The following is a 448445-nucleotide window of genomic DNA, read 5'->3' on the forward strand; positions in this document are numbered from 1 at the left end:
GATAACGTCGCCATGGACGTGCAGCTGATCGTGCCGATCGCCATGGAAGAGAAGCTCCGCTTCGCTATCCGTGAAGGCGGCCGCACCGTCGGTGCAGGCATCGTCTCCTCGATCATCGAGTAATGAAGGTTTGTGCAGGAACGCTCGCTCAAGAGCGGGCGTTTCCGCGTAACAAGGAACAGATGAAATGAACGGTCAAAACATCCGCATTCGCCTGAAGGCGTTTGATCATCGGATCCTTGACGCTTCGACGCGGGAAATCGTGTCGACTGCCAAGCGTACCGGTGCAAATGTGCGCGGACCGATCCCGCTTCCAACACGGATCGAGAAGTTCACGGTTAACCGGTCGCCGCACATCGACAAGAAGAGCCGCGAGCAGTTCGAGATGCGCACGCACAAGCGTCTTCTCGATATCGTTGACCCGACCCCGCAGACGGTGGACGCGCTGATGAAGCTCGATCTGTCCGCCGGTGTCGATGTCGAGATCAAGCTTTAATCGGCTTGAGGACGGAAGGAACGAACCCGATGCGTTCAGGTGTTATTGCACAGAAGCTGGGCATGACCCGCGTCTATAACGACGCCGGCGAGCATGTGCCGGTGACGGTTCTCCGCATGGAGAATTGCCACGTGGTAGCTCAGCGTACAGTTGAAAAGAACGGTTACACGGCTGTTCAGCTTGGCGTTGGTATCGCCAAAGTAAAGAACACGTCCAAGGCTATGCGCGGTCATTTCGCGAAGGCCGAGGTCGAGCCTAAGGCGAAGGTCGCGGAATTCCGCGTTTCGCCGGATAACCTCCTCGAAGTCGGCGCTGAAATCACCGCCGAACACTTCGTCGCCGGCCAGAAGGTCGATGTGACGGGTACTTCGATCGGTAAGGGCTTTGCCGGTGTTATGAAGCGTCATAACTTCGGTGGCCATCGTGCTTCGCACGGTAACTCCATTACCCACCGCGCTCACGGCTCGACCGGTCAGCGTCAGGACCCGGGTAAGGTGTTCAAGGGCAAGAAGATGGCTGGTCACATGGGCCAGACCCGCGTAACCACGCAGAATATTGAAGTTGTCTCGACGGACAGCGATCGCGGCCTGATCCTGGTTCGCGGTGCGGTTCCGGGCTCCAAGGGTGCCTGGATCATCGTACGCGACGCGGTAAAGGTTTCGCTGCCTGAGAACGCGCCGAAGCCGGCCGCTCTGCGTGCAGGTGCCGCGAAGGCTGAAGCTGTCGCGACTGAGGGAGCCGAATAATGGATCTCACGATTACCACTCTTGAAGGCAAGGATGCCGGCAAGGTCAAGCTGAACGAAGAAATCTTCGGCCTGGACCCGCGTGACGACATTCTTCAGCGCGTCGTGCGCTGGCAGCTGGCTCGCCGCCAGCAGGGCTCCCATAAGGCTCAGGGCCGTGGCGACGTAAGCCGCACCGGCGCCAAGATGTACAAGCAGAAGGGTACGGGCCGCGCTCGTCACCATTCGGCTCGCGCACCGCAGTTCCGCGGCGGTGGTCAGGCTCACGGACCGGTTGTCCGTTCGCACGATCACGATCTGCCGAAGAAGGTTCGCGCTCTTGGCCTGCGTCATGCCCTGTCTGCAAAGGCAAAGGCATCTGACCTGATCATTATCGATGATCTGGCTGCCACGGAAGCCAAGACGAAGCAGCTTGTTTCACAGTTCGCCAAGCTCGGTCTCGAAAACGCACTCCTCATCGGCGGTGCAGAGATCGATGCGAACTTCCAGCGCGCGGCTTCGAACATCCCGAACATCGACGTTCTGCCAGTGCAGGGCATCAATGTTTACGACATCCTTCGCCGTGGCAAGCTCGTTCTTTCCAAGGCGGCTGTCGAAGCCCTCGAGGAGCGTTTCAAATGACTGATCTTCGCCATTACGACGTGATCGTCAGCCCGGTTATCACTGAGAAGTCCACCATGGTTTCCGAACACAACCAGGTTGTCTTCAACGTAGCCCGCAAGGCAACGAAGCCGGAAATCAAGGCTGCAGTCGAAGCGCTGTTCGGCGTCAAGGTTACCGCAGTCAACACTGCAGTGCGCAAGGGTAAGGTCAAGCGTTTCCGCGGCCTTATCGGGCGCCAGAGCGACGTCAAGAAAGCGATCGTTACTTTGGCCGAAGGCCAGAGCATCGACGTTTCGACCGGTCTCTGAGAGGCCATGGAGTAAGAGACAATGGCACTCAAGCATTTTAATCCGATCACGCCAGGCCAGCGTCAGCTGGTCATCGTGGACCGTTCGGAACTCTACAAGGGCAAGCCGGTCAAGTCCCTGACCGAAGGTCTGTCCAAGAAGGGTGGCCGTAACAACACCGGTCGTATCACTGTCCGCTTTCAGGGCGGCGGTCACAAGCGTTCGTACCGTTTCATCGACTTCAAGCGCCGCAAGCTTGACGTTGTCGGCACCGTAGAACGCCTGGAATACGATCCGAACCGCACCGCGTTCATCGCGCTGATCCGTTATGAAGACGGTGAACTGGCATACATCCTGGCTCCGCAGCGTCTTGCTGTTGGCGACAAGGTTATTGCCGGCAACTCCGTCGACGTGAAGCCGGGCAACGCAATGCCGCTCGCTTCCATGCCGGTTGGCACGATCATCCACAACGTCGAGCTGAAGCCGGGCAAGGGCGGTCAGATCGCTCGTTCGGCTGGCACCTACGCACAGCTCGTCGGTCGCGATCAGGGCATGGCCATTCTGCGCCTCAATTCCGGTGAACAGCGTCTGGTTCCAGGTGCCTGCTTTGCTTCGGTCGGTGCAGTATCCAACCCGGACCACGGCAACATCAACGACGGTAAGGCCGGTCGTTCGGTATGGCGTGGCAAGCGTCCGCACGTTCGCGGCGTTGCAATGAACCCGGTCGATCACCCGCATGGTGGTGGTGAAGGTCGTACCTCGGGTGGTCGTCACCCTGTCACTCCGTGGGGCAAGCCTACGAAGGGCAAGAAGACGCGCTCGAACAAGGCGACCGACAAGTTCATCATGCGTTCGCGCCATCAGCGCAAGAAGTAAGAGAGGTAGTCTGAAGTGGCTCGTTCAGTTTGGAAAGGTCCGTTTGTCGACGGCTATCTTCTCAAGAAGGCTGAGAAGGTACGCGAAGGCGGTCGTAATGAAGTTATCAAGATGTGGAGCCGCCGCTCCACCATCCTGCCGCAGTTTGTCGGCCTGACTTTCGGCGTTTACAACGGCAACAAGCATGTGCCGGTGTCGGTTTCGGAAGAAATGGTCGGACACAAGTTCGGTGAATTCGCGCCTACGCGTACCTATTACGGTCACGGCGCGGACAAGAAGTCGAAGAGGAAGTAACGATGGGCAAGGCTAAAGCTCCCCGTCAGCTCAAGGACAACGAAGCGCAAGCTGTTGCCCGCACGCTGCGCGTCAGCCCGCAGAAGCTGAACCTTGTTGCGAGCATGATCCGCGGCAAGAAGGTGAATGCGGCACTTGCCGATCTGACGTTCTCGCGCAAGCGGATCGCCGATACGGTCAAGAAGACGCTTCAGTCCGCAATTGCGAACGCTGAAAACAACCATGACCTCGACGTCGATGCTCTGATCGTCGCCGAAGCTTATGTCGGCAAGTCGATCGTCATGAAGCGCTTCCATGTCCGCGGACGTGGCCGTGCAAGCCGGATCGAGAAGCCGTTTTCGCATCTCACCATTGTTGTCCGCGAAGTCGCGGAAAAAGGGGAGGCCGCATAATGGGTCAGAAGATTAATCCGATCGGTCTTCGTCTCGGCATTAACCGCACCTGGGATTCGCGTTGGTACGCGAATACCGGTGAGTACGGCAAGCTGCTGCATGAAGATGTCAAGATCCGCGAATTCCTCACCGAGGAACTCAAGCAGGCCGCGATCTCCAAGATCGTTATCGAGCGTCCGCACAAGAAGTGCCGCGTGACGATCCATTCGGCTCGTCCGGGCATCATCATCGGCAAGAAGGGTGCAGACATCGAGAAGCTCCGCAAGAAGCTTTCCGAGATGACCAATGCCGATACGTCGCTCAATATCGTTGAAGTTCGCAAGCCGGAAATCGACGCTACGCTGATCGCCCAGTCGATCGCTCAGCAGCTCGAACGCCGTGTGGCATTCCGTCGCGCCATGAAGCGTGCCGTTCAGTCGGCAATGCGTCTTGGAGCCGAAGGTATCCGTATCAACTGCTCGGGTCGTCTGGGTGGCGCGGAAATCGCTCGCATGGAATGGTACCGTGAAGGTCGCGTTCCGCTTCATACGCTGCGCGCCGATATTGACTACGGCACGGCAGAAGCGAAGACCGCTTATGGTATCTGCGGCGTGAAGGTCTGGGTCTTCAAGGGCGAAATCCTTGAACACGATCCGATGGCTTCCGAGCGTCGTGCGGTCGAGGGTGACAATCAGGGTTCCTCGTCGAACCGCCGCCGCGAAAACGCTTAAAAAGCGGGCCGCGGGCGAGAAATTTGGAGTAGAGAACAATGATGCAGCCTAAGCGCACCAAGTTCCGCAAGCAGTTCAAGGGCCGTATTCACGGCAACTCGAAAGGCGGCACGGATCTGAATTTCGGTGCATTCGGTTTGAAGGCCGTTGAGCCGGAACGCGTCACTGCACGTCAGATCGAAGCGGCCCGCCGCGCGATCACCCGTCACATGAAGCGTGCCGGTCGCGTGTGGATCCGCATCTTCCCGGACCTGCCGGTAACTTCGAAGCCTACTGAAGTCCGTATGGGTAAAGGTAAGGGTTCGGTTGACTACTGGGCATGCCGTGTGGCACCAGGTCGCGTGATGTTTGAGCTTGACGGCGTACCCGAAGATGTGGCACGCGAAGCCCTCAGACTCGGCGCCGCAAAGTTGCCGATCAAGACGCGCTTTATCCAGCGCATTGCTGAATAAGAGAGAGGCAACTATGAAAGCCGCAGACGTTCGGGCGAAGAGCCTCGATCAACTGAATGACGAGCTGGGCACCCTGAAGAAAGAGCAGTTCAACCTGCGCTTTCAGAAGGCCACCGGCCAGCTCGAAAAAACCGCGCGCGTGAAGCAGGTTCGCCGCGACATCGCGCGTATCAAGACTATTGCCCGCCAGAAGGCGGCCGCAAGCAAGGCATAAGGAAGAATATAATGCCTAAACGCGTTCTGCAGGGCGTTGTCGTCAGCGACAAGAATGACAAGACTGTTGTGGTCAAGGTTGAGCGCCGCTATTCGCATCCGCTCCTCCAGAAGACCGTGCGTCAGTCTAAGAAATACAAGGCGCATGACGAAAACAACCAGTTCAAGGTCGGCGATTTCGTTTCCATCCAGGAATCGGCTCCGATCTCGAAGGACAAACGCTGGGTCGTTCTGACGAACGAAGCAGCAGGCTAAATTATAAACACGCAGCTTAGGTAGGGCAGGAGCCCTTAACCAGCTGAGAGGAAAGAAGGCGGCCAGTCATGATTCAGATGCAAACAAACCTCGACGTGGCGGATAATTCCGGCGCACGTCGTGTCATGTGCATCAAGGTGCTGGGCGGCTCGAAGCGGCGTTACGCTTCCGTTGGCGACATCATTGTGGTGTCGATCAAGGAAGCTATTCCGCGCGGCCGCGTCAAAAAGGGTGACGTGATGAAGGCGGTTGTTGTACGCACCGCCAAGGACATCCGTCGTCCGGACGGCAGCGTTATTCGTTTCGATAACAATGCAGCCGTTCTCATCGATAACAAGAAAGAGCCAATCGGCACGCGTATCTTCGGACCGGTTCCGCGCGAACTCCGCGCAAAGAACCACATGAAGATCATCTCGCTGGCTCCGGAAGTTCTGTAAGGAAGCAAGACGATGCAGAAGATTCGCAAAGGCGACAGCGTTGTCGTGCTGTCCGGTAAGGACAAGGGCCGTAAGGGCGAAGTTCTCAAGGTTATGCCGAAGGATGAGCAGGCGCTCGTTCGCGGTATCAACATTGTAAAGCGCCATCAGCGTCAGACCCAGACCCAGGAAGCCGGCATTATCTCCAAGGAAGCGCCGATCCACCTGTCCAACCTGGCAATTGCTGACCCCAAGGACGGCAAGCCGACTCGCGTCGGTTTCCGCGTCGAGGACGGCAAGAAGGTTCGTGTCGCAAAACGTTCTGGAGCGCTGATCGATGGCTGAAGCTAAGGCACTTCCCCGCTTCAAGAAGCTTTACAATGAAAACATTCGTAAGGCTCTGCTTGAAGAATTCAAATACGACAACGAGATGCAGATTCCGCGCATCACCAAGGTTGTCCTCAACATGGGCGTTGGCGAAGCCACTGGCGATTCCAAGAAGCCTGCGGTTGCTGCTGAAGACCTCAGCCAGATCGCCGGCCAGAAGGCCGTCGTGACCCGCGCCCGTAACTCGATCGCAACGTTCAAGTTGCGTGAGGGCATGCCGATCGGCACGAAGGTTACCCTTCGCCAGGACCGCATGTACGAATTCCTTGATCGTCTTGTCACGATCGCTCTTCCTCGCGTCCGCGACTTCCGCGGCCTGAACCCGAAGAGCTTTGACGGCCGCGGCAACTATGCCATGGGCATCAAGGAGCACATCGTGTTTCCGGAAATCAACTACGATAAGGTTGATCAGATCTGGGGCATGGACATCATCGTTTGCACGACCGCCAAGACGGATGATGAAGCGCGCGCTCTTCTGCGTGCATTCAACTTCCCCTTCCGGCAGTAACGGCAAGCGTAGCGAGGTATATTAATATGGCCAAGACTAGCGCAGTCGAAAAAAACAAGCGCCGCGAAAAGTTGGTTAAGCGTCACGCTGGCAAGCGTGCACGTCTGAAGGCGATCGTAATGGATCAGGGCCTTCCGCTGGAAGAGCGCTTCCGCGCCACCATCCGGCTTGCCGAACTGCCGCGCAATTCATCGAAGGTTCGTATTCGCAATCGTTGCGAAGTTTCGGGCCGTCCGCGTGGTTACTACCGTAAACTGAAGATGTCGCGTATCGCGCTCCGTCAGTTGGGTTCGCTCGGTCAGGTACCGGGCATCGTCAAGTCGAGCTGGTAAGGAGTAGCATATGTCTGTGTCAGATCCTATCGGCGATATGCTGACCCGTATTCGCAACGCAGTAGGCCGCAAGAAGACCAAGGTTACGACCCCGGCTTCCAAGCTGCGCGCTCGCGTTCTGGATGTCCTTCAGTCTGAAGGCTACATCCGCGGATACACGCAGAGTGAATTCGTGAACGGCAAGGCCGAGATCGAAATTGAACTGAAGTACTACGAAGGTGTTCCGGTTATCCGTGAGATCAGCCGCGTATCGAAGCCTGGCCGTCGCGTTTACGTGTCGGTCAAGTCGATCCCGCAGGTCGCGAACGGCCTCGGCATCTCGATCCTCTCCACGCCGAAGGGCGTGATGGCGGATCATGAAGCCCGTGAACAAAACGTTGGTGGTGAGCTGCTCTGCCGCATCTTCTGATGCGGTTGACAGCGAACAGATAAAAGACAGGTATCAAAATGTCTCGTATCGGTAAAAAACCCGTGCCGGTCCCGGCAGGCGTGACCGCCAGTGTTGATGGGCAGATCGTCAAGGCAAAGGGCGCGAAGGGTGAACTCTCCTTCGTCGTGCACGATGAAGTTCTGGTCAAGATGGAAGACGGCGCTGTAAGTGTCGATCCACGCGACCAGTCGAAGGAAGCTCGTTCGAAGTGGGGCATGTCCCGCACTATGATCTCCAACATTTTTGTTGGCGTGAAGGACGGCTTTGAAAAGAAGCTCGAAATCAGCGGCGTCGGTTACCGCGCTGCCATGCAGGGCAAGAACCTGCAGCTTTCGCTCGGCTTCAGCCACGAAGTGGTCTACGACGTGCCTGCTGGCATTACTGTTGCTGTTCCGAAGCCGACGGAAATCGTCGTTTCGGGTATCGACAAGCAGCAGGTCGGTCAGGTCGCGGCTGAGATCCGCGAATATCGGGGCCCCGAGCCTTACAAGGGCAAGGGCGTCAAGTATGCTGGCGAGAAGATCGTCCGCAAAGAAGGCAAGAAGAAGTAAGGGAAGCGCGTCATGGCATCGCCAAAAGAAACTTTGCAGCGTCGCGCTGCTCGTGTACGCCGCCAGGTCAAGGCTGTCGCCAATGGCCGTCCGCGTCTCAGCGTGCACCGTTCTTCCAAGAACATCTACGCCCAGATCATCGACGACGTCCGCGGCGTTACGCTTGCGGCCGCTTCGACCCTCGATGGCGACCTCAAGGGCAAGCTCAAGACCGGTGCCGACTCCGCAGCAGCCGCTGCCGTTGGCAAGCTGGTTGCTGAGCGTGCCGTCAAGGCTGGCGTCAAGGACGTAGTGTTCGACCGTGGTGCATTCATTTACCACGGCCGTGTGAAGGCTCTCGCCGAAGCTGCTCGCGAAAGCGGCCTCAGCTTCTAATTAGCATTTGTGCTTCCGGAAAAGAAAAAGGAAATCAGGATATGGCACAGAGAGAACGTAACCGCGAAGATCGCGGCCGTGAGGAGCGCGACAGCGAATTCGTCGATAAGCTCGTTCACATCAACCGTGTTGCCAAGGTCGTCAAGGGCGGCCGTCGCTTCGGTTTTGCTGCGCTCGTCGTTGTTGGCGATCAGAAGGGCCGCGTAGGCTTCGGTCATGGCAAGGCACGTGAAGTGCCGGAAGCTATCCGCAAGGCTACCGAAGCCGCTAAGCGCGACATGATCTTCGTACCGCTGCGTTCGGGCCGTACGCTGCATCACGATGTTGAAGGCCGTCACGGCGCCGGTAAGGTTCTGCTTCGCGCAGCTCCTGCTGGTAAGGGTATCATCGCCGGTGGTCCGATGCGTGCAGTGTTCGAAACGCTCGGCGTTCAGGACGTTGTCGCCAAGTCGCTCGGTTCGTCGAACCCTTACAACATGGTTCGTGCGACGTTCGATGCTCTGAAGCATCAGATGCATCCGAAGGACATCGCTGCACAGCGCGGCATCAAGTACTCGACCCTTCAGGCTCGCCGCCATGATGTGGTCGGTTCGGAAGAATAGCCGATAGTTTGTGTTCGTCCGGGGCCGCTCAGGCCACCGGATACGCCATAGACAAGGGATTTGAGTGATGGCTGAGAAGAAGGGCAAGACGGTTACGGTCGAGCAGATCGGAAGCCCAATCCGTCGTCCAGCCGAGCAGCGCGCAACGCTGATCGGTCTGGGTCTTAATAAAATGCACCGCCGCAGCACGCTGGAAGATACTCCGGCAGTCCGTGGCATGATCGCCAAGCTTCCACACCTCGTTCGCGTTGTGGACGAGGCGTGATAGCGCAGGGAGATAGAGATATGAAACTCAACGATCTGCGTGACAAGCCAGGTTCGGTCAAGGCGCGCAAGCGCGTTGGTCGCGGTATCGGTTCGGGCACCGGCAAGACCGGTGGTCGCGGCGTCAAGGGTCAGAAGTCCCGTTCGGGCGTTTCGATCAATGGCTTCGAAGGCGGCCAGATGCCAATCTACCGCCGTCTGCCGAAGCGCGGCTTCACCAACATCTTTGCAAAGAGCTTCAACGTTGTGTCGCTCGGCCGTATTCAGGCCGCTATCGATGCAGGCAAGCTCGACGCCAAGGCTGTTGTGAACCTCGATTCGCTGAAGGCTGCCGGCGTGATTCGTCGCGCCAAGGACGGCGTTCGCATCCTTTCGGACGGCGAACTGAAGGCAAAGGTTGCCTTCGAGGTCGCCGGTGCTTCCAAGGCTGCGGTTGAAAAGATCGAAAAAGCCGGCGGTAGCATCAAGCTTCCTGAAGCCGCTGCCGAATAAGGCTTCGATACAAAAATAAAAAGCGGCGGCCTTAGTGCCGCCGCTTGCACATTTATGCCAATGCGCATATCTGGGTAGGGTCTTTTTAGTCTCGAGGCGCGACCGCTATAGATTGCGCTGACGGGGGCGGAGGACCGGAGACTTTTCACCGGAGAAATTTAATGGCATCGGCTGCTGAACAGCTAGTTTCCAATCTCAATTTTTCGGCTTTCTCGAAGGCAGAAGAACTCAAGAAGCGCATCTGGTTCACGCTGGGTGCTTTGCTCGTATACCGGTTCGGCACCTATATTCCGCTTCCCGGCATCAATCCTGACGCGCTTGCGCAGGCTTTCCAGCAGCATAGCCAAGGTGTGCTCGGGCTCTTCAACATGTTTGCCGGTGGCGCCGTGGGCCGTATGGCCATTTTCGCGCTCGGCATCATGCCTTATATCTCTGCCTCCATTATCGTGCAGCTCATGACGTCCGTTGTGCCGTCGCTTGAAGCGCTGAAGAAGGAAGGCGAGGCGGGTCGCAAGATCATCAATCAGTACACGCGTTACGGCACGGTGCTTCTGGCGCTTGTTCAGGCCTACGCGATTTCGGTCGGTTTGCAGTCCGGTAACGGCATCGTTACCAGCCCCGGACCTTTCTTCATGGTCTCGTCGGTGATTACCCTTGTGGGTGGCACGATGTTCCTGATGTGGCTCGGCGAGCAGATCACTGCGCGCGGTATCGGCAACGGTATTTCGCTGATCATCTTCTCTGGTATCGTCGCAAATCTGCCGCACGCAATTTCCGGTACACTGGAACTCGGCCGTACCGGCGCGCTGTCGACGGGCCTTATTCTGGGCGTCATCATTCTTGCTATCGTGCTGATTGCGGTCATCGTTTTCGTCGAACGTGCGCAGCGTCGTCTTCTGATCCAGTATCCGAAGCGTCAGGTCGGCAATCGCATGTTCCAGGGCGACACTTCGCATCTGCCGCTGAAGCTCAATACTGCAGGCGTTATTCCTCCGATTTTCGCTTCGTCGCTGCTGCTTCTGCCTGCGACTGTTGCCGGCTTCGCCAACACGACGGAAATGCCTGCCTGGGCGACGACCATTCTCAATGCGCTTGGTCACGGACAGCCGCTCTACATGCTGTTCTATGCTGCATTGATGGCATTCTTCTGCTTCTTCTATACGGCCATTGTGTTCAATCCCAAGGACACCGCTGACCAGCTCAAGAAGCATTCCGGCTTTATTCCGGGCATTCGTCCGGGTGAGCGCACCGCCGAATACATAGACTATGTGCTGACACGTATCACTGTTGTCGGCGCCATCTATATCGTGCTTGTCTGTCTCCTGCCGGAATTCCTGATTTCCGCAACCGGTGTGCCCTTCTATCTTGGTGGCACCTCGCTGCTGATCGTTGTGAGCGTGACGCTCGACACGGTTGCGCAAATTCAGGGGCATCTGATCGCCCATCAGTATGAAGGGTTGATCAAGAAGTCCAAACTCAGAGGTGGGAAACGCAATAAATGAGACTGATACTTCTTGGGCCGCCCGGAGCAGGTAAGGGGACGCAGGCTGGACTTCTTACCAAGAAGCATGGAATTCCTCAGCTCTCGACCGGCGACATGCTGCGTGCAGCAGTCGCCCAGCAGAGCGAGATCGGGAAGCGCGCCAAGGCCGTGATGGACGCCGGGCAACTGGTTTCCGACGAGATCGTGAACCAGATCGTATCGGAGCGCATCGATGCTCCGGATTGCGCGAACGGGTTCATCCTTGACGGTTACCCTCGCACGGTGCCGCAAGCCCAGGCTCTGGGAACCATGTTGGCAGGCAAGGGCCTCAAGCTCGATGCAGTGATCGAGCTGAAGGTTGACGAGAATGCCCTGGTCAAGCGGATGGAGAGCCGCGTGAACGAGACGATCGCCAAGGGTGGTCAGGTCCGTTCGGACGACAATCCCGAAGCTTTCCGCAAGCGTCTCGTGGAATACCGCGAAAAGACAGCGCCGCTTTCTAGCTATTATGCGGGAACCGGTGAACTGCGCGTCATCAATGGCATGGCGCCGGTTGAAGAAGTTACCGCCGAAATCGAGAGAATTCTCGTTCCGGCGTAAAAATTGATGAGGCTTGAAGAAGCCTTGTTCCAATACGGGCAGGGAATGCGTGAAGCGTTTTCTGCCCGTTTATTGCTTCCAGAAGTTGCTTGAATTGCCTGTCAGGCCGGTTTGATGGCTTTACGGACAGTTAAGAGTTGACTTTTTCGGGCGATTCCGTCAAAGACTGCGCCACTTCAACTGGTTTTGAATGGCGGGTATCGGCGGAAATCGAAAGAGGCCGGTACCGGTCATTTAATGCTGTCTGGTTGATCGCATCTGCCAGATGGAAATTTTTATAACTCAAGGAGAACAGACGTGGCACGTATCGCTGGCGTCAACATCCCGACGAACAAGCGCGTTGTTATTGCGCTTCAGTACATCCACGGGATCGGACCGAAATTTGCTCGGGAAATCGTAACGAAGGTCGGCATTGCTGACGATCGTCGCGTTAACCAGCTGTCGGATGCTGAAGTCCTTCAGATCCGCGAAGCAATCGATGCCGACTACCAGGTCGAAGGTGACCTGCGTCGTGAAGTTTCGATGAATATCAAGCGCCTGATGGATCTGGGCTGCTACCGCGGTCTGCGTCATCGTCGTTCGCTGCCGGTTCGCGGCCAGCGCACGCACACCAACGCACGCACCCGCAAGGGTCCGGCGAAGGCAATCGCAGGCAAGAAGAAGTAATTTCGACGGGACGCATGTTCCGTCGAGCCCTTCCGGTGCGCCGGTTGGGTTTGATGCTGGTCCTTTCTTGAGGACCGGTGTAGCCGCTGGAATTACGGCGGTGTAGAGATCGATTGAAAGGACTGTCATGGCCAAGGAAGCCACGCGCGTTCGCCGTCGCGAGCGTAAAAACATCTCGTCGGGCGTTGCCCACGTAAATTCGACGTTCAACAACACCATGATCACCATTACGGATGCTCAGGGCAATGCGATTGCCTGGTCGTCTGCCGGTGCTCAGGGTTTCAAGGGTTCGCGCAAGTCGACCCCGTTTGCCGCTCAGATCGCTGCCGAAGACTGCGCCAAGAAGGCACAGGAACATGGCATGCGCTCCCTCGAAGTCGAGGTTTGCGGACCGGGCTCTGGCCGTGAATCCGCGCTGCGCGCCCTTCAGGCTGCCGGCTTTGTGATCACGTCGATCCGCGATGTTACGCCGATCCCGCACAACGGTTGCCGTCCGCGCAAGAAGCGCCGGGTCTAATCCTCGTTCACATGCCGTATGAGCCTCGGGCTTTTGAAGTTCGGGGCTCCTCTGCGGTTTCTTCACTTGATCGCTACGATAGGATAGTAGCGACGATTGATAGAGGGATACTCACATGATCCAGAAGAACTGGCAGGAACTTATCAAGCCGAACAAGGTCGATTTCATCACCAACGGCTCCCGCACGCATGCAACCGTCGTTGCTGAACCGCTGGAACGCGGCTTCGGTCTGACGCTCGGCAATGCCCTGCGTCGCGTGCTTCTGTCGTCGCTTCGCGGCGCTGCCGTGACCGCCATTCAGATCGATGGCGTTCTGCATGAATTCTCTTCGATCCCGGGCGTCCGCGAAGACGTTACGGATATCGTTCTGAACGTCAAGGAAATCGCCATCCGCATGGAAGGCGAGGGCCCGAAGCGCATGGTCGTCCGCAAGGAAGGCCCAGGCGTTGTTACGGCTGGCGACATTCAGACTGTCGGCGATGTCGAGATCCTGAACCCGGATCACGTCATCTGCACGCTGGACGAAGGCGCTGAAATCCGCATGGAATTCACCGTCAACACCGGCAAGGGCTATGTGCCTGCCGACCGCAACCGCGCGGAAGACGCTCCGATCGGGCTTATCCCGGTCGACAGCCTGTATTCCCCGGTTCGCAAGGTGTCGTACAAGATCGAGAACACCCGTGAAGGTCAGGTTCTTGATTATGACAAGCTGACGCTGAACATCGAGACAAACGGCTCGGTCAGCGGTGAAGACGCAGTGGCATACGCTGCTCGTATTCTCCAGGACCAGCTGGCGATCTTCGTCAACTTCGAAGAGCCGCAGAAGGAAGCTCCGCAGGAACAGGTTGCGGAACTGGCTTTCAACCCGGCTCTGCTCAAGAAGGTGGACGAACTCGAACTGTCCGTCCGTTCGGCAAACTGCCTGAAGAACGACAACATCGTCTACATCGGTGATCTGATCCAGAAGACGGAAGCCGAGATGCTGCGGACTCCGAATTTCGGCCGCAAGTCGCTCAACGAGATCAAGGAAGTTCTGGCATCGATGGGTCTCCATCTCGGTATGGAAATCCCGTCCTGGCCGCCGGAAAATATCGAAGATCTCGCAAAGCGCTACGAAGACCAATATTAAGACCGGCTATCCGGCTAGAACTAATTAAGGAGAAGGCTCATGCGTCACGGTAACGGATACCGTAAGCTGAACCGCACTGCCTCGCACCGCAAGGCGATGTTCGCCAACATGGCTGCTTCGCTTATCGAACACGAGCAGATTGTGACGACGCTTCCAAAAGCTAAGGAAATTCGCCCGATCGTTGAAAAGCTTGTCACGCTCGGCAAGCGCGGCGATCTGCATGCCCGCCGTCAGGCTATCTCGGCTATTCGCGACGTCAAGCTCGTCGCAAAGCTGTTCGATACGCTGGCTGCTCGCTATGCGACCCGCAACGGTGGCTACATCCGCATCATGAAGGCTGGCTTCCGCGCTGGCGACAATGCGCCTCTGGCAGTTGTCGAATTCGTGGAACGCGACGTCGATGCAAAGGGCAAGGCTGACCGCGCCCGCGTCGAAGCCGAACAGGCTGCGGAAGCAGACGCAGCATAATCTGCGCTGATTTCTGATCAATCAAAGGGCCGCCTTGTGCGGCCCTTTTTGTTTGCGTTCTTGACCGTTCATGTTTTTTTGCGGGGCAGCATGCGCCAAAAACCGACGGTTTATGGCTCCAGGTCACAATGTGGCCCTTTATCCTTGCGTTCAGTTGACTACATTCAACACCCGAGTCTTGCTTCCTTCGTGGAAGCGGCAGACCTTGATAAGTGCGGAGTATGTGCATGAATTGGCGACGTTTAAGCATATTGGGTCTCGTGCTGGCATCGGTCGGTCTGGCTGTTCCTTCTGCCATGGCGCAGGATGCGCCCGCGGCGCCACAGAAACAGATACCGCTCAACCGGGCCGACATGCAGTTGTCCTTCGCTCCGCTTGTGAAGGAAACGACGCCGGCTGTTGTGAACGTCTATGCCGCTCGTCAGGTGCAGGCGCGTTCGCCCTTTGCGGGCGATCCTTTCTTCGAGCAGTTTTTTGGACGGCAGTTTGGCGAAAGCAAGCCGCGCATCCAGCAATCGCTCGGTTCCGGGGTGATCGTCGAGAGTTCGGGCATCGTGGTGACGAACAACCACGTCATCAAGGATGCGGATGAAATCAAGGTCGCCCTGTCGGATGGGCGCGAGTTTGAAAGCAAGCTGCTTCTGCGTGACGAAACCACTGATCTTGCCGTTCTGAAAATCGAAGCCAAGGACAAGTTTCCAGTTCTCGGCCTCGGTAACTCTGATGACGTGGAAGTCGGCGATCTGGTGCTTGCGATTGGCAATCCCTTCGGCGTGGGCCAGACGGTGACGAGCGGTATAGTTTCCGCGCAATCGCGCACTCAGGTTGGGATTTCCGATTTCGATTTCTTCATCCAGACCGATGCTGCCATCAATCCCGGCAATTCGGGCGGTGCGCTGATCGACATGCGCGGGCGCCTGATCGGGATCAACACCGCGATCTATTCGCGTTCCGGCGGCTCGGTTGGGATCGGCTTCGCGATTCCGTCGAACATGGTTCGCGCCGTTGTCGAGGCTGCGCAGAATGGCAGCACGAGTTTCGAGCGCCCCTATATCGGCGCGACTTTCCAGGGCGTGACCGCCGATCTGGCCGAAGGCCTCGGTATGGAGAAGCCATACGGGGCCTTGATCACGGCAGTCGCAAAAGGCGGACCGGCTGAGACCGCCGGGCTGAAAATCGGCGATGTGGTTTTGTCCGTCCAGGGCGTCCGCGTCGATAACCAGGACGTTCTTGGTTATCGTCTTTCGACGGCCGGTATTGGTAACACCGTGTCGATCGAAATCATGAGGAACGGAAAAAATCAGACCATCCCGGTGAAGCTCTCCAAAGCGCCAGCGGTCAAGGAAACCGCGCCGCAGGTTATCGAAGGCGACAATCCCTTTGCTGGTGCATCGGTGCTTGAACTCACGCCTTCGACCGCTGCAAAATTGCGCCTCAAGCGCGACAGTCAGGGTGTGGCGGTCGTTGAGGTCTATTCCGGGTCTCCGGCGGCAAGGCTCGGCTTGCGTCCCGGTGATATCGTTCGCAGCATCAACGGAAACTCCATCCGGACCGTGGGAGATCTGACCGCGATTCTGGAAGCGGGGCGCGGTCTCGCCTGGCGGCTTGAGGTGGAGCGTAACGGAATGCTGTTGCGCCAGTTTGTGCGTTAAACCGATACCGACAGATCGCTAAAAGTTGCATGCCGCTTCGGGCCGCATTATGCCTGAAGCGGTATGGTCTTTTGATAGAGCAATTGAATGAGCGATCTTTTCTCAGCAGCGGCAGACCCGAACGCGGACCGGAACCGTCCGCTTGCTGACCGTCTGCGTCCTAGACATCTGTCGGAAGTGACCGGGCAGGAACATCTGACAGGGCCTGAAGGTGTGCTGACGCGCATGATCGCATCCGGGTCGCTCGGCTCCATGATCTTCTGGGGGCCACCGGGAACCGGCAAGACGACGGTTGCTCGGTTGCTAGCCGGAGAGACCGATCTGGCGTTCGAACAGATTTCGGCAATCTTTTCCGGCGTTGCCGATCTCAAGAAGGTTTTTGAAGCTGCGCGCGCACGTCGTATGTCCGGGCGTCAAACGTTGCTTTTCGTGGACGAAATTCATCGCTTCAATCGCGCACAGCAGGATAGTTTTCTGCCGGTCATGGAAGACGGCACCGTAATCCTGATCGGCGCCACGACAGAGAACCCGTCTTTCGAACTCAATGCCGCTCTTTTATCCCGGGCGAGGGTGCTGACCTTCCATCCGCATGACGGCGAGAGCATCGCGACACTTCTAACCCGCGCCGAGGAGCAGGAAGAACGCCCGCTGCCACTGGACGAAGAAGCACGGGCCAGTCTCATCCGCATGGCTGATGGAGACGGACGCGCAGCGCTGACGCTTGCCGAGGAAGTCTGGCGCGCTGCCCGTCCGGATGAAGTGTTTACGGCAGAAAAATTACAGGATGTCGTGCAGCGCCGTGCTCCAGTTTACGACAAGGGGCAGGACGGGCATTACAATCTGATTTCGGCGCTGCATAAATCCGTTCGCGGATCGGACCCCGACGCGGCGCTCTATTATCTTTCGCGTATGTTCGATGCGGGCGAGGATCCGCTCTATCTCGGCCGACGGCTTGTGCGTATGGCGGTGGAAGATATCGGCCTTGCCGATCCGCAAGCCCTGGTCATCTGCAATGCCGCCAAGGATGCCTATGATTATCTGGGGTCACCGGAAGGCGAACTCGCGCTGGCGCAGGCCTGCGTTTACCTTGCGACCGCCCCGAAGTCGAATGCGGTTTATATGGCCTATAAAGCCTCTATGCGTGCAGCCAAGGAAAATGGTTCGCTTCTGCCCCCGAAGCATATCCTCAACGCGCCAACCAAGCTGATGAAGAATGAGGGCTATGGCGAGGGCTACGCCTATGACCATGATCAGCCCGATGCTTTTTCGGGGCAGGATTATTTTCCGGAAAGCATGGGAAGGCAGAAATTCTACGATCCGCCGGAGCGCGGCTTCGAACGGGATATTCGCAAGCGCCTGGAATATTGGGCACGGTTACGGCAGGAGCGTCAGGGGCGCAGGTGAAGACCGGTTTCAGCGGAACCGTCTTATTCATTTGAAAATGAACTATCCCCATAGTTATCCACACTTGTCCACAGCTCGAGCCGCGTCCGCATTGGATGCGGCTCTTGTTTGTTTCTCACAGGGGTTTGAAGCGGCGGGTAGGGGGCAACCTCTCGTTAGAAAGGTCTTCTTAATTTTTACGCTTTATCAATCTTTGCAAAGAGACGAGGTTTTCCATGATGCGCGTTTTGTTTCTCGTCGCGCTCGTGATCCTTGGAGGCTGCGCGACCGCCCCACGGCAGGTCAACAATGTATGCGCGGTCTTCGATCAACGCGACGGTTGGTTCAATAACTGGCAGACGGCCGCTACGCGGGTTTCACGCGAGTTCGGCGTTCCGGTTCCTGTTCTGATGGCGACGATCTATACGGAATCCGGCTTCCAGCCCTATGCGCGGCCGCCGCGCACCAAGATTCTCTGGATCATCCCGTGGAAGCGGGCTTCCAGCGCCTACGGCTATTCGCAGGCGCTGAATGGCACCTGGGACCGCTACAAGCGCGAAACCGGTCGCTGGACGGCATCGCGCACCAATTTTGCGGACGCGGTCCACTTCATCGGATGGTATCACTACCAGAGCTATCTGAAGAACGGGATCAATCGTGGGGATGCCTATAGCCTGTATCTCGCCTACTATTCCGGCCATGGCGGTTATGCACGCGGCGCCTGGCGGGGGAATGCAACGGCGCTCAATGGCGCAAAACGCGCCCAATCAATGGCCAATCGTTACGCCGCGCAGTTGCGCAATTGCGGAGGCTTCAGTTAAAAAGCGACTGGCTGGATTCAATCTCGTATCCAAAACACCATCCGGCCTTAATCGCTACTATCATGCGAGCGGATTCGCTAATCGAGGATGACCATTTCATGCTGAAAAAGACCGGTATTGCCCTTTTCGCCGCCACATTTCTCGCAGGCTGCACCACTGATCCTTATACCGGGGAACAGAAGATGTCGAACACTGCCGGTGGTGCTGCGATCGGCGCGGCTGTGGGTGCTCTCGGCGGCCTGATGGTCGGCGGTTCGAGCCGTGCGCAGCGCAATGCCGTGCTGATCGGCGCCGGTATCGGTGCGCTCGGTGGTGGTGCAATCGGCAATTACATGGATCGCCAAGAAAACGAGCTCCGCGCGCAGTTGCAGGGCACGGGCGTTTCCGTAACCCGTAATGGCGACCAGATCATCCTGAACATGCCTTCGAGCATCACCTTCGATACGGATCAAGATCAGGTGAAAAGCCAGTTCTATCCGACGCTTAATTCGGTCGCGATCGTGCTGCGCAAGTTCAATCAGACGCTCGTGGACGTCTACGGCCACACCGATTCGACGGGCAGCGTCAGCCATAATCAGGCTTTGTCGCAGCGCCGCGCCGCCTCGGTTGCAAGCTATCTCGGTTCGCAGGGCATCGACCCACGTCGTTTTGCCGTCATCGGCTATGGAGCCAGCCAGCCGGTTGCCACCAATGCGACACCGGAAGGACGCGCGCAGAACCGCCGCGTGGAAATCCAGATTTCGCCGCTCCGCGCTGCCAGCTGATTCCGTTTCGCAAAACCAGTCACTGCAATCACGCAGTCCTTCGCAAGAAGGGCTGCGTTTTTGTTTGTTCTCGCGAATCGTCGGGGCCGCGGTTTGGTTTGAAACAAGTTAATTGGTGGATGGCTTGATTATTTTCGTAATTACTGATGTTAGAGAACGATTAAAGAACAAAATTTCGGAATTGTTTATAATCAATGGGTTAACGGCATTGCAAAATGAGAACAAAACAGATACAAATAGATCGTGGCAACGAGCCTGCCGGGCTTCTAGCGAGACAAGAGGATGGTGTAAGATGTCTCAGAATTCATTGCGACTTGTTGAGGAAAATTCAGTGGACAAGACTAAGGCTCTCGATGCGGCGTTGTCGCAGATTGAAAGGGCGTTCGGCAAGGGCTCGATCATGCGCCTTGGCCAGAACGATCAGGTCGTAGAGATCGAAACAGTATCGACCGGATCGCTCTCGCTGGACATCGCGCTCGGCGTTGGTGGCTTGCCTAAAGGACGTATTGTCGAGATTTATGGCCCGGAAAGCTCCGGTAAGACGACACTGGCGCTGCACACGATCGCGGAGGCACAGAAGAAGGGCGGTATCTGTGCATTCGTCGATGCGGAACATGCGCTCGATCCGGTCTATGCCCGCAAGCTGGGCGTTGATCTTGAAAACCTGCTGATTTCGCAGCCGGATACCGGCGAGCAGGCGCTTGAGATCACCGATACGCTCGTGCGTTCGGGCGCTATCGACGTTCTCGTCGTCGACTCGGTGGCTGCCTTGACGCCTCGCGCCGAAATCGAAGGTGAAATGGGTGACTCCCTGCCTGGTCTTCAGGCACGTCTCATGAGCCAGGCGCTCCGCAAGCTTACCGCGTCTATCTCTCGTTCCAACTGCATGGTGATCTTCATCAACCAGATCCGCATGAAGATCGGTGTGATGTTCGGTTCGCCAGAAACGACGACTGGCGGTAACGCTCTCAAGTTTTATGCTTCGGTTCGTCTCGATATTCGCCGTATCGGCTCGATCAAGGAACGTGATGAAGTCGTAGGCAACCAGACCCGTGTCAAGGTCGTCAAGAACAAGCTTGCTCCGCCCTTCAAGCAGGTCGAATTCGACATCATGTATGGGGCTGGTGTTTCCAAGACCGGTGAGTTGGTCGATCTTGGCGTGAAGGCTGGTGTTGTCGAAAAGTCGGGTGCGTGGTTCTCCTATAATTCCCAGCGGCTCGGGCAGGGCCGTGAAAACGCCAAGCAATATCTCAAGGACAACCCGGAAGTGGCCCGCGAGATCGAAACTACACTCCGTCAGAATGCCGGACTGATTGCCGAGCAGTTTCTCGAAGATGGCGGACCCGAAGAAGACGCTGGCGACGCCGCAGAAATGTAGGATCGCCAGTCCGGGTTGAATTACCAAGGCCCCGTGTATGCGCACGGGGCCTTGTTTTTGGGCGATAGAATCTTGCGGCATGAAAGGCGCCTGCTTTAACGTCTTTCAGCAGAAATTGCTTTTATGGCGCAGCGTACTTATCTGGACAGAAAAGCAACGCACCGTTAAAAGCGGTCAACCGAAAACTCCACTTCACGTCCTAGCAGTGCGAGAGAGCCTCGGGCCTTCGATGACGGTTGGCGGCTGTGCGAGTTTGAACAGGATAATCGATGCAGCTTTCTGCAAAGCTGTATCCGTGCAGGGCAGTAAAGCCCAAAGGTGACTTATGGCTGGCGTCAACGAGATTAGGTCCACATTCCTCGATTATTTCCGCAAGAACGGACATGAGGTCGTTCCATCGAGCCCGCTCGTTCCGCGTAACGATCCGACGCTCATGTTCACTAATGCGGGGATGGTGCAGTTCAAGAATGTCTTTACCGGCCTCGAACATCGCTCCTATAATCGCGCCACGACGTCACAGAAATGCGTTCGCGCCGGCGGGAAGCACAACGATCTGGACAATGTCGGCTATACGGCGCGTCACCATACTTTCTTTGAAATGCTGGGCAATTTCTCGTTCGGCGACTATTTCAAAGACGAAGCCATCAGCTTCGCCTGGAACCTGATCACCAAGGAATTCGGTCTTCCGAAGGACAAACTCCTTGTCACCGTTTATCATACGGACGACGACGCAGCGAATTACTGGAAGAAGATCGCCGGTCTTTCCGACGACCGTATTATCCGCATCGCCACCAGCGATAATTTCTGGGCCATGGGCGACACCGGGCCCTGCGGTCCATGTTCGGAAATCTTCTTCGACCATGGCGACCATATCTGGGGTGGACCTCCCGGATCGGCTGACGAAGACGGCGATCGTTTCATTGAGATCTGGAACCTCGTTTTCATGCAGTTCGAGCAGATCACGCCTGAACAGCGTATTGATCTGCCGCGTCCGTCCATCGATACCGGCATGGGGCTTGAGCGTGTTGCAGCCGTTCTGCAGGGTGTGCATGACAATTACGATATCGATCTCTTCAAGGCATTGATCCGCGCTTCGGAAGAGGCTACCGGCGTGAAGGCTGACGGCGAATTCCGTGCCAGCCACCGCGTGATCGCCGACCATCTGCGCGCGTCGAGCTTCCTGATCGCCGATGGCGTTCTGCCATCCAATGAAGGCCGTGGTTATGTGCTGCGTCGCATCATGCGCCGCGCGATGCGCCATGCCCAGCTTCTGGGCGCGAAAGAGCCGCTCATGTGGCGTCTGCTGCCCGCCCTGATCCGCGAAATGGGACAGGCTTATCCGGAATTGATCCGCGCTGAGGCTCTTATTTCGGAAACGCTCAAGCTCGAAGAAACCCGCTTCCGCAAGACGCTGGATCGCGGGCTTGGCCTTTTGTCGGACGCAACTGAAAATCTAGTTGAAGGTGATCGCCTCGACGGTGAAACTGCTTTCAAGCTTTACGACACCTATGGTTTCCCGCTTGATCTGACGCAGGATGCGCTGCGCCAGCGTGGCATTGCCGTGGATACGGACGGTTTCAGCGCGGCCATGGAACGCCAGAAGGCCGAGGCACGGGCCAATTGGGCTGGTTCCGGTGAAGCTGCAACCGAAACGATCTGGTTCGGTATCAAGGATAAGGTCGGTGCGACTGAATTCCTCGGTTATGAAACTGAAAGCGCGGAAGGTGTCGTGGCTGCCCTGGTGCGCGACGGTGCTGAAGTGCAGTCGGCTTCTGAAGGCGAGGTTGTTTCGGTGGTGGTCAACCAGACACCGTTCTACGGAGAATCCGGTGGCCAGCAGGGCGATACCGGCACGATTTCCGGTGAGGGTTTTGTCATCACCATCAAGGATACGCAGAAGAAGGGCGAGGGCGTCTTCGTTCACATCGGCGAAGTTGCCACGGGCACGGTCAAGACCGGCGATGCGGTTGAATTGAAAGTGGATTCGGCGCGCCGCACGCGTATCCGTTCCAACCATTCGGCAACGCATCTTCTGCATGAGGCCCTGCGTGAAACGCTCGGCAGCCATGTCGCCCAAAAGGGTTCCCTCGTCGCGCCGGATCGCCTGCGCTTCGATTTCTCGCATCCCAAACCGATTTCTGCCGAAGAACTGGCGAAGGTTGAAAGCCTTGCCAACGAGATCATTTTGCAGAACGCTCCTGTCAGTACGCGTCTGATGGCCGTTGACGATGCCATTGCCGAAGGCGCCATGGCGCTGTTCGGTGAGAAATATGGCGACGAAGTGCGCGTTGTTTCCATGGGCACCGCCAAACACGGCTCGAAGGAAGGCAAAGCCTATTCGGTTGAGCTTTGTGGCGGCACGCATGTGCGCCAGACCGGCGATATAGGCCTCGTGCGTATCGTTTCCGAAGGCGCGGTCGCCGCTGGCGTTCGCCGCATGGAAGCGCTGACGGGTGAGGCTGCACGCCTCTATCTCGAAGAGCAGGACGAACGCGTAAAGGCCATCGCCGGTGCATTGAAGACGACACCGTCTGAAGTGCTGGAACGGGTCAACGCACTGCTCGATGAACGCAAGAAGCTGGAGCGTGAACTTGCTGATGCCCGCAAGAAGCTTGCACTTGGCGGCGGCTCGGCGGACGGGGGCAGTGCAGTTGAAGCCGTGAATGGCGTCAATTTCCTCGGCAAGATTGTTACCGGCGTTTCTCCGCGTGATCTGAAGCCGCTTGCTGATGAAGGCAAGAAGCAGGTCGGTTCCGGCGTCGTGCTGTTTATTGGTGTCGGCGAAGACGACAAAGCCAGCGCAGTAGCGGCGGTCACGGAAGATCTGCTTGGTCGGTTCAGCGCGGTCGATCTGGTTCGGGCCGCTTCCGCAGCCCTTGGCGGTGCAGGCGGCGGCGGTCGCCCGGATATGGCCCAGGCCGGTGGCCCGGATGGTGCAAAAGCGGCTGATGCAATCGCTGCGGTCAAGGCGCTGATCGGTTAGGGCCGAAAACAGAAATAGAGAAGCCGGGCAGTGCCCGGCTTTTCCTTATGCAGCATGCGCTGAACGGCTGTCTTCGGGGACCTCGATACGATCATCGAGGCCATAATCGCGCATGACGTTGGCCACACGTAAGCGATAGTTCTCGAAAACGACCTTGCGGCCCTGTCCCTGTGCCAGTCGGTGGGACGGCAAGTTGCGCCATTCGCGCACGGCTTCTTCGTCGCGCCAGAACGAAAGCGAGAGCAACTTGTCCGGATCGGCAAGGCTTTGAAAACGCTCTATCGACAGGAAGCCGTCGATTCTGGAAAGATCGTCGCGCAGGCTTGCTGCAATATCGAGATATTGGCCGCGCCTGGCCTCATCAGCCGGCCAGACTTCGAATATGACTGCAATCATGGCTTGATAAACTCCCCATGCGGTGCGGATTGAAGTTTCAGGAAGATGCGATCCTCTGACCGGATGAATTGCTCCCGGCGCGCAAATTCATAATTCTCGCGTCCCAGTGGATCGGAAGCAAGCCGAGCTCGGTAGGCTTCGTAAGCGGCAAGATTTTCGATTGAATAGACGCCATATGCTGTCGTTGACGACCCCTCATGTGGTCCGAAATACCCAATGAGATTGGCGCCGCATCGCGGAATCGCCTGTCCCCAGTTGCGTGCATATTCAGCAAAGGCATCCGCCTTGAACGGGTCGATCTGATAGCGGATGAAACAGGTAATCATGCGTGTCTCCTTCAAATGCCTGTCTTCGATGCTGACAATGTAGCAATTGAATTATCTCTATAGTTCGGGTAGCATCGAAGTATGAAGGATGGTCCGATCATAGCTTCCGTTGCCGCACTGCTTGGTGACCCTGCGCGTGCAAACATGCTCACGGCGCTGATGGACGGCCGCGCACTGACAGTCAGTGAGCTTGCGTCTGCGGCAGGTGTGACATTGCAAACGGCCAGCGGGCACCTTGCAAAACTTGATGCTGCTAATCTGCTGGTTGCGGAGAAGCAGGGACGGCATCGCTATTTCCGCCTTTCAGGAACGGATGTTGCGCAGGTTCTGGAAGGACTAATGGGACTCGCGCAACGCACCGGCGCCGTGCGGGTGCGGACCGGCCCGAAAGATCAGGCGTTACGCAAGGCGCGCATCTGCTACGATCATCTGGCGGGTGAACGTGGCGTCGAGATGCTCGATGCGTCGCATAGACTTGGTCTCATTGCCGACGATGGCGAGCCGATGCTGACCGAGAAGGGCAAATCGTTTTTCAACTGTCTTGGTGTGAATGTCACCACCCTGGAGCAGGGCAAGCGTCCGGTCTGCCGCCATTGCCTCGACTGGAGCGAACGCCGCAACCATCTTGGCGGAGCACTGGGCGCGGCGCTCCTGAACCATTTTATTTCGCAAGGGTGGGCACGTCGCGAAGCGGGGCGGGTCATTGCTTTCTCGCCCAAAGGATCGCAGGCATTTTCGCGGACATTTGAACTGGCTGGCCAGATCACGTGACCTGAACAGCCAGCGATTCAGTATTAATGTTGTGTGGCGGCAGCGGCAGCTTCGTCCAGTTCAGTGGCTCGTTTCATCGCTGGGCGATCCTTCAACCGGTCCCAATAGGCCACAAATGCTCCCCGGGCGGGCAGCGTGCCGAAGCGCAAGCCCCATCCTACGTGTGAACCGACGTAAACGTCAGCTGCGGTGAAACGGTCGCCGGTGATATATGGATGCTGTGAGACGGCTTTCTCCAAAGTGTTGACCACTGTGTCGTAATTGCCGTAGCCGACCATTCCCTGCTTGTCGACGGGGATTTCAACGCCGAGCGCATGGTTGGAAAGTGCAGCTTCGACGGGGCCGGACGTAAAGAACAGCCAGCGGAAGAAATTTGCACGCTCATTCGGATGCGGCGCCAGACCGGCTTCGGGAAATGTCGTTGCGAGATAAGCGCAGATCGCCGCCACTTCCGTTACCACCGCATCGCCGTGACGCAGGGCCGGCACTTTTCCCATGGGGTTGATCGTGCAGTAGTCAGGGCCTTTCATCGGCGGGCCGAAATCCAGTATTTCCACATCGTAGGGTTTGCCGATCTCTTCCAGCATCCAGCGCGCGATACGTCCGCGCGACATCGGGTTGGTATAGAGCTTCAACTCAGCCATTTCATCCTCCCTGTAAAAGGTGGCAGGATGCGCTTTTTCCCTTGAAAAGGAAATGAAAAAACCCGGCAGCGACGCTGCCAGGTTCTGCATATCGAGAATTGGTCGAATACCCGATCAGGCGGCCATTGCCTTCTTGAGGTTTTCATCGATCTTGTCGAGGAAACCCGTGGTGGAAAGCCAAGGCTGATCCGGACCGATGAGCAGCGCCAGATCCTTGGTCATGAAGCCGCTTTCAACGGTGTCCACGCAGACCTTTTCCAACGTGTCGGCAAAACGCTTCAGCTCGGCATTGTCGTCAAGCTTGGCACGGTGGGCAAGACCGCGGGTCCATGCGAAGATCGAAGCGATCGAGTTGGTCGAGGTTTCCTCGCCCTTCTGATGCTGGCGGTAGTGACGGGTGACGGTGCCGTGGGCAGCTTCAGCTTCAACGGTCTTGCCATCCGGCGTCATCAGAACGGAGGTCATCAGGCCGAGCGAGCCGAAGCCCTGTGCCACGATGTCCGACTGAACGTCGCCATCATAGTTCTTACATGCCCAGACGTAGCCGCCCGACCACTTGAGTGCCGAAGCGACCATGTCGTCGATGAGGCGGTGTTCGTACCAGATCTTCTTTTCTTCGAACTTCGACTTGAATTCTGCGTCGAAGACTTCCTGGAAGATATCCTTGAAGCGGCCGTCATAGGCTTTCAGGATGGTGTTCTTCGTGGAGAGATAGACCGGATAGCCGCGCTGCAGGCCATAGTTGAACGAAGCGCGGGCGAACTCGCGGATCGATTCGTCGAGGTTGTACATGGCAAGAGCCACGCCAGCCGAAGGAGCCTGATAGACTTCGTGTTCGATGGTTTCACCATCTTCACCAACGAACTTGATCGTCAGCGTGCCTTTGCCGGGGAACTTGAAATCCGTCGCGCGGTACTGGTCGCCGAATGCGTGGCGGCCAACGATGATCGGCTGGGTCCAACCCGGCACCAGACGCGGTACGTTCTTGCAGATGATCGGCTCGCGGAAGATCACGCCGCCCAGAATGTTGCGGATGGTGCCGTTTGGCGACTTCCACATTTTCTTGAGCTTGAATTCTTCAACGCGCGCTTCGTCAGGCGTGATGGTTGCGCACTTCACGCCGACGCCATGTTCCTTGATGGCATTGGCTGCATCGATGGTGACCTGATCGTTGGTCGCATCGCGGTTCTCAACCGACAGATCGTAATATTTCAGATCGATGTCGAGGTAAGGATGGATAAGCTTGTCCTTGATGAACTGCCAGATAATGCGGGTCATCTCGTCGCCGTCGAGTTCGACGACCGGGTTCGCAACCTTGATTTTTGCCATGGATGAAGCCTCTTTTTCAATGCGTCGCGCCCGTATAGCACTCACGGCGAATAAGGCAAAGCGTAAGAGGCTTATTCTTTGGCCTATAGACCATCTGAATGGTCAAAAATTCGGGAGAGATTTTGCGAAATGCGCGAAACGTCTTTCAGGCAAACCCGATCATGCAGCGCGGTGAGCCGACCTGTCGTTATCGCGAGACTTCTCCCAAGATGATTGCTGCTGGCGATAGTTTTTCTCTTCATTTGCCAGAATGGCGTCCGCATCCAGCGTGGAGATGGCAGTTGCCCTGTCTGTGGGTACGAGACCATTCAGCTGCAGCGAAAGATATCGACCGCTACAGACCCGCAGGAATGAGGCGAAATTATCGAGGTCGTGGCCTTCATTCCGGGATTCATCATAAAGTTTGCCAATGAGGCGACTGACAGTGAGATCATCGCGCGCCGCAATATCTTCCAAGGCCCACCAAAAGAAATTTTCAAGGCGAACGCTTGTTACAACGCCGTCTATGCGCAGCGATCGCGTCACGCTCAGCCAGAGTTCAGGATTGGCGCCGATGAACAGCCTGCACATGGTTTCCTCCGGATCATTTTCCCAGACTTACTGTCGCGCAGTTTTACCCCGCCTGCAACCGTGTCGGGTACGGGCGGGGCAGCGCGATCAGCTGTGGGTGATCCTGGTGCCGAGGACTGTGAGGAACTGTGCCAGCCAGGCCGGATGGGCAGGCCACGCAGGCGAGGTGACGAGATTGCCATCCGTAACGGCCTGATCGACCGGAATATCGGCATAGGTGCCGCCGGCGAGTTCGACTTCCGGCCGGCAAGCCGGATAGGCCGAACAGGTGCGGCCTTCCAGAACGCGCGCTGCGGCGAGCAGTTGTGCGCCGTGGCAGACCGCTGCAACGGGCTTGTTCGCCTCGAAGAAATGTCTCACCACGGCGATAACCTTGTCGTCGAGACGCAGATATTCCGGCGCCCGGCCACCGGGAATGACAAGCGCGTCATAGCTATCCGGTTTCACTTCGGAGAAGGTTGCATTGAGGGTGAAGTTATGGCCCGGCTTTTCCGTATAGGTCTGGTGGCCCTCAAAATCATGAATGGCTGTCGCGATATGGTCCCCGGCTTTCTTGCCAGGGCAGACCGCATGAACCGTATGGCCAACAGTCAGCAACGTCTGGAACGGGACCATAGTTTCATAGTCCTCACCGAAGTCGCCGCAAAGCATCAGTATTTTCTTACCCGACATAGTTTCCTCCCTTGATCCTGTATCTGGTGGCGACAGTCTGGCACAAATGGGCGGAAGATAGGTGTTATCGGGCTACTACACAGGCTTTTCACCCGGACATGTAAGGGGAATCTTTGCGATTCAGCGTCAATTATGTCAGGGAAGCGCCACGATTTTATAGCACAGCGGAAAACATCATGGCAGGAACAGATAAACAGCGCCCCATACTCGCGGAAGGACCAGCAATCGTTCTGGTAGAACCGCAATTGCCGGAGAATATCGGCATGGTGGCGCGCGCCATGGCCAATTTCGGATTGGCAGAACTGCGTCTGGTCAATCCCCGCGAGGAATTCCCGAGCGAGAAGGCGAGGGCCGCAGCGAGCAAGGCCGATCATGTGATCGACAATGCTGTGGTTTATGACGACCTGCCTTCCGCTATCGCTGATCTCAATTTCGTCTATGCAACGACGGCTCGCGAACGCGACGGTTTCAAGCAGGTTCGCAGCGCCGTGGAAGCCGGTGGTGAGTTGCGCCGTCGTTTTAGAACTGGCGAAAAAACAGGTATCCTGTTCGGCCGTGAGCGCTTCGGCCTCAGCAACGAGGAAGTGGGACTTGCGGACGAACTGGTGACATTCCCGGTCAATCCAGCCTTTGCATCGCTGAATATCGCGCAAGCTGTCCTGCTCATGTCCTATGAGTGGATGAAATCGGGTCTTGAGAACGAAACGGAGACGGTATTCCGTGGGCCGGAACTTGAGCTGGCGCCGAAGCAGGAATTGCAGGGACTCTTCAACCATCTCGAAGAAGCCCTTGATGTGCGTGGCTATTTCCGTCCGGAAGCCCGCAAGGAAATCATGGTCAATAATCTGCGGGCAGTGCTGACCCGCGCCGGTTTCGCATCAGCAGAGCTGAAACTTCTGCGCGGCGTCATCACGTCGCTCGATGTGTTCTCGCCGAAAAAGCCGCGTGGTTCGGGTGCTCCGGATGGGCGTGCGCGCAAGCCCGCGACCGAGGCTCCGGCAACAAAGGTCAAGGACGAATGAAAAACGCACCCGCTGTGAGCTTCTCTGCCGCGCCTTCCGCCGACGCCGAAAGACCGATTCTGGTTTTCGACAGCGGCATTGGAGGGCTGACGGTCTTGCGGGAAGCGCGGGTGCTGATGCCGGATCGCCGTTTCGTCTATGTCGCGGACGATGCCGGATTTCCCTATGGCGGATGGGAAGAGGATGCGTTGAGGGCGAGAATAGTCCAACTGTTTGGCAAGCTCATTGCCGACTATGATCCTGAAATTGCGGTCATCGCCTGCAATACCGCCTCCACGCTGGTGTTGGACGACTTACGGAACGCCTATCCTGCGGTGCCATTCGTGGGAACCGTACCGGCGATCAAGCCAGCCGCCGAAAGAACCTCGTCAGGCCTTGTTTCCGTGCTGGCCACCCCCGGCACCGTCAGGCGGGCCTATACGCGCGATCTCATTCAATCCTTTGCTTCCCAGTGCCATGTTCGTCTCGTCGGTGCTGACCAGCTTGCGGCAGTAGCGGAAGCGCATATTCGTGGTGAGACGATCGACGAAGCGCTGGTCGTGGAACAGATTGCCCCCTGTTTCATTGAACAGGATGGCAACCGGACCGACATTGTTGTTCTGGCTTGTACGCATTATCCGTTTCTTGCCAATGTGTTTCGGCGCCTGGCGCCATGGCCGGTTGATTGGCTCGATCCGGCCGAAGCGATTGCCCGGCGTACCGTTTCTTTGCTGAAACCGCGTCGAGTCGACGAGGAACTGCATCATCACAACGATCTGGCGGTGGTGACCTCGGAGAATCCGGATTACGCCATTCGCAGGCTCATGCAGGGCTTCGGTCTGCATTTCGCCTGATCTCTCCCAAGGTCTTGAATTTTGCGGCCAGGTGACGATCATGGCCATGATCGTCTCACAGGGGAAATGCCATGACCGGAACCATACCACGGATTACTCTTCCATCGGGACAGGCGGTTCCGGCGCTCGGGCAGGGCACCTGGTATATGGGCGAGGACAGCGCACAACGCCGCCATGAAATCGAAGCGCTGAGGAGTGGTATCGATCTGGGAATGACGCTGATCGATACGGCGGAAATGTATGCAGACGGCGAGGCGGAGGACGTGGTCGGGGAAGCGGTCTCAGGTCGGCGGGACGATGTATTCCTCGTCAGCAAGGTGCTGCCGTTCAACGCGTCACGGAAGGGTACCATCAAGGCCTGTGAAAGAAGCCTGAAGCGGCTCCGTACCGGGCGTATCGATCTCTACCTTCTGCACTGGCGTGGGCGCTATCCACTGGAAGAGACTGTCGCGGCTTTCGAACACCTGAAACATGCAGGCAAGATCGCGAGCTGGGGCGTGAGCAATTTCGACATGGACGACATGAAAGAACTCGCCAGTATCGCGAGCGGCATGGAGGTCGCCACGAACCAGATACTCTATAATTTGACGCGGCGCGGACCCGAATTCGACCTGATGCCGTGGTGTGTAGAGCGAAAAATTCCGCTGATGGCTTATTCGCCAATTGAACAGGGACGATTGCTGGATGATCCAGTCTTGGCCGAAATTGCAGGCGAGACAGGCGGAACCCCGGCTTCGGTCGCGCTTGCCTGGACGATGCGCAGCGGCAATGTCATTGCAATTCCAAAGTCGTCCAACCCGCATCATGTCCGGGATAACAGAAAAGCCGCTGAGTTGCGGCTTTCCGACGATCATTTGAAACGTCTGGACCAGACTTTCTCGCCGCCGTCCCGAAAGACGGCGCTGGAAATGCTGTAACGAGAAACGTGCTTAATCCGCTTCCTTCTGGCGGGCATCCTTCTTGGCCTGCGCTACGCTTGCAGCCTTCCGTAACCGCCCACGTTCCGCCGGACGGACGAGGCTGTCGTATTTTTCGTTCGGAATGTTACGCATGCCTTGCAGTGCGTGGCGCGTGTTGAAGTCCTTGCCCTTCTTTTCGTTTGCTTCCTTGGCCGCGAGCGCTTTACGGGCATTGGCAATCAATTGGGCACTGGCCGCCATGCGGCGCCGACGTTCAACTTCCGTGTTGATACGACGCACTGCCATGGCCAAAACGGAAACTTTGAGATGCGAGCCTTCGTCGGCCTTGGAAGGAGTGGCTCCGCGAGCCGCTGCCTTTCCGCGCATTTCGCGCCTGCGCTGATGGGCCTGATCGCGGGCCTTCTTGCGGCGTTCGCGGACTAGTTTCGCCAGATGGCCAAGTTCTTCATCGGGAACGTTTTGCAAAAAAGGATGGTGCGATTTTTCGACCAGTTCTTTTTCGTCGGCATTGAGGGCACGCGCTTCCTGCTTTCTGGTGACGGCCATGGGACATCCTTTCTGCTAACGATGGGATTTTCTCGGTGGAATATAGGCGCGGCCGCCAGAATGGAAAGATAGGCTCCTCATTTCTGCTCCTCGGCGTGGACGGCTTCGCTTTGCTCTTCAAACCGTTGTAAAAGCAGCTTCAACTCATTGAGGGGCAGATGTTCCGCACCGATTGTCTCGATCTTGGTCGTAGAGACGATAGTCAGGATTTCATCAAGTTTGGCCTGGGTCGCACTCGCTTCGCGATTCTGCGCATTCTGGATAAGAAAGACCATCAGAAATGTGATTATGGTGGTCGACGTATTCACCACAAGTTGCCACGTGTCCGAGAAGTTAAACAGGGGGCCGGTGACGCCCCATATGATAATGAACAAACTCGCCAAGACGAACGCCAGGTAATGACCTGCAAGTTCGGCAGCTTTTTCGCTGAGCTTTGTGAAGAACTGTGACATCTAAACCTCCAAAATGGCTGACATGAAACGCTCAATGGAGGGGCGCGGTTCCGCAATCGCATGAGGCAGGGAACCTTCACGCGCCGCTCAACGTTTCCCCTGCATAGAAAACGCGGAGGTTAGCCGATGGAAATTGTTGAAACCCGCATCAGCTCGGTGGGGGGCTTCAAGCTCTATATGGTGGAATTCGTCACCGAGGGCGAAGAGAAGATCACTGTCAAGGTGGAGAATGAGACAGACGCAGAATTGGCACGCGATGAAGTACTGCGGCGCGCTGCCATGAAGCTGGGTGAGGCTCTTGGGGTTGCATGTACGGAATGCGGTATCGAGCCGGGCAGTTTTGTGACGCGTCCAAGCGCCCGCCGTGCCGGCGATCGGGCTGAGCTCGAACGCCAGCTAGATGAAGGTTTGGAGGACACGTTTCCCGCTAGCGATCCGGTCTCCGTAACTGGTTCAACGATTGCAGGTTTTACCGGGCCGAAAGATTGAAAGATGGCTGCAAGCAAGAAGCCGGGCTGTTCGCCCGGCTTCTGAAGTAGTTCAGAAAATGAGTCCTGCAATCAATATATCTAACTGATAATACTCAAAGATTGCGGCGCTTACCTTCCATCAGGTCGAGCACTGCACGGGCGCAGTCGAGCACATTGGAGCCCGGTCCAAACACCGCTGCCACTCCATGATCGAACAGATACTGATAATCCTGACGCGGAACGACACCGCCGCAGACCACGATGATATTCTCCGCCCCTTTTTTGCGCAGTGCGTCCACAAGCTGGGGCAGAAGTGTCTTGTGACCGGCTGCGAGCGATGAAACTCCCAGAACGTGCACCTTCGCCTTGATTGCCATGGCAGCGGCTTCGTCGGGCGTTTGGAACAGCGGACCAGCCAGCACCTCGAAGCCTATATCACCGAATGCCGAGGCAATAATTTTGGCGCCACGATCATGGCCATCCTGGCCGAGCTTGGCTACCATCACCTTTGGCTTTTCACCGATCTGTTTTGAAAAATCGCCCAGCCGGTCAACCAGCGTTTGATATTCCGGTTCGTTCTCATAGGCTGAGCCGTAAACTCTGTTGACGACCTTCGGAACGGCGGCGTGATCGCCGAATGCGCGGCGCATGGCGTCGGAAATTTCTCCGACGCTGGCGCGCGCACGAGAGGCTTCGACTGCGGCAGCGAGGAGGTTGCCTTCGCCGGTCTCGGCGACCCTTTGCAGTTCTGCAAGTGCGGCTTCGACCTTTGCCTTGTTGCGCGTTTCCTTGATACGGTTGAGACGCGCAATCTGCGACTGGCGAACGGCCGAATTGTCGATCTCCAGAATGTCGATTTCGTCTTCCTGCTCCAGCCGAAATTTGTTGACGCCGACAATGACTTCCTCGCCCTTATCGACTGCCGCTTGCCGTTTGGTGGCCGCTTCCTCGATGAGACGTTTAGGCAGTCCGCTTTCGACGGCCTTGGTCATGCCACCGAGTTTCTCGACCTCCTCAATCAAGGCCCAAGCCTTTTCGGCAAGCTCATTGGTGAGGTTTTCGATGTAATAAGACCCCGCCAACGGATCGACCACTTTGGTCACGCCGGTTTCATTCTGGAGGATGAGCTGCGTGTTGCGAGCAATGCGGGCGGAGAATTCCGTTGGCAAAGCAATGGCTTCATCGAAGGAATTGGTGTGCAGAGACTGCGTTCCGCCCAATGCGGCCGACATGGCTTCGAAGGCCGTGCGGACGATGTTGTTGTAGGGGTCCTGTTCCTGAAGCGAAACGCCGGAAGTCTGGCAATGTGTGCGCAGCATCAGCGAGCCGGGCTTCTTCGGATCGAATTCCTTCATGATGCGTGACCAGAGCAGGCGCGCGGCGCGCAGCTTGGCAATTTCCATGAAGAAATTCATGCCAATGGCGAAAAAGAAGGATAAACGCCCCGCAAATTCATCGACATTCAAGCCCTTATTGAGCGCAGCGCGTACATATTCGCGCCCATCGGCAAGCGTGAAGGCCAGTTCCTGAACCAGCGTCGCGCCTGCCTCTTGCATGTGGTACCCGGAAATGGAAATCGAGTTGAATTTCGGCATTTCGGTTGCCGTATAGGCGATAATATCCGCAATAATCCGCATGGATGGTTCCGGCGGATAGATATAGGTATTGCGAACCATGAACTCCTTGAGAATGTCGTTCTGGATCGTACCGGAGAGTTGCGCACGCGGCACGCCCTGTTCCTCACCCGCGACGATGAAATTGGCGAGGATCGGGATCACCGCGCCATTCATCGTCATCGAAACAGAGATTTTTTCAAGCGGAATGCCGTCGAAAAGGATCTTCATGTCCTCGACGGAATCGATCGCCACGCCAGCCTTGCCGACATCGCCTTCCACGCGTGGGTGATCACTGTCGTAGCCGCGATGGGTGGCGAGATCGAAGGCGACCGAAACGCCCTGCTGACCGGCGGCGAGAGCCTTGCGATAGAATGCATTGGATTCTTCCGCCGTCGAGAATCCCGCATATTGCCGGATTGTCCAGGGACGACCCGCATACATGGTGGCACGCGGGCCGCGAACAAAAGGCTCGAAACCAGGCAAGGTGCCCAGATGACCGATCCCTTTCAGGTCGTCTTCGGTATAGAGCGGTTTGACGTCAATCCCTTCGGGCGTGTGCCAGATCAAGCTGTCTGCTGGCCGCTTCAATTCCTTTTCAGCCAAGGTTTCCCAGTCTGCGCGGGTGGTGGGGCGCTCGCTCATATCGAACCTCACTCGAATTCCATGATCAGCTCATCGACAGCGAGGCTTGCACCTGCTTCCGCTGTGATGCGCTTTACGGTAGCACGGCGTTCGGCACGCAGCACGTTTTCCATCTTCATGGCCTCTACCGTGGCGAGCGGCTGCCCGGCTTCGACCGTATCGCCTTGCCCGACGAGGATGGACGTGATGACGCCCGGCATCGGACAGAGCAGCATCTTTGAGGTGTCCGGGGGGAGTTTCACGGGCATGAGCTTTGCAAGTTCGGCTATGCGCGGCTTGCGAACGTGGGCAACAACGTCCATGCCGCGCCAGCGAAGCCGCCAGCCAGTTCCGGAGCGTGAAACCTTGATGGCAATCGGCTTGCTGCCAACGGTGAATGAGCCCAGATGACTGCCGGGATGCCAGTCACTGGCAACAGGCAGGCTGCCGCCATCCACGAAATTGATTGTTGTCCCGCCTTCGCCTTCTGCGATACGCACCGGCAAGGCAAAGCCGCCGAGCGTCGCTACCCAGTCGGTGGCCACCGATTGCTGGTCGCTGGAAAGCCGCCCGGAGATTTGCGCGTTGCGTTGTTCTATCGCCAGATTGATCTGTGCGGCTACCGCAGCAAGTATGCGTGCGTCGTCTTCCGAAACGGGCACACCAGTAAAGCCGTCCGGGTATTCCTCGGCAATGAATGCGGTGGTGAGCGCGCCTTCGCGGAAGCGTGGATGATCCATCACAGCCGACAGGAAGGGCAGATTATGGCCGATGCCTTCAACCTCGAATGCGTCTAGCGCATCTCCCATCGCGTCGACAGCGCTGGCGCGGTCCGGCCCCCACGTGCAGAGCTTTGCGATCATCGGGTCATAATACATCGAGATTTCCCCGCCCTCGAATACGCCGGTATCGTTACGAACGATTGTGCCATCCGAGTTGCGGCCTTCGACCGGCGGTCGATAACGGGTCAGCCTGCCGATTGAAGGCAGGAAGTTGCGATAGGGATCTTCGGCATAGAGGCGGCTTTCCATCGCCCAGCCGTTCAGCTTCACGTCGCTCTGGCTGAAGCGGAGCTTTTCACCGGATGCTACGCGGATCATTTCTTCCACGAGATCAATGCCGGTGATGAGTTCCGTCACCGGGTGCTCGACCTGCAAACGCGTATTCATTTCAAGGAAATAGAAGTTCCGGTTACCATCGATAATGAATTCCACCGTGCCTGCCGAAAAATATCCAACGGCTTTTGCCAAAGCCACAGCCTGCTCACCCATGGCTTTGCGGGTGGCTTCATCCAGGAACGGCGAGGGGGCTTCTTCGATGACCTTCTGGTTGCGGCGCTGAATCGAACATTCACGTTCGCCCAGATAGACGACGTTGCCGTGCTGGTCGCCCAGAACCTGAATTTCGATATGGCGTGGCTGGGTGACGAATTTTTCAATGAATATGCGGTCGTCGCCGAAGGAGGATTTCGCCTCATTGCGTGAAAGCTGGAAGCCTTCGCGAGCCTCATCGTCGTTCCATGCGATGCGCATGCCCTTGCCGCCACCGCCAGCAGAAGCCTTGATCATCACCGGATAGCCGATGCTGCCAGCGATTTTGACGGCTTCGTCTGCGTCCTCGATCAAGCCCATATGCCCGGGCACGGTGGAAACACCGGCTTCGGCCGCAAGCTTCTTGGAGGTGATCTTGTCGCCCATGGCATCAATTGCTTTTACCGGCGGGCCGATAAAAGTGACGTTGGCGGCTTTCAGGGCTTCGGCAAAACGCGGGTTTTCCGAAAGGAAGCCGTAGCCCGGATGCACGGCATCGGCCCCGGTTTCCTTGATGGCGGCCAGAATTTTATCAATGACGATATAGGACTGATTGGACGGCGCTGGTCCGATATGGACTGCTTCATCGGCCATTTTGACATGGAGCGCATTGCGGTCGGCGTCGGAATAAACGGCAACCGTCGCGATGCCCATCTTCTTTGCCGTCTTGATGACCCGGCAAGCGATTTCGCCGCGATTGGCAATGAGAATTTTCTTGATCATGGGCATCTACTCAAAGAGGAATGGTGTCGTGCTTTTTCCACGGCGTGCTTTGGCTCTTGTTGCGCAGGCTTGCAAAAGCCCGTGCAATGCGGCGACGCGATGAATGCGGCATGATGACTTCGTCGATGAAGCCGCGTTCGGCAGCTTTGAACGGATTGGCGAAACGCTCTTCATATTCCTTCGTGCGCGCGGCGATTTTCTCAATGTCGCCCAGTTCTGAACGATAGAGGATTTCCGTCGCGCCTTTGGCGCCCATTACAGCGATTTCTGCCGTGGGCCAGGCATAATTGATGTCGGCGCCGATATGTTTCGAGGCCATCACATCATAAGCCCCACCATAGGCCTTGCGGGTAATAAGCGTAACCATGGGAACGGTCGCCTGGGCGTAGGCAAAAAGCAGCTTTGCGCCGTGCTTGATGACCCCGCCATATTCCTGGGCTGTGCCCGGCAAGAAGCCTGGTACATCGACAAGGGTCAGGATCGGGATATTGAAGGCATCGCAAAAGCGAACGAAGCGAGCAGCCTTTCGCGATGAATCAATGTCGAGGCAGCCGGCAAGAACCATGGGCTGGTTCGCAACCACACCGATGGTCTGCCCATCCATGCGGATGAAGCCGGTGATGATGTTCTTCGCAAAAGCTTCCTGAATTTCAAAGAAGTCGCTTTCGTCGGCCAGCGCGTGGATAAGCTCTTTCATGTCGTAAGGCTTGGTCGCGCTATCCGGGATCAGCGTGTCGAGCCGCATTTCGAGCCGCGCAGGGTCATCGAAGACCGGACGCACGGGCGGCTTTTCTCGATTGTTGAGCGGCAGGAAATCGAAAAGAATGCGAACCTGTTCCAGCGCTTCGATATCGTTTTCATAAGCGCCGTCCGCCACCGATGATTTTCGGGTATGGGTGGAGGCGCCGCCTAGTTCTTCCGCGGTGACAATTTCATTTGTGACGGTCTTGACCACGTCGGGGCCAGTCACGAACATATAGGAGCTATCCCGCACCATGAAGATGAAGTCGGTCATGGCGGGCGAGTAGACCGCGCCGCCCGCGCATGGCCCCATGATGACCGAAATTTGCGGAACTACGCCGGAAGCATCCACGTTGCGCTTGAACACGTCGGCATAGCCTGCGAGCGATGCGACACCTTCTTGAATGCGCGCGCCACCGGAATCGTTGAGCCCAATGACCGGCGCACCATTCTTCATGGCCATATCCATGATCTTGCAAATCTTCTGCGCGTGCGTTTCAGACAAGGAACCGCCCAGAACTGTGAAATCCTGGCTGAACACATAGACCTGACGGCCATTGATCGTGCCCCAGCCGGTCACCACGCCGTCGCCAGCGACTTTCTGCTTTTCCATGCCGAAATCGACGCAGCGATGGGTGACATACATGTCGAACTCCTCGAACGATCCATCGTCGAGAAGCACTTCGATCCTTTCGCGAGCAGTGAGCTTGCCTTTGGCGTGTTGCGCGTCGATGCGGCGCTGACCGCCGCCGAGGCGGGCTTCCGCCCGTCGGGATTCAAGCTGTTCGAGAAGTTCCTGCATAAAGTCCCCACTTTTGGGCGGCCTTCGGAAGGCGTGTTATGAAACTGAAAAGATAGTCTTTTTCTCCTTCCTGCTTAAAATCCGAAGGCGCTCTGGAAAAGCTTGAAAAGGTGCGATTGTGTAAGTTATAAATTTGCAAATAGCGAAATGCGAATTTGCAAAATGGCGCCAAGAAAACTTTATATCGGCAGAAAGATACGTGAAATCCGGGAGCAGCATCGAGCAACCCAGTCGGGCTTCGCCGAACGGCTTGGGATTTCAACGAGTTATCTCAATCAGATCGAGAATAATCAGCGGCCTGTTTCGGCGGCGGTCTTGCTGGCACTGGCTGAAAACTACCAGATCGACATCGGTGCCATTTCCCTGGGGGACGACGATCGTTTGCTATCCGCTGTTTCCGAAGCGCTGGCCGATCCGGTCTTCGACAATTACAAGCCGAACCTGCAGGAGCTGAAGCTTATCACGCAAAATGCGCCGGGGCTGGCCCATGCGCTGATCGCCTGCCACCAAGCCTATCGCCGCAACAGTGAACAGCTTGCAAGTCTGGATAACCAGTTGGGTCGCGCTCCGTCGGCTGCCGAACCTGCGCCTTATGAGGAGGTGCGCGACTTTTTTCATTTTATCGACAATTACGTACATGAGATCGATATTGCCGCAGAAAAGCTGGCGAGCGAGTTGAGCATTCCGGGACGCGACATCGGCGTGGCCCTGCCGCAGTATATGGGGGAGCGTCACCGTGTGCATATTGCCCGGGCTGCGCCGGAAGAAGCGGTTCTGCGCCGGTTCGACGCGCAGGCGCGGGTGCTTTATCTCAATCCCTATTCGCCCGCTTCAACCCGTAATTTCCAGATCGCGTTTCAGATTGCCGAACTGGAGATGGAAGAGCTTGTGAGTGCGATTGCCAGGCGGGCGGATTTTCGCTCTGCCGAGGCAATCGAGATTTGCAAGATCGGCTTGCGCAACTATTTTGCCGGGGCCCTCATGCTGCCCTATCAAACCTTTCTTTCAGCAGCAAAAGAACTGCGCCACGATCTGGAACTTCTGGCGTCACGCTTCGGGGCCAGCCTTGAGCAGGTCGCGCATCGTCTGAGTACCTTGCAGCGCTCCGGTCAGCGGGGTGTGCCGGTGTTTTTTGCCCGCATAGACAGGGCAGGAAACATCACAAAGCGGCATAGCGCAGCCAAGCTACAATTTGCCCGTTACGGTGCTGCGTGTCCCTTGTGGAACGTGCATCAGGCATTCGAGATGCCGGGCCGGATCATTCGCCAACTGGCTGAAACGCCGGATGGCGCGCGTTACCTTTGCATTGCGACAGAACTGACAAAGAGCGAAGGGGGCTTCAACGCTCCCCAGCGCCGCTATGCCATCGCCCTGGGCTGCGAGGTGGCCTATGCGCAGGATTTTGTCTATGCCGATGGGCTCGACATAGCAGTGCGTTCTGCCTTCGATCCGATCGGTGTTTCATGCCGCATCTGTGAGCGTGCTGAATGTGTGCAGCGGGCGGTTCCCCCGCTGAAAAGCCGATTGGCGGTCGATCACGACCGCCGCGGGATTTTACCGTATCGGCTGCTCTGAAGGTCAGAAGCCAGCATGTTCCTTGAGGAATTCAGCTTCCTCATGGGTCGTATCGCGCCCCAGCACCTTGTTGCGATGCGGGAAGCGGCCAAAGCGCTCAATGATGTCGTGATGCTGACGGGCGAAGCCGAGCGAGAACTCGTCGCCAAGCTTTTCATAGAGATCGACGCAGCGCTTCTGGTCGTTCAGATGTTCGCTATGCATGAAGGGCAAATAGAAGAACTGGCGCTGGTCAGGCGATAGCTGCCGATCGAAATCATGGTCGAGCGCCTGCGCCGCCACATCGCGGGCCAGCCCGTCGCTTTCGAATGAGCGTGGAGAGCCGCGAAACATATTGCGCGGAAACTGATCAAAAAGAATGGTGAGCGCCAGAGCGCTTTCCGGTTGCTGTTTCCACTGCTCCAGTTTGTCGGCACGCGCATCTTCGTAAGCAGCCAGAAATTTCTCGCGAATTTCAGCGTCGATCTCGTCACTTTTGCTGAACCAGTTTTCCCGCATCCGGGGCGAAAACCAGAAGTCCAGAACATCCTTGGGTTCGATAGCCATGACAGGCCTCCTCTCTGGTTTTATTGGGCTGGCTGGCTTGTGCCTTCCTGCGGCGGACAGGGTGGCTCTCCCTTGAAATTTCGCGACATGCAGGCGAATCGATCGAAGCTCTTACCCGTGTCCATCGCGGCCTTGCCGGCTCCCCCACATCCGGCAAGAACCACCAGAGAAATCAGAATAGCTAAGTTTTTCATGGAGGTCCTTTCAAGAGACTTTCACGCGGCCATGTCGCTAGCCTTTATAATAGGGATCGCAACATTCGGCGACAACCGATATAGGCCGATCACCCTCTGCCGCGATAGTTCGGGACGCCCTGTTCCGGTATCCAGACATTCTGGGGCGCCGCTCCGGTCTGGAAGAAGACGTCGATTGGAATGCCGCCGCGCGGATACCAGTAACCGCCGATCCTGAGCCATTCAGGTTCCAGCAGGTCGACGAGCCGCTTGCCGATGGTCACGGTGCAATCTTCGTGGAATGCGCCGTGATTACGAAATGAGAACAGGAAGAGTTTCAGGGATTTGCTCTCCACGAGCCAATGCCCGGGGACGTAGTCGATCACGAGATGCGCGAAATCAGGCTGACCCGTCATCGGGCAAAGCGAGGTGAATTCGGGCGCGGTGAAACGGACGCAATAAGGTGTTCCCGCTTGCGGATTTGCAACCCGTTCAAGGACGGCATCTTCCGGATTCTGCGGCACAGAAGCTTGGGAGCCGAGCTGCTTGAGGTCGGAATATATGGTCTTTTCAGACATTTACGTGCCTTTGTTTCAAGCCACGTCGCAGTCCTACAGCGCATGATTGCGCTTGTCCTTGTTTTGACCGGGTAGGCTGCGACCGGTGGCGAATTGCCAGTAGGGTGGAGCTAGCAGACCGTGTCCATCCCGTAAAGAGCGCGTGTAAAAGCCCGCGCCTTGGATAAAAGCGCGGGCACAGTATTGTGAATTTTGCGGTTAACGTCGGTCGGAAATGGCGCAACCAATCGCGACGCCGATGAGGATGCCGATAATACCGGCGGTTCCGAAGAGCGTTGTAGCCGTACCGGGATTCTCGCGCACTGTTTCGGCTACCACCTGGCCACGTTCACGCACCGCTTGCGCCGCGTTACGGAAACGACCGGATGCATCGTCCAGCGCATCTTCCGCACGTTCCCTCAGGTCACCGGATTGGGACGCCAGCGATTTGGAAAGACGTTTCAGTTCACTGCGCATGTCAGCGATCTGCTTTTCGAGCGCCTGCTGGATGTCGTTGGTGATCTTTTCATCAGCCATTTGGAGTCTCCGTTACGTTTTATAACGGTACAACGAGGAAGGGTGCGTTCGGTTCCATGCTGCGACAATGCGGTTAACAAACATGGTAAACCGCTCGTAAACCATTTTAATTTAAGCTTTTCGAATACAAGAACGATCTGGAGCGGGGCCAGAATGTATATCGAAAAAGATGCGCTTGTTGGTCGTTGCGAGCCGGTATCTGCGCGTGTTGTCCGGGCCGCACATCTGGCCAGACAATGTATCGACCAGCACCAGCCAGATCAGGTGCGCGCGCAGGCAGAAGCGGCGTTGACGCTTTTACTTGATGATCCTTCTCCGAAAGTTCGTATGGCGATGGCAGATGTGCTCTCCACCAGTGTGCATTCTCCGCTGCATATTGTAACGGCGCTTGCCGCTGACCAGCCGGGGGTTGCGGGCTATATCCTCGCGCGCTCAACGCTTCTCAGCGACGCCGATCTGATCGATCGTGTGGCCTATGGGGCGCCAACAATGCAGGTTTTGATCGCCGCGCGACCTCATGTTTCATCCGCAGTTTCAGCAGCAATTGCAGAAGTCGGAAGTAACGACGCGGTTGCCGAAATTCTCTTTAACAGTTGCGCCCGGATCGCTTCCGTTTCGTTCCGGCGCATGAGCGAACGCTGTGGACATGATGCTGTGGTGCGCGAGGCTCTGCTATCTCATCCGCATCTTCCGGCGGAATGCCGTCATCTGCTGGCTGTGAAAGTGGGGGAGGTCCTGCAGGCCCTCCCGCTGGTGAAGATGCTATTGGGCGAACGTCGCGCCGATAAAATCGTCGGAGATGCTACAGTTCGCGCATCGATGCATCTGGCGGAAACCTGTTCGCAGGAAGAACTCCCGGCGCTGGTCGAGCATCTGCGTCTGCGCGGGGAGATTACAACCAGCTTTGTCATTCGCGCCGTTGCAGGCGGACGTATAGATTTTTTTGCCAGCCTGCTGGCTGCGCTTTCCGACCTCGATGACGCGCGGATTTGTGCGATTATTTCCGGAGGTCGTCCTGCGGCTCTTGCTGCGCTGTTGCGCTCTGCCGGATTGAGCGATGCTACGCATGCACCCTTGATTGTTGCCATTGAGGCATGGCGAGCCGTGGCCGCCGGGCGGAAGCGGTGGGGAGCGGCAGAAATATCAGCCCTTATGTGCGAGGCCACACGTGCCAGCCGATACGCTGCGGCCAATGACGATCTGGCTGCACTTCTGCGCTCTATTCATCTGGAATTCATGCGTGAATCCGCGCTGGACAGGCTACAGGCTATTCCCGCCTGATCAGGTGTTTTGCCGAAAAGGGCGGATGAGGCTGAGGCCATAGCCGACGGCGATGCCGAACACTGCTCCGGCAGCCTTGAAAACGAAATCTATGAACTCCCCATGCCGTCCGGGAGCAAGACGCTGCATCAGTTCAAAAAGCGCCGCACAGCCGACCGTCAGCAAAAGAACGCCCATCCAACGGCGTGGGTAGGCTAGCGCAAACAAAGCGCCGACCAGAAAGAAAGCCCCAAACCTTTCGAGATCGGCTGGTTCGCCGGTAACGGGGCGGAAATTGATCGGGCTGATCGTAACCGCCAGAATGGCGAGAAGTATCACCCAGGCGCCGATGCGCACAATTCGCTTCATGAAGAGCGTCTCTATTCATCCGAGTAATCTCCAGGTGGCTCGTCCTGTTTCGGGTCGCCACACCGTTGGTACATTCGGTCCGTTATTGAAGTTTTCAGTGCGTTACCGAATGGCAACTCATAATGTGAAATGACATCGACGCCCATACACCATTTGACGTCATGAGGCGACAGCCCATAATTGGTTTCGAGAAAACCTAGCGCGTAGTTCATGCCTTCGTCGCATTGGTCAGTTTTGCAGAAATTGCCATCCCTTGCGAGCTGGCGAATCGAGCCTTCTCCAATCTTGACCACGATTGCTTCCACGGCAAAGGGGCTCGCTCCTATCACGGCGATGACGACAAGTCCGATCAAAGTAAATTTTATAGAGCGCCGCATGAATCGCCGTTCGTAGCTGGTTTCCGCAAGTTCATAACGCATGAGCGGCAATATGATGGCAAGCCGGAAAGCGGTGAAACCAACGCAATTGCGGGATTTTTTAGAACAATGCTGTTATCAACCGCACTTGTCGCCGAGATTGACAAATCGCGTTGACCATCCCGCCTTCGTCCAAATTCTAGCTAACCGAATTGTAGTTCACATCGCTTGCATATTGACTTTTACGTAAATGCGGGAGCACAACTTAAGCTCTGAATCCAATTTGGTTTGGAGCATGGTCCGCTTGATATAAGGCAGAAATGTTTTGGTGCGCGAATATTATACGATCACGGAGCTGACGCGCGAGTTCGGTATTTCAACCCGTACTTTGCGCTTTTATGAAGATGAGGGCTTGATCGCTCCTGTGAGACGTGGCCGTACGCGATTGTTCCGCCCGGCCGATCGCCATCTGGTGAAGCAGATTCTGCGCGGCAAGCGGCTTGGGTTTTCCATCGCGGAAATTCACGAGATCATCCAGATGTATCGCGAGCCGCCTGGGGAAACGGGGCAGCTGAAACTGCTCATGAAGCGCGTCGAGGAAAAACGCGCTGATCTTCGGCAGAAGCGGCGTGACATTGAAGAGACACTGGGCGAACTCGATCAGATCGAAGAGTCCTGCATCGAGCGCCTCGCCGAACTGGGCGTCAATACCTGAGTTGACCTACTGAGCGTCGGGCACTGGAGAGCACATTTGTGCGATGGCTTGAACCGTGCTGTTGTTGTCCTGATCGATTTTGCCGCTGAAGACATCGTCGAACAGTTTCGCCTTGTCGAGTTCCGTCACCACACAGCCGCAGAACTGCTGACATAGCCGTTCGCTGCCGTTTTGCAGGCATGCAGCGACGCAGGACTGCGTGAAGGCTTCTCGCGGCGTCGGCTGTGCCGGGGGCAGGAGCTGCGAGAACAAGTAAACCATTGCGATCAGCACAGGCTGATGAATGAGATAGAAGGCCAGGCTGTGCCTGCCTATGAAGGTCAGCGGCTTTTCAAGAAAGTGTGGTTTGATCCCGTCAGCCAAAAGCTGCAGCCAGCCGAAGCGCTGGAAAACCCGTGCGGCAGCTATTCCGACAAGGACTGCGCCGAACCATGGAAACAGCGGTACGTAATCGTTGGAGCGCAGCGTTACGGTCGAAAGCCCCACCCAACTCAACGCTGGATGATTGAAAATATCAGCCCGCGCAAAAAGCGGAGCGCTGATGACGAATACCGCAACGATCAAGGTTGCAATGGCGGGCAGGCGCAGAAACAGAAGGCCGAGGACACTTGCCAGAGCGATCTGGTGCAAGATGCCAAAGAAAATGAAACTGTCCGGAGATATATACCATGTGAGGGCTGAAATCGCCGCCGCCGCTACAACGATCTGAGCCAGCCGTTTCGCCATAGGCTTCCAGCGGATTATGTTGCCATGCGCCAGGACAAGGCTAAAGCCCACCAGAAACAGGAAGCTCGACGCGATGCAGCGCGCGAAAAGTTTCCATCCGCCGTGAGCAGTCGTTGCTGGCGCCATATAGCCGAAGAACTCGAGATCCCAGCCAAAGTGGTAGATCGCCATCGCGATCAGCGCAATTCCGCGTGCAATGTCGATGCGCCCAAGGCGAACCCGGGACGAGGGTGCGGTATCCTGGTGGGTGATGTTAGACATGGTTCCTTCCGGCTGGATAGCGATGTCCGGCGTTTTTCGATTCCCGGCAAATCTCTAACACAGCCATTTGCAACTCTATAGTATGCGGAAGCACACGGATTCGTGCTGGCGCTGGCGCAGGTAGATGGCAGATATTGGAGAGCTTGGTTGTTTTATAGTCTGTCGAAAATTTTTTGGCTGTTTTTTCAACCCGTTACGATAATATCTGTTCTCGTGTTGATTGCTTTTCTCGCCATCTGGCGAGGTATGCGCGGTTTCAGCATGGCGCTGCTGGCGCTGTCACTGGCCACGCTGTTTCTTGCCGCCTTTACGACGTTGGGTGCCGTTCTGCTGGCTCCTTTGGAAGACCGTTTCGCAAAGCTTGATGCGATGCCGCAACGTGTGGACGGGATCGTCGTGCTGGGCGGCTATATGAATGGCGAAATCAATGCGGGTCGCAAAGGCTTTGAATTGAATAGCGCGGCTGATCGCATTTTTGAAGCAATGCGGCTGGCACGACTACACCCCGACGCCAAGGTCATTATATCTGGCGGCGAGGGCGCATTCTTTGAAAAATCCGCCAAAGAAGCGGATAGTACCCGGCAGATGCTTGCCGATCTTGGCTTTTCCGGCGAGCGCTATATTTTTGAAAACAAATCTCGAAATACCGTCGAGAACGCGGTTTTCTCCAAGGAATTGGCTCAACCGAAGCCGGGTGAAACGTGGCTTCTGGTCACTTCGGCATATCATATGCCGCGGTCCATCGGATGTTTTCGCAAGGCAGGGTTCGACGTTGTGGCCTGGCCGGTGGACTTCAAGACGCGCGCCAGCGAGCACTTTGCCCTTTATCTCGAATCCCCGAATGAAGCGCTTTCGCGGTTCAGCGTGGCCATGCGGGAGTGGGTAGGACTGGCCGCTTATGGGCTGGCTGGCAAGACAGATATGCTTTTGCCTCAACCCTGATGCCGCATTTTCGCCGTCACTTTAAAGCTTTCATTAACGTTATCGTCCGGTAACCGTTTGATAATAAATGTATAGTCGGATTGTGTGCCCGGCGCGTGGAATTCGACGCCGCATTTCAGCCGTTTTTCATCGTTGCGTTCCGGTGATCACGAAGCTATATGATCGGTAACAGCGTTGTGAAGGGCGCTGTGTAGAAGAGTTGCACAACAAGGTTGCCAAAATTTCCATGGACGAAACCGTTCAAAAATCCTGCTGGGGCGTTACGCTCTGGGCAGTCATTGGTCTCGCTGCTGTCATTCTCATGGCCTATCTGTTCTCCGTCTAGAAGTCAGGCGGCATTGCGTATTCCGGAAATTTGATGCCGCATTTCGGCATTCCGTTTGCGTTGATCCTTTCCTACAACTATCTGATAGGAATGCGCGGATTCCGCGTTAGCGACTTTTTGCCCATTTTTGTCTAATATGGATGATCGGGCAAATCGCGAGCGGCGCTGCGACCAGGAATCAATCAGCCTTATGACGGCTGCAGAAGGTGTGGAATGTTTCTGTCGGTTTTCGATCTTTACAAGATTGGCATTGGGCCTTCCAGTTCTCATACGATGGGCCCGATGACGGCTGCTCGCATGTTTCTCAACGAGGTGATCGGCGGGAACTGGCCAAGGCCGGCACATTCTAAAATTCACCGTCTGAAAGCGAGCCTGCATGGCTCTCTTGCTTATACAGGTGTAGGGCATGCAACGGACCGCGCCGTTATCCTGGGGCTATGTGGCCATCTGCCGGATACGATTGACCCCGACATCATGGATGTTGAAGTCGAAAAGGTCTTTGCTGAGAAGAAGGTGAACCCGCAAGGGCATCCAGTCTACCACTTCGATCCGAAAGTCGATCTTGTGCTGGATCGGAAGACACCTTTGCCGGGACATGCCAATGGCATGGCCTTTTCCGCATTTGACGCCGACGACAATCTCTTGCTGCGTCGCGCATATTTTTCCATCGGCGGCGGCTTTGTCGTGACGGAAGAAGAACTGAGCCGCGTTCAGCGCAGTGGAGCGAAGCAGGACGATAAGGCCGACGTGCCGTTCCCATTCCGAAATGCTGCCGAAATGCTTGAGATGGCCCATGATAGTGGGCTGTCGATTGCTGAAATGAAGCGAGCCAATGAAGAAAAGCATATGGCCCGCGGCGATCTGGATGACGGGCTTGATCGCATCTGGGGTGCCATGCGCGGCTGCATCGAGCGGGGATTGAGCCGCGACGGTGTGATGCCCGGTGGCTTGAATGTTCGCCGTCGTGCGCGTCAGCTTCACGACAAGCTACAGGACGACTGGCGCAATAACCGCAGCAACCCGCTGCTGGCCAATGACTGGCTTTCCGTTTATGCGATGGCCGTCAACGAGGAAAATGCGTCGGGCGGCAGGGTAGTCACTGCTCCCACCAACGGTGCCGCTGGTGTCGTGCCGGCAGTTCTGCGCTATTACCTGCATTTTCATGATGATGCCGATCAGAAGGGCATAAGGGATTTTCTCCTGACTTCTGCCGCGATAGGCGGGGTCATCAAGCACAACGCGTCGATTTCAGGCGCGGAAGTCGGTTGTCAGGGCGAGGTGGGTTCCGCATCGGCCATGGCCGCAGCCGGTCTCGCAGCCGTGTTCGGTGGGTCGCCCGAACAGATTGAAAACGCCGCCGAAATAGCGCTTGAACACCACTTGGGCATGACCTGCGATCCGGTTGCCGGGCTTGTTCAGGTGCCGTGCATCGAGCGTAACGCGCTCGGCGCGGTAAAGGCCGTCACTGCCGCTTCGCTCGCCGTAAAGGGCGACGGCAAGCATTTTGTTCCGCTGGATGCCTGTATTGAGACGATGCGTCAGACCGGCCACGATATGAGCGAGCGTTACAAGGAGACCAGTCAAGGCGGTCTCGCGGTGAACGTGGTCGCCTGTTGATCAGCAATTCTTGGCAGAATGCGGTGCCCCGGCTTGAAGCTCGCATTCGTCTTGGCTAAATCACCTGTATGGCTCTCAATCTCGTTAAACTTTGCGTCGGCTGCGACAGTATCGAAGATCTTGCGGCTTGGATCGATTTTCGCCTGGCGGAACAGCGCGCTGCCGGCCTCGTGCCGGAACAGTTCCATACAACGAGGATGGTACCCAAGCGGATCGACGAACTGCTGGAGGGCGGCTCGCTCTACTGGGTTATCAAGGGCAATGTCCAATGCCGTCAGCGTTTGCTGGATGTGCGCCCGTTCACGGATGAGCAGGGTATCAATCGTTGTCATCTGGTTTTGGAGCCCAAGGTCATTCCGACCGAGTGGCAGCCGCGCCGTGCGTTCCAGGGTTGGCGCTATCTGAATGACAATGAAGTCCCGCGTGACGAGTCCGCCGGTAAGGCAGCCAGGGCTGCCTTACCGGCAGAATTGCGGCAGGAACTGGCGGCGCTCGGATTGCTGTAGAGATGACCTATCCATGAAAAAGGCCCTGCTTTTAAACGGCAGGGCCTTTTCGTTCTATCTGTGAAGTTTCAGTTTTCTATCGTCAGACGGACTGAAACCCTATCGAAATTCACTGGCAAGGTCATGCGCATGGACGCACGCGGTTGAACCAGGCGCTTGTTGCGCGCCGCATGGCAGACGAGCAGTCCGACCAGATCGCGGGTCTGAAAGCCGGTACCGCGCCTTACATCCGCGATTCGCAATGCGGCCTGCTTGAGGCCTTGCACCGAGAACAGCGCGCCGAGCGCTGATGCCTTACCTTCATCCGGTGTCCAGTCGACAGTTTTGAACGGAGACTGACCGAAAGTTTCTCTCATATTTGACATCTCGAAACCCTCTACGCACTACAAATTCGGGTTTGAAGCTGGCAACGAGGAGGCGAGCCTCCTCGTTATCGATTAGTTCGCGACCGCATAGCAGCCGAAATTTTTCTTCTTGAGCGAGGCGCATGCGTCCCATGCAGCCTGCTTGGAAGAGAAGCCGACAAAGCGGGCGCGGTAGAAAGTTGCGCTGCCCTTGCTGAACGTCTCGGTATAGGGAGACGCTGCGCGCAGGGTGCCGCCTGCCGTGGCAGACGCCTTGGCCAGCATGTCACGTGCCTGGCCTTCGCTTGGCAGGGAGCCGATCTGGATGGCCCAGCCGCCAGCGGCGGGCGCAGATGCGGTTGTAACCGGATCGACGTCCTGAGCCTGCGCTGATGGAACAGCTGCCTTTGGCGTTGGACGGATCGCAGCCTGTGCGGCGAGCGCCGCAGGGCGTGCCGTTGGAGCTGCGAGCGCCAGAACCTGCGGCTGTTCGCTGTCGCCTTCGCCGCTTTCATTGTTGATGAAATCTTCCACAGCCGCGGCCTCGCGTGTCACCGGAACAGGCGCGTTCTTCGCTTTTGGAAGATCGACCGAGGCGACTACCTGCGGAGCATCGTTGCGCATAGCTACGAGCGGAGCAGCGTTACGGCTACGTGTCGCCATAGGAAGATATTTGCGAATGAGCTGCGCCATATGGGCGTCACGGCTTGCGCCGGTATTGCCGCCCATCACGACTGCCACGAGCCGACGGCCGTCGAGACTGACCGATGAGGCCAGATTATAGCCGGAGGCATTGGTATAGCCGGTCTTGATGCCGTCCACGCCTTCAACGCGACCGAGCAAACGGTTGTGACCATTGATGGTCTGGCCGCGGAAAACGAAGCTGCGGCGCGAGAAATAGGAGAATTCATTCGGGAAATGCTGGCGAAGCGCAATGCTGAGGATTGCCATGTCACGTGCAGTTGTATGCTGCGCCATGTTCGGCAAGCCCGACGCGTTACGGAAAGTCGTGTTGCGCATGCCGAGACGGCGCGCCTTTGCGGTCATCATCTGGGCAAAGCGTTCTTCCGAGCCCCCAAGATATTCTCCAACCGCTGTCGCTACGTCGTTGGCAGATTTCGTGATCATGGCCAGTGCGGCATCTTCAGCGCGGATACTTTGTCCGGGGCGGAAACCGATTTTGGTGGGCGGACGCGCAGCCGCATAAGCGGAAACGGGGATACGCGTGTCCTTGCTCATGCGACCTGCCTGCATAGCCTCGAACAGCATGTAGAGGGTCATCATCTTGGTGAGAGAGGCAGGATAGCGCTGTGCATCCGCATTCGAGGCGAACAGCGTCTTGCCGGTGTTCGCATCAATTACGATGGCTGCGTATCGGTCACCCGCCGCTATCGCCGGTATTGTTGTCGAAGCTGTCGAACACCCCGTTACAACTGCAAGAAGAAGGGTGGCTTGTGCCGCTCTTTTCAAGGCATATGCGACTTTACTAAATGCGGTACGCACGATGATGACCTACCTGTATCCCGGATTTTTTAAACTGCGGCACAAAAGGCACACAGCGTCTAATTCGGTGATCCTAATGCCATCAGCGTTACCAATCCGTTTATGGTAACCGCATTGTTCATAAATTTCGGAAAAATTAGGGAGAGGGCAACGGGACCGGTAGCGGGTATCGATAGGGCCCCTTTCGGCGTTCACGCAGATGTGTCATTGAACGGGAATCCCCCTTTCGTGGCGGAGGGAGCGATAACAACAAAAAAACCCGCTTTCGCGAGTCTAATTTTTACTGCTGCCTTATCGTATAGGAGGGGAGGGGCAGCGACTTGAAATAAGTGTGTGTTAAAAAGTTGCTTTCTAATATTATATAAAATGCACCTATTATCGTTCTGATTATATGTGCAAAATAGTATTTTTTTCCATAGGTCGAAATGGCAATTTGTATTCCGCTTTCTATAGGGTGGAGTTTTTTGGGGGACAGTTAGCCCGGTCTGTATTTGAGAACTCAGGCATTTAGACCGCTATTTTATAAAGAACGCCCTTCAATTCGAGATACCATATAACTGTGTCAAGCCGCGTTATTGCAATAAGTCCCGGTTGCAAGTGCCAGTGAAGGGCTTAAAATCACCACATGACGACCTACATAATAGGGCAAGTTGGGCCAGGCAGATGGGCATCCGGGTAATAGGTTTCATGAGGCATCTCGATATAGTCATGCAAAGCAAGACCGACGGCGGGAATGGTCCGGAAAACGGCACCGTTGTGGTCACGCGCACGCAGCCGAAGACCAAGAAACCCAGCCTCTATCGTGTCCTGCTCCTCAACGACGACTACACACCCATGGAGTTCGTCGTTCATGTCCTGCAGCGGTTTTTCCAGAAGAACCGGGATGATGCCACGCGCATCATGCTGCATGTTCACAATCACGGGGTCGGCGAGTGCGGCGTATTTACATACGAAGTCGCCGAAACCAAAGTCAGCCAGGTCATGGATTTCGCCCGCCAAAACCAGCATCCGCTGCAATGCGTGATGGAGAAAAAGTGAGGTCATATGCCATCGTTCTCCCCAAGCCTTGAAAGGGCTCTGCATCAAGCCCTCACAATAGCAAACGAGCGGCATCACGAATATGCGACGCTCGAACACCTTTTGCTTGCCTTGATCGACGATCAGGATGCGGGCGCAGTGATGCGTGCCTGCAGCGTCGACCTTGAGCATCTCAAGCGTATCGTTACCGATTATATTGATCGCGAACTTGATAACCTGGTCACGGGTTATGACGAAGATTCCAAACCCACTGCTGCGTTTCAGCGGGTCATCCAGCGTGCGGTCATCCATGTGCAGTCCTCGAACCGTGAGGAAGTGACTGGCGCGAACGTGCTGGTTGCCATCTTTGCGGAACGGGAAAGCCATGCTGCCTATTTCCTCCAGGAACAGCAGATGACCCGTTACGACGCCGTGAATTATATTTCGCACGGCATTTCCAAACGTCCGCAGAGCAGCGAAACCCGTCCGCCGCGCGGCGCGGAGAGCCCGAGCGAAGAACGGACAAGCACTGAGCAGGAGGAGAGCGCGAAGAAAAAGCAGGACGCGCTGTCAGCTTACTGCGTCAATCTCAATGAGAAAGCCAAGGCTGGTCGCATCGATCCACTGATCGGACGTGACAGCGAAATCAGCCGTACCATTCAGGTGCTTTGCCGCCGTTCGAAGAACAATCCGCTTTATGTGGGCGATCCGGGTGTTGGCAAAACCGCCATCGCCGAGGGTCTCGCCAAGCGGATCGTTGAAGGGCAGGTGCCCGAGGCGTTGGCCGACGCGACGATCTTTTCGCTCGACATGGGTACGCTTCTGGCTGGCACCCGTTATCGTGGTGACTTTGAAGAACGCCTGAAGCAGGTCGTCAAGGAACTCGAGGAGTATCCGGGTGCGGTCCTGTTCATCGACGAAATTCACACGGTCATCGGCGCTGGCGCTACCTCAGGAGGCGCAATGGACGCGTCGAACCTGTTGAAGCCTGCGCTTTCGTCGGGCGCTATCCGCTGCATCGGATCCACCACCTATAAGGAATATCGTCAGTTCTTCGAGAAAGATCGCGCCTTGGTGCGTCGTTTCCAAAAGATCGACGTCAACGAGCCTTCGATCCCGGATGCGATTGAAATCATGAAGGGGCTGAAGCCTTACTTCGAGGATTTCCACAAGGTCAAGTACACCGTCGATGCCATTAAGACGGCGGTGGAATTGTCTGCGCGTTATATTTCGGATCGCAAGCTGCCTGACAAGGCAATCGACGTGATTGACGAAACGGGCGCCAGCCAGATGCTCTTGCCCGAGAACAAGCGCAAGAAGACCATCGGCGTAAAGGAAATCGAAGCGACAATCGCAACGATGGCCCGTATCCCACCGAAATCGGTGTCGAAGGATGACGAACAGGTTCTGTCACATCTGGATGCAGAGCTGAAGCGCGTCGTCTATGGTCAGGATCTGGCAATCGAAGCTCTGTCGGCCTCAATCAAGCTCGCCCGTGCAGGACTGCGTGAACCGGACAAGCCAATCGGCTCTTATCTGTTCTCCGGCCCTACTGGCGTCGGCAAGACGGAAGTCGCCAAGCAACTGGCAAGTTCGCTCGGTGTCGAACTGTTGCGTTTCGATATGTCGGAATATATGGAGCGCCATACCGTCTCGCGGCTTATTGGTGCCCCTCCCGGCTATGTCGGATTCGATCAGGGCGGTCTTCTGACAGATGGGGTCGATCAGCATCCGCATTGCGTGCTGCTGCTCGATGAAATCGAGAAGGCGCATCCGGACCTGTTCAACATCCTGTTGCAGGTAATGGATCATGGCTCGCTGACCGATCATAACGGCAAGAAGATCGACTTCCGCAACGTGATCCTGATCATGACCACCAACGCCGGTGCGTCGGATATGGCCAGGGCAGCAATCGGTTTTGGTTCCACACGTCGCGAAGGCGATGACATGGAAGCGATCAACCGTCTGTTTACGCCGGAATTCCGTAACCGACTGGATGCGATCATTCCGTTCGGCCCGCTGCCGGTTCCGGTTATCCATCAGGTAGTGCAGAAGTTTGTGCTTCAGCTTGAAGCACAGCTTGCTGAACGCGGTGTGACTTTCGAACTGACCGAAGGTGCAATCTCCTGGCTGGCTGACAAGGGATACGACGAGCGCATGGGTGCACGTCCGCTGGGCCGGGTTATCCAGGAGCACATCAAGAAGCCATTGGCCGATGAAGTGCTGTTCGGAAAACTCAAGCACGGCGGCACGGTTCGCGTGGACGTGGTAACCAAGCCTGACGGAAAAACCGATCTGTCGTTGGAAAGTGTCGCCGACAAGCCGGTCAGTCCGAAAAAGGACATTCCGGCTGAAAAGAAGCAGTTGCAACGCAAGAAGGCTGCTCCGAAGAAGGCTGAAAAGGAAAAAGTGCTGGCGGGCAAGGACGAACCGGCGCCAAAAACGTCCTCGAAGTCTTCGGTGACCAAGTCCTCGGTGCCGAAGGTGCCGCGCAAGAAATAGTTGGGATAGAAACGGCCCCTCCGGGGGCCGTTTTTCTTGAATCCGTGACGAGCATGGACGAAAACTGAGGTTTTCCTATTCTGGCGGAAGAAACCGGGTGCAACTTGCTTGGACCTTGCTCTAACGTGGCTCCATGCCACCGATTCATCTCAGTCCTCCTGAACGTAATTTAGAAGATCAACGCCACATGCGATGGTTTCTGCGCGGTTGTATGCGCATTTGCAGCATTCCGGCTCTATTGCTGATGAGTTCATTCATCGGTTTTGCCGGGCTGGCCATCGAAAGCGGAATTACAGTTGTCCAGGCGGTTTTCATGACCCTTACCATCTGGGCTCTTCCGGCCAAGGTCGTTCTGATTGGCGCGATCAGCGCCGGCGTGGCTTTGCCTGCCGCAGCTCTCGCCGTTGGGCTGTCGTCGGTGCGTTTGATGCCGATGGTGGTTGCATTGCTTCCCGAACTGCAGGGTCCGAAGACCCGGAAACTGACGCTCGCGGCCTTGTGTCATTTCGTGGCTGTCACCGCGTGGGTCATGGCCATGGAAGAGTTGCGCAAGATACCGCGTGATATGAGAACCAGTTATTTTGCGGGAATCGGAATGGTGCTAGTGGGAACCAATGCGATCATCGTCGCAATCGTTTATTCGTTATCGACGTCTTTTCCGCCAATCGTTTTTGCGGCACTTTTCATGCTGACGCCGATGTATTTTCTGACATCGCTCTGGCGTTCAGCCAGGGAGCGGGCAGGGCAGGTTGCGATGATTTCCGGGATCGCTCTGTTTCCCATATTCCATCATCTGGCTCCGGGATACGATCTGCTGTTCACGGGTATTCTCGGCGGGCTGATAGCGTTCGGCTTTCATAGAATGCGTCAAATACCAGCAGGAGCGGGTGAATGAACTGGGACAGTTTTTCAACTTGGTGGTGGCCGTTCGTGTTTATCCTGCTGGCGGGAGCGTTGCCGACCTATCTGTTTCGCGTGATGGGAGTGCTGGTTGGCGGGCGGGTACGAGAGGATTCCGAGGCGCTTGTTCTCGTACGATGCATCGCAACCGCGCTGGTAGCAGGCGTTATTGCGCAGCTTGTTCTCTATCCCAATGGCGAATTGGCCAACTCGCCGCTGTGGCTGCGCGCTGGTTCCGCCGTGGCAGGATTTGCCGCTTTCATCATGACCGGCAAGCGATTGCTGGTCGGTGTTCTGATCGCGGAAATCCTGCTGGTGATCGGTCTGCTTACACTTTGAAAGTTTGAGTCATATCAAATTGCTGCGCGGATTTTTTCAGCGTTTGCTGAAAGAACTGCGGCGTCTTCCATCTGTCCCGTATGGGGCTTGAGCGCGACGCCTTCAAAACGCGGGATCACATGGAAGTGCAGGTGATAGACGGTCTGGCCGGATGCAGGTTCGTTGAACTGCATAACCGTTACGCCATCGGCGTTGAAAGCCGTTTTTACGGCCTGGGCGATTTTTTGCACAACCTGAATAACGTTCGCGAGGGTTTCCGGCTTGGCATCGAGCAGGTTGCGGGAAGGTGCCTTTGGCACAACCAGCGTATGGCCCGTGCCTTGCGGCATCACATCCATGAACGCAACGACATCGTCGGTTTCATAAACACGGGTGGACGGAATTTCACTGCGCAGAATCTTGGCGAAGATATTATTGTCGTCATAGGTAGCGGGCATGCGATTCTCTCCAATGCGGAATGTTTGAACGGATCAGACCGCATCTATTCCTGGTAGGCAAGGTGGATCGGTTCATGCGTCCCTGAATGGGGAGTGTTCATGCAAAGCGCTCTGGATTTGCTCGACTTCGCGGCGCTCATGCTCAAGATAATCACGCACTGCATTCCGAAAACCTTCATGGACAATGTAATGCGCCGAATGGGTCGTGACCGGCACATAACCGCGCGCGATTTTATGCTCGCCTTGTGCGCCAGCCTCCACGACACTCAGTTTTCGATCGATGGCAAAATCGATTGCCTGATGATAGCAAACCTCAAAATGCAGGTAGGGATGATCTTCAATGCAGCCCCAGTGCCGGCCGAAGAGCGTGTCACCCCCGATGAAATTGATTGCACCGGCGATATAATGCCCGTTGCGTTTTGCCATGATGAGCAGGATGTCCTCGGCCATGCTTTCGCCGATCAGCGAAAAGAACTGCCTGTTCAGATAGGGCCGTCCCCATTTGCGGCTGCCCGTATCGATATAAAACGCAAAGAAATCATCCCAGACGGCTTCCGTGAGGTCGTTGCCGGTCAGCCAGTCGATTTCTATGCCGTCCGACAAAGCCTGGCGGCGTTCTTTTTTTAACGCTTTGCGTTTCCGGGATACAAGTTCACTCAGAAAGTCATCATAGCTTTTAAAGTTCTTGTTTTTAAAGTGAAACTGCTGATCAGTGCGATGGAGAAAGCCTGCGCGCTCCAGTGCGGTAACCTCATCGGGCAGTGCAAATGTAACATGCGCAGATGAAACACCGGTCTGGTCCGCCAGTTCCCGCAATCCGCCAGCCAGCGCCAGTCGAACCGTTTCGCTTTCATAAGCGACGTGATTGATAAGGCGCGGGCCGGTAGCTGGAGTGAAGGGCACTGCTGCCTGAAATTTGGGATAATATCGGCCTCCGGCGCGCTCAAAAGCATCCGCCCAGCCATGGTCGAAGACATATTCTCCCTGACTGTGGCCTTTGAGATAATTTGGCACCACTCCGATGAGACTGCCCCGATCGTCTTCAAGGCGCAAATGCTTCGGAAGCCAGCCCGCCTTTCGGGAAACTGAGCCCGACTCTTCCAGAGCCAACAGGAAGTTGCGGGTTATGAAGGGATTGTAGTTCGCGTCCTGTCGGGAAGCCCCGACAAGACTGCTCCATTCGTCCTTCGTGAATTCGCTGATATTCTCAACGACACGGAGAACGAAGCTTTGCTCATTCCGCGGGTCTTCGTCGTTCACCGCTATTCCTTTGCCGTTATCGCGCATGTTGCGGCGCTCGGCGTGTTGTCGTCAAGCTAACAGGGCGCGTGGATCAAAACCTTCGAACGTGATCTGGTCGACATTGAGATCGCTATGCTTCTGCATTTCGCGATCTCGAACGGTCCAACTGATCACCGGCATGTGCAACTTCTCCTGAACGAAAGTGACGAACGGGTTGGGCAGATGATGCAGGTTATAGGATACGAAGGAAATGCCATGCGCCAGCATGGAGAAATGTCTTTCAAAATCTTTCGTACTGGTACCTTCGGCGGTAAGCCCTCCCGGGATTCCCGGCGCATCTGCTTCAAAGCGGCGGATCAGGTGGTGATCGAAAGACATGATCGCCGCTTCGCCCTTATAAGACGCCAGTTCTTTGGCAACGGCGGCCACTAGACCGTCGTCCTTACCTTCTATGCCCTTCAATTCGATGACAAGAGGAACACGGCCATCGACCAGATCAAGCATCTGACGAAGCGTCGGCACGTGATCGGCGGTGCCGCCGACCTTGAGCGCGGTCGCTTCGGCAAGCGTCAAATCGCTGATGTAGCCTTCGCGACCGGCGAGACGCTTCAGCTCGTCATCATGAAAGACGACCACGCCGCCATCACGGGTGAGATGAACATCGCATTCAATGGCGAATCCCGCTTTGGCTGCCGCCTCAAACGCTGAAAGGGTGTTTTCCCAGCGTTCCTTGTTAAGATCGTGCAATCCACGATGAGCGACAGGGCGCTTCTTGATCCAGTCAATGGACGTCATGTCACGCAACCTCGATGATTGCTTCTATTTCGACAGGTGCATTGAGCGGCAGGCTGGCAACGCCGACTGCGGAGCGGGCATGTTTGCCAGCGTCGCCGAGGACTGCGACGAGGAGATCGGATGCGCCATTGGCAACCAAATGCTGCTCCACAAAGTCGGGCGTTGAAGCTACGAAGGCCGTAATTTTTACAATTCGCTTGATGCGGCCGAGGTCACCAAGTGCCGCCTTTGCCTGGGCAAGAATGTTGACAGCACAGGCGCGTGCCGCCGCTTGTCCGTGCGCAACTGTCAGCTCGTCTCCGATCTGGCCAGTGTGCACCAGCTTGCCGCCTTCGAGTGGAAGCTGGCCAGAAGTGAGCAGCAAAGAGCCGCTTTGGGCAAAAGGAACATAGTTTGCGGCGGGTGCGGCGGCTTCCGGGATGGATATACCCAGATTTTTAAGGCGGCTGTCGATCGTGTCGGTCATTATATTAATCCTTGCTTGCAAAGGTACTTCGCGATCTACCTATAAGCAGAATCGGTGAAGCTTTGGGGAAGGGTGCTTTTTTTGCCTCGCTTCCGCCACGAGTTTTTTTATCATGCTCGTCAACTCATCGGGAGATTCATGTATGCGTTTTTTCAAGAGTGCGGTTGCGGCGAGTGGAACGGCTGCTTGTATTTGGGCCGGATTTGCGGTCGCCGCTCATGCGGCCTCGACGGTAACGTTGGTTCCACATCGCGCAGTCTATGATCTGACTCTGGATCGAGCCGATGAAAAATCAGGGATCAGTGGTTTGACCGGCCGCATGGTGTATGAGTTTAACGGATCGGCATGTGAAGGCTACACCACCAATTTCCGTTTCGTGACCCGGATCGATATGGAAGAGCAGCCGCAGCGCGTGACCGACCAGCAGACGACGACGTTCGAAGGAGCGGACGGAAAGAACTTCCGCTTCGTCAACAAGACCTTCGTGGACAAGGAACTGGTCAAGGAAGTGCGTGGCGACGCGAAGCTCGAGGGCGGCAAGACCGTCGTCGAGTTGAGCAAGCCGAAGGAAAACAAGCTCGACCTCAAGGGAACGCAATTTCCCACCGGTCATATGGAAGAACTGATCGGCAAGGCGGAAGCCGGGCAGAAGTTCTACCAGACATCGCTGTTTGATGCTTCCGAAGATGCCGACCGGGTGGTTGCAACCACCGTTGTCGTCGGCAAGGAACAGTCCTTGACGGACGACGAGACCAAGATCATGGGCAAGTTTTCCAAGGATCAGGTCTGGCCGGTAACGATTGCCTATTTCGATGACAAGGAAAAGCAGGACGGCCTGCCCATCTATCGCATCAATTTCAAGCTTTATCGCAATGGAATTACCCGCGACCTTACCATGGATTATGGAGATTTCTCCATGAGGGGAAAACTCGTGAAGCTTGATGTCTATGATACGGCAAAACAGGCTGGAACCTGCAAGTAGACGCCCTGGTGGGCATGTTTGTTAGCCCGTTCAGTGCTATATTGTGCAGACGACTTGCATTTTGCGGCGTGATCAGTTAACAGCGCGCCTATTCCACACACGGGATTGGGCTTTTGTCGGGAGAAATCCGGCAAAAACCTCCGGTGGCGAGAAATCGCCTCAGCCCGTGGAGGTTAAACCGGAAAAGGAAAATAAAGATGGCATTACCTGATTTCAGCATGCGCCAGCTTCTGGAAGCTGGTGTTCACTTCGGCCACCAGACCCATCGCTGGAACCCGAAAATGGCACCATACATCTATGGTGACCGCAACAATATCCACATTCTCGATCTGTCCCAGACCGTTCCTCTGCTGCACAACGCGCTGAAGATCGTTTCGGACACGGTTGCCCGCGGCGGTCGCGTTCTGTTCGTCGGCACGAAGCGTCAGGCTTCGGACATCATTGCCGATGCTGCCAATCGTTCGGCACAGTATTACGTCAATGCACGCTGGCTCGGCGGCATGATGACGAACTGGAAGACGATCTCCAATTCGATCCAGCGTCTGCGCAAGCTCGACGAACTGCTGGCTGGCGAAGCTCAGGGCTTCACCAAGAAGGAACGCCTCAACCTTGAGCGCGAGCGTGAAAAGCTTGACCGCGCCCTCGGCGGTATCAAGGACATGGGCTCGGTCCCGGACCTGATGTTCATCATCGACACCAACAAGGAAGCGATTGCCATTCAGGAAGCCAAGCGTCTTGGTATTCCGGTCGTTGCCGTGATCGATTCGAACTGCGATCCGGACCAGATCGATTACCCGATCCCGGGCAACGATGACGCCGCGCGCGCTATCGCCCTGTATTGCGATCTGATTGCCCGCGCTGCTCTCGACGGCATTGCGCGTCAGCAGGGCGCGATGGGCATCGACATCGGTGCACAGGCTGAAGCTCCGGTAGAGCCAGCCCTCGAAGCTCCGGCTGAAGGCGCTTAATCAGCGTATGATTTCATCCATCCGTCATATCTGTGATAGGGCGGGTGGATAATCTCGTTTCATCCCGGTGCGAGATCGTGATTCCTGTAGTGCAACGCTCAGGTCAGGTCGCGATCCAGAAACCAAGCGCCGGTTAAAAGTTGGCACACCTTTTCGGTGTGCCTTCGCTTTCATGAAAGGCGACATCATGAGCATTTCCGCATCTCTCGTCAAAGAACTCCGCGACCTCACCGGCGCCGGCATGATGGACTGCAAGGCAGCACTTGCCGAAACCAATGGCGACATCGACGCTGCCGTTGACTGGCTGCGCGCCAAGGGTATTGCAAAGGCTGACAAGAAGGCTGGCCGTACGGCTGCTGAAGGTCTGGTTGGCGTTGCAGCTTCCGGCAACAAGGCTGTTGTCGTTGAAGTAAACTCCGAAACCGACTTCGTTGCCCGCAACGATGCTTTCCAGGATCTGGTCCGCAAGATCGCCCAGGCTGCTCTGTCGACCGATGGCTCGACCGAAGCTGTGGCCGACGCCAAGATCGATGGTAAGACCGTTACCGAAACGGCAAAGGACGCTGTTGCCACCATCGGTGAAAACATTGGCTTCCGCCGTTCGGCTGCGCTGACCGTTCCGCAGGGCGTTGTCGCGACCTACATTCACAACGGTGTTGCTGATGGCCTTGGCAAGCTGGGCGTTCTCGTTGCAATCGAAACCGCTGGCGATGCAGAAGCTGCAAAGGCATTCGGTCGCCAGGTTGCCATGCACGTTGCTGCAATCAACCCGCTGGCTCTGACCGCCGAAGATGTCGATCCGGCTGCTGCCGAGCGCGAAAAGGCGATCTTCATTGAGCAGGCTCGCGAATCCGGCAAGCCGGACAATATCATCGAAAAGATGATCGAAGGCCGCATGCGCAAGTTCTACGAAGAAGTCGTTCTTCTTTCGCAGGCTTTCGTTATCAATCCTGACCTGACGGTTGCAGCTGCCCTCAAGGAAGCTGAAAAGACCATCGGTGCGCCGGCCAAGATCACGGGCTTTGCCCGTATCGCTCTCGGTGAAGGCATCGAAAAGGAAGAAACCGACTTTGCTGCTGAAGTAGCTGCTGCTGCCAAGGGCTAAGCAGGTCTGTTTTTCAGCGCATCTCGCCCGAAATTAGGTTTTCCCTTTTCGGAATGCGTTGATTGCCTGAAAAGGCTTTTGATTACGAAGGGCATCGCGTGACAACGCGGTGCCCTTCGTGTATCGGAACCCGAACACATCCACTTGATCACCATCTGCGGAGAGCATCCAATGCCAGGTCAACCCGCCTACAAACGCGTCCTTTTGAAAGCCTCAGGTGAGGCATTGATGGGCAGCCAGGGCTTTGGCATCGATGTTTCCGTAGCAGACCGTATTGCAAGCGATATCAAGCAGGCACGGTCGCTTGGGGTCGAAGTCGGCGTCGTCATTGGCGGCGGTAATATTTTCCGTGGCGTGGCAGTGGCCTCGAAAGGTGGCGACCGCGTGACGGGCGACCACATGGGAATGCTGGCCACGGTCATCAATTCTCTTGCGCTGCGTACCTCACTGCACAAGATCGGTGTCGACTCCGTCGTGCTCTCGGCCATCGCCATGCCTGAAATCTGTGAGAGCTTCTCGCAGAGACAGGCTACGGCCTACATGGATGAGGGCAAGGTCGTGATCTTTGCTGGCGGTACCGGAAATCCATTCTTCACGACGGATTCGGCGGCGGCTCTTCGCGCTGCCGAAATCGAGGCGGATGCGCTTTTGAAGGGCACGCAGGTTGACGGAATTTATTCCGCCGACCCAAAGAAAGATCCGAACGCCACGCGTTTCGATCGTCTGACGCACAAGGAAGTTCTCGATCGCGGGCTTGCGGTCATGGATACAGCCGCTGTTGCCCTTGCGCGTGAGAACAACATTCCGATAATAGTCTATTCCATCCATGAAAACGGCGGCTTGGCCGAAATTCTGCAAGGCAAGGGGCGCTGCACGATCGTTTCCGATAATTGATCGGCCCTTGCTGCGTATCGAAGGAGAAAATGCATGAGTGATGCTTTCGACATCAACGACCTGAAACGCCGCATGGAAGGCGCTATCAACTCTTTGAAGCACGATCTTGGTGGCCTGCGCACGGGCCGTGCTTCCGCAAGCCTGCTGGAGCCGATCGTGATTGAAGCCTATGGCTCGACGATGCCGATCAACCAGGTTGCAAATATTACCGTTCCCGAATCGCGCATGCTTTCGGTCTCCGTCTGGGACAAGAGCATGGTGGGCGCCGTGGAACGCGCAATTCGCGATTCAGGCCTCGGCCTCAATCCAATCACCGACGGTACGACGCTGCGCATTCCGCTGCCGGAGTTGAATGAACAGCGCCGCAAGGAACTGGTCAAGATTGCACATCAATACGCCGAGCAGGGCCGCATCGCTGCCCGCCATGTGCGTCGCGACGGCATGGATACGCTGAAAAAGCTGGAGAAAGACAGCCTCATCAGTCAGGATGATAGCCGTGTTCTGTCGGAAAAGGTGCAGAAGCTGACCGACGAAACCATTGCAGAGATGGATAAGATCGTTGCCGTGAAAGAAGGGGAGATCATGCAGGTCTAGGACTTGCATGATTTTCATTGAAGGAGAGCTTCGCCATGTCCGAACCGCGCCACATCGCCATTATCATGGATGGCAATGGCCGTTGGGCGAAGGCACGCAACTTGCCCCGCAGTGCCGGACATCGGGCAGGTGTGGAAGCTCTTCGCGAGACGGTGCGGGCAGCCGGGGATCGTGGCCTCGGCTACCTGACTTTGTTCGCATTCTCTTCTGAAAACTGGTCGCGCCCGAGTGGAGAGGTGAATGACCTCCTCGGCTTGCTGAAGATTTTCATCCGTCGCGATCTCGCGGAGCTGCACCGCAACAATGTGCGCGTCAGCATCATCGGCGAACGCGAGGAGCTTGCCCCCGATATCAGGACGCTATTGGTAGAAGCAGAAACGCTTACGCATCGCAATACCGGCCTCAACCTGATCATAGCTTTCAACTACGGTTCCCGCGACGAGATCGTTCGTGCCGTGCGAAGCCTGGCGCGCGACGTTGCCGCCGGTCTGCTTGATCCGGCGTCCATTTCCGCTGAACTGATTTCCGCAAATCTTGATACGGCGGGGATACCCGATCCGGATCTAATCATCCGCACGAGCGGAGAAATGCGGCTGTCGAATTTCCTGCTCTGGCAAGCGGCATATTCGGAATTCCTATTCCTGCCCATTCACTGGCCCGATTTTCGTTCATCGGACCTCGACGCTGCCTATGATGCTTTTCGCCAGCGGGAGCGTCGATTCGGTGGTGTTGAGGTGCGCACAGGAATTGAAGAACTCGAAGAAGAAATCGCATGCCCTTCGACCAAGGGGGCGGCAGTCTAAAGTGGTTCCTGAGAATCGGAACCACTGCAATGCTCTAGAAAGGCGCAAGCCGGTCCGTCGAAAGGTCTCAATGTCCAATCTGCAAACCCGTATCATTACTGCTATTGTTCTCGGTGCAGCTGCCTTGTGGCTGACATGGATTGGCGGTTTGGGTTTCACGCTGTTTTCGATTGCGATCGGATTGGCCATGTTCCATGAGTGGACCAGCTTGACCGCACCCAAGCAGACACTTTTCTCGCGAGCATTCGGTTGGGGATGGCTGGGTCTTACGAGTATTCTGCTCGTTTTGGACCGCTCTGCGTTGCTGACCATCGGCGTTCTGTTAGCGGGCACGCTCATACTTTTGCTCACCCAATGGCAGGCAGGGCGCGGCTGGCCGGCGGCAGGACTATTCTATGCGGGTTTCTCCGCCGTTTCGCTTTCGCTCCTGCGCGGCGACGAACCTTTCGGCTTTACAGCCATTGTTTTTCTTTTCGCTGTGGTCTGGTCCACAGATATCGCAGCCTACTTCAACGGCCGGGCATTGGGTGGGCCGAAGTTGGCGCCGCGCTTCTCGCCGAACAAGACGTGGTCTGGCGCCATCGGTGGCGCCGCTGCCGCGGTGGCCGGCGGCATCCTGGTTGCCTCTCTGGTGGCGGCTCCAGGCAGCTGGCTTGTACCGCTGCTCGCGCTCCTGCTGTCTATCGTATCGCAGATCGGCGACCTCGCGGAATCCTGGGTGAAGCGTCAGTTCGGCGCAAAGGATTCAGGGCGCTTGCTACCAGGACATGGCGGTGTATTGGACCGTGTTGACGGACTTGTAGCTGCTGCCGCACTTTTGTACCTGTTTGGTGCAATTTTCGCCGAGCCAGACGTGCCGTCCGCGATTTTCTTCAGTTTCTAAGGGCGCAAGGAATTGTTTAAATTCATTCGGTTTTTTGGCGATCCGGTAGTGTTTTGTAAGGAGCAGTGATTTGCAGGACGCGTTGGCCTTTTTTCTGGGTGGCGAAAGCCTGCTTGTCGGGACCATCATTCCTTTTCTGTTTGTGTTGACCGTTGTGGTCTTTGTCCATGAAATGGGCCACTATTTGGTTGCGCGCTGGTGCGGCATCGGCTCCCAGGCTTTTTCCATCGGTTTTGGGCCCGAGTTGATCGGTTTCACGGATAAACACGGAACGCGATGGAAGATTTCCGCCATTCCGCTTGGCGGCTACGTCAAGTTCATTGGCGATGAGAGCGCCACGAGTTCTCCGGTGGACGTCAATAATGCGTGTCTGAGTGTGGATGAGCAGCGAAGGGCGTTTCACACCCAACCTGTTTGGAAGCGTGCGGCGACGGTCTTTGCCGGACCTGCTTTCAATATTATTCTGACTGTCGTCATTTTCAGTGTGTTCTTCGCGCTTTACGGCCGTCAGATTTCTGATCCGCTTATCGCGGGTGTCCAGCCGGGCAGTCCAGCGGCTGAGGCCGGGTTTGAGGCTGGAGATCGCTTCATCAGCGTCGACGGCGAAAAGATTACCACTTTTTCCGATGTGCAGCGCATCGTATCCGGGCGAGCCGGGGACACGCTGAATTTCACTGTCGAGCGTGACGGCAAGATGGTTGATCTTCAAGCTGTTCCGGCAATTGTCGAGCGCACCGATCCGCTTGGAAACAGGATCAAGCTTGGCGCTATCGGTGTGGAAACCACTGAAGCTGTAGGCAATTTCCGCCGGATTGAATATGGCCCGCTCGAATCAGTGGCACAAGCTGTCATGGAAACGGGCTATATTATTGGTCGCACCGGAGAGTTTTTTCAGCGCTTTGCGGTCGGTCGTGAGGATAAATGCCAGCTTGGTGGGCCGGTCAAGATTGCCAATATGGCTGGCAAGGCAGCAAGCCAGGGATTTGATTGGCTCATCCAGTTGATGGCGATGTTATCTGTCGGCATCGGGCTTTTGAACCTGTTTCCGCTGCCTCCGCTGGATGGCGGTCATCTGGTTTTCTATGCGGTGGAGGCCATCAAGGGCAGTCCGGTGTCTGCCGCAGCGCAGGATATTTTCTATCGTGCCGGGTTCTTACTTGTTATGGGATTCATGGGGTTCGTACTTTTCAACGACCTGTTTGCCTGCTAGATGACTCTCCGGCTGGCTCAGTTGGTGATCTTGGGGATCGGTGCAGGCTGGAAGTTCCAGCGAGCAAACCGCTATGATGCGTTTCTTCTCCGGCGAGGACCGGGGAAGGTGTTAAACAGAAATGAAAGTTGGGAGTGACGGCTGGAAAAGCTAAGCGATTTGTTTACCATAACACCTAAATCGCGTGGCGCGGATGCCACGCTGGTTGCTTAAGTAAACAGAATTTAACCGTGACGCTTGCTTGTATGGAAAAACCGGGTATGACGGTTGTATCTGTACGTGCTTTTCTGGGTTAATCGCCCCGGGGACAGAAAGAAACGAAGGTTCGGAAAGCCTATGACGGCAAGTTCTAAATTCTTTGGCGCCGCTTCTGCGCTCGCCATGTCAGTGGCTCTTGTGGCTTCGGGTACTGCTGCACTCTCGCTGGCTTCGGTCAACGTTGCCGAGGCTGCTGTCGTTAGCCGTATCGAGGTACGCGGTAATACACGCGTCGACGCGCAGTCCATCCGTGACAATATCGATATTCGTCCGGGCAAGGCCTTCACCAGCGCCGATATTGATGCTGCGGTGAAGCGTCTGTTTGCGATGGGGCTGTTCTCGGATGTCCGCATCAACCAGTCCGGCAGCACGCTCGTCGTCAACGTTACGGAGCGCTCGGTTGTCAACAACGTCCTCTTCCAGGGCAATAAGAAGATCAAGGATCCCGATCTTGCCCGCGCTGTTCAGCTCAAGGCTCGCTCGCCTTACGATGCTGCAACGATGGAAGCGGACGTCGAGGCAATCAAGGGAGCATATGCACATATCGGGCGCAGCGATGCGACTGTGAATGCGCGTACCGTTGATCTCGGTCAGGGCCGTGTAAACGTTGTTTATGAAATCAACGAAGGCTCGCGTACCAAGATTGCGAACGTCGATTTTGTCGGCAATCAGGCTTTCAGTTCCCGTCGTCTGCGTGATGTGATTTCGACCAAGCGTTCGAATCCGCTTTCGTGGCTGACGCGTAACGACGTCTACGACGAAGGTCGTCTTCAGGCTGACGAAGAAACGCTCCGCCGTTTCTATTACAATCGCGGCTATGCGGATTTCCGCGTCATTTCGTCCAATGCTGTTCTCGATCCTTCGACGAACGAATACACGATCACCATCACGGTCGATGAAGGTCAGCGCTATACGTTCGGCAACGTCAGCGTCGAGAGCAATGTGGCTGGTGTCGACGGGCAGGCTCTGGATCATCTGGTCAAGACGCGCTCGGGTAAGCCTTACAGCGCGAAGGAAATCGAGGATTCTGTTCTCGCGGTTACCGAAAATGTCGCTGGAAGCGGTTACGCTTTTGCGAAAGTCGAGCCGCGTGGTGATCGTGATTTCGAAAACCGCACGATCTCGGTCGTTTACAGCGTCGATGAAGGTCCGCGCGCTTACATTCAGCGCATTGAAATCCGCGGCAACGATAAAACCCGCGATTTCGTGATTCGCCGCGAATTCGACGTGAATGAAGGTGATGCCTTCAATCAGGTCATGGTGCAGCGTGCAAAGCGTCGTCTGGAAGCGCTTGATTTCTTCCAGACCGTCAACATTTCGACCGCGCCTGGCTCTGAGCCGGATCAGGTCATTCTGGTTGTCGATGTGGTTGAAAAGTCGACCGGTGAATTCTCGATTGGTGGTGGCTATACCACCGGTGGTGAATCGCCAGGTGCGCAGGTTGAAGCTGCTATCACCGAGCGTAACTTCCTCGGACGTGGCCAGTATATCCGTATCAGCGCGGGTGCCGGCCAGGACGATATGCGCAATTACGGCCTTTCCTTTACAGAGCCATATTTCCTCGGTTACCGCCTCTCGGCCGGCTTTGACGTCTTCCGTCGTACATACCGCGTAAACGACGACTACGACGTCGAGCAGACCGGTGGTACCATCCGTTTCGGCCTGCCGATCACGGATGACTTCTCGGCAGGTATCGCGTATAACCTGGTTCAGGAAAAGTACGATCTGTTCCGTCCGGACCGGGAAAATTTCTATGCACCTGCTTTGCTTGAGGCTGCCGAACATAGCCCGTGGTTGCGTTCTTCGATTAGCTATTCGCTGACCTACAACTCCATCGATGACATGAAGAACCCGCATGACGGTCTTTATGGAAAGTTCACGCAGGAGTTTGCTGGTCTAGGTGGTGACGCCAAGTACATCAAGACCACGTTCAAGGGTAACTACTACAAGACGCTTTCTCAGGAAGCCGATATCGTCGGCATGCTGGGCATCGGCGGTGGTTATATCCATGAATTTGGTGATGATGGCGTCCGTATCTTCGACTTGTTCAAGAACAATTCGGACATCATTCGTGGCTTCAAGTTCAATGGTATCGGTCCGTATCAGGATGCTGCGAACGGCAAGCGTTACTGGATGGGTGGCACGACCTACATCAATGGTACGGCTGAAGTTCAGTTCCCCATGCCATTGGTTCCTGAGAGTCTGGGTATCCGTGGCGCCGTGTTCGCAGACGCTGCAACGCTTTACGGCAACGACTCCTCGCAGGGCGGTTCTCCGATCTACGGCGACGACAAGAAGCTTCGTGCTTCGGCAGGTGTCAGCTTGATGTGGGCTTCTCCGTTCGGTCCGCTGCGCTTTGACTATGCGTTCCCGATCGCGAAGGCTGATACCGACAAGGTTCAGAACTTCAACTTCGGTGTTTCGACCAAGTTCTAATAGATTTGCCTTTTCCCGGGGTATAACAACCCCGGGAAAGAAAGTGTTTTGATGGCAGATCCTGTTTTTTTCGCGCCTTCGCGTGAACTCACGATTGGCGATATAGCAGATTTTACCGGTGCAAGACTTCGCGATGCGAAGCTTGCGCCGCGTTCTGTTGCGCGTCTCTCTTCTCTTAAAGATGCAACTGAAGGTTCTCTTGTCTTCGTCGAGGGCAAAAAGAACGCCGATGGACTTTCGTCGATCAGTGCGGCCGGTGTTTTGTGTACGGAAGCCGTAGCCGACATAGTACCGTCGCATATAGCTGCATTGGTGACCCGTAATCCTCAGCGAGACTTTGCCTCCGTAGGGCGAATGCTGTTTCCTGCGTCGGTCAGACCAGTAAGCTGGTTTGGTGAAACAGGTATTTCGTCGTCGGCGATCATTCACCCGACCGCGCATATCGAGGATGGCGCGACCATCGAAGCCGGAGCAGTGATTGGTAAGGGCGTTACCGTTGGTAGCGGTACCCTGGTCGCATCGACTGCGGTCATTGGGGAAGGTAGCCAGATCGGTCGCAACACCTATATTGCGCCGGGCGTTACCGTCCAATGTGCTTTTATCGGCAACCAAGTTGCGCTTCATCCGGGCGTTCGGATTGGTCAAGATGGTTTCGGCTACGTCCCAGGCCCGGCTGGTCTGGAAAAAGTTCCCCAGCTCGGCAGGGTCATTATTCAGGACAATGTCGAGATCGGCGCCAATACGACGGTGGATCGTGGTTCGTTGAATGACACCGTTATCGGTGAAGGCACCAAGGTCGATAATCTTGTCCAGATCGCGCACAATGTGCGGATCGGCCGCTTTTGTATCATTGCCGCACATTGCGGCATCTCCGGCAGCTGCGTTATCGGTGACCAGACGATGCTGGGTGGACGTGTGGGCCTTGCTGACCATTTGATCATCGGTTCGCGCGTGCAGGTTGCCGCGGCGAGTGGCGTTATGAATGACGTACCCGATGGTGAGCGCTGGGGCGGTATCCCCGCGCGGCCTATCAAGCAGTGGTTCCGCGATATTGCGAATATCCGCAGCATCGGGCAATCGAGAAAGGAGCAATCCTCTGATGAGTGATGCAAATCAGACCAAGCTGGAAGCAGCAGATATCCAGGACCTTCTGGCAGTGCTGCCGCATCGCTATCCGTTTTTGCTGATTGATCGTATCGTCGACATTGACGGTGACGTCTCTGCGACCGGCATCAAGAATGTGACAATCAACGAGCCGCATTTTACAGGCCATTTTCCTGAAAAGCCGATCATGCCGGGCGTATTGATTGTCGAAGCCATGGCACAAACGGCAGGCGCTATTTCCCTGCTTCAGCGCAAGACCGGGCGTCCGGGTGTGGTCTATTTCATGACTATCGACAATGCGAAATTCCGTCGTCCCGTCATACCGGGTGACAGGCTTTTGCTTCATGTCAAGAAGATCAAGCAACGCGCAAATATCTCCAAATATGAATGCATTGCGGAAGTTGATGGTGTGAAGGTTGCGGAAGCTGAAGTCGCTGCCATGATCAGCACAGCTGAAGAAAACCAGTGAGCATATCAATGAAAGAAACATTCATTCACCCCACCGCTCTCGTAGAGCAGGGCGTGGAACTGGGGCAGGGTGTGTCTGTCGGCCCTTTCTGTCATATTCAGTCTGGCGCCGTCATTGGCGACAATTCGGAATTGATGAGCCATGTGGTTGTAACGGGCGCGACGACGCTTGGCGAGGGAGCGAGGGTCTATCCGCACGCAGTTCTGGGGTGCGATCCGCAGAACAACAAGCATAAGGGAGGCCCCACCAAGCTGAACATCGGCACGAACTGCCTGATCCGTGAAGGCGTGACCATGCACAAAGGGTCGGACAGCGCACGGGGATATACTTCGGTTGGCGACAACTGTTCGTTTTTGGCTTACGCTCATGTAGCGCATGATTGCGATATTGGCGATTACGTCACATTTTCCAATAATGTGATGATTGGCGGCCACACGACGATCGGACACCACGCCATTCTGGGCGGTGGCGCGGCTATCCATCAATTCGTGCGTATCGGACACCACGCTTTCGTAGGTGGCATGGCTGCTGTTGTGAGCGATCTTATCCCATACGGCATGGCAATAGGCGTGCATGCTCATCTTGGCGGATTGAATATCGTCGGCATGAAGCGCTCTGGTATGGAGCGCAAGGAAATTCATAATCTTCGTCATGCTGTCAGGATGCTGTTCGACCGTACAAAGCCGATTCGGGACCGCGCCAAAGACGTTCTAATTGCAATACCGGGCTCTCCGGCTGTCATCGATATGATCGACTTCATCAACGTCGATACGAAGCGTGCCTACTGTACACCTCCGCTTGATGCGGTGCATGGCGGGGCCGGACATGACAGCGGCGAAGATTGAGAAAATCCAGCGTCTCGCAGACCATGCGGGGCGCGTTGCCATTATCGCCGGGAACGGCCTGTTGCCGATCAATGTGGCAGAGGCTCTGGCGACAGCGGGAAACTCTCCCTTCCTTGTGCCGCTGCGCGGAGAAGCCGACCCGATACTTTACAAGTATGAACATCAGGAAATCTCGATCGTAGAGTTTGCAAAGCTGCTGCGCTCTATGAAAGCTGCGGGAGTGGATCGGGTTGTCCTCGCCGGTGGCGTGACGAGCCGCCCTCATGTCAGCGATTTGAAGCTTGACTGGCCTACGCTGCGGGCGGTGCCTTATGTTCTGCGGGCTTTGGGACAAGGGGACGATGCGCTCTTGCGGGCGTTCATAGGGCTGCTGGAATCTTTTGGTTTCAAAGTTGTCGGGGCTCATGAAGTTGTCCCGGATCTGCTTTCCCCATCACCGGCTCAAATTCTGACTCGAGCCGTGCCAGACGCCCGAGAACGCCATAATCTTGAACTTGCGATGGAATCTGCGCTTCGCCTCGGTGATCTCGATGTCGGGCAGGGCGCAATTGCGGTCGGCGGACGTGTGGTGGCCCTCGAAGGAGCGGAAGGCACAGATCAAATGATCGAACGTGTGCGGGAGTTGCGTGCGGCTCGCCGCATACCTCGCCGAGGCGGTGTTCTCGTGAAGATGGCAAAGCCGCAGCAGGATGAAAGAGCCGACCTTCCAACCATCGGGATTTCAACAGTCGAGAATGCCGCCAAAGCGGGATTATCGGGAATAGCGGTTGAGGCAGGCAGGACATTCATTCTAGGCTTCGGTGAAACCATCGCTGCAGCAAACGACAAGGGTCTCTTCATAGAGACAGTCAGTCGCGAGAGAAAGGATGCCAGGACGTGAGCACTAACAGCCGGCCTCTGAAAATAGCAATCGTGGCCGGTGAAGAATCCGGTGATCTTCTCGGTGCTGATCTGATTGATGCACTACGAAACCAGACAGACCGGCTTGTTGATATCGTCGGCGTCGGTGGCGATCATCTTGCGGCCCGGGGCATGAAGTCTTTCTTTGATCCGCACGAAATTGCCCTTATGGGGCTGGGCGCAATTCTCAAGAATTTACCGGGGCTGATGCGGCGCATTAGGCAGACCGCGCAACGCATCATTGCGGAGAAGCCAGATTGCGTTCTTCTGATCGATAGTCCCGAGTTTACGCATCGTGTTGCCCAAAAGATCAGGGCAGCGAATGCGTCCATTCCCATTGTAAAATATATAGCGCCGAGTGTGTGGGCTTGGCGACCGCAGCGTGCCCGGGCGATGAAAGCCTATTTCGACCACGTGCTGACCATTCTTCCATTTGAGGTGGAGGTCATGCAAAAATTGAGTGGACCGAGTGCCACCTATGTCGGGCACCGCCTTTCCAGCTATGAACCGATATTGCAGGCAAGGGCAGAACAAAAAGTACTGGAAGTGCAACGGTCTAATGAATCCCGCAAAACGCTGCTTGTTCTACCGGGGTCTCGCCGTACTGAAATCCAGATGCTGATGGAACCGTTCGGGCAGGCTGTTGGTGAACTTGCTGCCAGAACCGAAAGACTTGATGTGGTTTTGCCGACACTGCCGCGCATCGAGGAAATGGTGCGGGATCTTTCGAAGAATTGGGCGGTCAAACCCCTTATTGTCTTGGGCGATGAGGAAAAGTGGAAAGCTTTTTCCAGGGCTGATGCGGCGCTTGCCGCTTCCGGGACGGTCTCGCTGGAACTGGCTCTCTCACGTATCCCAAGTGTGCTTTCCTATAAGGCGGACTGGTTTGCACGCAAGTTTCTGATGCCCAAGATAACCATCTGGAGCGCGGCTCTGCCGAACATCATAGCCGATGAGCCGGTAGTGCCTGAGTATTTCAATGAATTCGTTCGCCCCGGAATGCTTGCTCGCAATCTCGAGCGGCTGATGAAGCCCGGATCGGCACGGCAGGCACAACTCGACGGATTCGATAAGGTTGCTTCGATCATGGCGACCGAGCAGCCGTCTGGCGAGATCGGTGCGCGGGTCGTTCTGGAGCTGGCAGGGAAGAGCATTTCCAGTTTAAACTGAATCGTCGGAAGTACTCTATCGCAACACAACAATCGCGCTTTTGCTGGAAATGATTGTGTCCAGGACGTGACTACCTGCTGCGAGCAGGCGTGAAAAAACCCGGTTGTTTTGCAACCGGGTTTTCTTGTGCGGATCTGATATTTATTTGCGCTTTGCGAGCGGCACGTAATCGCGTTCGGCGGCGCCGGTGTAGAGCTGGCGCGGGCGACCGATCTTCTGCTGCGGATCTTCGATCATTTCCTTCCACTGTGCGACCCAGCCAACGGTACGAGCAAGTGCAAAGAGAACCGTGAACATTTCGGTCGGGAAGCCGAGGGCCTTCAACGTGATGCCGGAATAGAAGTCGATGTTCGGATAAAGCTTCTTTTCGATGAAGTATTCATCCGTCAGGGCAATCTTTTCCAGTTCCATCGCAACGTCGAGCAACGGATCGTCCTTGATGCCGAGTTCGCCCAGAACTTCATGGCAGGTCTTCTGCATGATCTTGGCGCGCGGATCGTAATTCTTGTAGACGCGGTGACCGAAGCCCATCAGACGGAACGGATCGTTCTTGTCCTTTGCACGGCCGATGAATTCAGGAATGCGGTCGACGGAACCGATTTCAGCCAGCATGTTGAGCGCGGCTTCGTTAGCGCCGCCGTGGGCAGGGCCCCAGAGGCAGGCAACGCCGGCTGCGATACATGCAAATGGATTGGCGCCCGACGAGCCGGCAAGGCGCACGGTCGAGGTCGAGGCGTTCTGCTCGTGATCCGCGTGGAGAATGAAGATGCGGTCCATCGCGCGCGCCAGAACCGGATTGACCTTGTAATCCTCGCACGGAACGCCAAAGCACATGTGCAGGAAGTTCGACGCGAAATCGAGATCGTTCTTCGGGTACATGAACGGCTGGCCGATATGGTACTTATAGGCCATGGCAGCGAGCGTCGGGACCTTGGCGATCAGACGGATCGAGGCGACCATACGCTGATGCGGGTCGGTGATGTCGGTCGAGTCATGATAGAAAGCCGACATCGCGCCGACACAGCCGACCATTACGGCCATAGGATGGGCATCACGGCGGAAGCCCGTAAAGAACTTCGTCATCTGTTCGTGAATCATCGTGTGGCGCGTCACACGATAGTCGAAGTCAGCCTTCTGGGTTGCCGTTGGCAGTTCGCCGTACAGAAGCAGGTAGCAGGTTTCCAGAAAATCGCCGTGTTCGGCAAGCTGATCGATCGGGTAACCGCGATAGAGCAGGGTGCCTTCGTCACCGTCGATGTAGGTGATTTTGGATTCGCACGATGCCGTGGAGGTGAAGCCCGGATCGTAGGTGAACATCTGGGAATTCTTGTAGAGTGGACCAATATCAACGACGTCTGGTCCGACAGTGCCTTGTCGTACAGGCAGGTCGAATGTTTTGCCTTCTAGTGTAAAGCTGGCTGTCCTATCTGACATCGTGTTTCCTTTCATGTCCACTTTGCCGCCCGCACGACGGCAGAATTGTAATCGTCGTTATAATTTGTCTTTTATCTCGTGGAATGGTCCCGCCCCTGTGGGACCATTAGCGTTCACGCATTATCCTAACGATTTTGCCCGTCAAACTATCCCAAACGGTTCGCGATGCAATGCGTAATTTGAACTATTTACGCCGGTTTTGTCACGTCAGCGTGAATGTTCCCACCTTAACCGATTTGATCGCGAATACGCTCGAGTGACTCCTCACGGCCAAGGACGAACAGCACGTCGAACACGCCCGGAGAAGTGGCGCGACCGGTCAATGCTGCGCGTAGGGGCTGTGCGATCTTGCCGAGTTTCAGCCCGGTTTTTTCCGCGTGAGTCCTCACGACGGCGTCGAGAGATTCGACAGTCCATTCGGTTGCAGCTTCCAGATCCGGCAGAACAGACTTGAGTACAGCGCGGCCTTCTTCATTCAGGAGGGAGGCTGCCTTCTCATCAAGGTCAAGGGGACGAGCAGCGAAGATGAATTTCGATCCGTCAGCCAGTTCCACAAGAGTTTTGGCACGATCCTTCAGGCCGGGCATGGCGGCGAGCAATTGTGCGCGGCGCTTATCGTCCAGCGCATCGGAAATTTCCTTGCCGCCTTCAATCTCCGGAAGAACGGCTATAAGCGCATCATAGAGCGCCCGGTCGTCGCTGGCGCGCATATAGACGCCGTTGATCGCCTCCAGCTTCTGAAAATCGAAGCGGGCCGCACCCTTGTTGATGTCCTTGACGTCGAACCATTCGATCATCTGTTCGGTCGACATAATCTCGTCATCGCCGTGACTCCAGCCAAGGCGCACGAGATAGTTGCGCAGGGCCGCGGGCAAATAGCCCATCGCACGGTAGGCATCGACACCCAGAGCGCCGTGACGCTTGGAGAGTTTTGCGCCGTCAGCGCCATGGATCAGCGGGATGTGCGACATCTGCGGCACGTCCCAGTTCATTGCGTTGTAGATGACTGTCTGCCGCGCGGCATTGGTCAGATGATCGTCGCCGCGAATGATATGGGTCACCCCCATGTCGTGGTCATCGACAACGACTGCATGCATGTAGGTGGGCGTGCCATCGGAACGGAGGATGATGAAATCATCGAGATCCTTGTTCGGAAAGCGCACATCGCCCTGCACGGCATCCTGCACGAGAGTTTCCCCTTCCTGTGGCGCCTTGATGCGAATGACCGGCTTAACGCCTGCGGGTGCCTCAGATGGATCGCGATCACGCCAGCGACCGTCATAGCGCGGTGGACGACCTTCGGCGCGGGCTTTCTCGCGCATTTCTTCCAGTTCTTCCGGCGTTGCATAGCAGTAGTATGCCTTGCCAAGAGTAACCAGCTCCTCCGCTACTTCGCGATGGCGAGGCGCACGCTCGAATTGCGAGATGGCTTCGCCGTCCCAATCCAGCCCCAGCCAGGTCAGTCCATCGAGAATGGCAGCCGTCGCGGCATCGGTGGAACGTTCCCGGTCGGTGTCTTCGATACGTAGCAGCATCTTGCCGCCGTTATGCTTGGCGTAAAGCCAGTTGAACAGGGCAGTGCGTGCACCGCCAATGTGCAGATACCCCGTGGGCGAAGGGGCAAAACGGGTGACGACCGGTTTCGGCATGATAGCTCCACTATGTCGTGCGCCATTCCAGAGCAGCGGCGAATGCCGGAGACACAGGCGCGAACTTGAATTCCAATGCCTGCACGAGCAACTCGGCAGGTAATCGCGGTTCTTTGTACGAACTCACTCGATTTCGGCTGCGGTTCATGTAGCATAGGCAGCAACGTGCGCAAGGGCTTCGCAACCCTTTCGCACCGATGAGCCGTTGTTCTTTCGGGGTACTTTGGCGGCTTAGGCCAACTTTTGCGGTCAGGCGGGGGCATGACGGGCATCAGGGAAGCGAGCGATGTAAACGAACGGGCGCTTGTCAGAAGCATGCCTGATGGTTCGCTGCGCGCCTTATTTCCGGAGACTTCGCCTCCAGGTGAATTCGAAGTAGACTTACCACCCGTCAAGCCTTCGGTATTGAGCCTGCGTGAACGGCTTTTGTCTATAACTTCGGTCGCAGGCAGCCAGATCAAGGCTGCGGTGGAAACGGAAGCCGGACGCGGCGCATTCTTCCTCCTGCTTCCGGTTTTTGCCGGTATTGGCGCGATAATCTATTTCACGCTTTCATTCGAACCTGCGTGGACTCCGCTTCTGTCCATGCTCGCGATTGCCTTCAGCTTGCGAATTGCGACGCGCAAGCAGTTCGCGGTTGCCCAGGGCACGACCTTGGCCATCGCTCTGATCGGGGGGCTTATGGTCGGCAAATGGGAGACGGAACGTCGTGCCACGGCGATGTTGGGCTCAGACGTAGCGACGCGTGTGACGGGCCGAGTCGTTGCGCTTGAATATCAGGATAATGGCAGCTGGCGGATAACACTTGAGGTGCTTCAAACCGAGCGCCCCAAACTTCGCTTTCCGCCGAAGCGCGTTCGCATCAATGCCAGAGATATACCGGCGACAACAGCGATTGGCAGCGGATTGTCCGGTTTTGCGCGATTGCGCATCCCGTCTGGCCCCGTCCGCCCCGGAAACTACGATTTCTCTTTTCACGCATATTTCAATGGCATTGGCGCCAACGGGTTCTTTCTCGGGACGCCCAAATTAGCGATTGTTCCCCCGCCGGATGAACTGACAGCGGAAATGTCCCAGTGGATCGCCATGCTACGGGTCCGGGTTTCTGAACGGATTGAGGAAGTGGTTGGAGGGGAGGATGGTAGCGTCGCTTCGGCGCTGGTGGCAGGCACCCGCGCCGGGATCAGCGAGCAAACCAACGACGATCTGCGCAAGGCAGGGCTCGTACATATTCTTTCAATCTCGGGTTTGCATATGGCGCTCGCCGCTGGCGTCGTCATGTTGACGCTACGGTCCGCCTTCGCGCTGTTTCCCGCTTTCAGCGTCCGGCACCCGGTGAAGAAATACGCGGCTTTTCTCTCCCTGCTAAGCTGTACCTTCTACCTTGCCATGTCCGGTGCGGACGTTGCTGCGCAACGAAGCTATGTAATGATTGCGATTATGCTTGGAGCATTACTGGTCGATCGCGCTGCCATCAGCATGCGCAATCTGGCCATAGCGGCGCTCGCGATGATTGCTCTTTCGCCGCATGAGATTTTGGGGCCGAGTTTTCAGATGTCGTTCTCTGCAACCGCTGCGTTGATCGCCGGTTATGCCTGGTGGAGCGAAAGCAATGCGAACAGGCGTGTCGGCGCAGAGAAGCTTAGGAGGTCCAGAGACGGCTTTGTTGGGCGGATATTAAAGCTAGTCGCGGCAGCGGCAGGCACCTCGCTCATTGCCGGGTTGGCGAGCGGCATTTTCGCCGCCTATCATTTCAACAACACAGCGCCATTGGGATTGGTGGGAAATGTGCTTGCTGAACCCGCAATAGCCTTGCTTGTGATGCCGTTTGCTGTTTTCGGCCTGGTGCTGATGCCTTTGCAGCTTGACTGGGTGCCTTTGCAAATAATGGGCTGGGGCATTTTCGCGGTAAGGCACATTGCTGCCTTCGTCGCGGCCTGGTCGCCGGATGGTAATCCAGGAACCATGCCCGCGCTTACTCTTGTTTTCTGGACCATTGCGCTGGTTCTGGCGGTTGTGCTTTCCACCAGACTGAAGGTACTGGCGCTCCCATTTGTCGTCCTCGGCCTGATGGTTTTTATAAGGGAGCCTTTTCCCGATATCGTCGTATCCGAAGATGCCAAGCTGGTAGGCGTCCGATTGGAGGACGGAAGGTTTGCGGTTAATCGAAATCGACCTTCCCAGTTTACGATCGACAATTGGAAAACTGCCTATCTGGTCAAGGAAATGATTCCCCCGCTTTCGGTTAAAAAAGGAAAGCTGGCCGCGTCCGATGGTTTCGAGTGTGTTGAGGGAGTGTGCACGATTACCCTGCCTGATGGTCGCACGCTTGCCTATACTGCAGAACCGGCAATGCAGGAAATTGCCTGCAATATCGGGGATGTGGTCATCCTGGCTGTTCCGGGCAAGGATGCAACATGTCGTCGCTCAACGACTACCAGCATCAGTAAACGCGATCTGGCGCTGAAAGGAGCCGTAGAAATCAGACTTGGACAACAACGCGATGAAAGCCGCTCTCCCAAAGCGGCAACGGGAAAATCGCATGAAACTGCGAGGCTCGACAAGAAGCAGCCGACACCTGATTTGCGTCCGGACGACCGAATTACATACGCTGTGGATGCTCCAAGCCGTCCCTGGCATTTGCATCGCATTCATTGGCGCGCGGCACGCGGCTTGCCCGAACGAGAATACAAGCCCAAATCCGGTTCCACTCGAAACGTAGCAAACTGTTCATCAGAAGCGGCCGACGCTACAACGCGCTGCAATTGATCTCGAGCGGTCTCTCGCTCTATTCAATCCAAACCGCTCGTTCTAGTTTTGTCACGCGCATCACCCGAAACCGGTTCCCGCTTTCGGAAGACGTGCTCTAGTAACGGCGGATGAGACCGACGAGCTTCCCCTGTACGCGAACACGGTCAGGGCCGAATATCCTCGTTTCATAAGCGGGATTTGCCGCTTCCAGAGCGATGGAGGCACCCTTACGGCGAAAGCGCTTCAAGGTTGCTTCTTCATCATCGACCAGAGCTACCACGATCTCACCGGGATTTGCGGAATCTCCGCGTTTGATGATTACCGTGTCTCCGTCGAAAATTCCGGCATCGATCATTGAGTCCCCTTTGACCTCAAGCGCGTAATGCTCGCCCGCGCCGATCATTTCTGGCGGGAGACTGAGGGAGTGGGTCTGATTTTGAATGGCGGAGATCGGCACACCCGCAGCTATTCGTCCCATGACCGGTACGGATACCGTAGCCGACGTGTCGTCATTGGTAGCTACCGGGGCAGGGCGAGCCGGTGGAGGGGGGGGCGGCGCTTTGCCAAGACTACCTTCGATCACGCTGGGAGCGAACTTCTTTTGGGCATTGAGCCCAGGAGCGATTGAATCCGGCAACCGCAACACCTCAAGCGCACGCGCCCTGTTGGGCAGGCGGCGGATAAAGCCACGCTCCTCCAGAGCAGTGATCAGACGATGGATACCCGATTTTGAAGCCAGATCGAGCGCTTCCTTCATCTCGTCGAAAGAGGGAGGAATGCCCGTTTCCTTCAGACGTTCGTGAATGAACAGCAGAAGCTCGTGCTGCTTACGGGTCAACATGCGCGACACCCTCCCGGCCAGGAATCGAGAAAAACAAAACCAGAACGAACACTATATGTTCCAGTCTTGTTCTGCAATGGTTTTAAAATCGTTAATGCTCAAAACAAGGAAAGATGGGATGTTCCGGCGCTGCATTTCTGCCACCGGAGTGGGTGGGACGACATTCTGAATAATATATATCCCACCGGGGCTTAGGGCGAATTCCTCATGTTCGGATGAGGCGTTGCCGCTATAGCATCAGAACTCGGCAATCATCGCCACTAGCGGCAGCGGGAGCGTTCTCACCCCTGATGATAAGCGCTTTTGAGCGGACGAGGGCCGACAGCATGGACGAATCCTGCACCGGGAAAGGCGACGCGACCAGCGTTCCATCCGGTCCTGATTCGAGGGTCGCCCGGATATAGTCGCGGCGATGATCGTTAGCTGGCAGGGCAACACCCAGCTTTGCCGGACGGATGTCGGCGTCAAGGCTGGTGCCGGCAAGCTTCGCGACAAGCGGCCGGAGAAAAACAAGGCTGCACACCAGGCTGGAAACAGGATTGCCCGGCAAGCCGATAATATGGACGATCTTGCCATTCACCTCGATCCGTCCATGCATCAGCGGTTTGCCGGGCCGCATGGCGATCTTCCAGAAATCGAGGTCGACGCCCAGTTTCTGCAGCGCGCCATGGACAAAGTCCCTGTCACCGACCGAAGCTCCGCCGATTGTGACCAGAACGTCGACGCCGCTTTGCAGGCTATCTTCTATTGCCTGCTCTATTTTAGCGGGATCATCGGGAATGATCCCCTTATCTTGAGAAGTCCCGCCGGCTCGTCTTACGATCTCGGCAATTCCAACACTGTTCGATGCAACGATCTGGTCTTTTCCGGGTATCTCGCCCGGAGCAACAAGCTCGTCGCCGGTGGCGATAATGGCTACCGTGGGCTTTTTGAATACGTCGATTTTCGCATTGCCGCTGGCAGCTGCCAGCGACAGTGCAGCAGCATCCAGTTCACGGCCTGATGAAATGACTATGTTGCCCGGCGAAAAGTCCAGGCCTGCGCGGCGTATATGCCGTCCCGGTTCCATGCCTTTATGGACGATCAGCCGGTTGCCTGAGCGCTCGGTGTGCTCCTGAATGACGATTGTGTCCGTACCGTTGGGAAGCGGCGCGCCGGTGAAAATGCGGACTGCCTGTCCGCTTCTCAATTCGCCTTCGAAGCGATTGCCCGCTGCCGACTGGCCGATGATATCGAACTCGGCAGGATAGGAGATGTTGTCCGGCGCGATCAGGGCATAGCCGTCCATCGCCGAACCGTCAAAAGGCGGCTGCAGAAAATGTGCCAGCACGGGTGTTGCAACGACACGCCCACCAGCATCTGACAAAGCGATCTGCTCAGTGCCGCGCGGTTCCGCCGACTTCAGAATGCGGGCCAGTGCTTCATCGACCGGGAGAAGGGACATGGCGTTTCCTCTCGAACTGAATTTCTGCCCCGTCTAAACCATAAAAAACGATTGGCAGAATTGATCCAAAGCAAAGTCAGCAGCATATCTGGAAAAAGCGGTTTATGCCGTCCAGTCGCCTGATTTGCCGCCGCTCTTTTCGATAACGCGAATGCCGCCGATCTCCATATGCTTGTCGACCGCTTTGGCCATATCATAGATCGTGAGGCAAGTAACTGAAACGGCGGTGAGCGCTTCCATTTCCACGCCGGTGCGTCCCTTCAGCCTGGCGAGCGCACGAACGCGCAGGCCGGGCAAAGTGCGATCCGGTTCGATTTCGACCGCGACTTTGGTCAGCATCAATGGATGGCAGAGGGGAATAAGGTCCGAGGTCTTTTTCGCTGCCATGATGCCTGCCAGACGCGCAGTGCCGATGACATCCCCCTTGGCCGCATTGCCTTCCAGAATGAGCGCCAGCGTTTCCGGCTTCATTATGACCGATCCTTCGGCCACAGCTTGACGGTCTGTCTCGTCCTTGCTCCCAACATCTACCATGTTGGCAGCGCCACTCTGGTCGATATGGGTGAGTTTGGAGACCATCGGTCAGGCCTTGCCGGTCAGAAGTTCGCGGGTCGCCGCTGCAACATCTGCCTTGCGCATCAGGCTTTCCCCGATGAGGAACGTCCCGATCCCCGACTTTTCCAGCCGCAGACAATCTTCGTGTGTGAAGATGCCGCTTTCCCCAACCAGCAAACGGTCGGAGGGAGCCATTTTCGACAGGCGTTCGGAAACGGCGAGATCGACCTCGAATGTACGCAAATTGCGGTTGTTGACCCCGAGCAGACGCGACGACAGTTTGAGTGCGCGTTCCATCTCGGCCTCGTCGTGCACTTCGATGAGAGCATCCATTCCGAGCTCGAAAGCGGTTTCTTCGAGCGCTTTCGCCAGATCGTCATCGACGCTGGCCAGGATAATCAGAATGCAGTCAGCGCCCCAGCTGCGGGCTTCATGCACCTGATAGGTATCGAACAAAAAGTCTTTGCGAAGTGCCGGCAGGCTACATGCGTTGCGGGACGCCGTCAGAAATTCTGGCGCTCCTTGAAAGGATGGCGCGTCGGTCAGCACGGAAAGACACGCCGCGCCACCAGCCTCGTAGGCCTGTGCAAGGATGGGCGGGTCGAAATCAGGACGAATAAGGCCTTTCGAAGGGCTCGCCTTCTTGATTTCGGCTATCAGGGCGAATTCCCCAGCCGCGCGTTTCGCTTCCAATGCCTTGAGAAAACCGCGCGGTGTTTCCTGATCCTGAGCGCGTGCTTTCAGATCTGCCACGCTACGCTCGGCCTTGGCGGCGGCGATTTCGTCGCGTTTGTAAGCCTCAATCTTGCGCAGAATATCGGTAGACATAGCTTGATCCTTTCCGTCAGGCGGTGTTGTCGTTTGAAACGGCAATCACCTTCTGCAAAACACCAAGTGCGGCACCGCTATCGATGGATTGCGCCGCCAGTTCGATGCCTTCTTTCAAATCTTTCGCCTTGCCAGCAATGACGAGCGCCGCGCCCGAATTGAGCAACACGATGTCTCGATAGGCGTTTTTATCGCCTTCAAGTACACCTAGCAGAGCCTTCGCGTTCACGGCAGCCTCGCCGCCTTTCAGTTCCGCAGGATCGCAACGGCGAAGCCCGACTTCTTCCGGCGTGATTTCAAAAGTACGGATTTGACCCTTCTCAAGAGCCGCAATCTGCGTCGTGCCTGCGGTGGTCATTTCGTCGAGACCATCGCCGTAGACAACCCATGCCGCTTCGGAACCCAGTTCCTTGAGCACTTCGGCCAAAGGTACGAGCCATTGAGGCGCGAACACTCCGACGAGCTGACGCTTGACGCTGGCCGGATTGGAAAGAGGTCCAAGCAGATTGAAGATGGTACGCGTGCCGAGTTCGACCCGTGAAGGGCCGACATGGCGCATGGCGGAATGGTGCATCGGCGCAAACATGAAGCCAAGGCCAGCTTCGGTGATGCTGCGGCCGATCGTGTTTGCATCGGCTTCGATATTGATGCCGAGCGCGGCGAGCGCATCGGCGGCACCTGAGCGAGAGGAGAGGGCCCGGTTGCCATGCTTGGCCACAGGGACGCCGGCGCCAGCCACGACAAACGCCGAGCAGCTTGAAACATTGTAGGAGCCGGACTGGTCACCGCCGGTTCCGACGATATCGATTGCATTGTCGGGAGCGGAGACTCCAAGCATGCGGGAGCGCATGGAGGCGACGGCCCCAGCGATCTCCGGTACTGTTTCACCGCGTACACGCAACGCCATCAGCAATCCACCTATCTGCGATGGCGTTGCTTGGCCAGACATCATGATGTCGAAGGCGGCCCTGGAATCTTCCAGCGAAAGCGGCTCTCCAGCAGCAGCTTTCGCAATATAGGGTTTTAGATCAGCCATTTTGGATGCCCACCGTCCCTAAAACGCCAAAGCGTTGTTGATGACGGTCTGATTTATCTTCACGGGGTACTGCTTCTGCAATTCACCGACGAGCTGTTCAAGGATGTCATCCGAGAGTGAGGTCGCCAGATATTTCTGCTGCTGTTCCGGAATGGCTTCCGGGCCAGCTGCGGCAGGTTCGGTTACTTCCGTAACCTTGAACAGGATCTGGGCATCATCCGAAGGTGCGGCAGCGCTGCCGGTGAAGCCATTTGCTCCGCGGAAAATCTGCGCTGCGGCAGCGGTTCCGATATCGGCATCATTGGTGGTGCGGACAACACCGCGCTTGGTTTGCTTTTCGACACCCAGTTCGGAAGCGATCGTGTCGAGTGTCGCGCCGCCATCGAGACGCTTCTTCAATTCTTCCACACGCTGGTTGAGGCGCTTAACGGCCTCTTCTCCCTTCCAGGCAGCCACAACCTTATCCTTGACTTCATCAAGCATACGGTCACGGGCCGGGGTGATCCCATCGACCTGATACCAGAGATAGCCGACATTGCCCATGGTCAGGGCGTCGTTGTCAAAACCCTGATCGGCCTGAAAGGCTGCTGCAAGGAGTGCTTCCGAGTTCGGCAGCTGGACAGGATTGCCGGAAGGATCGTTGCCTTCGGCGTCAACGGCTTCGACGGTGACAGTTTTCAGGCTCAGTTTCTTAGCCACATCTGCCATGGATGCGCCATCGGAGCGTTCCTGCTCGTAGGAGTCATGAATTCCGCTGATGCTGCTCGCTGCGATATTGTTCGCAAGGGTGGTGCGAATTTCGCCTTCGACTTCGGTCAGCGGCTTTACATGAGCCGGTTCGATCTGCGTTACGCGCAGGATGACGGGACCGAAGCTTCCCTTTACGACTGGGCTAACACCATTCTCCGCCAGCGCAAATGCTGCATCGGCCACGGCCTGGTCGGGAATAGCGGATTTTTCGAAGGTGCCGAGCTTCAGGTCGTCTTCGGTTTTGCCCTGTTCCTTACCGATGTCAACGAAGCTCGTTCCAGTGGCAATTTTCTGTTGGGCAGCTTCAGCCGCTGCGTCATCGGCAAAGTTCAACTGCTCGATGGCGCGCTTTTCGATTGTACCGAAGCGATCCTTGTTCTTCTCATAATACTCGCTGATTTCTTCCTGCGTGACGGCGGACGGATCGGCAATGTCAGCCGGCTCCAGCTTCACATAGGTTATCTTACGGTATTCCGGCGCCTTGTACTCGTCTTTGCGCGCTTCGAAATAGGTCTTGAGCGCATCGTCGGATGGCGCGGGGACGGCATCGGCTTTTTCCGCCTGAATGGTAACATAGTCGACGCTGCGAGTTTCACCCTGATACAGAGCCAACGCCTTCAACGCTGCATTCGGTAGCTTGATGCCATCCGTGGCAGCTTCCACGATCTGCTGGCGGCGGGCGACTTTGGCGCGGTTGTCGAGATAGTCCTGCGCACGAATGCCCGATTGACGAAGAACTGCGTCGAACTGAGCGCGATTGAAGTTGCCGCTTGCATCATGGAAAGCCGGATCCTCACCCGTCAGTCGCGCAATTCCGTCCTTGGAAAGGCCAAGCTGCATGTTGCGCGCGCCTTCATCCAGAACTACACCGGCTGCGAGTTGGGCAAGCACCTGGTTTTCGACGCCGAGCGTTTTTGCCTGTTCGCGCGTCAGGCGCTGGCGGAACTGCTGGGACAGACGCATCATCTGCTGCTCATAGGCAAAGCGATAATCAGTGGCGCTGACTTCAGAGCCCCCGGCCGTCAAAGCGGCATTGCCTGACAGGCCGCCGCGAAAGACATCGGAGATGCCCCAGATCGCAAAGCTCAGTACAAGCAGGCCAAGCAGAAGTTTGGCGACCCAGGATTGAGCGGCGGAACGCAGGCTGTCGAGCATTGGAAACCCTTCAAGAACAAAACGAAGCTCGGCTATTATGGATAGAGCCAGTCAGGGGATAACCTTAAGCCAGCCCTATATGCAAGGTCTCATTGCAAGTAGGAACCTAAGAACATTTGCATTGCGGCACGAATACGCTTAGTCAGTGGCAAATTTTGGCGCTGATCCGCTTTCAAGGCGCGTGATCACGCCTGCTGTTTCGAACAGGCGAGGAGAATGAAATGACTCCGGGAATCCGTCCGCTGGTTGCTGGCAACTGGAAGATGAATGGAACGGGAGAATCCCTGACCGAACTGCGTGCGATTGCTGCCGGCCTGAGCTCTGATCTCGGCCGCAAGCTTGATGCAGTGATCTGCGTGCCTGCGACGCTTCTTTCCCGCGCGGCGGAAACGCTCGAAGGTGAGACCGTTGGTCTCGGTGGTCAGGATTCCCACCATAAAGTGTCTGGCGCGCATACGGGCGATGTCTCGGCCGAGATGCTTAGGGAAGCAGGCGCCACACATGTCATTATCGGACATTCCGAGCGCCGAACTGACCATTACGAAAGCAATGAGGTCGTTCGCGCCAAGACCGAAGCCGCCTGGGCCGCGGGACTGATCGCCATCGTGTGCGTGGGCGAGACTGCCGATGAACGCAAAGCAGAGCGCACGCTGGATGTAATCGGCGAGCAGCTTGCCGGTTCCTTGCCCGACGGTGTCAATGCGGAGAATACCATCATCGCCTATGAGCCAGTCTGGGCAATTGGCACAGGCCTGACACCGACGGTGCAGGACGTGCGCGCTGCGCATGCTTTCATGCGTGAGCAACTGATTGAACGTTTCGGCGCGAAAGGTGCCCATCTTCGGTTGCTGTATGGCGGTTCGGTCAAGCCTTCAAATGCATTGGAATTGCTTGGCGTCGCGGATGTGGACGGCGCGCTTGTCGGCGGTGCGAGCTTGAAGGCTAACGATTTTCTCGCCATATGCGAAACCTATCGTAATTTGTAACCGGCGTCTCACGTCTGTCTATCTTGGTCTCGGGGCTTGGATTATCGGACAATAGCGTGTAAAGAGCCGCTCTAGTTTTAGGGATGTAAAGACCGTAACCCATGCAGACCGTACTCATTGTCATTCACTTGTTGATCGTGCTGGCGCTTGTCGGCGTTGTGCTCATCCAGCGCTCGGAAGGCGGCGGCCTTGGCATTGGCGGTGGTTCGGGGTTCATGACGGCTCGCGGTGCTGCGAACGCGCTGACCCGCACGACGGCCATTCTTGCGATTGGTTTCTTCGCCACGTCGCTTATCCTCGGCATCATGGCTCGCTACGGGGAAAAGCCTACCGACATCCTCAACCGTATTCCGGCAGCAACCGGTAGCCAGACGGCCCCGGCTGGTGGAAACGGCGGCGGTATTCTTAACCAGCTGGGCGGTGAGTCTTCACGCCCGGACGCAAATCAGGCAGCACCTGCGGCTCCAGGCGCCGGTGCGCCGGCAACGCAGCCTGATGCCGCGCAGCCACAGGCTCCGGCTGTTCCGGAAACCCCGGCCAATCCGGTTCCAAGCTCGCAATAAAACGCGCAGCGTGAATTGAATGCGGAAACCGGCCCTTGTGGCCGGTTTTCTTTTTGTTAACCACCAAGCCGCAAAGTGTTGCAGCTAGGCAATAGGCTGCGCCGAATCGCATTGCAGAACGGTGGCAGCGAATTGAGAACCGGATCGCTTTGCAGTAAGCAGGGCGAAAGTCTGGTCGCAATTAATGCGGCAGGCGTTTCTCCCTTGTGCTTGATTTTTCGGGAACCGAACATGTTTTCACGCCGTATTCTGATGGCAGGTATTGCAAGTCTCTGCATTGGGGCGACTGCTCCGGCATTTGCAGCTTCGCCGGTAAGCGCTGAAGCGCAGCTCAACGAAGCTGCCGCATCCGTTCAGCAGGTAGCGCTTTCAAGCGACACCAAGGCCAATCCCGAAAAGCCGAAGAAGAAAAAGGCTTCCAAGAACGGCAATGCGGTTAAAGCCAACAAGTACAACATTGATCCCAAGTTCCGGGCGCAGGAAGTAGCATTCACCGGCTATAAGCCCGGCACGATCGTGATCGACCCGAAACAGCGTTTCCTTTATCTCGTTGAAACGTCGTCGACGGCTCGCCGCTATGGCATTGCTGTCGGCAAGCAGGGGCTGGAGTTCAAGGGCACCGGAACAATCAACGCGAAGCGTGAGTGGCCGCGCTGGATTCCGACCAAGGAAATGATCGAGCGCGATCCCGCCCACTATGGTCGCTTCAAGAACGGGATGGATGGTGGTCCGGGCAACCCGCTTGGTTCCCGCGCCCTCTACCTGTTCCAGGGAAACAAGGATACCTATATCCGCATTCACGGCACTGTGCAGCCCTGGACCATTGGAAGCTCGGCTTCGAACGGCTGCTTCCGCATGATCAACGAGGATGTGATGGATCTATATGAGCGCGTCGGACTTGGCACCGAAGTGGTTGTTCTCTGATCTGCAATTGACTATGTGAAAGTGGCCGGGCTTCGGGCTCGGCCTTTTCTTTTGCGCATTCATCATTTCGGAAGCTGTGGATTTCGAGCTTCGACATGGCTTTATGTGAAGATGGGCGCTAGAGAGTACAAGCGTATTCGCTCCGGGGTTTCTGGCTCCGGTTTTTCTTTGTGCAACGACGATTACCGCCTGGCTCCGGTGAAAAAACACCACCGGGGTGCATTTTTTTGTGGCGGAATCAATCAAGAAAGTCTAACGAGATAAGCCCATGGCGCGATATGTATTCATCACTGGCGGCGTGGTTTCTTCCCTTGGAAAAGGCATAGCTGCCGCAGCTCTGGCTGCACTCCTTCAGGCACGTGGTTACCGCGTGCGTATCCGTAAACTCGACCCTTATCTGAATGTCGATCCCGGCACTATGTCGCCTTACCAGCATGGTGAGGTGTTCGTTACTGACGATGGTGCCGAAACCGACCTTGATCTGGGCCATTACGAGCGGTTCACCGGTCGTCCTGCCAACCAGCAGGACAATATCACGACCGGCCGTATCTACCGCAACATCATCGAAAAGGAACGCCGCGGCGATTATCTTGGCGCGACGGTTCAGGTCATTCCGCATGTGACCGACGAGATCAAGAACTTCGTCCTTGAAGGCAACGAAGATTACGATTTCGTGCTTTGCGAAATCGGCGGCACGGTTGGCGACATCGAAGCCATGCCGTTCCTCGAAGCAATCCGACAGCTCGGCAATGAACTGCCACGCGGAACAGCGGTTTATATCCACCTGACCCTGATGCCTTATATTCCAGCTGCGGGCGAACTGAAGACCAAGCCGACCCAGCATTCGGTCAAGGAGCTGCGCTCTATCGGCATTGCTCCGGATATCCTTCTGGTTCGTGCTGATCGCGAGATTCCGGAATCGGAACGGCGCAAGCTTTCATTGTTCTGTAATGTCCGCGAAAGCGCGGTCATTCAGGCGCTCGACGTGGCCACGATCTATGACGTTCCGATTGCCTATCATAAGGAAGGTCTTGATTCGGAAGTCCTGTCTGCATTCGGTATCGATCCGGCTCCAAAGCCACGCATGGATCGCTGGGAAGAAGTTTCCAACCGCCTTCACAATCCGGAAGGCGAAGTGACCATTGCCATTGTCGGCAAATATACGGGTCTCAAGGATGCGTATAAGTCGCTGATCGAAGCGCTTTATCACGGTGGTCTCGCCAATAAGGTGAAGGTCAACCTCGACTGGATTGAGGCGGAAGTCTTCGAAAGTGAAGACCCGGCTCCATATCTGGAAAAGGTTCATGGCATTCTGGTGCCTGGCGGTTTCGGCGAGCGTGGTGCGGAAGGCAAGATACTGGCGGCGAAGTTTGCTCGCGAACGCAAGGTTCCTTACTTCGGCATCTGCTTTGGTATGCAGATGGCCTGCATTGAGGCTGCGCGTAATCTCGTTGGCATCGAAAACGCCTCTTCGACCGAGTTTGGTCCGACCAAGGAGCCGGTTGTTGGCCTGATGACCGAGTGGCTGAGGGGCAATATGCTTGAAAAGCGTGCAGCGGCGGGCGACCTTGGCGGTACGATGCGCCTTGGCGCATATGAAGCAGCATTGAAGCCGGGCTCAAAGATCGCGGAAATCTATGGCTCGACCGATATTTCCGAGCGCCATCGTCATCGCTATGAAGTCAATATTGACTACAAGGAACGTCTGGAAACTGCCGGGTTGAACTTTGCAGGCATGTCGCCGGATGGTGTTCTGCCTGAAACAGTTGAATATCCTGACCATCCTTGGTTTATCGGTGTTCAGTACCATCCCGAACTGAAATCCCGGCCGTTCGAACCACATCCGCTCTTCGCTTCCTTTATCGAAGCGGCAATCGAGCAGAGCCGTCTGGTCTAAAACTCTAACGCGCCTTTCGGGGCGCGTTTTCGTTTCGGCATTCAGGATGCGGTCTTGTTTTCAACCTGCCTTTACGCCAGATAAGATGCCGGAAAGCATCCAATATTGAGGTTCACGTTATGGCCACTGCCAATTCATCCGTAAAAATCGGAAACGTTACTTTTTCAAACAGTGCGCCATTTGCCCTGATCGCAGGTCCATGCCAGATGGAAACGCGTGAACACGCTTTCGAGATGGCAGGACGTCTCAAGGAAATGACCGACAAACTCGGCATCGGTCTCGTCTACAAGTCGAGCTTCGACAAGGCTAATCGCACCTCCTTGAAGGCAGAGCGCGGTATTGGTCTCGAAAAGGCGCTCGAAGTCTTTGCCGACCTCAAGAAAGAATTCGGTTTTCCAGTACTGACCGATATCCATACGGAAGGGCAATGTGCTGAAGTTGCTCCCGTGGTTGATGTCCTGCAAATCCCAGCATTCCTCTGCCGCCAGACCGATCTGCTGATCGCTGCGGCAAAGACTGGACGCGTCGTGAACGTAAAGAAGGGCCAGTTTCTGGCGCCGTGGGACATGAAGAATGTTCTTTCCAAGATCACGGAAAGCGGCAATCCGAATGTACTGGCGACAGAACGCGGCGTTTCTTTCGGCTATAATACGCTTGTTTCCGATATGCGTTCCTTGCCGATCATGGCTGCCCTTGGTTCGCCGGTTGTGTTCGATGCGACTCACTCGGTCCAGCAGCCAGGCGGGCAGGGCGGTTCGTCGGGCGGACAGCGCGAGTTTGTTGAAACACTTTCGCGCGCGGCCGTTGCTGTTGGCGTCGCGGGGCTGTTCATCGAAACGCATCAGGACCCCGATAACGCGCCCTCCGATGGTCCCAACATGGTGCCGGTGGATAAGATGCCCGCACTGCTCGAAAAGCTCATGGCTTTCGATCGTATCGCGAAGGGGCTTTAAACAGTTCTCGGAGAATTTAGAAAGGCGGGGGATTTTCCTCCGCCTTTTGTTTCGCTAAGGCTTAGAAACCGGCCCGGTGGATAATCTTTTCTGAAATGTCTGCAAAGTTTCGGGATTATGCGCTAAGAAATGGCCGCATCGGATTTGTTAAGCGCCTCGCGCATATGGCGGGGCAATCTATAGGGAAGGACTGGTTCCTATGACTGCAATCATCGACATCGTCGGTCGCGAAATTCTCGACAGCCGCGGCAACCCGACCGTCGAAGTGGACGTTGTGCTTGAAGATGGCTCTTTCGGACGCGCGGCGGTTCCGTCCGGCGCATCGACTGGCGCACATGAAGCCGTAGAATTGCGCGACGGTGGCGGCCGCTATCTTGGGAAGGGCGTGGAAAAGGCCGTTGAAGCGGTCAACGGCAAGATTTTCGACGCGATTGCCGGCATGGACGCAGAAAGCCAGCTGCTTATCGACCAGACGATGATCGAGCTCGACGGCTCGGCCAACAAGGGCAATCTCGGCGCCAATGCAATTCTGGGTGTTTCGCTTGCCGTTGCCAAGGCTGCAGCCCAGGCAGCCGGTTTGCCGCTTTACCGCTACGTCGGCGGCGCAAACGCCCATGTCCTGCCGGTTCCCATGATGAACATCATCAATGGCGGCGCACATGCCGACAATCCGATCGATTTCCAGGAATTCATGATTCTTCCGGTCGGCGCTTCGTCCGTTCGTGAAGCTGTTCGTTATGGTTCGGAAGTTTTCCACACGCTCAAGAAGCGCCTCAAGGATGCCGGTCACAACACCAATGTCGGCGATGAAGGCGGATTTGCTCCGAATCTGAAGAATGCCCAGGCTGCCCTCGATTTCATCATGGAGTCGATTGAGAAGGCTGGCTTCAAGCCGGGTGAAGATATCGCTCTTGGCCTCGATTGCGCGGCAACCGAGTTCTTCAAGGATGGCAACTACGTCTATGAAGGCGAACGGAAGACGCGCGATCCAAAGGCTCAAGCCAAGTATCTCGCCAAGCTCGCCAGTGACTATCCTATCGTCACCATCGAAGACGGTATGGCTGAAGACGACTGGGAAGGCTGGAAATATCTGACCGATCTGATCGGCAACAAGTGCCAGCTCGTTGGCGATGATCTCTTCGTCACCAATTCGGCCCGGCTTCGCGACGGTATCCGCATGGGCGTCGCCAACTCGATTCTCGTGAAGGTCAACCAGATCGGCTCGCTGTCCGAAACGCTTGATGCTGTCGAAACCGCTCACAAGGCCGGCTACACTGCTGTCATGTCGCACCGTTCAGGTGAAACCGAGGACTCAACCATTGCCGATCTCGCGGTTGCCACCAACTGCGGACAGATCAAGACCGGCTCTCTGGCTCGCTCGGACCGTACTGCAAAGTACAACCAGCTTATCCGCATCGAGGAAGAGCTTGGCAAGCGGGCGCGTTATGCTGGTCGCAACGCCCTGAAATTCCTCTAATTTTTCGCAACGAATCATACAATGGGCGGGCTTCGGTCCGCCTTTTTTCGTTTTGGCTCTATTTGATCCGGATATCGGGTATTTGACCCAATGCAGTTATATTGATATCAATATTATTGCATTGGTGCTCAAGCTGATGAGGGAACGGCTTGCAATTCTGGTAACCGAGCCGTGGGCGGAGCTAGCAACGGGAGAGAGAAGATGGCTTATATTGAAGGATTTGTTGTCGCGGTCCCCAAGGCGAACAAGGAACTCTATCGCAAACATGCCGCCGAAGCGGCTGTATTGTTCAAGGAATTCGGCGTAACGCGCATGGTCGAAGCATGGGGAGACGATGTGCCGGATGGCAAGGTCACCGATTTTCGACGTGCTGTTAAGGCTGAAGCCGACGAGGAGGTTGTGTTCTCCTGGTTCGAATATCCCGACAAGGCAACGCGCGATGCTGCAAACAGCAAGATGATGAGTGACCCGCGCATGAAAGCAATGGGCGACCAGATGCCATTTGATGGCAAGCGCATGATATATGGCGGCTTTTCCACCATCGTTGATGTCTGATCAGATTAAAGACTTTCTATGAAAACGAGGAAGCGGTTTGTTCTGACGGCGAGCCGCTTTCCTATTCTGGCCGCTCCGCGTCTTTCCGCTTCTTGAGCATACAACAAAAACGCTGCCCCACTGGCCGTAGCGAGGGTCCTTGGTAAATCTCTGTTAAGCAAAATAATGCTTGATGGTGGAATTCGGAATGCTGCCTTTCGCAGGATTCGCCGTGGCTCCGAATATCCGGGAAGGAAGCCGAAATGTGGACCAAGCAGAAGCGTAAATCGATCCGTGGGCGTTTTGTATTGCCTATCCTGACGGCTGCGTTTCTGAGCTACTTTGGCTTTCACGCTTATCATGGCGAGTTCGGTCTTTATTCCCGTATTCAGCTGGAAGAGCAGAAAAGCCTTCTGGCCAAGCAGCTCGAACAGGTAACTGCCGATCGCAACGCTCTTGAAAAGCGAGTCACACTTTTACGTGACGGTTCCATCGAAAAGGATATGCTTGACGAGCAGGCCCGCAGGGCGCTTAATCTCTCCCATCCCGATGAAGTGACAATTATCACTTCCCGGGAAGATCGATCGAATTAACTGAAATCCGGTTAATTGTCTTTTTGTGATATGTTTTTAAGGGTTTGGCGACATAGCAGCTATGCTCTGGGCGCATATTGTATCTTGTGGTGCGCCCGTATAACGTCACAATAGAACGACAATTTAGGGAGCGAGAAATGGCACCGAGGGCTAAAAAGGCGCCTGCTAACAAAGCGCAGGCGTCTTCTGTAACTGCACCCAAGGCACCTGCACCTGCGAACTTCGACAAGAAGCAGGAGTTGGACGCTTATCGCGAAATGCTGTTGATCCGGCGTTTCGAAGAAAAGGCCGGCCAGCTTTACGGCATGGGCTTCATTGGCGGTTTCTGCCATCTCTACATCGGCCAGGAGGCCGTGGTGGTTGGAATGCAGATGGCGCTGAAGGAAGGTGATCAGGTTATCACCGCCTATCGCGATCATGGTCATATGCTTGCAGCGGGCATGAGCGCGCGCGGCGTCATGGCCGAACTGACCGGACGCCGCAGCGGCCTTTCCAAGGGCAAGGGTGGCTCCATGCACATGTTCTCCAAAGAGAAGCATTTCTACGGTGGTCACGGTATCGTCGGTGCACAGGTTTCGCTCGGCACGGGTCTGGCTTTCGCGAATCGTTACCGCGACAACGACAATGTCACGCTGACCTATTTCGGCGACGGCGCTTCCAATCAGGGGCAGGTCTACGAAAGCTTCAACATGGCATCGCTGTGGAAGCTGCCGGTGGTCTACATCATCGAGAACAACCGCTACGCCATGGGTACATCGGTTTCGCGCTCGTCCGCAGAAACCGATTTCTCGAAGCGCGGTCTCTCTTTCAATATTCCGGGCATCCAGGTCGACGGTATGGATGTTCGTGCGGTCAAGGCTGCTGCCGACCTGGCTGTAGAATGGACGCGTTCCGGCAAGGGGCCGATCATTCTCGACATGCAGACCTATCGCTATCGCGGTCACTCGATGTCGGACCCCGCCAAGTATCGCTCGAAGGAAGAAGTGCAGAAGATGCGCTCCGAACACGATCCGATCGAGCAGGTCAAGCAGCGTGTGATCGAGAAGGGTTGGGCAACCGAGGAAGAGCTGAAGGAAATCGACAAGGAAGTTCGCGACATTGTCGCCGATTCTGCCGATTTCGCTCAAAACGATCCGGAGCCGGATGCATCCGAGCTCTACACGGATATTCTGCTCTAATTCCAGGAAGGTGTTGTCATGCCTGTAGAAATTCTCATGCCCGCACTTTCCCCAACCATGGAAGAGGGCAAGCTCTCCAAGTGGCTGAAGAAAGAAGGCGACAAGGTTACGTCCGGCGATGTGATCGCTGAAATTGAAACCGACAAGGCGACGATGGAAGTCGAAGCTGTCGATGAAGGCACGATCGGCAAGATCCTTGTCGATGAAGGCACGGAAGGCGTGAAGGTTAATACGCCGATTGCCGTGCTTCTCGGTGACGGGGAAAGCGCTTCCGATATCGGTGCTGCTCCTGCCGCCAAGGCTGAAGCGCCGAAGGCCGAAGCCAAGGAAGAACCCAAGGCCGAAGAAAAGAAGGCCGACACTGTTCCGGCTGCGCCCAAGGCTCCCGCGCTCGAAGTGGCGTCCGATCCAGACATTCCGGCTGGAACCGAAATGGTCTCCACCACGGTTCGTGAAGCGCTTCGCGATGCGATGGCTGAAGAAATGCGCCGTGACCCGAACGTTTTCGTAATGGGTGAAGAAGTTGCCGAATATCAGGGCGCTTACAAGGTAACGCAGGGCCTTCTCGATGAGTTCGGTCCCAAGCGCGTTGTCGATACCCCGATTACCGAGCACGGTTTTGCCGGCGTTGGTGTTGGTGCGGCTTTCGCAGGACTGCGCCCGATCGTTGAATTCATGACTTTCAATTTTGCCATGCAGGCAATTGACCAGATCGTGAACTCCGCTGCCAAGACGCTTTATATGTCCGGTGGGCAGATGGGCGCTCCGATGGTCTTCCGCGGTCCATCCGGTGCGGCTGCGCGCGTTGCTGCCCAGCACTCGCAGTGCTACGCTGCCTGGTACAGCCATATTCCCGGTCTGAAGGTCGTCATGCCGTACACGGCTGCTGACGCCAAGGGCTTGCTGAAGGCTGCTATCCGCGATCCGAATCCGGTGATCTTCCTCGAAAATGAAATCCTTTACGGTCACCATTTCGATGTGCCGAAGCTTGATGATTTCGTTCTGCCGATCGGCAAGGCCCGCATTCACAAGCAGGGCAAGGACGCGACCATCGTTTCGTTCGGTATCGGCATGACCTATGCCGTCAAGGCGGCAGAAGAGCTGGCCGAGCAGGGCATCGATGTCGAAATCATCGATCTGCGCACGATCCGTCCGATGGACATTCCGACCGTCATCGAATCGGTCAAGAAGACTGGCCGACTGGTGACAGTGGAAGAAGGTTTCCCGCAGTCGTCGGTGGGTACGGAAATTGCTACCCGCGTCATGCAGCAGGCTTTCGATTATCTCGATGCGCCGATCCTGACCATTGCCGGTAAGGATGTTCCGATGCCTTACGCGGCAAATCTGGAAAAGCTGGCGCTGCCGACTGTCGCAGAAGTGGTCGAAGCGGTGAAAGCCGTTACCTATACCGCTTAAACAGAAAGGGTCTGGACATGCCGATCAATATCACCATGCCAGCGCTTTCTCCGACGATGGAAGAAGGCAATTTGTCGAAATGGCTGGTCAAGGAAGGCGACAAGATCGCTCCTGGCGATGTCATCGCTGAAATCGAGACCGACAAGGCCACGATGGAAGTGGAAGCCGTGGATGAAGGCACGATTGCCAAGATCGTCGTTCCCGCAGGTTCCGAAGGCGTCAAGGTCAATGCGTTGATCGCCATCCTCGCCGAGGAAGGCGAGGACGTGGCTGCTGCGGCCAAGGGTGCAGCTTCTGCCCCTAAGGCTGAAGCAAAGGCCGAAACTCCGAAGGAAGAGCCAAAGCCAGCTGCCCCTCCTGTGACAGCCCCTGCACCAGCCAAGGCAGAGCAGCCTGCTGCTGCGAACAAGGGTGACCGGGTGTTTGCGTCGCCGCTCGCGCGCCGCATTGCCAAGGAATCCGGTGTCGATATTACTGCTGTGAAGGGCACCGGTCCGCATGGACGTGTCGTTCAGCGGGATGTGGAAGCTGCTCTGACGTCGGGTGGCGTAAAGGCCGCTGCGCCGAAGGCCGAAGCCGTCTCCGCTACCGCTCCAAAGCCGATGTCTGACGATGCCGTTCTCAAGCTCTTTGAGGAAGGCACCTACGAAATCGTTCCTCACGACGGCATGCGCAAGACGATTGCCCGCCGTCTGGTGGAATCGAAGCAGACTGTTCCGCATTTCTATCTGACGATCGATTGTGAACTGGATGCGCTTCTGGCTCTGCGTTCGCAGATCAATGCCGCTGCACCGATGATCAAGACCGAGAAGGGCGAGGTTCCGGCCTACAAGCTTTCCGTCAACGATCTGGTGATCAAGGCTGTTGCTCTTGCGCTGCGTGACATTCCTGAAGCCAATGTCTCCTGGACTGAAGGCGGCATGGTGAAGCATAAGCGTGCGGATGTCGGTGTTGCCGTGTCGATCCCGGGTGGTCTGATTACGCCAATCGTGCGTCAGTCGGAATCGAAGACTCTTTCCGCCATCTCGAATGAGATGAAGGATCTTGCCAAGCGCGCGCGTGATCGCAAGCTCAAGCCTGAGGAATATCAGGGCGGTTCGACCTCCGTTTCCAACCTCGGCATGTTCGGTGTGAAGGATTTTGCCGCTATTATCAATCCGCCGCATGCGACCATTTTCGCAATCGGTGCTGGTGAACAGCGTGCAGTGGTCAAGAACGGTGAAATCAAGGTTGCGACGGTTATGTCCGTAACCCTTTCAACCGACCACCGTGCTGTCGACGGGGCGCTGGCTGCGGAACTTGCACAGGCCTTCAAGCGCCACATCGAAAACCCGATGGGTATGCTGGTCTGATCGATCAACTTCAAGGGCGTCGCGTTCCAATGAACTCGACGCCTGAGGTTTTTAATGGCTGGACAACTGAACCTACGCCCGGCTCAATGCCGTGAAGCCGCTGAGATCGCCATTCTTGTCGATATCTCGTCGCACGGTTTTGCGTCATGGCTCTGGTACGGAGCCGTTCTCGATGGACGGACTGAAACGGCCATGGAACGGGGGCGGCAATATATGCGCGCTGACGGGACCGAAGGCTGGCAGAGCACCACGATTGCCGAATGGGCAGGCGACATTGCCGGACTTTCGATCGGCTTCACACTCGATGACAGTTTGAACGACATCCCGCCGCAGCATCCGGTTCTCGATCAGTTGATCGACCTGCAGCGCAAGGTGATAGGCAACCGTTTCCTAGACAGCGTTGGCGTTTATCGGGAGTTTCGCGGCAAAGGAATTGGCCGCGCCCTTGTCGCCAATGAAATCGACCTGGCCCGCCGGAACGGTAACCCGGGAATCAGCCTGATAACCGAAAGCCACAACGATGTGGCGCTCTCCCTTTACGGCGCCCATGGTTTCAAGGAAATTGAGCGGCTCGAAGCGATAGAACGCATTGGGCAGGACAAAAGACACGACTGGGTGCTGCTCACCCGAGAAGTGAACTGAGCAAAGGCAGGACAATATGGCCGACATTTACGACGTTATTGTTATCGGCTCGGGCCCGGGTGGCTATGTAACCGCAATCCGCGCTGCGCAGCTTGGCCTCAAGACCGCTATCGTCGAGCGCGAACATCTGGGCGGCATTTGCCTCAACTGGGGCTGTATTCCTACCAAGGCACTGTTGCGCTCGGCGGAAATCCTGCATTTTGGCGAACATGCCAAGGATTACGGCCTCAAGTTGGAAGGTACGATTACGCCTGATGTGAAGGCTGTCGTACAGCGCTCGCGCGGTGTTTCGGCCCGGCTTAACGGCGGCGTCGGGTTCTTGATGAAGAAGAACAAGATTGATGTGATCTGGGGTGAGGCAAAGCTGGTAAAGGCTGCTTCGGGCAGCAATCCGGTCGAGATTTCGGTCGGGAAGTCGTCAAAGCAGCCGATGCAGCCGCAGAACCCCGTTCCCAAGGGTGTTCTGGGCGAGGGCAGCTACAAGGCGAAGCATGTCATCGTCGCGACCGGCGCGCGTCCGCGTTCTCTGCCGGGCATCGAGCCGGACGGCAAGCTGATCTGGACTTATTTCGAGGCAATGGTTCCGCACGAACTGCCGAAATCCATGCTTGTGATGGGCTCGGGTGCAATCGGTATCGAGTTTGCCTCTTTCTACAACGACATGGGCGTCGACGTGACGGTCGTGGAGTTGATGCCGCAGATCATGCCTGTTGAGGATGCGGAAATTTCCGCACTCGCTCGCAAGCAGCTTGAAAAGCGCGGCCTGAAGATCATTACCGATGCCAAGGTTACAAAGGTGGAGAAGGGCACAAATAATGTGACCGCTCACATCGAGACCAAGGACGGCAAGACCCAGTCGCTAACCGTTGACCGCATGATTTCGGCTGTTGGTGTTCAGGGCAATATTGAAAACCTCGGCCTCGAAGCTCTCGGCGTGAAAACCGACCGAGGATGCGTTGTCATCGACGGTTATGGCAAGACCAATGTGGCGGGCATCTATGCTATCGGCGACGTTGCCGGCCCGCCTATGCTTGCACACAAGGCTGAGCATGAAGGAGTTATCTGTATCGAGAAGATTGCCGGTCTTCCGAACGTGCATCCGCTCGAAAAGAATATGATTCCGGGCTGCACCTATTGTAATCCGCAGGTTGCGTCGGTTGGTCTGACCGAAGCAAAGGCCAAGGAAAAGGGTTACGATATTCGCGTCGGCCGCTATTCCTTTGCCGCAAACGGCAAGGCGATTGCGCTTGGTGAAGACCAGGGACTGGTCAAGACCGTCTTTGACAAGAAGACGGGACAGCTGCTCGGCGCCCATATGGTCGGAGCGGAAGTGACCGAACTCATCCAGGGGTTCGTGATCGCCATGAACCTTGAAACAACTGAGGAAGAACTGATGCATTCGGTCTTCCCGCATCCGACGCTTTCGGAAATGATGAAGGAAAGCGTTCTGGACGCATATGGTCGCGTGCTGAATGCATAAGATGGAGGGACGCTCATTCCGCTGATCGAAAACGGAGGGCCTTGGCGGCGTGCCGCCTGGCCCACCATCAAATGGTGCACCGTCGGAGGACTGGTGCTGGGGTTCGCAGCCGGCACCTTGAGTGTTCTTGGCGGGAACACCATATCGATCAACGGAATGGCCTTGCCCGGCTGGTATGGCGTGTGGATGCTCACCTTAGCGCTGGGGACTGCTGGTTTGGTATTTGGCCTCATATGGGCGTTGGTCTTCCGCGCTCTCGGACTGGCGACGCGGCGATGAGTAGCAAATCGCTCAAGTTGACAGGGTAGAGGGCAGGGATTAGGACCGAACCCAATTTTGAAAGCATTTCAGGTCCATTCTTGAAAATGGCCCGGATAGGCAGGGATAAGCATGGTTACAGTTCTCGATCTGGTGAACCAAGGCAAGCGCGAACGGCATCCAGAAAAGGCGCATCGTCCGGACAATGTTGTCCTGAAGAAGCCGGACTGGATCCGCGTCAAAGCTCCTGTCTCGCGTGGCTATAGCGAAACGCGCGATATCGTTCGCTCGAACAAGCTTGTTACGGTTTGTGAGGAGGCTGGTTGCCCGAATATCGGCGAGTGCTGGGAAAAGAAGCACGCCACCTTCATGATCATGGGCGAGATTTGCACACGCGCCTGCGCATTCTGCAATGTCTCCACCGGCATTCCAACCGCACTTGATCCGAATGAACCGGAAAATGTCGCGAAGGCCGTCAAGCAGATGGGCCTGACTCACGTGGTCATTACTTCGGTGGATCGCGACGATCTTGCCGACGGTGGTGCGCAGCATTTTGCGGAAGTTATTCAGGCTATCCGCGAAGCCACGCCTGCGACCACGATCGAAATCCTGACGCCGGATTTCCTGCGCAAGGAAGGCGCTCTTGAAATCGTCGTTAAGGCACGTCCTGACGTTTTCAACCACAATCTGGAAACCGTTCCTTCGAAGTATCTCAAGGTTCGTCCCGGCGCCCGGTACTTCCATTCGATCCGCCTCCTGCAGCGCGTCAAGGAACTCGATCCAACCATTTTCACCAAGTCCGGCATTATGGTTGGCCTTGGCGAAGAGCGGAATGAAATCCTTCAGCTGATGGATGATCTTCGTTCGGCTGACGTGGACTTCATGACCATCGGTCAGTATCTTCAGCCGACCCGCAAGCATCATCCTGTCATTCGCTTCGTGACCCCTGATGAATTCAAGTCGTTCGAAACGATTGGCCGGACGAAGGGCTTCCTGCTGGTCGCATCCAGCCCGTTGACCCGCTCGTCGCATCATGCTGGCGATGACTTTGCCAAGCTGAGGGCAGCCCGCGAGGCGCAGATCGCAGCCAGGGCCTGAGATCAGACATGCCGCAGTTTACAACCGTCAGGCGGGTGCATCACCGGGCAGAGCAGATGTTCGGGCTCGTAGCGGATGTGGAGAAATATCCGGAATTTCTGCCAATGTGCGAGGCTTTGTCGGTTCGCTCCCGCAAGGAGCGTGACGGGAAGGCCCTTCTCATTGCCGACATGACGGTTGGTTACAAGCTCATACGCGAGACATTCACCAGTCAGGTACTGCTGAAGCCTGAGGATAATGTCATTGATGTGAAATATCTCGACGGGCCGTTTCGCTATCTCGACAATCGCTGGACCTTTAAACCCGTGGATGATGGCAGCGAATGTGATGTCGAGTTCTTCATCGATTACGAGTTCAAGAGCCGGACGCTGGGTCTTCTCATGGGAACCATGTTCGATCTAGCTTTCAAGAAGTTTTCCGAAGCTTTCGAGAAACGGGCCGATCAGATATACGGAACGGCCTGAATGTAGCCCCGATTTTCGGGGGCTCTGTTTATTGCGCCGTATAGCCGCCATCGACCAATATGGACGCACCGGTGACGAAGGAAGCTTCGTCGCTCGCCAGGAAGAGCACGACGCTGGCAACTTCCTCGGCGCGTCCGAGCCGGCCAATTGGATGCAAGGCTACCAGGGCCTCTTTCTTGTCTTCGGGTATATCCTTGAGCAGCGGTGTGTCGATATAGCCGGGGCAGACTGCATTTACCCGAATGTTCTGCGCTCCATAATCAATCGCAAGCGTCTGCGTCAGGAGTTTCACGCCTCCCTTTGCTGCCGCATAAGCCGTGACACCAGATTTTCCAACATGACTATGGATGGACCCGCAATTCACGATCACACCGCCGCCTTGCGAACGCATCTGGTCGATGGCGTATTTATCGCAAAGATAGACGCCGGTAAGATTGATATCGATGGTTTTCTGCCATGCAGTTTCGTCCAGTTCATCAATCGGGCCATCTGCGGCGATGCCTGCATTGGCGAACATGATGTCGAGGCGCCCATAGGTTTCGACGGTTTTAGCAATCAGCGCCTGCACGGCTTTTGTGTCGGCCACATCGGTCTTGACGAATAATGCCCGCTCGCTGCCGCCTGCAAGCTCATTGGCCAACTGCTGGCCGTGCTCAGAATAATCGGCGATGACGACATTCGCTCCCTCGCGAATGAAAGCTCGAGCAGTTGCTTCACCGATGCCGCTTGCCCCACCGGTAACGATTGCCACCTTTCCGTCGAAACGCATCGCCATGTTCTCCTTATCTTGACCAAAGACAAAGGTAGGGCGCGGCAGATAAAAGTGTACGCCTCAAGGCTGTCGAAGATTTTCCAGAACGAGGTCCAATGCAGCAAGAACCGTTGCGTGGCGGATGTCAGCTCTGGTTTTTTGACCGAAACGGCATTCGCGATGGAGCGTCGTGTAGCCTTTTCGCGCCGAGGCGATGTGAACAAGCCCGACAGGCTTTTCATCGGAGCCCCCACCAGGTCCGGCAACCCCGGTAACAGCCACAGTTACACCGGCGCGGGACCGCGCAAGTGCGCCTTCAGCCATGGAAAGTGCTACTTCCTTCGAAACCGCGCCAAGGCGATTGATCAATTCCAGCGGAACGTTGATCATTTCGGCTTTTGCTTCATTGGAATAGGTCACAAAACCGCGATCCACGACATCGGATGATCCGGCGATATCGGTCAAGGCTCCGGCTATCAGTCCCCCTGTGCAGGACTCAGCCGTGGCGATCATTACACCGGCGTTGCGGCATGCCTCCAGCACGACAATGGCTTTTTCTTCTGCGATGAGTGCGCTCATTCGGGAACCTCACCGGGATAGATGACGGTTGCCGTTGCGATTGCTGCGATACCCTCACGACGTCCCACGAAGCCCAGCTTTTCATTGGTCGTGGCTTTGACGGAAACGCGGTCCGCTGCAATGCCCAGCATGTCGCAAAGCGCTTCTGTCATTGCTGTGCGATGCGGGCCAATCTTCGGTGCTTCGCTGATAAAGGTAACATCGACATTGGCGATACGACCGCCTGCTTCCCGCACGATATTTGCGGCATGCTCAACAAATATACGGGAAGCCGCACCTTTCCATTGCGGATCGGAAGGAGGGAAATGCGTGCCGATATCGCCGGCTCCCCGTGTTGCAAGCAGGGCGTCGGTCAGCGCATGAAGTCCGACATCGGCATCTGAATGGCCGTTGAGTTTTGCTTCATGGGGGATTTTCACACCGCACAGCGTCACGTGATCGCCGGGTTCAAAAGAATGAACGTCGTAGCCATTGCCGGTGCGAATGTCGGGAAACGAAACGTGGTCTTGCCGCAGGCGCTTGTCAGCCATTTCAATATCCTTTGCCCAGGTAAGCTTTGTATTGTCTGCCGATCCTTCGATGATGCGAACAGCAATGCCCTGCCATTCGGCAATGGCGGCATCATCCGTGAAATCAGAACGATTGATTGCGAAGGCCTTTTCATGCGCGTTTAGGATCGGCGCGTAGGGAAACGCTTGTGGTGTCTGCGCCGCAAAAAGACCGGCGCGGGGCACAGTCGTTTTTACGGTTCCGTCCGTGGACGATTGCTTGAGCGTGTCGGAGACAGCTAATGCGGGCAGAACGCCTTCATCCGGCGCAAGGTTTTCAACGATACGCTTCAGCAAGTCCTGACCGACGAACGGCCTCACGCCATCATGGATCATGACATGTTGGGGCGCAGAGTCTTGCAACGCACGGAGACCAAGACGCGTGGATTCCTGCCGGGTGGGGCCGCCGTTCACAACCAGAATATTGCTTCCGTTTTCCGGAAGGGCGCGTTCATAAAGCGCATGATCGTCAGGATGAATCACGACAACGATGCTATCAATCAGGGGGCAGTCGATAAAGACGCGCAAAGTACGGGCAAGCACGGCTTCGCCGCCGATGCGCCGGTACTGTTTCGGCCCTTCGACACTCTGCCCGGCTCGCTCTCCGCGGCCAGCTGCCACAATGACTGCTGCAATCTTTGAAATGGTTGTTGCCTCTGCCAAGGGTTGTGTTCCCAAGCCGAATAATGCCTTGCGCGGATAAATGCCAGACGACAATTGATTTATCGTAATCTTGCGCGCGCTTTTCCTTGCGTTGAAAAGTGAGACTGATTAATGTATGTGCTAATCGCACTATGCACATCAAATAGGCATTATTGGTGAGTTTTCTCGATCAACCTTTGAACATCGGCGGTGTGGCGCTTGCCAACCGCGTCTTTCTCGCGCCTATGTCGGGAGTTTCGGACCTTCCTTTCCGCAGGCGTGCCGCAGAGGCTGGCGCGGGCATGGTGGTGTCTGAAATGGTCGCCAGCGCCGAACTGTGCAACCACCACAAGGAAAGTCTTCTGCGCCTTTCCGGAGAAGGGCTTGGAACACACGTTGTACAACTCGCGGGACGTGAAGCCCAATGGATGGGCGAAGCGGCCAGGATCGCCGAGGGAGAAGGCGCTGATATCATCGATATCAACATGGGCTGTCCAGCCAAGAAGGTGACGGGCGGCTATTCCGGGTCCGCACTAATGCGCGATCTTGATCACGCAATGACGCTTGTTGAGGCCACCGTTAATGCGGTCAACGTTCCGGTTACGCTCAAGATGCGGCTGGGATGGGATGAGAAAAGCATCAATGCGCCTGAACTCGCAAGGCGGGCGGAAAGTGCGGGTATCGCCATGGTGACTGTGCATGGGCGGACCCGTTGCCAGTTTTATGAAGGCAAGGCGGACTGGGATGCAATTCGCGCCGTTCGCGATGCGGTCAAGATTCCGTTAGTCGCCAACGGAGATGTGGCGTGTCGGGAGGATGCCGAGGAAATTCTGCGCCGTTCCGGGGCGGACGCCGTGATGGTGGGACGTGCTTCTTATGGCCAGCCTTGGTTGGCTGGCGCAATCGCAGGAAGTGATTTTGCCCCAAAGTCGCGAAGTGAAGTTCTCGAATATATTATAAAGCATTACGAAGATATGCTCGACCATTATGGAAGCACGACGGGTGTCCGTCATTCCCGTAAACATCTTGGCTGGTATCTTGATCGTCATGCGGGTGCGGCATGTATGCCTGCCGAGAAAGCGGAAGTTATGACTCAAACCGACCGGCAAGCCGTTATCGATGCTTTGCGCCGTATTTTCACGCGCGAAGTTCCGGAAGTCGCGCTCAAAGAGGTTGCCTGATGCGCGAAAGAACAGAAGCGAATGGCATTCCTTCCGTCGTGCTCGATGCCATCAGCCAGCCGGTCATCATGGTCAGCGCCGAGAATTATATCGCCTATGCCAATCTGGATGCGGAACAATTCTTTCGTTCCGGCTCGTCTATTCTGGCGCGCAACCGACTGGAATCCTTTCTGCCTTTCGGCAGTCCGCTTCTGGCGCTGGTCGATCAGGTTCGCACCAGCCAGATGCCGGTGAATGAATATCGCGTGGATGTCTCGTCGCCCCGTCTTGGAGCCGAACGTATCGTTGATATTTACGTGGCGCCCGTCGCAGAACTGCCGGGAGCGGTGGTCATCCTCTTCAAGGAAAAGACGATGGCCGAAAAAATCGATCGGCAGATGACACATCGCGGCGCTGCACGGTCGGTGACCGGGCTTGCATCGATGTTGGCCCATGAGATCAAGAACCCGCTTTCTGGTATCCGTGGCGCGGCGCAATTGCTGGAGCAGGTTGTCAGTGACGAGGACCGCGCCCTTGCCCGGCTTATTACTGACGAAACGGATCGGATCGTCTCCCTTGTCGACCGCATGGAAGTTTTCTCGGATGAACGTCCTATCGAGCGCTCTGCGGTCAATATTCATGCGGTTCTGGATCATGTGAAGGCAATTGCGAAGAACGGATTCGCGCGTAAGATTCGTTTCGTGGAAGATTATGATCCGTCGCTCCCGCCGGTCTTCGCCAATCGTGACCAACTCGTGCAGGTTTTTCTCAATCTGCTGAAGAATGCCTCGGAAGCCATCGGTGAGCGTGAGGGCGGCGAGATTGTTCTGTCCACGGCCTATCGTCCGGGCATCCGCCTCCAGGTGCCGGGTGCGCGGGACAGGGTGGCGCTGCCTCTCGAGTTCTGCGTGCATGATAATGGGCCGGGAGTGCCGCAGGACATGCTCCCGCATCTGTTCGATCCCTTCGTGACGACGAAGACCAACGGTTCCGGGCTCGGCCTGGCGCTGGTCGCGAAGATCATTGGTGATCATGGCGGCATCATCGAATGCGACAGCCATCCTTCGCGCACGACTTTTCGGGTTTTGATGCCCGCATGGAAAAATACGGCTGGAAATACTGGAGATAACGCATGATCGCAGGACGTCCGTCTGGAACCATATTGGTGGCGGATGATGATGCCGCCATTCGGACAGTGCTGAACCAGGCCTTGTCGCGTGCAGGCTACGATGTGCGCGTGACTTCCAATGCTGCCTCGCTCTGGCGGTGGGTGGCTGCAGGTGACGGCGATCTGGTCATTACCGACGTCAATATGCCCGACGAAAACGCCTTCGACCTTCTCCCGCGCGTCAAGAAGATGCGCCCGGACCTTCCGGTCGTCGTCATGAGTGCGCAGAACACATTCATGACAGCAATCCGGGCCTCCGAGGCGGGAGCGTACGAATATCTGCCGAAGCCATTCGATCTCACGGAGCTCATCAATATAGCCGGTCGAGCGCTGTCGGAGCCCAAGAACAAGCCCGCCGCAGCCCTTTCCGACGAGCAGGCAGACAACATGCCACTGGTTGGCCGCTCGCCTGCGATGCAGGAAATCTATCGTTTGCTGGCGCGCATGATGCAGACGGATTTGACCGTCATGGTGACAGGTGAATCCGGTACGGGCAAGGAACTGGTTGCGCGCGCCCTTCACGAATACGGGCGTCGCCGAAAAGGACCCTTTGTTGCGATCAATATGGCGGCAATCCCGCGCGATCTGATCGAGTCTGAACTGTTCGGTCATGAGAAGGGCGCTTTCACCGGAGCACAAAACCGCTCAAGCGGCCGCTTCGAGCAGGCAAATGGCGGCACGCTGTTTCTCGATGAGATTGGCGATATGCCAATGGAAGCGCAAACCCGTCTTCTGCGTGTGCTCCAACAGGGCGAGTATATGACAGTCGGCGGACGCACGCCGATCAAGACAGATGTGCGTATCGTTGCTGCAACCAACAAGGATTTGCGGCAACTGATCGCGCAAGGACTGTTTCGCGAGGATCTCTATTACCGTCTGAATGTCGTACCTCTGCGCCTGCCGCCACTTCGCGAGCGAAGCGAGGACGTAGCCGATCTCGTGCGCCATTTTTTCAAGCGGGCTGCTGAAGAAGGACTGCCGGAGAAACGCATCAGCACTGCTGGTTTGGAAATGATGCGCCGGTATCCATGGCCGGGCAATGTCCGCGAGCTTGAAAATCTCGTGCGAAGGCTCGCGGCGCTTTATCCGCAAGAAGAAATTTCCCCCGAAATTATCGAAACGGAGTTGCGGGCCGAGCTTACCAAACCGGATGTGGTTCCAGCAGGCGCCGGAGATATGGAAAATATCTCCATTTCTCAGGCTGTCGAGCAGAACATGCAACGCTATTTTGCGTCTTTCGGTTCGGATTTGCCACCCCCGGGCCTCTATCACAGGGTTCTGGCAGAACTGGAATATCCTCTGATCCTGGCGTGCCTTACGGCGACACGGGGAAATCAGATCAAGGCGGCCGATCTTCTGGGGCTGAACCGCAATACGCTGCGCAAGAAAATTCGCGAACTCGGTGTGAATATATATCGCGGAAACAAGGGAAATTAGCGACAATCACGTGCTGATAACCTATTAACTACGTTATTTAACGGCCGGTTAAGTCTGTTCAGCTACTGTTGGTTGTATGAGAAATCAGCAATCAACACGACACAACAGAACCCGGCGTATTCTTGAACCGGCTGTAAGGAGCGGCATTCTTGCCGCACCGTTGATATTGATGCTTGCCATCGTTGTGATTTTATCCGGAGCAGAGCCGAAACTCTCTGCCATGATCGATCAAACTTTCACGGGTTCGATCAGTCCTATCATCAAGTAATTATCTGTGGGGCTTGAAGACGGCGCCTGAACCCCTATCCTTTACGGTAGATAAAGGAGAAGATCATGCGTCTTGCCGCTACGACCTTGTTTATTGGTTTATCCGCCGCTGCCGCTTATGCTGCACCGCCACCGGAAGGCTCCAAGCTTTCGGAGATAATCGCAAAAATCGAACAGAAGGCGGATACGGCTTTTATCGATGAAGTCGACTGGAACGACCGCGGATATTATGAGATCGAGTATGTGACCAAGGCCGGCGCCAAGGTGGAGGTCAAAGTCGATCCCAAGACCGGAGAAAATGTCCGGTAGACCTTCGCTTTTCAGTGGGGTCGGCTGGAGCGGGTAGCGGGAATCGAACCCGCGCGTTCAGCTTGGGAAGCTGACAGGCTACCATTACATCATACCCGCAAACTGTAATACATTTCAATAATTTAGCGACAAATCCGAGGAGGTCGCTTTAGAACGATTTACAGTTGGTTTTGACAACCTATGTTCTCTTTCTGGGCTCGTCAAACTGTTTTGTCGACAGCCTCCGCTTGTCATTCCAATCGATCTCACCGCCTCACGAAACACTACAGCGCCGTGACAAATCTTTCATGACCTGTCCCATTGATATCCGAGTTCCAGGGGCCATCTGCAGATGACGCTCCCAACCATGCAGCCAGATTCCAGGCTGTTGCAGATGACAGGAAATCCATGGGCAAGACCACAATGCGGCGGGCACTGCTTATAGTAAATCCACATGCCCGAAACGGTAGGGGATACGGTGCGGACATTCGTTCCGCGTTGGAGCACGGCGGGCTCCAACTCGTCGAGCGAAGCCCGCAAGATGACGAGACGATTTCCGATGTGATCCTTAGGGAAAGAGATTGCGATCTCGTCATCGTTGGTGGTGGCGACGGATCGTTGAATGCTGCGGCCAGAGGATTGATGGAAACGGGACTGCCGCTCGCAATTCTGCCACTTGGAACCGCAAACGATTTTGCTCGGACCGTCGGCATTCCTGCCGATCCGGTTGAGGCGGCGCGGCGCATTGCTTCTTATGAGGCGCGCCCCATCGATCTTGGCGAGGTGAACGGTCATCTTTACTTCAATGTCGCGAGCATAGGTTTCAGCGCCGAACTGGCACAGCAGCTGAGTTCCGCGGCGAAGAAGAAATGGGGCAAACTCGGCTACGCGATTGTCGCGGCACGGATTCTCATGCGTTCGGAGCTTTTTACGGTCTATCTGGAACATGACGGCATGACGGAAAAAATCCGTACGTTGCAGGTCTCAGTGGGGAATGGAAAATTCTACGGCGGGGGCATGGCTGTAGAGAAGGATGCCACTGTGGATGACGGTAAACTCGATTTCTACAGCCTGGAAGTCGATCACTGGTGGAAGCTGTTGCGTCTTCTGCCAAGCCTCCGTCGTGGTACGCATTCGAAATGGGATGATGTGCGGGCCTTTCCGACAACGGAGGTGATTGTTCGCACCAAGAAACCTCGCGCCGTCAATACTGACGGGGAGTTGTCGACGTGGACGCCCGCCCATTTCCGTCTGCTGCGCAGGGCAATAAAAGTCTATATGCCCGATCCCACGGCGAGGCCGTAACGCGATTGCGCGAAAAAAGGGCCCGCCTTTTAGACGGGCCTAATCCATGACGTTAGGTGACTGGCTCGGAGGTCATTTGAGCCGTATGAATAACGGTTCAATGGGCCGAACGTTCCACCGTCAAAAGAAAAAATACCAGATAACCAGCACGAGAATGAGCGGGACGCCCATCAGCCAAAGGATCATTGCTCTGAACATTTGTTTTCTCCTTCCTGTTGAAAATCCAACGTTTCTGATGAACGATTGTTCCATCGGGCAGGAGGAATGCGGTGCGGTGTAGTTGAGTAGAGGGGCAACACGACTCAAATGAGCAGAATTCCGAAAACTTTAATGATCCGTCAATGAATCGGTGACATCACTAAAATCTAAAAAGGCGCAACCAGCGTTTCCGGTTGCGTTTGTTGAGTAACGGGCGTGTGGCGTATGGATTCGAAACGAGGGCTGAAACATTCGGTCAACGGAAAGACGGCTAAGCTGCGAGATAAGCGTGGTTCAGTCGCCTTATTGTTATTCATGGCTATTGCTGTCGCCTTGGCGGGCTGCGCATCGGCGCCGCAGCCGAAATCGAAGAGCAAGCGATCCAAGGAATATTTCGCCGAGTCCAAATACGGTGTGAAAGCCAGTCCCCGCGTGGCTTTTGCAAAAGGAAAGCCCTTGCCGCGTGGCGGCGGACGAGATCAGACGGGGCAGCCGTACAAAGTTAAGGGACGCTGGTACTATCCCAAGGAAGACAAGAACTATGTCAAAGTTGGTCATGCCTCCTGGTATGGCGAAGCTTTTCATGGCCGCCTGACGGCGAACGGTGAAGTTTACGACATGGCGCACTTGACCGCTGCGCATCCAACCATGCCGTTGCCCAGTTATGCTCGCGTCACCAATCTTGCCAATGGCAGCTCGGTCATCGTGCGCGTGAATGATCGTGGTCCGTATGAATTCGACCGCGTCATCGATCTTTCCCAGAAAGCTGCCGAAATGCTGGATTACCAGCACCACGGTACCGCGAATGTGAAGGTTGAGTATGTTGGTAGAGCGCCTCTCGACGGGAACGACGACGCATTTCTTATGGCCTCTTACCGTCCCGGAGGTGGTGATGCGATCGGCCAGCCGGCAACCGGCGTCATGATGGCGATGAACGGACCGACGCCTACCTCGCCGAAGTCTCGTGTTCCGATGCCTGTGATGGAAGCGGTTCCGGCCTCTGCGCCTGTACCTGAAAATTCACCTTTTGCGGTCGATCCTGCCTATGGCGATCCGTCTGGTGGGGCAGCTCCGTTGCTGCCGGCAAACGTTCCTGTGCCATCGCATCGTCCGGCAACCAGCTTCGGCGTGGCGAATGCTGCCGGTGTGAGCGGTCTTGCCGGTTATGCCACCGATCGGCTTGCTGTGGCTGCTTATGCTGAGGAGCGTGCGTATGGCAGCATCTTGTCCAAGGATGCGATCTCAAGCGCGTGGAAGCGTCGCCTGGCTGAAGAACATGGAGAATATGTCGAGCTTGGTACTTTCGAAACGCTGGAAGAGGCAAAACAGATTCAGTCATCGCTGCCTCGCTCGACCAGATTCACACTGACCAAGCTTCCGACCGAAACCGGCGCAACCTATGAGTTGACGGCGGTGGCGACGAAGGGTGGAAACGATGCCCTGTTGCGCGAGGCCTGGAAGGCTGGTGCAGTGAATGCGTTTGTCGTTCGCCTCGATTGAGCTCACGATGCGGTGATAAGAGCTGCCATATTGATTTTGGTCAGATTCGTTGCGTAAGCTCTAAGACATTGCTCACGTAACGGGGTTCGCATGGGGCTGTTATCAAAAACACTGGTATTCGTCCGTGCCGCTGCCGCTGGCATTTCGGTGGCGGTTGTGGTGCCAGCTATTTGTGGGGCAGCCCCTGTTGACGCAGCATTCGTTACGAAAGCGCCGCAGGTGTTGCTCGTAGATGACCGGAGCGGAACGGTGCTTCTCTCCAAGAACGCCAATGTCCCGATTCCTCCCGCTTCTCTGGCCAAGCTGATGACGGCTGAAGTAGTATTTGAAGCTCTCGAAAAGGGACTTACCACACTCGATACTGCTTATCCCGTCAGCGAGAATGCCTGGAGAACGGGCGGCGCTCCTTCAGGAACGTCTACGATGTTTGCGCGCATCAAATCGTCGCCGACGGTTGCTGATCTGTTGCAGGGAATGATCGTTCAGGCGGCGAATGATGGGGCCATCGTGCTGGCGGAAGGGCTGGCAGGCAGCGAACGCGCTTTTGCAGAGCGGATGAACGACCGGGCGCGGGAGCTCGGCTTGACCGCCTCCAGATTCGTCAACTCCACAGGGTTACCCGCCGAAGGGCAGACGGTTTCTCTCCAGGATCTGGTCAGATTGGCCCAGCATATCCGGACCGCCCATCCTGAATACTATAAATATTATGCTCAACCAGCTTTCACCTGGAACAACATCATGCAACGCAACCGCAATCCATTGCTGCGGCTTGATGTGGGAGCTGACGGTATGGGTACAGGATTTACGGAGGCATCCGGCTTTGCACTCGTCGGGTCCGCTGAGCAGAATGGCCGCAGGCTCTATCTGGCGATGAGCGGTCTTTCCAGCATCAAGGAGCGTGAGGAGGAGGCAAAGCGGCTTCTGCAATGGGGGATGACGGCATTTGACGATGTGCTGCTGTATCCCGCAAACGAAATTGTAGGTGAAGCGCAGGTTTTCGGAGGTGCGCTCGCGCATGTGCCGCTGAAGGTCAAGGACAGTGTCGAGTTGTTGCTGCCGAAGAATGGTCGCGATAGGCTTAAAGCGCGTATCGTCTATAAGGGCCCACTTGATGCCCCCGTTGCCGACGATCAGCAAGTCGGCGTTCTTCAGCTTGAGCTGAATGGAAGCATTCTCCGCGATGTGCCTGTTTTTACGGCTCAATCTGTCGATGAGGGAAGCCTTTCAAAGCGCGCCTTGGGGGCGGCGATGGAGCTTTCCACAGGTTGGCTACGGAAATACCTTTAGCCTGCGTCATGCGTAATCCAGGCTCGACCTGATAACCAAAGGCCGATAATAACTTTCACAGAAGTCCATTCGGACATCGATTCAAACATTTGGAAGTTGGCTTGTCGGGATTGTTCATCACATTCGAGGGCGGCGAAGGAGCGGGCAAATCAACGCAAATTGCGTTGCTGGCGAAGCACCTGCGTGCAAGCGGCTTCGATCCGGTCATCACACGAGAACCTGGCGGTTCTCCTGGTGCGGAAGCAATTCGTCACGTCATATTGAGCGGCAATGCGGAGACCTACGGTCCGGCGATGGAGGCGCTGCTGTTCGCCGCTGCAAGAGCAGACCATGTGGACCAGCTTATCCGCCCGGCATTGGACGAGGGACGTGTGGTGCTGTGCGATCGCTTCATCGATTCCAGCCGCGCTTATCAGGGCGTTACCGGCAATCTCGACAGCACCTATATGTCGGCAGTGGAACGTATTGCTATCGACGGTATCATGCCAGATATGACGATCATTCTCGATATTTCTGCGGAGAAGGGATTGTCACGTGCCGGAAAACGGCGCGGCAGCGAAACTGCGGACCGGTTCGAGAAGGAAGATATCGCAGTACACGAGGCACGGCGGCAGGCCTTTCTCGCAATCGCGGAAGCAGAGCCTCGGCGCTGTAAGGTAATCGACGCCGATCGCCAGCAAGACGCGATTGCGGGCGAGATAGCAAGAGAGATCGATAGTGTTCTAAAGGAAAGGGGGCTGTTGTGATCGAGGAACTCGACGTCCCTAAAGCTCACGATTCGATTGAGGGTGTGCCTGAGCCATCCGCGAGCGATTATGTTTCCGGACACCGCGAGATCAGTGGTTTTCTGGCTCAAGCCTATCGTGAGGGGCGCATGCATCACGCGCTGCTCTTTGAAGGTGCGCAGGGCATCGGCAAGGCAACGCTCGCGTTTCACCTCGCAGGCCATATGCTGGCGCATGGCAACAATGGACAGGCGCCGGAACATATTACCGCTCCGGATTTTGCAAGACCGCTCTGGCGTCAGATTGCGGGCGGCATGCATCCGGCTGTCCTGCATATCAACCGTCCGTTCGATCAGAAGACCGGAAAGTTCAAAACCGGCATCCCGGTGGAGGAAATTCGCCGTGTCACGCATTTTCTGACCAGAACGGCATCGGACCACGCCTGGCGCATCGTCATTGTCGATCCAGCCGACGATATGAACCGCAATGCCGCCAACGCTTTGTTGAAAACGCTGGAAGAGCCTCCCGCACGGGCGCTCTTTATCCTCATTTCCCACTCGTCTGGACGCTTGCTCCCGACAATCCGGTCGCGCTGCCAGAGCATCGGCTTCAAGCCGCTTGACGATAAGGCGCTTACGGACGCCTTGTCTCATGTCGGTCCTGGTGTCGGAATGGAGGCTGGTAGGGTAACGCAAACGCTGCTCCAGCGATCGGAAGGCAGTGTGCGCAAGGCACTTTTGTTGGTGGCAAATGGCGGTATCGAAATCTCCGACACGGTCGACACCCTTCTTGAAGGACAGAATTTCGACCTGCCGAAAGCACAGGCGCTTGGCGGCATATTGAATGGCCGGGAGTCGGAAGTTCAGTATGAACTGTTTCGCGACCACCTGCTGGGGCGGGTTGCAATGGAAGCTCGGCGTCGCGCCGAGACTGGGCAACTGCATGATGCAGATCGCTGGTCGCGATTCTGGAGCGATCTGTCACGCGAAACCGTGGATGCTGAAACCTACAATCTCGACCGTCGGCAAGCGGTGGTAATCCTTCTGGAAAAAACCCATCGCGCTTTTCGTTCCGGTCTGCCTCCACTTGCGTGACATGGCCGCTGACATGCGTTATGTCACCGCTGACGAATTTTCTTCCGCGTGTGCCTTGTTTTGTTCAGAGCGCGCGCTTCCAAACATCGAAAGACCGGGTCCATAATGAGCCGCGAAAAATATTACATCACCACCGCGATTGCTTATCCCAACGGAAAGCCACACATCGGTCACGCGTATGAACTGATCGCGACCGATGCGATGGCACGTTTTCAGCGACTGAACGGTAAGGATGTTTTCTTTCTGACCGGTACGGACGAACACGGCATCAAGATGCTGCAGAGCGCGCGCAAGGAAGGCATCACGCCGCGCGAGCTTGCCGACCGCAATACGACTGCGTTCCGGCAGATGGCAGACGTGCTGAACAGCTCCAATGACGATTATATTCGCACTTCTGAAGAGCGCCACTACAAGGCCAGCCAGGCTATCTGGAAAGCGATGGCTGATAATGGCGATATCTACAAGGGTGGATATGCCGGTTGGTATTCCGTGCGTGACGAGGCCTATTACGGTGAAGAGGAAACAGAAGTTCGCGAGGACGGCGTTCGTTATGGCCCGCAGGGGACCCCTGTCGAGTGGGTTGAGGAGGAAAGCTATTTCTTCCGTCTCTCATCCTATCAGGACAGGCTGCTCGATCTTTACGAGCAAAACCCCGGCTTCATCATGCCTGCGGAACGTCGCAATGAGATCGTGAGCTTCGTCAAGTCCGGGCTGAAGGACCTGTCGATTTCCCGCACGACCTTCGATTGGGGCATTCCGGTGCCGGGTGACGAAAAGCATGTCATGTATGTCTGGGTCGACGCCCTGACAAACTACATCACGGCCCTTGGCTATCCGGACACTACGGACGGCAAATGGGGCTATTGGCCTGCCGATGCGCACATCATCGGCAAGGACATCTCTCGCTTCCATGCTGTCTATTGGCCCGCATTCCTGATGTCGGCTGGCATTCCGTTGCCGAAGCGGGTTTTCGCGCATGGCTTCCTGTTCAATCGCGGCGAGAAGATGTCGAAGTCGCTCGGTAACGTGATCGATCCGTTCGGTCTCGTTGAGCGCTATGGGCTCGATCAGTTGCGCTATTTCCTGATGCGCGAAGTACCGTTTGGTCAGGACGGCAGCTACAGCCATGACGCTATTGTCAACCGCACAAATGCCGACCTGGCGAATGATCTCGGCAATCTCGCCCAGCGCTCGCTGTCGATGATCGCCAAGAATTGCGAAGGCAAGGTCCCGGTTCCAGGTGAATTCTCGGAAGCTGATAAAGCTATTCTGGATCAGGCCGAGGCGGCGCTGGATACCGCGCGCAAGGCAATGGACGATCAGGCGCTGCATCTGGCGCTCGGTGCGATCTTCGCTGTCGTTGCCGAAGCAAACCGCTATTTTGCGGGGCAGGAGCCCTGGGCGTTGCGGAAGACCGATCCGGCGCGTATGGGAACCGTCCTTTATGTGACCGCGGAAGTGATCCGGCGTGTCGGCATCATGGTACAGCCCTTCATCCCGCAGTCGGCGGAAAAGCTTCTCGACATATTGGCAATTCCTGCCGACAAGCGTCAGTTCTCTGACGTTACGGCAAGCCAACTTGTCGGCGGTACCGATCTGCCAGCTCCGCAGCCGGTATTCCCGCGTTATGTGGAAACAGAAGAGTAGAACTGAGTTCGATGATGCTTGTCGATAGCCATTGTCATCTCGACTTTGCCGATTTCGAGCCGGAGCGCGATGCCGTTGTGCAGCGCGCGCTCGACGCCGGGATCAAGCGCATGGTGACGATTTCCACGCGGGTCAGGAAATTCGATACGATCCGTGCCATAGCGGAAGCCTATGAGTCCGTCTATTGTTCCGTCGGTACCCATCCCAACAATGCGCATGAAGAACTGGACATTACGGCTGACGATCTCGTGCGCCTTGCGGAACATCCGAAGGTTGTCGCCATAGGCGAAGCAGGTCTCGATTATCACTACGACTACGCTCCGCCGGCAGCGCAGCGTCAAGGTTTTCTCGTTCACATCGAAGCCGCACGTCGGACCCAGTTGCCACTTGTTATACATGCACGCAGTGCGGACGACGATATGGCTGAAATTCTTGAGCAGGAGACGGAAAAGGGTGTTTTTCCGTTCATTCTCCATTGCTTTTCTTCCGGACGAGCGCTGGCTGAAAAAGGCATTGAACTGGGCGGCTATATTTCCTTTTCCGGCATTTTGACATTCAAGAACTCACCAGAAATCCGCGAAATAGCATCCATCGTTCCGCGTAACCGCCTGCTGGTGGAAACAGATGCTCCGTTCCTTGCCCCGTTGCCACATCGCGGCAAGCGCAATGAGCCGTCTTTCGTTCAACATACGGCCGCCATGTTGGCCGAAACGATTGGCGTGAGCAATGACGAGGTTGCGCGTATTACGAGTGATAACGTGTTCAGGCTGTTTTCCAAGATGCCTCGGCCTTCAGAGGAAAATTGAGCGTGAATTTCCCCCGAAACTGCCTGCGCTTTACGCTTCTGGGTTGCGGCTCTTCTCCCGGCGTCCCGCGCATCAATGGCGATTGGGGCAGTTGCGATCCCGAGAACCCAAAGAACAGGCGTCGTCGTGCATCGCTTCTGGTTGAGCGGTTTGACATGGACGGCAAGAGCACAACGGTTGTGATCGATACGGGCCCGGATTTCCGCGCCCAGATGATCGATGCGGGCGCACATAGCCTCGATGCGGCTGTCTACACCCACCCGCACGCGGATCATATTCATGGAATCGACGATCTTCGCACCTACGTCGTTGAAAATCGTCGTCTGATGGATGTCTACGCCAATCGGCTGACGCGTAATCGGCTCTTCGAGGCCTTCGGTTATTGTTTTGAGACACCTGCCGGGTCGAGTTATCCGCCTATCCTCAGCATGCACGATATTGCCCCCGAAACCCCGTTTTCAATATCGGGGGCCGGCGGTGCAATTCGTTTTGAGCCATTCAGCCAGGTGCACGGCGATATCGAGTCGCTCGGATTTCGCATTGGTTCTGTGGTCTATTGCACCGATGTGAGCGCGTTTCCCGAGCAAAGCCTCAACTATTTGGGCGGAGCCGATGTCCTTATAATCGATGCATTGCAATACCGCCCGCACCCAAGCCATTTCTCCCTCGGCGAAGCGCTCGAATGGATTGAGAAGCTGGCGCCCAAGCGCGCCGTTCTCACGCATATGCATGTTCCGCTCGATTATGAAACCGTCTTGCGTGAGACACCGGACAATGTGGAGCCCGGATATGATGGACTCCGCTTCGAGGTGCCGCTTTAAATTCAGGCGTGTTGGTAAAAAGCAAAAGCCCGCGATGAGATCACCGCGGGCTTTTCGCTTGCAACATGTCTGATTTTAGCCAACTGCGCCTTTGGTCGGGAAAGGCATGACGTTGCTACCTTCGATGACTTTGGTAGCCTTGTCTTCAAGCTTGAGACCACCAGCGCGCAGAAGGTCGGTAAAGCGACCGCCGCGTGCGGCAAGCTCATCGAAGCTGCCGCTTTCAACCAGATGTCCCTTGTCCATGAACAGGACCAGATCGGCCGAACGAACCGTCGAAAGACGGTGCGCGATGATAAAGGTTGTACGGTCATGGCTCAGATCGTCCACCGCCTGTTTCACCTTCTCTTCGGTTTCGACGTCAAGCGCACTGGTGGCTTCGTCAAGAACGAGGATGGGCGAATCCTTCAGGATAGCACGCGCAATCGCGAGACGCTGGCGTTCGCCGCCTGAAAGCTGCGAGCCACGTTCGCCGACAACGGTATCGTAGCCATCGCTCTTGGCCAGAATGAAGTCGTGGGCGGCAGCAGCGCGAGCGGCAGCGTGCACTTCTTCAGATGTGGCGTCTTCACGACCAACACGAATATTCTCTTCAACAGAGCGATTGAACAGTCCGGCGTCCTGAAAGACGGTCGCAATAGCATGACGCAGGGAGCGACGGCTGACGGTACGCGTATCGGTTCCATCGATGGTGATGCGACCGGCTGCCGGATCGAAGACCCGTTGCAGCAGATTGATGAGTGTGGTCTTGCCCGCGCCGGTGGGGCCGACAATAGCCACCGTCTGCCCTGGCTTGATCTCGAAAGACACGTCATAGACGCCCTGACCGGAGTTCGGAAACTCGAAGGTAACGTTGTCGAAAACGATGTCGCCCTTGACGTTGGCGAGGTCCGAAACGTCCTGCGGTTCCTGACGGTCAGCGGTTGCATCTTCCATCTGGAAAAATTCTTCAAGCTTGGCGCGTGCGGTTACGGTCTGATTGATGAAAGCGCTGATCTGATCGAGACGGCCGATCATCAGTTGGGCAAAACCGATAAAGGCGATCACGTCGCCGACGCGCATCTGGCCCTTGGTGACGAAGTAGGCGCCCAGAACGAGGACAACCACCATCGAGAAGGTCGAGGCCATCCGGTTCAGGCCGCTGGCAAGTGCCCACCAGTTGAGAACGGGGAACTGGGCCTTCTCAAGATTTTTGGCATAATTGCGCAGGGATTGCGTTTCCGACGCGATACGGTTGTAGCTCTGCACGACCGAGACGTTGCTGATCGTATCGCTGACATGCTCGAAAAGCTTGTGGTGGTGCTTTTCGACAGCTGTCTGACCGTCCTTGGTCTTGCGCATGACCAACTGCCCGATCATCACATAGATGACGCCGAGCACAATAAGCACCAGCGACATGCGCATATCCATGTTCATGGCAACCGGGATAAGCGTCGCCAGAGCAACGATTGTCGTCAGATGCTGGCGCATGAATTCGAGCCAGAGGGTGAAAAGCGAGTCCGTTGCGCGGATCAGCGTATGGAGCGCGTTGGACGTGCCGCGCTTCTGGTGCCACGAAAGCGGCATCGTGATGAGACGCTCATAGGAATCGATCATCACGCCCAGACGGCGGCGGTGTGCGAGACGGTCTGCGCCGCGGGCCACAAAGACGGCGGCAACAATGTTGAAGCCGCCGAGTGCAGCCCACATCGCCAGGGGCGAGAAAATGTCACCCTTGTCGGAGATAGCCTGAATGACCCGACCGAACAGAATTGGTTCGGCAAGTGTGACCAGGGCAACCAGGACGCTGGCCACGCACATGGTTATCGTTGCAGCCTTCTCGACCGCAAGATATTCCATGGCTCGCCAGTAGATTTTGAGCAATGACACTTTCGCACTCCCGCTCGTGTATTCACGGGCTAAATGGTATAGCCCGCTTGTTCTATCAATATCAGATGGCGACAAGAAGTGGCGATTGGGTGTCAAGACCGACCATAAATTAAAAACGTATGTAACCGAGCGTGAAGTTTATGCGTGGAAATCAAACTCTTTGAAGAAAGAGAACCGGTTTCCTTCAAAGCAGCCAAATTTCGGTTTTCGGGAATTCCGCCTAGCAATCCGCGAAACTCGCGTCTATTGAGATGACTAAATGACCGGCGGGCTAGTACACGCCGTATTAGGAAGAGTTGATCGGGTTTCTCCATGGCAGTCGTTGAACAGAAGATTGTGGATACAGGCGAGGCGGGCATGCGGCTCGACCGCTGGTTCAAGGTCCATTATCCAGGCCTGGGTTTCGGTCACCTGCAAAAACTTCTGCGGTCGGGCCAGATCCGTATCGACGGCTCCCGGGCCAAGGCCGATACACGTGTTCAAGCCGGGCAGACTGTTCGCATTCCGCCGCTCGGCGTCGATGAAAAAGCCACCGGACCGGTTACGGCGCGAACAATCCGCAGCCAGCAGGACGGTGATGTGCTTTCGCAGATGCTTCTGTACGAAGACCCGAAAGTGTATGTTTTCAACAAACCGGCAGGCCTCGCTGTGCAGGGCGGGTCCGGCGTAACGCGACATATCGACGGTATGCTGGAGGCATGGCGCAACAAAAAGGGCGAAAAGCCGCGTCTTGTGCACCGCATCGACCGTGACACGTCGGGCGTGCTCGTCGTGGCGCGCACCCGCGGCGCGGCACAGGCGTTAACCGCCGCTTTTCGCGAGCGCGATACCAAGAAGACCTACTGGGCCTTGGTAAAAGGTGTTCCACGCAAGCGCGAGGACAAGATTTCCACGTGGCTGGTCAAGGATCAGACGCCCGACGGTGACAAGATGCGTGTCTGCCAGCATGGCGAACCGGACTCTGATCATGCGGTCTCTTATTATCGCATCATCGAGAAGGCAGGGAACAACCTGACCTGGCTCGAGATGGAACCCTATACCGGCAGAACCCATCAGCTGCGCGTTCATGCGGCTTATATCGGTCATCCAATTATCGGTGATCCAAAATATTTTGAAGCTGACCAGAATTGGGAGTTTCCGGGCGGGATTCAGAAACGGCTGCATCTTCATGCACGCCGCATTCGCATTCCGAACCCGTCGGGCGGCATCATCGATGTGACGGCTCCTTTGCCGCCACACATGGTGCAGTCGTGGAATCTGCTCGGCTTTGACGAGGAAAGCGCGGTAGATTAAAAATGTCAGGCGAAGCGGGGGGATCGTCCCAAGGACGAGTTTCGTTCGATGGGCTGGCCATCATGCTGGTCGTGTTCATCATGTTCAGTTGGGGGCTTAATCAGGTTGCCATCAAGATCGGCAATCAAGGTTTCAACCCTATGCTCATGGCGGCGGGACGTTCTGCGCTCGGCGGCATGTGTGTCTTTCTCTGGTGTTGTTGGCGTCGTATCCCGCTTTTCAAGCGTGATGGCACGCTTGCGGCGGGAATAGCCGCCGGATTGCTATTCGGCACCGAGTTCGTCCTGATTTTTCTGGCGATGGAGCTGACAAGCGTGGGACGTGTAACGCTCATGATGAATGTCATGCCGTTCTGGGTCGCTATCGGCAGTCATTTCCTTTTAGGCGAACGCATGTCTGTTCGTGCGTTCATCGGCATGTGTATCGCCTTTCTGGGCGTGTTTCTGGTCTTTTCCGATCATGTCAGCCGTCCGGGACCGCATGCGATATATGGCGATATGCTAGCGCTGGTGTCCGGTGTGTTGTGGGGTTTAACCACGCTGGTCATCAAGCGGACCCGGCTTGCCTACACAGCGCCGGAGAAGACACTTCTTTACCAGTTGGTGATTGCAACGCTGGTGCCGTTGCCGTTCATTTCGTTGAGTGGCCCGCTGCTTCGCAGTCCCGATGTGTTGTCAATATTAGCCTTCCTGTTTCAGGCGGTATTCGTGGTGGCGTTTACCTATCCGCTCTGGTTCTGGATGGTACGCCGATACCCCGTGTCAAAACTTTCAAACTTTGCCTTTCTCACGCCGGCTTTCGGCGTGTTATTGAGCGGCCTCATCCTGAACGAGCCACTGAGCTGGAAAATATTTGCGGCTCTCGCGTTGATCGGTTGCGGACTGATGATTATCAGCAAGCCGGCAAAGGTATCCAACGCCCGATGAAACTTGTACTCTTCGATTGCGACGGAACGCTCGTCGACAGCGGCGACTTCATTCACAGATGCATGGCAACCAGTTTTGCCGATGCTGGTCTGGAACCTCCTGCAATCGAGGAAACGCATTCGATCATCGGCCTGTCGTTGCATCTTGCCATTGCGAAGCTGTTGAATCGGGAACCGGACGAGCAGGTCCACTGGCTGACACAACGTTACAAGCAAAACTTCGTGATGTTGCGACAGGCGCCGGACTTCGCAGAGCCGCTTTATGATGGAATTCTGCCGCTCCTGAGCGAGCTTGGGGCGAGGGACGATCTTCTGCTCGGTATCGTAACCGGCAAGTCGCAGCGCGGTGTCCGCTCTGTTTTTGAACGTCACGGTATAGGGCACCATTTCGTGGTCACACGTACCGCCGATGACTGCCCGTCGAAGCCGCATCCGGCTATGGTGCTTGAATCCTGTGCTGAAATGGGAATAGAACCCAATCGAACGATTGTTATCGGCGATGCTGTTTATGATATGCAGATGGCCCGCTCGGCGGGCGCTATGGCCGCAGGCGTCTCCTGGGGTTATCATCACCGGCAGGGACTGATCGAAGCTGGCGCCCATCATATTCTGGAAGTGCCATCTGAACTCCATGCATTGCTGCAGACTATGGACGAACAGGTCCTCTAGTTGTTGGGGCGTTCTGCCAAGTCAGCGATACAGAACTGGATAAATATATGCGTGATATTCTGAGTGATCTTGAAGCGGGAAAGCAGCTTTCCGACGAGAACCCCATCGTGCGTGCGCAGAAGCAGATGCTGGCGCAACTGCCCAAACGTTTCTACGAGAAAGCAGAAGTAGCCGAAGTTGAAGGCGGTTTTGCAGTCCATCTGGACGGTCGTCCGGTCAAGACGCCAGCGCGCAGCCTGCTGAGGTTGCCGACGAAGGCCGCTGCCGAGATCGTGGCGGACGAATTTGCTGCTCAGGAAAAGGTCATCGATCCCGGCAAAATGCCCGCAACGCGTTTGGTCAATACGGCAATCGACGGAATTGCGCAGGACCCGCAGGCGGTTTTCGAGGATATTCTACGTTTTGCGGGTACGGATATGCTTTGCTATCGCGCCGACAGTCCGCAGGAACTCGTTTCTCGGCAGACGCAGCAATGGGACCCGCTGATCGATTGGATGCAAGGGCTTGGCGCACGGTTTTCGCTCGCCGAAGGTGTAATGCATATTGAGCAGCCGCGTGAAGCCATAGCAGCCTTTGGTGTGCATCTGTCTGCCTTCAAGGATCCAATTGCACTGGCGGCTCTGCATACGATGACGACACTGACGGGGTCAGCGATTATTGCACTGGCTATAGCAAAAGGCGAAGTGACCGCGGAACAAGGCTGGCAGCTGGCCCATATCGATGAGGATTGGACCATCGAACATTGGGGAGCCGATGCGGAAGCAGTGGAGCGCCGCAGGAGCCGTGAAATCGAAATGATGATGGCTGCCCGCGTGCTCGCAGCCCTTTAAATAACATGTCTATTGCATTGGTCTAACAAAGAAACCCCGGCGTTGCCGGGGTTTCTTTTTTTGGGGGCCTCGGTAGAAGGCAAAAAACGCGCGGACTACCTGAACCGGTGTCCGCGCACTTTTTTAAACCGAGTAATACATGTCGTACTCGACCGGGTGCGGCGTCGTTTCATAACGCATCACTTCGGCCATCTTGAGTTCGATGAAGCTGTCGATCTGATCGTCGTCGAACACACCGCCGGCCTTGAGGAATTCACGATCCTTGTCGAGCGACTGCAGGGCTTCGCGCAGGGAACCGCAGACGGTTGGAATTTTCTTCAGTTCCTTGGCGGGCAGATCATAAAGATCCTTGTCCATGGCCTGTCCCGGATGAATCTTGTTCTTGATGCCGTCAAGACCAGCCATCAGCAGGGCAGCAAAGCACAGATAAGGGTTGGCCGCCGGGTCAGGGAAGCGAACTTCCAGACGCTTGGACTTCGGCGAGTTGCCAAACGGAATACGGCAGGAAGCCGAACGGTTGCGAGCCGAATAGGCGAGCAGAACCGGAGCTTCATAACCTGGAACCAGACGCTTGTAGGAGTTGGTTGACGGATTGGTGAATGCATTCACGGCCTTTGCGTGCTTGATGACGCCGCCGATGAAATAGAGGCAGTTTTCCGACAGGCCAGCATATTCGTTGCCAGCGAAGGTCGGCTTGCCTTCTTTCCAGATCGAGAAGTGGACATGCATGCCCGAGCCGTTGTCACCGAAGATTGGTTTCGGCATGAAGGTCGCCGTCTTGCCATAAGCATTGGCAACCTGATGCACGACATACTTGTAGATCTGCATCTTGTCTGCATTGCGCACGAGCGTGTCGAATTTGACGCCGAGTTCGTGCTGGGCGGAAGCCACTTCATGGTGATGCTTTTCGACAGTCACACCCATTTCGGTGAGAACGGTCAGCATTTCCGAGCGCATGTCCTGCGCGCTGTCGATTGGCGGAACCGGGAAATAGCCGCCCTTAACACGCGGACGGTGGCCGAGGTTGCCTGTTTCATAATCGGTGTCGTCATTCGACGGAAGTTCGGTCGAATCGAGCTTGAAACCGGTATTGTACGGGTCGGCCTTGTATTTCACGTCGTCGAAGACAAAGAATTCAGCTTCCGGGCCGACATAGACCGTATCGCCGATACCGAGCGACTTCATGTAGGCTTCGGCCTTCTTCGCGGTCGTGCGGGGATCGCGGCCATAGGCCTCGCCCGAAACGGGGTCGAGAATGTCGCAAAGGATGACGAGTGTAGACTGAGCGAAGAACGGATCGATATGAGCGGTCGTCGGATCCGGCATCAAAACCATGTCGGATTCGTTGATTGCCTTCCAGCCAGCGATGGAAGAGCCGTCGAACATCACGCCGTCGACAAACATGTCTTCGTCGACGAGGCCGATATCCATCGTAACGTGCTGCAGCTTACCCTTCGGATCGGTGAAGCGAAGGTCGACAAACTTGATGTCGTTGTCTTTGATTTGTTTCAGAATATCGTTGGCAGTCGTCATATTAATTCCCTGTTTGCACGACGATGGATTGTACGCAGGTATTGTCAGATGGCATCCACGCCGGATTCACCGGTACGGATACGGATAACTTCTTCGATGTTGGAGACGAAAATCTTGCCATCGCCGATGCGTCCCGTCTGGGCAGCCTTGCGGATGGCTTCAATAGCGCTGTCCACGGTTTCGTCTGCGACGATGACTTCAACTTTCACCTTGGGAAGAAAGTCGACGACATATTCGGCGCCGCGGTAAAGCTCGGTATGACCCTTCTGTCGTCCAAAGCCCTTGGCTTCGATGACAGTGATCCCCTGCAAGCCGACTTCCTGAAGGGCTTCCTTCACTTCATCCAGCTTGAAGGGCTTTATGATGGCTTCGATCTTTTTCATCAGAGAATGGTCTCCGCTCTTCTTCGGAAATGAGCATTGTGCCCGCTTCACCCATAGAGAAGCATGAACTGTGCCAGTTTGAATGGGGTGTGAAAATTTTCTCCCACTTCCTTCATCTGGAGGCAGATTGGCACTAATCATGATGCTAGTGCAAGCGCCACTCTGGCGGCGCGCAAGAAAAGCGGTTCTATCAACTGGGCCTTCTGGCTAAAAAATAGCCATTTCGCCTTAAAAGAAGGCAAGCTTGCATAAAGCCCGCTGCCGCGTATTTAATCACTCCAATCACCCATGTTCAAAAGGTACGCGATGTACGAGTTGCTGACCCCGCAGGAAATGGCAGAAGCGGATCGCCAGACGATAAAGGCTGGTATCAAGGATGGCTTTTCGCTGATGTTGGTGGCAGGACGCGCCGTCGCGGAGGTTGCGCAGGGGATGTTCGCCCGCAATTCGCCGGTCGCGGTTCTGTGCGGACCCGGCAATAACGGTGGTGACGGCTATGTCGCGGCCCAACTTCTGCTGGAAGCCGGTCTGGAGGTCATGTGTTTTGCATCGGCTCCTCCGCAAAAAGGTTCGGATGCCATGCGCGCATCGCTTTTTTACAAGGGGCCTGTCTCGAATCTGGGTGAGTTTTCAGCCGTCAGTTTTGGGGGCGTGATCGATGCTTTATTCGGTGCCGGGCTCGCCCGCGATATTCATGGGTCCGAAGCCGTTGCGATTGATGCGCTGAACAGTTCGGACGTACCGGTGGTGGCTGTTGATTTGCCGAGTGGCATATCGGGTGAGACCGGAGAGGTTCTGGGAACAGCGATCCGGGCGCGCGCCACAGTTACTTTTTTTCGAAAGAAGCCCGGCCATCTGCTGCAGCCGGGAAGGGCGCATTGCGGGGTGCTTCACGTCGCGGATATCGGCATTCCCGATCATATACTTGCAGCCATCGAGCCCCATACTTTTGAAAATGCGCCCGAGCTTTGGGAAGGTGCCCTTCCTGTGCTGGGCGTTGAAACTTATAAATATAGTCGCGGCCACGCAGCCGTGTTTTCGGGTGGCCCTCATTCGACTGGCGCTGCGCGTCTCTCGGCTCTCGCCGCAGCACGCATTGGGGCAGGGGCGGTTACGCTTTTATCTCCGCCCGATGCGATGGCGATTAATGCTGCCAATCTGACCAGCATCATGGTTCGCGAAACCCGCAGCTTGAAGGATGTTCGGCAGTTTTTCGCCGAGCGCAAGGTTGGAGCGGCGGTCCTCGGTCCGGGCTACGGGAATCCAGCATTTGCGCGTGAGCACGCACTATTTCTCGCCGCTGGCGGACTAGAGGGGTGCCACGGACTGGTCCTCGATGCTGACGGAATTACGGCCTTTGAGCAGGACCCAAATGAGCTTTTCGATCGCCGGCAGGATGCCCGGTCTGCACTTGTGCTGACACCACATGAAGGTGAATTTCGACGGCTTTTTCCCGATATTGCAAAGGCTGCGGTCTCGAAGATTGAAAAGGCGCGTGAGGCGGCAAGGCGCGCCAACGCTATCATTGTATATAAAGGGCCTGATAGCGTGATTGCGGAACCGGGCGGGGTGGCCGTGGTCAACGCCAATGGAACTCTTTTGCTCGCAACGGCAGGATCAGGCGATGTTTTGACCGGAATTGTATGCGGCCTGCTTGCGCAGGGCATGCCCGCATTCGCGGCAGCCTGTGCTGCTGTGTGGATACATGCCGACGCAGCCCGCCGTTTCGGTCATGGGCTTATCGCCGAAGATTTGCCCGCTCAACTGCCAGCCGTCCTGTCGGCGCTGGCCCGAGCTTCCCGAAATTAGCGACGGGACGAGCGACTGTTTCCGGTGCCGACATCGACGCTAATGCTGCCCGAAATCGACACGTCGGTGTTACCAACACGAAAATTTCTCCAGTTGCCGCTTTGTGCCTGATCCGGTTCGGGAGCGGGTGGTGGAGCGGACACTATTGGTTTTTGCGGGTGCACGCCGGGCAAACCCGGCGATCCATCATTCGCAGACGCCGTTGATAATGCGGCTAAGAAAATCGCGCCCGATACTAGAATCCGCAGCGTAGACATTTTCTGCTTCCCGTTACACTGGATCAGTTACGGCAGCGATGAGTTCGCCAGCCATTTCGAGAGTGAACTCGTCAAAATGCGAGATGACGCGGCTAGGACCATAATGCTGCACGGGCAGATCAGTATATCCGAAATCGACGGCAACAACGGGGATGCCAGCCGCTTTCGCAGTGTCGATGTCGGTGCGGCTGTCGCCAACCATTATGGCCCGTTCGCGATTGCCGCCTGCACGTGCGATGGTGTCAGTAAGGTGACGCGGGTCAGGCTTGCGATAAGCGAATGTATCTGCCCCGCAGATCGCTGCAAATCGCGTGGCTTCGCCCATCGAAGTCAGGAGTTTTACCGACAGGGCCTCGAATTTGTTCGTGCAGACCGCCAGTTCGTAACCGCTCGCGGAGAAGCGGTCCATTGCCTCCAGTACGCCTGGAAAGAAAGTGGAATGCCCCGGCATATTATTCGCATAATGCTCCCGGAACTCTTCTACGAGGTTATCGAGTTGCGCTTCGTCTGCCTGTTTCTGCTGCGCGGCGAATGCGCGTTCGATCATGACGCGTCCGCCTTGTCCCACGAATCTGCGCAACGATTCACGGTCGGCTGTTTTCAGTCCGGATATCGCCAGGCAGTGATTGAGGCTATCGAGAAGGTCTGGTGCTGTATCGACGATGGTTCCGTCGAGATCGAAAACGATGATGGGCTTGGGATTAGCAGCAGACATTAGCTTCTCGTATGTGAAAATAGGGAATAGAGAACTCCTATCTGATTGTCGTCCTCGGCTCAACCTCGCGATCAGATTTGCTTAAAATCCGAAATTCTGCGTCATAGTTCGAATAGAAGCTTTGTTGCGCCGCGCCCGCATGCTAGAGGCGAACCGGATGACAATGAGAATCCGCTGGGATTTCGGGGAACTTGGTATGGATGAAGCTCGCAAGTTAAAAATTGCAGCCGCCGCAGAAGCACTCACACACGTCAAGGACGGAATGCGTCTGGGAATTGGTACCGGTTCAACTGCCGAGGAGTTTGTGCGACTGCTTGCTGAAAAGGTAAGTGGTGGCTTCAAGATCATTGGCGTGCCCACTTCCGAACGTACCGCCAAGCTTTGTGAGGAACTCGGAGTTCCGCTTACAACGCTTGACGAAACGCCCCATCTCGATCTCACGGTTGACGGTGCGGACGAAGTCGATACCAATCTCTCGCTCATCAAGGGTGGCGGTGGGGCGCTTCTTCGTGAAAAGATCGTTGCTGCCGCCTCTGATGCAATGATCGTCATTGCCGACAGCTCCAAGGTGGTCGAGACGCTCGGACGTTTTCCTCTGCCAGTGGAAGTCAACCGCTTCGGTCTTGGCGCGACCTTCCGCGCTATCGAGGAAGCAGCTGCAAAGTGTGGCCTTGCAGGCCCGCTGGCACTGCGTTTAAAAGATGGCTCACCCTTCGTAACAGATGGTGGGCATTATATCGTGGATGCATCTTTTGGCCGCATTCCCGATCCAAAGACACTATCTGACGCTCTCTTCGCAATTCCAGGCGTTGTCGAGCACGGACTTTTCATCGGACTCGCGCGTGCGGCAGTGATTGCCGGCAACGACGGCATCCGCACCATGAACCGGTCTTGAACTGATTGAACGGAGTACTGACTTATGATCCCGGCAACTGGCTTTCGCCGTCTGATTGCACCGTTTTCCGCGCTCGTACTGATGTCGGGCATTCACGCAGCATCGGCACAGGAAATCTCTGAAGCCCATCTGGAAGCTGCCCGCGCTGCTATTTCTGCAATTAATGCCACCGAGCAGTTCGACGAAATTCTTCCGAATGCGGCGCGCTCCCTGAAGGGCGAGCTGATTCAGAAGGACCCGAATCTGGAAGCCCTCATCACCAAGACAGTCGATGACAAGGCTTTGGCTCTTGCTTCCCGCCGCGCAGATCTCGAAACCGAATCCGCTCGCGCTTACGCAAAGGCTTTTTCGGAAGACGAACTGAAGGCTATCGCAGCATTCTATACGTCGTCTGCAGGCAAGAAGCTTTTGTCGGAAGGCCCGATTGTAACACGTGAAGTCGTCAAGGCCGCCAATATCTGGCAGAACGGCATCGCCCGGGATCTGGCAACCAGCGTGGCAGAAGTTCTGGCCGCACAGGCCGGCGCCGCTGCCGCTCCGGCGCAGCCTGCACAGCAGTAATTTTAGCGATAACAGGGAATTTGAAAGCCCGGTCACTTGGCCGGGCTTTTTCTTTTGCCTACATATCGGCCAACCTAATGTTTTTTGGAGAATCCCATGTCCGGCTTCGATTATGATCTTTTTGTTATCGGCGGCGGGTCCGGCGGGGTCCGGGCTGCCCGCCTTGCCGGAGCGATGGGTAAGAAAGTCGCCCTTGCTGAAGAGTATCGCATGGGCGGAACTTGCGTTATCCGTGGGTGTGTCCCGAAGAAGCTTTTTGTCTATGCCTCGCAGTTCCCCGAACATTTCGAAGATGCTGCTGGCTATGGCTGGAATGTGGGCGCATCGGCATTCGACTGGAAAAAGCTGATCGATGCCAAGGACAAGGAGATTGCACGGCTAGAGGGGCTCTACACCAAGGGGCTCCAGAATTCTGAAGTCGAGATTTTCGCCAGCCGTGCTGAATTGATCGATGAGCATACCGTCGAACTGAAGGCGGAGGGTCGCCGCATAACGACCGACCAGATATTGATTGCGACGGGCGGCCACCCCACGATGCCGGAAACCATGCCGGGCCATGAATATTGCATCAGTTCCAATGAAGCGTTCCATCTCGCCGAGCTGCCGAAAGCGATCGCCATCGCAGGTGGCGGTTATATCGCTGTTGAGTTCGCGAACATATTCCATGGTCTTGGCGTCGAGACCACGCTCGTCTATCGCGGCAAGGAGATTCTCTCCCGTTTCGATCCCGACTTGCGCCATCTCTTGCACGAAACCATGGAAGCAAAGGGCATCCGTATCATTTGCGAAGCGGTTTTCGAGAAAATCGAGAAGCAGTCCGACGGCAACCTGAAGATTTCGCTGAATAACGGCGACAGGTTGGAAGTCGGTCAGGCAATGATGGCTATCGGGCGCAAAGCCAACACGACTGGTCTCGGCCTGGAGAGGGCTGGTGTAAAGACGGATGAGCTGGGTGCCATTCTTGTGGACGATTATTCACGCACCAATATCGCGAATATATGGGCAGTGGGCGACGTCACGAACCGTGTCCAGCTGACGCCCGTGGCAATCCATGAAGCAATGTGCTTTCTCGAGACAGCCTTCAAGGACAATCCGACGAAGCCGGATCATGAACTGATCGCGACGGCCGTCTTCTCGCAGCCGGAAATCGGTACTGTCGGCCTGCCCGAAGATGAGGCTGCGAAGAAGTATCCGGAGCTTGAAGTCTACAGAGCACTGTTCCGTCCGATGAAGAACACGCTTTCCGGTCGAAACGAGAAAATGCTGATGAAGCTCATCGTGGATGCAGTAAGCCGCCGTGTGATCGGAGCCCATATCATGGGGCCGGATGCTGGTGAGATGGCCCAGCTTCTGGGCATTTCGCTCAAGGCTGGCGCGACCAAGGATGACTTCGATCGCACGATGGCGGTTCATCCGACTGCGGCCGAAGAACTGGTCACCATGTACAAGCCGACCTATCGGGTTGTACATGGTGAGAAAGTCGCCGGATAAATCTTTCGCAGCCGGTTTCTTCGGTTAACGAATATTGCTGGCATAAAGTTTCAGCCTGCATTATATCAGCGCGATCACGCACGCCGGTTTTCCGGGATATGCTGTCATCTTTGTCAGATGGGGCTGTCCGTTAAGGAATTCCGGCTTTCGTGCAAGGAGGATATAATCCGAGAGAAATCGAGCGGATAGAAGCAAACAGGTGCTCAAATGACGAAGAACTGGACCCCGCATTCCTGGAGAAGCAAGCCGATCAAGCAAGTGCCGTTTTATCCGGACGCACAGGCTCTGAACGACGTTGAGGCCCGTCTTCGCACCTATCCGCCGCTGGTTTTTGCAGGTGAAGCGCGCAAGCTCAAGCAGCAGTTGGCCGAGGTTGCGGAAGGCAAGGCATTTCTGCTTCAGGGCGGTGATTGCGCCGAAAGTTTTGCGGAACACGGCGCAGACAATATCCGCGACTTTTTCCGTGTATTCCTTCAGATGGCCGTCGTGCTTACATTTGGCGCATCGAAGCCTGTTGTGAAGGTTGGCCGTATCGCCGGTCAGTTCGCCAAGCCGCGTTCGTCCGACATGGAAACGCTGAATGGCGTAGAACTGCCATCTTACCGTGGTGACATCATCAACGGTATCGAATTTGATTCAGCTTCGCGCACACCCGATCCTCAGCGGCAGGACATGGCATACCGTCAGTCGGCGGCGACGCTCAATCTGCTGCGCGCTTTCGCTCAGGGCGGCTACGCAAATCTGGAGAACGTTCACCAGTGGATGCTCGGCTTTGTCGGCAAAAGCCCACAGGCAGAACGCTATGCAGCTTTGGCCCAGCGTATTTCCGAAACCATGAACTTCATGCGTGCAATCGGGATTACGGCTGACAGCAATCATTCGTTGCGCGAAACCGATTTCTACACCAGCCATGAAGCGCTGCTTCTTGGGTATGAGGAAGCGCTGACCCGTGTCGACTCGACCTCTGGCGATTGGTATGGCACGTCCGGTCACATGATCTGGATCGGCGACCGCACCCGCCAGGCCGATCACGCGCATATTGAATACTGTCGCGGCATCAAGAATCCGCTCGGTCTCAAATGCGGCCCGTCTTTGCAGCCGGATGATCTTATCCGCCTGATCGATCTTCTGAATCCCGAAAATGAAGCAGGTCGCCTGACGCTGATTGCGCGCTTTGGCTACGATAAGGTCGGCGATCACCTGCCGCAGCTTATTCGTGCTGTCGAGAAGGAAGGCCGTAAGGTCGTATGGTCATGCGACCCCATGCACGGCAACACGATCACCGCTGGCGGCTACAAGACCCGTCCGTTCGACCGTATCCTCAAGGAAGTGGAATCTTTCTTCGCGATCCATCGTGCCGAAGGCACGCATCCGGGCGGCATCCATGTCGAAATGACCGGTAAGAACGTAACGGAATGCACAGGCGGCGCACGTGCGATCTCGGCCGAGGATCTGCATGATCGCTACCATACGCATTGCGACCCACGTTTGAACGCCGATCAGGCGCTGGAACTGGCGTTTCTGCTGGCTGAACTCCTCAAGAAGGAGCGCGATGCTGGAACTGCCCAACTGGCGGAAATCGCCTGATCCTGCAAAGATAGTGCGTTTTGATTTTGAGCATCAAAACGCACATCCATTATTATCTTCTAAATACTATTAAAATTACTTGCTCATGCATTCATTGTATTTTTGATCTATACATTGTGCATGAATGGGACTTTTCTCGAAAGGTTTGCACTGTATGGTGGCGTATTTCATGCAGGATTGTGATTTGCTGTCGCCGAATTGCTGCCCTTCATTGGAGTAGCTTTTTTCGACGGAAAGAATCGTCAATGTGGAAACGAATGTAAGAAATAATGCTCTTTTAAACATAAATCTTTCCTTGAAGTTGACATTCAATACATACGAAACTTTGTAGTTTTGATATAATCCAAAAATATTCCGGCAATTATTTTGATGATCGGTCGCTATTAGTTGATTATATTATCCCTGTTTAGATGTAATGACTTATGTAATCAGAACAACATCGAAGATGCACGCCTGTGGGCAGCTAACGTAGCGATTTCGATCTCCGCCCTGTTGCTTTTCAGGAAAACTCGCCTATTGATTGCCGTGACCGATCATATTGGGGGTATTCATGCAGCGCATTTTTCTGGCTTTTCTGAACTCCATGCGGGCACTGAAATATCTCGCGGGACATGAAAAGGCCGTCCAACAGGAATTGGTGCTGTTTCTCCTATCGTTGCCGGTGGCGTATTTTCTTGCGCCGACCTGGCTCACTTTCCTCTTCATGGTCGGCTCGATCCTGTTTCTTCTCCTCGTGGAAGTATTGAACACCGGTATCGAGGCAACTTGCGATGCCGTTTCCCGGGATTTTCACAAGGAGATCCAGATTGCAAAGGACTGCGGGTCGCTCGCTGTCCTGATTTCCATTGTGTTCGTCGTTGCCGTCTGGGGCTACATTCTCGCCAATACCTATCTGGCCTGACAAACAAAGCGTTGATTGATTGCATCCGTTGCATTTGCTTGCCCAAGCGCGCTAAAGCTTGGACATGTTAGCCTCTCACGAGAATCTCGCCATGCTCCGTATTGCCGTTGCGCAACTCAATCCCGTCATGGGTGATATCGCCGGAAATCTGGCAAAGGCACGTGCCGCGCGCGCTGAAGCCGCCAGAATGCAAGCCGATCTCATTCTTTTTACGGAATTGTTCATCTCAGGATATCCGCCGGAAGATCTGGTTCTGAAACCATCTTTTCTTGCTGCGTGCGAAAAGGCTGTTCGTGATCTGGCGAACGACACCTCGGACGGAGGGCCGGGCGTCATTATTGGTACGCCGCTCAGTCGTGAAAGTGGTCTGCATAACTCCATTGTCGTTCTGGATAGCGGCGAGGTTATTGCGGAACGGTTCAAGGTGGATCTGCCGAATTATGGCGAGTTTGATGAGAAGCGGGTATTTCAGTCCGGCCCAATGCCGGGCCCGGTCAACTTCCGTGGTGTTCGCATCGGAATACCGATCTGTGAAGACATTTGGGGTGAACTCGGTGTAGCTGAAACCCTGGCGGAGAGCGGCGCCGAGATCTTGCTTGTGCCGAATGGTTCGCCCTATCACCGCGCGAAGATGGATCGGCGTCATCAGGTGGTTCTCAAGCAGGTGATCGAAACCGAGTTGCCGATGGTCTATGCCAATCAGGTCGGCGGGCAGGATGAGTTGGTCTTCGATGGTGGATCGTTCGCCTTCAACGCCGACCGGTCGCTCTGTTTGCAAATGCCGCAGTTTGCGGAGCAAATCGTACTCACCGTATGGCATAGGCATAATGACGGCTGGCGCTGCGAAGAGGGCGAGAAAGCTAATCTTCCAGAAGGACTCGAAGCTGATTATTCCGCCTGCATGCTGGGTTTGCGGGATTATGTGAACAAGAATGGTTTCAAGGATGTGGTGCTTGGGCTTTCGGGCGGCATCGACTCGGCGATCTGTGCGGCACTGGGTGTAGACGCCCTGGGCAAGGATCGCGTGCGCTGCATCATGCTGCCTTACCGCTATACATCCGACGAATCGCTGAAAGACGCAGCTGACTGTGCAAAAGCGCTCGGTGTTCGATACGATGTTGTGCCGATCGCTGCACCGGTCGAAGGCTTTCTTGAAGCGTTGCATCCGCTGTTCTCGGGAACCGAAAGCGGTGTCACCGAAGAAAATCTGCAGAGCCGCGCACGTGGAACCATTCTGATGGCGGTTTCGAACAAGTTCGGTTCGATGGTTGTTACCACGGGCAACAAGTCCGAAATGTCGGTGGGCTATGCCACGCTTTATGGCGACATGAACGGCGGGTTCAACCCGATCAAGGACGTCTACAAGATGCAGGTCTATGCAATGTCGGAATGGCGCAACAACCATGTACCGACTGGTGCGCTTGGACCATCAGGAGAAGTGATCCCGCAAAATATCATTTCCAAGGCGCCATCGGCCGAACTGCGCGAAAACCAGACCGATCAGGATAGTCTGCCGCCTTACCCGGTTCTAGACGACATCCTTGAATGCCTTGTCGAAAACGAAATGAGCAACACCGAGATCGCTGCGCGGGGGCATCCGCTCGAAACAGTCCAACGGATTGAACACCTGCTCTATCTGGCTGAATACAAGCGCCGCCAGTCGGCGCCCGGTGTAAAAATTACCAAGAAGAATTTCGGACGCGATCGCCGCTACCCTATAACGAACCGCTTCCGCGACCGCTGAAAGACAATAAAATGACTGTGACCGTTCGTTTTGCTCCGTCACCAACGGGCTATATTCATATAGGCAATACGCGTACAGCGCTGTCAAACTGGCTCTTCGCGCAAAAGAATGGCGGCAAGTTCATTCTGCGCTATGACGACACTGATGTTGAACGCTCCAGGGACGAGTATGCGCAGGCAATTGCAGTCGATCTTGATTGGCTGGGCGTTAAACCGGATCGCGTGGAATATCAGTCGAAACGTTTCGATGTTTATGGCAGGGCGGTCGAAAAGCTGAAGCAGGCCGGGTTGCTTTATGCCTGCTACGAAACGGCGGATGAGCTGGAGCGTCGTCGTAAGCTTCGCCTCGCGCGTCGCTTGCCACCCGTTTATGGCCGCGAGGGCCTGAAGCTCACGGACGAAGAGAAAGCAGCCTTCCAAGCGGAGGGGCGCAAGCCCCATTGGCGTTTCCTGCTGCCAAATTTCGATGCCGATCCTTTTAACACCAAGCGTACTGAGGTGCATTGGGACGATCTGGTCCGCGGCCCGCAGACGGTGGATCTTGCCTCGATGTCCGATCCGGTACTGGTGCGCGAGGATGGCACCTACCTCTATACGCTGCCCTCTGTGGTCGATGACATTGATCTCGGCATCACCCACATTATTCGTGGTGATGACCACGTGACCAATACGGGTGTGCAGATCGCGATTTTCGAAGCTCTTGGTGCCAAAGCGCCCGTTTTTGGTCACCACAATCTGCTGACGACGATTTCAGGCGAGGGGCTTTCAAAGAGAACCGGGGCTCTATCGGTAGGATCGTTGCGCGAAGCTGGATTCGAGCCTATGGCCGTAGCTTCGCTTGCTGTTCTGATCGGCACATCGGAAAGTGTTTCGGCTTCCCCAAACATGGAAAGCCTAGCTGAGAGGTTCGATCTGGCTTCGATATCGAAGTCGTCGGCGAAGTTTGACCCCGCGGAACTCGATACACTCAATCGCGCCCTGCTGCACGAGATGCCGTTTTCAGAAGCCAAGTTGCGCTTGGCGGCATCGGGTATTTCCGGCGACAAGGCCGAACCCTTCTGGCTCGCGGTACGGGGAAATCTCGACCGCTTCAAGGATGTGGCTCATTGGTGGGCTATCGTTGACGGCGAGTTACCAGAAACGCCGGATTTCTCGGAAGAAGATCGCGCTTTCCTGGGAGAGGCTTTCACTCTTCTGCCACCAGCGCCCTGGGATCATCAAACCTGGAAAATCTGGGCTGATTCCGTGAAGGCAGCAACAGGTCGCAAGGGCAAGAATCTTTTCATGCCGCTACGCCTGGCACTCACGGGGCAGGCGCATGGTCCGGAATTGGCTGACTTGCTAGTGCTGCTTGGTCCGGAAAGAACTCTGAGCCGACGACCCTGACTTTTGTGTTTGCGGTATAGGCGCGCTCAGCAGGCGGGGTGGATGTGACCGGCGCAACATAGGTCGGTGCGTTTGACGTTTGCGTTATCGGGGAGGAGTTGTAGTTCACTTCCTCGGCTTTGACGGGAGCGACCGTTTCATAGACCGGTAATGTAACCGTGGCGACGGATTTGGTGATCGGCCTGGCGGGGGTCTTGATCTTCCGCTGCGGAATGTGAGCGGCTTTCGGCTGAACTTTTTTGGGTACGACGACCCAGGAGGCTTTGCATAATTTGACATGCTTGGACGGCGATGGGCGTCCGGCAATTGCCATATTCAACTCGTGAACGCGCTCGTGCAAAGTTCTTGTTTCCGTTGTCAGCCGATCCATCTTTGTCAGCAATTTGGTGCACTGGGCTGATTTTGCCGCTGGAGCAAACAAAGTTCCCAGGCAACGATCCTGAGTTGCTGTCTTTCGCAAAACCGAGAGATTGGTTTCGTTTCGATCCAGAAGTGACTGGGTAATGAGAAGTTGCTTTCTAAGCTGTTTCTGTTCCTTGGGCGAGCATAATTCTGCGGGAGGTACCGTTGTGCAGCCGGCCAACGCTCCCGAAACTATCAAAAGTACTGAGTAAAACAAATTTCTATTAGAACACTGTGAAATAATAGACATGATTTCCTCGTGTGTGATAGCGATTAAAACATGTTTGAAGAATATAGTAAATTAAATATTAATGGCGAGTATACCTAAATATACTCGCCACCAACTGTACTTATATTAAGTAATTCTAACTTAGTTTTGGATGATTAACCTCTTTTGCGAAGAGTTTCTCCGGATTTCTGCAAAGCCTCAACCACTGCCAGAGCGGTCATATTGACAACGCCACGTGAGGTGACGGAAGGGGTCAGAATATGAGCTGGTCGAGCTGCTCCGAGCAGAATTGGCCCCACATGCAGCGCGTCTGTAACCATCTTGACCACATTCAGCGTAATGTTTGCAGCGTCGAGGTTCGGGAACACGAGAAGGTTGGCTTCACCTTTCAGACGCGAGTTCGGGAAAACGCGGTCGCGAAGGGCCTGCGAGAGTGCCGAATCGCCATGCATTTCACCATCAGACTCAAGTTCAGGCGCCTTTTCGGCGAGAATTGCCGCTGCTTCGCGCATTTTTTCCGCGCTTGCTGATTCTTTCGATCCGAAATTCGAATGCGACACCAGCGCCGCTTTCGGTTCGATACCGAAGCGGCTGATTTCTTTAGCGGCAAGAATTGCCATTTCGGCGACTTCGTTCGCGCTCGGTTCGACGTTGACATAAGTGTCTGTGAGGAACAGCGCGCCGCGTTGCGAGATGAGCAGGCTCAAAGCCGAATAGTCGCGGATGCCGGGAACCTTGCCGATAATCTGGCGCACGACACGAAGATGGCGTTCGAAGCGGCCTTCAAGACCGCAGATCATGGCGTCAGCTTCGTCACGCATGACGGCCAGGGCGGCAATAGCGGTCGAATTCGTACGTACGATGGTGCGCGCGGCTTCCGGTGTGACGCCTTGTCTGCCAGTATAGGACAGATAGAGATCGACGTAGTCGCGATAGCGCGGATCGTCTTCGGGATTGATGAGTTCGAAATCCGTTCCCGGTCGGATTTTCAGGCCGTAGCGGCGCAGGCGCGTTTCGATAACCTGCGGGCGGCCGACGAGGATCGGAGCGGCGACGCGCTCTTCGATCACAACTTGGGCTGCACGCAATACGCGTTCATCTTCGCCATCGGCATAAATTACGCGCTTTGGCTTTTCCTGTGCGCGAGCCGCGGCAAAGACCGGCTTCATGATGAGGCCGGACCGGAAAACGAAGCGATTGAGGCGATCGAGATAAGCTTCCATGTCTTCGATCGGACGCGTCGCCACGCCTGTTTCCATGGCGGCCTTGGCCACTGCCGGGGCGATGCGGAGAATCAGGCGCTGATCGAATGGCGAGGGGATGATATAGTCAGGTCCGAAAGTGGGCGTATCGCCGGAATAAGCGCGTGCGGCGACATCGGAAGGCTCTTCGCGGGCGAGCGCGGCAATCGCGCGAACCGCCGCGAGCTTCATTTCTTCGTTGATCGCAGTGGCACCGACATCGAGCGCGCCACGGAAGATATAAGGGAAGCAGAGGACGTTGTTGACCTGGTTCGGATAATCCGAACGTCCGGTGCAGATCATGGCGTCGGCGCGGGCAGCACGGGCCTCTTCCGGCATAATTTCCGGCTTCGGGTTGGCGAGTGCCATGATGAGAGGCTTTTCGGCCATCTGCTTGAGAAGTTCGGGCTTCAGCACGCCTGCGGCCGAAAGGCCGAGGAAAACATCGGCTCCGCCGATAACGTCTGCCAGCACGCGCGCGTCGGTCTTTTGGGCGTAAACTTCCTTCCAGCGATCCATCAGCGTGTTACGGCCTTCGTAGACGACGCCTTCGAGATCGCAGACCCAGATGTTTTCGCGCTTTGCACCGAGATTGACGAGCAGATTAAGGCAGGCAAGGGCCGCTGCACCTGCTCCTGAGGTGACAATCTTGGCGTCGCTGATTTTCTTGCCAGCGAGTTCCAGGCCGTTCAGCACTGCGGAAGCCACGATAATCGCCGTGCCGTGCTGGTCGTCATGGAAGACAGGGATGTTCATTTTTGCGCGAAGCTGCTCTTCAACTTCGAAGCACTCAGGTGCCTTGATATCTTCAAGATTGATACCGCCGAAAGTTGGCTCCAAGGCAGCGACTACATCGACGATGCGATCGATTTCGTGCGCGTCGATTTCGATATCGAACACGTCGATATCAGCAAATTTTTTGAAAAGGACGGCCTTGCCTTCCATGACCGGCTTGGAAGCAAGTGCACCGATATTGCCAAGGCCAAGAACCGCAGTGCCGTTCGATACGACGGCGACGAGATTCCCCCGGGCGGTGTATTCGGCAGCCGTTGCAGGGTCTTCGTGGATCGCGAGGCAGGGAGCGGCTACACCGGGCGAATAGGCGAGCGCCAGATCTCGCTGGTTGCCAAGGGGCTTTGTCGCCTGAATTTCCAGCTTTCCGGGCTTCGGATAACGGTGAAAGAACAAGGCTGCTTCATCGAAATCCGAACGGGAAGTGGAAGGTGTTTTCTTGGTCATGGTCGCATCGCTTTCCAAAATTTCTTGTGCAGGGCAAAAGCTTGTTTGCACGTGGAGGAAACGGTGACATCCCGTTTCTGCACGCAGCTTTCGCTCACAACTTCCGCACGCTGGGCCATTATTGTTCTTAGTCTATCGGCTCAAGTCTCAGTAGGCCCGTTTTCGAGAATGAGTTTTTCCAAATTTGCAGATCTATCGTTTGGTGCTGTTAAAACGCACTCTGATAAGCGCCGCCATCGATAACGAGATTCTGCCCGGTAATGAACCCGGAATGTTCCGAGCAAAGGAAGGCGCATGCCTGCCCGAATTCCTTCGGCTGGCCAATTCGCCCGGCAGGAATTGCCGACGCTCGCTTCGCAGCTTCCGCATCGGGCGTTGTGCCATTCTTCTGGGCGGAAAATGCAAAGCCGCTGCGAAGCCGGTCTGTGTCGAAAGCGCCGGGGAGAATGTTGTTGATCGTCACGTTGGAGGCTGCGACCGTCCGGGCGACACCGGCGAGAAACGCGGTAAGACCGGCGCGAGCCCCGGATGAAAGATCGAGGCCAGGAATAGGCGCGTATACAGACGTCGATGTGATGTTGACGATACGACCGAACCGGCGCTCGACCATTCCGTCGATCACGGCTTTGATCAACTCCAGAGGAGTAACCATATTCTGCGTTACACCTCGAAGGATCGCATCGCGATCGAGAAGGCGGAAATCCTTGAAGGCCGGTCCGCCGTTATTGTTGACGAGAATGTCAGGCGCAGGACAGGCGGAAAGCAGTTCAGCCTGTCCTTCAGCGGTGGATACATCCGCGGCAACAGCGTCAACCCTTACATTAAATGCCTGCCGAATTGCTTTCGCGGTTTCTGCGAGGGTTTGCTCATTTCGCCCATTGAGAACCAGGTCGCACCCGGCCTCGGCGAGTGCCTCTGCACAGGCTCGTCCGAGCCCCTTGCTGGAAGCGCACACAATTGCTTTTCGACCTTTCAGGCCCAAATCCACGGCTTCATCCTCGCAATTCATTCAGTTTTCAAGACATGCCACCAAGCAAGCAGTCTGATCAACCGGATTCTGGTTCATCGGCTCATATGTCCACCTTTTAGGGCAGAAACCGTGTTACTCGAGAACAAAATTTGGTGAGTTCCGCTATTCAAGCGGAGGCGTAAACTCTGCTCTTGGCCGTATCAGCGATCCACTATCCGCCTGTTCCAGCGCATGAGCAAGCCACCCTGCGATCCGCGCGAGCGCAAACAACAACAGTGGCGCATCTGACGGAAGTCCATAGATTTCAGTCACTGCGGCGAGGGCGAAATCGACATTCGGTTTCTCACCAAGAATATCTGCAGCGGATTGTTCAAGATCGCGATAAGGCGCGGGTAGTTCCAGATGTTTCAGCAGGGCGGAAGCACGGATATCCCCGGTTTCGCCGTAAAGCGGATGACCGAACAAATGAAGTTGGGCACCTTGCCTGAGCAGGTCCTTGATGGTGGCTTCGGCGCCTATCTGGCGGGCTTGTGCGATGATTGTCGTTGCGGCAGTTGCGGCACGTCCATGTCGCGGGCCGATCAATGTAGATAACCCGGCAAGAACTGCTGCGGAAAGTGGCGCTCCTGTCGAGGCCGCAACGCGGGTGCCAAATGCTGATGCGTTGAGTTCATGATCAGCCAGAAGCACCAATACACGCCGGATCACATCGCTCGCCCGCGGCTTTTGCCAGGCTGACGCAATGCGTTCATGCATAGGGGCGCTGGATGAGGGAACGTCAAGGATCGTATTGTGGAATAACTGCAGCAGAGCGAAAGCCTCTTGCTGCAGGATTGCCGTGGAACGTCCGGAACTGGGCAGATCATTCGCTGCCCGAATGGCAAAGACGGTAAACAACCTTTCCAACGGTGAAGATTGTGGCTGATGTCTGCGGAGCTTCGTCTCGTCGAGATTGCTGGCACTGGTATCGAAATTCATCTGCCATAGCAGGGCGGCCACTTCTTCCAAGGTTGCTGTTTCGGACAGTTCGACCGCGTCACGACCGCGATAAAGCAGGCGACCGTCGACAATGGTCGAAATGCCCGAACGCATGATGGGAAGCCCCCAACGAATAGTATCGGCTGCAACAACACTGTCTCTTTTACGACCGGGACGCCTCTCGGCCAATCGATGAACGTCCTCCGATCTGTAGAGGCTGCGTCTGGGGTCGTCGGGCAGGGGCTTGGAACGAATGCGGCCGCGGCTGACGTTGGCATAAAGGGTTTGCGGCTTTGTCTGAAGAATGGAAAGCGCTTCCTCCGCTGTGAGCCAGTTCATTGTTGCTCCCAACATTGATCGATTTCATCAAGATTGACGTCAATTATACTTGGAACCAATGTCGAAAGGCAAACAAGGAGAAATACCATGAATAGCGGACTTGAAGATGTGGTTGCTGCCGAAACCGTGCTGTCTGATGTTGATGGGCTTGCAGGCAGGCTGGTCATCCGCGGTCGATCGCTGGATGATCTGGTCCCCCACAGCAGCGTCGAAGATGGAATTGAACTTTTGTGGGACGGATTCTTCGAACAACTCCCGACAGGAGAAGAGCTTCAGAAGGCGCTCGGCGAAGCCCGCTTGCAGGTATTTCATCACACGGATGCTCTTGATGACGCACTGATGGAGTTGTCGCCGCTGGAAGCACTGCGTGCCTTGATGGCTCGCATCCCAGACGAGAACGATTTGACAGCCGCCTTGCATCTGATGGCCGCACCGGCAGTTTTCACAACCGCCATTTTGCGTGAACGCAAGGGGCGGCGCCCCATCCGCCCTGATCCCACACTGCCGCATAGTGCGGACATACTCCGCATGATGAATGCCGGAATGCCTGACGAAGTGGAAGTTGCCGGGCTGGATACTTATCTCATGGCGGTTTGCGATCATGGATTGAACGCCTCGACATTCGCCGCCCGCGTCGTGGCATCGACACGTGCTGGCCTGACTTCTTCCCTGCTCGCCGCCATCAGTGCGCTGAAAGGACCGTTACACGGTGGAGCTCCGGGTCCCGTACTCGATATGCTTGATGCCATTGGCAGGCCTGATAACGCAGAGTGGTGGCTTGAATCGGCAATTGCCGACGGAGAACGGTTGATGGGCTTCGGTCATCGGGTCTATCGCGTGCGCGACCCGCGTGCCGACGCCCTGAAAGGCGCCTTGAAGCGTATAGAATCCCTTGGGCATGAGCGTGGAAAACACCGGGTTGAGTTGGCGGAGGCGGTGGAAAAGGCAGCCATAGCAATTCTCAGGCGCCACAAGCCGGATCGGGCTCTCGAAACCAATGTCGAGTTCTATACCGCCCTTTTGCTTGAGCAACTGGGTTTCCCTCGCGAGGCATTCACCTGCGTCTTTGCAATGGGCAGAACCATGGGGTGGATAGCTCACTGCCGAGAGCAGATCGCGACCAACAAGCTCATTCGTCCGCAATCGCGTTATGTTGGTCCAAAGGTGGAGCTCGTAGCTTGAAACATAGTCAGCGCATTCGAAGCTGTGTGAAGTTGCTCATCGCACCATAAAAACAGCTGTCATATCGCTGTGACAGGAATCGGGTTTTCTGCGCTCAGATCAGGTTGCCATTGAAGGGGACAACCAATGAGCGCAGATGCTCCGCAGCCCAGAAAACTCCGAACGCTATTCATTTCGGATGTGCATCTCGGTTCAAAAGCAGCACAGGCTGAACTGCTTTTGGATTTTCTCCGTTATCATGAAGCGGAGACAATCTATCTCGTAGGGGATATTGTCGATGGATGGCGCCTGCGGCGCAATTGGCATTGGCCGCAGGAACACAATGATGTGGTCCAGAAACTGCTTCGCAAAAGCCGCAAGGGCGCGAATATCATCTACATCGCCGGCAACCACGACGAATTCCTGCGAAATTTCCAGGGAACGCATTTCGGCGGCATCGAAGTGATGAACCGGGCGATCCATGAGACGGCAGACGGTCGGAAGTTTCTGGTCATCCATGGCGACCAGTTCGATGTAGTTGTCCGCAATGCTCGCTTCATCGCTTATCTCGGCGATTGGGCATATGACAGTGCGATCTGGATAAACACCGTCATGAGCCGTGTCCGCTCGCTTTTCGGATTGCGCTACTGGTCATTTTCAGCCTGGGCGAAATTCCGGGTCAAGAAGGCGGTAAATTTTATCGGCCAGTTCGAGAATGTGGTTTCTGAAGAGGCGCAGCGTATTGGTGTTGATGGAGTGATCTGCGGTCATATCCATCATGCGACAATCGAAAGCATGAATGGCGTCGAATACATCAACACGGGTGACTGGGTGGAAAGCTGCACCGCTGTGATCGAACATTTTGACGGTCGGATGGAACTCGTCGAATGGACCGAACGCCGTGACCACCGCCCGAAGGCAGGACGCGTCAATTTCGACAGCGAAGAGCATGACGAGGGCAGGATAATCCAACTGCCGCGCCCCGTTCGCGAATTGGCGAACCTTCGCCAATGAAGAAAATTGTCATCGTCACCGACGCCTGGCATCCACAAGTCAACGGCGTCGTGCGCACGTTGACCAAGTGTCATGATCTGATGATCGAACGGGGATATGACGTCACTGTCGTGTCCCCATTAGACTATAGATCAGTTCCGTGTCCGACATACCCGGAAATCCGGCTGGCCTTGACGACACCGGGCGCGCTCAAGCGGCGCTTAAAAACCATGCAGCCGGATTTCGTGCATATTGCAACTGAAGGCCCGCTTGGATTTATGGCTCGACGTGCCTGTCTGAAAATGGGGTGGTCCTTCACGACGAGTTTCCACACACGGTTTCCAGAATATCTGCAGGAACGCTTTCCGGTCCCTCCGAGTTGGACCTACGCATTCCTTCGGCGTTTCCACAATGCGGCCCGGCACACGCTCGTGCCTACCCAATCCATACTGGATGACCTCAAGGCCCGTGGCTTTACGCAACTGGATCTCTGGACGCGCGGTGTCGACCGTACATTGTTCTACCCCCGACCCGAGGTGCCGAAGGAATTGCCCCGACCGGTGTTTATCTGCGTGGGACGAGTCGCGGCAGAAAAGAACCTGCCTGCATTTCTGGAACTCGATCTTCCCGGCACAAAGCTGATTGTCGGAGACGGGCCCTCCCTTAATGATCTGCAGGCGCGGTTTCCGGAAGTGGTGTTCGTCGGGAAACGCGAAGGCGAAGCGCTGGCCCAGACTTATGCCGCAGCAGACGTGTTTGTCTTTCCTAGCCGAACGGATACGTTCGGTCTCGTTTTGCTTGAAGCGATTGCATCCGGCCTGCCGGTCGCAGCCTATCCGGTCCCCGGATCACGAGATGTTGTCGGTGTTACCGGTGCAGGCGTTCTTTCCGAAGACCTAGGCGAGGCATGCTTGGCCGCCCTGGAGATGGAGCCGTTTGAGCCTGCAACAGTGCTCAAACAATTCACCTGGGATGCCTGCGCCGATATCTTTGAAAGTGCGCTCGCTCCGGTCAACGGGACAGGGAGCGAGAGCTATCAACGCGCAGATCAGCCCCAGACGGCAGCTTCCGGCGGATAGACCAAAGCGCCTTCATAACGCAGGCCGGGATTGCGGTCATGGGCCAGAAGCAGCGGTCCATCTAGGTCGACCACATTGGCTTTCTGGGCAAGCAGGACTGCCGGCGCCATACCGAGCGACGTGCCGACCATGCAGCCGACCATGATCTGAAGCCCCAGGTCGATCGCCTTGTCCCGCATGATGAGGCCTTCCGTCAGCCCTCCTGCTTTATCGAGCTTGATGTTGACAGCGTCATAGCGTTTGGCAAGTTCTTCAAGGCCCACCGACGTATGAACGCTCTCATCGGCGCATATAGTGACCGGTCGTTCGATTTCACTGAGAATCTGATCGTTGTCGGCTGGCAAGGGCTGCTCGATAAGGACGACACCTGCTGCGGCGGCGGCGCGCATGTTCTCGGCAATATTGTCGGCTGTCCATCCCTCGTTCGCATCGATGATGATCCGGCTGTTCGGAGCAGCATCTGCGACGGCGCGGATTTTCTCGATATCGTTTTCACCGCCCATTTTCACCTTGATAAGAGGATAATGAGCGACTTTTGCCGCTGATTCCGCCATTTCGGAAGGCGTGCCAAGCGAAACGGTGATTGCCGTTTCGAGGGGGTGTGGCGGCATACCGAGCATATCGGCAACGCTTTTGCCCGATTGCTTTGCTTCGAGGTCCCATAGAGCGCAATCGACTGCGTTGCGTGCAGCTCCAGCAGACATCAAACTCTGAATATCCTTTCGCGTCGCGCCGTTCTCGATAGCGGAGCGGACGGCCTCTATCTGGGCGCTTACGCTTTCGATACTCTCGCCATAGCGTGCGTAAGGAACGCATTCGCCACGTCCTTGACGAGAACCGTTGCTGATCGCACACACAACAACAGCGGCCTCTGTCTTGGAGCCTCTGGAGATTGTGAATTTTCCGGCGATGGGATAGCGTTCTACAGTGATATTCAAGGTATTGTGCATAGAGATGCCCTCTGGGACGCAGTATTTCGGTCGTTCAACGACTCGTATATGAGGTAGGCCATGTTGACCGACACTGCCGACAAAGCAAGAGCCACCGACAACTCTGCGCCGAAGATTGATCTGGCGGAGCACGACGGCGTGCGCCATATACGGATGAACGGTCGCTGGGTATCGCAGAGCGTCAACCTTGTTGATGACAAGGTGCGCCGCCTGGAGAAGGCGGACAAGAGAGAAGCCACGATCATTGATATTTCTGGCGTTTCCGGTCTCGATACGGCCGGCGCCTGGCTCATTGAACGCTTGCGGCAGCGTCTTGTCGCGCAGCAAGTGGAAGTGCAGCTGGAAGGTGTGCGTCAATCCTGGCTTCCTCTGATGGAGGAAGTAGGGCAGGCCGTCGAGCGTACCCTGGACATCCCACGCCAGAAGAAACCGTTCTTCCTTATTTCGTTTCTGGCCGCGCTGGGCGGTGGCGTTGTTTCCTTGGGTAGTGACTTCAAGATGGCGATGCACATTCTTGGTGCCACGATCCGTGGAGCCCAGTTGAAATACGGACGCGGTAGCGGCATCCCCTTCGCTGCGATTGTCACGCAGATGGACCGCATGGGGGTGGGGGCAATTCCCATCATCATTCTGATGTCGACGATTGTCGGTGCTATCATTGCCCAGCAGGGTGCGTTTCAGTTGCGATATTTCGGCGCTGAAATTTTTGTCGTCGATCTGGTCGGCATTCTGGTGTTGCGTGAGCTCGGCGTACTTCTGACGGCTATCATGATCGCGGGGCGCTCAGGAAGCGCCATTACTGCCGAGATCGGCTCCATGAAAATGCGTGAGGAGACCGACGCTCTTACGGTCATAGGTCTCAATCCGGTCGGCGTTCTGGTCTTTCCACGTCTTGTGGCGCTGGTCATAGTGCTGCCATTGCTCACCATCGTTTCCGATCTCGCTGCGCTGATTGGGGCGGGTGGTGTTGCCTGGTTCTATTCCAATATTTCGCCAGATGCTTTCATCAGTCGCCTGCATGACGCCGTGGCGCTGAATACTTATTTTGCAGGGCTTATCAAAGCCCCGTTCATGGCGATGATCATCGGAATTCTTGCTTCGGTAGAAGGTATGAAGGTTGGAGGGAGCGCGGAATCTCTGGGCCGCCGCGTGACTGCTTCCGTTGTGAAGGCAATCTTCGTGGTTATTGTCGTGGATGGTCTGTTCGCAATGTTCTATGCGGCTATCAATTTTTAAATGCAGCTTATGTTCTTTATTTTTAATGGGTTCTTTGAGACACAGTTGCACAGAAAATTGAACCCTCAATCCTGTTCACTGGTTCAGTCCGAAGCCAAGCTCAGCTAAAGAATGGTTATGGAGAACGGCATCGACCATCGGTCGCAACCGCAGGATGAAGACATTCGCCAGACGGCCGTGCCGATGATCTCGGTGCGCGACGTAACGGTTTCGTTCGGACGCCAGACGGTGCTCGATAAGTTGTCTCTCGAGATTTATCGGGGGGAGGTGCTCGGTTTTATCGGCCCTTCCGGTTCGGGCAAATCCGTCTTGATGCGAACCATTCTTGGTCTCAATAAAAAGCAGTCCGGGGAAATCGAGATTCTCGGCCGCAATATTGATCAGTTGAACGAGCTGGAAAAGATGTCCATCGATATGCGCATGGGCGTTCTGTTTCAGCATGGGGCGTTGTTTTCAGCATTGAACGTTCTTGAAAACATTCAGGTTCCGATGCGCGAGTATCTTGACCTGTCACCGAAACTGATGGACGAGCTGGCGCGGCTGAAAATCGATCTGGTCGGCTTGAAGCCGGACACAGCGGAAAAATTTCCATCCGAGCTCTCCGGCGGCATGATCAAGCGCGCTGCGCTGGCACGCGCGCTGGCCTTGGACCCGGATATCTTGTTTCTTGATGAGCCCACATCGGGACTGGACCCCATTGGCGCAGCCGAATTCGATGACCTGATCGCCAATCTGCGGGATACGATGGGGCTGACCGTTTATATGGTCACTCATGATCTTGATAGTCTTTTTGCAATCTGCGATCGGATTGCTGTGCTTGGGGGCAAGAAGGTGCTCGTCAGCGGCACTATTGAAGACATGCTGACGGTGGACGATCCGTGGGTTAAATCCTATTTTCGGGGCAAGCGTGCGCGTCAGATCGATCCGTCGGCGCCAACGAGACGGCGGCCCGGCAGCCGCTTGCAGACTGGATAAGATATGGAAACTAAAGCCAATTACGTACTGGTGGGTGTCTTTACGCTGATCGTCAGCCTATTGGCTTTCGCTTTCGTGTTCTGGATCGCCCGTTTTGGGGAAGCACGCGATTCTCTGGAACTCGACGTTCGTATTCCAGGTTCGGTCACAGGCCTTTCGGTCGGAAGTCAGGTTCTGTTCAACGGTATCAAGGTTGGCGACGTTCGAGGACTGCAGCTTGATCCCAGCAACCCGGAAATGGTGATCGTCAAGACCCGCGTCAACGCGACAACGCCCATCACCCGTTCGACTACGGCAACCCTTGGTTTTCAAGGGCTGACGGGGATTGCTTATATCGAACTGAAGGGCGGCCGCCTCGATGAACCCAATCTCCTGACAGAGGCCGAGAAAGACGCAACGGTTGCCCGCATTGATGCCGACCCATCCTCAATCAACAATCTTCTCGCAACCGCGCAGGATATCGCTGCCCGCGCAAATTCGGTGCTCGGTCAGTTGGAAGGCTTTGTGAAGGATGCGCGCGGCCCACTGACAGATACCATCAATAATACGAAGACGTTCACCGACGCTCTGGCGAAGAATGCCAACATTATCGAGGAACTTGGCGAGAATACCGGGAATATCAACCAGATCGTCACCGACGCCAAGGACATGATGGCACGTTTGAACGCCGCGTCTGTGCGCGTCGATGCCATCCTGGCCAAGACCGACAAGCTTTTGTCCAGCGATGACAAGGATGGTGTTGTTGCCCAAGCGAAGGCGACATTGGAGTCCATTCGGCAGACGTCAGACAATCTCGACAAGCGACTGGGACCTATCGCGGACAATCTGCAGCGTTTTTCCGGACAGGGACTGCGGGATGTCCAGTCCGTCGTGGTTGACAGCCGCCGTTCCATTCAGCGCATAGAACAAGCTATCACCGATCTTGAGCGCAATCCCCAGCGTCTTATCTTTGGCGGTCAGGGGAATGTACCTCGTTATGACGGGAGGACGCGTCATTGAATTTCAAAACCGGCTTTAATGATATGAAATCACGTCGCGTTGTTCTCCGCACAGCTTCGGTTCCTTTTATTTTTGGCCTGCTTCTTGCCGGCTGCGGGACGACAACACCGCTCGACACGTTCAATCTGTCTGCGCCTCAGCCTGGTGTGACTTCACCGAGCCGCAAGAATGTGCAGTTGCTGGTTCCGACGCCAACAGCTCTCAAGGCGCTTGATAGCGAGAATATAGTCGTCAGTTCCGCACCGGGTTCCATCGAATACCTGAAGGGCGCTCAATGGGGCGACAGGCTGACAAACATCGTGCAGTCTCGTCTGGTGCAAGCCTATGAGAATACCGGTGTATTTGGCGGGATTGGCCGCCCGGGAGACGGACTGGCGATCAACTATCAGATCCTGACTGATCTTCGAATGTTCGGTATTCAGGCTTATGCCTCGCCAAAGCTCGCAGTTGTCGAACTGGCCGTGAGGCTGATGAACGATAAGAACGGGGAGGTTCGTGCGACCCGTGTTTTCCGTACGGCCATTCCCGTCGGTGGCGCGACGAATGCAGCCTATGTGAAGGCGCTCGACGCCGCCTTTGAACGGACTGCCAGCGAAATCGTGAGCTGGACGGTAACGACGCTCTGAGCCCGCGAAAGTTGATTGATGAGGAGGGCCGGCGATTAGTTGCCGGCCCTTTTTCTTTGGATTGACGCAGCCTGTTGCTGGCCGATAGTCCAGCCAACAAAAAACGCGGCCCGAAGGCCGCGTTTTTCTTCATTTCTGTTTCTTAGCGGAGGCGACCGCTTGCGTGAGCAAGCATTGTGTAGACTTTGCCGGTATCTGAAGTGAGGTAAGTCCGCGTTACCATGTTATCACGGTCGTTGCGGGCGACATCCTCGAGAAGACGCTGGAAGTCATCCATGTAGCGGTCCACGGCGCGGCGGAATTCGCCATCCGTCTGATACTTGCGCTTGATATCGTCAAAGGTCTGCTGACCTTTCAGCGTATAGAGGCGACGGGTAAAGACGTTCCGCTCACCACGACGATAGCGGTCCCACAGTTCCACAGAAGCTTCATGGTCGATAGCGCGCGCAATATCCACCGATAGCGAGTTCAGCGATTCAACGACATGGCTTGGCGAGCGAGGCGTTGCTGTCGGCTGTGCCTTGGGCTGCGCGGCCTCTTCTTCCTCACGGGATGCGCGGGCAAGGAGATCAGATACCCAACCACGCGGCTTTTCCGGTTGCGCAGCTTCGGATGATGCAGGCTGTGCCTTCGGCGCTTCGTAGACGCGCTGACGGAGAGCGACATCTGCCTGCGCCACTGGCGCCTGAACGGGAGCCGGACGAGCTGCAGCCGGTGTAGGACGCGAGACCGGGCGATCTGCACGGCTTTCGCCGACATCTACCAGGCGACCGGACTTGTTGACGATTTCGGCCAGTTCCTTGAGCGCATTGATCTGCTCGCTCACGGCCTTGCGCATCGCCGTCGTTGTTTCCTTTGCCTCAGCAGGCATGTCGAGAACGCCGCGCTTCAGTTCACCACGGGTCGTGTTGAGCTCGTTGCGGATTTCGCTGGCCGTGCGACGGATGTCGTCGGTTGCCGCAGAGAACTTCTGTGCAGCCTGTTCGACGATTTCCGAAACGCTTTCGCGCATCTTTTCGGCAGAAGAGCGGGTCTGGCCTTCGGCGCGCTGGAATGCAGATGCCACCAGCTCTTCGAAGGATTGCATCAGCTTTTCGACGCCTTCCGACTTCTCGACCAGGCCGGATGCCAGCTTATCGAGCGCCTGATGGCGATCTTCAAGCGTGCTGACGAGACCGTTCTGAGCCGAATTGATCATTTCGGAAGCAGAGGAAAGAACCTTTCCATGCTCTTCGAAGCGGTCGGCGATGTCTGCAATCTGAGACAGCGTGCTGTCCGAGATCGCCCGCAAAGTACCGATATTGCCGTCGATCAGGCCTGTGGAGGCCTGGAACATCTGCGCAGCGCGGTTGGTGTTCTCGACAAAGCTCGATGTCGTGTCGACAAGACGACCATCAATGTCGGTAAGATTGCGCGTAGCTGCGTCGATCAGCTTGCCCAACTCGCCGTTCGATGCGGCGAGACGGTCGATCAGTTCGCTGACATTATCGGAAAGTCCGGTTTTGGCCTGCTGGACAGCAGCAATTGTTTCTGCAGTCCGGCTCGCGAGTGCATTGACTAATGCGGCATTTTCCGAACGGAGTCTGTCGGTTGCGGCGTGCGTTGCTTCTTCAAGCTGTTGTGCCAGCCCACGACCGCTATCAGCGAGCCGCTGCACGAGCGGCTCTGCCGTATCGTTGAGAATCTTGGTGATTTCCTGCGAACGGGCAGCAAGAACGGCGTTGAGTTCGCGGGTGCGTTCCTCCAGTGTAACTGCAGTCGTGTCGGTTACCTGTGCGATGCGTGCTTCGACGGAGCCGAGTTCCATCGTTATACGCGAACCGATGTCGCCCAGACGGGTAGCGATTGCATCGGCACGTTCTGCAAGACGGGTTTCGGTGCCAGCGAGATTGTCGGCAACGCTGGCCGAGAAGGATTCGCTGTGACCTGCGAGCGTCTCGCTCGTCTTGGACGCCGTATCTGCGATACGAGCTTCAATCGTACTGAGTTCGCTGGTGAGGCGGCTCTCGATTGCTTCAAGCCCGCTGGCGATGGCATTGGCGCGTTCGCTGAGACGGCTCTCTGTTCCAGCCAGATTGTCGGCGACGCTGGCCGCAAAGGCCTCGCTGTGACCGGCAAGCGTTTCACTGGTTCTGCTGGCCGTATTGGCGATGCGGGCTTCGATCGAGCCCAACTCGCCAGTGAGGCGGCTTTCGATCTCGCCGAGGCGACCGGCAATCGCATCGGCGCGGTCGCCGAGGCGGGCTTCCGTGCCAGACAGGTTATCGATCAGGCGTGCGCTGAATGCCTCACCGAAACCGTCCAGAGCTTCACCGGCCTTGGCTGCTTCAGTTGAAAGCGTGCTTGCTGCTTCGCCGATCTTTTCACGTAGCGTGCCTGCAACGATGCCGGCGCTTTGTTCCAGTGCCCGGCGGACATTGTCGACGCCGATGGTGAGCGCCTTTTCCATCGTCTGGGTGCGTTCTTCGATAATGCCGGTCTGGCCTTCGAAAGCGCGGCTGATAGCGGAGCTGCTGTCGGCAATTGCATTGTGCAGGTTGGCCGTGCGCTGTTCCAGAATGTCGCTGTGATCCTGAAGCGTCTGGCTCAGCGAGGCGGTGCTTTCGCTCAGCGTCGAACGGATTTCGGCGGCACGGGTTTCAATCGTGCGCTCGTGACCGTCAAGAATACCGGAAAGGGCATTGTTGTGGTCATTCAGAACCGTGTGCAGGCCGCTCGTCCGTTCTTCAACCTGACGGATATGTTCACCCAATGTCGCGACGAACGTGTCGCGGCTGGCGCCGATGGACGCGTTCATGCTGCTGGCGCGCTCATCGAGAATACGCGCGAGCGTATCCTGATTGTCGGCGATAAGTGCCTGAAGGGAATTTACGCGTTCGTCAAAGGTGCGGGCGAGAACTTCGCGATTTTCGTTGAAGTTATCCCGCATTGCGGCAGCGCGCTCATCCATCAATTGAGCAAGCATAGCCTGGTTGCCTGCAATGATGCCATGAAGAGTGGAGGCGCGTTCTTCGAGCGAACGGCTGTGATCTGCGAAGCTCGCATCGAGCAGAGCAGAGTGGCTTTCCATTGTCTGGCGCAGCGCATGGGTCCGCTCTTCCAGAATTGCCGCATGGTTGTCGGCAACAGAATTGAGCGCCGATGCACTCGCGTTAACGGCATTTTCGATGTCACTTGTGCGTGCCGCAAGCGTGTCGGCGTGTCCGCGGATAACCGCGGAAACCCGTTCGGTTTCGCCTTCCAGCGATGCAGCGAGAACATCGCGGCTTTCAGCAAGCTTGCCGGCAAAGGCATCCGCCTTTTCGCCGAGGATGTTGCCGACGCTTTCGCCGATAGACGTCAGATCTTCACCGATCTTGGTCTTGGTTTCATCGATCATCGTGCTGAGCGAAGCGCGACCGCTGGAGAAGGTCTCTGCGATTTCGCGGGTACGAGCGATGAGATTTTCATTAATCTGACGCGAACGGGTCTCGAGAGCCGCGTTGAGTTTTTCAGTGCTGCTGTCGAGTGCATGTGCGCGAGCTTCGAATTCGGACAGAAGCGACCGGCCGCGCTCGGAAAGCGTGCTTTCGAGGTTGGCGAGGCGAGTGTCGAATTCGCTGACCATGGACTGCGTTGCGCCGCCGAGCAGATTGGCAATACCGCTCGTACGTTCGTCCAAAGCCTCAGCCAGACGGCCCGATACAGTGCGGGATTGCTCATCAAGTGTCGCGATACGCGTGTCCAGCAGGTTGGCAAAGGCTTCACCGGAAGTCGTGATGCGCGAGCCTATGTCTCCGGTGCGGGTTTCGATGGCTTCGGCAATAGCGCCACCGCTTTCATTGATGCTGCCGATCAGTCGTTCGCCAGATTCGGTGAGCAGGGTGCTCAACTGTTGCGAGGCAGAAAGAACATTGTCGCGGATGATGTTGGAAGCGCTCGAAAGTTCTTCCTTGAGCTGTTCGTGCGCACCCGAGATCGACGAACGCACGCGCTCGGCATGGCTGACGACAGCTTCACGCTCGTTGCCGAGGTCGCTAACCAGCGAACGAATACGAACTTCATTATCGCTATAGGCGCGTTCCAACTGATTGACTTCGGACTGAACCAGCGTTTCCAGCTCGACGGCCCGCGCCAATGTGCGTTCAATGCCTTCGTTCATGGCGGCGACTTCGCGACGCACAGCCTGTCCGAGAGTAGAAACGCGATCACCGGAAACAGCTTCCGGCTGGAGCAGCCGCATGGCAGCTTCCGACATGCTGCGTGCAGCCAGATGCATTTCCTGCGCACGCTTTACAAGCTGCGCAAATCCCCAGAACATGGCGACGGGCAAGGCTACACCAGCCACGACGCCGAGACCGGCGGGCGAAGTGAAGAAGTCCTTGGTGGCCTGCATGCTCGAGAAGACATCAGGATTGATGGCCTTGCTCAGCGCAACACCGCCAGCAGCCCAAAGCACGCTGATTGCGGTCGTGGTCCAGAACAGCTTCGACGAGTTTTCGGTCACGCGGCGTGGAGCTGCGATTATTGTTTTTTCACTGCGGGAATCGTCGTTTGCTGGCGTGAAGGTAGAGGAAGCGACATTGGCAGTCGTCGCAACAGACGGAGCGGAAACAGGCTTGCTGACCGGCTCTGGCGTGGGTGCTGCTGACTTCGAGGTATTGGCCGGCTTGTGCTGCACATTGGCCACGGCTTGCGCCACGGGACCCGCAGCTTTCACGACCGGGGGAACCGGTGGCGCCGCAGGCGTCGCAATCACCGAGGCTGTGGTGATGGTAGCGGCTTTTGCAGCGGTTTCCACTGGAGAAACGGCAGCGGGCTCAGCCGTTTTGGTCTTCTGTTCGGCAACCAGTTCTTCAGCCGCGCGCGAAATCTGCTCTTCCAGATCATCGACCGAGAAGCCTTCATCGAACGCACTCAAGTCCATATCCATATCAAGATCGTCACCGAAATCGATATCGAGTGCCTGTTCCAGTGCCTTTTCAACCTCAAGGTCGAGCTTCTGTGCCTTGGATTTGGAAGCCATTGTTCGCCTACCTCGTACTCATTACTGCGACGGCCGGACCATGAAAGAGCCGTTACAAAACTTTCTCCGCCATTTTGCATCGTATCGGGTCGTGCCTGTTAAGGAAATAGGCGTCTTTTGCCGATACCTAAAACTTTAAATACAAGGTTAACGGAAACCGGCTCAATTCGTGAAAATTCGACATTTCCGGCCTTCTGGCATTTACCAGCAAGTTGTGGAAATTGATCTGGACCATTGGGACTGCCTGAAAGAGCACTGCAAAGTTATTAACAAAAATACTCTCTTTGCGTGCAAATCCTTTCGCGGTCCGCTCCATGATTGCATCGTGTCGGCTCGGGATTCTATCCGCTTTTTCTCACAACCTTTGCTTCTTATCATATGATGCACTTTTGGCTGACGGCAAGGAAGAGTTTTACGGTCGTGAACGCAACTGTCGGATTTGCCAGGCGAGGAAACCTTCAATCGACGCACGGCATATTGGCGCAGTTGCGGACAAGTGCGCGGTCAAGGTTGAAACTGTTTCCAGAACGCCGTATCTGCGATTTCGAGTTTATTTGCGTTTTCAAGCCGGGATGGTGCGAACGCTGAAGACAAAGATCGCGCGAAATTTGCGCGTTTCAAGGAAATAAAATGACGAAGATCGTATTCGTATCTGCTGACGGCGCTACCCGAACCGAGGTCGAAGCCGACAACGGTTCCAGCGTGATGGAAGCTGCCATTCGCAATGGCATTCCTGGCATCGATGCGGAATGTGGCGGCGCTTGCGCCTGTGCAACCTGCCATGTCTATGTTGACGAGGATTGGACGGACACTGTCGGTGGGCCGGACGCTATGGAAGAGGACATGCTGGATTTCGCTTATGAGGTCCGCCCGACCTCGCGCCTCTCATGTCAGATCCGGGTGTCGGACGATCTTGAGGGGCTGGTCGTACAGGTGCCAGAACGCCAGAACTAGGCTTTTAAAGAAGTAGGAATGCGATGGGTTATGAGCCGCAGAACGATATTGTCATTATCGGCTGCGGACCCGTCGCACTCTTTTCCGTCTTTCAGCTTGGGCTTTTTGGTTTCAAGTGCCATCTCATAGAAGCCTGTGATCGGCCCGGCGGTCAATGCACGGCACTCTATGCTGACAAGCCGATCTATGACGTACCCGGATTTCCCGAAATCATGGGCGAGGAACTCGTTGAACGGCTTCTCAGGCAGATCGAGCCGTATAATCCGGTTTTTCATTTCAAGAAGATTGCAGACAGCATCTCTGTCGATGAATACGGGGTGACCATCAGCACTTGCGATGGTGAAAAGTTCCACGCCCGCGCTGCGGTGATTGCCTCCGGTCTCGGCGCGTTTACCAGTAATGAGCAGGTTATCCGTCCTGACCCGCTTGCAAAGCTTTCGCTGTTGAAAACGGGTAACATGCTGGCTGTAAGTTCAGAGACCTTCAGAACTTCGAGTCCAAAGGTCTATGCCATCGGGGATGCCTGTCATTATCCGGGCAAACTGAAACTGATCCTGTCGGGGTTTCACGAAGCCGCTTTGATGACGCAGGCCGTACGACGGGAATTGGCCTAGCTTCGGTTCGCTATTTGGAAGCCTGCTGGGCGCGCTCCATGCGATAGGTCAGCAAGCGCGCGAAACGATCTTCGAAATTGATTGTCTCAACCCGGTCGAACCGCTGCTGCTCCTTGTCATGTGCTTCCATGAGGCGGGCTGTTACCTTGTCTATGTCCGCGCGCAGCACCACGCAATCCGGGCGGCTGCGCAGACCACGTATTTCCCGTTCCATCCGGCTCGCAAAGCTTCGGGCGATCACGATGTGGCTTTCTTCATGCCGACGAATATCCTGCACCAGCGTATCCCAGATCAACGCGAGTTCCGGCGTAGCCTTGCGACGCTGCTTCCAACGGGGCAGGGAGACCTTTGCGTGAACATTCACGTAAACATCCTGCACCTTGCAGTCTTTTCCGGGTGCACGACCATAGCGCACTTTCGCGTCGAAACGGATTTCAGCGGCACCGGGGTGATGCCGGCCTGTCTTCTTGAGGAAGGGGCCGCTGCGGGAAAGTGCCTTGTCGAGGTCCGCCGCCGTTTTACCGCTTACGGTGTAATAGCTGAATTCGCGAAAGATCGACGCGGCTTCGGCCTGGGGAGCTACCATGGCAAGAACTGCACCGAGGGCCAGAACCTTCTTTCTCAAATTCATGTCCTGGCACCTCTTTCTAAAACCAGCAGGAAATTCGCTTTTTGCTGCCACAAGCATGGCATGCAATCGTCAAGAGAACTATAACGCCCTTCAAAATGACTTCAGGCGAGGTTGGTTGCAACCTCGCCGCAATGAAAAGTGGCACGGAGAATGGCAGAGGAACATTTCGCTATGACGAAAGAATGGCACCTCGCGCATGGACGAAGCATCCATGTGGGGACCAAGGCCATTATAATGGGCATACTAAATGTCACGCCTGACTCTTTTTCCGATGGCGGCCAACATGAAGAGTTGGAAAAGGCCATTGAAGCGGCTGGCCAGATGCTCGCTGATGGAGCGACAATCATCGATGTGGGCGGGGAATCGACCCGTCCCGGAGCCGCCGCCGTCGATGCCGAAACTGAAATCGCACGCGTTGTTCCCGTCATCGAGGCATTGGCAAGGAGATATGATTGCATCATCTCCATCGATACTTACCGCGCTGCAACGGCGCAGGCCGCGGTCAATGCCGGAGCACATATCGTCAATGACGTCTGGGGGCTCCAGCGCGAACCGGAAATTGCTCATGTAGCTAGATACAGCGGCGCGGGACTGGTCATCATGCACACCAGCAGGGATCGCCCCGTTCTTGCCGATGTCATTGAAGATCAGTTCTCGTTCCTCAATGTCTCGCTGAATATAGCGAAAGACGCAGGTATTGAAGAATCCCGCATCGTGCTCGATCCCGGGTTCGGCTTCGGCAAGAACAAGAATGAAGACGTTGCGCTTTTGGGCAGGGCGGATGAATTGCAAAAACTCGGGTTTCCGTTACTGGTCGGTACATCGCGCAAACGTTTTATTGGCGGTATGACGGGAAGGGATAATCCACTTGACCGTGATATAGGAACTGCGGCAACGTCGGTCGCACTGCGTTTGGCAGGTGCCGACATCTTCCGTGTTCACAATGTCGCTTTTAATAGAGACGCACTTGCCGTTGCAGATGATATCCTGCAATCAAGACGCAGCGAAAACAGAAAGTGAAGCCGTGTATACGATCCGAATGATGAATTGCGCGTTCTTTGCGCACCACGGCGTTTTCGATGAAGAGCATAAGCTCGGCCAGCGTTTTTATGTCGATGCCATTCTCGATGTCGATCCGGGCAACGCGCTGGAAAACGACGATATTGACGGCACTGTGCATTACGGTATCGCATTCGCCGTCATTCAGGACATTATCACGGGGCGCCAGCGCTATCTGATCGAAACGCTGGCTCTCGACGTTGCAAAAGCGCTCGCCGCCCGGTTTCCGCAGGTAAAGCGCGCGGAAATCACCGTACGCAAGCCGAACGCGCCAGTACCGGGTGTCCTGGACCATGTTGAAGTGACCGTGGTCTACCCGCAGTGAACACGAGCAAATCTTACCGCGCCTGGCTGGGGCTCGGCGGAAATATCGACGATCCCGTCGCCTCGATGGGCAAGGCCTTGCGCATGCTGGACGCACGTGCCGACACGAATATCGTCGGCGTTTCGGCAGTTTATCGCACGCCGCCATGGGGAAAGACGGACCAGGCGTGGTTTCACAATGCCTGCGCCGAAGTCGAAACTTCGTTGCAGCCATTGGAGTTGATTGCGACCTGTCTCGATGTTGAACGCTCTTTAAAGCGTGTCAGGCTGGAGAGATGGGGACCGCGCATTATCGATATAGATATACTGGCGATGCAGGATGAAGCGGGCAGGGCTGTCATTATGACTGACGCCGCTCTGGTATTGCCGCATCCACGTATGCACGAGCGCGCTTTCGTGCTCGTGCCGCTGAACGATATCGCGCCTTCTCTCGAAATCGGAGGCAAGACGATTGCCGACTGGAATGCCGGGATCGAACAGTCTGGAATAGAAAAAGCCCGCACAGATGCGGGCTGGTGGCGGGAATAGGGTCGGCTCAGTTCTTGGCGATGCTGCCGACAGCGATATTATCGACGCGCTTCAAATTCATGCCGATGACCGGAACCAGCTCCTTGTCGACGCGAACGGAAACCGTCACGTTCATCGTGTTCGGATCAGAGATGCGCGCGAGCATCGCACCGTTGAGCTGCTTGCGGTTAAGGCCGAAGACGACCTTGTTGCCGCTGACCGAACCCGATGTAACGTCAAGCCCCTTGCCTTCGGCGCCGTCGTTGAACTTCCCGGAATAAGCCGAGCCAACGCGTGTAACGGTGGCCTTCATCGGCTGCGAGAAAACGCCGACGCGGCAAGTGCCATCCAGCGTCATTCCAACGCTTTCATCCGGCGTCGATCCAGCGAGATTACAAACGAACTTCGTGCCTTTGTATTTTCCGGCAACGATTTCGCCCGGGCCCGACCATTGGCCTTCGATCGTTTGAAAGAACTGTTTGTCCTTGTCGGCGGCCAGAACCGGCGCGGCAGAAAATGACACGGGCAGCAGCGTCAGGCAGGCGGCGATGCAATTCTTCATATTCAGCTCTGTCCCGGATTCACGACCTTGATTGGACGTCATTCCTAATCGTTGTTTTTCAGCATGTCACGACCAAAACTGGCCGCACCTCGCAAACCGTCGGATATTCCGAGGCTGCCAAAAGCCGATTGAAGGGGAAGGGCACGGATTGAAGGGGAGTGTGCCGATACACCGGATCGCTCGATTCTGGCGCAGATTTCTATCTGCCATAATCGGCGGGAATGGTTAATGCTTCGGAAATAAACTGCTATTTTCCAGAAGGCTTCTTATCGGTGCGTTCACCGCTGATCCTTGCAAGATCGCCAATAAAGTCGCCGATACCGGGCCGTTTTTCGGCATTGAACGGGAATGGACGCACCACATCCATAGCTGCAATTCCGATGCGTGCCGTCATCAGCCCGTTGACCACGCCTTCGCCCAGTTTGGCCGACAGGCGGGAGGCAAGACCATGGCCGACAAGCTGTTGGATCACACTGTCTCCCATGGCGAGCGTGCCCGTCACGGCCAGATGAGCGATGACCCGGCGGGCAAGTTTAAGGAAACCCAATGTCCCGGGCCGACCGCCGTAGAGTTGTGAAAGCCTGCGGATCAGCCGGGCGGATTCAAAAATTACATATCCGATATCGACCAGCGCCCGCGGGCTGATCGCAGTGACAATCGAAACGCGTTTGGATGCATTCAGAATGAGTGCGCGCGCCTCTCGGTCGAGGGGGCGGAGAATTTCCGTTTCGGCAAGCTGGATCAGATTTCGCCCGTCAATGATATCGTCCGTGAGGCCGTCCAGAAGCTGTCGTCCGCGCGCAGTTTCAGGCAAGCCTGCCGCAATCGAGCGCAGCGCGTCCACGGCTTTTCTGGCCGCCGCCATATCGTCACGCTCAGCTGCATCTGCCGCGTCCTTGCGAAGATGCTGCACTGAAGCGAGGCGGCGGAGTGCTGCCAGTTCGCGAACGACGATGGCAATAAAGGCGGCAAGCGCAATTATAGCGACGCCCAAGGCGGTCCAGCCCAACCAGTCAGCGCGCGAAAACAGTGCTCGAATAAGGTCTTCAATCCAGATGCCGACGGCGAAGGAAACAAGTAAGCCGAGCGCGCCGAACAGTATTTTGCTGAGGGACCAGCCCTTGCGTTCGGGCGCTTCATAGGATGGGTCGAGGATCTCCAACTCGGCTGCCTCGTCGTCGCTCAAGGCGAAAACATCCGGTTGCGCGATAACCGCATCCAGGTCACGGACCGCGCGGGGACGGCGGGGCGCTTCATCCACCGTCTCGGGATGGATTGTGGGCTGATTTACCGTGAATGAAGCCGGTCTACGTGGTGTCTTCTCAGTCATGCGAGACGATCCCCAATCAGAAACTGCAAGGCGCGATCCAGCCTTATATGAGGCAGTGAAAGTGTCAGTCCTTCGGCGGTATGCTCAAGCCGCGGAGGGCGAAAACGGACGAAACGGATGGCCGGATCATCCTGCGCAAAAGACTTTTCAAAGATCGCATTGGGATTCTTCGGTAAGTCTCCGGGAAATATGGCTGTTTCGGTTTCACCATCGAACACTTCCCCGTCGATCTTCTCGCCCTTCAACGGGGTGCCCACGATGACCGGGAGAGTTTCCTTGCCCTGTGTCACGGTTGCCTCGCTGGTCGCGCGGACCGCAGCCATTGCGAGGACATCAATATCCGCGCCCGAAAAGTCAGCGCGTTCGATAGCTCGCTCGACCAGACGCCGCACGATGGCTTGCAGGCGGTCATGACTTTCATGGTGCAGATGATCGGCCTTCGTTGCCGCAACAAGGATACGCCCGATCCGGCGCTGGATCAGACCCGTCAGCAGATTGGCGCGCCCCGGCCGGAAACACGACAAAATATCGGTGAGCGCGCGTTCCAGATCGGCGACGACGGCGCCGCCTGCGTTCATCGCCTGCATGGCATCGATAAGCACGATCTGCCGATCGAGCCGCGCAATATGCTCGCGGAAGAATGGCTTGATGACGTAGGTTTTATAGGCTTCGTAACGCCGTTCCATCATTGCGCCCAGCGAGCCGGCCCTCAGATCGTCCGGTTTCAGGTTTGGAAGTGGCGCGAATGTCAGCGCGGGCGAGCCCTCAAGGTCTCCCGGCATCAGGAACCGTCCCGGCGGCAGGGTGGATAATGCGCGTTCATCGGCTTTGCCAGCACGCAAATAAGCCGTGAAACTTCTGGCGAGGCGCTGTGCCGTCAGTTCGTCTGCTTTTTCAGTAGGGTCAACGAGAGCGGCTTCACTAATCCACTCCTGGGCCAGATCCTTGTGTGTTGGCTCGTGGGCCAGAGCAAAGGAGTCCGCACTGAATTCCGCATAAGATTTGCCAAGCAGAGGCAAATCGAGCAGCCATTCGCCCGGGTAATCGACAATATCAACCGACAGCTTGCCCGGTGACAGCCAACGTCCCCAGGCGGAAGCGGATTCATATTCGATCGTGAGGCGCAGTTGGGAGATGGCGCGGGTGGAGTCCGGCCAGATACGCTCATCGATCAATGCCGACAGATGTTCTTCATATTGAAAGCGGGGGACAGCATCGTCCGGTTGCGGTTCGAGCAGGGCTCGTGAAATGCGGCCTGATTTATAGGCTTCGAACATCGGAAGCCTGCCACCGTGCAGCATGTTGTGAACGAGAGCCGTGATGAAGACCGTCTTTCCGGCGCGCGACAGACCCGTCACGCCGAGCCGCAATGATGGAGACAAAATCCCGGTCGCACGATCTGCCAACGTATCCAGTGCGATCTTCGCTTCGTCGCCAATACTTGTCAGCTTAGCCAATTAATCCTCGCCCAATTCACTGATCTGTCAGCGGTATAGATAGGGTGGCCCCAGCGGCCTTGGCAAGGAATGCCGGTTGCTTCGGGGAAAATCTACTGGGGCAGTATGAAGCTTTCCAGATAACCGGCGCCACGCTCAAGATCGGTGAGGGAGGCGGGAAACGTGATATTGGCCAGTGCGGCAGTAGGAAAGCCAGCGCGCAGTTTCAGAAGGCTATCTTTGTTGCCATCGCTACACAAGGCGAGTGCCAGGTCTTCGATACTGGGGTTATGTCCTACAAGCATCAGCGTCGCCGCATCCCCAAGTGTGCGTATGGCTTCCATGTAGTCAGCCGCGCCACCGCTGTAGATCGTATCGTCTACGATTGTTTCGACCTCGATACCCAGACGTTCAACAATGCCGAACGCAGTTTCTCGGGTTCTGCACGAACCGGAAAGAACCACCCGATCGGGATAAAGCCCGGTTGACTTCATAGCCCTTGCGAGCCGGTCGAGTGCGGCTTTGCCTTCCTGATCAAGAGGGCGATCGAAGTCCTTCATTCCCGGTCTGGCCCACACGGCTTTCGCGTGTCTTAGAAGAAGCAAGCGACTCATCTGTAACGTTCCAAGCTGTGTTTCTCCTGCATTTTTCGCCATAATCCGAGAGCGAATGAACGCTCCGGTTGCCTATTCTCCCGATTTTTTGATGGCTGTCAGCATTATTTACAGGTGGCATTTGGCTAATTATTGAGCTTCATGAACTTCTCCCGAGGGAGAGTGGTTTCGACTGAAAATATACCGATGTTTTCCGCAATTGATTGAAGTTATTCTGAAAGTGGCAAGAGCAAATTTTTGCGTTCAGCTCTATGTTGCATCATTTTTACGCATAATCATACAAAATTGATGCACTAAAAAGTAGTGAAGTACGCTTGTTTGATGTTGTGTCCTTGTTGCTATGGAACTATATAACCGCTCGCGTCTCCTAGATGTGGGGTAATTCAGAATGAGTGAATTGATTGACCTTGACTATAGGCCCACTGAAGACGAGCCGTTCATGAACGAGCGGCAGAAGTCTTATTTCCGTGCGAAACTGATCGCATGGAAGAATGATATTCTGCGTGAAGCGCGCGAAACGCTTGAGGCGCTGCAGCAGGAAAATGCCAACCATCCCGACCTGGCGGACAGGGCATCCTCCGAAACGGATCGGGCAATCGAGCTGCGAGCTCGCGACAGACAGCGCAAACTGATCTCAAAAATCGACGCGGCCCTGAGCCGCATTGATGAAGGAACATACGGTTTCTGCGAAGAGACGGGAGAGCCTATCAGCTTGAAGCGGCTTGATGCGCGTCCGATCGCTACGCTTTCAATCGAAGCACAGGAGCGTCATGAGCGTCGAGAAAAAGTCTATCGCGACGACTAACTGCGCCTTCCGGAACGTGTGAAACAGAGCGTCGACCTAATTCAATCTGATCGCAATATGCTCTAGGTCCGAGACGGTTTGAAAATTATAGGCTGCGGTTTCCGCAGCCTATTTTCTTTTATCGATATGACTTCGGCGGGAAATCAATCCCGGCGGATTCCATCCTTGGTCAATTCACCGAGGAGCTTTTCCATTTCGTCCTCGATATCGTCCTTTGTCTTGTCTTCGAGCCCATCGTCGGTTGCCGAAATATCAAGCGAACTCAGAAGCTCATTCTCGAAGAACTCGGTATCGAATGGGGCCGCTTCCTTGCTCTCCTCGCTGGTAGAGCTCTGCGAATTGATGTCTGCGGTGATGGCGTCCTGCAATGCATTGCCGAGGTCCGCCAGGTCATCACCGGGCGGTTCAGGTGAAACTGGCCCGGATACCGCCGGCTTTGACGCTGCAATCGGGATCTCAGGTTCGATGCGCTTCGGTTCGGAAGGCGTGGAGAATGCCGGCGCTGCCGTTGTGGATACCGTGGGACCCGTTACGTCGAGCGATGGAGATTTGTCCGCGACCGCTGTTTCACGCTCAGGAACGATACTGCCGAGATTTGCCGAGGCGACCGACGTAACGGCAGCAACGCCGGTAGCGGTGACACCACCTGAGGAGGTTGAACTCACCACTCCGCGCGAAACCTGGCTTAATGGATAGGCAGGGTGGGCGCGTGTTGACTGTGGCTGTGCCTGCGCGGGGCGGGGCGGCAATACTGTGCGCGGTTGTGGGGGATAATTCGGTGCGGGCCGTGGTTGTGGTCGAGCCTGCACCGGCTGAGCGGGTTTCGGTTCGACGGGCGATTGCGACGAGTGGGACGCCACAGCCGGAGCCTGGGGCGGAACACGAACCGGCGTAGCAGCCTGTGGGGCCGGTTCATCTCGTGCTGGCTCGGGTTTGCGGTAAGCCGGTGTTTCGATTGCGGAACTGATCTGGATCGCTTCGTCCTTCTCGTTCGCCGGAGGGGTCTGCAGCGACAGAGCAGGGGTCTTTTCATTGGTCAGCACTTCGTGCTGCTTGAAGCGTTCGATGTGCTCCGGTTCTATCCGAGAAGGCTGCACCCGCGCATGGGCCCGCGATTCCATGACGATATTCTGCTCCACCACAACGTCTGTGGGGCCGCCGATGAGCAACAGATGCTCCACATCGTCACGGCGAATAAGGACCAGCTTGCGCCTGCTGTCGACTGCCGCCGCATCCATCACGGAGAGCCGCGGTTGCCGCGTACGTCCGTTGGATACGTAAGTACCGCCGCTGAAACGGCGGATAATACTGAGAACAACGAAAATTCCGCAAAGAATGATCGCAAATATTAGGATGAAGCCGACAATATTAGCCGCGCTCTCTCCAACGATGCCGCTGAGCCATTCCTTCATGCGGATACCCTCTTATACAATAAACGAAAACCTACGATGAATGGAGACTGCGCTTCCCCCGACACTCCACATCATCGTGTTGTTCATACAGTAGATGAATTTCTAGGCCTTGGGAATGTTTCTTGGGAATGCGAGAAATATATGATCCCCAGGCAAAACAGTGCAAAAAAGTCCAATTTGCACCGTTTCAGTGCAGCAATGCTTGTACTGCTCGCCGAATAAAGCATTCTGCGAATCGGGTATACCCTGACATATCGGCTGCGCGGTCCCACGTGATAGCTGAACCGCGCGGAAAAGTGCATTCGAGAAAATCGGATATGCAGATGATTGAAATGACGTCTTGGCTGATCAAGAAGATGCACGGCACTTTGATGCCCGTTGATGTTCAGCCACGCAACATGAAAGGGCAGCTGGCTTGATGTCGCGACAGACGGACAATGCCTACCCGAAACCGCTCGTCATGCCCAAGCGCAATCGCAGTGGTGCCCTTCGCCTCCTGATCGTAGGCATATTGCTGACGGTTGCAGCCATCGCCTATTTTGTGTTTCGCGACCAGTTGGGAGATGGATTTGCCCTCGTTCTCATGGGCATTCTGTCAATGGTCGGCGTATTCTATCTTTTCGGCGCAGCGACAGGCCTCATTCAATTCAGCCAGAAGAACGGCGAGCAGGACCTCGCGCATTCCTTCATGGATTCGCAGCCGGAAGGGACAGTCATTTCTGACGCGCGCGGCCAGATCGTTTATGCCAACCAGGCTTATGCCATGATGACTGGCGTGGCGAATGCCGAAGGCGTCCGCTCCCTCGACAATGTGCTGACGGCGGAACCGGCTGCATCGGACGCAATTTACCGTCTGACGAATGCCGTGCGTGATGGCCTGTCGGCGCAGGAGGAAGTGCGTCTTTCGGGCGGTCTTTCCCGCGAGGGACGTGGTTCACTGGCACCGGTCTGGTATCGCATCAAGGCGCGTCCAATCGAGGCAGGGCAGGAATTCAAAAGTCCGCTCGTCGCGTGGCAGATTGCCGATATTTCCGACGAGCGTGCCGAGCAGGAGCGCTTCTTTCAGGAACTGCAGGAGGCGATCAATCATCTCGATCATGCGCCGGCTGGCTTCTTTTCGGCTGATCCTTCGGGCCGGATTATCTATCTCAATGCGACCCTCGCCGAATGGCTCGGCGTCGACCTGACCCAATTCACGCCGGGATCGTTGACGCTCAACGATATTGTGGCCGGCAGCGGAATGGCGCTCATCAAGGCAGTGAAGGCAGAGCCGGGCACAAGCCGCAATACCGTCATTGATCTGGATCTCATCAAGCGCAACGGGCAGAGCCTTGCCGTCCGGTTCTATCATCGTGTTCAGGCCGCGCGTGACGGAACGCGCGGCACGAGCCGCACCATTGTTCTTGATCGTGCGGAGGGCGAAGATTCGTCAATGGCGCTGCGCTCCGCCGAAGTGCGTTTCACGCGCTTCTTCAATTCGGCTCCGATGGCTATCGCTGCCGTTGATTCCGCCGGACATATATTGCGCACCAATGCGCGTTTCCTCGATATTTTCGCGCCTGTCGTTGATCGCGATGCGATTGACGGAAATGCGAAGCTCGAGATCGTCGTGCATGAGCGCGACCGCGAGACTTTCAACAGGGCGCTTACCGCTGCTTTTGCAGGACAGGCGAGCATTTCGCCCGTCGATACGGTGTTGCCGGGCAATGAAGAGCGGCATATCCGCTTCTACATGAGCCCCGTAACCGACCTGGGTGGCGAGCGCGCCGAAGAAGCTGCGATTATCTCTGCGGTTGAGACGACGGAGCAGAAGGCCCTCGAAAACCAGATGGCGCAGAGCCAGAAGATGCAGGCCGTTGGCCAGCTTGCAGGCGGCATCGCGCATGACTTCAATAATGTGCTTACTGCCATCATCATGTCGTCGGATTTGCTGCTGACCAATCACCGCGCATCCGATCCGTCTTTCCCAGACATCATGAACATCAAGCAGAACGCCAATCGGGCCGCCTCGCTTGTGCGCCAGTTGCTCGCATTCTCCCGCCGTCAGACGCTGCGTCCGGAAGTGCTCGACCTGACGGACGTTCTGGCGGACTTGCGCATGCTTCTGGCACGTCTGGTTGGCAAGGACATCGAGCTGAAAATCGATCATGGTCGCGATCTATGGTCGGTCAAGGCCGATCTCGGGCAGTTCGAACAGGTTGCGGTCAATCTGGCGGTGAATGCGCGCGATGCCATGCCGGAAGGCGGTGAAATTACGCTGCGCACCCGCAATGTGCCGATGCAGGAAGCCGCGAAGCTTCATTATCGCGATCTGCCGGAGGCGGATTATGTAGTCTTCGAAGTTGAAGACACAGGAACAGGCATACCCGCAGACGTGCTTGAAAAGATTTTTGAGCCGTTCTTTACCACGAAGGAAGTGGGCAAGGGCACCGGCCTTGGCTTGTCGATGGTCTATGGCATCATCAAGCAGACCGGTGGCTTCATCTATTGTGATTCCGAAGTCGGAAAAGGCACGACGTTCAAGATATTCCTGCCGCGTCACATTGAGGAAAAACGCGCAGATGACGCGCCTGTCGTCGTGAAGGAAAAGAAGGTGGAGAAAGCCACCGATCTTTCAGGTTCCGCGACGGTTCTTCTGGTGGAAGACGAGGATGCAGTCCGCATGGGCGGGGTGCGTGCACTCCAGTCGCGCGGCTACACGGTGCATGAAGCGGCGTCCGGCGTCGAAGCGCTTGAAGTGATGGAAGAGCTGGGCGGCGAGGTGGATATTGTCGTATCGGACGTGGTCATGCCCGAAATGGACGGCCCGACATTGCTGCGTGAACTGCGCAAGACGCATCCGGATATAAAGTTCATCTTTGTATCGGGTTACGCTGAGGACGCCTTTGCACGTAATCTTCCCGCGGACGCCAAGTTCGGATTCTTGCCAAAGCCGTTCTCGCTCAAGCAATTGGCAACGACAGTTAAGGAAATGCTGGAGAAGCAGGACTAATGCTTCGTTGGCTTTGAACATGAAGGGCAATATCGCCATTATCGGGGGCGGGCCATCGGGTTTGATGGCCGCCGAAAGACTATCCGCTCTGGGCCACCGGGTGACGGTTTACGAGCAGATGCCGACGGTTGGCCGCAAGTTTCTGCTTGCCGGAAAATCCGGCCTGAACATCACGCATTCAGAAGATTTTACAGCTTTCGCCAAACGGTTCGGCTCAAGCAGCGAGCTTTTCTTGCCAGCCTTGACGGCCTTTGGTCCCATCCAGTTGCGCAAGTGGGCCGATGAATTGGGGGCCGACACGTTCGTCGGCTCTTCTGGCCGTGTTTTTCCCAAAGCGATGAAGGCATCGCCGCTTTTACGCGCCTGGGTAAAACGTCTCGAAAATCAGGGCGTTCGTATTCTTACCCGGCATCGTTGGCTTGGTTTCGAGGGCAAGGGCCTGCGAATTGAAAAGCCGGATGGCGTTGAAGTCATCACATGCAACGCTGCGCTCTTTGCCTTTGGCGGCGGAAGCTGGCCGAAACTCGGTTCGAACGGGGCTTGGATCGACGAATTTCGACGCAAGGCAATCGACATGGCGCCGTTTCGCTCCGCCAATTGCGGTTTTGATGTCGTGTGGAGCGATTTCTTTGCCCAACGTTTCGCCGGTGAACCGGTAAAGTCTGTCACAGTCACGTCTGATGCAGGCACGACACAAGGCGAGTTCGTCATTACCCGGGGCGGTGTCGAGGGGAGCCTCATCTACGCGCATTCCGCAGCCCTGCGCGACAGCTTGGAGGAAAACGCGCAGACGTTCCTGACCCTCGATCTTGCGCCGGGACGAACTGTCGAGCGCTTGGAAAGCGATATTGCCCGGCAGGATGCAAAGCTGAGTTTTGGAAACCTGTTGCGCAAGGCAGCGGGGCTTACAGGCGTAAAAGCCGCGCTCGTGACCGAGTTTACGCGTGACAGAAGCCCGAAAGCGCTGGCCTCCACCATCAAGGCGCTCTCCATTCCGCTTATTCGTCCGCGCCCGCTTGAGGAAGCGATTTCGTCGGCTGGCGGCATTCGGTGGCATGAAATCGATGGGCACTACATGCTGCCGAAGCTTCCCGGCGTTTTCGTTGCCGGAGAAATGATCGATTGGGAGGCGCCCACTGGCGGTTATCTTCTGACTGCCTGTTTCGCGATGGGCCGTGCGGCGGCCGATGGAATCGACGCATGGATCAAGGCTGGCAACGCGCTTGACGCGAGATGACGCGAGACTGGCTTCTTCAAGTGGAAATCAGCATAGGCGGATATGCGATGTGCTCACTACAGGTTAAGCTGGTGGAGTTGGATTGAATGTTTGCCGTCTGAGGGGAAGGTACATTCGCATGAATACAGCTTCTGCCACCGCCGCACATCCGCTTCTGAGAGAAAGAGACGGGCACCATGCCCGGGTAACATTCGAGGAACTGTTCTTCGATCTGGTCTATGTTTTCGCGGTTACGCAACTCAGCCATGAGCTTTTGCACAATCTGACATTAACCGGCGTGGCGGAAACGCTTATCCTTTGGTTCGCCGTGTGGCTCGGCTGGCAATATACGTGCTGGGTGACAAACTGGTTCAACCCGGAGACGCCGCAGATACGCAGCCTTCTGTTTTGTATCATGCTGCTCGGTCTGGTGATGGCTTCTTCTATCCCAGGCGCATTTGCAAAGAAAGGCTGGATATTCGCGCTGGCTTATGTGGCCATGCAGCTCGGCCGGACCGGCTATATCGTTTTTGTCCTTGGGCAGAAGCATCCGCTTGCCGCCAATTACCGGCGAATGCTCGGCTGGCTCACCATTGCAGCCGTCTTCTGGATCGCCGGTTGTTTTGTTGAACATGAAATCCGCATGGCTTTCTGGCTGATCGCCGTGCTTTGCGAATATCTATCGCCGATGTTCGGCTTTGCATTGCCGGGCCTCGGGCGTTCCCATACGAGGGACTGGACCATCGAGGGAGGGCATCTGGCGGAACGTTGCCAATTGTTCGTGATCGTCGCGCTTGGCGAAACACTGCTCGCTACCGGTGCATCGCTGTCCAATGCCGATGTCTGGAATGTCGCCTTGATATCCGCTGTGCTTGCAACCTTCGGCGGCACACTCGCGATGTGGTGGCTATATTTCGGAACTTCGAGCAAGGACGCGACAGAAACGATCACTCACTCCCCAGACTCAGGGCGGATTGGCGCATATTTCCATTATGTCCATGCAATACTGGTCGCCGGCATTATTGCGACGGCAGTGGGAAACGATCTGGTGATGGAACATCCACATGATCCGCTGAAAACTGCCTATGTTCTTATTCTTGTCGCTGGACCGGCAATCTATCTGATGGGCAGCGCGATCTACAAAAAAGTTGTCTATGGCCTGATCCCGGCGTCGCACATTTTTGGCGTGCTGGCCCTGCTGATAGCCATTCCCATAGGTTACGCGGCCAATCTCTTACAGATGGGAATCCTGACGACGGTAATCATGCTGGTCGTGAGTGTCTGGGAAGGGCTCAACAAGCGGCTGCGCGCCCCTGCAATGATGAGTTAACTGGACTTCCAGCTCGTCTGTCCAATCCCTATCTACGAAGTCAGACCCGTGTTTTGGAACTTGTAGCGCACCATGTCAGATATGCAGCCCGCCGATGAACCAGCAGCCGAAAATACTCATGTCAAAGTTGCCCGAAAGGTCGACATCGTAGTCATTGGCGCCGGGCAGGCAGGGCTTTCTTCAGCCTATCACCTGAACAGGCTCGGTCTTGCCGGAGAACGGCAATTCGTGGTTCTCGACAAGGCTCCAGGGGCGGGCGGGGCCTGGCAATTTCGATGGCCTTCGCTGACGCTCAAGACTGCAAACGCCATTCACGATCTGCCTGGCATGAAGTTTGAAGATATCGTCGAAACGGAGAATGGCGAAGTGCGCGCGTCGGTGGCCGTCCCGCAATATTATCGGGCTTATGAAGAAAAGTTCGATCTTCCCGTGCATCGTCCCGTAACCGTAAGAGTTGTCTGTGATCGTGGCGAGCGGATTCGGGTGGAGACCGATCAGGGCAATTACTCGGCTCGCGGGGTAATCAACGCGACCGGCACATGGGAGAGGCCCTATGTTCCGCCTTATCCGGGTGCGGAACTGTTCAGAGGCCAGCAGCTACACACTCATGATTATCAGACAGCGGGGGAGTTCAGAGGTAAACGTGTTCTGGTGGTCGGCGCTGGCATCTCGGCCGTGCAGCTTCTGGACGAAATATCGCGCGTGACGGAAACCGTATGGGTGACGCGGAAGGAGCCTGCATTCAGGGAAGGACCATTTACGCCTGAACTGGGGCGCGCTGCGGTGGCCCTGGTCGAGGAGCGTGTGCGCCGAGGCTTGCCGCCGGGATCGGTCGTTTCTGTGACCGGCTTGCCGCTGACTCCGGCCATTGAAGCAGCGCGGGCTCGCGGTGTGCTCAACCGGCTGCCAATGTTCAAGGAGATTACGGAAACCGGGGTTCGTTGGGACGACGGAAGTGAACAATCTTTCGACGTGATCTTGTGGTGCACCGGATTTCGCAGTTCGCTCGATCATCTTGCCCCGCTGCAGTTGCGCAACTCCGAAGGCGGCATTCTCATGACCGGGCGTCTGGCGACACAGGTGGCTGCCGATGCCCGCATTCATCTCGTTGGATACGGTCCGTCAGCTTCGACCATCGGTGCAAACAGGGCAGGTGGCGCGGCAGCGCGGGAGTTGGCAAGCCACCTTGGACTGATATGATCTGATGCAACCAATTTTGCGAGGGGCAGCATGCGGCGAATTCTGAAGTTTGCAGGGGGGCTTCTGCTTGCCACCCTGCTTGGAGCAATCGTGTGGCTGGCTGACAAACCGCCTGAACTTTTGCGTGTCGGCACGGGCTACGCCGCCAAGATCGTCTGTTCAAATGTCTTCATAGCAGGACGTGATGCTGCCAGTGTTCTTGCAGACGATGTTCAGGCACCGGGGAATCCGTTGCTCCGGTTTCTCAATGCATCCGTCGACAAGGATCGCGGCAGCGTAACAGTGCGCATTTTCGGCTTTTTCGCGCCAAGTACCGCAACCTACCGCCCGGCGCTTGGATGCGCGAATATCCACCAAAGTGATTTGCGGCTTGAATTACCGACGGGGCCGCAAGTGCCGGCAGAGCCCATCCAAATCGAGAGCGACCCGGCGATACAGGCCGTAATCGAAAACGATGCCCTGGCTGGCCCCGGCATGCGGGCGATTGCCGTTATCCGCGACGGCAAACTGATCGCGGAGAATTATGGTCCGGGCTTTAATGCTGATACGCCCTTGCTGGGATGGTCGATGACCAAATCCGTCATGGCAACGCTGATCGGCATGCGCATCGCAGAGGGACGCATGGCGACGGAACGTACGGACCTTTTGCCTGAATGGAAGAATGACGGCCGGTCGAAGATTTCCCTGGCAAACCTTTTGGCGATGAACAGCGGCCTGAGCTTCGATGAGGATTACGGCACCGTGGCGGATGTCACGCGTATGCTTTTTCTCGAACCGGACATGACCCGATTTGCCGCTTCGTTGCCGCTGGAGGAAGCACCCGGCACGAAGTTCAACTATTCCAGTGGAACGGCGAATATTCTATCAGAGCTGTTCATGGATAGTTTCAACAGCCGCGAAGAGGCGCTGGCCTATCCTCGACTTGCGCTTTTCGGCCCGCTTGGCATGCGCAGCACCATTCTGGAGGCTGACGCTTCGGGCGTCTTTGTCGGCTCCTCTTATATGTACGCGACGGCGCGCGAATGGGCACGTCTGGGTGCATTTCTCGCAGATGGCGGAAAGCTTTACGGAAGACCGGTACTGCCTGCGGACTATGTTTCGTTCATGCGCAAGCCCTCGCCGGAGTCGCAGGGGCGTTACGGTTCTGCGCAGGTCTGGCTTCAACTGGGCGGCGTGAAAGCAGGTGAAGACGGTATTCCCGAAGATGCTTTCTGGATGTCGGGACATGACGGGCAAAGTGTCATGGTCGTTCCGTCAATGCATCTTGCCGTGGTTCGCCTTGGCCTGACACCGTCCCGCACTGGCTATAACGTTCAATTGCTGAACGCCAAAATCATTGAGGCTCTCCGCAGGGAGCGTTGAACGTCAGTTTGCGAAAATCGTTGCCGCTCGGATTTTGGAAAGCGCTCAGGCCGAATTCTGGCAGTACCGCATAGAGGTGATCGAAAATGTCGGACTGGATCTGTTCGAATGATGCCCAGACCGTTGTGTTGGCGAAACAATAGATCTCCAGCGGCAAACCTTCGGGCGTAGGGTCCATCTGGCGCACCAGCAGCGTCATACCCTTGTGCACGCCGGGATGGTTGCGAAGATAATTTTCTACATAGGCCCGAAACGTGCCTATATTGGTGAACTGACGCCGGTTGACCGGATTGTTGGCGCGGTCGCCCAGCTTCTGGTTCCATTCGGCGATTTCCTTGGCTTTCTTAGGCAGATATTCCGCCAGCCAATCGACTGTGCCCAGTCTGGCGCGCTCTTCTTCCGATAGAAATCGAATGGTGTTCTGATCGATGTAAAGAGCACGCTTGATCCGCCGCCCACCAGATTCCTGCATGCCGCGATAGTTCTTCATCGGCTCCGTGATGAGCTTGCGGATGGGGATTGTGGTGATCGTCTTGTCGAAATTCTGCACCTTGACCGTATAGAGCGCGATCTCCGTGACATCGCCATTGGCGTCGAGGTTCTTCATCTCGATCCAGTCGCCGACACGCACCATGTTGGAGGAAGCGATCTGCATACTGGCGACGAGGGAAAGCAGCGTATCCTGAAAGACGAGGATCAGCACTGCCGCCATGGCACCGACACCGGAAAGCAGGATAACCGGCGATTTGTCCAGCAAGGTGGCAATGATGAGAACCGTCGCGATGATATAGACCGCCAGCTTGGCGACCTGGATATAGCCCTTCATAGGGCGGAATCTCGCCTCTGGACGACGGTGATAGAGCGTATCGACAAGCCCAAAGGCCGAATTAACTGCCAATGCCAGCGTCAGAATGATGAAGGCTATGGCCACATTCCGAATGACGGTGATCACGCCCTCAGGCAGACCCGGCACGGCCATGATCCCGGATGAAATAATCAAGGCAGGAACGATATTGGCAAGGCGGCTGATGACCCCGTGCCTCTTAAGCTCTTCGTCCTGTCCGAAAGATGTCTTCTCGACAATCCGATCGAGCAGCTTCAGCAAGATGGCCTTGATGAGAAAATTCGCGATGAATGCCGAAAGGAATAATCCGCCGAGCGCAGCAAGCGTCTCGGCCCAAGGATGAGCGAGCAAGAATTCCGACAATATTCTTTTCCGGGACCTGTTTTCGATACGGAGTTTTATTGTGCGTAGCGTGGTTGAGCGCTGAATTCAACCGTGGGGCGTGTTTTGCCTATGAAAACCCCGGCTGGGTCGCCGGGGTAATTTTCTGTTCCATTTTCCGTGACGGAATTTGCCAGCTCTACTGAGCGGGTGCCGGGGAGGCTGGCGCAGGCGCGGTCCCGCTTGCGGGAGTGTCAGTCGCTGGCGCGTTGGTCTCCGTTGCCGCAGATGGATCCGCGACACCATCAGCAAAGAATTTTGAACGGTCGAAGGCCGGTGCGTCATTCAGCTGCTGCTTGTTGGCCTTGATGACCAGCCACGTTTTTCCGTCACTGCGCGTAGCAAGCTGAAGTTGGTCAGGGCTGACCGCGACGTCCTTTTCACCAACACCGAGGAAACCGCCGACACCGATAATGGCCGCTTCGATCTGACCATCGGGGCTGGCGATCAGGTCATTCAGTTTGCCCACTGACTGTGCGTCAGGCGCATCGCTTTCATAAACGCTTCGCCCGATGAAGGACGAAACAAGCAACTGCCCTTCTTTCGGTTCCACAAAGCCGACCTTGCCCGCTTCGCCCGTTATGGGCTTGCCGAACATGTCCTTGGATGAAACCGGCATGTCTTGCGTGGTTGCGGGCGCTTCTGCCGGAGCAGGCGAGGGAGTTGCTGTTTGGGCGAAAGCCGATCCGCCGATCAGCAAAGCACAGGTCGTCGTCAGAAGTGTAGTTCTGAACATAACTATCTCCTTTATACGTTCCGGTTATTCAATCCAAACGCTGAAATTGCTCCTTCGTTCCAAAATTCATTGCAATCTGCCAAGAGTTACAGCTCTGCCTACGGCGGAATATCTATCCCCGCTACCATTCGACAAACAAAAGCCCGCGCGAGGCGGGCTTTCAGTATTACTGTTTTTACCGACGACCTTTAGCTGCAGCCGCTCGTTGCGCCGCAAGTGTCGCACTTCAGGCAGGTGCCGTTGCGAACCATGGTGAAGTTCTGGCACTCGGTGCAGCTGTCGCCCGTATAGCCCTGCATCATCGATTTGATGCGGCGATCAGCTTCCAGCTTCTTGGCGGCATTTGCGCTTTCCGCACGGGCCGAGGCAGCATCTGCGGCGGCCTTGTCAGAGAACAGCTCCGTTGCCGATGTGCTGTCCTGCTGTTGCGCCGGTGCAGGCTGTTCCTCGAATTCGCGTTTGAAAGCCGTTGCGCCATCCGTGACCAAGCCGATTGTTGCCGGGCGATTACCCGCCGGAGTGGTCGACTTCAAGGTGGTGACGTTGGAGGCCTGCGGCGCAGAACTCGTCGATCCCTTGGCTTCGTTGTTCGAATTCGTCACGAGCGTGGGCTTATATCCACGCGTCCAACCGGTGGAAACCAGATTGGTCTTGCCTTCCTTGATGCCTTTGCCCAACGCCGTATTGCCGAAATCGCTCGTATCGACATGGGCGAGGTCATTGCGACCGAGATAGGACACAGCCAGTTCACGGAAGACATAATCGATGATCGACGTCGCGGTCTTGATGGCATCGTTGCCGATAACCATGCCGGCTGGTTCGAATTTCGTGAAAGTGAAAGCCTCCACATATTCTTCAAGCGGCACGCCATACTGCAGGCCGAGGGAAACGGCGATGGCGAAGTTGTTCATCATTGCGCGGAAGGCGGCGCCTTCCTTGTGCATGTCGATGAAGATCTCGCCGAGACGTCCGTCGCCGAATTCGCCAGTGCGCAGATAGACCTTGTGTCCGCCGACGACTGCCTTCTGGGTATAACCCTGACGACGGTTCGGCAGCTTTTCGCGTTCGTGGACGATCTTCTCGACAACCTTCTCGACGATGCGTTCGGTAACCTGAACGGCACGAGCGGCTGCCGGTGCTTCAATCAATGCCTCGATTGCGTCGTCTTCATCCTCATCGTCCGCGATCAGCGAGGCGTTGAGCGGCTGGGAGAGCTTGGAGCCATCACGATAAAGCGCGTTGGCCTTGAGCGCCAGCTTCCATGAAAGCATGTATGCGTCTTTGCAGTCTTCGACGGTTGCATCGTTCGGCATATTGATCGTCTTGGAGATCGCGCCCGAAATGAACGGCTGCGCGGCAGCCATCATACGGATGTGGCTATCCACCGAGAGATAACGCTTGCCGATCTTGCCGCATGGATTGGCGCAATCGAACACGGCGTAGTGTTCTTCCTTCAGGAAGGGAGCGCCTTCGAGGGTCATCGCGCCGCAAACATGAATGTTGGCAGCTTCGATTTCCTTGCGGGTAAAGCCAAGCGCAGGCAGCATTTCGAACGAGAAATCATTGAGCTGCTCGTCCGTGAGCTTCAGCACATCCTTGCAGAAATCTTCGCCCAGCGTCCACTTGTTGAAAGCGAACTTGATGTCGAACGCACTCTTGAGAGCCGCATTCAGGGCTTCGATCTTCTCATCGGTGAAGCCCTTGGACTTCAGGGAAGAGGGATTGATGCCAGGCGCCTGATTGATGTTGCCGTGGCCGACAGCATAGGCTTCGATTTCGGCAATCTGGCTTTCCGAGTAGCCGAGCGTGCGGAGTGCTTCCGGCACGGCGCGGTTGATGATCTTGAAGTAGCCGCCACCGGCAAGCTTCTTGAACTTCACCAGAGCGAAGTCCGGTTCGATGCCGGTTGTGTCGCAATCCATGACGAGGCCGATTGTGCCGGTCGGCGCAATAACGGTTGCCTGTGCATTGCGATAGCCATGCTTTTCGCCCAGTTCCAGCGCCTTGTCCCAGGCCGCACGAGCATGGACGATCATATCCTGATCCGGGCAATCTTCGGCAATCAGCGCGACCGGGTTGACGGCGAGGCCTTCATAACCTTGGGTTTCACCATGTGCGGCGCGGCGATGGTTGCGAATGACGCGCAGCATGTGCTGTGCGTTCGGCTCGTAGCTCGGGAAGGTGCCCAGTTCCTTCGCCATTTCGGCGGAGGTCGCATAGGCCACGCCGGTCATGATCGCCGTCAGCGCACCGCAAATAGCGCGGCCTTCGTCGGAGTCATAAGGAATGCCGGAAGTCATCAGCAGGCCGCCAATATTGGCATAGCCGAGGCCGAGCGTGCGGTATTCATAGGAGAGGCGGGCGATTTCCTTGGACGGGAACTGCGCCATCATTACCGAGATTTCGAGAACGATGGTCCACAGGCGCGCCGTGTGCTCGTAAGCTGCAATGTCGAACGAACCGTCCTTGTTGCGATAGGTGAGCAAGTTGATCGACGCCAGATTGCAGGCCGTATCATCGAGGAACATATATTCCGAGCACGGATTGGAGGCGCGGATAGGACCAGCCGTCGGGCAGGTGTGCCAGTCGTTCATGGTCGTGTTGTAGTGCAGGCCCGGATCGGCGGACGCCCAGGCGGCGTAACCGATCTTTTCCCAAAGGTCGCGCGCCTTGAGCGTCTTCATGACGCGACCGTCGCGGCGTGCGGTGAGGTTCCAGTCACCGTCATTTTCGACAGCGCGCAGGAATTCGTCCTTCAGCGAGACGGAGTTGTTGGAGTTCTGGCCCGAAACGGTGAGGTAGGCTTCCGAATCCCAATCAGTATCGTAGGTCTTGAACTGAATGTCGGTGTAGCCCTGACGTGCGAACTGGATCACGCGCTTGACGTAGTTTTCCGGGACCTGGTTCTTCTTCGCGGCCCGGATTTCACGCTTCAGGGCAGGGTTCTTCGCCGGGTCGAAGCAATCGTCCCGAGTCGCTTCAGACCCGGCTTCGCAATTGACGCAAGCCTTCATGATGGCCGTCAGATGCTGCTTGACGATCTTGGAGCCGGTGACGAGCGAAGCAACCTTCTGCTCCTCCTTCACCTTCCAGTCGATATATTCCTCGATATCCGGGTGATCGATATCGACAACGACCATCTTGGCGGCACGGCGGGTCGTGCCGCCGGACTTGATGGCGCCCGCAGCGCGGTCGCCGATCTTCAGGAAGCTCATGAGGCCGGAGGACTTGCCGCCGCCAGAAAGCTTTTCACCTTCGCCGCGCAGATAAGAGAAGTTGGAACCGGTGCCCGAACCATATTTGAACAGGCGCGCCTCGCGGACCCAAAGGTCCATGATGCCGCCTTCATTGACCAGATCGTCGCCGACGGACTGGATGAAGCAGGCATGTGGCTGCGGATGTTCGTAGGCCGACTTGGACTTGGTCAGCTTGCCAGTCTGCCAGTCGACGTAAAAATGGCCCTGGCCGGGACCATCGATGCCATAGGCCCAGTGGAGGCCGGTGTTGAACCATTGCGGGCTGTTTGGCGCCACGCGCTGCGTTGCGAGCATATAGGCAAGCTCGTCCCGGAAGGCGAGGGCATCTTCTTCGGAGGCGAAATAGCCGCCTTTCCAGCCCCAGTAGGTCCAGGTGCCTGCGAGACGGTCGAAAACCTGGCAGGCATCCATCTCGGAGCCATAGCGTTCGTTTTCCGGCAGCTTGGCGAGTGCTTCCTCATCGGCGACCGAGCGCCAGAGCCATGAAGGGACGTCGTTTTCCTCAACCTTTTTCAGCTGTGCGGGGACGCCGGCCTTGCGAAAATACTTCTGGGCGAGAATGTCAGCGGCCACCTGGCTGAACTGCGCGGGCACATTGATGTTCTCGAGGCGGAATACGATGGACCCATCGGGATTCTTGATCTCGCTGGTCGCAGTCCGGAACGCGATGTCCGCATAGGCCGACTGATTCTCTTTCGTGAAACGGCGTTCGATCTTCATCTGTCCCATCCAAACGTTCTATATATAGTAGCTTTAGTGACGGTTTTCAGCCACGGCCTGTCTGTATCGCGTCTCTGTCAAAACAGCTCTTCTGCGGGGAGGAGCGTCTTGTTGGGGAGAAAGCTCCCGGAAATCCGCTTCCGCCTCTTTCAATCCCACGAAAAAAAACGCCTCAGGGGAGCTTGATTGCAACCTTGCTAACGCTATTCGCGATTAAAAATCAGCAGAACGAAAAATACATTATCTTGTAAGGAGTGTGAGCGCAAATACTAAATCTAGTGTTAACGCTGTTTCTTTCCGACGCTGCATCTGCTTCTCCAAAGACCGGAATGCCCAGAATACGGGCGCAAGAAAGCACCGAGCGAAAAACACACTTCCAAAGCGCGACGCTCGTTCGATACTCAACTTGACCGAAAAAAGATCGACGGATTTACAACGCCCGACCACGCTACTTACGCAACGATAGTCTCATAAAAAACGACTCGGCTTCGAGCGTCAAGCAATGGTTTGCTGCAACGCTCCAGCATCTAGATATTGTGCGTAACCAGTTGGGGCAAATGTGGATAACGGGGAGAAGCGACAGTTTTAAGAAACAAGCCGGCTAGAGAACGAAGGGGCCTGGAACCTCGCCTTCTCGTGGCGCTTCCTGGAGCAATTTCGGTAGGATTTTCTATAGAAAGGGGAAATCCCGGCAAATAGGTCGCAAGCCGGGACAAATTGCGGTGGCGGGGCGGCTAGCTGCCTACTCGGCGGCCGCCGCTATTCCCGAATCACCAAACTGGTTCAGAATCTGCTTCAATTCACTTTCTTCGACACGACGTGCAGCTTCCTGCGGCGATACCCACTCGCTGATGCGTTGGTCCCGCTCAGGCCAGTCTTTTTCCTGACCTGTGAATTGCACGGCAAATACCGCAGCCACGAACTGGTTTATGCGCTCGGGCGGCAGGTCCGTCTTGCAGTAGCAAAAACTGCCAATCGGTATTGGAGAGACTTCGCCGCGAATGCCAGCTTCTTCATAGGCTTCGCGAAGAGCGGTTTCTGCAAGGGTACGACCCACTTGCGGCCAGCCCTTGGGAATGATCCATCGCCCTGTGCCGCGGCTCGTGATGACGAGAACCTTGAGTGCGCCCATGTCGCGACGATGCACAAGTGCTGCAACCTGCTGCAAACGACCCGAAGGCGTAAGAATACGCTTTTCGGTTGCAATAAGTTGTTTGGCTTGCGACTTCACCGCGAAAATCCCCTCTTTCTTTATAGCATGATCCGATTCGCCAAAATAACAACTGATTACTTAGACTGCGAACCTTCGAAAATGTTCCAAAAAATCTTTTAATTTAAAGGCATTACTGAAATTACGAGATGGGATAGCAGCTTAGGAAAGGCATTTCGCCCTTGGTCGGCGTTATTTCGGTGGGGTTTCTATAAAGTGCGATTGCGGCGGAAATATCACCGCAATCGCATTCGTTTATTTTCGTTTGGTAGCGTTATGACCCGGCAAAGCGGAAAGCCACCAGTTCCAGCAGAAGTGGAATCCCTATGGATTTAGGGCAAGTTCTCTCCGGATTTAGCCGCGCTTTCCGCCTGCAATCGGTTCCTGATAGGTGAAGCCCATATCCCACGGGAAGTAGATCCACGTGTCCTGCGATACTTCCGTCACGAAGGTATCGATCAGCGGGCGGCCTTTCGGCTTGGCATAAACGGTTGCAAAATGGGCCTTCGGCATCATTTCGCGAACGATGGCGGCAGTCTTGCCCGTATCGGTCAGATCGTCGACGACGATGACGCCTTCACCGCCATTTTCAAGAAGCGTTTCGCTTACGCCCTTGAGAATCTGCATGTCTCCTTGCGATGTGTAGTCATGATAGGAGGCGATGCAGACGGTTTCGATGAGGCGAATGCCGAGTTCGCGGCAAACGATGGCCGCTGGAACCAGTCCGCCACGCGTAATGGCAACAATTGCGTGCCAATCGCGGTTCATGCCGGCGATCCGCCAGGCGAGGGCGCGGGCATCGCGGTGGAACTGGTCCCAGGAAACGGGAAAGGCTTTATCTGGCAAGGACATCGAAACGCTCCGTGGAACGATCCGGAGTTTGTTCTCCGGACCTTTTAAAACCAAAAATGCGCTGTGACGGTTGCCAAGCGCTGTAACTGTCAGGATCTGCGGCTTTTCCACCCGCGCCAATTTAGGCAGGCGGCGAGTAAGGAAAAGGCTCTCCACCCGGCACAGTCAGCGCCGGGTGATGCTGATAACCGCAAAAATGGCGTTCTTGCAAGCGTGTCGTGCGATCACATGGGGGCTGAACGACCAAACTGGTCCTCAGCCATGACTTTTAACGCGAGAAAAGTGTGAGGATTGGCAATTCGTTCAACATGGAGCGCGTCACGCCGCCAAAGACCAGTTCTCGCAACCTTGAATGACTATAGGCGCCCATCACGAGAAGATCGGAACGTTGCGCAATAATGTGCTCCCGCAAAGCATCCTGGGCGTAGCGTCCGTTAGAGGCGATTGCCGTCGGCGTTACTTCGATGCCGTGGCGCGAAATTGATTCTGCGATATCGTGACTTGCCAGCGCCTGATCCTCGCCTTCGATTTCCGGTGGATCAACCCAAACGATTTCCGTCCTGTCCGCATGTTTCATCAGGGGCAGGGCGTCGAAGGCAGCGCGGGCGGCTTCACGCTTGCCGTTGAAGGCGACGACAATACGATCCAGTGAAACCATAGGCAGCACCGGTGCATAGGGTACGAGCAGAACAGGGCAGCTTGAATTGAAAACGATGGTATCGGCGGTCTCGTCGTTGGTGGCCGGATCGTCCGGGTCCGGTTGTCCGGCGATCAGCAATTCCGCGCCAAGACAAGCCGTCAGCACACCGTCTGCGGCTGTGCCCGTTTCCGAGCGCGTGATGCGATACTCATAATTGGTGCCCTGACGGCGCATTTCCTCTTCAAAGACATGTTTCAATCTTTCGGAGAGTTCCTTGTGCTGCTTGTCATGCAGTTCGAACATTCCGGGATCGATGAAGCCGTTCGGGTCGGCATAGACGATGGGCGAAGGAGTGGCATACAGCCCGATGACATGAATATCGGGCAGCTTCTGCTTCAAAAGTCCAACGGCGGACAAAACCCGCTTCAACTCGGATTCACTGCGAGAATAGGCAACCACCGTCTTGTAGGACATGACAGAACTCCTTCCGGCTGTGTATCTATTTTAGCATATAATGCAACGAGTTGCGCAGGCAAAAGGTTGCAGGCGATCAAGCAGCGCCCATCTTTTCGAGTGAAGAGATCATTTTCTCGATTGCGTCGATCGCCGTATCAATTTTCACAGGATCGCTGCCCCGGACGACAAGTTCGGTGCTGAAGCGCCCGTTCTCGAATTTCGGGTAGGAACCGATGATCGTATCCGGGTTTTCTTTCTGGATTTCGGTCAGGGGCGCACCGATCACGCCTTCGCCAAAGGGACAGCGCACGGATTTCGACAGAAGCTTCCGTCCGGTCTTCAGCGTGGGCAGTACGTTGTCGAGCATCGCCTGAAACACGGAGGGTACGCCAGCCATCACATAGACATTGCCGATATGAAAGCCGGGAGCAGCTGAGATGGGATTCGCTATATGCTCCGAGCCTTGCGGCATGCGCGCCATGCGCTTGCGCGAGTCGGTAAATTCCAGCCCGCGCTTCGCGTAATTATCACCGAGCAGCCTCATGGCTTTCTCGTCATAGATGCAAGGTACGCCGAACGCCGTCGAAACAGCATCGGCAGTGATATCGTCATGGGTGGGACCTATCCCCCCTGACGTGAAGACGTAATCATAATGCGGTCGCAGCGCATTGAGAGCGTCTACGATGGCCGCTTCCTCGTCCGGAACAATCCGTACTTCCTTCAGATCGATGCCGGCCGCTGTGAGCACATCGGCAAGATGCCCGATATTCTTATCCTTGGTGCGGCCAGAGAGAAGCTCGTCGCCAATTGCCAGCATCGCGGCCCTGACGGCTTGCTGCGGATTGTTGGTCATATCCAGACTCCATTTTCTAGCGTCAGTTAAGCGCCAGCAGGACGAGGCTGCAACTGCTTTATTTCAGCATTTCATTCGTTTGGCTGCGGTTGCGCCTTTCCAAAGGAGGCCGCTCCCCTAATTGAAGCTTTCGAGGTCGGGGCCTCGCAAACCGGGATAGGGAGAGTCACATGGTTAAGGTGTTGGTGTTGTATTATTCGGCCTATGGTCATACCGAGAAAATGGCCAAGGCCGCTGTGGAAGGCGCGCGCGAAGGCGGCGCGGAGGTCACTCTCAAGCGGGTGCCTGAACTGGTTCCGCCCGATGTCGCAAAAGCCTCGCACTACAAGGTGGATCAGGATGCGCCGATTGCTACGCCGGCGGAACTTGTAGATTACGACGCCATCATCATCGCTACTGCTACCCGCTACGGCATGATGGCAGCCCAGATGAAAAACTTTCTCGACCAGACCGGCGGGCTTTGGGCAAAGGGCGCTCTCGTCAATAAGGTCGGCTCGGTGATGGTTTCCACAGCCACACAACATGGCGGTGCGGAACTCGCGCTGATTTCCACGCAATGGCAGATGCAGCATCACGGCATGATCATCGTCCCGCTTTCCTATGCCTATCAGGGCCAGATGGGTAACGATGTGGTGCGTGGCGGTGCGCCCTACGGAATGACGACGACCGCCGATGGCGACGGTTCGCGCCAGCCTTCGGAGCAGGAGCTGGAGGGAGCCCATTTTCAGGGCAAGCGCGTTGCGGAAATTACCGCCAGACTGCACGGCTAATCAGGTTTCAAGCATGGAGGAGCCGCAGACCTGATCTGCGGCTTTTCATGTTTTATGTTATGTATCTCAATTAGTGAATTGTATTTTATTGTCTTTTTCTATTGATGGAGTCTAACCGTCCGGTAAAGGTACCAGCGATGGATAACGACAACAGTGAGCAGAGGTGGTGCGGTCGGCGGGACTTGAACCCGCAAGTCTAAAAGACGACGGATTTTAAGTCCGTTGCGTATACCAATTTCGCCACGACCGCAGCAATTGCCATTGTCTATGTCATGATTTGTATCACGATTTCAAGCCACAAAGCCTGTTAACATCAACAGTTAGAGCTACCGAATATATGCCTGCTCCAGATCGCTGATTTGGCATCCGGCAAGGCTTCAACCTTGTCTGTGAGGTCAAAGCCATGTAGCGATGGGCAAAATTCCGTTGGAAATGCAGAAAGTCCAATAATGACCGCCTTCGTCAAATCCGTATCCGAGGCCGAAAAGGCAATGCGCGCGCTGTTTCCAGAAACGCCGTTGCAGCTTAACGATTACCTGTCGCGGAAATACGGTGCGGAGATTTGGCTCAAGCGTGAGGATCTGACGCCTGTCCGTTCCTACAAGATTCGTGGCGCCTTCAATTTCATTTCCAAGGCTGTCGAAACGACCGACAAGAATGTGGTGTTCGTATGCGCTTCCGCAGGCAATCACGCACAGGGCTTTGCATTTGTCTGCCGCCATTTTGGCCGCAAGGGCGTCGTGTTCATGCCGGTCACAACGCCGCAGCAGAAAATTGACAAGACCCGCGCTTTTGGCGGGGAATTCATCGAAATCAAGCTGGTAGGCGATATTTTCGACGTTTGCTATGCCGCGTCGCAGGAATTTGCAGCAAGCAACAAGGGCGTGATGGTGCCACCTTTCGACCATCCCGGCATTGTCGAAGGACAGGCCACGGTGGCGCTGGAGATCGAACGGCAATTGCCCGACGAAAAGAAGCCTGACTTTATCCTGTTGCCCGTGGGTGGCGGGGGACTGTCCGGCGGCGTTACGCAATATGTTTCGGATCGCGGCTGGAAGACGAGTTTCCGCTTTATCGAGCCACAGGGCGCGGCGAGCCTGAAAGGCAGCCTTGAGGCAGGCAAGCGCATCAAGCTTGCCCATGTCGACAATTTCGTCGATGGCGCGGCTGTTGCTGAGATCGGCAAGGAAAACTTCAAGCTTCTCAAAGGGTTTGATCCGAAAACTGTCATAACGGTTCCGGAAAACCGGCTTTGCGCGACCATCATCGAGATGCTCAATATCGAAGGTGTCGTCCTTGAACCGGCCGGCGCACTCGGCATCGATGCGCTCAAGGATTTCAAGAAGAGCGATCTCAAGGGCAAGCGGATCGTCATTGTCGTTTCGGGCGGTAATTTCGATTTTGAGCGCCTGCCGGATGTTCGCGAACGTGCTCTTCGATTTGAAGGTTTGAAGAAGTATTTCATTTTCCGTTTTCCGCAGAGGCCGGGCGCGCTTCGCTCGTTCCTTGATCTGCTGGGGCCCGAGGATGACATTGCCCGTTTCGAATATCTGAAGAAGTCGGCGCGCAATTTCGGTTCGGTCCTGATCGGCATCGAAACGAAGAATGCGTCTAACTTCAAGCTTCTGGAAAAGAAGTTCGCAGAGGCGGGCTGGGCTTATCAGGACATTACGGACAATCAGGTTCTTGCCGACTTCATCATCTGATTTTGGTGGTTTAAGCAAAATCGGTTGCTTTTCTGGCGAAAACACCCCATATGCCGGGGCAGGCGCATGGGCCGACGTGTTCGTCGGCTTTCCCGGCATTGGACTTGTTGCGTCTCGCCTCTGTCTTCCGGAATGGTCCGGAGGCGGGGAGACCCGAGAAATGTTCGGGCACGGCAGCGCAAGTCGCCAGGAGTTTAAAGTTCCGGCGTCCCGTCGTTATCATTGAACAGATAGAGTTCGGCAAGTTGCGCTTGACCGGCATTGGATGTGGACCATGACAGCATGGTGCCACTGAGAGAGATTGAATTGACAAAAGAAATTACGGGCGGCTTTGCCGCTCTTGGCGTTACCGGCATTTTGCTCAAGGGCGTTGAAGCCGCTGGTATGACCGAGCCAAAGCCGATCCAGTTGCAGGCGATCCCGCATCAGCTTGAAGGTCGCGATATTCTGGGCATTGCGCAGACGGGCTCCGGCAAGACCGCTGCTTTCAGCCTGCCTATCCTGCAGAAGATCATCGGGCTCGGCGACAAGCGCCGTCCCAAGACCGCACGTGCGCTGATCCTCGCGCCGACGCGTGAACTGGCCGTGCAGATCGAACAGACGATCCGCAATGTTTCCAAACATGCGCATATCTCGACCGCGCTTGTTCTTGGCGGCGTTTCCAAACTGTCGCAAATCAAGCGCATCGCGCCGGGCATCGACGTTCTGATCGCTACGCCGGGCCGTCTCACTGATCTGATGCGTGACGGTCTGGTAGACCTTTCGCAGACGCGTTGGCTTGTTCTCGACGAAGCGGACCGTATGCTCGATATGGGTTTCATCAACGATGTGAAGCGCATCGCGAAGGCGACCAATTCCGAACGCCAGACCGCGCTGTTTTCGGCGACCATGCCGAAGGAAATCGCATCGTTGGCGGGAAGCCTGCTGCGTGACCCGGTTCGCGTCGAAGTTGCTCCGCAGGGAACGACTGCTGCTGAAATCACGCAGGTCGTGCATCCTGTGCACACCAAGGAAAAGCGCCGTCTTCTTTCCGCACTGCTCGGTGACAAGGCCATGCGTTCGGTCATCGTCTTCACCCGTACCAAGCACGGTGCAGATGCAGTGGTGCGCCATCTGGAGCGGGATGGCTACGAAGTCGCTGCGATCCACGGCAACAAGTCGCAAAATGCGCGCCAGCGTGCGCTGAACGGATTCCGTGATGGATCGCTGCGAATTCTGATCGCAACCGACATTGCTGCACGCGGCATTGACGTTCCGGGTATCAGCCATGTCGTGAACTACGATCTGCCTGACGAGCCAGAAACCTATGTGCACCGCATTGGCCGTACTGGCCGCAATGGCGCCAGCGGCGCATCGATCACGCTCTACGATCCGGCGGCGGAGGAATCCAAGCTGCGAGCGGTCGAGCGCGTGACGCGCAGCAAGCTTCCGATCAAGGATGCCCCTGTGGAGCTTGCACCGGCTCCGGCACCCCGCGCGGCAACTCCCGGCGAACGCCCGCAGAAGACCCATCGCAAAGGCGGAACGCCACAGAAACCGCGCCGCGCAGCCCCGAAAGCTGGCGATCATCGCGGAGCCGCCCACGCAACGGCGGAAGCCGCTCCCAAAGCGAAGCGCCCGTTCCGCCGTAAGCGCCGCAATGCCAACGGCAATGGCGGCCAGCGCGCGGCATAATTCCGCTTCTCAAACATTTTTCCAAAAAGCCGCCCATTTCGGGCGGCTTTTCTATTTATGACCGGGAAGCGGGTTTCGCTTTGCGTAATGGCGGGGAAAAATATTCCCTGCTTGCTTGAAGGGCAGAGCTGTTCCTCATAGTTTCCTCTGCGAAACAGGAAGGACGGATGCCATGTTCCAATCGGTGCTCGACGCAATCGGCAATACGCCACTGATCCATTTGAAGAAGGCTTCCGAACTGACCGGCTGCGCAATTTACGGCAAGGCCGAGTTCCTCAATCCCGGTCAGTCGGTGAAGGACCGGGCAGCGCTCTATATTATTCGCGATGCGGAAAAGCGCGGGCTGTTGAAACCCGGCGGGGTTATTGTCGAAGGCACGGCTGGCAATACCGGCATTGGCCTCACGATGGTTGCAAAAGCGCTTGGCTATCGCACTGTCATCGTTATTCCCGAAACGCAGAGCCAGGAAAAGAAGGACGCCTTGCGCCTGCTTGGCGCCGAACTGATCGAAGTTCCAGCCGCGCCCTATCGCAATCCGAACAATTATGTGCGTCTCTCCGGACGCCTGGCCGAACAACTCGCCAGAAGCGAGCCGAATGGTGCTGTCTGGGCCAATCAGTTCGATAATCCAATCAACCGGCAAGCTCATGTCGAAACCACTGCACAGGAAATCTGGCGCGATACCAATGGCAGGGTCGATGGGTTTGTCGCGGCAGTCGGATCGGGCGGAACGCTTGTCGGTACGGCATTCGGTCTGAAGGACCACAATGCCGATATCAAGATCGCACTTGCCGATCCGTATGGAGCTGCACTTCATTCCTTTTACACGACAGGCGAGCTGAAAGCCGAAGGCGACTCGATTACCGAAGGCATCGGGCAGGGGCGTATCACCGCCAATCTCGAAGGCTTCACCCCCGATTTCTCCTATCGTCTTTCCGATGCGGAAGCGCTCGATATCGTATTCGATCTCGTGGAAAATGAGGGGCTTTGCCTCGGCGGTTCATCGGGCATCAATATTGCAGGCGCAATCCGGCTTGCAAAAGATCTCGGTCCGGGCCACACAATTGTGACGGTGCTTTGCGACTATGGTAATCGCTATCAGTCCAAGCTGTTCAATCCTGCTTTCCTGCGCGGCAAGAACCTGCCCGTACCGGGCTGGCTGGAGACGAAAACCGAGATAGACATACCGTTCGAGGGATAATCATGGCATACGAGACCGAAGCGCTTTTCCGCGAAGATTCCTATCTTTCAACGGCGGAGGGCACGGTGCTCGCCATTACCGAAACGGGCGGGATTATTCTCGACCAGACCAATTTTTACGCGACCTCCGGCGGTCAGCCGGGGGATATCGGCTTCTTCGAACGCGCTGACGGCTCTCGTATAGAGATCGCGGCGACCGTTACCGGTGAAAACAAGAACGAACTCATTCATGTGCCGGCAGAGGGGCAGGCTGCACCCGCAATCGGCGAAAAACTGGTGCTGCATGTAGACTGGCCCCGGCGCTACAAGCTGATGCGCATGCATACGGCCTGTCACCTGCTGTCTGTTGTCTGCCCTTTCCCGATTACCGGCGCCGCTGTCGGCGAGGACGAAAGCCGCGTTGATTTCGATCTTCCCGATCCGACTTACACCAAGGAATTCGTGACCGAAAAGCTCATGGAGCGGGTGAACGCCAACGATGCTGTCGCCATTCGCTGGATCAGCGATGAAGAGTTTCTTGCCAATCCGGATATAGTGAAGTCGAAGAATGTTCGCCCCCCGGTGGGGCTCGGTCGCATACGCCTCGTTCTTATTGGTGAAAACGGAGTGGTGGATTCGCAACCTTGCGGCGGCACACACGTTTCCGAGACGCAGGAAGTGGGTGAAATCCACATCGGCAAGATCGAAAAGAAGGGCAAGGAAAACCGCCGTTTCCGCATTCGTTTCGGCGCCTTGCCGGAATCCTGAGCCGTAGGGGAGTGATTGTCATGGCTGATAAAAGCGCTTTCGTCGTTTCGCGTGACTGGTTGAAAGAACGGCTCGGCAAGCCGGGCATCGCGATTGTCGATGCATCCTGGTATCTTCCGGCTGCTGGGCGCAATGGACAGGAAGAATACAACGCGGCGCATATTCCGGGCGCGGTTTTCTTCGATCAGGACAAGATCGCCGACAAGGCATCCGGTCTGCCGCACACTCTGCCATCGGCAGAGCTTTTTGCCCAGCATGTCGGCGCCATGGGGATTACAGCCGACGAGACAGTCGTTGTCTATGACGGGCCGGGCATGTTTTCCGCGCCCCGGGTCTGGTGGATGTTCCGTGTCATGGGCGTGAAGAATGTCTTTGTGCTCGATGGCGGCTTTGACGGCTGGAAAAAGGCCGGATATCCGGTTACCGGTGAAGCCACAAAGATTGCATCGACGCTTTTCACGCCATCCTTCAATAAGGACGCTTTGGTCGATTTCGCCGAAATGCGCGATATCGTGGACGAACGGCGTTCGCAGATCGCCGATGCACGTGCTGCCGGACGGTTCACAGGCCGCGATGCGGAACCGCGCGCCGGAATGCGATCCGGCCATATGCCCGGCGCACGCAACGTTCCCGTCGGGACTCTGTCCGAACACGGCGAACTGAAGGATCTGGACAGCCTGCGCAGGATTTTCGATGAGGCCGGGATCGATCTTTCCAGGCCGGTTGTTACAAGCTGTGGATCGGGCGTAACGGCTGCGGTCATCACGCTGGCCCTCACATCGCTCGGTCATACCGAAAACCGCCTTTACGATGGCTCCTGGAGTGAATGGGGCAGCAGGCAGGATACGCCTGTGGTGACTGGTGAAGCCGAGTAAGCATGTCGGAAAAGCTGGTTGCCCGCATCACCCATCTGGAAATGTCTGCCCGTCAGGCAGTCGCGGTGCCGGTACCTTCCGGTATCCGGCTGGCAATCATGCGTGCGGGCGACATGCCCGTCCATTATTACCGCTATCTCTATGAACGGGTGGGGCGCAAGCATCACTGGATGATGCGGCGCGTTCAGACGGACGCACAGGTTGCGGCTGCGATCCACGCCGACACCACCGAAATCCACGTTCTCTATGCGGAAGGATGTCCGGCGGGCTTTGTCGAATTGGACCTGTCGGCATTACCCGCCACCGCAGAAATCCTTTATTTCGGCCTCATTGATGATTTTCAGGGGCGGGGGCTGGGCAAGTTCTTTCTAAGCGAAGCTATTTCAGCGGCCTGGGCGCATGGACCGCAAAAGGTGACGATCCATACCAATACCCTCGACAGCCCGCGCGCATTGCAGCTTTACCAGAAAATGGGTTTCGTCCCGGTTGGTTGGTCCGAAGAGGTCATCGAACCTTGGGAGTAGGGGCTGGCGCTAGAGCGGTTGCTGATCTAACAGAATCGCCGGAACCGTTCTAACTATTTGTTTTATCGCATTATCCAACGCATCGAAGCGGATAAGAAATCAGTTCAGTGAACTGATTTCCCCGCGTAGACGTTTCACGCTTTTGCTGGAAATGCTCTAACCGCGTGCCACTTCCCGAACACTCGCGATGGAAACGATGGACGCGCTGGCCAGACGTCCGCTTTCCTCATCGAAGACCACACAATTGCGCCCGCGCTGCTTTGCCATATAGAGACAACGGTCCGCACGGCTTAGCACCTGCGAGTTCGTCTCGTTCTTCGGCGCAGACGCAACACCGATACTGATCGTCAACGGATAGACCTGATACTCGGTCGTATGAAACGGTGTGTTCTCCACTTCAGCGCGTATACGCTGTGCAACGCGCATGCCGGTTTCTCCGCTTGCGCCCGGCAAGAACACGCAAAATTCTTCCCCGCCGATCCGGCCGACCAGATCACCCTTCCGCGTCACATTCTGAAGCGCGAAAGCGATCAGCTTCAAGGCGCGGTCGCCGACGCCGTGGCCAAACGTATCGTTGATCGCCTTGAAGTGGTCGGCATCGATAACGAGCAGGGTGCCGGTTTCGATACGGGAACGGCTGATCTTCATGGCTTCAAAAAGCGCCTCACGGTTGAGAAGACCGGTCATGTGGTCGATCCGCGACCGTGCCTGTAGTTCAACATGGGCCCTCTCCAGCTGAAGATAAGCGTCTTTCAGCTTCCCATGCTGGTGGAAAATATAGGCAAGGGAAGGGAAGGCCGTTGCTGCGGGAATGCCCGCGCTGAGGCTAAGCGCAATGATGCCAGGAGTGGCGCCAGCGGAAAAGGCCACTATCGACGTTGCCCCAAGCGAGAACGCAACGACAGACAGCGTTATCAGTGCTGCTTTTACAAGAGCAGTCTTCTTCATTCCCTCGCACTCCCAACCCTGAGTGAGGATGATCAACGACCCCGCCTTAACCCAGAATGAACGGGCTATATTTTGCGGGCCTTATAAAAGGAACGCCGGAGAGGGGAAAGGTATCACCATGCGCGTCCTACAATTTTTTGTTTATGAGTGCCATTAATGACACAATCATAGGTAGCATGATGGTTATATATTACGAAGAAATGTAAATAAGCACAACTATGTTTAAAAGAACGATCCTGACAGGACATAAATCGTCAATAGCTAATATAAGTATGGAGCGCCTCTCGCAAAGCGTTTTGGAAGATCCCGGAGTTGCGCAAAGCCACAAACTCCGGGATCGTAGCTGCTGAAGGCTTTAAATCAGAAGACCGCCAGATATTTCAGAAGCGAAATGATGCCGATGATGATCACGATAACTTGAGCGATCTGTTTGACCTTGGCATCCAACGGCAGCATGTTGATCAGATAAAGTATGAGGAAGATAACGAGAATTGTTATCAGCAGGCTGATGAGGATGGACATGGGCGGTCTAATCCTTCCCGGAACTTGGGGTTGCATTGCCCACCCGACGACCGTTCCTCCGCGTCGCCCGGTTGAGCCGTTCTAACCGGAAGAAAGAGCAGGGCCCTTGCTGCCGGCACATCGTTTCCAATCCAAAAACAATGTGCCGGTTAACGTTCCAAGAAAAAGAAGGTTCCGCTTTATAAGCAAGAACTTAAAACGCAACACGCTGTTCGGTTCTGGAGTTTCCAACTCGTCATTTGCGCATGCTGCCCGTTTCGCGGCGACGCTGATGCCAGCTGAAAGCTTCTTCGATCAGGTGAGGGGTATGTCCGCCACGCGCACAGGCCCGGTCGAAATAATCGTTAAGCTGGTCGCGATAGTCCGGATGCGCGCAGTTGTCTATGATCGCGCGCGCCCTTTCGCGCGGAGCGAGGCCGCGGAGGTCTGCAAGGCCCTGCTCGGTCACGAGAATATCCACGTCGTGTTCGGTGTGATCGACGTGCGTAACCATCGGTACGACGGACGATATGGCGCCATTCTTGGCTTCGGATTTGGTCACGAAGATCGAAATGAAGGCGTTGCGGGCGAAGTCGCCTGAACCGCCGATGCCATTCATCATATGGGTGCCGTCCACGTGCGTGGAGTTCACATTGCCGTAAATGTCGAATTCCAGCGCGGTATTGATGCCGATAATGCCGAGACGACGGATGACTTCCGGATGATTGCTGATCTCCTGCGGACGCAGAATGAGCTTGTCGCGGTAGCGGTCGATATTGTTGAAAACGCGCTCTCCGCAAGCGGGGCTGAGCGTGATGGACGATCCCGATGCAAAGTCCAGCTTTCCGGCATCGAAGAGATCGAAGGTGCTATCCTGCAGCACTTCGCTATACATGCGCAGATTGTGAAACGGGCTGTCGGCAAAACCGTTCAAGACTGCATTGGCAATGGTGCCTATACCCGCCTGAAGCGGATTGAGCGTCAGGTCCAGACGCCCGGCCGCTACTTCCTGCATCAGAAACGCGATGAGATGGCCAGCGATGGCAATGGTTTCACTGTCGGCCGGTTCGACGGTCGATGCGCTGTCATTCTCCTTCGTGATGACGATGCCCGCGATCTTTTCCGGCGGGATTGGAATGTAGGGCAGGCCGACGCGGCTGTCGCAGGCCGTGACCGGTATCGGGTCGCGGGAAGGGCGCTTCGTTGGAATATAGATGTCGTGCAGACCTTCAAGCGCCATGGACTGGTTGAGGTTCACTTCCACGATGACCTTTTCGGCCAGAATGGCAAAGCTCGCGGAATTGCCGATCGATGTCGTGGGAATGATCCCGCCGCTCTCGGTTATGGCAAGCGCTTCAACGACGGCATAATCAATGGGGCCGATCTGGTTCGAGCGCAATTGCTCGACGGTTTCGGAAAGATGCTGGTCGATGAACATCACTTCGCCGCGATTGATGGCGGCCCGCAGGGTTCTGTCGACCTGAAATGGCATGCGCCGCGAAAGCACATGGGCTTCGGTGAGCAGCTTGTCGACATCGTGACCAAGCGATGCGCCGGTAATCAGCGTGATCTTGAAAGGGTCCGTCGCAGCGCGCGCAGCCATGGCCACCGGCACGGCCTTGGCATCGCCAGCGCGGGTGAAACCGCTCATGCCGACAACCATGCCGTCTTGAATCAGGCTCGCGGCCTGTTCCGCGGTGATGATCTTGTCCCGAAGCGAAGTGTTGCGAATACGTGCTTCCAACATCTTTAAAACTACCTTCCTCGCCATTCCGGGCTTGAGCCGGAAATGGCGCTCCCTGCGTCCAACGCCGGATACTGCCACCGTTCGATTTGCGGATCACGGCGCCGCCTGCGTATTAGCGCATATGGACGAGCAGTACACGCATGCTTTGGTCTTAGAAGCCAAAACGGACGGCTGTGAACCCCGCCGTGTCTCCCATGGTCCGCGATTCTAAGGAATGATTGAAATCAACGACGCAGAGCGGGCAGGTGCACGGTCGATCGGTACAAAACGCACGACGCAAAAGGCAGCTCATCTGCAACTCGCATTTCAAGCTGGAACTCACCGGCTGGGGAATCTAACCCAAGTGCATCATTGCCGTTTATAGGGTAGGGGATCAGTCTCCCTCATGCAAATGCGCCATGAATACCTCGGTCGGCGTCTTGTAGCCGAGGCATTTTCGTGGCTGATCGTTGAGATGGCGAGCCAGATAGGTCAGGTGCTGTTGCGAGACCGCCGTCAGGTCCGTATCGCTTGGCACGAAGCGACGGATGCGCTTGTTGGTGTTTTCCACGGCGCCTTTTTGCCATGGGGCGCTGGGATCGCAGAACCAACTGCGTGCTCCGATGCCATCTTCCAAAGCCCTGAAGCCGGCAAACTCCGTGCCGCGGTCGAAAGTAAAGCTCTGACGGGCAAAGGACGGTAAGGGCGAGAATGTTTCGATGATCTTGTTCATGATCGGACCTGAGTGGCGGCTCTGGTTTTTGATCATCACGGTGTAGCGGCTTTTGCGCTCGACCAACGAGGTGACATTGGCGGGACCCCTGTCGCGTTGGAAGATCAGAAGGTCGCCCTCCCAATGGCCGAACTGAGAGCGATCACCAATAAAATCAGGTCGTTGCGATATCCGGCACGTTGCGGGGAAGGCACCGTCGCGTGGTTTTCGGGACCCACGCGACCGGCGTTTGCGGCGTGCTTCGGGCAAATACCGGTAAAGGCCAAGGTCCTTATCCTCCTTGCCGTAGACGAAGCGGTAGATCGTCTCGGCACATATCCGAACGAGACTGAGGCCGTCCGCCAACAGCCGGCCGGCTATTTGCTCCGGGGACCAATTTGCCTTCAATCGTTCGATCACCAGGTCCCGTAACTGCGGATGGCGTTGAAGTTTCCGCAAGCGCCTGCGACGTTCCTTGGCGATGTCGTCAGCAACCGTGCTGTAATAACCATCGTAATCCGGTAGCTCGCGATCCCGAAACGTATTGCGCCTGATTTCGCGGTAAATGGTCGAGCGGTGCCGACCGAGTTGACGCGCCATCTCATTGATCGGCACCTTGCGTTCAACCAGATGATGAAGCTGACGCCGGTCGGCGAGGGTGAGTTGCGAATATAACCGAGACATCCGAAAATCTCCAAAGCGAAACCATTGAAATCATTGGCATGTCGCACTTGGAAATAGAATGTACCGGCTAACATACGTCGATTGCATAAGATAGATTATGGAACTATCCGATGTAAAGCCTGCGTGAGAACTGACTAGAAAGCCGATGCCATTATGAAAGCTGCCCTTGCTTTCGAGGACATGCCACCAGCGTGAATATCAGCGGTGCCGTGCGATATAGAGATGTCCTGGAACCGGCGCTCCCTGTTCACTGCGAACGACAATATCTTCGCAGCGGACGCAGTCCATATCATGGTTGTCGAGCATCGCACGCACATAGGATTGTGCGTGTGCAAAGCGCTGATAATCACCGACCATGAATGCGCGTCCGGCAAGTCGCGCATCGTCCAATGTCTCGCTTGAAAAGCCGAAATGTCCGCCTGACGACAGATGTGCGGCGACACCCGCGAAGAATTTGTCGAGTTCGCCCATATATGGCAGGACGTCGGTGGCGACGATCAGGTCCCATTGCGGTTCGTTGGTGGTCTCGAGAAAGCGTACGGCTTCGCCGACAAACAGCGCCTGATAATCGCCTTTCTCGTAAGCGACTTCGATCATGTTTTCAGAAATATCGACGCCCGTCTTATGTCCGGCCATGTCGTCGAGCGCGTCGGCGGACAAACCGGTGCCGCAGCCGAGATCAAGCATGCGGTCTGCGAAAAACTCCTCGTCCAGTTCATGGAGCATTTCGCGCAGCTGCAGCGGAACGTCATAGCCTAGCTGGTCTACAAGGATCGTATCGAACATTTCGGCGTGCTGATCGAAGAGCGTGGACACATAGGCATCCGGCGCCTTTAACGGCACAGCGCCGCGTCCCATGCTCGCAAGCCGCACGGCAGCCCCGCCATGGTCATCAGGATCGATGCGCAGCACATCCTCATATGCCTTGGCAGCGGCATCGAAATCACCAGCCTTTTCCAGAGCGAGAGCCCGGTTATAGGCTTCTGCTAGTGCTTCCTGATCAAAAGCCTGGGCATCGTTCTTAGCCATTGATTTCTGCCTTCTCCGCCTTGCACCGCGCACGTGCAAAGACAGCGCAACAATTGCGCACATTTCGTTAGAATATTTGAAGGCCGGAATCCCGTAATCGCGGAGCCGGCCCCTGCCCGTTCTCCTACGCCGATCCAATTGCACTCGCAAGCGCATTATGGAAAGGTTTGTTTCCGTTTTAAATAAAACAGATAAATCTAATATTGTTTATAATTTCCATTGGGAAAAATAATCGATGGAAATATAAAATCGTAATGGTAGCGTCATGATACTTTACGGGCATTTACATCATTATATCATTTAACTGTAATGAGGCTCCGGTGCGCAGTTCAATTTTGAAATTATTGGCCTTTTTGGCTGCTGCTGTCGCTAGTATCAATCCCGCTCGCCCTGATGCAGAACAGGAACTGGCCAAAAAGCTCGCCAACCCCATTTCAAGCCTCGTCAGTGTTCCTTTCCAGCAGAATTACGACTGCTGCTTCGGCCCCAAGGATGCTTACCGGTATTCACTCAACATTCAGCCTGTCATTCCGTTTTCGCTGAATGAGGACTGGAACCTTATCGTCCGCACAATTGTACCTGTCGTCTATCAGGAGGCTCCAGCGGCGGGTTTCGACAGTCGTTTTGGTTTGAGCGACACAGAACAGAGTTTCTTCCTTTCGCCGGCGCAATCTCTGGACGGTATAACCTGGGGCGTTGGCCCCGTGTTTCTGTGGCCGACCGCTACCAGCAGCGAGCTTGGCACCGGAAAATGGGGGGCAGGCCCGACAGGTGTCATCCTCAAGCAGCATGGCGGCTGGACCTATGGCGCACTGGCCAACCATATATGGTCCTATGCCGGGCACAGCGACCGTGAGGCTGTCAGCCAGAGCTTTGTCCAGCCGTTTCTCACCTATACTTTTCCCGATACGACAGCGCTGAGCCTTTCGTCGGAATCTTCTTATGACTGGACGTCGGAGCAGTGGACCGTGCCAATCAACGCGGGCATATCGAAGGTGTTCAAGTTCGGAGAACAACGCATCAGCCTCGGTGTTTCTGCGCGGTATTATGCCGAAGCACCATCGGACGGGCCTAAATGGGGCGCCCGCTTCGTAACGACGTTTCTATTTCCGGAAAAATAGGAGAGCGCCCTACTCCGCAGCAGCTGTAACACGTTCGTCGTGATCTTTATGATCGGCCAGTTTTCTGGCGATCACTGCGCAGGCCATGAGCTGTATCTGATGAAAGAGCATCAGCGGCAAAACGATGCTGCCGACATTCGCTCCGGCGAAAATGGCGCTCGCCATTGGTGCGCCGCTGGCGAGGCTCTTCTTCGAGCCGCAGAACATGATCGTAATGCGGTCGGGCCGGTTGAAGCCCAGCCATTTGCTTCCGTACCAGGTCGCAAGCAGTACGACGACCAGCAGGACGATATTGACGCCCACCATCATGCCAAGATCGTCCCAGGAAACGGTACGCCAAAGGCCTTCAACCACGGCCTCGCTGAAAGCCAGATAGACCACCATCAGGATGGAGCCGCGATCGACGAAACCGAGCGCCTTGCCGTGGCGCCGCATGAAACTCCCGATCCAGGGTTGCAGGATTTGCCCGAGCACGAATGGCGCCAGCAGTTGCAGCAGGATGGATTCAAGCGCGTCGACCGATATTCCACCGCCGCCTTTGACCGCAAACAACAGGCCGACCAGCAACGGTGTGAGAAACATGCCGAAAATGTTTGACGCTGACGCCGACACGATTGCCGCCGAAACGTTGCCGCCCGCAATTGAGGTGAAGGCGATGGACGATTGGACCGTCGAAGGCAGAACGCAAAGAAAGAGGATGCCAGTAAAAAAGGCCGACTGCGACAGTCCAGGAACGGACCATCCCGCCGCCAGACCGAGGATAGGAAACAGGATGAACGTCGATGAGAGCACCGCCAGATGCAGTCTCCAGTGCGTTATGCCTGCAACGACAGCCTCTCGCGACAGCCGGGCACCATGCAGGAAGAACAGGAGCCCGACAGCAAATTTCGTCGCCAGTGCAAACCACTCCGCAAATTCACCATGTACGGGTAGCACGGACGCAAACAGGATGGTCACGATCAGCATGCGGGTGAATTTGTCAGGCAGGAAACGCATCATATCGTCCAATCTCGCGGCATTTCAAAAGTCTCGGGAGGAGTTGCAATCCCCCCGATGTCCGGAAACAGCTCGCAATTTCAAGAGCGGGCCCGAACTTTGAACTAATTCGGCCCTGTCCGGTTCATTCGTAGCCGTTGGGGTTCTTCGATTGCCAATGCCACATGTCCTGGCACATCTCGCGCAGGTTCTTCTCCGCTGACCAGCCGAGGAAGTCGCGGGCAAAGGTTGGATCGGCGTAGCATTCCGCCACGTCGCCAGGACGGCGCGGTGCGATCTCATATTTGATCTCGCGGTTGGAAACATGCTCGAAGGCCTTGACCACATCGAGAACGCTATAGCCCTGCCCCGTGCCCAGATTGACCGAGAAGCACTGCGGCTCATCAAGCTTCTTGAGCGCTTTCAGATGCCCAGCCGCCAGATCGACCACATGGATATAGTCGCGAACGCCGGTGCCGTCAGGCGTCGGATAGTCATTGCCCCAGACATTCAGTTTCTCGCGGCGGCCGGTCGCGACCTGCGCGATGATCGGCATCAGATTATTCGGAATGCCTTTCGGGTCTTCACCGATCAGGCCACTCTCATGCGCGCCAACCGGGTTGAAATAGCGCAGGATGGCGATCTTCCAGCTATTGTCGCCATTATAAATATCGCGAAGCATGTCTTCGATGACGAGCTTGGTGCGACCGTAGGGATTCGTCGCCGTCAGCGGCTGGTCTTCCGTGATCGGTAGTTTCTGCGGATCGCCATAGACCGTGGCCGACGAACTGAAGACCAGCGTTTTGACGCCCGTGGCCTCCATGGCTTGCAACAGTCGGAGTGTTCCGACCACGTTGCAATCATAATAGAGCATCGGCTTTTCGCTCGATTCCCCCACAGCCTTCAGACCGGCGAAGTGAATGACCGCGGTGCATTTGTGATGCCGGATCACCTGTTCCAGAAAGGCGCGGTCACGAATATCACCTGCTTCACGGCGCGGCGTGCGCCCGGTAATCTGTTCGATGCGATGCAGGGCTTCCGGGTGGCTGTTATCAAAATTATCGACCACAACGACGTCGTGGCCTGCCTCGATGAGCTGAACGCAGGTGTGCGAACCAATATAGCCGGCACCGCCAGTCACAAGAATTGTCATCGTTTATGTATCCGCTTGTTGAACATACCGCCCCGATGTGCGATCCCCGGCTGACTATGCAAAATCAGTAACAGACTTCAAGCCATCCGGCACGATTCTCTCGAATTGACAGACACGGATTAGCCAAGTTTGATGGAGCGAAGATGAAACCATCCCGCAATATTGATCGCTTGCTGGAAATCATGGCAGCGCTTCGCGACCCGGAAACCGGCTGTCCGTGGGATGTGGAACAGAGTTTCGAATCCATCATGCCCTATACGCTCGAGGAAACTTATGAGGTCCTCGATGCCATCGAGCGCAACGATATGGACGATCTGCGTGAAGAGCTTGGCGACCTGCTGTTGCAGGTGGTGTTTCATTCGCGCATGGCCGAGGAACAGGGCAGCTTTGCATTCGGCGATGTTGTCGAAGCCATCACGCATAAGATGATCAGGCGGCATCCGCACGTTTTTGGTGACGCCGAAGCCAGAAGTGCGGGCATGGCCAAGGGGTCGTGGAACCGCATCAAGGCGGAAGAAAAAGCCGAACGGGCCGAGCGGCGCTCCAAACTTGGACTTGAAACGACAGAAAAGAACGGCTTCCTGGATGATATTCCACAAGCCTTCCCCGCCCTGCTCCGCGCCCTGAAACTTCAGCAGAAAGCTGCGAAAGTCGGATTCGACTGGTCAGAAGCGGCACCGATTCTCGACAAGATCGCCGAAGAAACCGCAGAGCTCAAGGAAGCAATGGCGGCACAGGAACGCCGAAATATCGAAGAGGAATATGGCGACCTGCTGTTTGCCATGGTCAATCTTGGCCGCCATCTCGAAATCGACGCAGAAACCGCACTTGTCGCCGCCAATGAAAAGTTCAAGCGGCGGTTCCATTTCATCGAAAAGACACTCGGTGAAGCCGGTAGCGATCTCGACGCTGCTACCCTCGACGAAATGGAAGCAATCTGGGGTGAAGCGAAGAAAAAGGGCCTTTAGAGCGGGGTTCTGTCAGGTTGGATCGTCCCCTCAAAGCTTTTGCTGGAAGGCGGGCTCCCACTCTCCGGAATCATGCTCTGATGACGCCTATTTCTCGTCTTCCCATTTTGGCCGGAACATCTGATAGACACTTTCCGTCGTGGCGAAGTCCATGTAGCCCAGCCTGCTGACAGGTCTGGTCTTGGCAATATCGATGAGACCATCGGTCAAGACCTGTTCATCGATATGGACGCCGACGACTTCGCCAATCACCATGTAATTGTCAGTCAGCCTGCCCTCTTTATCCTGCAATCGCTTGATCTCCACCGCAACGCATTCAAGCGCGGCGTAGGCTTCCTTGACGCGCGGTGCTGCGATAAGCCTGCTTGCTGCCCTGGTGAGACCCGCGTAGTCGAACTCGCTGACGCCGCGCGGCGCGTTGACGGATGACGAATTCATCTGCGTTCTCAAATGATCGCTCACCAGATTTGCAGTGAACTCGCCGGTCTGCTCGATGAACGAAACGCTGTCCTTCGCACCGTTCGAGGAAAACATGACCATTGGCGGCGTGTCACAGATCGCGTTGAAGAAGGAATAGGGCGCGAGATTGACCGCGCCCTCCTTCGATTGCGTCCCTATCCAGCCAATGGGGCGCGGGGCCACGATCGCCTTGAACGGATTATGGGGCAGCGGGTGCCCTTCCCTCGGTTCGTAAAACATAAGCCTGTCCGTTGATTAGCAATGGTTGTTAAAGCCGATTCTAGGCTTGCTCCCACGGGCCGGAATATTCCGATACGATCTTGTCCATATCTGCTCTCGGGCGTTCCGGCATCTTGTTTGCCGCCGATCCGACATGAACGAAGCCGGCAACGCGTTCATGGGGTGCCAGCCCCAGAAATGCGCGGGCGGGCGCGTCGTCGGCATACCAGTTTGTAATCCAGTTGGTAGCGTATCCGAGCGCGTTGGCAGCGGTGCAAAGGTTCATCGCTACAGCCCCGGCGGACAGAAACTGTTCCCATTCCGGAATGCGCTCGTGGGCGACGGGCGATGACACGATGCCAACGACGAGCGGCGCGCGGGAAAAGCGCGTCAGCTCTTTTTCCTTCCGACCTTCCGGAAGCGGACCTTCAATTTCTTCGGCACGACGGGCCAGATATTCGCCAACCCTGACACGTGCATCGCCCCGATAGAGGATGAAACGCCATGGCGTCAGACGTCCGTGGTCCGGCACGCGCGCGGCGACTTTCAGCAGTGCTGCCAGTTCCTCGCCCTCGGGTGCCGGTTCGGTAATCGCCGAAATCGGGGTGGAACTGCGCTGCGCCAGAAAATCGAATACCGGGTGGACCACGGATAACCTCATCACTAAAATGCTGCTTATATTGCTCCACTTATTGGGGCTGCCTCTTCTCGCCCGTTGCATCCGAACTGTAAAGTCAAAATTCAAGGATGGAACAATTGCATGAATTTGCAAAAATGCGGGCTCCGAAAGCGATTTGGCCTTGAATTCGCCACCCGCATGGGCTCAAAAATACAGCATGTCGGATTGCTTGAACCTGCTTTATTCAAAGAGAAAAACAGCCCTCGGGAGAGGATCGCTCCTATCAGCGATCATGCTTGCCGTCAGTGCAGTGCCATCGTTGGCTCAGGGCCTCGATCCGCAGACACATATTCCGCAATTGCAGACCACGACGACCGGCCTGCCCGACTTGCCGCAACCGGCGCTCAATCTTCCGACGCTGAACAATTACGCCTCCCCCTCGAGCCCCGAGAACAATCCGCTTGCCCAGACGCGGGAACTCGATCTCAAGGCGCGACTGAGTGAGGACGGCGGAGACATCCCGGCAGGGCTTGTGTGGCGCGTATTCTCGCCCGATGTCGGAGCTGATGGTCAATTGCCGCTTATCGCGAGCGCACAGGGCGGCGGCGCAGTTTTCAACCTGCCCGAAGGCAGCTATCTCGTGCATGTCGCCTATGGGCGCGCGGGTGCCACAAAGCGGATCACGGTTGGAAATGCGACGCGCCACGAAGTGATGATGCTGGATGCCGGTGGGATGAAGCTTAGCGCTATCCTGCCTGATGGCGGCAAGATCAACAACGATCTCCTGCGTTTCTCGATTTATGCCGACGAGGATAATAGTGACCGTTCGCTGATCGTCCCCGACGTCAAGCCGAACACGATCATCCGCCTCAACAGCGGCACCTATCACGTTGTTTCCAACTATGGCTCGGCGAACGCCATCATCCGTGCGGATATTCGGGTGGAAGCCGGAAAACTGACCGAAGCGACCGTTCAGCATCGTGCTGCGGAAGTGACGTTGAAGCTTGTGCGCGAGCGCGGCGGCGAAGCACTCGCAGACACATCCTGGTCTATCCTCAACGCTTCCGGCGATGTGGTGCGTGAAAGCGCCGGCGCCTATTCCTCAATGGTTCTCATTGAGGGCGATTATGTTGCGGTCGCCAAGAACAAGGACCGCATTTATCAGCGTGATTTCAAGGTTTCGTCCGGCAAGAACGAGGAAGTTGAAGTCGTCGCCAATGGCGAATCCGAACCTGCTCAGGACAGTATGGATTAGACTCTTTCCGCCTTAAAAAATCAAAGGCCGCGCAGTGCGCGGCCTTTTTATCATCAATTGCCATTCTTCAGACGGAGCAGATCGGGCGGTGTCGCCTCTTCCACAAGGCGCGCGATGGCTTCGTCGAGCGTCATCGATTCCTGATCCCGGGAACCGAGACGGCGCATATTGACGGTGTTTTCCTCCGCCTCGCGCTTGCCGCAAACCAGGATCACCGGAACCTTCTGCAACGAGTGCTCACGGACCTTGTAGTTGATCTTCTCGTTGCGCAGATCGGTTGCGACCTGCAATCCGGCGGCCTTCAGCTTGGCGGCAGCCCGTGCGGCATATTCATCGGCGTCCGAGGTGATCGTGGCAACGACAACCTGCACCGGCGCGAACCACAAAGGCATGTGACCGGCGAAGTTCTCGATCAGAATGCCCAAAAAGCGTTCCATCGAACCGCAGATCGCGCGATGGATCATCACCGGCTGGCGCTTTTCCGAATCCTTGTCGATATAGAAAGCACCGAAGCGTTCCGGCAGGTTGAAATCGACCTGCGTGGTGCCGCATTGCCATTCGCGGCCGATGGCGTCCTTCAGCGTATATTCGAACTTCGGCCCGTAGAACGCGCCCTCGCCCGGCAGGACGCCGGTCTTGATGTTGTTGGACTGCTGCTGGATCTGATCCAGCACCGACATCATCACGCTTTCTGCACGATCCCATAGTTCGTCCGACCCCACGCGCTTTTCAGGACGGGTGGACAGCTTGATAGTGATCTCCTCGAAGCCGAAATCCTTGTAGACCGACAGGATGAGATCGTTGATGCGCAGGCACTCCGCCGCCATCTGCTCTTCGGTGCAGAAGATATGCGCATCGTCCTGCGTAAAGCCGCGCACACGCATCAGCCCATGCAATGCGCCGGACGGTTCGTAGCGATGCACATTGCCGAACTCAGCAAGCTTGATCGGCAGATCGCGATAGGATTTCAGGCCGTGCTTGAATATCTGCACATGGCCGGGGCAGTTCATCGGTTTCAACGCGAACACGCGATCATCGTCGGTTTCATCTCCGGCGACGGTCACCTTGAACATGTTGTCGCGATACCAGCCCCAGTGACCGGAGGTTTCCCACAGCGACTTGTCCAGCACCTGCGGCGCGTTCACTTCCTGATAGCCGTGGCTGTCGAGGCGGCGGCGCATATAGCTCACCAGGTTCTGAAACATCTTCCAGCCCTTAGCGTGCCAGAACACGACGCCCGGCCCTTCTTCCTGGAAATGGAACAGGTCCATTTCACGGCCAAGGCGGCGGTGATCGCGCTTTTCGGCTTCTTCAAGCATATGGAGATAGGCCTGAAGATCGTTATCGTTCGCAAAGGCAGTGCCATAGATGCGGGTCAGCATCGGATTGTTAGCATCGCCGCGCCAATAGGCGCCGGCAACCTTCATCAGCTTGAAGGAATTGCCGATCTGGCCTGTGGAGGCCATGTGCGGACCGCGGCAGAGGTCGAACCAGTCGCCCTGATAATAAATCTTGAGATCCTGCCCGGCCGGAATGGCATCAACCAGTTCCACTTTGTAGTTTTCGCCCTTGTCGGCAAAAACCTGCTTGGCCTTTTCGCGCGACCAGATTTCCTTGGTGAACGGCTTGTTGCGCTGGATGATCTCGCGCATCTTCTTTTCGATCACCGGAAGATCGTCGGGCGTGAAAGGTTCATTGCGCGCGAAGTCGTAATAGAAGCCGTTTTCGATGACAGGACCGATGGTAACCTGCGTGCCCGGAAAGAGCTCCTGCACGGCTTCTGCCAGAACGTGCGCCGTGTCGTGGCGGATCAGTTCGAGCGCGCGCGGGTCTTCGCGGGTCAGAATTTCGACCTTGCCGGAAGCGCCGAGGGGATCGGAAAGATCGCGCACGGTGCCATCGACGGCGTAGGCAACAGCTTTTTTGGCAAGTGATTTGGAAATCGATTCCGCGAGGCCCGCGCCGGTCATCGACGCATCGTATTCACGCACAGAGCCATCGGGAAATTGCATGGAAACGGTATTCGACATTCTAGTCATCCTTATCCAGTCCCGCCAACGATTGCGGGTGGGGTTCATGCGTATGAAATGAAGGTTGGGTTCTAGTCTTTTTCGCCCGGTCAGTAAAGCGCGACACGCTGACAGCGCAGGCCGCGCTTATCGACGTTGAAAAGAACAAATCAGTTCCGGATCGGCAGGCAGTCAATCTTCTGCTGCTTGAGCTGAGCGCATGCCTTTTCGGCGGAGGCCGAATCCTTGAAGCCGGAGAAACGCGCGCGATAGACCTTGCGACGCTTTTCGGCCGGAGAAATTTCAGCCTTCAGACCCGGCGCGACCTTGTCGACCGCAGGTTTATACCTGGCCAGCAGTTGCTTTGCGCCGTCAAGCGTCGGCGGAGCGCCAAGCTGGATCGTCCAGGCCGATGCGCCAGCGGCAGAGGCGATCAGGAACCCGCCATCGCCCTGCTCGATGCGCGAATCATCGATCAGCCCGGCGACAGCATCGGCTTTGGGCTGGGCTGCGGCTGTTTGCTTCGCGACAGGCTGCGGCTTGGCCATTGCAACAAGCTGCCCCTTGGTGTCGGCGCCTTCGGTGCTGAACCGTGTCAGAAGCTTCGCCATCTGGTCGTCGCGCTGCCGCGCCGACCCGGCGCCAAGAACAACGCCGACAAGATGCTTGTCGTTGATGATAGCCGAGGAAACGAGATTATAGCCGGACACATCCGTATAGCCGGTTTTGATGCCGTCCACGCCCTGATAGCGGTACATCAAGGTGTTGTGACCGTTCAGGACACGATTGCGGAACGTGAAGGAGCGCGTGGAAAAAAGCGCATATTGTTCCGGAAAGTCGCGACGCAGGCTCATGCCGAGAATTGCCATGTCGCGGGCGGTGGTAAGCTGTGTGGTCTTGGCAGTCAGGCCCGAAGGATTGACGAAGAAGGTGCTCTTCATGCCGATCTGGCGCGCCCGTTGCGTCATCAGGCGACCGAAAGCGGCTTCCGATCCCGCCATATACTCGCCCATTACGGTTGCCGCATCATTGGCCGATATGACGATCATGCCATAGATGGCGTCGTGCACGGTGATCGTTTCGCCCGGCTTCAGCCAAAGCTTCATGCGGACCTTGGACGCGGCGTTCTTCGAAATGGGCATTGCATCGTCCCAATGCAGCCGGCCGGTCTTGAGCGCCTCAAAAGCGAGATAAAGCGTCATCATTTTCGCCAGCGAAGCAGGCGCATGCTGAATATTGGCGTCGTCCTGACCGAGAATCCGTCCGCTATCGGCATCGAAAACCACCCAGGAGGTGCTCGCCATGGACGCGGATGTACAAAGCACACCTGCACCAAGCGCAAAGGATGCAATGAGACGCGAAAGGCGGGACGATGATTTCAGCATAACAGCTCGCAGGAATATGAACGCCGAGGGGGACATGCAGGCAAATTGCGGCCCGAAAAAGACCACAGCACTGCCTTAAATTTCAATTCTCAATGAAACGTTGATATCCTTAATGAATTATAATCAGCTAACAAAAAACTGTCAGAAATCCCCACGCGGTGATGAGCACCGCCAGTAGCGCCAGGGCAGATACCATTTCAGTTCAGTGGGGAGCGTTCGGGGTACGGGATCGAATCCGTGTGTGCCGAATGGCCCGCAGCGCATGACGCGAAACAGCCCCATCCATCCGCCGCTCCACAGTCCGTGACGTGCGATGGCTTCGTAGGCATATTCGGAACAGGTCGGCAGATGCCGGCAGGAATTGCCGATGAGGGACGATAATGTCACCTGATAGAATCGTACGAATGCCGTGCCGATCAGCCTTCCCGGCGTCTTGCGCCAGGGATCGGTAAAGTTCCGGCTATAGCGTTTTGGCGGCCCCTCGCCCGCATGATCCTTGCCGCAGGAACACATCAGGCAGCTTTTGCCTTCTCCTCTATCTGCCGGATGCAATCGACAACCGCATCGAAGGTCAGCAGCGTGGAGGCATGGCGCGCCTTGTATTCGCGCACCGGCTCGAAATATTTCAGATCGGCAAAGCGCCCTTCCGGTGCCGGGCCGTCTTCCTTGAGCATCTTGTACATTTCATCGCGAACGGCTTTCAGTTCCTCCGCGGAAGCGCCGATGATATTGCGCGCCATGACGGAGGAAGAAGCCTGTCCAAGCGCGCAGGCCTTTACCTCATGCGCGAAATCCGTCACGACGCCATCGGCCATTTTCAGATAGACGGTAACGGTCGAGCCGCACAGCTTGGAATGCACCTTGGCAACCGCGTCCGGTTCGGGAAGACGCCCAAGGCGCTCCATGTTTCCCGCGAATTCCAGGATGCGTTTGTTGTAAATATCATCGATCATCGAGGCGACCTTCCGCCGTGCCGGAGAAAAACATAAATTTGTCGCCCGGCTGCGGTTTGAAGTTGCAATTTATTGTCTATATAATAGGCAAGTAGCGTCTGCGCCATGGGTAACAATAGCACAGACCCCGGGGGCAGTCGCACGAAAACCTGTCCGGTGACCGTAAGCGCCGGATCAATACATCGCCCGCTCGCAAAGCGTATCGTTGTATTGTCCGTTTAACTCGTCTCCTCCTTGAAGGAGACTACTGGAGAATACTGATGGACGCTCGCATCCTCAAAGAAGATGACGAATCCGGCCTGCCGAACAAGCAGGCCGATGTAACTCTTTTGCATGGCAAGCCGACGCAGGCCGATGCGGAAGCGGCGGTACGCACGCTTTTGCTTTGGGCTGGAGACGACCCGGAGCGCGAAGGCCTTCTGGAAACGCCGAAGCGTGTGGCAAAGGCTTATAAGGAACTGTTCGCAGGCTATACGGAAAGCCCGGAAGAAGTCCTCGGTACGGTTTTCGAGGAAGTCGGCGGCTATAACGATCTCGTCCTCGTAAAGGACATCTCGTTCCATTCGCATTGCGAGCACCATATGGTGCCGATCATCGGCAAGGCGCATGTCGCCTATCTGCCCGATCACAAGGTGGTTGGCCTTTCCAAGATTGCCCGCGTCGTGGATATTTTCGCGCGCCGCCTGCAGACGCAGGAAAGCATCACTGCGCAGATCGCCGACAGCATCCAGCGCATTCTGAAGCCTCGCGGCGTTGCCGTGATGATCGAGGCGGAGCATATGTGCATGGCCATGCGCGGCATCCGCAAGCAGGGTTCGACGACCATCACCACCACTTTTACCGGCGAAATGCAGGTAAATGCGGAGGAGCAGGTTCGCTTCATGACCCTGACCCGCAGATAAGCGGCTGAAATGAGCTTCTTTCCCACACAGCCTTCCGACAAGAAGGCCATAGAAGAAGGCGCGGCATTCATGCCGCGCTTCGATGCATCGGGCCTCATCACCGCTGTCGTTACCGATGCGCGTGACGGCGAATTGCTGATGGTCGCGCATATGAATGAGGAAGCGCTGCGGCTCACCCTTGAAACGGGAATTGCGCATTATTGGTCACGCTCGCGGTCCACGCTCTGGAAGAAGGGCGAGACGTCGGGCAACCTGCAAAGCGTGGTCGAGTTGCGCACCGATTGCGATCAGGACGCGCTCTGGCTGAAAGTACGCGTTGCAGGCGATGGACCAACCTGCCACACAGGGCGCCGCTCCTGCTTCTATCGGCAGGTTATTGCCGAGAACGGCGATATTTCCCTGGCCCTTGAAGGGGCCTGCGATCACGGGCACTAACCCCGGTCAAAAGGATGTGATGGCGCGAATATGAGTCGCGCCATCAATTCGCAGCATTTATTCTTTGGATACTATGTTTCACTAACGTGAAGCTGTTCCCGCCAAACGGAACTGTCGGAATCGTTTTAGCTATTTGCCTGTGCATTTCCTGACGCAAACCGTTTGCCCTTTTACCGGGCTCTTTTGCCGGAAGTGCTTCGGGGTGGAAACGAAGAGGGATCCATCGTGATGCTTGCATGGGGGCAGAAGCGGAAGGCTGCGAATAACGACCTTGCTCTGCCAGCAGAAGAATCCGCTGAAAAGCCCGAAATCAAGCGAGACCCGCGCCGGATAGCCCTGGCGCTGGGCGGTGGCGCTGCACGCGGCTGGGCCCATATCGGCGTGCTGCGCGCGCTGGACGAAGCCAATATCGATATCGAGATGATTGCCGGCACGTCGATCGGCGCGCTTGTTGGCGGCTGTTATCTGGCCGGAAAGCTGGACGAGCTGGAAGAGTTCGCCCGCAGCCTTACCCGGCGGCGCATGTTCAATCTTCTCGACATTACATTTCGCGGCAGCGGGCTGTTCGGCGGCATGAAACTGGACGGTCGCCTGCGTGAGCATCTGGATGGGCTGCGCATCGAGGAGCTGGATCGTCCCTTTGTTGCGATCTGCACCGAGTTGCGCACCGGGCACGAAATCTGGCTGTCCTCCGGCCCTCTGGTGGAAGCGATGCGCGCCTCCTACGCCCTGCCCGGCGTTTTCGTGCCTGTGCGCTGGCAGGAACGTGTGCTGGTCGACGGCGCACTGGTCAATCCCGTGCCGGTATCCGTATGCAGGGCTTACGAGCAGCGCCTCGTTCTGGCGGTCAACCTCCACTACGACCAGTATGGTCGCGCGGCGGTCATCAAACACGCGCAAACCCGGCAGGACAGTCTTACCGACGCAATCCATGGCGAGAAGGAAGCACGGCTCGGCATTACCGGCGTGATGATGGAAGCCTTCAACATCATTCAGGATCGCATATCGCGCGCCCGCATGGCTGGCGACCCGCCGGACGTCACGCTCATGCCGATCGTGGGACAGATCGGGCTTGCCGATTTCCATCGCGCATCCGAAGCCATCGACGCCGGATATACAGAAACGCTGAAGCGCCTTGAGGATATCAAGCGCCTGCAGGGCATCGCCGGCTGATTTTCGACAGCCGAAACGAATCCGGGGGAATCGGATTCACCGGATTCGCTTCCCATTGCTCCCTTGAGCTTGGTCGCTGACCGCCGCGCATCCGCTTGATGACGTTTTTCAGAAATTTTTCTGATTTGTGGAAGTCTTTGAAAAAGCCCGGAAATTCGGGGTTTCTTTCCCTTCTGTCGTGATTGAGCACAAGCTTTTTCACATTCTTTTTCAAAAAGATTGCCGGAAGATGCAGATGGGGCTTGTGCACCCCAAAGTGATTTGCTAAATGCCCACTCGCCGACGGAGTTCGGCTCCTACCACGGGCGGTCGTGGCGGAATTGGTAGACGCGCAGCGTTGAGGTCGCTGTGGGGCAACCCGTGGAAGTTCGAGTCTTCTCGACCGCACCATCTTCTCTCAAGAACAATTTAAAATACTTTCCCCGCAAGGGGTTAAAGTCGTTTCTTGATTAGAGACTTTCACTTCTCTTCAATGGATTGCAAACGAAAACGCGCCCTTCAAGGAAGAGCGCGCCGATACAGTTTCGGGTTTTCGCTCAGCCTTTTCCAATCTCCGAGAGGATCGCTTCGCTATGTTCACCAAGCTTCGGGGAACGGTTGTCGAGCTTCAGTTCGGCATCAGAGAAGCGAATGGGTATCCGCAGGCCGGGAACGCCTTGCGGGTCTATTCTCATCCCCCTCGCCTCGAATTGCGGATCTGCGAACACATCGGCCACCGTGTTGATCGGGCCGGCAGGCACGCCGATTCTGGCAAGCTCGGCCAGAAGATCGTCGCGCTTCCACGCTCGGGTCTTTTCTTCCAAAAACGCCGTCAGGGCAGCCCGGTTGGCCACGCGCGCCGAATTGCTGACGAAGCGCTCGTCGGTAGCGATATCACCGATACCGAGCAGTGAAGTCAGTTTTCCGAACTGTCCGTCGTTGCCGCAGGCGATGATGAAATAGCCATCGGAAACGGGCAGCGTCTGATAGGGCGCGATGTTGGGATGCGCATTGCCCATGCGCTTCGGCGATATGCCGGATGCCAGATAGTTCATTGCCTGATTGGCAAGCACTGCCGACATGCAGTCGAACAGCGCCATATCGATATGCTGGCCGGTGCCGGTGCGCTCCCGCATGATGAGCGCCGACTGAATTGCAATCACGCTGTAGAGGCCGGTGAAAATGTCGGCGAAAGCCACACCGATTTTCTGCGGCTCCCGGTCCGGTTCACCGGTCAGATCCATGATGCCGCCCATGCCCTGGATCATGAAATCATAGCCTGCGCGTTCCGCATAAGGGCCTGTATGGCCGAAACCGGTGATCGAGCAATAGATCAGGCGCGGATTGATGGCCTTCAGGCTCTCATAGTCGAGGCCGTATTTGTCGAGGCCGCCCAGCTTGAAGTTTTCGATGACGACATCGGCGTCAGCCACGAGCTGGCGGACCAGTTCCCTACCCTCTTCGGTGCGGAAGTCGGCCGTGATCGAGCGCTTGCCGCGGTTGCAGGCGTGGAAATAGGCAGCAGAGCGTTCGCCTTCCACATCGATGAAAGGCGGGCCCCATTTGCGCGTATCGTCGCCCTCGGGGCTTTCAACCTTGATGACATCGGCTCCCAGATCGGAGAGCGTCTGCCCCACCCATGGCCCGGCAAGAATGCGCGCCAGTTCTACCACCTTGAGACCGTCAAGCGGTGTGTTCTGCATTTTCAGCAATCCCATACAAAAATAAAGAGGCCCGCCCGCGAACTGCGAACGGGCCCAAATGGAAGGCTTGGCTAGAGCATGTCTCCCGAAAGTGAACCGGTTTCGGGTTAAAGACATGCGTAAAAACAAATGGATAGAGCATTTCCAACGACTGATGAAAAACAGGAAATGCTCTAACTGCTATCAGAAGAAAGCCTGAATGCCGGTCTGGGCGCGGCCCAGGATCAACGCATGAACGTCATGCGTGCCTTCATAGGTATTTACCGTTTCCAGATTCTGCGCGTGACGCATGACGTGGTACTCGATCTGGATACCGTTGCCGCCGTGCATGTCGCGTGCCTGACGGGCGATATCCAGCGCCTTGCCGCAATTGTTGCGCTTGACGATGGAGATCATTTCCGGCGCCATCTTGCCTTCGTCGAACAAACGACCGACGCGCAAGGATGCCTGAAGGCCAAGCGCAATCTCGGTCTGCATGTCGGCGAGCTTCTTCTGATAAAGCTGCGTGCCTGCAAGCGGCTTGTCGAACTGCTTGCGGTCAAGGCCGTATTGACGCGCACGGAACCAGCAATCTTCCGCCGCACCGAGTACGCCCCAGGAAATGCCATAACGAGCGCGATTGAGGCAGCCGAACGGACCCTTGAGGCCGGAGACATTCGGCAGAAGCGCATCTTCCGAAACCTCGACGCCATCCATGACGATTTCACCGGTGATCGATGCACGCAGCGAAAGCTTGCCGCCGATCTTCGGCGCGGAAAGGCCCTTCATGCCCTTTTCGAGCACGAAGCCGCGAATGGCGTTGTCGTGCGCGGCAGACTTGGCCCATACGACGAAAACGTCGGCAATCGGCGAGTTCGAAATCCACATCTTGGAGCCGCTGAGACGATAGCCGCCGTCGATCTTTTCCGCCCGGGTCTTCATGCCTGCCGGGTCGGAGCCCGCATCAGGTTCGGTCAAACCGAAGCAGCCGATCAGTTCGCCGGAGACGAGGCCCGGAAGATATTTCTTGCGCTGTTCGTCGGAACCATAGGCGTAAATCGGATACATCACGAGTGACGATTGCACGCTCATCATGGAGCGATAACCGGAATCGACCCGCTCGACTTCACGCGCTACCAGACCATAGGACACATAGCCTGCATTGGCAGCGCCGTATTCTTCAGGAAGCGTCACGCCCAGAAGTCCAGCCTGCCCCATGAGACGGAAGAGTTCAGGATCGGTCGTCTCGTCCAGATAGGCCTTTTCGACACGAGGCAGCAGAACATCCGTTGCGAAAGCCTTGGCCGAGTCGCGGATCATGCGCTCGTCTTCGTTCAGCTGGTCATCCAGCAGAAACGGGTCTTCCCAGCTAAAAGCCGCACGTGACATCAGTGTATTCTCCTCAATGAAAATTTGCAGGAAATATGGACCGTGCCGCAGTTCGGTGCAATCGACGTTTACTCATCGATCTATTCCATTTAGTAATGGATCATGACTTCGATCTCCCGACGCCTGCTTCCTTCCACCAGTGCGCTTGCCGCCTTCGATGCCGTTGCGCGGCATGAGAGCTTTTCGGCTGCGGCCGAGGAGTTGTCGTTGACGCAAGGCGCGGTGAGCCGACAGATTGCAACGCTTGAAGAACAGCTCGGAACAGCACTTTTCGACCGGACCAGCCGTCATGTGGTGTTGTCGGATGCCGGACGCGCCTATCTCAAGGCCGTGGGGCCGGCGCTGGCGTCCATTCGGGCCGCCTCACTGCAAGTCATGTCGCAGATGCGCGGCACTACGCTCAATCTGGCCTTCCTGCCGACATTCGGGACACGCTGGCTGATACCGCGCATACCGCGTTTCGTGGCGAAATATCCGGATATCATCCTGAATTTTGCGACCCGTATCGGCCAGTTCGACTTTGATCGCGAAGGGCTGGATGCGGCGATCCATATCGGCCAGCCGGACTGGCCCAATGCCGACAGTGTCTTCCTGATGGATGAAACGGTGGCGCCTGTGTGCAGCCCCGCTTTTCTCCAGCAACATCCCGTGCAGGCGCCGACCGATCTTCTGCCGCTCCCCTTGTTCAACATGGCGTCACGCCCCGGCGCATGGGATCATTGGTTCAAGAGCCTCGACATCGCCGCTCCGGTTTCTCCGGGGATGCGTTTCGAGCAGTTTTCCAATGTCTCGCAGGCCTGCATAGCCGGTCTGGGCGTGGCACTGATGCCGCTCTTCCTCATACGGGCTGAAATCGAGAACGGACAGCTTGTGGTCGCCTGCCAGCATACGGTCAGAAGCCCGAGCAGCTATTACTTTGTGACGCCGAAGGCTCGTTCGAGCACTCCGGCTGTATCTGCTTTCCGGGATTGGCTGCTGGCGGAAATCAAAAGCGAGAATGCGGCTCACCCGGCCACGAAACCTGCATAGCCGTCGTTCAGGGTCTTGCGCAGGATCGCCGCATAGTCGGCGAAGGACTGATCGTCCGCGCGTATACGCCCGAATGAGGGGCTAGTGAATTGCCGCATGGGCACGAGCGCAAGCGGCGTCGAAACGGGTGTCAGATGTGCGCCCTGCCCGGCCCGCAACGTCGTCAGGATACCAAACATTTCACCCGTGATGCTGGGGCGGGAGAGGACGGCCATGCGATATTGGCCGGACGTATTCGTGACCAGATAGATGTGCCCCGAAAGGTGCGGAACGGAGACCGCTCCCTGTTGCGAGAACGAAACGTCGGAACGTTCCCGCTCACGAAAATTGAGATGTCCGGCGTCGAAATCCCAACCGATCTCCGTGATGTAGGCGAAGAGCGCCTTGTCCTCGCCGAAGGACGGACGCAAGGTGAGGTAATCGCCTTCGAGCCATGAAACCGAGGCGCGCGAATAGGCCCCCAGTTCTTCCGCTGCGTGGCTGTTGCCATTTCTGGTCAGTTGAGGAGCTTCACCCGCCTGCTCGCGCAGGGCGACGCCCATTGCCTGTTCGAGCCGGATGATCGTTGCGAGCGTGAAGGGCCTGTGGCCCGACAGCGCCTTTTCCAATGTCGAAAGACTGATCCGCGCTTCATCGGCCAAAAGCTGGCGCGAAATTCGCCGTCTTGCGATTTCCTCACGAACCCGAACGGCAACGCGGGTATTGATCTGGTCGGGAAGGTGAGAGTCCTGATCGGACATGGCTTATCCTGAACTGCGTACTTTTCTTCACAATTCCACACATATGCGTAACGGGCAAGGCGGTTTGCGGAAAGGGACGGCTGAAACTTGGCAAAGCTTACGCTGGAGTGGAAACAGCCGCTCCGGCGACAATGGCTCCAGTTCTTCGAGGTGAACAAGGAGCATGTCATGTCACCCGCGACAAGTCTTTCAAATCATAGCATTAGAGGTGGGGTACTCTCCCGCTTCTGTTCGTTCGTCTGGTTATGCAACATGGCGTTGCTGCCCGCGCTGGCCGTCATTTTCTGCCTGTTGCAGATAGTCCAGACGCGCGCCGAGACAGCCGCCCTGGTCACCCCGAACGAGGTTCAATCCGGCAGCCTTCTGCTGGAAACAAGCGAAGCCGGGCGTTATGTCGAAGCACCCCGGCTTGCGACGGACGTCAACCTCGATGTGAGCGGGCCGACAGCCCGAGCCCGGCTGACGCAGGCATTCGAGAACCCGACCGACAGTTTCGTCGAAGCCCTGTATGTTTTTCCGTTGCCCGAAGAAAGTGCAGTCTATTCGTTGAAGATGGTTATCGGCGATCGCGTGATTGTCGCTGACATCAAGGAGAAGCTGGCAGCCCGTGAAATATATGAAAAGGCGAAAAGCGAAGGCAAGAAAGCCACGCTGATCGAACAGCAGCGGCCGAACGTGTTCACCAATGCGGTTGCCAACATCGGCCCGCACGAAAAAGTTGTCATCCAGATCGAATATCAGCAGGCGGTGCGGCTTGCCGATGAGCGTTTTTCGCTGCGTGTGCCGTTGGTCGTTGCACCGCGCTACAATCCGGACATTGCCTCACCCGTTGTCCAGCAAGTCGAAATGCAGAATGGCTGGGGCAAGTCGAGCGACGCTGGCAAGCCCGATCCTTATAATGCGCCGATTGTAACGCCACTAGCTCCCCCGGCTGAACTGCCGACCAATCCTGTGAGCATCTCGGTCGAACTGAAGCCCGGCTTCCCGCTTGGCAAGGTTGAAAGCCTTTACCACAAGGTCAGGATCGATGCGGCGAATGACGCCATGCGAGAGATTACGCTGGACGGCACCGCTGCTGCAGACCGCGATTTCGTTCTGGAATGGAGTGCTGTTACAAATGATGCACCGCAGGTCGGGCTGTTCCGCGAACATATCGGCAAGGACGACTATGTGCTTGCCTATGTCACGTCACCGGCTGTTGCCAGCGCAAAAAAGGCACAGCGTGAAGTCGTCTTCGTGATCGACAATTCCGGATCGATGGGCGGTACTTCCATCGAACAGGCAAAGGCCAGCCTGGATTATGCACTGTCGCATCTTCAGCCCGGAGACCGGTTCAACGTGATCCGCTTCGACGACACGCTGACCAGGTTCTTCGAGGATTCGGTCGAGGCCAATCAGCAGAATATCGCCTCCGCCCGCCGTTTCGTGACCAGCCTTGAAGCGCAAGGCGGTACGGCAATGCTGCCAGCCCTTCATGCAGCGCTTGATGACAGCCATCGGGGTAACGGATTGCGCCAGATCGTGTTTCTGACCGACGGCGAAATCAGCAATGAGCAGCAATTGCTGGATGCCATTGCAGCACGTCGGGGGCGCTCTCGTATCTTCATGGTCGGTATCGGCTCTGCCCCCAACTCCTATCTGATGAACCATGCGGCGGAGCTTGGACGCGGAACCTTCACCCATATCGGGTCGGCGGCGGAAGTGGACGAACGCATGCGGGCTCTGTTCGACAAGCTTGAAAACCCTGCTGTTACCGATCTGAAGGCCAATTTCTCGGAAAAGAATGTAAGCATGACCCCATCCATTCTGCCCGACCTCTATCGTGGCGAACCACTGGTTATCGCTGCACGGATGGGCAAGGCAGCCGGAAACCTTGTCATCGAAGGCCAGATTGATGGCCGTCCATGGACAGTCAATCTGCCGCTCGATCAGGCAATGGATGCGGATGGCATTTCAAAATTGTGGGCTCGCCGCAAGATTGATGACGCCGAAGTGGAACTTACCCTTGGCAAGATTTCTCAGGACGCCGCCGATGCGCGCATTCTTCGCCTCGCACTGGAACATCATCTGGTTAGCCGGCTGACGAGCCTCGTGGCGGTCGACAAGACGCCGTCGCGACCGGCCAACACACCGCTCACCCGCGCCGATATTCCGCTGCAACTGCCTGCTGGCTGGGATTATGACAAGCTGTTCGGCATCCGTGCGGAACGCAATGTCGAGGAGCATGCAAGTATGGATGTGAAGGGCGTGAGCGCCCCTGTTCGCAGCCATGAGCGCCTTGCTTCACCTTCATCGCCATCGCAGCCCCTTCCGCTGCCGCAGACGGCAACGCCGGCGACGCTCATGCTCATGCAAGGCCTCGGTTCGATGCTGGTTGGGCTCTTCGTCCTCTGGTTCTTCCGTCGCAGGGAGAATGTGTGATGGCTGTCAGTCAGTTTGTTACGGGGAGCGCGCTGAGGCGCTCCCTTCTCCCCGCGCTTGGCATGATGCTTGTCGCGATGGGGTTGGTACTTTCCGGTCAGGGTATCTGGATACATGCCAAAGCGTTTGTCGCACAAATCCTGCTTGAACGGGCTTTTGCGGAGAGCATTGAAACAGGCGCTCCCGTCAAACCGTGGAACTGGGCGGATACCTGGCCGGTAGCCCGTATCGAAGTCCCGCGGCTTGAAGAATCAGCCATTGCCCTGAAAGGCGCCAGCGGGCAGGCATTGGCTTTTGGCCCCGGCCATCTGGACAACACGCCGATGGCGGGCGAACGGGGAACGGCCGTCTATGCCGCGCATCGCGACACGCATTTCGCATTTCTGAAGAATGTCGAGGAGAACGACCAGATACTCGTCACTCGCAGCGACGGAAAGACGGTTTCCTATCGCGTCAGCCACATGGCCGTGGTGCGGTGGGATGAGGCGAGGATCGCGCCGGACCGCGAAGGCCGCCACCTCGTGCTGGCGACCTGTTACCCGTTCGATGCGATTACTCCTGGCCCGCTTCGCTATCTGGTCTATGCAGACATGGAGACTGGCAAGTCAGGCGATTGATCGACTTGCGATCTCGTATGAACGCAGGCGTTTCTTGTGATCGTGGATCATGCCGGTCAACATCAGCTCGTCGGCGCCGGTGCTCTCCGCAAAGGCCTTGATGCCTTGCGCCACTGTCTCCGGTCCACCGACCACGCGGCATGACAGCATCTGGCGCACAAGCGCCTGTGCTGCCGGATCAAGCCGTTCCATATAGCCTTCGACGGGTGCCGGAAGCTTGCCGGGGCGGCCGCTGCGCAGGTTCACGAAAGCCTGTAGCTGCGAGGTGAAAAGATATTTCGCCTCTTCGTCCGTATCGGCAGCGATGACGTTGAGGCCCAGCATCACATAAGGCTTCTGCATATATTCCGATGGTTCGAACCGCTCGCGATAAAGCGCAATGGCGCGTTCCATCTCGGCAGGCGCAAAGTGCGAGGCGAATGCGTATGGCAATCCCAGCATGGCGGCAAGCTGCGCGCCGAACAGGCTGGAACCGAGAATCCAGACAGGCACATTCAGCCCCTCACCCGGCACGGCGCGCACGCGCTGGCCCGGTTCGGCAGGTTTGAAATAGTTGAGCAACTCGACCACATCCTGCGGAAAGGCGTTTGCATCGCTGTCGAGATTGCGTCGAAGGGCATGGGCGGTGATCTGGTCGGTGCCGGGAGCGCGTCCAAGACCGAGATCGATGCGGCCCGGAAACAGCGACGCCAGCGTGCCGAACTGTTCGGCAATCACTAGGGGTGCGTGATTGGGCAGCATGACGCCGCCTGCACCGACGCGGATGGTCGAGGTGCCGTTCGCGACGTAACCAATAACCACGGATGTCGCCGCGCTGGCGATGCCCGGCATATTGTGGTGCTCGGCGAGCCAGTAACGGTGAAAGCCGAGCCGTTCGGCATGTTGCGCAAGTTCCAGTGTGTTGTGCAGCGACTGCGCTGCATCACTGCCTTCGGGAACGGGCGAAAGATCAAGAACGGACAAAGGTATCATACTGGCTCATATGGGTTGGAACGCCGCATTCGCAACGTCAGCAGAACAAAAAAGGGCGGCCTATTTCTAGGCCGCCCCTTGTCGTTGGTTCAACGCAAGTTTCAGTGATGTTGCACTGGAGCCGGTTCGCCGCCCTCTTCGGAGGACGCGACATACTCGCCTTCCACATCCTTCTTCGCGATGAAGGTGTAGAACATAGGCACCACGAACAGCGTGAAGATCGTACCGATCACGATGCCGGTGAAGATCACGAGGCCCATCGAATAACGAGCAGCCGCACCGGCACCGGTCGCGATGATGAGCGGCACGACGCCGAGCGCCATGGCCGCGGTGGTCATCAGGATCGGACGCAGGCGGGTTTCAGCCGCGACGATGATTGCATCCCGGCGTGACAGGCCATGCAGGCGGCGCTGCTGATTGGCGAATTCGACCATCAGAATGCCGTGCTTGGTAATCAGCCCGACAAGGGTGATGAGACCGACTTGCGTATAGATGTTGAGGGTACCGAGGCCGATATTCAGCGGCACGATGGCACCGAAGATCGACAGCGGAACCGACATCATGATGATGAACGGATCGCGGAAGCTTTCGAACTGCGCCGCAAGCACGAGATAGATCACGATCACGGCGAGGCCGAAGGCGATCAGGATCGTGTTGCCCTGCTCCACTTCCAGACGCGACTGGCCGGAATAATCCAGGAAGAAGCCTTCCGGCATCTTGGACTTGGCCAGATCGACCAGGGTTTGCAGGCCCTGCCCGGTGGTGACGCCCGGCAGTGGCAGCGCCGAAATCGTTGCCGAATTCAGCTGGTTGAACTGTTCGATTGCGGCAGGCGATGCGTTCTGGCTGACCTTGATGACCGAAGACAGCGGGATCATCGAGCCGGAGACGCTGCGCACATAGAAGTCGCCCAGCTTTTCCGGGTTCGAACGGTAGACATCAGGCACCTGCGTGATGATGTCATAGCTGTTCGAATCGCGGTCGAATTTCGCCACCGATGCGCCACCGGTCAGGAGACCCAGTGTCGAGCCGATATCGCTGATCTGCACGCCCAGCGTCGCCGCACGGTCACGGTCGATGGTGATCGTGATCTGCGGTGCGTTGAAGGAGAGCGAGTTCTGCACGATGATGTACTGGCCCGAAGCCTGCGCTTCGTTCTTGATTTCCTCGGCGAGTTCGAAGACCTGATCGGCCGGGCCGGTCGATTGCAGCGCAATCGAGATCGGCAGACCGCCACCCGTTCCCGGCAGGGACGGAGGCGCGAAGATGAAGGCTTCGACACCTGCGACCTTGGAGATACGTGCGGTCAGGTCTTCCTGGATCTGCTTCTGCGAACGCGTGCGCTCGTTCCAGTCCTTCAGAACCCATAGCGCGATACCGGACGTCGTGCCGCCGTCCATGCCGACGATCTGGAAGCGGGTCTTCAGTTCAGGAAGATCCTTGGTCAGTTCGTCGATCTGTTCGGCGTAGAGATTGGTATAGGCCGAGGTTGCATATTGCGGAGCCTGGAACATCGAGAACAGCGCGCCGGAATCTTCTTCCGGTGCCAGTTCGCTCGACGTGTTCATGAACAGGAACCCCGTCAGGCCCATCAGCGCAATAACGATCATCAGCGTGATGCCGCGATAGTTGAGCGAGTTGGAGACGCGGCGGTGATACCACTTCTCGAAACGCGAGAAGGTCCGGTCGATGAACTTCTGGAACCGGCTCTGGTCGCCGTGCTTGAGCATGCGGGCGCACATCATCGGCGAAACCGTCAAGGCGGCAATACCGGAGATGATGACGGCACCGGCCAGCGTGAAGGCAAATTCCCGGAACAGAGCGCCCGTCAGGCCGCCCGTGAAACCGAGCGGTGCGAACACTGCCGCCAGCGTGATCGTCATGGCGATGATCGAGCCGGTGATTTCCTTCATGCCCTTGAACGCGGCGTCAATGGGCCTCAGGCCCTCCTCGATATGCCGGTGGATGTTCTCCAGAACCACGATGGCGTCGTCGACCACAAGACCGATGGCGAGAACCATGGCAAGCAGCGACAGGAGATTGATCGAGAAGCCGAGCACATAAAGGAAGAAGCACACGCCGATCAGAGAAATCGGGATCGTGACAATCGGAATCAGCACCGAACGGAACGATCCGAGGAAGACGATGATGACCAGAATGACGATGGCCACGGCTTCGCCGATGGTCGTGAAGACTTCCTTGATCGACGAGCTGATCTGTTCGGTTGCGTCGTAGACCAGAACGAGCGACATGCCTTCCGGCAGCGATGCCTGGATGGACGGAAGCTCCTTGCGGACAGCCGCCGCCATGTCGATGGGGTTTGCCGCCGGTGTCGGGAAGACGCCGAGGAATGTACCCGCTGAGCCGTTGAACGAAACGATGGTGTCGGTGCTTTTCGCCGCGAGTTCGACCCGCGCCACATCACGCAGGCGAACGACGTCATCCCCCGATGCCTTGATCGGCATGGCGCCGAAGGCTTCCGGGGTCTGCAAGGTCGACTTCAGCGTGATCGAAGACGCAACATATTCGTTCTTCGTCGTGCCAGGAGCCGACAGGAAGTTGGAGGCCTTGATGGCCGCCAGAACTTCCGGCGCCGTGATCTGGCGGGCCGCAAGCTGGATCGGGTCCAGCCAGACGCGCATCGAATAGACCTGGCCGCCGAGGATTTCAGCCTTTGCAACGCCCTGAATGGTGGACATGCGCGGCTGGATAACGCGCTCCAGATATTCGGTGATCTGTTCGCTCGTCATGTTCGGGTTCTGCGCCGCCAGATACATGGTGGCGAAGTTCTGGCCCGTGCCCTTGACGATGACCGGATCATCGGATTCGTCCGGCAGGTCGCCGCGAACCTGATTGACCTTGGCGATGACTTCCGTCAGCGCCGCGTCAGGGTTTGCGCCGAGCTTCATCTGCACCGTCACGGTGCTTGACGAGGGACGGCTCGAAGAGGTCACGTAATCGATGTTTTCGGTGGTCGCGACCGCTTCTGCAATCGGAGCGGTGATGAAGCCCTGAATGAGATCGGCGCTCGCACCGGCATATGTGGTCGTTACCGTAATGACGGTTTCGTCGACCTTCGGATATTCACGCACCGTAAGCTGCGCGATCCCCTGAAGGCCCAACAGAATGATCATGAGGGCGACCACCGTGGCAAGCACGGGGCGCCGGATGAAGATATCGGAGAAGCTCATCGGGTTCGCCTATTGCTTGTCGGCCGGCTGGCTGGCCGGAATCGGATTGACGGTGTTGTCGATTTTCACCGGAACACCGGGCGAAAGCCGGTTCTGGCCTGCCGTGATGATGATATCGCCGGCCTTGAGACCGCTCGTTACCTCGACCAGACCGGAATAACGGCGTCCAAGCTTGATGAAGACCTGCTGCGCCACCTGCTTTTCACCCTCTTCCGGCTTGGCATCAGCTGCCGGAGCCTTGGCGGTGCTGTCGCCTTCGGCGGCCTTCGCGCCCTCCGGCTTCTGTTCCGGACGGACAGCATAGACATAATCGCCGTAAAGGCTGGAGATGATCGTGGTCTGCGGAAGAGCGATGACATTGTCTTCTTCCGGCAGTTCGACACGAACCTGCACGAACTGGCCCGGCGTCAGCTTGTGATCCGGATTCTGCACTTCGGCACGCACGGAAACGAGACGGGTGGTCGGGTCGATCTTCGGATCGATGCCGACAATCTTGCCCGTAAAGTCGAGCGCGTCCGCCGTCGAACCGACCTTGACGGTCTGCCCGAGCTTGATGGACGTCAGCGATTGTTCAGGAACCGTGAAGTCGATACGCATCACGTCGGTGTTCTGCAGCGTGGCGATGACCGTGCCGGGGGTCAGATACTGGCCGAGATCGACTTTGGAGATGCCGATAACGCCGGAAAACGGAGCCTTGACCGACTTCTGCGCGAGCGTTGCGCGCATTTTCTCAACGCGTGCGCTTGCAGCATCGGAGGCCGAAGCTGTCGTATCGACATTCGATACCGCACCCACGCCACGGGTGCGCAACGTATCAGCTCGCTTCAGGTTCTGCTGGGCAAGAACGGCTTCGGCTTCAGCGGCTGCGAGGTCCGCCTTCTGAATGCTGTCTTCCATCTGAAGCAGCAGGGCGCCTTCCTTGACTTCCTGATTGGCCTTGAAGTTGATCTTCTGCACGACGCCGTCGAGCTGCACGGTCAGGTCAACACCATTGAGCGCGTTGGCCGTGCCGATGGCCTCGACACCCGGCTTCCAGACGCCTGGCTCCACCGTGACGGTCGAAACCGTCTGGGCGGGCTGCTGCATGTTGGCGAAGAAGTCCTTGATGGCCTGTGATCGGAACAGGTTAAAGCCGACGAGGCCTCCGACGACGATCACGAGGAATATTATTGCCAGTATAAGGCGCTTGATCATTGCGGATGCACTCCAGATGGCTCCCTGATCGATCAGGGTTGGGGGATTGGCCGCGGCGCCTTCTTTCGCATTCACGCAAAGGTCGCGCGTATTTTACTTGAATGAAAGTGGCGAATAACTGTACCGTCCAGACGGTATTGTCAACACTCGAACTGTCAGGAGACACCAGTAAGTTGCCAACTAAAAAGAAAGTCTCGTCGCGCGAACGTATTTTGCGCGCTGCTATCGAGCTTGCCCGTGAGATCGGCCCTGCTCACCTCTCTCTCGATGCCGTAGCAGCCCGTGCGGGGCTTTCAAAAGGCGGATTGCTTTATACTTTTCCGACCAAGGCCAAACTGCTCGAAGCGGTGGTCGAAGAATACATGAAAGAGCATGAACACGCCATGGAGGTTCATGAGACACTTCAGAAAGGCGATAAAAACCGTGTGGCGCGGGCATTTCTGGATGTTTACCGGGTGCAGGCCGATGAGGAACCTCCTGCCTGTGGCGTTCTTGCCGCGCTTGCCGAAGACCCCGGTTTCATGGTGCCTGTCCGACAATATCACAGGGCTTTCCTCGACCGCATGATCAAGGACACGACCGATTCCGATACGGCGCTGATCGTCTATCTGGCCGTCGCCGGGCTGGAATGCTCCAAATTGATGGAATGTGAAATTCTGGACGATGAAGAACAGCGCGCCGTTCTCTGTCGTCTGGAGAACATGTTGACGGTCGGATAGGCCGCTTGCCTGAGACGCATCGGCGAGATGCGTCCCGGTGGTTTTTCTTCCTCTGATTCGTATCATCTTGCGGCCGGAGAAAATACGCGCAGGCGATGTCCGTCTGGATCAATTGCCACAAACGAGCGTCCAAACTCCAATGTTTGCGGCTTGGACAAGTTGGAAATCCCGCGCGCGGTCCAGTCTGCATATATCTTGTCGATCTCTTCATAACTCGCGTACCGGAAAGCGATCTCACCACCAAACGCGCCGGAATCAGCAGCCGGTTCTACCGTGTGCCTGGACCACAGTCCCAGCAGCAGACCGTTGTTCAACAGAAAGAGCACAAAAGTCGGTGAGGCTTCGATAGGCTCAATCCCAAGCAGTTCTGTGTAAAAGCGACCGCTCGATAGAGGGTTCTCTACGTATAGAATTGTGAAATTCGGATGGTTCATTGTTGTCGCTCCTTGGTTGGATACGAGCAACACTACGAAGACACACTGTCAGTTTCCGGCAGTATCAATCGAAATTCCGGACGATCCCCTGACGGGTCTTCCACTCTTTAAGGAGCGCAGAACGTCGTTTGGGGTAGCGATCGCTCTCAACGCTCAATCTGGCGATGCGATCAGTACGGAAATGTCGGAAATCCTGTCGCATTTCGCACCAAGCGAGCACTACCCGCACCTGATCGAAAAAAGTCAGAGCGAACGGCCAGATCAGGCGCTCGGTCGAAGTACTGGCCGCATCGTTATAGAATATGGTGATTTTTCTTTCCGAGCGAATGGCGCTACGAAGAGCGGCGGCATCCACCTGATCGACCGCATCTTTCTTGCTGGGGCCGACAAGAAGGCTTACCGCTTCGAGCGTAACGCGTAAATCCTCCGGCATTACTGCTGCCACTTTGGCAAGAACATTGCGTGCAGCTGCGCCCAGTTCGGCGTCTCCCCTGTCCGCAACCCATCTCGCGCCCAGAACCAACGCTTCAATTTCTTCCTGGCTGAACATGATAGGCGGCAACATGAAGCCGGGACGCAGGATATAACCCAATCCCGGCTCCCCTTCGATAACTGCGCCCTGCGCCTGAAGGCTCGCGATATCCCGATACAGCGTGCGAATACTGATACCGAGCTCCTGCGCCAGCGTCGCCCCGCTTACCGGGCGACGATAGGTGCGGAGTAATTGCAAAAGCCCAAGGAGGCGTTCAGAGCGGGACACCGGGATGCTCCTCCTTGTGTAGCATGGAGATATTACAGAAGGGCCGGAATATCGCCCCTCGCCCATCCTTCCGAGGTTTCGGTGGAGAAATCGGCAAAGCGTCCCCCGGCAATCGATGCGCGGATGCCTTTCATCAGATACTGATAATAGGCCAGGTTGTTCCATGTCAGGAGCATGGCGCCGAGCGCTTCCCCCGATTTCACCAGATGATGCAGATAAGCGCGGCTGTAGTCGCGCGATGCCGGGCAATCCGATTCCGGATCGAGCGGGCGATGATCGTCGGCATGGCGTGCATTGCGCAAATTCACCTTGCCGAACCGCGTAAACGCAAGGCCGTGGCGGCCTGCCCGCGTCGGCATGACACAATCGAACATATCGATCCCGCGTGCCACGGATTTCAGAATGTCATCCGGCGTACCGACGCCCATCAGGTAGCGCGGTTTTTCCGATGGCAGGATCGGACATACGACTTCCAGCATGTCGAGCATGACCTGCTGCGGTTCGCCGACCGCAAGCCCGCCGACCGAATAGCCCTTGAGGTCCATGGCCTTCAGCGCTTCCGCCGATTTTTCGCGCAGACGCGCAACATCGCCGCCCTGCACGATGCCGAACATCGCCTTGCCCGGCTGATTGCCGAAAGCGACCTTGCAGCGCTCGGCCCAGCGCAGCGACAATTCCATTGCGCGCTCGGTGTTCTTTTCCGGCGAAGGCAGCGCCACGCATTCATCGAGCTGCATCTGGATATCGCTATCGAGCAGTCCCTGTATCTCGATGGACCGTTCCGGCGTCATCTCATAAGGCTTGCCGTCGATATGCGAGCGGAATGTCACGCCATTTTCGTCAAGCTTGCGCAATTGCGCGAGCGACATGACCTGAAAACCGCCCGAATCGGTGAGGATCGGGCCTTTCCAGCCGCCGAACTCGTGCAGGCCGCCCAGACGGGCCACACGTTCAGCGCCGGGCCGCAGCATCAGATGATAGGTGTTGCCAAGGATGATATCCGCGCCAAGCTCTTTCACCTGGTCCATATACATGGCCTTGACCGTGCCCGCCGTACCGACCGGCATGAAGGCAGGTGTGCGAACCACGCCGCGCGGCATGGAAATCTCGCCCTGACGAGCGGCGCCGTCGGTTGCCAGCACCTTGAATTCGAAGTTTTCGCTTGTCTTTAGGTTTTCCAGAGTCATGCGGTGTCTTTAGCTTTGTCGGCTCGCTCTAGCAAGCTGCCGTCGCCATAGGAGTAGAAGCGATAACCGTTACTGATGGCATGGTCATAGGCGGCGCGCATCGTGTCGAGACCGCTGAAGGCAGATACGAGCATGAACAGCGTCGAGCGCGGCAAATGGAAGTTGGTCATCAGCAGATCAACTGCCCGGAACTTATAGCCGGGGGTTATGAAAATATCGGTCGCACCCGACCATGGACGGATGATACCATCCTCACCCGCCGCGCTTTCGATCAGCCGCAGGGATGTGGTGCCGACGCAGACGATCCTGCCGCCCCGCTCGTGAACGGCATTGAGCGCATCGGCAGTGCGCTGCGACACATGGCCGATTTCCGAATGCATCTTGTGGTCGGCCGTGTCATCGGCCTTGACCGGCAGGAAAGTCCCCGCCCCCACATGCAGCGTCACGAAATGTTCTTCAACGCCCTTGGCCTTGATCTTTTCCAGAAGCTCCGGCGTGAAATGCAACCCGGCCGTGGGGGCTGCGACCGCGCCTTCTTCCCGCGCATAGACCGTTTGATAATCCTTGCGGTCGCGCTCGTCTTCGGCGCGCTTCGATGCGATGTAAGGCGGCAGCGGAATGTGCCCGACCGAAGCAATCGCCTCGTCCAGCATGGCGCCGGAAAGATCGAACACCAGAAGCGCCTCGCCCGCATCGCCCTTTTCCGCCACGGTGGCATCAAGCGTGCCGAGGAAGCAGCTCGATCCGGAATGGCCGAAACGGATGCGGTCGCCTTCCTTCACGCGCTTGGCCGGACGGAGGAAAGCCTTCCAGCGATCGGCGCCGGTACGCATATGCAGCGTGGCGCTGACCTGGCTTATATTGCCGTCGCGCTCGCGCATGCCTTCAAGCTGTGCCGGTATCACTTTGGTATCATTGAAGACAAGCGCATCGCCGGCTTGCAGCAGATCAGGCAGTTCGAATACCTGTCGATCCTCGAATGGCTGGCCGGGACGGACACGCAACAGTCGGGCGTGGTCACGCGGCTCGACCGGGCGCAGAGCGATGCTCTCTTCCGGCAAATCGAAATCAAAAAGATCAACACGCATGATAGACCTCATTATTACGGCCCCGGCATGAACCGGAGCCGTAATTTTTCTTTGAAACAGGCAGGATCAGATGTCGGCAGCGATACGCGCCGTCACGATCTGGTCCGGATCGGAGACCGGTTCGCCGCGCTTGATCTTGTCGACATTGTCCATGCCTTCGATGACCTGACCCCAGACACTGTACTGGCGGTCGAGCCACGGAGCATCGGCAAAGCAGATGAAGAACTGAGAGTTGGCCGAGTTCGGATTGGCGGAACGCGCCATCGAGGCGGTGCCGCGCTTGTGCGGCGTGTTGGAGAATTCCGCCTTCAGGTCCGGCTTGTCCGAACCGCCCATGCCAGCGCGCGAGCCGTTGAAATGAGCGCCGCCCGTCTTGCCGAACTTCACGTCGCCGGTCTGGGCCATGAAGCCATCGATCACGCGGTGGAACACAACGCCGTCATAAGCGCCTTCGCGCGCCAGTTCCTTGATACGCGCAACGTGGTCCGGCGCGAGATCCGGATAAAGCTCCAGAACGACATTGCCCTTGGTGGTTTCAAGAACGAGCGTGTTTTCAGGGTCTTTGTAAGCCATTGGGCCTCTCCTTGTATTTACTTCTTGGTGGCCTGAAGCGTGGCCTTGATGATCTTGTCGGGGTTTTTCACGGCGCCATTATCGGCTTCGCTGCCCTTCTTTATCTTGTCGACGACATCCATGCCGCTGACAACCTTGCCGACCACCGTATACTGGCCGTTGAGGAATGAGCCGTCCGCAAACATGATGAAGAACTGCGAATTGGCCGAGTTCGGATTCTGGCTGCGGGCCATGCCCACCGTGCCGCGAACGAAAGGTTCCTTGGAGAATTCTGCCGGAATATCCGGATAGTCAGAGCCGCCGGTGCCGACGCGTGATGCATCGAAGTTCTTGTCCATGTTGCCGAACTTTACATCGCCGGTCTGGGCCATGAAGCCCGGAAGGACACGGTGGAAGGCGACGCCGTTGTAAGCGCCCTCGCCGACCAGCTTTTCGATCTGCGCAACATGCTTTGGCGCAAGGTCGGGACGAAGCTCGATGGCCACGTCGCCATCCTTCAGCTTGAGAACCACGGTGTTTTCGGCGGCAGAAGCGGTATGGACTGCGCCTTGCGAGAGCGCGAAGAAGGCGGCAGCGGCTAGCGCTGAACGAACGAAAGACATGATCGAAAAACTCCCTGTGGTCAGGATTTGAATTTGGCGTTCAGGGCGGCAGCGACAGCCGCCGGAACAAAAGGCTTTATATCACCGCCCATGGAGGCAATCTGTCGAACCAATGTGGCGGTAATCGTGCGCACTGCCGGGTCTGCCGGAAGAAACACGGTCTGCAATTCCGGCGCCATGGTGCCGTTCATGCCTGCCATCTGCATTTCATAGTCGAGATCGGTGCCGTCGCGCAAACCGCGCACCATCAATTGAGCACTGTGCATGCGGGCCGCGTCGATAACAAGACCGTCGAAGGAAATAACGGAAAGCCGGCCTGCGTCCTTCCCCAGCACGGCCTTGCAGCTTTCATCAATGAGCGCCACGCGCTCCTCAAAAGTGAAGAGAGGCTTTTTTCCGGGGTGAACGCCAATCGCGACAATAACCTCATCGGCAAGGCGCAGGGCACCTTTCAGGACATCCATATGGCCGTTGGTCACCGGGTCGAAGGAACCCGCATAAATCGCGATTGTCATTTCTTCCAGCTAGCCTTTTCTGACGGGATTTTCAACAAGAACCACAGCGCTAAGGAAACAGAAACCAAGAAAACAGATGAACGCGATATGAACCGCAATTTCACGGCAAATTCACAACCGATTTACCAAAATAGGCGCAAGTTTGGTGCAACCTTTTCGCTTTTGAAGCGTATGTATGTCGAAAGGATAACACGATGATGATCTTTCTTCTGGCATTATCCATGATGGTCGCAATGGCTGCCTCGGCAATCATACTGCTTCTCGAAGAGAATGAAGCCAAGCGTCAGCGCGTGCGTCATGTCGCATTCGACATCAATACTCTGCGCAACATGCGTTCGCGCTAGGAGTTAGCTGAGCTCACGCGATAGTGTTGGAGCTTGCTGGATAAGAGTTTGTGTGATCGCCAATTCCTCCAGTCTTGGCATCTGAAAAAGGCCGATGGTTCCCGCCATCGGCCTTTTTCATTGATCTATACCAAAAGCCCGGTTCCGTTGTTTTGTTGCATTATCCGCCGCAAAACCGCCAGACCCGGGCTTTCAGCTTATTCTTCGCTGCCCGCGACCGGTGCTTCACCTTCCGGCAACGCATCGCCCTCACCGCCGTTTTCTTCGTCGCTGTCCGTTTCGGAAATGCGTTCGACCGAAACGACCTTTTCGCCGTCCGCCGTGTTGAAGATCGTGACGCCCTTGGTGGAACGTCCGGCAATGCGGATGCCGTCAACCGGCACACGGATAAGCTGTCCGCCGTCCGAAACGAGCAGAATCTGGTCGCTTGCCTCGACCGGGAACAGGGCGACGAGCTTGCCGATTTCGTCGGTCTTCGACGTATCGGTGGCGCGGATGCCCTTGCCGCCACGACCGGAAACGCGGAACTCGTAGGACGAGGAGCGCTTGCCGTAACCATATTCGCTAACCGTCAGCACGGTCTGTTCGCGCGCTTTCAGCTCCTGATAGCGTTCTTCGTTGAGCTCGGTTTCGTTTCCGACCTCCTCGCCAACCACCACGATATCATCCGCGTCATCCGCGCCCTGGGCACGGCGTTCGGCAATCGAACGCTTCAGATAGGCCGAGCGTTCAGCCGCGTCCGCATCGACGTGATGCAGGATCGCCATGGAGATGACCTTGTCGCCATCGGCCAGATTGATGCCGCGCACGCCGATGGAGTTGCGGCCCGCAAAGACGCGCACATCGGTGACGGGGAAGCGAATGCACTGGCCACCGGCGCAGGTCAGAAGCACGTCGTCGAATTCCGTACACGTATCGACCGAGAGGATTTCATCGCCCTCGTCTTCGAGCTTCATCGCGATCTTGCCGTTGCGGTTGACCTGAACGAAGTCCGACAGCTTGTTACGGCGAACCGTACCGCGCGTGGTCGAGAACATGACGTCGAGATTTGCCCAGGAATCCTCATCCTCAGGCAGCGGCATGATGGTGGTAATGCGCTCGCCCTGCTGCAATGGCAGCATGTTGATGAGCGCTTTACCACGCGACTGCGGCGTGCCGACCGGCAGACGCCAGACCTTCTCCTTGTAGACGATGCCACGCGAGGAGAAGAACAGAACCGGCGTATGCGTATTGGCCACGAACAGGCGGGTAACGAAATCCTCGTCCTTCGTGGCCATGCCGGAGCGGCCCTTGCCGCCGCGGCGCTGCGCACGATAGGTCGTCAGCGGCACGCGCTTGATGTAGCCTGCATGGCTGACGGTGACGACCATATCCTCGCGGGCGATCAGGTCTTCGTCATCCATTTCGGCGCCGCCGAAACCGATTTCGGTGCGGCGTGGGGTTGCGAACTCGTCGCGAACCGCAATCATCTCTTCCTTGACGATGGTCATCACGCGCAGGCGCGAACCAAGAATGTCGAGATAATCGCGGATTTCCTCGCCGATCTTGTTCAGTTCGTCCGCCACTTCGTCGCGACCAAGCGCGGTCAGGCGCTGCAGACGCAGATCGAGAATGGCGCGAGCCTGTTCTTCGGAGAGGTTGTAGGTGTTGTCTTCATTGATGGTGTGGCGCGGATCGTCGATCAAACGGATCAACGGTGCGACATCTGCCGCCGGCCAGCGGCGTTCCATCAACTGCTCACGCGCCGTCGTCGGATCGGGAGCGCGGCGGATGAGCGCGATGACCTCGTCGATATTGGCGACGGCGATTGCAAGACCAACCAACACATGCGCGCGGTCACGCGCCTTGTTGAGCAGGAACTTGGTGCGGCGCGTCACGACTTCCTCGCGGAAGACGACGAAGGCGCGCAGCATGTCGAGCAGGTTGAGCTGTTCCGGCTTGCCGCCGTTCAGCGCCACCATGTTGCAGCCGAACGAGGTTTGCAGCGGCGTGTAGCGATAAAGCTGGTTCAGCACGACATCGGCAACGGCGTCACGCTTGAGCTCCACCACGACGCGATAGCCTTCGCGGTCGGACTCATCGCGCAGATCGGAAATGCCCTCGATGCGCTTGTCGCGCACCAGCTCGGCCATCTTCTCGATCATCGAAGCCTTGTTCACCTGATAAGGTATCTCGGTGATGATGATGGCTTCGCGGTCGCCGCGCATCGGCTCGATCGTGGCGCGCCCGCGCATGACGACCGAACCGCGTCCGGTCGTGTAGGCGGAATTGATGCCGGAACGTCCAAGGATGATGCCGCCGGTCGGGAAGTCCGGTCCCGGAATGATTTCCATCAGTTCCGCCAGTTCAATGGCCGGATTGTCGATCAGCGCAACGCAGCCGTCGATCACTTCGCCCAGATTGTGCGGGGGAATGTTGGTCGCCATGCCGACAGCGATACCGCCCGAACCATTGACAAGCAGGTTCGGGAAGCGCGCAGGCATGACCACAGGTTCCTGCTCGCGACCGTCATAGTTGTCCTGGAAGTCGACCGTGTCCTTGTCGATATCCGACAGGATGGATTCGGAAAGCTTTTCCAGACGGCATTCGGTGTAACGCATCGCCGCCGGCGGATCGCCGTCGATGGAGCCGAAATTGCCCTGCCCGTCGACCAGCGGATCGCGCATGGAAAAATCCTGCGCCATACGCACGAGGGCGTCATAAATAGAGGCGTCGCCATGCGGGTGATACTTACCCATCACCTCACCGACCACACCCGCCGACTTGCGGTACGGGCGGTTATAGGCGAGGTTCATTTCATTCATGGCGTGGAGAATGCGGCGATGCACGGGCTTCAGGCCGTCGCGCACATCGGGCAGCGCACGGCTCACGATAACGCTCATCGCGTAATCGAGATAGGAGCGCTGCATCTCCTCGATGATGGAAATCGGTTCGATACCGCTAGGGCCGCCGTTTGGGCCACCATTCATATCGTCGGAACCGGGTGGAGGCGTTTGATCTGACACTATTCAGATTTCTTTCTCAACAGAATCGATAAAGTCACTTTATAACGGAAACCAGCAAAAAACGCCAATTTCACGACCTTTTCGGCGGGCTATTTCCGCACGTCAATTCAATGACTTAAAAGATATTCACATAAAGATTGAGCAACGGTGTTGCCCGACCTCGCGCTTTGCATCGACCATGTGCTCGTGATCGTCTACAATCCATGTATCCGATCGAGCATAACATGCCAACAGGAAGGGCGCGTGCAGTATGGGGTTCTACGATACGGTTTTCAGCGCCTTCGTCACCCTGCTTGTTACAATCGATCCGCCCGGACTGGCGCCGTTGTTCCTGGCGCTGACGCCGGGCATGGAGCGGCACCATCGCGGACAGGTTGCGCTTCGCGCCTCCATCATCGGTTTTATCGTGATGGCGCTCTTTGCCATTGCGGGCGCGCAGATACTCGGCATGTTCGGCATCACCATCGGCGCGTTCCGCGTCGCGGGTGGCCTGCTCCTCTTCTGGATCGCCTTTGAAATGATTTTCGAGAAGCGGACGGAGCGCAAGGAAAAGAGCGCCGAGGTTGCGATCACCAAGGATCACATCCGCAATATTGCCGCCTTCCCGCTCGCCATTCCGCTGATTGCGGGTCCGGGTGCGATCTCGGCTATCGTGCTGACGTCAAATTCCTTTGAAGGCGTAGGGCCGAAAGCGGCCCTTCTCGGGGTCATCTTCATCTGCCTGTTCATCACCTATCTTGTGCTGCTGCTGGCAGAGCGCGTCGACCGGTTTCTTGGCGAAACCGGCCGTTCCATCCTCACTCGCCTTCTCGGCGTCATTCTGGCAGCGCTTGCCGTTCAGTTCGTGGCTGACGGCATCAAGACACTTATCAGTGGTTAAGCCGATTTCTGCGCCTTCTTGCCGATCATGGCGTGACGGAGCTTCGACGAGAACCAGTCGATGAGGGCAACAGCGATCAGGATCATGATGATCAGGAAGGAGACGTCCTGAAGGTTGAGAACCTTGATCTGTTCGGCCAGATGCGCGCCGATGCCGCCTGCCCCGACAATGCCGATGATTGTCGCCGAACGCGTGTTTGACTCGAAAAAGTAAAGCACCTGACTGCCGATCAGTGGCAGAACCTGCGGCAACACGCCGAAGCGATAGCCGTGCAGCCTGCCGCCGCCCGATGAGACGACGCCTTCGACCGGCTTCTTGTCGGCGCCTTCAATGGCTTCGGAGAACAGCTTGCCGAAAGCACCGAAGTCCGAGCAGGCAATCGCAAGAATACCGGCGAACGGTCCAAGCCCCACGACCGACACCCAGATCAGCGCCCAGATAAGCGTGTCGACGCCGCGAATGGTGTCGAGGAAGCGGCGAATGCCGAAATGCAGGAACACATTGGGAATGATGTTCTTCGCCGCCAGAAAGCCGAACGGAAAGGCGAGGATCGCGGCCAGCAATGTGCCGAGATAGGCAATCGCCAGCGTTTCCATCATCGACCACAGATAAAGGCTGAAACGCCCGCCGGAGGATGGCGGCATCATCATCAGCGCGAAATCGCCGAGGCGACCAAGGCCGTTCAGAATGCGCAGCAGCGAAAAATCGAGCCAGTAAAAGGCGAACCAGACCGAGGCGATAAGAGCTACGGTCAAGATCGCCAGATTGCGCCATGTGCGCCCATTGCCGAACAGATCGGCATATTCGGCCCTCAGTTCCTTTTCGTGCGCGTGTGCCTCACGGGAGAGACTTTGTGCAATATCGGTCATAGTTCTCTCCTCAACCAATACGGCCAAGCAGTGCGTGACGCACGCGCTGGGTGACAAGATCGATCACGAAGATCGTCACGATGATCAGAAGCAGGATGGCGCTGACATCGCTGTAATAGAACTGGCGGATGGAGGTGAGCAGTTCCTGCCCGATACCGCCTGCCCCCACAAAACCCATGACGGAAGCGCCGCGCACGTTGATTTCAAAGCGCAGCAGGCCATAGGAAGCAAAATTCGCGGCCACTTGCGGCAATACGGCAAAGCGGATGACCTGCAGGCCGGAACCGCCGGATGCGCGAATGCCTTCCACCGGGCGCATGTCGATATTCTCGACGACTTCGGAGAACAGCTTGCCCAGCGCGCCTGTGGTGTGCAGCATCAGCGCGAGAACACCGGCCATCGGCCCAAGGCCGAAGGCGATGACGAAAAGCAGCGCGAAGACGATTTCCGGAACAGTGCGCAACAATTCCAGCCCGCGACGGACGATGAAGCGAACCGTGGAATTGGGGGCCATATTGGATGAGGCTGCGAAGGATGCAGCGAAAGCGACGACCGCCCCGATCAATGTCGCCAGATAGGCGATCAGCAGCGTCTCGAACAGCATCTTGAGCCAGCCGCCGAGGTTCCAGTACCAGGCAGCGAGGTCGCCCCAGAAATTGGCGATGGTCAGATCCGGCAGAATGCGGCCGAGATAGCTTGTGAAGCGAAAAAGATTTTCGACCAGGGTGCCGGGCCGAACATCGGCAACGACGGAGGCGGCAATGGCGACAAGGACAAGCGCAAGGAGAAGCGCGATACCATAGAGCCGCCGTTTGCCGACTTCCCTGCGGTAATCGGCGAGCAGGCTTTTTGCTCCACTGCCGTCGAGTGAGGATACCGTCATGCGAAATTCCTTTGATCAAGCCTGATCCCGAGAACCTTTCGGAATCATGCCCTAAAAAAATGCCCGGAACGGGTTGCGTTCCGGGCACTTCAATTTCTCACGGATCAGGACTTGCGAGCCTTGTCGTTGAACTTGAGCATTTCGATGATCGGCTCATAGTCCTTGGCTTCGGTGGCTACGAATTCCTGATCCTTGCCGTCGGAAAGAGCGTCAAAGCCAGCCTTGTCCTTCTTCGGCATGTCGAGGAAAGCCTGCTTGATATCGGCCTTCAGCTGATCCGGCAGGGTGCTGAGAACGGCGAACGGGCCTTCAGGAAGGAAGTCCGACTTGAAGATGATGCGGAAGTCGTCCTTCGTCAGTTCCTTGCCGTTGGCATCCTTCAGAACGCCGCGGCTGACCATGCGGGTCAGGTTGGAATCGTTTTCCGAGTTCCAGGAGTTGGCAGCGGCATCGGCGGTGCCCTGCGCCAGAGCGAGAACTGCGTTTTCGTGGCTGCCGGCGAAGAAGTTCTTACCGAAGAACGTGTCTACGCTATAGCCTTCGCGGTTGAGGAAGAAGCGCGGTGCGTTGTTGCCCGAGGTCGAGTTCGGATCGACGAGAGCAATGGTCTTGCCCTTCAGGTCGTCCATCTTCTGGTACGGGCTGTCGGCGCGAACATAAACGACCGAATAATAGCCGTTGACGCCGGTGTCGTGACGCTGGTTGACGAGCGGCGTGGTTTCAACGCCGGTCATGACGGCGCGGGCGTAGGAAGCCGGGCCATAGAATGCGATCTGGATGTTACCGGCGCGCTGGCCTTCGATGACGGCTGCATAGTCGTTGGCGACGCGCAGCGTTACCTTGGTGCCGAGTTCCTTGCCGAGATAGGCAGCCAGAGGCGCATAACGGTCGGAAGTGGTCGAGGCGTTTTCAGCCGGGATCACGCCCAGAACGATTTCCGGATAATCCTTGCTCCAGTCGGCAGCCTGGGCATTGAAGGTCATCGTAGCGGTGAGCGCAACAGCCGCCAGAAAGGTTCTACGGTTAAGCATGGGTATCTCCTGTTAATCCTGAGTTTGGAGCGTGTTTCTTTTCCGGAGCTTTGTGCGCTCAGGCGGAAAGCTGGCGCAGAACGGCTTCGGCCGACTGCGGAACTGGCATCGGCATCGGTGCGTCCAACTGCTCATCGGCATCGATGACGTCAGCGGCTTCCATGCCGTAAAGGTCGCGTGATGCCATATCTGTCAGCATCGACGGTGTGCCGCGGAATACGATCTTGCCGGCGGACATGCCGACGAGACGGTCGCAATAGCTGCGCGCAATATCGAGCGAGTGCAGATTGCAGAGAACCGTGATGCCGTATTCGCGATTGATGCGGCGCAAAGCGTCCATGACGCTGCGCGTGTTGCGCGGATCGAGCGATGCAATCGGCTCGTCGGCGAGGATGATGCGCGGCTGCTGCACGAGCGCGCGGGCAATCGCCACGCGCTGCTGCTGGCCACCCGAAAGCTCGTCCGCGCGATGCGCTGCAAGATGCGCAATGTCGAACTGCTGCAAGGCCGAAAGCGCGATCAGGCGCTCCTCATCGCTCCAGATACGCAGGAGCGATTTCGGCGTCGAAACATAGTTCAGACGGCCCATCAGGACGTTAGTCAGGACATCCAGACGGTCGACCAGATTGAAATGCTGGAAAATCATCGCGCATTGCGCGCGCCAGTCCCGCAGGCCCGAGCCTTTTAGCCCGGTAACATCGCGGCCATCCCAGTGAATGGTTCCCTCTGAAGGCTCGACAAGGCGATTGATCATGCGCAGAAGCGTCGACTTGCCTGCGCCCGAGCGCCCGATAATTCCCACAAACGTGCCGGGTTCGATTTCGAGATCCACACCCGAAACCGCCACCTTGTCATTATAGCGGCGCGTTATGTTTTTCAGTTGAAGCATGAATTCGTCTCCATTCATGCTTACTCTGAATGGCTTCCATGACACTGCAATGAAAGCCCCATGACGTTTGTGTAAATTTAGATATTGCTACAAGAACCTTACCTAAGCGACTGTTTTGACGCTGACTTCCTCCAGGTGACGCAGGAAGGCTTTTGTGGACAGGCCGACTTCGCCGGAATTGTCTATTGTGACAACATCGCCCGCCCCGTCATCGAAGCTGACTTCACGTGCAAGCCGCGCGACGATTTCCTCCCGGCTTTCGCGGCCGCGCGATGCGAGCCGCTCCGCCAGAACTTCCGGCCGGGCCGTAATCACGACCACCGAGCGCGACGGGTAGAGCCTGCGAACATCACCCAGAACCCGGCGCGAAACATTGGCGATCACCACCGTTCCGTCCGCGATTTCATCCTCCAGCGATTTCGGCAATCCGTAGCTCAGGCCATGCGCCTGCCAGTGCAGGGCGAAGGCGCCCTCGCCCGCCGATTTTGCAAATGCTGCTTCATCCAGACTGTCGTGATCTTCCGTTCCCGGCATTTGCGGGCGGGTGATGATGCGACGCACAAAGTGAAAGCGCGTGTCGCCCGCCAGAGCCACACGCGCCGCATCCATGATCGTATCCTTGCCGGCCCCGCTGGGGCCGACAACGGCGACGAAACAGCCTTTCGGCCTGTTGGATTGCATCTGCATCAGAGCACCCGTTCGCCTTCGCGCCAGACGGTGCGGACAACCGGGATTGCGCCCTTCGGACGGACACGGACCAGATCGGCCCGCTTGCCGATGGCAATCTCACCGCGATCATCCATAGCCATGGCATCGGCGGGATTCTTGGTCACAAGCCGGATCGCATCCGGCAACGCAATCGGGCGTTCGCCGGAAGCCAGACCGAATGCCGACTGAATGAGACTGAACGGAATATAATCCGACGACAGGATATCCAGGCTGCCATTGTCCACCAGATCGCGTGCGGCGATGTTCCCGGAATGCGAGCCGCCGCGAACGATATTCGGCGCGCCCATCAGGATCGAAAGGCCAGCGCCCTTTGAAGCATTGGCGGCTTCCATCGTGGTCGGGAATTCGGCGATCCGCACCCCATGGTCGAGCGATTCATCGACATGCGCACTGGTTGCATCGTCATGGCTGGCCAGAACGATGCCACGCGTTGCCGCCAGTTCGGCAATGGAGCGGCGGTGCCTGGCCGAATAGGCGTCCGAATCCGCCATGCGCTTTTCACAATGCACCCGGAACTCCTCATCCGTGAGCTTCATCTTGCGCATGTAATAGGTGCGATAGGTCTCAAGATCAACGAATTGCCGCTGTCCCGGTGCGTGATCCATCAAGGAAGCGAGTTTTACGCGGTCATCGTCTGCGAAAAGCTCGAATGTTTCGAGGCAATCGGCAGAGGAGACTTCGCAGCGCAGATGCAGGAAGTGGTCTGCACGCAGGCGATTTTCGCGCACGCCGCTTTCAATCGCATCGGCAAGCATGCGCATATCCTTGCCGACGAAATCGCGGTCATAGTCGGAGCCGACGCGCATCGCATCGAATACCGTGGTGATGCCCGAGGCCGCGACCTGCGCATCGTGTGCCTGCACGGCGGCATCGACATTCCAGCGCACCTTCGGACGCGGCGCATAGTGGCTTTCCAGCTGGTCGGTGTGCAGCTCGATGAGGCCCGGAATGACGTAGTCGCCATCCATGTCGTCGCCGCCATTGCTGTCGCCGTGGTCGATTGCTGCGATCTTGCCGTCCCGGATCAGGATGGAGCCGGAAACAATCTCATCGGCGAGCACGATCCGCGCGTTTTTCAGAACGATTTCATTAGCCATTGGACAGCTCTTTCATGACCGCATTTGTGTTCGCGGCTGTTTCATATTTCGAGAGGAAGGCTTCGATATCGAGCGCGCGGAAATCATCGAGCGCCTGGCGCAGACGATCATGGCTCCAGTCCCACCAGGCCAGCCGGTCAAGGCGATTGCCGGTTGCAGCGTCGAAGCGTTCGCGAATGAGACGTGCGGGCACGCCGCCCAGGATCGTATAGGGCGCGACGTCCCTGCTCACCACGGCTCCGGCACCGACAACCGCACCATTGCCGACCGTCACGCCCGGCAGGATTGTCGAGCCATGGCCGAGCCATGTGTCGTGGCCGATCTTCACCGCGTTGCCGCGACGCCACTCGAAAAACTCCGTCTCATCCTTTTCTTCCGGCCAGTAATCACCGGCGCGATAGGTGAAATGGTGCAGTGTGGGACGCCATGTCGGATGGTTGGTGGCGTTGATACGCACGTGGCTGGCAATATTGGAAAACCTGCCAATCTCCGCACACCAGATTTCGCAATCGACGCCGAGATAGGAATAATCGCCCAGCACGGTTTCCGAAACGCGGCTGCGCTCGCCAATCTCGGTATAGCGCCCCAGCGTGCAGCCGTTGACGATGGCCGTTTCGTGAACCAGCGGTTCCACCGAGAGCTTGGTCATGCCAGCCCCCGCGGAGAGAAAGCCGTCACGTCGACGATCCGGTCGGCAACGACCGAACGCACGTCTTCATCGTGGAAGATGCCGAGCATGGCGACGCCCTGCTCCTTCTTGGCCTTGATGAGGTCGACCACGACCGCGCGGTTCTTCGCATCGAGCGAGGCTGTCGGCTCATCGAGCAGCAATACCGGATGATCGGTGATGAAGCCGCGCGCGATATTCACGCGCTGCTGTTCGCCGCCGGAGAAGGTCGCAGGCGGCAAGGCCCACAGCCTTTCCGGAAGGTTGAGCTGCGCCAGAAGTTCGCGGGCGCGGTTGAGCGCTGTCTCACGGTCGACGCCACGCGCGACCAGCGGTTCGGCAACCACGTCGATTGCCGCAACCCGCGGCAGCGTGCGCAGAAACTGGCTGACATAGCCGATCGTATCGCGGCGCACCGCCAGCACTTCACGCGGATCGGCAGTGGCAAGATCGACAAACCTGTCGGCATGGCGGATCATGATCGAGCCGCCATTGACCGCGTAATTGCCATAGACCATCTTCAGGATCGAGCTTTTGCCCGCGCCCGAAGGCCCGCCCAGCACGGCGCATTCACCGGCATTCAGTTCGAAATTCACGCCGCGAACGACCGGAAGTTCGATGCCGCCCTGCAAATGCATGACGAAGGTCTTGGTAACGCCGGTGACGGCAAGCGGGGCTGATGTTTGCAACATAGGCATTTTTCACCTCACGCATGAAGTTCGGCTAATTTAGGAACAACATGCAATAAACATCTGTTTTAATTTACTAAACTTGCAGGATAGACGACACAAGCAGCTGCGTATAAGGCGCCTGCGGGTCATCCAGCACACGGTCGGTCAGGCCCTGCTCGACAATATGGCCGTCTTTCATGACCATGATGCGATGGGACAGAAGCCGGGCCACGGCGAGATCATGCGTCACGATAATCACCGAAAGGCCGAGATCGCTGACAAGACCGCGCAGAAGGTCGAGAAGGCGCGCCTGCACCGACACATCAAGACCGCCGGTCGGCTCATCCATGAAGACCAGACGCGGCGCCGTCACCAGATTGCGGGCAATCTGCAGGCGCTGGCGCATGCCGCCGGAAAAGGCGCGTGGCTGATCGTCGATACGGTCAGCGGCGATTTCGACGCGTCCCAGCCATTCGGTTGCTGTGTTGCGGATATTACCGTAATGGCGTTCGCCGACCGCCATAAGGCGTTCGCCGACATTGGCACCAGCCGAAACCGTCATGCGCAATCCGTCCGCCGGGTTCTGGTGCACGAAACCCCAGTCCGTCCGCATCAGGAAGCGGCGTTCCGCCTCGCCGATCTTGTAGAGATCGCGGAATTCACCGTCGCGCATCCGGTATTCAACGGTGCCGGAGGTTGGTTCCAGACGGGTTGCCAGACTGTTCAGCAGCGTCGTCTTGCCGGAACCGGATTCACCGACGATGGCCAGCACTTCACCCGGCCACAGATTGAAGGAAATATCCGCGCAGCCACGACGATTGCCGTAGAATTTCGACAGGCTGTTCACTCTCAGTAGAGGTTGCTCGCTCATTGTGCGGCCTCCTTGTTCGCTGCCAGATGGCCGAAATGGCCGTTTGCCTGACGGTCTTCGCAAAAATCGGTGTCGGAGCAGACGAACATCGAGCCGCCGCGATCATCCAGCACGACTTCATCGAGATAGACGCCCTTTGCGCCGCAAAGCGCGCACGGTTCTTTGAACTTCTGCACCTCAAATGGGTGGTCTTCGAAATCGAGACTCACAACATCCGTATAGGGCGGGACGGCATAGATGCGCTTTTCGCGCCCGGCGCCGAACAGTTGCAATGCCGGAGACATATGCATTTTCGGATTGTCGAATTTCGGCGTCGGCGAAGGCGCCATCACATAGCGCCCTTCGATCATCACCGGATAATCGTAGGTCTTGGCGATATGGCCGTGCCGCGCAATGTCTTCGTAGAGCTTCACATGCATGAGGCCATATTCGGCAAGCGCGTGCATCTTGCGGGTTTCGGTTTCACGCGGCTCCAGAAAACGCAGCGGTTCCGGGATCGGCACCTGATAGACCAGCACCTGTCCTTCCGTCAGCGGATATTCCGGAATGCGGTGACGGGTCTGGATGATCGTCGCTTCGCCCGTATGGGTGGTGACGGCGACATCGGCCGTCTTCTGGAAGAAGGCGCGGATGGAAACCGCATTGGTCGTGTCGTCGGCACCCTGGTCGATGACTTTCAGCACATCATCCGGCCCGATGATCGAGGCCGTCACCTGCACGCCGCCCGTGCCCCAGCCATAAGGCATCGGCATTTCACGGCTGGCAAACGGCACCTGATAGCCGGGAATGGCAATGGCCTTCAGAATGGCGCGGCGGATCATCCGCTTGGTCTGCTCGTCCAGATAGGCGAAGTTGTAATTGGCCAGATCGCTCATTCCGCGGCCTCCTTTGCCAAACTTTCGGTACCGTTGTTCGCTTGCTCATATTCCGCGCGCATACGGCGGATGAGTTCGAGTTCTGCCTGAAAATCCACGTAATGCGGCAGTTTCAGATGCTCGACGAAGCCGGTCGCCTGCACATTGTCGGAATGGGAAATGACGAATTCCTCATCCTGTGCGGGTGCGGTCACATCCGTATCGAATTCGCGCACGCGCAGCGCACGGTCGCAGAGCGACATGGACATGGCCTTGCGCTCACTCTGGCCGAACACCAGCCCATAACCGCGTGTAAACTGCGGCGGCTGCTTGGCCGAACCCTTGAACTGGTTGACCATCTGGCATTCGGTCAGCTGTACGCGACCGAGCGAGACGGCAAAGCCAAGCTCCGGCACATCGAACTCGACCTCGACTTCACCAATGCGGATTTCGCCAACGAATGGGTGGTTGTTGCCGTAGCCGCGCTGGGTGGAATAGCCGAGCGCCAGCAGAAAGCCCTCGTCGCCGCGCGCCAATGCCTGCAAGCGCAGGTCGCGCTCCATGGGAAATGTCCATGGCTCGCGGGTCAGGTCGCCCGGTTCGTGACCATCTGGCAGCGAACCGTCTTCCTCGATCATGCCGTTGACACCGAGAATATCGGTCACACGCGGCGTTTCTTCGGGTTCTGCGGGGCGCAGTTCCGGTTCCGGCACAGCCACATCGCCAGCCAAATCGGGATCGAGCAGCCGATGGGTATAATCGAAGGTCGGCCCCAGAAGCTGACCACCCGGCAGATCCTTATAGGTCGCCGAAATGCGGCGCTCGATCAGCATTTGCGCCGTTTCCATCGGACGGGAATAGCCGAAACGCGGCAAGGTGGTGCGATAGGCGCGCACCAGAAAGATTGCTTCGATCAGATCGCCACGCGACTGGCGCACGGCAAGGGCTGACAGTTCACGGTCATAGAGCGAGCCTTCCGCCATGACGCGATCGACCGCCAGCGCCAGCTGTTCGGCAATCTGGTCTAGGCGAAGCGCTGGAACCGAACGGTCGCCGCGACGGCGGTCATCGAGAAGACGGTGGGCATTGCGGATGGCCGTTTCGCCACCCTTTACGGCAACATACATTTTCAGCCCTCCAGAGCAGAAATTCTGGTTGTGCGGGGAAGTGCTGCAACAGCGCCGTCGCAGACCAGAACAAGATCAACGCCAAGCGGATATTGCGCACCGTTTTCACGCCATTGCTGGATGAAATCCTGGGGCAGACCATCGACGTGGAGCGAGCGCTCGCCGTCAATGCCGGGGCCTTTCAGCACAAAGCCCTGCCCGCTTTTCAGCGACGCGACAGCCAGCACGATGGTTGTGGAACGATCAGGAAACTCGGCATTGCCTTGCGAAAAATCGGCCAGGGACGGCAGCCGCGACACATCGCTAACGAGAGCAAATTGCGCGGCGTCGGCATTTTCGACACGCGGCGCACCGGTGTGGAAAGTAAGCCAGGCGGTTGCATCTTCATTGGCGGCTATCGCCGCATCGCACCACACCGTCGCATCATGGTCGAGCAGGGTTGCCGAGATAACACCCAGTTCCGGCGTCAATGGCTGCGGTGGCGTGGCCGCTGCGGCCAGCGGATAGATGCGGCCGGGATTGGCCATGGCGTGCATGACGGCATGAAAGACCGACTGTGCATCCGTCACCGGATCAGCCAGACCGCCTTCAAATGCTGGAGAAGAAGGAAGCATCAATTGTCTCCCCGAACCATTGTAAAGAAATCGACCTTGGTAGCAGCCGCTTCGCCGCGCAGCGTGGCGTCGGCATCGTCGTGCCGTTTGCGCAGGACGCCCAGCACCTGCGTTTCCACCGCGTCGCGGCGGGTTTCGTCCAGCCAAAGTGCATCGAAGAGAGCGGCAAGGCGTGCCTTTTCCTGATCGCGGCCAAGCGCATAAGAGTGACCGACCGAACCATCGGAAAGCCGCACAGTGGCGCGTGTCACGGTCGCCTCGCCCACATTGAAGGGAGCGCCGCCGCCGCCGATGCGTCCGCGCAGCATCACAAGGCCGGTTTCCGGCCCGCGCAAAACCTCAAATTCCGGCTTGTCGGACCATGCCTGCCAGAAGGCCTGCAATTCTTCGCCGCTGGCGCGCGCAAGAACCGCCATGCTTGCCTGCCGTGCGAGCTGCACTGCATCCGGTGCCTTTTTGCTTTCAGTGGCGGAACCGGCTCCGCCTCCCTTCGCACCATGCTCCGTACCGTACATGAGCTTCCCTGCCTTCAAATCCTGTTGACGCGATCTTTTAAATTGTCTAGTTATATAGACAACTATACAATACCAGAATGAATACACCCTGCCAATGACAGGACGATGACAGTTGATGGCAAAGACCAGACACATTGAGAGAAACAGCGGCGTTGCGATCTGGCGGCAGATTGCCGATGAGATACGCGGCGACATCATGGCGGGTAAGCTTCAATCCGGCGCGCGCATGCCTGCCGAGATGGAACTGGCCGACAGGTTCGGGGTCAATCGCCACACGGTGCGCAGCGCCATTGCAGCGCTGACGCAGGAGGGCGTACTGCGAGCCGAGCAAGGACGCGGCACCTTCGTCGCCAACGCAAGGCGCCTCACCTACCAGATCGGACGCCGCACCCGCATTTCCCAGTCGCTCGCTTCGCAAGTGCGGGAAATGCAAGGGATTTTGCTGGCCTCAGGCAGGGAAATCGCAACCCGGGAAGTCGCGGACGCGCTTGAACTGCATGCGGGCGACGAGGTGATCCGGCTTGAAACGATGCACAACGCCGATGGTTATCCAATTTCGATTGCGACTCACTGGATCGATGCCGCGCGCTTTCCTTCCTTTGCAGAGGATTATGCTGAAAGCGGCTCGATAACGGCTGCGTTCAAGGCTGCGGGGATCGCCGATTACCTGCGAAAATCAACTGTCATATCGGCCCGTCATGCCGGTCCGGAAGACCTGAGAATCTTGAAACTCTCTCCGGGTGCCATCGTCGTGACAGCGCGTGCGGTAAACGTCGATACGGACGGAAAACCGATTCAATATTCCCTGTCGCGATTTTCGGCGGATCGCATGGAGTTCTCCATCGAGAATGACGAAAACAGCTGAGGTGTCCGCCATGCAATTTTGGTTAAGCCTCTGGGCCGATTAGGCATTATCCGGGCTGCGTTTGCATCACCGCGCTGACATACGACTTAACTGCTGGATAGCCGCTCCAGATCGCAGCTTGACGTGCATGTTATATCCATTATTCTGGATATATGGAAAACGACTCTGCAATCCTGGCTTTGGCCGCTCTCGCACAATCGACAAGGCTTGATACCTTTCGATTGCTGGTCCGACACGAACCTGCCGGAATCAGGGCGGGCGAGTTGGCCCGTATGCTGGACATTCCGCAAAATACGATGTCCGCCCATCTGGCCACCCTGTCACGGGCTGGTCTCGTGAGGAGTGAGCGGCAAAGCCGCTCGATCATCTATCGCGCGGATCTGGATCAGTTTCGCGAACTGACGCTTTTCATGATCAAGGATTGTTGCGGCGGCAGCGCCGAACTCTGCGCGCCTCTGCTCCAAAGCCTGACACCTTGCTGCGAGCCCAAGACGGCTGACGCCGCTCAATAACCATGTTCTGGCGACGCCAGTTCACCCCAACGGACGTTAAAATGACAAATCGGTATCAACTGGCGCCCGGCGCGCGCACGGGCAGGCAGTCGCCCATGAGAAACACCCTCACGCCGACATGGAAAGGCATGTGGAGCAACGCTGATGTCTGTCTTTGAAAGGTATCTGACTGTCTGGGTTGCCCTTTGCATTGTCGCGGGCGTCGCTCTGGGGCATCTTTTCCCGGCACTGTTCCACGCTATCGGCTCCACCGAGATTGCCAAGGTCAATATTCCCGTCGCCGTTCTCATCTGGCTGATGATTATTCCCATGCTTTTGAAAATCGACTTCGCCGCGCTTCGGCAAGTCGGTCGGCACTGGCGGGGCATCGGCGTCACGCTGTTCATCAACTGGGCCGTCAAGCCGTTCTCGATGGCGCTTCTTGCATGGCTGTTCATCGGCTGGTTTTTCCGCCCGAACCTGCCTGCCGACCAGATCGATTCTTACATTGCAGGCCTTATCATCCTTGCCGCGGCACCCTGCACGGCCATGGTCTTCATATGGTCCAGCCTGACCAAAGGAGAGCCACACTTCACCCTGTCCCAGGTCGCATTGAATGACGCTATCATGGTCATAGCCTTTGCTCCGATCGTCGGGCTTCTGCTTGGGCTTTCGGCGATTACGGTTCCATGGGATACGCTCGTTCTTTCCGTTGTCCTCTATATCGTCATTCCGGTGATCCTTGCGCAGATCATCCGGCGAAACCTGCTGGCGGGTGGCGGACAAAGCGCGCTCGACAGGCTGCTGAAGACACTGCAACCGCTCTCCCTTGTGGCACTGCTCGCCACTCTCGTCCTGCTCTTCGGTTTTCAGGGCGAACAGATCATCGCGCAGCCGCTCATCATCGCCATGCTGGCGGTGCCGATCCTCATTCAGGTCTATTTCAATTCGGGGCTGGCCTATCTTCTCAACCGCCTGTCCGGCGAAAAGCACAGCGTTGCCGGACCGTCGGCCCTGATCGGCGCTTCGAATTTCTTTGAACTTGCCGTCGCCGCTGCAATCAGCCTTTTCGGCTTTTCATCCGGCGCGGCGCTCGCAACCGTGGTGGGCGTTCTGGTCGAGGTGCCGGTCATGCTGTCGGTCGTCTGGATCGTGAACCGCTCCAAAGACTGGTATGAACGCGGCGCCGATCAGAAGCCTGCAACACAAACAGGAAACTCCCGATGACTGTCACTATTTTTCACAACCCGAAATGCGGCACCTCGCGCAATACGCTGGCTATGATCCGGGCGAGCGGCGAAGAGCCTGTGATCGTCGAATATGTGCAGAACCCGCCCACGCGGGAACGTCTGGTCGGCCTGCTTGCGGCGATGAATCTGACGCCGCGCGAACTGCTGCGCGAGAAAGGTACGCCCTATGCCGAGCTCGGCCTGTCCGATCCGAAATGGACTGATGAGGAACTGATCGACTTCATGATGGCCCATCCGATTCTGATCAACCGGCCGATTGTTGAAACTCCGCGCGGCACCCGGCTTTGCCGCCCTTCCGAGCTGGTTCTGGATATTCTGGAAAACCCGGTTGCATCCTTCACCAAGGAAGATGGCGAGCAGGTCACCTATGGAGAAAGGAAATGACTGCCGCAGACTTGCCCAACCTCGACCGGAAATCCTTTCTCCTGCCGGATGAGAATGCTCTTCGCGCACCTTTCCCGGAACATAAGCCTCGTATCCTGCTGCTCTACGGATCGTTGCGCGAACGTTCCTATAGCCGTTTCCTGACGCTGGAAGCGCAGCAACTGCTTGATGCAATGGGCGCGGAAACCCGCGTTTTCCATGCCGATGGCCTGCCTTTGCCGGACCATGGGACGCCGGATCACCCCAAGGTGCAGGAACTGCGCGAGGCGATGCTCTGGTCGGAGGGGCAGGTCTGGACAAGTCCTGAACGCCATGGCGCGATGAGTGCCGTCATGAAAGCGCAGATCGACTGGATTCCCCTGCCCGGTGGCGCGATCCGCCCCACGCAAGGGCGAACACTGGCCCTGATGCAGGTCTCCGGCGGTTCGCAGAGCTTCAACGCCGTCAACCAGATGCGCATTCTGGGTCGCTGGATGCGGATGATTACCATTCCCAACCAGTCATCGGTCGCCAAGGCCTGGCAGGAATTCGATGATGCCGGCCGCATGAAACCTTCGTCATTCTATGATCGCGTAGTCGACGTCATGGAAGAACTGATGAAGTTCACCTTGCTGACGCGCGGTATTTCAGACCATCTGACGAACCGTTACAGCGAACGGAAAGAAGCCGCTGCCCTGCTTGAAAAGCGGGTCTCGCTGCAATCGATCTGACATTCCGGCAGTCTGGCGCTCGGGCAGCGGGATGCTTCAAGTTGAATCGCCATTCCGCCGCAAGCTATTGTTTGGGCGTGATTTTCATCCGACCGAAGCAGGATCAGAATTCAGTTCGATAGACTGATTTCGCTGCATAGGCGGTTCACCTTTTCGGAATCATGCTCCAATTTCGGGCGCAGGTATTTCTGCCGTTTTGGACGCCAGAACATCAGTTTAAAAAAACAGAAAAGGCGCTGTAAAACAGCGCCTTATCGCATTTCACTAATAAATTGGGTTATACGCGCACTCAGAACGGAATTTCGTCGTCCAGGTCGCGGGAGAAACCGCCGCCGCTGCCGCCACCCGAAGACGGGCCGGACGAACCGAAGTCGCCGCCGCCACCGGAATAATCCGACATCTGGTTGCGATTGCCGCCACCGCCGAACGAACGGCCCTCACCGCCACCTTCGCCACGGCTGTCGAGCATCTGCAACTCGCCGCGGAACTTCTGAAGTACGACTTCCGTCGAGTAACGGTCATTGCCGTTCTGGTCCTGCCATTTGCGGGTCTGGAGCGCGCCCTCGATATAGACCTTGGCGCCCTTCTTCAGATATTGCTCCGCGACCTTGGCAAGGTTCTCGTTGAAAATGACGACGCTGTGCCACTCGGTGCGGTCCTTGCGTTCGCCGGTCTGGCGGTCACGCCAGCTTTCAGACGTTGCAATGCGCAGATTGGCAACCACGTCGCCCGAGTTCAGACGACGAATTTCCGGATCGGCACCAAGGTTGCCGACCAGAATGACTTTGTTGACGCTACCAGCCATCGAAAAATTACTCCGGGTCTCGCATGCACACTCTTTCCGCACAGCTTCGCACGGACAAGAGGCGCTTTCCAATTGAAAGCTCAGGCGCAGCGATGCGCCATCACCAGAAACTCATATGCTCACCTTACAGGACTGGCTCAATGAGCGCTCAGTCCGGCGCGGTGAATTTGTCAATGTCCACAGAGTTTATGTTCTTGTTTTGTTCAAAATGCAACCTTCGACACGAAAAAGACATGCGTTCGCCACAAATTTTCATGGGTTTTTGCACCGTTTCCCGTGCAGAAAATGCAGTTTTGCACATTTCAGGCCCAAAAACTGCATCTGCCTTAATTTGAAATCGGCCTTCCCTCCACCCTTCCTGAAGCGACGGCCACAGGCGCTGTGTGAATAGGATCGGGCTCCAGGAAAAAGCCCTGCCGCTCACTGTATCTTTGGCGCGCAGGGCTTGGGTTTTGAGCAATGCTCTTGTGCCGACAATAATTCGCCAGCAGATATTTTCGGACGGCGATGACGCGCGGTCATTTGCCTTCCGCGCAAATTCAGATTTTCGGCAATCGCAGTTTCAGTCAACGAGGCATCATTCCTTGCGAAAAGATGCTGCCGCGACCGAAATGGATTGTGCTTTCATCGTTGTGAAAGCTAGGCAACGTAGTCAGGTGGACTCATGCTCCTTACCTCCCTACTGGGTTTCCCGCCTCCTGCGGACCTCTTGCCGATGCCGCGTCATCCCACCACGACACCTCTCCGCCATCAGCGAGCAAGGCCAGTCTGCTCCTGTCAGGAGTGACAGTCAACGCTCTTGCGTTCACATTTCGTATCGCCTATCAGAAGGCTGGTTGTTCGATATTTGTTCCAGTGATAAGAGTGCACCGATGAATGACCCGAGACCCCTTCTTATCGGAGGGTTCCACCCCATATTAGAAACCGGCGCGACGGGTTTCACCATTCGGCGCCCGTTTATCCATGGCATCATGAGCAGGCAGGACGCGGAATGAGCGATCAGAAATTCATTTCCATACGTGGCGCGCGCGAACACAACTTGAAAAATGTCGATCTCGATCTGCCTCGCGACAAGCTGATCGTGATGACAGGCTTGTCCGGTTCGGGCAAATCCTCGCTTGCCTTCGATACGATCTATGCGGAAGGCCAGCGCCGCTATGTCGAAAGCCTTTCGGCCTATGCGCGCCAGTTCCTGGAAATGATGCAGAAGCCGGACGTCGACCAGATCGACGGCCTGTCGCCAGCCATTTCCATCGAGCAGAAGACGACGAGCCGCAATCCGCGTTCGACGGTCGGCACCGTCACCGAAATCTACGACTATATGCGCCTGCTCTTTGCGCGCGTGGGTGTACCCTATTCGCCGGCGACCGGCCTTCCCATCGAAAGCCAGACGGTCAGCCAGATGGTCGATCGCGTCATGGCGGTTGAGGAAGGCACGCGCCTCTATATCCTCGCGCCCATCGTTCGCGGCCGCAAGGGCGAGTACAAGAAGGAACTGGCGGAGCTTCAGAAGAAGGGCTTTCAGCGCGTCAAGGTCGACGGCACCTTCTATGAAATCGCCGATGTTCCGGCGCTCGACAAGAAATACAAGCACGATATCGATGTGGTGGTCGACCGAGTGGTGGTTCGGCCTGACCTTTCGACCCGCCTCGCCGACAGCCTTGAAACCTGTCTCAAGCTTGCCGAAGGCCTGGCCGTTGCCGAATTTGCCGACAAGCCGCTGCCGCCTGAAGAAACGGCTGAGGGCGGCGCTGCCAACAAGTCGGCCAACGAAACGCATGAACGCATTCTGTTTTCGGAAAAGTTCGCCTGCCCGGTCTCCGGCTTCACTATCCCGGAAATCGAGCCGCGCCTGTTCTCGTTCAACAATCCCTTCGGCGCCTGCCCGACCTGCGACGGCCTCGGCACGCAGCAGGCCATCGATCCCAACCTGATCGTTCCCGACGAAACGGCAGTGCTGAAGGACGGCGCGATTGCCCCGTGGGCGCGATCCTCGTCGCCCTACTACAATCAGACGCTGGAAGCGCTTGGCAAAGCCTATGGCTTCAAGATCGGCGCAAAATGGGCTGATATTCCGGAAGAGGCCCAGCAGGCCATTCTTTACGGCACCAAGGGCAAGGAAATCACCTTTCAGTATGATGACGGCTTGCGTTCCTACCAGACGACGAAAGCTTTTGAAGGTGTGATCCCCAATCTGGAACGCCGCTGGAAGGAGACCGATTCCGCCTGGTCGCGTGAAGATATCGAGCGCTTCATGGCCTCGACGCCCTGCCCGGCCTGTAACGGTTTCCGCCTGAAGCCGGAGGCGCTAGCGGTCAAGGTCGGCATGAAGCACATCGGTGAAATCACCGAAATGTCGATCCGCAAGGCCGATGCCTGGTTCCGCGATATCGACAGCAGCTTCAACGACAAGCAGCGCGAAATTGCCGCCCGCATCCTCAAGGAAATCCGCGAGCGCCTGCAATTCCTCAACGATGTGGGGCTCGATTACCTGACGCTGGCGCGCAATTCCGGCACGCTTTCGGGCGGTGAAAGCCAGCGCATCCGTCTTGCCTCGCAGATCGGCTCCGGACTGACCGGCGTGCTCTACGTGCTGGATGAGCCGTCCATTGGCCTGCATCAGCGCGACAATGCCCGCCTTCTCGACACGCTGCGCCATCTGCGCGATCTCGGCAATACGGTCATCGTGGTCGAACACGATGAAGATGCTATCCTGACCGCCGATTATGTTGTCGATATCGGCCCGGCGGCTGGTGTCCATGGCGGCAAGATCATCGCGCAAGGATCGCCGCAGGACGTGATGTCCAATGCGAACTCGCTGACCGGCAAATATCTGTCGGGTGCGATGGAAGTTGCCGTCCCGGCGGAACGCCGCAAGATTTCCAAGTCCAAGCGCATTCGCGTGGTGGGCGCGCGCGGCAACAACCTGAAAAATGTCTCGGCGGATATTCCGCTCGGCACCTTCACTGCCGTTACCGGCGTTTCTGGCGGCGGCAAGTCCACCTTCCTGATCGAAACGCTGTTCAAGGCCGCTTCGCGCCGCATCATGGGTTCGCGCGAGCATCCCGCAGAGCATGACCGTATCGAAGGGCTGGAATTCCTCGACAAGGTGATCGATATCGACCAGTCGCCGATTGGGCGCACGCCGCGCTCCAACCCGGCAACCTATACCGGTGCCTTCACCCCGATCCGCGACTGGTTCGCGGGCTTGCCGGAAGCCAAGGCACGCGGCTATCAGCCGGGCCGCTTCTCGTTCAACGTGAAGGGCGGGCGCTGCGAGGCCTGCCAGGGCGATGGCGTCATCAAGATCGAGATGCACTTCCTGCCGGATGTGTATGTGACTTGTGATGTCTGCCACGGCAAGCGCTATAACCGCGAAACGCTGGAAGTCCTGTTCAAGGGCAAGTCCATCGCCGATGTACTGGATATGACTGTCGAGGAAGGTGCGGAGTTCTTCTCCGCCGTGCCTGCGGTGCGCGACAAGCTGCAAACGCTCGTCAAGGTCGGTCTCGGCTATATCAAGGTCGGCCAGCAGGCGACGACGCTTTCCGGCGGCGAAGCGCAGCGCGTGAAGCTGGCCAAGGAACTGTCGCGCCGCGCGACGGGCCGCACGCTCTATATTCTGGACGAACCGACAACCGGCCTGCATTTCCACGATGTGGCGAAGCTCTTGGAAGTGCTGCACGAGCTGGTGGAACAGGGCAACACGGTCGTGGTGATCGAGCACAATCTGGAAGTCATCAAGACGGCTGACTGGGTGATCGACCTTGGACCGGAAGGCGGCGATGGCGGCGGTGAGATTGTCGCAGTGGGCCGTCCGGAAGACATTGTGAAGGAGAAGCGCTCCTATACCGGCCACTTCCTCAAGGAACTGCTGGACCGCCGCCCCAAGCGCAGTTCAGAGGCGGCTGAGTAGGCAGTAGATTGATTATGGGAAGTATTGGAAGTAAGCCGGACCTAGTGTCCGGCTTTTTATTTCCAAGGCAATGCATACTAATAGATTCAATCGAACCATCATCGTTTCGATTCTTAAAAATAGTACAGGCGAGAGCGAAAATGAACGAAGAAGTTGCCCCTAATAGTTTAAGCGAAGAAAATGACGGAGAAACGTTCTATTTTCCACCAGTCAAAACGTTAGTAACTAGAAATATGAGCTTATTCCTCTTTGATTATCACTCTATCGTGGATTTATTCTTTTTTACAGTTCACTTAGCCCACACTGCAGACAATGTATCATTGCGCGCTAGCACAGCTCTATTTGAAATAGCGAGCAGTGAAAGGGAGAAAGAAAAATATGAACGATTAATGACTAACCCAGGTAAGGTGGTGAAGAAACTGAATGAATTTGCTTCTGTTAATTCACGAAACTTAACAGTGACAACGGTTGATACTTTTTTTTGGTTTATTTCAGCATCTATTCAAAGTGCGATGCGTAAACGACCAGAATTGGTAAAGTCTAGCGAAAATCTTCGCATAGAAGATATTTTTAAGTTTAGGAGCAGGAAAGAAATAATAAACTATCTTATCGACAAAAAGGTCAATTCTTTATCATACGGTGGGATGAGCAGAATTGAAAAATTCATCGAAGAATCCTTGGGCGTTTCACTTTTTGCGAAGGACGAGGATCGCCAGCTTATGCAGCTATTTGCAGAAGTTAGGAATATCCACGTACACAATCGAGGTTACGTCAATCGCGTGTTCTTAAGCCGAGTCCAGAACTCTGTTCCTTTTAGTTTTGAAGAAGGAAGTCGTGCTCATCTCCGTTTCGACGATTTGGTGAAATTAACAAAGGTGTGTGTCAAAACAGCATTAGAGCTAGACGAAGAAATTTCTAAGAAGTTCGCATTAAAACGTAAGCGTTTCAGCACGTGGAAAGAAGAGATTATCCCTGCGACTTCGTGAAATAGATGAAGGTAATCGAGCACGATTCGTGGTGATCCGATTTCCTGTGCTTATTACCAGGTATTGTAAAGCGAAAAAAGCCCGGATAAACCGGGCCTTCTCGACAGCCAATCGCAATCATGCCGCGATGGGCTGGAAATTTAATGTCACGATCCGTTCGAAGAGCTTTCACTCTCCAGATCATGATTAGCCGTTTACGGCGTCCTTCAGGCCCTTGCCAGCCGAGAACTTCGGCACGTTGCGAGCCGGGATAGCAACTTCCTTGCCGGTCGACGGGTTGCGGCCGGTCGAGGCAGCGCGATGCGAAACGGAGAAAACGCCGAAGCCAGGCAGACGGACTTCTTCACCAGCCTTCAGGGCGCCGGTAACAGCAGCGAGTACGGCGTCAACAGCAGTACCGGCGTCAGCCTTCGTCAAACCGCCCTTTTCCGCAACTGCGGCAACCAATTCGTTCTTGTTCATTGGCATTTCCTTTCTTTATCTACCGGAACGGATAACGTGACCGGATTGGTCGGAGTTTATTCAAATCGTTTCACAAACCAAGCCTGTCAACGTGAAAAAACCCCGGAAAACCGGGGTTAAACACAGAAATGCCGGGCAAATTGCCCGGCATTTCGATTGTTGGTCCTGATAGACAGCTTCCGGCAGGACTATCCGACTGAATCAGAATCGCCTGCCGGAAGTTCATTTCAGCGCATTGCCAATAAGCAAACTCTTTCGAACGTTTGCCGGAAATGCCTTAATGGGCCATCGAGGCGCCAGCTTCTTCCTCGACCGAAGGGACCGGTGTCGCGTTTGCGGGCTCCGTCCATTCAATCGGCTCGGGTTCGCGAACCAGAGCGTGCTTGAGCACCTCACCTACACGGGACACCGGAACGATCTCAAGACTGTTCTTCACATTGTCCGGAATATCCGCCAGATCCTTGGCGTTTTCTTCCGGGATCAGAACCTTCTTGATGCCGCCGCGCAGTGCCGCGAGGAGCTTTTCCTTGAGGCCGCCGATGGGCAGGACCCGACCGCGCAGCGTGACTTCGCCCGTCATTGCGATGTCCTTGCGAACCGGGATGCCGGTCAGCACGGAGACAATCGCCGTGACCATGGCGATGCCTGCGGACGGACCGTCCTTCGGCGTCGCACCTTCCGGCACGTGCACGTGGATGTCGCGCTTGTCGAACAGCGGAGGCTCGATGCCGAAATCGATTGCCCTGCTGCGGACATAAGATGCCGCCGCCGAGATCGATTCCTTCATCACGTCGCGGAGGTTACCCGTGACGGTCATGCGGCCCTTGCCGGGCATCATGACGCCTTCGATGGTCAGCAATTCACCGCCGACTTCCGTCCAGGCAAGGCCTGTCACGACGCCAACCTGATCCTCGCCATCGATCTGGCCGAAGCGGTACCGCTCGACACCCAGATAGTCGGAGAGGTTCTTTTCGGTGACTTTCACCGACTTCTTCTTCGACTTCAGAATGTCGGTCACGGCCTTGCGCGCCAGCGTCATCAGTTCGCGTTCGAGGCTACGCACACCTGCTTCCCGCGTGTAGAGGCGGATAACATTGCGCAACGCATCGTCCGTGACCGAAAACTCCTTCGGCTGCAGGGCGTGATCCTTGATCGCCTTCGGCAGCAGGTGCCGCTTGGCGATCTCGAGCTTTTCATCCTCGGTGTAGCCGGCAATACGGATGACTTCCATACGGTCCAGAAGCGGGCCGGGAATGTTGAGCGTATTGGCCGTCGTCACGAACATGACGTTCGACAGATCGTATTCGACTTCAAGGTAGTGATCCATGAAGGTCGAGTTCTGTTCAGGGTCCAGCACCTCGAGCATTGCCGATGACGGATCGCCGCGGAAATCCTGGCCCATCTTGTCGATTTCATCGAGCAGGAAGAGCGGGTTGGACTTCTTCGCCTTCTTCATCGACTGGATGACCTTGCCGGGCATCGAGCCGATATAGGTGCGGCGGTGACCGCGGATTTCGGCCTCGTCACGCACGCCGCCGAGCGACATACGGACATATTCACGGCCGGTAGCCTTGGCGATCGAGCGGGCGAGCGAGGTCTTGCCGACGCCGGGAGGTCCGACGAGGCAGAGGATCGGGCCCTTGATCTTGGTCGAGCGAGCCTGCACCGCGAGATATTCGACGATGCGTTCCTTGACCTTGTCGAGGCCGAAATGCTCGTCATCGAGCACTTCCTCGGCGAAGTTCAGGTCCTGCTTGATCTTCGACTTCTTGCCCCATGGAATGGACAGCAGCCAGTCGAGATAGTTGCGGACGACCGTTGCCTCGGCCGACATCGGGCTCATGCTGCGCAGCTTCTTCAGCTCGGCCTGTGCCTTTTCGCGGGCTTCCTTGGAAAGCTTGGTCTTGTTGATGCGTTCTTCGAGTTCTGCCGCTTCATCGCGACCGTCCTCGCCATCGCCAAGCTCCTTCTGGATCGCCTTCATCTGCTCGTTGAGATAGTATTCGCGCTGCGTCTTCTCCATCTGGCGCTTGACGCGGCTGCGGATACGCTTCTCAACCTGGAGAACCGAAATTTCGGCTTCCATGAAGGAAAGCGCCTTCTCGAGGCGCTCGCGCACCGAGAGGATCGACAGCATTTCCTGCTTCTCGGGAATCTTGATCGCGAGATGCGAGGCAACCGTGTCGGCAAGCTTCGAATAGTCGTCGATCTGGCTGGCGGCGCCAACCACTTCCGGCGAAATCTTCTTGTTCAGCTTGACGTAGTTTTCGAAGTCGGAAACCACCGAGCGGGCGAGCGCCTCGATCTCGACGGCATCTTCGTCAGGCTCCGGCAGAGCCGCAGCATAGGCCTCGTGATAGTCTTCGCGGTCCGTAAACTTGGAAACCCTGGCGCGCGCCGTGCCCTCGACCAGCACCTTGACGGTGCCGTCCGGCAGCTTGAGAAGCTGCAGCACATTGGCAATCGTGCCGATTTCATAAATCGCATCCGGTGCCGGATCGTCATCGGCGGCGTTCTTCTGGGTGGCAAGCAGGATCTGCTTGTCCACGCCCATCACTTCCTCCAGCGCGCGAATGGACTTTTCGCGGCCGACAAAAAGCGGAACGATCATATGGGGGAAAACGACGATGTCACGCAACGGCAAAACGGCATAGAGCCCGTCTGCACCGCCCGCTTCAGAGCCACCCAGCGGTGTCTTCTGTTCAGTACTCGTCATAGTTCAAGTCCTTTCTCAGGTCTTTCAACCTGACTGCCACATCCGCGCCCCCTTTCGTCATGAGGCAGGTCACGAATGTGCTTCGGTCCATACTTGGAGAGCCGACCCCGGCAATTCAATAGGCTTTATCGGGCCGGCTTTCATAGAATCGTCATCTATCCTGCGCTGTGCCGCGCATTAGTACAATATCCAGCTTGGCCTGTACCCCGATTGCTGCCCTGCAATAGTGACAGGTTAAGCCCCACGCAAGCCTGAAGCATGTCATCTCCCCGGCCTGCACTTTTCCGTGACATGGCTGGCATATGGCCCGGCACATGAAAAAGGCCGCTTGCGCGGCCTTTCTTGAATAATTGCTGCCGCGAATATTGCGCATTATCCGACGCAAAACCGCTACGCACTTTTGCCGGAAATGCTTCAGGCGGAAACATTACCCTTTTCGTCCTGCCGCTCGGCATAGATATAGAGCGGACGGGCGCTGCCATCCACCACATCGCCGGAAATAACCACTTCCTGCACGCCTTCCAGCGTCGGAAGTTCGAACATCGTGTCGAGCAGGATCTTTTCCATGATCGAACGCAGGCCGCGTGCACCCGTCTTGCGCTCGACCGCCTTGTTGGCAATCGCCCGCAGGGCGTCGTCGTGGAAGCTCAGCTCGACATTTTCCATGTCGAACAGGCGCTGATACTGCTTTACGAGCGCGTTCTTCGGCTCGGTCAGGATCTGCACCAGGGCATCGACATCGAGGTCTTCGAGTGTCGCGATCACGGGCAGACGACCGACGAATTCCGGAATGAGGCCGAATTTCAGAAGGTCTTCCGGCTCCAGTTCCCTGAAGACGTCACCGATGCGGCGTTCATCCACCGACTTGACGGTGGCGCCGAAGCCGATGGAGGTCTTTTCGCCGCGTGCGGAGATGATCTTGTCCAGACCGGCAAATGCGCCGCCGCAGATGAAGAGGATGTTCGTCGTGTCCACCTGCAGGAATTCCTGCTGCGGATGCTTGCGGCCACCTTGCGGCGGCACGGAAGCGACGGTGCCTTCCATGATCTTCAGAAGCGCCTGCTGAACGCCCTCGCCCGACACGTCGCGCGTGATGGACGGGTTATCCGACTTGCGGCTGATCTTGTCGACTTCGTCGATATAGACGATGCCGCGCTGTGCACGTTCCACGTTGTAATCGGCAGCCTGAAGCAGTTTCAGGATGATGTTCTCGACATCTTCACCGACATAGCCGGCTTCCGTCAGCGTCGTCGCATCGGCCATGGTGAACGGCACATCGATGATGCGGGCGAGCGTCTGGGCAAGATAGGTCTTGCCGCAGCCCGTGGGGCCCACGAGCAGAATGTTCGACTTCGCAAGCTCGATGTCGCTGTTCTTCGACTGATGGGCGAGACGCTTGTAGTGATTGTGTACCGCAACCGACAGAACGCGCTTGGCATCCTTCTGGCCGATGACGTAATCGTCAAGGACGGCCATGATTTCCTGCGGCGTGGGCACGCCCTCGCGCGACTTCACCATGGAGGATTTGTTTTCCTCGCGGATGATGTCCATGCAGAGTTCGACGCACTCGTCGCAGATGAAAACGGTCGGGCCTGCAATCAGCTTGCGCACTTCATGCTGGCTTTTGCCGCAGAACGAGCAATAGAGCGTATTCTTGGAATCGCCGCCGCCGTTGCTGACTTTGCTCATTGCAGTTTCCTTTCAGTTGATCGAAATGAGCCTTGGGCGCTTCAGATCGATCGTTTCTTCCGGTTCGGACCCAGTGCTGGAGGAGAAACGCGCCTCCCGCCGGTCACAACAGCAGCAGATACGCGCTGCCTATAGTCCTGGACCTGTAATCAAGGGCCAGTAGTCTCAGGATTCGTCACCGTATGGCTCCCCGACCGAAGGAACCATCTGGCGACTTTTGCAGAAGCTGCACCGCCGAACAAATGAAAAATATGTTCCCGGCAAAGATTCGGCATAATCTGACCAAGTTTAGCGCCCCGAACCCCAACAGATGCTTAACGCGGCGCGTTAACCATCACGTAGGTGCAAGAATTGGGCCCCTTTTGTGGCAAAGGGCGCTAAAAACAGGTGCGAGCCGGAGAATCCGGCTCTTACTTCGATTCGTCCGCGCTCACGTCGCGCGCTTCGACCACCTTGTCGATGAGGCCGAATTCGAGCGCTTCCTGCGCGGTCATGAAATGGTCGCGGTCGAGCGTGCGTTCGATCGTCTCGTAATCGCGGCCCGTGTGCTTGACGTAGATTTCGTTCAGGCGGCGCTTCATCTTGATGATGTCCTGCGCATGGCGCTCGATGTCCGAGGCCTGCCCCTGGAAACCGCCCGATGGCTGGTGGACCATGATGCGCGCGTTCGGCAGCGCATAACGCTGGCCGGTGGCGCCTGCCGTCAGAAGCAGCGAGCCCATCGAGGCGGCCTGGCCCATGCAAAGCGTGGAAACCGGCGGACGGATGAACTGCATCGTATCATAGATCGCCATGCCGGACGTCACCACGCCGCCGGGCGAATTGATGTACATGTTGATCTCTTTCTTCGGATTTTCCGCTTCGAGAAAGAGAAGCTGCGCGCATACCAGCATCGACATTCCGTCTTCAACCGGTCCGTTCACGAAGATGATGCGCTCCTTCAGAAGGCGCGAGAAAATATCATAGGCCCGTTCGCCACGGTTGGTCTGCTCAACCACCATCGGGACGAGGTTCATGACGGTTTCGATCGGATCTCTCATTATGGGCCTCTGGATATATTTATGGCGAAGTGAATAGTTTTGAATCGTCGGTGTTTCATACATAGGGCGTTGCGCCCCTGTTTCGCAAGTGGCGCAGCACTTCCCGCCTCAGTCCCAATCGGACTCCGGCTTTTCAGGACGGATGCCGCGCTTCTCGTCCAGCGATTTGCGGGCCACTTCGGTCAGCCGGGCCTTGATGCGAACGGAGCCGTCTTCCAGGTTCTCACGCTCCACATTGCTGCCATGCTGGTAAATCCAGTCGAGCAGATGAAGCTCGAAAGGAGACAGCACGACATCGACCGCGCCGAGCGAACCCGCTATCCGCGTTTCGATAAGCGAAAGCAACCTGTCAACGCCTTCACCGGTAATGGCCGAAAGCGGAATGGGACGTCCCTCCTCGCTGCCGGCAGCAGCAAGGCGCAGGGCGGCCTCGCGTCCGCTTTCGTCAAGATTGTCGATCTTGTTCCAGATTTCGACGACGCGCTTGCGGTCCTGCGGCTCAATGCCCAGCCCGGCAAGAATGCTTTCCACGTCTTCGGCCTGCGCGGCATTGTCCGGATCGGAAATGTCGCGGACATGCAGGATCAGGTCGGCCTCGACCACTTCTTCAAGCGTGGCGCGGAAGGCAGCGACCAGATGGTGCGGCAGGTTGGAGATGAAACCCACCGTATCCGACAGGATGACCGTCTCGCCGTGCGGAAGCCGGATGCGGCGCAATGTCGGGTCGAGCGTGGCGAAGAGCATGTCTTCGGCCAGTACTTCCGCGCCCGTCATGCGATTGAAAAGCGTGGACTTTCCGGCATTGGTATAGCCGACGAGCGCTACAATCGGATGCGGCACCTTGCGCCGTTTCTGGCGATGCAGCGTGCGGGTACGCACCACCGTTTCAAGTTCGCGCTTGATCTTCAGGATCTTGTCCTGCAGCAGACGGCGGTCGGCTTCGATCTGGGTTTCACCCGGACCGCCGAGGAAGCCGCCACCACCGCGCTGTCGCTCCAGGTGAGTCCAGCTTCTGACCAGACGGCCCTTCTGATAGTTCAAATGCGCCAGCTCGACCTGCAATGCACCTTCCTTGGTGCGCGCGCGCTCGCCGAAAATTTCGAGGATAAGTCCCGTGCGGTCGATGACCTTGACGTTCCATTCCTTTTCGAGGTTGCGCTGCTGCACCGGGGTCAGGGCGTGATCGACGATGACCAGCCCGATGGCCTTTTCCTGGACGGTTTCGGCAATGGATTCCACCTTGCCCGCGCCCAGCAGGGTCGCCGGACGCGGATTGGCGACAATCGCGATTTCGGCATGTTCGATATCGAGCGCAATCGCCCGGGCAAGCCCCATTGCTTCCTCAAGCCGCGCTTCGTTCGAACGCTGGAACTGCGGACGCGCGCCTTCCTCGGCGGTCGTGCCTGCACTATACCGCTCCGGCAGGACGGGAACGATGACGGCTGCCCGTGTGGGCTCTGGCTCTGAAAGTCCGAAACCCTTGTCTGCATCGGCAGATGACGGCTTCTTATCCTTGAATTTGGACAATGTTCACTCCGGGGACACGGAAACGTGTTATCTACGGCTGCAGATAAGTCACCGCTAAAGCTGTTTCAAATGAAAGACGCCCCGGATCGTTCAAACATGACGAACCGGACAGGCAATGCGTGTCCGGTTATCATCAGCAGAAACAAAATTTGGAGCGACAACCAAAGCCAGTGCGCTCCAATGGTATTGGGAAAGCGTCAGGCTTCTTCGCCTTCGAACATCTGCACAGGCTGGCTCGGCATGATCGTCGAAATCGCATGCTTGTAGACAAGCTGCGAATGACCATCACGACGCAGAAGCACGCAGAAATTATCGAAGGACGTCACAATGCCGGTCAGTTTCACGCCATTGATAAGGAAAATCGTCAGCGAAATTTTCTGCTTGCGTACAGAATTCAGAAAAAGGTCTTGTAGATTTTGCGATCGTTCAGCCATTGTTTTTATTCCTTTAATCGATCAGCAGCCAGCTCGCGATGTGTTAAACGAACACGCGCATGCACATAAATCAAGCACCGGAGCGTGCAAAACCGGTACCTGACTGCAATTGCTGTGGAAAGACAACTGCTTCGCTATTCAGCTTCGGTTAACAGGATGGGAATCTTTGTGCAACCGTCAATTTCATTAGCCTCGCGGCAAATTTCAGGCGTGCCCCTTCATCAGGCATGCTCCCCAATGCGTCAGTGAACGACTGGACGGAAAAGCGTACCCAAATCTGAAGGGTACACGTTCGATTGTATACTACTGAAATGAAACAGGCATCCCAACAAAACCTGTCACTTTTTCTTGAGCATTTGACTTTAGTAAAAAATATCGTAATCTGTAATACGTAAGTATATTTATAGAATGTTATAAAGGAAAAATTATGTCTGGCATTTCAGAACCCGAAAAACTTGCAGAAGATGCTATATATACGAATATTGATAGAATCGATATAATGGCAATTTTTAACGCAACTCCGCGAGAAAATGTAATTTACTTTAACTTTACATCAGATAATTCCGTTTTTACATGCAAAATCAGAAACAATGAAAATCAAGACAAAATTATAAGCGCGCTAATGTCGGCGCAAATCGCATTGACGCAAAAGTATCGCGTCGATATTGCGACAAAAGACGGCACCTTATACACAGTTACCGTTTGGAACTCCTAATTTCAATAATTACTATATATATAGGAAATAACACGAATAGAAATTGATCGATGATTCATCTACTTGAGTGGATTGTTTCTTAAATTCTATCGATCAGTTGGATAGGCTTGACGGACAACCAAGGGGGATGGACAACCCGACGTTCTCCCTTGGTCTTATGCCAATAGAATTAAAGTGAGTTTCTGCAATTACCAGTCAGTTTTCTTCTTAGAATTGATTTTCTGCATCCACCGATTTCACAATATTTTTTCAATAACAATTGATAATCTTAAATAGGAATATTTATTATGGAGAATACTGTTGTTGTTAATGAATCCGTAGAGGATGGAGTATATGATCACGTAACTAACCTTGCGTTGATTTCTTTTTTAGATGATAATCCTAGACACACAAATAAAGCTTATCTAATTTTTACCGACAGTTCCGGCACAAAAACCATTCCAATAAAGCAAGATGAATACCAAGAAAAGCTGTCATTGACTGCAATATCTGCGCAGATTGCTCTGCAGAAGAGTGGAAACACAGTTTCTGTTCAAGTATCTGCTTCATATTTAATTGGAATACAAGTATTTTTAGTTAAAGATTAAACAGTTTTTATAGCATAACTAATAAGGCTTCATTGGAAGTCAAAAGCCCATCCGCTTTGGTGCGACGGGAAAGACGGAAATTGTTCCATTTCCCCCTTTCAACAAAGACACTCGCCGGATGGGCGCTCTCCCTCACGGATGGCGATGAACTCAATCATCTCACGTGCGGTATTGTAAACCGAAGACTGGCAGATTTGTCATTCTGGTGGAGGAAACACCCGTCACATTTTTCAAACACCGCTTAATCTTATTGCGAGTGTATCCTATTGGTGCCTTTACTATTCAGAAGAATTCAAGACTGACGCGGAACATCTGTTCCACATGCTTTACGGCGTCAGATGTCGCGAAGATGACGACGCGGTCCTTCGGCTTGATGCGGACATCGCCGTTCGGACGGATCACTTGTCCGTCACGGTAGATCGCACCGATTCGCAGACCTTCCGGCAAGTCGAGATCGCGCAACGGCGCGCCAACCAGCGAGGATGTTTCCAGAGCTTCGGCTTCGATCAGTTCGGCCATGTCGCGATAAACGCTATAGACCGCCCGGATGCGGCCTCGCCGGACATGCTGGAGGATTTTCGAAATCGTCACGGCCTTCGGGTTAATATAGGCGTCGATCCCCACCATGTGGGTGAAGTCCTGATAGGCAACCGTATTGAGCAGTGCCATGTTGGACTTGCAGCCCAGCCGCTTTGCCATGATGCTCGACAGGATATTGACCTGATCCTGATTGGTGAGCGCGACCATCAGGTCCGCGTCCTGAATATCAGCTTCCTGAAGCAAGTTCTGGTCGAGCGCGCTGCCGTGCAGCACCATGGTGCGTTTGAGCTGGTCGGCGATGGCGAAGGCACGCTCGTGCTCGCTTTCGATCATCTTGACGCGCGTATGCCATTTGCGGTCCTCGATGGCCTTGGCCACGTACAAGCCGATATTGCCGCCGCCCGCGATAACGATGCGGCTGGCTTCCGGTTTCTCGTGGCCGAACAAGGAGAGCGTGCGGCGCACCTGCTCGCGGGTCGTCACGACATAAGCGAGGTCGCCGGCATTCAGCTCGTCCGAAGATCGCGGGATGAAAAGGCTGTCATTGCGCACCACGCCGACGACGGTGGCCGCAAGATCGGGAAACAGATCGGTCAACTGCTTCAGCGGCGTATTGATGACCGGGCATTCCTCCAGGCATTCGATGGCGAGGCCGATGATCTTGTCGTCGGCAAAACGCAGCACGTCCGTTGCGCCCTGCAAGGCGATGCGCCGCAGAACCACCTCACCCACTTCAAGCTCCGGCGAGATAATCACGTCGATCGGCAGGTTTTCGCGCAGGAAAAGATCCTGATATTCTGCCTTGAGATAGGACTGCGCGCGAATGCGGGCGATCTTGGTCGGCACGTTGAAGACCGAATGCGCCACCTGACAGGCCACCATGTTGACCTCGTCGGACAAGGTGACGGCAATGATCATATCCGCTTCATCGGCGCCAGCGGCGGCAAGCACGTCCGGTTGCGAACCGTGCCCGACAAAACCACGGACATCGAGCGTGTCGCGCACGATCTCGATATGGCGGGCCGAGGTGTCGATGACGGAAACATCGTTCTCCTCGGCGGCAAGCCGCTCAGCGATGCCGTATCCGACCTGCCCTGCTCCGCAAACGATTACCCGCATGACACATCCGCCCGAGACACTTGACTATTTATACGCCGAGAGATTTCAGCTTGCGATGCAGCGCCGAGCGCTCCATGCCGACGAACTCCGCCGTGCGCGAAATATTGCCGCCGAACCGGTTGATCTGGGCGATCAGATATTCCTTCTCGAAACGCTCGCGCGCCTCGCGCAACGGAAGCGCCATGATGTGCTGGTCGGATTCCGTCGGTGCACGCGGCAGCGTGTCGCCGATTTCAGCGGGCAGGAGGTCGGCCGTCACTGGCGCCTCCGGATCATCGCCCCGCGCCAGAATCATCAGGCGCTCGACATTGTTGCGAAGCTGGCGAAGATTGCCCGGCCAGCTATGCGCCTGCAAAACCGCCATTGCATCGGATCCAATCTTGCGCGGCTTGATGCCCGCCTGTTCGGCGATCTGCTTCATGAAGTACTCGACCAGTGACGGAATGTCCTCGCGTCGGGCGGCAAGCGGCGGCACCTGCACCGGAACCACCGAAAGGCGGTGAAACAGGTCTTCGCGGAACGTGCCTTCCGCAATCATGCCTTCGAGGTTCTGCGCCGTGGAGGAGATGATGCGCACATCCACCTTCACGCGCTTGGTGCCGCCCACGCGTTCAAACTGCTGGTCGACAAGCACACGCAAAATCTTGTTCTGCGTCTCGCGCGGCATGTCGGCGACTTCATCGAGATAGAGAATGCCGCCATGGGCTTCTTCCAGAGCCCCGACCTTGCGCTCGCCGCCGTCCATTTCGGTGCCGAAAAGCTCGATCTCCATGCGCTCCGGCGTGATGGTCGCGGCGTTGACGGTCACGAACGGCCCATTGGCGCGGCCCGACTGCGCGTGGATGGCGCGGGCGGCAAGTTCCTTGCCAGCGCCCGACGGTCCGGTAATCATGATGCGGCTGTTGGTCGGCGCGACGCGCTCGATGGTCTGGCGCAACTGGTTCATGGCCAGCGATGCACCGATCAATTCCAGATGGTCGCCGCTGCGCTTGCGCAGGTTCGAGACTTCGCGCTTCAGCTTCGAGGTTTCAAGCGCCCGTTCCGCGATGAGGATGAGGCGGTCCGCCTTGAACGGCTTTTCGATGAAGTCGTAGGCGCCGCGACGGATCGCAGACACCGCCGTTTCGATATTGCCGTGACCGGAGATCATCACCACCGGCAGTTCGGGGTGCTGCTTCTTGATTTCATCGAGCAGCGCGAGGCCGTCCAGACGGCTGCCCTGCAGCCATATATCCAGAAAGACCAGCCGGGGAACGCGATCGTTGATGGCGGCGAGCGCGCTGTCCGCATCGAAGGCCGTGCGGGTTTCGTGGCCTTCATCGCTCAGAATGCCTGCAACAAGTTCCCGGATATCCGCTTCGTCATCAACCACAAGAATATCGGCAGCCATATCAAATCACCTGTCCAGCTATGTTCTTTTCGTCATTTCCCGCATCTGCTTCGATCTCACCGGTAGAACCGGCATTCACGCCAGCTTCGTTGGTGGGCGCTTGCGGAAAGACCATACGTATCATTGCGCCCCGTCCTCCGTGGAAATCCGAAGGCGCATCATGCAATTCCAGATGCCCGCCATGATCCTCGACGATCTTGCGGACAATCGCGAGACCAAGGCCGGTGCCCTTCTCGCGCGTCGTCATGTAAGGTTCGAGCAGCTTCTGGCGGTCGTCGCCCGGCAGGCCCTTGCCGTTATCGATGACATCGACAAACAATTGTCCATCCGCCTGATAGGAACGGATGAGGATATGCCCGCCCTCGCCTTCCCTGGCGCGATCTTCCTTCGGAAGTCCGTCAATGGCTTCGCTGGCATTCTTGATGACATTGCCGAAGGCCTGTCCGATCAGGCGGCTGTCAAAGGAACCGACCAGCTTTTCCGAGCCGAAATCGTTCTGGAAACGAATATCGCTGCGGCTGACTTCGACCAGGAAGGAGGCTTCGCGCAATGCCTCGCGCATATCCATAACCCGCATTTCCGGCTTCGGCATGCGGGCGAAGGCGGAGAATTCATCGACCATGCGGCCAATGTCGCCGACCTGACGGATGATCGTATCCGTGCACTGATCGAAAACCTCGCGGTCCTCGGTGATGACCTTGCCGTAACGGCGGCGGATGCGTTCGGCGGAAAGCTGGATCGGCGTGAGCGGGTTCTTGATTTCATGCGCGATGCGGCGCGCGACATCCGCCCAGGCGGACGAACGCTGTGCCTGCACCAGATCGGTGATGTCGTCCACCGTCACCACATAGGAATGATCTTCGGATTCCGTGTCCTCGACAGTAACCTGCACGTTGAAGGTGCGCGCCACGCCGCCACGGGTCATGCTGACCTGCTCGCGATGCACCGCGCGCCCCGTCGAGCGGGCGACCTCAAAAGCCTGCCCGATCTCCGGCGCGATGCTTGTGAGGTTCTTGCCGACAGCATCTTCCGAGGTGACGCCGAACATATGTTCCGCCGAACGATTCAGGATAGAGATACAGCCATCGGTCTCGATGCCGATGACGCCTGCCGTCACGCCGGAAAGCACGGCTTCGGAGAAGCGACGGCGCTCATCGATCTGGTCCTTGGCGGAAAGCAGCTCGTTGCGCTGGCTTTTCAGCTCCGCCACCATGTTGTTGAAAGTGCCGGACAACGCGCCCACGTCGCCATCCGATGTGCGCACCGGAACCGACACGTCGAGATTGCCAGCCGCCACATCGTCGGATGCGCCGATCAAAAGCCGGATCGGACGCACCAGCCGGTCGGCGACGGCAATACCGGTCCAGATGGCCGAAAGCAGCACGATCAGCGTCAGGCCGAAATAGAGCAGCGCAAAGGCGATCTGCGTTGGAATCCGGTTGGCATCCATTTCCTGATAGCGCTGGGTATTGGCTTCCATCAGACGCATGGCATCGATAATCTGAGGATCGACTGCGCGAACCGTGTAGAGATAGACATCAGGTATCTCGCGCATCTTGATGATCGCCCCGACGAATTTACTGTTGCCGGGCGGAATGACCACAGCCTTTCCGTCGCTGGCGGTGTCGAGCGCACCGGATGGCGGTGGCGGCAGTCCGGTTTCCGTACCAACATTGCTTGCAACCACAACGTCGCCGTTTTCACGCACCAGGAACCCACCGAGCAGGCCGCGGCCACGTACCTGCAATGACATAAGCTGGATGAAGCCTCCCCGGTCCAGACTGTATATCGTTCGCTGCGCGTCCAGATCCTGCAGCATGGAATAGGAAGTGCTTTGCAGATTACGCCCGGTTTCGAGAATGTAGGATTGTGACAGGCTGAGCGAGGAATTGACGATATCGCGGGTGTTGGTATCGAACCAGCGGTCGAGACCGAGGTTGAGCGTGACCGACGCAACGATGGCAACCACGATGGCGGGCACTGCCGCGATCAGCGAAAACAGCGCGACAATACGGACATGCAGGCGCGAAGCCGCCTTCCCGAGCCGCCGGGCCATCACGATGCGGTAAACTTCGCGGCAGATCAGCAGGATGAGGAACAGAATCAGCGCGACATTGATGATGACCAATGCCAGCGTGACGGTCCGGTCAGGCGTGATCGGTGTAATGCCGATCAGAATGGCAAAGGAAATCGAGGCGGTGACAAGCGCCGAAATGACCGTGATAATGCCCGGCAGGGCCAGAAGCCTGCGCCCCTCGCCGCTTTGCGATGATTGTTCCTCGCCGTTCATGTTCGCCGTCAGATTCGCCGTGTTCATATTAACCATGTTACCCAATAGCGTTGCATCTATGCAACGCATTGTGGCGAAAATGCAACGTTATTCTGTGTGCTCTGCTGGATCGGACTTTGGCGTGCCCGAAGCGAACCCGGAAAGTCGGTTCTCCGACACTTTCAGGACTTCAATATGGTGCGATTTCGCTGCATAAGAGCGCGCGCCGATTCCGGGATTTCCGGGCTCTTCGAAACCGGGATGAGGGATTCTCCGACATGCAGGGCAACACGCTGGGTTTCTACAATTCCAATGCGATCGACTATGCAGCCGACGGCGACACGCCCAACCCGAAACTGTTCGGCTTTCTGAAGCGCTGCAAGCCAGGGGGACGAATCCTGGAATTGGGAACGGGTTCGGGTACCGATGCCAGTGCCATTCTGAACGCCGGATTTCAGCTCGATGCGACGGATGGCTCCTCCGAACTGGCGGCAATCGCTGCAAAACGGCTGGGGCAGCCCGTCCGCACGATGATGTTCGATGAACTTTCCGCAGTCGAGGAATATGACGGGATTTACGCCTGCGCCTCGCTCACCCATGTGCCCAGAACCGCACTTGGTCCTATCATAAGACGCGTTCACAGCGCCTTGGTGAAAGGCGGGATCGTGTGGGCCAGCTTCAAGACCGGCACGGCTGAAGGCCACGACGCGCTTGGCCGCTATTACAACTATCTGTCGCCGGAAGAATTGCAGGAATACTGGAGCGATAACGGTCAATGGTCCGGCATCGAAATTGAATGCTGGACCGGCAGCGCCTACGACAAACGTTCCACTGACTGGGCCGCAGTTATAGCGGTGCGATAATCGCGAAAGAACGGCGTCAGAAGTTGAGCCTGGCCATTGCGAGCGAATCGACAAACTCACCGGCCCGGAAAGCATCTTTCCGGCGTATGCCTTCCGAAACAAAACCGAACTTTTCATAGAGGCGGATTGCAGGGGCATTGTCGACGTAAACGGTGAGTTCAAGCCGTTTCAGGTCGAGCCAGTTGTCGGCAATGTCGATCAGTTCGGCCATGAATGCCGTGCCGATGCCCTTCCCGATATGGTCGTCATGTATGCCCATGATGATTGCCGCGCTATGACCACGCCGTCCTGCGTGCCGGAGCAAGCCGTTTCCGACAATCTCTTCATTGATCGTCGCAACCAGAATCGTGGCTTCCGGCCCGAGCGCTTCCAGCCACTTGCGTGTCGTCTCGAGGCGTTGAAACGGAGTGCGCAAAGTACCGAACCGAAATCCCGGCATGTTCTGCAAATGGGTGAGTCCTTCCGCATCCGCAGCTTCCACTGCGCGAATGACGAGATTTTCAGGTCGCATTATTTCTCCGGGATGTTCTCAATTCCTCATTAAATTCAGTTGGTCCACTGGCAAACATCCAGACACGCAGAGACCGGCTGGCGGTTCTTGTCACAGATACAGCCCTTTGTTGCAGCATATGATACGGCCGGCATATCCTGCCGATAGTATGAAGACATATGCGCAAGCGCGAAACCGGAAACCATCAGGCACAGTATTCGATACATCTGGAACTCCCGTGCACGGCAAGATCAGGCATTGTCCTTGCCGGCACGAGAATTCTCAACTCCAACAACTGCCTCATGATTATATGGAGGCACAGTCTTGCCGCCATCATGGCTGCCAATAGCAATGCCGCCGGTGACGGCATTGCCATTATCGGTGGACCAACGTCCTTTTGTACTTATTTTTCAGGGCCGTAGGCGTCGAAATCAAAGTATTTGTCGTTGACTTCCTTGTACTTGCCGTTGGCACGGATGGCCTTGATCGCCTTGTTGAACTTTTCGACCAGTTCCGGGCGTCCCTTCTTCAAGGCAACGCCGACGCCAACACCATGGATGTTGTCATCGGGCGGATAGGTGCCGACCATCTTGCAGCAGGCGCCATCCGGCGTCTTCAGCCACTCGCTCAGCGTTACGCTGTCATCGTTGACGGCATCCAGGCGGCCATTGGCCATGTCCAGGCGATATTCTTCCGCTGTCGGATAGGCCTTGATGGTGCTCTCGGTGAAGGCGTGTTCGGCATAATTCGCATGCGTCGTGGACACCTGAACGCCGATCGTCTTGCCTGCCAAGTCTTCCTTGGTCACGCCCTTGATGTCGGTGTCCTTCGGCGCGGCAATGCCGGGTGGCGTGTTGTAGTATTTATCGGAAAAATCGACCTGTTTCTTGCGCTCTTCCGTGATCGACATGGAGGAAACATAAGCGTCAAACTTCCCGGCCTGAAGCGCCGGAATAGTGCCATCCCACTCCTGTGTGATGAATGTGCACTCGGCCTTCATCTCCTCGCAAAGCGCCCGTGCGATATCGACATCGAAGCCGGAAAGAGAGCCATCCGGATTGATGAAATTGAACGGCGGATACGCGCCTTCCGTTCCGATAATCAGTTTCAGCGGTTCTTCGGCGCTTGCTGCGCCAATTGCAAAACCACCTGTCGTGGCCACGATCCCCACCATCGAAGCTGCCACAGCGATACGCTTTAAAACGCGCATTCCAGTTCCTCCCATTTCGTACCGGCTCGCTCCGGAATTGTTCTTCCGGTCCGGCCGCTTGCAAAGGGGGAAGATTCACGCGGGCAATGCGAATTGCCGACTCGTCATAATTTCTCCCCCGTCGCTATCATTAGATGGTTCGGCGCGGCTTGCACACTGTCTTTTCGCTTGCGCGCACCGGGCCCTCCAAGCCATTTCAGTTCTCAACCGACGGCGTTCATATTCCATCGATCTTTGAGGTTCCCGTAATGTCCGTGCAGTCTGATGATCTGTCCCGCGAGGGCTTCGTCCTCGCTCTGTTTTTTCAAGAACTCGGAGGGTGAAAGGGAGAACTGGTGCTGGAAGCTTCTGGCAAACCGGCCCGTATTCGAGAAACCGTATTTGTTAGCAACTGCCTTGATGCGCAGCCCTTCATCCTCCTTGCGCCTGATCAATTCATTGCGTGCCAGTTGCAGCCGTTTCTTCCTGATCAATCCGGCAGCACCACCGTCTGCTTCCAGCAATCGGTAAAGATGCGAACGGGATATGCTGAACCGTTCCAATATGAGGTCGACGTCCAGTTTCGGATCGTTGATGTTCCTGTTTATGAACTGGAGCACCTGATTTCGAAGCTGTTCCGATGGAGCGCTTCGGATATTGTCGTGATCGTATTTCACGGCAGAGGCAAGCAAGTGTAACAGGACATCACCACAGGCAGCGCCCTCCTTGAACGAAAGATCACCTGCCTCGCGATATGAACCCCGAAACAGCATTCCAAGAAGCTCGCCCAGCGCAGTGTTGCCCCGGATAACCTTCCCATTCAGATTCGAAACCCCGCAGATATACTCCAGTTCGTCCTTGTCGAGCATTAAGGATAAAGTTGCGGTCGAGTTGCTGCAGGCCGCATCAAAAACGGCAGTCACCGAACCGATATGAATATCTCCCGGGGAAAGACTGATCTCACGTCCCTCAAATGATCCAAAGCACAGACCGCTGACGCAAAGCTGGACATAGTAATAATCATAGGTGCTTCGCTTGATCCATTCCCGGGTTCTTACGCAGCGATGCCCCCCAAACGCCGCGAACATAATCACCCGCTCTCCCAACAGGAGCGAATGAATCGCACCTTCTATGGAAGTTGCTCCTTCAACGGGAGCTTCCAGCGCTTCATAGAGAGGTGAGACGGCCTCGCGCCAATTCTCGGTGCGATCCTTTTCTGGAAGGTTCCTGTTCGAGACGTAAAAGCCTTTTGGGGGCTCATTCGAAGAGAAACCCATGCCTTGCCCTTCCACCATAAATCGGTCCGATTTCGGACGATTACGACTTGCGCGCACTTTGCCGAACAAGCAGGGCGAACGCAAGGGGATGCCTTTGCTGGCTATTTGACTAACCCTTCCCCTTGGCCTCGGCTTTGGCCGGACGGCGAAGTGATCCTGACCTGTTCCGGGCTTTTTGAAGCTTGGAGGCTACTGCCCGTCAGACGAGCCTTGTTCGCCGCTGTTTTGCGGACTTACGCCATAGTAATAAGGCGTTGCGAAAATGAAGCCCAGGATAACGGCAACGGCCAGAATAAAAAACAATAAGGACTTTCGCATTCAATTCTCCTGTTCACGACAGACGAAACGAACCTCCGGCGATCGAGTTCCGTCTCTCGACAAACAACTGCGACGCTCTATCTGCCGAAATCGAAACAGTGAGGGGATCGCCATGTCCAATCCGGAAGAGACAGAACCGACTGCGGATGGACTAAAAGAAGTTCTCCCGTCGAAATCGGCGGCAATACACGAGCTGATCCGGCGCGACGGAGAAAAGGAGATCAATCGCGAAGCTATGGCGCTGCTCTGGTCTGCCATTGCGGGCGGTATATCCATGAGCACTTCGATGATCGCTCGCGGCATTCTGGAGACCTATCTCCCCGATGGGGACCTGTTCTTCCTGATAAGTTCCGCAGGTTATACCGTCGGTTTCATAATCGTCATCATCGCCAATCAGCAACTATTCACCGAAAATACGATCACTCCGGTTCTGCCGTTCATGGTTGAACCTACTTTGTCCCACTTTCTGAAGATGATCAGGCTCTGGGGAATAGTCCTTTTCGGCAACCTGATCGGAGGCGCCATTGCGGCCTACGTTATGGCCTCGATGCCTATTTTTTCAGACGAGGTGACAAAGACCTTCATCGGCATGGGAAGGCACCTCATGGCCAACACCAGCAATGAGTTGTTCAGCAAGGGCATTATGTCGGGGTGGCTTATCGCGACGCTGGTCTGGATGCTCCACAGCACCAAACAAGGTCACATAGCGTTGATATTTCTCGTCACCTACCTCATTGCGATCGGCGATCTGACACACATCATCGTTGGCTCGATCGAGGTGTTGTTTCTGCTGATAATTGGGGAAGTTTCACCATTTGACAGCATCTTTAAGTTCGGCCTCCCCACATTGTTGGGGAACGTCGTCGGCGGAACATTCATATTCGGGTTAATTTCACACGCGCAGGTACGCGCGGACGAATGATGAGATTCCGAATATCTGGCGCGCTCTTCTCGGCAATCACGGTCAAGGCGTGCGCCCGATTCTCACCGGATTATCTGCTCAAAGCAGCATCGGCATCGAACTTCCAGACTCAATTGAACCCGTAGTCGCTGCCAGTTTGCTCTATCGGGCATATTCCAGTTGCAGTGCGACCAGGTCTGCGGTTGCGTCGCCATAGCGTGCTGCAATCTCCTTAAGAGTGTGGTCTAGAGCCTTCGCCGAGGCAATTGTCTGATCGAGAGATAGCTGGCTTTTGCCTGTATCCGCATTCTGATCCGGTATCAGGGCAAGACCGTAACGCGATTCGACAAGTGCCTTTCCGGACGTGGCGACCGCTTGCGAACGATAAGTTCTCGACCATGCGTCGGCGCTGAGCGCAAGCGCAATTTCGTCAAAGCCGTCGGTGACCGGGATCGATAGGGTCTCACGGTTCCAGAACGAGAGAAAGTTGCGAGCAACGAGCCACATGCGACGCGCCGTAAGATGAAACGATGCGGAATCATGGGCCGAAGTCCAATTTCCGGCACCGAGTTCGGCCGCCATCGCTTTCGCTTTTGCACGTCCCGCCAAGGCTTCAACCAGGGCAAGGCTTGTGGGAATCGAAGCGGTGACGCCGGTGGTGGTCATGACATTGTCATCAAAAACATAGCGCTGGTCCCGAACCCATCGTGCCCTGGGAAAATTTCTTGCGATCTTGTCGAACGCGTACCAATGGGTGGTTGCCGCCCTTCCGTCGAGGATGCCGGCGCGAGCGGCTATCCATGCACCCTCGCAGATGGACACGACGACTGCTCCCTTGCCGGACTGATCTCGTACCCACCCGATCACGGCTTCGTTCCTGCTGTCATGCATCGCCGGCACGATAATGATGTCAGCGCCCTCCGGATGGGCCACGTCAAATGCATGTATGGTCGTATCCGGCTGGATTTTAAGCGCGGGCATCAAGCTGACTGGACCGGCGTGAGGCGAGACAATGGCGACATCCGCAACATCCGCCCCCTTCAATACGCCATAAGGCACAATGAGATCGGTTGTCTCCGTGCCTCCATTATCAGCCACAATCGCAACGAGCGGCCGTCCTCGTCCGGGCTTCACAGGCGGCAGATGAATGGAGTTGGCATCGGCAGCCACAGCACTTCCCGCCCCCGAAATGCAGGAGGCGACCAGAAAGACCGCAAGGAGAATTTTCATAAGACGGCACATGAGGTTTATCCGTGTTTGATAGAAACGCCTCAAATAGCCGCTGAAAGTTATGGCGGAAATGTCAATTCTATCGCATTTTACGCCAATGATGCAAAAGACCAGGCTGATTGTCGTAATCGGGTATGACGGGGTGCAGGCCATGGACGTGGTCGGGCCTATGGAAGTTTTCGCGGCGGCGAACCTCTACCTCTCACAACCCACACCGCAGTATGTTGTTACATTGGCTTCTTCGGCCGGTGGCTGCGTGAAATGCAATTCAGCCGGCGGATTGCAATTGGGAAATGCCGTGGCGTTGCACAAGCTGCCGAATGAGATCGATACGATCATCGTGGCCGGCGGCAGCGAAGAAGCATTGCGCAGCGTTATCTTCGGCACGACATTGGTCGAATGGCTGAAGTCACGCAGTAGCACAACGCGTCGACTTGTCAGTGTTTGCACCGGCGCGTTCGTGCTCGCTGCTGGTGGGTTCCTGGACGGGAAGCGTGCGACCACGCACTGGAATTCCGTCGGCCTCCTGAAGGAGCTTCGACCGCAGGTCAATGTCGAACCTGATGCTATATTCGTCGCTGAGCCGCCGACATATACCTCGGCAGGCGTCACGACAGGTATCGATTTATGCCTGGCATTAGTTGAAGCCGATTGCGGGGCGCAAACAGCATTGTCCGTCGCTCGACAGTTGGTGCTGTTCATGCGCAGGCCGGGAGGGCAATCGCAATTCAGTCCGGTTCTGGCGACCCAGGTCGACGCCACGCCGCGCCTGCGCAGGCTATTGGACGAAATCATCGAGAATCCGACCGGAGATCTTTCCGGTCCCGCTCTAGCGGACCGCGCGGGAATGAGCGAGCGGACCTTCTCGCGCTCCTTCCACAGGGAAACCGGCACGACACCGGCACAATTCGTGGAAGCTGCACGGATTGAGCGTGCGAAGGCGCTTCTTGAGACATCGGACTGGTCTCTGCCACGCATCGCCGAGCGCTCAGGTTTCGGCAGCCTCCATTCCTTGCACCGCGCATTCCAAAAACGCTTGGGAGTTACGCCCCGCTCTTATCGTGATCGCTTTGGGGTGGGGTAGGAGATATCCGGGAGGAATCGCGTATCTCTATTCCCTGCCCGTCGTCATCTCCAGGCATCGGGGTGAAGAAGGGTGGACAGCGGCATGCGCACGACCTTCCCACCGAGGTCGTTGAGAAGCTAAAGACGTTTGGGCCTGAGAATTCTAGAAATATTTGGCGCACCCGACAGGATTCGAACCTGTGACCTCTGCCTTCGGAGGGCAGCACTCTATCCAGCTGAGCTACGGGTGCATAGCCGGAAGGCTCGAAGCCTTTGCATGCGCGTTTCTAACCGAACCGCGCATGTGCATCAATGGCTTATTTGATTAAACGACGCAAATCTTGTCGTAAATCATGCGTCACGAACGCAAGCCCGGGGCCTCCTGCCCCGTCCGCTCGACATATTCCGTATAACCGCCGCCATATTGATGAATGCCGTCCGGCGTCAGTTCCAGAACGCGGTTCGACAAGGCACCGAGAAAATGCCGGTCGTGCGATACGAACAGCATCGTACCCTCATAGGCGGCAAGCGCCTTGATGAGCATTTCCTTGGTATCGAGATCAAGGTGGTTGGTCGGCTCGTCCAGGACCAGGAAATTCGGCGGATCGAACAGCATTGCCGCCATGACCAGGCGGGCCTTTTCCCCACCTGAAAGCACGCGGCACTTCTTTTCGATATCGTCGCCGGAAAATCCAAAGCAGCCGGCGAGTGCACGAAGCGGAGCCTGCCCAGCCTTGGGAAAGCGCTCTTCCAGCCATTCCAGTATGGTCGCGTCCCCGTCGAGCACGTCCATCGCATGCTGCGCGAAATAACCAAGCTTGACGCTGGCACCGATATTGACATTGCCTTTGTCCGGCTCGGCAGCGCCCGCGACCAGTTTCAGCAGCGTCGATTTTCCCGCACCGTTGACGCCCATGATGCACCAGCGTTCGCGGCGGCGGACCATGAAGTCGAAGCCGTCATAGATCGTGCGGCTTCCATAGGTCTTGTGCACGCCCTTGAGGCTCACCACGTCCTCACCCGAACGCGGCGCCGGAGCGAAATCGAAGGCGACGGTCTGGCGACGGCGTGGCGGCTCCACGCGATCGATCTTCTCCAGTTTCTTCACGCGGCTCTGGACCTGCGATGCATGGGAAGCACGCGCCTTGAAGCGCTCGATGAACTTGATTTCCTTGGCAAGCATCGCCTGCTGACGCTCGAACTGGGCTTGCTGCTGCTTTTCGTTCAGCGCCCTCTGCCCCTCATAGAAAGCATAGTCGCCGGAATAGGTGGTCAGCGAGCCGCCGTCGATTTCAATGATCTTGGTGACAATGCGGTTCATGAATTCCCGGTCGTGCGAGGTCATCAGCAGCGCGCCGTCATAATTCTTCAGGAACGCTTCCAGCCAGATGAGGCTTTCGAGATCGAGATGGTTGCTCGGTTCGTCGAGCAGCATCACGTCCGGACGCATCAGCAGGATGCGCGCCAGCGCAACGCGCATTTTCCAGCCGCCGGAAAGCTTGCCGACATCGCCATCCATCATTTCCTGCGTGAAGCTCAGGCCCGCCAGAACCTCGCGCGCGCGGCCGTCCAGACCATAGCCGTCCAGTTCCTCATAACGCGCCTGCACTTCACCGTAGCGCTCGATGATCGCATCCATCTCGTCCATGCGGTCCGGATCGACCATAGCAGCTTCAAGCTCGCGGAGTTCCGCTGCCACCACGCTGACCGGGCCAGCACCTTCCATGACTTCCGCCACGGCAGACCGTCCGCCCATTTCACCGACATTCTGGTCGAAATAACCAACCGTCACGCCTTTTTCGACGGAAACCTGTCCTTCGTCGGGCTGTTCGTCACCCGTAATCATCCGGAACAATGTCGTCTTTCCCGCCCCGTTGGGACCGACAAGGCCGATCTTTTCGCCGCGGTTCAAAGCGGCGGACGCCTCGATATAGAGAATTCGATGGCTGTTGGACTTGCTGATATTGTCGATGCGGATCATGAAACGGAAGAACTTTGTAAGAGGATGGAACGTAAGGCGGTCGCGTTGCGGCCTCCCTATGCCATGACGGCACGGTCAAGTCACCCTGCTTCGCGATTGTGAGCGTGACAGAATGTTCAGGGAATGTTGTGCAGCCAATGCTCGGTCGAGAATTTCTCGACCACGAGCTTTTCCGCAGCCGCGTATTCCTCCGGCGTAATCGTGCTGCTGACGCCGCCATTGAGCGACACGAAGGTTTCCTTCATGCGCTTGATGACTTCCTCTCGCGGCAGGCCCGTCTGACTGCGCACCGGATCGACGCGCTTGACGGCACTTGCCGTGCCCTTGTCGCTCAGCTTCTCACGCCCGATGCGCAGCACCTTCACCATCTTCTCGGCGTCCATGTCGTAGGCCATGGTTACATGGTGAAGGACCGTTCCCTTGGAAAAGCGCTTCTGCGCCGCGCCGCCGATCTTGCCTTTGGAACTCGAAATATCGTTGAGCGGCTTGTAGAAAGCGTCGATGCCAAGCGAATTGAGCGCTTTCAGCACCCAGTCGTCCAGAAATGCATAGGAATCAGCAAAGCTCATATCACGCACGAGTTCGCCCGGCGCATAAAGCGAATAGGTGATGGTGCTGCCAGGTTCCACGAACATGGCGCCGCCGCCGGTCACGCGGCGGACGGTCTCGACGCCGAATTCGCGTGTCGCTTCCATATCGACTTCGTTGCGCAGCGACTGGAACGCGCCGATGATGATGGCCGGGCGCTCCCATTCCCAGAAGCGGAGTGTAGGCGCGCGGCGCCCCGCGGCGACTTCCTGTGCCAGGACTTCATCCAATGCGAGATGCATGGCGGGCGAAACCGCAGGCATTTCAACGATCTGCCACTCGAAATCCCGCCATGTGCGCGCAACGCCCAGTGCTCGCCTGACGGCTATCGCCACCGCTTCGGGGCTGAAACCCAGCATCATGGCATCCGGGCGGAGGCCCGCCCTCACCGCGTCTGCGATTTGCTCCGACGATGCATCGACTGAAAGGCCCTCAATGGCATTGCAGATGTCCTGCAGGGCCTCGTCCGGCTCAAGGAAGAAATCTCCCGCAACCTGCACATCGCTCAGGCGTCCGTCGCGGACATCCAGATCGACAACGACAAGTTTTCCACCGTGGACTTTATATTCGCCATGCATGCGGGCAGCCTCCGAAGAGTGAAGGTGAGTGTTTCACTCTCATTTCATGAAACCTGCGGGAAAGGAAGCTCGTTCCGAGCAAAAGAGCGGGACTATATTCCAGCTTCAGATGGCGCGGAACGTTGAACAAGCGATGTCTGGCGCGCCTCTTTCGTTTTGTGGCCGACATAAAACCCGACGGCAATCATGCCCGCCAGCACGACGATGATCGACGTGAAACGAAAAGGCAGTCGGTGCATTTCAGAACCTCATTCTTGCCGCAGCAAACCAGAGCGGAAAATGTTTGTCGACCCCACCTCATGGAATTCTTAACCACCCGGCAAAATTCCCATTGGTCACAGCACATTCATCCTCTGTTCAAGATACCGGAACTAAAGCATATTTCACCGATATCAGAGGGACACATCATGATACCTGCACTCAAGACGACCATTGCTTCAATATGCCTTGGCGGCCTGGTAACCGTCCTCGCCCCGCTTGTTGCACCGGCATCGGCAGCACAGCTGCAGCGTTGCGCAAGCGAGAACGGAATTTGCCAGCTGCCCTACCCGGCCGAAGTGGTTTACGGCACTGGCGGACGGAATACCTCGCGCTTCATCGACCGCCCGCAGGTCAACTGCTCCAACCGGGTTTTCGGCGATCCCGCGCCGGGCCAGAAGAAGAGCTGCTCCTTCGTCGTTCAGGATCGCTGGGACAGGCCAGATCGTCCGGGCCGTCCTGATCGCCGCGATCGTCCGGGCCGGTATGACCCGTATGACCGCTACGAAGATCGCGACCGTGACCGTGACTGGAGCCGTTGCGCGAAGGAAGGCGGTTTCTGTGATTTTTACGGGCGCAAGCGCGTCCGCTACGGCGCTGAGGGCCGGTTCACGGAAGGCGTCTTCCGGAATGGCGTTCGCTGCGACAACCGCGCCTTCGGCGATCCGGCACGCGGCAAGGCCAAGGCCTGCTACGTTCTCGACTAAAAACCAGCCATGAGCATCCAAAAGCCCGGAACGAACAGTCCGGGCTTTTTTAGTTAAAGCAGAATCTCGAATATACTTCTAACTTGTTGTTTTCTTGTATTCTTCTGCAAATTCATGGACTGAAACACAAAAGGGCGGCGACCGCTCAGGTCGCCGCCCCTGTCGCTAGAAACATGGACTGGAGGTCATCATAGTTCTACGACAATGCTTGTGCCGTTGGCGGCACTATCAGCCAGTCTGTCAGAACGAGCGCTGGAAACGGATCTTGCCCTGCCAGGCGTCCTTGCCGTCCATGCTGGTGTTCTTGTCCTGCCACTTGGTGTAGGAAACTTCAGGTGTAATGGTGAAGCCCGGAACCAGCTGGTAGGCGACGTTGGCGGTTGCGGCGAAGGTTTCGCTGTCGTCGTAAGCGGCCTGCACGTTGAAGGTCGCCTTGCTGGTCGCCTTGAACGCTGCACCGCCCCAGACTGCCCAGTCACCGCCCCACGTGCCGTAGAACGAGTCGACGATACGCACGCGATAACCACCCGACGTGCCGTAATGATCGTCGTTGGACTTATAGGCGCCCTGCAGCCAGACCGAGAACTGATCGGTGATGTTGACATCGCCGCGGACCTTTCCGGCCCATTCCTCATTGCGGGCGTCATAGGCTACGACGCCTGCGATCTTGCCCCAGCTCTGCTCGTATTTGAGACCGCCAACCACATGGGGCATGTAGTCCTTGATGGTGACGTCCACGTTGGAGTCGGAATTGCCGCCTTCTTCGAGCGAGACGATGGCCGAGAAGCCGTTTCCGCCCTTGAAGGTATAGCTGATGAGGTTGGTGCGATAACCGCCGGCGAGGATCACGTCGTCGCTGATGACGTTGCCGAGATAGCCGGTGAAGGTAACGAATGCCGATTCATCCAGACCGACACGCAGGCCGCCAAGCTGGATATAGGCATAACGCAGCGAGGTGCTGGTGGAGCCGCCATTGTAGTTGTCGGCCTTGCCGTTTCCGTCGCCGTTCCAGTCATAGCGCAGTTCGCTATAGGTCTTGAGCGTGCCGAGTTCCGTTTCCGAAGCGGTGGAGAAACGCAGGCTGACGCGGGCCAGCTTGTTCCAGGTGTCGCGCTCCAGCTGTGCCGGGGTGCGAGCATAGTTGTTGTCGCCGCCGCTTGCATCATAGCGAACATAGCCATGAATGCGCAGGCAGGTTTCCGTTCCCGGAATGTAGAAATAGCCAGCGCCATATGCATCGCATACGCGAACATATTCGACTGCTTCGGGTTCAGGCGCCACGATTGCATCGGCTGCCTGCGCGCCGGAAATCGCTACGAGCGATGCAGCCGAACCAAGAAGAATTTTTCTGATAGTCATAAAATGCGTCTCCAGTGGAAGAGTTAGACGCCACCGCTATATTTATTCACCAGAATTTGATCAATGTTTATTCGATGTAAGTTTTGTGAATTATTCATATGCGATATAAAAACTACTTCATATAGCATTATATGTACTTCACCTATTCAGAAATAGACAAAATAATTCTCTTCATCGCCGCAACATGCAACGAATCCACCATTCCAGCGATTTTGTTAGTCTGCCCCTTAATGCCCGTCCGATCCGCTCAACAAGCGGTCGCCCTCGCCTAACCGGCGACGGTGAAGGTTTTATAACAGCATGAAGAAATATACGTCGTAACGCCGATAATGGGCCGTTGTTGCGGCCTTCCGCGAAAACCGCGACTCGTCAATTCAACTGTCAAAAATGTTGATTCGTCATTGCGGACCTGACGAAGTGAATTTCCTCGGTCATTCTCCCCTCCGATAAAGAAAACAAACGGAACAGGGATAATGCAATGGTCTTATTCTCTATTGTCATAGGCGTTCTGACGTCTGCGGTGGTGATTGCAGCGTGCATTATGCTTTGGAGATATGAACGTTCCTGAGACCGATGAAGTTTGACGCGCTGCCGCCGCCTTTCGACAGAAAACTCACGTAAGCCCGACAGAAAATTCACACGATCTTCACAAACGCAGGGCCATGCTCCGGAAAACTGAGCAAGAATTGGTGCTGTCGTGTTTTCTGATACCGTGAACAATTATTGGCGTGACACCTTTCGTGGGGAAGGCGTCGTGTTTGAAGACAAAGACTTTTCGATCGCCACCACGCCGGCGCTCGAGATTGAAGCCGATGGCGCCATTCTTGAGATGGCGGATAGAACGCTGGTCGTTCTGCGCGAGGCGCTGGCCAGGCAGTTGCTTTCGGACACCCCGTCAAGCGCACCGGAATTTCACCGCCGCCTTGATAGGGCTGGCATAAAATGCCACGGGGCAGACCACCTGTTCTATTTTCCCGCGGCGGAGCTGAAAAACATCGCCGAAATGGACGTTTCTCCCGATATACGTCTGCTTACGGAAGAAGACGCCGCGCTCTTCAATGCATTCTGCGATAAGGCCACCGAGGATGATCTCGACGCCGCGTCTGTGGAACTTGATCACTGGCTTGTCGCTGGCGCATTCGATAACGGCGAGCTTGTCAGCGCTGCAAGCATGTATCCATGGGATGACATGAAACTCGCGGATACGGGCGTGCTGACCTTGCCTCATGCAAGAGGCAAGGGATATGCATCCAGATTGTTCCGTGGGATTAGCCATTTTGCGATCAAACGGGGCTTTGAACCGCAGTATCGATGCCAACTCGACAATTTGCCGTCCGTTGCGCTCGCCAAAACCTGCGGCCTCGTAGAGTTCGGCAAATGGGATGTCATCCTGTCGCGATAGACCATCCGCGCCGGTTTGCGATAAACTCGCAATCGACAAGCCGGAATTTTCCGGCTTCTTTCGTGCGCGCTCGCGGCAAGTGCGGCGAGCCGGATCATTCGGCGTGGAAGTAAGGAAATGGTGGGCGTGACAGGGATTGAACCTGTGACCCCTCCCGTGTGAAGGGAGTGCTCTCCCGCTGAGCTACACGCCCGATGAGCAGTGCTCAATCAAGGTGGTGCGGATATACTGGCCTGCGCCTGCATAAGTCAAGCGTCTGGTGTGCCACTTCCCAAAGAGATTTTATCTTCTGCCTGTCTGTCCCGAGCGACAAACAAAAACGGCAACCATTCTGCAATGGTTGCCGTTCTGTTTTGAATGGCAAAGGATTTCAGAGCGCTGCCAGACGCGAACCCGCCGTCTTGTCGAATGCCTTCTGCAAGCCGGAATCACGGTCATAGACATCGCCATAATAGCGAATCTGGCCGCTCGCATCCGGCCATGCCGTGAAGTAGGAGATATAGACAGGAACCGGTTCCTTCACCTTGATGCCGCGTTCGTTCTTGCCGAAATACTTGTCCAGATCCTGCACGGTTGTTCCCATGACGGCAGCGGCCATGTCGCGCGGGCGTTCCAGACGGATGCAGCCGTGGCTGAGCGCCCGCATGTCGCGACTGAAATAGGACTTGGCCGGAGTGTCGTGCATGTAGATGTCATGCGAATTGGGAAACAGAATCTTGAGTTCGCCCAGCGCATTGTCGAGGCTCGGCTTCTGACGAATGCCGACATGGGCCTTGCCTGCGGCAACCGCGCTCCAGTTGACGGCGCTGGCCGAAACCTTCTTGCCGTCCGCATAAACCTCATAGCCGTTGCGGTCGAGATAGCTCGTGTCCCGCATGACCTTCGGCAGCATCTCGTTCAGGATGATGGAGCGCGGCACGCCCCATGACGGGTTGAAAACGACCGTCTGCACCTTGTTGTAGAAGAAATAGGTCTGGTGGCTCGGAGAGCCGATGACCACATTCATGGCCAGCTTTTCTTTTCCATCCTCGAAATATTCCGCACGGTAAGCCGGCTGATTGACCATCACGTAGCGCGTGCCGAAATCATGCGGGAGCCAGCGCAGGCGTTCCATGGAATAAAGGATACGGTCGCGCTTGACGGAGGACTGCTCGCCCTGAAGGGCAGAAAGCGTATTGCGGCCAATGACGCCGTCCGGCGTGCTGCCGGAAAGCTTCTGGTAGTCCTTGATGGCCGCAACCAGTTCCGGATCGTAAACGTCGCCGTTTGCATGGGCGTCCAGCACCTGCCTGTGCTCTGCCAGATAGCTGGCGGGCGCATGTCTCGAAATGAGGGCGACCACCTTGCCAAGCTGCGGGTTGGCATCGCCGGGCTTGATGACGCCATTCAGCGAGATACGGATCGGTTCAGCAGAGGGCGGCTCGGTATTCGCCAGTTCGCGCTTCAAGGCCGCATATTGCTCGTTGTCCGGCTGGAAGCCATGGAGATAGGCAGCCGGATCGCTTTCCGACGCCAGTTTTTCGAGAACGGTTTTCGGATCGACGCGATCGCGCGGCAGGTCGTGGAAACCGCTGAGGCGGTCGGCGATCACCCGCCCCTCGCCTGCATCGATGGCATAGCGCAGAGCGCGTGCCGACATGCGGATTTCAAATTCTGCAAGTTTCTGCTGGCGCTCGGCTTGGGCCGCAGCGTCGAAAGTATCAGCCGGAATCGTGACCGCATATTCGTCGGGATTGAGCCCGTCTTCATCGGCACGGGCAAAGAAAGCAGCGACGTCCTTGGCGCGGTCCAGCACCTTGTCATCGGCCGACCACATGAAGCTGCGCTTGTTCGAATAATAATCGACGATAGCCTGCGCTATCTTTTTTTCGGCTTTGACGTTGACGGATTTCAGATAGTCCACCGCTGCATCGAATGCACGCTGCCCAGGGGTTTCCTCGTGCATCTTCGGGCGGATCGGCGACATGCCCGATGTCAACGGATCGACCGTAGCAGGTTCAGTGGCCGCCGTGACGCCCATGTCGAGCGCGCTGAAATCGACATTGACCAGAGCATCGGGCTTGTAATCGTAAATCTGCGGGCCCTTCACCGTCACGCGCTGGGCTGGCGGAACGCTGCGCGCGGCCGTGTTCGGCGTAGACGGGCGCGGGGCCGCTACTGCTTTTGGCGTCGCAGCTTTTGGAAGCTCCGGCTGGGGCGCAATCTGTGGCGCCTGCTGCTGGCGGCGCTGCTGAAAAAGCTCCAATAACGAATTCGCGGCTTCAGCCTGCGCCGTGGGTAGAAACACCGAAGCTGCCAGAGCCAGCGCCGCTGCGCGACGGATAGTTAGTCCGCGCCCAGCGCTGCTCTTCTCATCTGTCTGCGAGTGTCTGGGAAACTGCATTTCAAACCGCCCAAATTGATGCGTTCGCTGAACAAGCGAATCCGTCCGAATCTCGCACGTAGAATTTACCAATCTCGTATAGAAACTTTTAACGCTAATGCTTCGGGAAGCAATTTCGCGTTCCACACCTATCACAATTGTTTGAGGCACCTTCTTGGGAGACCGACCCGGATTGCCCTGATGAACAAAGTGACGCAGTGGCATCCATCCCGCATCGCGCTAAAAGCCCCTCAGACTTTGGTTCCGGAGCTGTCTTCGGGGCTTCGATCAACCTATCGCGCGAGCCGGAACGGTGACCATTTCCGGCTGGCGCAGCTGGCAAGCAAGCGAGGTACCGCGATGGCAGAAGCAAGCGCCGCCGATCTTTTCCCTCTTGGCGAAGACGACACCCCTTACCGCAAGCTGACTTCGGATCATGTTTCTGTCGATACGTTCAAGGGACAGGAAATCCTGACGGTTGACCCGGAAGGGCTTCGCCTGCTTTCGGAAGCGGCTTTTGCCGATATCAACCATCTGTTGCGCCCCGGCCATCTTCAGCAGCTTGCCAGGATTCTCGAAGACCCGGAAGCGACCGACAACGACCGGTTCGTTGCCTACGACCTCCTGAAAAACGCCAACATCGCCGCTGGCGGCGTGCTGCCCATGTGTCAGGACACCGGCACGGCCATCATCATGGGCAAGAAGGGCCGCCGCGTGTGGACCGAAGGCGGCGATGCCGATGCGCTGGGCGCAGGCGTTCTCGACGCCTACAACAAGAAGAACCTGCGTTATTCGCAGCTGGCACCCCTGTCGATGTTCGAGGAAAAGAACACCAAGAACAACCTGCCCGCGCAGATCGATATCTATGAAGAAGGCGAAGACGCCTACAAGTTCCTTTTCGTCGCCAAGGGCGGCGGTTCGGCGAACAAGACGTTTCTCTATCAGGGAACGCCATCGCTCCTCACCCACGACCGCATGATCGATTTCCTCAAGGACAAGATCCTGAGCCTCGGCACAGCCGCCTGCCCGCCTTATCATCTGGCGATCGTCATCGGCGGCACTTCCGCCGAGATGAACCTGAAGACGGTCAAGCTCGCCTCGACGCGCTATCTGGACAGCCTGCCGACCAAGGGTTCGGAAACCGGGCACGCCTTCCGTGATCTCGAAATGGAAGCTGAAATCCACAAACTCACGCAGTCGCTCGGTGTCGGCGCGCAGTTCGGCGGCAAATATTTCTGCCATGACGTGCGCGTCATTCGCCTGCCTCGCCACGGCGCTTCACTGCCGATCGGCATTGGCGTTTCCTGCTCTGCGGATCGTCAGGCCAAGGGCAAGATCACCAAAGACGGCATCTTTCTGGAAAAGCTGGAAACCAATCCCGCCAAGTACATGCCGGACATTGACGAGGAAAAACTGTCGTCGCATGTGGTCAAGATCGACCTCAATCAACCGATGCAGGACATTCTCAAGGAATTGTCGAAGCACCCGGTCAAGACGCGCCTGTCACTCTCCGGACCGATCATCGTGGCGCGCGATCTGGCGCATGCCAAGATTCGCGAGCGGCTTGAAAACGGCGAAGCCATGCCGGATTATTTCAAGAACCACCCGATCTATTATGCAGGCCCGGCCAAGACGCCTGCCGGGTACGCGTCCGGCTCGTTCGGCCCGACCACGGCTGGCCGCATGGATTCCTATGTAGACCAGTTCCAGTCCTTCGGCGGTTCGATGGTGATGCTCGCCAAGGGCAACCGTTCGCGCCAGGTGCGCGAAGCCTGCGGCCAGCACGGCGGCTTCTATCTGGGTTCCATCGGTGGCCCGGCTGCCCGTCTGGCGCAGGATTGCATCAAGAAGGTCGAGGTCGTCGAATATCCGGAACTCGGCATGGAAGCGATCTGGCGCATCGAAGTGGAAGATTTCCCGGCCTTCATCGTCATCGATGACAAGGGCAACGATTTCTTCAAGGAGCTCAATCTGGGCTAGGCAGTTCAAGCAAGAGACAGAAAACAAGGGCGGCGCGAGCCGCCCTTTTCGTTTCAGGCGTTGGCTCCACCGTCGACGGTGAGCGAGGCTCCCGACACGAAGCGTCCTTCGGGGCTGGCAAGCCAGGCGACCAGACTTGCAATATCGTCGGGCGAACCGAAGCTGCCGGTAGCGATGCGTTCGCGCTGCTGTTCCGCATGGTCGCCTGCTGCCGGATTCATGTCGGTATCGGTCGAGCCGGGGTGAACGACATTGACCGTGACGCCTTTGGGGCCGAGATCGCGCGCCAGCCCTTTCGTCAGACCGATCAGCGCCGCCTTGCTTGCCGCATAAAGGCTGATGCCCGGCCAAGGCACGCTTTCGGCGAGATTGGAGCCGATGGTGATCACGCGTCCGCCAGTACCGAGATGCGGAACGGCTGCGGAAACGGCCGCAAAGACAGCGCGGAAGTTTACCGCCATTACGTCATCGAAATCGGCAAGCTTGACCTGTTCCAGCGGGGCAGCATGCCAGATGCCGGCGCTGTTGACCAATATATCCAGACGGCCGAATTCCTTGACGGTATTTTCGATGGCCGCTGCAATCTCGCTGGCATCGCGATTGTCGGCCTTCAGCGCCAGCGCCTTGCCGCCATCGGCCAATATCCCGGAGACCACTGTATCGGCCTTTTCCTTACCATTCACATAGGTGATTACGACTGCCGCCCCATCTTTCGCGAGCCGCCGCGCAATTGCGGCTCCGATGCCACGGCTTCCGCCAGTGACGAAAGCAACCTTCCCGTTCAGAGCTTCTGCTGGCATGTCATTTCCTTTCTGTATCAATTGATACATAATTGCTGACAGGCTTGCGCTGAGCGGTCAAGCGATTTATTTATTGATCGATACAGAAAGGAGGGAGCATGGCAGACAAAGGACGCCCCCGCAGCTTCGACCGCGAGACAGCGCTGCGTACTGCAATGCTCAAATTCTGGGAAAAAGGTTTTGATGGCGCGTCGCTGGCCGACCTGACAGCCGCCATGGGCATCAATGCTCCCAGCCTCTATGCAGCTTTCGGCAGCAAGGAAGGGCTCTATCTTGAAGCCCTCACCCTTTATTCCGGTGAAGTCGGGGTAGAAATATGGTCGACGCTGGATAAGACGCCGGAGGTCCGCCGGGCATTCGAGCAGTTTCTCTACGCCACTATCGACGCTTATTGCCAGGAATCGGTGCCTCGCGGATGCATGATCGCGCTGGATGCGCTGCACCGTACACAGTCAAGCGACAAGGTCTGCACCGTGCTGCGCAACTGTCGCCAGGCCAATATCGAAATTTTGAAAAAGCGGCTCGAGCGCGGCATTCGCGACGGCGACATAGCCATGTCGGTCAACTGCGAAGCGGTGGCAACCTTTTACGCAACGGTACAGAACGGCATGTCCATTCTTGCGCGCGACGGTGGAACACGAGCAGACCTTACTGCAGCGGCGCAGGGCGCCATGGCGGCATGGGACAAACTTGTTCCCGGCGAAGCACGATCAGGCGACGAGCCTTAACCCCGGAGCATCATCAAGATAATCCGCCACGATGGACGCTACTTCCGCACTTGCGATGATCCGGCGATGGCCAAGGCCGTCGGCCCAGCGCACCGTGACATGGGAACCAGCTTTGCCAACCATTTCCGCGCAAATGGCGGGAACTTCCTTGTCGTCATGCGCATGAACGACCAGCGTCGGTATCGTCATGCGGCGCAGGAGCACATCGGTATCGAAATCCGTGATCGGACGCGCCGCGATGTAGCGGACCTGCTCCTTCATGGCGTTGCGCGCATCGCGGCCAAGCCCGAGCACTTTGCCGAAACCGTCGAAAACGCCCGCCATTGAGTGCGGAGAGGCAATCGTCACCAGCTTTGCCGGGCGGTGTGACCGGTAGCAACCGACGGACCCCGCCGCCGCATTGATGATGACCGCGCCGCCAAATGAGTGACCGATCATCGCGTCGAACGGGCCGTACTGGCGCCATGCCACATCAACGGCGGCGATTGCCTGTATCATGTTGAGCGTGTGGCCCGCTGATGCACCATGTCCCGGCAGGTCGAGGGAAACGACCCGTTCGCCGCGTGCGACAAGCTCACGAATGATCGTCATCATGTCGGCAGTGCGCGATCCCCATCCGTGGACGACGAGCGAGGTGCGCCCCACCGGAACCTTCGGCTCGAACAGATAAGTCGCGATCAACCCGCGATCGATAATCAGATCGAGCCGCTTTGCCTGGCCAAGTTCCGTGTTCGCTTTTTGAAGGCGCGCCGCATAGGCCTTCGTCTTCGGCTTGCGGCTTGGCGTCCGACAGAAAATCCTGAATGCCGCGCGGCCCGCCTTCTCGGCATCAATGCGTCCGAGCACACCCAGGCCGAATCGCGTAACCTGCAAAGAGAACGATGTCATGACAGGGCCTCAATTATGTTCAATCCTGAACAAATAATTGTACAAGAATGAACAAAATGCAAGACGAGACTCAAAAACTGCCGTGGGATAATCCCCGCTTCAAGAACTGGATTGCCGTCGCGCGCGCCGGCAAGGCGGTAGAACGCGCCCTCGCCCAAGGGCTATCGACCTTCGATCTGAAGATCGCGGACCTCGATGTACTGATGAATATCTATCGCCATCCCGGCGAATCCCAGCACGATCTTGCGCGCCGCATTCTTGTCGGGCGCTCAAACATCACCATGCTGCTGCCAAAGCTGGAAAAGCGTCGCTTGCTGGTGCGCGAAGGCGACCCGACGGACAAGCGTGTGATGCGCCTGACCCTGACTGCCAAGGGCGAAAAGCTGCTGGGACACGCGCTGACGGTCTATACGGAACTGATCGACCGCGTCATGGCGCAGTCGACAGCCGCGCAATGCAACGCGATGGGCGACGTGATGCGCCGCATCTGCGAAATGCTGGAGAAGGAATAGGTCAGCGGTCCCGCTTGAGCCCCTTCCCGGCAAGCTCATCGAGATAGGTTTGCCACAGCGTCTCCTTCTCGGTGCCGAGCTTGTGGAGATAGGTCCACGAAAACAGGCCGGTGTCGTGCATGTCGTCGAAAGTTATTCGAACGGCGTAATTGCCGACCGGCTCGACCTTCATGATTTCGACATTGCGCTTGCCGCCAACCGTCACGCGCTGTTCCGGCGAATGGCCCTGCACTTCCGCCGAAGGCGAGAGCACACGCAGCAATTCGGCGGCCAGCTCGAATTTCTGGCCATCGTCGAATGCCACCGTCAGCAGCCTGCGGTCGTGCGAAACGCGCAATTCGGTCGGCCAGACTTCGCTCATAACCATTCTCCAGCTTGGATATTCGCCAGCTTTGATAGGCCCCGCGTTAAAATATCGCAATAGGCGCGATCATTATTGAAAGAGCTTCGTGCGCGCGAAACTGGACAATGAAGTCCGTAGGTCCTATCTCTAGAGAAACGATGCGGACATTCTTGCGCAACAAGCGGAAACAACGGCTTATGATGCACACAAACCAAGCCCAGCCACTTGTTTCCCCGACTGGACCCATGATCGATCCTTTCGGGCGCGCCGTCACCTATCTTCGCGTTTCGGTTACAGATCGCTGCGATTTCCGGTGCACCTATTGCATGGCGGAACATATGACGTTCCTGCCCAAGAAGGATTTGCTGACGCTCGAGGAACTGGACCGGCTTTGCACCGCCTTCATCGACAAGGGAGTGCGGAAACTGCGCCTGACCGGCGGCGAGCCATTGGTGCGCAAGAACATCATGCACCTGATCCGGCAGCTTTCGCGCCATTTGAAATCAGGTGCGCTGGATGAACTGACCCTCACCACGAACGGATCGCAGCTTTCACGCTTTGCCGACGAACTGGCGGAGTGCGGGATACGCCGTATCAATGTCTCGCTGGATACGCTCGACCCTGAAAAATTCCATCAGATCACCCGTTGGGGCGATCTGCCCCGCGTTCTTGAGGGGATTGAGGCTGCACAGCGTGCGGGTATCCGCGTCAAGATCAATGCGGTCGCACTGAAGGATTTCAACGAACATGAAATTCCTGAACTGATCCGCTGGGCGCATGGCCGCGGCATGGACATGACCCTTATCGAAACAATGCCGATGGGCGAGATCGAGTTCGACCGCACCGACCAATATCTGCCGCTGTCGCAGGTAAGGGAAGACCTGTCGCGTCAGTTCACGCTATCGGACATCCCGTACCGCACGGGCGGCCCTGCCCGCTACGTGACGATTGCCGAGACAGGCGGGCGGCTGGGTTTCATCACGCCGATGACCCATAATTTCTGCGAAAGCTGCAATCGCGTCCGGCTGACCTGCACGGGGATGCTCTATATGTGCCTCGGCCAGAACGACGATGCCGATCTGCGCAAGGCGCTGCGGGAAAGCGAAAGCGACCTGCTGCTCGGCCAGGCGATTGACGAAGCCATTTCGCGCAAGCCGAAAGGGCACGATTTCATCATCGACCGCGATCATAATCGCCCGGCGGTTGCGCGCCACATGAGCCTTACCGGCGGTTGAGCCGCCTATACTTGAAAAGCACAAATCACCTGAAATAGTTGTCGCGAGATCGACTTTAAAACGGTATGCAATCCAAGGCTCAGGCCCAAAACGGATTCTGTATCGTGCCGCAATCAGCGAATTTTCGTGCAAGTATTTTCATGCTTCTCGCCATGGGGACCTTCACCATCGGCGATACGATCACAAAATATCTCCTGACCGAGATGAACAGCGGGCAGTATATGCTGGTCCGCGGCATATTCGCGACGGCGCTGATCGGTTTGCTGGCATGGCGCCACGGCGCGTTGCGCAATCTTTCGCTGGAGAGGATGACGATCCTGCGTGTTGTGGGCGAAGTCGTCGCCACGATCACCTATATTTACTCCCTCGGTCATCTTTCGCAGGCCTTCTGTTCCGCCGTCTTTCAGGCAACGCCGCTTGTCGTGACGCTCGGGGCGGCGCTCTTCCTGAAGGAAAAAGTGGGCTGGCGTCGCTGGTGCTGTATCCTTGTCGGGTTGGTAGGCGTTCTCATCATCATCCGGCCTGGAACGGATGGCGCGGCGAGCCTGGCCGCTGTCGCCGTGCTTCTCGCCAGCGTGTGCTTTGCCGCAACACGAGATATCGCGACACGCCGCGTGCCGGCGCATGTACCGACCCTCTTTCTGTCGACATTGACCGCAGGCGCGATAACATTGACGGGCGGCGCGCTGACAGTTCCCATGGGCGGATGGCAGCCACTCGGGATGACCGCCGTCGGCGCCATGGCCATTGCCGCCGTTTTGCTTCTCGTGGGTTATCACTTCATCATTCTGGCGATGCGCGAAGGCGAAGTCTCGTTCGTTTCACCGTTCCGCTATTCGAGCCTGCTCTGGGCGATCGGCCTCAGCACTTTGATCTTCGGTGAAGCGCCTGACATATATACGATCATCGGATCTATTCTGGTGGTCGGAAGCGGCGTCTACATGGTCTATCGCGAAAACGTATTGAAGAAGCGCGAACGCAACAAGAGCACGCTCGCGACGATCCCGACGGGCGTGGAACCGTCATGATAGCAGGGGCCATCATCGCCGGGGGGCTTTCCAGCCGCATGCAGGAAGGTGGCGTTGCGGGCGACAAGTTCCTTCAGCCACTCAACGGCGAGCGCTCGATCATCGCCCACGTCATCACGCGCATCAGCCCGCAGGTCGAAACTCTCGTTGTCAATGCGAACAGCGATGATCCCCATCTGGCCAATCTCGGCGTACCGATCATAAAAGACCTGCCTTCAAAACATGGCGGCCCACTTGTCGGCATCCTGTCGGCTTTGATCCATGCGCGGGGGGCTTCCCTTTTACTGACAACGGCAGCCGATACGCCGTTCCTGCCTCACGATCTCGCCGGCCGCCTTCTTTCGCGTCGAAATGAAAGCGGAGCGCGTATCGTTCTCGCCAGTTCCCTTGACCGGGTGCATCCGATTTTCGGCCTGTGGGAAACGGGGCTGGCGCATGAACTGTCCGCCTGGCTCTCCGAAACGAACAGGGCGAGCGTGCTTGCGTTCGCTGAGTATATAGGTTTTGAGACCGTCGATTTTCCGCTTGCCTTCGCTGGCGATAGTCCGGAAACATATGATCCGTTCTTCAACATCAATCGGCCCGACGATCTTGTCGCGGCCCGAAAACTGGCTGAGTCGATGGAATGAACCAGAAGCTTTTCGGCATTACCGGCTGGAAAAACTCCGGCAAGACAACAATGACCGAACGCCTGGTGACATGCCTTACCGCCCGCGGATACCGTATCGCCACGATCAAGCATGCCCATCACAATTTCGATATCGACCATGAAGGAACTGATTCCTGGCGGCATCGAAATGCGGGAGCGGTGGAAGTCGCCATAGTCTCGTCGCAGCGCTACGCGATCATGCATGAGAGCACAGGCGAAGAAGAGCCTTCCCTGCGTGAGATTGCCGCCAAACTGGCGCCCTGCGATCTTGTCCTGGTCGAAGGCTACAAGCGCGAAACACACAAGAAAATCGAGTTGCGTCGGCAGGGGAGCCATGAGGGGCCCGCGCTTTCCCGCGACGATCCGACCATCGTCGCCATCGCCAGCGACCAGCCCCAACCCGACGAAGCAGTGCCCGTGTTCGACATCAATGATATCGAGAAAATAGCCGATTTTGTCCAACGCGAGATGGCGTTCTGAGCAACTCCCTAAATTTTATGGTCAAAATAGCGATTTCCATTATAACGAGACAAAAACATGCAGAAAATGCAGACGAATTCACTCTCAAGAGACACAATTTAATTACACGGACCATCTTGCCAATCGTCTAAAAATGGTGGGAATATCGCCGACAGACCTGATGGTGGAGATGGAAGCGCGAAAAAATATTGCGCATGATCGGCTCAACCATCTATTGGTAGGGACAAGGGGAATCCGCTGCCAAACGTGCAATTTAAAGTTACACGGTCGTGAGTGCCCCTTAAGCGGCTGAACCAGAAGAAATAATCAGGGAACCAGCCAAAACAAACGAGAGGACTGAAAATGCGCGTATTGAAGCGTATCGCCACTGCAGCATCGGTCGCAGCACTGGCAATCACAATCGGCAGCATGGCTGCTGGCGTTGCCAATGCAGAAGAACCACTCAAGCTCAAGATCGGCACCGAAGGCGCCTATCCTCCCTTCAACTTCATCAATCCGGACGGCACCCTCTCGGGCTTCGACGTCGATATCGCCAAGGCGCTCTGCGAGGAGATGAAAGCCGAGTGCGAATTCGTTACCCAGGAATGGGACGGCGCTATTCCTGCGCTTCAGGCAGGCAAATTCGACGCCTTCATCGCATCCATGTCCATCACGGACGAGCGCAAGAAGCAGGTCGACTTCTCCAATAAATATTACAACACGCCTCCCGGCATTGCGGCTCCTAAAGACACCGACATCAAGGGTGTGACCAAGGAAGACCTCGCAGGCAAGACCATCGGCGTGCAGGTTTCCACCACGCATTCCAACTACTCTGAAAAGACCTTCACCGACAGCACGATCAAGGCCTATCCGACGGCGGAAGAATATCGCCTCGATCTCGCCAATGGCCGTCTCGATGCCGTCAACGACGACAGCGTCACGCTGGCCCAGTGGCTGAAGTCCCCGGATGGGGCTTGCTGCAAGATGGTCGGTACGTTCCCGCCAGTTATCGAAATCCATGGTCCGGGCGCTGGCGTGGCCTTCAAGAAGGGCCGCCCCGAACTGGTTGAAAAGTTCAACGCAGCCATCAAGGCCATCCGCGCGAACGGCAAATACAAGGAAGTCAACGACAAGTACTTCGACTTCGATGCTTATGGCGCCGAAAACTAATCCAAATTGATAGACATGCGCCGGTTTGCGTTTTGGCAAACCGGCGCAAAACATTTGTACGGGCATGCCGCACAAGCCTCGCCGGGTTGATGCCCGCAGGCGATAAAAAGCACAGGCAGTTGCCTTCAGGAAAAAGAATAGGCGCATGGAACATTACGCCACTTTGTTGAGTTTCGGCCCGGACGGTTGGGGGGCAAGCATTGCCTGGGGCCTTCTGGTTACCGTCTCGCTGGCCCTCGCAACACTTCCCGTCGGTCTCGCACTTGGATTTCTGGTTGCCGTCGGCAAACAATCCAGCGAACCCTCGATACGGCTGGCAGCAAACATCTACACGACGATCTTTCGTGGTTTGCCTGAACTTCTGACCCTCTTTCTCGTCTATTTCGGCGCATCGCTGGGACTGCAGCGGCTCTTGAGCCTGTTCGGCGTGGAAGCCAATGTCGAAATCAATGCGTTCGGCGCGGGTATGGTCGCGCTGGGCTTCGTCTTCTCATCCTATTCGAGCGAAGTCTTCCTCTCGGCATTCCGCGCCATCCCGCGCGGGCAATATGAAGGCGGTTATGCCGTCGGCCTGTCGCACTGGCAGACCATGCGCAAGGTCATCCTGCCGCAGCTGATCCGCATCGCCCTGCCCGGTCTGGCCAATCTGTGGCTGGTGCTTCTCAAGGATACATCGCTGGTTTCCGTCATCACCCTGTCGGATATCCTGCGGCAGACCTCCATCGCGGCGCGCGTGACCAAGGAACCGTTTCTGTTCTTCGGCATAGCCTGCCTGCTCTATCTGGTTCTCGCAATCATCTCGTCCTACTTCATCGACCGCATTGCCCGCTGGGCCGATGCAGGCGCCAACCGTTCGCGAGGTGCATGATATGAGCCAGACGGCTTCCAACACGACAGTCCCGGTGATGGCCCCGCCGCCAGTGGTAAAGCAATGGACGCGGATGCGCGTCGCAGGCCACGTCATCGTCGCCTTATGGTTCCTTCTCTTCGCCGGCCTTGCGATCTATCTCTACAACGCATGGCGCGTCGATCTGTTTGAAACCTACGGGCCGCGCTACTGGTCCGGTCTTCTTATCACGCTGAAGCTGGTCGCTGTTTCTATCATCATAGGCGCCCTGCTCTCGCTGCCGATCACGGCTGCGCGCATGTCCAACAATCGATGGCTTCGCGGACTTGCCTTCGGCTACGTCTATTTCTTCCGGGGCACACCACTGCTCGCGCAGACATTCCTTATCTATTACGGTTTTGGCACCTTCCGTCCGTTTCTCGAAAGCATCGGGCTTTGGGTGTTTTTCCGCGATGCATGGAATTGCGCGATTCTGGCGTTTTCGCTCAATACGGCGGCTTATCAGGCTGAAATCCTGCGCGGCGCCATCCAGAGCGTGGCGCTCGGCCAATGGGAAGGCGCCGCGGCTCTTGGCATTTCAAAGCGTGTGACCTTCTGGAAGGTCATTCTTCCGCAGGCGCTTATCGTAGCGCTGCGCCCTTACGGCAACGAAATCATCCTCATGATTAAGGGTTCGGCCATTGTCGCCATCATCACCGTGCTCGACCTTATGGGCGAAACGCGCCGCGCCTATTCGCGGACCTTCGATTTCCAGACCTATCTCTGGGCAGCGGTCATCTATCTGGTGATCGTCGAGTGTCTGCGGCACGTTTGGGATTTTCTCGAACGACGACTGACACGTCATCTTGTTCGCTAGAGATCACTAAATAGGCATAAGGCAAAATATCGTCCCCGGAAGTCTTGCGACTTTCGGGGACGATCTGTTTAGAATGCATTTTTCGACAGTAATGCAACAGGCTGAGTCATGCTGAAAATCTGGGGTCGTATCAATTCCACAAATGTGAAGAAGGCGCTCTGGATAGCGCGGGAACTTAATCTCGACTATGAGCAGATCGATGTGGGCGGCCAGTTTGGTGGCCTGAAAGACCCCACATATCTTGCGCGCAATCCGAACGGGCTGATTCCGCTACTGGAAGACGGCGACACTGTGTTGTGGGAATCCAATACCATCACCCGTTACCTTGCGGCAGTCTATGGCAAGGGAACGTTCTGGATCGAGGACCCGGCCATGCGCGCGCAGGCTGAAAAGTGGATGGATTGGGCCTCCACCTCCCTCGCCTCCAATTTCAGCGATGTCATCAAGCATCTGATCCGGTTGCCGGAAGCGGAACGCGATCCGGCCATTCTGGAACGCGGTCTTCAGGGGCTGGCTCATTCGATGCAGATTGCCAATGACGGCCTCAAGGATGCCGCCTGGTTTTCGGGCGACAATTTCGGCATTGGCGACATTCCCATCGGTTGCTATGCCTATGCGTGGTTCGAGTTCCCAATTGAGCGCCCCTCTCTCCCACGGCTCGAAGACTGGTATGACCGTTTGAAACAGCGTCCGGCCTATCAGGCAGCCGTTATGACGCCTCTCACCTGATTGCTTACATCTATCCAGAGGAATGAACGAATGACGACACCCGCTAAAGTCGCCTTTCTGGGTTTGGGCGTCATGGGCTATCCCATGGCCGGACATCTCAAGAACAAGGGCGGTCACGACGTCACGGTTTATAACCGCACGACGGCCAAGGCCGAAAAATGGGCAAAAGAATTCGGCGGCAGCTTTGCTGCCACGCCGGCCGAAGCCGTTCGCGATGCGGATTTTGTTTTCGCCTGTGTCGGCAATGACGATGATCTTCGTTCCATCACCATCGGCCCGGATGGCGCATTCTCGACCATGAGGAAGGATGCGATCTTCATCGACAATACCACGGCCTCCGCGGAGGTTGCCCGCGAACTGGACGCCGAAGCGCAGAAGCGCGGCTTTCACTTCATCGATGCGCCTGTCTCCGGCGGGCAGGCAGGTGCCGAAAACGGTGTGCTGACGGTCATGGTTGGAGCGCCGGAAGCTGTTTTTGAGCGCGTCAGGCCAATAATCGATGCTTATGCGCGCATGGTCGGCCTCATGGGCCCGGTCGGCTCGGGCCAGCTTGCAAAGATGGTCAACCAGATCTGTATTGCCGGCCTTGTTCAAGGACTGGCGGAAGGCATCCATTTCGGCAAGAAGGCTGGTCTCGATATCGAAAAGCTGATCTCGGTAATCTCCAAGGGGGCAGCGGGTTCCTGGCAGATGGAGAACCGTTCCGGCACCATGAACCAGGGCAAATACGATTTCGGCTTTGCGGTCGACTGGATGCGCAAGGACCTTGGCATCTGTCTTGAGGAAGCGGACCGCAATGGCGCGCTTCTGCCGGTTACGGCTCTCGTGGACCAGTTTTACAAGGAAGTGCAGAAGATCGGAGGCAACCGCTGGGATACGTCTTCGCTGCTTGCGCGGCTTGAACGGTCCTGAGCCCAAGCGGTTTCCAACAAAAAGCCCGGCAACGCCGGGCTTTTTTCGTGTCTTAAATGTCGAGCTTAGAACTTGACCTTCGCAGTGAGTGACAGACCGCCGACAAAGTCGTTACCGAACTCGCCTTTGGAACCGGTCAGGCTCGGCTTGCCGCCGACAACGGTATCGTCGAGTTCACCGGAAGAAAGCCAGCCAGCAGCACCGGCCAGGCGAACTTCGAACTGATCGTTCGGCTTGTAGTTGGTACCCAGGCCAAACAGCCATACGTCAGTCTGCGACGTCATGCCTGTGCTGGTGCCACGATCCCAGGTTACGGTACCGGCCACCGACCATTGTTCGTTGAGCTTATGGCCAACGCCACCGCTTACCGTCCAGCCATCCTGGTAATACAGGTTCAAGCTCGTGATCGTCCTGCCCTTGGGAGCAACTCTGCTGTCAGACGCGTTGAAATCCACGTGGGAGATGGATGACCAATCGGTCCACTTGACCGAGCCGAAAGCAAGCCAGTCTGGTGCGATACCGGTCTGGAACTTGAATTCAACCGACTGAGGTGTCGCCACATCGCTTTCAACATTGATCGGCACTGCGCGTCCGCCGACAATTGCCAGGTTATCAATCGTGCCTTCAAGGTTGTACTTGACCTTGGACTGATAAACGAGCGTTGCGCGCATTGCATATTCAGGGATTTCGTAGGCCGCACCGAGACGCCAGCCCACAGCTTCATCCTCTACATCCAGAGATGCAATACGAAATGGGCCGGGGAATGGGAAATTCGTCGGGTTATTTCTTGGATCAATCCCCGGAATCATGCGGGTTTGTTCGCCCTTGAGTTCTTGGTAGCTCACACCGCCTAAAATACGGAAGTAGCTTTTTTCGCCCGCTGCAAAACGGTACGAACAGTTCACGCCGTAATCGTGCGAAGAAATCTTCTGCTCGATCGCCGTATACATGCGAACCGTATCAACGCCGACGTCGGTGTGAATACCCCAAGGCTGACGATACTGTGCCGCACAAGCAAAATCGTCGGTCAGATCAAACTTCGCAGATGCCTTTGGTACCCAATAGCCCTTGGCTTCATCGACCTCGGTTTCGTAAGCCCGCTTGGTGATTGGATTGATCCCGCCCGTCATTGCACCAATAGGCGAACCATGAATATTCTTCAGTTTACGCTGAGGAGCGACATAAGTGCCGGTCGTATCAACGACATTGCCTTTTTCGAAAAGAATATCGAAATCCTGCGAGCTGCGCTCGAAGCCGCCCGCATGGGCAGCGACCGCGCTTCCGAGGAAAGCTGCGACCATCCCTGCCATTTTCACGCGCTGTACACTCATAAATGTCCTCCCACACAGCAACGGTATTAACGTTGACGAAAACGTAAATCAGGAAGGATTCAGCCCGCAAGATGCATTAATTTGGATTAGCGTTATGGAACTTTCGACACATATGCGGAAAATGGCTAAAACACCGATCATATCGTCGTTTCATTAGTAAAATTAGACCAAGCACATGGCAAAACATGCCTGAATCGGCCAATTTTCGGCCGCTTTTTCGCCTTGTTGCGAAAGCGCAACATTGCTCAAAAACAATCGAAACGCCAGTTCGATCACTCCCTCTGCCGCTTGAAACGCGCCGAAATGCGACTACCGCGCAACAAAACACCCGACAGCGGAGGCTGCCGGGCGTTTGATTCGACCGAAATCTGTTTTCTTACGTCAGGTCAATTCAGCCTGCATCACGGATGCGTGACTCGGCCGTTGCCACACGCTGCGCGGCTTCCTTCAGTTCCGCAAGCCGCTCGCGCTCCGCTTCAACGACTTCTTCACGCGCATTCGCAACGAATTTCTCGTTGGAGAGCTTTTTCTCGATGCGGTCCATTTCGGCGGCAATCTTGCCAGCTTCTTTGGCGAGGCGTGCGGCTTCCGCCTTCAGGTCGATCAGATTGCCAAGCGGGATGCAGATTGTCGCCTCACCCAGCAGCATCTGTGCCGAACCTTTTGGAGCCTGTGCCTCGAACGAAACATTCTCGACACGCGCAAGACGCTTGATCGCAGCATCGTGACGGGCAAAGCGGTCAATACTTGCCGCATTCGCATCCAGAACGACAACAGGAGCGATCGCCCCAGCTGGCACATTCATTTCCGCGCGAACCGAACGAATCCCGGTGACGAGATCAACCAGCCAGTTGATGTCAGCCGCTGCTTCCTCGTCCTCGAACGACAGTTCCGGCCAGGCTGCAAGCGCCAGCACCGTATCGCGCTTCTGCCCCTCGCCTGCGGTCAGGGTCCAGAGTTCCTCCGTCATGAAAGGCATGAACGGGTGCAGAAGCTTGTAGATCTGATCGAGGCAATAGGCTGCAGTAGCCTGGGCTTCAGCCTTCGCAGCTTCATCGTCGCCCATGAAGATTGGCTTCAGCAGTTCCAGATACCAATCGCAGAACTGGTTCCAGACAAAACGATAGGCGGCGCCCGCCGCTTCATTGAAGCGATAGTTGTCGATGCCCTCGGTCACGGCGCGCGTGGCCTTGGTCAGCTCCGTCAGTATCCAGCGATTGACGGCAAGGCTGGCGTTTTCCGGCTTGAAGCCGGCGTCGAGCTTCACGCCATTCATCTGCGCAAAGCGCGTCGCATTCCAGAGCTTGGTGCCGAAATTGCGATAGCCTGCAATACGAGCCGGATCGAGCTTAACGTCACGCCCCTGAGCGGCCATGATCGCAAGGGTGAACCGCAGCGCGTCGGCGCCGTATTCGTCCATCAACTCCAGCGGATCGATGACATTGCCCTTCGACTTCGACATCTTCGCGCCATGCTTGTCGCGAACCAGAGCGTGCAGATAAACCGTATGGAACGGGATTTCCTCCATGAAATGGAGACCCATCATCATCATGCGGGCAACCCAGAAGAACAGGATATCGAACCCGGTCACCAGAACGCTGGTTGGATAATAGGTTGCGAGTTCCGGCGTCTTGTCCGGCCAGCCGAGTGTGGAGAACGGCCACAGCGCAGACGAAAACCATGTGTCGAGAACGTCGGTATCACGCTCGAGCGCAACATCTTCGCCATAGTGGGCGCGCGCAGAGGCCTTTGCCTCTTCTTCGCTCTTTTCGACAAAGCATTTGCCGTCCGGGCCATACCAGGCCGGAATCTGGTGTCCCCACCAAAGCTGGCGCGAGACGCACCACGGCTGGATGTTTTCCATCCAGTCGAAATAGGTCTTTTCCCAGTTCTTAGGAACGATCTGCGTGGTGCCGTCGCGAACAGCCGCCATTGCAGGCTTGGCAAGTTCGGCAGCGTTCACATACCACTGGTCGGTCAGGTAGGGTTCGATCGGCACGCCACCGCGGTCACCGTGCGGAACGGCGTGCGTGTGGTCCTCGATCTTTTCCAGATAGCCGCGCTCGTCCATCAATTCGACGATGCGCTTGCGAACCGCAAAGCGATCCTGCCCATCCAGCTCGTTGATGAGCGCCTTCAGTTCGGGCGTCAGCTCAAGGCCTTCCAGGAAGTCATTGTTGCCCTTGAGCGTAACTGCGGCCTCGGGCGTCAGGATATTGATGGCGCGCAGATCGTTGCGCTTGCCGACCTCAAAATCGTTGAAGTCATGCGCAGGCGTAATCTTGACCGCGCCAGAACCGGCTTCCGGATCGGCATAATCGTCGGCAACGATCGGAATGTGGCGACCGACGAGCGGGAGCACCACGTCGTTTCCTACCAGAGCATGGTAACGCCCGTCCTTCGGGTTGACCGCGACACCGGTGTCGCCCAGCATGGTTTCCGGCCGCGTTGTCGCCACGACGATGTAAGTGTGCGGGTTTTCCGGGTCGAACGGAACGTTCTCAAGCGGATAACGGAAATGCCACAGATGGCCTTTCGTTTCGCGAGACTCGACCTCAATGTCGGAAATCGCCGTCAGCAGCTTCGGATCCCAGTTGACCAGGCGCTTGTCACGATAGATGAGGCCCTGCTTGTAAAGCGAGACGAAAACTTCCAGAACCGCGCGCGAAAGCCCTTCGTCCATGGTGAAGCGCTCGCGCGACCAGTCACACGAGGCACCAAGACGGCGCAGCTGGTTGGAAATCATGCCGCCAGATTCAGCCTTCCACTGCCAGATCCGTTCGATGAACTTCTCGCGGCCCATGGCATGACGGTTTGGTTCCTGCCGTTCAGCCAGCTGGCGCTCGACCACCATCTGGGTGGCAATGCCTGCGTGGTCCATGCCGGGCTGCCACAGCACATTCTTGCCGCGCATGCGTTCGAAGCGGACCATGATGTCCTGGATCGTGTTGTTGAGCGCGTGGCCCATATGCAGCGATCCGGTGACGTTCGGCGGCGGAATAACCACGGCAAACGGATCGGCTCCCGGCTTCGCGCCTGCACCCGCCTTGAATGCACCCGCTTCTTCCCAGCGTTCAGCAATTTTCGGCTCTATCGCCGCGGCGTCATAGGTCTTCTCAAGCATGGAATTATCCGGTCTTTATGCGCGATGAATGAATTGAAGGCTCAATAGCAACTAACAGCTGACAAATCACTTTAAAAGTGACAGCGCCGCCGTCGGTCATTCTAAAAGTGAAAACCCGCCTGCTGCACAGACGGGTCAGATTTCAACGGATCGGGCCGGTACGCTTATCGCTCGCCGCGTACCACGCGTTCGATCTCTTCCCGCACAAGCCGCTCAACGAGCGTCGGCAAATTGTTGTCGAGCCAGTCCTGCAGCATCGGGCGCAGCAGTTCCGAAGCAATATCATCGAACGAGCGGCGCGGTTCAGCCCTAACCGCATGATTCAAATCCTGAAACGCAGCAGCTACCTGACGTTCCGCGATCTGCGACAACATATGGGCAGAAGGCTGCGGCTTTGCAACGGCTTCTGTAACCGGGGCGGCAGCCTTGGGCTGGACAGGAACTTCCTGCTCGATTTCCGCATCGGATTCCGGTTCCAGCAAGGTATCGACCGCCTTTGCAATCTCCGCCTCAACCGAAAGGTCCATTTCTTCCAGCGAAATATCCGTTGCCGCGGGCTGTAGCGGATGTGCCAGAGGCTCCGGGTTGGAATGATCGTCATTCTCGGCGTTGAGAACAACTTCATCCTCATCCTCGGCCTCGATTGCCGGTTCGGGCGCTGGCGGCACCGGCTCGCTGATCGGGCCGCGCAATGTCGGTTCGTCCTGGAACACATTGCGCATCATTGCGGGCCTCTCCGGCTGCGCAACGGGTTGCTCGGTGACCGGACGACGAAACTCGGCAACCTCTCCACGAACCTGAGATGCCATCGGTGCGGGCTGGCGGGTGACATCGCTGTCTTCAATGATCCTGCGGATGGACGCGAGAATCTCTTCCATCGACGGTTCACGTGTTGCGCTGGATGTCTGTGCCATGGCTAATCCGCTTTCCTGTATTGCGACATTGTCTGCAAAAGACAGAGAATCAATGGATTAAGGGTAGCGGACGATCCCCCGTTTGAGAATCCCCACGCAGGAAACGTGCTCTCAAACTCACAGCTTTATGGATTTGTTAAGGATTTGCGATACCGCGAGAATCCCGAATCGACGGCAAAATAAAAGGCACCCGAAGGTGCCTTTCAATTCTCATTCCACACAAATGATCAGCGGCCGTCCGGTGTGCGCAGGCCGAACCACTTGTCCTTGACGGCGTTGTAGTGCTCTTCCGGCTTGTACTCGGCAACCTGCAGCCCCATCTGGCTGGCGGTCATGCGACCGGTCGCGTTCAGGAGCGCATAGCTGGCAACAATGACGTTACGCTCGGATTCGACCAGAGCGATCTGCGCCGTGATGAGATCGTTTTGCGCATTCAACACGTCGAGCGTGGTGCGCTGCCCCACCTTGCGTTCCTCGATGACGCCATCGAGAGCAAGCTGTGCGGCAGAAATACCGTCCCGATTTGCCTTGACCGACGCACGGGCAGCTTCAAGCTGCGACCAAGCTGAGCCTATCGCTTGCCGAACCTGATCGCGAACCACGTCGACTTCGATACGCGCCTGACCAAGCTGCTCCTTGGACTGGCGGACCTGTGCCGAAGTGCGGCCACCGGTATAGATCGGAATGCTCACACCAACACCGATGGAAGCCGAATTACCGTCGGTCTGCGAACCGCCCTCACCGGCATAAGTATCGAGGCGGCTGGCGCTTGCCGTAAGCCCGACGGAAGGAAGCAGAGCGCCTTCCTTAGCCTTTACATTATATCCGGCAGCGTTGACGGCGTACTGCGTCGCGAGGATGCCCGGATGGCCAGCAATCGCAATGGAGAATGCCTGATCCGGCGAGGCTGGCAGATTTTTGGCTGCCGCAGCCGTTGCAAGCTTGTCCGGCTGAACGCCGATCACCTGCACGTAGGTTGCTTCTGCCGACTTGACATCCGCACGCGCAGAATTGAGCGCAGCAACCGCATTCGAGCGGCTGGCGTCTGCCTGGGCAACGTCGGTGCGCGTACCCTCGCCCACGTCGAGGCGAGCGCGGGCTGCACGAACCTGTTCGTTCAGGGCTGCAAGGTTGCGTTCACGCAGGGCCGCGATCTGGCGAGCGCGATAGACATCCATATAGGCGGTCACCGCCTCATAGAGTCTGTTCTGCTCTTCATTGCGGAGGTTCTCGCGCTGGGCAAAGACCTGTGTCTCGGCGGCGGCGACATTGTTCTTGGTTTGAAATCCATCGAACAGCATCTGATTCAGCTCAATGCCGAATGTGCCTGTCGTACGATATCCTCGGCTTGAAGGGGTCTTGCCGCGCCCTACGTTATAAGAACCCGTAATCTGTGGGCGATAACCGGACTTGGCAATCGCCACGCCTTCATCCGTAACGCGGACGCCTGCGCGGGAGTAGTTCAGGTTAGCATTGTTCTTGTAGGCCTTGACGAGAGCGCCGGTCAACGTCTCCGAGAACGCCGCCTGCCCCGTTAAAATGGTGCCAGACAACAATGCTGCGGCCGCTACCAGTCCTTTGCACGTTTTGAACACCGGGTACCTCATTATAAGAACAAACGAATCCAACTATCGAACCGATTGGTTCGGGCAAATCCTAATAACCTCTAAATTCGGTTATTTCCATTGCCCCCGCCAGAGCTTGCACAAACAAATTCCACAGCGTTGCAGAATTGTATCATCCGCTAAAATTAAAACTCGAACTGCGGAATCCGTTCAAAGCCCGGTAGCGGACGAACCGCAGTGTTGAACACACCGCGTCCTGATGCAACACCATTTTCTTTAACGTAAATCCGCGCAACTCCGGCATTCCCGCGCCCTTCAACGGCAACGAGACGTCCGCCGTCCCTCAACTGGGCGAGAAGTGCGTCCGGGATGAAGTCGACGGCGCCCTCAATGACGATCACGTCATAAGGTGCTTCCGAAGGATAGCCTGCCTGCAGTTCGCCTGAAACGATCACAACATTGTCATAGCCCAATTCTGCGAGACGGGCAGTGGCGGCAGCCGACAATACGGAATCACTTTCGAGGCCGATGACCGAACCGGCCAGCTTGGAAAGGATGGCGGCGGAATATCCGGTGCCGCAGCCGACATCGAGAACGACGTCCGTGTTCTTGATGCTTGCGAGCTGCACCAGCTTGGCGAAAGGCGAAGGCTCCATCAGATAGCGAGGCTGCTTGCCTTCGCTTTCAAGAAGCTGGTCTTCGTCAATATAGGCAAGGACCTGACGTGCCGCCGGAACGAACGCCTCACGCGGGACGGTCAGGAAAGCATCGATCACTGCCAGATCGGTTACGTCCGTCGTGCGGATCTGGTTGTCGACCATCTTTGTGCGAAGATCCTGGAAATCGGCTGCCATAGCCCTAAACCCTTCCTTATCGCGAAGTGCGATGTTTCATGCCATTGGAGCGCCCTGCATCCTGCCGGAGCACCATAAACGAGATTTGCCGTTGATGTGGCAAAAATCGCGGGTCCAGTCAATGAAACACAGCATTTGCGGCATTTATGCTCACTGTTCCCCGATCACCGCGCCGGAGTTCACCGGGCGCGCCCGAGGTCACTCCATTTGAGTGCTACGGCGCGTCGGGACATGAAAATGCCGGAAAGCCCTTCGCTTCCCGGCATCTGTTCTCGACGTACAGCCTAGCCGGAACTGCATCATGCTTCCGGGGACGGCTCTATCTTCTGCAGCGCATTGAAACAAGCGCAGCCGAAATCACATTATTGAGCGTTTGCCGCTGGAAACCCGGCTGCAGCCAGGGCGGAGAGCACTCTGTCCTGGGGAACGTTGCCGCCGAACTCGACTTCCTTCTTTTCGAGGTCGATTTCGATGGGAGCCGTCGCATCAAGTCCGCGCAAGGCGGCTGTAACGCTATCGGCGCAACCGCCACATTTCATCTTGGGAATGGAAAACTTCATCAAATCAATCACTCCTTCTAGGGATGGCCATAAGATGGAGCTTCCCATCGTGGTAAGGTCAAGGGCCTTTTTGCCATTTCGAGTCAAGGCGCTTCGCAGGTCTCGGGCACGCTTTTTTCCAGTTCAAGCGGGGATTTGGTGAGCGAGCCCGTCATGATCTGCATCGGCTTGAAGGGCGGGTCCTCCTGCATGGCAGGATTTGTAAGGTGAATCGTATAGCAGCCTGTGAAGACTTCCTTCTTGCCATCCGCCGTTTCCGCTTCGATGGCCACCGGCTGGCTCCAGTAAATCTGCCCCGCCCCCGGGTCGGGATCGGTCTTTCGCAACGCCACCTTCACGCTCTTGGTGTTTTCATAACCTTTCAGGAAGGTCTTGAAGTCCGGTTCCCGCCCCTCTTCGGAATAATAGCCATAAGCCCGCGCATATTCCTTGCGGTTGATCGCATTGTAATAGGATTCGATGAGCGCCTGTGGAGTGGAACGATCGTCGCGATAATCCGGAACCGTCACGCCTCCCGCGGCGTCCTGCGTCTGTTCGGAAGGCTTGGTTTCCTGAACTGGCTCGGGAGCATTATCGTGCTTTTCCTGGACGTTTCTCGGCGTTTCTTCAGGCGCGCCCTTCGGCGGATTCTGCGCCAGGGCGCCTCCGGCTGCAAAGCCTGCTGCCCCTGCACCCAGAAGGCCGATCACGGCAGCGAGCATGAGAGGTTTCATCCGGTCATTCGACATACGCTTCTCCTCTTCCGAGCAATATTTTGCAGAGCGCTTCGGGACGCTCCCGATTTGGTGTATTGCAGTAATGATGTTACAACACTAACTATAGTGAAAACGTGGCAATCGCAGAGGAAACTCAGCCTGTTGCGACAAGACTGGACGATTCTCCGTCCATAAGCCAGCACGATACCGGAAGAGAGAAAATGGGCCGTTTCGCAGTCATGACGCTAACCGACAAAGCAGCTGATCGCGTACGCGAGATCATCGCATCGCGGGACGGCGCCCTGGGTATCCGGGTAGGCGTGAAAAAGGGCGGCTGCGCCGGGATGGAATATACCATCGATCTCGTTACCGAAGCCAAGGCTGGCGACGATGTCATCGAAAAGGATGGTGCGAGGGTTTACATCGCACCGGAGGCCGTTCTTTTCCTGCTCGGCACCCAGATGGACTTCGAGGTGACGACCCTGCGCACGGGTTTTGTCTTCAACAATCCGAACCAGACCTCGGCTTGCGGATGCGGTGAGTCTGTTGAAATCAAAGCCGCCTCTCCGGAAAGCCTGCGCCAGATGCAGGGCGCAGCCTGACGCCAGACAAAGGTCCGCCTGCCGATGGATGACGAAGTTCTCCGCGATCTGTTGCAGGACTTTGGTCCCGTCACCATCCGCCGCATGTTCGGCGGCAAGGGCATCTATCATCAGGGCATGATTTTTGCGCTCGTTGTTCGCGACGAGCTGCTCTTCAAGGCTGACGAAGCAACCATTCCTCAATTTATTGACGCTGGCGCGGCCCAATGGACCTATGAAGGACGCAAAGGCGGCGAACCTGTCGCCATGCCCTACTGGAGCGTGCCAAGTGAAGCTTTCGATGATCCGGAAGTGATGACGCGCTGGGCCCGCCTCGCCTATGACGCGGCCTTGCGAAGCGAAAAAACCAAGCCCAAAAAGAAATCGGCTGCAAAGCGCTCGCTTGCAGCCGATTGAACATTCTCAGTTTTCTCCCATCAGATTCCGGTCGGAATCAGCATGAAGGCCGGGATATCGTTGCCGAAGCCAACAGGCGACGGGCCGTCATCGTCACGATCACGACGGCGCTTCTGTTCGTGCTGCGGCTTGCCGCGGCGCTCGTCATTGGAAGCGCGGATCGCATCGCGGCGGTCACTGGTTTCAATGACCGGCTGGGGCTGCTCGGCAGGATCAACGATTTCCGCAGGCTTGGCCTTCGCCTTGTCCTTCGGCTTTTCCTTGCCCTTGGCGTCCTTGCCTTTGCCGCGCGCATTCTTGCCCTTGCGCTGATCGTCCGCCTCGTCGGAGGCCGGCAGGGTGGACAGATCACCGTCCAGCCATTCGATCTTTTCACCGATCATGTCTTCGATAGCAGCCAGATATTTCGTATCCGAAGGCGTCACGATGGTGAAGGCCTTGCCGGAACGGCCCGCGCGACCAGTACGGCCGATGCGGTGAACATAGTCTTCCGAATGGATCGGAATATCAAAATTGAAAACGTGGCTCACATCAGGAATATCGAGACCACGGGCAGCCACGTCGGACGCGACCAGCAACTGCAGTTTGCCGTCCTTGAAATTGGACAGCATGGTCATGCGTGCGCGCTGATCCATGTCCCCATGCAGGGCTCCGGCGTTGAATTCATGCCGCGTCAGCGAGCGGAACAACTCCGATACGTCCTTCTTGCGGTTGCAGAAGATAATTGCGTTCTTGAGCGTATCGCCTTCGGCGCGGATGAGATCGCGCAGCACCGCGCGCTTGTCCCAATCCTTCTTGGTGGATTTCACCAGGCGCTGGGTGACGGTCTTGGCCGTCGATGAGGCCTTTGCGACCTCGACGCGCGTGGGAGAATGCAGGAACTGTTCGGTCAGCTTGGTGATTTCCGGCGGCATGGTGGCCGAGAAGAAAAGCGTCTGACGCGTGAACGGGATGAGCTTGCAGATGCGCTCGATGTCTGGAATGAAGCCCATGTCGAGCATGCGGTCGGCTTCATCGATGACGAGAATTTCGACACCGGTCAGGAGCAGCTTGCCGCGCTCGAAATGGTCGAGCAAGCGGCCAGGCGTCGCGATGAGGACGTCCGCACCGCGCTCCAGCTTGCGTTCCTGGTCATCGAATGAAACGCCACCAATCAGAAGAGCCACATTCAGCCGCTGATTGATGCCGTATTTGGCGAAGTTTTCCTCGACCTGCGCGGCGAGTTCACGGGTCGGCTCCAGAATGAGCGTGCGAGGCATGCGCGCCCGCGCCCGGCCCTTTTCCAGAAGCGTCAGCATGGGAAGCACGAAAGAGGCCGTCTTTCCGGTTCCCGTCTGCGCGATGCCCAGAACATCCTTGCGTTCAAGGGCTGGAGGAATGGCTCCGGCCTGGATGGGCGTGGGCGCAGTATATCCTGCCGCTTCAACAGCGGCGAGCACTTTCGGGGAAAGACCGAGTTCGGCAAATGTCGTCAATGGAGGCGCAGCTCTCTGGTTTGGAAATGGTTTCCACCCATCCTGTCATTGCAGCCGCGTCATCGGGCGCAGGAACCAAGGCAGAATAAGGCGTCTGCAACGCAATATGCGTTTTCTTGCAGCATCGCCTACGTCTACAGCGTGCAAAAGTCAACTAAAATACCATCGAAAGATATCAAATTGCTTCAATCATGCTGCAACAATCGAAATCAACGTCGAACATGAACAAATTTATTCAAATTATCAAAAGCTAAAAAGCAATCGGCACTGCTCAGGTCGCGCGCCCTTTTCCTGCCAGAGCTAATGCCTGAACTGTTCCGTCAGGATGCGTTCATCCCATGAATGATTGCGATCGAAAAGAATGGCGACCTGGCTGTTCGGCGCTTCCCGCACCGTGACGGAACGAACCGATTTGACTTCATTATTGTCCGCGACTGCGTTGACGGGACGCTTTTCGGTTTCCAGCAGATCCATACGAACGGTCACATGCTTGGGCAACAGCGCCCCACCCCACCGACGCGGGCGAAACGGGCTTACCGGGGTCAACGCCAGAAGCGGCGCCTCAAGCGGCAGGATCGGCCCTTGCGCCGAGAGATTGTAGGCGGTGGAGCCTGCTGGCGTCGCGACCATCACACCATCACAAACAAGTTCATCGAGCCGCACCTTGCCATCGATCGTTATCCTGATCTTGGCGGCCTGATAGGACTGGCGGAACAGGGAAACTTCGTTGATCGCCAATGCTTCGAACGATTGTCCGGATTCCGTTTCTGCGACCATGACGAGCGGGCGAATGGTTTCCATCTGAGCGGCCAAAATACGGGCTGGCAGGTCGTCCACGCTAAACTCGTTCATGAGAAAGCCAACCGACCCGCGATTCATGCCATAGATCGGCGTGCCGCTGCTCATGAAGTCGCGCAAGGCTTGCAACATGGTTCCATCACCGCCAAGCGCGACAATGATGTCGGCATCTTCCGCCGCTACATGGCCGTAGCGAGCCACCAGATCCTTTTGTGCGAGCAGTGATTCTTCGGTTCCTGATGACAGAAAATGCAGCGCGAGCGATTTATCTTCCATGTTTACAGTCCCGAATCCGGCCCAACTCTGACAAGTTTGCCACTGTTTTCCCAACCCGCTATTGGCTATCACATGAAAAACCCGGTTGCCATGACCTGCTTGCGACGAATTTTCGTTTTACAGTCGCTGCATTTGTGCTAATCGGGCGCAAGTGCCCTTATAGCTCAGTTGGTAGAGCACCTGATTTGTAATCAGGGGGTCGGGAGTTCGAGTCTCTCTGGGGGCACCAACATATCCTCATAATCGGAGGATTGTGCTTTTGTTACAATGACATAAGCTGGCAATAACACCTCCCACCTAGATCCTCATCGTTATTATTACAGCGCTGCGCAAGGCGGATTGTTCATTGTGGAACATTCTCCACAACTGGCCACATTTTTGATTTCTGGATTCGAGTGCGCCTCCGCTTCGAGCTTGATTACTGCCGGTTACACAGGGTCTCGGTGCAGGATTCCCCCGCAATTTCGCTTACTTAATTCTGCCTAACTTTAACCATAGTAATACTGAATATTTCTTTATTATATTTCCATACCTCAAATTATTTAGATATATCTATAATAGAGATTTATAAATGGAAAAAGTTAGTATTATTATTGCGACTATTACGCGCAATAGACCAAGAATGCTTGCAAATCTTTATTTGTCTTTATGCGATTTGGACTTTCCGGATTCTTTAAGAATCGAATTTCTGGTTGTCGAGAATCATACGGCCAACACCTTGGATGGCTGGCTTGCCGAAATGAGGCCGAAAATTTACCCATACCCGGTGCTTTATTTGCTCGAAACACGCATCGGCATTTCGTCTGCACGTAATCGCGCCCTTGATTTTGCTGAACAGGCGGGAGCGGACTTTCTTGTTTTTGTAGACGATGACGAGACTGTCGCAACCGATTGGCTGAAGCAACTGCTGGCCGAGCAGCAGCGCATGAATCTCGATATCCTTGGCTCGCCGGTACGGCCAAGGCCGTTCAATCCGCAACTGAATATCTGGCAAAACCTGATCTGGTCCGGCGTTGAGAAGAACAGCGTCAAAGCTGAACTGCGTGCGCGTCAGAAGTGGCAGGAAAACAAGGCCGACGCCATCAAGGTTGCAACCGGCAGCTGGATGGGAAGGCTCGACTTCTTTCGAAGAACGGGGTTACGGTTTGATTCGCAATTGGGTCTGACGGGTGGAGAAGACTGGAACCTGTGGCTTAAAGCCAAAAAACTCGGCGCCAGGACCGGCTGGGCGCCCGACGCGATTGTCTATGAAACCGTCCCTTGTTGCAGAATAAGCTTTTCTTACCATTTCCGTAGGAACCGGGATCATAATGCGAGTGAATTCGCGCTCCAATACAGAGTGAACCGCTGGCGGGCAATAAAGCAGTTCCCAGTCAGGTTTCTTAGCCGATTATGGAAACTGCTGAGCGCAACCTTTACCCTGCCCTTCAAGGGGGGACAGGGACTGGTTTCATTCGCTACGGCATTGGGAGGCGTTGCCGGGCTGCTTCAGGCATGCTGGGGCAAGCAATCCCTGCATTACTCGAAGACAACCGGATTTTGAAAGCGTTCCTCCCGGGGCCGGCTCTCGACTTCGGGAGGAGCAGAGACTGATTTCAGTACCAGCCGACGGCTACCTGTGCCTCTTCGGACATACGGTCCGCGGTCCATGGCGGATCGAACGTCATGGTGACTTCCACCATTGACACACCTTCGACCGCGCCGACGGCATTCTCGACCCAGCCGGGCATCTCGCCCGCCACCGGGCAGCCGGGAGCCGTCAGCGTCATCTCGATTTTCACGGTGCGATCATCTTCGATGTCGATCTTGTAGACGAGGCCCAGCTCGTAGATATCGGCTGGAATCTCCGGATCATAGACCGTTTTCAAGGCCGCAATGATGTCATCCGTCATGCGCAGGAGTTCTTCCTGCGGGATGGCGGAGGCAGAAAAGACGGTTCGATCCTCAGTTTTCTGTTCCATGTCGGTCATCCGAAAAACTTCCTTGCCTTTTCCAAGGCTTCCGCCAATGCATCCACTTCAGCGCGGGTATTGTACAGGGCGAAGGATGCACGGCATGTAGATGTAACGCCGAAGCGTTTCAAGAGCGGCTGCGCGCAATGCGTTCCTGCACGCACCGCAACCCCTGCCCGATCAATCACCATCGACACGTCATGCGCGTGAATTCCTTCAAGCGCAAATGAGATGATGGCTCCCTTGCCCGGCGCATTGCCAAAAATGCGCAAGCTGTTGATGCGTCCAAGCTGTTCGTGGGCGTAATCACGCAAGTCCTCTTCGTGAGCGAGGATCGCGTGACGGCCGATCTTTTCCATATATTCAAGTGCTGCGCCAAGACCGATAGCCTGAACAATCGGAGGCGTGCCTGCCTCGAAACGGTGCGGCGGATGATTATAGGTGACGTATTCTTCCGTCACCTCTTCGATCATTTCACCGCCGCCCTGGAAAGGACGCATCTTCTCGAGCATTTCCGACCGGCCATAGAGCACACCAATGCCGGATGGGCCGTAAACCTTATGGCCGGTAAAGACATACCAATCGCAGCCGAGATCCTGCACATCGACAGGAAGGTGCACAGCGCCCTGGCTTCCATCGACCAGAACGGGAATACCGCGCGCATGGGCAAGTTCAACGATCTTCTTGATCGGCGTCACCGTTCCAAGCGCATTCGACATATGCGTGATCGCAACGAGCTTGGTGCGTTCCGTCAGGCGCTTCTCGAATTCTGCGATGTGGAAGGTGCCTTCGTCGTCCACCGGTGCGAACACGAGCTTCGCACCCTGTCTTTCGCGAATGAAATGCCACGGAACGATGTTGGAGTGATGCTCCATGATCGACAGCAGGATTTCATCCCCCTCGCCGATATTCGGCATGCCATAGCCGTAGGCGACCGTGTTGATCGCCTCGGTCGCATTTTTTGTGAAGACGATTTCGTCAACCGAACCGGCGTTCAGGAAACGGCGTACCGTCTCACGCGATTTTTCATAGGCATCGGTTGCCGCATTCGACAAAAAATGCAGCCCGCGATGAACATTGGCATATTCGTTGGAATAAGCGTGAGCAACCGCGTCGATGACGCTCTGCGGCTTCTGCGCCGATGCGCCATTGTCGAGATAGACGAGCGGCTTGCCGTGCACTTCGCGCGAAAGGATCGGAAAATCCCGGCGGATCGCTTCGACGTCATAGCGCGCTAAAAGCGGATTCTTATGGTCCATGATCGTTCCTCTTGCCGTTTCGGCAGGAAAAGGCGGAGCGCATATTCACACGCTCCGCCTCAATCAATCAGGCATGGCTGGCGAGCCAGTTGGACAGCACTTCTTCCAGTGCTTCAACCAGCGTTTCGTCTTCCAGCTCTTCGATAATCTCGGCGATGAAAGCCTTGATCAGCAGGCCACGAGCCTCGTTTTCCGGAATGCCTCGGGCCATCAGGTAAAACAGATAGTCCTTCGACAATTCGGTAACCGTCGCACCATGGCCGCAGGCCACGTCATCGGCAAAGATTTCGAGTTCCGGCTTGGCATCGAACTCGCCTTCATCCGACAGCAGCAGCGTGTTGCAGGCCATGCGGGCGTCGGTCTTCTGAGCGATCTGCGCAACGCGGATCATCCCCTGGAAGACGCCGCGCGCGCGGTCCTTGACCACATTGCGGACGATCTCGGTCGAACGGGTGTTCTCCACAAGATGGCCGACCGTCATGGTCACGTCGGTATGGCTGTCGTCAGCCAGCAGGTTGAGGCCGCGCAGTTCGAAGTCGGAATCTTCTCCGGCCACGTTGACGTGCACTTCCTGACGCACGAGCTTGCCGCCCGCATTGATGATGTAAAGCGTCAGGCGGGAACCCTTGCCCATGGTCGCATTGAACTGCGAGAGCTGCGTTGCCTGGCCGAAATCTCGCAGGATAACCCAGAGAATTTCGGCGCCATCGCCAACGGTTACATGGTTGACAGAAGTGGAGAAGGCATCGCCCTCGCCGCCATTCTGGCGTTCCACGATCGTGGCCTTGACATTGGCACCAATGCGAACCGGGAAACGTGTGTGTCCCTGTCCGGCCTTCTGGATATTCTGGAGTTCCAGCGGAGCTTCCAGTTCGGTGCCATCTGCAACCGAAACCATCCAGCCATCGCTGACATAGGCAGCGTTGATCTGGCCAATCGTATCGTCGAAGCCCCGTGACCGGAGCTGGGTGACGAGCGAGCCGTCAGCCAGCGCTTCGCGGACCGGCGTCAGCGACACGCCTTGGGGTGCATTCGCAGCAAGAGCAACGCCGTTGCTCGCAGCGACAATCGACGAACCGGCGATCAGCGCGGGCAATGCCTGCGTTCCCGCGGAGGTATCGAAGGGCGCCACGCCTTTCAGAAGCGTACGGAAATCCGTGTAGTGCCAGCTTTCAACGCGACGGGACGGAATGCCGTTTTCCTTGAGCGATTCAAGGGCCGCATCACGTGCAACGACAACGTCGCCATTGCCCGGCAGGTCGCCCATGCGGTCGGCAAAGCTGTCGATCAGCGCAGTTTCAGCCGGCGTTCGCGGCTTGGCAGCCGGGGCGGTCTGGATATTCATGATCCATCCCTCCTCAGGCAGCTTCGCCGATTACGTCGGCATAACCATTTTCTTCAAGATGCAACGCAAGGCTCTTGTCACCGGACTTGATGACCTGGCCCTTGTACAGAACGTGCACGCTGTCCGGAATGATATGCTCGAGCAGACGCTGATAGTGCGTAATGACGACCACGGCGCGATCTGGCGAACGCAGCGCGTTCACGCCTTCCGAAACGATCTTCAGCGCATCGATGTCGAGACCGGAATCGGTTTCGTCGAGGACGCAAAGGCTTGGCTCCAGAAGCTGCATCTGCAGAATTTCAGCGCGCTTCTTTTCACCGCCCGAGAAGCCAACGTTGAGCGGACGCTTGAGCATGTTCATGTCGATGTTGAGGCCGCCAGCGGCGTCCTTCACGCGCTTGATGAATTCAGGAATCTTCAGTTCCGGCTCGCCACGCGCCTTGCGCTGGCTGTTCATCGCAACCTTCAGGAATTCCATCGTGGCAACGCCCGGAATTTCCATCGGGTACTGGAAAGCCAGGAAGATGCCCTTGGCGGCGCGTTCGGCCGGGTCGAGTTCGAGGATCGACTCGCCGTTATAGAGAATGTCGCCTTCCGTCACTTCATAGTCCTCGCGACCCGCGAGGATATAGGAAAGCGTGGACTTGCCCGAACCGTTCGGACCCATGATCGCAGCAACTTCACCCTTGTTCACGGTGAGGTTCAGGCCACGGATGATCTCTGTATCCGTGTCGGCGATCTTTGCATGGAGGTTCTTGATCTCAAGCATGAATGTAAACCTTGTTCTAATGCCAGGAAAAGGCTGGCCAGAAAATCTGATGCGAGATGGAATGGGCGCGTCGGTTAACCGACGCTGCCCTCAAGCGAAATGCCGATAAGCTTCTGGGCTTCGACGGCGAATTCCATCGGCAGTTCCTGAATGACTTCCTTCACGAAGCCATTGACAATGAGAGCGATTGCCTCCTCTTCCGGAATCCCGCGCTGCATCACATAGAACAGCTGGTCTTCCGAAATCTTGGAGGTGGTTGCCTCGTGTTCGAACTGCGCCGTGGCGTTCTTCGCCTCGATATACGGCACCGTATGCGCGCCGCAATCATTGCCGATCAGGAGCGAGTCGCACTGGGTAAAGTTACGGGCATTCTCAGCCTTGCGATGGGCAGAAACCTGTCCGCGATAGGTGTTGTTCGACTTGCCGGCCGAAATACCCTTGGAGATGATGCGGCTCGACGTGTTCTTGCCGAGGTGCAGCATCTTGGTGCCGGAGTCTATCTGCTGATGGCCGTTGGAAACGGCAATCGAATAGAACTCGCCGCGGGAATTGTCGCCACGCAGAATGCAGGACGGATATTTCCACGTGATTGCGGAACCGGTTTCTACCTGGGTCCACGAAATCTTGGAATTATCGCCACGGCAATCGCCACGCTTGGTAACGAAGTTATAGATGCCGCCCTTGCCATCCTTGTCGCCGGGGAACCAGTTCTGGACCGTCGAGTACTTGATTTCGGCGTTTTCGAGCGCAATCAGCTCAACGACAGCCGCGTGCAGCTGGTTTTCGTCGCGCTGCGGTGCGGTGCAACCTTCGAGATAAGAAACATACGCGCCTTCATCGGCGATGATGAGCGTCCGTTCGAACTGACCGGTGTTCTTTTCGTTGATGCGGAAATAGGTCGAAAGCTCCATCGGGCAGCGAACGCCCTTCGGAACATAGACAAACGAACCGTCCGTGAAGACAGCCGAATTCAGCGTCGCATAATAGTTGTCCGAAACGGGAACCACAGAAGCCAGATACTTCTGCACCAGTTCGGGATGCTCGCGGATCGCTTCGGAAATCGAGCAGAAAATCACGCCAGCTTTGGCGAGTTCTTCCTTGAAGGTCGTGACGACCGAAACGCTGTCGAACACGGCATCAACGGCCACGCGGCCCGACGCATAGACATTATCGGACGGGTTGCCGTCGATTTCGCTCGGCTCGCCCTGCTTGCGAACGCCAGCAAGAATTTCCTGCTCGCGCAGCGGAATACCAAGCTTTTCATAGGTCTTCAGCAATTCCGGATCGACTTCATCGAGCGACTTCGGACCGGACTGGTTTTTCGGCGCCGCATAGTAATATGCGTCCTGGAAATCGATCTTCGGATAATCGACACGAGCCCAGGTCGGCTCTTCCATGGTGAGCCAACGTTCATAGGCCTTCAAACGCCATTCCAGCATCCATTCCGGCTCGTTTTTCTTGGCGGAAATGAAGCGGATGATATCTTCGTTAAGGCCCTTGGGGGCCTTCTCAGCTTCGATCGTCGTCTCGAAGCCATACTTGTACTGGTCCACGTCAAGGCCGCGGACCTGATCAATGGTCTCCTGCACTGCAGGCATCGGCGTTCTCCATCCTCGTCGGGGTCAAGGCCCGACAGTTGCAAACGTCAAGGCGATAATAGTCTTGATTACCGTCTCGATATAGTGTGCGTGGCCCTTCTTTAAAACCTCTCTAAACTGAATTTCAAGCGCCGGGTGCAAATTTGCCCGAAAAAATGCCGATTAAAACAATCAACTTATAAAACTCCCCCGTGAAACCGCGCTTGCAGGTAACATACGTCCCCGGGGCGGAACTTCAATTTCGGCTTGGGTCAGGCTCTTTTAGCGCGGCGCTCGACAATTTTGCGAAACACTTCGAGAAACGCATCGACCTGATCGGGCGTTGCGGTCGGCTCCAGTGAAACGCGGATCGCCCCCAGACTGTCTCCGTATCCCATTGCCGACAGGACATGACTGGGACCGACTTTGCCAGACGAGCAGGCCGAACCTGCTGAAAGAGCGACCCCGCCAAGATCAAATGCGATCTGCACGGTTTCGGCCTTCTGTCCTTCAAGCGAAAAGAATGTGGTGTTCGGCAGTCTGTTGACCGACTGGCCATAGATCACCGCGTCTGGTGCAATTGCGGCCAGCCCTGCTTCCAGCCTGTCCCGCATTGCCGGAGACCAGCCATCTCCGTCCAGCCGCGCTTTGGCGACATCAGCCGCGGCCCCGAAACCGGCGATCAGCGGCAGGGCTTCGGTTCCCGCTCTATGCCCCTTCTCCTGCCCCCCGCCGCGAACAAGCGCGCGCGGCATCATGAGATCGGAAATGGCAATGATGGCACCGACACCTTTCGGTCCGCCGATCTTGTGTGAGGAGATTATGAGATAATCACCGCAATTATCTGAAATGTCTAATTTAATGCGTCCAGCAGCCTGCACGGCATCGACGATGTAAATACCGCCAGCAGCTTTCACAATAGCGGCAATTTCGGCAACCGGCTGAATGATCCCCGTTTCATTATTGGCAGCCTGTATCGCCACGAGTGGCAGTCCGGCGCTTTTGTCGTGACGGCCGAGGGCAGCCTTCAGGGAATCAAGCTCCACGATGCCGTTTGCGTCGACCGGCAGCACCGTGACGTCCTGCGGGGCAAACTGGCCACCGGACAGCATGCATGGGTGTTCCGTCCCGCTCACATAGAGATGCGACAGGCGGACCGGCGACCGTCCCATCATGTAGTGCGGTGTCAGCAGCGTCGAAGCGGCTTCTGTTGCACCTGATGTAAAGAAAACATGGTCCGGCCTGGCATTGACGAGCGCGGCAACGCTGCGACGCGCTGCTTCAACGAGCGCGCGTGCGGCGCGGCCTTCACGATGCACGGAGGATGGATTTCCGGTAATGCCGAGTGCGTTGACGACCGCATCCCGCGCCTCTTCAAGCAACGGAGCACTGGCATTATAGTCCAGATAGAGCCTCTTGCCGCTCCCGTTCACCGTACCTATCTCCTAAACAAAATTCTGGAAGCGCAATTTTCTTGAATTTTCAATCAAGAAAAGCCTATTAAGCCCCCATAGGAACTGAAACTCGCTTTCAGTCTGTCGAAATTTCAAACCGGTTCTAGAAGCGGCGTCCAACAACGTCAAGTTTCGCCGTCCAGATCCGGTCTTCCCGTTACGAGCGGAGTACACATGCCAGAAGTCATTTTCAACGGCCCTGCCGGACGCCTCGAAGGTCGCTATCAGCCTTCCAAAGAAAAGAATGCTCCAATCGCGCTCATCCTTCATCCGCATCCGCAGTTCGGCGGCACGATGAACAACAAGATCGTCTATGATCTTTTCTACATGTTCCAGCAGCGCGGCTTCACGACGTTGCGCTTCAACTTCCGCGGTATTGGACGCAGCCAGGGCGAATTCGACCACGGTGCGGGCGAGTTGTCGGACGCGGCAAGCGCTCTCGACTGGGTGCAGGCGCTTCACCCCGACTCCAAGACGTGCTGGGTCGCCGGTTACTCGTTCGGTGCGTGGATCGGCATGCAGCTTCTGATGCGCCGCCCGGAAATCGAAGGCTTCATTTCCGTCGCCCCGCAGCCGAATACCTATGATTTCTCCTTCCTGGCGCCCTGCCCGTCATCCGGCCTCATCATCCATGGCGATAACGACAAGGTCGCGCCGCCGAAGGACGTGCAGGCTCTGGTCGACAAGCTGAAGACCCAGAAGGGCATCACCATCACCCAGACCACGATTCCGGGAGCAAACCACTTCTTCACCGGTCAGGGCGATGAACTCATCGAGGATTGCGCCGAATATCTTGATCGCCGTCTGGCTGGCGAACTGGTGGAAGCGCGTCCGAAGCGCCTTCGCTAACAAGCAATCCGGCAAGTCGTTTTCCCGATTTGCAGCGTCTCATCCGGCGGGTCTCCCGCCGGATTTTTCATGCGATGTTACCATCGCCGTCAAATGATTCGTCCTTTCATCTCCATCTCACGAGCGTGACATGCCGGTTTATGCTATCCTCGCTATCGCCATCGTGTCCGAAGTCATCGGAACGCTCAGCCTCAAGGCGTCCGAAGGCTTTACCCGGCTGGGACCATCCATGATCGTCATCGTCGCTTATGGACTGGCCTTCTATTTTCTTTCCCTGACGCTGAAGAGCATCCCCGTCGGCATCGCCTATGCGATATGGTCTGGAATAGGCGTGACGCTCGTTGCTTTGATCGGGTGGCTATTGTTCGGCCAGAAGCTCGACCTCGCCGCCGTGCTGGGCATGGGATTGATCATTGCCGGTGTCATTGTGCTCAATCTGTTTTCAAGCACCGCACAACACTGAGGCCAACGCCAGTCCCCCCAATAGATGAAGCCAAATTACCGGTTCGCAATCCGCCAATTCGGGAGTTTCCTTGTTATTGGCGGTTGATTGGTGCTAAAGGCGGACTTATCACATGGATGTAAGCAGCCGCTTGCGACCAGTTTCAACTTCGCCTTATCAGTCAGGGAAAAGGAATGTCCGGTTTCAAATCCGATTTTCTTCGCACGCTTTCCGAGCGTGGCTTCATTCATCAGATTTCCGATGAAAGTGGCCTCGACGAATTGTTGGCCAAGGAAACCGTGACGGCCTATATCGGCTTCGACCCCACGGCTCCGAGCCTTCATGCAGGCGGACTGATCCAGATCATGATGCTGCACTGGCTCCAGCAGACCGGCCACAGGCCCGTCGCGCTGATGGGCGGCGGGACTGGCATGGTTGGCGACCCGTCCTTCAAGGACGAAGCCCGCAAGCTGATGACCGAGGATACGATTGCCGAGAACATCGCCGGCATCAAGCGTGTCTTTGCCAACTACCTTACCTTTGGTGATGGCCCGACCGACGCCCTGATGGTCAACAATGCCGACTGGCTGCGCAACATCAACTATCTGGAATTCCTGCGCGATGTCGGCCGTCATTTCTCGGTCAATCGCATGCTTTCGTTCGATTCGGTGAAGACGCGCCTCGATCGTGAGCAGTCGCTCTCATTCCTCGAATTCAACTACATGATCCTTCAGGCCTACGATTTCGTGGAACTGAACAAGCGCCATGACATTCGCCTCCAGATGGGCGGTTCGGATCAGTGGGGTAATATCATCAACGGTATCGATCTCGGTCACCGTATGGGAACCCCACAGCTCTACGCCCTCACCTCGCCGCTGTTGACGACGGCATCCGGCCAGAAGATGGGCAAGTCGCTTGGCGGCGCCATCTGGCTGAACGCCGAAATGCTGAGCGCCTATGATTTCTGGCAATACTGGCGCAACACGGAAGATGCGGACGTGGAGCGGTTCCTGAAGCTCTATACGGCACTTCCGCTGGACGAGATCGCCAAGCTGGCCGCTCTTGAAGGTGTTGAAATCAACGAGGCGAAGAAAATCCTCGCGACGGAAGTAACGGCCATGCTGCACGGTCGTGACGCAGCCGAGGAAGCCGCGGAAACGGCGCGCAAGACCTTCGAGGATGGCGAACTGTCGGAAAACCTCCCGACGGTCGGCGTTCACAAGGCAACGTTGAACAGTGGCATCGGTGTTCTGGCATTGATGGTTCTCGCTGAACTGTGCACGACCAATGGCGAAGCCCGTCGCCATGTTGAAGGCGGCGCGGTGCGCATCAATGACGAGCCGGTCAGTGATCCCCGCATGATGGTCGACGCTGGTGCTCTGAACGATCAAGGCGTCATCAAGCTGTCGCTGGGCAAGAAGCGTCACGTGCTGATCCGTCCAGCATAAACCGGACGATCATGGAATGAACAAAGCCGGGCCTTGCGCCCGGCTTTATTGTGAGGGGCATCGTTAAAGCGGGAAAGCTTGTCGGCGGATCACCGTTCGTTGTATCCGAGCAATTGCTTGGTACGTGCTTCTATGACTTTCGCCCGGCAAGCCGGAAACGAAAGCACCTGTCCTTCACGTCCCCAATCGCCATTCGCGTAGAATTTGCAGGACGCTTCCTTGTAGCTGTTCCAAAGGCGCTGTTCGGCCAGCAAATCAGTCTTTGTCTGCCCATCAGCCTGACCGTAGGTCTTCTTCCATGCCGCGTTCAGCGCACTGTCGGCCCGCTTCACCCACGCGCCACCACACTCCGCCCAAGCGGAGTTTGTGCCATCGGATTGTTGAATGCATTTGTCGTAGAGAGAGTCCGCATTCGCATGCACCGCGGGCAGCAAGAAAGCCAGTGTCAGAAGGAGACGTTTCATCGTGCGCAACCTCGTTCAGATCGGTCGTTTTGCATTAGAACTCGAATATGGAGCGGAATATACCGGGAGCGATGACTGAAATCGGGTTGACGATCACCTGGGGCTGCTTGGCGCTTCCAGCAAGCTTGTAGGTAATTCCAATCAAGCCACGGTCGCGTCCGTTGCCGAGCAACGCACCCACGATAGGAAGCTCGCCGAACAGCCGGTTGACGCCGTAAGCGGGCATGAATGTGCCGGTGATGGACATGTTGCCTTGCTGGTCATAGAGCGTTCCCTGGAAGGTCGTACCGACGGCGGGTCCTCGCACAACTCCCTTCGACAGGTTCAGGTAGCCATTGCCCTTTTCGATCAGCGAGAAACCGCGCTCCACGTCAACACGTGATACGTCGATATCGCGTTTTACGGCCTGGTTGAGACTTGTGCCCCCATCTGAGGGTGGACTGGAAACGATCTTGGCCAGACGCGGTTCGTTGATAATGGCAAAGTTGCGTGCGTCGATCTGGCCGCGCAAAGGACCGTTGCCCTGTGCTGCAAGCCCGACTGTGATCTTGCCGCCGCGCATCTTGTCATAGAAGTCGAAAAAGCGAAGAACCGCGCCAGCATCGTTCGACTGAAGCGAAATGGAGCGCGCATCGCCCTGATCGTTGTTCGTCGCCACGAATGACTCACCGGATGATGTAACAGCGTTGACCGATACGCCCGAAACCTTGCTGCCAGCACTTTCATAGGAAACATTGACATTGCGCAGCGTTTCGCCGTTAAAGCCCCCGACCTCGTCGATCTGGGCGCTTACAACCACGCGTGGATTGCTGGATTTGCTGCCGCTTCCGCTTTTTCCCCCAAGGTCCGAGACCTGTTTGATCAGGGCGCGCGCATCGAATTGCGAGCCGCGCACATTGACACGATAGCTGTTGCCGCTCTTCGTCGCCTTGACCGCGAGGCTATCGTTTCTGTTCAGGCGTATGTCGCTGAAATTCGCGGACTGGAAGTCGCCTTTCGCGATCGAGAGATCGCCCTTGGCGCCGAAAGCATCCCCGGAAAAAACAAGATTATGGATGTCCATCTTGCTTTTGTCGTCAGGGCTCTGGACCAAATCGAAGGTGGCTTTCGCGGGTATGCCCGCACCCTTGCGCCATCCGAGCCAGGGAAGGTCAATCTGGGTCTTGCCGAGATCGGCCGAAACATGGCGCTTCCCGCCGTCCTCCATTCCGAGGTCAACCGACATCGGGCCCGAAAAGATGGAGTTCAGCCCCGGAAAGACCGCGTTGCGGGTCTTGTCGTCAATATCCAGCCGGACCTTCTGCTCGCGCTTGACCGAACCGGACCGATCGACCGGCTCGACCAGATTGATCTTTGCAGGAACACCGTCGAGCATCGCATCGGCGGTGATATTGGCGGCTGACTGATCGACCTTGATGCTGCCCGTCGCATCGCTGACGGACGAGCCCGCTATCGGCTTCGAAATATTGAGACCAGTAAAGCCAATATCGGCATTCCAGCGAAGCGTGCCGGGCGGCGGGTCCTTGGACACGGCAAAGTTTACTTTGACGCGCGATTTCACATCGCCAGTCACATCGCCGGGCTGAAAAGGCACACTCTTCAGGACGTCGATGGGCTTGTTCCCAGCTATTTCGGCAATGGCCGCCGCTTCGCCGGAGACACCGAGATCCAATTCGGCGATAACCGGGCGTTGCGGTCCCCACGGAATGATGAGCGTACCGTCCGACACATCAACCTTGCGGTTGTTCGGCGTATAGGCCACGCCTTTCAAAAGCTTGATCGTCGTATAGGCCCCTCGGACCGATATTTCACCCTCGGCGTCCCGCACGGGGGGCAGTTCTCCCACCACATCAAAGCGTGTGTCGACTACCCTGAAATCCGCCTTGATTTCATCGCCCGTCAATGGCGGCGGAAGGCCCGGCCCGTTGAAACGGCCGCCCGCAAGCGAAATATCGATGCGGCTATCCTTGAGCGTTCCGCCGAAAAGGTTTTTGAGCACCCATTCTCGGGCACCGTCCGCAACATCGATGGGCCAGAGATGCTTGGCGTCGGCCACAGGCATCTGGGGAATGCGCAGCAAGAAGATCATTTCCGGCGAACCGGCCCCGAATGCCATGCTTCCCTGACCAAAGAGCTGACCGTTCTCCGTCTGCACATCGAGATTTGCAAACTGGATGCGTTGCTGATCGGCCATGTAGCGCCCCGCTATCCGTGTTGCGAAGGATAACGGCGGATCGGTCGATTCCGACGGCATGCTCGTCGCCGAAGTGGTGAGCACCTCAAAGCGATACGTAGGCCCGCCCGTATTGCTTTCGGTTTCCGGCTCGGGTCCAAAAGCACCGTTGAACTGTGCCTGCAAACCGCCAAGCTGCAGGCGGGATGACTTGATCTCGATTTTACGGCTTCCGACCGCATGCTCAAGATTAAGGCGAACACCCCCGCGCACGTCCTCGACCTTGCCAAGTTGCATATCCAGATCATCAATGGCGAGTTCGGTCGCGAGACGTTCGGGCTTGTCACCGTCTGCGGCTGACCCCATCAGGGACAAGCGGGCCGATGCCTCAAGTTCGAAATGGGCCGGATTGACACGGTTGCCGTTTATGAGGGGAGCAACTTCCGGCGGAGAACCCAGTGCTATGGGAATGTCGCGAATATTCAGCTCAAAGCCTGCCAGGCTGTTATCGCCTGCATGCTGGTCAATCTTGCCATCCAGCGCAATTTTCTTGCCCTTCCAGATGACACTGCCGGTGATGCCGATCTTCCCGCCTTCTTCGATCAGGCGGGCCTCCTCGATATTCAGAACCTGCTGCTCATCGCCAACCTTGAATGCGACGGTACTGTTGAAAATGCCGATGACATGCGTGTCCTGCGCGCGCAAAAGCTCCAGGCTGCGGCGCATGGCAGCAAAAAGCTCGCCTGAAACCGCGTCGAAATCGAGAATGCCGTTTTCATCGTAAGGCAGCGACTTCCAGAAACCCGGCCCCTCCGTTTCCGGCATTTCAAAGGACACACCGTCCACTTCAAGCTGGGCGACGCGCACCTTGCCGGTCAAAAGCGGCAGCGGCGCCAATCCGAGACGCACCGACTTGATTCCGCTGATTTCAACACCCTGCTTTGGATCGGCGATCGACACATCCCGGGCCTCGAGCGCAACATGGCTGTCCTGATCCAGCGACAGCGCCGCACTACCGATGGAGGCCGATGCGCCTTCTCCGAGAATATGCGTCAGGCTTTTCTGCGCTTCGTCACGCAAAAGATTGCTGTCAACGCCGCTGCGAAGGATGACGAAACCGGCACCTGTGATGAGAACCAGAAGAATGCAGACCGATAGAACTGCATGGGAACAGCGCGATAGAAAAGAGCGGCTCGAACGTGCCGGGCCGGGCAAAAAGCCTCCCTCGCCATCAGCGGCGAGACGCTCGATTCTTTTCATCTCCCGCTTGCTGAAGCGGATCTTCTGCGGTTTCTCTGTCAACAACCCAGCCAGAAAAAGAGTGCCATGCCAAACGATCCCTTAGAATTTACTTTCGTAAGTGATCGTAATCACCTGTTTTATAAGCAGTTCGTCACTTGTGCGACATGCATGAACTGGCAGCCTTGCGCTTATCAACTACCGTCACGATGACGCCGCGAATGGTTGCACAAGCCTTGCCCGAATGCGATAGCTCAGACTGTAACAGGTGGTTTCCATCCTAATCCATAAAAGAAAGGCGCAGATATGGCTCATCCCCAAGTTGGCGATCCGGCACCCGATTTCACTCTGCCTTCGGATAATGGCGAAATCTCCCTGTCATCCCTTAGGGGCAAGCCGGTGGTCATCTACTTTTATCCGAAAGACGACACTTCCGGCTGCACCAAGGAAGCGATTGCCTTCTCCCAACTGAAGCCGGAATTCGACAAGATAGGGGTTCGCGTCATCGGCCTTTCTCCCGACAGCGCGACGAAACACGCGAAATTTCGCAAGAAGCACGACCTGACCGTCGATCTTGCCGCGGATGAAGACCGGGTAGCGCTTGAAGCCTATGGCGTATGGGTGGAAAAAAGCATGTACGGCCGCAAATATATGGGCGTGGAACGCACGACGTTCCTGATCGATGCGCAAGGAAAAATCGCTCAGGTCTGGAACAAGGTGAAAGTAGACGGTCATGCCGATGCGGTTCTCGAGGCTGCACGCGCGCTTTGAACGATGACAAACAAGCCATCTTACGAACAGACGCTGCGCGGCAATGCCATCCGCGCCATATCCGCCAGCGATCTTGACGAAAAGGTCCGGCTGACACGAGAAACTGCGGCCCGCTGGTTTGGCCGCACATTGTCGGTTCGCAGTCCGCTCGATCCGCCCTTGCCCGAGCGTCCCGGACGGCCTGAAAAGCCGGAACTCGTACCTCCGCGGATGCTGAAGAAGCGATCGCTCAACACGGAACACGGGCGCATCGCCTTGATGCACGCCCTCGCCCATATCGAGCTGAACGCCATCGATCTTGCGCTGGACATTGTTGCCCGTTTCGCCGCCAAACCGATACCACGCAGTTTCTTCGACGGCTGGATGAAAGTCGCCGATGATGAAGCCCGGCATTTCACACTGCTGCGTGATCGCCTCAAGTCGTTGGGTGCGGATTACGGCGACATGCCCGCCCATGATGGACTCTGGCAATCCGCCCACCAGACCCGCAACGATCTCGAAGCCCGTCTCGCTGTCGTACCGCTTATTCTCGAGGCTCGTGGGCTCGATGTGACCCCATCCTTGCTGGAGAAAATGATCGAGACTGGCGATCATGAGACCGCTGCAATTCTGGACGTCATCTACAATGACGAGAAAACGCATGTCGCCGTCGGCGCCAAATGGTTTCGTTTTTTCTGTGCCCGGAACAGAATCGACCCGGTCGCGAGATTTCAGGAGCTGGTGCGTGCAAATTTCCGCGGCGACCTGAAGCCGCCCTTCAACGAACTGGCTCGTGCCGAAGCGGGCTTGACCCCGTCCTTCTATCGTTCGCTGTCCCCGGTATCCATCTAGCCCTTATCCCGCCGACCCCTTCGGCAAAAACAAACCTCGTCGCACGGCCCGCGCAAGCTCCGAATGTAAAGGTCTGTTAACCCTAATAAGTTGTAATCAAGTAAGGGAATCGAGAAGGGGCATGCGGCTGGCATGACTGGGAATCAGGCGAAAACATCCACGAAAAAGGTGTTCGGAGAGCGCAAGGAACCGCCTGTCCTGATTATTGCGCGCGGCGAAAAGATCAGCCATTTCACGTTGCGCCCCTGGATGACAGTTCTTGGCGGCGCGGTGTTTCTCGCTCTCTCGGCAGGATATCTTGGCGCGACGGCTTACCTGGTGCTTCGCGATGATCTCATGAGCGCCGGCATCGCGCGCCATGCCCGCAACCAGCAGCTTTATGAAGACCGCATTTCAGCGCTTCGCACCGAAGTTGACCGTATCACCAGCCGACAGATGCTGGATCAGCAGGTGATGGAGAACAAGGTTGCTGAACTGATGCAGCGTCAGCAGACATTGAGCGCACGTGACGGCAAACTTGCGCCACTGCTGGAACGGGCTTCGCAATTGCAGCCAATGCCGGAAATGCCTGCGGAAACGGCGCCGGATATTGAGCAGCACAGCCAGTATATCCCCAATGAAGCCCTTGCCGGACGCGATTTCCCCGGCATCGATCCAATCATCACCGGTCCTGTGCCCGGAAAATTGCCGACTGGAGAGCCTGATCGCCGTGCGGATGCCGGTTCGGTGGGATTGCGCCTTTCTGGCGGGATTTCGGGTGAATCAACGCTTGAAACTTCCGACAAGATACTTGCCACCATCACCCATAACCTTCATCGCATCGAAAGCGAGCAGAATGGCAAGGTGCGTGTGCTGGCCGATGCCGCCTACGAAAAAGCAGACAGCATTCTCGACACTTTGAACGCCGCCGGACTGCGTATCGAAACGCCCGGCAACGCATCTGTGGCGATGGGCGGACCGCTTATCCCGGTTTCGTCGCCCGGCACAGTGGTTAATGATTTCGACATGCAGTTGCGTAATCTCGATAGCGCGCTTGACCGGCTCGATCAGGTCCGCAAGCGTGTGAGCGCCCTTCCCCTTGCCAATCCGGCTCCAGGGAACCCCCTAACCAGCCTGTTCGGCGTGCGCCGTGATCCGTTTCTCGGTACGGTTGCTTTTCATTCCGGCATCGATTTTCGTGCAGCCTACGGCCAGACCGTAAAGTCCACCGCAGCGGGCAAGGTCGTGAAGGCAGGCCGTTTCGGCGGGTATGGCAATATGGTCGAGATCGATCATGGTAATGGCTTCTCGACCCGTTTTGCGCATCTAAGCCGGGTCCTTGTACGCGACGGGCAGCAGGTTGCCGCCGGAGTTGTTGTCGGCGAAGCGGGAAGCTCCGGACGTTCGACCGGCAGCCACCTGCATTATGAAGTCCGTGAAAACGGACGTGCGGTCAATCCGGTCAATTTTCTCAAGGCCGGAAAACAGATAGAGCCGTTACTCTGAGTTTCTGAAACGAAAACCCGGCCGGAGCCGGGTTTTTTTGTTCTGTGCCGTGCAGATAGTGAGCAATCAATCGATATCGTCGATCAGTTCACCGCCGCCCTGAATACGGTGCGCGAGCGCGGCTTCCATGAACGGCGTGACGGAACCATCCAGCACTTCCTGCGGGTTGGTGCTTTCCACACCGGTGCGCAGATCCTTGACCAGCTGATAGGGCTGCAGGACGTAGGAGCGAATCTGGTGTCCCCAACCGATATCGGTCTTGGTGGCATTCGCTGCATCCGTCGCCGCTTCGCGCTTTTTCAGTTCCTCTTCATAAAGGCGAGCGCGCAGCATCGACCATGCCTTTTCGCGGTTTTTGTGCTGTGAGCGTTCCGCCTGGCACTGCACCACGATCCCGGTCGCAATATGCGTGATACGCACTGCCGAGTCGGTCGTATTGACGTGCTGCCCGCCAGCACCCGAAGCGCGGTAGGTATCGATGCGAACATCTGCTTCCGTGACCTGCACGTCGATATTGTCATCGATGACTGGATATACCCAGATGCTGGCGAAAGACGTATGGCGACGGGCGTTGGAGTCATACGGCGAAATACGGACCAGACGATGTACGCCCGATTCGGTCTTCATCATGCCATATGAGTTGTGCCCCTTGACGAGAATGGTCGCGGACTTGATGCCCGCTTCTTCGCCTTCGTGCACTTCCATCACTTCGACCTTGCGGCCATTGCGTTCCGCCCAGCGCGTATACATGCGCAGCAGCATCGACGCCCAGTCCTGGCTTTCGGTGCCACCGGCACCGGCGTGCACTTCGACATAGGTGTCGTTCGCATCGGCTTCGCCCGACAGGAGCATATCGATCTGGCGACGGTCGATCTCTTCCTTCAGTTCGCGGATGGTGTTTTCCGCATCCTGAATGATCGACTTGTCATTTTCTTCCTCGCCCATGGCGATCAGTTCGATGCTGTCGTTCAGCGTCTGGGTCAGATGATTGATGCCATTGATGCTGTCTTCCAGCTGCTGGCGCTCGCGCATCAGCTTCTGGGCTTCCTGGGCATCATTCCAGAGTGTGGGATCTTCAGCTTTCTGGTTGAGATAGCCGAGACGTTTTATCGCCTGATCCCAGTCAAAGATGCCTCCTCAGCAGGCTTATGGCCTGCTGGATTTCGTCAACCAGCGTCTCGATTTCCGCGCGCATGGGCAAATCGTTCCTTCAATATCATTCTATTCAATTGAGAAGCTGAGCCGGTCGTTACGAGGCCCAGACTTTCGGGCATGGACAGACAGTCCAGGCGCCGCGGACCATAGTGAGCACGCGGCGCAGTGTAAAGGGTAAAGCCCCGTTTTTCCCGGTCAGTAAAGTCCGCCCGAACCTGAGTTGATAGCGCGGGTTGCCTGCGGCGACTGCGGCGCAACCGGAGAACCTTCGCGGAAGGAATCCATGCCGATGACAGAATAGCTGTCGGATGGTCCCGTACCCGGCTTGAAAGCTTCCATGATCACATTCGGATCGCCCTGATTGGCACGCATACCGGTCTTGCGGTTGATAGCGATGACCGTCATGCCCTCAGGTACGCGGAAATCCACTTTCGGCGTTCCGGCCAAAGCCTGCTCCATGAAGGACTTGAACACAGGCGCTGCGAGACCGCCGCCCGTATTGCCGCGGCCAAGCGGTGTGGGCGTATCATAGCCCATGAACACGCCCACTACGAGATCGGGCGTGAAACCAACGAACCAGGCGTCCTTCTCATCGTTGGTCGTACCGGTCTTGCCAGCCATCGGGCGGTCGAGGCTCTTCAAAATCTGCGCCGTGCCGCGCTGAACGACGCCTTCCATCATCGAGGTGATCTGATAAGCCGTCATAGGATCGAGTACCTGATCCCGATTATCGATCAGCGTCGGCTCGTCCTGATTGGCCCAGTCCTGTGCATTGCAGCCTTCGCACTGGCGCGCATCGTGCTTGAACACGGTCTTGCCATAACGATCCTGAATGCGGTCGATCATCGACGGCGTTATGCTCTGGCCGCCATTCGCCATGATGGAATAGGCCGTCACCATGCGCAGAACGGTCGTTTCACCGGCACCAAGCGCCATGGAGAGAACGGGCAGCATCTTGTCGTAGATGCCAAAGCGTTCCGCATATTCAGCGACGAGCTTCATGCCCATGTCCTGCGCGAGACGCACGGTCATGACGTTACGTGACTGTTCGATACCGTAGCGCAGCGTGGACGGGCCAGAGAACTTGCCCGAATAGTTCTTCGGCGCCCAGACGCCCAGCGTACCGCCCTGATTGACTTCCAGCGGGCCGTCCAGAACCACGGAAGCCGGCGTATAGCCATTATCGAGGGCCGCAGCATAGACGAACGGCTTGAACGACGAACCGGGCTGGCGATAGGCCTGCGTTGCGCGGTTGAACTCCGATTCCGCGTAGGAAAAGCCGCCGACCATGGCCAGAACACGGCCTGTGTGCGGGTCCATGGCAACAAGCGCGCCCTCGAGTTTCGGCGGCTGCTGGAGACGGAAACGAGATTCGCCGGACTTGGAGACATAGATAATGTCGCCCGCTTTCAGCACGCCTTCCGGTGATTTGGCGCTGGTGCGCTTGCCACCGATATTCACGATGCGCATCGCCCACTTCATATCATCGGCCGCGATAAATGCGCGCTTGCGCTCCTTGCTGCGCGAGCCCGATGCCTCAAGCGGCGGCTGCAGACCGATATCTGCGCCAGCGGCGGAAACATTGAGCACGATCGCAAGCTGCCACTCGGGCACATCCGCATAGGACTGCATGTCGCCGAATGCCGTACCCCAGTCGTTGCCAAGTTCGACATTCTTCATGGGGCCACGCCAGCCGCGAGCCTCGTCATAGCGCAGCAGCGCAGCCTGCAAGGACTTGCGCGCCTCGACCTGAAGGGTCGGGTTCAGCGTGGTGCGAACGGAAAGGCCACCTTCGTAAAGCGCATCGACGCCATATTTCTGGATTATCTGGCGGCGAACTTCTTCGGTGAAATATTCCGAGGCAAACACGTAATGGGCGTCCGAACGCTCCTTCACGCCCAGCGGCTGCTTCTTGGCTTCGGTCGCTTCTTCCGCGGTGATGTAGCCGTTTTCACTCATCCGGTCGATGACCCAGTTGCGGCGCTCGATGGCGCGCTCTGGCTGGCGGAACGGGTGATAATTGTTCGGGCCCTTCGGCAAGGCGGCAAGATATGCGCTTTCGGCGATGGAAAGTTCGCCGACCGATTTGTCGAAATAAGTCAGAGCCGCGCTGGCAATACCATAGGAACCAAGACCGAAGAAGATTTCGTTGAGGTAAAGCTCGAGAATACGGTCCTTGGAATAGGCCTGCTCGATGCGCATTGCAAGGATGGCTTCCTTGATCTTGCGATCATAGGTCTGTTTCGACGTCAGGAGGAAGTTCTTTGCAACCTGCTGCGTGATTGTGGACGCGCCTACCGGACGGCGACCGGACCCCATATTCTTGACGTTCGTCAACATGGCGCGGGCAAGGCCGGCGAAATCAAGACCATGATGCTCATAGAAAGTCTTGTCTTCAGCCGAAACGAAAGCGGCCTTCACGCGGTTCGGCACCGCCTGAATAGGGATATAAAGACGGCGCTCACGGGCAAACTCCGCCATGAGGCTACCATCGGAGGCATGAACGCGCGTCATTACAGGCGGCTCGTATTTTGCGAGCACCTCGTAATCTGGCAGATCCTTCGTGAGACTTCCGACGTAAAGGGCGACGCCACCTGCCACGAGGAGCATCAGCACCGTTCCGATCCCGAAGAAATATCCGATAAGCCTTACCATAAATGCGGAATCCTGCCTTCAGATTATTCACATGATAAGGGTCAATGCACGAACAGCCAACCCTTTAACCCAATTATGCCATGAGGCAATCACTGGCTTAGTGACCAGCAAATGAGTCAAAGGCAAGATGGTTTACGTGTTTTTACCAATTTAACGCTGCTGCTTTCGCCTGCATGACGAAAATCCGTTAAACTGTTGCAAGCCTGCATCTTATAAGATGTTGCGCATTTAAGAGACATCGCCACAGTTCTCCATATTTCAGGGTCCCTACCCTTTGCTGAGGCTTGCGGGATGTTTCAGCGCTTCAAACGCCTTGATCGCAATCGCAAGCCTGTCCGCGAGCTTCTTGCGCCACTCGGGGTTGCTGATAAGCTTTTCGTCCTCGGCATTGGACAAATATCCGATTTCGATCAGCACGGATGGCACGTCCGGCGCGCGCAGTACCTGAAAACCGGCAAAGCGATGCGGATTGTTGATGAGGTTCACCTGTCCTTGCAGGGAGTGAATCACCTTTTCGGCAAAGCTCAGCGAAAATGTGTGCGTTTCACGCCTGGTCAGGTCCAGAAGAATATCGGTAACCTCGGGCTGCTCCTCGGGCGCCGCACCTGCAAGGGTGTCGGACTTGTTTTCCCGCTCAGCCATGGCGCGCGCTACAGAGTCCGATGCCTTGTCGGAAATCGTATAAACCGTCGCGCCGCGAATATCGTGCTGGTTGATCGTATCGGCATGGATGGAGATGAACAAATCCGCTTCGTGCTGGCGGGCGATCCTCACCCTTTCGGAAAGGCGCAGAAAAGTGTCGTCCTCGCGCGTCATGAGAACCTTGATGTTCTTGTCCTGCGCCAGACGATCTCTGAGAGCCTGCCCGAAAGCGAGCGTCAGGTCTTTTTCCTTGATGCCGCTAAGGCTTTCCGCGCCACTGTCAATTCCACCGTGGCCGGGGTCGATCATGATCGTGAACGGGCGAGCCGTCCCATTCTGCGACGCGGCCTGGACCGGCTTTTCATCGCGATCGGTGGAACTGGTTATTTCCTTGCGGCCCTGCAACTGATCCGCAAATTCCCGGTCCGAGGTCGCAACAATATCCGCCACAAGGCGATAGCCTGATGCGCTTTCATTTTTCAGAACGCGCAAATCCTCAACCTTGAACGGACCGCGGAGTGTCAGGATGAGGCGCGAACGCCCCTTGCCCACGAGGCCGTAGCGAACGCGAGACACGAGACCCCGGGGCTCCAGACTCTTTTCATCGAAACCGAAGCGTGTTTCAGGCAGGTCGACGACAAGCCGATGCGGATTATCGAGAAGCAGGGTCGACAGCTTGGGCTCCCTGTCGAACATGACGACGATGCGCGTCCGCAAATCGTCGCCCGCCATCCGGAAAGTCAGCGCAGCCAGCGGCGAGGCCACGCGATCGGCCGCATAGACGGAGACGGACTGGACCAGCAGAACCGACAAAAGGGCCAACAACGCCAGAAGGCATCGCAAATTCAGCAATCGTGTCATCGCGTTTTCAGCGCTTCGAAAATGCATCGGCTGCCACAATCAGGAACATCATTTGGATGACTGGTATCAATAATCGCGATACCGGCACGTTTGTCCTGCACCCTCTCGCTCGAATACCCATTGAAACACTCGTACAGAACTACAGTTAATGAAGGATTTCCAGCCGTATTTCGACCTTGAATCGGGCCTATACTCAGCTTTCGGCGAAATTGCGATGCGAAAGTCAAATGATATTCGCACTTGTCATCGTTCAAACGACGCCATAAAAGCTATGGAAGGTTTTGGGTGAACTATCAGAATCGTTTGCCGGTTCTCTAAACGAACCGCAAGGAATGGTAGCGAAAACAGCGGCATATTCATTCGTCGCCCCCAATAACCGGCACAGAATTCAGCGGAGATGTGGCTCCCCCGCCCTCCGTTTCCATCGGCCGACTGCGCATCTTTACGTGCTGTCGCCAACGCTCGAAAAGAGCAAAGAGGTCGGCCCGGCTTTCCCGGGTCATATATGAGGTCGTTTCGTTCGGAACAGCTATGGGTCAAGCAAGACTGACCATTGCGAGCCTGAAGACCGTGATCGCCACGAGGCCATCGCGCGCGGAGGCAGCAGCTTTTATTCCGACGAACCCAGAACCATCCGGCAGATGCAACGCAATGAGCACGACAGCCCGCAGGGTTTCGTCCGGCGCACGCGTTTTGCGTCTTCGCGCCGGCAGGAAAGACAATAATGTCCAACAAAATGCTTATAGATGCCTCCCACCCGGAGGAGACCCGGGTCATCGTTACTCGGGGCAACAAGATTGAAGAATTCGACTTTGAGTCGGAACATAAGAAGCAGCTGAAAGGCAATATCTACCTCGCACGCGTCACTCGCGTCGAACCTTCGCTTCAGGCTGCGTTCGTGGAATATGGCGGCAACCGTCATGGCTTCCTCGCATTTTCGGAAATTCATCCCGACTACTACCAGATCCCGGTAGCTGATCGCCTTGCGCTGCTTGAGGCGGAAGCCAAAGCCGCACGTGCGGAAGACGACGAAGACGAGCCGCGCGCCAAGAGTGAGCGGAGCGAGCGAAATGATCGGAATGACAGGTCTCGCCGTAACCGGCGTCGCGGACGCCGTGACGGCCAGAACGGCGACGCGCAGGCCAATGCGTCCGACAACGGATTGCCGGCGGCCGAGCCGGTTGGTCCGGCATTTGAAAATTACGTGCCCGGCACACCGGCCATGGCCCTCTCGCAGAAAAGCGATGTGATCTCAGAAGCCCTCGATAACGGGGATGAGGATGACATAGAACATGAAGAGGACATGGTCGAATCCGTTGGTTCGGAAGACGCGCTTGAAGAGCTTCCGACGCATGCGCGCACCAATCGCCGCCAGTACAACATTCAGGAAGTGATCAAGCGTCGCCAGATTCTTCTGGTTCAGGTCGTCAAGGAAGAGCGCGGCAACAAGGGCGCGGCTCTCACCACCTATCTCTCGCTTGCGGGACGCTATTCGGTTCTGATGCCGAACACTGCGCGCGGCGGCGGCATTTCGCGCAAGATCACCAACCCTCAGGACCGCAAGCGCCTCAAGGAGATCGTAAAGGAACTCGAAGTGCCGCAGGGCATGGGTGTGATCCTGCGCACGGCTGGCGCAAACCGGACCAAGGCCGAAGTCAAGCGCGACTACGAATATTTGATGCGTCTTTGGGAAAATGTGCGCACGCTGACGCTGCAATCGACGGCGCCTGCCCTCGTCTATGAGGAAGGCAGCCTGATCAAGCGTTCGATCCGTGACCTTTACAACAAGGACATTTCGGAAATCCTCGTTTCCGGCGAAAACGGCTACCGCGAGGCCAAAGACTTTATGCGCATGCTCATGCCGAGCCATGCCAAGGTCGTCCAGCCTTACCGTGAGCAGGTGCCCATCTTCACACGCAACGGTGTGGAAGCCCAGCTCGACCGCATGTTGCTGCCGCAGGTCACGCTCAAATCGGGCGGCTACCTGATCATCAACCAGACGGAAGCGCTGGTTGCCATCGACGTCAATTCGGGTCGCTCGACACGAGAGCATTCCATCGAGGACACGGCGCTCCAGACCAACCTGGAAGCTGCCGAAGAGGTTGCGCGCCAGCTGCGCCTGCGCGACCTTGCCGGCCTGATCGTCGTCGACTTCATCGACATGGAAGAAAAGCGTAACAATCGCGCTGTCGAAAAGAAGATGAAGGACTGCCTGAAGGATGATCGCGCCCGCATTCAGGTGGGTCGCATCTCGCATTTCGGCCTTCTGGAAATGTCGCGCCAGCGTATCCGTGCATCCGTGCTTGAAAGCACGATGCAGGTCTGCCCGCATTGCGGCGGCACCGGCCATATCCGCTCGGATTCCTCCATGGCGCTGCACATCATTCGCGGCATCGAGGATTATCTGCTGCGTCATTCCGGTTTCGACATTCACGTCCGCACACCGGCTTCGTCGGCGCTTTATGTCCTCAACCACAAGCGACAGCTTCTGGCTGATCTGGAAGGACGCTTTGGTGTAGCGATCAGCATTGACGCCGATGAGAGCGTCGGCCACCAGCATTTCGTCATCGACAAGGGTGCGCCATCCACACGGCCTATCACCCAGCCGCCGGTGCAGCCGATGGCCTATATCGAGGACGATATCGAAGATCCGGAAATCCCGGTCGATGAGGAAGAAGCCGAAGAAGAAACGAAGGCTGATGTTCAGGCTTCTGAAGAGCGCGGTGAAGAAGGTGACCGCAAGCGCCGTCGCCGTCGCCGTCGTCGCGGCGGTCGTGATCGCGAGGGCCAGGAGCAGTCCGCGAAGTCCGACTCCGTCTCTGAAGAATCGTCTGACGAAGACGATGATGCAGATGAGTCTCAGCAGACATCTTCCAATGCTTCGTTGAGCGAGGAAGATCGTCGCAAGAAGCGCCGCCGCGGTCGCCGGGGCGGTCGCAAGAATCGTCGCGACGATGAACCGCGTGCGCGCAAGGTTCCTGATCCCGAGTTTGTCGGTTACACGCCGGTCCTGCCGGTAAAGATCGAGGAAACAGTAGTCGAAGAAATAGCAGCCGTAGCGGTCGAACCAGCCGCAGAAGCCGCGGAAACGCCTGCTCCAGCGGTAGAACCGGTGGCCGAAGAGAAGCCAGCCAAGCCTGCACGCAAGCCCCGCGCCCGCAAGTCTGCTAAGACTGAAGATGCGGCTGAGGAGGTTGTTGCAGCAGAGGCAGAAGAAAAGCCTGCGAAGCCCGCCCGCAAGACCCGTGCTCGCAAGAAGGCGGTCGAAGAGGCTCCTGCCGAACCGGTGGCGGTTGAAGCCAACGGCGAACCCGAAGCAGCAGCGGAAAAGCCCAAGCGGCGTACCCGGCGAGCAGCGGCAAAGCCAGCGGCCGAAGTCGAAGACACGGTGGCGGTTGAAGCTGACGTGGCGACGATTGCCGAACCGGAGAAAAGCGCGGAGCCTGTTGTGACCTCAAGCGAAAGCGAAGAGCAGAAGCCCAAGCGCGCCGGCTGGTGGCAGAAGAAGGGCTTCTTCTGAGAACCGCTTCAGGATTGAAATGAAAAAACCGGCGGAAACGCCGGTTTTTCTTTGCTTTAGAGCGGTTCCTGCTCTGACAGAGTCGCCGGAACCGCTCTAACTATTTGTTTTATCGCATTATCCAACGCATCGTTTCACACTTTTGCTGGAAATGCTCCAGAAGCTTAGTTTTCCAGGGCCCGAACCGGGATTCAGGCTCTCTGCTGTGGCAACCAGTCTTCTAACCGGCGAACAGCTTCTTCCATTTCCTCGATTTTGCCCGCATAGGAAAAGCGCATCGTCCGATGGCCGTCCAGCGGATCGAAATCGCGTCCCGGGGTTGCTGCAATGTTGATTTCGGCGATCATCCGGCGGGCAAATTCCATACTGTCGTTGGTGAAACGCGATACATCGCAATAAGCATAGAAGGCCCCATCCATCGGCGCAGCAAGGCTGAGGCCGATACGTGGGAGATGATCCAGCAGGATCAGCCGGTTCTGGCGATAGCGATCCTTCACCCGTTCAAGTTCCGCCGTTGCATGGAAGGCTTCGATGGCGGCGCGCTGCGAAAGCTCCGGTGCGGAGATATAAAGGCTCTGGCTCAGTCGCTCGATGGCGCGCGTATCGCTTTCGGGCAAAACCATCCAGCCGATCCGCCAGCCGGTCATGCAGTAATATTTTGAGAATGAGTTGATGACGGTCACATCGCTGGAAATCTCCAATGCGGTGACATCATCCGTCTCATAGGAAAGCCGGTGATAGATTTCATCCGAGATCACCCGGATACCCAGATCGCGAGCCGTTTCAATGATCGCCTTGAGCTCCGGCTTGTCGATGACAGCGCCGGTAGGATTGGCCGGGCTTGCAAACAGAACGCCCTTCAAAGGTTTCTCGGCATGCGCCGCCGCAAGCGCTTCGGCGGTCAATGACGCCGAGGTTCCATTGCCCGTCGGTATTTCCACGACCTCAAGGCCAAGCGCGGTCAATATATTACGGTAAGCGGGATAGCCGGGGCGTGTAATGGCAACCCGGTCGCCCGGATCGAAATAGACGACAAAGGCCAGATTGAAGGCAGCCGATGAGCCAGTGGTTACGGCAATGCGTTCCGGCGAGACCGAAATCCCGTAGTGATCGGCATAATGCGCAGCAATCGCCTCCCGCAGTTCAATCAGCCCCAGAGCGTCCGTATAGCCGATGCGCCCGTCCTTCAAGGCGCGTTCGGCAGCTTGCCGGACGGCGGCAGGTGCGGGATCGGCTGGCTGGCCTACCGCCATGGAAATGATCGGATGCCCGGCTGCACGACGGCGGTTGGCCTCTGCCAGAACGTCCATGGCGTGAAAGGGCTCAACTGCGCTGCGGCTGGAAAGAGTGACCACCATTACCTCCAAAAAATTGCGAATGTCGCTTTCTGAACCCGCCGTATAATCGCCGGATTGCTAAAGCAACAGCACCTTTCGAGAAAATACGACCAAATAGATTATCCCAACCTCCGCCTATCGGTGATTGAAAGCAAAGGCTATAAGATTCGCGCCGGTTTGAAGAAGGAAGAGCAGCACGATGGGGATGATGACTTCACCTTTCCCAGCCAGAAGATTTTCTTTCCATAAGATGATCAGACGCTCGGTCGCCGTAATGGCCGCGGCGTCCATAGCCGTCACCAGTGCCCTGCCCGCATTCGCGCAGTCGCGCGGGGGTGGCGTTCCCATCGTTCGAGACGCGGAAATCGAGGCCCTTGTTGCCGATTATGCCGCGCCGATCCTCAAGGCGGCCGGACTGGGCGGCCGCGGTATTCGCGTCATCCTGGTCAATTCGCCAAGTTTCAATGCCTTCGTTGATGGACGCCGTATTTTCATCAACACAGGCGCAATCATGCAGGCGGAAACACCCAATGAAATCATCGGTGTGATCGCGCACGAATCGGGCCACTTGGCCGGCGGCCATCAGGAGCGCCTGCGCGAACAATTGAGCCGGGCTCGCAATATGGCGATCATCGGCATGCTGCTTGGCGTTGGCGCGGGTGTGGCCGGTGCCGCAAGCGGTAGCGGCAACGCGGCAGGCGCCGGCGCGGGCATCGCAATGGGTTCGGGCGAAATGGCCATGCGCAGTGTGCTGAACTATCAGCGCACCGAGGAAATGACCGCCGATCGCCTCGCCGTGAACTATCTCAATGCCACCGGGCAATCCACCAAGGGAATGCTCGACACTTTCGAGCGCTTTGCATCGGCCTTGTCGCTTACCGGCACACAGATCGATCAGTACCGCATCAGCCACCCGTTGCCGCGTGAGCGCATTGCCAATCTGGAAGAGCTTGCGAGAAAGAGCCCCTATTTCAACAAGACCGATTCACCGGCTCTGCAGCTGCGCCACGATATGGCGCGCGCGAAGATCGCCGCTTATTCGGGCAATATGGGCGCGCTTCAACGCATGTTCCGCAATAATCCCGGCGGCCTCCCTGCCCGTTATGGCAATGCCATCACGACATTCCTGAACGGCTCCGCCCGCGCCGCACTGCCCAAGTTCGACGCCTTGGTCAAGGAGCAGCCGAAGAGCCCATATTTCCAGGAAATGCGCGGCGAAGTCCTGCTGAAAGCAAACGATGCTTCGGGAGCGGCAAAGGCTTTCCAGAAGGCTGTTTCGCTCGATCCCCGTAAATCGCCGCTGTTGCGCATGAGCTATGGGCGCGCCCTTATGCTCACCGGCGCCAAGGCGAACATGCCGACGGCGATCAAGGAGATCAAGGCCGGCATCGCATCCGATCCGGAGTTTCCGGGCGGCTATGCCTATCTCGCGCAGGCATACGGCCAGCAGGGCGATATGGCGCTCGCAGACCTCGCCACAGCCGACATGAACTATTATTCTGGCAAGCTTCAGCAGGCCCAGATATTCGCCATCCGCGCGCAAAAGCAGATGAAGCCCCGCTCTCCGGAGTGGCTTCGTGCGCAGGACATCATCAATGCCAAGAAAAGCAAGTAAGGCGGCAATTTACGCCTGACGCCGATATTCAAGACAGATTGGAATTTGGAATGAAGAACGCAGTTTCCATAACAGTTGCCAGTGGCATTGCGGGCATTGCCGCCCTTGCATTAGGTTATTACGCGGGAACCGCCCGGCAAGCTCCGGCGCCCGCCCCCGTGGAAACCCCTGCCGCGGCGCCTGTGGCGATGAACCAGCAGGCCATCGAGAATGTCGTGCGCAATTATCTGATCCAGAAACCGGAACTGATGCTGGAAGTGCAAAGTGCTCTTGAAACCAAGCAGGCACGTGCAGCCCAGGAACAGATCAAGCAGGTATTGGCCGCCAATCGCAGCTCCCTTTACGATCCGAAGCATGATGCGGTTTTCGGTAATCCGGACGGCGACGTGACTGTCTACGAGTTCTTCGACTACAATTGCGGTTACTGCAAGCGGGCCCTGCCCGACATGGAAGCGATCCTGAAAACCGACAAGAATGTGCGGTTCGTCATGAAGGAATTCCCCATCCTCGGACCGGATTCCGCCAAGGCGCATGTCGTGGCACAGGCGTTCAGAGCGTTGATGCCGGAAAAATATGCTGAGTTCCACGAAGTACTGTTGGGCGCGCAAGAGCGCGCTACGGAAGATTCCGCCATCGCCGATGCCGTGAAACTGGGAGCCGATGAAACACAGCTGCGCGAAAAGATGAAGGACCCGGCCATTACCGGCGCATTCCAGCAGACCTATCAGCTGGCTCAGCAGTTGAACATCACCGGCACGCCATCCTACATCATCGGCGATGAACTGGTTCCCGGCGCAATCGGCGTGGATGGACTGGTCGAGAGAATCGCCGCTGCGCGCGCCGGCGCGAAAAAGTAGGCAGCGGGCTCGCGGCTTGACGGATCACATTTGTGAAACAGTTTAAGCTGCGGCATTCGACAGCTGTATCAGATGAAGAGAATTGCCGTGTTGCCTGCCTTATTTTGCAAAGAATAGCGGGAAAAACCGGTTCGGCAAAACATCTGCAATGATTTAGAGGGTTTCGGCTTGCGTCCAAGCCCTCTATATGGAATGCGAAGTATACCGAAATTTCGTGGTAGTGCGTTATCAGTCGCGGACGGATATGGCAAAAACGGTTTTTGTTTTGAACGGCCCCAATCTCAACCTTCTCGGCAAACGAGAACCGGGGATATACGGTATTGCAACGCTTGAGGATATCGAAGCGAGTTGCAAGCGTGAGGCTGAACAACTCGGACTTGATGTCGATTTCCGTCAGTCCAATTACGAAGGCGATCTGGTGACCTGGATTCAGGAAGCGGGCGATAAAGACGCCTATGTCCTCATCAATCCGGCCGCCTATAGCCACACTTCGGTTGCTATTCACGATGCGATCCGCTCGGCCAAGGTAAAGGCTGTGGAAGTGCATCTTTCGAACATACATGCGCGTGAGGCTTTCCGGCATCACTCCTATGTATCCGCAGTCGCCAAAGGCGTTATTTGCGGCTTTGGCGCGGAAGGATACCTGCTCGGTCTGCGCGCGCTTGCGGCAATTGCCAAAGAAGAAGAAAACAACGGGCAAAGCGTTAAAGGGGCCTGATATGTCCAGCAAAAACTCCGTCATCGACAAGGAAACGATCCGCGACCTGGCGGATATCCTCAATGAAACCGACCTGACCGACATCGAAGTCGAGCACGGCGACCTGCGTATCCGCGTTTCACGCAAGGTTACGGTTCAGGCCGCAGCGACTGTTATGCCTGCCGCAGCACCTGTTGCAGCCGCTCCTGCGCCGGTTGCAGCCGCCGCCGAACCGACAAAGGCTGATCTGTCGAAGAACGCCGTTCCGTCACCGATGGTTGGCACCGCTTATCTCGCTCCGGCTCCGGGCGCCCGCAACTTCATCGAGGTTGGCGCGCAGGTGAAGGAAGGCCAGACGCTCCTCATCATCGAAGCCATGAAGACGATGAACCAGATTCCGGCCCCGCGCGCCGGCACTGTGAAGGCCATCCTCATCGAAGACGCTCAGCCGGTTGAATTCGGTGAGCCGCTCGTCGTAATCGAATAAGATAGCAGATTACGGCTTATTCAATGAACGGGCAGCAAAGCGCAATGTTTCAAAAGATACTCATAGCCAATCGTGGTGAAATCGCTCTTCGCGTGCTCAGGGCTTGCAAGGAACTGGGCATCAAGACCGTCGCCGTCCACTCCACGGCCGACGCCGACGCGATGCATGTGCGCCTGGCAGACGAAAGTGTGTGCATCGGCCCGCCGCCATCGCGCGACAGCTATCTGAACATCCATCAGATTGTTGCTGCCTGCGAGATCACCGGCGCCGACGCAATCCATCCGGGTTACGGCTTCCTGTCGGAGAACGCCAAGTTTGCGGAAATCCTCGAAGCACACGGCATCACCTTCATCGGCCCCACCGCTTCGCATATCCGTATCATGGGCGACAAGATCGAAGCCAAGCGCACTGCAAAGCGCCTCGGCATTCCGGTTGTTCCGGGTTCCGATGGCGGTGTGACGGACGACGTGGAAGCTGCCCGCATCGCCAAGGAAATCGGCTATCCGGTCATCATCAAGGCTTCGGCCGGTGGTGGCGGACGCGGCATGAAGGTTGCCCGCAGCGAGGAAGATCTTTCCATCGCTCTTGCAACCGCCCGCTCCGAAGCCGGCGCAGCCTTCGGCGATGACGCAGTTTACATCGAGAAATATCTCGAAAAGCCGCGTCACATCGAAGTCCAGGTCATGGGTGACGGGGCTGGCAATGCCATCCATCTGGGCGAACGCGACTGCTCGCTGCAGCGCCGCCACCAAAAGGTATGGGAAGAAGCCAACTCACCGGCGCTCAATGCCGAGGCACGCGACAAGATCGGCATGGTCTGCGCCAATGCCTGTGCGGAACTGGGCTATCGCGGTGCGGGAACAATCGAGTTCCTCTATGAAGACGGCGAATTCTATTTCATTGAAATGAACACGCGTCTGCAGGTGGAGCACCCGATCACGGAAGCCATCACCGGCATCGATCTTGTTCACGAACAGATTCGCGTTGCTGCCGGTCTCGGCCTGTCGGTAAAGCAGAAGGATATCCGCTTCTCCGGCCATGCAATCGAGTGCCGTATCAACGCGGAAGATCCGCTGACATTTGCGCCCTCGCCGGGCCTGATCACCCATTATCACACGCCGGGCGGCCTTGGCATCCGCGTGGATTCGGGCGTCTATTCCGGCTATCGCATTCCGCCATATTACGACAGCCTTATCGGCAAGCTCATCGTGCATGGTCGCAACCGCGTTGAATGCATGATGCGCCTGCGTCGTGCGCTGGACGAGTTCGTGGTGGATGGCGTGAAAACCACCCTGCCTCTCTTCCAGGACCTGATTGCCAATCAGGATATTGCCAACGGCGACTACGACATTCATTGGCTGGAAAAATATCTGGCCAAGAAAACCAAGAGCGAAAGCGCCTGACGAAGGTGACCGCAGGAGTGTCCCCGGACGACTATTCAATCGAACCGGAGCTGCTCCTGCGAGCCTACGCCACGGGAATATTTCCCATGGCCGAAGAAGCCGACGATCCGGAAGTCTTCTGGGTTCGTCCCGAGCGGCGCGGCGTGATCCCCCTCGATGGCTTCCATATTCCCAAAAGCCTCCAGAAAACGATCCGACAGGGCATTTTCGATATAAAGCTCGATAGCGATTTCGATGGCGTGATCGAAGGTTGTGCCAGCGGCACCGGCGAGCGCGCGCGCACGTGGATCAATGGTCCAATTCGCGAAGCCTACAGAAAACTGTTCGAAATCGGGCATTGCCACACGGTCGAAGCGTGGCATGACGGCAAGCTTGTCGGCGGACTTTACGGCGTCACGCTCGGGCGCGCCTTTTTTGGCGAGAGCATGTTTACGCGCAAGCGGGATGCGTCCAAGGTCTGCCTGGCCTATCTGGTCCAGCATCTGGTCAGCCGAGGCTTCGTTCTTCTCGACACACAGTTCACCACGCCGCATCTTGAGAGATTCGGCGCCGTGGAAGTTCCACGGAAGAAATACGAGAAACTGCTGGAAACAGCGCTCGACGGAACCGCGCGTTTCTAGAGCACACCGCCTACGGCTTGCAGAGAATGATGCGCAACAAAAGGCTGGTTTATTTGCGCTGATCCGGCGGAGGCACTTCCGACTTCTGCTTGCAGTCCTTCAGCCAGACGTCATAGATTGGGTGCTCGACAGCATTGAGGCCGGGGCTATCGGCAAACATCCAGCCGGTAAAGATACGGCGTATTTTCCGATCCAGCGTAATCTCATCGACCTGAACGAAGCCGTCCGTGCGTGGCGCTTCATTCTCCGTACGCGAATAACAGACTTTCGGCGTCACCTGGAGCGCGCCGAACTGAACGGTCTCATTGATGTACACATCAAAGGTTGTGATGCGGCCTGTGATTTTGTCGAGACCCGAGAACTCCGCAACCGGATTGGTAATGCGTTCGGCCATCGCTGCCTGAAAGCAGCTGGCAGTCGCCATGAACGAGATCAGGGCAAGCTGAACAGCCCTTTTGATCGAGTTTTTTCCGTTGCCGGGAGATTGCTTCGTCAAAACGGAGATCCGCATCCAAAGGGTTAAATTAAGCTGGAACAATTCCTAAGCATGAATTGTGACGATTCGTTGCCCTGTCGCAAGCCGCAATGCAGCCCCGGGGCGTGAAGCAAACCATCTATCCTCAGGCCTTTTCGCGATGGCGTCAAAAGGCGGACATAAGAAATCCGGCGCGGATTAACGCGCCGGACAAGAACCGAAACAGATTATCAGTTGCCCGGCGTCCAGGCATCGTACTCGCCGGTCACACGCGGACGTTCCGCAGGCTCCGCACCCGGACGGGCAATGGCGCCCTTCGGGCGATAAGCCAGCGGAGAACCGGTGAGGTTCTGCAGATGCGGCTTCTGCCATTCGCGCGGACGATAGTCTTCCTTGGACGGCGGCGTATCGACCCGATGATGCATCCAGCCGTGCCAGCCGGGAGGAATAGCGCTTGCTTCCGCATAGCCATTGAAGATTACCCAGCGGCGCGTGCGGCCTTCGGAATCCTTGCCGCCCTGATAATAGATATTGCCGAACTCGTCCTCACCGACGCGCTCGCCCTTGCGCCACGTATGAAACCGCGTGCCGAGCGTCTGACCGTTCCACCAGGTGAAAACTTGCGTAAAAAATTTCTTCATGACCTATTCCAGATCCATCATTGCCACGGGTGATCGGAACCACCGGGTTTTCTTGCTTATGGCCCTATCGCCCGGCCATGGCAAGGGTCAAGTTGCCGCTGTCACAAGAGTATGAAGAGCCAAAGCGCTGCGCGCTTCAGGCTTTTATATTTCCGCATGTCCTGATCCCCAAAACGGTTCCCGCTTTGGAGAGACATGCTTTACATGTTCCAGCCTTCGAGTGACTTTTCCATCACCAGCACAGGTTCCTTGCAATTGGGATCGCCCCAATCCTCATTACGGCCGACCTTGCTGTAGCCCTTGCGCTCATAGAAATTCACCGCTTTGGTGTTTCTCTCGATCACTTCGAGCTTCATCGTCCGGACACCGGGAAAAGCCATCTCGATTTCAGCGAGAAGCATCGTCCCGATACCCTGAACCTGTACATCGGGGCGAACATAAAGCTGATGCAGCGAAGCCTTGCCTTCTTCCGACTGACTGGCAAAAGCCATTCCGTCGATGCCGCCATTGCCATTATCGGCAACAATGAACTCCGAGTAAGGCTTCTTGAGATTGGCCTTCAGCACGGCGATGCTGTGCCACTGGGCGGTAACGGCATTCACCATTTCCCGCCCGAGAAGATCATCGAAGGTCGCGTGCCAAGTCGATACGAGCAGCTCGTTTACTGCCTTGAGATCGGCTTCTGTCGCGCTCCTGACCCACATTACTCTTCGATCCCGAGCTTGGCCTTGACCAGTTCATTGACTGATTGCGGGTTGGCCTTGCCACCCGTTGCCTTCATGACCTGACCGACGAACCAGCCAGCCAGTGTTGGCTTGGCTTTCGCCTGCTCGACCTTTTCCGGGTTGGCGGCGATAACATCGTCCACGGCCTTTTCGATGGCGCCGGTATCCGTGACCTGCTTCATGCCGCGTTCTTCAACGAGCTTCTTCGGGTCTCCGCCTTCATTCCAGACGATCTCGAAAAGGTCCTTCGCGATCTTGCCGGAGATCGTGCCTTCCTTGATGAGATCGATGATCGCGCCGAGCTGATCAGGAGTAATCGGCGATTCCTCGATGTCGTTGCCCGCCCGGTTCAGCGCGCCAAGAAGATCGTTGATGACCCAGTTTGCAGCAGCCTTCCCGTCGCGACCCGCAGCAACTGCCTCATAGTAGTCAGCAATCGCCTTCTCAGTCACTAGGATGGAGGCATCGTAAACGGAAATGCCCTGCGTTTCCACGAGGCGCTGCTTCTTGACGTCCGGCAATTCCGGCAGTTCTGCGGCCAACGCGTCAACGAAGGCCTGATCGAACTCGAGCGGCAGCAGATCGGGATCGGGGAAATAACGGTAATCATGCGCTTCTTCCTTGGAGCGCATCGAACGTGTTTCACCCTTAACCGGATCGAACAGGCGTGTTTCCTGATCGATGGAACCGCCATCCTCAAGAATCGCTATCTGGCGGCGTGCTTCATATTCGATGGCCTGGCCGACGAAACGGATCGAGTTGACGTTCTTGATTTCGCAGCGCGTGCCGAATTCGCCACCGGGACGACGAACGGAAACGTTCACGTCGGCGCGCATCGAGCCTTCGTCCATATTGCCGTCGCAGGTGCCAAGATAACGGACAATCGTGCGCAGCTTGGTGAGATAGGCGCGCGCTTCATCCGACGAGCGCAGGTCCGGTTTCGACACGATTTCCATCAGCGCCACGCCTGAACGGTTCAAGTCGACATAGGACATGGTCGGATGCTGATCGTGCATGGACTTGCCCGCATCCTGCTCCAGATGCAGGCGCTCGATGCCGATTTCCACGTCTTCGAACTGGCCCTTATTGTCCGGGCCGACCGAAATCATGATCTTGCCCTCGCCGACGATCGGCTGCTTGAACTGCGAAATCTGATAACCCTGCGGCAAATCCGGATAGAAATAGTTCTTGCGATCGAAAACCGACTTCAGATTGATCTGGGCATTGAGCCCGATGCCCGTGCGAACCGCCTGCTTGACGCATTCCAGATTGATGACCGGCAACATGCCCGGCATGGCCGCATCAACCAGAGAAACATTGGAATTAGGCTCCGCACCAAACGAAGTGGAGGCGCCGGAAAAAAGCTTGGATTCTGACGTGACCTGCGCATGGACTTCCATGCCGATGACGACTTCCCAGTCGCCCGTGGCGCCGGAAATGAAGCGTTTCGGTTCCGGCGTGCGCGTATCAATAAGGGTCATAGTAACTCGTCTATCTCTTCCTGTGCGACGCAATGCGCAGCAAAAATTCTATCTGACTTTGGCTAAAACAAACGGCGAAGACTGGCAAGCCTTCTCTGCCCTTCAGCGTGATTTGCTCAAGCTTTCGTATGCAGCTTCGCAGCCGGGACTTCGCTAAAACCTAGACGCCTGTAAATTCTTTCGGCGCCAGAAGGGTTATTCCGCTCCACTTTCAAACTAACCTTTGTCTGACCGCGGTGGAATAAAAGGCGAAGCACATGAACCAAAAGCGCTTCCCCCAAACCTTCCCGCCGCCTGCCTGGATCCACAACCAGATCCTTAATGAAAGCACTATTCCAGCACTGCACAAATGCGACAGACCGATGGGCCTGATCGAGAACCAGAACGGCCAGCTCGGGATCGTACTCATTATCGGTTATCAGCCCATTGTACCAGTTGTCGAAACCGGCAACCGAACCGCCACCACCGGCATAGGCACGAACCAGCAAATCATGGGTGGCGCGTGCATATTCGTGAGAGAACGCGGCTATGCTGACATCGGCTGGCCATGCAGGTTGGCATGGCTCTTCGTGCATCGTCAGTTCCAGATGGAGATATGGCAGCCCCATTCATGTCACACCCTCGACTGCGAATTGCACTTGAAATGAAAAGGCCGCGCAGTGCGCGGCCTTTCATATAGATCAAACCAGAAAGAATTAAGCCTCTTCGGACTTGTCTTCGTCGGCCTTCTTCTTGGGAGCAGCCTTCTTCTTCGCCGCAGCCTTCTTGGCAGGCTTTGCTTCCGAAGCTGCATCTTCGTCTTCAGCCGTCAGCTCTTCCTTCGAAACCTTCTTGTCGGTCACGCTGATGTTAGCGAGCAGATGGTCGACGACCTTTTCTTCGAAGATCGGGGCGCGCAGGTTGGCAACGGCATCCGGCGTCTTGCGCAGGAATTCGTAGATTTCCTTTTCCTGGCCCGGATAGCGACGAACCTGGTCGTAAACAGCGCGCTGCAGTTCTTCTTCCGTGACTTCCACGCCTGCCTTCTCGCCGATTTCGGAGAGAACGAGGCCAAGACGAACGCGACGTTCAGCGAGCTTGCGATATTCTTCGCGAGCAGCTTCTTCGGTGGTTTCTTCGTCTTCGAACGTGCGGCCAGCCTGCTGCAGGTCGAAATTGATCTGCTGCCAGATGTTGTTGAACTCAGCGTCAACAAGCTTCTGCGGCGTTTCGAACTGGTAGTCGCCATCCAGTGCGTCGAGGATCTGTCGCTTTACCTTCTGGCGGGTGATCTGGCCGTACTGGCTTTCGATCTGTTCGCGAACGACCTGACGCAGACGCTCAAGCGATTCGATGCCGAGCTTCTTTGCGGTTTCGTCATCAAGAACGAGTTCGTTCGGCTTGGCAACTTCCTTGACCTTGATGTCAAAGGTAGCTTCCTTGCCGGCCAGGTGAGCGGCGCCGTATTCAGCCGGGAACGTAACGTTGATGACCTTCTCGTCGCCAGCCTTGAGGCCAACGAGCTGCTCTTCGAAGCCCGGAATGAACTGGCCGGAACCGAGAACAAGCTGCGCGTCGTTGTCGGCGCCGCCTTCGAACGGCTCGCCGTCGAGCTTGCCCAGGTAATCGATGGTAACGCGATCTTCGTTTTCTGCCTTGCCCTTCTTGGTTTCGAAGGTGCGGGTCGAAGAAGCGATGCGCTTGACCTGCTCGTCGACTTCCTCATCGGAAATATCGACGACTTCACGGGTAACGGCGATCTTGGAGAAGTCCTTGACTTCGATCGCCGGCAGAACTTCGTAGTTCAGCGAGAAAACGAAATCGGCCTTGCCGTCGAGAACCTTTTCGGCCTCTTTTTCGTCTTCAGACATGATGACTTCAGGCTGGGTGGCCGACTTTTCGTTACGGTCAGCGAGAATCGAGCGCGACGAATCGTTGAGGATTTCGTTGACGATCTCGGCCATGAAGGACTTGCCGTACATCTTGCGCAGATGACCTGCAGGAACCTTGCCCGGACGGAAGCCGTTGATCTTGGCGCGACCGCGCGCAGTTTCGAGCCGCTCCGAGAGCTTGGCTTCGAGGTCCTTGGCCGGAACCACGACTTTGATCTCGCGCTTCAGCCCTTCATTGAGCGTTTCGGTAACCTGCATGTTCAAACCTTCACTTCTTGTCATTGTCCCGCCGTCACCGGCTTTCTTGCCTTGTCGCGGGAGAGAAATTCTTTTGCCTTATGGCAGTTGGTGCGGATGGAGAGCAGCCGCACCAAACCCCACCCATTGATTTTCTTGCACAATATCCACCAGAAAGGCGGTTATGTGTCCCAGTTTGTGTCACAGTGCGTATCGCAAAATTGCGGCGCAAAATCACACGTTGGCGCTCCTACTACAATCAGCGTCTGAAAAAGACAAGAACGTAATGGAACTGGGCCCTTCCAACGAAGCGAATTTATAACCAATTGGCATGGCGAGAATGAGGTACTATCGTATCTCTAGTGGTTGCCATCAGGGGGGAGGGTTTAACAATGGTCAGCTTTACTCTGGACACAAATTGCCTCATCGATCTTGATGAAGAAGGACGATTAAATAAGGCGCACGTCAGAGATCTCGTAGAACTAGCCCGATCCGGAGGTATCGAAGTTAGTATTTTGGCGTCGAGCGCGTCAGAAAAGCAGATCGATGGGACCCACCTAGACACAATCAACGCCTTCAAAGACAGACTGACCAAGTTAGAACTCGACCACTTAGACTTATTGCCGCCGATTGCTCGGATGAATTTAAGTTTCTACGGCTTCGCTATCTATCCAAGCGAGGAACAAATGAAACGTGAACAAAAAATCTTCGAAACACTGTTTCCTGAGTGTCCTTTTGAATGGCTAGAATTTGCCGATTCCAACGAAATAGATCCGGATGACCTCGCTTCAGGAAAAGCTTGGAAATGGAGAAATCGCATGTGCGATGCTCAAGCATACTGGGCGCACGAATACAAAGGGAACAATCATTTTGTAACTAGCGATGCAAATTTCCGAAAGAAGCTAACTGCCGAGGCGGGCTTTCCAGACGCATCGATACTCACCCCAAGTGAGGCGGCGAACATGGCTTCGGAATGACGAGCCTTTTACAGTGCATACACTCAGGGACACGAGAGGCTGGAATGAGACTGGCAACGCTTCAAAATGCGTCAATAGCAGAATACTTCCAAGTCATCGAAAGCCAACCGCAAGGGCTTACACATTTATTCAGGGGGCAAAGAGATAGCAGATGGGGTCTGATTCCATCGTTATATCGTTTACGCAATCTTTGCTGCCAAACAGGAAAGCTCGAAGAAGACTACGATATTCATGAGGATCAAAGCATCGCCTTATTCTTCCGTGAAGGCTTACCATACCTCCCACAGATCGCTCGCAACTCCACCAATGACCGAGTGATTGCCCAGCATTTCGGTGTCCCCACCCGCCTTCTGGACTGGTCGCGTGATCCGCTTGTTGCGTTATATTTCGCAGTCGAAGAGGCAAGTGCTGGCGTTGATGCTGCCGTCTTTATGATCGCACCCAATATTGAGGGCCCGCGTGAAATTAGAAGCGTTGCCGGAGAACGACCGGTCATTGCCATTACGCCCCCGGCGATAGACAGGCGCATTCCAGCTCAAAAGTCGGTATTCACCTTTCACCCCTACGGAGAAAGTAACGAACCATTTGTTCCGCTAGACAAGCGGGACGACATCGGGAGGGAGTTTCACACTGGCAGCACCACGAAACGTGGCTTCGCAAAGATTGTAATTCCGGCTGCACTTACTGAACGGCTACGAAACAAGCTTTTTAAGATGGGTATTGATCGTCGCAATCTATTTCCGGGACTAGACGGCGTCGGGAGGGACGTTGGCGCGAGATCAGCTCTGGGTTTGTTCTAAAAGCGCCGCAATCGGGAGTCCCGGAGGTTCTACGGATTTCGGGTCTTTTCAATGGCTTGCAGAAAAGTGGGGCAAAAAAGCATGCTTTAAAAACGTTATGTTTTTTCATGCGCCTGCCCCACCTTCCTGATAGCCAGCGGGAAGGAATGCAGCACTAGGCAGTCAATTAATTAAGAGCAGATTTCAGCAAATCGCTGAATTGGTCTTTATTTAACCATATCATGCGCTACTATTTGTATTGACAATCCCTTTAGCCTGAGATTGAAAGTCAGACATCGGGGGTATTTGAAATGGCTAACATCACTTGGAACAAGCTCATTGCAGCATCCGCCTTGGTCAAGGCCGGAATAGCTGGGGCCGGTTTGGCATTAGCAGTGCTGGGCATGTTCGACGTAGCCGCCGCTATCGTTGTGAAGGACTGGGTTGAGCAGCAGAAGGCACTTCTGTCTATCGACATCGCAGCATCGCTCGGCGCGCTGATAGGCATCGTATGGAAGGCGTTTAATATGATTGTCTCGTAAGAGGCAGTCAGGATGGATACGCTTAAGTTTCTTTTTCAGTGCGCCTTCAACCCCAGCGACGCGATGTCGATTAAAATATTCTATTTTATTTGGATCGGCGGATATTGCCTTATTCACATAGCATGGGATGCGTTCTGCAAAACAACACCAAAGTTTGAAATTGGCAATATGCAGAAATATGCTCCGAGCATCTACAATGCCACGACGCTGACAAGTAGCGTTTTGGTTTTGATCGCCATTTTCAACGACCATGTGCGCAACTATAACAACGATATCGTCGTGCATTATATTCTAGCGGGCCTCCCTGGCATCATGGTTTCGGTGGGGCAACTCAAACCAAAAGCCGGTTGACCAGACTTCTGTCACCGCACCAGCAAAAAACCGCCGCGTCGGTGACGAGCAGGCTCCTATCTCTTTATTGTGGTGAGAAATCGAACCTCCTTCGCTCACGATCTTCTCGCGCCCGCCCCACCTCAAGCTCCTCCAATCTGATTTCATTGAATCTATATCGTCCGCGGAATACGCGAATAAAAATGGTGTCTCTATTTTTCGATGATGCTTTCGAATGCCTTGTGAGAAACAATGCAACTCGATCCTTCGGAACGCCCGGTAAATGCCGCACGATACATTGCGAGCTAAACGGCTCCCGCACCCGTTTTTCAATGACAACGATCTTGTAAATTGCCTGCAACATCGCTCCTACCCCGGCATCTATTGTGCAGGGCAATACCGAGAATATCAAATATAAAAGCCCGCCGCGTCGAAACGGGCGGACTCTTGTTCGGAAACTTTTTCATTGAGGTCGCCGTTGCCCCGCCTCCAGGCGCTGCAGGATCTCCATCACCACGCGCACATCCCCGCGCACTGTCGTCAGCGTTTCCTGTATTTCCTTCGAATTATCAGCTGCGCTTTTGATTGCCTGGGAGTTTGAGGCAATCTGATAGCTCATGCTTTCCTGGTTACTGTAAAGCTTACGGATGTCGGCCTCTATGGTTTGGAACCGCTGATCGTTTTTCCCCTTATCCTCGCGGACCTCGGCCAGACGCTCTTTATGATACGCCTCGTGCGAAAGTTTCCATTTTGTGAGATCCTCTATATCGCGAGATCTGTTGACCCAAATTGTCACGCCACCGAGGATGAGGACGGCGATCTGCCCGAGTTGCAGCAGCGTGTTGAAGTTCCACTCAAACTTTCCTTTGCTTGGTAACCGCATCGCACCTTCCCTCACCGTAGCCCCCTCGCCCAACTGTCATAAAATTCGGCACATCGATCTGTTCGCGCGTTCTGCCTGTCGAGCGCCGCTCGCTCTCTTTTCAAGGTGGAGCGAATTTCCGCGCCCTCAATCAACGGCGCATGCGGCTCTTTCTGACGACAGTCATCGGGATAATCAGCGGGGACAATGCGCGCCTGCGCCTTGCCGTGCTGTTCAGCAGCCTCTTGCAGCAGTCGATCACTGGCGCAGGAACTGCAAATCATCGCGATCAAGCAGACAGGTACGGCCCGCCGCTGCCAGCTTTTTCTCATAGTCCGCTATCTCCTGTTCAGATTTTTCGATCTGTGCGGCCTCAGCTGCGCGAGCGTTCCGCAACTGCACCTGGTAGGCTTCAATCACAATCGCGTTGGCTCTGCCCTGCCGTAGCAGCTCGTCGCGTTCCGCCCGCAGCGCCGCCGCCTGAAATTCGGGAACAAGGCCTTTCTTTGCCTGCCCCTCGAAAACAACGCCGAGATAGGGAACATCTTTGAGAACCGGCACGCCGTTAAAATAGATCGCAGACAGCACGATCCCGACGGCGCAGCCAGCGCCGATCTTGAGATAGTCCAGCAAGCCGAACATCACAGACCTGCCAGACAGAGTTCCAACTCACCGATGCGCTGAGCGTCACCCAGTTCGCGGCGCTTTTTCAGACCGTCCACGACCTTACCTCCGGCGCGATTGAAAGCGGTCATCGCGTTGCAGGCTGCGCGCCATTGTCGTTCACTCATTCGGCGGGCAGCGGTCGATTTGCAGGCCGCACCAGTCCCGATGTTATAGGAGAGATCCAGCATCGACGCCTGCACACTGATAGGTGCCTGATCGAAAGTTCGGATGCACTTGCGAAGCGGTTGCCGGAAATCGTTCTCCAGTCGGGTGATGAGCTTTTCGCGGCACTGCCTGTCAGTATAATAGTCGCCTTTCTGCACGTCTTTGGTTTCACCCAGGCACACAGTCCAGACCCTGCCGAGCTTGTCATAATAGGCATGGTTTTCCATACCTTCCCACGGCGCGGTCAGATAAGTGGCCGTCAAAGCAACGAGCCCCAACCCAGACGCCAGAGCAGCCTTTGCGCGTTTACTCGCCATTTCGAAATACCTTCTGAGAAACAAGGCGCATCACAAAGGCTGCGACCACCACAACAAAGGTCAGCAACGCGAACACGCCGGAGGGGATGGGAAAAGTGTCACCAAGGAGCGGCAACACGGCTTCAATGCCGGTCAGAACACCGGCAAGCAGGATCAGGCGGACAGACCACGCCTTTCGCAAGACGTGCCGCCAATCGGGCACAAGCTGCATGACAGCCTCTATTTGACGATGGATATGAGGGAGATCTTCAGCTGCAGGCTGATATTGTCGTAGGCGACATAGCTCCAGCCGATCCAGCAACCACAGATCCTGCCGAAGATATTGAAGCGGGCGCGATACGAGAAAAACAAACGGCCTTTCGCGTCTCGATACACACCCTCATAGAATGTGCCGGGTTTCGACCAGTCAAAGCCGCCGCTATCGATCTGATAAACAGTGGTAACGCCTTCGAACCTGAAACCGAAAACATTGGCCGCAAATCCGTAGGCCGGGTTTCGCATGATCCATCGTGTTCGCTGCCACCACAATTTGAAGCCCTTGGCTTGCGGCCAACCTAGCTGATGTTGCGCGCCGTCCAGGTCGTCATCATGCGTGTGAAAAAGCGAGAATGGGTATGGCAGAACCGAAATCCCCGCCAACCCCGACCAGAGCGCCAATATCGGTGCGATCAGGATCGCTACCAGCTTGGCAATAAGCAGCAAGATCCCGTAGATCGCCCACTTGATGAAGACGACCGGATAATTCCGGATAATGTATTTCATGATTGCCCCGTTGGAAATTCGAGCGGTGCTAGGCGCGACCTATACCCATGCCCATAGGTGACCCGCCCGTCGTCGAGGTTGCGGGCGCTTGCGGTTTGGGATCCGGCACCGCTGGCGTTTTCGGACTGTTCTCGTTTGTTTTCGAAGTGCTGGCCGCAGTCGACTTTTTCTTATCCTTGGATGCTTTGCTGGCGACCGGCTTTAGCTTCGCCTCAATATCGGTCATATATCCCGACTTGCTGATGCGGTGGGTTGCTGTCTCGATAATGAATTCTATGCCGTCAATTTCCGGCCGCACATTCTGGTAGGAAAACGGCGCGCCTGCCCGAATGGTCGGATCGCCAAACACTGTGACAAAGGTTTTGACAGTTTCCGCCTTGAGGCTTTCAGCCTTGGACTTAGCAGCTTTTTTCGCTTCGGCTTCCGTGCTGAAATTTTCCTTCACCGTGAAATCGGCAGTGCCTTCCTCGTCGCTGTCTTCCTCAACTTCGACCGTCTCAGCCTTGGCGCGGTCGCGAACCTTTGCGCGCACCGTTTTGACTTTCTTGCGATAAGCGAAGTTGATGCGGCATGTGTCCTGCACAATCTCGAACGGTCCGACTACAATAGGCGTCAGATCTTTTCCGCTCGCGGACTTTCCACTGCCACGCTTGGCAAAAATCAGCTTGCCATCCTTGACCGAGAATAATGCACCATGAATACGGGCCAGGCGCTCGCAGACGTGCATGTCACTCTCATCCTGCTGACCGAACCAATCATACTTGTGCGAAGCGACCTCGTCGTCGATAACAGGCTGCAAACCGTTTTCGGAAGCGATCTGCTGCAGGATCTCGGCGACAGTCTTTTCATCCCAGTGACGGGAACGACTTTGCTTGAACTTGTCGCGGATATTCGCCCCTCGCCCGCGAATGTTCATGCCGTAAGGAAGGCAGCGGATCTCTGGGTCATCTACAGTGAACGCCCCGAAAGGGAGTATGCCGGTCTCAGTATAACCAAGCGACACCTCAATCTTGTCACCCTTTTTAGGGATGGCGGCGAACGGGTTGCCATCATTCAGGTCGACATCAATCGAGTCCGAGCCGACACCCTCTTTGTCAGTGACAGTCAGCGAGATAAGCCGTTCATTCACAATGGACGCGACGGCTTTGCCGTTGACTTTTATTTCAAAGGCTGGAGTCTTCATGAAGCACCTAGTGCAGAACTTTGATTAAACGGGGGAAAAATGAGGAAGCTTTTTGTTTCTACTGCGCTGCTGAGTAGCATCGTTCAAATCGGCGCTGCGACGGCAGATAATAATAGGCCGACACCTCAAGCAGTGACGGCTGCTATGGCAATGGTCAAAATTGTAAGCCAAGAGATCAAGAGGGATCCAGAGAATCCAAGGGTTTTGGTGCAAATCAAAAATGACAGCGACCTTGCGTTCAGCTGGATCACTGTATCTTGTCGCATCATGAAAGATGACAAGTTCCTCGACGTAGCAGAGGCGTACATTACAAATGTTCAGCCAGGGGAAACAGCCGGAGAACAGGCAACCTATTCCGCAACACCAGAAAACAATGAAGCTGATCGCGCTATTTGCAGACCCGCAATTGGCTTGTAGGCTAGTCCCATAATGCAATTAGCGGTTGGTTTTGATCTGTTCGCAAAGCATCGGGAAGATGAATTTTTGTACCAATTGGCAACCGATGCGAAAGCGCAGCCAGCCCTGGGTTAGCTTCCAAAACCCGCTCGACATAGCCGCTTTCGTCGCCATAGACCTTACGGCAGATAGCGTCAATCATTTCGCCTTGTATCGTTGTATAAACACGCCCCATGGCATCACCCGAATAGTGACTGAATAACTGAAATCGGCGAGAAGCTGCCACCGCTGTAGCGCTTAAGTTGGATGCGAAAAACATCCATTCGCGGCTGTCCTAGCGCAGTATGATACGATTGATCTTCACTAATACCTTCGATCACATGCATACCGTACACATTCCCGGCTAGTGTAATAAGCGGCAATACAGTTCCGGCAACAGCCGCCCCGCGAAGGCCTTCAAGAACAGCCAATCCGCCGAACTCATGTGGGAACAACACTCCTTCAATTGTCGTGCGATCATCGTCGCCGCCTGTCCATTGGAGGCGGTTCAACCCGCCTACAGTGTTGATGTCGGCCCAACGGGTTGAAAGGTCACGCTTCACCCCCCGGTAACCGAACCGAAGGGAATGAAACATGAAGGGTCCTAAGCACATCGGAATCGCCATTACATTCCCCCGTCGGAATATGCACCGCCAGATGCTGCACGGAATTGAGCCGCGACTGCTTGTGCCGTCTGAGACGCGATTTGTTCCGGCGAAGCGCCGGTCTGCACGTTCATATGAACCGTCACTACAGGAGCAGGTTGCGGATTGGTAACCCGCACATCTTGCGTTCCACTCGGCAGGGTTTGTACCGGCGTAGCAACTGATACCGATGGCGTCCCAACCAACGAAACGTCAGCCGACCCCTTTGCACCTGCAATGCCAGCCGTAGGAGACGGCGCGGTCAATGCGTTCCACAGCGCACCGAAACTAAACGGTTGGGACGCATTTTGCGCGGGCTGATTTGGCAGGGGCGCGGCTGGCAACACTTGCCCCGTACCAGATCCTGCTTTGGCCCTTTGTTCGTTGGACTTCTCTACGAAGAACTCTGGGTTTATGTAGCGAGGATCTGACGGACCTTTTGCTTCAAGCCCCTTGTAGAGACCATAGGCCATAAGCCCCCATATGCCACCACGTGCTACCATGCCGCCGGTGCCACCGCCAGCACCAAGAATTCGGCTTAACCATCCAGCACCAGCACCACCAGCAGCTGCAGCACCACCGCCAACCGCTGTAGATGCGGCCCCAGCCGCCGCCGTTCCTGCGATCAGGTTTCGCAGGTTCAGGAGCGGACCGGAAACCGCCAACAAACCTCCAGCAATCATGGCCCAGTCAACCATTGAAAGTTTGGCCAGATTATCCGCGAACTCACCAATACTGTTAGCACCCTTGACGGCATCAATCAGCGTGATAGCAGCGGAAGATACAAGGGCGATCTTCCCAAATGGGGACATAGCTAAACGGGTGATACCGCGCCCCAAAGTCAGCATCGCTGCTCCGGTAGCGGCAATGCCGAGCGCACTTATCACGGTCGCAGAACCAGACATCTTGCTGAGAGCTTCCGAGATATTCCCGGCAGCGCCTAACAGATCCCCTTCTCCAATATCTTTGGCGAAGGCTTTCAGGTCTAGACCAATTTTGCGGAAATTGTTCGATAGCTTGGCCAGGTCAATCATGCGCTGATCAACCTGTGTGCTGTCACCCTCAAATGCCTTGCCGAACAGGAGGTCACCGAGATCGTTGATCAGCTGGCGCGTTCCGCCCTCACCCCCATAACCGAAACCGCTCATCAAGCCTTTGACGGCCATTTCGATCTTGTCGATGACGCCCACACGTTTATCCAGCGTGTCCAGCACATCGCCGATACCAAGGCTCATATCCTTGATCGTCGGCAACCAGCTGTCACCAACGCCGATGCCATAAGCTTTGATCTTGTTTCCAAGCAGCTGCAAAGCGTTTGCGGTCGTTTCGGCGCGAACCATATACTCTTGAAACGCGGATCCGCTGTAGTTCGACTCAGTGCCGATCATCGCAAGCTCGCGGCGCAGTTCTTTGGTATCGGCAATGATCGGCATGAGCGCCCGCGCCTCGTCACCGAACAAGGCAGAAGCGATGCTGATATGCTGATCTTTCGGTAGCTGCTGGATCCGCTCGATCACATTCAACGTGGTCTTGAGCGCATCTTTCTGCATGTTCTTCGATACTTTGACGGAATCGAGGCCGAGCTTTGCAAATGCCAAACGCTGCGACTTTGTCGCCTGCTCGCCTTTCGTCAGCGCCCGCCCCATATTGCGGAACGAGGTCGCCGCAACTTCCGCCTCAGCACCTGCCGAAATCATCGACGCACCGAATGCGAGTGTCTGAGTATCGGAAAAGCCGAACATCTTGCCGGTCGCAGCAACCCGCTTGTCAAACTCGACGAGGTCGCGAGCAGCCGAAGCGGTATTGTTCGCAAGGTGATTGATGGCGTCAGCGTGCAAACCAATCTGGTCGACATTGAAACCAAGCTGGGTCTTGATCTTTGCCAATGCGTCGCCAGTTTCGCCCTGCGACGTATCCCACGCCACGCTGACCTTTGCCGCCATTTCCGAGAACTTTGTCAGTTCCTGCAAGGCAACGCCGGACTGACCGGCAGCGGCATAGATTGCAGCCAGTCCGTCAGCGGTAACCGGCAGTTCCTTGGACAAGCCAAGGATCTCGGATCTGACAACAGAAAGCTGCGCAGGCGTACCGTCGACGACCTTGCGGACATCGGCGAAAGCTTCCTCGAATTTCATGGCAGCGCCGACGGTTCCGCCGATACCTTCACGAACACCGACATAACCAGCCCCGATGGCGACGAGATTGCGAGCCAGCGCCCCGACCGAAAAGCCGCCGCCCGCCCCCATGATCGCGGACGTCGTTCTGCTGGCACGACGGTTGAGACCGTCGAGCGCAGCAGCAACACCGCGAGCGGGCCCGGTGATCTGATCGACAAGCGAAACAACAAGCTTGGAACTCAGGACAGCCATTATTTTCTCTTTGCTTTCATCAGATCGACGGCCTCATCACGCCACAGCAAGACTTCCTGCGGCGTCATTTCCATGAATGTCGATATCGGGGTGTAAAGGTTTTGGCTAAGCCAGATGGTCAGGCGTCGCCATCCGAGCCTTCCTCGATCAAGAAAGGGGTGACGATCTTGCTGCACCTCTTGTAATCGCCGAGGGAGAATTGTGCGATTTCTGGCTGAGTTGCCCCAGAGAGCTGCGCAATCATCAGTGCCAGCACGGCATTATTGCCGCCGCCATTTGCAACACTTTCAACCGTGATGAGATCCGCGACCTTCGGTTCGCGAATGGTGATTTCATCCGTCTCGACACCCGCAATCTTGTAGGTCGTCGAGAGCTTTACTTTTACGGGTTCAGGCATTTTCGATCCTTGTCGAACTGGCGAGCGTTACGCGAGAAGCGCGCTGCGAATGGATTGAGTGCGCGACGTGCCGCCGATGGACACATCAAACGGCGTCATTTCGATCAGGGTCGCCCCTTCGACTTCCAGCTTGTAATAGCGAAGCGTGATCGAGAAATCGTTTTCGGCCATGTCACCCGGCTTCCAGGCACCATGATCGTTCTTGATGAGGCGACCGCGAATATAGGCAGTTGCATTGACGACGGTGCCATCCTCATGCACGAGCGCACCTGTCACCATGAACTCGCGTTCTGAACCGACTTCCAGACCAAACAGCGTGATCACCTGCGGGTCAAAGCCGGAGAGCTTGAAACTAGCCTCCATCTTTTCATAGCCCATCGGAACATCAATCGGCAGCACCATGCCGGCGTTGCGCAGTTCCTCGACCTTTTCCGTCGGCACCGGCAGCGTGATCTCGCTTGCCTGCCCGATCTTTGATACGCGGTCTGCAAAAATGGTGCAGTTCCGCAGGATATAACGCGGCATGTCAGACATGAGCCTAACCCCTTAATGACGTTGAATTGTAAGAGCTGGAGTGGGATGGGCTGGCGCTTAGCCAGCCGATCCGGAAGTGATTTCCTGCGCAACCTGGTTGAGCAGTAGTGTATAGCTCGCGATATTGCGATAAGCCGTAATACGGATATCAACCATCGGTGCAGGCGGTTCGAACTTCACACCAAGCTTGATGATGCCTTGCGCCATATCGTTGTCGGTGTTCGTATCCAACAGCCAGCAATCATGGCCAGGCAGAATTGCGCCTTCGGCTTCCATCTGCCGAAGGAAAGCGCGCCCGCCCTCGACCATGAATTTCAGATTGGCGCGGGAGAAGGGCTTGTCGACAAATTCGAGATATGACTTTTCCAGCGCTTCATTGATCGCGTCAGCAGTGCGCCGCACAGAAATGAATTGCCAGAGAAGTTCTGCCGCGCATGTCCAGACACCCCAGAGCCGGAAGCCGGTATTATCGATATTGACGATAGTGTTGACCCGGTTTTCATTGAGGTAGTTCGACTGGTCGCCATATTCGATAGGACGGTTGACGCCGACAATACCGGAGATCCCGACATTCGAACCGGACCACCAGAAACCTTGCTCCAGATCCATTTTCGCCTGCTTGGCGGCGAAGATCGGCGAGGATGGGGCTGGAACATTGGCATCAAGTTCCGTGTCATACTTCAAGACTTTCGGATCGCAAATCGCGATGCGCCCTGAATTGATCAGCCCACGGTACTGCACTGCAGCCTGATCGGTCGTGTCCGGCCCGTCGACATAAGCAACGGCTTTCAGCTTTTCCGCCACCCCCATCAGCTCGGCAACAACCGGGTTCATAACAGAACCGATATTGGCGGTTGCGGTTGCGTCCTTGGATCCAGCCTTGCCAGTGATCGTAACCGTCGGCGTCCCGGTATAGCCATAACCAGCCTTGCGAACGATGATCGCGGTGATTGCGCCTTCGGCAACAACAGCCTCAGCGACTGCACCGGATCCTGTCCCTGTGACCGCGACGGTCGTCGTGTCAGCATCATAACCGGTTCCGCCTGCGGTCACATTGATCGAGGCAATGCCGTCGGCTGGCGAGGTCTGAGTGAAGCCAGGAGCAATAAGCAACTTAGGCTTATAAAGCCCGTCGGACGATGCGCGCCGGAATGCATGGACACCGGTAAAGGCAGTCTGGTCACCGATCAGGTTCGACCAGGTTTCCGCCGTCGTCTCGCCTTCCTCAACACGAACCACAATGATCGGACAGCCGACCTGGTCGAAAATGCTGTCGATAGCGTTTATCAGCGTTCCGGCATTGCCGAGAGTTGCCGCATCTTGCGGGCGCAGGATCTGCACCGGCTTATTCAGAGGAAAAGCCAGCACATCGGCATCCGGCGCGGTGCCGATCAGGCCGATGACAGCAGTTCGCGCAATCCGTACTAGAAGCGGGGTTTCGGCACTCTCGAATACACGCGTGCCGTGGTGAAAGGACACAGATGCCATAGCGGCACTCCTTGGATTGAGACCTCAGTGGGTCAGGTTTTCAGGAAAATTCAGAGCGCCGGTTGCGGCCACTCAATCGCATCAAAAATGGAACGCGCAGCCGCTTCGTCAGCGGCGGCATCAATATCGCGTTTGGCACCGAGGCGAACGGCTTCAATCGCAGCACCAATCTGCTGCCATTGTGCAAAGGCAGCAAGGACGACATCAGCTACCTCGGAAAGCGTTTCTGCAGTAATTCCCACTTCTGACGACAGGACCGGATAGTCGGCAGCTTTTGGGCTGCTCGCGTTATTGAAAGCGCGGGCTTCATCAACCTTTTGTTGATATGTCATCGCCTGACCAGCACCCGGCGTGATGTATTTCAGGCGTTCGTTTTCAGCGAGACTGTCGACCTGACCCTTCAGGGAAGATTTGATTGCTGAAAGTGACGCCTCTACATTGTCGAAGGCGAGTTGAGGCTTGCCGTCCGTATCGGCAACAATTCTACCGCCGATGCTCTGCCCTTCCAGCATTGCCTTGTGTTCCGCCGAGCTGATTTCAACCGCATCGGAAGGTAATTGCGGATGAAGACCTGGAGAGAAAAAACCATTCTCGCTGGCTGAAAAGAAAATCTTGTTCATAATCAGTATCCGAACACGATGTAAGAACCGGAAAGAGTTGCGCCCTCCTGTCGAGCCGCAACCAGTGCGCCGCCACCTGTGCGGGTTGTGTAGGAAAACCACGCCTGTTCTTGTTTACCCGGCCCCAAAACGTCTGATCCGCAGCCCGCAACTAGCTGCAACAATGCCGTGGGGAACGCGATTGGCCACGTAACTGAAATGGCGGGTGATTCATAAACACCCCCCGAGCTGGATGCAGCCGAGGTTGTGCCACTGAAACCACCCCACTGCATAATGATCCCACCCGGAAGCTTCACCCACCCCGAAGATCCGATATTCTGATTGGACCCCTCCGAGCGTGCGATGGTGCGGAAACGTGCTCCATCATAAATCAGTGACACAATCTCACCGGCGATCAAATCGCCAGCAGATAACGCTACTCCGACTCGATCAACGATTGACTTTGCCCCCAGACCATTGACGTTGATAGTAGCAGCCCCCGTGTTCGTAGTGGAAATCTTGATATCCAGCCGCATACCAACTGGATAAGAATCCGGCGCAGGGTCTAGTGTTGCAGTCAGAGCGTTAGCGCTGCCTGCTGCTGCCGCGTAATTCCATTTTCCAGACTGCATATCCAAGGCGATCTTTTCAGAATATGATCCTGATATCCGCTCAAATATTCGCCCGTCGGGCAAGCTGATGCCGTGGCCATCGGGAGGGCTTATTACTCCCCAGCCTGCTGCGGTGTACTCCGCTATTTTCCCAGCTTGCCCCGCCCAGGCACCAGTCGCGCCGGCTGGCACGAGATAAGCATCACCAACAACAGGTGAAGCCGGTGGGCTTGACTGCGTCATCGAAATGACAGGAAGCCAGGGCATTCGGTTTAATCGTTGCAGTGCCACCTTGAATGCTGGATCCACAACAATAGTGATTGCAGAAATATTCGAGAATGCCACCTCCAGACGAATAGTACCCTCGACCGTCTGTCCGCTCGACGGGATTGGTTTGCTGATTGGAGGATCGTAGCGAGCGATGGCAATCAGATCGCCATCCTGATCAATCAGGCCCGCTTCCCGAATTGTATATGGCCCTTCTGCGGCCTCCAGAAAAATATCGAAGTACGCCACATTCGATGCGCCGACCACAGTGCCATGCCCCGAAATCGCCTTGCGTGCAACTTCATGGTAAAGTGCTGTTTCGCCGCCCGACGGAACGGTTGCGCCGTCACCAATTGCGATGTGGGTAATGACAACGGAAGTGCCGTTGGCAAGCGCCGCCGCTTCCTTCGCGCGGCCAAGGTTCGTCATCAATGCGAACGTGTTTTGAGCCATAGTCTTAAACCTTATAATGAGCAGTTGCCGATATGAAAGCGCACGGCGCACCGGCAACAAAACTGGACGCCCTCAATACGGGCGGTTCAAACGCGAACGGATGGGCAATTGCGGTCAGATTGGTTCTGGGAAATGCACTGATGTAGGTCGTGCCACGAGCCTGAATGACTGCACGGGTTCCAAACACGCGCGATTTCGGCTTGGCGGCATCAACTGATGCGATTGCCGCTGCCTGCACTTCCAGATCAAAAACCGGGCTGCCATTCCGATAAAGGATCTCGACACGGAACGTCCCGCGCCTTGAACCATCCTCCCACCATTCGACAATGCGGGTTTCCAGCTCAAACGCTGCCAGCGCCCGCTCTACGGCCCCACGGGTACCCTTAAGCCTATGCACCATCGGCGACGCCGCGATAACGCGGCGCTGTTGGGCTTCGGGCCAGTCTGCAGACCAGACATCAACCGAGACACCCATAGCCAGATATGGCAGCAGAACTTTTGGGCACGTGGCAGGATTCCAGATCGTCGCAATGACGGTGGGATCTACCGTCGCAATCCGTGCCACTTCAGCAGCGAGCAACGCAACAGTGAGTGGCGAAGAACGCGCAGGAAGAATGGAACGTGCGAGATCTGCAACGGCGTCAATTGCCTCACCTGGCGTCATTGCCACGATCCTTGCGTTTGAACCGTATTGACCGTGATTGTGCCGACTTGTCCGACACCTTTCGAACCCGGCTCGATATCAGCCACAGGCGAAACCACCTCAACAGTGACGTTGTCGTCGACCGCTGCGCGACCGCCGATAACCTCGCGCTGCACGGCCAAACCGATACGACGGCGAGACGCGGCATATGCAGTCAGTCGCTTTTTCGCTTCCGCCGCCATCGCCGACACGTCGACACCCGGTGCATAATAAAGAGTGACCTCGATATCGTAAGGCGTAACGGTCGCGGGCTCGATGCGGACATTGTCACCAATTGGCCGAACATCCTTCGGCGTCACCGCCTCGAACGCCCGGTTCAACAATGACTGATCAGCGGGTCCATAGGTAACCGTCGGAAGGATCACGATGAGAATTTCAGGTGCTAGAACCGGATCGCCGGTAGCCCGACCGGAAAACGGGTTCGGGATCAGCCCCATTGAATAGGCGTCTGCATGAAGTCCATTCGTATAGGTCGCAGCATCTTCCTCGGAATAGACCGCAACATCGGCGATATCCCGTTTCCCATCCAGCTCCAGAGCATGAAACGCATATGCACCTTCCGGCCCTGCGGTCGAAAACGCTTCAAACGCGAGTAGGATGCGGGCGCGGAATATATCGTCAAGTTCGACCCACTTCCCCAGAACCGGATCCCATTGCGAATTTTCCGGTTGATCATCCTCGGCATTGTCGTAGACAAGACGCGAGATACCGGCATAGGTCGCCGCTATATGGTCAAGGTCGCCGCCGATGGCTGTTGCCAGAGATAAGGCGCGGATAGCTTCATTGACCCGCTGGCGAAACTTCATTTCCTGATAGCCGCCGCCTTCCGAAAAAGCGATCACCATCGGATCAGTTTCCAGCTTCTCAACATCGTAAGAAACGCCGAACCGCTCCAGAGCGGCAATCAGGTATTCGTCGCGTGAGCTTTTGATTTCCTCGAAATCAACTGCGACGACGCTTGGAACATCGCCAAGGTCAGCCAGGTTCGGCGCAACAAAGCGGCTCATGACATTGTCCTTGCTATGGTGATGTTCGTGGAGGTCTCGCCTTCGGTCACTGAAAAATCGCCCTTGTGACCGTTCGGGTAATAGACACCCCGTATCTGGAGATCGATGACGCCCTGTTCGTTCAGATCGCCTATGTTTATGCCGGTTACCGCAAAGCGCGGTTCCCATTTCGCAATGGCCATGGCGCAGGCTGAATAGATACCGAGAATGACGCGGTCATTCATCGGTCTATCGATCAGGCCCATCAGCTCGGAACCGAAGTCCCGACGCATCACGCGAGATCCAACTGGTGTTGTCAGGATGACCTCAATCGACTGCCGAACATGGTCAAAGCCCGCCAGCAGTGAACCATCCACGTTCGAAAAGCCGAGGGATGACATGGCCTATTCCTTTACCCGGCGCACAGCCTTTTGCCGTTCGGACGGCTTTTCCAGCTGATGACCGTATGGAGCCATAAATTGTTTGGCGACGGCATCCGGCATTTCCTGCTCGGCAGCTTTGGCTATGTAATAGGTGCCGCCGTAAAAGCCGCTTTCCTTCACGATGACTTTCATCGCCGTTTCTCCTTTGGTCAGTCGCACGACCACTTGGTCGCGCCAGAAATGAGACTTGCGCCACAACCCGTCGTGTCGCCGGTTCGCGCCACGGGATCGCCTTCGCAGATGAATTTCGATGATCCCGACACAATCGGCGTGACACCGTGACCGGGAATGGGGCAGGAATGCAGATCGCCTTTTCTGGCGATGAGCTTTCCCTCGCAGCTCCACTTGTCGGCAGAAGAAATTACGGTGCCGCCATGACTGGAGGTATCACCGAGACGAACGATCAGTGGCATCAGGCGAGGTTTCCGTTGGAGGCAGTAAAAGTGATGTTTGCCGCATCAATCGTGACAGTGTCGTCGCTGATGAAAAAGCGGACACCGCCCTTGACAATCACCGCGTCCGGCCCGTCGTGCGGGCGCGGGTTTGCATTCGAGTGCGTCGAGAAATCGATGACGGCGTCAGTCAGGTCACCGCTTTCCGACATGACATCGACCTGCTGTCCGACCGTTGGCGGGATATGTGTCGATATCCCGCCCGCTGCTATTTCCTTCCACGGGATCCAGCCGGTTCGGAAGGGTTGCTCGCCGCCCTCGATTTTCACGCGGGCAACACCCTTGCCATGGTCGATTTCGTCAATCACGCCGGTTCGACGATGATTGGCCAGACGGCGCTCGACCTCGAACAGTCGACGGTGCAGTTCGACGAGAATATCAGCGAGATTGTCAGCCATCAGATTTTCTCGAAATCGATCCGCGTAATAGCTGATTCTGTCGCTTCCGCTGCGAGTGGAGGCATATCGCAAAGCGCCCGCGCCTCATCTAGCGTGAAACCAAACCGCCGACGTTGTTCTATGGAGTTAAGCTGGGTGACGGCCAAGCCCATCAGTTCTTGCAGTTTCTGCAAATATGGATGCTGGACCGCTTCCATCTGATCGAGCAGTTTCTGCCATACAGAGGTCGCCGCAACCGGCTCGCCGAAAACCGGATCCGGCAACAAATCACAGGTGATACTTTGCTGATGCGCTGCCATACGGGTGCCGGTTTCGGCATCAGCCGTTCGCCTGCGCTCGACTTTCACGACATCGCGAACAAGCGTCCGCCATATCTCTGCCCATGGATTGTCTGGATCCATCAAGGCGGCGATTGATTGTCTATCGACAACATCGAGAAACAATTCGAAGGCAGAGTCCGTTGCGGGTATTCCCGGAATGATCGTGCTTTCGCCTGTCTCCTGATTGGTTTCGACCATCGACGCTGCGACGCCGGTTTCAATCAAAAGTTCAGTAAGTCCGTTCTGCCAGAGGCGTCGCGCACCGCTCAGATCTTCCGCCTTCGATCCGTCGGTATAAACCGAGATAAAGGGCTTCTCCTGATCGGTGCGAAGGCTACCGTCCGCGCCGACATCAATCGATCCAATTTCACTGTCGAGAACATTGGAACCGACCGAAGTCGCACCGTTAAGTGCCTCGATTGTCGCGATACGCAGTGCAATTCGACCTATTGACATCAGATCTGCCCCAGTTTCACGACGATGAGATTGCTATATCGATCCGATACTGCGGCGACTTCAAACCAGGGCTTTCCCGCCCGATCATTCGCGCGGATCTTGTCGCCAACCTTCGGATCGGGACCGAAATAGGATGAACGATCCAGAAACAGTTCCGCCTCGCCAAGCGATAGGCGAGATCGATAAGTCCCGGTAGGACCGGGAGCGCGCGAGTCGTCCCCACCGACATGCAGGAGCGCGATAATCTCGACCGTTGGCCGATCAGGATCCACGACCTGCTTTTTCATGAAAGACAGGCGAACCGACTCGCCATAGCTACGCGCCATCTTTTGATCGACCATAGCTTCCAGTTTTCGCCAGTTCGCCATGTCGCTTATACCGAAAGACGCACCGCGCCGAAGTCAGAAGGGTTCGCTGCCACTTCGGTAGCGTGACCGATGAAGGTGTTACCGGTCGCTGTCGTCGAGATATTCTTGTCAGCGGCGACGTAATAGACCTTTGCACCCACAGACCAAGCCTGCGCGGAAACCTTCGGCAAGGCGAAGACGCCCTTGGTTGCGATTTCCACATCTTCGCCAGCTTTTGCGGAGAACTGGGCAACGCCGAACAGATCGCCGACAACCACCAGGTCGCCAGACTTCACGTCAGCTGGAGCCGGAACGGTGACGCTGTCACCGGGCTGAATATAGTTTTTCATGGGAGTTTTCCTTATGAAGGATCAGAACGGAAAGGACGGCGGGTCAATCTGACCCGCCAGCACTCGATCAGGCTCCAGCGTTCTTGTAGCCAAATCGATAGTCTGTCGCGCCACAGCCGAAGTCGTGTTCAACCGACATGCTGAAACCCTGACGCCCGAACGGCTCATCCATGCGCACGCGCGGTGCCTCATAGCCTTCCAGATAGCCCCAGCGATAGTTCGAGCCTGCTGCCGGGTCAGAGAACAGATGCCATGCATTACCCTTGATCTGGGTGCTTTCGATCAGCTCCAGCCTGCCAGAGAAAATGTTGACATTCGCAACTGTCGCAGGCGTGATCGATGTCAGAAGCTTTTCGGCTTCAGTAAGCTTATCCGGCCCGACAAGCATGATGCGCGGCGAGTTGGAGAGCAGCGGATTTCCATCCTTGCTTTCCTGCTTGCCCATAGCCGTGCGACCCAGTCCGACACTGTCGACGGTGATGGCAGCAGCCGTGGTGGCAAGGTTCTTATGCTCTGCGTGGAAGACCGGCTTTCCGTCAGCAAGGTTTCCGTTGAAGGCACCCGCATAGAAAGTGACTTCCTCGAACAGTGCCACCGACGCACCATAGCTGGTCAGAAGCTCGGAGATCGCACCCAGATCGTCGTTGATCAGCATCTGGCGGCTGATGTTGAGCGCGATGGCATAGCTAAACGCCTGCACTTGTTCCTTGCCTTCACCGAACGAGCCGTATTTGATCTCGCCGTTTTCCAGCACCTTTTTCAGAAGCGGGAAATCACCGACCTTGACGGTGGTATCGGGACGGAAATCACGGAAATTTCGCTTGCGTGCGAAACGCTTGAATGTCGGCTGGGCAAGCGCATAGCGCTGTTCGAGCGTCCGGTTGACGGCACCTTCGAAAATCGCCGGGAAATCCGAGGTCGAATGCGAAGCGCGCGTAAACACATCGTCGATGTCACGGGCATTCATCATGCGACGACCGCGATAGTTGACGCTCTCGGCGGCCAAATCGACAAGGCCCATGCCCATATACTGGCGAGCAGCTGCAGAAGGACCGGCCTGCGGCGTCGGTGCACCAAGGCCGTATGCCAGCGCCTCGATCTGGGCTGACCGACGAGTGACCGCCTCATCGTGAACCACATCAACACGCACACGGCTGTCGGTCGGGCTCTGGCGCTCATTCGAGACCATGTGATCGAGAAGCAGGCTGCGGAACTGCTCGACCGGTGTGCCTACGCGAACATGCTCGCGACCGAGATCCGGGAAACCGGAACGGGTAGCCAGGTCCTCAATAATGCTGGACCGCTCACGCTCGGCGCGCACACCCTCGTCGACAGCGGCTCGGACCGAAGGATCAACCGACGGTGCGTTGCGTTGTTCGTTTTCCATCCGGGTTATATCCGCACGGACCTGGTCGGCCTCAGCCAGAATACCCGCATGTTCCTGTTCGATTGCCCGAACCGCATCTTCATCCAGATCGTCGGTAATACGGGCGCGGGCTGCTTCCGCACGGTCTGTGATTTCTTTCAGCTTCGAACGCAGGCCCAGCAAGGCAACGTTGGCACCGATCAGGTGCATTCCGTCAGGCTGTACGAAAGCACGATAATCGAGGGATGCTGCATGCGATGGATCTGCGGCGAACAACGCCATAGCCAGACCGACGCAGACAAATGCGGCGACGGTCGCGAAAATGTAAGCACCCTTTTTCATGGTGTGCGTTTCCTTCTATGTACCGGGCAAAAACAAGCGCCGTCGCCCTGCAACCCCGGAGAATTGCAGGCGGCAAACTGGAATTTGATGATTGCTGGATTAGGCGAGGCGGCGGACGGCTTCGGCCATTCTCATCCGGGCTGAGGCCGCAAACGTCGAGACCGGTTTACGGTCGATCATGAGCGGGAACGTATCTGCGTGATTGCGAACCTGAGCGCCGGGATCTGCCGGAACCGTTACAAACGAAATTTCATTCGGCGTCCAACGCTCGACGAACACCTTTTCGACATCGCCCTTTTTCTGGGCTTCCTCAATACGGATCTTGTCGATGGAATAGCCGACAGACACGTTCTTGATAATGCCATCGGAGACCAAGCCGAACATGCGGTCGGCGCGCTCGTCGATCCCGGCTTTTGGAAACCGGATCTTCGCTTTACCTTCACCGCCATCAACCCACGCCCGTTCGACAACCGCGACCTGCGAAAAGGTCGACCAGACAGAATGACTATCCAGAACCGGCGCACCGGCATTCATCCGCGATAGGTCAATTGCCTTATCGCTGACAAGCAGGATCTCGTCGAACGGGACAACCGTATCCCAGCCGACATAACGGCGACGGCGAACAGTTGCGCCGGTAGTCCATACCAGATCCAGCGTGCGCGTTTCAGCATCGACACCGGAAGGCAACAGCCGGACTTCCTGCATCTGCATCGGCAGACTGTCCGGCATTTTGCGCAGGTTAAGTTTCGTCATCGTTTTCGTCCTTCTCAGGAGGATCATCAGTATCAACGGGCTGCTGGACCTGACCCGCCTGCGAGATGCGGCGCGGGTCGCTGTCGAGGATAATGCCGCGCTTGTCGAGCTTGGCATTATCCGACTGGATTTCGTCCAGAACGTCATCAGTGTTTTCGCCGGTCTCGGCAATTGCGGATGAGAGCGAACGAAAACCGGCGCGAACTTCCTTGATCCTGGCGTTCACATCTTTCAGCGGATCCGCCGAGTAGAAACGCGGCGGCGACCATTCAACCGCCACTGTCGGAGTGCTGATCTTCCCGGCGAGATAGGCAGCTTCACAGAACCAGTCCCACATCGGCTGCAACAGCATTGGAATGATGATCTGCCATTGCAGCATTGAGATCATGCGCCGGAAGCCTTCCAGACCGATCTTGCTCGACGAATAATTGACCTTGTCGAGCCGACCTGTCATCAGCGCGTAGGGAACGCGCCAGCCAGCTGAGATCGTATGCAGCATCGAAACTTTATAAGGATCGTAGCTGTCGGTTACGGCTGGCTGTGAGAATTTCATATCTCGACCGCCGACCGCATTGTAGAACATTCCCGGCGTGAACTTTTCGACACGCTGCCCGTGCACGTTGTAAATGCCCGGTGTTGCGGCTTCGCCATCCTTGCCGGTCAGCGGCAACCCTATCGTGTCGTCAATGTCACCGCCGGTCATTACTCCGACAATGCAGGACTCAAGGCGCTTTCTAACAAGCTCTGACTGCTCATACTCGGCAAGGTCGAATGTATCGTCCATTGCTGGCGTCCCCCATGGAACGCCCCTGACCTGCGTGCGCTGTTTTTCGAAGACATGCGCAATATCCGCAGCCGGAACGGGCTTCGAAACGATGGTCGATTGCGGGTCAAAAAAGCTGTTTCCGGGGTGAGATCCGAACATCCAGTAGGCGCGCTTGCGGCCTATCGCATCGAACTCGATCCCCTGAATTGCCTTGCCGCCGCCAGATAATACCCCTTCCTTGGTACTATCGAGCAGGTCCGATTCAATCACCTGCAGCTGCAGCGGGACCGGCAATCCATCTTCCAACCTGCGGCGGCGGCGGCGTACAATACCGTCACCACTTTCAAACATCTCTCTGACGGTCAGGGCAACGATGCCGTTGAAGTCGAGATCGCCATCAGCATCGCAAACCTTGCTCCATTCGTGGAAAAGCTTGATTGCTTCCTTGTCTTTCGAGCGTGGAATAATGCCGTCGCCGATGGCATGGCTGACCAACTCGGAAACTGCTTTGGCCGCATAAGGATTATTGCGGACCAGATCCCGCATACGGTCGCGGAGCTTGCGACCGGCGCGCGCGATCTCGGCGTCTGCCGATGTCGACTTTGCATGACGGCCTGATTTCAGGCGATTTGTTTCCGCCCCGGAATAGCTACGCTGGACGATCTCCATTGCAGCCCGGTGACGAACACGGCGCAAGCCTGCCTCCGGCGACACGTAGCCGATGGCCTTATCAAGAATGTTCCCAATGCCCATTAGTCTAACGCCGCCAGAATAGTGCGAGGGCCGCGTGATTTACGGGCCCGAAGATCCGCAAGCGCTTCCCGCATATCTTTCAAGGAATGATATTCCACTTCACGGCGGGTGCCGCCTGAGTGGAATATGACTTTCTTCGCGCCGGTCAGAATAGCTTCCTCTAGCGCTGCGATCTGATCGTCTATTGACGCCATGACTATAACCACTCCGAAGGTGCGATCTGTGGAAGGGATGAAACAGGTTTGATTTCCGGTGGCGTCGACAACTCGCCCTCACGGTGCGCCCAGTTCGCATTCACCATCTGGCGAGCGGCGAAGGCATAAACCGTGCAGTCGAGAGCTTCGTGTCGTCGCCCCGGCACCGGAACGAATTGCCGGACCGTTTGTCCGCGCGAATATTTGACTACCAGTTGCTCGCCCACGAGCTGCTCAAACCAAACAACAGGCAGAGCTTTCGAAAAGCGCATGGAACCTGCGCGCGCCAGCCGACCGAAAATGTGGCTCTTGATGCCATCGACACCGACGATGAACAGCTTGCCGCCCTTCACGGTCGATTTGGATTTCTCAATCCAGGGTCGGTTGCCGCCCACGCCCTTGATCGCAAACACGCGCCTGCGGAACCTTGGAAAAGCATAACGATAGACTGTTTCCATCGTTTCGCCGTCCGAGCTATCGATGCAGGTGGCATCAACCTTGATCTTGCCGCCGAGCGGATGATCCCATTGCGTGCCGAGTGCGACATCCAATTCCGACCAGGTCGTGTGATCGTCGTATCGGCCCCAGATCACTTCATGTCCGAGGGCGTAAGGAATCCCCTCTTTGTCCCAACCTATGAAGGTGATTTCCAATCGATCATCCTGCACGTCAACGCCTGCGGTGATGATGAGAACCTGAACAGGAATGCCGGTCGTGGCGGTCGCATCGTCATCGTCTGGAGTTTCCGCAACCAGGCTAAAATCTTCAGCACGACTCGCAAGCTCGATGTCATCCAGCTCGTCAGTGTTTTCCTTCCAGCCTTGCGCGAGGATCGTGTTGATGAAGGTTTGAAGTTTCGACGGATCATTCTTCGCGCCGACAAACTCTTTCGCCAACCGACCCCATGACGCATTCGGTAGCAGTGAAATCAGGGCGTTCATCCGAAACCCTGCATGGTCCTTGACTTCCGGCTTCAATGCCCGCCAGCGACCATTCGCCACCATGCCGGGCTTGTGGCGCTCATCGATAACCGAGCCGCACTCCCGGCAAACATAATAGGCCTTCTCCGGCTCACCTTCCGGCCACTGAATGTCTGACCACTGGATCTCATGGAAGTGTCCGCACTCAGGGCAAGGCACCTCATAAATTCGCTTGTCCGACTGCTCATAGGATTGCAGCACATGGCTGGTTTCCTCATAAACCGGCGTCGACCCCATAACGATCTTGCGATCCGCAAACGACAGTGTCCGGCGCTCGGCGAGCAGGATCGGCGACCCTTCCTTGGTCGCCGACATGCCGTCTGCCTCATCGATAAACAGGATGCGAACATTATGGCGGCGCAGGTTGCGCGGTGCCTTCGCAGCAATGACTTTCAGAAACCCGCCTGGAAAGCGCCGGGAAAGCAGAGTGTTCCTGCCACCCTCATCCACATCGCCGGTCAACAATCCGTTGAGCGCTGGCGAGGCATCAAAGATCGGCTCGACATCCGAAACCATATAGTCACGGCAGTCTGCCTCAGTAGGCAGGAGCGAAAGGATCGGCGACGGATCGTTCGAACAGAAACTGGCCATCGCGCTTGTCAGAAGCGTCGTGAAGCCGACGCGCACCGGCTTCACCAGTGTGACACGCTCAAGCGCGCTATCGCCGATAGCGTCTGCAATCTCGCGCTGCGGTGGCCAGAGCCTCACCCGACCCGTGAGGGATGAAACACCCTCCGGTAGATAAACTGTTTGCTCAATCCACTCCGAGAGCTTCAGTTTCGGTGGCGGCGTCAGGGCTTCCCAAACTGCCCGCCGCGTGATCGCCAGAGCCGTCGTCATCGTCCTTTTCACCAAGCTCTGTAAGTGCTGTGCGAATTTCCTCGTCGATCAGGTCGACATCGAAAGTGGTAAGGTGGGGCAGCATCTGGCGGCATCTGGATGGAACCGCCATCATCACGTTTCGGACTCGTCGGGCTATCGAAACCCATTCGTTGCGCACCTCGGCAATCGGGACCAGTTCCTTGCGCATTGCCGCGTTGCGCATTGCTGCCTGGTCGGCTTGCTCGCGTGCCAGTCGGGCACGTTCGGTTGAGAGCGCGTCGACATTGTCACCGCCTCGACCTGCCGCGATCCCGCGCAAATGCTCGCAGTAAAGCTGGACTGATTTGCGCAGGTCGAAGCGATTCCGACCTGTCTTCACGATGATTCCACGGCCGACGTAATCAGATATTGCCCGCTTTGAAACACCGAGAATCTCAGCCATATCCGCTGCTGTTGTATCGGCGTCGTTTTCAGGCTCTTCGTCATCCTCAATCGGCTCTTGCTCCGGCAAAAGCGGCTGCGCGGCCTGGTCGACGTGCTTCTTGTGCGATTTTGCAGCAAAGCTGGGGCTGACGCTGAACTTTTCCGCTGCTTGCCGGACGGTATGGCCTTCCTCAATGAAGGCTATGACCTGCTGGCGCAGCTCGTCTGAATACCCTTTGGCCATGTGATTCCGATTCCATTCAAAGGGCGGTGGAATCCCCCTGTAAAAATTCACAGAGACCGAAATCCCGCAGTCGCGCTCACCCGCTCCGGTGATAGGCCCGGAAAAGGACCCAATGGAGGGGGGATGGGGTCAGGATCGGTCGGTCGGGTGCGCCGCCCCTCGATCCGCTCATCGGTCAAAGGCGCGCCCACCCGATCTCTTAAGGCAGCAGCTTCTTGATTGCGGCATCGACGCGCTGTTGCAGCAAAGGTGCGGCTGTCCTCTCAAATGCCGCTCTCGTCGCGCCTTTGGTCATTTCCACCGGGATGAACACGCCCGACCGGGTGTAGGTGATCTTGGTTCCAGACTTGTTCAGCCTATGGAAAGCATGGCCGTAAAATTTTGGAACGTTGACACGACCGGGAAAGCGTCCGCCTTTCAGAAACGATCCGGCGAACAACTTCCGCTGACCGAAGGGCTTTGCGGAAACGCCTGCGCGTAACTCGCGAGGCGAAAGGTACTTCAGGCGGATGTCACCACCACGCGTCACCATTTCGTAGGAAAGCTTGCCCGGTCGAGCAACGCCCGGATCTCCGATAGCCTTGACGATAGTTTTTCTCGCAAGGCCGGTCTGCTTGGTCAGGTTTCGGACAACTTGCGTTTTCGCCCGATTGCCGACCTGATTGACGATGCGAGGAAGAACTTTCGGAAATCGGGAATTGAGAACCGCGATCCTTGTTCCGAATAGCGAAAGGTGCTTGTCAGCCCAGTGTGCTGTGATCGTTGCCATGGTAGCAATTCCACGTCACTTGCAGGCGCTGCTGCTGAAATAGTCATCCATGGTGCAGAAATGCTTTGCGCATCCACTCAGTGCGAAGATGACCAGCAACAGTGCGATCAGGACAAACAACCGATTGTCGATGGTTCTGATCATTGCCCGACCTTTCAACAAAACCGTTTATCCTTAGTACAAACGAAAAGAGCGCCTTTCGGCGCTCATCGTTCGGCAAAATTTGGACATGGCTTACGCACTGGCCCTGAATCGATGTCTCTGGATTGAGACTGTCAGAGCGGGGTCCGAGCGTGGCCACCTCAGGAACTTGTCCCCACGTGCTACCGTGTATTGAGGATCACTATCTAAACCGGATCATCCCGTTAGCAGATTACGCTCACAATGGTTCGAGAATTGCAATAGGCACTGTCATGGCAACTGGTCTGCCCATGATTGAAACTTCGATCACGACCAGACCGTTGCCCTTCGTGCCACCCGACACCAGCTCTGCACGGCAACCCGCAAAAGGACCATCGGCAACGCGCGCCCATTTAACCCCGATAAACTTGCGGTGAAAATGCTCGTAATCGTACTGACCATCTTCGGCTTTCACTCTGAAAACAAAGACTTTTTCTGCACTGACCAGAAATGGCGTTTCGTATCCACCAAGGATCGAAACAACATTATCGAAGCTCAGCAGACCAGCAAGGCATTCGTTCGAAATCATGCATCGTGCAAGCACATAACCATTCATGACCGGCTGTTTTTTCGCCGGTATCTCCCGCCCTTGCCTGCGGATCTTGGGCCCCATTTTCATGGGGACAAGCACTTCGATATTTTCTTTTTCGAGCGCTTCCCGCACCGAAAGTTCGCGCCCTGACATCACCTGAAGCACCAGCCAAGGAGAATCATCACCCGCGCGATTCGCTGTCTGCGCTCTCATTCGAGCTACTCGTCGACGCTCTGCGAGCACCTTGTCGATAGCGCAAGCCTGCTCGAATGTCGGCTGTCTGGTGATAGCATCTGCAAGCTGCTTTGCGTCAATTGCCATCATTTTCACCCAATCCCCTCAGTGCGATTTCGAAACCATTCAAACCGTCCGGCCCACCAGCCGGGAAATAAGCCCACTCGGCATTGCCGGGATCAGGGAACCATGGCCAGCCTTGCTGGCTGTGGAAATCGGCCCATGCCTTCCACTCGTCGCCGCCAATGCGAACCTGCACGAGCAAATCCTTGATCGCCTGCAAGCGAGCTGGAACAAGCGCACCGCGCCCACCGGCTGCACGCTCGAAAAGCTCATTGACTGCCGGGAAACCTTGCTTGGCCTGCTTGTCGTGCAGCAGATATTCCTCGGAATAGCGCCCGCTATCGACCAAGCCTTTTTCGATCTGGGTCAAGCCAACAACGCGAGTGGGACCGTTCAGCAAAAGCTCATAGACCCTCGCACCCCACATCTTGCCCAACGGCGCTGCCTGCGCAGATCCGGACTGCTCGACTGCGACCTTGGCTGGAAGTTTTTCCCAGCGTCTTTCCCGAAGATAAACCGCATAGGAGCAAACCAGCTTCCGACCCGTCGCTTTCGCCGCCTCGATATAGCGCGGAGCTTCATCGACTGCCGCCTGGCGTTCCTCTGGCGTCATAGACAGCCAGACGCGGAATGCCTCAGGCTCGCTATCTGATATCGCTGTGGGCCAAGCATGGAAACCACGCTTGAACGAACGCTCGACAGATTTCCGGCTTTCCCTTCCATCGTCCTCGCTCTCGCGCGCTCTCTCACCTAATGGTTTATCTAATGGTTCTATTACGGTTTGGGTGACATGGTGACACCCGTCGGCGTCGTCAATGTCACCCGTCGGCGCTTCCGTTGTCACGGGTGACACCATGACACCCGTGACACCATGACACCCGTCGGCGGCAGGTTTTCCGGCCTGCAAATTATCCAGTGCCCGCATGTCGAAATCGTAACGCGTTGCCTGTCCAGGACGCCCGCCACCTTCGGCTATGACAATCAGCAATCCCTCATCAACAAAGTCGCGTAAGTGGCGCTGCACGGTGCGCTCGGAAAGCTCTGTTTCAAGCGCAAGCCGTCCAACAGTAGGCCAGATACCGCGCCCGTCATCGTCCGCGAAATCTGCGAGACGGATTGCGAGCATCTTACGGCTCGGCGACCCTAGCTGGGCCTTGAAAAGGCGAGACATGACAGCAATGCTCATTCTGCTGCCTCCAGATATTGAGCGGCAGGCAAACGCCCCCACTGGTCAGCCATTGCGGCTGCTATCCCTGTGAAAAATCGGCTGCGCTCGCGCCAACGGTCAGGACCGGGCGGCATACGATGCACGCGCGCCTCCCTGCCCTCGACGATGTCGGTCGCAGTCAGCGGCGGAAGATTGCGCAGCCACAAACAGGTCCGCTTGACCTCACCATGCCCGAATTGCCACGGCTGGACGCTCTGTGCGGGTGGCGCATAGTTCGTGATCCGCGCCTTGGCATGCTTGTGCATGACAGGGTTTTCGACGCACACGCGATGAATGGGTGCGTTCCAGAATGTCGAAAACAACTCTGCCGCCTCATCCAGCTCGCGCCAGATCTGCTCGACAGTCTTGCCGCGCGGCGGCACCGTCAGCCAACGCACGCCGGAATTGCAAAGCCGCGTGCACGGCGGATGCGCGACGATCAACAGATCCCAGCCATCGCGCAGCAGATCCCGCGCATCGCCGACAATATGACGGTTTGTTTTGTCCTCGGCTGGCAGCAGATCGCACGACCACGCATCATGCCCCGCGTCGAGAAATGCATTGCGTACCGTGCCGGAAAACTCACATGCCACAAGGACACGCAACGGCTTGACCGTCTCGGAATGTATCGTCATTTCCCCACCATCAGCCACGCCTCGAAATCGGCGCGCAAATCGCACCACCGATCCGCTGCGGCGGCATCGCTATTCAGTTCTTTTCTTGATTTGATGCGCAGCACGGCGCGCAATGCATCTGCGGCAGTATCAGCCGTCAGCGGCCCCTCAGCGCCGTGCCGTTCTTCCAGATAGATCCGGAAGGATGCCTGATCGCATTTCATGGCAGCTTCCGCCGCGAAGTCCTTCCAAACACGCTGTTTTTTCTGGACAGGCGCTGCCTTGCGAGACGCTGCGATTGCGCGGTCGACGAGACCAAGCAGAAACCCAACCATATCCGGCGCGTTGACCAGAAAATCGATTTCATCTGGCGTTGCAACAGGATGAAAATTCGCAATTTCGATCAATTCGCCATTGCGTGTTTTCGCCTCGACAAACGTTCTGTTGTCGACACAGCAAAGCTGCCAGCGGGCACCATCAAGCGCCCGAAACCTATCCTTGATCTTTCGCAGCTGGTCGGCGTCAGAGGTCATATCGCCTCCAGCCATTCGATGATGTCTATGCCGCAGTTGAGCGCCAACTGTCGCTCCGCACTCGCCCCCTTGGACGCCCGCCACCCAGGCAGCAACACTATGGTGTCAGCCTCCAGGCAGATGAAGTTGCAATATGACGCGAACGCCTGCCGGATCGGGAAAAGCTCCAGGGGGCCTTTGTGCGGATATTCGGCGGGGTTATAGACGCGATGCCCCGCCAAGCGGAGAGCGGCGGCGGCTCTGCGAAAGGTCGGATAATTGAAATCCGGCAATCCCGTCATTGGCCCGGAAAGATAAATGATGCGCGGGTTTCCCAACGTGGCGATAAAGCAATTGGAGCACATTATGCAGCCTCCACTTCGGCAGCAGGTGCTTCATATCCCCACACATCCCAGCCGGGACGCTTGCGCCGCGCGTTCAGCTCCAGCTTTGGGAGATCTGGATAGAATTTCTCGATTTGCTCGGCGAAATATTCGGGCTTGGCGGAATGCTCGCCCTTCTTTTCGACATAGACCGTCGGCGGCAGCATTTCCGGCAATGGGCAAGCCACCTCGCCGCGCCTGCCGATAAGCAACAGCTCGTGACGATCCCTGCCCCAGTAACCGGTGCCGATATCAACCTTGTCCCAGACCCAGTGATGAATGTAGGTGAAACCGCAAGCCTCCATAACCCGCAGGGAATCCGGCAGCATCGGGTTGGTAGCCCAGAGGAACAATACAGCGGGATGATTGCCGCCGATCAGCTCCACCATCTGAGCGACGATTTCGTCGGTGGTCATCGTCGGATAGTGATTCTCGGCGCTTTTTTCGCGCCCTGTCACTTCCGAATGAACCCTAAATTTCCAGGCCGGATCTGCATAATAGACTGGATAGAGCCGATCCAGCTTTCCCGGTGCCATTGCCTTGCCGCGTTCGGCGGTCAGCGCCATTTCGGTAAGCCTGACAGCATGGCGCACTTTTTGTTGTTGGGCGCGAATGCTCTTGTTCTCGACCTTGATACGCTTTTCTTCCGCCAGCGCACCCTCGACCCAAGCAATTTGCGCAACATCCGACGGGAGAGCTTTCAGGCGATCCAGCGCCACTCCATTATCGAGCCGCGTGCCGCGCAGCTTGTCGAGCGCCGCCTTGCAGATTTTCTCGCCTCGCTCGGCATCGCGCCGGATGCTTCGCTCTGGCTTTCCGGTCAGTTCTGCCGTGGCGGCAACAAAACTCTTACGCTCTGCCCGGTCGACCAAGTGGCCAACTTGGCCGCTTGATTTGCGGTCGCCACCGTGGCCCGTTTCCGGATATTTCAGGAGGTAAAGTTCCTTACGCCGGAAAACAAACATGGCGCGGTCAGCTGGAGTCAGCTCGGCACGGGCAAGATTCTCGTCGATCTCCCAAAGCTCGGCATCGAGCGCACTTTCCTTGCGCACAAATGCAGGGATTTCCTCCCAACCAAGCGCCAGTGCAGCAGCAAGCCGGTGGGCTCCTGCCGACAGAATATAGCGTGGCGCATCCTTCCGCCTGCTGTCATTCACCCGAACCGTGATCGGCGTCCGCAAGCCCAGCTCTGTAAAGGACGGTTTCAACGCCTCGACTTTCGCCGGATCCACATCGCGCAGGCGCTTGCCCGTATCGATATCGGCTATCCGGATCATTTCAGGTACTAGCGCGTCCATGTCACCGCCCCGCAAGAAACAGAAAGAAGATGAGAAAAGCCGCGACGGGTGACTCAGCAACCAACGCGGCACAAACGATCAGCGCGACTTCGCGCGGTGGGAAACGGGCGATCATAGGCCGATCCGCCGAAGCGGCTCCCTGCCATGCAACTTGCGAAAATCGTCGCGCAGCTCGACGAGCTTTTCCCAACCCATGACCTGCCAGCGTCCATCGACCCGCTTGACGGCGAAGCGGTTTCCCTTGCGTCGAACCTCGACACCAAAACCCTGCAATTCATATTGCGTGGCATCAAAACTGGACCTGACACCGGCTTCGAAACGACGGGGCCCGCCATGGTCAGCCAACCATTGCTCGACGAGTGAGGAAACAGCAGTCATTTCCCCGCCTCCAAACGCCGCAAAACATTTTCAAGCGCGCGCATCGCCTCACGCACTTCCTTGGTGATTTCCCGCTTTTCCCCAGCGTCAATGCGTCCATCTTCCAGCGCCGTAACGATGGATTTCGAAACGTCCATCGCCTCGGACATGACGCGATGTGCGTCCATTTCAGTAAGTGGCGCACCGTCCGAGGATTTTCCCGATGCTGATGATGCCGGGACAAGCTCATATCCGAGCAATCCGGCTGCAGCCTTTATGATCGTCGGCGTTTGTGCGCGTCGGTCGACCTCGACCACGACATCAATCGGCATGAAACTGTCGGCATGCTCATCGCCAAACGATGCGTACTTCGAAAGCGTCGACACGCCGACACGGGTAAAGGGCACGATGCAGGAAATGCCGCCCGACAGCATGTATGCACCGTCGGTAGCAGACTTGAGGGAACGCTGTTCTTGCTCGGAAATTGTGCGCACGGAAACACCCTGAGAATTTCAAGGAAAAAAGTTTGTCTAAGGATTCGATGAAGTTGGTCAGCCCAGCCGGTACGACTGAGAAATCAGACTAACCAGGTGGCCCACAGGCCGAGGAAACGACCGATGAATTCATTACACCGCACCCCCCAGAACAGAGGAAACCGGGGCGCGTCCGGCGTCATCCTTACGGCGCGCCCCGGCTTTTACGCCCGATGGGAGGATATCAGGCGATTGGAAACTGGTTGCAGGAGCGGGATTCGAACCCGCGACCTGTTGGGTATGAACCAACTGAGCTACCGCTGCTCTATCCTGCGACAAAGAAGCTGGAGCGTCCGAGGGCGGCAGGGACGCTCCAGCATCACCCGCAGAGGAACCAACGGGCGAATTCGTTTCAATATCAGGCCTAAACACATCATCCGGCCAAACAGCATCGTTCGGCCAATGATTGGAGAGCCATCGCAAGGCACCATTAAGACGAGAGACCGTTAGATCGCCGCCATTCCGCAGCGAACCAATCTTTTTGCTATCTCCAAACAAACGACTGCTTACGGTTTTGTCCTGCAAATCCGTCGCACGCTTGTAGCTATCGATAAGGATCAAAAGGTGCTCAATCTCAATCATGAGCAGAAAATCGGTTATTTTACCGAAAATGTCAATCAACCAATTCGGTTTTCTTATCGATACTCTGGAAAACCTGGATTCGGTAATATTACCACTATGTTATCAGATGTACTAAACCGGATCCAAAAGCGGCTTGACGCTATCGGCCTCAAAGAATCACGCGCTGCGACTTTGGCAGGATTAAGCAATTCGGCCATAAGGAACATGAGACGCGCTGTTGCGGCAGGAAAAGATCAGGGGGCTTCAATCAAGACGCTTGAGAAGCTCGCACCTGTATTGGGAACAAACGTCGCATGGCTTTTAGAAGGTACAGGCAACGAGGAAGGTGATTTATCTCCCGCCGCCATCGCCGACGTGCCTCTTGTGTCATGGGTGAGCGCCGGTGAACTTACACATCAAGATCCGGTAGTCGACCTTGACGACTATCCCACAGTTCCAACGGTTAATTTACCAGAGGGGAATTGGATAGCGCTAAGAGTCGAAGGGCCATCAATGAACAAGATCAGCCCTCCAGACTCCATAATTTTCGTCAACCTTAACGACAAGCGCCTCGTACCAAACGGCTGCTATGTCATCTGTGATGAAACAGGTAAGGCAACCTACAAACGCTATCGCCCTGGCGAAGAACCACAATTCCAGCCAGCCTCATATGAAAACATTCAGCCGCCCCACTTGGAAGGCGCGATTAACGTCATTGGTCGAGTGAAGCGATCAATTATCGACATGTAGACCCCTGACCCCGCCCAACAGGCGGGGTTTTTGTTTGCTATGGCGAATAAGTGATTCGGTTCTTAAATCGAGCTTATTGAATTTAAATTCGGTAATTTTACCGAGACCTATTGCAAATCGGTTATTTTACCGATATCGATATAGTGCCCCCAACGGAAAGCCGGTGGCGCTAGATCGGGAATGAGCACAAGCGCCATCGGTTCTCCCATCTCTAACGGAGAAGCACGATGATCCAGTACCAAACCGCACCAATTGCCAAGCCAGCGCCACTCTGCGCGCAGAGCATCATCGGCAAGCTTGCCGACACGATGTTGGAAATGGCCTTTTCCGGCCAGAACGTCACCCCAGAAACATTGGAAAGCTACGGATTTAGCAAGGATGTTGTCGAGCGTTATGGCGCACGCGCCACTGCCCTCGCCCGCCGTCGCTCAATCCGCAAGATCGAACGCTACATTTAAGTGGCGCCGATCCTTCCAGATCGTGGAGGGTGGCATGATAAAAAATGGCTCAGCTAAGAACGAGACGGTAAAGCCCGAAGCAAAACAGGCCGATGCCGACAAGGCTAAGTGTTGTTCCGACAAGCGTGAACCTGTGCGGGTTGCCCGTGATGGTGCCGACTGGCCTTCCAAAGTCATCGGAGTAGATCGACTGCTGTATCTGACGATTCCGCATTTGTCCTACGCCATACAGGATCATGCCAAGGGCAATCAAAAAGGCGTTCTTATCGCTTGCGACAATGGATGGAACACCCATCGCAACCCCGGCCACGACAAGCGCTATAGCCCATTGCGCATGATCGCGCAGTTCTTTGGCATCCATAATCAACAGCCCGCCTTTGCAGAAATCCAATTCCGATTTCATTTGCAGTCAGACGGATCATTTTTGCAAGAGACGATCCTGCCGCATGGCTGGGTTGTGGTGGAGACGTGTCCAGGTAACGACGAGGCGTCATCATGAACGATTACCCGAAAGATTCCGCTATCCGGAACGACCCTACGCTGATCGGCCAGATGGCCTATGAAGCATCGCTCGCAGCCTGCCCCCAATATCAGAACGGCGACCCGCGACCATCATGGGCGCAACTCAGCGAGGCTGCACAGTGGTCTTGGTCGCGCTCGAAACAGCTTCCGTAAGGACCAACGCCACACGGAAAGGATTGTGACATGGCAGAGCATTTCAATATCAGCCCGCACATGACGGCAGCGGATTTCGATTGCCCTATCCGCAACACTTATCTCGGACAGGCGCATATCGCCGGAACGGGACCGAAAGGCACGACCTGCCGCCAGTGTAAGCATTGGGGAAAGACAAAGTTCATCAAAGATGAACACGGCAACTATGTCGAAAAGTTTGCCCCCCCCCCAAGCGAAATGGAAAGAAGCACAAGCTCTTTCCGGGCGAGCCGAAAGACGCCTACTGCCTCAAGCCCATCCTCAACAAAGCAAAGCGAGCCATCCCGCATCGCGCGTTGTCGTGCCGATTTTTCGAGCCGAGCGAGAACCCGATGCCGATTCTCACCGGTAAGGATGCGTAACCATGCAGGATAATCACGAGTTTAAAACCGAGACAGGCGGCTTTCACCTGCCGACAGCATACCAGAGTGAGGACAACGATCTGAATTTCATGATCGTGCTGTCCACCCTGATTGCATGCGTCGCCTGCGCAGCCATTCTGGCATCGCGAATTTTCGGCTGATCGACCGAATTTTATGGCCCGTTGGTCAGATCAGGAAGAGCGGCAGGCCATAGCGGACGAAACCCGCGATGCCGTTCTCGATACGATCTTCAACCAGTGGCGCGAGATCCGCACATCCGGCGCGTCTGCCGAAGACGCCCTGGACGGTTTGACCGAAGGCCTACTGGCAGCGGTCGCATCACTCATCACCACAGTAACCGTGCCGGAGAGGCGCGAGGCAATGCCGCGATTAGCGGCAAACCGATTGATTCATCAGTTCAAAATCACCCGCGAGAGGGGCTTGGATCCGCATGACTAAGATTGTCGCATACAAAGGCTTTGACGCCGAGCTGCGCTGCCGTGGCTTCCAGTTTGAATTAAACAAGAGCTTCCAACACCAAGGCAGCGTCGTCGCTTGCGAAAGCGGTTTCCATGCCTGCGAATACCCTCTTGATGTGTTCGGATATTATCCTCCAGCGAGCAGTCGTTATGGAGAGGTAGAGCTTTCCGGCGATACCAGCAAGGAAGGTAAAGACACCAAAATTGCAGCCGCCGAAATCACCATCAAAGCCGAATTGAAGATCCCGGAACTGATTGCCGCAGCCGTGCGCTACATCGTCGACCGTGCCAAGCGGATCGATGGCCAACATGCAACCGGCGAAAGGGAACTGATTGAGGTTCGGGGCGACCGAGCGATTGCGACCGTATCGGGACATTGGAGCGCTGCCACCGCATCGGGAGACCAGGGCGCTGCCACCGCATCGGGAGACCAGGGCGCTGCCACCGCAACGGGATACCAGAGCGCTGCCACCGCATCGGGAGACTGGAGCGCTGCCACCGCATCGGGAGACCAGGGCGCTGCCACCGCAACAGGATGCCAGAGCGCTGCCACCGCATCGGGGAACCGGAGCGCTGCCACCGCATCGGGAGACTGGAGCGCTGCCACCGCATCGGGGAACCGGAGCGCTGCCACCGCAACCGGATGGCGGAGCGCTGCCACCGCAACCGGATGGCGGAGCGCTGCCACCGCATCGGGGAACCGGAGCGCTGCCACCGCAACAGGATACCAGAGCGCTGCCACCGCAACAGGGATCCAGAGCGCTGCCACCGCAACGGGTTATCAGGGCAAGGTACGCGGCAAGGAAGGCTGTGCGCTGTTCCTCGTCGAACGTAACGACCAGATGGAAATCATCGCGGTATGGGCAGGCGTCGCCGGTCAGAACGATATTAAGCCGGATACGTTTTACATCCTCCAGAACGGCCAACCAGTCGAGACCGAGTAATGGCCCGATCTCGCAAAAAACCTCCAATGACTGCCGAGCGCGTAGAAAATGCGCTCGACATCCTCGCGCGGATCATGGCTGGGGCACCGAAGGGCGAAGCCGTCCTTATGGTTCCGCTATGGAAGCGCCTGGAATCCGAACTGGAGAAATTGCGAGACGCTGAGGACGTAGTAGCCAAGGCAATCAGTCGCTTACAGGCTCGAACGCAAGTTTCACCTTAGGAACAAGGCAACCGACCATGAATATGACCAATCTGCGCGCCGCCAACGTCGCCCGCGATCAGGAATGGAACACCGGCAGCGAACGCGTATCAATGACATTTCGCGCCACCGAGCTTGCCGGTGAAGTCGGCGAGGCCTGCAATGTCATCAAGAAGCTGGAACGTGAGCGCATCGGGCTTGTCGGATCACGTGACACGAATGAGCATCTTGCCGAGGAACTGGCCGATATCGTCATTTGCACGGATCTTGTCGCGATGGATGCTGGCATTGATCTGGATGCGGCAATTGCCGCCAAGTTCAACGCCACGAGCGAGAAGAACGGACTGGCGACCCGGCTTTCTCTTCCCGTACTCGTGACGACACTTCCTTTCGAAGCGACCCCGGCAATGGTCAAAGCCGCGCTCGATCTCGTATGGGAAGAAAGCGAGACACATAGCGATCTCGTTAGCCGGTTGTGGCGCGCTATGGCGGCAGTTGCTCCGGACCAATCAGTTGCAGCGCGTGACGTGCTGGCCGAGCGCCGCCGCCAGATCGAGGCAGAAGGCTGGACACCGGAGCACGATGATGAACATAGCAATGGTGAAATGGCTCGCGCTGCGCTCTGCTACATTACAGCAAAGGAACGCAGTCACCTCCCAACTGTGCCATTGAAGTGGCCATGGTCCGACGCTTGGTGGAAGCCTGACGGCTATCGCCGCAATCTGATCAAGGCTGGCGCACTCATCCTAGCTGAAATCGAACGGCTCGACCGCCTTTCAGCATCAGCTACGGAGGGTGAAGAATGAGCAAGCTACTTCCCCACCATGAGCGGATTCTCATCGCCCTGGACGAGTGCACCGCACCCTATGGCGAGTTTTGCGCCAACTTCAAGCGAATCGCCCAAGTCGCCAACTCAGAAGACATTCCCGAAGTCCGCCGCATAGTTCGTGCCTTGGCGCGCAAAGGGTTTGCTGAGTTCTGGCGCGGATTAACCACCGACGATGGAGACTTCGCGGGGGCTGGCTATTGCATCACGCCAGCCGGTCGCGAGTTGGCGGCTTCCCACCCATCAGGAGGCGACCGTCATGGCGATTAAGCACCAATCGCAATGCTACCGCACGTTTGCCGGCGTGAGATGGCCGAACTTGTGCGATCTGTGCGGGCCAGATCACGAAGCCGCCGCGACCGCCGTTCGCAAGGCTGGTTACCGCATCAAGGTGCAAGCTCATCCTGACGGCTTCCGTCGCGCCTTTATCCACATTGACGACTTGGCGAAAGCGGCGGCTGTTTTTAACGAATATTTGGAAGGCGACCGTCATGGTGAGTGAACTGAAGCCTTGCCCGTTTTGCAGTAAAACCATGATGTTACGTAGTGCTTTATGGCCTTCCGAAGGCGATGCGGATGCCATCATCCATGCTGATCCTACAGATTGCCCTATGCTTGGCTTTAGCGACGGATCGGCTGATGGCAGCATAATTGAAAAATGGAATTGCAGTTTATCCAACGAGGATGACTTCCCCTCTGATGGGTCGTGTGTTCGCTGCGGTTCTGTACCTCGCAATGCGAACGGCCTTTGCAACACGTGTTTGGACGAAGATGCGGAGCGTCTAGAGAACACCCGCACCACCCCCGTTGCTCCCGTATCGCCGGATACTGACGGCAAGTGCGGGGAGTTGGTGACGGAGAAGGAAGCCTTTGCCGACGCTTTCCCACAGCCTTCTCGAAAGGTCGGCGGCGATCCGTGCGGAGAATGTCGTCTTCAACCGGGAGAGACTTGCGATATCTGCGGTGCGAATGCTGATCATGCTGACGACTTAACCGTTGATTGCTTTGCAATTGCCATAGAGACGGTGGAATACCAGTTCAAGCCGGGTGGAAATGACTATTGGGCTAACACCACCGCCCATAACCTTCCGGGGTACAAGGCGAAGGGCTGGCAAACCCGCGAACTCGTCACCCGCTCGCAGGCTGAGGAGCTATTGGCGGCGGAACGGGCGGAGAAGGACGGATGGAAAGAACTTCACGACGCTGCCCAGGTGGCCGTTAAAGAGCGGACAGAAGCCTGCAACAACCTCTACAAACAGGTGAATGACCTGAAAGCCGACAACGCGGCGAAGGATGCGCGGATTAATTTCTTGGAGCGAGTAACCAAGGACCAAGAGACACAAATCACCGCACAGGAGGTCCTAGAAGCCAAGCTCGCGTCTGCTGAAAAGGCGATGGAAGCTGCCCGCCCCTATGTCGAAGATTACGACACGAGGAGGCATAATACTGGCGTAGACGAAACGCTCACACAGATAGACGCCGTGCTGGGAGGGAAGCCGTCATGAGAGAACCGAGCGAAACAGAAATCTTCAACGCCATTGAATACGCAATGCGCTGCCATCCTGTCGAGGAAGAGCATGAAGGCGAGGACGGAGCTTGGACCGCTGAGATTTATGACGCGACCAGCCTGACGCCCTTCGTCATGTGCCTTCTTAGAGAATTGAAGGTGATTTCATGACCCAGAACCTCATTACCCGCCTCTCCAAGCTAGACGCGCCTGACAGGGGGATGGATGCGGAGATTGAAGTTGCTGTTCGCCGCATCGAGGCAGCCCGATCAGGCTTAGCCGAAGAGTATTGGGCGAACTGGAAAGCTTCGCCAGACGGCACAGTCTACGATCCTCACACACGTTATTCCTCGAACCCCTTCACCGCCTCTGTAGACGCCGTTATCGCTCTGGCGAAACGTGTCTTCGGTAAAGTTGGGTATTCAGTATCCGAAACTGAAGATGATGGAGAAGCTCCGTTCGCCTTCATTCATGTCAATGGTGAAGCTTATCTAGGTGAAGGCGCAATGCCCGCCATCGCACTTCTGATCGCCCTCTTGCGCGCAAAGGAGGCCAACCAATGACACCCAAACCAGGCAGCAAAGAAGCAACCGAACAGGGATGCACCTGCCCTGTCATCGATAACGGCCATGGCAAAGGCTACATGGGCGGTGTGAAGGACAAGGACGGAAACGTCATGTTCGTCATCAATGCTAGTTGCCCGATCCATGGCGAGGAGGCCGGCAATGCCGAGTAAGGAACACCTAGCGCTCAAGTTCGACATTTGCACGATCTTGCAAAGCGCCAAACCAGATGAAACGGTGAAAACCGCCGGTCTCATCCTATCCACCATCCTCGCCGCTCTACAGGAGCCGACAGATGAGATGAAGCGTAAGGGTATCATGTATACTGATTTCCCGTCGCAATGCTGGCGCGCCATGCTCGCCGCATCAGCACTTGGGGAGCAGAGCGAATGACACCTTGGACATGGCATGCGGGCATCATTGGAGAGAACGTTTACGACTTGGCCGAGGAACCGACCCGCGAGCGCGTAATTGAAGTTGCAAGCAAATACTTGGCGGTTGGCGATCAGTTCCAGATTATTGAAGCCAGATCAAGTGATGCTCAAAAGTACGAAGGCTCTGACTTTGTGCCATTCTTACGCACACGCAACCATGAAATCATTAGCGTTTGGGCTGATACAGGGAAAGCCGGTCGCCAAGCCCTGAAAGGCGGTGGGGAATGAGCCGTCTGGATCGCGCCGTTATACGAAACGTCATTTCTGGGAATGTTGCATTCACCGATGAGGTCGCCAAAAGGTTTGCGGATATAGGTATGCTGCATCTATGCCGAAACATACCAACGGACCGCTGGCACGTCATCATAACAAGCGGCGACCAAATCAAGCTGAGCTGGCTGGCGCATATGTGCCTTTCAATTGCGTCGGAATATTCAATTCATGGCCGCGCCTCACTTCGGGAAAAGGAGTGAGGATGTCATATGGCTAGAGGCTAGACGATTGCTGGGCTGAAAGGCAGGACAATTTTCTTAAGCTCGCTTTGCCGCCATTCCAGCGACCCGCCCATGCCATACCGGGGACGCTCGATTGTGTGCCCCATCAACAACCGCCGCAGTTCATCATCCAGGTTCGCCTCTTTCATTCGATCCTCAAAAGAATGACGGAACGAGTAGATCTTATGCTGAGGCGTCGGGAAGAGGCTATTTTCCTTAAAATATTTGTTTAGCGTAGCGGACAGATCATTCTCTCTATTTCGGTAGCGCGGGAATCCTTGCTTGTGCTTGCGGAACACAGCCAGCGCTACGCCGACCAACGGCACAAGACGCTCGGATGAAGTCGTTTTGATCTCGCGCGGATCGTCAGGATCGTCGCGCGGCTCGATAGCAATATGCGGCACCTTATGCGAAAGCCGGATCGACGACGCGGTCAGGTTTGCCAGCTCACTTGGTCTCGCCCCTGTTTCGATCAGCGCCAGCACAATCCCCCGCGCTTCATCATTCAAAGTCGCCAGATTTCCCGGCTTCATAATCGTTCCGGTAAGCCATTCACGAGGGAACGGCGGGCGGGAACGCTTTTTCCTTGTAGAGAAGTTGAGACGTGCGAACGGGTTAGCCCTGCCTTCCTCGCCGATATAGGTGAAATAGGCATCGTAAAGCACCCGCATGTTGCCGATGTCGCGATTGCCAGACGAAGCCGAGTGAGTGGATTTCCCCTCTTTGGGCGCGATCCTGGACAACCAGTGACGATATAACTTCATAGCGTCATCACGCGTTATGTCGGTCATCGCCTTATCGCCCTCGACGAGAGCGATAAAATTGTTCACGGCCCGCAGCTTCACCTTTTTCCATTGCGCCTTTTGAACAGCACTCTTGTTCACCAGCTCATCCGGCACGATCTCATCGCAATAGATCTCGAATGCCTTACTGACCGTCACATCAGGAACGGGAATACCACCGGCAACGCCCTGTGCCAGCTCTTGCGGCAACCGCTCACTGGCAACGCGTTCCAGACGCGTGACGATTTCATCAAGTGATGATTGTGCGCTCATCGTTTGAGCAGATCGGTAGGTCAGTCCGAGAGCCTCGACGCGCTTCATCGACGCTTCATATCGAGAGCGAGCCGGATCACGGGGTTCATCGAGCACCATGGAAGCCCAAAGGATATTGTCCGCCTCTTCCATCAAATCCCGCTTGGCGCGGGCGAGAGCGAGATCATCTGTTTTCAGGCTGACACGAATCGTTGGCGCACGCTCATCGCGGAGGGCGAGATTGTCCGGCACACGACGGCGGTAATAGTATTTTCCGGACCTCAGAAACAGGAACCTGTCGGCATCTCTTTTGGATGAATTACGCCCCATCAACCCACCATATCGCACCGAAAAAATGAGCTTAAAAACCCAGTTTGTAGCACAATATGTATCACAGTTTGGGGCAAAAATGTAAACCGCCAAATTTCACTTTGGCTGTTTTTCGTTTTATTTCAATGCGTTAGTGATATGAAGGAGGGTAAATTGTGGTGCGGATGGAGGGACTCGAACCCCCACGGTCTCCCGCCAGAACCTAAATCTGGTGCGTCTACCAATTTCGCCACATCCGCTTCTGAACCGAAGCGCATTCCTCAGAACACACCATTATTCGTCTCAGATATTGAACCGCCCCTCGAAAGCGCGCGTCTCTATATCATCCAATTTTCCCGGTTCAAAGGAAAAAAGCCACCTTCCCCGTAGAGAATTACCGGGTTCGATCTGGCTGCCCTTTTCCGCCTCTATATAGCGATCCTGTGACATCAGCCAACCCTTTTCAAAAAGGAGGTGCCGTCAGGGTCAATATAGCGGCTCCTGATAGAGCTGCCTTCCATCCTCTTGCAGGGCTTTGATGACCGGCGCGCCTTTCGGATCGACGGCAACGACCGCGGTGATGCGACGCTCTCGCTGGCTGTCCTCAATCGCCCGTCCCCGCCCTTCAGGTACATAATATCGTTCGATGCCGAAATTGAGACGAACATTCGATTGCGGATCATCGGATATGGAATAGGCGGCTTCGCCGCGAATCTGCACTTCGTCCGCAGCAAGGTCCGAAAGAGGAGCGAATGAAGCGCGTGAAAACCGCGCTATGCCGTTGGCGTCGCGCTTTACCGCCACATAGACAGCTCGCGAACCGGCGGATGGCGTACCGCCGATATCCTTCCGCGCGAGGCTGGAAATCTCGTAGCCAAGAACGACATAATCACCACGCATCAGATCACGCGGGTCGAAAGGCTCCGTCTGGAGCGTCACTTCCGCGCCGGAGCGCAGGATCGAGGCGCGCTTTTCAATGGCAGCATAAAGAATGCCCGTTTGCAGCAATGCGGTTATGGCCGCACCCACATAGAGCCATCTGAACCGGGTGGTCATGGATGCACCTCCACGCTGTTTTTCCTTCCGAACCGGTTCTCCATGCGCCGCACGAATGCCGCCAGCAGCAGGACCAGAATGCCCGCAGTCAGGAAGAAGCCGGAGGTGCCGATCATCGTGCCGACCGTCTCGAAAGCCAGATAGAGAACCTGGATCGAAAATGCGGCATAGGCGATGGAGCGCAACCCGCCATTGTTCCGCCCTGCTACGGCAATCGCTCCGATCGCGAGCGCCAGAATGAAGATGCTATATACTATATCCCGGTCCAGACCTGCGGAAATGCTGGAATAGGAGAACATCTGGTTGAGCTGAAGCGTGACGAGCGACAGCAGCGCCAGAAGCAGGCCATAGGCCGCGAGCGGATGAGCGAAGCGGGTCAGTCTCTGCGTTGTTGCATGAGCAAAACCGTCGGCCAGTATGAGACCAATACCCACGATCAGCATAAGCACCAGCACGGTATTGCTTTCGCGCTCGGCATAGATGAGCAAAGCCCAGCCTATGGAGAACATCGCCCACAGGTGCGCCGCATGCCGCGAGCGCGTGAATAACGCCGCAGCGGCACCGAACGCCAATAGCAGCGGCCCGATCCAGCGATAGGTCAGGTCATCATAAGATGACGTGTCAAACACATATGTCGAAAGATAGAAGCAGGCGACGCCTGCCCCAAATGCAGCCAGCACCGGGGCGCGCAGAAGAAAGGCCGAAATCAGGACACCGACAGACCAGTAGATTGCGGCGGAATGGATGTCGCCGGACAAATGATACGTTTGCCCCACAAGCGCCAGTCCCGCTCCGAAGGATGCAGCGCCCACAATATAGCATACTGGCGGAAACAGCTTGTCACCCCGCGCTTGCCGCCACGCACCACCAAGATAGCTTGCCCATATAAGAACGAATATGAGGCCGATGCGCATAAGACGCGGCATTTCCTGCCAGTTGGCGGCGACGAGCATGATAACGGCTGCACCAAGGAGCAGCCCGCCAAGGGTGGCCAGAACGGAACCGAGACTGAAGACCGAAGCTCGCTTTTCAAGGTCGGCATTCAGTTTCGATGCAGTCTCTGCATCGATCAGGCCGTCCCGCTGCCATCGCTCTATCAGGCGTTCAACAGAAATGGAAAATGACAAATTAGCTCCTGCTCATTCCGTCAGTTGTTGCTGTCGCAACCGTAAGCGGTTGAGAACATATAGGAAACCGCGCAGCCGGCAAAGAGTGGGATCAAATCGCTTTGCGGCAATTTTGTGCCCGGCCAGTCTAATCGATTTAGGGTGACGTGCAGAGCCCGCAAGGCAGCTATGCAAAGTCGGGTCTGCAACCTGCGAAAACAATAGCTTATATCATGGGCAACAAACGAGATGAATTGAACAGAACTCCAGTTCCTCAACGATGAAGGAATAGCACGATGAACCTGCTTCGCTCTTACAACAACTGGCGCCGTTACCGCGACACCGTCAATGAACTCAGCCAGCTTTCCACCCGTGAGCTGAACGATCTTGGCATCTCCCGCGCGGACATTCCGTTCGTGGCTCGCCAGACCAAGGCTCGCTAATTCCACGAGCCTCATAATTTTCCCGATAGGGATTTCTCCAAGTCTGGCTCCTCCTCCCACCAGACTTCGTTCATCGCCAAGCCATCCTCCTCCCAGGTTTGGCGATAACAAGACCGGTTCTCCTCCTCCCAACACCGGTCTTACCATAATGGCATTCGTCGCTCCTCCTCCCGCGACGGATGCCATTTCTTTTTGCGGCTCGTTTCCCGTCCTAGCCAGCCTTCTCCATTGAAGGCGCCCTGCAAAGGCGATATGGGAATGGCCATGTCAAACACACCCGATCTTACTCCCGTTCACGTCGTCGGCGGCGGCCTTGCCGGTTCTGAAGCTGCATGGCAGCTCGCGCAGGCGGGCGTGCCCGTCATACTGCACGAAATGCGCCCGGTGCGCGGCACCGATGCCCACAAGACCGAGCAGCTTGCCGAGTTGGTCTGTTCCAATTCATTCCGCTCGGATGATGCTGAAACCAATGCCGTCGGCGTTCTCCATGCCGAGATGCGCCTCGCCGGTTCGCTCATCATGGCTTGCGCCGATGCACATCAGGTTCCGGCTGGCGGTGCGCTGGCCGTCGACCGCGAAGGCTTTTCGCAAGCCGTCACGGCCAGGCTTGAAGCCCATCCGCTGATTACCATTGTTCGGGAAGAAGTCACCGGCCTGCCTCCGGCGGAATGGGGCACGACCATCGTTGCCACTGGCCCCCTGACCGCGCCTTCACTGGCGGAGGCCATTCAGGCGCAAACCGGCGCGGATGCTCTGGCCTTCTTCGATGCCATTGCGCCGATCATCCATTTTGATTCGATCAATATGGATGTGTGCTGGTTTCAGTCCCGCTATGACAAAGTTGGCCCCGGCGGCACCGGCAAGGACTATATCAACTGCCCGATGGACAAGGAGCAGTATGAGGCCTTCGTTGCCGCACTGGTTGAAGGCGACAAGACCGACTTCAAGGAGTGGGAAGGCACACCCTATTTCGATGGCTGCCTGCCGATCGAGGTCATGGCCGAACGCGGGCCGGAAACCTTGCGCCACGGCCCGATGAAGCCTATGGGCCTCACCAATGCGCATAATCCCACGGTTAAACCCTATGCCGTCGTGCAGCTTCGCCAGGACAATGCGCTCGGCACGCTCTACAACATGGTCGGCTTCCAGACGAAGCTGAAATATGGCTCGCAGACAGGCATCTTCAAAATGATTCCGGGTCTGGAAAATGCGGAATTTGCGCGTCTCGGCGGCCTTCACCGCAACACTTATCTGAATTCTCCCGTGCTGCTCGACGCTACGCTTCGACTGAAATCACGCGAGACACTGCGCTTTGCCGGTCAGGTTACGGGCTGCGAAGGCTATGTGGAATCGTCAGCGATCGGCTTGCTGGCAGGCCGTTTCACTGCTGCGGAAAAGCTTGGACAGACACTGACGCCGCCTCCGGGAACCACCGCATTCGGTGCCCTGCTCGGGCATATTACGGGTGGGCATATCGTGGCGGATGACGAACCCGGTAAACGTTCGTTCCAGCCGATGAATGTCAATTTCGGCCTGTTCCCGCCTGTCGATGTTCCCAAGCCTGAAGGCAAGCGCCTGCGCGGCAAGGAAAAGACAATTGCCAAGAAGCGTGCGCTTTCCGCGCGTGCTCTGGCTGATTGTAGGCAATGGCTTGGGTTGGCCGAGTGATATTGCGATGGGCTTCAGTTCGAATGGACTGAAGCCTCTCCTTTTTGAATGCTTAGAAACTGGCTCTGAACATCAGCCATTGTTTCCGAATAGCCGAAATGTCCGCCACCTTCTCCACAGCCTCGGTGCCAAGGCGCTCGATTGCTCGCAGATAGGCCGGGACAAGCGCCAAAGGCAAAAATGCCGGAGCAAGGCTCTTCGGCAGTTGCGACTTGTTTTTCTCGAAAATCGCCAGATGCTCCCGCGCGAAAGCCAGCATGATGCTGATGACGCGTCCGGTGGCCGCTTTGTCTTCACCGGCGAGGAAGACCTCGCGGGTCACACCCACCGCCTGCAACATATCCGCAGGGACATAGAGTTGCCCACGCCGCCGATGAATGGGCATGAGACGAAGCAAACCGGTCACGGCCTGCGCGACGCCGGCATGGCCGGTTGTCTCGGTCTGTGCCTGCGCGGCATCCCGGTCCAGTATAAAACCGGCCAGCTGGATGATCGCCGAAGCGGTTTCCCCGCAATAACCTTCCAGATCGTTGCGGCTCGGCATCGGATCGTCATAAAGATCAAAGATGCGTGCTTCGCAGTAATTGTCGAAGGCTGCTCGCGGCAATTCATATTTGTCGATTGTTCCGATAAGGGCTGCGGCAACGGGATGCGCTTCTGCGCTGCCCCTCGCCTCGCCGTTGATCAGATCACGCCACCATTGCAGGCGCACCTCTCCCGGCAGCGGTTCGTGGACCAGTTCGCGAATACGCGCAATTTCCGCATTGAACGCGTATAGTGCAGCCAGACCGCCGCGGCGGTCTTCCGGCGCGTAAAGTACCGAAAGGTAGCGATCCCGGTCAGCTTCGCGAAGCAATGCCAGGCAATGTGCCTCATTCTCGTTCATGGTATCAATCTACAGCAATCAGCGCCGCCGCAACCGCACGATCTTCGGCCAAAAGCACATTATAGGTGCGAACGGCAGCGCCCGTGCTCATGGGATCGGAAGAAATGCGATGGTCGCGCAAGATGGCGCGAACGTCTTCAGGAATCCGGCGCAGATCCATGCCCGTACCTACCAGCAGGATTTCAATATCGGATGCCTGTTCCAGGATTATTTCCAGATCGGCTTTTGCTAGCAAGGGCGGCGTGGCGGGTTCCCAGCCGTGAATTCCCGAGGGCAGACACAGGATCGATCCGCGATGCGACATTTCCGCAAAGCGAAAGCCCCCGTTGCCATAGGCATCAATGGGCGCGCGGCCGGGAAAATGGGCCTCTCTTATCTCTATCCCATGGGCCATTGTCAGCTTTCCAAATTCAGCGATTGCGCCAGTTCGTCGTCCATGGAATCGCTGGACTCATTCGGTCCGCGCGGCTTGAGGCCGAACTGGACCAGCAAAGGAGCCGCGATGAAGATCGACGAGTAGCTCGCCACTATAATACCCACGCTCAATGCCAGCGCGAAACTGCGAATATCCGCGCCGCCAAAGGCATAAAGCGGGATATGCGCGAGGAATGTCACGAAGGACGTCAGCAAGGTACGCGACAGCGTCTGGTTGATCGAGGCGTCGATGATGGCAGGCAGCGGCGCGCTTTTATAGACGCGCAGGTTCTCGCGCACGCGGTCATAGATCACCACCGTATCGTTCAGCGAATAGCCGATGATGGTCAGGATCGCCGCGACGCTCCACAGATTGAATTCCATGCGGAACACAATGAACATGCCCGCCAGAATGATGACGTCGTGCAGGGTAGACAGCACCGCACCAAGCGCAAGCTGCCAGCGGAACCGGACCCACACGTAAATGAAGATGCCGATTAGCGACAGAATGACCGCCAGAATGCCGGCGCGGGAAAGCTGTTCCGAAACAGTCGGTCCAACGACTTCGACGCGCTGGAATGAATAATCCTGCTCGAACTCGCCGCGCAGCTTCACAGCGACGGTTTGTTCTGCATCGTCGCCGACTTCCTGACTGCCGATGATGACGAGCGCGGAGCGCGGAGATTTTGCCGGAAGGACACGGGCGCTGTCGATGTTGAGCTCGGTAAGCCGCTCGGTGATATCTTCCAGATTGGCGTCGCCGCTGCGCGCCTGCAGTTCGACCATCGAGCCGCCACGGAAATCGATGCCGTAGTTGAAGCCGATATTGACGAACAAGGCGACAACAATCGCGCAGGCAAGGACCGAAATGCCAAGCGTGACGAATTGGAGACGCATGAAGGGAATGTGGGTTACCGTCGGGACCAGCTTCAGGCGACGCTTCGGCACTTCCTTCGGCTTGGCCGTGCGCACCCATTGCGCGATCAGCAGGCGCGTGAAGGTGAGCGTGGTGAAGAGCGTCGTGCCGATACCGACCGCGACCGTCAGCGCGAAACCATGCACCGTTCCCGAGCCGAGCAGGAAAAGGACGAGCGCCGCAATCAGCGTGGTAAGGTTCGCATCGATGATGGTTGAAAGAGCGCGATAAAAGCCGGATTCCATCGCCTGGACGACGGAATAACCCTTGCGGCGATCTTCGCGCACACGTTCATAAATGAGGATGTGAGCGTCAACAGCCAGGCCTATGGTCAGCACCAGACCGGCGATACTTGCAAGGCTGATCGATGCACCGATCAGCGAAAGTATGGCTGTAAGGATGATGATGTTGACGGCGAGCGCGACCATGGCGATCACACCAAGGATGCCGTAGGACAAGACCATGAACAGGCCGACGAGCAGCGCGGCCAGCAAAGCGGCCAATGCTGCGGCGCTGGCGTAATCTTCGCCCAGAGCGGATGCAATCGTGCGCTCTTCCAGAACCGTAACGTTCTGCGGCAGCGCGCCCGAACGCAGCACGACTGCCATATTGTTAGCCGCCTGAAGATCGAAGGCGCCGGAAATCTGCAGCTCATTCGTGTCGAGCTTTTCATCCACGGCAGGCGCGGATACGATCTGGTTATCGACAACGATGGCGAAGCTTCCGCCAACCAGTTGCGAGGTTGCTTCGGCGAGATTCTTTCGGCCCGCATCGTCCAGCGTCAGCGTAATGACCGGTTCCGTATCGTCGTCCGCCAGCGTCGCCTTGGCGTCGGTCACATTGGCGCCGGTCAGGATCGGCTGTTTCTTGACGAGGTAACCGACGGGCGGATCGTCGTAGGAGTAGATGACCTCGCTGTCGGCCGGCGGCGTTCCACGAATGGCGTCATCCGGCCCCATCGTGCTGTCGACCGCACGGAAGGAGAAATTGCCACGAACGCTGAGAATGTCCTTCAGAAGCTGCGCGTCGTAGACGCCAGGAACTTCAACCCGAATCTGATTGCGGTTTTCCGCTTCGACGAAGGGCTTGCCATATCCCAGTTCCTCGAGGCGCTGGCGCATGATGTTCGCCGTGAGCTCGAGTTCCCCTCGTCCCGGATTCTGCACTTGCAGGACCAGGCGCGAGCCGCCGGAGAGATCCAGCCCGAGGGCGATCTGCTGCTTCGGCAGGAAGCCTGGCAGTTTGGCCAGCGTTTCACGCGAGAAAAAGTTGGGGGAAGCGATGATGAAGCTCACGAGAACCGCGAGCCAGATCAGGGCAGATTTCCAGCGTGAAAAATAGAGCATAGAGCAGCAATTCCGTATCAGCTTGGATAGAGCAGGCCGGAGTTCACCTGTTGCGAACCGCTCTCCGGCGTCGTGGCGCGCACGTTCTGGCGCTTGCCGAATAATGCACAGGCCCCGGTTATGGAAATCTTACCGGGGCCTGCTTGTCGTAAAAGAATTACTTGTTCTTGTTGTCGGCGACAGGTTCGCCCTTCACGCGAACATCCATCAGGGTGCTGCGCATGACGCGGATGCGAACGCCTTCAGCAATTTCGACTTCGAGTTCGTTGTCATCAACGACCTTCTGAACCTTGCCGACAATGCCGCCGCCGGTGACAACGGTATCGCCGCGACGAACCTGAGACAGCATTTCCTGACGCTTCTTCATCTGGGTCCGCTGCGGGCGGATGATGAGGAAGTACATGATCACGAAGATCAGGATGAACGGCAGAATGCTCATGAGCATGTCTGGCCCAGCAGCGCCGCCGGATGCCTGAGCGAAAGCCGGTGTTACGAACATTAGGAACTCCTCTGAAGTCTCGAAGACAAATTATTATCGGCATTACAATGGTTAGCGCGCCAAATGCAACCGGCGATAACCCCGCCTGTGCCAAGGTCGCACACTTTTCGCCTCCGCTGTGGCATGTTAAGTCCATATTCCTATCATCAGGGACAAGAAATGACGACCGAAGACATACTCAGCCAGAAACTGGACCGTTTGATCGCCACTCTGGAACGCATTGCGCCGCCGGAAGCCAAAACACCCGATCTCGATGCCGCAGACTGCTTTGTCTGGGCACCGGAACGACTGACCCTTGATCCGGTCAAGCGTGTCAATCGAGTGGATATCGCGCTGATCCGTGGCGTAGATTTGGTGCGTGACCAGCTGGTGGACAATACCCGGCGCTTTGCAAAAGGTTTCCCGGCCAACAATGTGCTGCTCTGGGGCGCGCGCGGCATGGGCAAATCCTCGCTCGTCAAGGCTGCGCAGGCAAGCGTCAACGCCGAAATGCCGGAGCGGGTACCGCTCAAGCTGATCGAAATCCACCGCGAGGATATTGATAGCCTTCCTACCTTGATGAATCTCATCAAGGATACAGACTATCGCTTCATCCTGTTCTGCGACGACCTCTCCTTCGATCACGACGACACGTCGTACAAGTCGCTCAAGGCGGCGCTCGAAGGCGGCGTGGAAGGTCGTCCAGCCAATGTGATCTTCTATGCGACCTCGAACCGGCGTCACCTGATGCCGCGCGACATGATCGACAATGAGCGCTCGACGGCGATCAACCCTTCGGAGGCCATTGAGGAAAAGGTTTCGCTGTCAGACCGCTTCGGTCTCTGGCTCGGTTTCCATAAATGCAGCCAGGACGATTATCTCGCCATGGTCGATGGCTATGCGGCCTATTTCAAGCTGGCTTACGATTCCGAAAAGATGCACGCCGAAGCGCTGGAATGGTCCACCACACGCGGAAACCGCTCAGGCCGTGTTGCATGGCAATATATACAAGATCTGGCGGGTCGCCTCGGCATAGCGATGTGAAACCACGATACCACCATGACAAGAAAGGCGGGCCTTGGGGCCCGCCTTCTTTTTTATCTCGGTGGTTTATAGAGCTGGAGGTTCTCAAGTCGAACTGTCACCGCGCTCCCGGAACCGTCTTCTCGATCAGGATTCCAGATATTTGCTCGGATTGACCGGAGCGGAGTTCTTGCGCACCTCGAAGTGCAGCTTCGGAGATTTCGCGTTGCCGCTCATGCCTGACTTTGCAACTTCTTCGCCGCGACGGACTTTCTGCCCGCGCTGAACCAGTATCTGGCTGTTGTGACCGTAGACGGTGACAAGGCCGTTGTCGTGGCGGATCAGAACCGTCTGGCCGAACTCCTTGAGGCCGTCACCGGCATAGATGACGACGCCGTTTTCGGCAGCCTTCACCGAAGTTCCTTCCGGAACCATGATATCGATGCCGTCGCTCACCGAGGTGCCGTCACGCTGGCCAAAGCTCGCGAGAATACGGCCACGGACCGGCCAGCGCATCTGGGAAATGCCGGTTGAGGAAGGCGCTGCCGCCTGATCCTTTTCGGCATCCTCGATCACCTTGTTGCTCGCCTGCGGCGGCGTGTAAGGCTTGACATCGGCATTGGCGGCGGGCGCAGCAGCAGCCTTGGCCGGGTTTTCCGGCGGCTGCGAAACAGCTGCAACCTGTGTCGCGTTTCCTGCTGCGGCAGATGGAATTATGAGAGCCTGACCGACGCGGATGGCGCCGTTCGACAGTCCGTTGGCCTTCTTCAACTGCTCGACAGGCACATTGTGCTTCTGCGCGATGGAGAAGAGTGAATCGCCGCTCTTGACAGTATAGGTGCCGTTCGGTGCTGGCGGCGTGGTAGCATTTGCCCCCGCCGAGGCCATGTCGGTTGCCGAAGGCTTCTTGCCGTTGACGGCAGGCGCCTGCGGCACGACCGCGATATTGTTATCCGTCGGCCGGGGTGCAGCCGGGGCTGCTGGAAGCTGGCCCAGAACCTTTTCCTGCGCGCCGTTCACGGTATTGCGCGTAGCAGTGGCTGCGCTGGCAACCTTGGTTTCGGCTGCGTTGACCGTGTTGTTTACACGGTTTGCGGCCATGTCCTGTGCCTGCCCGACTTGGCTCTGGATGTGATTGGATGCCGCTGCAACCGGAGCCTGAACGGACTGGCGCGCTGCCGCGACAGGCGCAGCCATCGGCGCCGATGTCACCGGCGGCAGCGAATTGCGCTGGACCGAACCGCTGGAAGCGGGAGCTACAGGAGCCGCAGATGCATAAAGATCGCCAGCCGGCTGCTGCGCGACACGCTGACTGGACGTAGAGCCCGTACTGATACCATCAGTGAAGCGCATCGTATCGGCACTGCACCCGGCACCAAAACCGGCAATCAGAACGATCGCGACATTCCGCAGGAGACGTTCAGACGTGTGCTGCAAAATTTGTAAACGCATGTTCAACTCGCCCATACTCGAAACTCAGTAAGGTGATTAAAACGCGTTAATGTTACTCTCTGGTTAAGAACGACAAATCTTCGAAAAAAGATTCACCAATTAAATACCATAAGCGCACAAAGCGGCCGGAGGCCCTCCCCGACGAGGCCGGACAGAGCCAAAGAGCCTTCTTTTTGACGAATCAATGCGCGTCGGTCACAGAACCGACGAGACGCCTTCGATAAAAGGCTGGTAGCGAACCGCCATCAGGTCCTCCTGCTCGAATCGGCTTCCAACCTTGGCTATGCGCGTCATGACCTGCGGGCCATCGCCCGGACCGATGGGGGCAATCAACACCCCATGCGTCGCCAGCAGATCAACGAAGTGACGCGGCACCTCGTCGAAAGCGAGCCAGATCAGGATACGATCAAACGGACCGCCCGGCATTCCATGACGACCATCGGCATGCTTGACCATGATGTTTTCACGCTTCAGCGACACGAATTGCTGCAAGGCGTGGTCGCAAAGCTTGCGGTAGCGCTCGACGGTCGTGACACGACCGGAAAGCGAAGACATGACAGCCGCCGTGAAACCGGAGCCTGTTCCGATTTCCAGAACCCGATGACCGGGCTCCAATTTCAGCGCAGCAATGGCGCGGGCCTGCTCATCGATGCCCTCCATGTACTCGCCGCAGTCGAGCGGCGCAGTGCGGGGGCTGTAGGCGAGATGAGACCATGCGGAGGCCAGAAAACTCTGGCGGGGCGTGGCCTCAATGGCTGCAAAGAGACGCGGATCGTCAATACCGTATCCGCGCATCCGCATGACGAAGGATGCAAATCCTTCCCTGTCCGAAAGCCGTGGGCGCTCAGACGCTGCCTGCCTCATGCTTCAACCCCAAGTGCTGCACTCAATTCTGCCCGAACCTTATGCGCGGTCAGATCAAGGTGCAACGGGGTGACCGAAATGCAATCGGAACGAATGGCCGCTATGTCGCTGTCGTCGGCAACCGGTGCCTTGCCGCGGCCGAAATGCAGCCAGAAATAAGGGAAGCCGCGTCCGTCGCGGCGCTCATCGAGGCGCGCATCGTGGCTGAGCTTGCCCTGCGCCGTGACGCGCACGCCCTGCACTTCCTCCGGCCCGCAATTGGGGAAATTCAGGTTCAGGAGAACCCCTTCCGGCCAGCCAGCCTCCATCAGCTTTTTGATAAGGTCGGGCGCGTGAGCTTCTGCCGTTTCCCACGGAACGATACGGCGATCGCCTTCATATTCATATTCCTGCGACAGTGCGATGGCGCGTACACCCAGCAAGGTTCCTTCCATCGCACCGGCAACCGTACCCGAATAGGTTACGTCGTCGGCCATGTTCGCACCGGAATTGACGCCGGAGAGGACGAGATCGGGCGCACCCGGCAGCACGTGGCGCACACCCATGATGACGCAATCGGTCGGCGTGCCGCGCAATGCGAAATGGCGATCATCGATCTGCCGGAGACGGAGCGGCTCCGACAGGGTCAGCGAATGCGCGAGGCCGCTCTGATCGGTTTCGGGAGCGACGACCCAAACATCGTCGGAGAGCTTGCGTGCGATCCGCTCCAGAACTGCGAGGCCTTCAGCGTGGATACCATCATCGTTCGTCAGCAGAATTCGCACGTCGTCACTCCTTCATTTATCAATGATTCTGATTCACGCAGCTTTCTCGATCCGCGTGAGGCCGCCCATGTATGGCTGCAATGCTTCAGGAATATGAATGCTGCCGTCTTCTTCCTGATAATTTTCCATCACGGCGATAAGCGCACGGCCGACGGCGACACCCGAACCGTTCAGCGTATGCACGAAACGGGTCGACTTTTCGCCTTCCGGACGATAGCGGGCATTCATGCGACGGCCCTGGAAATCGCCGCAGACCGAGCAGCTGGAGATTTCGCGATAGGTGTTCTGGCCAGGCAGCCACACTTCGATGTCATAGGTCTTCTGCGCGCCGAAGCCCATGTCGCCGGTGCAGAGCACGACTGTACGGAACGGCAGACCGAGGCGCTTCAGCACTTCCTCGGCACAGGCAGTCATGCGCTCGTGTTCTTCGATTGAGCTGTCGGCATCGGTGATCGACACCATTTCCACTTTCAGGAACTGATGCTGGCGCAGCATGCCGCGCGTGTCGCGGCCCGCGGAGCCCGCTTCCGAGCGGAAGCATGGCGTCAGCGCCGTATAACGCTGGGGAAGCGACTTCGCGTCGACGATTTCGTCGGCGACCAGATTGGTCAGCGGAACTTCGGCGGTCGGAATGAGCCAGCGGCCATCCGTGGTGCGGAAAAGGTCTTCCGAGAATTTCGGCAGCTGACCGGTTCCATAGACAGCTTCGTCGCGCACCATCAGCGGCGGCATCGTTTCGGTGTAGCCGTGCTCTGTCGTGTGGAGATCGAGCATGAACTGACCGAGCGCCCGTTCCAGACGCGCAAGCGGCCCTTTCAGCACCGTGAAGCGCGAACCTGCGAGCTTCGCAGCGCGCTCGAAATCCATGTAGCCGAGCGCCTCGCCCAACTCGAAATGTTCCTTCGGCTGAAAGGCGAAATTGCGCTGGTTGCCGATGCGGCGGATTTCGACATTGTCGCTTTCATCCTTGCCGAGCGGCACGTCTTCGAGCGGAACATTGGGGATGGACGACAGCGCGTCGTTCAACTCCCTGGTCAGGCGACGTTCCTCGTCTTCGGCCTGAGCAAGAAAATCCTTCAACTCGGCAACTTCCGCCTTCAGCTTGTCAGCCGTTGCTGCATCCTTCGCAGCCATGGCCTTGCCGATTTCCTTCGAGGCGGCGTTGCGACGCTCCTGCGCGGCCTGAACCTTGCCGACATATTCGCGGCGTTTCTCGTCCAGCGCCATCAGTTCGGACGACAGCGACTGAGCCCCACGCTTGGCGAGCGCTTTGTCGAGGGTTTCAGGGTTTTCGCGTATCCATTTGATGTCGAGCATGGGAAAAGCCGTTTCGTGAAATTGAACAGGAGCGAGGCCGCACAACCTGCGACCTCACAGAATCAACGTGACAAATCAGGATGATGAAGCGTTGTTCTCGGCGTCGGAAGCTTCCTGTGCCTCATCCCGCTTCTTCTCGATCATGCGAGCCACGATGATTGAAATCTCGTAGAGAAGGATCGTCGGCAAGGCAAGGCCGATCTGGCTCGCCGGATCAGGCGGCGTCAGCACAGCCGCGACGATGAAAGCGATGACGATTGCGTACTTGCGCTTGTCTTTGAGACCCGCCGAAGTCACCAACCCGACGCGCGCCATGAGACTGGTCACGACCGGCAGCTGGAAGACCAGGCCAAACGCAAAGATGAGCGTCATGATGAGGCTCAGATATTCCGATACTTTCGGCAGGAGTGAAATCTGCACTTCGCCGCTGCCGCCGGTCTGCTGCATGGCGAGGAAGAACCACATCACCATCGGCGTGAAGAAGAAATAGACGAGTGCGCCGCCCATCAAAAACAGGATCGGCGAAGCAATCAGGAATGGCAGGAACGCCATGCGTTCATGCTTGTAGAGGCCCGGCGCAACAAACTTGTAAATCTGCGCGGCAATGATCGGAAACGCCAGCACGATGCCGCCGAACATTGCGACCTTCACCTGTGTGAAGAAGAATTCCTGTGGCGCAGTATAGATCAGTTCTGCCTTCGAGCGGTCCATGCCCGCCCAGTCGAGCGCCCACTGATAGGGCACGACAAGCAGGTTGAAGAGCTGTTTGGCGAAAGCGAAACAGAAAACAAATGCCACGAAAAATGCCAGAATTGCCCAGATCAGGCGGCGGCGCAGTTCGATCAGGTGCTCAAGCAGAGGCGCTGCGCTCTGTTCGATTTCGTCCTCGTCGCGTTTCACGCTTTGGTTCCTGTCTTCTTCGTGGTCTTCTTGGCAGGTGCGGCAGCAGCCTTTGCAGTTTCCGGTTTCGCCGCTGCGGACTTTTTGGCAGCAGGCTTTGCGGCGGAAACCGCCTTCGGAGCCGCTTTCGCTTTGGCTGTTTCGGTCGCTTTGTTCTCTGCCTTCGGTGCAGCCTTGCGAGTGGTTTTCTTCGGCGCTACGGCTTTTTCAGCGGCTGGCTCCACAGCAGGCGGAACCGGTGCGCCACCGACATCAACCGGCGTCGTCACTTCAGCTACTTTTTCAGGTGTAGCCGGAGACATGGAAGTCGTGGACTGAAGGCCAGCGCGCAAATCTTCTCCGGCGCTGCGAATCGGATCGAACACCTGCGTGATCTTCGAGCGCGGGTCCAGCTTGCGGGTCTCGTCGATGATGTTCTTGACGTCCTCAAGCTCGGCCTCTTTCAAGGCTTCGTCGAACTGCTGCTTGAACTCGTTGGCGGTAGCGCGCATGCGCGCGGTTGCCTTGCCAAATGCCCTCAGCATCTTCGGCAAATCCTTGGGACCGACCACCACGATCATCACGATCGCAATAATCAGAAGTTCAGACCAACCGATGTCGAACATATTCTTGATACCCCGCGCAATTCGCGCGCGCGTCCCGTCTTTCGGCGGAAAACCGCACTTTTAAATGGCAAAATATGCTGCGCGCGCTTTCCCGCACGCAGCATGCTTTATCCGTCAGATCAGGACTTGGTGGTTTTCTTGACGTCGTTGACGGTTTCATCAGCCTTGGCGTCGATCGTACGACCTGAATCCCTGGCTTCATCCTTGGCGTCTTCGTCGGACATGCCCTGCTTGAAGTTCTTGATGCCCTTGGCAACATCGCCCATCAGCTCGGGAATCTTGCCGCGGCCGAACAGAAGAAGCACAACCGCCAGGACGATCAGCCAGTGCCAGATGGAAAAGCTACCCATTTTATTCCTCTCATTGCCGCGAGCGCGGCATGTTCCTTCAATGCCAGTTACGATTTAAGCGCTTTCAACAAATCTTTCAAACAGAAGTGTGACGGTGAACGGCTTTGCGACAAATAAAATTGGCTGCAAAGGCCAGACTGGGACTATTCACCGCGTGGGGCGAGCAAGCCAAGGCTTTCCAGATCGATATCTTCAAGCGGCTCTTCGTCTTCCGTCAGTTCATCCGGGTCGATGTTCGGCACGGGGACGGCGAAACTCGACGGCATGCGCGCAGAGAGGAGCCCTGCCCCGCGCAATTCTTCCAATCCGGGCAGATCGCGGATTTCCGGAAGGCCAAAATGGTCGAGAAACGCATCCGTCGTTCCATAGGTGACCGGGCGACCGGGCGTGCGGCGGCGTCCGCGCAACTTGATCCAGCCGGTCTCCATCAGAACGTCAAGCGTACCCTTCGAGGTTTCGACACCGCGAATGTCCTCCAGCTCGGCCCGCGTGACGGGCTGATGATAGGCAATGATGGCCAGCACTTCCATCGCAGCGCGCGAAAGCTTGCGCTGCTGCACGGCTTCGCGGCTCATGAGAAAGGCGAGATCGGGGGCGGTGCGAAACGCCCATGCGCCGCCGACCTGAACCAGATGCACGCCGCGCGTTTCATATATCTTCTGCAGATGCTTCAAAACCGGGGCAATGTCCACATTGGCGGGCAGACGTTCCGATAGTGCGCGTTCGGAAACGGGTTCCGAAGACGCAAAGACAATCGCCTCGACAATGCGCGCAAGCTCGGCCAGCCCCTGCGTCGAGACAGAAACATCCGTTTCGATCTGATCGTCGTCGCTATCGATTTCAGCCAGATTTCGACGTTCCGCCTCAGACATCCTCATCCTCATCCAATTCGCTCAGGTCGCCCGTCGCCCTTATATAGATCGGCTCGAAAGGAGCGTTCTGCCTTACTTCCAGCTTCCCTTCGCGCACAAGTTCGAGACTGGCGGCGAAGGAACTGGCAAGTGCCGAAGCCCTTTCGCGCGGTGAAAGGGCATAATCGATCAGGAAGCGATCCAGCGATATCCAGTCCCCCACCGATCCCATCAGGCGCACAAGTGCCACGCGCGCTTCTTTCAGCGACCAGACAGCCCGCTTGGCGATCTGCACCTGTGAAACCGCCTGCCGCTGCCGTTGGGAAGCATAGGCGGTAAGAAGATCATATAAGGTCGCGGAAAACTGGCTGGTCCTGTCGACCATGACCATTTCCGGCATGCCGCGCGCAAAGACGTCCCGCCCCAGCCGGTTGCGGTTGACGAGCTTGGCCGCCGCGTCGCGCATGGCTTCAAGCCGCTTCAAACGATAATGCAGCGAAGCGGCCAGTTCTTCACCGGTCGCTCCGTCATCCCCCTGTTGCTTCGGGATCAGCAGCTTCGACTTGAGATAGGCGAGCCATGCGGCCATGACGAGATAATCGGCAGCAAGTTCAAGGCGCAAGGCACGCGCCTGCTCCACGAACACCAGATACTGCTCGGCAAGCGCCAGAACGGAAATACGGGCGAGATCGACACGCTGGCTCCGTGCGAGATGGAGCAGCAGATCGAGCGGTCCTTCAAATCCCTGCACATCGATGAGAAGCGACGGTTCGCTTTCGCTGCGTTCGGTTTCGCCCTGCCACAGCGCATCCATCGGCACGAGCGTGCCGTCTTTGCCGTCTGTGTCTGCTCCCGATGCTGCCAAGCCCGTTTCCCTGCCGATAAGATTCACCGGCAGATCAATCCGCCGATGAAGTCAGCTTACCAAGTTTTAACGATTACGCTATCAGTTCGAACATGGCGCTGAATTCCGCACGCAATTCTTCCTCGTCGGAAAGATCGGGGTCGCCCGCGTAGACTTCAGCCAGGTCGGCGCGGCGCTTTGCCTTGCCTTCAAGAACCGGCACACGCGCTGCAACTTCCTTCAGTTCCTCCATCACCCCTGCGCAATAGAGAACTACATCGCAGCCCGCCCCGATGATGCCATCCGCAATGTCGCCGAGGCTGCCCGAGAGCGCCTTCATGGAGATGTCGTCGCTCATGACAAGTCCATCGAACTGGATCACATCGCGAATGATGGTATTGATGACGGTTGGCGACAGTGTCGATGGGCGTTGCGGGTCGATGCAATCGAAAACGACGTGGGCCGTCATTGCCATCGGCAGATCGTTGAGCGCCTTGAACGGCACGAAATCATGCGCGACCAGTTCGTTGAGAGGAACGGTGACGCGGGCGAGTTCCTTGTGCGTGTCGGCAAATGCACGGCCATGTCCGGGCATATGTTTGACCACCGGCAGCATGCCGCCAGCCAGCAAGCCTTCCGCAGCGGCCCGGCCCATCTCGGCTACCGCATGCGGATTCTTGGAATAGGCGCGTGCGCCGATGACGTCATGCGCGCCTTCCACAGGCACGTCCAGCACCGGCAGGCAGTCCACATTGACGCCGACCCTGAGCAAGTCGAATGCATGCAGGCGGGCATGAAGCCATGCAGCACGCAGGCCCGCCTCGCGGTCGCGCGCGTAAATCGCGCCCACTTCCGAGGCTGAGGGGTAGTTCGGCACAAGCGGCGGGCGAAGGCGCTGCACGCGGCCACCTTCCTGATCGATGAAAACAGGGGTCTGGTCGCGTCCCGTCAAGTCACGCATATGCGCCGTCAGCTCGGAAACCTGTTCCAGACTTTCGACATTGCGCGCAAAAAGAATGAAGCCCCAGGGCCTTTCATCACGGAAGAACGCGATCTCGTCTTCCGTCAGTTTCGTTCCCGACACACCGGCAATCCATGCCTTGCAGTCTTTCATGCGCTCTTCCCCAAAATTGTCTGGAAATGCTGTACTCGAACAACCCTGCCCCGGTTTAACCGAAAAAATCGGGGCTTGGTAGTGGACCATAAAAAAGGGCGACCTGAGCCGCCCTTTCGATACTCAGTACCTGATCGATCACTGCGTGACGAAGCAGCTGCCGCCAGCGGATTTGAGGCGTGCGCACAGCGCGGATGCGTCTTCCTTCGAGCCGCCCTGCACGCGGACACGATAGTAAGTGCCCTTGCCCGGAATGTCGGCCCGCTTGATGTCCACGCTGCGACCGCCGATCACGCTGCCAAACTTCTGGGCCATGTTCGCATAGGACTTCTGGGCCAGTTCAGCCGATGGCTGCGAAGCGATCTGGATGAAATAACCGCCTGCACCTGCCGCGGATGCAACCTGCGGCGCAGCCGGTGCAGGAGCCGGGTTGGCAGCAGCCGGGGCCTGCGTGCGCTGCGGCACGTTGCCGACGATATTGACCGGCTGTTCAGCAGGACGCGACGGTACCACCGGAGCACGGACGGGCAGACGGGGAGCTTCCGCCGCAGGCTGTGGCTGCGGAGCCGGTGCCTGTGTCTGGGACTGGGCGGCGGGTGTTACAGGCGCGTTGCCTGCTGCAAGCGCGGCGATTTCGTCACCACCAGCAGGCGCTGCGGGCTGCGCGCTGTTTGCCGGAGGCATTTGCGAAGCGGTTTCTTCCGGTGCCGAAGAAGGCTGAACGATGGAACCATCCGGCCGCACGATCATGGTTTCTACTTCGCGCGGCTGAACCAGCGGCGCATTGCGGTTGCTGTCCTGATTCACGGCCGGAGCATTATTCGCCACCGGCTGCTCGTCAGGGGTGTTGTCCACCATGTTCTCGCTGTCATCCGTGCCCGAAATATCGACGGGCTCTTCGCCGGACGTGATCAGCGACTTTTGTTCCGGATTGTTCGGCAGCGTCCCGGCAACGCGGTCATAAACCGCCTTGTCCTGGTTCGGAACCGTCGCACCGCCCGGATTCTCCGGCTGCATCTTGATCGGCTGATTGTCGGCGCGAATCACGACCGGTTCACCGGAACCGCTGCCGCCGAGGAAATGGTAGCCGATCCCGCCAAGCAGCACGGCCACACCGGCCACGCTTGCCAGGATAAGGCCCCGACGACCGCGAACCGGGCGATTGCGATAGGCTTCGGCAGCGCTGCCAAGGTCATCTTCCGCCTGCATCGCGGCGCGTTCGCCATAGTCGCCAGCTTCGAGCGGCTGTGCGCCCTGAGCGGCCCAATGATTGTAGAAATCGTCCTCATTGCCCAATTGGCCGGAGGGCTGCGCCGGAGCCTGCGTCGTCGCCTGCGAGCGGCCATATGCCCCCGCAGCCGTGGCAGCGCCAACGCCCAACGCGGCAGCCCCCACAGCGGCACCGAGGCCTGCGCCGGAGTCCGGCAGATAGCTGGAGGCGCTTTCGCGGAATATGTCCTCGAAAGCCCTGTCAGCTTCGCTCTGTGCATCGGATTTCGCCGCTTCATCGACGCCAACCGTATTGAAGACCTCTGCGAATTCCGCTTCGAGATCCGTCAGTCCGGCATTGTTTTCTTCTTCGCCGTAATTGATTTCCGGCAGATCGAGGGAATGGGTCTGCTCGACCTTTTCTTCGGCCACGCTCAGCGTTTCAACTTCCGGCGCTGGTGCGCTGACTGCAGTCCCGTGAGCCATTCCGAACGGCGAGAACGGAGCCGGAGAAGCCCGGTAATCATCATCCGAACGCACAGCATGCGCATAAGCCGTTGCTTCTGCTTCGGGTTCCGCGCTCAGATCAAGATCATCTTCCGTGAAGAAATCCTCTTCGGTGAAAGCGTTCTCGTCCGGCAGCCTGGAAACGTCGCCCGATGGCTCGAAGCCGAAATCATCTTCCGAGAGGCTGATTTCATCCAGTTCCGACAGATCGTCGTCCGTTCCCTCGGCAGCAATTGGAGCCGCGCCTTCCTCGGCATCGAAAGAAAAATCGTCGTCGAAGGAGAAATCGTCGTCGTTGTCGACAGATGATGCCGATTCCACTGCGGGCGCGTAGTCGGCCTGCGGCGCCCTTGCTACCGCATCCTGCCCTGCAACTCCCGGAGCGAAATTGCTCCGCGTATAATACGGGTATGCGGAAGGAGTTGCCTGCGGCGTGTAGCCGTATCCCTGCTCCGACGGCGCGACGGCTTCCGCTGCGCTGTCATGGGCCGGCTCATCGAGCTGCAGATCATCGAAATGAAAGTCGTCCAGCTCGGGCGCATCCTGATATCCAGAATTCTGCACCGGTGCGACATCGTGATGGGCATCCGGCGATTCGGCGGGCGCCACATGCGAGAAATAAGTCTCGTCATGCGATGCAAGCTCGGGGGATGCGGGCTGCGGCTCGTCGCCAAACAGGAGATTTTCCAGTTCGTCTTCAAGCGAAACCGGCGCGGAAACTGCAGCATAGGACGGCTGTTCGGGCTCGACAGCCTGAACATTCCAGTCATGGTGACGTGCCGACTGGTAAGCCTCTTCATGCGGTTCAATGGCTGGCTGATAGATCGTCGGATCGTAATCGGTATGATCGATATGAAGGGGCTCGATAGTTTCCCTGCGACCATACACGGAAGACGATGCGGTGAAGTCGTCCGCGTTCGAATCGCGAGCAGCCGAATAGTCGTTATAGTCGAATTGCGGCACGGGCTCGGTGCGATCGGCTTCCTCAAACTCAAGCGTCTCGAAGGAAGGCGTTTCCACTTCGGGAGCCAGCTCATCCTCATCCATCTGAAGATCGAGCTCGTCTTCCAGAGCGGAAGCAAGTTCTTCCTCATGTATCAGAGGTGCACCAGACTGATGGGAATCATCCTGCGCCGATGCGGCTGCGAACTGCGACTGGTCCACAGGCTGGGAATAATCGCTGAAATCGCCGAGCAGCTCGCGTTCCAGATCCAGAGAGGGATCAAAGCCGGGATCGGTTCTGTCCTCGAAATGAGTATTCCCAAACTGAGTGGGGCGGCGCTCATTCCAAGCGACGTTGTCATCAGCAGGCGTGCCGAAGTCCATGATCCGCGACAGTTCCATCAGCGGGTCGTCTTCGTGCAACGGACGCTCGCCGTAATTACGGGGATTTGCACTGCTGTCCGTCATAGCGTGTTCCTAACTCAAACCCTGGACGCCGCAAGACGTCTCCATACATTGCTTTTTTAGCGAGGCAATGTGGGCAAAAGTTGACGGAAGTTTCCTGCGCCAGAAGGAAGACCAATGACTTGCGTTCATTATGGCCTTCCACCCGTTCGACTTGCCAACTTTTGCCTTCAATCAGTCTTTCGACCTGAAAAGCTTCATGACAGTCGCCTGGTCTCCGGAATCATCTCGAGCCGCATATACCGGCCCGCAGACTGCGGAGACCATTCTTCGAGTATAATCCGTCTCAAAAGGTCTTCACCTTCCAAACTATACTCTAGCGCATTTCCGTTGGAGCATCCGCACCGATTATCGTCAATCCGGAGGTCAGCACATCGGAAACAACCTGTACCAGCCCTAGCCTGGCTAGCGACAAGTCTGGATCGTTAACCTTAATAAAACGTAAGTCCGGGTTCTCCGTGCCTCTATTCCATTGCGAATGGAACGCGCTGGCGAGGTCATAGAGGTAGAAAGCAAGCCGGTGCGGCTCCTGATGAATGGCCGCAGCCTCGATCAGGCGCGGATATTCCGCGAGCTTGCGAACGAGCGCGATTTCGCTTTCATCGGTAAGCTTGCTGAAATTCGCAGCCATGCCGACCCGGTCGAGATCGGCCAGCCCGAGCTGATCGGCTGCCTGACGGAAAACCGAATGGCAACGTGCGGAAGCATACTGCACGTAGAAGACCGGATTGTCCTTCGACTGTTCCGTCACCTTGGCAAAATCGAAGTCCAGCGGCGCGTCGTTCTTCCGGTAAAGCATCATGAAACGGACCGGATCGCGGCCGACTTCGTCCACCACGTCGCGCAGCGTGATGAACTCGCCTGCCCGCTTCGACATGCGCACAGGCTCGCCATCGCGGAAAAGCTTGACCAGCTGGCAGAGCAGCACCGTCAGCTTCGCCTTGCCATCGGAAACAGCCCTTGCAACCGCTTCCAGACGCTTGACGTAGCCACCATGATCGGCGCCCAGCACATAGATCATCTCGTTGAAGCCGCGGTCGTATTTGTCCTTGAAATAGGCAACGTCGCCGGCAAAGTAAGTGAAAGCACCGTCAGATTTCATCAGCGGACGGTCAATGTCGTCACCCACTTCGGTCGAACGGAACAGGGTCTGCTCGCGATCTTCCCAGTCCTCGGGAAGCTGGCCCTTCGGCGGCGGCAGCTTGCCCTTGTAGACATGGCCCTTGAGTGTCAGGTCGTTGATTGCATTGCGAATCGCCCGGGCGTGATCGACATGCAGCTTGCGTTCGGAGAAGAACACGTCATGGTGCACGTTGAGCGCATCGAGATCGGCGCGGATCATCGCCATCATGGCATCGATCGTGCGATCCTTCACCAGAGCAAGCGCTTCGGCTTCCGGCATTTCGAGAAGCCTGGTGCCGAATTCCTTTGCAAGTTCCTGGCCGACCGGAACGAGATAGTCGCCGGGATAAAGGCCAGACGGAATTTCGCCGATATCTTCGCCGAGCGCCTCGCGGTAACGCACCATGACGGAGCGCGCCAGCACATCGATCTGCGCACCCGCATCGTTGATGTAGTATTCCTTGACCACATCATAGCCCGCAAATTTCAGCAGGTTGGCCAGAACGTCGCCCACGACCGCGCCACGGCAGTGGCCCACATGCATGGGGCCGGTCGGGTTCGCCGAAACATATTCGACATTGACCTTCGTGCCGGAGCCGAGCTTGGAACGGCCGAAATCCGTGCCTTCGTTGAGCATCGCCGCGAGTTCGCGCTGCCAGTAGCTGGCCTTGAGACGCAGATTGATGAAGCCCGGACCGGCAACATCGACGGTTTCCACATCTTCGTCCGAGGCAAGGGCCTCGGCGATGCGGCTGGCGAGTTCACGCGGGTTCTGGCCGACAGCCTTGGAAAGCACCATTGCAGCATTGGTGGCGATATCGCCGTGGGATGCATCTCGCGGCGGCTCGACACCGATGCGCGAGAGGTCCAGTTCGCTACCGTCTTTCGGTTTCAGATCAATATCTTGCAACGTCTTTTTGATACGTGCGTCGAAATCTGCAAAGATATTCATGGTCTGTCCTGTCAGGCTTACGCCGGGCTTTGTTTTGTCGCATTGTCCGATGCAAAACCGCTTCGCACTTTTGGCTCGAAAATGCCTTGATTTTCTGCGGAATCCAGCCGATTTGCCGACAATGCCGCTTCGTTTAGCCCCGATTAAGCTAAATCGGGTGTGCGGTCAAACAATCGTCGGTGTTCTCGCACGGCATAATTGTCAGTCATCCCGGCAAGATAGTCGGCAACCCGCCGCGCCCGTGCCGCTTCATCCAGCCGCTCGCAGCCCGATTGCCACTCGGGCGGCATGTTTGAGGGATCGGCGAAACAGACATCAAAAAGGTCCTGCAATATCTTGTCGGCGGCGTGCCTGCGCACCACGACGCTGTCGTGGAAATAAAGATTCTTGAAGAGAAACCGCTTCAGCACCTTTTCATCGGTTCGCATGGCGTCGGAAAATGCCACCAGCGCGCGCGATTGGTCATGCACGTCATCCACGCTCATCGGTTTTGCCTCGGCCAGACGGCGCTGCGCTTCCTCGATCACGTCTTCCACCATGATCGTGATCTGGCGGCGCACAAGTTCATGTCCGGTTCGCACGGGGTCGAGATCGGGATAACGCGTCCGCACCAGATCGAGCAGGCGTTTCGTCAACGGCACTTCGTCCAGCGCATCTAGGCTCAAAAGCCCTGCCCGCAAGCCGTCATCTATATCATGGGCGTTATAGGCGATATCGTCGGCAATGGCCGCGCACTGCGCTTCCAGACTGGCAAATCGCGTCAATTCCAGATCATAGCGTTCGTTGAAATCGAGAATCGGCAGCGGAACCGGGATATCCGGATGCGTCGCATGAGCGCCCAGCAAGGGGCCGTTGTGCTTGACCAGCCCTTCCAGCGTCTCCCATGAGAGATTGAGGCCGTCGAAATCGGCGTAGCGATGCTCAAGCTTGGTCACGATTCGGAGCGATTGCGCATTGTGATCAAAGCCGCCAAAGGCTTTCATGCGCTCGTTGAGCGCCTCCTCGCCCGTATGGCCGAATGGCGTGTGGCCGAAATCGTGGACAAGCGCCACCGCTTCGGCCAGATCTTCATCGAGCCGCAATGCGCGGGCCAAAGCGCGGGCAATCTGGGCAACTTCTATCGTGTGCGTGAGACGCGTGCGGTAATGATCGCCCTCATGGGCGATGAAAACCTGCGTCTTGTGCTTCAGGCGGCGAAAGGCGGTGGAATGGATGATCCGGTCGCGGTCCCGCTGGAATGGCGTGCGGGTCGGGCTTTCCGGCTCCGGCACCAGACGGCCACGGCTGCGCGCAGGATCACAGGCATAGGGCGCGCGTTCGCGATAACCAAAGCCTATTCCTTCCAGCGACATTGCGATGCATCCCTCACTGTAATATGATTACACAAACCGGTGCGGACCCGGTACAGACATTGACTTCCGCTATTCGCGTTCATAGCTATCAGCTAATCATGAAGGCAAGTATGCGGCTATCGGAATTCTGGAGAAATCGTCCGGTTCGATATTCGCATTTGCAAACGGAACAAGGCAGATGACAGGCATTACCGTTTCAGATTCCGCGGCAAAGCGGATCGCCAAGATTCTCGGATCGGAACCGGGAAAGACTGCCCTTCGCGTTTCTGTCGAAGGCGGCGGGTGTTCCGGTTTCTCCTATAAGTACGATCTGGTGGATGAGCAGACCGACGACGACATCGTTATCGAAAAGCTGGGCGCGAAGGTGCTGATCGATTCCATTTCGGTTCCCTATATGGATGGTTCGGAAATCGATTTCGTCGACGACCTGATGGGACAGTCGTTCCAGATCCGCAATCCGAACGCCACTTCGGCCTGCGGCTGCGGAACCAGCTTCGCCATCTAACTGGCACCCACGAAAAAATTAAAACCGGCTGCCATGTGGGCGGCCGGTTTTTTCATGGCTGCGGGAAAACAACCGGCCTCAAACCTTTACCGAAGCGACCGTCGCCTCGATGTGGTCCACCAGCGCATCCGGCAGGCCGAGACGACCGGCCAGCATATCCAGATATCCGCGTTCGGCCCGGTTATCCGGGTCTATTGCAAGGCGGGAAGCCGTATAAAGCTCGACCTTCTGTTCCTCAGTCTGCGCGGCTGAAACCAGAACATCGAGATCAACCGGATCGGCAAGTTCCTTCTCAAGGAAGGCTTCCGCTTCATCGTCCAGACCGGAAATCCTTACCTTCTCCATGATGCGAGCGCGCTCGGCGTCGTCGATATGGCCGTCGGCTTTGGCGGCGGCAATCATCGCCTGCACAAGCGTGAGCGCAAAACTGTTGCTCATTGCCGGAGATTGCGGGTGAAACGGAGAATCGGCCGGAGGCGGCGGAAGAAGTTCAGGCTCCTTCGCAACGGGCTGTTCTGCCGTCTGCGGCGCCTGACCGGATTTGTAATTCTTGTAGGCAAGATATCCCAAACCGGCGATGGCGGCGATGCCGCCCACGGTCGCCACATTGCCCGCGAGCTTGCGCCCGGTCTTCGTGCCAAGAATGGCGGCGGCGATAGCACCTGTCGCAAGCGGGTTCTTCTTTGCCAGATCGGTGACCTGCCCGGCCTTGTCGCGGACGCTTCCCGACGTACCGGGTATTTGTGATCCCAGAAACTGTTCGAGAAGTTTCTTGGCGTCGAACATTCGAATATCTCCTGTTTGGCTCCTGTCCAGAGCAGATAGGAATGCGAAACCGCCAATCAAAGGGGCCCGCGCCGAAATATGAGCGGATAGTGAAATTGCAGCCGATGAAAAGCTGTGACGCGCGATTGCACGCTGCTTGCCCTCACCTCCCCAAGCGCATAATCATAGCGGTATGAAAATCGCGACCTGGAACATCAACGGCGTCAAAGCCCGCATCGACAATCTCCTGCACTGGCTGAAGGAGTCCTCGCCCGACATTGTCTGCCTGCAGGAAATCAAATCGGTCGATGACCAGTTTCCGCGACTGGAGATCGAAGCGCTCGGCTATCATGTGGAAACACACGGCCAGAAAGGCTTCAACGGCGTAGCACTTCTGTCGAAAAAATCGCCGGATGAGATAAATCGCGGCCTTCCCGGCGACGACAGTGATGAACAGGCGCGCTTCATCGAGGGTGTCTATTCGACCGACAAGGGCATTGTCCGTGTCGTTTCACTTTACCTGCCGAATGGCAATCCGGTGGACACCGAGAAGTTTCCCTACAAGCTTTCGTGGATGCAGCGGCTGGAGCTTTGGGCCAGAGACCGCCTCGCCCTTGAAGAGCCGCTTGTGCTTGCCGGTGACTATAACGTCATTCCTGAACCGGAAGACGCCAGAAATCCGGGCCAGTGGGTTGGCGATGCGCTCTTCCAGCCGCAATCGCGCCAGGCATTCCGCAGGCTGGAGAATATGGGGTTCACCGATGCAATCCGTGCGTCAACGGATGAAGCCGGGATTTACTCGTTCTGGGATTATCAGGCCGGTGCATGGCAGAAGAACAACGGCATCCGCATCGACCATCTGATGCTTTCGCCGGAAGCGGCCAACCGCTTCATATCGAGTGACGTGGAAAAGCACGTCCGTGCCTGGGAAAAGCCATCCGACCATGTGCCGGTTACGATAAGGCTTGCGGTCTGAGAAGACCCAAATCGAAGACGATCAGAAATCGCCCTTGTAATCGCCAGAGAGAGCGATCGCGTTGCGGCGGTCCGCTTCACCGGCAATCGAGAACGCCTGTTCCTGCATATCGCGTATCCACGGGCAATCCTCGGCGGGGCAGCGTTCGAAAGCCGCCGTCATCATGGCAAGGCCGCGAACGGTCTTCCCAGCCTGAAACAGCATGTTTCCAAGCATGGCCTGCGCACCGGCATTGCCTTTCTTGGCTGCAAGCTGGAACCAGCGGGCTGCCTGGACGGAATTGCGTTCTCCGCCGTCTCCATCGAGCAGCATCTTGCCAAGCTCGAACTGGGCTGCGGAATCACCGAAATTCGATGCAGCCTGCACATAAAGATCGCGCGCCATGCTCGGATTGGCATGAACCGGCGACCCCGGGATGCCGCGCTTTACATAACCTGCGAGCGCCACGAGGGCGTCAGCCACATAGGAATCGTTTTCCGAACCCGGCTCCGAACCTTCGCGAACGATCTTTTCAAAAATCTTGTAGGCTTCGTAGTCGTTTTCAGGCACGCCGTCGCCATCGGCATACATGCGGGCCAGTTTCCACTTGGCGCCCTGATGACCGCGATCCGCAGCATAGCGCAGCGCCTTGATCGCTTCGTCCTTATGACCGTTCTTGTAAGCGGAGAAGCCGAACTTGAACAGTTCAAACGGGCTTCTCGACTTTTCTGAATCGTCATTGAGATCGAAAGCAAAGGCGCTGTTGCAGGCAATGGCAAAGCCGAGAGCCATGGCAAGGGCGCTATATGAAAAACTGCGGATACGCATCACAACGCTGGTCTTTCACACTCAGTGGAGGAAACATTCATGGAGGACAGAATGCACGCTGTTTTCGTCAAGACTGAGACCCGATCTTGGCCGAAAAAAGCCTTGCCATGATGGGAAAGAATAAAAGGTGCGTGAACAGGGTTCATCCTGTTCCCAATCCGTTTGCCGTGCAACAACGCGCCCTTCGTCATTCCTGCCTGTCCTGTTGGAGCTTGCGGCTCCCAATATTTTGGTGGCTTCTGCCTTTCCAATGATCGGTGACGCCTGTTTGTGGCGGGAAATGGGCAAAATCTACCATAGCTCTTTCTAGCCTAAAGCATCGGTAAAGACTGTTGCTAATTGACAACAAACCGGCTGTTGTTGCGGACGAAAATCCGCTCCTGTTGACGCCATCGACACGAGCCCGCAGTCTGTCTCAATCAAGGATGCAAGGGAGTCGGGAAGCGCACCCATGAGCAGATACCGCCGTCCCTACAGACGTCCCTATCGCCAGCCCCGCAAAAGCAACGGCATAAGTTTTTGTAGTATCCTTTTGACTATATTGCTTTTTTCTTTTTTAGCCGTGCTGATCGCCTATCTGCCGATCCGGTCGGCGCCCAGAGAGGCATTGGCGGGTCCGGTCTATGTGATTGACGGCGACACGGTAATCCTTGGCAAGATTCATATACGCCTCAAGGGTATCGACGCGCCGGAGATGCAGCAGCAATGTATCCGGGCTGGAACGTCTTACGATTGCGGCAGGGAAGCCCGTAACCTGCTGCGATCCAGAATCGGCAAGTCCTCGATTCGCTGCGAGACGGAAGGACGGGATCAGTATGGCCGCGAGCTGGCGCGCTGTTATCTTGGAGAAACCGATCTCAACGGCTGGATGGTCGAACAGGGCTGGGCCGTTTCCTATGGCGATTATCAGCGAGAGGAAAGAGACGCCCGCCGCGGCAAGCGCGGCATCTGGGCCGGAAAATTCGAGCAGCCCTCCCTGTGGCGCAAGGAACACCACAGCCCGAACGTTGGACAGCCAACCGAACACAGACCGCCGCTGGCTGTAATACGCGATGCGTTTACCTATATAAGGGACCACATTCGCACCTTCATTGAAATGATCTATCCCCAATGAACTATCCACGGAGCTGATGGAATTCATGGAAAAACTGGACGAGCTCAAACACTCGATCCGAGCCTGCCGTATCTGTCGCGACACACCGCGGTTTCCGCCGCCCCTGCCGCACGAGCCCAATCCCGTCTGTATCGTCTCGGATACCGCGAAAATCGGCATTTGCAGCCAGGCTCCCGGCATTCGCGTCCATAACACATCGTTGCCGTTCAACGACCCGTCCGGGGACCGCCTGCGGCAATGGCTCGGCGTGTCACGCGAAGAGTTTTATGATCCGTCACGCTTCGCCATCGTACCGATGGGCTTCTGCTTCCCGGGCTATGACAAACATGGCGGCGATCTTCCGCCGCGCCGCGAATGCCGCCAGACGTGGCACGACCGCGTTTTCGCCGCGATGCCGCAGCTGGAATTCATTCTGGTGGTCGGGCAATACGCCCTTGCCTATCACCTGCCCGACTATCGGGGCCGCAATCTGACCGAGACCGTTAGGAACTGGCGGCATTTCATGGAGACGCCCAATCAGGCGGGGCGAATCGCGCTGCCCCTGCCTCACCCTTCCTGGCGCAACTCCGGCTGGCTCAAGCGAAATCCGTGGTTCGACGCTGAAGTGGTGCCTGTTCTTCAGGCAAAAGTGCGACACCTCATCGGCGACGATAAATAATTTTTACTCCATGCGTTTTCATCAGAATATTTTTCCTGTAACTTCCGGTCATTGCAAACCATAAGGTATGACGTTTCACCTATTCGCAAAGTTCGGGAAACGATTTCTAAAACCGGGAACGGAAACGCATGGACAGGCTCGACAGGAAGATACTGCGCTTATTGCAGGAAGACGCGACACTTGCGGTGGCAGACGTTGCCAAGAAAGTTGGCCTTTCCACGACGCCGTGCTGGCGCCGCATCCAGAAGCTGGAAGAAGATGGCGTCATCAAGCGCCGCGTGGCCATTCTCGATCCGGTTCGCGTCAATGCGCGGGTGACGGTGTTCGTATCGGTGCGCACAAGCTCGCACAGCCACGAATGGCTGAAGCGCTTTTCCGAAGTGGTTCAGGAATTTCCTGAAGTCATCGAATTCTATCGCATGAGCGGTGACGTGGATTATCTGCTGCGCGTGGCCGTGCCGGACATTGCCGCCTATGACGCCTTCTACAAGCGCCTGATCAGCAAGATCGAAATTCGTGACGTGTCGTCGTCCTTCGCCATGGAGCAGATCAAATACACGACCGAACTGCCGCTCGATTACATGGTGCTCGACAAAGACAACAACTAGAGCGGCTCCAGTTAAAAACGGAATCGTGGAACCGCTCCAAATATTTGTTTCGTCGCATTCAAGCACTTGTTTAAAAGAAAAGCCCGCTCGATAGCGGGCTTTTTTGATGACCTGGCGACCGTTATTTCGAGCCGGATATTCCAGCCTGTTCGAACGTCGCCATACCGCCATGGCACAGTGCCGCCGCCTTGACGATACCGGCTGCGAGCGCAGCACCCGTTCCTTCTCCGAGGCGCATTCCCATGTCGAGCAGCGGCTGCTTGCCCATCTTCGCGAGAAGCTTGCGATGGCCCGGCTCGGCGGAAACATGCCCGAACAGGCAATGATCGATGGCTTCCGGATTGGCGGCATAGAGCACCGCCGCAGCAGCGCTTGCCACGAAGCCATCGACGATGACCGGGATTTTTTCCATGCGCGCCGCGAGGATTGCGCCAGCCATGGCCGCGACTTCACGGCCACCAAGGCGGCTCAAAACCTCCAGCGGGTCCTGCAGATGCGCCTGATGGAGCGCAACCGCCTTGCGCACGGCGGCAAGCTTGCGCTCAAGCAGCTCACCCGTCGAGCCGGTGCCCGGTCCAACCCAGTCTTCCGCCGTTCCGCCGAAAAGTGCCAGCGCGATGGCCGCCGCAATCGTGGTATTGCCGATGCCCATTTCGCCGATGCACAGGAGGTCGGTTCCACCGGCAATCGCTTCCATGCCGAAAGCCATGGTTGCGGCGCAGGTGCGCTCATCCATGGCTGGCTCTTCCGTTATGTCGCCTGTCGGGTGTTCCAGCGCCAGATCGAAAACTTTCAGCCCAAGATCGTTAGCGATGCAGATCTGATTGATCGCAGCGCCCCCGGCGGCAAAATTTTCGACCATCTGTGCCGTCACGCTCGGCGGAAACGGCGTGATGTTCTTGGCCGTGACGCCATGATTGCCGGCAAACACCGCAACCAGCGGGCGATTGATCTGCGGGGTGCGCTTTCCGGTCCATGCGGCAAGCCATGCCGCGATCTCTTCCATGCGCCCCAGCGAACCTGCGGGCTTCGTCAGCGTAGCCTCACGCTCGCGAACAGCCCTTTCCGCCCCCAGATCAGGCCCCGGCAGATTGCGGATCAGTTCCCGGAAATCGTCAAAAGGTAGGCCGCTGGCGCTCATAGGTTCAGTCCAATCAAAGATGGGAGATGTAAATTCGTGGGGCTCGTCCTATAAGCACTGACGCGAATTTTCAAATCACCTCTTTGAGTTGAAGCAACATTGAGGCGAATTATCGCGAAAATCCGGGTCGGAAACAAAGTGGAACAGTGACTTGCAGCGAAATAGTCTCCTTGGCGACACGATCCGCAGCCTCGGCTTTCTGAGCCGCCTGCCGCTTCCGCAACGCTGGTTTGAAAACGGCGATGATTCGTTGCCGCGCAATGCACGGGCCTTTCCGCTCGCGGGAGCCGTGCTGGGCCTGCTGGCAGGCATCGTGCTTTATGCGGCCCATGGAATGAACCTTCCGCCCCTGGCCTGTGCGCTGCTCGCGATTGGCGCGCTGGCGGCGATGACCGGCGCGCTACACGAAGATGGGCTGGGCGATACTGCCGATGGCTTTTTCGGCGCCTCTTCCGCCGACCGCAGGCTGGACATCATGAAGGATTCCCGCATCGGGACTTTCGCCGCGCTTGCCCTGATCGTCATTGTCGGTGTGAAAGCGTCTTTCCTGATGGCGATCATCGACCGCGCGGGCGCAGGATATGCAGTGCTTGCGCTGATCGGCTGCGAAGCGGCAAGCCGCGCTGGCATGCTTGCGTTCTGGCATGCGCTGCCCTCGGCGCGTCCGGGCGGGCTTTCCGACAGCGTCGGCCAACCGCAATGGGAGACCGTTGTTTGCGGCTCCGGCATCGGGCTGGCCGTTCTTGTCCTTACCCTGATACCTTCCGGCGGTTTCCTGTCGCTCATCAATGCGCTGGTGTTGGTGACCGTCCTGCTTTTCGGCTTCGCTCGACTTTGCATGGCAAAAATAGGCGGACAGACGGGAGATACTCTGGGCGCGGCACAGCAGATCGGTTCGATTGCCGTGCTCGCCGGGCTTGTCATGGCCCTTTGATGCAACCACATTGCATCCATGGATATGTCAACCATCGAATCCCCGTGCATATTGGTATGCACGATCGACACGGAAACCGGTTTCTGCCTCGGCTGCGCGCGGACGCTTGACGAAATCGCACGCTGGTCCAGCATGAGCGCGGAAGAGCGAACAGCCGTCCTGTCGCTTCTCGCCGACAGGCACGAAATCATCGTAGAAAAGAGAATTGGCTGATGGGGCGCTTTTTCTGGCTCATTATTGCGGCAGTCGCGGTTGTTGTCCTGCTGCTGATGTCCAACAATGACGGCGGCTCAACGCTGGGCATGGACAATGACGTGTTTGCCCGCGCCGCCTATCTGGGCATTTGGGGCGTCGTGCTTGCCGCCGGTCTGCTCGGTTCCGGTATCAAACTGACCGACTTTGCGCGCAACATGGCCGTTTGGGCCGTGATCATTCTCGCCCTCGTTGCGGGCTACCAGTACCGTTACGAGTTGCAGGACGTTGCAAGCCGGGTCACGGCGGGGCTGGTACCGGGAAGCCCTATTTCGGGCCGCAATGCCGATGGTGCGCTGACCGTAACGCTTGCAAAGGCTGCAAACGGCCATTTCGAGGTGAACGGACGTGTGAACGGAGCACGCGTTCACTTTCTGGTCGATACCGGCGCGTCCTCGGTCGTCCTGTCCCAGCAGGATGCGGAGCGCGCAGGCATAGACACCGCCTCGCTCAACTATTCCGTTCCGATCATGACGGCCAACGGCACGGCAAGCGCGGCAGTCATTACCATCGCCACCTTGCAGATCGGCGATATCGAACGCCAGAATGTGCGCGCCATGGTGACGAAGGAAGGGCTGATGACCGGCAGCCTGCTCGGCATGAATTTTCTGCAGACGCTCGGCGGTTTCACCGTCCGTGGCGATCAGCTTATTCTGATCGATTAAGCTGCTTCTGCTGCCGCTTCGGTCACGACGGCATGGGCCTGACGCAGCACATCGCTGGTTGCCCCCGGCTTGGTGGCATCCGTCGAAAGGATTTGCCGCCAGCGCCGCGCACCCGGTTGTCCGGTAAAAAGCCCGACCATATGGCGGCTCACATGCGACAGCCTGCCGCCCGCCGCGATATGGCGATCGATATAAGCGCACATCTCGTCGATGATGTCTGCCATCGAGGTATCGCGCTGTTCGCCGCCATAAAGGCGCACATCCACCTCTGCCAGAAGTTCAGGATTGTGATAAGCGGCGCGACCGAGCATCACAGCGTCGACTGTCTGCAAGTGTTGCTCCGCCTCGTCAAGCGTATTGATGCCGCCGTTAATGCCGACGAAGACATCGCCGAGCCGCTCCTTGAGGCGATAGACGCGATCATAGTCGAGCGGCGGAATCTCGCGGTTCTCCTTCGGCGAGAGCCCTTTCAGCCAGGCCTTGCGGGCATGAACCCAAAGCGCATCCGCTCCCGCGTCAAGCGTCATATCGGCCAAAGTATCGAGCGCAACCTCCACATCCTGAGCGTCAACGCCGATGCGGCATTTGACTGTGACGGGCACGGAAACCGCCTCCTTCATGGCTGAAACGCAACGCGCCACCACATCCGGGATCTGCATGAGGCAGGCTCCGAATGTACCGGACTGCACGCGATCCGACGGGCAGCCGACATTGAGATTGATTTCGTCATAGCCGTAATCGGCGCCGATCTTCGCCGCCTCTTTCAGCTTTGCCGGGTCGGACCCGCCAAGTTGCAGCGCCACGGGGTGTTCAGCTGCATCGAAGCCCAGCAACCGGTCACGCGGGCCATGGATGATGGCATCCGCCACGACCATTTCGGTATAGAGCAATGCATGGCTGGAAAAGAGCCTGTGAAAATAGCGGCAATGCCGGTCCGACCAATCAATCATAGGCGCGACGGCAAAACGAACGTTCGGATAGTTGCGGTTTTTTGATTTTATTTCAGTCATTTATACAACAATCCTGAGAATGCGATTCAGTCGCGGTCGGCGCTTTCGACATTTATTCAAGTTCGGAAGGGTGCCAAAAGCCACAATTGATCGAAATGATCAAGTTTCGCCGCTATCGGGGCCACCAGCGCTTTATATAGTGAGGCGCAGAAAAAATTCACACCAGAGACAAACTCTCGTCGCTCCACGACTGTCTTCTCGTCCAAGACGCACTATGATTGAGTGCAGAAGCATTCCCGATTCTCATCTTGCTAGAGCATTTCCTGTTTTGATTGAATCGTTGGAAATGCTCTATCTTTCTGTTTTAAGCATGTCTTTATCCCGAAACCGGTTCCCACTTTCGGGCGACATGCTCCAGTTCAAGGAAATTCGGCGTGACCTCCTTTTCCCCTTTCGGCAAATCATTCGATGCGTTTCTGTTCGACATGGACGGCACGATATTGAGCTCCATTGAGGCAACCGAACGGGTGTGGAGCGAATGGGCGATACGCCATGGCATCGATCCGGTTACATTCCTGCCGACCATCCACGGTGTTCGGGCAGTGGAAACCGTCCGCCGCCTTGCCCTGCCCGGCGTTGACCCGATCCGCGAGGCGGAAATATTGCTTCAGGCCGAAATGGCCGATCTGGACGGTATCGCGCCCATCGATGGCGCGCATGAGTTTCTGAGCGCGCTGCCGGAAGACCGCTGGGCGATTGTAACCTCCGCGCCGCTCGAACTGGCGCGCCGTCGCGTCGCGGCGGCGGGATTGCCGATGCCCAGGACCATCGTGTCAGCCGAAGATGTCGAGCGCGGCAAGCCGAGCCCCGAATGCTTCCAGCTTGGCGCGAAGCGGCTTGGATTCGATCCGCACAACTGCCTTGTGTTCGAGGATGCGCCAGCCGGTATCGTTGCCGGAGAAACCGCCGGTGCGAGCGTTGTCGTGGTAACCGCGACGCATCCGCATTCGCCCCAGACTTCCCATCTCAGCATCCAGAGCTATCGCAATCTGCAGCTCGATATCCTGAGCGACGGCAGGCTGGGGCTGGAACCGACAGCGCCAGACCCTGTGGGCTAAATAACCCGCCGCCCCTCGCGCCAGACGGTGCGGATGATCGGAACGTGATCGGCGATCTGCACGCGGACGAGGTCGGCCCGCTTGCCGGCAACGATCTCGCCGCGATCCTCCAGCCCCACCGCGCGCGCAGGATTGGCGGAAACCAGACGAATGGCCTGCGGCAAGGAGATGCTTTCCACGACATCGGCGAGGAAAAAGGCCGATTGCATCATGCTGGCCGGGATATAGTCCGACGATATGATGTCGAGATTTCCGGCCTCGGCCAGTTCACGCGCGGAGACATTTCCAGAATGCGAACCGCCGCGCACCACATTCGGCGCGCCCATCAAAACCGACATGCCGGAAACTTTTGAAGCCTTGGCAGCCGTGTGGGTCGTTGGAAATTCGGCAACGCGTATCCCCTGCGCCTGCGCCTCCGCCACATGCTCCACCGTCGCGTCGTCATGGCTTGCGAGAATAACCCCGCGCTGATGGCACAGTTCGGCAATCGCCTTGCGCGTCGGTGCGGAATATTGCTGCGACTGGCCGATACGGCGCTCGCAATAGAGCCTGAACTCTTCTTCCGAGAATTTCAGCTTGCGGAGGAAATAGGTCTTGTAGCTTTCGATATCGGTAAACTGGCGCTGCCCCGGCGCGTGATCCATCAGGGACACCAGCCTGACCAGCGGCTGGTTGCCGAATTTTTCAAAGGCCGGAAGGCAATCCGGTGCTGAAACCTCGCAGCGCAGATGCAGGAAATGGTCGGCGCGCAAGCGCCCCGCCGCGCGGCCCTCGGCAATTGCCGAAGAAAGCTTGCGCATATCGTCGATACCCGTTTCGGCGTCGTCATCGAAGCCGATGCGCAGGGCGTCGAAAACGGTGGTGATTCCCGAGGCGGCAATCTGTGCGTCGTGGGCCTGCACGGCGGCAATCGGGTTCCAGCGCACTTTCGGGCGCGGCGCATAATGCCCTTCGAGATGATCCGTATGCAGCTCGACCAGACCGGGCGTCAGGAAGTCGCCGTCCATATCCTCGCCGCTACTGGATGCACCGGCGGAAATATCGGCGATCCTGCCATCCACGAGCTTCAGGGAACCGAGGACAACGTCGTCGGCCAGCACGATGCGTGCGTTGCGCAGAACCGTTTCATTTCCCATTGGTTACGGCCTCCCAACCGCTCGTGAGGCGCGAGCCGATGCCGCCTTGCCGCCTGTCAGTGGATGCAGCGAATGAATCTGGAAAGGCGCCCCTTTCTCAGGTTCCACGAACAGGGCGAGATTCGCAACCTCCACGGCGTCATCCAGCAGCGGCGTGAAGAATTCATCCAGCGTCCGCTCCACGCGAGCGCGGTCTTTCTCCTCCACCGGTCCGGTCAGGGTCATGTGAAAGCGGAATTCCTCAAAAACATAAGGATAGCCCCAGCGCTCGATATTGTGCCGCTGCGCCTCGCTGAGACGTTCCGGCCGTCGCCTGGCTATTTCCGCCTCGGTGAGCGGGGCGCGAAACCGGTCGAAGGCAACCACGACATCGTTGGCGAGCTGGTTCAGCTCGGCCACCGGTTCTTCGGGCACAAGCGCGAAGAACGGCCCAATCGCGTGAAGCTTCAGGCGGGGAATCGTGACAGGCGACGCCGACGAAGCAAAATGCATCAACGCGGAAAGCAGATCGTTTTCCGTGTGCTTCTCATCCAGACGGAAGGGAGCCTTCATCGTCGCATGAAAGCCGTAGCGGCGCGGCTCTTCGGTCAGCTGGGCGATTTCATCGGTGGCAAGCGAGCGAATCGCAGGCATCTTTACCGGCTCGCCGCTGAACGCATTGCGTCCGAGCCAGTTTGCGGCAACCTTCAAAAGCGCATCGTTGGATGGCGGCGTGAAATAAATCGCATAACGCATGTCAAATCCTTAGGCGAGGTTCGCGACACGACGTCAGCGGAACTCCAGAATATCAGGCAATGCATCGCGCTTTTGAAAAGCTGTCCCGCGTTTGGGAGCGATGCGGTCGGCGGATGCTTACACAATGAATGTGGCAAGTCGATAAAGGTCGGATGACAGCTGACGAAATGCCGACAAACCAATTTTACATAGCCGCAAATTAGTATAGGCGTTAGCCCCATTGGAAGTGAGGAGACTGAAATGGGCGGATTTGCGTCTATCGGCGAATGCATGATCGAGCTTTCTGGCAATGAAGGCGACCAGTGGCGCATGGGTTTTGCGGGCGATACGCTCAACACTGCGTGGTACATGCGGGCGCTGATGGAAAAATCCTATCCCGTCGAATATGTGACCGCCTTCGGCGAGGACAGTTTCTCCCAGAAACAGCGCGTGTTCCTGACCTCCAACGGTATCGGTATCGCCCATAGCCCCATCATCGACGGGCTGCATCCCGGCCTTTATGCAATCACGCTCAACGGCGCCGAGCGCTCCTTCACCTATTGGCGCAGCGACGCCGCCGCAAGGCGTCTGGCCAGTGACCGCGAAGCGCTGGAAAAGAGCCTGACCGGCCGCGACATCATCTATTTTTCGGGTATTTCGGTCGCCATCATCCTGCCCGAGCATCGCCACACGTTCTTCGATGTCCTGCGGCAATGTCGCGCCGCCGGTTCGCGGATTGCCTTCGACCCGAATTTCCGCCACCAGCTGTGGCCGGACCGCAAGGCCGCGCAGGATATCATCAGCGAAGCAATGCGCATTGCCGATATTGCGCTTCCCACCTTCCCGGACGAACAGGCGCTCTTCGGCGACAAGGACGCCAGCGCGTGCGCTGATCGCCTTGCCGGGCTTGGCGTAAAAGAGATCGTCGTCAAGGACGGCACGGAACCCGCGCTCGTCGTCACCGGCGAGGAAAGAGTGCTCGTCCCTTCCGTCGTTGCGCAAGCGGTGGACACAACGGGCGCAGGCGACAGCTTCAACGGCGCCTATCTTGCGGCGCGGCTGAACGGGCTTGCCCCGGTGGAGGCAGCCCGCAAGGCGCATCTGGTAGCAGCCCGCGTGGTCGAGATACGCGGCGCGCTTGCCCCGATGGAAACCGCACGCGCCGCCTTTGCCGATTAGGGCGCGTTTCGATCTGACTGGATCAGTTCGGCGCTCTAATCCTTTGTTTTGACGCGCATCTTTTCCGAAACCCGCTTCACACTTTTCGGGATGCGCTCTAATCCCTTGTTCTGACGCGCATCTTTTCCGAAAACCGTTTCACACTTTTCGGGATGCGCTCTAATTATCTTTCGCGTGAAAAGCTGAAATGGCTGGTCTGGGCGTAAATCTCGCCCGGACGCAATATTGCCTGCGGGAAATACGGATATTCCAGCGATCCGGGCCATATCTGCGGCTCCAGGCAGAAACCCGCATGTTTTCCGTAGGGCTTGCCCATAAGGCCGATGCAGTCATTGGCCATGGTGTTGCCCGCATAGAACTGAACGCCCGGCTCCGTCGTCGATATATCGAGGCGAATGCCGGAGCGCGCGCCCTTCACTGACGCGCAGGGACGCAAGGGCCCGCGAGCCGCAGCCAGACAGAAATTGCTGTCATACTGGACCTGAGCGCCGTTCTCCTCGAAGCGAATCGGGCGGAAATCCCGGAAATCATATGGCGTCCCTTTGACCGGCAGCACGCGCCCGTCCGGAATGAGAGCTTCATCGACCGGCATATAGGCATCCGCCTCGATTTTAAGCTGGTGATCAAGAATATCGCCCTCGCCGCCATCATCGAGATTGAAGTAGCTGTGATGCAGCAGGTTGCAGACGGTCGTCTTGTCGGTCACGGCCTCCAGCCGCACGATGAGCGTTCCGTCCGCATTGAGCATGTAGGTGCAGCTTACATTCAGGTTGCCGGGAAAGCCCATTTCGCCATCGGCGGCCACCGTGGCAAGCGTCACGAAATCCGGCCCGGTCCCGGTTATCTTCCAGACGCGATTGCCCAATCCCTTGCTGCCGCCATGCAGGTTGTGGCGGCCCTGAAAATTCGGCTCGACCTCATAGGTCGTTCCATCCAGTGCAAAGCGGGCATTGCGGATACGGTTGGCCGAACGGCCTGCAATCGCGCCCAAATGCGGCGAATGCGCCGGATAATCGGCAAAGTCGCGATAACCGATCACCAGCGGGGCTTCGTGGCCCTCCATGCGCAAATCCTGGATGGCCGCGCCCCAGCTTATGATCCTGGCCGTCAGCGGGCCGTTGGAGATAGTGAGCCGGTGAACCGCCTGCCCGTCCGGTGCATACCCAAAGATTTCCGAATTCACGTTTGCCCGCCTGTAAATGATGCAGCGTTGAGTTGCCCATGAATCCGCATCCATGCGCGGGACGCAAGATGCAAGATGATCAAATAATGATTTTGAACAGAACTTGATCGATCAGGATGACAGATGAATTTCGGGCTGTTTTCCCGGAGGAAACTGATGTTATCATGGCGTGTAAATTATTGATTATTATGGCTAAAGACTAATTTAGAGGCTTTTCAAATGAAGTCGAATTTCCAGAAAGTCATGCCTTATATTTTCAGTGAAGAAGGCGGTTATGCAAACAACCCCGCCGATCCCGGCGGCGCGACCAATATGGGCATCACCATCGCCACCCTGTCTGCATGGGAGGGGCATCGCGTATCGCCGGAAGATGTACAGAACCTGACCGCGGCCACCGCAACGAAAATCTATCAGGCGCAGTTCTGGAACAAGATCGACGGCGACAACCTGCCTTCCGGCATCGACTATGCGGTGTTTGACTTTGCAGTCAATTCAGGCCCCGGGCGCGCGGCCAAGATGCTGCAAGGCGTCCTGGGGGTGCCGGAGGATGGCGTGATTGGCGCGAAGACGGTTGCGGCTGCGAGCATCCGGCCTGCCGGCGAGATCATCAATGCGTTATGCGACGCCCGTGCATCCTGGCTGAAAGGCCTGTCGACGGCTTCCACCTTCGGAAAAGGCTGGCTGGCGCGCGTTGAGCGGGTGCGAGCCCGCGCGCTGGCGCTGGCTGACAAGTCGCCCGTCCCTCGCCCGGTTGCCGCCCTGAACGATGTAGCGCCGACGAAAGCACGCCAAGGCGATACGGCGGTCACATCCGCTTTGATGCACCCGGAAGCGCTGGGTACGATGGGGAGCGCGGTATCGGGCCTCGCAGCGATCGTATCGGGGAACGGACCGGTTCAATATGCGCTGGCGATCGTCATGTTAGCCTGCGCCGCGGTCGGTCTGTGGTACTTTATCAGGCGGGTCAGAAACGAGCCCTGACCGCATCGCAATAACTCGGTTTTGAGAATATTTCCAAAACATGAGTTTGCCTTTATGTTGCGCTTCGCATGTTGCGCGCCTTATATGCGCTTTCGACAGACCGGTGCTTATGAAAGTATTATGACTTTCCCTATCACCGGAAAAACGCTAGACACGCGCAAACAGTCAGATGCGTGCCAACTGTGGCACCGCCATGAATAAAGGAATCGAAACTTGTCCTCTACTTTTGACAAAGTCGCCGACATCATCGCCGAAACCAGTGAAATCGACCGTGACACCATCACGCCAGACAGCCACACCATCGACGATCTGGGCATCGACAGCCTCGACTTCCTCGACATCGTCTTTGCAATCGACAAGGCTTTCGGCATCAAGATTCCGCTTGAGCAGTGGACCCAGGAAGTGAACGAAGGCAAGGTTCCGACCGAAGAATACTTCGTTCTCAAGAACCTCTGCGCGAAAATCGACGAGCTGGTCGCAGCCAAGAAAGGCTGATCCGGCACATTATATGGCGGTATTGAGGGGTGGACAGAAATGTTCGCCCTGATTCCGTTTCTGGAGCAGTCTCAGCACCGACGGACAAACGGCACCCATGCAGAACAATAAAGTCGTCATCACAGGCATCGGCATCATCTCCTCGCTCGGCGAAGGGGTCGACGCGCATTGGAACGCTTTCTCGAAGGCCGGTTCCGAACCGCGTCTCGAAAAGCACGCCTTTGCGCCCTACACCGTTCACCCGTTGGGCGAAGTGGACTGGAGCCTGCAAATTCCAAAGCGCGGCGACCAGCGCCAGATGGAAACCTGGCAGCGCCTCGGCACCTATGCCGCAGGGCTGGCGCTTCAGGACGCAGGCATGAAGGACGATGAAGCGCTCTGCGCGACCATGGACATGGTCGTGGGCGCAGGTGGCGGCGAACGCGACATCACCGTCGACATGCAGATTCTGGACGAAGGCCGCGTCCGCAACGACCGCGGCGTCATGCTGAACGAAAAGCTCTCGACCGAACTGCGCCCGACGCTGTTTCTGGCCCAGCTTTCCAACCTGCTCGCGGGCAATATTTCCATCGTGCACAAGGTCACGGGTTCCTCGCGCACCTTCATGGGCGAGGAAGGTTCCGGCCTTTCGGCCATCGAGACCGCAGCCGCGCGCATCCGCACCGGCCAGAGCACCCATGCACTGGTTGGCGGTTCGTACAATGCCGAACATTTCGACATGATTCTCGGCCATGAGCTTGGCGGTCTGCTCAAGCATGACGGCTGGGCGCCGCTCTGGGAGCGCGACGGCTCGGCAGGCGGCGGCATGATCTCCGGTTCCGGCGGCGTCTTCCTCGTTCTCGAAAACGCCGAACATGCCGCAAAGCGCGGCGCCCGCGCCTATGCAGAAGTCGCCGGGATTGAAAGCGCACAGATCCGTCGCGACAATGCCGACCTTGCAAATGCCGTCCGCGAACTCGTGCTTGCCGCCAATGACGGCAAGAACCCGTCCTATGTCGTTTCCGGTGCTTCCGGTGCCCATGCGGCGACCGCCGCGGAGAAAACCGCGCTGGACGCTCTCTCGGCATCCTATCGCGGCATTTCCGGCCTGACCGGCCATTTGCGCGAGGCGCAGTTCCCGCTGGCACTGGCGCTTGCAGCCATTTCGGTCTGGAAGGGCGAGGCTTTCGCGCCGCTCGATGCCTTTGAAAAGGACGCCGGTGGCCCTGTCAGCGAGGCAATTGTCACCATCGTCGGCGCAACGCGTGCCGAAGGCGCAGCAAAGCTGGTGAGAGTATAAGATGACGAAATATACAGACCATCTCGGCCGTCCCATTGTCGCCATCACCGGCGCTGGCGTGGTTTCCTCGCTCGGTCAGGGCAAGGAAGACAACTGGGCTGCATTGACCAGCGGCAAGTCGGGCATCCACACCATCACCCGCTTTCCTACCGACAATCTCAATACGCGCTTTTCCGGAACGGTTGATTTCCTGCCGGAAAGCGATGTGGGCGCATCGGCGCTTTCCGAAGCGCTGGCCCGACTCGCCGGTGAGGAAGCCCTCGCCCAGTCCGGGCTTTCGTCGACCGATTTCGGCGGTCCGCTGTTCCTGGCGGCGCCCCCGGTCGAACTCGACTGGAAAAGCCGCTTTGCACTCGACGCAACCGTGAAGAATGAAGGCCCGGCAAGCTATCAGCTTCTGCTGGAAGCCTGCCGTCGCGCGCGTCAGGACGAACTCTTCAACACGACCCAGTTCGGCTATATCGCCGAACGCCTGTCGGAAGCTTTCGGCACGCGCGGCCTGCCGATCACGCTGTCGACCGCCTGTGCCTCGGGCGCGACTGCGATCCAGCTCGGGGTGGAAGCCATTCGTCGCGGCGAAAGCGACCGGGTTCTCTCTATCGGAACCGATGGTTCCGTCTCTGCCGAAGCGCTCATTCGCTTCTCGCTGCTGTCAGCCCTTTCGACGCAGAACGACAGGCCGGAAAAGGCTTCCAAGCCCTTCTCCAAGGACCGCGACGGCTTTGCCATGTCGGAAGGTTCCGGCGCACTGGTCATGGAATCGCTTGAAAGCGCAGTTGCGCGTGGAGCCAGGGTTCTGGGCATTCTGGCCGGTTGCGGCGAAAAGGCCGATGATTTCCATCGCACACGCTCCAAGCCGGACGCCTCGCCTGCCATCGGCACGGTGCGCGCCGCGCTGGCAGATGCGGGCCTGACCGAAGATCAGATTTCCTATATCAACGCCCACGGCACCTCGACGCCGGAAAACGACAAGATGGAATATCTGGCGCTCTCGACCGTATTCGGTGAAAGGCTTGCCTCCATCCCGGTTTCTTCCAACAAGTCGATGATCGGCCATACGCTGACCGCAGCGGGCGCCATCGAAGCCGTCTTCTCGCTTCTGACGATCCAGACCGGCACGTTGCCGCCGACCATCAATTACGACAATCCGGACCCGGCTATCCCGCTTGATGTCGTGCCGAATGTGAAGCGTCAGGCGGAGGTCTCTGCCGTACTTTCCAACTCGTTCGGTTTCGGCGGACAGAATACGAGCCTTGTTTTGGCGGCAAATCCGAATTAATCCGTCCGGCAACGAACTTAAATTCCTGATGATCCCGGAAGGCGGAAGCTCTCCGGGATCATGCCATGAAAGGAACAGCCCATGCGCGCCTTGCAGCTTCTTGATGATCGCCGCCTTGAAATCACCGATATCACACCCCCGCCTGCCCCCGGCATCGGCGAGGTGACGGTACGCATCAAGGCCGTAGCGCTCAACCACATCGACGTATGGGGCTGGCGCGGCATGGCGTTTGCCAAGCGCAAGATGCCGCTCGTCATCGGCGCGGAAGCTTCCGGCATCGTCGATGCCGTCGGCCCCGGCGTTTCCAATCTCCTGCCCGGCCAGCTTGTGTCGATCTATGGCGCGCGCACCTGCGGTCTTTGCCGCGCCTGCCGCGAAGGCCGTGACAATCTGTGCGAGCATGTCGGCGGCGTGCATGGTTTCCATCTTGACGGCTTTGCCTGCGAAGCCGTGAACCTGCCTGCCCGCCTGCTCGTTCCGGCCCCTCCCGGCGTGGACGCCATCGGCGCTGCCGTTGCACCGGTTACCTTCGGCACGGTCGAACACATGCTGTTCGACAATGCCAAGCTTGAGCCGGGCGAAACCGTGCTCGTTCAGGCAGGCGGTTCCGGCATCGGCACGGCGGCGATTCAGCTTGCGAAGAAAATGGGCTGCACCGTCATCACCACGGTCGGCTCCAACGACAAGATCGAGAAAGCCAAGGCGCTCGGCGCCGATCACGTCATCAATTACCGCGAAGACCGCTTTGAAGGCGTGGTGCGCAAGCTCACCAAGAAGAAGGGCGTGGATGTGGTGTTCGAGCATGTGGGCGCGGACACATGGGCCGGCTCGATGCTGTGCATGAAGCGCGGTGCGCGCCTCGTCACCTGCGGCTCGACCTCCGGCGTTTCCACCAACATGAACCTGATGCAGCTCTTCCAGCAGCAGCTCAAGATTTTCGGCTCCTTCGGCTGCCGCATGGAAAACATGGCCGATGCGATGCAGAAGATGGCGCGCGGCATCGTGCATCCGGTCATCGACACCGTGGTCGGCTTCAACGATATCGACACGGCGCTGAAGCGCATGGAAGGCCGCGACGTCTTCGGCAAGATCATTCTTGAGATCGACTGAGCCGTAATTCCATGATGTTCAAGCTGAAACTTCTGCTCTTCCGCTGGACCCGCAAGCTGAAGCAGTTCAACTACTGGCTCTGGGCACAGGCCGTGTTTCTGCTGCTTGGCCTGCTGCGCCTGTTCCCGGCGAAGGCAGCGATCAGCTTTTCAGCCAGGGTGGCCCGTCTGGTCGGGCCGCTGACGCCGCGCCACAAGGTGGCGACTGATAATCTGCGTCAGGCCTATCCCGAGAAAAGCGACGCGGAAATCGAGGACATCGCCCGCGAAATGTGGGATTCGATGGCGCGCCTCTTCGCGGAATATATCTTCCTCGACGCGGTTTTCGATTTCGATCCCTATGCGACCAAGCCGGGGCTGGTCGAAGTGGAAGGCATCCCGATTTTCGAACGGCTGCGCGACGAGAAGAAGCCGCACATCTTCTTCACCGCCCATACGGGCAATTTCGAGTTGCTGCCCATCTGCGCCGCCACTTTCGGCCTGAACGTCACGGCGTTGTTCCGCCCGCCGAACAATCCCTATATCGCCGACAAGGTGCTGAAGGCCCGCCGCACAAATATGGGCCATCTGGTGCCGTCGAAAGCCGGTGCTGCATGGTCGCTTGCGCATATCCTCGATGAAGGCGGCAATGTCGGCATGCTGGTGGATCAGAAATTCCGCCGTGGCGTGCCGTCGACCTTCTTCAATCGTCCAGTAAAGACCAACCCGCTTCTGGCCAAGCTTGCACGGCAATATGATTGCGACGTCTATCCGGCGCGCTGCATCCGCCTTCCCGGCGGGCGCTACCGGCTTGAGCTTTATGAACGCATGGAACTGCCGCGTGACGACAAGGGCGAGATCGATGTTGCGGCGACTGCGCAGCTTCTGAACGATACCGTCGAGACATGGGTGCGCGAATATCCCGGCCAGTGGATGTGGTTCCACAAGCGCTGGGGATAGGATTCCCGCCCCTCATGTGCTAGGGGCTGGCCAAAGTTACGGAGATCACATATGCGCCCCATCGCCATCGCCCCGTCCATCCTTTCCGCCGATTTCGCCCGTCTGGGCGAAGAAGTCGATGCCGTGCTGGAAGCCGGTGCCGACTGGGTGCATATCGACGTCATGGACGGGCATTTCGTGCCCAACATCACTTTCGGCCCGCAGGTGGTGAAGGCGATCCGTCCGCGCACCGAGGCATTCTTCGATGCCCATCTGATGATTGCGCCTTGCGATCCCTATCTGGCGCCTTTTGCCGATGCCGGTTGCGATCTCATCACAATTCACGCCGAAGCCGGGCCGCATACGCACCGTTCGCTGCAATCGATCCGCGCTCTCGGCAAGAAGGCCGGTCTGGCGCTCAACCCGGCAACGCCTGCCGAAGCGCTGGCCAATGTCATCGAAGATGTCGATCTCGTCCTCGTCATGACGGTCAATCCGGGCTTTGGCGGACAGAAATTCATCGCCCCGATGCTCGACAAGATCAAGCGCGTTCGCGAAATGGTCGGTGACCGCCCTATCGACATTGAAGTGGATGGCGGCATCACGCCGGAAACCGCAGGCTCGGTCGTTGCCGCTGGCGCCAACATTCTCGTGGCCGGTTCGGCCGTCTACAAGGGCAATTCGGTCGAGAGCTACCGCGCCAATATCCAGGCGATCCGCGCCGCTGCCGAAGCTGCCCGCAAAAATTAACCCCCCTCTTTCTACAGGATGCACCCATGATCCCGCGCTATTCCCGGCCTGAAATGGTCGCCATCTGGTCGCCCGAAACGAAGTTCCGCATCTGGTTCGAGATCGAAGCCTATGCCTGCGAGGCGCTCGCGCAACTGGGCGTCATTCCAAAGGATGCAGCAAAGACGATCTGGGAAAAAGGCAGCGTGGCAAAGTTCGACGTCGCCCGCATCGATGAGATCGAGGCCGTTACGAAGCATGACGTCATCGCCTTCCTGACGCATCTGGCCGAATTCATCGGCCCGGACAGCCGTTTCGTGCATCAGGGCATGACCTCATCGGACGTGCTCGACACCACGCTCAACGTCCAGCTGGTGCGCGCTGCCGACCTGCTGCTCGCAGACATGGACCGCGTTCTGGAAGCGCTGAAGAAGCGCGCTTTCGAGCACAAGGACACGGTGCGCATCGGCCGCAGCCATGGCATCCATGCCGAACCGACGACGATGGGCCTCACCTTTGCGCGTTTCTATGCCGAGATGGCGCGCGGCCGCGCCCGTCTCGTTGCGGCGCGTGCGGAAATCGCAACCGGCGCCATTTCCGGCGCTGTCGGCACTTTCGCCAATATCGACCCGCGTGTGGAAGAATATGTCTGTGCCAAGCTCGGCCTTGAGGCAGAGCCGGTTTCGACGCAGGTCATCCCGCGCGACCGCCATGCGATGTTCTTTGCAACGCTTGGCGTCATCGCCTCTTCGATGGAAAACATCGCCATCGAAATCCGCCACATGCAGCGCACCGAAGTTCTGGAAGCAGAAGAATTCTTCTCGCCGGGCCAGAAGGGTTCGTCCGCCATGCCGCACAAGCGCAACCCGGTTCTGACCGAGAACCTGACAGGCCTTGCCCGTCTGGTGCGCATGTCGGTAACGCCCGCGATGGAAAACGTGGCTCTCTGGCACGAACGCGACATTTCGCATTCGAGCGTCGAACGCGCCATCGGTCCGGACACCACCATCACGCTCGATTTCGCGCTGAACCGTCTGGCCGGCGTGATTGAAAAGCTGGTGATCTACCCGGACAACATGCTGAAAAACATGAACAAGTTCCGCGGTCTGGTGCATTCGCAGCGCGTTCTGCTGGCGCTGACGCAGGCCGGCGTGTCGCGTGAGGATGCCTATCGTCTCGTACAGCGCAATGCCATGAAGGTCTGGGAACAGGGCGCCGACTTCCTTGAGGAACTGCTGGCCGACACGGAAGTGCGCGCCGCTCTTTCCGAAGACCAGATCCGCGAAAAGTTCGATCTCGGCTACCACACCAAGCATGTGGATACGATTTTCAAGCGCGTCTTTGGTTGAAGTGGCTCTGCCCACCCTCCCTCACCCTGAGGAGCCGTTGAAAACGGCGCCTCGAAGGGCTGAGGGAAACACTCCGCATGCCCTCGTCCTTCGAGGCTTCGCTTCGCACCTCAGGATGAGGGGGGGAGCACGGAGACAAGAAAAAAGCCCCATGTTTATGAAAACATGGGGCTTTTTTACATTCTGAAGATCGCTGGCTACGCCTTGGTCTTGATCGTGTTGACCACATTGCCCCATGGGTCCACGAAGGTGCTGTCATTACCGCCGCGCGTATCTTCCAGTTCCACCCATGCGAGGCCGGTGCGATCCTCGTCGCGCTTGCCAGCACCGGCGCTCTGCCAGGCATTGGCCGCGATATGGTGATGGTAGCGCCCGGTGGACATGAACACTGCCCGGTCACCATAGGTTTGGACGGTTTCGAGGCCGAGTTCATTGTGCCAGAAAGTTTCGGCTTCATGGGCATTACCAACGCGCAGGTGAACATGGCCGACGACCGTGTTCTGCGGCGCAAAGGTCCATTCTCCGCCTTCCTGCTTGATGACATCGAGCAGATTGCCGACATCCAGCGGATCGGTGCTCATGGCCACACGATCACCATTCCACTGCCACTGGCTGTTGGGACGGTCCGAATAGATTTCGATGCCGTTGCCTTCGGGGTCGGTCAGATAGATCGCTTCGCTCACCTTATGGTCCGACGCCCCGCTGACCGGCAATTGCTTGTCGATGGCGCGGCGCGACCAGCGCGCCAGATCGCCACGGGTCGGCAGCAGGAATGCGGTGTGATAAAGACCGGCGCTGCGCGGATCGTCCGGACGGGCTGCTGAAAACTGCTCGATTTCCATCAGTTCGCGGTCGCCCGCGCCGAGAACGATCGACGCGCCACGGCGGGTCATCTCGCGCAAGCCCACGACATCACGGTAATATTCAGCCAGCGTTTCGGCGTCGCGGGCCTTGAGGCCGACGCGCGCCACTCGCATTGGCGTGGTCATTGCGAAAGGAAGTGGAGCGACAGGACGCCCGGTTTCGGCTGCCGCCGCTTTCAAATTCTGTGTCATATCGCTCTCCTTCGACGGCATTTCTGCGCGGACAGGAAGAATGTTGGCCATGACAGCAGTCCCGGCTGCGCCGAGCATCTTGCGTCTGCTGATTGCCATGTTGTTATCTCCGTCGCGTTTCAAATCTTGCCTAAACATCACCATTTGCGACATGTTTCACAAGATCGCGATCAGCGAACAGGCTGTTCATCATTCGCATGCCTTCCAGACCGGGCATACCGCAAGCACCGCTTGAAGAAGTGAGCAAGCCTCTCTAAATGGGAGGCCATGAAAGTCAAAGACGCAGATATCCTCATCATCCCCGGCTATACCAATTCCGGCCCCGACCACTGGCAGACCCGCTGGGAGAACAAACTCTCCACGGCGCGGCGTGTGCAGCAGGCGGAGTGGTCGAAACCTGTTCGCGAAGACTGGATCGGCGAAGTCGTCAAGGCTGCCAATGCGGCCACCCGGCCCATCGTTCTGGTCGCGCACTCGCTCGGCGTTGCAACAGCCGTTCATGCCGTGCCGCATATCCAGCACAAGGTCGCCGGAGCCTTTTTCGTGGCGCCTCCGGATGTTTCCAACGACAGGATCAGGCCCAAGCACCTGATGACGTTTGGCCCTTATCCGCGCGAGCGCCTGCCTTTCCCGACGATTACCGTCGTTAGCCGCAACGATCCGTTCTCCAGCTTCGAGGCTGCGGAGGACGTGGTGAAGGATTGGGGCGCCATGCTCATCGATGCAGGTGAAGCCGGACACATCAATTCGGAATCCGGGCATGGCCCCTGGCCGGAAGGCTCGATGGTGTTCGCCGAGTTCATGACGCAGCTACAGGCGCCCAAGCATCATTGATCTGAGAAGAAACGGAATGGTAGGGTCTGCTACCATTCCTCCCATCGTACTTCCAATCGCCCACCCAAGGCTCGCACTGCTCGGCTGATGGCCTTGAAGTTAGGATAGTCACAACGATAACCGCGTGTTTGGAAATATCGCCCGGTACCGGCTTCATCATCCAAATCCCGCATAATCCAGTTTATTTCGTAGCAGCGGCTCCTACACTGATCGAGTGAGAGGACTCCGGTGATTTTGTAAGGTTTTTTCTTGCGCCGGTAACTATAGTAACGGGCCGCGGCCTGAATTTTCCCCCACTCAACGCCGGGAAAGGCGCTGCATATTTCCTCCTTGGTCGCTTCTGGATAAAGTCTCCGCAGTTTTTGTTTCGCTGACCATCCCCAACACAACTTCTTGGGAACAAGCCCCAGTTTCTGGCAGCGTGCCTGTATTGCTTTTCTTGATCGGGTATCCAGAACTTGGCAAATCGCAAAATAATCGGGATAGAAAAACCGACATACCCGGTCTTCGTCATCAGTCCATAATCGATGCCCGCTGATCGTGAACCCGGAACGAAGTATCCTTGAGCGTATACGCTCCGCCGAATCTGCATTTCGCGATAGATATCTTAAGTCCATTGCACAAACCAACAGGCTATTTTTTCTTCACCTTCATTACGCGGAAGGAGTTGAAGGTGTTGGCTTTGTCGGTAAAAGCATCCGCGACAGATTTTGGGAGAGCGTTCAACTCCCTCAACTCGTAGGCGAGGATCGCAAAGTCAAGTTTCTTCCGTTCTATATCCTGGCTTTTAACTTCCAGAATTCGCGCTTCAATTTCCGCTTTCTGACGGAGAAGGTCATCAAGTTCAGACATGCACACCCCTCGAACGAGCGTTCGGCTAAGAGATATTTGTGATGAAATCGCGTGGGTAGTGAAAGTGAAGTAGTTCAACCAACTTATCGATCCGTCCAGCGGGCTGCCAGTTGCAATTGTTTGGGCCCAAACATTCCGGCGGGTCTACCATAAGCAAAAGAAAAGGCGGGTCACGAGCCCGCCTTTTCTTGTTCAATACCTTGCAACGGACTTAATCGCGGACCGCTTTCGTCAGCGTTTCGGCTGCCAGCCGGATGTAACCGCCATCATTGCTGAGCGTCAGGAAGCGGAAGCCAAGCGGAATGTAACGCCGCGCGAATTCCGCGGTCGGCGAATAGATGCCTGCAATCTTGCCAGCCGCAATTGCCTTGCGCGCAATGTTGCCGATCGGCTCCACAATCGCATCGGAATTCGGGTTGGCCTCGCGTCCGTTGCTCCATGCTATGGAGAAATCCGCAGGGCCGACGAAAACGCCGTCGATGCCGCGAACGTCGAGGATGGCATCGAGCGCATCATAGGCGTCCCGCGTCTCGATCATCGCGAAGGCGAGCGTGTCGTGATTTGCGGTCGTCAGATAATCGTTGGAACCCGGCGTGCCGTAATCCGCATTGGCCCTGAACACGCCCCATGAGCGCTCGCCCACCGGCGGATATTTCATGGCGGCTGCAAACCGGCGGGCATCCTCGACGGAATTGATCATCGGAGCGATGACCGCCTGCGCGCCGAAATCAAGCGCACGGCTTGCCATGTCGAAACGGCCGACGGGAACGCGCACGACGGGGGGCTTGCCGGCATTCAGGATAAGGCCCAGCGAGCGAAGCACGCTCGCCTCATCGTGGCCGCCATGTTGCATGTCGAGCGTTACGGCATCGAAAGCGCTATGGGCGAGAATTTCGACCGTCAGGGGTTCAGGAAGCGAGGACCATGCGGAGAGCACTGTTTCCCCGGCGCGAAGGCGCGAAGACAACGACATTCGAATTTCCTTCATTTCAAAGCATCGGGGCGGAAGTGCTGGTGGATTGAATTTTACGTTCGATACTCGTCCGCAATCAAACCACTAGCTGCCCTTGCGCCCCGAAACCTGCATCAATCCTGCTTTACCTGGCGGATTGCCTCTTCGAGGAAAGCAAACATCTTCTCGCGGATGACCTCGTCTGCAACGCTCACGCCCGCAGCATCGAGATCGGCGCGGATCTTGCGGAAAACATCCTCGTCGCCAGCTTCCTCGAAGTCGGCGGCAACGACTTCCTTGGCATAGGCTTCCGCCTCCGCATCCTTCTTGCCAAGCTGGTCTGCGGCCCAGAGTCCCAGAAGCTTGTTGCGGCGTGCCTCCGCCTTGAAGCGCAGTTCCGCATCAAGCGCGAATTTCTTTTCAAAAGCGTCGCGGCGATCATCCATGCCAGTGGTCATTCATAAAGCTCCCAGACTTACAAGTTAGAAGAGATCGTCATCCGTTCTCTTGCCTAAAGCTGGCAAGGGGCGCAAGATTATACAAGGGCTTAAAGACCACTTTCTTGCGACTCATACATAAACTTGCGTCAGAAACGCCGAAAACGGGGGAACGGGCACAAAGCAGGATTGTTAAAAGCCCACAATTGCTATAGGTAGCCCGCGAGAATAGCGGCTTAGAGCCGATCACCATAAATATGGAAATCCGAGAAAAGCCATGAACCGTCGCCGCCGTATTTACGAGGGCAAGGCCAAGATTCTTTATGAAGGCCCTGAACCCGGTACGCTTGTCCAATTCTTCAAAGATGATGCAACTGCCTTCAATGCAAAGAAGCATGAAGTCATCGACGGGAAAGGCGTGCTGAACAACCGCATTTCCGAGCATATTTTCACCCAGCTCAACCGCATCGGCATTCCGACGCACTTCATCCGCCGCCTCAACATGCGTGAGCAGCTGATCAAGGAAGTGGAAATCATTCCGCTTGAAGTGGTCGTGCGCAACGTTGCAGCCGGTTCGCTCGCCAAGCGCCTTGGCCTGGAAGAAGGCACCATCCTGCCGCGCTCGATCATCGAGTTCTACTACAAGGCCGATGCGCTCGACGATCCGATGGTCACCGAAGAGCATATCACGGCTTTCGGCTGGGCAAGCCCGCAGGAAATCGACGACATCATGGCGCTTGCCATCCGCGTCAACGACTTCCTCACCGGCCTGTTCCTCGGCATCGGCATCCAGCTTGTCGATTTCAAGATGGAATGCGGACGCCTGTGGGAAGGCGACATGATGCGCATCGTCGTCGCCGACGAAATTTCGCCGGACTCTGCGCGTCTTTGGGACATCACCACCAATGACAAGCTCGACAAGGACCGTTTCCGTCGCGATATGGGCGGTCTGGTCGAGGCCTATCAGGAAGTTGCGCGCCGTCTCGGCATCATGAACGAGAACGACACGCCGCGCCCGTCCGGCCCCACGCTTGTGAAGTAATCATCCGCCCAGCCCGGAAGGGCCTGGTCCCGAAAAGTGGAAGCCGGTTTTCGGGATCGAGCCAGACAAGTCTTCCGGGCTGTTTCATTCGTTCTAAAATTGCAGGAACTACAGAGTGATCAAGGCACGCGTCACCGTTACACTGAAAAACGGCGTTCTCGACCCGCAGGGCAAGGCAATCGTCGGCGCGCTCGGCAGCCTCGGTTTCGACGGCGTCAATTCGGCCCGTCAGGGCAAGGTGTTCGATCTGGAACTGGAAGGCTCGGACAAGGCCAAGGCCGAAGCAGACCTGAAAGCCATGTGCGAGAAGCTGCTCGCCAACACCGTGATTGAAGATTATTCCATCGCCATCGCCTGAGCCCAACAAGGAAGCAGTCGCCATGAAATCCGCAGTCATTCTCCTTCCCGGTCTCAATCGCGATCGCGACATGATCGCGGCGCTGACCAAGATCACCGGACAGGCTCCGGTGACCGTCTGGCAGACTGACACCAGCATCCCCGACGATGTGGACCTGATCCTCATCCCCGGCGGCTTCTCCTATGGCGACTATCTGCGTTGCGGCGCCATTGCCGCCCGCATGCCGGTCATGCAGGCCGTGCGCGAGAAGGCCGAAAAGGGCGTGATGGTCATGGGCGTGTGCAACGGCTTCCAGATCCTCGTTGAAGCCGGACTTCTGCCGGGCGCGCTGATGCGCAATGCCTCGCTGAAATTCGTCTGCCGCGAAGTGAAGCTCGAAGTGACCAACGCCAACACGTCGTTCACGCGCGGCTACCAGCCGGGCCAGATCATCCGCTGCCCGGTCGCGCATCATGACGGCAATTATTTCGCCGATGCCGAAACGCTGAAGCGCATCGAAGGCGAAGGCCAGGTCGTGTTCCGCTATGCCGAAGGCACCAATCCGAACGGATCGGTCAACGACATTGCAGGCATCGTCAATGCACGCGGCAATGTGCTCGGCATGATGCCGCACCCGGAAAACCTGATCGAAGCAGCCCATGGCGGCGACGATGGCCGGGCGCTTTTTGCAGGCGCACTCGGCGTCGCGGCCTAAGCTGGCAGACAGATAAACGGAAAAGGCGGCTCCAAGCGAGCCGCCTTTTTTGTTGCGCTTGCCTCGCCTCAAAACTGCACTGGCAAAGCGCCGGTTTTCGTGGCAGCTTGGCTCCGGGAGGACTTTGACAAGAGACAAACCGTCGGGGTCTCCTCATTTTTGTCCGTGCATTTTTCCCGGCACAAATCGTCCATATTTTTGCTGGAAATGCCTCACAGATTTTAGCGATAAAGAATCAGGGGAATTCATTCATGCAGCTTTATTCCAGGCCTCTCTCCCCCTACTCATCTTTCGTGCGCGGCGTCCTCTACCTGAAGGACCTGCCTTTCAAGCCGATGAACCTGCCCTATCCGTTTCCCGCCGATTTCGGCAATGTCACGCCGCTCCGCCGCATACCGGTGCTGATCACCAGTTCGGGAGAAACGCTGTTTGAAGCCGCGGTCATCGCGGAATATCTGGAAGATCATTTTCCTGAAACACCCGTATTGCCCGGCACGCCGCGCGAGCGCGCGCTCATCCGCCTGCTGGCGCGCGTGACGGAACTCGACGTGCTCGGACCGACGATGAAGCTCTTCATCCTGTCGAGCAAACCCGAGCGTGACGATGCAAGCATCGAGCGCCTGTTCGACAAGATGCATACCGGCCTCAAAGTGGTCGAAAGCCGCCTCTCGGACAAAGCTTTCGCCGCCGGAGACGAACCTACGCTTGCGGATTGCTGGCTGCTGCCCGTGCGTTTTCTGATGGAACCGTTGAAGAAGCTATCCGGCAAAGCGGATTTGCTGGACGCGTTCCCGAAATTCGATGCATATGCGGCCAAGGCAAAACAGCACCCGGTCTTTGAACGCATCTGGAACGAGATGAACGACGGACTGAAGTCCTTCATGCCGCAACTCGCCTGATTCTGCCGATCTACCTCACCCCCAGCGTGCTTTTCAAAGGCACGCCCTTTCGGAGCCCCTCCTTGAAGACCAAGACTTTCGCTCTTCTGGCCCTCCCGGCCATTGCATTGCTTGCAGCCTGCACCTCCAGCAAGCCGACGCGCCCCCTCGCCGTCGATGCCAGCAAGGCTGCATTACCAACCATGGAGCGCATTGCGCTGGCGGCGAATAGCTGCTGGTTCAAATCCAAGGACAAGGATTTCCGCGGATACTCGCTTGCACCGGAACTGAATTCCTTTACCGGACGTCCGCGCATTCTGGTGGTGCCGGCCCGCAACCCGGCGTCTCGCCCGCTGCTCGTCGTGCAGGCGCAGGGAAATCCGGCTCGCGTCGAAACTTTCGGCCCCATGATGGGTGAAAGCCATGGCGGACGTATCGCCGCCGACGTCAACCGCTGGGCTTCGGGCCAGAGCGGCTGCCAGTAACAACCAGATGTGTCGCGGAAACGCCGGAACCGGCTTTCCGCGACACATTTCAACGCAAGTGAAAACGCACCTTCCGCGCTTCGCGTTCGGCTTCACCGCGCCGCAGTCCAATGTCGCGCAACTGGGCGTCTGTCAGTTCGCCCAAAGCAATCCGGGTGCGCCGCAGCATCATTCGATAAGACAGCCAATTCAAAACCTGCCGTAGATATCCCCCTCGCGGTTGCGAGGCCGTTGCCAGATGCGCCTGCAATCCTTTCGGCAAATCCGCCGCCGTATCAGCCACGGGAACAGGAAGAATTGTATCTATTGTCTCGGTCTGCGGCCTGAAGTAAAACATTGTCTCGGTCCATTCCTCATAAGCAGAGCCGGTTGGGAGCCCAGTGCTGCTACGGCATCGACCTGAAAATCGAAGTCGACTTCCAGCGGAACGATGCCCGGATTCAACTGGTCGGAGCGCTCTTCAACCACGCGAACGGGCACACGATGCTCCAAGCAGTTCGTTTGATCGCCGCCTATTTACAATTCACCGGCAGCGATGAATTGACTCTATAATTGACTTGGCAATAGGTACAATTTATAAGTTGTCACCATGACAAATTGGATTCCAGACCTTTCCGGCAAGTCCGGCCCGTTTTACCTGCAACTTGCCGATGCCATCGAAGAGGCAATCGGAAATGGTGGACTGCCCGCGGGCGCAAAGCTTCCGCCGCAGCGCAATCTCGCGTTCGATCTCAAGGTAACAATCGGCACAATCGGCCGCGCCTATGCCCTGGCCCACGAGCGCGGCCTTGTCACAGGCGAAGTCGGTCGGGGAACCTATGTGCTCGGTGAAGAACCTGCCGACAATGCGCTGACCGCTTCAGGCATTGCCGGAACCAAACCCGCCGATGTCCCGTCCGGTAAAATCCGCTTCGACACGACGGCGGCGCCGGATGTTGGCCAGCACGAAGTTCTGGCCCGGATAAATGCCGACATTCATCGGGATTTTCCGCAGGATATAGCGAGCTATTCACGCTATTTCCCGCAGCACTGGCTGGAAGCCGGGCAAAGATGGCTTTCGCGGACCGACTGGCGGCCAGACCTCGACAGTATCGTCGTCACCAACGGCGCGCAGGCTGCGAGCATTGCCATCATCACGGCCTTCACCAATCCCGGCGACCGCATCCTGTTTGAAAACCTGACTTACGCGCAGATCAGCCGTTCCGTTCGCCTTCTCGGGCGGCGCACCATTCAGGCCGGTCTGGATGAATATGGTCTCATTCCGGAAGAATTCGAACGCGCCTGCCGTCAGCAGCACCCGACCCTCGCCTTCCTGATGCCGACGCTGCATAATCCCACATTGTCGGTCATGCCGGAAGAACGGCGCCGCGCCATTGCCGACATTGCACGGCGTTACAATGTCTGGCTCATCGAAGACGATATCTACGGCGTCATGTGCGACAGCCAGATTCCACCCTTGGCGAGTTTTGCGCCGGAACGCACATTCGTCGTTTCCGGCCTGTCGAAAGCCGTAGCGGCAGGGATACGCAGCGGCTGGGTCGCCTGCCCTGCCCATTGCGCGCAGCGCGTGAAGGTGACGCACAAGATGGTCACGGGCGGCGCAGCCTTCCTGCTCGCCGAAACCGGCGCGCAGCTTGTACTTTCCGGCGAGGCAGACGCCATTCACCGCAAATGCCGCGAGGAAACAGTCATTCGCGAAGAAATGGCCCGCAGAATCTTCGACGGGTTCGACTTCGTATCGAAACCATCCGTTCCGTTCCTGTGGATGGGTCTGCCCGAGCCCTGGCTTTCGGGAACGTTCAAGGCGGCGGCCTATGAAAGCGGAATCCTGATCGACGACGAGGACGAGTTCAAGGCCGGACGCGTCGACCAGATTTATCACAGGGTCCGCGTCGCCTTCTCCTCCCCCTCCGATCGCAAT

456 protein-coding genes, 8 tRNA genes and 2 pseudogenes (1 of these 466 running past the window's edge) are annotated in these 448445 nt (G+C 56.7%); 238 read left to right on the top strand and 228 right to left on the bottom strand.

Annotation, left to right across the window (positions count from 1 at the left end; all coding sequences use genetic code 11):
* From ABWW28_RS03450 to alaS, 34 genes are all read left to right on the top strand, one after another.
* A partial coding sequence (locus ABWW28_RS03450; protein ID WP_459560411.1) for an EF-Tu C-terminal domain-related protein occupies positions 1-123 on the top strand: 123 nt, incomplete at its 5' end.
* Between the two features lie 64 nt (positions 124-187).
* Positions 188-496 carry a 30S ribosomal protein S10 gene (rpsJ, locus tag ABWW28_RS03455; protein WP_002964363.1) on the top strand — a complete coding sequence of 103 codons (309 nt, stop codon included), beginning with the start codon at positions 188-190 and terminating at the stop codon, positions 494-496.
* Positions 497-525: 29 nt separating this feature from the next.
* Entirely contained in the window at positions 526-1242 is a 717-nt protein-coding gene (rplC, locus tag ABWW28_RS03460; RefSeq protein WP_006471643.1) for a 50S ribosomal protein L3, read from the top strand.
* Positions 1242-1862 (top strand): 50S ribosomal protein L4, encoded by a 621-nt coding sequence (gene rplD, locus ABWW28_RS03465; RefSeq protein ID WP_006467029.1) that lies wholly within the window; start codon positions 1242-1244, stop codon positions 1860-1862. The genes rplC and rplD overlap by 1 nt, the downstream gene beginning before the upstream one ends.
* Positions 1859-2152 carry a 50S ribosomal protein L23 gene (locus ABWW28_RS03470; protein WP_006467028.1) on the top strand — a complete coding sequence of 98 codons (294 nt, stop codon included), beginning with the start codon at positions 1859-1861 and terminating at the stop codon, positions 2150-2152. The genes rplD and ABWW28_RS03470 overlap by 4 nt, the downstream gene beginning before the upstream one ends.
* 21 nt (positions 2153-2173) lie before the next feature.
* Positions 2174-3007, top strand: coding sequence for a 50S ribosomal protein L2 (rplB, locus tag ABWW28_RS03475; protein ID WP_006467027.1), 834 nt, complete (start codon positions 2174-2176; stop codon positions 3005-3007).
* Between the two features lie 15 nt (positions 3008-3022).
* Positions 3023-3301 (top strand): 30S ribosomal protein S19, encoded by a 279-nt coding sequence (rpsS, locus tag ABWW28_RS03480; protein WP_006467026.1) that lies wholly within the window; start codon positions 3023-3025, stop codon positions 3299-3301.
* 2 nt (positions 3302-3303) lie between these two features.
* Entirely contained in the window at positions 3304-3693 is a 390-nt protein-coding gene (gene rplV / locus ABWW28_RS03485; protein ID WP_006467025.1) for a 50S ribosomal protein L22, read from the top strand.
* Positions 3693-4403, top strand: a complete 711-nt coding sequence (gene rpsC, locus ABWW28_RS03490; RefSeq protein ID WP_006467024.1) for a 30S ribosomal protein S3 — start codon at positions 3693-3695, stop codon at positions 4401-4403. Before rplV ends, rpsC begins: the two co-directional genes overlap by 1 nt.
* Positions 4404-4441: 38 nt before the next feature.
* Positions 4442-4855 (top strand): 50S ribosomal protein L16, encoded by a 414-nt coding sequence (gene rplP, locus ABWW28_RS03495; RefSeq protein WP_006467023.1) that lies wholly within the window; start codon positions 4442-4444, stop codon positions 4853-4855.
* Positions 4856-4868: 13 nt separating this feature from the next.
* Positions 4869-5069 carry a 50S ribosomal protein L29 gene (gene rpmC, locus ABWW28_RS03500; protein WP_006467022.1) on the top strand — a complete coding sequence of 67 codons (201 nt, stop codon included), beginning with the start codon at positions 4869-4871 and terminating at the stop codon, positions 5067-5069.
* Between the two features lie 11 nt (positions 5070-5080).
* Entirely contained in the window at positions 5081-5323 is a 243-nt protein-coding gene (rpsQ, locus tag ABWW28_RS03505; protein ID WP_006467021.1) for a 30S ribosomal protein S17, read from the top strand.
* Positions 5324-5391: 68 nt separating this feature from the next.
* Positions 5392-5760, top strand: coding sequence for a 50S ribosomal protein L14 (gene rplN, locus ABWW28_RS03510; protein ID WP_004683923.1), 369 nt, complete (start codon positions 5392-5394; stop codon positions 5758-5760).
* Positions 5761-5772: 12 nt separating this feature from the next.
* Positions 5773-6084 (top strand): 50S ribosomal protein L24, encoded by a 312-nt coding sequence (gene rplX / locus ABWW28_RS03515; protein ID WP_006467020.1) that lies wholly within the window; start codon positions 5773-5775, stop codon positions 6082-6084.
* Positions 6077-6634 (top strand): 50S ribosomal protein L5, encoded by a 558-nt coding sequence (rplE, locus tag ABWW28_RS03520; protein WP_006467019.1) that lies wholly within the window; start codon positions 6077-6079, stop codon positions 6632-6634. Before rplX ends, rplE begins: the two co-directional genes overlap by 8 nt.
* A gap of 26 nt (positions 6635-6660) precedes the next feature.
* A complete protein-coding gene (rpsN, locus tag ABWW28_RS03525; protein ID WP_006467018.1) occupies positions 6661-6966 on the top strand; it encodes a 30S ribosomal protein S14 in 306 nt (101 codons plus the stop codon).
* 10 nt (positions 6967-6976) lie between these two features.
* Complete coding sequence (gene rpsH / locus ABWW28_RS03530; RefSeq protein WP_006467014.1) at positions 6977-7375, top strand: 30S ribosomal protein S8; 399 nt, start codon at positions 6977-6979, stop codon at positions 7373-7375.
* A 38-nt stretch (positions 7376-7413) separates the two neighbouring features.
* Positions 7414-7947 carry a 50S ribosomal protein L6 gene (gene rplF / locus ABWW28_RS03535; RefSeq protein ID WP_006467012.1) on the top strand — a complete coding sequence of 178 codons (534 nt, stop codon included), beginning with the start codon at positions 7414-7416 and terminating at the stop codon, positions 7945-7947.
* 12 nt (positions 7948-7959) lie between these two features.
* On the top strand, positions 7960-8322 hold the full coding sequence (gene rplR, locus ABWW28_RS03540; RefSeq protein ID WP_006467011.1) for a 50S ribosomal protein L18: 363 nt from the start codon (positions 7960-7962) through the stop codon (positions 8320-8322).
* Positions 8323-8363: 41 nt separating this feature from the next.
* The gene (gene rpsE / locus ABWW28_RS03545; RefSeq protein ID WP_006467009.1) at positions 8364-8924 is read left to right on the top strand and encodes a 30S ribosomal protein S5; all 561 of its coding nucleotides are present in this window, start codon (positions 8364-8366) and stop codon (positions 8922-8924) included.
* A gap of 67 nt (positions 8925-8991) precedes the next feature.
* Positions 8992-9189 (top strand): 50S ribosomal protein L30, encoded by a 198-nt coding sequence (gene rpmD, locus ABWW28_RS03550; RefSeq protein WP_002967737.1) that lies wholly within the window; start codon positions 8992-8994, stop codon positions 9187-9189.
* A 20-nt stretch (positions 9190-9209) separates the two neighbouring features.
* A complete protein-coding gene (rplO, locus tag ABWW28_RS03555; protein ID WP_002964343.1) occupies positions 9210-9680 on the top strand; it encodes a 50S ribosomal protein L15 in 471 nt (156 codons plus the stop codon).
* A 161-nt stretch (positions 9681-9841) separates the two neighbouring features.
* A complete protein-coding gene (gene secY, locus ABWW28_RS03560; RefSeq protein ID WP_006467005.1) occupies positions 9842-11182 on the top strand; it encodes a preprotein translocase subunit SecY in 1341 nt (446 codons plus the stop codon).
* Positions 11179-11763 (top strand): adenylate kinase, encoded by a 585-nt coding sequence (locus tag ABWW28_RS03565; protein ID WP_006467003.1) that lies wholly within the window; start codon positions 11179-11181, stop codon positions 11761-11763. The genes secY and ABWW28_RS03565 overlap by 4 nt, the downstream gene beginning before the upstream one ends.
* 297 nt (positions 11764-12060) lie before the next feature.
* A complete protein-coding gene (gene rpsM, locus ABWW28_RS03570; protein ID WP_006467002.1) occupies positions 12061-12429 on the top strand; it encodes a 30S ribosomal protein S13 in 369 nt (122 codons plus the stop codon).
* Positions 12430-12556: 127 nt separating this feature from the next.
* A complete protein-coding gene (gene rpsK, locus ABWW28_RS03575; protein WP_002964339.1) occupies positions 12557-12946 on the top strand; it encodes a 30S ribosomal protein S11 in 390 nt (129 codons plus the stop codon).
* A gap of 115 nt (positions 12947-13061) precedes the next feature.
* Positions 13062-14075 carry a DNA-directed RNA polymerase subunit alpha gene (locus ABWW28_RS03580; RefSeq protein WP_006467001.1) on the top strand — a complete coding sequence of 338 codons (1014 nt, stop codon included), beginning with the start codon at positions 13062-13064 and terminating at the stop codon, positions 14073-14075.
* Between the two features lie 39 nt (positions 14076-14114).
* On the top strand, positions 14115-14543 hold the full coding sequence (gene rplQ, locus ABWW28_RS03585) for a 50S ribosomal protein L17 (RefSeq protein WP_006467000.1): 429 nt from the start codon (positions 14115-14117) through the stop codon (positions 14541-14543).
* Positions 14544-14770: 227 nt separating this feature from the next.
* Positions 14771-16195, top strand: a complete 1425-nt coding sequence (locus ABWW28_RS03590) for a DegQ family serine endoprotease (protein ID WP_025089486.1) — start codon at positions 14771-14773, stop codon at positions 16193-16195.
* Positions 16196-16282: 87 nt separating this feature from the next.
* A complete protein-coding gene (locus tag ABWW28_RS03595) occupies positions 16283-17599 on the top strand; it encodes a replication-associated recombination protein A (RefSeq protein WP_021585279.1) in 1317 nt (438 codons plus the stop codon).
* Between the two features lie 215 nt (positions 17600-17814).
* The gene (locus ABWW28_RS03600) at positions 17815-18399 is read left to right on the top strand and encodes a transglycosylase SLT domain-containing protein (RefSeq protein ID WP_006466997.1); all 585 of its coding nucleotides are present in this window, start codon (positions 17815-17817) and stop codon (positions 18397-18399) included.
* Positions 18400-18497: 98 nt separating this feature from the next.
* Positions 18498-19163 (top strand): YiaD family glycine zipper/OmpA-like lipoprotein, encoded by a 666-nt coding sequence (locus ABWW28_RS03605; RefSeq protein WP_006471639.1) that lies wholly within the window; start codon positions 18498-18500, stop codon positions 19161-19163.
* A gap of 292 nt (positions 19164-19455) precedes the next feature.
* A complete protein-coding gene (gene recA, locus ABWW28_RS03610) occupies positions 19456-20541 on the top strand; it encodes a recombinase RecA (RefSeq protein WP_006471638.1) in 1086 nt (361 codons plus the stop codon).
* A 325-nt stretch (positions 20542-20866) separates the two neighbouring features.
* Positions 20867-23524, top strand: a complete 2658-nt coding sequence (gene alaS / locus ABWW28_RS03615; protein ID WP_021585277.1) for an alanine--tRNA ligase — start codon at positions 20867-20869, stop codon at positions 23522-23524.
* A gap of 45 nt (positions 23525-23569) precedes the next feature.
* On the opposite strand, the gene ABWW28_RS03620 is transcribed toward alaS, so the two are convergent.
* Together ABWW28_RS03620 and ABWW28_RS03625 are read right to left on the bottom strand one after the other, a co-directional pair.
* Positions 23570-23920, bottom strand: coding sequence for an antibiotic biosynthesis monooxygenase family protein (locus ABWW28_RS03620; RefSeq protein WP_021585276.1), 351 nt, complete (start codon positions 23918-23920; stop codon positions 23570-23572).
* Positions 23917-24246 (bottom strand): NIPSNAP family protein, encoded by a 330-nt coding sequence (locus ABWW28_RS03625; protein ID WP_021585275.1) that lies wholly within the window; start codon positions 24244-24246, stop codon positions 23917-23919. The genes ABWW28_RS03620 and ABWW28_RS03625 overlap by 4 nt, the downstream gene beginning before the upstream one ends.
* An 81-nt stretch (positions 24247-24327) precedes the next feature.
* Here ABWW28_RS03625 and ABWW28_RS03630 point away from each other — a divergent pair, with 81 nt between their 5' ends.
* Positions 24328-25017, top strand: coding sequence for an ArsR/SmtB family transcription factor (locus ABWW28_RS03630; RefSeq protein WP_021585274.1), 690 nt, complete (start codon positions 24328-24330; stop codon positions 25015-25017).
* A 23-nt stretch (positions 25018-25040) separates the two neighbouring features.
* On the opposite strand, the gene ABWW28_RS03635 is transcribed toward ABWW28_RS03630, so the two are convergent.
* The 4 genes from ABWW28_RS03635 to ABWW28_RS03650 form a co-directional block, all read right to left on the bottom strand.
* Positions 25041-25661 (bottom strand): glutathione S-transferase family protein, encoded by a 621-nt coding sequence (locus ABWW28_RS03635; RefSeq protein ID WP_025089489.1) that lies wholly within the window; start codon positions 25659-25661, stop codon positions 25041-25043.
* 114 nt (positions 25662-25775) lie between these two features.
* Entirely contained in the window at positions 25776-26990 is a 1215-nt protein-coding gene (locus ABWW28_RS03640; protein ID WP_006471635.1) for an NADP-dependent isocitrate dehydrogenase, read from the bottom strand.
* A 159-nt stretch (positions 26991-27149) separates the two neighbouring features.
* Positions 27150-27560: a ribbon-helix-helix domain-containing protein gene (locus tag ABWW28_RS03645; protein WP_353390329.1), complete on the bottom strand. Its 411-nt coding sequence runs from the start codon at positions 27558-27560 to the stop codon at positions 27150-27152.
* 87 nt (positions 27561-27647) lie between these two features.
* Positions 27648-28232: a DJ-1/PfpI family protein gene (locus ABWW28_RS03650; protein ID WP_021585271.1), complete on the bottom strand. Its 585-nt coding sequence runs from the start codon at positions 28230-28232 to the stop codon at positions 27648-27650.
* A 176-nt stretch (positions 28233-28408) separates the two neighbouring features.
* On the opposite strand from ABWW28_RS03650, the gene ABWW28_RS03655 reads away from it, so the two are divergent.
* From ABWW28_RS03655 to ABWW28_RS03665, 3 genes are all read left to right on the top strand, one after another.
* Positions 28409-29254: an RNA methyltransferase gene (locus ABWW28_RS03655; protein ID WP_021585270.1), complete on the top strand. Its 846-nt coding sequence runs from the start codon at positions 28409-28411 to the stop codon at positions 29252-29254.
* A complete protein-coding gene (gene murI, locus ABWW28_RS03660; RefSeq protein WP_021585269.1) occupies positions 29251-30087 on the top strand; it encodes a glutamate racemase in 837 nt (278 codons plus the stop codon). Before ABWW28_RS03655 ends, murI begins: the two co-directional genes overlap by 4 nt.
* Before the next feature lie 71 nt (positions 30088-30158).
* Complete coding sequence (locus ABWW28_RS03665; RefSeq protein ID WP_021585268.1) at positions 30159-31004, top strand: aldo/keto reductase; 846 nt, start codon at positions 30159-30161, stop codon at positions 31002-31004.
* A 12-nt stretch (positions 31005-31016) separates the two neighbouring features.
* Here the strand turns inward: ABWW28_RS03665 and ABWW28_RS03670 are convergent, their stop codons facing one another.
* The gene (locus ABWW28_RS03670) at positions 31017-31553 is read right to left on the bottom strand and encodes a hypothetical protein (protein WP_021585267.1); all 537 of its coding nucleotides are present in this window, start codon (positions 31551-31553) and stop codon (positions 31017-31019) included.
* Between the two features lie 77 nt (positions 31554-31630).
* Complete coding sequence (locus tag ABWW28_RS03675; RefSeq protein WP_021585266.1) at positions 31631-32005, bottom strand: low affinity iron permease family protein; 375 nt, start codon at positions 32003-32005, stop codon at positions 31631-31633.
* Positions 32006-32131: 126 nt separating this feature from the next.
* On the opposite strand from ABWW28_RS03675, the gene ABWW28_RS03680 reads away from it, so the two are divergent.
* Positions 32132-32494, top strand: coding sequence for a hypothetical protein (locus ABWW28_RS03680; protein ID WP_021585265.1), 363 nt, complete (start codon positions 32132-32134; stop codon positions 32492-32494).
* A gap of 94 nt (positions 32495-32588) precedes the next feature.
* On the opposite strand, the gene scpA is transcribed toward ABWW28_RS03680, so the two are convergent.
* Genes scpA through ABWW28_RS03695 form a run of 3 tightly spaced genes read right to left on the bottom strand, consistent with a single transcriptional unit; the run spans position 32589 to position 38288 of the window.
* The gene (scpA, locus tag ABWW28_RS03685) at positions 32589-34733 is read right to left on the bottom strand and encodes a methylmalonyl-CoA mutase (protein WP_021585264.1); all 2145 of its coding nucleotides are present in this window, start codon (positions 34731-34733) and stop codon (positions 32589-32591) included.
* A gap of 8 nt (positions 34734-34741) precedes the next feature.
* Complete coding sequence (locus ABWW28_RS03690) at positions 34742-36745, bottom strand: acetyl-CoA carboxylase biotin carboxylase subunit (protein ID WP_021585263.1); 2004 nt, start codon at positions 36743-36745, stop codon at positions 34742-34744.
* A 10-nt stretch (positions 36746-36755) separates the two neighbouring features.
* Positions 36756-38288, bottom strand: a complete 1533-nt coding sequence (locus ABWW28_RS03695) for an acyl-CoA carboxylase subunit beta (protein WP_021585262.1) — start codon at positions 38286-38288, stop codon at positions 36756-36758.
* A gap of 162 nt (positions 38289-38450) precedes the next feature.
* Here ABWW28_RS03695 and ABWW28_RS03700 point away from each other — a divergent pair, with 162 nt between their 5' ends.
* Positions 38451-39863 (top strand): helix-turn-helix domain-containing protein, encoded by a 1413-nt coding sequence (locus ABWW28_RS03700; RefSeq protein WP_021585261.1) that lies wholly within the window; start codon positions 38451-38453, stop codon positions 39861-39863.
* A gap of 3 nt (positions 39864-39866) precedes the next feature.
* Here the strand turns inward: ABWW28_RS03700 and ABWW28_RS03705 are convergent, their stop codons facing one another.
* The 3 genes from ABWW28_RS03705 to ABWW28_RS03715 form a co-directional block, all read right to left on the bottom strand.
* On the bottom strand, positions 39867-40409 hold the full coding sequence (locus tag ABWW28_RS03705; RefSeq protein ID WP_021585260.1) for a DUF924 family protein: 543 nt from the start codon (positions 40407-40409) through the stop codon (positions 39867-39869).
* A 283-nt stretch (positions 40410-40692) separates the two neighbouring features.
* The gene (gene queF, locus ABWW28_RS03710; protein WP_021585259.1) at positions 40693-41160 is read right to left on the bottom strand and encodes a preQ(1) synthase; all 468 of its coding nucleotides are present in this window, start codon (positions 41158-41160) and stop codon (positions 40693-40695) included.
* 198 nt (positions 41161-41358) lie between these two features.
* On the bottom strand, positions 41359-41676 hold the full coding sequence (locus ABWW28_RS03715; RefSeq protein ID WP_006466974.1) for an ElaB/YgaM/YqjD family protein: 318 nt from the start codon (positions 41674-41676) through the stop codon (positions 41359-41361).
* A 153-nt stretch (positions 41677-41829) separates the two neighbouring features.
* Here ABWW28_RS03715 and ABWW28_RS03720 point away from each other — a divergent pair, with 153 nt between their 5' ends.
* Complete coding sequence (locus ABWW28_RS03720; RefSeq protein ID WP_021585258.1) at positions 41830-42957, top strand: DUF2336 domain-containing protein; 1128 nt, start codon at positions 41830-41832, stop codon at positions 42955-42957.
* On the opposite strand, the gene ABWW28_RS03725 is transcribed toward ABWW28_RS03720, so the two are convergent.
* Both ABWW28_RS03725 and ABWW28_RS03730 read right to left on the bottom strand, forming a co-directional pair.
* Positions 42958-43305 (bottom strand): VanZ family protein, encoded by a 348-nt coding sequence (locus ABWW28_RS03725; protein ID WP_006466973.1) that lies wholly within the window; start codon positions 43303-43305, stop codon positions 42958-42960.
* Positions 43306-43316: 11 nt separating this feature from the next.
* Positions 43317-43682, bottom strand: coding sequence for a hypothetical protein (locus ABWW28_RS03730; RefSeq protein WP_021585257.1), 366 nt, complete (start codon positions 43680-43682; stop codon positions 43317-43319).
* 307 nt (positions 43683-43989) lie between these two features.
* On the opposite strand from ABWW28_RS03730, the gene ABWW28_RS03735 reads away from it, so the two are divergent.
* Positions 43990-44376, top strand: coding sequence for a MerR family transcriptional regulator (locus tag ABWW28_RS03735; protein ID WP_006471625.1), 387 nt, complete (start codon positions 43990-43992; stop codon positions 44374-44376).
* Between the two features lie 6 nt (positions 44377-44382).
* Here ABWW28_RS03735 and ABWW28_RS03740 read toward each other — a convergent pair whose 3' ends face one another.
* Positions 44383-45363 (bottom strand): heparan-alpha-glucosaminide N-acetyltransferase, encoded by a 981-nt coding sequence (locus ABWW28_RS03740; RefSeq protein WP_021585256.1) that lies wholly within the window; start codon positions 45361-45363, stop codon positions 44383-44385.
* A gap of 147 nt (positions 45364-45510) precedes the next feature.
* Between ABWW28_RS03740 and ABWW28_RS03745 the strand changes: the two genes are divergently transcribed.
* The 3 genes from ABWW28_RS03745 (at position 45511) to ABWW28_RS03755 (ending at position 48753) form a co-directional block, all read left to right on the top strand.
* Positions 45511-46305, top strand: coding sequence for a YdcF family protein (locus ABWW28_RS03745; RefSeq protein WP_021585255.1), 795 nt, complete (start codon positions 45511-45513; stop codon positions 46303-46305).
* A gap of 538 nt (positions 46306-46843) precedes the next feature.
* Positions 46844-48247 (top strand): L-serine ammonia-lyase, encoded by a 1404-nt coding sequence (locus ABWW28_RS03750; protein ID WP_021585253.1) that lies wholly within the window; start codon positions 46844-46846, stop codon positions 48245-48247.
* Between the two features lie 68 nt (positions 48248-48315).
* Complete coding sequence (locus ABWW28_RS03755) at positions 48316-48753, top strand: DUF1489 family protein (protein ID WP_021585252.1); 438 nt, start codon at positions 48316-48318, stop codon at positions 48751-48753.
* Positions 48754-48821: 68 nt separating this feature from the next.
* Here the strand turns inward: ABWW28_RS03755 and ABWW28_RS03760 are convergent, their stop codons facing one another.
* On the bottom strand, positions 48822-49118 hold the full coding sequence (locus ABWW28_RS03760) for a hypothetical protein (RefSeq protein ID WP_006466964.1): 297 nt from the start codon (positions 49116-49118) through the stop codon (positions 48822-48824).
* A 72-nt stretch (positions 49119-49190) separates the two neighbouring features.
* Positions 49191-50600, bottom strand: coding sequence for a D-alanyl-D-alanine carboxypeptidase family protein (locus ABWW28_RS03765; protein WP_025089495.1), 1410 nt, complete (start codon positions 50598-50600; stop codon positions 49191-49193).
* A 708-nt stretch (positions 50601-51308) separates the two neighbouring features.
* Here ABWW28_RS03765 and clpS point away from each other — a divergent pair.
* From clpS to ABWW28_RS03785, 4 genes are all read left to right on the top strand, one after another.
* Positions 51309-51638, top strand: a complete 330-nt coding sequence (gene clpS, locus ABWW28_RS03770) for an ATP-dependent Clp protease adapter ClpS (protein ID WP_036565154.1) — start codon at positions 51309-51311, stop codon at positions 51636-51638.
* Between the two features lie 6 nt (positions 51639-51644).
* Positions 51645-54119, top strand: coding sequence for an ATP-dependent Clp protease ATP-binding subunit ClpA (gene clpA / locus ABWW28_RS03775; RefSeq protein ID WP_021585248.1), 2475 nt, complete (start codon positions 51645-51647; stop codon positions 54117-54119).
* Positions 54120-54363: 244 nt separating this feature from the next.
* Complete coding sequence (locus ABWW28_RS03780; protein WP_318258017.1) at positions 54364-55014, top strand: AzlC family ABC transporter permease; 651 nt, start codon at positions 54364-54366, stop codon at positions 55012-55014.
* The gene (locus ABWW28_RS03785) at positions 55011-55358 is read left to right on the top strand and encodes an AzlD domain-containing protein (RefSeq protein WP_021585246.1); all 348 of its coding nucleotides are present in this window, start codon (positions 55011-55013) and stop codon (positions 55356-55358) included. The genes ABWW28_RS03780 and ABWW28_RS03785 overlap by 4 nt, the downstream gene beginning before the upstream one ends.
* 14 nt (positions 55359-55372) lie before the next feature.
* On the opposite strand, the gene ABWW28_RS03790 is transcribed toward ABWW28_RS03785, so the two are convergent.
* The 4 genes from ABWW28_RS03790 to ABWW28_RS03805 form a co-directional block, all read right to left on the bottom strand.
* Positions 55373-55795: an HIT family protein gene (locus tag ABWW28_RS03790; RefSeq protein ID WP_021585245.1), complete on the bottom strand. Its 423-nt coding sequence runs from the start codon at positions 55793-55795 to the stop codon at positions 55373-55375.
* Between the two features lie 72 nt (positions 55796-55867).
* A complete protein-coding gene (locus ABWW28_RS03795; protein ID WP_025089497.1) occupies positions 55868-57055 on the bottom strand; it encodes a GNAT family N-acetyltransferase in 1188 nt (395 codons plus the stop codon).
* Between the two features lie 51 nt (positions 57056-57106).
* Positions 57107-57832 carry a glycerophosphodiester phosphodiesterase gene (locus ABWW28_RS03800; protein WP_021585243.1) on the bottom strand — a complete coding sequence of 242 codons (726 nt, stop codon included), beginning with the start codon at positions 57830-57832 and terminating at the stop codon, positions 57107-57109.
* Position 57833: 1 nt separating this feature from the next.
* Positions 57834-58298, bottom strand: coding sequence for a RidA family protein (locus tag ABWW28_RS03805; protein WP_006471616.1), 465 nt, complete (start codon positions 58296-58298; stop codon positions 57834-57836).
* A gap of 142 nt (positions 58299-58440) precedes the next feature.
* Here ABWW28_RS03805 and eipB point away from each other — a divergent pair, with 142 nt between their 5' ends.
* The 14 genes from eipB (at position 58441) to lpxB (ending at position 72919) form a co-directional block, all read left to right on the top strand.
* Positions 58441-59280 (top strand): cell envelope integrity protein EipB, encoded by an 840-nt coding sequence (eipB, locus tag ABWW28_RS03810; protein ID WP_021585242.1) that lies wholly within the window; start codon positions 58441-58443, stop codon positions 59278-59280.
* 197 nt (positions 59281-59477) lie between these two features.
* A complete protein-coding gene (rpsB, locus tag ABWW28_RS03815) occupies positions 59478-60248 on the top strand; it encodes a 30S ribosomal protein S2 (protein ID WP_006466952.1) in 771 nt (256 codons plus the stop codon).
* A 187-nt stretch (positions 60249-60435) separates the two neighbouring features.
* The gene (tsf, locus tag ABWW28_RS03820) at positions 60436-61353 is read left to right on the top strand and encodes a translation elongation factor Ts (RefSeq protein ID WP_031346049.1); all 918 of its coding nucleotides are present in this window, start codon (positions 60436-60438) and stop codon (positions 61351-61353) included.
* 171 nt (positions 61354-61524) lie between these two features.
* A complete protein-coding gene (gene pyrH, locus ABWW28_RS03825) occupies positions 61525-62247 on the top strand; it encodes a UMP kinase (protein WP_006471613.1) in 723 nt (240 codons plus the stop codon).
* Positions 62248-62280: 33 nt separating this feature from the next.
* Positions 62281-62841, top strand: a complete 561-nt coding sequence (frr, locus tag ABWW28_RS03830; RefSeq protein ID WP_006466949.1) for a ribosome recycling factor — start codon at positions 62281-62283, stop codon at positions 62839-62841.
* A 35-nt stretch (positions 62842-62876) separates the two neighbouring features.
* A complete protein-coding gene (locus ABWW28_RS03835) occupies positions 62877-63644 on the top strand; it encodes an isoprenyl transferase (RefSeq protein WP_021585240.1) in 768 nt (255 codons plus the stop codon).
* Between the two features lie 70 nt (positions 63645-63714).
* The gene (locus ABWW28_RS03840) at positions 63715-64527 is read left to right on the top strand and encodes a phosphatidate cytidylyltransferase (RefSeq protein ID WP_021585239.1); all 813 of its coding nucleotides are present in this window, start codon (positions 63715-63717) and stop codon (positions 64525-64527) included.
* A 70-nt stretch (positions 64528-64597) separates the two neighbouring features.
* Positions 64598-65737, top strand: a complete 1140-nt coding sequence (gene rseP, locus ABWW28_RS03845; protein ID WP_021585238.1) for an RIP metalloprotease RseP — start codon at positions 64598-64600, stop codon at positions 65735-65737.
* A gap of 336 nt (positions 65738-66073) precedes the next feature.
* Positions 66074-68431 (top strand): outer membrane protein assembly factor BamA, encoded by a 2358-nt coding sequence (bamA, locus tag ABWW28_RS03850; RefSeq protein WP_021585237.1) that lies wholly within the window; start codon positions 66074-66076, stop codon positions 68429-68431.
* 51 nt (positions 68432-68482) lie between these two features.
* Positions 68483-69538, top strand: a complete 1056-nt coding sequence (gene lpxD, locus ABWW28_RS03855; RefSeq protein WP_353390340.1) for a UDP-3-O-(3-hydroxymyristoyl)glucosamine N-acyltransferase — start codon at positions 68483-68485, stop codon at positions 69536-69538.
* Entirely contained in the window at positions 69531-70004 is a 474-nt protein-coding gene (fabZ, locus tag ABWW28_RS03860; RefSeq protein ID WP_006466942.1) for a 3-hydroxyacyl-ACP dehydratase FabZ, read from the top strand. Before lpxD ends, fabZ begins: the two co-directional genes overlap by 8 nt.
* 8 nt (positions 70005-70012) lie before the next feature.
* Positions 70013-70849 carry an acyl-ACP--UDP-N-acetylglucosamine O-acyltransferase gene (gene lpxA / locus ABWW28_RS03865; protein ID WP_021585235.1) on the top strand — a complete coding sequence of 279 codons (837 nt, stop codon included), beginning with the start codon at positions 70013-70015 and terminating at the stop codon, positions 70847-70849.
* Complete coding sequence (locus ABWW28_RS03870) at positions 70830-71729, top strand: LpxI family protein (RefSeq protein WP_025089501.1); 900 nt, start codon at positions 70830-70832, stop codon at positions 71727-71729. The genes lpxA and ABWW28_RS03870 overlap by 20 nt, the downstream gene beginning before the upstream one ends.
* Entirely contained in the window at positions 71726-72919 is a 1194-nt protein-coding gene (gene lpxB / locus ABWW28_RS03875) for a lipid-A-disaccharide synthase (protein ID WP_025089502.1), read from the top strand. Before ABWW28_RS03870 ends, lpxB begins: the two co-directional genes overlap by 4 nt.
* Before the next feature lie 141 nt (positions 72920-73060).
* Here lpxB and gltA read toward each other — a convergent pair whose 3' ends face one another.
* Together gltA and gltX (ABWW28_RS03885) are read right to left on the bottom strand one after the other, a co-directional pair.
* A complete protein-coding gene (gene gltA / locus ABWW28_RS03880) occupies positions 73061-74353 on the bottom strand; it encodes a citrate synthase (RefSeq protein WP_025089503.1) in 1293 nt (430 codons plus the stop codon).
* Positions 74354-74580: 227 nt separating this feature from the next.
* Entirely contained in the window at positions 74581-76002 is a 1422-nt protein-coding gene (gene gltX, locus ABWW28_RS03885; protein WP_021585231.1) for a glutamate--tRNA ligase, read from the bottom strand.
* Positions 76003-76263: 261 nt separating this feature from the next.
* Between gltX (ABWW28_RS03885) and ABWW28_RS03890 the strand changes: the two genes are divergently transcribed.
* Entirely contained in the window at positions 76264-78771 is a 2508-nt protein-coding gene (locus ABWW28_RS03890; protein ID WP_176588199.1) for a ComEC/Rec2 family competence protein, read from the top strand.
* A 97-nt stretch (positions 78772-78868) separates the two neighbouring features.
* Here ABWW28_RS03890 and lexA read toward each other — a convergent pair whose 3' ends face one another.
* From lexA to ABWW28_RS03920, 6 genes are all read right to left on the bottom strand, one after another.
* Positions 78869-79594 (bottom strand): transcriptional repressor LexA, encoded by a 726-nt coding sequence (lexA, locus tag ABWW28_RS03895; protein ID WP_006470537.1) that lies wholly within the window; start codon positions 79592-79594, stop codon positions 78869-78871.
* Positions 79595-79823: 229 nt separating this feature from the next.
* The gene (locus tag ABWW28_RS03900; protein ID WP_021585229.1) at positions 79824-81038 is read right to left on the bottom strand and encodes a molybdopterin molybdotransferase MoeA; all 1215 of its coding nucleotides are present in this window, start codon (positions 81036-81038) and stop codon (positions 79824-79826) included.
* Between the two features lie 102 nt (positions 81039-81140).
* Entirely contained in the window at positions 81141-81617 is a 477-nt protein-coding gene (moaC, locus tag ABWW28_RS03905) for a cyclic pyranopterin monophosphate synthase MoaC (RefSeq protein ID WP_021585228.1), read from the bottom strand.
* 3 nt (positions 81618-81620) lie between these two features.
* Positions 81621-82421 (bottom strand): indole-3-glycerol phosphate synthase TrpC, encoded by an 801-nt coding sequence (gene trpC, locus ABWW28_RS03910; RefSeq protein WP_021585227.1) that lies wholly within the window; start codon positions 82419-82421, stop codon positions 81621-81623.
* Between the two features lie 16 nt (positions 82422-82437).
* The gene (trpD, locus tag ABWW28_RS03915; protein ID WP_112669754.1) at positions 82438-83457 is read right to left on the bottom strand and encodes an anthranilate phosphoribosyltransferase; all 1020 of its coding nucleotides are present in this window, start codon (positions 83455-83457) and stop codon (positions 82438-82440) included.
* 18 nt (positions 83458-83475) lie between these two features.
* On the bottom strand, positions 83476-85362 hold the full coding sequence (locus ABWW28_RS03920; protein WP_021585225.1) for a peptidyl-prolyl cis-trans isomerase: 1887 nt from the start codon (positions 85360-85362) through the stop codon (positions 83476-83478).
* A 221-nt stretch (positions 85363-85583) separates the two neighbouring features.
* Here ABWW28_RS03920 and tpiA point away from each other — a divergent pair, with 221 nt between their 5' ends.
* The 16 genes from tpiA (at position 85584) to ABWW28_RS04000 (ending at position 101177) form a co-directional block, all read left to right on the top strand.
* Positions 85584-86348 (top strand): triose-phosphate isomerase, encoded by a 765-nt coding sequence (tpiA, locus tag ABWW28_RS03925; RefSeq protein ID WP_021585224.1) that lies wholly within the window; start codon positions 85584-85586, stop codon positions 86346-86348.
* Positions 86349-86449: 101 nt separating this feature from the next.
* Complete coding sequence (gene secG, locus ABWW28_RS03930; RefSeq protein WP_021585223.1) at positions 86450-86911, top strand: preprotein translocase subunit SecG; 462 nt, start codon at positions 86450-86452, stop codon at positions 86909-86911.
* Positions 86912-87142: 231 nt separating this feature from the next.
* Positions 87143-87835 (top strand): L,D-transpeptidase, encoded by a 693-nt coding sequence (locus tag ABWW28_RS03935; RefSeq protein ID WP_006470535.1) that lies wholly within the window; start codon positions 87143-87145, stop codon positions 87833-87835.
* A gap of 268 nt (positions 87836-88103) precedes the next feature.
* Entirely contained in the window at positions 88104-89732 is a 1629-nt protein-coding gene (gene pyrG, locus ABWW28_RS03940; protein ID WP_006466926.1) for a CTP synthase, read from the top strand.
* 119 nt (positions 89733-89851) lie between these two features.
* A complete protein-coding gene (gene kdsA / locus ABWW28_RS03945) occupies positions 89852-90685 on the top strand; it encodes a 3-deoxy-8-phosphooctulonate synthase (protein WP_021585222.1) in 834 nt (277 codons plus the stop codon).
* A 199-nt stretch (positions 90686-90884) separates the two neighbouring features.
* Positions 90885-92162 (top strand): phosphopyruvate hydratase, encoded by a 1278-nt coding sequence (gene eno, locus ABWW28_RS03950; protein ID WP_176588200.1) that lies wholly within the window; start codon positions 90885-90887, stop codon positions 92160-92162.
* A gap of 201 nt (positions 92163-92363) precedes the next feature.
* Positions 92364-92717 carry a DUF1428 domain-containing protein gene (locus ABWW28_RS03955; RefSeq protein WP_021585220.1) on the top strand — a complete coding sequence of 118 codons (354 nt, stop codon included), beginning with the start codon at positions 92364-92366 and terminating at the stop codon, positions 92715-92717.
* Between the two features lie 242 nt (positions 92718-92959).
* A complete protein-coding gene (locus ABWW28_RS03960) occupies positions 92960-93289 on the top strand; it encodes an FtsB family cell division protein (protein ID WP_021585219.1) in 330 nt (109 codons plus the stop codon).
* A gap of 137 nt (positions 93290-93426) precedes the next feature.
* Complete coding sequence (gene pdhA, locus ABWW28_RS03965) at positions 93427-94467, top strand: pyruvate dehydrogenase (acetyl-transferring) E1 component subunit alpha (protein ID WP_006470533.1); 1041 nt, start codon at positions 93427-93429, stop codon at positions 94465-94467.
* An 18-nt stretch (positions 94468-94485) separates the two neighbouring features.
* Positions 94486-95883 (top strand): pyruvate dehydrogenase complex E1 component subunit beta, encoded by a 1398-nt coding sequence (locus ABWW28_RS03970; RefSeq protein WP_176588201.1) that lies wholly within the window; start codon positions 94486-94488, stop codon positions 95881-95883.
* A gap of 17 nt (positions 95884-95900) precedes the next feature.
* Positions 95901-97235 carry a pyruvate dehydrogenase complex dihydrolipoamide acetyltransferase gene (locus tag ABWW28_RS03975; RefSeq protein WP_075041955.1) on the top strand — a complete coding sequence of 445 codons (1335 nt, stop codon included), beginning with the start codon at positions 95901-95903 and terminating at the stop codon, positions 97233-97235.
* A gap of 54 nt (positions 97236-97289) precedes the next feature.
* Positions 97290-97877: a GNAT family N-acetyltransferase gene (locus tag ABWW28_RS03980; RefSeq protein WP_021585216.1), complete on the top strand. Its 588-nt coding sequence runs from the start codon at positions 97290-97292 to the stop codon at positions 97875-97877.
* A gap of 16 nt (positions 97878-97893) precedes the next feature.
* Positions 97894-99357, top strand: a complete 1464-nt coding sequence (gene lpdA, locus ABWW28_RS03985; protein WP_021585215.1) for a dihydrolipoyl dehydrogenase — start codon at positions 97894-97896, stop codon at positions 99355-99357.
* A 93-nt stretch (positions 99358-99450) separates the two neighbouring features.
* Positions 99451-99636, top strand: coding sequence for a hypothetical protein (locus ABWW28_RS03990; RefSeq protein ID WP_043714325.1), 186 nt, complete (start codon positions 99451-99453; stop codon positions 99634-99636).
* Between the two features lie 111 nt (positions 99637-99747).
* On the top strand, positions 99748-100713 hold the full coding sequence (gene lipA, locus ABWW28_RS03995) for a lipoyl synthase (RefSeq protein WP_006470529.1): 966 nt from the start codon (positions 99748-99750) through the stop codon (positions 100711-100713).
* An 8-nt stretch (positions 100714-100721) separates the two neighbouring features.
* Complete coding sequence (locus tag ABWW28_RS04000; RefSeq protein WP_025089505.1) at positions 100722-101177, top strand: type II toxin-antitoxin system RatA family toxin; 456 nt, start codon at positions 100722-100724, stop codon at positions 101175-101177.
* Between the two features lie 28 nt (positions 101178-101205).
* Here ABWW28_RS04000 and ABWW28_RS04005 read toward each other — a convergent pair whose 3' ends face one another.
* From ABWW28_RS04005 to ABWW28_RS04015, 3 genes are all read right to left on the bottom strand, one after another.
* Complete coding sequence (locus ABWW28_RS04005) at positions 101206-101946, bottom strand: SDR family NAD(P)-dependent oxidoreductase (RefSeq protein WP_021585212.1); 741 nt, start codon at positions 101944-101946, stop codon at positions 101206-101208.
* Positions 101947-102009: 63 nt separating this feature from the next.
* Positions 102010-102507: a CinA family protein gene (locus ABWW28_RS04010; protein ID WP_021585211.1), complete on the bottom strand. Its 498-nt coding sequence runs from the start codon at positions 102505-102507 to the stop codon at positions 102010-102012.
* The gene (locus ABWW28_RS04015) at positions 102504-103733 is read right to left on the bottom strand and encodes a bifunctional 2-C-methyl-D-erythritol 4-phosphate cytidylyltransferase/2-C-methyl-D-erythritol 2,4-cyclodiphosphate synthase (RefSeq protein ID WP_051556890.1); all 1230 of its coding nucleotides are present in this window, start codon (positions 103731-103733) and stop codon (positions 102504-102506) included. Before ABWW28_RS04015 ends, ABWW28_RS04010 begins: the two co-directional genes overlap by 4 nt.
* A gap of 140 nt (positions 103734-103873) precedes the next feature.
* Here ABWW28_RS04015 and dusB point away from each other — a divergent pair, with 140 nt between their 5' ends.
* The 4 genes from dusB (at position 103874) to ABWW28_RS04035 (ending at position 108038) form a co-directional block, all read left to right on the top strand.
* Positions 103874-104878 carry a tRNA dihydrouridine synthase DusB gene (gene dusB, locus ABWW28_RS04020; protein WP_021585209.1) on the top strand — a complete coding sequence of 335 codons (1005 nt, stop codon included), beginning with the start codon at positions 103874-103876 and terminating at the stop codon, positions 104876-104878.
* Positions 104878-105993: a two-component system sensor histidine kinase NtrB gene (locus ABWW28_RS04025; RefSeq protein WP_021585208.1), complete on the top strand. Its 1116-nt coding sequence runs from the start codon at positions 104878-104880 to the stop codon at positions 105991-105993. The genes dusB and ABWW28_RS04025 overlap by 1 nt, the downstream gene beginning before the upstream one ends.
* Positions 105990-107462 (top strand): nitrogen regulation protein NR(I), encoded by a 1473-nt coding sequence (ntrC, locus tag ABWW28_RS04030; protein ID WP_021585207.1) that lies wholly within the window; start codon positions 105990-105992, stop codon positions 107460-107462. The genes ABWW28_RS04025 and ntrC overlap by 4 nt, the downstream gene beginning before the upstream one ends.
* Before the next feature lie 333 nt (positions 107463-107795).
* Positions 107796-108038 carry a PepSY domain-containing protein gene (locus ABWW28_RS04035; RefSeq protein ID WP_006466907.1) on the top strand — a complete coding sequence of 81 codons (243 nt, stop codon included), beginning with the start codon at positions 107796-107798 and terminating at the stop codon, positions 108036-108038.
* Between the two features lie 25 nt (positions 108039-108063).
* On the opposite strand, the gene ABWW28_RS04040 is transcribed toward ABWW28_RS04035, so the two are convergent.
* A tRNA-Gly gene (locus tag ABWW28_RS04040) sits at positions 108064-108137 on the bottom strand.
* Positions 108138-108425: 288 nt separating this feature from the next.
* On the opposite strand from ABWW28_RS04040, the gene ABWW28_RS04045 reads away from it, so the two are divergent.
* From ABWW28_RS04045 to ABWW28_RS04080, 8 genes are all read left to right on the top strand, one after another.
* Positions 108426-109322 carry a lipid kinase gene (locus ABWW28_RS04045; protein WP_031346043.1) on the top strand — a complete coding sequence of 299 codons (897 nt, stop codon included), beginning with the start codon at positions 108426-108428 and terminating at the stop codon, positions 109320-109322.
* Between the two features lie 423 nt (positions 109323-109745).
* Positions 109746-111020 carry a septal ring lytic transglycosylase RlpA family protein gene (locus tag ABWW28_RS04050; protein ID WP_025089508.1) on the top strand — a complete coding sequence of 425 codons (1275 nt, stop codon included), beginning with the start codon at positions 109746-109748 and terminating at the stop codon, positions 111018-111020.
* A gap of 90 nt (positions 111021-111110) precedes the next feature.
* Positions 111111-112307 carry a D-alanyl-D-alanine carboxypeptidase family protein gene (locus tag ABWW28_RS04055; RefSeq protein WP_021585202.1) on the top strand — a complete coding sequence of 399 codons (1197 nt, stop codon included), beginning with the start codon at positions 111111-111113 and terminating at the stop codon, positions 112305-112307.
* 101 nt (positions 112308-112408) lie between these two features.
* Positions 112409-113053, top strand: coding sequence for a dTMP kinase (tmk, locus tag ABWW28_RS04060; RefSeq protein ID WP_021585201.1), 645 nt, complete (start codon positions 112409-112411; stop codon positions 113051-113053).
* Positions 113050-114126, top strand: coding sequence for a DNA polymerase III subunit delta' (locus ABWW28_RS04065; RefSeq protein WP_025089509.1), 1077 nt, complete (start codon positions 113050-113052; stop codon positions 114124-114126). Before tmk ends, ABWW28_RS04065 begins: the two co-directional genes overlap by 4 nt.
* 105 nt (positions 114127-114231) lie before the next feature.
* Positions 114232-115773: a methionine--tRNA ligase gene (metG, locus tag ABWW28_RS04070; protein ID WP_021585199.1), complete on the top strand. Its 1542-nt coding sequence runs from the start codon at positions 114232-114234 to the stop codon at positions 115771-115773.
* Positions 115774-115787: 14 nt separating this feature from the next.
* Positions 115788-116579, top strand: coding sequence for a TatD family hydrolase (locus ABWW28_RS04075; RefSeq protein ID WP_025089510.1), 792 nt, complete (start codon positions 115788-115790; stop codon positions 116577-116579).
* A 2-nt stretch (positions 116580-116581) separates the two neighbouring features.
* Entirely contained in the window at positions 116582-117400 is an 819-nt protein-coding gene (locus tag ABWW28_RS04080) for an MBL fold metallo-hydrolase (protein ID WP_021585197.1), read from the top strand.
* A gap of 75 nt (positions 117401-117475) precedes the next feature.
* Here ABWW28_RS04080 and ABWW28_RS04085 read toward each other — a convergent pair whose 3' ends face one another.
* Positions 117476-119269, bottom strand: a complete 1794-nt coding sequence (locus ABWW28_RS04085; RefSeq protein ID WP_025089512.1) for a glucan ABC transporter ATP-binding protein/ permease — start codon at positions 119267-119269, stop codon at positions 117476-117478.
* Between the two features lie 312 nt (positions 119270-119581).
* Here ABWW28_RS04085 and ABWW28_RS04090 point away from each other — a divergent pair, with 312 nt between their 5' ends.
* Genes ABWW28_RS04090 through ABWW28_RS04105 form a run of 4 tightly spaced genes read left to right on the top strand, consistent with a single transcriptional unit; the run spans position 119582 to position 122986 of the window.
* Positions 119582-120562: an RluA family pseudouridine synthase gene (locus tag ABWW28_RS04090; RefSeq protein WP_021585195.1), complete on the top strand. Its 981-nt coding sequence runs from the start codon at positions 119582-119584 to the stop codon at positions 120560-120562.
* Between the two features lie 2 nt (positions 120563-120564).
* Entirely contained in the window at positions 120565-121488 is a 924-nt protein-coding gene (locus ABWW28_RS04095; protein WP_021585194.1) for a DMT family transporter, read from the top strand.
* Positions 121485-122156, top strand: coding sequence for an HAD-IA family hydrolase (locus ABWW28_RS04100; RefSeq protein ID WP_021585193.1), 672 nt, complete (start codon positions 121485-121487; stop codon positions 122154-122156). Before ABWW28_RS04095 ends, ABWW28_RS04100 begins: the two co-directional genes overlap by 4 nt.
* 47 nt (positions 122157-122203) lie before the next feature.
* On the top strand, positions 122204-122986 hold the full coding sequence (locus ABWW28_RS04105) for an ATP12 family chaperone protein (protein ID WP_021585192.1): 783 nt from the start codon (positions 122204-122206) through the stop codon (positions 122984-122986).
* 123 nt (positions 122987-123109) lie between these two features.
* Here ABWW28_RS04105 and glnA read toward each other — a convergent pair whose 3' ends face one another.
* Both glnA and ABWW28_RS04115 read right to left on the bottom strand, forming a co-directional pair.
* Positions 123110-124519 carry a type I glutamate--ammonia ligase gene (gene glnA, locus ABWW28_RS04110; RefSeq protein WP_006466891.1) on the bottom strand — a complete coding sequence of 470 codons (1410 nt, stop codon included), beginning with the start codon at positions 124517-124519 and terminating at the stop codon, positions 123110-123112.
* Between the two features lie 44 nt (positions 124520-124563).
* Positions 124564-124902, bottom strand: coding sequence for a P-II family nitrogen regulator (locus ABWW28_RS04115; protein ID WP_002964122.1), 339 nt, complete (start codon positions 124900-124902; stop codon positions 124564-124566).
* 306 nt (positions 124903-125208) lie between these two features.
* On the opposite strand from ABWW28_RS04115, the gene ABWW28_RS04120 reads away from it, so the two are divergent.
* A complete protein-coding gene (locus ABWW28_RS04120; protein WP_353390356.1) occupies positions 125209-126711 on the top strand; it encodes an NAD(P)H-hydrate dehydratase in 1503 nt (500 codons plus the stop codon).
* Here the strand turns inward: ABWW28_RS04120 and ABWW28_RS04125 are convergent.
* Positions 126708-126968, bottom strand: coding sequence for a hypothetical protein (locus ABWW28_RS04125; RefSeq protein ID WP_112669750.1), 261 nt, complete (start codon positions 126966-126968; stop codon positions 126708-126710). The genes ABWW28_RS04120 and ABWW28_RS04125 overlap by 4 nt on opposite strands.
* 13 nt (positions 126969-126981) lie before the next feature.
* Positions 126982-127683: an HAD family hydrolase gene (locus tag ABWW28_RS04130; protein ID WP_021585190.1), complete on the bottom strand. Its 702-nt coding sequence runs from the start codon at positions 127681-127683 to the stop codon at positions 126982-126984.
* Between the two features lie 196 nt (positions 127684-127879).
* Between ABWW28_RS04130 and rpiA the strand changes: the two genes are divergently transcribed.
* From rpiA to gltX (ABWW28_RS04165), 7 genes are all read left to right on the top strand, one after another.
* Positions 127880-128578 (top strand): ribose-5-phosphate isomerase RpiA, encoded by a 699-nt coding sequence (gene rpiA, locus ABWW28_RS04135; protein WP_006470515.1) that lies wholly within the window; start codon positions 127880-127882, stop codon positions 128576-128578.
* A 24-nt stretch (positions 128579-128602) separates the two neighbouring features.
* Positions 128603-129139, top strand: a complete 537-nt coding sequence (locus ABWW28_RS04140; protein ID WP_006466887.1) for a DUF2059 domain-containing protein — start codon at positions 128603-128605, stop codon at positions 129137-129139.
* A gap of 96 nt (positions 129140-129235) precedes the next feature.
* Complete coding sequence (gene gor, locus ABWW28_RS04145) at positions 129236-130630, top strand: glutathione-disulfide reductase (protein ID WP_021585188.1); 1395 nt, start codon at positions 129236-129238, stop codon at positions 130628-130630.
* A gap of 207 nt (positions 130631-130837) precedes the next feature.
* On the top strand, positions 130838-132217 hold the full coding sequence (locus ABWW28_RS04150; RefSeq protein WP_021585187.1) for a class II 3-deoxy-7-phosphoheptulonate synthase: 1380 nt from the start codon (positions 130838-130840) through the stop codon (positions 132215-132217).
* Between the two features lie 550 nt (positions 132218-132767).
* On the top strand, positions 132768-133118 hold the full coding sequence (locus ABWW28_RS04155; RefSeq protein ID WP_025089515.1) for a diacylglycerol kinase: 351 nt from the start codon (positions 132768-132770) through the stop codon (positions 133116-133118).
* A gap of 64 nt (positions 133119-133182) precedes the next feature.
* Positions 133183-134862: an NAD+ synthase gene (locus ABWW28_RS04160; protein ID WP_036592383.1), complete on the top strand. Its 1680-nt coding sequence runs from the start codon at positions 133183-133185 to the stop codon at positions 134860-134862.
* 11 nt (positions 134863-134873) lie between these two features.
* Complete coding sequence (gltX, locus tag ABWW28_RS04165; RefSeq protein WP_021585183.1) at positions 134874-136247, top strand: glutamate--tRNA ligase; 1374 nt, start codon at positions 134874-134876, stop codon at positions 136245-136247.
* Here the strand turns inward: gltX (ABWW28_RS04165) and ABWW28_RS04170 are convergent.
* From ABWW28_RS04170 to ABWW28_RS04185, 4 genes are all read right to left on the bottom strand, one after another.
* Positions 136165-136899 carry a hypothetical protein gene (locus tag ABWW28_RS04170; protein WP_080697252.1) on the bottom strand — a complete coding sequence of 245 codons (735 nt, stop codon included), beginning with the start codon at positions 136897-136899 and terminating at the stop codon, positions 136165-136167. The genes gltX (ABWW28_RS04165) and ABWW28_RS04170 overlap by 83 nt on opposite strands.
* Positions 136900-137033: 134 nt before the next feature.
* Entirely contained in the window at positions 137034-139358 is a 2325-nt protein-coding gene (locus tag ABWW28_RS04175) for an NADP-dependent malic enzyme (RefSeq protein ID WP_006470512.1), read from the bottom strand.
* Between the two features lie 208 nt (positions 139359-139566).
* On the bottom strand, positions 139567-140346 hold the full coding sequence (locus tag ABWW28_RS04180) for an SDR family oxidoreductase (RefSeq protein WP_063882410.1): 780 nt from the start codon (positions 140344-140346) through the stop codon (positions 139567-139569).
* Between the two features lie 144 nt (positions 140347-140490).
* Positions 140491-141645 (bottom strand): citrate synthase, encoded by a 1155-nt coding sequence (locus ABWW28_RS04185; RefSeq protein WP_021585181.1) that lies wholly within the window; start codon positions 141643-141645, stop codon positions 140491-140493.
* Positions 141646-141732: 87 nt separating this feature from the next.
* Between ABWW28_RS04185 and ABWW28_RS04190 the strand changes: the two genes are divergently transcribed.
* The 3 genes from ABWW28_RS04190 (at position 141733) to ABWW28_RS04200 (ending at position 144878) form a co-directional block, all read left to right on the top strand.
* Positions 141733-142827, top strand: a complete 1095-nt coding sequence (locus tag ABWW28_RS04190) for a citrate synthase/methylcitrate synthase (protein WP_021585180.1) — start codon at positions 141733-141735, stop codon at positions 142825-142827.
* 126 nt (positions 142828-142953) lie between these two features.
* The gene (locus ABWW28_RS04195; RefSeq protein WP_021585179.1) at positions 142954-143820 is read left to right on the top strand and encodes a UDP-2,3-diacylglucosamine diphosphatase; all 867 of its coding nucleotides are present in this window, start codon (positions 142954-142956) and stop codon (positions 143818-143820) included.
* Positions 143817-144878 (top strand): glycosyltransferase family 4 protein, encoded by a 1062-nt coding sequence (locus ABWW28_RS04200; RefSeq protein ID WP_021585178.1) that lies wholly within the window; start codon positions 143817-143819, stop codon positions 144876-144878. The genes ABWW28_RS04195 and ABWW28_RS04200 overlap by 4 nt, the downstream gene beginning before the upstream one ends.
* Here ABWW28_RS04200 and dgcA read toward each other — a convergent pair.
* Positions 144848-145828, bottom strand: a complete 981-nt coding sequence (gene dgcA / locus ABWW28_RS04205) for an N-acetyl-D-Glu racemase DgcA (RefSeq protein WP_021585177.1) — start codon at positions 145826-145828, stop codon at positions 144848-144850. The genes ABWW28_RS04200 and dgcA overlap by 31 nt on opposite strands.
* Before the next feature lie 60 nt (positions 145829-145888).
* Here dgcA and ABWW28_RS04210 point away from each other — a divergent pair, with 60 nt between their 5' ends.
* The 4 genes from ABWW28_RS04210 to ABWW28_RS04225 all read left to right on the top strand — a co-directional run bounded on the left by ABWW28_RS04210 (position 145889) and on the right by ABWW28_RS04225 (position 149664).
* Positions 145889-147064: an ABC transporter permease gene (locus ABWW28_RS04210; protein WP_021585176.1), complete on the top strand. Its 1176-nt coding sequence runs from the start codon at positions 145889-145891 to the stop codon at positions 147062-147064.
* 111 nt (positions 147065-147175) lie between these two features.
* Positions 147176-148039: an ABC transporter ATP-binding protein gene (locus tag ABWW28_RS04215; protein ID WP_025089517.1), complete on the top strand. Its 864-nt coding sequence runs from the start codon at positions 147176-147178 to the stop codon at positions 148037-148039.
* A 3-nt stretch (positions 148040-148042) separates the two neighbouring features.
* On the top strand, positions 148043-149038 hold the full coding sequence (locus ABWW28_RS04220; RefSeq protein WP_021585174.1) for an MlaD family protein: 996 nt from the start codon (positions 148043-148045) through the stop codon (positions 149036-149038).
* Positions 149039-149061: 23 nt separating this feature from the next.
* The gene (locus tag ABWW28_RS04225; protein WP_031346040.1) at positions 149062-149664 is read left to right on the top strand and encodes an ABC-type transport auxiliary lipoprotein family protein; all 603 of its coding nucleotides are present in this window, start codon (positions 149062-149064) and stop codon (positions 149662-149664) included.
* Between the two features lie 142 nt (positions 149665-149806).
* On the opposite strand, the gene ABWW28_RS04230 is transcribed toward ABWW28_RS04225, so the two are convergent.
* A complete protein-coding gene (locus tag ABWW28_RS04230) occupies positions 149807-154669 on the bottom strand; it encodes an apolipoprotein A-IV repeat region-like domain-containing protein (protein WP_021585172.1) in 4863 nt (1620 codons plus the stop codon).
* Positions 154670-155299: 630 nt separating this feature from the next.
* Here ABWW28_RS04230 and ABWW28_RS04235 point away from each other — a divergent pair.
* Together ABWW28_RS04235 and ABWW28_RS04240 are read left to right on the top strand one after the other, a co-directional pair.
* Positions 155300-155623 (top strand): 2Fe-2S iron-sulfur cluster-binding protein, encoded by a 324-nt coding sequence (locus ABWW28_RS04235; RefSeq protein WP_021585170.1) that lies wholly within the window; start codon positions 155300-155302, stop codon positions 155621-155623.
* A gap of 23 nt (positions 155624-155646) precedes the next feature.
* The gene (locus tag ABWW28_RS04240) at positions 155647-156237 is read left to right on the top strand and encodes an NAD(P)/FAD-dependent oxidoreductase (protein WP_021585169.1); all 591 of its coding nucleotides are present in this window, start codon (positions 155647-155649) and stop codon (positions 156235-156237) included.
* A gap of 10 nt (positions 156238-156247) precedes the next feature.
* Here ABWW28_RS04240 and ABWW28_RS04245 read toward each other — a convergent pair whose 3' ends face one another.
* Positions 156248-156868 carry a DUF922 domain-containing Zn-dependent protease gene (locus ABWW28_RS04245; RefSeq protein WP_025089518.1) on the bottom strand — a complete coding sequence of 207 codons (621 nt, stop codon included), beginning with the start codon at positions 156866-156868 and terminating at the stop codon, positions 156248-156250.
* Positions 156869-157039: 171 nt separating this feature from the next.
* On the opposite strand from ABWW28_RS04245, the gene folP reads away from it, so the two are divergent.
* The 3 genes from folP (at position 157040) to folK (ending at position 158779) form a co-directional block, all read left to right on the top strand.
* On the top strand, positions 157040-157888 hold the full coding sequence (folP, locus tag ABWW28_RS04250) for a dihydropteroate synthase (protein ID WP_025089519.1): 849 nt from the start codon (positions 157040-157042) through the stop codon (positions 157886-157888).
* A gap of 4 nt (positions 157889-157892) precedes the next feature.
* On the top strand, positions 157893-158252 hold the full coding sequence (gene folB, locus ABWW28_RS04255) for a dihydroneopterin aldolase (protein ID WP_006470502.1): 360 nt from the start codon (positions 157893-157895) through the stop codon (positions 158250-158252).
* A 65-nt stretch (positions 158253-158317) separates the two neighbouring features.
* Positions 158318-158779 carry a 2-amino-4-hydroxy-6-hydroxymethyldihydropteridine diphosphokinase gene (gene folK, locus ABWW28_RS04260; RefSeq protein WP_235694277.1) on the top strand — a complete coding sequence of 154 codons (462 nt, stop codon included), beginning with the start codon at positions 158318-158320 and terminating at the stop codon, positions 158777-158779.
* A 7-nt stretch (positions 158780-158786) separates the two neighbouring features.
* Here folK and ABWW28_RS04265 read toward each other — a convergent pair whose 3' ends face one another.
* The 4 genes from ABWW28_RS04265 to ABWW28_RS04280 all read right to left on the bottom strand — a co-directional run bounded on the left by ABWW28_RS04265 (position 158787) and on the right by ABWW28_RS04280 (position 162700).
* Positions 158787-159320: a hypothetical protein gene (locus ABWW28_RS04265; protein ID WP_025089520.1), complete on the bottom strand. Its 534-nt coding sequence runs from the start codon at positions 159318-159320 to the stop codon at positions 158787-158789.
* 247 nt (positions 159321-159567) lie between these two features.
* Positions 159568-160650, bottom strand: coding sequence for a YcjF family protein (locus ABWW28_RS04270; protein ID WP_025089521.1), 1083 nt, complete (start codon positions 160648-160650; stop codon positions 159568-159570).
* Complete coding sequence (locus ABWW28_RS04275) at positions 160647-162107, bottom strand: YcjX family GTP-binding protein (RefSeq protein ID WP_176588204.1); 1461 nt, start codon at positions 162105-162107, stop codon at positions 160647-160649. The genes ABWW28_RS04270 and ABWW28_RS04275 overlap by 4 nt, the downstream gene beginning before the upstream one ends.
* Positions 162108-162199: 92 nt before the next feature.
* A complete protein-coding gene (locus tag ABWW28_RS04280; protein WP_025089522.1) occupies positions 162200-162700 on the bottom strand; it encodes a SixA phosphatase family protein in 501 nt (166 codons plus the stop codon).
* Positions 162701-163088: 388 nt separating this feature from the next.
* Between ABWW28_RS04280 and dksA the strand changes: the two genes are divergently transcribed.
* Positions 163089-163505, top strand: coding sequence for an RNA polymerase-binding protein DksA (gene dksA, locus ABWW28_RS04285; RefSeq protein ID WP_006466858.1), 417 nt, complete (start codon positions 163089-163091; stop codon positions 163503-163505).
* 143 nt (positions 163506-163648) lie between these two features.
* On the opposite strand, the gene ABWW28_RS04290 is transcribed toward dksA, so the two are convergent.
* Positions 163649-164917: a flagellar biosynthetic protein FliO gene (locus tag ABWW28_RS04290; RefSeq protein WP_021585160.1), complete on the bottom strand. Its 1269-nt coding sequence runs from the start codon at positions 164915-164917 to the stop codon at positions 163649-163651.
* A gap of 418 nt (positions 164918-165335) precedes the next feature.
* On the opposite strand from ABWW28_RS04290, the gene cckA reads away from it, so the two are divergent.
* The 5 genes from cckA (at position 165336) to ABWW28_RS04315 (ending at position 173017) form a co-directional block, all read left to right on the top strand.
* Positions 165336-167909 (top strand): cell cycle histidine kinase CckA, encoded by a 2574-nt coding sequence (gene cckA / locus ABWW28_RS04295; protein WP_021585159.1) that lies wholly within the window; start codon positions 165336-165338, stop codon positions 167907-167909.
* Positions 167910-167928: 19 nt separating this feature from the next.
* Complete coding sequence (locus tag ABWW28_RS04300) at positions 167929-169146, top strand: TIGR03862 family flavoprotein (RefSeq protein ID WP_021585158.1); 1218 nt, start codon at positions 167929-167931, stop codon at positions 169144-169146.
* A 118-nt stretch (positions 169147-169264) separates the two neighbouring features.
* Positions 169265-170455 (top strand): low temperature requirement protein A, encoded by a 1191-nt coding sequence (locus tag ABWW28_RS04305; protein WP_021585157.1) that lies wholly within the window; start codon positions 169265-169267, stop codon positions 170453-170455.
* A 72-nt stretch (positions 170456-170527) separates the two neighbouring features.
* Positions 170528-171655, top strand: coding sequence for an NAD(P)-binding domain-containing protein (locus ABWW28_RS04310; RefSeq protein WP_021585156.1), 1128 nt, complete (start codon positions 170528-170530; stop codon positions 171653-171655).
* Between the two features lie 30 nt (positions 171656-171685).
* The gene (locus tag ABWW28_RS04315; RefSeq protein WP_021585155.1) at positions 171686-173017 is read left to right on the top strand and encodes a serine hydrolase domain-containing protein; all 1332 of its coding nucleotides are present in this window, start codon (positions 171686-171688) and stop codon (positions 173015-173017) included.
* Here ABWW28_RS04315 and ABWW28_RS04320 read toward each other — a convergent pair.
* From ABWW28_RS04320 to ABWW28_RS04350, 7 genes are all read right to left on the bottom strand, one after another.
* Entirely contained in the window at positions 172989-174224 is a 1236-nt protein-coding gene (locus ABWW28_RS04320) for a mechanosensitive ion channel family protein (protein WP_021585154.1), read from the bottom strand. The two genes, ABWW28_RS04315 and ABWW28_RS04320, sit on opposite strands and share 29 nt — an antisense overlap.
* A gap of 157 nt (positions 174225-174381) precedes the next feature.
* Positions 174382-174978, bottom strand: coding sequence for a PRC-barrel domain-containing protein (locus tag ABWW28_RS04325; RefSeq protein ID WP_006466849.1), 597 nt, complete (start codon positions 174976-174978; stop codon positions 174382-174384).
* Positions 174979-175166: 188 nt separating this feature from the next.
* Positions 175167-178955, bottom strand: coding sequence for a vitamin B12-dependent ribonucleotide reductase (locus ABWW28_RS04330; protein ID WP_025089525.1), 3789 nt, complete (start codon positions 178953-178955; stop codon positions 175167-175169).
* A 742-nt stretch (positions 178956-179697) separates the two neighbouring features.
* Positions 179698-180186 (bottom strand): NUDIX hydrolase, encoded by a 489-nt coding sequence (locus tag ABWW28_RS04335; protein WP_021585152.1) that lies wholly within the window; start codon positions 180184-180186, stop codon positions 179698-179700.
* A gap of 333 nt (positions 180187-180519) precedes the next feature.
* A complete protein-coding gene (gene gpt, locus ABWW28_RS04340) occupies positions 180520-181017 on the bottom strand; it encodes a xanthine phosphoribosyltransferase (RefSeq protein WP_006470476.1) in 498 nt (165 codons plus the stop codon).
* 268 nt (positions 181018-181285) lie between these two features.
* Positions 181286-182131, bottom strand: coding sequence for a universal stress protein (locus ABWW28_RS04345; protein WP_006466834.1), 846 nt, complete (start codon positions 182129-182131; stop codon positions 181286-181288).
* A gap of 76 nt (positions 182132-182207) precedes the next feature.
* Entirely contained in the window at positions 182208-182966 is a 759-nt protein-coding gene (locus ABWW28_RS04350; protein WP_021585151.1) for a competence/damage-inducible protein A, read from the bottom strand.
* A 170-nt stretch (positions 182967-183136) separates the two neighbouring features.
* On the opposite strand from ABWW28_RS04350, the gene wrbA reads away from it, so the two are divergent.
* A complete protein-coding gene (gene wrbA, locus ABWW28_RS04355) occupies positions 183137-183736 on the top strand; it encodes an NAD(P)H:quinone oxidoreductase type IV (protein ID WP_021585150.1) in 600 nt (199 codons plus the stop codon).
* Between the two features lie 164 nt (positions 183737-183900).
* Here the strand turns inward: wrbA and ABWW28_RS04360 are convergent.
* Positions 183901-183986 (bottom strand) — tRNA-Leu (locus tag ABWW28_RS04360).
* 196 nt (positions 183987-184182) lie between these two features.
* On the opposite strand from ABWW28_RS04360, the gene ilvA reads away from it, so the two are divergent.
* The 6 genes from ilvA (at position 184183) to ABWW28_RS04390 (ending at position 190462) form a co-directional block, all read left to right on the top strand.
* The gene (ilvA, locus tag ABWW28_RS04365) at positions 184183-185442 is read left to right on the top strand and encodes a threonine ammonia-lyase IlvA (protein ID WP_025089526.1); all 1260 of its coding nucleotides are present in this window, start codon (positions 184183-184185) and stop codon (positions 185440-185442) included.
* A gap of 282 nt (positions 185443-185724) precedes the next feature.
* The gene (locus ABWW28_RS04370) at positions 185725-187116 is read left to right on the top strand and encodes a DEAD/DEAH box helicase (protein ID WP_353390370.1); all 1392 of its coding nucleotides are present in this window, start codon (positions 185725-185727) and stop codon (positions 187114-187116) included.
* Between the two features lie 172 nt (positions 187117-187288).
* Positions 187289-188317, top strand: coding sequence for a cysteine synthase A (locus tag ABWW28_RS04375; protein WP_021585147.1), 1029 nt, complete (start codon positions 187289-187291; stop codon positions 188315-188317).
* 2 nt (positions 188318-188319) lie between these two features.
* Positions 188320-189063, top strand: a complete 744-nt coding sequence (locus ABWW28_RS04380) for an alanyl-tRNA editing protein (protein WP_021585146.1) — start codon at positions 188320-188322, stop codon at positions 189061-189063.
* Positions 189064-189083: 20 nt separating this feature from the next.
* Entirely contained in the window at positions 189084-189938 is an 855-nt protein-coding gene (sseA, locus tag ABWW28_RS04385) for a 3-mercaptopyruvate sulfurtransferase (RefSeq protein WP_021585145.1), read from the top strand.
* A 2-nt stretch (positions 189939-189940) separates the two neighbouring features.
* Positions 189941-190462 carry a GNAT family N-acetyltransferase gene (locus ABWW28_RS04390; RefSeq protein ID WP_021585144.1) on the top strand — a complete coding sequence of 174 codons (522 nt, stop codon included), beginning with the start codon at positions 189941-189943 and terminating at the stop codon, positions 190460-190462.
* Positions 190463-190618: 156 nt separating this feature from the next.
* Here ABWW28_RS04390 and ABWW28_RS04395 read toward each other — a convergent pair whose 3' ends face one another.
* The 5 genes from ABWW28_RS04395 to ABWW28_RS04415 all read right to left on the bottom strand — a co-directional run bounded on the left by ABWW28_RS04395 (position 190619) and on the right by ABWW28_RS04415 (position 196062).
* Positions 190619-191410, bottom strand: coding sequence for a GGDEF domain-containing protein (locus ABWW28_RS04395; RefSeq protein ID WP_006470470.1), 792 nt, complete (start codon positions 191408-191410; stop codon positions 190619-190621).
* A gap of 360 nt (positions 191411-191770) precedes the next feature.
* Positions 191771-191932, bottom strand: a complete 162-nt coding sequence (locus ABWW28_RS04400; protein WP_006470469.1) for a Thivi_2564 family membrane protein — start codon at positions 191930-191932, stop codon at positions 191771-191773.
* Positions 191933-192167: 235 nt separating this feature from the next.
* Positions 192168-193658, bottom strand: a complete 1491-nt coding sequence (gene scpC / locus ABWW28_RS04405; protein WP_021585143.1) for a succinyl-CoA:acetate CoA-transferase ScpC — start codon at positions 193656-193658, stop codon at positions 192168-192170.
* A gap of 373 nt (positions 193659-194031) precedes the next feature.
* Complete coding sequence (locus ABWW28_RS04410) at positions 194032-195033, bottom strand: IS30 family transposase (RefSeq protein ID WP_353390374.1); 1002 nt, start codon at positions 195031-195033, stop codon at positions 194032-194034.
* A 198-nt stretch (positions 195034-195231) separates the two neighbouring features.
* Entirely contained in the window at positions 195232-196062 is an 831-nt protein-coding gene (locus ABWW28_RS04415; protein WP_021585142.1) for a class I SAM-dependent methyltransferase, read from the bottom strand.
* Between the two features lie 320 nt (positions 196063-196382).
* Between ABWW28_RS04415 and ABWW28_RS04420 the strand changes: the two genes are divergently transcribed.
* Entirely contained in the window at positions 196383-197183 is an 801-nt protein-coding gene (locus ABWW28_RS04420) for a hypothetical protein (RefSeq protein ID WP_082465590.1), read from the top strand.
* A 9-nt stretch (positions 197184-197192) separates the two neighbouring features.
* Here the strand turns inward: ABWW28_RS04420 and ABWW28_RS04425 are convergent, their stop codons facing one another.
* The gene (locus tag ABWW28_RS04425) at positions 197193-198179 is read right to left on the bottom strand and encodes a bile acid:sodium symporter family protein (protein WP_031346032.1); all 987 of its coding nucleotides are present in this window, start codon (positions 198177-198179) and stop codon (positions 197193-197195) included.
* 124 nt (positions 198180-198303) lie between these two features.
* The gene (gene galE, locus ABWW28_RS04430; protein ID WP_021585139.1) at positions 198304-199311 is read right to left on the bottom strand and encodes a UDP-glucose 4-epimerase GalE; all 1008 of its coding nucleotides are present in this window, start codon (positions 199309-199311) and stop codon (positions 198304-198306) included.
* Between the two features lie 143 nt (positions 199312-199454).
* Here galE and mazG point away from each other — a divergent pair, with 143 nt between their 5' ends.
* Entirely contained in the window at positions 199455-200279 is an 825-nt protein-coding gene (gene mazG / locus ABWW28_RS04435; protein WP_021585138.1) for a nucleoside triphosphate pyrophosphohydrolase, read from the top strand.
* Positions 200280-200366: 87 nt separating this feature from the next.
* Here the strand turns inward: mazG and ABWW28_RS04440 are convergent, their stop codons facing one another.
* Together ABWW28_RS04440 and ABWW28_RS04445 are read right to left on the bottom strand one after the other, a co-directional pair.
* A complete protein-coding gene (locus ABWW28_RS04440) occupies positions 200367-200978 on the bottom strand; it encodes a flavin reductase family protein (protein ID WP_021585137.1) in 612 nt (203 codons plus the stop codon).
* 40 nt (positions 200979-201018) lie between these two features.
* Positions 201019-201606 (bottom strand): nitroreductase family protein, encoded by a 588-nt coding sequence (locus ABWW28_RS04445; RefSeq protein ID WP_021585136.1) that lies wholly within the window; start codon positions 201604-201606, stop codon positions 201019-201021.
* 262 nt (positions 201607-201868) lie between these two features.
* On the opposite strand from ABWW28_RS04445, the gene ABWW28_RS04450 reads away from it, so the two are divergent.
* The gene (locus ABWW28_RS04450) at positions 201869-202831 is read left to right on the top strand and encodes an RgsD C-terminal domain-containing protein (protein ID WP_006470463.1); all 963 of its coding nucleotides are present in this window, start codon (positions 201869-201871) and stop codon (positions 202829-202831) included.
* Between the two features lie 53 nt (positions 202832-202884).
* On the opposite strand, the gene thrS is transcribed toward ABWW28_RS04450, so the two are convergent.
* The 4 genes from thrS to ABWW28_RS04470 form a co-directional block, all read right to left on the bottom strand.
* Positions 202885-204861: a threonine--tRNA ligase gene (gene thrS / locus ABWW28_RS04455; protein ID WP_021585135.1), complete on the bottom strand. Its 1977-nt coding sequence runs from the start codon at positions 204859-204861 to the stop codon at positions 202885-202887.
* Between the two features lie 149 nt (positions 204862-205010).
* Positions 205011-206225, bottom strand: a complete 1215-nt coding sequence (locus ABWW28_RS04460; protein ID WP_021585134.1) for a D-alanyl-D-alanine carboxypeptidase — start codon at positions 206223-206225, stop codon at positions 205011-205013.
* A 141-nt stretch (positions 206226-206366) separates the two neighbouring features.
* On the bottom strand, positions 206367-206738 hold the full coding sequence (gene yidD / locus ABWW28_RS04465) for a membrane protein insertion efficiency factor YidD (RefSeq protein ID WP_021585133.1): 372 nt from the start codon (positions 206736-206738) through the stop codon (positions 206367-206369).
* Entirely contained in the window at positions 206738-207178 is a 441-nt protein-coding gene (locus ABWW28_RS04470) for an iron-sulfur cluster assembly scaffold protein (protein ID WP_021585132.1), read from the bottom strand. Before ABWW28_RS04470 ends, yidD begins: the two co-directional genes overlap by 1 nt.
* Before the next feature lie 260 nt (positions 207179-207438).
* Here ABWW28_RS04470 and folE point away from each other — a divergent pair, with 260 nt between their 5' ends.
* The 3 genes from folE to ABWW28_RS04485 all read left to right on the top strand — a co-directional run bounded on the left by folE (position 207439) and on the right by ABWW28_RS04485 (position 209688).
* The gene (gene folE / locus ABWW28_RS04475) at positions 207439-208080 is read left to right on the top strand and encodes a GTP cyclohydrolase I FolE (RefSeq protein WP_006466810.1); all 642 of its coding nucleotides are present in this window, start codon (positions 207439-207441) and stop codon (positions 208078-208080) included.
* A gap of 9 nt (positions 208081-208089) precedes the next feature.
* A complete protein-coding gene (gene hisI / locus ABWW28_RS04480; protein ID WP_021585131.1) occupies positions 208090-208515 on the top strand; it encodes a phosphoribosyl-AMP cyclohydrolase in 426 nt (141 codons plus the stop codon).
* A 225-nt stretch (positions 208516-208740) separates the two neighbouring features.
* Entirely contained in the window at positions 208741-209688 is a 948-nt protein-coding gene (locus ABWW28_RS04485; protein ID WP_031346031.1) for a patatin-like phospholipase family protein, read from the top strand.
* Here the strand turns inward: ABWW28_RS04485 and ABWW28_RS04490 are convergent.
* Positions 209660-209902, bottom strand: coding sequence for a hypothetical protein (locus tag ABWW28_RS04490; RefSeq protein WP_156368243.1), 243 nt, complete (start codon positions 209900-209902; stop codon positions 209660-209662). The genes ABWW28_RS04485 and ABWW28_RS04490 overlap by 29 nt on opposite strands.
* A 91-nt stretch (positions 209903-209993) precedes the next feature.
* On the opposite strand from ABWW28_RS04490, the gene ABWW28_RS04495 reads away from it, so the two are divergent.
* A tRNA-Leu gene (locus tag ABWW28_RS04495) sits at positions 209994-210078 on the top strand.
* Positions 210079-210224: 146 nt separating this feature from the next.
* Here the strand turns inward: ABWW28_RS04495 and ABWW28_RS04500 are convergent.
* Both ABWW28_RS04500 and ABWW28_RS04505 read right to left on the bottom strand, forming a co-directional pair.
* Entirely contained in the window at positions 210225-211370 is a 1146-nt protein-coding gene (locus ABWW28_RS04500; RefSeq protein WP_031346029.1) for a CaiB/BaiF CoA transferase family protein, read from the bottom strand.
* Between the two features lie 183 nt (positions 211371-211553).
* On the bottom strand, positions 211554-212738 hold the full coding sequence (locus ABWW28_RS04505) for an acyl-CoA dehydrogenase (RefSeq protein ID WP_021585127.1): 1185 nt from the start codon (positions 212736-212738) through the stop codon (positions 211554-211556).
* Positions 212739-212840: 102 nt separating this feature from the next.
* Between ABWW28_RS04505 and ABWW28_RS04510 the strand changes: the two genes are divergently transcribed.
* The gene (locus ABWW28_RS04510) at positions 212841-213767 is read left to right on the top strand and encodes a LysR family transcriptional regulator (RefSeq protein WP_021585126.1); all 927 of its coding nucleotides are present in this window, start codon (positions 212841-212843) and stop codon (positions 213765-213767) included.
* On the opposite strand, the gene ABWW28_RS04515 is transcribed toward ABWW28_RS04510, so the two are convergent.
* Positions 213743-214507 (bottom strand): helix-turn-helix domain-containing protein, encoded by a 765-nt coding sequence (locus tag ABWW28_RS04515; RefSeq protein WP_021585125.1) that lies wholly within the window; start codon positions 214505-214507, stop codon positions 213743-213745. The genes ABWW28_RS04510 and ABWW28_RS04515 overlap by 25 nt on opposite strands.
* A gap of 168 nt (positions 214508-214675) precedes the next feature.
* On the opposite strand from ABWW28_RS04515, the gene ABWW28_RS04520 reads away from it, so the two are divergent.
* Complete coding sequence (locus ABWW28_RS04520; RefSeq protein ID WP_036592399.1) at positions 214676-216928, top strand: marine proteobacterial sortase target protein; 2253 nt, start codon at positions 214676-214678, stop codon at positions 216926-216928.
* Positions 216928-217545, top strand: coding sequence for a class GN sortase (locus ABWW28_RS04525; protein WP_021585123.1), 618 nt, complete (start codon positions 216928-216930; stop codon positions 217543-217545). The genes ABWW28_RS04520 and ABWW28_RS04525 overlap by 1 nt, the downstream gene beginning before the upstream one ends.
* Here ABWW28_RS04525 and ABWW28_RS04530 read toward each other — a convergent pair.
* From ABWW28_RS04530 to ABWW28_RS04540, 3 genes are all read right to left on the bottom strand, one after another.
* Complete coding sequence (locus ABWW28_RS04530; protein ID WP_021585122.1) at positions 217534-218517, bottom strand: LLM class flavin-dependent oxidoreductase; 984 nt, start codon at positions 218515-218517, stop codon at positions 217534-217536. The two genes, ABWW28_RS04525 and ABWW28_RS04530, sit on opposite strands and share 12 nt — an antisense overlap.
* Before the next feature lie 101 nt (positions 218518-218618).
* Complete coding sequence (locus tag ABWW28_RS04535; protein ID WP_021585121.1) at positions 218619-221708, bottom strand: efflux RND transporter permease subunit; 3090 nt, start codon at positions 221706-221708, stop codon at positions 218619-218621.
* Between the two features lie 9 nt (positions 221709-221717).
* Positions 221718-222902, bottom strand: a complete 1185-nt coding sequence (locus ABWW28_RS04540) for an efflux RND transporter periplasmic adaptor subunit (RefSeq protein ID WP_021585120.1) — start codon at positions 222900-222902, stop codon at positions 221718-221720.
* Positions 222903-223075: 173 nt separating this feature from the next.
* On the opposite strand from ABWW28_RS04540, the gene ABWW28_RS04545 reads away from it, so the two are divergent.
* Positions 223076-223621 (top strand): TetR/AcrR family transcriptional regulator, encoded by a 546-nt coding sequence (locus ABWW28_RS04545; protein WP_006470453.1) that lies wholly within the window; start codon positions 223076-223078, stop codon positions 223619-223621.
* A gap of 62 nt (positions 223622-223683) precedes the next feature.
* Here the strand turns inward: ABWW28_RS04545 and ABWW28_RS04550 are convergent, their stop codons facing one another.
* The 7 genes from ABWW28_RS04550 to coaD form a co-directional block, all read right to left on the bottom strand.
* Complete coding sequence (locus ABWW28_RS04550) at positions 223684-224055, bottom strand: VOC family protein (protein ID WP_006470452.1); 372 nt, start codon at positions 224053-224055, stop codon at positions 223684-223686.
* Positions 224056-224119: 64 nt separating this feature from the next.
* Entirely contained in the window at positions 224120-224815 is a 696-nt protein-coding gene (locus ABWW28_RS04555; RefSeq protein WP_006470451.1) for a helix-turn-helix transcriptional regulator, read from the bottom strand.
* A 32-nt stretch (positions 224816-224847) separates the two neighbouring features.
* On the bottom strand, positions 224848-226002 hold the full coding sequence (tgt, locus tag ABWW28_RS04560; protein ID WP_006470450.1) for a tRNA guanosine(34) transglycosylase Tgt: 1155 nt from the start codon (positions 226000-226002) through the stop codon (positions 224848-224850).
* Positions 225999-227090 (bottom strand): tRNA preQ1(34) S-adenosylmethionine ribosyltransferase-isomerase QueA, encoded by a 1092-nt coding sequence (gene queA / locus ABWW28_RS04565; protein ID WP_006470449.1) that lies wholly within the window; start codon positions 227088-227090, stop codon positions 225999-226001. The genes tgt and queA overlap by 4 nt, the downstream gene beginning before the upstream one ends.
* A 66-nt stretch (positions 227091-227156) precedes the next feature.
* Positions 227157-227663 carry a peptidylprolyl isomerase gene (locus tag ABWW28_RS04570; RefSeq protein ID WP_006466795.1) on the bottom strand — a complete coding sequence of 169 codons (507 nt, stop codon included), beginning with the start codon at positions 227661-227663 and terminating at the stop codon, positions 227157-227159.
* A gap of 17 nt (positions 227664-227680) precedes the next feature.
* Positions 227681-228265: a peptidylprolyl isomerase gene (locus tag ABWW28_RS04575; RefSeq protein WP_006470448.1), complete on the bottom strand. Its 585-nt coding sequence runs from the start codon at positions 228263-228265 to the stop codon at positions 227681-227683.
* Positions 228266-228285: 20 nt separating this feature from the next.
* Entirely contained in the window at positions 228286-228780 is a 495-nt protein-coding gene (coaD, locus tag ABWW28_RS04580; RefSeq protein WP_006470447.1) for a pantetheine-phosphate adenylyltransferase, read from the bottom strand.
* Positions 228781-228974: 194 nt separating this feature from the next.
* On the opposite strand from coaD, the gene ABWW28_RS04585 reads away from it, so the two are divergent.
* Positions 228975-229124 (top strand): hypothetical protein, encoded by a 150-nt coding sequence (locus ABWW28_RS04585; RefSeq protein WP_006466792.1) that lies wholly within the window; start codon positions 228975-228977, stop codon positions 229122-229124.
* Between the two features lie 197 nt (positions 229125-229321).
* Here ABWW28_RS04585 and gyrA read toward each other — a convergent pair whose 3' ends face one another.
* Positions 229322-232093 (bottom strand): DNA gyrase subunit A, encoded by a 2772-nt coding sequence (gyrA, locus tag ABWW28_RS04590; protein WP_021585118.1) that lies wholly within the window; start codon positions 232091-232093, stop codon positions 229322-229324.
* 286 nt (positions 232094-232379) lie between these two features.
* Between gyrA and ABWW28_RS04595 the strand changes: the two genes are divergently transcribed.
* On the top strand, positions 232380-233009 hold the full coding sequence (locus ABWW28_RS04595; RefSeq protein WP_006466790.1) for a MarC family protein: 630 nt from the start codon (positions 232380-232382) through the stop codon (positions 233007-233009).
* On the opposite strand, the gene phnE (ABWW28_RS04600) is transcribed toward ABWW28_RS04595, so the two are convergent.
* From phnE (ABWW28_RS04600) to phnG, 13 genes are all read right to left on the bottom strand, one after another.
* Positions 233006-233878 (bottom strand): phosphonate ABC transporter, permease protein PhnE, encoded by an 873-nt coding sequence (phnE, locus tag ABWW28_RS04600; protein WP_006470445.1) that lies wholly within the window; start codon positions 233876-233878, stop codon positions 233006-233008. The two genes, ABWW28_RS04595 and phnE (ABWW28_RS04600), sit on opposite strands and share 4 nt — an antisense overlap.
* A 10-nt stretch (positions 233879-233888) precedes the next feature.
* Positions 233889-234761: a phosphonate ABC transporter, permease protein PhnE gene (phnE, locus tag ABWW28_RS04605; RefSeq protein WP_006466788.1), complete on the bottom strand. Its 873-nt coding sequence runs from the start codon at positions 234759-234761 to the stop codon at positions 233889-233891.
* Positions 234762-234865: 104 nt separating this feature from the next.
* Positions 234866-235792 carry a phosphonate ABC transporter substrate-binding protein gene (gene phnD, locus ABWW28_RS04610; RefSeq protein ID WP_006470444.1) on the bottom strand — a complete coding sequence of 309 codons (927 nt, stop codon included), beginning with the start codon at positions 235790-235792 and terminating at the stop codon, positions 234866-234868.
* A 58-nt stretch (positions 235793-235850) separates the two neighbouring features.
* On the bottom strand, positions 235851-236681 hold the full coding sequence (phnC, locus tag ABWW28_RS04615) for a phosphonate ABC transporter ATP-binding protein (RefSeq protein WP_031346027.1): 831 nt from the start codon (positions 236679-236681) through the stop codon (positions 235851-235853).
* Between the two features lie 102 nt (positions 236682-236783).
* Positions 236784-237362, bottom strand: coding sequence for a phosphonate metabolism protein/1,5-bisphosphokinase (PRPP-forming) PhnN (gene phnN / locus ABWW28_RS04620; protein ID WP_031346025.1), 579 nt, complete (start codon positions 237360-237362; stop codon positions 236784-236786).
* Positions 237363-237367: 5 nt separating this feature from the next.
* A complete protein-coding gene (locus ABWW28_RS04625) occupies positions 237368-238507 on the bottom strand; it encodes an alpha-D-ribose 1-methylphosphonate 5-triphosphate diphosphatase (protein ID WP_006470441.1) in 1140 nt (379 codons plus the stop codon).
* Positions 238500-239156 carry a DapH/DapD/GlmU-related protein gene (locus tag ABWW28_RS04630; RefSeq protein WP_006470440.1) on the bottom strand — a complete coding sequence of 219 codons (657 nt, stop codon included), beginning with the start codon at positions 239154-239156 and terminating at the stop codon, positions 238500-238502. The genes ABWW28_RS04625 and ABWW28_RS04630 overlap by 8 nt, the downstream gene beginning before the upstream one ends.
* Positions 239153-239872, bottom strand: coding sequence for a phosphonate C-P lyase system protein PhnL (gene phnL / locus ABWW28_RS04635; protein WP_031346022.1), 720 nt, complete (start codon positions 239870-239872; stop codon positions 239153-239155). Before phnL ends, ABWW28_RS04630 begins: the two co-directional genes overlap by 4 nt.
* 67 nt (positions 239873-239939) lie before the next feature.
* The gene (phnK, locus tag ABWW28_RS04640; RefSeq protein ID WP_006470438.1) at positions 239940-240716 is read right to left on the bottom strand and encodes a phosphonate C-P lyase system protein PhnK; all 777 of its coding nucleotides are present in this window, start codon (positions 240714-240716) and stop codon (positions 239940-239942) included.
* Positions 240713-241591 (bottom strand): alpha-D-ribose 1-methylphosphonate 5-phosphate C-P-lyase PhnJ, encoded by an 879-nt coding sequence (locus ABWW28_RS04645; RefSeq protein WP_006470437.1) that lies wholly within the window; start codon positions 241589-241591, stop codon positions 240713-240715. Before ABWW28_RS04645 ends, phnK begins: the two co-directional genes overlap by 4 nt.
* Positions 241588-242697 (bottom strand): carbon-phosphorus lyase complex subunit, encoded by a 1110-nt coding sequence (locus ABWW28_RS04650; protein WP_006470435.1) that lies wholly within the window; start codon positions 242695-242697, stop codon positions 241588-241590. The genes ABWW28_RS04645 and ABWW28_RS04650 overlap by 4 nt, the downstream gene beginning before the upstream one ends.
* Positions 242698-242699: 2 nt before the next feature.
* On the bottom strand, positions 242700-243311 hold the full coding sequence (gene phnH, locus ABWW28_RS04655; protein WP_006470433.1) for a phosphonate C-P lyase system protein PhnH: 612 nt from the start codon (positions 243309-243311) through the stop codon (positions 242700-242702).
* A complete protein-coding gene (gene phnG / locus ABWW28_RS04660) occupies positions 243311-243826 on the bottom strand; it encodes a phosphonate C-P lyase system protein PhnG (RefSeq protein ID WP_006470431.1) in 516 nt (171 codons plus the stop codon). Before phnG ends, phnH begins: the two co-directional genes overlap by 1 nt.
* Before the next feature lie 112 nt (positions 243827-243938).
* Here phnG and phnF point away from each other — a divergent pair, with 112 nt between their 5' ends.
* The 5 genes from phnF to arsH all read left to right on the top strand — a co-directional run bounded on the left by phnF (position 243939) and on the right by arsH (position 247526).
* Positions 243939-244691 (top strand): phosphonate metabolism transcriptional regulator PhnF, encoded by a 753-nt coding sequence (gene phnF / locus ABWW28_RS04665; RefSeq protein ID WP_031346017.1) that lies wholly within the window; start codon positions 243939-243941, stop codon positions 244689-244691.
* 152 nt (positions 244692-244843) lie between these two features.
* Positions 244844-245203, top strand: a complete 360-nt coding sequence (locus tag ABWW28_RS04670; RefSeq protein WP_021585114.1) for an ArsR/SmtB family transcription factor — start codon at positions 244844-244846, stop codon at positions 245201-245203.
* 144 nt (positions 245204-245347) lie between these two features.
* Positions 245348-246409 (top strand): ACR3 family arsenite efflux transporter, encoded by a 1062-nt coding sequence (arsB, locus tag ABWW28_RS04675; protein WP_006470427.1) that lies wholly within the window; start codon positions 245348-245350, stop codon positions 246407-246409.
* Entirely contained in the window at positions 246406-246816 is a 411-nt protein-coding gene (gene arsC / locus ABWW28_RS04680; protein WP_006466773.1) for an arsenate reductase (glutaredoxin), read from the top strand. The genes arsB and arsC overlap by 4 nt, the downstream gene beginning before the upstream one ends.
* Positions 246813-247526 (top strand): arsenical resistance protein ArsH, encoded by a 714-nt coding sequence (arsH, locus tag ABWW28_RS04685; RefSeq protein ID WP_006470426.1) that lies wholly within the window; start codon positions 246813-246815, stop codon positions 247524-247526. Before arsC ends, arsH begins: the two co-directional genes overlap by 4 nt.
* Positions 247527-247815: 289 nt before the next feature.
* Here arsH and ssb read toward each other — a convergent pair whose 3' ends face one another.
* Positions 247816-248331, bottom strand: a complete 516-nt coding sequence (gene ssb, locus ABWW28_RS04690; RefSeq protein ID WP_006470425.1) for a single-stranded DNA-binding protein — start codon at positions 248329-248331, stop codon at positions 247816-247818.
* A 664-nt stretch (positions 248332-248995) separates the two neighbouring features.
* Between ssb and ABWW28_RS04695 the strand changes: the two are divergent.
* The 3 genes and pseudogenes from ABWW28_RS04695 (at position 248996) to ABWW28_RS04705 (ending at position 253233) form a co-directional block, all read left to right on the top strand.
* A pseudogene (locus ABWW28_RS04695) lies at positions 248996-249207 on the top strand (hypothetical protein).
* A 115-nt stretch (positions 249208-249322) separates the two neighbouring features.
* A complete protein-coding gene (uvrA, locus tag ABWW28_RS04700) occupies positions 249323-252247 on the top strand; it encodes an excinuclease ABC subunit UvrA (protein WP_006470424.1) in 2925 nt (974 codons plus the stop codon).
* 140 nt (positions 252248-252387) lie between these two features.
* The gene (locus ABWW28_RS04705; RefSeq protein WP_006470423.1) at positions 252388-253233 is read left to right on the top strand and encodes a hypothetical protein; all 846 of its coding nucleotides are present in this window, start codon (positions 252388-252390) and stop codon (positions 253231-253233) included.
* Between the two features lie 186 nt (positions 253234-253419).
* On the opposite strand, the gene ABWW28_RS04710 is transcribed toward ABWW28_RS04705, so the two are convergent.
* The 7 genes and pseudogenes from ABWW28_RS04710 to ABWW28_RS04740 all read right to left on the bottom strand — a co-directional run bounded on the left by ABWW28_RS04710 (position 253420) and on the right by ABWW28_RS04740 (position 261304).
* On the bottom strand, positions 253420-253695 hold the full coding sequence (locus ABWW28_RS04710; RefSeq protein WP_006470422.1) for an HU family DNA-binding protein: 276 nt from the start codon (positions 253693-253695) through the stop codon (positions 253420-253422).
* 277 nt (positions 253696-253972) lie between these two features.
* Positions 253973-256411, bottom strand: coding sequence for an endopeptidase La (gene lon, locus ABWW28_RS04715; RefSeq protein WP_006466765.1), 2439 nt, complete (start codon positions 256409-256411; stop codon positions 253973-253975).
* Between the two features lie 414 nt (positions 256412-256825).
* Positions 256826-258100, bottom strand: coding sequence for an ATP-dependent Clp protease ATP-binding subunit ClpX (clpX, locus tag ABWW28_RS04720; protein WP_006466764.1), 1275 nt, complete (start codon positions 258098-258100; stop codon positions 256826-256828).
* Positions 258101-258510: 410 nt separating this feature from the next.
* Complete coding sequence (gene clpP / locus ABWW28_RS04725; protein WP_006470421.1) at positions 258511-259140, bottom strand: ATP-dependent Clp endopeptidase proteolytic subunit ClpP; 630 nt, start codon at positions 259138-259140, stop codon at positions 258511-258513.
* A 108-nt stretch (positions 259141-259248) separates the two neighbouring features.
* Entirely contained in the window at positions 259249-260667 is a 1419-nt protein-coding gene (gene hflX, locus ABWW28_RS04730; protein WP_006470420.1) for a GTPase HflX, read from the bottom strand.
* A 197-nt stretch (positions 260668-260864) separates the two neighbouring features.
* Positions 260865-261101: an RNA chaperone Hfq gene (gene hfq, locus ABWW28_RS04735; RefSeq protein ID WP_002964239.1), complete on the bottom strand. Its 237-nt coding sequence runs from the start codon at positions 261099-261101 to the stop codon at positions 260865-260867.
* Between the two features lie 5 nt (positions 261102-261106).
* Positions 261107-261304: pseudogene (locus ABWW28_RS04740) on the bottom strand (hypothetical protein).
* Between the two features lie 224 nt (positions 261305-261528).
* Between ABWW28_RS04740 and ABWW28_RS04745 the strand changes: the two are divergent.
* Entirely contained in the window at positions 261529-261816 is a 288-nt protein-coding gene (locus ABWW28_RS04745) for a hypothetical protein (protein ID WP_006470419.1), read from the top strand.
* Positions 261817-262103: 287 nt separating this feature from the next.
* Entirely contained in the window at positions 262104-262403 is a 300-nt protein-coding gene (locus ABWW28_RS04750) for a hypothetical protein (protein ID WP_139309255.1), read from the top strand.
* A gap of 282 nt (positions 262404-262685) precedes the next feature.
* Here ABWW28_RS04750 and trkA read toward each other — a convergent pair whose 3' ends face one another.
* From trkA to ABWW28_RS04765, 3 genes are read right to left on the bottom strand one after another with little or no spacing between them, the layout of a single operon-like run.
* Entirely contained in the window at positions 262686-264062 is a 1377-nt protein-coding gene (gene trkA / locus ABWW28_RS04755; protein ID WP_006466760.1) for a Trk system potassium transporter TrkA, read from the bottom strand.
* Between the two features lie 28 nt (positions 264063-264090).
* A complete protein-coding gene (ntrX, locus tag ABWW28_RS04760) occupies positions 264091-265452 on the bottom strand; it encodes a nitrogen assimilation response regulator NtrX (protein ID WP_006466759.1) in 1362 nt (453 codons plus the stop codon).
* Between the two features lies 1 nt (position 265453).
* A complete protein-coding gene (locus ABWW28_RS04765) occupies positions 265454-267811 on the bottom strand; it encodes a sensor histidine kinase NtrY-like (protein WP_353390391.1) in 2358 nt (785 codons plus the stop codon).
* Between the two features lie 188 nt (positions 267812-267999).
* Here ABWW28_RS04765 and ABWW28_RS04770 point away from each other — a divergent pair, with 188 nt between their 5' ends.
* Positions 268000-268584, top strand: coding sequence for a class I SAM-dependent methyltransferase (locus ABWW28_RS04770; RefSeq protein ID WP_353390393.1), 585 nt, complete (start codon positions 268000-268002; stop codon positions 268582-268584).
* A gap of 16 nt (positions 268585-268600) precedes the next feature.
* Here the strand turns inward: ABWW28_RS04770 and ABWW28_RS04775 are convergent, their stop codons facing one another.
* The 3 genes from ABWW28_RS04775 to ABWW28_RS04785 form a co-directional block, all read right to left on the bottom strand.
* Positions 268601-269095 carry a GNAT family N-acetyltransferase gene (locus ABWW28_RS04775; protein WP_006470416.1) on the bottom strand — a complete coding sequence of 165 codons (495 nt, stop codon included), beginning with the start codon at positions 269093-269095 and terminating at the stop codon, positions 268601-268603.
* 382 nt (positions 269096-269477) lie between these two features.
* A complete protein-coding gene (locus ABWW28_RS04780) occupies positions 269478-270284 on the bottom strand; it encodes an ABC transporter substrate-binding protein (RefSeq protein ID WP_006470415.1) in 807 nt (268 codons plus the stop codon).
* Between the two features lie 203 nt (positions 270285-270487).
* A complete protein-coding gene (locus ABWW28_RS04785) occupies positions 270488-271540 on the bottom strand; it encodes a helix-turn-helix domain-containing protein (protein ID WP_075041677.1) in 1053 nt (350 codons plus the stop codon).
* 430 nt (positions 271541-271970) lie between these two features.
* On the opposite strand from ABWW28_RS04785, the gene ABWW28_RS04790 reads away from it, so the two are divergent.
* Positions 271971-272780, top strand: a complete 810-nt coding sequence (locus ABWW28_RS04790; RefSeq protein WP_021585109.1) for a formate/nitrite transporter family protein — start codon at positions 271971-271973, stop codon at positions 272778-272780.
* Between the two features lie 141 nt (positions 272781-272921).
* Here the strand turns inward: ABWW28_RS04790 and ABWW28_RS04795 are convergent, their stop codons facing one another.
* Positions 272922-273989: a DJ-1/PfpI family protein gene (locus ABWW28_RS04795; protein ID WP_100229512.1), complete on the bottom strand. Its 1068-nt coding sequence runs from the start codon at positions 273987-273989 to the stop codon at positions 272922-272924.
* Between the two features lie 97 nt (positions 273990-274086).
* Here ABWW28_RS04795 and ABWW28_RS04800 point away from each other — a divergent pair, with 97 nt between their 5' ends.
* Complete coding sequence (locus ABWW28_RS04800; RefSeq protein ID WP_021585108.1) at positions 274087-275073, top strand: GlxA family transcriptional regulator; 987 nt, start codon at positions 274087-274089, stop codon at positions 275071-275073.
* Between the two features lie 155 nt (positions 275074-275228).
* Here the strand turns inward: ABWW28_RS04800 and ABWW28_RS04805 are convergent.
* The 4 genes from ABWW28_RS04805 to ABWW28_RS04820 all read right to left on the bottom strand — a co-directional run bounded on the left by ABWW28_RS04805 (position 275229) and on the right by ABWW28_RS04820 (position 278440).
* A tRNA-Arg gene (locus ABWW28_RS04805) sits at positions 275229-275305 on the bottom strand.
* A 107-nt stretch (positions 275306-275412) separates the two neighbouring features.
* Positions 275413-277035 carry an ABC-F family ATP-binding cassette domain-containing protein gene (locus tag ABWW28_RS04810; protein ID WP_006472737.1) on the bottom strand — a complete coding sequence of 541 codons (1623 nt, stop codon included), beginning with the start codon at positions 277033-277035 and terminating at the stop codon, positions 275413-275415.
* A 116-nt stretch (positions 277036-277151) separates the two neighbouring features.
* Entirely contained in the window at positions 277152-278201 is a 1050-nt protein-coding gene (gene lplAB / locus ABWW28_RS04815; protein WP_006472738.1) for a lipoate-protein ligase LplAB, read from the bottom strand.
* A 92-nt stretch (positions 278202-278293) separates the two neighbouring features.
* The gene (locus tag ABWW28_RS04820; protein ID WP_021585107.1) at positions 278294-278440 is read right to left on the bottom strand and encodes a hypothetical protein; all 147 of its coding nucleotides are present in this window, start codon (positions 278438-278440) and stop codon (positions 278294-278296) included.
* A 168-nt stretch (positions 278441-278608) separates the two neighbouring features.
* Between ABWW28_RS04820 and ABWW28_RS04825 the strand changes: the two genes are divergently transcribed.
* Positions 278609-279166, top strand: coding sequence for a hypothetical protein (locus tag ABWW28_RS04825; protein ID WP_006472740.1), 558 nt, complete (start codon positions 278609-278611; stop codon positions 279164-279166).
* Positions 279167-279406: 240 nt separating this feature from the next.
* Here the strand turns inward: ABWW28_RS04825 and ABWW28_RS04830 are convergent, their stop codons facing one another.
* Positions 279407-280525, bottom strand: coding sequence for a porin (locus tag ABWW28_RS04830; RefSeq protein WP_006466749.1), 1119 nt, complete (start codon positions 280523-280525; stop codon positions 279407-279409).
* Between the two features lie 754 nt (positions 280526-281279).
* Between ABWW28_RS04830 and ABWW28_RS04835 the strand changes: the two genes are divergently transcribed.
* Positions 281280-281927, top strand: coding sequence for a GNAT family N-acetyltransferase (locus ABWW28_RS04835; RefSeq protein ID WP_139309254.1), 648 nt, complete (start codon positions 281280-281282; stop codon positions 281925-281927).
* A 118-nt stretch (positions 281928-282045) separates the two neighbouring features.
* Here ABWW28_RS04835 and ABWW28_RS04840 read toward each other — a convergent pair.
* Together ABWW28_RS04840 and ABWW28_RS04845 are read right to left on the bottom strand one after the other, a co-directional pair.
* Positions 282046-282120: transfer RNA gene (locus ABWW28_RS04840), tRNA-Val, on the bottom strand.
* A 177-nt stretch (positions 282121-282297) separates the two neighbouring features.
* Complete coding sequence (locus ABWW28_RS04845; protein ID WP_006472170.1) at positions 282298-284310, bottom strand: L,D-transpeptidase family protein; 2013 nt, start codon at positions 284308-284310, stop codon at positions 282298-282300.
* Positions 284311-284649: 339 nt separating this feature from the next.
* Here ABWW28_RS04845 and ABWW28_RS04850 point away from each other — a divergent pair, with 339 nt between their 5' ends.
* Entirely contained in the window at positions 284650-286269 is a 1620-nt protein-coding gene (locus tag ABWW28_RS04850) for a fumarate hydratase (RefSeq protein ID WP_025091462.1), read from the top strand.
* 53 nt (positions 286270-286322) lie between these two features.
* Here ABWW28_RS04850 and ABWW28_RS04855 read toward each other — a convergent pair whose 3' ends face one another.
* Positions 286323-287069: a 3-oxoacyl-ACP reductase family protein gene (locus ABWW28_RS04855; protein WP_006472168.1), complete on the bottom strand. Its 747-nt coding sequence runs from the start codon at positions 287067-287069 to the stop codon at positions 286323-286325.
* Between the two features lie 98 nt (positions 287070-287167).
* Here ABWW28_RS04855 and ABWW28_RS04860 point away from each other — a divergent pair, with 98 nt between their 5' ends.
* Positions 287168-287797 carry a TetR/AcrR family transcriptional regulator gene (locus ABWW28_RS04860; RefSeq protein WP_006472167.1) on the top strand — a complete coding sequence of 210 codons (630 nt, stop codon included), beginning with the start codon at positions 287168-287170 and terminating at the stop codon, positions 287795-287797.
* On the opposite strand, the gene ABWW28_RS04865 is transcribed toward ABWW28_RS04860, so the two are convergent.
* A complete protein-coding gene (locus ABWW28_RS04865; RefSeq protein ID WP_006472166.1) occupies positions 287780-288685 on the bottom strand; it encodes an alpha/beta fold hydrolase in 906 nt (301 codons plus the stop codon). The two genes, ABWW28_RS04860 and ABWW28_RS04865, sit on opposite strands and share 18 nt — an antisense overlap.
* A gap of 47 nt (positions 288686-288732) precedes the next feature.
* On the opposite strand from ABWW28_RS04865, the gene ABWW28_RS04870 reads away from it, so the two are divergent.
* Positions 288733-289197 carry a MarR family winged helix-turn-helix transcriptional regulator gene (locus ABWW28_RS04870; protein WP_021585103.1) on the top strand — a complete coding sequence of 155 codons (465 nt, stop codon included), beginning with the start codon at positions 288733-288735 and terminating at the stop codon, positions 289195-289197.
* Between the two features lies 1 nt (position 289198).
* Here the strand turns inward: ABWW28_RS04870 and ABWW28_RS04875 are convergent, their stop codons facing one another.
* Positions 289199-289558: a gamma-butyrobetaine hydroxylase family protein gene (locus ABWW28_RS04875; RefSeq protein WP_006472164.1), complete on the bottom strand. Its 360-nt coding sequence runs from the start codon at positions 289556-289558 to the stop codon at positions 289199-289201.
* A 182-nt stretch (positions 289559-289740) separates the two neighbouring features.
* On the opposite strand from ABWW28_RS04875, the gene moaA reads away from it, so the two are divergent.
* The 9 genes from moaA to ABWW28_RS04920 all read left to right on the top strand — a co-directional run bounded on the left by moaA (position 289741) and on the right by ABWW28_RS04920 (position 297425).
* Positions 289741-290775 carry a GTP 3',8-cyclase MoaA gene (gene moaA, locus ABWW28_RS04880; protein WP_006472163.1) on the top strand — a complete coding sequence of 345 codons (1035 nt, stop codon included), beginning with the start codon at positions 289741-289743 and terminating at the stop codon, positions 290773-290775.
* Between the two features lie 140 nt (positions 290776-290915).
* A complete protein-coding gene (locus ABWW28_RS04885) occupies positions 290916-291803 on the top strand; it encodes a DMT family transporter (RefSeq protein ID WP_031345994.1) in 888 nt (295 codons plus the stop codon).
* On the top strand, positions 291800-292432 hold the full coding sequence (gene mobA / locus ABWW28_RS04890) for a molybdenum cofactor guanylyltransferase (RefSeq protein WP_006472161.1): 633 nt from the start codon (positions 291800-291802) through the stop codon (positions 292430-292432). Before ABWW28_RS04885 ends, mobA begins: the two co-directional genes overlap by 4 nt.
* On the top strand, positions 292429-292932 hold the full coding sequence (mobB, locus tag ABWW28_RS04895) for a molybdopterin-guanine dinucleotide biosynthesis protein B (protein ID WP_006472160.1): 504 nt from the start codon (positions 292429-292431) through the stop codon (positions 292930-292932). Before mobA ends, mobB begins: the two co-directional genes overlap by 4 nt.
* A gap of 342 nt (positions 292933-293274) precedes the next feature.
* Positions 293275-294081: an ABC transporter substrate-binding protein gene (locus tag ABWW28_RS04900; protein ID WP_006466734.1), complete on the top strand. Its 807-nt coding sequence runs from the start codon at positions 293275-293277 to the stop codon at positions 294079-294081.
* Positions 294082-294226: 145 nt separating this feature from the next.
* Positions 294227-294949, top strand: coding sequence for an ABC transporter permease (locus ABWW28_RS04905; RefSeq protein WP_006466733.1), 723 nt, complete (start codon positions 294227-294229; stop codon positions 294947-294949).
* 1 nt (position 294950) lies between these two features.
* A complete protein-coding gene (locus ABWW28_RS04910) occupies positions 294951-295784 on the top strand; it encodes an ABC transporter permease (protein ID WP_006472159.1) in 834 nt (277 codons plus the stop codon).
* A gap of 108 nt (positions 295785-295892) precedes the next feature.
* Positions 295893-296513, top strand: a complete 621-nt coding sequence (locus tag ABWW28_RS04915) for a glutathione S-transferase family protein (RefSeq protein ID WP_006472158.1) — start codon at positions 295893-295895, stop codon at positions 296511-296513.
* Positions 296514-296543: 30 nt separating this feature from the next.
* Positions 296544-297425 (top strand): NAD(P)-dependent oxidoreductase, encoded by an 882-nt coding sequence (locus ABWW28_RS04920; protein ID WP_006472157.1) that lies wholly within the window; start codon positions 296544-296546, stop codon positions 297423-297425.
* A gap of 65 nt (positions 297426-297490) precedes the next feature.
* Here ABWW28_RS04920 and ABWW28_RS04925 read toward each other — a convergent pair whose 3' ends face one another.
* The 7 genes from ABWW28_RS04925 to ABWW28_RS04955 all read right to left on the bottom strand — a co-directional run bounded on the left by ABWW28_RS04925 (position 297491) and on the right by ABWW28_RS04955 (position 306501).
* Complete coding sequence (locus ABWW28_RS04925; RefSeq protein ID WP_210268902.1) at positions 297491-298756, bottom strand: OmpP1/FadL family transporter; 1266 nt, start codon at positions 298754-298756, stop codon at positions 297491-297493.
* Between the two features lie 391 nt (positions 298757-299147).
* Positions 299148-301880, bottom strand: coding sequence for a valine--tRNA ligase (locus ABWW28_RS04930; RefSeq protein ID WP_006472155.1), 2733 nt, complete (start codon positions 301878-301880; stop codon positions 299148-299150).
* A 164-nt stretch (positions 301881-302044) separates the two neighbouring features.
* Positions 302045-302794, bottom strand: a complete 750-nt coding sequence (locus tag ABWW28_RS04935) for a PopZ family protein (RefSeq protein WP_006472154.1) — start codon at positions 302792-302794, stop codon at positions 302045-302047.
* A gap of 227 nt (positions 302795-303021) precedes the next feature.
* The gene (locus ABWW28_RS04940; RefSeq protein ID WP_006472153.1) at positions 303022-304401 is read right to left on the bottom strand and encodes a TolC family outer membrane protein; all 1380 of its coding nucleotides are present in this window, start codon (positions 304399-304401) and stop codon (positions 303022-303024) included.
* A gap of 143 nt (positions 304402-304544) precedes the next feature.
* Positions 304545-305213: a protein-L-isoaspartate O-methyltransferase family protein gene (locus ABWW28_RS04945; RefSeq protein WP_006466725.1), complete on the bottom strand. Its 669-nt coding sequence runs from the start codon at positions 305211-305213 to the stop codon at positions 304545-304547.
* A gap of 362 nt (positions 305214-305575) precedes the next feature.
* Positions 305576-305776 carry a heavy-metal-associated domain-containing protein gene (locus ABWW28_RS04950; RefSeq protein WP_006472152.1) on the bottom strand — a complete coding sequence of 67 codons (201 nt, stop codon included), beginning with the start codon at positions 305774-305776 and terminating at the stop codon, positions 305576-305578.
* Between the two features lie 80 nt (positions 305777-305856).
* Positions 305857-306501 carry a hypothetical protein gene (locus ABWW28_RS04955; RefSeq protein WP_006472151.1) on the bottom strand — a complete coding sequence of 215 codons (645 nt, stop codon included), beginning with the start codon at positions 306499-306501 and terminating at the stop codon, positions 305857-305859.
* Positions 306502-306689: 188 nt separating this feature from the next.
* Between ABWW28_RS04955 and sufA the strand changes: the two genes are divergently transcribed.
* Both sufA and ABWW28_RS04965 read left to right on the top strand, forming a co-directional pair.
* Positions 306690-307070 carry a Fe-S cluster assembly scaffold SufA gene (sufA, locus tag ABWW28_RS04960; protein ID WP_006472150.1) on the top strand — a complete coding sequence of 127 codons (381 nt, stop codon included), beginning with the start codon at positions 306690-306692 and terminating at the stop codon, positions 307068-307070.
* A gap of 24 nt (positions 307071-307094) precedes the next feature.
* Positions 307095-307466, top strand: a complete 372-nt coding sequence (locus tag ABWW28_RS04965) for a TfoX/Sxy family protein (protein WP_006472149.1) — start codon at positions 307095-307097, stop codon at positions 307464-307466.
* Between the two features lie 20 nt (positions 307467-307486).
* Here the strand turns inward: ABWW28_RS04965 and ABWW28_RS04970 are convergent, their stop codons facing one another.
* Positions 307487-308941, bottom strand: coding sequence for a DEAD/DEAH box helicase (locus ABWW28_RS04970; protein ID WP_006472148.1), 1455 nt, complete (start codon positions 308939-308941; stop codon positions 307487-307489).
* Between the two features lie 300 nt (positions 308942-309241).
* A complete protein-coding gene (locus tag ABWW28_RS04975) occupies positions 309242-310015 on the bottom strand; it encodes an NAD kinase (protein ID WP_021585095.1) in 774 nt (257 codons plus the stop codon).
* Positions 310016-310168: 153 nt separating this feature from the next.
* Between ABWW28_RS04975 and ABWW28_RS04980 the strand changes: the two genes are divergently transcribed.
* Positions 310169-310244, top strand: a tRNA-Thr gene (locus tag ABWW28_RS04980).
* A gap of 342 nt (positions 310245-310586) precedes the next feature.
* Positions 310587-311558, top strand: coding sequence for a glycosyltransferase family 2 protein (locus tag ABWW28_RS04985; RefSeq protein WP_006472146.1), 972 nt, complete (start codon positions 310587-310589; stop codon positions 311556-311558).
* Between the two features lie 52 nt (positions 311559-311610).
* Here the strand turns inward: ABWW28_RS04985 and ABWW28_RS04990 are convergent, their stop codons facing one another.
* The 6 genes from ABWW28_RS04990 to ABWW28_RS05015 all read right to left on the bottom strand — a co-directional run bounded on the left by ABWW28_RS04990 (position 311611) and on the right by ABWW28_RS05015 (position 318350).
* Positions 311611-311985: an SUF system Fe-S cluster assembly protein gene (locus tag ABWW28_RS04990; protein WP_006472145.1), complete on the bottom strand. Its 375-nt coding sequence runs from the start codon at positions 311983-311985 to the stop codon at positions 311611-311613.
* Positions 311982-313226, bottom strand: a complete 1245-nt coding sequence (locus ABWW28_RS04995; RefSeq protein WP_021585093.1) for a cysteine desulfurase — start codon at positions 313224-313226, stop codon at positions 311982-311984. Before ABWW28_RS04995 ends, ABWW28_RS04990 begins: the two co-directional genes overlap by 4 nt.
* 67 nt (positions 313227-313293) lie before the next feature.
* Positions 313294-314571 (bottom strand): Fe-S cluster assembly protein SufD, encoded by a 1278-nt coding sequence (sufD, locus tag ABWW28_RS05000; RefSeq protein WP_021585092.1) that lies wholly within the window; start codon positions 314569-314571, stop codon positions 313294-313296.
* 13 nt (positions 314572-314584) lie between these two features.
* A complete protein-coding gene (sufC, locus tag ABWW28_RS05005; RefSeq protein ID WP_021585091.1) occupies positions 314585-315340 on the bottom strand; it encodes a Fe-S cluster assembly ATPase SufC in 756 nt (251 codons plus the stop codon).
* A 74-nt stretch (positions 315341-315414) separates the two neighbouring features.
* Positions 315415-316938: a Fe-S cluster assembly protein SufB gene (gene sufB / locus ABWW28_RS05010; RefSeq protein WP_006466708.1), complete on the bottom strand. Its 1524-nt coding sequence runs from the start codon at positions 316936-316938 to the stop codon at positions 315415-315417.
* Positions 316939-317189: 251 nt separating this feature from the next.
* Entirely contained in the window at positions 317190-318350 is a 1161-nt protein-coding gene (locus tag ABWW28_RS05015; protein ID WP_021585089.1) for a cysteine desulfurase family protein, read from the bottom strand.
* Between the two features lie 195 nt (positions 318351-318545).
* Between ABWW28_RS05015 and ABWW28_RS05020 the strand changes: the two genes are divergently transcribed.
* The 3 genes from ABWW28_RS05020 to tyrS all read left to right on the top strand — a co-directional run bounded on the left by ABWW28_RS05020 (position 318546) and on the right by tyrS (position 321110).
* The gene (locus tag ABWW28_RS05020; protein ID WP_006472141.1) at positions 318546-319220 is read left to right on the top strand and encodes an alpha/beta hydrolase; all 675 of its coding nucleotides are present in this window, start codon (positions 318546-318548) and stop codon (positions 319218-319220) included.
* A gap of 130 nt (positions 319221-319350) precedes the next feature.
* Positions 319351-319683 carry a DMT family transporter gene (locus ABWW28_RS05025; protein ID WP_021585088.1) on the top strand — a complete coding sequence of 111 codons (333 nt, stop codon included), beginning with the start codon at positions 319351-319353 and terminating at the stop codon, positions 319681-319683.
* A gap of 173 nt (positions 319684-319856) precedes the next feature.
* Entirely contained in the window at positions 319857-321110 is a 1254-nt protein-coding gene (tyrS, locus tag ABWW28_RS05030; RefSeq protein WP_021585087.1) for a tyrosine--tRNA ligase, read from the top strand.
* Positions 321111-321199: 89 nt separating this feature from the next.
* Here the strand turns inward: tyrS and ABWW28_RS05035 are convergent, their stop codons facing one another.
* Both ABWW28_RS05035 and ABWW28_RS05040 read right to left on the bottom strand, forming a co-directional pair.
* On the bottom strand, positions 321200-321574 hold the full coding sequence (locus ABWW28_RS05035; protein WP_021585086.1) for a lysozyme inhibitor LprI family protein: 375 nt from the start codon (positions 321572-321574) through the stop codon (positions 321200-321202).
* Between the two features lie 34 nt (positions 321575-321608).
* On the bottom strand, positions 321609-325007 hold the full coding sequence (locus ABWW28_RS05040; RefSeq protein ID WP_031345990.1) for an AsmA family protein: 3399 nt from the start codon (positions 325005-325007) through the stop codon (positions 321609-321611).
* Positions 325008-325292: 285 nt separating this feature from the next.
* Here ABWW28_RS05040 and bcp point away from each other — a divergent pair, with 285 nt between their 5' ends.
* The 3 genes from bcp to ABWW28_RS05055 all read left to right on the top strand — a co-directional run bounded on the left by bcp (position 325293) and on the right by ABWW28_RS05055 (position 328073).
* Positions 325293-325757 (top strand): thioredoxin-dependent thiol peroxidase, encoded by a 465-nt coding sequence (bcp, locus tag ABWW28_RS05045; protein ID WP_021585084.1) that lies wholly within the window; start codon positions 325293-325295, stop codon positions 325755-325757.
* 3 nt (positions 325758-325760) lie between these two features.
* Positions 325761-326588 (top strand): ferritin-like domain-containing protein, encoded by an 828-nt coding sequence (locus ABWW28_RS05050; protein WP_021585083.1) that lies wholly within the window; start codon positions 325761-325763, stop codon positions 326586-326588.
* A gap of 132 nt (positions 326589-326720) precedes the next feature.
* Positions 326721-328073: a M23 family metallopeptidase gene (locus ABWW28_RS05055; RefSeq protein ID WP_021585082.1), complete on the top strand. Its 1353-nt coding sequence runs from the start codon at positions 326721-326723 to the stop codon at positions 328071-328073.
* 66 nt (positions 328074-328139) lie between these two features.
* Here ABWW28_RS05055 and prfB read toward each other — a convergent pair.
* From prfB to ABWW28_RS05075, 4 genes are all read right to left on the bottom strand, one after another.
* Positions 328140-329268, bottom strand: a protein-coding gene (gene prfB / locus ABWW28_RS05060) for a peptide chain release factor 2 (RefSeq protein ID WP_100647369.1) whose coding sequence is annotated in 2 segments (ribosomal slippage) — positions 328140-329198 and positions 329200-329268 — 1128 coding nt in all. Because the reading frame shifts where the segments join, the coding sequence is not laid out codon by codon here.
* 155 nt (positions 329269-329423) lie between these two features.
* Positions 329424-331883, bottom strand: coding sequence for a penicillin-binding protein 1A (locus ABWW28_RS05065; RefSeq protein ID WP_021585081.1), 2460 nt, complete (start codon positions 331881-331883; stop codon positions 329424-329426).
* 267 nt (positions 331884-332150) lie between these two features.
* Entirely contained in the window at positions 332151-333386 is a 1236-nt protein-coding gene (locus ABWW28_RS05070; RefSeq protein ID WP_021585080.1) for an N-acetylmuramoyl-L-alanine amidase, read from the bottom strand.
* Positions 333387-333922: 536 nt separating this feature from the next.
* A complete protein-coding gene (locus ABWW28_RS05075) occupies positions 333923-334108 on the bottom strand; it encodes a hypothetical protein (RefSeq protein ID WP_006466695.1) in 186 nt (61 codons plus the stop codon).
* Between the two features lie 2 nt (positions 334109-334110).
* Between ABWW28_RS05075 and ABWW28_RS05080 the strand changes: the two genes are divergently transcribed.
* Positions 334111-336906: an Rne/Rng family ribonuclease gene (locus ABWW28_RS05080; protein ID WP_021585079.1), complete on the top strand. Its 2796-nt coding sequence runs from the start codon at positions 334111-334113 to the stop codon at positions 336904-336906.
* 191 nt (positions 336907-337097) lie between these two features.
* Here ABWW28_RS05080 and ABWW28_RS05085 read toward each other — a convergent pair whose 3' ends face one another.
* Both ABWW28_RS05085 and ABWW28_RS05090 read right to left on the bottom strand, forming a co-directional pair.
* Positions 337098-338261, bottom strand: a complete 1164-nt coding sequence (locus tag ABWW28_RS05085; RefSeq protein WP_031345985.1) for a pyridoxal phosphate-dependent aminotransferase — start codon at positions 338259-338261, stop codon at positions 337098-337100.
* Positions 338262-338378: 117 nt separating this feature from the next.
* Entirely contained in the window at positions 338379-338534 is a 156-nt protein-coding gene (locus tag ABWW28_RS05090; RefSeq protein ID WP_244637662.1) for a hypothetical protein, read from the bottom strand.
* On the opposite strand from ABWW28_RS05090, the gene ABWW28_RS05095 reads away from it, so the two are divergent.
* The 6 genes from ABWW28_RS05095 (at position 338494) to aat (ending at position 343922) form a co-directional block, all read left to right on the top strand.
* Positions 338494-339858, top strand: coding sequence for a M48 family metalloprotease (locus tag ABWW28_RS05095; RefSeq protein ID WP_244637652.1), 1365 nt, complete (start codon positions 338494-338496; stop codon positions 339856-339858). The two genes, ABWW28_RS05090 and ABWW28_RS05095, sit on opposite strands and share 41 nt — an antisense overlap.
* Positions 339859-339908: 50 nt before the next feature.
* On the top strand, positions 339909-340715 hold the full coding sequence (locus ABWW28_RS05100; protein WP_075041675.1) for a DsbA family protein: 807 nt from the start codon (positions 339909-339911) through the stop codon (positions 340713-340715).
* A gap of 244 nt (positions 340716-340959) precedes the next feature.
* The gene (aroQ, locus tag ABWW28_RS05105) at positions 340960-341433 is read left to right on the top strand and encodes a type II 3-dehydroquinate dehydratase (RefSeq protein WP_021585075.1); all 474 of its coding nucleotides are present in this window, start codon (positions 340960-340962) and stop codon (positions 341431-341433) included.
* A 1-nt stretch (position 341434) separates the two neighbouring features.
* Positions 341435-341899, top strand: a complete 465-nt coding sequence (accB, locus tag ABWW28_RS05110; protein WP_006466687.1) for an acetyl-CoA carboxylase biotin carboxyl carrier protein — start codon at positions 341435-341437, stop codon at positions 341897-341899.
* A 44-nt stretch (positions 341900-341943) separates the two neighbouring features.
* Positions 341944-343302, top strand: coding sequence for an acetyl-CoA carboxylase biotin carboxylase subunit (accC, locus tag ABWW28_RS05115; protein ID WP_006472125.1), 1359 nt, complete (start codon positions 341944-341946; stop codon positions 343300-343302).
* Between the two features lie 50 nt (positions 343303-343352).
* Positions 343353-343922 (top strand): leucyl/phenylalanyl-tRNA--protein transferase, encoded by a 570-nt coding sequence (aat, locus tag ABWW28_RS05120; RefSeq protein ID WP_031345981.1) that lies wholly within the window; start codon positions 343353-343355, stop codon positions 343920-343922.
* 49 nt (positions 343923-343971) lie between these two features.
* Here aat and ABWW28_RS05125 read toward each other — a convergent pair whose 3' ends face one another.
* From ABWW28_RS05125 to ABWW28_RS05145, 5 genes are all read right to left on the bottom strand, one after another.
* A complete protein-coding gene (locus ABWW28_RS05125; protein WP_021585073.1) occupies positions 343972-344433 on the bottom strand; it encodes a DUF2155 domain-containing protein in 462 nt (153 codons plus the stop codon).
* A 194-nt stretch (positions 344434-344627) separates the two neighbouring features.
* Positions 344628-345038: an NADH:ubiquinone oxidoreductase subunit NDUFA12 gene (locus ABWW28_RS05130; RefSeq protein WP_021585072.1), complete on the bottom strand. Its 411-nt coding sequence runs from the start codon at positions 345036-345038 to the stop codon at positions 344628-344630.
* 200 nt (positions 345039-345238) lie between these two features.
* The gene (locus tag ABWW28_RS05135) at positions 345239-345742 is read right to left on the bottom strand and encodes a GNAT family N-acetyltransferase (protein ID WP_021585070.1); all 504 of its coding nucleotides are present in this window, start codon (positions 345740-345742) and stop codon (positions 345239-345241) included.
* The gene (gatB, locus tag ABWW28_RS05140) at positions 345742-347244 is read right to left on the bottom strand and encodes an Asp-tRNA(Asn)/Glu-tRNA(Gln) amidotransferase subunit GatB (protein WP_021585069.1); all 1503 of its coding nucleotides are present in this window, start codon (positions 347242-347244) and stop codon (positions 345742-345744) included. The genes ABWW28_RS05135 and gatB overlap by 1 nt, the downstream gene beginning before the upstream one ends.
* A 116-nt stretch (positions 347245-347360) precedes the next feature.
* The gene (locus ABWW28_RS05145) at positions 347361-347591 is read right to left on the bottom strand and encodes a GNAT family N-acetyltransferase (RefSeq protein ID WP_244637656.1); all 231 of its coding nucleotides are present in this window, start codon (positions 347589-347591) and stop codon (positions 347361-347363) included.
* On the opposite strand from ABWW28_RS05145, the gene ABWW28_RS05150 reads away from it, so the two are divergent.
* The gene (locus ABWW28_RS05150) at positions 347502-347891 is read left to right on the top strand and encodes a hypothetical protein (RefSeq protein WP_021585068.1); all 390 of its coding nucleotides are present in this window, start codon (positions 347502-347504) and stop codon (positions 347889-347891) included. The two genes, ABWW28_RS05145 and ABWW28_RS05150, sit on opposite strands and share 90 nt — an antisense overlap.
* Positions 347892-347939: 48 nt before the next feature.
* Here ABWW28_RS05150 and tig read toward each other — a convergent pair whose 3' ends face one another.
* Complete coding sequence (gene tig, locus ABWW28_RS05155; RefSeq protein ID WP_021585067.1) at positions 347940-349373, bottom strand: trigger factor; 1434 nt, start codon at positions 349371-349373, stop codon at positions 347940-347942.
* A gap of 371 nt (positions 349374-349744) precedes the next feature.
* Between tig and ABWW28_RS05160 the strand changes: the two genes are divergently transcribed.
* From ABWW28_RS05160 to ABWW28_RS05175, 4 genes are all read left to right on the top strand, one after another.
* Entirely contained in the window at positions 349745-350329 is a 585-nt protein-coding gene (locus ABWW28_RS05160) for a hypothetical protein (protein WP_353390412.1), read from the top strand.
* A 44-nt stretch (positions 350330-350373) separates the two neighbouring features.
* Positions 350374-351129: an FRG domain-containing protein gene (locus tag ABWW28_RS05165; protein ID WP_353390414.1), complete on the top strand. Its 756-nt coding sequence runs from the start codon at positions 350374-350376 to the stop codon at positions 351127-351129.
* A gap of 290 nt (positions 351130-351419) precedes the next feature.
* Entirely contained in the window at positions 351420-351650 is a 231-nt protein-coding gene (locus ABWW28_RS05170) for a hypothetical protein (protein ID WP_279676157.1), read from the top strand.
* Positions 351651-351662: 12 nt separating this feature from the next.
* Entirely contained in the window at positions 351663-352001 is a 339-nt protein-coding gene (locus ABWW28_RS05175) for a hypothetical protein (RefSeq protein WP_279676158.1), read from the top strand.
* A 442-nt stretch (positions 352002-352443) separates the two neighbouring features.
* On the opposite strand, the gene ABWW28_RS05180 is transcribed toward ABWW28_RS05175, so the two are convergent.
* The 6 genes from ABWW28_RS05180 to ABWW28_RS05205 all read right to left on the bottom strand — a co-directional run bounded on the left by ABWW28_RS05180 (position 352444) and on the right by ABWW28_RS05205 (position 355935).
* Entirely contained in the window at positions 352444-352863 is a 420-nt protein-coding gene (locus ABWW28_RS05180; RefSeq protein ID WP_353390417.1) for a hypothetical protein, read from the bottom strand.
* Between the two features lie 237 nt (positions 352864-353100).
* On the bottom strand, positions 353101-353484 hold the full coding sequence (locus tag ABWW28_RS05185; protein ID WP_353390418.1) for a hypothetical protein: 384 nt from the start codon (positions 353482-353484) through the stop codon (positions 353101-353103).
* Positions 353484-353990, bottom strand: coding sequence for a lysozyme (locus tag ABWW28_RS05190; RefSeq protein ID WP_151607559.1), 507 nt, complete (start codon positions 353988-353990; stop codon positions 353484-353486). Before ABWW28_RS05190 ends, ABWW28_RS05185 begins: the two co-directional genes overlap by 1 nt.
* Positions 353980-354201: a DUF7940 domain-containing protein gene (locus ABWW28_RS05195; protein WP_114215474.1), complete on the bottom strand. Its 222-nt coding sequence runs from the start codon at positions 354199-354201 to the stop codon at positions 353980-353982. The genes ABWW28_RS05190 and ABWW28_RS05195 overlap by 11 nt, the downstream gene beginning before the upstream one ends.
* A gap of 8 nt (positions 354202-354209) precedes the next feature.
* Positions 354210-354752, bottom strand: coding sequence for a DUF7338 family protein (locus ABWW28_RS05200; RefSeq protein ID WP_353390420.1), 543 nt, complete (start codon positions 354750-354752; stop codon positions 354210-354212).
* Between the two features lie 28 nt (positions 354753-354780).
* Entirely contained in the window at positions 354781-355935 is a 1155-nt protein-coding gene (locus tag ABWW28_RS05205; protein WP_353390422.1) for a phage late control D family protein, read from the bottom strand.
* A gap of 39 nt (positions 355936-355974) precedes the next feature.
* On the opposite strand from ABWW28_RS05205, the gene ABWW28_RS05210 reads away from it, so the two are divergent.
* Positions 355975-356352, top strand: coding sequence for a hypothetical protein (locus ABWW28_RS05210; protein WP_353390424.1), 378 nt, complete (start codon positions 355975-355977; stop codon positions 356350-356352).
* A gap of 1 nt (position 356353) precedes the next feature.
* Here ABWW28_RS05210 and ABWW28_RS05215 read toward each other — a convergent pair whose 3' ends face one another.
* From ABWW28_RS05215 to ABWW28_RS05380, 34 genes are all read right to left on the bottom strand, one after another.
* Positions 356354-356566 carry a tail protein X gene (locus ABWW28_RS05215; RefSeq protein WP_353390425.1) on the bottom strand — a complete coding sequence of 71 codons (213 nt, stop codon included), beginning with the start codon at positions 356564-356566 and terminating at the stop codon, positions 356354-356356.
* A gap of 4 nt (positions 356567-356570) precedes the next feature.
* Positions 356571-356996, bottom strand: a complete 426-nt coding sequence (locus ABWW28_RS05220; RefSeq protein ID WP_353390427.1) for a phage tail protein — start codon at positions 356994-356996, stop codon at positions 356571-356573.
* Positions 356996-359383 (bottom strand): phage tail tape measure protein, encoded by a 2388-nt coding sequence (locus tag ABWW28_RS05225; RefSeq protein ID WP_353390428.1) that lies wholly within the window; start codon positions 359381-359383, stop codon positions 356996-356998. The genes ABWW28_RS05220 and ABWW28_RS05225 overlap by 1 nt, the downstream gene beginning before the upstream one ends.
* A gap of 118 nt (positions 359384-359501) precedes the next feature.
* Positions 359502-359780, bottom strand: a complete 279-nt coding sequence (locus ABWW28_RS05230) for a phage tail assembly protein (RefSeq protein WP_353390430.1) — start codon at positions 359778-359780, stop codon at positions 359502-359504.
* A gap of 27 nt (positions 359781-359807) precedes the next feature.
* Positions 359808-360314: a phage major tail tube protein gene (locus ABWW28_RS05235; RefSeq protein ID WP_012092167.1), complete on the bottom strand. Its 507-nt coding sequence runs from the start codon at positions 360312-360314 to the stop codon at positions 359808-359810.
* 57 nt (positions 360315-360371) lie between these two features.
* The gene (locus ABWW28_RS05240; protein ID WP_353390432.1) at positions 360372-361802 is read right to left on the bottom strand and encodes a phage tail sheath subtilisin-like domain-containing protein; all 1431 of its coding nucleotides are present in this window, start codon (positions 361800-361802) and stop codon (positions 360372-360374) included.
* Positions 361803-361852: 50 nt separating this feature from the next.
* Entirely contained in the window at positions 361853-362422 is a 570-nt protein-coding gene (locus ABWW28_RS05245) for a hypothetical protein (protein ID WP_353390434.1), read from the bottom strand.
* A gap of 2 nt (positions 362423-362424) precedes the next feature.
* Positions 362425-363732: a phage tail-collar fiber domain-containing protein gene (locus ABWW28_RS05250; protein WP_353390436.1), complete on the bottom strand. Its 1308-nt coding sequence runs from the start codon at positions 363730-363732 to the stop codon at positions 362425-362427.
* Between the two features lie 4 nt (positions 363733-363736).
* Complete coding sequence (locus ABWW28_RS05255; protein ID WP_353390438.1) at positions 363737-364396, bottom strand: phage tail protein I; 660 nt, start codon at positions 364394-364396, stop codon at positions 363737-363739.
* Positions 364393-365442: a baseplate assembly protein gene (locus ABWW28_RS05260; protein ID WP_353390440.1), complete on the bottom strand. Its 1050-nt coding sequence runs from the start codon at positions 365440-365442 to the stop codon at positions 364393-364395. The genes ABWW28_RS05255 and ABWW28_RS05260 overlap by 4 nt, the downstream gene beginning before the upstream one ends.
* Positions 365439-365822, bottom strand: coding sequence for a GPW/gp25 family protein (locus ABWW28_RS05265; RefSeq protein WP_112588037.1), 384 nt, complete (start codon positions 365820-365822; stop codon positions 365439-365441). Before ABWW28_RS05265 ends, ABWW28_RS05260 begins: the two co-directional genes overlap by 4 nt.
* 3 nt (positions 365823-365825) lie before the next feature.
* Entirely contained in the window at positions 365826-365996 is a 171-nt protein-coding gene (locus ABWW28_RS05270) for a hypothetical protein (RefSeq protein WP_353390442.1), read from the bottom strand.
* Between the two features lie 17 nt (positions 365997-366013).
* Positions 366014-366277, bottom strand: a complete 264-nt coding sequence (locus ABWW28_RS05275) for a PAAR domain-containing protein (protein ID WP_012092174.1) — start codon at positions 366275-366277, stop codon at positions 366014-366016.
* On the bottom strand, positions 366277-366714 hold the full coding sequence (locus ABWW28_RS05280) for a phage baseplate assembly protein V (protein WP_151654484.1): 438 nt from the start codon (positions 366712-366714) through the stop codon (positions 366277-366279). Before ABWW28_RS05280 ends, ABWW28_RS05275 begins: the two co-directional genes overlap by 1 nt.
* Positions 366714-367490: a hypothetical protein gene (locus ABWW28_RS05285; protein ID WP_353390445.1), complete on the bottom strand. Its 777-nt coding sequence runs from the start codon at positions 367488-367490 to the stop codon at positions 366714-366716. Before ABWW28_RS05285 ends, ABWW28_RS05280 begins: the two co-directional genes overlap by 1 nt.
* On the bottom strand, positions 367490-367858 hold the full coding sequence (locus tag ABWW28_RS05290) for a hypothetical protein (protein WP_353390447.1): 369 nt from the start codon (positions 367856-367858) through the stop codon (positions 367490-367492). The genes ABWW28_RS05285 and ABWW28_RS05290 overlap by 1 nt, the downstream gene beginning before the upstream one ends.
* Before the next feature lie 5 nt (positions 367859-367863).
* Positions 367864-368187, bottom strand: coding sequence for a DUF2190 family protein (locus ABWW28_RS05295; protein ID WP_353390449.1), 324 nt, complete (start codon positions 368185-368187; stop codon positions 367864-367866).
* A gap of 67 nt (positions 368188-368254) precedes the next feature.
* Positions 368255-369895: a phage major capsid protein gene (locus tag ABWW28_RS05300; RefSeq protein ID WP_353390451.1), complete on the bottom strand. Its 1641-nt coding sequence runs from the start codon at positions 369893-369895 to the stop codon at positions 368255-368257.
* Between the two features lie 99 nt (positions 369896-369994).
* The gene (locus tag ABWW28_RS05305) at positions 369995-370648 is read right to left on the bottom strand and encodes an HK97 family phage prohead protease (RefSeq protein WP_112588026.1); all 654 of its coding nucleotides are present in this window, start codon (positions 370646-370648) and stop codon (positions 369995-369997) included.
* Positions 370635-372167, bottom strand: a complete 1533-nt coding sequence (locus ABWW28_RS05310) for a phage portal protein (protein WP_353390453.1) — start codon at positions 372165-372167, stop codon at positions 370635-370637. The genes ABWW28_RS05305 and ABWW28_RS05310 overlap by 14 nt, the downstream gene beginning before the upstream one ends.
* Complete coding sequence (locus tag ABWW28_RS05315; protein WP_041545160.1) at positions 372167-372361, bottom strand: phage head-tail joining protein; 195 nt, start codon at positions 372359-372361, stop codon at positions 372167-372169. The genes ABWW28_RS05310 and ABWW28_RS05315 overlap by 1 nt, the downstream gene beginning before the upstream one ends.
* Positions 372362-372363: 2 nt before the next feature.
* On the bottom strand, positions 372364-374181 hold the full coding sequence (locus tag ABWW28_RS05320; RefSeq protein WP_264358659.1) for a phage terminase large subunit family protein: 1818 nt from the start codon (positions 374179-374181) through the stop codon (positions 372364-372366).
* A complete protein-coding gene (locus ABWW28_RS05325) occupies positions 374096-374830 on the bottom strand; it encodes a MerR family transcriptional regulator (RefSeq protein ID WP_353390456.1) in 735 nt (244 codons plus the stop codon). The genes ABWW28_RS05320 and ABWW28_RS05325 overlap by 86 nt, the downstream gene beginning before the upstream one ends.
* A 199-nt stretch (positions 374831-375029) precedes the next feature.
* Positions 375030-375599 (bottom strand): hypothetical protein, encoded by a 570-nt coding sequence (locus ABWW28_RS05330; RefSeq protein WP_247996789.1) that lies wholly within the window; start codon positions 375597-375599, stop codon positions 375030-375032.
* 15 nt (positions 375600-375614) lie between these two features.
* A complete protein-coding gene (locus ABWW28_RS05335) occupies positions 375615-375743 on the bottom strand; it encodes a hypothetical protein (protein WP_255412134.1) in 129 nt (42 codons plus the stop codon).
* Positions 375744-375978: 235 nt separating this feature from the next.
* The gene (locus ABWW28_RS05340) at positions 375979-376635 is read right to left on the bottom strand and encodes a transcription termination/antitermination NusG family protein (RefSeq protein WP_353390458.1); all 657 of its coding nucleotides are present in this window, start codon (positions 376633-376635) and stop codon (positions 375979-375981) included.
* Complete coding sequence (locus ABWW28_RS05345; RefSeq protein WP_353390460.1) at positions 376622-377794, bottom strand: helix-turn-helix domain-containing protein; 1173 nt, start codon at positions 377792-377794, stop codon at positions 376622-376624. The genes ABWW28_RS05340 and ABWW28_RS05345 overlap by 14 nt, the downstream gene beginning before the upstream one ends.
* A complete protein-coding gene (locus ABWW28_RS05350; RefSeq protein ID WP_247996787.1) occupies positions 377791-378450 on the bottom strand; it encodes a hypothetical protein in 660 nt (219 codons plus the stop codon). Before ABWW28_RS05350 ends, ABWW28_RS05345 begins: the two co-directional genes overlap by 4 nt.
* Positions 378447-378962 carry a hypothetical protein gene (locus ABWW28_RS05355; protein WP_353390462.1) on the bottom strand — a complete coding sequence of 172 codons (516 nt, stop codon included), beginning with the start codon at positions 378960-378962 and terminating at the stop codon, positions 378447-378449. The genes ABWW28_RS05350 and ABWW28_RS05355 overlap by 4 nt, the downstream gene beginning before the upstream one ends.
* Complete coding sequence (locus tag ABWW28_RS05360) at positions 378959-379306, bottom strand: DUF4406 domain-containing protein (RefSeq protein ID WP_353390464.1); 348 nt, start codon at positions 379304-379306, stop codon at positions 378959-378961. Before ABWW28_RS05360 ends, ABWW28_RS05355 begins: the two co-directional genes overlap by 4 nt.
* Positions 379306-380622, bottom strand: coding sequence for an MT-A70 family methyltransferase (locus ABWW28_RS05365; RefSeq protein ID WP_353390466.1), 1317 nt, complete (start codon positions 380620-380622; stop codon positions 379306-379308). Before ABWW28_RS05365 ends, ABWW28_RS05360 begins: the two co-directional genes overlap by 1 nt.
* Before the next feature lie 111 nt (positions 380623-380733).
* Positions 380734-381000, bottom strand: a complete 267-nt coding sequence (locus ABWW28_RS05370) for a hypothetical protein (RefSeq protein ID WP_353390468.1) — start codon at positions 380998-381000, stop codon at positions 380734-380736.
* Positions 380997-381473, bottom strand: coding sequence for a phage regulatory CII family protein (locus ABWW28_RS05375; RefSeq protein ID WP_353390470.1), 477 nt, complete (start codon positions 381471-381473; stop codon positions 380997-380999). The genes ABWW28_RS05370 and ABWW28_RS05375 overlap by 4 nt, the downstream gene beginning before the upstream one ends.
* A gap of 239 nt (positions 381474-381712) precedes the next feature.
* Positions 381713-381787 (bottom strand) — tRNA-Met (locus ABWW28_RS05380).
* 289 nt (positions 381788-382076) lie between these two features.
* On the opposite strand from ABWW28_RS05380, the gene ABWW28_RS05385 reads away from it, so the two are divergent.
* The 17 genes from ABWW28_RS05385 (at position 382077) to ABWW28_RS05465 (ending at position 389783) form a co-directional block, all read left to right on the top strand.
* The gene (locus ABWW28_RS05385; RefSeq protein ID WP_376749548.1) at positions 382077-382823 is read left to right on the top strand and encodes a LexA family protein; all 747 of its coding nucleotides are present in this window, start codon (positions 382077-382079) and stop codon (positions 382821-382823) included.
* Between the two features lie 227 nt (positions 382824-383050).
* Positions 383051-383281, top strand: coding sequence for a hypothetical protein (locus ABWW28_RS05390; RefSeq protein ID WP_353390472.1), 231 nt, complete (start codon positions 383051-383053; stop codon positions 383279-383281).
* A gap of 34 nt (positions 383282-383315) precedes the next feature.
* Positions 383316-383780 carry a hypothetical protein gene (locus ABWW28_RS05395; RefSeq protein WP_353390474.1) on the top strand — a complete coding sequence of 155 codons (465 nt, stop codon included), beginning with the start codon at positions 383316-383318 and terminating at the stop codon, positions 383778-383780.
* Positions 383777-383956 carry a hypothetical protein gene (locus ABWW28_RS05400; RefSeq protein WP_151607626.1) on the top strand — a complete coding sequence of 60 codons (180 nt, stop codon included), beginning with the start codon at positions 383777-383779 and terminating at the stop codon, positions 383954-383956. The genes ABWW28_RS05395 and ABWW28_RS05400 overlap by 4 nt, the downstream gene beginning before the upstream one ends.
* A 403-nt stretch (positions 383957-384359) precedes the next feature.
* Positions 384360-384518, top strand: a complete 159-nt coding sequence (locus ABWW28_RS05405) for a hypothetical protein (RefSeq protein ID WP_158304330.1) — start codon at positions 384360-384362, stop codon at positions 384516-384518.
* A 13-nt stretch (positions 384519-384531) separates the two neighbouring features.
* Positions 384532-384816, top strand: coding sequence for a hypothetical protein (locus ABWW28_RS05410; RefSeq protein WP_140019604.1), 285 nt, complete (start codon positions 384532-384534; stop codon positions 384814-384816).
* A complete protein-coding gene (locus ABWW28_RS05415) occupies positions 384809-385780 on the top strand; it encodes a DUF7666 domain-containing protein (protein ID WP_353390477.1) in 972 nt (323 codons plus the stop codon). The genes ABWW28_RS05410 and ABWW28_RS05415 overlap by 8 nt, the downstream gene beginning before the upstream one ends.
* A 238-nt stretch (positions 385781-386018) precedes the next feature.
* Positions 386019-386786, top strand: a complete 768-nt coding sequence (locus ABWW28_RS05420) for a MazG-like family protein (RefSeq protein WP_353390479.1) — start codon at positions 386019-386021, stop codon at positions 386784-386786.
* A complete protein-coding gene (locus tag ABWW28_RS05425; RefSeq protein ID WP_353390481.1) occupies positions 386783-387076 on the top strand; it encodes a hypothetical protein in 294 nt (97 codons plus the stop codon). The genes ABWW28_RS05420 and ABWW28_RS05425 overlap by 4 nt, the downstream gene beginning before the upstream one ends.
* Positions 387066-387308, top strand: coding sequence for a hypothetical protein (locus tag ABWW28_RS05430; RefSeq protein WP_353390483.1), 243 nt, complete (start codon positions 387066-387068; stop codon positions 387306-387308). Before ABWW28_RS05425 ends, ABWW28_RS05430 begins: the two co-directional genes overlap by 11 nt.
* Positions 387298-388311: a hypothetical protein gene (locus ABWW28_RS05435; RefSeq protein ID WP_353390485.1), complete on the top strand. Its 1014-nt coding sequence runs from the start codon at positions 387298-387300 to the stop codon at positions 388309-388311. Before ABWW28_RS05430 ends, ABWW28_RS05435 begins: the two co-directional genes overlap by 11 nt.
* Entirely contained in the window at positions 388308-388484 is a 177-nt protein-coding gene (locus ABWW28_RS05440; protein WP_353390487.1) for a hypothetical protein, read from the top strand. Before ABWW28_RS05435 ends, ABWW28_RS05440 begins: the two co-directional genes overlap by 4 nt.
* Complete coding sequence (locus tag ABWW28_RS05445) at positions 388481-388876, top strand: hypothetical protein (protein WP_353390488.1); 396 nt, start codon at positions 388481-388483, stop codon at positions 388874-388876. Before ABWW28_RS05440 ends, ABWW28_RS05445 begins: the two co-directional genes overlap by 4 nt.
* Entirely contained in the window at positions 388873-389049 is a 177-nt protein-coding gene (locus ABWW28_RS05450; protein ID WP_353390490.1) for a hypothetical protein, read from the top strand. Before ABWW28_RS05445 ends, ABWW28_RS05450 begins: the two co-directional genes overlap by 4 nt.
* Positions 389039-389269 carry a hypothetical protein gene (locus tag ABWW28_RS05455; RefSeq protein WP_353390492.1) on the top strand — a complete coding sequence of 77 codons (231 nt, stop codon included), beginning with the start codon at positions 389039-389041 and terminating at the stop codon, positions 389267-389269. Before ABWW28_RS05450 ends, ABWW28_RS05455 begins: the two co-directional genes overlap by 11 nt.
* Positions 389266-389538, top strand: coding sequence for a hypothetical protein (locus ABWW28_RS05460; protein ID WP_353390494.1), 273 nt, complete (start codon positions 389266-389268; stop codon positions 389536-389538). Before ABWW28_RS05455 ends, ABWW28_RS05460 begins: the two co-directional genes overlap by 4 nt.
* Positions 389535-389783 (top strand): hypothetical protein, encoded by a 249-nt coding sequence (locus tag ABWW28_RS05465; protein ID WP_353390496.1) that lies wholly within the window; start codon positions 389535-389537, stop codon positions 389781-389783. Before ABWW28_RS05460 ends, ABWW28_RS05465 begins: the two co-directional genes overlap by 4 nt.
* A 20-nt stretch (positions 389784-389803) precedes the next feature.
* Here ABWW28_RS05465 and ABWW28_RS05470 read toward each other — a convergent pair whose 3' ends face one another.
* From ABWW28_RS05470 to ABWW28_RS05485, 4 genes are all read right to left on the bottom strand, one after another.
* Positions 389804-391168: a DUF6538 domain-containing protein gene (locus ABWW28_RS05470; RefSeq protein ID WP_278434429.1), complete on the bottom strand. Its 1365-nt coding sequence runs from the start codon at positions 391166-391168 to the stop codon at positions 389804-389806.
* Positions 391169-391324: 156 nt separating this feature from the next.
* A tRNA-Leu gene (locus ABWW28_RS05475) sits at positions 391325-391407 on the bottom strand.
* Positions 391408-391633: 226 nt separating this feature from the next.
* The gene (locus ABWW28_RS05480; protein WP_021585065.1) at positions 391634-392203 is read right to left on the bottom strand and encodes a GDYXXLXY domain-containing protein; all 570 of its coding nucleotides are present in this window, start codon (positions 392201-392203) and stop codon (positions 391634-391636) included.
* Positions 392200-393330, bottom strand: a complete 1131-nt coding sequence (locus ABWW28_RS05485; RefSeq protein WP_021585064.1) for a DUF2157 domain-containing protein — start codon at positions 393328-393330, stop codon at positions 392200-392202. The genes ABWW28_RS05480 and ABWW28_RS05485 overlap by 4 nt, the downstream gene beginning before the upstream one ends.
* A 275-nt stretch (positions 393331-393605) precedes the next feature.
* Here ABWW28_RS05485 and ABWW28_RS05490 point away from each other — a divergent pair, with 275 nt between their 5' ends.
* Positions 393606-393752 carry a DUF1127 domain-containing protein gene (locus ABWW28_RS05490; protein WP_006466676.1) on the top strand — a complete coding sequence of 49 codons (147 nt, stop codon included), beginning with the start codon at positions 393606-393608 and terminating at the stop codon, positions 393750-393752.
* A 264-nt stretch (positions 393753-394016) separates the two neighbouring features.
* A complete protein-coding gene (gene trmFO / locus ABWW28_RS05495; RefSeq protein ID WP_031345980.1) occupies positions 394017-395420 on the top strand; it encodes a methylenetetrahydrofolate--tRNA-(uracil(54)-C(5))-methyltransferase (FADH(2)-oxidizing) TrmFO in 1404 nt (467 codons plus the stop codon).
* A 52-nt stretch (positions 395421-395472) separates the two neighbouring features.
* On the opposite strand, the gene ABWW28_RS05500 is transcribed toward trmFO, so the two are convergent.
* The 4 genes from ABWW28_RS05500 to yajC form a co-directional block, all read right to left on the bottom strand.
* Complete coding sequence (locus ABWW28_RS05500; protein ID WP_021585062.1) at positions 395473-396306, bottom strand: phytoene/squalene synthase family protein; 834 nt, start codon at positions 396304-396306, stop codon at positions 395473-395475.
* A 4-nt stretch (positions 396307-396310) separates the two neighbouring features.
* Positions 396311-396700, bottom strand: a complete 390-nt coding sequence (locus ABWW28_RS05505) for an Mth938-like domain-containing protein (RefSeq protein WP_021585061.1) — start codon at positions 396698-396700, stop codon at positions 396311-396313.
* 2 nt (positions 396701-396702) lie between these two features.
* Positions 396703-398982: a protein translocase subunit SecDF gene (gene secDF / locus ABWW28_RS05510; RefSeq protein ID WP_021585060.1), complete on the bottom strand. Its 2280-nt coding sequence runs from the start codon at positions 398980-398982 to the stop codon at positions 396703-396705.
* A 157-nt stretch (positions 398983-399139) separates the two neighbouring features.
* Entirely contained in the window at positions 399140-399481 is a 342-nt protein-coding gene (yajC, locus tag ABWW28_RS05515; RefSeq protein WP_006466672.1) for a preprotein translocase subunit YajC, read from the bottom strand.
* A gap of 159 nt (positions 399482-399640) precedes the next feature.
* On the opposite strand from yajC, the gene ABWW28_RS05520 reads away from it, so the two are divergent.
* Positions 399641-400504, top strand: coding sequence for an ATP-binding protein (locus ABWW28_RS05520; RefSeq protein ID WP_021585059.1), 864 nt, complete (start codon positions 399641-399643; stop codon positions 400502-400504).
* A 126-nt stretch (positions 400505-400630) separates the two neighbouring features.
* Here ABWW28_RS05520 and dipM read toward each other — a convergent pair whose 3' ends face one another.
* From dipM to ABWW28_RS05585, 13 genes are all read right to left on the bottom strand, one after another.
* Positions 400631-401950 (bottom strand): cell division endopeptidase DipM, encoded by a 1320-nt coding sequence (dipM, locus tag ABWW28_RS05525; protein ID WP_353390501.1) that lies wholly within the window; start codon positions 401948-401950, stop codon positions 400631-400633.
* A gap of 180 nt (positions 401951-402130) precedes the next feature.
* Complete coding sequence (locus ABWW28_RS05530; RefSeq protein WP_006466669.1) at positions 402131-402799, bottom strand: protein-L-isoaspartate(D-aspartate) O-methyltransferase; 669 nt, start codon at positions 402797-402799, stop codon at positions 402131-402133.
* Positions 402796-403563 (bottom strand): 5'/3'-nucleotidase SurE, encoded by a 768-nt coding sequence (gene surE / locus ABWW28_RS05535; protein ID WP_006466668.1) that lies wholly within the window; start codon positions 403561-403563, stop codon positions 402796-402798. Before surE ends, ABWW28_RS05530 begins: the two co-directional genes overlap by 4 nt.
* Positions 403564-403596: 33 nt before the next feature.
* Positions 403597-404880, bottom strand: a complete 1284-nt coding sequence (serS, locus tag ABWW28_RS05540; RefSeq protein WP_021585056.1) for a serine--tRNA ligase — start codon at positions 404878-404880, stop codon at positions 403597-403599.
* Positions 404881-404955: 75 nt separating this feature from the next.
* Positions 404956-405780: a twin-arginine translocase subunit TatC gene (gene tatC, locus ABWW28_RS05545; RefSeq protein WP_006466666.1), complete on the bottom strand. Its 825-nt coding sequence runs from the start codon at positions 405778-405780 to the stop codon at positions 404956-404958.
* Complete coding sequence (gene tatB / locus ABWW28_RS05550) at positions 405777-406385, bottom strand: Sec-independent protein translocase protein TatB (RefSeq protein ID WP_021585055.1); 609 nt, start codon at positions 406383-406385, stop codon at positions 405777-405779. Before tatB ends, tatC begins: the two co-directional genes overlap by 4 nt.
* Positions 406386-406504: 119 nt before the next feature.
* Positions 406505-406735 (bottom strand): twin-arginine translocase TatA/TatE family subunit, encoded by a 231-nt coding sequence (locus ABWW28_RS05555; protein WP_006466664.1) that lies wholly within the window; start codon positions 406733-406735, stop codon positions 406505-406507.
* A gap of 143 nt (positions 406736-406878) precedes the next feature.
* Positions 406879-407607, bottom strand: coding sequence for an SMC-Scp complex subunit ScpB (gene scpB, locus ABWW28_RS05560; RefSeq protein WP_021585054.1), 729 nt, complete (start codon positions 407605-407607; stop codon positions 406879-406881).
* A complete protein-coding gene (locus ABWW28_RS05565; RefSeq protein ID WP_021585053.1) occupies positions 407600-408451 on the bottom strand; it encodes a segregation and condensation protein A in 852 nt (283 codons plus the stop codon). Before ABWW28_RS05565 ends, scpB begins: the two co-directional genes overlap by 8 nt.
* 73 nt (positions 408452-408524) lie before the next feature.
* The gene (gene nagZ, locus ABWW28_RS05570; RefSeq protein ID WP_021585052.1) at positions 408525-409544 is read right to left on the bottom strand and encodes a beta-N-acetylhexosaminidase; all 1020 of its coding nucleotides are present in this window, start codon (positions 409542-409544) and stop codon (positions 408525-408527) included.
* 138 nt (positions 409545-409682) lie between these two features.
* Positions 409683-412670: an SPOR domain-containing protein gene (locus ABWW28_RS05575; RefSeq protein ID WP_021585051.1), complete on the bottom strand. Its 2988-nt coding sequence runs from the start codon at positions 412668-412670 to the stop codon at positions 409683-409685.
* Between the two features lie 313 nt (positions 412671-412983).
* Positions 412984-414741, bottom strand: a complete 1758-nt coding sequence (gene argS, locus ABWW28_RS05580; RefSeq protein ID WP_021585050.1) for an arginine--tRNA ligase — start codon at positions 414739-414741, stop codon at positions 412984-412986.
* A 143-nt stretch (positions 414742-414884) separates the two neighbouring features.
* Positions 414885-416093: a deoxyguanosinetriphosphate triphosphohydrolase gene (locus tag ABWW28_RS05585; protein ID WP_112669650.1), complete on the bottom strand. Its 1209-nt coding sequence runs from the start codon at positions 416091-416093 to the stop codon at positions 414885-414887.
* Positions 416094-416271: 178 nt separating this feature from the next.
* Here ABWW28_RS05585 and erpA point away from each other — a divergent pair, with 178 nt between their 5' ends.
* Complete coding sequence (gene erpA, locus ABWW28_RS05590) at positions 416272-416598, top strand: iron-sulfur cluster insertion protein ErpA (RefSeq protein WP_006471759.1); 327 nt, start codon at positions 416272-416274, stop codon at positions 416596-416598.
* A 78-nt stretch (positions 416599-416676) separates the two neighbouring features.
* On the opposite strand, the gene ABWW28_RS05595 is transcribed toward erpA, so the two are convergent.
* A complete protein-coding gene (locus tag ABWW28_RS05595; RefSeq protein WP_112669648.1) occupies positions 416677-417384 on the bottom strand; it encodes a tellurite resistance TerB family protein in 708 nt (235 codons plus the stop codon).
* A gap of 172 nt (positions 417385-417556) precedes the next feature.
* On the opposite strand from ABWW28_RS05595, the gene xth reads away from it, so the two are divergent.
* Positions 417557-418339: an exodeoxyribonuclease III gene (gene xth, locus ABWW28_RS05600; protein ID WP_021585047.1), complete on the top strand. Its 783-nt coding sequence runs from the start codon at positions 417557-417559 to the stop codon at positions 418337-418339.
* Positions 418340-418360: 21 nt separating this feature from the next.
* Here xth and ABWW28_RS05605 read toward each other — a convergent pair whose 3' ends face one another.
* The gene (locus ABWW28_RS05605; protein ID WP_021585046.1) at positions 418361-419146 is read right to left on the bottom strand and encodes a tetratricopeptide repeat protein; all 786 of its coding nucleotides are present in this window, start codon (positions 419144-419146) and stop codon (positions 418361-418363) included.
* 451 nt (positions 419147-419597) lie between these two features.
* On the opposite strand from ABWW28_RS05605, the gene ABWW28_RS05610 reads away from it, so the two are divergent.
* The 3 genes from ABWW28_RS05610 (at position 419598) to ABWW28_RS05620 (ending at position 421526) form a co-directional block, all read left to right on the top strand.
* Positions 419598-420260, top strand: a complete 663-nt coding sequence (locus ABWW28_RS05610; RefSeq protein ID WP_031345975.1) for a thermonuclease family protein — start codon at positions 419598-419600, stop codon at positions 420258-420260.
* Positions 420261-420276: 16 nt separating this feature from the next.
* Positions 420277-420918: a uracil-DNA glycosylase family protein gene (locus ABWW28_RS05615; RefSeq protein ID WP_006466650.1), complete on the top strand. Its 642-nt coding sequence runs from the start codon at positions 420277-420279 to the stop codon at positions 420916-420918.
* A 128-nt stretch (positions 420919-421046) separates the two neighbouring features.
* Positions 421047-421526, top strand: a complete 480-nt coding sequence (locus ABWW28_RS05620; protein ID WP_006466649.1) for an Lrp/AsnC family transcriptional regulator — start codon at positions 421047-421049, stop codon at positions 421524-421526.
* A gap of 121 nt (positions 421527-421647) precedes the next feature.
* Here ABWW28_RS05620 and cobT read toward each other — a convergent pair whose 3' ends face one another.
* Positions 421648-422667, bottom strand: coding sequence for a nicotinate-nucleotide--dimethylbenzimidazole phosphoribosyltransferase (cobT, locus tag ABWW28_RS05625; protein ID WP_006466648.1), 1020 nt, complete (start codon positions 422665-422667; stop codon positions 421648-421650).
* A gap of 151 nt (positions 422668-422818) precedes the next feature.
* Here cobT and ABWW28_RS05630 point away from each other — a divergent pair, with 151 nt between their 5' ends.
* From ABWW28_RS05630 to ABWW28_RS05640, 3 genes are read left to right on the top strand one after another with little or no spacing between them, the layout of a single operon-like run.
* On the top strand, positions 422819-423601 hold the full coding sequence (locus ABWW28_RS05630; protein ID WP_112669640.1) for an adenosylcobinamide-GDP ribazoletransferase: 783 nt from the start codon (positions 422819-422821) through the stop codon (positions 423599-423601).
* A gap of 18 nt (positions 423602-423619) precedes the next feature.
* Positions 423620-423814, top strand: a complete 195-nt coding sequence (locus tag ABWW28_RS05635; RefSeq protein ID WP_100651154.1) for a DUF1289 domain-containing protein — start codon at positions 423620-423622, stop codon at positions 423812-423814.
* Positions 423814-424518, top strand: a complete 705-nt coding sequence (locus ABWW28_RS05640; RefSeq protein WP_006466645.1) for a TIGR02281 family clan AA aspartic protease — start codon at positions 423814-423816, stop codon at positions 424516-424518. The genes ABWW28_RS05635 and ABWW28_RS05640 overlap by 1 nt, the downstream gene beginning before the upstream one ends.
* Here the strand turns inward: ABWW28_RS05640 and dusA are convergent.
* On the bottom strand, positions 424515-425528 hold the full coding sequence (gene dusA, locus ABWW28_RS05645) for a tRNA dihydrouridine(20/20a) synthase DusA (RefSeq protein ID WP_112669638.1): 1014 nt from the start codon (positions 425526-425528) through the stop codon (positions 424515-424517). The two genes, ABWW28_RS05640 and dusA, sit on opposite strands and share 4 nt — an antisense overlap.
* A 374-nt stretch (positions 425529-425902) precedes the next feature.
* On the opposite strand from dusA, the gene ABWW28_RS05650 reads away from it, so the two are divergent.
* Positions 425903-426586 (top strand): HAD family hydrolase, encoded by a 684-nt coding sequence (locus tag ABWW28_RS05650; RefSeq protein WP_112669636.1) that lies wholly within the window; start codon positions 425903-425905, stop codon positions 426584-426586.
* Here the strand turns inward: ABWW28_RS05650 and ABWW28_RS05655 are convergent.
* Entirely contained in the window at positions 426583-427722 is a 1140-nt protein-coding gene (locus ABWW28_RS05655; RefSeq protein WP_112669633.1) for an alpha-D-ribose 1-methylphosphonate 5-triphosphate diphosphatase, read from the bottom strand. The two genes, ABWW28_RS05650 and ABWW28_RS05655, sit on opposite strands and share 4 nt — an antisense overlap.
* A 3-nt stretch (positions 427723-427725) precedes the next feature.
* Positions 427726-428457, bottom strand: a complete 732-nt coding sequence (locus tag ABWW28_RS05660) for a DUF1045 domain-containing protein (RefSeq protein WP_006471770.1) — start codon at positions 428455-428457, stop codon at positions 427726-427728.
* A 240-nt stretch (positions 428458-428697) separates the two neighbouring features.
* Between ABWW28_RS05660 and ABWW28_RS05665 the strand changes: the two genes are divergently transcribed.
* Positions 428698-429615, top strand: a complete 918-nt coding sequence (locus ABWW28_RS05665; RefSeq protein ID WP_112669631.1) for a sugar kinase — start codon at positions 428698-428700, stop codon at positions 429613-429615.
* Between the two features lie 163 nt (positions 429616-429778).
* Here the strand turns inward: ABWW28_RS05665 and ABWW28_RS05670 are convergent, their stop codons facing one another.
* Complete coding sequence (locus ABWW28_RS05670; protein ID WP_112669772.1) at positions 429779-430798, bottom strand: aldose epimerase family protein; 1020 nt, start codon at positions 430796-430798, stop codon at positions 429779-429781.
* 219 nt (positions 430799-431017) lie between these two features.
* Here ABWW28_RS05670 and ABWW28_RS05675 point away from each other — a divergent pair, with 219 nt between their 5' ends.
* From ABWW28_RS05675 to purB, 8 genes are all read left to right on the top strand, one after another.
* The gene (locus ABWW28_RS05675; RefSeq protein WP_112669629.1) at positions 431018-431779 is read left to right on the top strand and encodes a glycoside hydrolase family 108 protein; all 762 of its coding nucleotides are present in this window, start codon (positions 431018-431020) and stop codon (positions 431777-431779) included.
* A 213-nt stretch (positions 431780-431992) separates the two neighbouring features.
* Positions 431993-432274: an acyl carrier protein gene (locus ABWW28_RS05680; protein WP_006466638.1), complete on the top strand. Its 282-nt coding sequence runs from the start codon at positions 431993-431995 to the stop codon at positions 432272-432274.
* A 97-nt stretch (positions 432275-432371) separates the two neighbouring features.
* Positions 432372-433553 carry a beta-ketoacyl-ACP synthase gene (locus ABWW28_RS05685; protein WP_112669627.1) on the top strand — a complete coding sequence of 394 codons (1182 nt, stop codon included), beginning with the start codon at positions 432372-432374 and terminating at the stop codon, positions 433551-433553.
* Position 433554: 1 nt separating this feature from the next.
* On the top strand, positions 433555-434832 hold the full coding sequence (locus tag ABWW28_RS05690; RefSeq protein ID WP_006471775.1) for a beta-ketoacyl-ACP synthase: 1278 nt from the start codon (positions 433555-433557) through the stop codon (positions 434830-434832).
* Positions 434833-434913: 81 nt separating this feature from the next.
* Positions 434914-435942, top strand: a complete 1029-nt coding sequence (locus ABWW28_RS05695) for a zinc-binding dehydrogenase (protein WP_100651182.1) — start codon at positions 434914-434916, stop codon at positions 435940-435942.
* 11 nt (positions 435943-435953) lie between these two features.
* Positions 435954-436880 carry a lipid A biosynthesis lauroyl acyltransferase gene (locus tag ABWW28_RS05700; RefSeq protein WP_006471777.1) on the top strand — a complete coding sequence of 309 codons (927 nt, stop codon included), beginning with the start codon at positions 435954-435956 and terminating at the stop codon, positions 436878-436880.
* Between the two features lie 51 nt (positions 436881-436931).
* Positions 436932-437609, top strand: a complete 678-nt coding sequence (gene rpe / locus ABWW28_RS05705; RefSeq protein ID WP_006466634.1) for a ribulose-phosphate 3-epimerase — start codon at positions 436932-436934, stop codon at positions 437607-437609.
* A gap of 26 nt (positions 437610-437635) precedes the next feature.
* Positions 437636-438937 carry an adenylosuccinate lyase gene (gene purB / locus ABWW28_RS05710; protein WP_006466633.1) on the top strand — a complete coding sequence of 434 codons (1302 nt, stop codon included), beginning with the start codon at positions 437636-437638 and terminating at the stop codon, positions 438935-438937.
* A gap of 197 nt (positions 438938-439134) precedes the next feature.
* On the opposite strand, the gene ABWW28_RS05715 is transcribed toward purB, so the two are convergent.
* On the bottom strand, positions 439135-440091 hold the full coding sequence (locus ABWW28_RS05715; protein WP_021585031.1) for a VOC family protein: 957 nt from the start codon (positions 440089-440091) through the stop codon (positions 439135-439137).
* A 168-nt stretch (positions 440092-440259) separates the two neighbouring features.
* On the opposite strand from ABWW28_RS05715, the gene ABWW28_RS05720 reads away from it, so the two are divergent.
* Entirely contained in the window at positions 440260-440826 is a 567-nt protein-coding gene (locus ABWW28_RS05720) for an alpha/beta hydrolase (RefSeq protein WP_006466630.1), read from the top strand.
* Between the two features lie 633 nt (positions 440827-441459).
* Here ABWW28_RS05720 and ABWW28_RS05725 read toward each other — a convergent pair.
* The 3 genes from ABWW28_RS05725 to ABWW28_RS05735 form a co-directional block, all read right to left on the bottom strand.
* Positions 441460-441678, bottom strand: coding sequence for a hypothetical protein (locus tag ABWW28_RS05725; protein WP_006471782.1), 219 nt, complete (start codon positions 441676-441678; stop codon positions 441460-441462).
* Between the two features lie 211 nt (positions 441679-441889).
* Positions 441890-442657 carry an HpcH/HpaI aldolase family protein gene (locus ABWW28_RS05730; protein WP_025091402.1) on the bottom strand — a complete coding sequence of 256 codons (768 nt, stop codon included), beginning with the start codon at positions 442655-442657 and terminating at the stop codon, positions 441890-441892.
* A 107-nt stretch (positions 442658-442764) separates the two neighbouring features.
* Positions 442765-443088, bottom strand: coding sequence for a DUF1476 domain-containing protein (locus tag ABWW28_RS05735; RefSeq protein WP_006466628.1), 324 nt, complete (start codon positions 443086-443088; stop codon positions 442765-442767).
* Positions 443089-443344: 256 nt separating this feature from the next.
* On the opposite strand from ABWW28_RS05735, the gene purC reads away from it, so the two are divergent.
* The 5 genes from purC to ABWW28_RS05760 all read left to right on the top strand — a co-directional run bounded on the left by purC (position 443345) and on the right by ABWW28_RS05760 (position 446524).
* Positions 443345-444109 (top strand): phosphoribosylaminoimidazolesuccinocarboxamide synthase, encoded by a 765-nt coding sequence (purC, locus tag ABWW28_RS05740; RefSeq protein WP_004688254.1) that lies wholly within the window; start codon positions 443345-443347, stop codon positions 444107-444109.
* A 115-nt stretch (positions 444110-444224) separates the two neighbouring features.
* Complete coding sequence (gene purS, locus ABWW28_RS05745; protein WP_006466627.1) at positions 444225-444467, top strand: phosphoribosylformylglycinamidine synthase subunit PurS; 243 nt, start codon at positions 444225-444227, stop codon at positions 444465-444467.
* A 22-nt stretch (positions 444468-444489) separates the two neighbouring features.
* A complete protein-coding gene (gene purQ, locus ABWW28_RS05750; protein WP_022568500.1) occupies positions 444490-445161 on the top strand; it encodes a phosphoribosylformylglycinamidine synthase subunit PurQ in 672 nt (223 codons plus the stop codon).
* Between the two features lie 251 nt (positions 445162-445412).
* Positions 445413-446060 carry a glutathione S-transferase family protein gene (locus ABWW28_RS05755; protein ID WP_241084367.1) on the top strand — a complete coding sequence of 216 codons (648 nt, stop codon included), beginning with the start codon at positions 445413-445415 and terminating at the stop codon, positions 446058-446060.
* A 62-nt stretch (positions 446061-446122) separates the two neighbouring features.
* Positions 446123-446524, top strand: a complete 402-nt coding sequence (locus ABWW28_RS05760) for a hypothetical protein (RefSeq protein WP_006471786.1) — start codon at positions 446123-446125, stop codon at positions 446522-446524.
* Positions 446525-446573: 49 nt separating this feature from the next.
* Here ABWW28_RS05760 and ABWW28_RS05765 read toward each other — a convergent pair whose 3' ends face one another.
* A complete protein-coding gene (locus ABWW28_RS05765) occupies positions 446574-446861 on the bottom strand; it encodes a DUF1127 domain-containing protein (RefSeq protein WP_006471787.1) in 288 nt (95 codons plus the stop codon).
* On the opposite strand from ABWW28_RS05765, the gene ABWW28_RS05770 reads away from it, so the two are divergent.
* Both ABWW28_RS05770 and ABWW28_RS05775 read left to right on the top strand, forming a co-directional pair.
* On the top strand, positions 446861-447076 hold the full coding sequence (locus ABWW28_RS05770) for a hypothetical protein (RefSeq protein ID WP_075041668.1): 216 nt from the start codon (positions 446861-446863) through the stop codon (positions 447074-447076). The two genes, ABWW28_RS05765 and ABWW28_RS05770, sit on opposite strands and share 1 nt — an antisense overlap.
* A gap of 37 nt (positions 447077-447113) precedes the next feature.
* Positions 447114-448445: the 5' portion of an aminotransferase-like domain-containing protein gene (locus tag ABWW28_RS05775; RefSeq protein WP_075041667.1), read on the top strand. The gene runs 75 nt beyond the window's last position; only the first 1332 of its 1407 coding nucleotides appear in the window; it begins with the start codon at positions 447114-447116; its stop codon lies off the right edge, out of view.

The organism is Brucella sp. NBRC 14130 (genome assembly GCF_040371715.1).
GTDB classification, from domain to species: domain Bacteria; phylum Pseudomonadota; class Alphaproteobacteria; order Rhizobiales; family Rhizobiaceae; genus Brucella; species Brucella intermedia.

What these genes read in the sequence shown, in the direction of transcription:
- ABWW28_RS05220 (WP_353390427.1), bottom strand. Translation starts at nt 356,996, where the DNA reads ATGGCGATTCCGATGTGCTTAGGACCCTTCATGTTTCATTCCCTTCGG.
- ABWW28_RS03970 (WP_176588201.1), top strand. Translation starts at nt 94,486, where the DNA reads ATGCCTGTAGAAATTCTCATGCCCGCACTTTCCCCAACCATGGAAGAG.
- ABWW28_RS05040 (WP_031345990.1), bottom strand. Translation starts at nt 325,007, where the DNA reads ATGAAAAGAATCGAGCGTCTCGCCGCTGATGGCGAGGGAGGCTTTTTG.
- ABWW28_RS05315 (WP_041545160.1), bottom strand. Translation starts at nt 372,361, where the DNA reads ATGGCGTCAATAGACGATCAGATCGCAGCGCTAGAGGAAGCTATTCTG.
- ABWW28_RS04925 (WP_210268902.1), bottom strand. Translation starts at nt 298,756, where the DNA reads ATGAGTGTACAGCGCGTGAAAATGGCAGGGATGGTCGCAGCTTTCCTC.
- cckA (WP_021585159.1), top strand. Translation starts at nt 165,336, where the DNA reads ATGTCGCGACAGACGGACAATGCCTACCCGAAACCGCTCGTCATGCCC.
- murI (WP_021585269.1), top strand. Translation starts at nt 29,251, where the DNA reads ATGAAAAACGCACCCGCTGTGAGCTTCTCTGCCGCGCCTTCCGCCGAC.
- ABWW28_RS04460 (WP_021585134.1), bottom strand. Translation starts at nt 206,225, where the DNA reads ATGCTGAAATCATCGTCCCGCCTTTCGCGTCTCATTGCATCCTTTGCG.
- ABWW28_RS04265 (WP_025089520.1), bottom strand. Translation starts at nt 159,320, where the DNA reads ATGAAGAATTGCATCGCCGCCTGCCTGACGCTGCTGCCCGTGTCATTT.
- ABWW28_RS04790 (WP_021585109.1), top strand. Translation starts at nt 271,971, where the DNA reads ATGTCCAATCCGGAAGAGACAGAACCGACTGCGGATGGACTAAAAGAA.
- ABWW28_RS05465 (WP_353390496.1), top strand. Translation starts at nt 389,535, where the DNA reads ATGAGCCGTCTGGATCGCGCCGTTATACGAAACGTCATTTCTGGGAAT.
- phnK (WP_006470438.1), bottom strand. Translation starts at nt 240,716, where the DNA reads ATGAGCGAGCAACCTCTACTGAGAGTGAACAGCCTGTCGAAATTCTAC.
- ABWW28_RS05335 (WP_255412134.1), bottom strand. Translation starts at nt 375,743, where the DNA reads ATGATCAGAACCATCGACAATCGGTTGTTTGTCCTGATCGCACTGTTG.
- ABWW28_RS04220 (WP_021585174.1), top strand. Translation starts at nt 148,043, where the DNA reads ATGGAAACTAAAGCCAATTACGTACTGGTGGGTGTCTTTACGCTGATC.
- ABWW28_RS04765 (WP_353390391.1), bottom strand. Translation starts at nt 267,811, where the DNA reads ATGCGTTGCATAGATGCAACGCTATTGGGTAACATGGTTAATATGAAC.
- ssb (WP_006470425.1), bottom strand. Translation starts at nt 248,331, where the DNA reads ATGGCTGGTAGCGTCAACAAAGTCATTCTGGTCGGCAACCTTGGTGCC.
- ABWW28_RS05755 (WP_241084367.1), top strand. Translation starts at nt 445,413, where the DNA reads ATGCAGCTTTATTCCAGGCCTCTCTCCCCCTACTCATCTTTCGTGCGC.
- ABWW28_RS05215 (WP_353390425.1), bottom strand. Translation starts at nt 356,566, where the DNA reads ATGGGGCGTGTTTATACAACGATACAAGGCGAAATGATTGACGCTATC.
- ABWW28_RS04415 (WP_021585142.1), bottom strand. Translation starts at nt 196,062, where the DNA reads ATGGCTAAGAACGATGCCCAGGCTTTTGATCAGGAAGCACTAGCAGAA.
- ABWW28_RS03980 (WP_021585216.1), top strand. Translation starts at nt 97,290, where the DNA reads ATGGCTGGACAACTGAACCTACGCCCGGCTCAATGCCGTGAAGCCGCT.
- ABWW28_RS05700 (WP_006471777.1), top strand. Translation starts at nt 435,954, where the DNA reads ATGATGTTCAAGCTGAAACTTCTGCTCTTCCGCTGGACCCGCAAGCTG.
- ABWW28_RS03725 (WP_006466973.1), bottom strand. Translation starts at nt 43,305, where the DNA reads ATGAAGCGAATTGTGCGCATCGGCGCCTGGGTGATACTTCTCGCCATT.
- ABWW28_RS05365 (WP_353390466.1), bottom strand. Translation starts at nt 380,622, where the DNA reads ATGGACGCGCTAGTACCTGAAATGATCCGGATAGCCGATATCGATACG.
- ABWW28_RS05130 (WP_021585072.1), bottom strand. Translation starts at nt 345,038, where the DNA reads ATGAAGAAATTTTTTACGCAAGTTTTCACCTGGTGGAACGGTCAGACG.
- ABWW28_RS05100 (WP_075041675.1), top strand. Translation starts at nt 339,909, where the DNA reads ATGAAGAACGCAGTTTCCATAACAGTTGCCAGTGGCATTGCGGGCATT.
- ABWW28_RS04865 (WP_006472166.1), bottom strand. Translation starts at nt 288,685, where the DNA reads ATGACATCGTTCTCTTTGCAGGTTACGCGATTCGGCCTGGGTGTGCTC.
- ABWW28_RS05715 (WP_021585031.1), bottom strand. Translation starts at nt 440,091, where the DNA reads ATGGCAATCAGCAGACGCAAGATGCTCGGCGCAGCCGGGACTGCTGTC.
- ABWW28_RS05410 (WP_140019604.1), top strand. Translation starts at nt 384,532, where the DNA reads ATGGCCCGTTGGTCAGATCAGGAAGAGCGGCAGGCCATAGCGGACGAA.
- ABWW28_RS05065 (WP_021585081.1), bottom strand. Translation starts at nt 331,883, where the DNA reads ATGGTAAGGCTTATCGGATATTTCTTCGGGATCGGAACGGTGCTGATG.
- rpsB (WP_006466952.1), top strand. Translation starts at nt 59,478, where the DNA reads ATGGCATTACCTGATTTCAGCATGCGCCAGCTTCTGGAAGCTGGTGTT.
- rplF (WP_006467012.1), top strand. Translation starts at nt 7,414, where the DNA reads ATGTCTCGTATCGGTAAAAAACCCGTGCCGGTCCCGGCAGGCGTGACC.
- ABWW28_RS05685 (WP_112669627.1), top strand. Translation starts at nt 432,372, where the DNA reads ATGCAGAACAATAAAGTCGTCATCACAGGCATCGGCATCATCTCCTCG.
- ABWW28_RS05505 (WP_021585061.1), bottom strand. Translation starts at nt 396,700, where the DNA reads ATGGCCCATGGGATAGAGATAAGAGAGGCCCATTTTCCCGGCCGCGCG.
- ABWW28_RS05200 (WP_353390420.1), bottom strand. Translation starts at nt 354,752, where the DNA reads ATGAAATACATTATCCGGAATTATCCGGTCGTCTTCATCAAGTGGGCG.
- accC (WP_006472125.1), top strand. Translation starts at nt 341,944, where the DNA reads ATGTTTCAAAAGATACTCATAGCCAATCGTGGTGAAATCGCTCTTCGC.
- ABWW28_RS05180 (WP_353390417.1), bottom strand. Translation starts at nt 352,863, where the DNA reads ATGCGGTTACCAAGCAAAGGAAAGTTTGAGTGGAACTTCAACACGCTG.
- tatB (WP_021585055.1), bottom strand. Translation starts at nt 406,385, where the DNA reads ATGTTCGACATCGGTTGGTCTGAACTTCTGATTATTGCGATCGTGATG.
- ABWW28_RS04825 (WP_006472740.1), top strand. Translation starts at nt 278,609, where the DNA reads ATGATACCTGCACTCAAGACGACCATTGCTTCAATATGCCTTGGCGGC.
- gor (WP_021585188.1), top strand. Translation starts at nt 129,236, where the DNA reads ATGTCCGGCTTCGATTATGATCTTTTTGTTATCGGCGGCGGGTCCGGC.
- ABWW28_RS04630 (WP_006470440.1), bottom strand. Translation starts at nt 239,156, where the DNA reads ATGACCAAGCTCTCGGTGGAACCGCTGGTTCACGAAACGGCCATCGTC.
- ABWW28_RS03565 (WP_006467003.1), top strand. Translation starts at nt 11,179, where the DNA reads ATGAGACTGATACTTCTTGGGCCGCCCGGAGCAGGTAAGGGGACGCAG.
- ABWW28_RS03655 (WP_021585270.1), top strand. Translation starts at nt 28,409, where the DNA reads ATGGCAGGAACAGATAAACAGCGCCCCATACTCGCGGAAGGACCAGCA.
- secDF (WP_021585060.1), bottom strand. Translation starts at nt 398,982, where the DNA reads ATGCTCTATTTTTCACGCTGGAAATCTGCCCTGATCTGGCTCGCGGTT.
- rpsQ (WP_006467021.1), top strand. Translation starts at nt 5,081, where the DNA reads ATGCCTAAACGCGTTCTGCAGGGCGTTGTCGTCAGCGACAAGAATGAC.
- clpX (WP_006466764.1), bottom strand. Translation starts at nt 258,100, where the DNA reads ATGAGCAAAGTCAGCAACGGCGGCGGCGATTCCAAGAATACGCTCTAT.
- ABWW28_RS05460 (WP_353390494.1), top strand. Translation starts at nt 389,266, where the DNA reads ATGACACCTTGGACATGGCATGCGGGCATCATTGGAGAGAACGTTTAC.
- ABWW28_RS04775 (WP_006470416.1), bottom strand. Translation starts at nt 269,095, where the DNA reads ATGCGACCTGAAAATCTCGTCATTCGCGCAGTGGAAGCTGCGGATGCG.
- gatB (WP_021585069.1), bottom strand. Translation starts at nt 347,244, where the DNA reads ATGACCCTTATTGATACGCGCACGCCGGAACCGAAACGCTTCATTTCC.
- ABWW28_RS04280 (WP_025089522.1), bottom strand. Translation starts at nt 162,700, where the DNA reads ATGAGTCGCTTGCTTCTTCTAAGACACGCGAAAGCCGTGTGGGCCAGA.
- ABWW28_RS05260 (WP_353390440.1), bottom strand. Translation starts at nt 365,442, where the DNA reads ATGAGCCGCTTTGTTGCGCCGAACCTGGCTGACCTTGGCGATGTTCCA.
- moaC (WP_021585228.1), bottom strand. Translation starts at nt 81,617, where the DNA reads ATGGTCTCCAAACTCACCCATATCGACCAGAGTGGCGCTGCCAACATG.
- ABWW28_RS05055 (WP_021585082.1), top strand. Translation starts at nt 326,721, where the DNA reads ATGACTGGGAATCAGGCGAAAACATCCACGAAAAAGGTGTTCGGAGAG.
- trpC (WP_021585227.1), bottom strand. Translation starts at nt 82,421, where the DNA reads ATGTCTACCGATATTCTGCGCAAGATTGAGGCTTACAAACGCGACGAA.
- ABWW28_RS04160 (WP_036592383.1), top strand. Translation starts at nt 133,183, where the DNA reads ATGTTAGCCTCTCACGAGAATCTCGCCATGCTCCGTATTGCCGTTGCG.
- ABWW28_RS04130 (WP_021585190.1), bottom strand. Translation starts at nt 127,683, where the DNA reads ATGTCTGCTGCTAATCCCAAGCCCATCATCGTTTTCGATCTCGACGGA.
- ABWW28_RS03840 (WP_021585239.1), top strand. Translation starts at nt 63,715, where the DNA reads ATGTCCAATCTGCAAACCCGTATCATTACTGCTATTGTTCTCGGTGCA.
- rplN (WP_004683923.1), top strand. Translation starts at nt 5,392, where the DNA reads ATGATTCAGATGCAAACAAACCTCGACGTGGCGGATAATTCCGGCGCA.
- rplQ (WP_006467000.1), top strand. Translation starts at nt 14,115, where the DNA reads ATGCGTCACGGTAACGGATACCGTAAGCTGAACCGCACTGCCTCGCAC.
- ABWW28_RS05555 (WP_006466664.1), bottom strand. Translation starts at nt 406,735, where the DNA reads ATGGGTAGCTTTTCCATCTGGCACTGGCTGATCGTCCTGGCGGTTGTG.
- ABWW28_RS05285 (WP_353390445.1), bottom strand. Translation starts at nt 367,490, where the DNA reads ATGTCAATAGGTCGAATTGCACTGCGTATCGCGACAATCGAGGCACTT.
- clpA (WP_021585248.1), top strand. Translation starts at nt 51,645, where the DNA reads ATGCCATCGTTCTCCCCAAGCCTTGAAAGGGCTCTGCATCAAGCCCTC.
- dgcA (WP_021585177.1), bottom strand. Translation starts at nt 145,828, where the DNA reads ATGCACAATACCTTGAATATCACTGTAGAACGCTATCCCATCGCCGGA.
- phnC (WP_031346027.1), bottom strand. Translation starts at nt 236,681, where the DNA reads ATGCTTCAACTGAAAAACATAACGCGCCGCTATAATGACAAGGTGGCG.
- ABWW28_RS04450 (WP_006470463.1), top strand. Translation starts at nt 201,869, where the DNA reads ATGCTTGCCGTCAGTGCAGTGCCATCGTTGGCTCAGGGCCTCGATCCG.
- ABWW28_RS03470 (WP_006467028.1), top strand. Translation starts at nt 1,859, where the DNA reads ATGACTGATCTTCGCCATTACGACGTGATCGTCAGCCCGGTTATCACT.
- ABWW28_RS04230 (WP_021585172.1), bottom strand. Translation starts at nt 154,669, where the DNA reads ATGGCTTCCAAATCCAAGGCACAGAAGCTCGACCTTGAGGTTGAAAAG.
- yidD (WP_021585133.1), bottom strand. Translation starts at nt 206,738, where the DNA reads ATGTGTTCCTGCGGCAAGGATCATGCGGGCGAGGGGCCGCCAAAACGC.
- ABWW28_RS04795 (WP_100229512.1), bottom strand. Translation starts at nt 273,989, where the DNA reads ATGAAAATTCTCCTTGCGGTCTTTCTGGTCGCCTCCTGCATTTCGGGG.
- uvrA (WP_006470424.1), top strand. Translation starts at nt 249,323, where the DNA reads ATGAGCGATCAGAAATTCATTTCCATACGTGGCGCGCGCGAACACAAC.
- ABWW28_RS04225 (WP_031346040.1), top strand. Translation starts at nt 149,062, where the DNA reads ATGAAATCACGTCGCGTTGTTCTCCGCACAGCTTCGGTTCCTTTTATT.
- ABWW28_RS05330 (WP_247996789.1), bottom strand. Translation starts at nt 375,599, where the DNA reads ATGGCAACGATCACAGCACACTGGGCTGACAAGCACCTTTCGCTATTC.
- ABWW28_RS03635 (WP_025089489.1), bottom strand. Translation starts at nt 25,661, where the DNA reads ATGGCTGAGTTGAAGCTCTATACCAACCCGATGTCGCGCGGACGTATC.
- scpA (WP_021585264.1), bottom strand. Translation starts at nt 34,733, where the DNA reads ATGAGCGAGCGCCCCACCACCCGCGCAGACTGGGAAACCTTGGCTGAA.
- ABWW28_RS05660 (WP_006471770.1), bottom strand. Translation starts at nt 428,457, where the DNA reads ATGCGTTATGCGATTTATTTCACGCCGCCATCCAACGATGCGCTTTTG.
- ABWW28_RS05160 (WP_353390412.1), top strand. Translation starts at nt 349,745, where the DNA reads ATGGTCAGCTTTACTCTGGACACAAATTGCCTCATCGATCTTGATGAA.
- ABWW28_RS04905 (WP_006466733.1), top strand. Translation starts at nt 294,227, where the DNA reads ATGGAACATTACGCCACTTTGTTGAGTTTCGGCCCGGACGGTTGGGGG.
- rpsC (WP_006467024.1), top strand. Translation starts at nt 3,693, where the DNA reads ATGGGTCAGAAGATTAATCCGATCGGTCTTCGTCTCGGCATTAACCGC.
- ABWW28_RS05765 (WP_006471787.1), bottom strand. Translation starts at nt 446,861, where the DNA reads ATGTTTTACTTCAGGCCGCAGACCGAGACAATAGATACAATTCTTCCT.
- ABWW28_RS04370 (WP_353390370.1), top strand. Translation starts at nt 185,725, where the DNA reads ATGGTGCCACTGAGAGAGATTGAATTGACAAAAGAAATTACGGGCGGC.
- accB (WP_006466687.1), top strand. Translation starts at nt 341,435, where the DNA reads ATGTCCAGCAAAAACTCCGTCATCGACAAGGAAACGATCCGCGACCTG.
- rpmC (WP_006467022.1), top strand. Translation starts at nt 4,869, where the DNA reads ATGAAAGCCGCAGACGTTCGGGCGAAGAGCCTCGATCAACTGAATGAC.
- aroQ (WP_021585075.1), top strand. Translation starts at nt 340,960, where the DNA reads ATGGCAAAAACGGTTTTTGTTTTGAACGGCCCCAATCTCAACCTTCTC.
- ABWW28_RS05070 (WP_021585080.1), bottom strand. Translation starts at nt 333,386, where the DNA reads ATGACACGATTGCTGAATTTGCGATGCCTTCTGGCGTTGTTGGCCCTT.
- cobT (WP_006466648.1), bottom strand. Translation starts at nt 422,667, where the DNA reads ATGAGCGCCAGCGGCCTACCTTTTGACGATTTCCGGGAACTGATCCGC.
- gyrA (WP_021585118.1), bottom strand. Translation starts at nt 232,093, where the DNA reads ATGAATGGTGGCCCAAACGGCGGCCCTAGCGGTATCGAACCGATTTCC.
- ABWW28_RS05035 (WP_021585086.1), bottom strand. Translation starts at nt 321,574, where the DNA reads ATGAAACGTCTCCTTCTGACACTGGCTTTCTTGCTGCCCGCGGTGCAT.
- fabZ (WP_006466942.1), top strand. Translation starts at nt 69,531, where the DNA reads ATGAGTGATGCAAATCAGACCAAGCTGGAAGCAGCAGATATCCAGGAC.
- ABWW28_RS04745 (WP_006470419.1), top strand. Translation starts at nt 261,529, where the DNA reads ATGTCTGGCATTTCAGAACCCGAAAAACTTGCAGAAGATGCTATATAT.
- ABWW28_RS04785 (WP_075041677.1), bottom strand. Translation starts at nt 271,540, where the DNA reads ATGGGTTTCTCTTCGAATGAGCCCCCAAAAGGCTTTTACGTCTCGAAC.
- ABWW28_RS03780 (WP_318258017.1), top strand. Translation starts at nt 54,364, where the DNA reads ATGAGTTCATTCATCGGTTTTGCCGGGCTGGCCATCGAAAGCGGAATT.
- ABWW28_RS05735 (WP_006466628.1), bottom strand. Translation starts at nt 443,088, where the DNA reads ATGACCACTGGCATGGATGATCGCCGCGACGCTTTTGAAAAGAAATTC.
- ABWW28_RS04670 (WP_021585114.1), top strand. Translation starts at nt 244,844, where the DNA reads ATGGAAAACGACTCTGCAATCCTGGCTTTGGCCGCTCTCGCACAATCG.
- ABWW28_RS05605 (WP_021585046.1), bottom strand. Translation starts at nt 419,146, where the DNA reads ATGCGTATCCGCAGTTTTTCATATAGCGCCCTTGCCATGGCTCTCGGC.
- ABWW28_RS05635 (WP_100651154.1), top strand. Translation starts at nt 423,620, where the DNA reads ATGGATATGTCAACCATCGAATCCCCGTGCATATTGGTATGCACGATC.
- ABWW28_RS05695 (WP_100651182.1), top strand. Translation starts at nt 434,914, where the DNA reads ATGCGCGCCTTGCAGCTTCTTGATGATCGCCGCCTTGAAATCACCGAT.
- ABWW28_RS03790 (WP_021585245.1), bottom strand. Translation starts at nt 55,795, where the DNA reads ATGCCCGCTACCTATGACGACAATAATATCTTCGCCAAGATTCTGCGC.
- ABWW28_RS04390 (WP_021585144.1), top strand. Translation starts at nt 189,941, where the DNA reads ATGTCGGAAAAGCTGGTTGCCCGCATCACCCATCTGGAAATGTCTGCC.
- ABWW28_RS05615 (WP_006466650.1), top strand. Translation starts at nt 420,277, where the DNA reads ATGGAATTCATGGAAAAACTGGACGAGCTCAAACACTCGATCCGAGCC.
- tgt (WP_006470450.1), bottom strand. Translation starts at nt 226,002, where the DNA reads ATGACTCTGGAAAACCTAAAGACAAGCGAAAACTTCGAATTCAAGGTG.
- ABWW28_RS04595 (WP_006466790.1), top strand. Translation starts at nt 232,380, where the DNA reads ATGGGGTTCTACGATACGGTTTTCAGCGCCTTCGTCACCCTGCTTGTT.
- trpD (WP_112669754.1), bottom strand. Translation starts at nt 83,457, where the DNA reads ATGGCTGATCTAAAACCCTATATTGCGAAAGCTGCTGCTGGAGAGCCG.
- ABWW28_RS04010 (WP_021585211.1), bottom strand. Translation starts at nt 102,507, where the DNA reads ATGAGCGCACTCATCGCAGAAGAAAAAGCCATTGTCGTGCTGGAGGCA.
- hfq (WP_002964239.1), bottom strand. Translation starts at nt 261,101, where the DNA reads ATGGCTGAACGATCGCAAAATCTACAAGACCTTTTTCTGAATTCTGTA.
- purQ (WP_022568500.1), top strand. Translation starts at nt 444,490, where the DNA reads ATGAAATCCGCAGTCATTCTCCTTCCCGGTCTCAATCGCGATCGCGAC.
- ABWW28_RS05280 (WP_151654484.1), bottom strand. Translation starts at nt 366,714, where the DNA reads ATGGCTGACAATCTCGCTGATATTCTCGTCGAACTGCACCGTCGACTG.
- phnN (WP_031346025.1), bottom strand. Translation starts at nt 237,362, where the DNA reads ATGCAATCCAACAGGCCGAAAGGCTGTTTCGTCGCCGTTGTCGGCCCC.
- rpmD (WP_002967737.1), top strand. Translation starts at nt 8,992, where the DNA reads ATGGCTGAGAAGAAGGGCAAGACGGTTACGGTCGAGCAGATCGGAAGC.
- ABWW28_RS04845 (WP_006472170.1), bottom strand. Translation starts at nt 284,310, where the DNA reads ATGCAGTTTCCCAGACACTCGCAGACAGATGAGAAGAGCAGCGCTGGG.
- ABWW28_RS04170 (WP_080697252.1), bottom strand. Translation starts at nt 136,899, where the DNA reads ATGTCTATTATTTCACAGTGTTCTAATAGAAATTTGTTTTACTCAGTA.
- ABWW28_RS03605 (WP_006471639.1), top strand. Translation starts at nt 18,498, where the DNA reads ATGCTGAAAAAGACCGGTATTGCCCTTTTCGCCGCCACATTTCTCGCA.
- clpS (WP_036565154.1), top strand. Translation starts at nt 51,309, where the DNA reads ATGCAAAGCAAGACCGACGGCGGGAATGGTCCGGAAAACGGCACCGTT.
- ABWW28_RS04025 (WP_021585208.1), top strand. Translation starts at nt 104,878, where the DNA reads ATGCGCGAAAGAACAGAAGCGAATGGCATTCCTTCCGTCGTGCTCGAT.
- ABWW28_RS04550 (WP_006470452.1), bottom strand. Translation starts at nt 224,055, where the DNA reads ATGAACCATCCGAATTTCACAATTCTATACGTAGAGAACCCTCTATCG.
- ABWW28_RS04200 (WP_021585178.1), top strand. Translation starts at nt 143,817, where the DNA reads ATGAAGAAAATTGTCATCGTCACCGACGCCTGGCATCCACAAGTCAAC.
- ABWW28_RS04985 (WP_006472146.1), top strand. Translation starts at nt 310,587, where the DNA reads ATGGAAAAAGTTAGTATTATTATTGCGACTATTACGCGCAATAGACCA.
- ABWW28_RS05675 (WP_112669629.1), top strand. Translation starts at nt 431,018, where the DNA reads ATGAAGTCGAATTTCCAGAAAGTCATGCCTTATATTTTCAGTGAAGAA.
- ABWW28_RS03800 (WP_021585243.1), bottom strand. Translation starts at nt 57,832, where the DNA reads ATGACGTCCATTGACTGGATCAAGAAGCGCCCTGTCGCTCATCGTGGA.
- tsf (WP_031346049.1), top strand. Translation starts at nt 60,436, where the DNA reads ATGAGCATTTCCGCATCTCTCGTCAAAGAACTCCGCGACCTCACCGGC.
- purC (WP_004688254.1), top strand. Translation starts at nt 443,345, where the DNA reads ATGAACCGTCGCCGCCGTATTTACGAGGGCAAGGCCAAGATTCTTTAT.
- ABWW28_RS03705 (WP_021585260.1), bottom strand. Translation starts at nt 40,409, where the DNA reads ATGGCTATCGAACCCAAGGATGTTCTGGACTTCTGGTTTTCGCCCCGG.
- ABWW28_RS04975 (WP_021585095.1), bottom strand. Translation starts at nt 310,015, where the DNA reads ATGGAAGATAAATCGCTCGCGCTGCATTTTCTGTCATCAGGAACCGAA.
- ABWW28_RS05500 (WP_021585062.1), bottom strand. Translation starts at nt 396,306, where the DNA reads ATGAACGAGAATGAGGCACATTGCCTGGCATTGCTTCGCGAAGCTGAC.
- ABWW28_RS05370 (WP_353390468.1), bottom strand. Translation starts at nt 381,000, where the DNA reads ATGACTGCTGTTTCCTCACTCGTCGAGCAATGGTTGGCTGACCATGGC.
- ABWW28_RS04920 (WP_006472157.1), top strand. Translation starts at nt 296,544, where the DNA reads ATGACGACACCCGCTAAAGTCGCCTTTCTGGGTTTGGGCGTCATGGGC.
- ABWW28_RS04525 (WP_021585123.1), top strand. Translation starts at nt 216,928, where the DNA reads ATGGCTGTCAGTCAGTTTGTTACGGGGAGCGCGCTGAGGCGCTCCCTT.
- ABWW28_RS05575 (WP_021585051.1), bottom strand. Translation starts at nt 412,670, where the DNA reads ATGACGGACAGCAGTGCAAATCCCCGTAATTACGGCGAGCGTCCGTTG.
- ABWW28_RS04195 (WP_021585179.1), top strand. Translation starts at nt 142,954, where the DNA reads ATGAGCGCAGATGCTCCGCAGCCCAGAAAACTCCGAACGCTATTCATT.
- mobB (WP_006472160.1), top strand. Translation starts at nt 292,429, where the DNA reads ATGAACCAGAAGCTTTTCGGCATTACCGGCTGGAAAAACTCCGGCAAG.
- eipB (WP_021585242.1), top strand. Translation starts at nt 58,441, where the DNA reads ATGCGTTTTTTCAAGAGTGCGGTTGCGGCGAGTGGAACGGCTGCTTGT.
- alaS (WP_021585277.1), top strand. Translation starts at nt 20,867, where the DNA reads ATGGCTGGCGTCAACGAGATTAGGTCCACATTCCTCGATTATTTCCGC.
- pyrG (WP_006466926.1), top strand. Translation starts at nt 88,104, where the DNA reads ATGGCGCGATATGTATTCATCACTGGCGGCGTGGTTTCTTCCCTTGGA.
- ABWW28_RS04410 (WP_353390374.1), bottom strand. Translation starts at nt 195,033, where the DNA reads ATGTCTCGGTTATATTCGCAACTCACCCTCGCCGACCGGCGTCAGCTT.
- sufD (WP_021585092.1), bottom strand. Translation starts at nt 314,571, where the DNA reads ATGAATATCCAGACCGCCCCGGCTGCCAAGCCGCGAACGCCGGCTGAA.
- dusA (WP_112669638.1), bottom strand. Translation starts at nt 425,528, where the DNA reads ATGACTGAAATAAAATCAAAAAACCGCAACTATCCGAACGTTCGTTTT.
- gltA (WP_025089503.1), bottom strand. Translation starts at nt 74,353, where the DNA reads ATGTCAGATAGGACAGCCAGCTTTACACTAGAAGGCAAAACATTCGAC.
- ABWW28_RS05530 (WP_006466669.1), bottom strand. Translation starts at nt 402,799, where the DNA reads ATGAGGCAGGCAGCGTCTGAGCGCCCACGGCTTTCGGACAGGGAAGGA.
- ABWW28_RS05290 (WP_353390447.1), bottom strand. Translation starts at nt 367,858, where the DNA reads ATGGCGAACTGGCGAAAACTGGAAGCTATGGTCGATCAAAAGATGGCG.
- queA (WP_006470449.1), bottom strand. Translation starts at nt 227,090, where the DNA reads ATGCGTGTTGATCTTTTTGATTTCGATTTGCCGGAAGAGAGCATCGCT.
- phnD (WP_006470444.1), bottom strand. Translation starts at nt 235,792, where the DNA reads ATGCTTAACCGTAGAACCTTTCTGGCGGCTGTTGCGCTCACCGCTACG.
- ABWW28_RS04055 (WP_021585202.1), top strand. Translation starts at nt 111,111, where the DNA reads ATGGGGCTGTTATCAAAAACACTGGTATTCGTCCGTGCCGCTGCCGCT.
- ABWW28_RS05325 (WP_353390456.1), bottom strand. Translation starts at nt 374,830, where the DNA reads ATGGCCAAAGGGTATTCAGACGAGCTGCGCCAGCAGGTCATAGCCTTC.
- ABWW28_RS04235 (WP_021585170.1), top strand. Translation starts at nt 155,300, where the DNA reads ATGACGAAGATCGTATTCGTATCTGCTGACGGCGCTACCCGAACCGAG.
- thrS (WP_021585135.1), bottom strand. Translation starts at nt 204,861, where the DNA reads ATGTCGAATACCGTTTCCATGCAATTTCCCGATGGCTCTGTGCGTGAA.
- rplB (WP_006467027.1), top strand. Translation starts at nt 2,174, where the DNA reads ATGGCACTCAAGCATTTTAATCCGATCACGCCAGGCCAGCGTCAGCTG.
- ABWW28_RS03750 (WP_021585253.1), top strand. Translation starts at nt 46,844, where the DNA reads ATGTTTCTGTCGGTTTTCGATCTTTACAAGATTGGCATTGGGCCTTCC.
- ABWW28_RS05350 (WP_247996787.1), bottom strand. Translation starts at nt 378,450, where the DNA reads ATGACGATACATTCCGAGACGGTCAAGCCGTTGCGTGTCCTTGTGGCA.
- ABWW28_RS05225 (WP_353390428.1), bottom strand. Translation starts at nt 359,383, where the DNA reads ATGGCTGTCCTGAGTTCCAAGCTTGTTGTTTCGCTTGTCGATCAGATC.
- ABWW28_RS04990 (WP_006472145.1), bottom strand. Translation starts at nt 311,985, where the DNA reads ATGACCGACATGGAACAGAAAACTGAGGATCGAACCGTCTTTTCTGCC.
- ABWW28_RS04325 (WP_006466849.1), bottom strand. Translation starts at nt 174,978, where the DNA reads ATGTTCAGAACTACACTTCTGACGACGACCTGTGCTTTGCTGATCGGC.
- ABWW28_RS03955 (WP_021585220.1), top strand. Translation starts at nt 92,364, where the DNA reads ATGGCTTATATTGAAGGATTTGTTGTCGCGGTCCCCAAGGCGAACAAG.
- lpxD (WP_353390340.1), top strand. Translation starts at nt 68,483, where the DNA reads ATGGCAGATCCTGTTTTTTTCGCGCCTTCGCGTGAACTCACGATTGGC.
- arsB (WP_006470427.1), top strand. Translation starts at nt 245,348, where the DNA reads ATGTCTGTCTTTGAAAGGTATCTGACTGTCTGGGTTGCCCTTTGCATT.
- ABWW28_RS03640 (WP_006471635.1), bottom strand. Translation starts at nt 26,990, where the DNA reads ATGGCAAAAATCAAGGTTGCGAACCCGGTCGTCGAACTCGACGGCGAC.
- ABWW28_RS03630 (WP_021585274.1), top strand. Translation starts at nt 24,328, where the DNA reads ATGAAGGATGGTCCGATCATAGCTTCCGTTGCCGCACTGCTTGGTGAC.
- ABWW28_RS04945 (WP_006466725.1), bottom strand. Translation starts at nt 305,213, where the DNA reads ATGGCAGCCGATTTCCAGGATCTTCGCACAAAGATGGTCGACAACCAG.
- ABWW28_RS04095 (WP_021585194.1), top strand. Translation starts at nt 120,565, where the DNA reads ATGTCAGGCGAAGCGGGGGGATCGTCCCAAGGACGAGTTTCGTTCGAT.
- ABWW28_RS04425 (WP_031346032.1), bottom strand. Translation starts at nt 198,179, where the DNA reads ATGCGTTTCCTGCCTGACAAATTCACCCGCATGCTGATCGTGACCATC.
- ABWW28_RS03680 (WP_021585265.1), top strand. Translation starts at nt 32,132, where the DNA reads ATGGAAATTGTTGAAACCCGCATCAGCTCGGTGGGGGGCTTCAAGCTC.
- ABWW28_RS04535 (WP_021585121.1), bottom strand. Translation starts at nt 221,708, where the DNA reads ATGAGCTTCTCCGATATCTTCATCCGGCGCCCCGTGCTTGCCACGGTG.
- metG (WP_021585199.1), top strand. Translation starts at nt 114,232, where the DNA reads ATGAGCCGCGAAAAATATTACATCACCACCGCGATTGCTTATCCCAAC.
- ABWW28_RS04625 (WP_006470441.1), bottom strand. Translation starts at nt 238,507, where the DNA reads ATGGCTAATGAAATCGTTCTGAAAAACGCGCGGATCGTGCTCGCCGAT.
- lon (WP_006466765.1), bottom strand. Translation starts at nt 256,411, where the DNA reads ATGACGAGTACTGAACAGAAGACACCGCTGGGTGGCTCTGAAGCGGGC.
- bcp (WP_021585084.1), top strand. Translation starts at nt 325,293, where the DNA reads ATGGCTCATCCCCAAGTTGGCGATCCGGCACCCGATTTCACTCTGCCT.
- ABWW28_RS04190 (WP_021585180.1), top strand. Translation starts at nt 141,733, where the DNA reads ATGAATAGCGGACTTGAAGATGTGGTTGCTGCCGAAACCGTGCTGTCT.
- ABWW28_RS05415 (WP_353390477.1), top strand. Translation starts at nt 384,809, where the DNA reads ATGACTAAGATTGTCGCATACAAAGGCTTTGACGCCGAGCTGCGCTGC.
- ABWW28_RS05300 (WP_353390451.1), bottom strand. Translation starts at nt 369,895, where the DNA reads ATGAAAAAGGGTGCTTACATTTTCGCGACCGTCGCCGCATTTGTCTGC.
- recA (WP_006471638.1), top strand. Translation starts at nt 19,456, where the DNA reads ATGTCTCAGAATTCATTGCGACTTGTTGAGGAAAATTCAGTGGACAAG.
- ABWW28_RS04810 (WP_006472737.1), bottom strand. Translation starts at nt 277,035, where the DNA reads ATGATCCGCATCGACAATATCAGCAAGTCCAACAGCCATCGAATTCTC.
- ABWW28_RS03720 (WP_021585258.1), top strand. Translation starts at nt 41,830, where the DNA reads ATGTATATCGAAAAAGATGCGCTTGTTGGTCGTTGCGAGCCGGTATCT.
- ABWW28_RS04955 (WP_006472151.1), bottom strand. Translation starts at nt 306,501, where the DNA reads ATGTCGAATGACCGGATGAAACCTCTCATGCTCGCTGCCGTGATCGGC.
- ABWW28_RS05185 (WP_353390418.1), bottom strand. Translation starts at nt 353,484, where the DNA reads ATGTTCGGCTTGCTGGACTATCTCAAGATCGGCGCTGGCTGCGCCGTC.
- ABWW28_RS04115 (WP_002964122.1), bottom strand. Translation starts at nt 124,902, where the DNA reads ATGAAAAAGATCGAAGCCATCATAAAGCCCTTCAAGCTGGATGAAGTG.
- ABWW28_RS05235 (WP_012092167.1), bottom strand. Translation starts at nt 360,314, where the DNA reads ATGTCTGACATGCCGCGTTATATCCTGCGGAACTGCACCATTTTTGCA.
- ABWW28_RS04530 (WP_021585122.1), bottom strand. Translation starts at nt 218,517, where the DNA reads ATGATACCTTTGTCCGTTCTTGATCTTTCGCCCGTTCCCGAAGGCAGT.
- ABWW28_RS04400 (WP_006470469.1), bottom strand. Translation starts at nt 191,932, where the DNA reads ATGTCCATCCTCATCAGCCTGCTGATAACAATTCTCGTTATCTTCCTC.
- ABWW28_RS05355 (WP_353390462.1), bottom strand. Translation starts at nt 378,962, where the DNA reads ATGACCTCTGACGCCGACCAGCTGCGAAAGATCAAGGATAGGTTTCGG.
- ABWW28_RS05255 (WP_353390438.1), bottom strand. Translation starts at nt 364,396, where the DNA reads ATGACGCCAGGTGAGGCAATTGACGCCGTTGCAGATCTCGCACGTTCC.
- rplE (WP_006467019.1), top strand. Translation starts at nt 6,077, where the DNA reads ATGGCTGAAGCTAAGGCACTTCCCCGCTTCAAGAAGCTTTACAATGAA.
- ABWW28_RS04915 (WP_006472158.1), top strand. Translation starts at nt 295,893, where the DNA reads ATGCTGAAAATCTGGGGTCGTATCAATTCCACAAATGTGAAGAAGGCG.
- ABWW28_RS04705 (WP_006470423.1), top strand. Translation starts at nt 252,388, where the DNA reads ATGAACGAAGAAGTTGCCCCTAATAGTTTAAGCGAAGAAAATGACGGA.
- ABWW28_RS04075 (WP_025089510.1), top strand. Translation starts at nt 115,788, where the DNA reads ATGCTTGTCGATAGCCATTGTCATCTCGACTTTGCCGATTTCGAGCCG.
- ABWW28_RS05270 (WP_353390442.1), bottom strand. Translation starts at nt 365,996, where the DNA reads ATGAAAGTCATCGTGAAGGAAAGCGGCTTTTACGGCGGCACCTATTAC.
- rpsK (WP_002964339.1), top strand. Translation starts at nt 12,557, where the DNA reads ATGGCCAAGGAAGCCACGCGCGTTCGCCGTCGCGAGCGTAAAAACATC.
- ABWW28_RS05450 (WP_353390490.1), top strand. Translation starts at nt 388,873, where the DNA reads ATGACACCCAAACCAGGCAGCAAAGAAGCAACCGAACAGGGATGCACC.
- ABWW28_RS05400 (WP_151607626.1), top strand. Translation starts at nt 383,777, where the DNA reads ATGAACGATTACCCGAAAGATTCCGCTATCCGGAACGACCCTACGCTG.
- ABWW28_RS03935 (WP_006470535.1), top strand. Translation starts at nt 87,143, where the DNA reads ATGTTTTCACGCCGTATTCTGATGGCAGGTATTGCAAGTCTCTGCATT.
- ABWW28_RS05245 (WP_353390434.1), bottom strand. Translation starts at nt 362,422, where the DNA reads ATGAACAAGATTTTCTTTTCAGCCAGCGAGAATGGTTTTTTCTCTCCA.
- ABWW28_RS04440 (WP_021585137.1), bottom strand. Translation starts at nt 200,978, where the DNA reads ATGTTTTACGAACCGAGGGAAGGGCACCCGCTGCCCCATAATCCGTTC.
- ABWW28_RS04290 (WP_021585160.1), bottom strand. Translation starts at nt 164,917, where the DNA reads ATGAAGGAATGGCTCAGCGGCATCGTTGGAGAGAGCGCGGCTAATATT.
- ABWW28_RS04770 (WP_353390393.1), top strand. Translation starts at nt 268,000, where the DNA reads ATGCAGGGCAACACGCTGGGTTTCTACAATTCCAATGCGATCGACTAT.
- ABWW28_RS03890 (WP_176588199.1), top strand. Translation starts at nt 76,264, where the DNA reads ATGACGGGCATCAGGGAAGCGAGCGATGTAAACGAACGGGCGCTTGTC.
- ABWW28_RS04650 (WP_006470435.1), bottom strand. Translation starts at nt 242,697, where the DNA reads ATGTATGTTGCCGTAAAGGGTGGCGAAACGGCCATCCGCAATGCCCAC.
- ABWW28_RS03870 (WP_025089501.1), top strand. Translation starts at nt 70,830, where the DNA reads ATGACAGCGGCGAAGATTGAGAAAATCCAGCGTCTCGCAGACCATGCG.
- ABWW28_RS04050 (WP_025089508.1), top strand. Translation starts at nt 109,746, where the DNA reads ATGGATTCGAAACGAGGGCTGAAACATTCGGTCAACGGAAAGACGGCT.
- ABWW28_RS04710 (WP_006470422.1), bottom strand. Translation starts at nt 253,695, where the DNA reads ATGAACAAGAACGAATTGGTTGCCGCAGTTGCGGAAAAGGGCGGTTTG.
- rplC (WP_006471643.1), top strand. Translation starts at nt 526, where the DNA reads ATGCGTTCAGGTGTTATTGCACAGAAGCTGGGCATGACCCGCGTCTAT.
- tig (WP_021585067.1), bottom strand. Translation starts at nt 349,373, where the DNA reads ATGCAGGTTACCGAAACGCTCAATGAAGGGCTGAAGCGCGAGATCAAA.
- hisI (WP_021585131.1), top strand. Translation starts at nt 208,090, where the DNA reads ATGAGCTTCTTTCCCACACAGCCTTCCGACAAGAAGGCCATAGAAGAA.
- folP (WP_025089519.1), top strand. Translation starts at nt 157,040, where the DNA reads ATGACGAAAGAATGGCACCTCGCGCATGGACGAAGCATCCATGTGGGG.
- sufA (WP_006472150.1), top strand. Translation starts at nt 306,690, where the DNA reads ATGGGCCGTTTCGCAGTCATGACGCTAACCGACAAAGCAGCTGATCGC.
- ABWW28_RS03730 (WP_021585257.1), bottom strand. Translation starts at nt 43,682, where the DNA reads ATGCGGCGCTCTATAAAATTTACTTTGATCGGACTTGTCGTCATCGCC.
- ABWW28_RS05720 (WP_006466630.1), top strand. Translation starts at nt 440,260, where the DNA reads ATGAAAGTCAAAGACGCAGATATCCTCATCATCCCCGGCTATACCAAT.
- scpB (WP_021585054.1), bottom strand. Translation starts at nt 407,607, where the DNA reads ATGTCTGAGGCGGAACGTCGAAATCTGGCTGAAATCGATAGCGACGAC.
- ABWW28_RS05310 (WP_353390453.1), bottom strand. Translation starts at nt 372,167, where the DNA reads ATGGGCATTGGGAACATTCTTGATAAGGCCATCGGCTACGTGTCGCCG.
- ABWW28_RS05125 (WP_021585073.1), bottom strand. Translation starts at nt 344,433, where the DNA reads ATGCGGATCTCCGTTTTGACGAAGCAATCTCCCGGCAACGGAAAAAAC.
- ABWW28_RS03740 (WP_021585256.1), bottom strand. Translation starts at nt 45,363, where the DNA reads ATGTCTAACATCACCCACCAGGATACCGCACCCTCGTCCCGGGTTCGC.
- folK (WP_235694277.1), top strand. Translation starts at nt 158,318, where the DNA reads ATGGGCAAGGCCTTGCGCATGCTGGACGCACGTGCCGACACGAATATC.
- ABWW28_RS04315 (WP_021585155.1), top strand. Translation starts at nt 171,686, where the DNA reads ATGCGGCGAATTCTGAAGTTTGCAGGGGGGCTTCTGCTTGCCACCCTG.
- lipA (WP_006470529.1), top strand. Translation starts at nt 99,748, where the DNA reads ATGGTTACAGTTCTCGATCTGGTGAACCAAGGCAAGCGCGAACGGCAT.
- mazG (WP_021585138.1), top strand. Translation starts at nt 199,455, where the DNA reads ATGAAACCATCCCGCAATATTGATCGCTTGCTGGAAATCATGGCAGCG.
- ABWW28_RS05395 (WP_353390474.1), top strand. Translation starts at nt 383,316, where the DNA reads ATGATAAAAAATGGCTCAGCTAAGAACGAGACGGTAAAGCCCGAAGCA.
- ABWW28_RS05585 (WP_112669650.1), bottom strand. Translation starts at nt 416,093, where the DNA reads ATGTCGCTGGAAGGAATAGGCTTTGGTTATCGCGAACGCGCGCCCTAT.
- ABWW28_RS05620 (WP_006466649.1), top strand. Translation starts at nt 421,047, where the DNA reads ATGGACAGGCTCGACAGGAAGATACTGCGCTTATTGCAGGAAGACGCG.
- ABWW28_RS04125 (WP_112669750.1), bottom strand. Translation starts at nt 126,968, where the DNA reads ATGTCTACGCTGCGGATTCTAGTATCGGGCGCGATTTTCTTAGCCGCA.
- ABWW28_RS04585 (WP_006466792.1), top strand. Translation starts at nt 228,975, where the DNA reads ATGATGATCTTTCTTCTGGCATTATCCATGATGGTCGCAATGGCTGCC.
- ABWW28_RS03760 (WP_006466964.1), bottom strand. Translation starts at nt 49,118, where the DNA reads ATGTCAAATATGAGAGAAACTTTCGGTCAGTCTCCGTTCAAAACTGTC.
- ABWW28_RS04500 (WP_031346029.1), bottom strand. Translation starts at nt 211,370, where the DNA reads ATGCAGAACACACCGCTTGACGGTCTCAAGGTGGTAGAACTGGCGCGC.
- eno (WP_176588200.1), top strand. Translation starts at nt 90,885, where the DNA reads ATGACTGCAATCATCGACATCGTCGGTCGCGAAATTCTCGACAGCCGC.
- arsH (WP_006470426.1), top strand. Translation starts at nt 246,813, where the DNA reads ATGACTGCCGCAGACTTGCCCAACCTCGACCGGAAATCCTTTCTCCTG.
- ABWW28_RS05690 (WP_006471775.1), top strand. Translation starts at nt 433,555, where the DNA reads ATGACGAAATATACAGACCATCTCGGCCGTCCCATTGTCGCCATCACC.
- ABWW28_RS03645 (WP_353390329.1), bottom strand. Translation starts at nt 27,560, where the DNA reads ATGTGCAGGCTGTTCATCGGCGCCAATCCTGAACTCTGGCTGAGCGTG.
- ABWW28_RS04330 (WP_025089525.1), bottom strand. Translation starts at nt 178,955, where the DNA reads ATGAAGATCGAACGCCGTTTCACGAAAGAGAATCAGTCGGCCTATGCG.
- ABWW28_RS04100 (WP_021585193.1), top strand. Translation starts at nt 121,485, where the DNA reads ATGAAACTTGTACTCTTCGATTGCGACGGAACGCTCGTCGACAGCGGC.
- ABWW28_RS05490 (WP_006466676.1), top strand. Translation starts at nt 393,606, where the DNA reads ATGAACCTGCTTCGCTCTTACAACAACTGGCGCCGTTACCGCGACACC.
- gltX (WP_021585231.1), bottom strand. Translation starts at nt 76,002, where the DNA reads ATGCCGAAACCGGTCGTCACCCGTTTTGCCCCTTCGCCCACGGGGTAT.
- ABWW28_RS05470 (WP_278434429.1), bottom strand. Translation starts at nt 391,168, where the DNA reads ATGGGGCGTAATTCATCCAAAAGAGATGCCGACAGGTTCCTGTTTCTG.
- ABWW28_RS05250 (WP_353390436.1), bottom strand. Translation starts at nt 363,732, where the DNA reads ATGGCTCAAAACACGTTCGCATTGATGACGAACCTTGGCCGCGCGAAG.
- ABWW28_RS04270 (WP_025089521.1), bottom strand. Translation starts at nt 160,650, where the DNA reads ATGACTGAGAAGACACCACGTAGACCGGCTTCATTCACGGTAAATCAG.
- queF (WP_021585259.1), bottom strand. Translation starts at nt 41,160, where the DNA reads ATGTCTGAAAAGACCATATATTCCGACCTCAAGCAGCTCGGCTCCCAA.
- ABWW28_RS04310 (WP_021585156.1), top strand. Translation starts at nt 170,528, where the DNA reads ATGTCAGATATGCAGCCCGCCGATGAACCAGCAGCCGAAAATACTCAT.
- ABWW28_RS05405 (WP_158304330.1), top strand. Translation starts at nt 384,360, where the DNA reads ATGCAGGATAATCACGAGTTTAAAACCGAGACAGGCGGCTTTCACCTG.
- ABWW28_RS05360 (WP_353390464.1), bottom strand. Translation starts at nt 379,306, where the DNA reads ATGTGCTCCAATTGCTTTATCGCCACGTTGGGAAACCCGCGCATCATT.
- ABWW28_RS04175 (WP_006470512.1), bottom strand. Translation starts at nt 139,358, where the DNA reads ATGACCAAGAAAACACCTTCCACTTCCCGTTCGGATTTCGATGAAGCA.
- ABWW28_RS04245 (WP_025089518.1), bottom strand. Translation starts at nt 156,868, where the DNA reads ATGAATTTGAGAAAGAAGGTTCTGGCCCTCGGTGCAGTTCTTGCCATG.
- ABWW28_RS04210 (WP_021585176.1), top strand. Translation starts at nt 145,889, where the DNA reads ATGTTGACCGACACTGCCGACAAAGCAAGAGCCACCGACAACTCTGCG.
- galE (WP_021585139.1), bottom strand. Translation starts at nt 199,311, where the DNA reads ATGACAATTCTTGTGACTGGCGGTGCCGGCTATATTGGTTCGCACACC.
- ABWW28_RS05095 (WP_244637652.1), top strand. Translation starts at nt 338,494, where the DNA reads ATGATCAGACGCTCGGTCGCCGTAATGGCCGCGGCGTCCATAGCCGTC.
- ABWW28_RS05295 (WP_353390449.1), bottom strand. Translation starts at nt 368,187, where the DNA reads ATGAAAAACTATATTCAGCCCGGTGACAGCGTCACCGTTCCGGCTCCA.
- ABWW28_RS05610 (WP_031345975.1), top strand. Translation starts at nt 419,598, where the DNA reads ATGAGCAGATACCGCCGTCCCTACAGACGTCCCTATCGCCAGCCCCGC.
- ABWW28_RS04965 (WP_006472149.1), top strand. Translation starts at nt 307,095, where the DNA reads ATGGATGACGAAGTTCTCCGCGATCTGTTGCAGGACTTTGGTCCCGTC.
- ABWW28_RS03580 (WP_006467001.1), top strand. Translation starts at nt 13,062, where the DNA reads ATGATCCAGAAGAACTGGCAGGAACTTATCAAGCCGAACAAGGTCGAT.
- ABWW28_RS05440 (WP_353390487.1), top strand. Translation starts at nt 388,308, where the DNA reads ATGAGAGAACCGAGCGAAACAGAAATCTTCAACGCCATTGAATACGCA.
- ABWW28_RS04120 (WP_353390356.1), top strand. Translation starts at nt 125,209, where the DNA reads ATGTACGAGTTGCTGACCCCGCAGGAAATGGCAGAAGCGGATCGCCAG.
- tpiA (WP_021585224.1), top strand. Translation starts at nt 85,584, where the DNA reads ATGACTCCGGGAATCCGTCCGCTGGTTGCTGGCAACTGGAAGATGAAT.
- ABWW28_RS04995 (WP_021585093.1), bottom strand. Translation starts at nt 313,226, where the DNA reads ATGGACCATAAGAATCCGCTTTTAGCGCGCTATGACGTCGAAGCGATC.
- ntrX (WP_006466759.1), bottom strand. Translation starts at nt 265,452, where the DNA reads ATGGCTGCCGATATTCTTGTGGTTGATGACGAAGCGGATATCCGGGAA.
- ABWW28_RS04850 (WP_025091462.1), top strand. Translation starts at nt 284,650, where the DNA reads ATGGCAGAAGCAAGCGCCGCCGATCTTTTCCCTCTTGGCGAAGACGAC.
- ABWW28_RS05345 (WP_353390460.1), bottom strand. Translation starts at nt 377,794, where the DNA reads ATGAGCATTGCTGTCATGTCTCGCCTTTTCAAGGCCCAGCTAGGGTCG.
- ABWW28_RS04780 (WP_006470415.1), bottom strand. Translation starts at nt 270,284, where the DNA reads ATGCGCGTTTTAAAGCGTATCGCTGTGGCAGCTTCGATGGTGGGGATC.
- serS (WP_021585056.1), bottom strand. Translation starts at nt 404,880, where the DNA reads ATGCTCGACATCAAATGGATACGCGAAAACCCTGAAACCCTCGACAAA.
- ABWW28_RS04930 (WP_006472155.1), bottom strand. Translation starts at nt 301,880, where the DNA reads ATGCTTGAGAAGACCTATGACGCCGCGGCGATAGAGCCGAAAATTGCT.
- clpP (WP_006470421.1), bottom strand. Translation starts at nt 259,140, where the DNA reads ATGAGAGATCCGATCGAAACCGTCATGAACCTCGTCCCGATGGTGGTT.
- moaA (WP_006472163.1), top strand. Translation starts at nt 289,741, where the DNA reads ATGCACACAAACCAAGCCCAGCCACTTGTTTCCCCGACTGGACCCATG.
- ABWW28_RS04090 (WP_021585195.1), top strand. Translation starts at nt 119,582, where the DNA reads ATGGCAGTCGTTGAACAGAAGATTGTGGATACAGGCGAGGCGGGCATG.
- ABWW28_RS04505 (WP_021585127.1), bottom strand. Translation starts at nt 212,738, where the DNA reads ATGTCACGTGCGGCTTTTAGCTGGGAAGACCCGTTTCTGCTGGATGAC.
- pdhA (WP_006470533.1), top strand. Translation starts at nt 93,427, where the DNA reads ATGGCACCGAGGGCTAAAAAGGCGCCTGCTAACAAAGCGCAGGCGTCT.
- ABWW28_RS04005 (WP_021585212.1), bottom strand. Translation starts at nt 101,946, where the DNA reads ATGCGTTTCGACGGAAAGGTGGCAATCGTTACCGGTGGGGCAAGCGGC.
- ABWW28_RS05165 (WP_353390414.1), top strand. Translation starts at nt 350,374, where the DNA reads ATGAGACTGGCAACGCTTCAAAATGCGTCAATAGCAGAATACTTCCAA.
- ABWW28_RS05655 (WP_112669633.1), bottom strand. Translation starts at nt 427,722, where the DNA reads ATGGGAAATGAAACGGTTCTGCGCAACGCACGCATCGTGCTGGCCGAC.
- ABWW28_RS03650 (WP_021585271.1), bottom strand. Translation starts at nt 28,232, where the DNA reads ATGTCGGGTAAGAAAATACTGATGCTTTGCGGCGACTTCGGTGAGGAC.
- ABWW28_RS03595 (WP_021585279.1), top strand. Translation starts at nt 16,283, where the DNA reads ATGAGCGATCTTTTCTCAGCAGCGGCAGACCCGAACGCGGACCGGAAC.
- ABWW28_RS05420 (WP_353390479.1), top strand. Translation starts at nt 386,019, where the DNA reads ATGAATATGACCAATCTGCGCGCCGCCAACGTCGCCCGCGATCAGGAA.
- ABWW28_RS05205 (WP_353390422.1), bottom strand. Translation starts at nt 355,935, where the DNA reads ATGAAGACTCCAGCCTTTGAAATAAAAGTCAACGGCAAAGCCGTCGCG.
- ABWW28_RS05640 (WP_006466645.1), top strand. Translation starts at nt 423,814, where the DNA reads ATGGGGCGCTTTTTCTGGCTCATTATTGCGGCAGTCGCGGTTGTTGTC.
- ABWW28_RS05595 (WP_112669648.1), bottom strand. Translation starts at nt 417,384, where the DNA reads ATGTTCGACGCCAAGAAACTTCTCGAACAGTTTCTGGGATCACAAATA.
- ABWW28_RS05025 (WP_021585088.1), top strand. Translation starts at nt 319,351, where the DNA reads ATGCCGGTTTATGCTATCCTCGCTATCGCCATCGTGTCCGAAGTCATC.
- ABWW28_RS04395 (WP_006470470.1), bottom strand. Translation starts at nt 191,410, where the DNA reads ATGAAGAAGACTGCTCTTGTAAAAGCAGCACTGATAACGCTGTCTGTC.
- ABWW28_RS05445 (WP_353390488.1), top strand. Translation starts at nt 388,481, where the DNA reads ATGACCCAGAACCTCATTACCCGCCTCTCCAAGCTAGACGCGCCTGAC.
- ABWW28_RS05275 (WP_012092174.1), bottom strand. Translation starts at nt 366,277, where the DNA reads ATGCCACTGATCGTTCGTCTCGGTGATACCTCCAGTCATGGCGGCACC.
- ABWW28_RS03675 (WP_021585266.1), bottom strand. Translation starts at nt 32,005, where the DNA reads ATGTCACAGTTCTTCACAAAGCTCAGCGAAAAAGCTGCCGAACTTGCA.
- arsC (WP_006466773.1), top strand. Translation starts at nt 246,406, where the DNA reads ATGACTGTCACTATTTTTCACAACCCGAAATGCGGCACCTCGCGCAAT.
- dipM (WP_353390501.1), bottom strand. Translation starts at nt 401,950, where the DNA reads ATGGGCGAGTTGAACATGCGTTTACAAATTTTGCAGCACACGTCTGAA.
- ABWW28_RS04830 (WP_006466749.1), bottom strand. Translation starts at nt 280,525, where the DNA reads ATGACTATCAGAAAAATTCTTCTTGGTTCGGCTGCATCGCTCGTAGCG.
- ABWW28_RS03805 (WP_006471616.1), bottom strand. Translation starts at nt 58,298, where the DNA reads ATGACCGACACGATCGACAGCCGCCTTAAAAATCTGGGTATATCCATC.
- nagZ (WP_021585052.1), bottom strand. Translation starts at nt 409,544, where the DNA reads ATGAAAGACTGCAAGGCATGGATTGCCGGTGTGTCGGGAACGAAACTG.
- ABWW28_RS05665 (WP_112669631.1), top strand. Translation starts at nt 428,698, where the DNA reads ATGGGCGGATTTGCGTCTATCGGCGAATGCATGATCGAGCTTTCTGGC.
- scpC (WP_021585143.1), bottom strand. Translation starts at nt 193,658, where the DNA reads ATGTTGGAAGCACGTATTCGCAACACTTCGCTTCGGGACAAGATCATC.
- phnG (WP_006470431.1), bottom strand. Translation starts at nt 243,826, where the DNA reads ATGTACGGTACGGAGCATGGTGCGAAGGGAGGCGGAGCCGGTTCCGCC.
- ABWW28_RS03665 (WP_021585268.1), top strand. Translation starts at nt 30,159, where the DNA reads ATGACCGGAACCATACCACGGATTACTCTTCCATCGGGACAGGCGGTT.
- gpt (WP_006470476.1), bottom strand. Translation starts at nt 181,017, where the DNA reads ATGTCCTTGCCAGATAAAGCCTTTCCCGTTTCCTGGGACCAGTTCCAC.
- ABWW28_RS04940 (WP_006472153.1), bottom strand. Translation starts at nt 304,401, where the DNA reads ATGAGGTACCCGGTGTTCAAAACGTGCAAAGGACTGGTAGCGGCCGCA.
- ABWW28_RS05455 (WP_353390492.1), top strand. Translation starts at nt 389,039, where the DNA reads ATGCCGAGTAAGGAACACCTAGCGCTCAAGTTCGACATTTGCACGATC.
- ABWW28_RS05265 (WP_112588037.1), bottom strand. Translation starts at nt 365,822, where the DNA reads ATGTCATCCCTCGGCTTTTCGAACGTGGATGGTTCACTGCTGGCGGGC.
- ABWW28_RS03975 (WP_075041955.1), top strand. Translation starts at nt 95,901, where the DNA reads ATGCCGATCAATATCACCATGCCAGCGCTTTCTCCGACGATGGAAGAA.
- ABWW28_RS04515 (WP_021585125.1), bottom strand. Translation starts at nt 214,507, where the DNA reads ATGTCCGATCAGGACTCTCACCTTCCCGACCAGATCAATACCCGCGTT.
- frr (WP_006466949.1), top strand. Translation starts at nt 62,281, where the DNA reads ATGAGTGATGCTTTCGACATCAACGACCTGAAACGCCGCATGGAAGGC.
- ABWW28_RS03900 (WP_021585229.1), bottom strand. Translation starts at nt 81,038, where the DNA reads ATGTCCCTTCTCCCGGTCGATGAAGCACTGGCCCGCATTCTGAAGTCG.
- ABWW28_RS04645 (WP_006470437.1), bottom strand. Translation starts at nt 241,591, where the DNA reads ATGAGCGATCTGGCCAATTACAACTTCGCCTATCTGGACGAGCAGACC.
- ABWW28_RS03835 (WP_021585240.1), top strand. Translation starts at nt 62,877, where the DNA reads ATGTCCGAACCGCGCCACATCGCCATTATCATGGATGGCAATGGCCGT.
- ABWW28_RS04345 (WP_006466834.1), bottom strand. Translation starts at nt 182,131, where the DNA reads ATGTCCTACAAGACGGTGGTTGCCTATTCTCGCAGTGAATCCGAGTTG.
- rpsH (WP_006467014.1), top strand. Translation starts at nt 6,977, where the DNA reads ATGTCTGTGTCAGATCCTATCGGCGATATGCTGACCCGTATTCGCAAC.
- ABWW28_RS05170 (WP_279676157.1), top strand. Translation starts at nt 351,420, where the DNA reads ATGGCTAACATCACTTGGAACAAGCTCATTGCAGCATCCGCCTTGGTC.
- ABWW28_RS03960 (WP_021585219.1), top strand. Translation starts at nt 92,960, where the DNA reads ATGTGGACCAAGCAGAAGCGTAAATCGATCCGTGGGCGTTTTGTATTG.
- glnA (WP_006466891.1), bottom strand. Translation starts at nt 124,519, where the DNA reads ATGACGACTGCCAACGATATTCTGAAACAAATCAAAGACAACGACATC.
- ABWW28_RS05390 (WP_353390472.1), top strand. Translation starts at nt 383,051, where the DNA reads ATGATCCAGTACCAAACCGCACCAATTGCCAAGCCAGCGCCACTCTGC.
- ABWW28_RS05725 (WP_006471782.1), bottom strand. Translation starts at nt 441,678, where the DNA reads ATGTCTGAACTTGATGACCTTCTCCGTCAGAAAGCGGAAATTGAAGCG.
- ABWW28_RS03625 (WP_021585275.1), bottom strand. Translation starts at nt 24,246, where the DNA reads ATGATTACCTGTTTCATCCGCTATCAGATCGACCCGTTCAAGGCGGAT.
- ABWW28_RS05435 (WP_353390485.1), top strand. Translation starts at nt 387,298, where the DNA reads ATGGTGAGTGAACTGAAGCCTTGCCCGTTTTGCAGTAAAACCATGATG.
- sufC (WP_021585091.1), bottom strand. Translation starts at nt 315,340, where the DNA reads ATGCTTGAGATCAAGAACCTCCATGCAAAGATCGCCGACACGGATACA.
- ABWW28_RS03755 (WP_021585252.1), top strand. Translation starts at nt 48,316, where the DNA reads ATGGCTCTCAATCTCGTTAAACTTTGCGTCGGCTGCGACAGTATCGAA.
- ABWW28_RS04045 (WP_031346043.1), top strand. Translation starts at nt 108,426, where the DNA reads ATGGGCAAGACCACAATGCGGCGGGCACTGCTTATAGTAAATCCACAT.
- ABWW28_RS04240 (WP_021585169.1), top strand. Translation starts at nt 155,647, where the DNA reads ATGGGTTATGAGCCGCAGAACGATATTGTCATTATCGGCTGCGGACCC.
- rpsJ (WP_002964363.1), top strand. Translation starts at nt 188, where the DNA reads ATGAACGGTCAAAACATCCGCATTCGCCTGAAGGCGTTTGATCATCGG.
- ABWW28_RS05080 (WP_021585079.1), top strand. Translation starts at nt 334,111, where the DNA reads ATGTCCAACAAAATGCTTATAGATGCCTCCCACCCGGAGGAGACCCGG.
- ABWW28_RS05020 (WP_006472141.1), top strand. Translation starts at nt 318,546, where the DNA reads ATGCCAGAAGTCATTTTCAACGGCCCTGCCGGACGCCTCGAAGGTCGC.
- ABWW28_RS04105 (WP_021585192.1), top strand. Translation starts at nt 122,204, where the DNA reads ATGCGTGATATTCTGAGTGATCTTGAAGCGGGAAAGCAGCTTTCCGAC.
- ABWW28_RS03590 (WP_025089486.1), top strand. Translation starts at nt 14,771, where the DNA reads ATGAATTGGCGACGTTTAAGCATATTGGGTCTCGTGCTGGCATCGGTC.
- ABWW28_RS03690 (WP_021585263.1), bottom strand. Translation starts at nt 36,745, where the DNA reads ATGATCAAGAAAATTCTCATTGCCAATCGCGGCGAAATCGCTTGCCGG.
- ABWW28_RS04350 (WP_021585151.1), bottom strand. Translation starts at nt 182,966, where the DNA reads ATGACCAACAATCCGCAGCAAGCCGTCAGGGCCGCGATGCTGGCAATT.
- ABWW28_RS04570 (WP_006466795.1), bottom strand. Translation starts at nt 227,663, where the DNA reads ATGGCTTACAAAGACCCTGAAAACACGCTCGTTCTTGAAACCACCAAG.
- mobA (WP_006472161.1), top strand. Translation starts at nt 291,800, where the DNA reads ATGATAGCAGGGGCCATCATCGCCGGGGGGCTTTCCAGCCGCATGCAG.
- ABWW28_RS05210 (WP_353390424.1), top strand. Translation starts at nt 355,975, where the DNA reads ATGAGGAAGCTTTTTGTTTCTACTGCGCTGCTGAGTAGCATCGTTCAA.
- ntrC (WP_021585207.1), top strand. Translation starts at nt 105,990, where the DNA reads ATGATCGCAGGACGTCCGTCTGGAACCATATTGGTGGCGGATGATGAT.
- ABWW28_RS03670 (WP_021585267.1), bottom strand. Translation starts at nt 31,553, where the DNA reads ATGGCCGTCACCAGAAAGCAGGAAGCGCGTGCCCTCAATGCCGACGAA.
- ABWW28_RS04750 (WP_139309255.1), top strand. Translation starts at nt 262,104, where the DNA reads ATGGAGAATACTGTTGTTGTTAATGAATCCGTAGAGGATGGAGTATAT.
- lpdA (WP_021585215.1), top strand. Translation starts at nt 97,894, where the DNA reads ATGGCCGACATTTACGACGTTATTGTTATCGGCTCGGGCCCGGGTGGC.
- dksA (WP_006466858.1), top strand. Translation starts at nt 163,089, where the DNA reads ATGAGTGAATTGATTGACCTTGACTATAGGCCCACTGAAGACGAGCCG.
- ABWW28_RS04000 (WP_025089505.1), top strand. Translation starts at nt 100,722, where the DNA reads ATGCCGCAGTTTACAACCGTCAGGCGGGTGCATCACCGGGCAGAGCAG.
- phnE (WP_006470445.1), bottom strand. Translation starts at nt 233,878, where the DNA reads ATGACCGATATTGCACAAAGTCTCTCCCGTGAGGCACACGCGCACGAA.
- rplV (WP_006467025.1), top strand. Translation starts at nt 3,304, where the DNA reads ATGGGCAAGGCTAAAGCTCCCCGTCAGCTCAAGGACAACGAAGCGCAA.
- ABWW28_RS04520 (WP_036592399.1), top strand. Translation starts at nt 214,676, where the DNA reads ATGTCACCCGCGACAAGTCTTTCAAATCATAGCATTAGAGGTGGGGTA.
- ABWW28_RS04875 (WP_006472164.1), bottom strand. Translation starts at nt 289,558, where the DNA reads ATGAGCGAAGTCTGGCCGACCGAATTGCGCGTTTCGCACGACCGCAGG.
- ABWW28_RS04300 (WP_021585158.1), top strand. Translation starts at nt 167,929, where the DNA reads ATGAAGGGCAATATCGCCATTATCGGGGGCGGGCCATCGGGTTTGATG.
- ABWW28_RS04140 (WP_006466887.1), top strand. Translation starts at nt 128,603, where the DNA reads ATGATCCCGGCAACTGGCTTTCGCCGTCTGATTGCACCGTTTTCCGCG.
- lplAB (WP_006472738.1), bottom strand. Translation starts at nt 278,201, where the DNA reads ATGCATGGCGAATATAAAGTCCACGGTGGAAAACTTGTCGTTGTCGAT.
- ABWW28_RS04885 (WP_031345994.1), top strand. Translation starts at nt 290,916, where the DNA reads ATGCTTCTCGCCATGGGGACCTTCACCATCGGCGATACGATCACAAAA.
- ABWW28_RS05190 (WP_151607559.1), bottom strand. Translation starts at nt 353,990, where the DNA reads ATGGCGAGTAAACGCGCAAAGGCTGCTCTGGCGTCTGGGTTGGGGCTC.
- argS (WP_021585050.1), bottom strand. Translation starts at nt 414,741, where the DNA reads ATGAATATCTTTGCAGATTTCGACGCACGTATCAAAAAGACGTTGCAA.
- ABWW28_RS05135 (WP_021585070.1), bottom strand. Translation starts at nt 345,742, where the DNA reads ATGTGGGTCAGGAGCGCGACAGAAGCCGATCTCAAGGCAGTAAACGAG.
- lpxA (WP_021585235.1), top strand. Translation starts at nt 70,013, where the DNA reads ATGAAAGAAACATTCATTCACCCCACCGCTCTCGTAGAGCAGGGCGTG.
- ABWW28_RS03920 (WP_021585225.1), bottom strand. Translation starts at nt 85,362, where the DNA reads ATGCTCGACAGCCTGCGTTCCGCCGCTCAATCCTGGGTCGCCAAACTT.
- rpsN (WP_006467018.1), top strand. Translation starts at nt 6,661, where the DNA reads ATGGCCAAGACTAGCGCAGTCGAAAAAAACAAGCGCCGCGAAAAGTTG.
- rplR (WP_006467011.1), top strand. Translation starts at nt 7,960, where the DNA reads ATGGCATCGCCAAAAGAAACTTTGCAGCGTCGCGCTGCTCGTGTACGC.
- trkA (WP_006466760.1), bottom strand. Translation starts at nt 264,062, where the DNA reads ATGCGGGTAATCGTTTGCGGAGCAGGGCAGGTCGGATACGGCATCGCT.
- ABWW28_RS04150 (WP_021585187.1), top strand. Translation starts at nt 130,838, where the DNA reads ATGACGAAGAACTGGACCCCGCATTCCTGGAGAAGCAAGCCGATCAAG.
- phnL (WP_031346022.1), bottom strand. Translation starts at nt 239,872, where the DNA reads ATGCCTATGTTGCAAACATCAGCCCCGCTTGCCGTCACCGGCGTTACC.
- trmFO (WP_031345980.1), top strand. Translation starts at nt 394,017, where the DNA reads ATGTCAAACACACCCGATCTTACTCCCGTTCACGTCGTCGGCGGCGGC.
- secG (WP_021585223.1), top strand. Translation starts at nt 86,450, where the DNA reads ATGCAGACCGTACTCATTGTCATTCACTTGTTGATCGTGCTGGCGCTT.
- wrbA (WP_021585150.1), top strand. Translation starts at nt 183,137, where the DNA reads ATGGTTAAGGTGTTGGTGTTGTATTATTCGGCCTATGGTCATACCGAG.
- rpiA (WP_006470515.1), top strand. Translation starts at nt 127,880, where the DNA reads ATGGATGAAGCTCGCAAGTTAAAAATTGCAGCCGCCGCAGAAGCACTC.
- ABWW28_RS04510 (WP_021585126.1), top strand. Translation starts at nt 212,841, where the DNA reads ATGACTTCGATCTCCCGACGCCTGCTTCCTTCCACCAGTGCGCTTGCC.
- bamA (WP_021585237.1), top strand. Translation starts at nt 66,074, where the DNA reads ATGACGGCAAGTTCTAAATTCTTTGGCGCCGCTTCTGCGCTCGCCATG.
- ABWW28_RS03695 (WP_021585262.1), bottom strand. Translation starts at nt 38,288, where the DNA reads ATGCAGGAACTTCTCGAACAGCTTGAATCCCGACGGGCGGAAGCCCGC.
- ABWW28_RS03600 (WP_006466997.1), top strand. Translation starts at nt 17,815, where the DNA reads ATGATGCGCGTTTTGTTTCTCGTCGCGCTCGTGATCCTTGGAGGCTGC.
- phnE (WP_006466788.1), bottom strand. Translation starts at nt 234,761, where the DNA reads ATGACGGTATCCTCACTCGACGGCAGTGGAGCAAAAAGCCTGCTCGCC.
- lexA (WP_006470537.1), bottom strand. Translation starts at nt 79,594, where the DNA reads ATGTTGACCCGTAAGCAGCACGAGCTTCTGCTGTTCATTCACGAACGT.
- ABWW28_RS04375 (WP_021585147.1), top strand. Translation starts at nt 187,289, where the DNA reads ATGTTCCAATCGGTGCTCGACGCAATCGGCAATACGCCACTGATCCAT.
- ABWW28_RS04215 (WP_025089517.1), top strand. Translation starts at nt 147,176, where the DNA reads ATGGTTATGGAGAACGGCATCGACCATCGGTCGCAACCGCAGGATGAA.
- ABWW28_RS03620 (WP_021585276.1), bottom strand. Translation starts at nt 23,920, where the DNA reads ATGATTGCAGTCATATTCGAAGTCTGGCCGGCTGATGAGGCCAGGCGC.
- ABWW28_RS05520 (WP_021585059.1), top strand. Translation starts at nt 399,641, where the DNA reads ATGACGACCGAAGACATACTCAGCCAGAAACTGGACCGTTTGATCGCC.
- ABWW28_RS04935 (WP_006472154.1), bottom strand. Translation starts at nt 302,794, where the DNA reads ATGGCACAGACATCCAGCGCAACACGTGAACCGTCGATGGAAGAGATT.
- ABWW28_RS05340 (WP_353390458.1), bottom strand. Translation starts at nt 376,635, where the DNA reads ATGATGGCAATTGACGCAAAGCAGCTTGCAGATGCTATCACCAGACAG.
- ABWW28_RS04820 (WP_021585107.1), bottom strand. Translation starts at nt 278,440, where the DNA reads ATGCACCGACTGCCTTTTCGTTTCACGTCGATCATCGTCGTGCTGGCG.
- rpsE (WP_006467009.1), top strand. Translation starts at nt 8,364, where the DNA reads ATGGCACAGAGAGAACGTAACCGCGAAGATCGCGGCCGTGAGGAGCGC.
- ABWW28_RS04540 (WP_021585120.1), bottom strand. Translation starts at nt 222,902, where the DNA reads ATGATCAAGCGCCTTATACTGGCAATAATATTCCTCGTGATCGTCGTC.
- sufB (WP_006466708.1), bottom strand. Translation starts at nt 316,938, where the DNA reads ATGCCTGCAGTGCAGGAGACCATTGATCAGGTCCGCGGCCTTGACGTG.
- yajC (WP_006466672.1), bottom strand. Translation starts at nt 399,481, where the DNA reads ATGTTCGTAACACCGGCTTTCGCTCAGGCATCCGGCGGCGCTGCTGGG.
- phnH (WP_006470433.1), bottom strand. Translation starts at nt 243,311, where the DNA reads ATGCTTCCTTCTTCTCCAGCATTTGAAGGCGGTCTGGCTGATCCGGTG.
- ABWW28_RS03700 (WP_021585261.1), top strand. Translation starts at nt 38,451, where the DNA reads ATGGCGCCAAGAAAACTTTATATCGGCAGAAAGATACGTGAAATCCGG.
- rplD (WP_006467029.1), top strand. Translation starts at nt 1,242, where the DNA reads ATGGATCTCACGATTACCACTCTTGAAGGCAAGGATGCCGGCAAGGTC.
- erpA (WP_006471759.1), top strand. Translation starts at nt 416,272, where the DNA reads ATGACAGGCATTACCGTTTCAGATTCCGCGGCAAAGCGGATCGCCAAG.
- rplX (WP_006467020.1), top strand. Translation starts at nt 5,773, where the DNA reads ATGCAGAAGATTCGCAAAGGCGACAGCGTTGTCGTGCTGTCCGGTAAG.
- ABWW28_RS04185 (WP_021585181.1), bottom strand. Translation starts at nt 141,645, where the DNA reads ATGAACTGGCTCACAGCGGAGGAAGCGCTTTCCATTCTTCAGACAAAG.
- purB (WP_006466633.1), top strand. Translation starts at nt 437,636, where the DNA reads ATGATCCCGCGCTATTCCCGGCCTGAAATGGTCGCCATCTGGTCGCCC.
- xth (WP_021585047.1), top strand. Translation starts at nt 417,557, where the DNA reads ATGAAAATCGCGACCTGGAACATCAACGGCGTCAAAGCCCGCATCGAC.
- coaD (WP_006470447.1), bottom strand. Translation starts at nt 228,780, where the DNA reads ATGACAATCGCGATTTATGCGGGTTCCTTCGACCCGGTGACCAACGGC.
- ABWW28_RS05425 (WP_353390481.1), top strand. Translation starts at nt 386,783, where the DNA reads ATGAGCAAGCTACTTCCCCACCATGAGCGGATTCTCATCGCCCTGGAC.
- ABWW28_RS05230 (WP_353390430.1), bottom strand. Translation starts at nt 359,780, where the DNA reads ATGCCTGAACCCGTAAAAGTAAAGCTCTCGACGACCTACAAGATTGCG.
- ABWW28_RS04035 (WP_006466907.1), top strand. Translation starts at nt 107,796, where the DNA reads ATGCGTCTTGCCGCTACGACCTTGTTTATTGGTTTATCCGCCGCTGCC.
- ABWW28_RS04305 (WP_021585157.1), top strand. Translation starts at nt 169,265, where the DNA reads ATGAATACAGCTTCTGCCACCGCCGCACATCCGCTTCTGAGAGAAAGA.
- ABWW28_RS05480 (WP_021585065.1), bottom strand. Translation starts at nt 392,203, where the DNA reads ATGACCACCCGGTTCAGATGGCTCTATGTGGGTGCGGCCATAACCGCA.
- tyrS (WP_021585087.1), top strand. Translation starts at nt 319,857, where the DNA reads ATGTCCGGTTTCAAATCCGATTTTCTTCGCACGCTTTCCGAGCGTGGC.
- ABWW28_RS04900 (WP_006466734.1), top strand. Translation starts at nt 293,275, where the DNA reads ATGCGCGTATTGAAGCGTATCGCCACTGCAGCATCGGTCGCAGCACTG.
- ABWW28_RS04910 (WP_006472159.1), top strand. Translation starts at nt 294,951, where the DNA reads ATGAGCCAGACGGCTTCCAACACGACAGTCCCGGTGATGGCCCCGCCG.
- rplP (WP_006467023.1), top strand. Translation starts at nt 4,442, where the DNA reads ATGATGCAGCCTAAGCGCACCAAGTTCCGCAAGCAGTTCAAGGGCCGT.
- ABWW28_RS04870 (WP_021585103.1), top strand. Translation starts at nt 288,733, where the DNA reads ATGAACAAAATGCAAGACGAGACTCAAAAACTGCCGTGGGATAATCCC.
- sseA (WP_021585145.1), top strand. Translation starts at nt 189,084, where the DNA reads ATGGCTGATAAAAGCGCTTTCGTCGTTTCGCGTGACTGGTTGAAAGAA.
- ABWW28_RS05150 (WP_021585068.1), top strand. Translation starts at nt 347,502, where the DNA reads ATGAACCAAAAGCGCTTCCCCCAAACCTTCCCGCCGCCTGCCTGGATC.
- ABWW28_RS05050 (WP_021585083.1), top strand. Translation starts at nt 325,761, where the DNA reads ATGACAAACAAGCCATCTTACGAACAGACGCTGCGCGGCAATGCCATC.
- ABWW28_RS04155 (WP_025089515.1), top strand. Translation starts at nt 132,768, where the DNA reads ATGCAGCGCATTTTTCTGGCTTTTCTGAACTCCATGCGGGCACTGAAA.
- ABWW28_RS05305 (WP_112588026.1), bottom strand. Translation starts at nt 370,648, where the DNA reads ATGACGAAACTTAACCTGCGCAAAATGCCGGACAGTCTGCCGATGCAG.
- kdsA (WP_021585222.1), top strand. Translation starts at nt 89,852, where the DNA reads ATGGCCACTGCCAATTCATCCGTAAAAATCGGAAACGTTACTTTTTCA.
- rpe (WP_006466634.1), top strand. Translation starts at nt 436,932, where the DNA reads ATGCGCCCCATCGCCATCGCCCCGTCCATCCTTTCCGCCGATTTCGCC.
- rplO (WP_002964343.1), top strand. Translation starts at nt 9,210, where the DNA reads ATGAAACTCAACGATCTGCGTGACAAGCCAGGTTCGGTCAAGGCGCGC.
- pyrH (WP_006471613.1), top strand. Translation starts at nt 61,525, where the DNA reads ATGCCAGGTCAACCCGCCTACAAACGCGTCCTTTTGAAAGCCTCAGGT.
- ABWW28_RS03785 (WP_021585246.1), top strand. Translation starts at nt 55,011, where the DNA reads ATGAACTGGGACAGTTTTTCAACTTGGTGGTGGCCGTTCGTGTTTATC.
- ABWW28_RS04800 (WP_021585108.1), top strand. Translation starts at nt 274,087, where the DNA reads ATGATGCAAAAGACCAGGCTGATTGTCGTAATCGGGTATGACGGGGTG.
- ABWW28_RS05320 (WP_264358659.1), bottom strand. Translation starts at nt 374,181, where the DNA reads ATGACGACGGCTCTGGCGATCACGCGGCGGGCAGTTTGGGAAGCCCTG.
- ABWW28_RS04855 (WP_006472168.1), bottom strand. Translation starts at nt 287,069, where the DNA reads ATGCCAGCAGAAGCTCTGAACGGGAAGGTTGCTTTCGTCACTGGCGGA.
- ABWW28_RS05195 (WP_114215474.1), bottom strand. Translation starts at nt 354,201, where the DNA reads ATGCAGCTTGTGCCCGATTGGCGGCACGTCTTGCGAAAGGCGTGGTCT.
- ABWW28_RS04575 (WP_006470448.1), bottom strand. Translation starts at nt 228,265, where the DNA reads ATGTCTTTCGTTCGTTCAGCGCTAGCCGCTGCCGCCTTCTTCGCGCTC.
- ABWW28_RS03715 (WP_006466974.1), bottom strand. Translation starts at nt 41,676, where the DNA reads ATGGCTGATGAAAAGATCACCAACGACATCCAGCAGGCGCTCGAAAAG.
- ABWW28_RS05240 (WP_353390432.1), bottom strand. Translation starts at nt 361,802, where the DNA reads ATGGCATCTGTGTCCTTTCACCACGGCACGCGTGTATTCGAGAGTGCC.
- secY (WP_006467005.1), top strand. Translation starts at nt 9,842, where the DNA reads ATGGCATCGGCTGCTGAACAGCTAGTTTCCAATCTCAATTTTTCGGCT.
- folE (WP_006466810.1), top strand. Translation starts at nt 207,439, where the DNA reads ATGGACGCTCGCATCCTCAAAGAAGATGACGAATCCGGCCTGCCGAAC.
- ABWW28_RS04860 (WP_006472167.1), top strand. Translation starts at nt 287,168, where the DNA reads ATGGCAGACAAAGGACGCCCCCGCAGCTTCGACCGCGAGACAGCGCTG.
- ABWW28_RS04470 (WP_021585132.1), bottom strand. Translation starts at nt 207,178, where the DNA reads ATGATCGATGATATTTACAACAAACGCATCCTGGAATTCGCGGGAAAC.
- gltX (WP_021585183.1), top strand. Translation starts at nt 134,874, where the DNA reads ATGACTGTGACCGTTCGTTTTGCTCCGTCACCAACGGGCTATATTCAT.
- ABWW28_RS05175 (WP_279676158.1), top strand. Translation starts at nt 351,663, where the DNA reads ATGGATACGCTTAAGTTTCTTTTTCAGTGCGCCTTCAACCCCAGCGAC.
- ABWW28_RS05430 (WP_353390483.1), top strand. Translation starts at nt 387,066, where the DNA reads ATGGCGATTAAGCACCAATCGCAATGCTACCGCACGTTTGCCGGCGTG.
- ABWW28_RS05090 (WP_244637662.1), bottom strand. Translation starts at nt 338,534, where the DNA reads ATGGACGCCGCGGCCATTACGGCGACCGAGCGTCTGATCATCTTATGG.
- ABWW28_RS04380 (WP_021585146.1), top strand. Translation starts at nt 188,320, where the DNA reads ATGGCATACGAGACCGAAGCGCTTTTCCGCGAAGATTCCTATCTTTCA.